The organism is Vibrio sp. 1562 (assembly GCF_033340155.1).
Taxonomy (GTDB): Bacteria; Pseudomonadota; Gammaproteobacteria; order Enterobacterales; family Vibrionaceae; genus Vibrio; species Vibrio alginolyticus.
On record NZ_JAWOVY010000001.1, the window covers coordinates 1 to 383,106 of the forward strand.

Here is a 383,106-nt window from a genome sequence, read left to right on the forward strand (position 1 = left end):
CTGAAACTCAGTATATTGTTTAATAATTATTCAATTTCGGACGACTTGGTTTTCTGTCCGAATTACGCAACAAAGCCCATCCAGTGACCAATATAACGACTCCGCACTTAGGCACTGATTATGCCACACCTGTAGGTACACCGATTCGTAGTATTGCTGATGGCGTCGTTTTAAAGTCCCGCTACAACCGTTTTGCCGGCAACTACATTAATATCCGCCACACAAATGGCTCTGTATCACGCTACCTACACTTATCTCAGCGCAACGTCCATGTTGGTGAGAAGATCAGCCGAGGACAAGTGATAGGGAAAACGGGTAACACAGGAAGAACAACAGGGCCGCATTTACATCTTGAACTGCACATCAATGGTGTTCCGGTTGATTACGAACGATACATTCAAAGGCACCCAAACACTGACGTAAATATAGAAATGCTGATTGCAGCGAGAAAAGAAAAAGCAGAGTTAACAGCGGAATGGCAACGGTATGAGCAGTCAAATAGGTAACAACAGCCACTTCGATTCGTGTATTCTTCCTACTGTCATTTATCCGCAACTACAGTAGACCATAACTTTGCTCTAAATCACATAAAACCTTTTCAAATAAGCGACTTTTACTGAAATTACATGTGGTCAATAAAAAATGATAATTTATCGATTTTACTGAAATAACCCAAGCATGTTCATACGCATGATGTTTTCTTGGATTTCTGAATCGTGCAAGTTACAGGTTGAGCACTTCTCTTTGCCTTCAATTTTGTATTTCAGACAGCACGTTTCTCGTCTCACGTAGAGCTTTTGAAAGCCATTAAAGGTCACCTTTTTTACCGTGTTTAACTCACCGCCTTTTGGTGTTACCGCGTTAAATAGGTTTTGCTGCCACTTTGATGCCGCTTGCACGTCTAGATCTAACCTGTCATTGGCTAATGGTTGATGCGCAAGTTTAGAAAACGCCAAATCACACGCGTACAAGGCATTCCCCCAAAACACTTTCGGGCTAACTTTCTGCTTTTTGTACAGCGGCACCAATGGCTCAGAGAGCGTCGTAATGAATTGCGCAAGTTTCTCATCTAAAGCCAGTTCTGACTCCACTTGCATCGCGTTTTCGTTACCAGCCTCAAGAGCAAAGAAAGGCGTTGCACTCAACACTTCAATGCTTGCGATACGATGGTCTTCACCAATGGTCAGATACAGATCATCGAGTGTTAACTGCAACACGCGATCAAACACCACACGGTGACCGACCAGCGACGTCAACAAAATCGCGTTGAACACTTTCTGCCAGATAGGCACGGCAAAAGGCAGCTTTGCCTCAATAGAGTTTGCGTAATCTTGCACAACAGCAGGAAAATCACGCTCAAACCATTCACTGGCTTTAATGCCTTTCGGCTGTTCAACAAAACGTAAGCGGAAGAAAGGTTCGTGTCGATTCAAGATGGCTTGCTGCTCGGTGATGCTCAGCGTTTTAACATTCTCAGGCAAAGCCACCAAAGTACGAAACTGATTAAACAGGTTTTCCATTAACGCGCTTCCTCACGAACATAAGCTTTTGGTAAACAGTAAACGTAGCCATCAATGACTTCCATTTTTCCTTCCACTTTAAACACCGATTCAAGGGTCGATTCAGTGAGCACATCCAAAGGCGATCCCTGTTTTAAAATCTGACCTTTTTTCATTAGTACCAGTTCATCGCAGAACTGCGCAGCTTGGCTCAGTTCATGCAGAACATAAACAATGGTTAAGTTGCGTTCCTTGTTCAACTTATCGAGTACTTCGAGTAACTCGAGTTGGTGACCTAAATCGAGATAACTGGTTGGTTCATCTAGCAATAACCACTGTGCTTCTTGCGCCAAACACATCGCCAGCCAAACGCGCTGACGCTCACCACCCGACAACGTACTCACTACACGCTTTTCGTAACCAGACAACCCGACAGAAGCAAGCGACTCAGTCATCACTTCTTGGTCACGCTCACTATTGCCCTGATACCACTTGCGATGAGCAACACGACCAAGCGCAACAAGCTGCTCAACCAATACACCTTCTGGTGCCGTAGGATGTTGAGGCAGAATCGCAATGTGTTTAGCGAGATCTTTAAGCTTCCATTGGTTAAGCGCTTTGCCTTTAAAAGTCACGTCGCCTTTTTTCGCTTTTATCGCACCGGTTAAGGTCTTCATCAGCGTACTTTTACCGCACCCATTTGGACCAATGAACGCCGTTACCTTACCTTCTTGAAGACGGATGTTCACATCGTTCAAGATCATCGTATCGTTGTAGCCTGAGGTGAGCGATTGCCCTTCAAGCCCTTTTGAAGATAGGGTCATTATGAGTGTTTCCTTAACAAGAAGAGGAAAAATGGCACACCAAGCAGTGCGGTAATCACGCCCGCTGGAATTTCGGTTGGGAACAGTAAGTGTTTGGCTAAAACATCTGAAAGTGCGAGGAAGCCAGCGCCGAAAGTCAAAGTCATAAACATGGTTCGCAAAGGATCATTCGCACTGAGCAAACGTGCAATGTGCGGAATCACCAATCCCACAAAACCAATTGGCCCAACGGCTGAGACGGCGGGCGCGGTAATAAATACTGTGCCTAACAAAATCCCCAAACGCAGCAAAGCACCGTTGATACCAATGCCACGCAAAATCGCGTCATCGTAGCGTACCCATTTCAATGGCAAATACACCAAAATAATGAACGCTAAACAGGCCAAGAACCAAGGCAAAAGATAACTCACTTGTTCCCAACCTCGGCCGTACATACCACCCGCCATCCATTGCAATGCGATATCGGTTTTACCCTGACCAATAGTGAAGATTAGCGCCGAACTCAACGCGCCAAGAATCGCCGTGATCGCTACACCTGTGAGTAGAGTGAGACTGGTATTTCCGATTCGGCTAACGATCAAAACAGGAATCGCACTGAGCAAACCACCCGCCATTGAAAACAGCAGCAACGCGCTTTCTGTGGTGATATTCCAATTAAACCAAGCGGGCAACAAAATCGCACAAACAGCACCAAGAGAAGCACCAGCGTTCACCCCTAAAATACCGCTGTCTGCCAACGGGTTTTTGAGGGTGGTTTGCAGCAATAAGCCTGATACTGCCAGCATCATACCCGCCATAATCGCCAGCAAAAATCTTGGTAACGTTAGCGACCAAAATGGGTGGTAAGTACCGCGAGTAATAAACAGTTCACCTGCTTGTCTAAGCTCTGGGTTAGAAGCGATAAACAGTGCAGGAGCGAACACCAGCAAAGCCAAGCAAGGGAATAAGAAACGCGTTTTCATTATTTCCCTCTCAGCTCACGAACAATCAACATAAGAAACCAAGGCGCACCTAAAGTCGCGGTAATGACGCCAATCGGAATTTCCAACGGCATAAGCAGGGTTCGAGAAAGGAGATCTGCTGCGGTAACGAGTGCCGCACCAATCAAAGCTGCACCGCCAAGTCCCAACCCCATCATGCGAGCGAGATGAGGGGCAACAAGGCCAACAAAACCGACAGGACCAAATGCACCAACCGCAACCGCAGTAAGCACGACAGAGACAAAACCAAACGCCAATCTATAACGGTTAATCGCGATACCTAAACCACGAGCAACCGTGTCATCCAGCAGTAAGTAACCACGCTGTCGATGTGTCACCGCAAGCAATATAAACGCAGGAATGACGGTATAAACAAGCGGCGTAAACACCGACCAATTCGCGCCTGCGTTACTGCCCGTTAACCAGAAAAACAGTGACTCACTGTCTACGCGATCCGACAGAAGAATGTAGGTCACCGCTGCTTGGCAAAACGCACTCACGGAAATGCCAGCTAACGCCAAACGCGCTGGTGTGACGCCCTGTTTCCAACTAATGGATAAGGTAATGGCACCGCCAAGCAAACCACCTACAATCCCCCAAAACAACGTTGGCAATGGCAGCAAAAACATGGTCGCCGTCAACACGCTAAGCGCTGCGCCAGACATCACACCGGTCAGGTTTGGAGACGCTAACGGGTTGCGAACGATGTCTTGCATGAGCGAGCCGGATACCGCCAACGCCGCCCCACCAAAGAGTGCGATCAAGGTACGAGGTAAACGTAGTTCCCAAAACACTAAAGATGCTTGGCTGCTTGAATCAGGAATCAAAAACGCCATGATCTGCTGGGCATCAAAATGGTAAATGCCACTCGACAAAGACACATAAACCACAGCTAGTAACAAAGCCGTCGCCAAACTGCGAACCATCACCGCACTTGGTTTGGTTATCCTAAGAACATGAGCCATTGATCACCTCATAAACTCGTTCAACAGAAGGCGCAGGGAAAAGATCGGGATACACTTTGTGGGCGATATCCATCGCGACCCAAATTCGTGAAAGTGGCCCTTCTGGCTCTCGCCATGTCATATCAACCAAGTAAACTCGATTGTTCTTCACCGCTTTTAGGCTTTGCCAAATTTTCGATTCGGTAAATTGTGGCTCGGCGTTCTGGTACATAAAAATCACATCGGGATCGAGTTTTACCAACCACTCAAGACCCACTTGCCCAGAAAAAGGCGTTTTCGTCGCGTACGGCGAGTCACCATTCGCACTTCGGATATTCAATTTTTCCATAAGAGCAACGGACATAAAGTGTGAGTAGTATGCTCGCGGAGTGACGCCTGCACTTGTCAGAAATCAACCAGAAAACTGTCTATTACCGAGCTTTGATTGCATTTCATCAAGAAAAGTCTGAAAACACATATTTAGTGATTTCCCTTGCTCTTCTCGCCCCATTGCCATGCTTGCACGCTCTACCGCAGAAAAACTGTCTTCTAAAGTAATCAAATCAAAACCGAGAGGCGGTGCGATTTCGACGAAGCGCTGATAGTAAGGCTCTAACATTCGCCCCAAACCAACAACCAAATCTGGCTTCGCATCGTACAAAGCTTCAAAGCTGGTTCTTGAACGATTACCAAGACTTGGCACGTCATTTAAAGCAGAAAGATAAGGAGGAAATCCACCAGGATAATCGGATACACCAACAGGCTTCTCACCCATTGCTATTACTAGCTCTGCACCAAAAGTAGACACGCTTGCAACACGCGGGAAATGGGTCACATTCGACGTCTAAATAGTATGGTCTAGATCATCGACAACTGATGCGTTTAATCCACTTGCATAAGCAAGCTGAATAGACAGCATTTGGCTAATTATTGAAATGATAACGACTGCTGTAAAACTGCCCATTAAATTACAAATGATAATTATTGATATTTACATTACTTCTTTGCGTGCTAGACTACCACGTAATTACAAAGTGCTCAATAATCGCTAGCTAAATCAATTTATTAACAAGTTTATAAAAGACAACTTTTAGTTGCAGGAAGCTATGAAACTCAAACTATCTAAGCTAAATATTGCAGTGGTAAGTGCAATTACTCTTTCACCTTTCGGCGTTTCAGCGGAAAGTAACGACCAAGTCCAAGCAATGGAAACAATGGTTGTTACCGCAAGCCGTTCTCAACAGCTGCTTAACGACGTTCCTCGCTCTGTGACCGTTATCGACCAAGCACAACTTCAATCTCAATTGAACCAAAGCCGCAGCATCAACGATGTGCTTTCAACCTTGGTTCCAGGTATGGGGACTTCTGTTCACGGTAACCTGAGCAGCAAAGGTCAAAACCAAATCCGTGGTCGTCGCGTTCTGCTATTGATTGACGGTGTTGCACAAAACAACAGCTTCCTAGATTTTGGCCAAGAGTTGTCGGCGATTGATCCGCAAAACGTTGAGCGTATCGAAGTTATCCGCGGTGGTTCTGCGGTATACGGCCTTGGCGCACAGGGCGGTATCATCAACGTGATCACCAAAATGCCAGAAGAAGGCGCAGTAGAATATCGCACTAAAGTTGGCACAAGCTTCCAAGAGTTTGGTAGCGATGCGTTCACTTGGAACGTTTACCAAGAAGCGACTGGCGGTGATAAGAAAGATCAATGGCGTTTAGGTCTGGGTTACGAGCAACGTGGCGGCAGCTACGATGCTAACGGTGACCGCCTACCTTCGGTAAACAACGAAGATGACATGGACAACCTAAACGTAAACGGCGTTTGGAACCGTAACATCGACGAAGATCGTTCACTGACTTTGACTGTTGGCGTTCGTAACATTACTGACAACGACGGCTGGTGTGCAGCGAATGGCGATGCAGCTAACGGCAAACCTGCCGAAGCGGTTCACTGTGGCCCAGGTTACAACAACGGCGTTGCAGGCAAAGATGGCGCGAAACCAAACGATGTGACACGTACGTTCGCTAACTACCAAGCGCGTTACCAAGATCTGGGCTTTAGCTTAGGTATGCTCGATGTAACGGGTTACTGGATGGCTCAAGATACTGAGACGTTCACGCTTGCGATGAAAGATAAGAACCCAAATTCTCCAACCTTTGGTCAAACGCTATATGGCCACAACGAGACAGATTTTGATCGTTTCGGCGTGAAAGCCAACATCTCTAGCCAAATTGATTGGGCATTCGTGACTTGGGGTATGGACGTTGAACAACAGTCGTTCAAACAGCCAAACAGCGTCGGTTTCTACAACAACACACCGGATGTAGAGCAATTTGCTATCGCACCATTCGCACAGTTCATTACTGATGTAAGCGATAACACAGTTCTTTCTTACGGTATCCGTTACGAGTACGTTCGCCTAAGCGTGGATGATTTCACGGTAGGTAACACGCACAACAATGCAGGTGATCAAGTTCAAGGCGGTGATCCGTACTTTGACGAGTTCCTATTCAACATTGGTGTGACACACGATCTGACCGACAACCACCAGCTGTTTGCATCTTTCGCGCAAGGTATGTCAACGAACGAAGCACTACGTGACATTCGTTCTGGCAACAGCTCAACAGTTGAAGGTGCTATCAAGCCAATTACTACTGACAACTACGAAGTGGGTGTGCGCGGTTTCCTTGGTGAAGCGGACTACTCTCTTGCAGCGTTCTACAGCGAATCTGACCTAGGTTCGACACTGAACGTAAACGAAGCCGGCGATGCGCTAGAAAGTACTCGTGCACCAGAAAAAGTTTGGGGTGCGGAAGCAACGCTTGGTTACAGCATTCTTGCTAACCTTCGTACAGACAGCACGATCTCTTGGCAAGAAGGTGAGCGTAAACTTAACGAAGACAGCGGCTGGGAACCACTAGACGGCACGCGTATCGCACCATTGAAAGTAACGTCTGTTATCAGTTACGACGCTTACGAATTCGGTCGCTACAACATGACGCTGGTTTACTCAGGCAACCGTGATAAAGAAGATGAAATCACTTCTGGCGCGAAATACGCAGTAGACAGCTACTTCGTTGCAAACGCTGGTGTGGACTACGATCTTCCGTTCGGTACGTTAAGCTTCGCTGTTGAAAACCTATTCAACGAAGACTACATGACGGCGTACGCGCAATCAGAGCGTAACAACTCACGTTACTACAACGCACCGGGTCGTCGCTTCCACTTGAACTACGAAGTGAAATACTAAACTTAAAACACAGAAAATGCGCTTAATCAGATTAAGCGCATGTCTTTCACTTCTACTGTTATATTCGTGATTTATTACCTTAAAATTCAAATTAGTGCCGGGTACTAGCTTTGTTTCCTAAATCAGGCAACTAAATCTTCAACCCATGAGCTGAGCAGCTAAGTTCACTCATATACTTAGGCTAATAGCCAGCCTCGCTACAGAACAACCAATTGGAAACACAACAACCAAGCTTTAATCACCCGCTGTTAACGGACATTTTTAATTAAGAGACGGTTCAGCTATGGAAGCAAATCAAGCAAGGGAACCAACCTGGAAGACCTCGCCTATTTAATGACTTAGCGATTACGATGGCTCCTATGGTTAAGCATGTATTTTCATTGCCGCTTAGTTAAGTTTGAGAAATTACAATGCTCAAGTTGGAAAAACCTACGCCATGATAGAAGTGTTAAACAAACTCACTTAGCTAGGTATTTCATCCTAAAGCAGATATAAAATAGCCCCTTCAAAAATGTCATAAACATAAAAAGCAATAGACTTATGAAGAGGCAATATCAAATTATGGTTGCACCAAATATCAATATATGGTTGCTTTTACACTTTTTACATTCAGTCGATTTACTCTTTACCGAACACGTTGTTCTCTTGTTCTTGAACACGGATGAATGTAGTACGCTTGGTTAGCTCTTTAAGCTTTGCTGCACCTACGTATGTACATGTTGAGCGAACGCCGCCAAGGATGTCTTGAATAGTGCCGTGAACACTACCACGGTATGGCAATAATACGGTTTTACCTTCGGCCGCACGGTAGCCAGCGACACCACCTGAGTGCTTGTCCATCGCGCTCTTCGACGACATGCCATAGAATTTCATGAACTTCTCGCCGTCTTTCTCGATCACTTCGCCGCCTGACTCTTCGTGACCCGCTAGCATCCCACCTAGCATTACGAAATCCGCGCCACCACCGAATGCTTTCGCTACGTCACCCGCACAAGAACAGCCACCGTCACCGACGATCATGCCACCAAGGCCGTGCGCTGCATCACCACACTCGATGATTGCAGAAAGCTGCGGGTAACCAACACCCGTTTTTACACGAGTTGTACATACAGAGCCTGGGCCGATACCCACTTTAACGATGTCTGCACCAGCTAGGATTAGCTCTTCACACATATCACCAGTAACCACGTTGCCTGCAGAAATGACCTTGTCTGGGAACTCTGCTCGCACGCGTTCAACATACTCGACCAAATGCTCTGAGTAACCATTTGCAATGTCGATACAAATGAAAATAAATTCATCTGAAAGTGCCATGATGTCTTTGGTTTTTTGGAAGTCTGCGTCAGATGTCCCAGTAGACACCATAACGTTATTCATGGTTACTTTATCTGCTGATTTAGCAAACTCAGCCCAATCTTCTACCGTGTAATGTTTGTGAACAGCGGTCATTACACCATGCTCAGCCAGCGCTTTAGCCATTGCAAAGCTACCAACCGAATCCATGTTTGCTGCGATTACCGGCACACCAGACCATTGACGACCACTATGCTTGAATGTAAAATCGCGGGTTAAATTTACTTGAGAACGGCTCTTAAGGGTAGAACGTTTCGGGCGAAACAGTACATCTTTAAAACCTAACTTAAGTTCTTGTTCGATACGCATTGTGTAATTCCTTGATTCATATGTATATGTGTCATTTCAGAGTGCGTAGTGATTTCGTTGGCAGACGAGTTCACTGTTCTTCGGACACAAAAAAACCGGAGCGTTGGCAGACGCTCCGGTTTTCAGCATTATAGGCTGTGATTTATTTCCTACAAGTCTGATATTTGAATTTTTTTTGTGATACCATCTTGAAAATCGCATATCAAAAACGCTCCCCAAGTCACCAAAACCTCTTATTATTTATAACTATCAACAACTTGAGAAAGCACTTAAGTTAACCCATTGCGCAAACCTTTGCGTCATATCTTAAAAATTAAAACGCATCACCTCTCAAATCTGCCTAAAACTCAATCACCTAATACTAAGATGCCCTGCTAATTCGTAAAAAAGTACTCAAAAAAATCGACCAATTTTCTCTGCAATGCATGAAATCTAATTAATTTCGATAGAGCTCTTGGGTGATAGCGGTACGAAGAGTGCTAACGACATCACTTGCCAAAAGACCAATTTGACCATGCTGACTAACGTTTATATCAGCAGCATGACTGTGAAGTACCACACCTAAACGTGCGGCAACAGAAATTGGTAAACCTTTGGCTAGTAATGCACCAATGACTCCAGATAACACATCTCCCATTCCCCCCGTCGCCATTCCGGCGTTACCCGCTAGACAGACGTACATTCTCGTTCCATCGTAAATAAGCGTCCCCGCGCCTTTTAAAACCACTACACCGCCATAACGCTCTTGCAGTTGTCTTGCAGCAGAGTATCGGTCACTTTCTATTTGTTGAATGGTTACATTTAGTAGTCGAGCAGCCTCTCTAGGATGCGGCGTGATCACTCGATGGTTGTCGTACACCAGAGTGCCATCGCATCGCTGGCTCAGCATCGCTAGAATATTGAGGCCATCAGCATCAACAACTTTAGGTTTCTGCTCTTGAGCCAGATATTGATAGGCTTGATAAGCCCACTCATCATCTCCAAAGCCAGGACCAAACACTAATACGTCAGCCCAGCGAATGCGTTTAGTTAAGTCGTTCTCAGTATCCCTGAGTAAGTCAGCGGTGATGCTCTGGCTCATTACTTCTGGGCAACCAACCTGCAGTGGAATAAGGCTACTCGTGTGAGTAATTGCGGCAGTTAAACCCGCTCCGGCTCTAATCGCAGCGGAGGAACATAAACGAATCGCTCCAGACATCCCTTGATTGCCACCAACACAAAGCAACTTCCCGTTGTCACCTTTATGGACCGTTGGATTTGGCTTGGGCATTAATCTTGAAACAACCTGATGATCAATACCTAATGCACTTTCTACTTCGATAGTATCAAACTTAGTATTGACGCCTAAACCACAAAAGTAGAGCTCGCCAACTCGATCTCTCGCTTGTCCAGTGCATAAGCCTTGTTTAACCCCAATGAAGGTTACAGTATGCTCGGCACGAATAGCATCACCTAAAACTGCACCTGTATTAGCACACAGACCAGAAGGAACGTCGACTGCAATCACAGGGGTATGAATTTGATTAATTTGGTCAATATAGCGACGATACTCCGAACGAACCTCACCGCTTAAACCAGTGCCTAACATGGCATCGATGATCACATCTGCTTCTAGCAATGCGGTATTCCATTCATCCCAATCATTGTTAACACCGTCGATTGACTGCCAGTCTTCGTATGCGCGCAAAGCATCACCTTTTAGCACAGATACATCACCAATTTGGAAAACATGTACATTGAGTTGAGCTTGTTTCGCAAGAGATGCAAATACGTAACCATCGCCACCGTTATTCCCTTTACCGCAAATCACTAAGATATTTTTTGATTTAGGATGCAGATGTAAAAAGCGCTCATACACGGCCATACCAGCGCGTTGCATTAAGCTATACATAGAAACACCAGCCATTTGCGCAGCCAGCGTTTCACCGTTTTTTACTTGCTCTGCGGTGTAGAGTTTTAGGGCGAGATTAAAGTCCATATTCACGTTCTACGCATTGGGAAACACAATTATAAGTATACAAAAAAGCCAAGGCGGACCTTGGCTTTTGAGAAAGTTTTTTATCGCTATTGATTCTGAGACATCAGAGCTTCAGCCGTCGCGTCTTGTATAGACAAAAACAACGAGTTGATTTTTCCAGTCGGTGTGCGCATTGGGTTCAACGTAACATTCTGGTACATAAACTCCGCTTGCTGCGTAACTGGTCGAACATTGCGACAGCAGAATAAGTAAGGTCGTTGTCGCCATGTGATGAAGCTGCGACAGCCTAGGTCATACACTGGTTTTGTTTTTAATTTAAACCACTCCTGTGGGATTTCAGGGAAGATATCAAATATAGAACGACCTATCGCATCATGAGACTGCAAACCACTGTGATGAGTCATAAACCCATTCCAGACCTGTACATTGTAATCTCGATCAATGACCACTAAGCCCATGTCAACGTTTTGTACCATATCCACCATCCAATGGAATTGTTCAAACTCTGCTGGCATATTCAACATTAGAACTCCTCCATTAGATAAGACAGTTTGTTATCAAGCAGCGGCAAGGATTCGTCCACAAACATAAACAACAAGTCACAACGAATCGACGTTCCTTCAATGTTGTAGCTCACTTCGAATGTCATCGTGCGGCTGAATGCTCCAGTTGTAGATTCAATGATCGAGTCAATTGAGATATGCTGACCAAGGAGTACTGGTGGACTTTGGAAGAATCGGACTTCAGACTGCTCGCCTAAACCATTTAAGAACGACCCCACCAAAATATTAGAAATATCCATTAGCAGCTCAAGCTCTTCTAGCTCTTCGCTGTCTGCTGGTACTTTCATCAACTTTTTGAGATCAGATACGCTTGAATCACTCAAAATCACTAGCGCTTCGCCAGCAATACCTTCGCCACAAAATCCCTGACAAACACCCGATACGTTGTCATGCGACGCCAAGTCGCGTAGGGCCATGTGAAGTTCGCTCACTTCAAAGATATTGACGTTCGGCAGAGGTAGTTGCACAAACACATCAAAGTGACGCGCCAATGCATCGGCTGCTCGACCAATTGAAACGTTAGCCACTTCCATGTAAATATCGCGACGACGTAAAATCGGTAACTCAATAGAGACAGGCGTGATAATTTGAGGACGAGGTTCTGGCTCGACCAACTCTTTAAGCGCCTTCTTGAGTTCATCTTTGGCGATCGGTTTTTGAATAAACGCTTTTGCACCCAGTGCGAACACGCGCTCTTTCGCTTTAGGTTGGATATCCCCCGACACAACAACCACCGGAGTTTTATCCCCCAACCGTTGCATGTGCTCTAGTGTTTCAAAGCCATCCATTTCTGGCATGGTCAAATCAAGAAACATCAATTTAAACTCGTTTTTTTCGAGTTCTTCTAGCGCGTTTTTTCCGTGGATAGCAAACGTAATATCGGCATTCAATGTGGCTGGTAGTGATCTCGCCATCTGTTTGCGTGCTAACGCTGAATCATCACAGATGAGTACGGGAAAAGACATTCAATCACCTTTTTATATTCCACAATCTGCGCCGGAGTCTAACAGATTGTTACAGCATGTAATACGAGAAAACTGACGAGTTTTTTATTTCTTTATTATTCGATAAGCATACGCAATATGAATGAATGAGTGAACAAAATGACTAAAAAGCAAGCATCACATTCGCTGTTTAGTGACATAAAACAAACATGGGTAAAACTCCTCCACCCAAAGTAAGCAAAAAGTTGCAGCTAACATCCAAAGCCCATTTTTGCTCGAATTTCATTCTTTCCATTTCCATAATGGGTAAACAGTAACGCGCTAAAACTAAAAAGGCACCCTGCTAGAGGATGCCTTTAATAATAATTTCATCGATAAGATATCAATTCTATGGCACACCATGGCCTTTAGAAGCCACCCATACGCGATACCATTGCTCTCGAGTAAGTTCGATGTTCAATGCATTAACTGCAGTTTGCACACGCTCGATTTTACCAGAGCCAATGATTGGAATAGGGTTAGATGGCAAACGACGTACCCAGGCATAAATTACTTGATCAATACTCGCTGCGCCCACTTCTTCACGAATTGCTTCTAATTCGTTACGGACACGAACAGCTTGCTCACTGTCACCACTAAAAATTGAACCACCACCGAGGCAAGACCAAGCCATTGGTCGCGTGCGCAACATTTGCATTTGATCAAGCGTTCCATCGTGTGCAACCTCAAAGTTAAGTGGGTTGATTTCCACTTGGTTAGTAACCAACGGCTTACCTAAGCGAGATTGCAGCAGTTCAAACTGGCGTGGAGTGAAGTTAGACACGCCAAAGTGCTTCACTTTGCCGACTTTGTGAAGCTCAGAAAATGCTTCTGCAACCTCGTCTGCATCCATTAACACGTCAGGACGATGAATTAAAAGTACGTCGATTTCATCCACATTCAAACGTTCTAGCGAGTTATTCACCGATTGGTAGATATGTGCTGAGCTCGTGTCGTAGTGATTGATCTTACGCTCTGGCGTTTTATCGCCACACAAATTGATGTCGCATTTCGTCACGATCTGAATTTGCTCACGAACACTCTTGTCTAAAGCTAACGCTTCACCAAACAACGCCTCACACTCGTAATTACCGTAGATGTCGGCGTGATCGACTGTCGTAATGCCTAACTCAATGTGTTGCTTAAGAAATGACAAACGCTCTTGAGCCGTCATTCCCCACTCAACTGCACGCCAATATCCTTGAACCAGCTCTGAGAACTCTGGGCCTTTTGGTGCAGTTACTACTTTTGCAACCATGGGTTTTCTCCTTCAATTGATCTGCATTCATCGTAGTCTTGTTTTCGTACCGGCTCAACGGGTAAACTTTCGCAATTCGAACTGGAGTACGAAATATGTCTTTTGCCCAACGCCTAGCCACCCTGATCGGAGAAGAAAGCATCAGCGGGTTCGCTCGACGCGTCGATGTGTCTGAAGCTTTAATACGCAAATACCTTAAAGGCAGTGAACCTAGCCTAACCAAAGCAAATCAAATTGCAATGCGCGCCAATTGCTCTCTCGAATGGTTAGCAACGGGATGTGGTTATTTATATCGCCGTGCTGAAGTCGTGGATATGGATGCGTACAAACTTGCCTTTCAACACGTTATGAATCAGCCGTTGTCAGACGATGCAGAAGAGCTACACCGTAAGCTAATCGCAGGCTATCAATACCTGCGCGCTCACAAAAAATCGGATGGTTTTTTGGACGAATCTGCAATGGCGACCTTCCTATCTCTCCATAAAGAATCTAAAAACGAGTCACTTTGACCTCGATAATTTCGCCATCACTGCGCAAGTGCACATTTAAGGACGGTGATGGCGTCAGAAACTCGTCCGGTTTTACCCAAAGCAAACTTCGAATCGCTTCTTGCGGATAGCGGTTCATCAACAAAATAACTTCTTTATCGACAAGTTCGGAAGATTTCTTTTCCAGAGCTTCAACGACATCATAGTGTTCTTGTCCGATAGTAACTCTGCGTAAAACTAACCCATCCTTTCTTAAGTTGAGAAGTAAGTCATTCAGACGCTGCCACTCGTATTCAGTGAGAAACGAGAACTGAGCACTTTCTCTTCTCAAAACCACTTCACCATACAAGTTCTGCTGGTAGTACGAAAAATCATCCAAACAAAATGCGCTGATAAACGTTGAATTGTCTAGCAGCTGCACTTCGCAACCATACCAGCTTCCACTTTTTTCTATACGTTCTTTTAGATTGGAATATGGCATTGCTGACAACGTGTCTTGCCACCAGCTCGGCGTTGAAAGTGCCGGAAACGTTACCGAACAACAACATAAAGAAAGTAAGAGTCGAAGATAAAAGCGCATGCACTGCTCTAGTTGGTTGACATCGAACCAAGACATTACTAACTGCAAAAAAATGTTCAAGAGAAAAATAGTGGCAGGTGGCGATGAAAGTTATAACGCAGAAATTAAGAAGGCGCACATGTGCGTGCGCCTCTACCTCGTTACTCAATCGTGAGTGTGCGAATCGGCGATGTCTATTGATGCATCCCGAACATAAAACGAGGACTTACCGTAGGGTTTGAATCCATCCAAATTGTGTGTAAAACCTCACATCCCTCCTTCTGAAGCAGTCATGTTGCTTTACATTTAAAGCATGGTTCATTTTTCTCAAAAAACAAGTTTTTTATCCTAAATTATGAGAGCAATAGCACAATCTGAGTGAATGAATAATATCGCGACACTTCGAACACTCAATAGTGAAAAGCTAAATTGCATCTTTATTGATTAGGTCTAGACTCTGCGAAGCGTATACTTTCTTTCGTCCCTTCCCCCCAGCAACAGGAGAGCTTTTTAATGACCAAACGCGAGAGAATTGTGAAATCTGTGTTGGCGCACGTACCGAAAGATGCGATTAACCAGTTTGTCTCTCGAGGGTCAACACCATTTTCTGTTCTCATTATGGCCGCCATTGTGGGTACGTTGGCTGGTTTTGTCGGTACGTATTTCGAGCTTGCCGTTCATTTCGTTTCTGAAACACGAACAGAATGGTTAAGAAGCGAAATTGGTAATGTTCTACCGTTGTGGCTGGCAGCGGTTCTCATTAGCGCACTTTTAGCTTTTATTGGCTATTTTCTTGTGCACCGCTTTGCGCCAGAAGCGGCAGGTTCTGGTATTCCTGAAATCGAAGGGGCAATGGATAATATTCGTCCAGTGCGCTGGTGGCGAGTTCTACCAGTAAAATTCTTCGGCGGCATGGGCGCACTTGGCTCAGGTATGGTGCTGGGTCGTGAAGGCCCAACCGTTCAAATGGGGGGTGCTGTAGGTCGAATGGTGACCGATATATTCCGGGTAAAGGATGACGATACCCGCCACTCCCTGCTCGCTTCTGGTGCTGCTGGCGGTTTGGCTGCGGCTTTTAATGCCCCACTCGCAGGCATTATGTTCGTTGTGGAGGAAATGCGACCTCAGTTTCGCTACTCTTTGATCTCAATTCGCGCAGTGATCATTTCTGCCATTATGGCGAACATAGTGTTTCGCGTCATCAACGGGCAAGACGCCGTTATCACTATGCCGCAATACCAGTCGCCAGAGCTTCAAACCCTATGGCTGTTTTTATTGCTTGGCGCATTGTTTGGCGTGTTTGGCGTGATCTTCAATAAACTGATTACCGTGGCACAAGACAGTTTTGTCGCAATTCACAAAAACGATCGTAAGCGCTACTTGATTGTGGGTTCGTTACTGGGAGGCGTGTTTGGTTTGCTTCTTTTGTACGTACCCCAACTAACTGGTGGTGGTATCGGCCTTATTCCTGACATTACTAACGGTAACTACTCGGTATCCATTTTAGTTTTGCTTTTCTTTGGTCGTGTAATTACAACCCTGCTCTGTTTTGGTTCTGGTGCGCCGGGAGGCATCTTTGCACCTATGCTTGCTCTGGGAACCTTATTTGGCTATGCGTTCGGATCAAGTGCTGATGTCTTGCTCCCTGCGCTTGATATCGAGCCTGGTGTATTTGCGATTGCGGGCATGGGTGCCCTGTTTGCTGCAACGGTACGTGCACCGATTACTGGTATTCTGTTAGTGATTGAAATGACGAATAACTACTACTTAATCCTGCCATTGATCATTACTTGTTTGGGCGCTGTGATTATTGCTCAATTGTTGGGTGGACAACCTATTTACAGCCAGCTGCTGCATCGCACAATCAAAAACGAAAAGTTACGCCAACAGGATCTACCGGAGAATCAATCAACATAACATTCTCTTTGTTATCACTTCGCTCCAGACTATCGAAGGGTTTGGAGCGATAAACGCTGCATTTTTGCATCTTTTCCCAAATATTCGATACCAAACTCACAAAATTATCATTCTCTGATATTTGCTCACCACCTTTCATGAGAAACCCCTCTCCATACTTGTTAGTATTCGCTACTTAAATAGAGCATTTCATCCAAATCGTCATGTTTTGTTTCATTCAGGCAAAAATCAAATGGAGTAGATTTGAACTGGAGAAGACTTGTGCAGTTTTATAGTGTCCCGCCGTCTCAAGCCGCGTTGGCACTAGGTATGATAGGTTTAGGGCAAGCTTGGGCACTCTATGTTCCTGAGATTGGTGAACCGATACGCCCATTTTTGGCGTCACTCGGCGCACTTTTACTCGCCCCTGTACTCATAAAATATGCCGCTAATCCACGATTATTCATGGTCGACATTCGTCACCCGCTGAGTGGTAGTTTAATGGCACCAATGAGTATGGCGTTACTGATCCTTGCAGATTATCTTGCCGCTGTAGCGCCTATCATCGCTTATCCACTTTGGTTTATGGCGCTTTTGCTACATTTTACTATGATGGTGCTGTTTTTTAGCTTTCAGCTAATGAACTTTAAAATGTCCAATATCGTACCGAGTTGGTTTCTTTATCCGGTGGGGCTGATCAGTAGTTCACTAGCCGGTTCTCAACTAGGTCACAACTTATTCTCCGAAACGTTAGCGATGATGTGCATCGGCATTTATTTCTTCATGCTGCCACTCGTGTTGTATCGTTTGGTGTTTTTCGGCTCTCTACCAAGGCGAGCAAGACCAACCCTCGCGATTATGGCCGCGCCGGTAAACTTGTCATTAGCAGCATACTTGGTGAACTTTCCCTTGCCTGATCCGATACTGACAGGCGCATTGGCAGGGATCGCCATCACTATGACTTTATTGATCTACTTATGTTACTTCCGCTTACTTCGCTTGAAGTTTCAACCTTCTATTGCGGCAGTAACCTTTCCTTCCGTGATCAGCGCTATCGCAATGCATCGCTTAACCTCTTTTTTTGCCGAATCGCACCCTCACTGGCACTGGCTACACGACTTTGGTTTTCTAGAGCTCAGTATCGCGACTGTATTGGTTGTTTGGGTATCGGCAGGTTACGTCAAAATGTATTGGCCAGAAATCATGAAGTCATTTTCTAAACAAGCATAAAAAAGGATGGCGTTTGCCATCCTCTTAGAATAGTGCTTGGTTACCTAACGTAAACCGTGCAGAAACTCGGCACGCGTTGCTGGGTTGCTTTTGAAGATACCGCCCAATGCTGTTGTCGTGGTTTCGCTGGTTGCATCCATCACACCGCGAGATTTCACGCAGTAGTGTGTTGCGTCAATCGTCACTGCCACATCATCGGACTCAAGCAACGTTTGAAGTGCAACAAGAATTTGCTGAGTCATACGCTCTTGAACTTGTGGACGCTGGGCAAAGAAGCGAACGATACGGTTGATCTTTGATAGGCCAATGATCTTGCCACGTGGAATGTAAGCCACAGCAGCCTTGCCATCAATGGTCACAAGGTGGTGTTCACAAGTACTGGTCACTGTGATGTCCTTCACGCGAACCATCTCGCTCACGTTCATCTTGTTCTCAATCACCGTGATTTTAGGGAAGTTAGAGTAATCCAGACCAGAGAAGATTTCGTCAACGTACATCTTAGCAATGCGGTGTGGGGTTTCTTCTAGGCTATCGTCGGTAAGGTCAAGTTGAAGCAGACCTAAGATCTCACGCATGTGGTGTTCGATCTTCTCTTTCTTCTCTTCACGACTTACGTTGTTTGGACGCATTGGCGTTTCCAAACCGCGTTGCTCTAGCGCTTCTTTTACTAACTTCGCTGACTCGCTAAGACCTGACATTCCACTTCCTCTTTTGTTTTACTTCAGCCTTCGTACAAACCCAATCAAAATTGCATTCATACTTTTCGCTTTGAGTTGCTCAGTTCGTGTCTTTACACCAAGTCACATCAGATGAAGGTACTGAGCTGATTTTCTTGAGCTCCGCAGGTTTTTTACCCCTTTTGGATGGCTGACAAGGATACTCGGATTTTTGAATAATTACACCCATATTTTATAGGTGGACATTCTTACTCAGTCCCCTTTTATGGTAAAGTTGCCACAAAACAAAAGAACACAGGATTTTCTCAATGGGCTGCTGCGACGCACCTGGCTTGATGCCAATTGAAGAAGCGATGGACAAAATGTTATCGCGAATCAAACCTATCCAAACAACGCTTTCTCTTCCACTTGCTGAAGCACTCGGTTTTGTACTGGCAGAAGACATTTTGTCTCCTATTCACGTACCACCATTCGATAACTCAGCAATGGATGGCTACGCTATTCGCATTCAAGATCTTGAGCCATCTTCTGTATTGCCTCTGGCAGGTAAATCATTTGCAGGACAACCTTTTGAAGGTGAATGGCCTCAAGGTACCTGTGTTCGCATCATGACTGGCGCAAAAATCCCACAGGGTTGTGATGCCGTTATCATGCAAGAAAACACAGAAGTAACGGATGCTGGCATTCAGTTCAACCAAACCGACGTGAAGCCACAAAACAACATCCGCCCAACAGGTGACGACATCAAGCAAGGCGACATCGTGCTTGCACAAGGCGCACGTTTAACACCTCGCGATATTCCGATGATTGCGTCGCTTGGTGTTAGCCATGTGACAGTAGTACGTAAGCCAAAAGTTGCTTTCTTCTCTACTGGTGATGAACTTAAACCACTGGGCGAACCGCTAGACGAAGGTCAGATCTACGACAGCAACCGTTACGGTATTAAACCACTTATCGAGAACTTCGGTTGTGAAGCCGTTGATCTTGGCATCATTCCAGATTGCCCAGAGACTCTGAAAGCAACCTTTGAACAAGCGCAAACATTGGCAGATGTGGTTGTGACCTCAGGCGGTGTTAGTGTGGGCGAAGCGGATTACACCAAAGACATTCTTGAAGAGCTTGGTGAAATCGGTTTCTGGAAGTTAGCAATCAAGCCGGGTAAACCTTTCGCATTTGGTAAGCTAAGTACAGCTTGGTTCTGTGGGCTGCCGGGTAACCCTGTTTCTGCAGTTCTTACTATGTACGTGCTTGTTCAACCAATGCTGGCAAAACTTGCAGGCCATACAGAATGGAAAGCACCCGAATCTATTCCAGCAACAACCAAAACCGCCTTTAAAAAAGCGCCAGGTCGTACCGATTACCAACGTGGTATCTATACATTGGAAGATGGCAAGTTTGTCGTTGAAACAACCGGTAACCAAAGCTCTGGTGCATTCCGCTCAATGAGCCTAGCGAACTGTTTTGTTGTATTGGAACGTGAACGCGGCCGAGTTGAAGTGGGCGAAACGGTTCAGATTCAACTATTCAACTCAACCCTTTACTAGGAAGACGTTGTGGATATTCTTTCCGATCAGGAAATGTTGCGTTACAACCGCCAAATCATTCTTCGTCAGTTTGACTTTGAAGGACAAGAAGCGCTCAAACAAGCATCGGTATTGATGCTTGGTGCTGGCGGTTTAGGCTGCGCATCAAGCCAATATTTGGCGACTGCTGGTGTCGGTAAAATCACGCTGATTGATGATGATATCGTCGAGTTGTCTAACCTTCAGCGCCAAGTGCTGCACCACGATGCGGATATTGGTCGTAAGAAGGTAGACTCGGCGGCCAATGCGCTACGCGAACTTAACCCGAACATCATTGTAGATACCATCGCAAAGCGTCTTGATGATACAGAGCTAAAAAGCTTGATCGAACAGCACACAATTGTTGTTGATGCATCAGATAACGTCGATACGCGCAATCAACTTAACCGCCTATGTTTTGCGACTAAAACACCGCTAATTTCAGGCGCGGCTATTCGTATGGAAGGCCAAGTGAGTGTGTTTACTTACGACGACCCAACTCAACCATGTTACCAGTGCTTAAGTGCCCTCTTCGGCAGCGGTGCGTTAAGTTGTGTCGAAGCCGGAGTCATGGCTCCTGTTGTGGGTATTGTTGGCGCAGTACAAGCGATGGAGACGATCAAAGTGATTGCTGATTACGGCCAACCAAAGAAAGGCAAAATTCTGATTTTGGACGCGCTCAGCATGTCTTGGCGAGAAATGAATCTGATGAAAATGCCAACCTGTCCGGTTTGTAGTTAGTTCTAAACCTCTAATCATTCCCAAAAAGCCCAACTCGATGTTGGGCTTTTTTCTCATTTTGACAATCAGATTTAAAACCCTTCTTCTTACAAATTTTAACTTCATAAAATTCAACAATTTAAAAGTTGGCACATTCCTTTCATTGCATATATCACGAACCAATGAGAGGGCGAATTATGAAAAGGACATCACTACTACTTGGGTCTCTAATAGTGAGCGCTTATGCACAAGCGGCGCCATTTGATACGTGCCCAAGCCAAGCATACCTATTCCAATCAACCCCGGTTCAAATCTATGGCGTCAATTTGGTTACAGGCTCTACGACTCTTTTAGAGGACGACACAGGTTTGGCTTCGGGCATCAACGGTGTAGGCTTTAACTTCACTGACCGTTATATCTACGGCTACGACACCACAAACAAAAAGATTGTTCGTCTTGGTCAAGACTTCCAAGCAGAAACGCTTGATGTTTCGGGCCTTCCTACCGACCACACGTTTTACGTTGGTGACGTTTACAACCACGTCTACTACTTGTACCGCAAAGGCAAAGGACTTTTCTCCATTGACCTTTCTCCGCTCGATTCTGATCCAAATGCGACATTAAGCATCGTGAAAATTAGTTCAACAGCGACTGTCAACCTAACCGACTTTGCATTCCATCCAGGCGACGGTTCCCTTTACGGCATCGACAATAATTCTGGAGTGCTGTACCAGTTCAACCCATCGAATGGTAATACGACTGCGATAGGTGACACAGGCGAGTTAGGCACATTTGGTGCTGGCTACTTCGATGTAAACGGCAACTACTACGTGTCACGCAACCAAGATGGCAAAATCTATCGTGTTGACCTTTCGGAAGACAACGCAGCCAATATCGCAGCAGGTATCGTTCCAGCAGTTGAGTTTGTATCCAACGGTCCAAGCTCAAGCCAAAATGATGGCGCACGTTGCGCAAATGCTCCAGTGATTGACGAAGACGAGCCAATTGATTTTGGTGACGCCCCAGACAGCTACCACACAACACTTGCGTCAAACGGCCCTCGCCACGAGGTGGACGGTCTCACTTGGCTTGGTTCAGTCGCTCCAGATGGTGATGCCGACGGTCAAGCAAACGACAACTCTGTTGGCACAGCTGATGAAGATGGTGTTGGTTTTGTATCCGCACTTGACCCAGGCTTAAGTTCAATTGTGAATGTGACGGCTTCCACTTCTGGCTACCTATCAGCATGGTTTGACTGGAACCGCGATGGTGACTTTGATGATGAAGGCGAACAAGTCTTTACTGACCAATTACTGTCTGCGGGTAATAATCCCCTACCGTTTGTCGTTTCAACCGCTGCAACGGAAGGTTCAAGCTGGAGCCGATTCCGCTTTAGCCAACAAACCGGATTAAACTACGATGGTGGTTCGACGTCTGGTGAGGTGGAAGATTACCCAATCACCATCACTGGTAATGGTTACTCAGTGGAATATTTCCCGAGTGCAGAAGATTACGCCACCGTGGCTTATGAAGATAATTGGCCATACACCGCAGACTACGACATGAACGATGTGGTCGTGAAATTCCGCATCACTGAAACCAGTCTTGCTGGTCATGTTGAGAATATTCAAATTACTGGTGACCTAGCGGCTTACGGCGCAAGTTACAAAAATGGCTTCGCAATCCGATTACCGGGTGTATTGAGAAGCTCGATTGAAAACGGACTAACAACGCTATCCTTCAATGGTGTAGAACAAGCATCTAATGGCTTGGAAAGTATTTCTGATGAAGCCATTTTCATCATCAGTGAAGACTTAAGCACACACGCGGCGAGCAGCTGTAGCTACTTCCGTACCGAGTCTGGCTGTGATGATAACGTTTCACTCACCTTTACCTTGAATGTGTACTTCACCGAAGGCTCTGACCGTTCAGCCCTTCAAGCCATGCCATACGACCCGTTCATCTTCGCAACGCCGGGGACTTACCATGGCGACGGGATTACCTTCCAACCAGGTCGTAAATGGGAAGTTCACTTAGCAGACCAAGCTCCAACAGAACAGTTTGATGACCAAAACCTCTTCGGTGTCGGCGTCGATGCAAGTGACCCAGCACAAGGTGTGTACTTCAAAACAGCAAACAACTTACCTTGGGCACTGTTAATAGTAGAAGATTGGGACTGGCCGCTAGAGCGTGTAGACATGGTCGATGCATATCCTCAATTCCAAACTTGGGCTGAGTCTGGTGGCGAACTAAGCACAGATTGGCACACTGCTCCAACACCTAACAAATGCTACATTCCATAGGGAGATAACATTATGAAAGCACTTATCACAATCATCATGGGATTAGCACTAACAGCTTGTGGCGGAGGCGGAGGCGGTGGCGGCGGAGGTGGTAACAGTACACCACCTCCACCAACCCAAACCACCGTACCAGAGGAAGATACAACCCAGCAGGAAGAAACAACCGAAGAAGAGACAACGGTAACAGTAGAAGATGCAACCATGCAGGATCTAGTAGTACCAGATGACTTTAGCTACAACCCAGTGACGGAAGGTACGCTCAATGTAGACATCAGTGGTTTCTCTTCACAACGAGCACACCTAAGCGTGTACAAAGAGTTTGTAGAGAACAGTTCAGGTAACTACGATGCAAGATACCCAAGTAAAGTCGCATCGGTTCCACTCAACAACGGTACAGCAAACGTCGACTTTAATGTCTCTGATAGCCAAGGTAGCCTGCTTGTTGAAATTTGGTTCTATGACGGTAGTGACCCAATTCAGAAAGTGATTACTTCTGGAGACAACACTTGGACCATGTAACTGGGTAAATTGAAGGTATAGCGAAAGCAGCCTTTCAGAACAAATCTTCAAGCTTTAACTTAAAAATCGCATCGTTCTTTTGAACATGCGATTTTTTTGTTGTAAAACAGTAAGATTATCCACCTAGCAAACTAAAGACAATGCAAGCACTGATTAGTACTGATGAACTCAATAGCCTTCTCGGCCAACCTAACGTCAAGCTCCTCGACGCTAGTATTGCGTTTCAAATCCCTTCTGAAGGTAAAAAGATTCAAGATAAGTGGATTCCAAATACTTTACGCTTTGATTACGACAATGACTTTTGCTTACCCGGTTCTTCCCTGCCGCATATGATGCCAACAGAAGAAGGCTTCAACCAAAGTGCGCTACAACTCGGTTTGAACAACGAAGATTTGATTGTGGTTTACGACAACTCTGGCACTTTAGCCGCGCCAAGAGCTTGGTGGATGTTCAAAGCTATGGGACATGATAATGTTCGAGTCTTAAATGGCGGTCTTCCAGCTTGGATTGAAGCCGGATTCCCTGTTGAAAGTACCCTATCGCAACCAAGCGAAAGAGGTAACTTTGCGGGTAAGCTCAACCAAAATGCCTTTTTGAGTGCACAAGATGTTCTTGCTCATTCAACCAATAAAAGTGCCAACATCATCGATGCCAGAGCCAAAGCACGATTCCTTGGTGAAGTGCCTGAGCCACGAGAAGGTCTACGTAGTGGTCACATTCCAAATTCGGTTTGCTTACCGTTTCAAGAACTCTTGACCAACGGTCACATTAAACCAAACTCAGAGTTGCAACAGATATTTAGCGCACTAACGATAGATAGTGACAATTCGATTATTTTTAGTTGCGGTTCCGGTGTAACCGCATGCATTTTATTACTCGCGGCGTATCAAATTGGTCTAGATAATCTGTCGGTGTACGACGGTTCTTGGACCGAATGGGGTGCAGACCACTCTCTACCTATCGAGTGTTAAGACAAGTGTCTGTTTAACAAAGTATCTTACGTTTATCTAAAGATGATGTGTTCCAATAAACTAAACGCAGCTTCTAAACCAAACTTGTCATTTCGAAATAGAAACTGGCTATGAGTGATTTGTCCCTCCTCATAGCCTGACTACATCAAAAGCCGACTATTTCCGTTAGCGTTCAGATGTCGCGTTACCGTGCATTTGCTCATCTAAGTTGAGCACGGTTAATGCGTTGCTAACGCTCGTGGCGATCACGTCTATCGCTCCAGTTCTTAATGCTCCGAGTAGAGCGAGTGGCTTGCTGTTCTCAGCTGCGATCGCAATAACTTCCGAGATCGGCCGAAACTCTTCAATACCAAGTCCAATTACTCGGTCACTCATTACCGTGTTCGCTACATTACCGTGAATATCAAAGAAGTCATAACCTGCAAAATCCCCTACCACACCTTGTTGAAGTCTCGACTGAACCACTTCATCAGGCGTAAACCAACCTAAGTCGACCATGTAACTGTTTTCGCTCATGTCACCAATACCAACCAAAGCGACATCGGCTTTACGCGCTAGGTCGAGCGTTTGTTTCACGGTTGCATTTTGCATGAAGGCCAACTTCTGTTCTCTATTTTCTGCGTATGCCGGCGCATAAAGGGTTTCAGAGGTTCCCCCATACTTCTTCGCCAACTGACGACAAATATGGTCGGCGTTATACATACCGCCACGCGGGTGAATACCACCAATGCCACACACAAATTTACAGTCACGCGGCGTAATAACACCTATATGGTGAGCGACGGACGATACGTTGCGCCCTTGTCCGACCGTCACCACCATGCCGTTTTTGAGCGTGCTAGTGAGATAATTGGACACCAATCCCGATACCTGTAGTCGTTGCGCTTCTTCATTCGGTTGATCAAGAGCAACAAGCGCGCGCTTAACGCCGAATCGCTCGATCAAACGTTGTTCGATCTTGGCGCTGAACACCGGATGGTATTTAACGGTAATTTCAACAATGCCTTCATCACGCGCCTGCTTGAGCATTCGCCCGACCTTTGCGCGTGATATGGCAAATTTTCTCGATATCTCTTCCTGAGTCGCACCGTCTTGATAATACGCGACGGAAATCTCTGTCAACAAATCCGTGTTTTCAATGGAAATATCTTGATTAGAACTGCTCATGGTTTCTCTCGCCCTTTAAGAGGATCGATATTGTATGCAATAAGTGAACATATGCTCATTGACTTAGCATATGTTCTTTATCAATTTAAACGCTACATTTGCTCATCGCAATAACATTTTCTCACTACAATTTTTTACCCTCTTGGACAACGCTCAAGCTTTGAACAATAAGGGCAAACGTTTATTTGGGTTAACCACTAAACACACAGTAAAAAAACGTTGATGAAGTTCACTATAAGTCCATTTCAGCGATTGACTTTCAGCATAGATAGGATAAATATGGACACATCATTTACTCAGCTATCGATCAAATGTTCATAGCATTTGTTCGGTAACGAAATTTTCCGTAGTTGGCTGAGCAGATGTCTCATTAAATGCGATGAGACGGTTAGCTAACTCGCTTGCAAATGCACAAGCTGTGATAACAAAAATCACGCTTAAGCCCATTTAAATAGGATGATCGATTATGAGCAACAAGTTAGAGCAACTTCGTAAACTAACGACTGTAGTAGCAGACACTGGCGAAATTGATGCAATTAAAAAGTATCAGCCAGAAGACGCAACAACTAACCCTTCTCTTATCCTTAAAGCCGCTCAAATCGCAGAGTACGCACCTCTAATCGATGCTTCAATCGAATACGCTAAAGCACAGAGCAACGACAAAGCTCAACAAGTTCAAGATACTTGTGACATGCTTGCAGTAAACATCGGTAAAGAAATCCTAAAAACTATCCCAGGTCGTATCTCTACAGAAGTAGACGCTCGTCTATCTTACGATATGGAAGGCAGCGTAGCGAAAGCTCGTCAACTAGTGAAAATGTACAACGATGCTGGCATCACTAACGACCGTATCCTTATCAAACTGGCTTCAACTTGGGAAGGCATTCGCGCAGCTGAGATCCTAGAAAAAGAAGGCATCAACTGTAACCTAACGCTTCTATTCTCGTTCGCTCAAGCACGTGCTTGTGCAGAAGCGGGTGTATTCCTAATCTCGCCATTCGTTGGTCGTATCATGGACTGGTACAAAGCGAAAGAAGGCCGTGACTTCGAAGCTCAAGAAGATCCAGGCGTACTATCTGTAACTAAGATCTACAACTACTACAAAGAATACGGCTACAAAACTGTAGTTATGGGCGCAAGCTTCCGTAACATCGGTGAGATCTTAGAACTAGCTGGTTGTGACCGTCTAACTATCGCTCCTGCTCTACTTGCAGAACTAGAAGCAGCTGAAGGTGAAGTAGTTGAGAAACTAGTTGATTCTAAAGGCGCAGCTGAGCGTCCAGCACCAATGACTCACGCTGAGTTCCTATGGGAACATAACCAAGACCCAATGGCTGTTGAGAAGCTGGCTGAAGGTATCCGCAACTTCGCCGTTGACCAAGGCAAACTAGAAGCGATGATCGAAGCTAAGCTTTAATTGCTTACCAAAAGCGAGTAGCCCGTCTACTCGCTTTTACCATCAACACTATTTTCAAAAAATTCTATTTGAACTTGTTTCGGCGAGTTCCCTCTATTTAAATCAAATATCGAGAAGTAATCACTATGGATCGTAAACATCTAGCAAATGCAATCCGTGCGCTAAGCATGGATGGTGTTCAACAAGCTAACTCTGGTCACCCAGGTGCACCTATGGGTATGGCTGACATCGCTGAAGTTCTTTGGCGCTCTCATCTAAACCACAACCCATCAAACCCTGAGTGGGCAGACCGCGACCGTTTCGTACTGTCTAACGGCCACGGCTCAATGCTGATTTACTCTCTACTGCACCTTGCAGGTTACGAGTTGTCTATCGACGATCTGAAAAACTTCCGTCAGCTTCACTCTAAAACTCCTGGTCACCCAGAGTATGGTTACGCGCCAGGTATCGAGACCACAACGGGTCCGCTAGGTCAAGGCATCACTAACGCGGTTGGTATGGCTCTAGCTGAAAAAGCGCTAGCAGCGCAATTCAACAAAGAAGGCCACGACATCGTTGACCACTTCACTTACGTGTTCATGGGCGACGGCTGTCTGATGGAAGGTATTTCGCACGAGGCATGTTCTCTTGCAGGTACTCTTGGTCTAGGCAAGCTGATCGCATTCTGGGATGACAACGGCATCTCTATCGACGGTCACGTTGAAGGTTGGTTCTCTGACGATACACCTAAACGTTTCGAAGCTTACGGCTGGCACGTAATTCCAGCAGTAGACGGTCACGATGCTGACGCAATCAACGCAGCAATTGAAGCAGCGAAAGCGGATCCACGTCCTACACTTATCTGTACTAAGACTATCATCGGTTTTGGTTCACCAAACAAATCTGGTTCACACGATTGTCACGGTGCGCCATTAGGGGCAGAAGAAATCGCAGCAACACGCAAAGAACTAGGTTGGGAGCACGGTCCTTTTGAAATTCCGCAAGAAGTCTACGCAGAATGGTCAGCGAAAGAAACAGGCGCAGCTAAGGAAGCAGCGTGGAACGAGAAATTTGCAGCTTATGAAGCAGCGTACCCAGAGCTGGCAGCTGAATTTAAACGCCGCGTAAACGGTGAGCTTCCGGCTGAGTGGGAAGAGAAAGCAAACCAAATCATTGCTGACCTTCAAGCAAACCCAGCAAACATCGCGTCACGTAAAGCATCTCAAAACGCACTAGAAGCGTTTGGTCAAATGCTTCCAGAATTCATGGGCGGCTCTGCTGACCTAGCGCCTTCTAACCTAACCATGTGGTCTGGTTCTAAGTCTCTAGAAGCGAACGACTTCTCTGGTAACTACATCCACTACGGTGTACGTGAATTCGGTATGACAGCAATCATGAACGGTATCGCACTGCACGGTGGTTTCGTTCCTTACGGCGCAACATTCCTAATGTTTATGGAATACGCACGTAACGCTATGCGTATGGCTGCTCTGATGAAAGTTCAGAACATCCAAGTTTACACGCACGACTCTATCGGTCTTGGCGAAGATGGCCCAACTCACCAACCGGTTGAGCAAATCGCGTCTCTACGCCTGACTCCAAACATGAGCACATGGCGTCCATGTGACCAGGTTGAGTCTGCAGTGGCATGGAAACTAGCGATTGAACGTAAAGATGGCCCATCGGCGCTTATCTTCTCTCGTCAAAACCTAGCGCAACAAGAACGTACAGCTCAGCAAGTTGCTGATATCGCTAAAGGTGGTTACATCCTGAAAGACAGCGATGGTAAGCCTGAGCTAATCCTAATCGCGACAGGTTCTGAAGTTGAACTAGCAGTGAAAGCAGCAGAGCAACTAACGGCTGAAGGTAAGAAAGTACGCGTTGTTTCAATGCCATCAACAGATGCGTTTGACAAACAAGACGCCGCTTACCGTGAAGCTGTACTGCCATCAGACGTAACAGCACGTATCGCAATTGAAGCAGGTATTGCTGACTTCTGGTACAAGTACGTAGGCTTCGACGGTCGCATCATTGGTATGACTTCATTCGGTGAATCTGCACCAGCCGGCGAACTATTCAAAATGTTTGGTTTCACGACTGAAAACGTAGTGAACACAGCAAAAGAGTTACTCGCGTAATTGCAGTAAAAAGATAGTCAGTTTTCTCTATTGCGAATGTGAAAACTGAAAAGCCCCACCAGCAATGGCGGGGCTTTCTTTTATCTGGCTCCTATTCGCATAAACGCAGCCAGGACATAAACATCACAACTTTCGTTACGACTATTTGTCTTCAAATCGAAGTGCGAGCTGATAGAAATCTTGTACTTGGTCTTTCAACTGTCGGCTGTTTTGTTCAACTGAATGTGTTGCTGCCAAGTTTTGTTCTGCGGTCGAAGCGATAGAATGAATGTGCTGGTTTACATCACTAGATAGCTTTAACTGGTTATTCGCCGCTTCTGCTACATCAACCATCAGCCCACTCATGGTTTGCATCATCTGTTCAACTTCAGACAAACGCAACGCGCTTTGTTCTGCTACTTGAGAACAGGCATCGGTTTGCTCTTTGTTTGCCAGAATATCTTTCTGCCAACTTTGAATCGTTGCCAACATAGTGGAGATAGAAGCTTGGATTTGTTCAGTTGCATTGGATGTACGCCCAGAAAGCGCGCGGACCTCATCAGCTACAACAGCAAAACCACGACCTTGCTCCCCTGCCCTTGCTGCTTCAATCGCCGCGTTAAGTGCCAGTAAATTGGTTTGCTCTGCGATCCCACCAATCTCTTCCATCAAATGGTTCACCTTCTGCGCCTGATCACTCAGTTGATACGTCGTTTCCGTCGCTTTTTCAGCTTGAAGACTTAATTGCGCTAGATTGGTGTGCGTTTGATCGATGGTCTCCTTCGCCATCAAGCATGACTTCAATGTATCATCAATCAACATATGGGCATCATTGGTACTCGAAGAAACCGAATTTGCCGACAACTCCACCTCTTGGGTAGCATCTCGCACACGATGAATATCGGTATTTTGCTGATTTAATGCAGCCGAGACTTCTGCCGTTGTTTGACTAAGCTCTTCGGCGCAATGCTGCAAAGGCAATGCGGAGTCAGTCATTCTTCCTAACACGGTTCGAATTCTTGCGGATAGCATTTTGATATGGAAATCGGCAATCGAAAATGCCGTGTTACCGGAATAGATCAAGCGACTTACGCTGTCATATTGCTTTTGTAACTTTTTAAGTTGCTGAGGTGTATCAATTAACTCTTGGCGGAATAACAGAGCCAGAACACTTGCAGGTAACGCACTTGCAAGCCAAGCCAACGGCCCTTCAACAGACAACGCATATGCGGTTGCAGGTGCGGTTAGTGCACCAAGTAGAATCGCATAGCGAATGGTTTCATTGATTTTCAACGACCAAGTTCGACCAGACTTCTCTGCAGTACGCATGCTTTTGTAGGCTTTTGTCGCAATATCAACCCACTCTCGCTTTGGTTTCACGCGCACTGATTGATACCCAACAACATGGTTGTCTTCGTAGATAGGGGTGACATAAGCATCAACCCAATAGTAACCGCCAGACTTAGTGGCATTCTTAACCATTCCACGCCAGGCTTTACCTTGTTTAAGGCGTGCCCACATGTCACCGAAAGCGGCTTTAGGCATATCATTATGACGAACTATATTGTGGTTCTGACCGACAAGTTCTTCGTGAGTGTATTCAGCAACGCGGCAAAAGGCTTCATTACAATATGTAATAACGCCTTGTAAGTTCGTTGTTGAGACGAGTTCCTCAGACTCCCTCACGAGAGTTTCTTGAGCTTTACGAGAAATATTGGCTGACATAGACGAAACTTCTTTAGTTTTTATTGATTTTCGGCAAGATATATACAGGATTTTTATTTTTATTACAAAAAGTTAGATAAAAAGTCTTATCAAATCGACATTTTTATTGTGGGAATTCACATTATCGATAAAAACATAAAGAGGAGATTGTTGATTTGAGCTAATAAACAAACCCGACACGATAGGCCGGGTTATATATTAAGACTTAATTAAGCGGTTTGTGATTCTGGCTTTTTATTCGTTTTTAACGCAAACATCGCGATAACGAGTAACACAAATGGAAGAACATACAAATTAAGATTCTGCCAACCTACGGTAGACTCAAGCCAACCAGATAGTAATGCGGTGATGGTGACACAACTGAACACGAAGAATTCATTAAACGCTTGAGCCTTGCTTCTGTTTTTCGCTTCATAGCTTTGACTAAACAGCCCGGTTGCTGCGATAAACATAAAGTTCCACCCTATTCCTAACAGGATTAAAGCAAGACTAAAATGCCAGATAGACACTCCATGTATATTAATTCCAATACAAGCAACAAATAGCAATCCACCCGCCAAAATCATATTCTTAGCGCCAAACCGCTCTATCAGACGGCCCGTGACAAACGCAGGTGCAAACATACCCAACACGTGCCATTCGATCACTCCCGCCGCTTTATCAAAATCAAAGCCACAACCAATCATCGCTAAAGGAGTTGCTGTCATTAAAATGTTCATCACCGCGTACGCAACCATTGCCGCGATAACTGCTAGCATGAAATTAGGTCGACGAATAATCAGTCTGAGCTTATCCGCCTTAGCGTGTAGCGCCTGCGTGTGTGCAGGTGGAAAACGAATGGTTTGTAGCACAACCAACGCAGTTATATAAAGCACGACAAGCGCAGCAAATGCACTAATGTATAAGCCATCACCTGACCACTGCTGTGAGTACACCGCCAAATTAGGTCCAAGGATCGCCGCTAACACCCCACCCGCCATAGATATCGAAATCGCCCTATGCCTTGCCGACTCTTCACACACTTCAATGGCAGCAAACCTGTATAGAGTACCGAAACCTATACCAACACCAAGCAAAAACGTAGACATGCAGAACAGATAGAAGTTTTGTTGACTTAATGCATACGTCGCTAGACTAGCACCCAAAATGCCAATGACATTACCAAGGCTAAAACCAAGGCGACGCCCTAACTTGCCCATAATTAGCGACGCGGGAATTGTCGCGGCCATCAGTCCCAAAAACTGTAGTGCAACTGGTAATGTGATAAAACTTGATGACGGCGCAAGTGTTTTGCCAATAAGGGCAATAACAGATATGAGTAAAATATTCCCTGTCATTAATAAGGCTTGGCAGAGGGATAGAAGCCATACATTACGATTCAATTCCAAATTCCTTTTGGTTACAACGTATACAGATAACATATAGGAAAGCAGAAGCAATAGAAAGATATGAGAGTAATTCTCAACAAAAAGAGCCAGAGGCATAGTACCTCTGGCTCTTCACTATTCACTTTTAAAAAAGTTTTTCTGTTGAGCTTACTTGTTGCGGCGCGCTTTTACTGCATCAGAAAGCTGACGAAGTACCGTTTCCGTATCTTCCCAACCAATACATGCATCAGTAATCGACTGACCATAAGTGGCTGCTTTACCATCCACTAAGTCTTGGCGACCTTCAACTAAATGAGACTCGATCATCACTCCAAAAATGGCTTCTTCGCCAGCAGAGATTTGCTCGGATACATCATCAGACACCAGCATTTGACGCTTGAACTGCTTCGAGCTGTTAGCATGGCTAAAATCAATCATCACTTTTTTCGGCAGACCTGCAGTGTCCAGCTCATCTTTAATTTGAGCTACATGTGCTGCACTGTAGTTTGGTTCTTTACCGCCACGTAGAATAATATGGCAGTCTGGATTACCAGCGGTTTCTACGATCGCGGAATGACCGTATTTTGTTACTGAAAGGAAGTGATGGGAAGCGCTTGCAGAACGAATCGCGTCGCTCGCTATTTTAATATTCCCGTCTGTACCGTTTTTGAAACCTACAGGACAAGAAAGACCAGAAGCTAGCTCGCGGTGAACCTGAGATTCTGTCGTACGAGCACCGATAGCGCCCCAACTGATCAAATCCGCCACGTACTGAGGTGTGATCATATCTAAGAATTCACTTGCCGTTGGCAAGCCCATATCGGTTAGATCAAGAAGAAGTTTACGTCCGATACGTAGACCATCATTTAGCTTATAGGTGTCATTTAAGTAAGGGTCATTGATAAGGCCTTTCCAACCAACGGTCGTACGCGGCTTTTCAAAATAAACTCGCATAACAACCTCAAGCTGCTCGCCCAGTTCATCACGTAGTACTTTTAGCTTTTTACCGTACTCAACCGCGGCAGCCGGATCGTGAATAGAACACGGGCCAACGATAACGAGTAATCGATCGTCTTTTCCTTCAAGAATATTGTGAATGGCGTTACGGCAATCAAAAGTGGTCGAAGAAGCGGTTTCAGTCGCTGGGAACTTCTCTAATACTGCAACAGGTGGCAATAACTCTTTTACTCTATTTATTCTTACATCATCAGTTTGAAACATTACTTCTACTTCCTGGTTTTATTTCCGACCCCATTTTTACCAACTGAACTCATTGCAACATTGTTCACAAAGCGAGCAGCATCAAGGGCTGTGGTCATTTTCTGTCTAGCGTTTAAGTAACTTATCGGCTTAGGCGTAGACTTGCAATCAGTTTTTGCAAATAAATGCAAATAAATGCCACCTGTTAACTACTGCGCACAATGTAAAGTAAAGTTTACGAAAAAAGTTCAAAATAATCATCAATTTTCTTATGCACCAAAAAATCTTTACTACAATGTAAGAAATATCAGAAGTTTGTGAGGTATTTTTGGGTAGTAAATGTTGATCAAGTTCAAATATATTGTTGCTTGATATGAAATGATTAGAATATTAAACTAATTTCTTATAAACGCTGGTTTTTCTAATTTTTTGATAAAACGAAGTAGAAGTTAATATGCAATCAATACAAGGAAACATTATGAACAAAGTAGCAATTGCAGTAGCAGCAGTGGTAGCTGGTAGTAGCGCGCTTTTAAACTCTGCTCAAGCTGAAATGTACATCGGGGGCAAAGTGGGCATGACTACACTTGACGACGCTTGCTATCTAAATAGCCCTTGTGATGATGAAGCGTTTGGTGCAGGACTACATATCGGTTATGACTTTACCGATATCATTGGGCTAGAGTACGGCGTAGACTTCTTAGGCGACTACAAAGCTAACTCGATGTCAGGGGCTAACACGGTTAATACGATTGACGGCAATCTAACGGCTTTAACACTTGCACCTAAATTCAACTGGCACTTAAACGACTCTTGGAATCTGTTTGCTAAGATCGGTGGTGCTTACATGATGTCTGATGACGAAACAGACTTTGTCCCAACAGGTTCTTTGGGTGCTGAATACTCGATCGATAGAAACTGGAGTGTTCGCGCTGAATACCAACGTTACCAAGACATGTCTGACGACGTGTGGGACGACATGGATGCTAACTTCTTTGGTATCGGTGTTAACTACAAATTCGCAGCAGCTCCAGTTGTTGCAGCAGTTGTAACGGAAGAAGTGATCGAGCCAGATCCAGAACCAGTGATGATGAGCAAGGTGCACAAAGAAGAGTACGGTACAGGTACGTTTGAATTCGATAGTGCTAAGTTAACAGAGTCCGTTTCTGAACGTCTGGACAACTTTGTTTCATTCTTGAACGAATATCCTCAAGCTCAAGTAGAGATTACTGGTTACACGGATAGCTCAGGCCCTGCGGCATACAACCAAAAACTGTCTGAGCGTCGTGCTCAATCTGTTGCTGATTACCTAACCGCAGCTGGCATTGGTTCAGATCGTTTGACAGTTAAAGGTATGGGTGAAGAAAACCCAGTTGCTGACAACAGCACTCGCGAAGGTCGTGAGAAAAACCGTCGCGTAGAAGTTGTGGTACCTTCATTTGAATACCAAGAGCTAGTTCAACCAGAATAAGCATCTATGATTCATGATCGATGATGTGGTAAAAATTAATGGGGTGCATTTGCACCCCATTTTGATCTCATATTAAGGGATATTGCCACTATGGTTTTGGGAAAAAGATCAACTCATTATCTTGCACCATAACGCAATCCATACCAGCTGCATGCGCCGCTCGCTTCCCCAACTCAGTATCCTCGAACACAAGACACTGTGACGCCTCCAAGTCGAGTTGTTCCGCGGCCACCAAAAAGGTATCTGGAAAGGGTTTATGGTTCTCTACATCACTCGCGGTTACTACAACATCTAACTTGTCTAATAAACCTGCATGACTTAATAAGCGCATGGCACTTTCTCGTTGGCTGCCAGTCCCGACTGCAATTTTCTTATGGCCTAAATATTCCTCTAACACTATGCTCGTGCAAGGAATAACGTCACCATGAAGCTCCATAGCAGCGAATGTTTCCATTTTAAATGTCGCGACAGTTTTAGGATCTAACGAAAGCTCATGCACACGATTTAGTTCCTCAACAATTTTAAAGCTCGGCATCCCTCCCAAACTGTGAAACCATTCCTGGCAAAACGGAAAATCAAAACGCTCAGCAGTTGCTTGCCAAGCTGCCAAGTGGGCTGGCATGGTATCGATTAGAGTACCATCCATATCAAATATGAATCCCTCATAGGGTCTAAAATCAATCGTGCTCATGTCTTTTCTTCTATTTGTGCATCTGTAATGTTAATTTATCAGCTCTTTCAATCGTCCTTACCGGCATTTACTTATCATGCTCAAAATTTCGAACTCCGTCACAATTCAAGAGTGGGAAATTCAATTATCCCCAATTAGAGCTCAAGGAAATGGTGGCCAGAACGTTAACAAGGTAGCGTCCGCTATACACCTGCGCTTTGATATCCGGCATTCAAGCTTACCTGACTTTTACAAAGAGCGATTACTTGCACTTTCTGATAGTCGTATAAGTAAAGATGGCGTGATCATCATCAAAGCGCAACAATTTCGGACACAAGAACAAAATAAGGAAGACGCCCTAAATCGGCTTCAAGCATTGATAAAAGCTGCCGCTTTACAGGAGAAGAAGCGTATTAAAACGAAACCAACCCGCGCTTCTCAACGCCGAAGACTTGATACAAAAAACAAGCACGGAGCGAAAAAACAGCAACGTAAAAAAGTGCTGTATTAGTGCATGTCGTTTTCTCGACATGTTAGTTGAACAACGTTTGCTAGCCCTTGGAAATCTCATTGGATTTCTCTTTTTAGTTACTTATTCAGGAAACAACAATATGACTATTAGGCAAAAACTCTACTTCCTCGGAGTTATCGCCATTTTAGGCATCGTGGCCCTTTTGGGTACGTCATCCCATTTTGAAAATAAGAGCAATGATCTTAATCACGCCATCAAACTCGTTGGTGATCTAGAAATACGCTTACTCAACTTACGCAGAAATGAAAAAGATTTCCTACTACGTAGTAATGACAAATATCTAAATAAGTTTGACGCCAATGTTGACAAGTTTATAGACACAGAAAAAGAGCTTGCGAACATACTCAAGAGTAATGAATTACCTTCCAGTCAACAATTTAAGCAAGACTTGCTCGCATACCAAAGGGGCTTTCAGAACCTGGTCAGCGCTTACCAACGATACGGGCTTGATTCAAAGAGTGGGCTTCTCGCTGGTTACGAACAAGCACTATTAGAAGCAAAACAACGTTCAGACCACCAGCAGTTATTGGCATTAGTCCGTTTTGACTCTGCGGTAAAAGCAGGACTATTCAATAGTGACTTGCTTGAGGGGCAATATGCTCCGGAGCTTATCAAAACAGGTAAGCAATTGGCGGCCCAAAAGCAAGTTGTTGGGGTTGCTTATGACAAAGGCCTACTCGGTGAAACTCGCGCATTATCTCATGCCGTAGAAGAGCAATTTGAAACCTTTTCCACAGCCCTTAGCTCTGCTGCCGCACAACGTGATGAACAAATGTCGACCATCAAGCAGGTCATTACAGCTCTGATCTTAGTCGTTATTTTCGCATTGATTTGGCAAATTTCACGTTCAATCAATACGCGAGTGAATAGCTTACTTGGCACCATTCGAAGTATCAGCGAAACGAACAACATGGGACTTCGATCTGATTTGAAAGGTCAAGACGAGCTATTTGATATCAGTCATCACCTCAATGACCTATTGGATAAGCTTGAGCATCTAATTAGTAGTACCCAAGAAAAATCGGCGCAACTCACTGCAAGTACCGATAATATGCATCGTGAGTTAGAAGGCGTTATGGAGCAATTCCACACTCAAACTGACCACACTGCATCAATGGCGACGGCAGTTCAGCAAATGGTTGCCACAATAGGTGAAATCTCTGAAAGCACATCAGTTGCGGTAGAAGGCGTACATCAGGCAGCGAATAATGCCGAACAAGGTCGAGGAGTTGTTGAGGCGACGGTAACCAACATCGGTCAACTAACCACGATTTTATCAAACAGCCAGCAGTCGATTGGCTCGCTGAATCAGCATGTAGATAAAATTGGTGGTGCCGTGAACATCATCCAAGAAATTGCAGAGCAAACCAACCTACTAGCTCTCAACGCAGCAATTGAAGCCGCGCGAGCAGGCGAACAAGGCCGCGGGTTTGCAGTTGTTGCCGATGAAGTACGCGCCCTAGCTAGCCGAACTCATCAATCCACAGAGGAAATCACGCGGGTCGTTGCAGATATTCAAACTCAAATGTCTACAGTTGTTGCTGATATTGATCAATGTAACGATCAAGGGCGACAAACACTTAATGCTTCTGAAAAACTGGATTCTAGCCTGCAACAGATCATCACTGACATGCATTCAATTCAAGGTAATTCGGAGCGCATAGCTTCAGCAATTGAAGAACAAGGTATCGTGATGAACCAAGTTAGCGGTTCAATCACCGAGCTAAACGCAATATCTGAGAATAACATGCAATCCGCTCAGGAATGCTTGCATGAAGTGAACTCTGTCTCTGCTCAAGCTCATGATATGGATGAAGCCGTTGCACAATTCAAAACTGCGCTAAAATAACCCTTTTTCAAAATAGAAAGCCCGAGGCAACCATTGCTTCGGGCTTTTTTTCAATTGTCACTTCGTGCTTACTGCGCACTTCGGATGTGATTATTCATCATCAAGAGGAACCAGCTTGGTGTTGCCGCCATGAACTTTCTCACGCTGTCTTTGCACCAGAGCGTAGAAGCCTGGGATCAAGAATGTACCTGCTAGAAGCACACACAATAGACCACCAATCAGCGACACGCCGAGTGAGTTTTGACTCACGTGCCCCGCGCCAGCGGCAAAGATAAGCGGGAAGATACCCAGGATAAATGACCAAGATGTCATATTCACAGCGCGGAAACGTAACGTGCCTCCTTTAACCGCTGCACTATCGATATCAGCATCTTTTTCTTCACGCTCTTGCTTGGCGAACTCCACAATCAAAATTGCGTTTTTCGCCGCCAAGGCTATGAGCAAGACAAGACCAATTTGGGCATACAAGTTAAGCGGCGTGCCAGTTAGATTCAACGCAAGGAAGGAACCTAACGTTGCTACTGGGACCACCAAAATAATAGCCAGTGGAATACTCCAACTCTCATACTGAGCCACCATAAACAAGTAAATGAAGATCAAAGCCAGCGCAAACGCATAAATGGCTTGGTTACCCGCGAGCACTTCCTGATAAGCCATACCTGTCCATTCATACGTGTACCCTTGTGGAAGAACTTCAGCAGCAACGCGTTCCATTGCGGCAATCGCATCACCACTAGAGTAACCCGGTGCTGGTTGGCCTTGAATGATAGCACTGCGGTACATGTTGTAACGCCACGCCACATCAGGCTCAAACACTTGCTCGTAGCTCACTAGCGTACTTAACGGAACCATATCACCGTTCGAAGAACGAACATGGAAACGCTCTAGATCTTCCATGCTGCTACGGTGCTGGCTATCAGCTTGCATGGTTACGCGGAAGTTCTTACCAAACATGGTGAAGTCATTCACATAAAGCGAACCTAAGTTGCCTTGCAAGGTTTGGAAAATAGACGACAGCGAAATACCTAATTGCTGCGCTTTCTCACGATCGATATCAACGTAGTAGTGCGGAACATTCGCGCGGAACGTGCTAAACGTGTAGGCAATTTCAGGCGCTTGGTTAGCCGCTTGGATCATTTCTCCCATGACCATCGACAAGTCGGTACGACTTCGCCCTAGCGTGTCTTCAAGCACAAACTCAAAACCAGACGCAGCGCCCATACCAGGAACCGCCGGTGGTCCCATCGCAAAAACAACCGCTTGAGGTAGCTCTGTCGCCGCTCGACCGTTAATACGTGCCGCGATAGCATTAGCAGAGTGCTCTCCTTGCAGCGAGTTACGAGTATCCCAGTCATGCAATTTGATAAATACAGAAGCACCGTTTGATGCTGCTGCGCCTGTCATAAACGAGTAACCGTTCGCAACCGTCACACCATCCACACCAGGTTCTTCACCGATCATTTTCATTAAATCATTGGTGACTTCTTCAGTACGTGATAAAGAGGCTGAATCTGGTAGCTGTACGTTAACCAGCAAAATGCCTTTATCTTCTTGAGGAACAAACGCTGTAGAGGTGGTTTTCGCAAAGAAAGTGACCGCTGCGATAGCAACTATAAAGAACGTCACGAGCAGTAAAGACTTCTTCACCAAGAAACCAGCGATCTGGCCATAACGCGTAGTGATGCGCTCTAAGCCTCGGTTGAAAGCCTGGAACCAGTTAGCGGTATTGCCCCCACCCTGCTTCAATACCAGAGAACAAAGTGCTGGAGACAGCGTCAATGCATTGATGGATGAAATAACAACCGAAATACAGATGGTCAAAGCGAACTGGCGATACATGATACCGGTGATACCTGGCAGCATGGCGACGGGTATGAATACCGCAAGTAGAACCAAGGTCGACGTGATGATTGGGCCCGTTACTTCTTTCATCGCTAGCAACGTCGCTTTACGCGGTGAAATGGTTGGGTCTTTCGCCATGGTAGTATCGACGTTTTCGATAACCAGAATCGCATCGTCCACCACGATACCAATCGCAAGGATCAAGCCAAACAAAGTAACCGTATTAATGGTGAAGCCCGTTGCCTGCATGATGGCAAACGTACCAATCAGAGAAACGGGGATCGCGACAACAGGAATCAACGTTGCACGCGCACTACCCAAGAACAAGTAAGTTACAGCGATCACCAATAGAATCGCTTCAATCAGTGTTTTTACTACCCCTTTGATCGATTCAGATACGAACACGGTTGTATCGTAGCTGGTCTCGTATTCCATTCCCTCTGGGAAGTTTTTGCTCAAGCCCTCAAGGAGCTCCATGACGGCCTGACCACTTTCTAACGCATTCGCATCCGATTGAAGAGACAACGCAACGATTGACGCGTCCTGGCCACGGAACTTACCGTTACCATCGTAGAACTTTTTGCCTAGTTCAACGCGAGCAACATCTTTCAGATAAACCGTAGAGCCATTGGGATTAGCTCGAAGGACTACGTTCTCAAACTCACTCACGCTTTCCAAGCGACCTTTGGTCACAAGGTTAAACTGAACTTCTTGCGGATTGTTGTATGGTGCTGCACCTACACGCCCTGCCGCAACTTGAACGTTCTGTTCAGCCAAAGCGGCGTATACGTCTGACGTGGTTAGCTTAAGGTTGGCCATTTTTTCAGGATCTAACCAAACACGCATTGCGTATTCGCCACCACCAATCACGTTAACTTCACTGATACCTTTCGCACGAGCCAACTGATCTTTTACATTCAAGTTAATGTAGTTAATCAAGAACTGATCATCGTATTTGCCATCAGGTGAATAGAAGTTAAGCACCATCAGCAAGTCAGGTGAACGCTTTTTCACCGTCACACCAACCATGCGAACTTCTTGAGGCAGTTTTGACTCAATCTGTGACACGCGGTTTTGCACGTTAACTTGCGCCATATCTGGATCGGTGCCGACATCAAACGTGACGTTTAGGCTGTAAGAGCCATCGTTCGCGCTCTTTGAAGACATGTATATCATATCCTCAACGCCGTTGACTGAGGTCTCTATGGGGTCAGCAATGGCCTGCTCGACAACTTCCGCACTCGCACCGGTGTAGTATGCCGAAACGCTGACTGATGGCGGACTTATCTGTGGGTACTCCGCCACTGGCAAAATCGCCAGTGAGATCGCGCCGGCTAGCGTTAATATGATCGAAATAACCAGCGCGAATTTAGGTCTCTGAATAAAGAAACGACTTAACATAGTGCCCCCTACTGCTTATCTTCAGCAGGTGCTTGAAGGCGCACTTCTACACCATTACGCACACGTTGTAGGCCTTGTGTAATAACTGTATCTTCCTGATCGAGCCCTTCTCGAATGATAATACCTTGTTCAACCTGAGGGCCAAGCTCTACGTTACGACGCTCTGCGACATTTCCCTCAGCCATCACCATCACAAAGTCACCTTCTAAGTCAGTTTGAACGGCACGTCGTGGAATAACAATAACGTCCTTCGTATTCTTATCTCTCAAGTTCACTTTGATGTGCTGACCCGGAAGTAACTTCTGATCTGGGTTTGGAACGAGCGCGCGCATAGCAATCGTACCCGTTTTGGTGTCAATACGATTACCTAAGAAATCAAGCTTACCGAGATGCTCAAAAAACTGTCCATTTTCCAGTTCAAGCTGAACTTCAACGCGGTTTGATTCAGCCGAGCCATCACCTTTTACTTGATCCATACCCATAGCTAAACGCTCACGCTCACTCACACTAAATGAGGTATGAACTGGATCTAAACTCACCAGAGTTGTCAGCACGCCAGATGACGGAGAAACCAGATCACCCGTACTCACTTTGGTATCACTAATACGTCCGCTAAAAGGTGCTCGGATTTGAGTATAGGAAAGGTTAACTTCAGCAAGTTTAAGTTGAGCATTTGCCGCTTCTAGCTCTGCTCTCGCACCAAGAAGTGCAGCTGTTAAAGCATCAAACTCAGATTGAGAGATACTACCGCGAGGCAACAAGTTTTTACCTCGAGTATGATCTAATTCGGCTTTTTTTAGCGCCGCTTTAGCTTGTGCAAGTGCGGCTTTAGCACTCGCGACTTAGGCTTCAAAAGAAGATGGCTCGATAGAGTAAAGGAGCTGCCCTTTTTCTACCATTTGCCCCTCTTCAAAGTGACGAGCTTTTAAGTAGCCAGAAATCTGCGCGGTAATATTGGTATCTTCTACTGCTTCAATGCGACCGATATAAGACTTGCTCGGTTGGTAGTCGATAACCGTGACATCCTGAGTCACTACGAGAGGCGCTTGACCTTTCGTTTGGGCATTATTAGCTTCCCCGCATCCAGCGAGGATTGCTGTAGCCGCCATTAGTGCGACAAGTGGTTTCTTTTGCATGTATTTACCGTCTTTATAGAACAGGATATTGTTGAATTCCTATCAACCTTACTCCTTGCTGCCACTGAAAACTTCACTGAAAAGCGCCCAAGGTGTTTCTAAATGTAAACATGAGAAACAAAAGGAAAATAAAGTAATTTAGTTAACAGTGGTATTCAATGAGCAATATACATACAACTCAATCATAACTATTTAATATACGCCTTAGGAGATCGCGAATTTTAGCGTGTGCTTGGAAACACTAACGGGAGTATTGTATTCGGGCGTAAAGTGAGATTCAGTGCTCAAGATAAGAACGTTTTGTGGCTAAAAAGGTAAAAAGTGACGCCTTCATACTCAAGACCCCGATTTTGACTATTTTTTTAATATAAATGGGTTATCATTCAATTAATTCAACGCCTTCGACAGAGAGGATGACTATGATTTCTAAATGGGCGAAACGCTTTTACCAGATGGCAGAACTAGTGGCGTCTTGGAGTAAGGACCCATCAACACAAGTCGGTGCCGTTATTACTAAACAGAATCGCATTGTATCTGTTGGATTTAATGGCTATCCGCATGGTGTTTCTGACAGTGTCGACACCGATGAGCGCGAGTTGAAATACCTTAAAACACTGCACGCGGAAGAGAACGCAATTTTGTTCTCAAAACGTGACTTAGACGGATGTGATATTTGGGTAACGCATTTTCCTTGCCCTAACTGCGCGGCAAAGATCATTCAAACAGGGATCTCACACGTACACTGCCCCGAGCAGTCTGAAGACTTTTTATCTCGCTGGGGAGATAAAATCCAAGTCAGTCAAGATATGTTCGATCAAGCGGGTGTGAAAGTCGACTGGTTACCACTAGAAGACATTGAAATTGAAGACAAAGACGTGCGCTAGTATCCCATCTTAATAGTTAAATAGCCCAGGAAGATCTGGGCTATTTTGTTATTAAATCTGCAAGAGGTCTCGACGTAGTCTTTTAACTGTGTTTTTTCGCTGTGAGCTCAGCAATTTTGACAATAACGAGTACTGATTTTTCCATCATTTCAACAGAAATAAACTCATGAATTCCGTGGAAGTTAAAACCACCGGTGAAGATATTCGGGCACGGCAAACCCATAAAAGATAAACGAGCACCATCTGTACCACCACGAATAGGTTTTATAATCGGTTCCACATCACACGCTTCCATCGCTTGCTTTGCCAGCTCAATGATATGAGGGTAAGGCTCAACCATTTCTCTCATATTGTAATAGCTGTCTTTTATTTTTAGCTCTACAGAACCATGGCGTAAACCCGTGTTCATTTCATCGACGAGTTTCTGCATAAAGGCTTTTCGATCCTCAAGTCTTTGACGGTCAAAGTCTCTAATAATGTAACCTAGCTCGCTTCGTGCAACGCCCATTTCTGCCGATTTTAGATGGAAGAACCCTTCGTAACCTTCGGTTGTTTCCGGAGTTTGATCTTGGGGCATTTGAACTTGAAATTTCGCAGCCAAGTTCATCGCATTGACCATTTTGCCTTTTGCAGTACCTGGATGAACGCTAACACCATGAAAAATTACATCAGCGTTTGCTGCATTAAAGTTTTCGTATTCCAATTCACCTTGCGGGCCACCATCTATAGTGTATGCCCATTTCGCGCCAAATTTTTTAACATCAAACAAATCTGCACCACGACCGATTTCTTCATCCGGAGTAAAGCCGATACAAATGTCGCCGTGTGGAATGTCTGGGTTTTCCAGTAGCAGAGCTACCGCGGAAAGAATCTCTGCGATACCGGCTTTGTTATCCGCGCCAAGTAATGTAGTGCCATCGGTAGTAATAAGATTGTGGCCATGTAGGTGATGTAAATCTGGGTATTGCACGGGAGATAACACTTCATCCCCCAACCCTAATGCAATATCGCCACCCTGGTAATCTTCGATGAATTGCGGCTTTACGTTTTTGCCAGATGCATCCGGCGCGGTATCCATATGGGCAATGAAGCCGATAGGAGGAACCTCATAATCAACATTGGCTGGTAGTTTAGCCATCAAGTAGCCATTTTTATCCAAAGTCACGTCACTTAAACCAAGCTCGATCATCTCTTTTTTAAGTAACTCAGCAAACACAAGCTGACCAGGTGAACTTGGGCAAAGCGTCACATGTGGATTGGATTGGGTATCAAACGTGACGTATCGAAGAAATCTTTCAACTAAATGTTTCATATTTATTCTCATTGTTTTGTACGATGAGGCCTTATCACGCATTGATAAGCTGACGTTGCCTCATCAAACCTCACGCTATGTTACGCTCTTAGCTCAATAAGAATTTGCTTTGAATCATTTTTTGATAAGAAAGGCTTTTGCGCTTTGCTTTCGCTCATTGAGGTATGAATTTAATCTAAAAGTTCCTCAGCCAGTACTCGCCACTCTTTAACCTTTTCACGAAAATGACGCCATTGCTTATCGGTCATCGAACGAGAAACATCTAATGTCAGTTGATCAACCAATGCAAAGTTAGAATCAATATTCAGAGAAAGCTGCTCACTATAATAACTCTCTGGCTCGAACAAGAGTCGCATAAATATATCTTGATAAGTCACAACATTAGATTTGTTGTCGAACAAGTATTCGAGCTCTTGATATACCGTGGCTCGATAATCTCTCCATAAAGGGCTGTTTAAAATAACTTGCTGAGAAAATCTTTGAGCTAATTGACGCTGATTTCCTGATAGATTCCCCAGCCATTCTTCCATCCACTCTTCAGTGTTATCCAGAATAATTTCACGCACTTCGTCTTCTGTCTTATCGGCATATTTTGCGTTTCGCTCTTGATAATGTTCTTGTACATTACTCAAAAACTCGCGTTCTTGCTCTTTCGTTAATTGCAAACTTAACGCAAAAAGATCTGGTGCTGCTTTGCTTACCACTCTATCGTAATGCGCTCGCATTCTATCTCGATTTTGTTGTAAGTAATTTAAGGTGATATCGCTCGCTTTTAATCTCTCAAGGTCTTTTAAATGTTCGATATATAATGGTAACTCCTCTTTCTTGTGCCAGTCTGCCAACAATAATAAGCGCTCTTCCACCAGGACTTCTTGTTCCCCTTGCAACGAGACATAGTCCTCTAAGTAATCGAGCACGAACCAATCGATATTGCTGTATAAAAACTTTTTCGCACAACCGGCAAGCAGAAATACGAAACAAAATAGAAGGCCATAACGAAGCGCCTTATTAGGTACATCCTTTAATTTAGTCACTTATTCGTATTCCCTTTTCTGTTGATTAAGTTCTATACTCAACCTGTATCACTTAGTATTGCGGCAAACTTACACCAGTGTGACAAATATTGATTGCCACCTTAATAATATATAGAGTTTGAAATTAACTTTTTGATCACAGCTATCCGCAAAAAAGTGAGTTAGAGCGCAATTATCGGCTAAAAAACGTACCGAACGACGCTCCCTATAACGGCATATAATTTGCATGGATGTTTTTTGGATGGTTTATGGAGGCGAAGTATGGCAGCCGCTGAGCAACTTGATACCAGTGTAGAATATGAGATTCGATATTTTGAACAGGGGAAAATGCACTGCATGAGAGTCATTGCTGAAAGCAAAAAAGTGGCTTATCAGTACTATTTGGAGTGTGGTAAGCACAACAGTGACTTGTACTCTATTCGCCCAGACAAGTAAAAAAACCGCCTGTTAGGCGGTTTTTTTACTTGTCAGAATCAATATAACTATTTGATTTTATTTATCATTACAGATTCAAATCCAACAATGTTATTTGATGTCGCCAAAGCGCTCAAGATAAAGGACGGTTGCTGCAGTACGAGAAGGAACTTGAAGCTTTTTAAGTAAACTCTTCATATGTACTTTAACCGTAGACTCAGAGATAAAAAGACGATCGGCAATTTGCTTGTTGCGGAAACCTCTTGCCACCTCTCTTAAGATCTGAGATTCACGATCGGTCAGTGTATCAAACACGTCCTCTTGCTCTGAGCGTTCACTCAAATACTTAGAAACTTCTTGGCTGTATGCCTTGTCCCCTTGATGCGCTTGTTTTAGCAACTCAACCAACTCATCAGGCTCAGTGTCTTTCAATAAATAGCCATCGGCACCACTTCGAACTATTGCTTCTATATCTGCTGGGCTATCTGAAACGGTTAGAATGACAATTCTGGCTTCACAGCCATCTGCACGCAGTGCTTGCAAAGTATCAAGGCCAGACATGCCTTTCATATTAAGATCAAGAAGTACAAGATCCAGTTCCAGCTCATGCGCTTTCGCTACTGCATCCGCGCCATTACTTGCTTCTGCAATAACCTCAAACTCAGGCTCAAAGCTTAAAAGCTGGTGGATACCTCTTCGCATGAGTGGATGATCATCCACCAGCATTACTTTACACACTGTCACTGTTTACTTCCTTACTATGTTGGAATTCTAATTTTACGGTACAACCTTTGTTTATCGATGCTTCGATGTGAAGATCGGCATGCAGTCTAGCGGCCCGCTCTTGCATGATACTCATACCGTAATGATTTAATTTTTCGTCTTGATGTTCAAAGCCTATTCCATCGTCGCTAACGGTTACTGTGACTTTTCCATCATTATCGAGACATTGAATGTGAATATTATCTGCTTGCGCATGTTTGATAGCATTAATTGCCGCTTCTCTTATCAACTGTAGTAAATGAACCTGCTGATGTGCGTCCAGTTCAGTTGATGAAAGTCTATTTTTTAGCGTAATGTCCGCAGCAGTTTGTTCACTGAGCGTTTCAACCATGTCTTGCAATGCTTGGCCAAAACTGCCCTCTTTAATCGTAAGACGAAACGTCGTCAGTAATTCGCGTAACTGCGTATAAGCCGCAGATAAGCCCGTATCTAGCTCAGCAATAACTTGATTAGCCTGCGCGATCGCCTTTTCGTCAGGCAAGTTCTTTACGCTTCTCTTTAACAAAGCGACCTGAATTTTTAAGTAAGAGAGTGCTTGAGCCAATGAATCATGCAACTCCCGAGCAATAGTGGCTCGCTCTTCCATCAGCAGAATTTGTTCTGCTTGGCGCTGCGCCCGATTGTAATACACGGCGCGTGATAAAATCTGCACGAAGTTGTCAATAAGAGCCTCGTTCGGACAAGGTAACCCTGCTTTCCAATATAAATAGCCCAAGTGCTCACCATCTAGCATCAGGGCTTTACCGTGGCAATCTTCATCACAATCTTGGCAGCATTCTTCTCCTTCCATCAATATCCAGCTCGGTTCTCCCAGCTGCTCGATTTCAAGTTTGACCGCTTTAATGCCCTCAAGACTGACGATATGCTGCAAAATCGCCTGGAAATTGTCTTGATTAATACGCGACGCCGTGAGTTCTTTTGACGAGTCATACAGCACCTCTAAAGACTGGTTGGCATGCTGCAATTTACGTGTTTTCTCATCAACCGCTTGTTCTAATCCTCGGTACAACTTACCAAGGTCTGTCGCCATCCGGTTAAAGGTTCGAGTCAGTATTCCCATTTCATTGTCGCTAGATACATTGAGCGATATATTGAATGAGCGATTTTTAATTTGCTCGCTAGCAAAAACTAAGGCACGCAGAGGCCGAACAACTTCGAGGCGCACAAAATGAACGACAAACATACTGACACAAAGGATGCCACCCAACCCTAACCCGCCGATCCAGGCTAAGTTAATCAGTTTTTGCTCCGAAAAGCTTTGCAGCTTAAATACAAACTCATCGATTTGTTCAACAAAACCGGCCACTAGGAGTTGATATTCTGCCGGGTTGTCTCCTCTCAGCACCGCCTTGAGTTCATGCCATCTGATAATAAGACGGTAGTAATCGTGAGTGATGTCTTCAGGCACAGACCAATGCTGAAGCGCTTTCATTGAAGGTGAATATATCGAATGTTCAAATGCGTCAATATGTGAAGAATAGTCAACAGATTTAACCTGAATATCATTCGCCAGACGGTAGCTTTGCATTCGCATCGAGCCAGCAACATTGACGGCTTCAGCATCGTTCAAACTGGACGCTAACGTAAAAATCGCAAAACCAGTCGTAGCGACTGAGAGCAGCAAAATAAGAAGCATCGCGGACGCAATCGTGCGCGTCACTGACTTTTTCACATTTTTAAACAATCTGAGTTCCTCGCCCATTAACAATCCTATTTGTACGTGCAATGAACCCATTACCTTTCAACTTTATCAATATGTGATCACCTGCGACGGAATTTATTGATCCAAAACAATATTGCATACCATTTACCCCCTAAGAGGTATTTATACAAATATGTCAAAAACTACAATTTCGTTAGTTTAAATGACAGTTTATTAATGAAAATTGTGGACTATGCTTAGTTTGGGTTCCAAGTTTCGAGGTGACTAAGTGGTAGACCTTTCCAGAAGAAGACTCTTTGCAAGAAAAGCGCACCCCGACAACGCCGTACGTTTGCCTTGGTTAACTAAACCGCAACAGTTTACGGACGATTGCACTCGCTGCGGTAAATGCATTGAGGCCTGTGAAACAAAGATTATAACCAAAAGTGATGGCGGATTCCCCTCGGTCGATTTTTCCATCGATGAATGCACATTTTGCTATCAATGTGCAAACGCCTGTCCTGAGCCCCTTTTCTTGCCAAAAACAGAACAACCTTGGCAAGCAAAAGCAAGTATCAACGATAACTGCTTAGCAAAACAAAATGTCGAATGCCGAAGCTGTGGGGATATGTGCGACCCGATGGCAATTCAGTTCAAATTAGAACTGGGGAAAGTAGCACAACCCAATTTAGACCTTGATGAGTGTAACGGCTGCGGCGCCTGTGTTTCAGTGTGCCCGACTTCATCCATCAATGTGAGCAATACAACAGCCTAAGCCGAATGTCGTCGGCCAAAGGCAATAAAAATAAATGAGAGAGCTATATGTCACTAAATGAAGTGCATATTTCAAGTTTGGTAGTACATGTGCTGCCGGAACATTTGGACGAAATCAAACAAAAGATAGAAGCACACGAAAATGCGGAAATCTATGGTGACAGTCCTGAAGGCAAGATTATCGTCGTACTTGAAACTGAGAACCAAGGTTTCATCACAGACACTATCGATGCCATTAACAATTTACCGAACGTCTTAAGCACGGTATTGGTTTATCACCAAATCGAAACTGGGCTTGAAGAAACGGATGAAGAAGACACTGGAACACAACATTCCCAAATCGAGGGTGAAGTATGAAAATGACAAGACGTGCGTTTGTGAAAGCAAACGCGGCTGCATCAGCTGCTGCTGTCGCAGGTGTGACACTACCAGCATCTGCAGCCAACCTGATTGCAAGCTCTGATCAAACCAAAATCACATGGGACAAAGCACCTTGTCGTTTCTGTGGTACAGGCTGTTCTGTTCTTGTTGGCACTCAAAACGGCAAAGTGGTAGCAACACAGGGTGACCCAGAAGCACCAGTAAACAAAGGTCTGAACTGCATCAAAGGTTACTTCCTTTCTAAGATCATGTACGGTCAAGACCGTCTAACTCAACCGATGCTACGAATGAAAGATGGCAAATTCCACAAAGATGGTGAATTTACACCTATCTCTTGGGATGACGCTTTCGACATCATGGCTGAGAAATGGAAAGCTTCCCTCGAGAAAAAAGGCCCAACAAGCGTAGGTATGTTTGGCTCAGGCCAATGGACAGTAATGGAAGGCTACGCTGCATCAAAGTTAATGAAAGCAGGCTTCCGATCAAACAACATTGATCCAAACGCTCGCCACTGTATGGCTTCTGCCGTTGTAGGTTTCATGCGCGCATTCGGTATCGATGAGCCAATGGGTTGTTACGATGACTTTGAGAACGCAGACGCTTTCGTTCTTTGGGGCTCAAACATGGCAGAGATGCACCCGGTTCTATGGACTCGCATTACTGACCGCCGCCTAAGCCACCCTCACGTTAAAGTGAACGTGCTTTCTACTTACTACCATCGTTCATTTGAGTTGGCAGACCACGGCTACATTTTCAATCCTCAGTCTGACCTTGCAATTGCTAACTTCATCGCAAACTACATCATCGAAAACGATGCAGTAAACTGGGACTTCGTGAACAAACACACGAACTTCACTCAAGCAGACACTGACATCGGCTACGGTCTACGTGACGATGATCCGCTACAAAAAGCAGCGAAGAACCCGAACTCTGGCAAACTCACTTCTATCTCATTCGAAGAGTACAAGAAATCAGTAGCGCCATACACAGTAGAGAAAGCATCTGAAATCTCTGGTGTTGAGAAAGAGAAGCTTATCGAGCTTGCGAAGCAATACGCGGATCCAAACACGAAAGTAATGTCTCTATGGACGATGGGTATGAACCAGCATACTCGTGGTGTATGGATGAATAACTTGGTTTACAACATCCACCTACTAACCGGTAAGATCTCGACTCCGGGGAACAGCCCATTCTCACTAACGGGCCAACCATCAGCATGTGGTACCGCTCGTGAGGTTGGTACGTTTGCTCACCGCCTACCAGCGGACATGGTGGTTGCTAACCCTAAACACCGTAAGATTGCAGAAGACATCTGGAAACTGCCAGAAGGTACGATTCCACCAAAACCTGGCTTCCACGCCGTATTGCAAGACCGTATGCTGAATGACGGCGTTCTGAACTGTTACTGGGTTCAATGTAACAACAACATGCAAGCCGGTCCAAACATCAACACAGAACGTCTTCCAGGTTACCGCAACCCAGAAAACTTCATCGTTGTGTCTGACCCATACCCGACAGCAACAGCACAAGCAGCAGACCTTATTCTTCCTACCGCAATGTGGATTGAAAAAGAAGGTGCTTACGGTAACGCAGAGCGTCGTACCCAAGCTTGGTACCAACAAGTGGGCACAGTCGGTCAAGCAAAATCGGACCTTTGGCAACTAATGGAGTTCTCGAAACGCTTCAAAATGGAAGAAGTATGGCCTGAAGAGCTTCTAGCGAAAGCGCCTCAATACCGTGGTAAAACAATGTACGACGTACTTTACCGCAATGGTAACGTCGACAAATTCCCTATCGAAGAAGCTCGTGAACTGAATGACGATGCTCACCACTTCGGTTTCTATGTTCAAAAAGGTCTGTTTGAGGAATACGCAACATTTGGCCGTGGTCACGGGCATGATTTGGCTCCATACGACCGCTACCATCAAGTACGTGGTCTACGTTGGCCTGTTGTTGATGGTAAAGAAACACAGTGGCGCTTTAAAGAAGGTTCAGACCCATACGCAAAAGAAGGTTCTGGTTGGGACTTCTACGGCAATGCTGATGGCAAAGCGAAGATCATTTCCGCGCCATACGAAGCGCCACCAGAAGTACCGAACGATGAATTTGATATGTGGTTATGTACTGGTCGTGTTCTTGAGCATTGGCACACAGGCACCATGACTCGTCGTGTACCTGAATTATACAAAGCAGTACCAGATGCAGTGTGTTACATGCACCCAGAAGACGCAAAAGCACGCAATGTTCGTCGTGGTGAAGAAGTACTCATGGCAAACAAACGCGGTGAAGTACGCGTTCGTGTTGAAACTCGCGGTCGTAACCGTCCGCCAAAAGGTTTGGTATTCGTACCGTTCTTTGATGCACGTATTTTGATTAACAAGCTTATCCTAGATGCGACTGATCCACTGTCTAAACAGACAGACTTTAAGAAGTGCCCAGTCAAAATCACTAAGATTGCTTAACCTTCAGATACTGAATGCTACGGCCGTCATTATGGCGGCCTAATAAAGAATTTAAGCCATAAAGGCGGAGATGAAATGATGAAAAAATTACTTGTCGCAGTTTTATCTGTAGGTGCGTTAGTGACAGGCATTGCGCAAGCTGAGTTGGATAATCCTGGTGGTATTGGTGGTCTAGAATCTTTACGTGGAATGTCTCAATTGGAAGATACGCGTCCAGCAGACGAGTTCAAAGACTTCCCTAAAGATCAAATTGTTGAAGACAGCTATGTTTATCAACCACCGTTGATCCCACACAGCATTCGTCACTACGAAATTTCGTTAAATGCTAACAAGTGTCTTGCATGTCATAGCTGGAAAAATGCAAAAGAGTCAGGTGCGACTAAAATTAGCGTAACGCACTATGTAAACAGAGAAGATGCGGTACTGGCAGATATGTCTCCACGTCGTTACTTCTGTTTGCAATGTCACGTTCCACAAACGGATGCAAAACCACTAGTGGAAAACGAGTTTAAGGCAGTCGATTCGCTTCAGTAATTGAAACGCGAGTACTAAGAGGTTACTTATGAAAATACTTAAAGCGTTTTGGAAGAGACTGTCGAGCCCGAGTAAAGCTGCCGCTGGTGTGGTTTTATTTCTAGGCTTCGCTGGTGGCCTTCTATTTTGGGGCGCATTCAACACAGGTATGGAAGCAACCAACACAGAAGAATTCTGTTCTGGCTGTCACGCGCCGATCGTTGCTGAAATTCAAGAAACAATTCACTACTCCAACCGTTCTGGTGTTCGTGCGATTTGTTCAGACTGTCACGTTCCTCATGAATGGACGGATAAGATCGTTCGTAAAGTACAGGCATCTAAAGAGCTATTTGCACACTTCGTAACGAAGACGATCGATACGCCAGAGAAGTTCCAAGAGCGTCGTGGACACCTCGCAGAGCGAGAGTGGGCACGTATGAAAAAGAATGACTCTCTTGAATGTCGTAACTGTCATGAGTTTGATTTCATGGATTACTCTCAGCAAGGATCACGTGCGGCAGAACAGCACTCCACCGCTCTCGCTTCAGGCGAGAAAACATGTGTAGACTGTCACAAAGGTATTGCGCACAAACTACCAGACATGAGCGGCGTTGAAGGCTGGCACTAAGGAGACTTACCATGAGTACATTAGAATCTGTAATTTGGCATATCCTTGGCTACAGTGCTATGCCAGTGATTATTCTTTCCGGCTTTGTGGCGGTAGCAGCAATCTCTCTCTGGCTGCTGTCATTTGGTAAGGATAAAGAGGTGTAACGTAACGCATCTCTACTCGTCAACTAGCCTATTTGTTGACACTGAGCGCCGAGCAAATGCTCGGCGCTTTTTATTTATTGCTCAATGGTGCTTACCAACCATAAACAAGCAATCATACATAAAAAAGCGACCATAAAGGCCGCTAAGATTTACTGCTATAGGGAGTTGTTTAAGATTCTTTTACTGGCAGAACCTGTTTGACGTATTGTCCTGGCGCTTCATCAATAACCGGATGGTTTTCTGAGCCAATAGGGAAAGGCTCAACTTGCTCTTTAGGGTTGAATTGGAGTAACCACTCGTTCCAGTGTGTCCACCACGATCCCTCTTTGTGTTCCGCGTTATTCAACCACTCATCAGCAGAGTCATCCAAATTATCGTTCAACCAATAACCATACTTATTTTTAGCTGGAGGGTTCACGATGCCCGCAATATGACCAGACTCACCGAGGACAAACGTTTTGTTACCACCCGTGTTCAGCGCACCACGGTAAGTTCCCTGCCATAACGCAATGTGGTCTTCTTTCGTTGACACAAAATAGCTAGGAATTTTGATCTTATTTAGATCAATCCATACTCCACCAATTTTGACGCCTTTATCTTGCACCAGCTTGTTCTCTAAATAGAGCTCGCGAAGCAAGAAATTGTGAGATGCAGCGCTGACGTTGGTGCTATCGCTATTCCAGTACAACAAGTCGAAATCAACCGGACTGTTACCCTTCAAGTAATTGTCGACGTAGTAGTTCCAGTACAAGCTGTTTTCACGCAGTAAACTAAACGTCACGCTTAAGGAACGGCCGTCCATATACCCTTTTGCGTTATTTTGCGCTTCAATTGCACTAACAATGGTGTCATTGATATACGCGCCGACTTCACCTGGTTGAGAGAAGTCGAGCAACGTGGTGAAGAAAGTGGCAGACTTAATGCGCTTCTTCATACGTTTTGCAGCGTAGTAGGCAACCGTGCTTGCTAAAACAGTACCACCGATACAATAACCAGCAGCATTGATTTGCTCTTGTCCTGTTATATCTTCAATTGCAGCGACGGCTTTCACTACGCCTTCTGTCACGTAGTCACCAAACTCTATGTGCGCTTGTGCCTTGCCTGGATTGCGCCAAGACATCATAAATACACTATGCCCCTGCTCTAACAACCATCGAACCATTGAGTTCTTTGCTGTTAAATCAAGGATGTAGTATTTATTGATGAAAGGTGGGACGATGAGCAGCGGCGTCGCATTCACTTTCTCTGTTAGAGGTCGATATTGAATCAACTCAAACAATTCGTTTTGAAAAACCACATTGCCCTGTGTCGTCGCAACGTCATCGCCCACGCGGAATGCATTGTTATTCGTCATACGAATTTTTAAAATGTCTGCGCTCGACTCAACGTCTTCTTTCAACTGCTCTAAGCCTGCCAGTAAGTTTTGACCGTTTTGCTCAAGTGTCAGCTTCAAAAGCTCTGGGTTAGTGGCGATGAAGTTGGAAGGAGAAAGGGCGTTAATGGCTTGGCGAGAGAAAAAAATAATACGTTCTTTCGTCTTTTCATCTAAGCCTTCCAAAGACTCGATGGTGTCCAGATAGGTCTTACTAAATAAAAGGTAGGATTGTTTGATGAAGCTATATATGGCTTCATTTTGCCACGCTTCGTTTGAGAAACGCTTATCCCCTTTTTCAGCTTCGACGATTTGTGCTTGGTTCCCTGCCAATGCAACATTCTGCCAAATTTGCAGCTGCTGTTCCCACCACTGTGCTTGCAGCTTTAAAATCGCAGCAGGCTGATTCGCAGCTTGTTCGAACAGTTTGGCAGTATCCTCAAAGTTCACTTCTTGCATGGCCTTGTTTAAAGGAGAGTTCACGACTGCCTTGTTCACTTCGAAATCATGCCACCACTGATGATTGGTTTCCTGAAGCTTCACAAGATAGTCCGAAAAGAAGTGTTGAAACATAGTCTTACTCCTATATTCGGAAAAAACAACGCCGCCCAAATCTAGGGGCGGCGAGAATCGGACAAATTACGCTGGAGTAACAGTCTTTAGATTTTCCGAAGTCATTTTCTCAACGTCTTCTTTGAACTCTTTTGCAATCGCTTGAAGCTTGTTGCTGTCATCCATCATTTGTTGAGAAAGTTTAGTAAGTACGCTTAGTTGCTGACTGTTGAAAGCAGTCAATGACGTTACGTCTTTGATTTCTGTCGCTGCTTTCATCTGGTTTAGACCCACTTCACTGTATGTGCGAATGGCGTTCAATTGAAGCTCGGTCAACACTTCTACGTTTTTTGTCACTAGCTTGTTGAACTTCAAGTAAGGTTCTAGATTTTTTTCAGTTTGATCGCTAAATGTTTTGAAGAAATCTGTGTACATGGTTTGTCTCCTAGAGAAAGAATTAAAAATGTCCGTTTAAATAATTACTTAACTGTCTTTACAACCACAGCCGTGCCCATGCCGCCGCCCACACAAAGTGAAGCAACGCCATATTGACCATTTTGCTTATGAAGCTCGTGAACCAGCGTGACTAAGATTCGGTTGCCAGAAGCACCAAGCGGGTGTCCTAGCGCGATAGCACCACCGTTAAAGTTCGCTTTATCTTGAATCGCGTTAACTGGAACTTGGTTTGTTTCCGCCAACTGATGAATCACGCCAAGTGCTTGCGCTGCAAATGCTTCGTTTAACTCGTAAACGTCGATGTCGTGTACACTGAGTTCCGCTTTTGCGAGTGCTTTATTGACGGACTCAACAGGACCTAGGCCCATGATCTTCGGATCAAGACCCGATTGCGCGTAGCTTACGATCTCAACAAGCGGCGTTAATCCATGCGCTTTAACTGCGCTTTCAGACGCCACGATAATCGCACTCGCGCCATCGTTAATACCTGATGCATTACCCGCAGTCACAGTGCCTTCGCGGTCAAAAGCAGGACGTAGCTTGATTAAGGCTTCCATTGTCGCGTTCGCTTTTGGGTATTCATCCGTATCAAACATCACGGTTTCACGGCGTTGCTTTACTTCCACTGGCACAATTTCGTCTTGAAATTTGCCAGCTTCGATAGCGGCTACCGCTTTCTGTTGGCTAGACAGCGCGTATTCGTCTTGCTGCTGGCGAGTTAAGCCGATTTGTTTTGCTACGTTTTCTGCCGTCACACCCATGTGATATTGGTTGTAAACATCGGTTAAACCGTCCGCTACGAGCAGATCTTTTAGCTCCAGATTGCCCATTTTGTTGCCATCACGAATGCTGCTTGGTGCGGCAAACGGAATCTGAGACATGACTTCAACACCCGCTGCAACAACGATCTCAGCATCGCCACTACGGATATGGGACACGGCATCCATGACCGTTTTCATGCCACTACCGCAAACCATGTTTACGCCATATGCAGGAACAGATTCAGGAACCCCCGCAAACAGTGCCGCTTGGCGGCCAACACCCATTCCTTGACCTGCACCAACAACGTTGCCAACAATCACTTCGTCAACCTTGTCGCCGGGCAACTTTGCCGCTTCCAACGCGCCTTTAATCGCTACTGCTGCCAGATCGCCAGCAGAAGTATTTTTCAGGCTGCCACCAAAAGCACCAATTGGAGTACGCTTCGCCGCTACGATAAATACTTTTTCCATCATCTTCTCTCCTTAGTGCATGTATAGGCCGCCGTTCACCGACAAAGTCTCTCCGGTGATGTAGGCGCCCGCATCGCTGACCAAGAAGCTCACTGATGCTGCAATTTCTTCTGGTGTCGCAAGACGTTTCATTGGAATTTGGTTCGTGATGGATTCCAGCACTTCTGGCTTCATTTGCTCAACCATTGGCGTACCCGTGTAACCCGGAGCGATAACATTAACTGTCACACCCGAGCGAGCACCTTCGTATGCTAAGGCTTTAGAGAAACCGATCATCCCAGCTTTCGCCGCCGAGTAGTTTGCTTGACCAAACTGCCCTTTAAGACCATTGACTGAAGAGATATTGATGACACGACCACCGCCTTTTTCGCACATTGCAGCAAAGAGGGGTTGCGTAACGTTGAATAAACTATTGAGGTTGGTATTGATGACATCATTCCAAGCTTGCGCAGTCATCTTTTTAAACACGCCATCACGTGTGATTCCTGCGTTGTTGACAACAACATCAATGGTTCCTTCATCCCCAAGCAATTGCGCCAATTTCTCTGCACACTCTGTCGTGTTTGTTACATCCAACTCAAAAAGGCGAACCTGATCTTTGGTAAACCCTTTGCTGTTGAACCACTCCAGCGCACATTCGTAGTTACCTGTGAAATATGTAGCGATTACACGGTAACCGTCATTGACTAATTGAGAGGAAATAGCAGAACCAATTCCGCCTTTTGATCCAGTGATCAAAGCGACTTTCTTCATTGAAGACTCCATTCTTAACGGCATTTTAAAAGCAAACTTAATACACTGATGAAATAGTTCACCAACTGACGTGTTTATTTATTCTTTTGACAACCAATCCCGTGCTGCCTTTATTTTAAGTTAACCTAGAAATATTACATTTCAAATAAAAAACTCACCCAATTGCATAAGATTGATTTAGATCTCATTACCCGTGAAATGTTATAAAATGGTTAATTTTACATAAGTCATTGTTTTAAATCACACTTCCACAAAAGCCACTCCAACAGAAATAGAAACATAATTATTAAATATCATGAACTTACATACAGAATGGTAGACGTTACATTGTGTCATGATTTAAGATCTGAATTTTAAGCCTATATGATTACAACAAACTTGAGATTAGAATAATAATTCAATTATCAGTAAAAATAATTATCAAACATATCATTTAATTACTGCATTTAATGACAATTTAGTTATCAACTCGATTATTTTAATACAGTGAGAATTAATAACGATAAAATATAAGAAATTAAATATATTCAATCTAAAAATGATATAAGAGCTTGTCTCATACTGGTGCATTACGCACTATTATGACGCATAGATTAAAATATAATTTCATTTTAAATTTATATATTCGAAGAACATCAACTAGCTACTAGTGAAAGTAATCGCTCGCTTTGTAGTAGCATCCTTTTCCACTTTGCACTATCTTTGTGGCTTCTCTTTAATCACTAAATCATCAACAGATATGAATCTTGCATTGCTCAGTATGTTCATCCCTACTTTCTTTTTTGTCTCAATCACGCCTGGTATGTGCATGACTCTCGCCCTAACGTTAGGTATGAGTATCGGTTATCGTCGCACGTTATGGATGATGATAGGAGAACTTCTCGGTGTCGCGCTGGTGTCAGTCTCTGCGGTGTTAGGTATCGCTGCGATTATGCTCAATTATCCTTGGATGTTTATCGCGTTAAAGTTCATTGGTGGCGGTTATTTACTCTATCTTGGAATTGAAATGTGGCGGTCGCGAGGGAAACTTGCGATTAATGTCGACAACTTAGAAACACCAAAGAGTGACAATATCGCACTTATCATGCAAGGCTTCGTTACCGCAATCGCAAACCCAAAAGGCTGGGCATTTATGATTTCTCTTTTACCGCCTTTTATAGACCAAAACGCAGCACTTGCACCGCAACTGATCATACTTGTCTCCATTATTTTACTGTTTGAGTTCATTTGCATGTCTCTGTACGCTACTGGTGGTAAAGGGTTGAAACACGTATTAGGTCAGTCTAAGAATGTACGCCTAATGAACCGTATCGCAGGCACTTTAATGATGGGAGTTGGTGTCTGGTTGCTACTAAGCTAAGGCAAACTGGAAACAATGAAAAATATTCTGAATAAAATCGCTAAAGTCATGGGTGAAGTATTGGACTTTCAAGCCCGAGTTTGGGTTGTGAACGTCTATAGCGGTGAGCATAAAGGCGAGTCTTATGTCGTTAATGAAGATGCTTTCTCTGTACCTCTTCAGTGGATGAAGAAGAAAGGCTACCAAGAGTCGATGTTGAATAAAGTCGAAGCAATGAAGCGCTCACAAGTCTTAGAGTTCGATTTGGGACTTGAGAAACATCGTCTGATGCGCGTGAAATAAGCACAAAAAAGCGCCACTCAAGATGAGTGGCGCAAGCACTTTTACCTTAAAAATAATGCTACGGCGCTGCGTCAATCTCAACTGGAAGATAATGTTTCGGCTCCAGTTTCAACCACTCCGGCAGCACAGTACCAATCGAAATCGAAGACCATGTACCCGACAGAACGCCAATAAACATGGCGGTTGAGAAACCAGCCAAAGGCGCTCCTCCCATAATCCATAATGCACCAACAGTGATCAATGTCGTACCAGATGTCACCATAGTGCGTGAAAACGTCGCGATAACAGCTTGGTCATTGATGTCTTCTGTTTTCCAACTCTGTTTCGCAATCAACAGCTCACGGATTCGGTCTGCAATGATGATCGAGTCATTCAATGAGTAACCTAAAATTGCTAACACCGCTGCAAAAACGGTTAAGTTGAACTCCATTTGAGTAATTGCAAAGAAACCAAGCACTAAGATCACATCATGGGCCAAAGCAAATAGTGAACCACTCGCTAAACGCCATTCAAAACGGAAACACAAGTAACCGAGAATACTCAACACACAAATCAACAATGCTAAGCCACCTTGTTCAAACAAGTCTTGGCCAACTTGAGCGCCAACTATACTGTTGCTGACAACATCAACTTGGTGAGAGATTGGCTTCAACACCTCTTCTACACTTGGCAACGTTTGTCCATCTTCCGGCGCAGAGTAACGAATCACCCAACGGCCATCTTCACCAGAGCGTGTCACTGACGCAGATTCACCAAGCTTTGGTTGCAGAACGTCAAGCAGATCATGGTTAGTTAGCTGCTTATCTACCTTTACTTCTGTCACCATACCGCCAGTGAAGTCCAAACCTAGGTTCAACCCTTTAAAGCCTAGAGCGACGATCGCGATCACCGTTAAAATGATGGAAACTAGCGTAGTAAAGTAGCGAATTTTACGAATATTTTGTTTTAGCATTTCGACCATGATTAAACCCTCACATCACGACGGGCATCGCGGCCCCAAATTAAATTGATCATTGCTCGAGAGGCAAATACGCCTGTAAACATACTGGTTAACAAACCTAATCCGAGTGTTAAGGCAAAGCCTTGGATTGGGCCATTACCGATGGCGTACAAAATCACGGCGGTGATCATGGTAGTAATGTTGGCATCAAGGATGGTCGAGAATGCGCTGTCAAAGCCAAGGTCAATCGCTTGAGCGAAGCTGCGACCTTCACACATTTTGTCCTTAATACGTTCGAAAATAATAACGTTGGTGTCCACTGCCATACCGACGGTTAACACTAAACCGGCAATACCCGGAAGCGTTAGAACCGCTCCTGGTAACAAGGCGATTAAGCCAAGCAAACAAAGCATGTTGGCACAAAGCGCCACGTTTGCTACCCAACCTAAGCGGCGGTACCAAAGTGCCATAAAGGTCAGTGTTAAACCCATACCTAAAGCCAGTGCTGCAAAACCGTTTTCAATGTTTTCTGCACCCAGAGAAGCACCGATTGTTCGCTCTTCCACAATAGTAACCGGCGCAGTTAGTGAACCCGCTCGAAGTAATAGCGCTAACTGCTGTGCATCGTCCATGCTACCTGCACCAGTAATACGGAACTGGCTACCAAGTTGAGATTGAATAGTTGCGACGCTGATAACGCGCTCACTACGCTCAGTTACACCGCGATCGTTTGTTTTGTACTCTCGGTAAACGGTCGCCATTGGCTTGCCGATGTGAGTTGCTGAGAAGTCACTCATTTTCTTACCACCAGCGTGGTCAAGAGAAATATTTACCTCTGACATGCCCATTTTGTCGACACCAGCACGAGCGTTCACGATGTGCTCGCCCGTTAGAACTGGTCGTTTTGCCAAAATCACAGTACGACCGTCATTATCTTGAAGAACAAGATCTTGGCTGCTGTGTGCTTGGCTCGCATCTTTCACTTCATAAAACGCCAAGCTTGCTGTTGCACCAATAACGTTTTTCGCTTGAGCAGGATCTTGTACACCAGGGAGCTCAATTCGAATGCTCTCTTTACCTTGGCGTTGCACTAGTGCCTCTGTGATACCAAGTTCTTCAATACGACCACGCATGATCTTCAGGTTTTGTTGAAGAGTCGACGATTGAAATTCTTGGATATTTTGTTCACTCGGTTCAAGCACAAAGCCACGAGATGAACTTTTTGAAATCCAGCCCGGGTAGTTTTGACGCAAAAACTTGTTCACTTCCGACAATGCTTGCTCGCTGTCACTGTTTACCGTAATTCGGTTGCCACTTTCTGCTCGAACTTGCACACCACGAACACGTTGATCACGTAGGTTCGCTTTGATTTCATCAATCAATGCATCACGTTGTTCTTCAAACGCTTTATTCACATCAACATTCAACAGAAACTGAACGCCACCACGAAGGTCAAGACCGAGCTTAATTGGGCTAAAGCCCATCTCATTCAACCATTCTGGCGCAACCGATACGTATGAGAAAGTGATGCTGTCGTCTTTATTTAGCTCTTTGTTTAACAACGCACGAGCTTTACTTTGCGCATCTTCACCATCGAATACAATGGTTGTTTTGCCGTCTTTTTCGATGATTTTGTCGGCTGAAATATGGTTGGTTTTTAGCAGTTGATTCAGATGAACAACCGACATTTCACTGTTGTTTTGATCCGCAAACGTCAACTGGATAGAAGGCTGTTCGCCAAACCAAGTTGGTATAGCACTTAGGGTTAAAATAATGACTGTCGTGATTAATACGACATATTTCCAAGCTGAGTAGTGATTCATCAGCTTTCTGTTCTTTTGCTGCTTTGGCGTTTTTTTCATGTAAACATCATCCCTTCACAATGAAGTGAAGCTTTTAATAACAAGGCTTAACACACGACAGATGCTCCCAGAATAAATTCAGGGTATGAAATGCTCAGAACGCTCACGTCCTGTCGAACACAATCGTCGTGTTAAGAGTGCACAATGGTGCAAATAGATGGTGTTTAGGCAGAAAACTGACTATTGAGTGCGACGTACATGGCATTGGTCTCTTTCCAACCAGAAATGCGATGATCGCTTGTGAAATGATAAAATGTGGACTGGTTGTGACGCCAGTTAATGTCCATCAAGCTGTATGCGTAACCCGCATCAGCATAAAACGGAGTAGTGAGATCGCCGACAAAATCTACGTGCTCGTCATCAAGCCCTTCCCGTAAGTAAGACGTCCAGCGCTGAGAGTTAAACAAAGCAACGGAATCGAGACTTGCATGGCCTTCAGATACTGGAGATTGAGAGCTTTCTTCTGAAACTTCAGAAAAATCGACGGAAGAGTTTGGCGATACACTTACGGCTACAAAAGGTTGTAGCTTAGAAAAGTGCGGTACGTGAGCCTTGTGGTCGATTTGCGCAGCAGATACATGCACTGGTAGCAATACCATTGCAAATAGCAGCAAAATCAACTTTCTAAGGTAAATCCAAGGCATAGGAACTCACTAAAAACACAAAGAGCCAAGTTAGGTCACTTGACTCGTTGATAGTATTCCTATTGATTATGGTTCACAACTAAAAAGTTATAAATCTCTGATTTCAGGTTTGCATCGTTATTGCATTTATCAAAACGTCTTTAGAAAACTAGTGTAATTGGTGGTGAGTTATCGATAAAAAATATCGCCCTTATCAACATCTAAGTAGATCTTGTTCTCTTGCTCCAAACCGCCACAATAGATGAAGTAAACGTTGCGCTTTTTGAACGTCACAGAACGAACCCAGCCTCCGAGCTCCTCAAAATCACTCGGATCACAGGTTTCATCGTCTAACAATTGCTGTGTTTTCTTACGGAAAATATCCAAGTGAACTTTTAAATCATCCGACTTCTGTAGGTATTCATCCAATATCTCTAAGCGCTCTTGCTCTTTAATAACTGGCTCTGCATCAGATAACCCTTCAGCATTCAACCATTCGGCTTTTTCTTCTCCACCCTCTTCATAGACAAGATAGCCGGAGATTCGGTACCACCCATCTACTTTTTCTAACACCGATACTTTTTCTCCCTTATAGAGCGTATCGACAACTAAAGCATTAGGGTTAGGCTTATTGTAAACATTGACACGACGCTCAATAACGTAGTACTCGGTAACTTCCGGGGGAACGGCTTCTAAATCCAGAATCGGTTTGGATGTTTCTTTTTGCAGTGACGATTGCTCGACTTGTGTAGTCTTTGGTGCTTCAGGTTCATCTTTCTGCATAAAGAAGAAATAGTATCCAGCCCCCGCTCCGCCGAGCAACAGCATGACAATCAATGCGACGAGAATTTTCTTCATGCCCTTTTCCTTTTCATTCTTTATTCTTATCCCACCAGCAGCACGCATGTCGTAGAAATTTGGGTATATACTCAAAAGAGCAGGTCAACTAACGCGAGCAATAATGATCAACAGACTCAATTGGATACTACTATTTCTTCTGTTCCCGATAACGGGGCACGCCAATATTCAATGTAACCCATCGTCGTGGAATGACAATCTTACCCAATTCAATCGTTTAGAGTCCAATTACAATCAGCATGTTGAGGTATTCAATACACTTTTGACCGAACATAAACAGCGTCAGTTATTGTCCGAAACCTTTTCACTGCATGAGCTCGTGCTACTTTGGCGTGCCAAGTCGAACCAAAATGTGTTCAAAGCGCAATTAAAAGCATCGATTCAATACAAAGAAGAGCTCACAACTAAAGCGAATCAGCTGCTTAAATTGAGCACACAATCCCAATGGTCAGCAAATGGGTGGGAGATACTGGCCCAGAAGTGCCGAGAGTCAAACAAAACAGCCAATCAAATAACTGCGGAATGGTATAACACCAACGCTTTGGAACTTGCTGAAGATTACAAGCGCCTCTCTTCACAATATCAAACTCTGTCACAAGTCTATGATAAAGAAGCCCGAGCGCTTCAATACGCTCAAGATGTTTCGAAGTAAAAACAGAGCCAGTTTTGAATAGACGATGTTGGTTTTTCACTCCAATATTGGACGTTATTCGTGCTTTTTATCTTTCCTTAGTCGTGAATGATATCAAATGTAAATAATGGGATTGTTCCCTTTGACAAACTTGACTAAACCATGACCAAGACAATCAATTTATAGAGACATGCGTCACATTAATGCTTTACTTATGGACATTTTTTGGTTAGTTTAGCCATTAATAAAATTTAATAAAAAGTCACATTTGGCTGGAGATGATGCTACAAACATGGTTATCAATCGATTAAGTAACAGGGAATGTCCTAATGCTACCAAAGCCAAGTTTTTGTCAGTAGTTAGGCACGTAAAAGAGTTCGGTTCAATCAGTGATTTGGATCTGTGTAAAATCTTCGGAGAAACAATATGGAGTGATGGGAGGGAATACCATTCAGCCGCGTTCTCATTCAAGGTTGATAGATACACAGGTAACTGTGAAATCTCACAATACAAAAACCAATAAGGCTTAAGAATTTATTAAGCGGAGTCAGGAAACGGACTCCGCTTTTTTGATCATGGCAATCGTAAAGTCGTGCTCGGAGTATCCCTCAATCAATCGTGTATTCGGACACAGCAATCGACAATAGCGAAAGACACCTTCTTTATTGTGCGACGCTAACATTTTCATGCTGGGTAGTTTGGATTCATCCAACAAGTTAAACACACAACCTTTCTCTGTCGCTCGGTACATTTTATCAATCATTTCAATGGTATGATTTGGGTTGGTGGATTGATAGTTCAATGATCCGGAAGCAAAAACAAAATCGCAACGAGGCAATACCAACGTTGAAAAGTCGCCACATATAAACTTACTTTGCGTGCGAAAATCTCGTTTTCTGGCTTCAGAGATAAACTGTTTTTGCTGATCAATGCCAATATAGCTTTGAGGAAGCCCCCCCGTAAGTTCGATAAACGCTAACAAGTCTCCGTAGCCGCACCCAATATCTAAAATACTTGAACCGTCTAACGTTAACCCTCGGCACAACGCCTCAAAACGGCTGATCTGACTATACTTATCTGCCCATCCCAGAGTTCGGGCTCTGTCTTTACCAAACTGTCTATATCGCTTTCGATGATAGTGAGCAATCTTAAGTCTATCGAAAAATTTCATCTTTCTTATGCATAAATCGGCAAACTGCCATTTCCTTTCACTTGTCTAATCGCCAGGTGGGTATGAATATCTTTCACATTTTCTAATCGCTGTAACTTTCTAGTAAATGTTTCATAGCCAACGAGGTCTTTGCTGACCACCTCTAACAGGTAATCATAGGCCCCTGATACGACATGGCATGAGATCACTTCATCCATCTCAACAACGGCATGTTCAAACTCATCAATCGAAGAAGCTTGGTGGTTATTTAAACTCACTTCAACAAATACAGTCATCGCGATGCCTACAGTGTCTCTGGACACAATAGCTCGATAACCACTAATTACACCTTCCTGCTCCAAACGCTTAATGCGCCTTGCACAAGGTGATGCCGATAGCCCTACTTGGTCAGCAAGTTCTGCAGTTGTCAGAGTGGCATCCTTCTGCATTAGGTTGATAAGTTGCCTGTCAATTTTATCCATTTATTCTTCCGTGCCTTTAATCACTAATAATTAACATTTATACGCAATTTATCACCAACATCAAGCCTATTTACGTCAAACTTTGCCTCCCTTTGGCAAGAGTTTTATTCAACAATTAACACATCATTTACAAATGGACATGTCGATAATGATCTTGGGATACGCAGCTATATTAACGACCTTACTGCTTTGGTCTGGTTTCTTTATTTCTTTAAAAGGGGGCGCAATTTCTGCCTTGCAGCCAGCCGATATCGCGTTAGTTCGCTTTCTCATCCCAAGTATAATTTTATTACCATTTGTGATTAAGCATAAACAGTCGCTGCGCGTAGTGCCTAAACGCTACCTGGTTGGTGTTGTGGTTGGAAGCGGCCTTCCCTATCTTCTGGTCGTCGGAACGGCTATGCATTTCGCTCCCGTGGCGCACGGCAGTGCATTAGTACCTGGCACTTTGCCATTGTTTGTTTCTGCTATCGCGGTACTTTGTTATCAACAGTCGCTGAGTGCTCACCGCTTAATCGGGCTTTCTACGGTGCTGTTAGGGATTTTCGTATTCCTTCTTTCTAATAGCGGCGCAGAGTACAACTGGTCTCAATTACAAGGGCATATCCTGTTTCTAACTGGCAGCATCATGTGGGCTGCTTTCACCATCAGCGCTCGTGTCGCCAATCTTAATGCACACGTCTGTGCAGGATTCGTTGCAATCGCGTCTTTGGCTCTGCTCATTATCGCCGTTGGTTTCGGGTGGGTAGACAGTTATTTGGTGGTAACACCGTTCAGCCAGTGGCCATGGGAGGAGTTATTTGGCCACGCGATGCTACAAGGTGTTGGCGCAGGTTTAATCGCTTCTTTCACTTTCATTTATGCAATTAGGATCATCGGTGCCGAAGCCAGCGCTGCTTTTGGTTCATTAACTCCAGTCGTCGCGACACTTCTTGCCGTTCCAATTTTTGGTGAACAACCAGATTCTCTCACTTGGTTAGCGCTGATGTTGGTCACATGCGGCAGTATTGTGGCAAGCCAAATCTTTATGAAAGGTGGAATGAGCCAAACTTATCGCCCACCACTTCACAGATAGCGATGATTTTACAAAAACTTATGCCTTACTATCTTGAATAACAAAATGGCGTTTTGATAGCCTCAGCTCAACTAATAATTAAAACGCCAATGTGATGCCAGCCACTCATACTAAAGATGAACTGCATAGGTTTCTCAAACCGGGAATGAAACTTTCTACTAATTTCGAATTTGGGCCTAAGGATCAATATACGTATTCCACCACCTATCTGGGGATGAAAGAAAATGCTTATTTGATTCTTGATATACCAATGCGTTTGCTTGAAGAGCAAGTGATGAGAAAACTCCCCAACGCCGATGTCATCGTGCGTGGTGTATCAGATACGGAGTTAGGCCATGTCATTGCGTTTAAGTCCAGCGTACTGACGACGACCGTTCGACCATCCCCCCTTTTGTTTATCCGCATTCCAGGAACATTTGCAACCAAACCAGTTCGGGAACATGAGCGTTACAAGTTGCAAATGGACTGTAACGTTATTCATGCAGGGAATGTCTACGACGGTAGCCTTATCGATTTCTCTCTAGCAGGTGTTGGTATATCAACCTTGATTGAGCCCGAATTCAACGTGGGTGAGAGTGTTACCATCGAATGCCCGTTAAGCCACTATATCGGAGAAGAAAATCGATGTGTCATTGCCAACATTAAGAAATTGGTGAAGGGATGGGTAGTTGGAATTAAGTTTGCCAGTCCCATTGCGATGACTCACGAACTAAAAACAGAGTTACTGGAGCAATCCTTTCTAACCAGTAACGTCTGAAATTACTGCTCGCTAAAGCGCGTCGCCTCAAAGCTGTTGAGTATTCTGTGAACCGTATAGGTCACAAGCAGCGTCGCAACAATAGCAAACAAAATACTGCTCACGCGATACAGCGCACTGAACATTAAGTCACCATCCGGAGTAAGATATTGGCCGAACAAAATGCCTAATGTGGTTAAGCCGCCAAATCCGGCTCCCGAACCGCTAGACTCTTTCACGTGCATATAGCTGAACATCATCGCACCAATCCAAAGCAATGGGACGATAAACAATAAGGTATCCGACCAATCGTATAATACAAGTTGTCCGACAATACCAAAGGTCACCCCCATCAAGGTCCCCATTGCTCTTTTTCGCGCATACCCTAAAGCACCGTTCCAATGCATAGGAAACAATAAAAGTAAGGTTGTCGCCTGAGCAGACATAGAGTCACTGAGGTCAAATAGCTGGAATACAAGGAAAGACATTGTAGCGATACTCGCCCCCATAATGGCTTCATGACGCATTCGATGACTCTGTTTAGGCTGCGACGGTTTCGCTGGTGGCTGACGAGGTTCCGCATCGGGAATCAAAAATGTCACCACATAAGCAACGATCACTGAAATAACATTCGCTTGCAGGTTGCTAAATATTAGGTCATTTAAGTCAGTGGTTGGATAACTCGCAAAGTGCAGCATGATGCTTAAGCTCAGTACGCTGTTCGCTCCAAATAAGAATAAGCTCCCTTTTGACATACAGGCGAATTTATACAGGAACAACCCGAATGCAATGATTGTCATCATGCCTGGGTGCCCACCAAATAACCCACCAAGCACACCAACTTCTAATCCACACACAACCGCTGAAAAAATCAGTTGTCGTGCGGCATGTAGACTCATGACTGGCACCATTCCAAGTAACAGCATCGGGGTTACAGTAAAGAATACGCCATAGTTCCAACCAAATACTTTACATAAAGTGAAACCAATGGTCGCACCAGTTGCAATGCGCAAACACTGACGGAAGTCGTTTTCCGACATGGGGTGGTCCCATAACTTCATATCGCCTCCTCGTTAATAAATATAATGAAGAAGACTCAAGAATTGGATCTGGCACCTCGCTAACCAACCAGATAACGAGTTTTCTGGCAACAACTGCACGGTTGCTCGTGCCCCTGCTGGAAATGCGCGCTGCTGAGGTTCATCGATAGCTAAATGTAAACGTAAGCGCTGCGCATCTCTCACCCAACGGTTTGAGTCAGTTGGTGTTGCTAAGCGACCATCCGCATCGAATTGACCCGAGCTGACCCCGGCATCCACACTCGTAATACGAGCTTCAAATACATCACCAGGTAAGCTATCAAAAGCCACTAACGCACGGCTGTTCTGATTAAAGTGTCGTAAACTCTTTTCACGAAAGTCGGCAATGATATCCACGTCATCGGAGACTAAAGCGACAAGAGGTGTACCAGCTGCCGCATAGGCCCCCGTCTCCAGCTGCAAGTTAGCGACAACGCCATCATGTTCCGCCGAGACTTGAGTGTAAGACAGATTAAGTTCCGCTTGTTTTAGCTGGTTTTGCGCCACGCGGATATTCACATTCGTCGCGCCTAAATCACCGCGGTTTACTTCCAACTCTTTTAAACGAGCACGTGCGGCCAGTAAGTTCGCTTTAGCTGCCGTTGCACTGCTCTGTGCGTCATCGCGCTGCTGTTGCGAAGTACCATTACGGTGAAACAGAGTATTAAGACGTTTTGCTTCGCGAACTTTTTGTTCCGCCACGATTTTGCTCGCTTCAACGTCTGCTTTTGCCGCAGCAATAGAAGCATCAAGTTGTTCGTTGTTTTGAATCACACGCTCAAGGTTAAGTTGAGCCTTTTCTACGGCGAGCTGATAAGGCTGGGGATCAATCTGAAATAGTAGATCGCCTTGGCTTATTTCTTGGTTGTTGGCAACATAAAGATGCGTAATCTGCCCACTCACACGGGGGGCCACTTTAGTTACCACACGCGTTGCCATTGCCTGAGGCGTCAACGGCATGGCGAGATCTGCAACTAGAAAATAGGCAAAGACAAGGACAAACGCGACGCAAGAATATTTGATCCAACGTGCGAATTTTTGATCTGGAGTCATAGGCGTTTACTTCTCTTTTAATTCGGTTTTCTGACTTATTCGCTAAGTGAATCAAGCGCATTGTGAGCAATCTGATCAAGAATCAATGAAAGCTGCTGAAGTTCCTGGTCGTTGATGTCCGTTAGGAGCTTGCTTCGAACTTGAAGAATTCGAGCCTCCATTTGCTTTAGTAGGGTTTTCCCCTCTTCTGTGAGGCTAACAATACGTGCTCGCTTATCGTGTTCACAGCAATGGCGAGTGATCAGAGATTGCTCTTCTAATAATTTTAATGTTCGCATCAACGACGCTAACTCGATCTCAAGCGCTTCAGCCAAATGCTTCTGACTGATGTTGTCACCCATTCGATAAAGCTTCCATAACGCAGTCCAACGCGGATACGTTAGGTTTAAAGGCTCTAACTCGCGATCTGCAACCATTTTCCATAAACGAGCAACACGAGATAATTTTTCAGCCAGAGAAAGGTCTCGCAAACTGTTGATGTCTTGAATCATAAGATCTACTCAATTACTTAGCGTGCTAAGCAATATAAAATAGTTAGCACGCTAAGTAAATATCTTTTTGTGATTGAAATCACGTTGGGTGTGTCAGTGAAGGGGCAGAAATCTAAGTAATACAACACTATGTTTGAATTTGAAATGCTGCGATGTACACAACAAACGTCGAGACCAATAAAGTCTGAAAAGTCTGAAAAGTCTGATTTGTATAAGAGTAAAAGGGTCAGATACAAAAAAGCACAACCCACAGTCATGGTGTTGTGCTTTTCAGATAATGAATAATTGGGTTATCCCGTAGTGAGCCAATTATTCATGTTCGCTCGACTAAGAACCGCTGCTTAAAATCCACAAATGCTTCATGGAGCGCATTTTCTTTAATCGGCTTGAGAAGCACGTAATTCGCACCCGATTCCATAAAGGCGTCACTGGTTTCTTTCGCGGTGTCAGCAGTACACGCATAAATTGGCGTGCCTAGTTTTAGCTTTTGTCGGATCTCTTTGGTCGTTTCAATTCCACCAAGATGCGGAAGTTGGTTGTCCATCAGTATCAAATCGTAAGTATGATCTTTTAAGAATTCCATTGCTTCTAACCCATCTTTCGCCCAATCAACCTGCATTTTGTACTTGTTACAAAACGCTTTTAGAATGAATGCGTTAGTATGGTTATCCTCTACCAACAACACTTTGAGACTCTCTGCAAATAGTTCACCTGGCTTAACTCGCAAACTCGAATCAAGAGGGGTGAGTACTCGCTCACGATCTTTCACTGGCATTGTAATGACAAAAGTCGTTCCTAAGCCTTTCTGACTGCGGACTTGAACATCACCTTCCAGCATGTCGACAAGGCTCTTCACAATGGTCAGCCCTAAGCCACTGCCGCCGTATTCTCGAGTCGTTGTTGCTTCTTCTTGAACAAAAGGTTCGAACATTTGGTCGAGTTTGTCAGACTCGATGCCGATACCTGTATCCGTAATTTCCACGACCAGCACGCTATTGTCAGCGCCATAGAACTGCTCCAGTTCCGCATGCAAGCGCACGCTACCCGAGGGCGTAAACTTCACAGAATTACTGACTAGGTTGAATAAAATTTGGTTCAGACGAACTTGGTCAGTAAAGATTTCAACATTGGGATCTATTTTGTTTTCAATGACAAGGTTGACGCCTTTACTTTCACAAATAGGACGATAAATGTTTTCTAACGTTCGAATTGTATCAGTGAAAGAAAACGGGTGCTTTTGGATATTAAACTTACCCTGCTCAATTTTCGAAAAGTCCAAAATATCATTCAAAACAGCAAGTAAGTGCTCACCACTATGCCGAAGTACGTCAATTTGGTTATTCTGCTCTTCTGTTTCCACAGAGTCTTTTAGCAATTGAGCAACCCCTAAAATTCCATTGATTGGCGTTCGGATCTCATGGCTCATTTTAGCCAGAAAGTCGGCACGGGCTTGAGCAGATTTTTCCGCTTCTTTGCGCGCCAAGTTACTCTGTTTTTCCGCCTCAATAAGTGTGGTTATATCCTGACCTTGAACAATAATACCGCTAATATCTCCATCAACTCGAATCGGCGATAAGTTCCAGCGATATACTTTGTCTCCAATTGGCACATTAACGCCTGTCAACGTAGCTCCCTGAGCCGCCATGCGAAGGTGTGGCATCAACTTTTCTTTGAAACCTTTGAACACTGGGTGCATGGTTTCAACATCGTTTTCCATGACTAACTCTTTGCGTGCTGCCGGATTGATTTGGACAAGCACACCCGATTCAGACCACACCATAATAGGAGATAACGCAAAGTTAAACAGGTCGCGGAAAGAGCGCTTTTGTGCTTCAAGCTCTTCAAAAGTGTTTTCTAGTGTCGAACCAATATGATCGAATTCCTCAATATCTGACCCCTCAAAACGCTCAAATCCTTTTTCTTCACGAGCCGAGCGGGTATATGCCATCAGGGATCCTAACTCTTCAACTACTCGATTCTCGATCCATTCTTTAGTCATCAGCGCAATCATGACCATACCGATAACTGAGGCTAGCATTGCTAGCAGGTGTTGGATTTGCAATGTCACCACGCTCTGATTGTCTTGCACAGTAAGCAAGCACAAGTCAGTCTCGGCGGCATTTACCTCAATAGGGGTTTTGATGATCAATAATTGGTCAAGCTTGTGCTGGGACTCTCGTCGTTTGAGTACGTCAAATATTTGATAAGCCTCATCTCCTACTAATGAGCTTGCCAATGGTGTGTTGTTAGCGACCAACACAACATTGTCGACGTTGCCTTCATTTTTTAACCTTTCCATCAACCCAAAGTTATTATCTAAAACAACAACATTGTAAGAGTACCCCATCACTTCACCGGTTTTAGGTTGTAAAACGGGTACGCGACGAAGTAACAGATGGCGAGTTCCCATCGGGGTCTGTGAGGGTAGATAATACCAGTTGTTGCTAAAGGTCACCTGACTGGCAAGTCGGCTAAGTATCAGATTGTTGATGCCATAGAAATGCGCGTTACCATCGTCCCAAATAATACCTTGATGATCGGTTAGGAAACGAAACTCTGGTGTATGGGAAGGATCACTCTGGTCAATACTCATGAAAAAGTAATTGAGTGCCTCTTCATCACGTTCTGTATAAAAATCCAATACAACATCACTTTTCGAATTGCTGTTGTGATGAATCTGAATCGCTGCAAAATGGCTATCAAAAATGTTCAGGATCAGGGCAGAGGTCTGCTGCTTGGTTCGGTCGACTTCCTGCCAAATAATCTGCTTCGAGAAGTAATAACTCTGAACAAAGATGCCTAGAATGATCGGAGCAAGTACGAGAATAATTATTTTGGTAATAAGCGTCGACAGTGAGCGACGCTTTCTTGTTTTTGATGTAGTTGTCATCAATTATCTGAGTATCTAAATGCACGTTTTCTTAATGCTTCAATTCTTTCTGGAGAGTCCGATTTGGTAACGACTTCAAAATCACCAGAGTAAACGGTGGGAACTGGCTTTCCTTCTAAATCCCACTTAATGGCCTCAGCCATTGCAATACCTGTATCATCGTTCATACGCATAACGGTAACGTCTAACTCCCCTTTAGAAAGCGCCTCTAACTCTGCTGAACCGCCGCCCCAACCATTGATCATGACATCATCACGACCTAACTCTTTAAGAGCGTCAACAGCACCTAATGCTACATCGGTAGAACACGCGTAAATGAAGTCAACGTCCGGATACTTCTCCAAACTGGCTTTTGCAGCTTCATACCCAGATTGCTTTGTTGCTTTGGTGTAGTAAGCAGATTGTAGTTCAAATTGATTATCGCGGTTCACTTGGTTGATAAAAGTGTTGCCTCTGATGTCACTAATGTAGCCCTCTGAGAAGTAGAGAACACTATAGTGGCTATGTTTAGGGAAACGCTTGCCAAACTCAACGGCCAATTCACGACTTCCTTCTGCGTGGTCGAAACCAACATAAAGAAACGGCTGATGATGTTCCCAATCCCTAACAGGTGTGGTGATATTTTGTAAAATTAACTTGGTTTTCTTTGAATCTAAGACATGCTCAACAAACTTACGATGTCTTGTGGTATCTAGAGTAAAGATCAAGTAATCGGAGTTGCTTTTCAGCGCCTCCATTAAAGACAAACTTTGCTGCTTTATATCTGCATTAGGACGAGTAAACACTTGATTTAGTTGATAGTCGATATCAAGCTTATCTAGGCGTTTTTCAAACGCATCGATGTTTCGAATCCAATAATCAGAGATCTGCTGCCCTGGATAAACAACAGAAATTTTCAGTGGACGCTTTTTGTCTTTTGCTACGGGTACAGGGGTTTCTCTTACCACTTCAGCCAACGCACTAGTTAACTGCTTCTGTTGTGGAAACTGGTCTAAAAACTCTTGATATGCCCAATACCCATTAAGAACTTGGGTGGCCTGCACATTCGGCGCAAAAGCGGCCATTGAAATCAGGGAGAATACTAACGCTTTTTTCATCTACTGCTCTTTTAGCTTTTTTATGAGCCTAATTCAGCTCTATTCATTACCTAGCCGAGTCATCCTATACTCTTGTAATCTACCTTCCTCTTAGTGCCTGTTTCAATAGTAAATTAGTTCTTGGTCTGAGTGGATGCAAATGAAAGTACATTGAGTCGCTTCCTTTGTCTCGATAACGTAGAGACATTTCGCGCTTTTCATATTCAGGCCCTTTAAACAGAACACCAGCCCATTATGCGTCAGTTTATTCCTACATGGTACTCCAAAAACAAAAAGAAACCGCCAATGTGACATAGGCGGTTTCCGTGTATCTTTGCGTAGCAAGGGCTTATCAGAGTGCCACTATCTCTAACATCATTTGTTGATGTTCGTCGACGACAATATTTGCTTTTGACATAACGAGCAGCTCTTTTTTCGCTTTAGTTAGTTGCTTAATATAGTACTCTGCTCGCATGGCAAGCGTCTTTGAGTCAAAATCCGATGACCATTCCAATACCAAAGGGCCTTTTCCCTTCAAAGCTTTCGCTCCTTTTCCGGTTTGGTGCTGATTGAATCTTCGTTCAACATCATTGGTAACACCACAATACAACGCGTTGCGGTTATTTCGTATCAGGTAGACACTCCAACGCTGCGTTGTATTTTCCATCATGAAAGCAGTAACTCAACCTTAGCTTTTAATTCATCCAGCTCTTCTTTCAGCTGAGCGACTTCGAGCTCTAGCTGACTTACTCGATCGGAGCTCGAGCTTGCAGAAGACACAGGCGCTGCAAGTTCGGACGCATCAACATCACCACAGAACAAATGCATATAACGCGACTCCCGCTTACCAGCCTCACGTGGTAATTTGACCACTAATGGTCCTTTCTCTTCACTTGCTAAATGCTCAAGGACCGTTTCCACTTCTTTTACATCATGAAATGTCGCGAGACGATTAGTACGAGTACGAATTTCCCCAGGTGTTTGAGCACCGCGCAAAAGCATACAGCATACAATGCCCTTCTCCTGCTCTGTCAGCTTTAAATCACCAAATTCCGTATTACAGAAACGGTGTTGATACTTGCTGACGCGGCTGTTGAACGCACTTTCGTCACTGACGAGCCTGCGCTCAATAAGAGCATCAACGGCATCGAGTACGTCTGACTCAGAGAGTGACATCACGGGATCACGGTTGCTTTTTTGATTACACGCGTTGGTTAATGCGTTCAGGCTGAGGGGGTAAAGATCTGGGGTAGTGACTTCTTTTTCGATCAAGCAACCAATAACTCGTGCTTCAATTGCCGTTAGCTCAACTTTCATAATGCATTTCCTTATTATTTTTGCATTTGACTTTGTACCTAAATCGCTTCGAAATCATACGCCATAAATTCGCACAGCAGTGCAAGAAGCGTTAGCGGTTCAGGTGTTGGTGTCAGGCTAAAGCATAGCGTAAGACCTGACACCCCCTTACGAATAGGGTCAGGTATCAATGCTCCGAGAGAATCGGCACTCTCGTCAAATTGCCATCTTGGTCGACCATCATTATTTTTGAACGATTAAGCTCAACTTCGATGATTTCGAGTTGCTCACGGGCGTTGATATACGCCGTTTTTAACTTTTCAGCCACAGAGCGAGTGACTTGCTCATTATCTTGACTATTTACTTGCTCCGCAGTGTTACCAGAGTCCATATCAAGTTCATCATTTTGCATTCAATGGTGTTGATAATATAGTGAAGGCCACGTTATGACAATGAATCGATGGATTCTACGATGTTGGCCAAAACTCGAAGAAAGCAGCACGATTATATGGACACAACGCAATTGGTTGAGAAATGTTCAACTCTGCATTGCTATTGATCTAAAGACTGTTATGCCACTGGATGTTGTGCTTTAATCGAGGAAGATATTCATAAAATTAGGAAAGAGAACTATGAGTAGCGTATTTGAAATCGTTAACCAAGCTCGTCGTAAAAACAAACTAAAACGTGAGCTTCTTGATAACGAGAAGAAAGTTCGTGATAACCGCAAACGTGTTGATCTTCTAGAAAACCTTCTAGACTACATCAAACCAGAAATGACTCACGATGAAATCGTCGCAATCATCAAAAATATGAAAGCAGACTATGAAGATCGTGTTGATGACCACATCATTAAAAGCGCTGAGATCTCTAAAGCACGTCGTGACATCAGCCGTCGCATTCGTGAGCTGACTGAAGAAGACAAGCAAACTAGCGGCAAAAAATAAACGCGTAAGCTAGATTTTCGAACCCCGAGCAAGAATATCTTCCTCGGGGTTTATTTTTGTCTCTAAACTAACCGCCGTGTACAATCAATCTAACTCTTATTCCTAACGCATTCAGCTTTCTATGTCTTCAACTACGACAAGTACACAACCAACGCTTGCAAAACAATTATTTACGATGACCTGGCCAATGCTTTTTGGCGTTCTGTCTTTAATGAGCTTTCAGCTTGTGGATAGCGCGTTTATCGGTCAGCTCGGCGTTTTACCGTTAGCCGCTCAAGGTTTCACTCTGCCTTTGCAAATGGTCATTATCGGCATTCAAGTCGGTCTAGGAATCGCAACGACAGCGGTCATTTCTAAAGCTCTTGGAGCGAATGAAAGTCGGTATGCCAAACAACTTGGCGGATTAGTATTGATGATCGGCTCAATTGGTGTCGCTATTTTTGGCGGGCTAATTTGGCTTTTGCGCTCCCCCATTTTAGCTCTATTAAGCGCTCCAGAATCTGTTATGCCGATAATCAACAGTTACTGGCCTTGGTGGTTATTAAGCTCATGGACTGGTGCGGTTTTGTATTTTTATTACAGTATCTGCCGAGCTAATGGCAATACAATGTTACCTGGCACAATGATGATGATAACCAGCGGCGTGAACCTTGTACTCGATCCGCTATTTATTTTCACGTTTGACTTGGGTATTAACGGAGCGGCAATAGCAACCATCGTCGCTTTTGGGTTTGGTATTTTAGTCGTCGCTCCTCGCGTGAAGAAGAATCACTGGGCAACGACACAATGGCAAGATCTTAACGTAGCCAAAAGTGTTGCATCTATCGGTAACATTATGGGCCCCGCGATGATTAGCCAACTGCTGCCACCGTTGTCTTCCATGCTAGCAACAAAATTATTGGCGAGCTTTGGAACCGCAGCAGTCGCCGCTTGGGCGCTTGGTTCACGCTATGAGTTCTTTGCTATCGTTTCGGTCTTGGCGCTGACAATGTCTATGCCTCCAATGGTTGGACGCTTACTTGGAGCAAAGAACTATGAAGATATCCAAAGGCTCGTCAGTATTGCCGTAAAATTCATTCTAGGTTTCCAACTTTTGATTGCTGCCATTACATTTGCCGTCGCAAACCCACTCGCATTATTGATGACAAGTGATGTGCAAGTGGAGCAAGTCTTGGAGATGCATTTACTGATAGTGCCGATCAGTTTGGGTTCATTAGGGGTTTGTATGCTAATGGTTTCTCTTTGTAATGCATTAGGCAAATCTTACACCGCGCTCACTATTTCAGCGCTGCGCTTGTTTGTCTTTTTCCTACCGTGCTTGTGGGTTGGCGCTCAAATGGATGGAATCCGAGGTTTACTCTTAGGCGCTTGTATCGGCAACCTGTTAGCTGGTGTTTCCGCATACCTAACCTATCGCCAAACCATACGCAAACTCGCAGGCGCTCAAGCCAGCGCACAACAATGAATAATCAGAACTAAGCCCCTGAAGTGGGGCTTTATCGTTTTGACACCTTGTCTAAGTTGAAATGTTAGCTAGGCGAGTTTTAATTCACTAAAGAGCTCAAATAACTGGTTCGATTTATACGGCTTAGGTAAATAAGCATCCATGCCTGCCGCAAAACAGTTGTGGATGTCTTCTTCCAAAACACTCGCAGTGAGTGCGATAATCATCGTTTTTTCGCGTCCTGCTTTCTTTTCCCAACGACGAATTTCTTTCGTCGCGGTCAGTCCATCCATCACGGGCATCATGCAGTCCATTAAAATTGCATCGAATTCTTCTCCCTTTGTGATGGCTTCTAACGCTTCTTGACCGTTGCTTGTTATCAAATAGTCATAACCTGCTTTATCCAGAAAAAAACTCGCTATTTTCTGGTTCATCAAATTATCCTCCGCAATTAAGATCCTCCGATGAGAGCGCGACGCTCGATATTCAGAGCTGACAACATTATTGGTGACATTGTCACTTGATATAGTCTTTTCAACCTTAGCTAAATCATCAATGACATGCTTAAATCGATTGCCAAGGAAAGGTAATGTGAGTACGGCATGTACTTTTTCTGCATTTTCGTAGGGAGTGGATAAATGATGCTGGCAAATAATCACACGGCGAAGATCGTAATTAAATGATAGATTATCCAAGATTTCATCGGTATTAGCATCGTTACTGTGGCACAGAAATATGACATCAAAGTCATCATTTATCGCTTGCACTTCATTCACATTATTAACACCAAAGAGATTGATTTTCGCTAAGCGACACTCTTTTAATACTTGGTCGGCGTAGTCGTAATTTGAGCAGATCAAAAGCCCTTTATTAATCACCTCCGAACGCCAGCCAAACACCGGAATTGCTTCAACCTCAATCGAGAATTCAAAGCATGTGCCCACTCCTTTTGTAGATGTTGCTACGAGCTTGCCCCCCATCATCGACACAAGCTGACAACAAATTGCCAAACCCAACCCTGTGCCGCCAAATTGCCTCGACACTCCTTCATCTTCCTGAGTAAAGGGTTCAAAAATCGTGGTTAACTTATCTTGATCAATGCCTATTCCGGTATCTTCTACTTTAAACGTCAGCACTCCACGTTCTTTCTCAAGTAACTCCTCATAACTAACATCAACGCATACATGCCCACTTTCGGTAAACTTAACCGCATTCGATACCAGATTCGTAACTACCTGTTTGACACGATGATCATCGACCATCACGCGAATGGGGATATTTTCAGCTAAATTAATACCTAACTTTAGCTGTTTAGATGTTGCTTTGGATTGGAATAAAATCATCGACTGATACACGACTTCTCGGATATCCGCTTCTACTAGTGACAGCTCCAATCGTCCAGACTCGATTTTAGAGAGATCCAATATATCGTTAAGTAAAGTGAGCAGTGTTTGAGATGAGGAGTCAATGTCATCAACAACTTCTTGTTGATGCGAAGACAACTCACTTTGAGAGAGTATTTCTGTCATGCCCATGATCCCGTTAAGGGGCGTGCGTATTTCATGTGACATGTTGGCAAGAAACACAGATTTTGCACGATTAGCCGATACTGCTGACTCTTTTGCATGCAGTATTTCTTCAGTTTGTCTCTGCATTTCTTCAACCACTCGATTCACTTGCTGAGCAAAAATGGTCAGTTCATCACTTCCATCAACTTTGACTTTTGTTTGCTTCTCTTCGGAGTTGATCAACGCGTTTAAAGTGTGAATGATCGCATCGAGTTTGCTGTTAACTCGGAACCAAGTACTAAATCCGAGCCAACAAAGCAGGATAACCACTAAGGCAACGCCAAAACTGATCATCGCTATATTGGCCTTTTGTTCATGAACCTGCGTGAGAAGCGACTGCTCAGTTTGTTTGGTGAACCCATCAATGAGCACTTGTAAGCGCTGCACACGAAAATCGAGTTCTTTTAAATACGCGGCGTAGTCACTTTGAGACATGTCTCCTGACATTAATTGTCCGCGAGACGCCAAGTTTCTCTGATATCTCGGCGAAGTAAACAAGCCAAGCAATTTATCCACTTGCTCGTATGACCCACCTAAGTTTAAAAACGCATCCAAATTTTGCTGCTGTCGGTCAATCGCCTGATAAAACATACTTTGACTTAGCCGACTCTCAGGGTCTTGGACTAAACGGTTCGTCAGCCAAGCTTCTTTCTGTGTCCAAAAAGAGAGCTGAGCAAGGTAGGCAATAAAATTTTGCATGCGAATGCCGTCGTCACTGCCATACCATTGATGATTTTGCAACAAAGAGCGCGACATATTTTGGAGCTGTTGAAATGCCCAATCACCCAGGTCGTCCATCTCACTCAATCTACCTGACAATACCCCCAGCATGGCTTCTTTCAGTTCATCAGCATACTCAGCAGTATTAGGGTTACTCACAAACTTTTGATGCAAAGAAGAAATAACTTCACCTTGTTCTTCAATATTAATGGCTGCAGAGACTTGAAGATCAGGCTGTCGGCGTACTTTCTCTATGGAGTAAATAAAGTGGGAGGCCTTGGATATCAATTGGAAACCTTGAATATTGCTAACCGTTTGATTGAGACGGCTCACGCGCAACGCATTATCAGAAAACTGCTGAACTGCAAACACCACTATTACCACAGCGGGTAATAGTGCGAGGAGTGCTAAGCGTGTTTTTATTGATAATCTCAACATCCATCAGCCTAATGGTTGATTTCATCCGTTTATTTAATATTAGACTAGTTTCTTGCATTGAAAGGCATATACGACATTGTTACTTTCAAACAACATTCACCTACCTAGATTATGGTTATTGTGAGTGTTTTATCATCGGCTAATGAAGTGGCAATTGTGATTCAAGTCATATTTTTTGATCTTAAAGTTGGATGCAAACAATAAAGTTTCACTCACAACTAAGAGTCGCATCACTTTTCAGGAAATCATCTATTGTATGTTTACCTATTGAGTTGCCTTATCGAGTCAAATCACACAAAAATGCAAAATATCCATTTTTGTCAACAAAACTAATTTGAAAGCAAACGTTATCATCGCAAAAAAAGTAAGTTACTTTCTAAATGTCAATACGTGAAAACCACTGCTTTAGTCACATTAATCCACCACTAACGTCCCCTTAAGTAGTGTTTTACACTGGATTTAATTTTCCTAGCAGAATAAGGACTCCGACCTTAGAATCCGCACACATAACTATTACAACCCGATTACATAACCCACCACACTCTTGCACGCTGCCGAAGAGGCAACAGCAGAGAGTATGGTTAGCCCCCAAAACGTGAAAGGTCTAATACAACAATGAGTCCAGAGAAATATCTCCAAGACTGGCAAACTAGCCAAACGATTGCTGAATCTATTTCCCCTCTAATTGGTAAGCTATATCGTCAAAAAGGAATCGAAGTGGTTCTGTTTGGTAAAACGCTTATTAATGCTACTACTATAGACATTCTCAAAACTCATCGCGTTGCAAGACGTTATACCGGTAACCCACTTTCGCTTGAGCACACGATGCCTATTATTCAAGCGCTTTGTGAAATGAGCATTTCTTCATGCCGTGTCGATGTTGGCCAATTGGCAACTATGTACTGGAATGAACATGACGATACAAGCTCTCTAAACGATTTCCTTATCACTGCACTTGATGGTGCTCGCGACGCAGATTCTTCATTGAAAGCGCGTGATGTGGTTCTTTACGGGTTCGGTCGCATTGGTCGACTACTTACTCGCCTTCTCATTGAGAAAAGTGGTCCAGGTTACCCACTAAGACTACGTGCGATTGTGGTTCGTGGCGGTAAAAAAGGCGATTTGGAGAAGCGTGCTAGCTTGCTGCGTCGTGACTCAGTTCACGGTCAGTTCAACGGTAGCATTGTTATCGATGAAGAGCGTAAAGCACTGATCGTTAACGGCAACTACATCCAAATCATCTACGCAAATAACCCAAGCGAAGTGGATTACTCAGCTTTCGGTATCAATAACGCGCTAGTTGTTGATAACACAGGTGTTTGGCGTGATTCTGAAGGCCTGAGCCAACACTTAGCGTGTAAAGGCGCAGAGAAAGTACTGCTAACAGCACCAGGTAAAGGTGACATCAAAAACGTTGTATTCGGTGTAAATGAGTCGGTAATTAAAGAAGATGACACCATCATCTCTGCGGCAAGCTGTACAACAAATGCAATCACGCCAGTCCTTAAGGCTCTGAACGATAAATATGGTGTTCTTTCTGGCCATATTGAAACCGTGCACTCATACACAAACGACCAAAATTTGATCGACAACTTCCACTCTGGTGACCGTCGCGGACGTAGTGCTTCACTAAACATGGTTCTGACTTCAACAGGTGCGGCAAAAGCAGTTGCTAAAGCATTGCCAGAGCTTGCAGGCAAGCTAACAGGCAACGCGATTCGCGTACCGACACCAAACGTTTCTATGGCAGTCGCTAATCTAAACTTAGGTGAAGACGTAGACCGTGATTCACTGAACGATTACTTGCGTGAAATGGCGTTGAACTCTGAGCTTTCGGCACAAATTGACTACACCGATTCAACAGAAATTGTATCAACTGACTTAGTTGGTTCTCGTCATGCAGGCGTCGTAGATGGTCAAGCGACTATCGCACAAGACAAGCGTTGTGTACTTTACATCTGGTACGACAACGAATTCGGTTACAGCTGCCAAGTTGTGCACTGTATGGAACAAATGATGGGTGTTCGTTACCAAACATTCCCTCGATAGGTGAACTTTGCTCCACAACGTTAACCACATAGCGTAGCGGACAATATCTCATATTTGTTCTAAATAATAAGCGCCATGCGCATTACTAATATTTTTCCCCGTTTATACGCCTGATCACCCTCAGGCGTTTTTTCGTTTCATTCATTTGACACTCTCCGGACAAAGTGAACGTCAGCATTCATGTTTTGTTCATGTTCACAGCATTAATCTGAGCACATAAATTACAGAGAGGTCATGATTATGAATCGGATTATTGTAACTGCACTAGCACTGATTACCGGCTTTTTTACGTTAGTATTTAGCTTGATCATTGCGATTCCGTTGACCATCGCAGCATTAATTACCGGCAAGCGTATTGAAAATCGCGTCAAGAAAATGCAGAGAGAAATGCACGAAGAATATGAATTTAATACAGGTAAAGCAGATGCGATTGAAGGTGAATTTGAAGAGGTTCGCCGGTAAGTAAATAAGATTTAGATGAGTTTCTCTCCCCCGACCGCTCCTGAGAAACTTCTTGCTTTCACCCTGTCCTTAAAATGGCAGGGTGCTTTTTTGAAAAGCACAATATTGAATAAGCACCTAGCGTTTTATTGCTTTATCTTTTTGTTGTAGGAGGCTGTGTAACCAGCCTCCCATAAATCACCATCGACACCAGAGTATGGGTTGGATTCTTTCGGAGCGCCGCTTAGGCAAGCATCTTTGCCTTCCTTCTTAATTTCATCGATGTGATTTAAAACAAAGTCAAAGTGTTTAGGATCAGCCTTTTGTAGTAACCCGTACAAAAGGCCAAAGCCAAGCATCGTAAATACAAACAGTTCAAAAAACACCCAAATGCTCTTTGTTGAAAAGAATATCCAGGCAACGCTGCAAACACTGGTCAAAATTACTACTAGAGCTAAATCTACTATTCTTTGCATATTGCTCTCACCTTCTAAACGGTCATGAAGTCTCTACCCCTTTCATAGGGTAAGTAAGAGGAAAGTCCGTTTTTATCCAATAAAGCACTCTCGACTTAATATGCGACACTGTTAGTATTAACGTTAAGTGGCTATCGTTCTCATTATAACAATGCGTTGGAAAGTAGCTTTCACAGCAAATGAGAATATGAACCAAAGTAACACTATTGATAATATTAATTTTAGCAACATTTAGCGTCAGAATTACGTAAATTGAGTAAGGGTTACTGAGAGTAGACAAAAAAGCAGCCACACGGGCTGCTTTTAGTATTTCTGTCTTGCGAGCTTGTCTATACCGTTACGACCACTCTAAGAGCCAGCAGCATGAGTACTACCCCTGACAAACGATCAATCAACACTGCCTTAGAGCGAATTCTGTCAACGACTTTAGAGCTCGATAGCACTAGGGTAATAAAGGTGTACCAAAGCCCATCCACAACAAACGGCGTGGCAACAATGATCATCTGATTACTCAAATCATTACCGAGCGCGACAAACTGACTGAATAATGCGATAAAAAACAAAGCAATTTTGGGACTTAAAATCGAGATAAAAAAGCCTTCTCGCGCGGACTGGATTACCGTTGTTTCCTCACCTGACTCCAACTTCGCAGCCACACCACCTTTTGAACGCAAAGCATTAAACCCTAAATACGCAAGATATGCCGCACCCACAAGGCTAATCGCCTTGAACAGCATCGGGCTTTGCTGCAAAACAACAGCGAGACCAATCAAGGTAATAAACGCATATATACCAATGCCAAACGCATGAGCCCAAGCCGTAGCTAATCCATTGATACGTCCACCAGCCAACGAGTGCTTAGCGACAATAGCTAAGCTGGGGCCTGGTGACATAGCCCCTAATAAACACACGGTAAAAAGTGATAACCAAACTGTTAGTGTCATAAGAATCTCCCCTCTTTGAAGCTCACTCTATCAACGGAAGAGGTATAATTAGAAATCAAAGTTATTCATACTAATCATGACTTCAAGTCATAGCTAAACGGTGTACGTATTAGCGAATGGAATATTCAGAAATTTGCATTACTGAGCGAATCTCTTCTCGCACCCATTTATGCGCAGGATCCGTGTCGTATTTGGGGTGCCACATTAACCAATATTGATGAATAGATGTTTCGAGTGGTAATGCTTTATGGGTTAAGTCCCAATGCTTAGCGAGGTTAACGGCAATATGTTCAGGAGCCACCATCAGGTGCTCACTTGCAACTAAGCGATTGATCGCAGCAGAGAAGAATGGAACCTTAAAGGTAACGTGGCGGGTGTGCCCTAGCTCTTTCAATGCTAAATCAGTGTAGGAATCTTTGTCTCCGCCGCCAGTCACTTTGATGTGTGAATATGAAATCAAGTCTTCAATACTGATCTGGTCCTGCTTTGCTAACGGATGAGAAGATTTCATCAAACAAACTGATGAATCCTCACCAATTTTAACGCTCGACACACTCTGTGGTTTTTCTGGATACATAGAAGACGCGATATGGATGCCCGTCTCATGAAGTTTATCAAGAAAGTTGGGTTGCCACAGTCGGTACGCCATATCTAACTGTGGCGCTTGTTCACCCAAGTGAGAGGCAATATCGGGCAATACGTATTGCGCCACGTAGTCACTAGAAGCAATAACAAGCTCACCTTGCCACTGCCGCGGCTCAAAAGGTTGGTCATCGAGTAAATGGTCAAACTCAGCCAGTAATGCATCAAGCTTTGATTTTAACGCTATTGCTCGTGGCGTTGGTATCAGTTGATTACCTTGACGAATAAGCAGTGGGTCACCACACAGATCGCGCAATTGTGCAAGCTGTCGACTGACGGCAGACTGCGTAATGTGCAAACGGTCTGCGGTCCGGCTGACATGACACTCCTCTAAAAGTACATGCAAGGATCTAAGTAGATTCAAATTAATGTTGTTTAACATATTCGCTCAGAAGGGTTTTCAACATGGCATCCATTCATGGTCACTTCACAAACAGGTTCCCAGTCGTGTTAAAGAATTCAGCTAAGACGGTATGAGTCATCAGGTTTCGAAGCTCTGGATATCGTTGAATTTGATCTCTGATTTCGTTCAAGCGAGCCATCGTAGGCACTTCGACAAAAACCATCATGTCCGTCTCACCGCTGATCGCATGACACCATTTTACGCCATCAATTTTGTATAACTCGTCCGCGTATGATTCGCAATAATACGTAGAGGTTGATTTATCGAACTTTAAGGCAAAATAGGCGCAAATCGAATCCCCACCCGAAGGTGCAATTTCAGCGTGATACCCTAGAATCACTTTGTCATGCTCTAGCTTACGAATACGGGCCGTTACCGCAGAACGAGAAAGGTTTACTTTATCCGCAATTTCAGTCACCGACAGCCGAGCGTTGTGCCTGAGCAGATCCACAATCTTATGATCAAACTTGTCCATACCGTTACCAAGCTTTCCTTATTTTTCTCATTCTATACCGATTCTAACTGCATAAGAAACCAACATTTTGTTGGAATTATTTAAAACAACCGTCATATTGACGGTTTAGTAAATCATTTTGTTATTAACATTTTGGATATGCTATTTGGCGGGCATGAGATGAGTGCTGTTATCCATTTCAACAGAAAATAGATAACACATTGAAATCAAATTCCCAACTTAAGTGCTCAGCACATAAATAGCATCGCTTAAACACATAAAACGAAATAACCAGAAGCCACAAGCTTTTTCGTAATAAGCCTCATAACATTGGATGAATCAATTCGCATGGAAGAGCTCAAAAAAGACATTTCACTCACATCAGGTATCGCACAGTTATCCACCACATTAATGGGAACTGGGCTGTTTATGATCCCGGCTATCGCAGCAGGTATAGCTGGCCATTTTTCACTATGGGCTTGGATTTTATTGTTCATCGCGATTTGTCCTATTGCGCTGACTTTTGCTCAACTGGGTAAACGATACCCCAACGCGGGCGGAACAGCCTTTTTTGTACGCAAAGCCTTTAACGCCAAACTGGAAAGTAGTGTCGCTTGGCTATTTGTTAGTGTCATTCCGGTAGGGGTTCCGGCCGCGATTGCACTCGCCGCAGGCTTCCTACAACAAATATTGCCAGAGCCTATTAGCAACAATCTGTTTGCACAAATTCTGACGGTAGTACTACTTGTGTTCGTCAACTTGATGGGCACAAAATCATCAGGTCATTTACAAACTCTTATTGCTTTGAGTGTCTTCGCACTTGTTGGCGCATTTTTATGGAAAGGCGACGTTAACAGCGCCGATCTTGTGATGCCCGCCATCACACAAGAGTCAATTTGGCCTATTACCGCAGCGTTAGGCGTGATGTTCTGGTGTTTTGTTGGCATAGAGGCTTTTGCCCATATGGGGGAAGAGTTCAAAAACCCTCAAAGAGATTTCCCTATTGCCATTGTGGTCGGTTGTTTTGTAGCAGGGGCTACCTATTGGGCATGCTCTGTCGTTATTTTAAAATTTGGCGCGTATGGTAACGCTCAATTTGATAACGCATCCATCCCCTGGCTTAGTGCCCAACTACTAGGCGATGGAGCCAAATGGATAATCAGCTTGATAGGTTTCTCCGCTTGTTTCGCGAGCGTTAACTTATACACACAGAGTCTAGCGCGAATGGTCTGGGCTCAAGCTCGTGAACATCGTCCTTCTAGTCCACTAGCCAAGATTTCACGTCGTGGTGTCCCTTTCTCAGCCACCATATTAGTTGGCGGTATATTATTGATATCTTGTGTGATAGGAACCCTATCACAGCTCGATCTGGAGTTTTTCCTAAAACTCGCAAACAGTGTATTCGTTCTGGTTTACATGTTGGCGATGTTAGCCGCTTTCAAATTGCTTCGAGGATTTGGTAAAACACTTGCGGGACTGTCCCTACTGCTTTGTACCGGTGTTTTTATATGTTTAGGCTGGTCAATGTTTTATGCACTTGGCATTTTTACTCTACTTTTACTGCCTTGGAAACAGTGGCGACATAAGCGACAAACACGTGTAGTTGAATAGTCATCGCTTCCCATTTCGAAATATGTGAGCTAAACGTTGGATACCAGCGTCTATGTTCTCTAACGCGATATTGCCGTAACCAAGCACGGCACCATGCCAGTGACGTGCTTGAAAATCTGGGGGTTCATAATAGCTCAAAGGTCGCAAGATGATCCCTTCATGCTCTGCCATTTTTGTAAAACGCTGCTCATCCATACCGTCTTGCCATTTCAACGTAATATGAAGCCCCGCCGCTTGGCTAACGACGCAAACACGGTCGCCAAAATACTGTTGAATGGATAAATGCATCTGTTCATGCTTAGTTTTGTACAGTCGACGCATTTTTCGAATATGACGTAATAACCCACCTTCAGTAATAAAATCTGCCAATGCTTCTTGTGTATGCGTCGGCGAATCACCACTTAACGCGTCCTTAACCACTAAGCATTGCTCTACTAAACGTTCAGGAACTACAAGGTAGCCAAGCCGCAATCCGTTAAACATCACTTTACTGAAGGAACCCACATACAACACGCGATCATCTCGACCCATTTGAGCTGCTAGCCCCTGTAAACTGGTATAGGGACGATGAGCAAACTGAAATTCGCTGTCATAATCGTCCTCGATGATCCAACTTGATTGTTCGACCGCCCAGTTGATGATCTTTCCTCTTTGCTCGGTATTGAGTGTGGTGCCCATCGGATATTGATTACTTGGTGTAATATACAGCGCATCGGCATCGCTTGAGGTCACCGCTTCCACATCAAAACCTAATTTCTCTCTTACGAACAAAGGCTCAAATTGATAGTTTTGGAACTGAATCAACTTCCGCATTTGCGCGTAACCTGGTTGCTCCATCAGAACCTTATCACCTTGTTTGAGCACTACCATCGTCGCAATCGACAACGCTTGCTGCGCCCCAGAGGTAATAATAATGCGCTCTGGAGAACAATTCACTGAACGGCTTGATGCGAGGTAGCCAGCTAAAGCACAGCGCAATGCCCAACTACCCTGAATATCTTGATTCCCCAACAAGCAAGTACGAGACATATGGCGAGTGAGTAACTTTTGCCATTGCGCCATCGGAAATGCGTCCAAATCCGGCACACCCGGTGCAAATGCGCGGTTGATATCAAAGTGAGCTTTCGGTGATGAGTCTCTCTGAACTGAACTAGGTTCAGGCAAGTACTGCTCTGGCAGTTCTACGGCAACATAAAAGCCAGAACCTTTTTGGCTGTTCAAGTACCCTTCCGCCACTAACTGTTCGTAGGCAGAAATCACGGTATTCCTACTTAGATTAAGCTCTTGTGAAAGCTTCCGCGTAGAAGGCAGCTTCCCATTCTTCACCCACAGTCCTTGAACAATTTTCTTGCGAATAGCCAAAAACAACGCTTGCTGACGCGTTCCTTCACTGTCTTTTAAATGTAGGTCACCGATATCAATCAAAGACAAACTGGATCCATCCATTAGTTAAAACTGGCTCTCTTTAAGCTACCAGTTAAACGCTACATTGCAATCAAAGAATGAGGATAAATCGCTCGTAATCGTGAGCAAGCAAGGAGAGAAAATGCTATCCAACACCAATAGAACGGAAATTAAGAAAGGCGCACATAAAGCCGTCTCTGATGTTAGCAAACTGCACGCCATCATAGATGAAAGCCTAATCGCTCATATTGCGATAACCAACGAGTCAGGCCCTGTGGTCATCCCTATGCTGGCATGGCGTGTCGATGATTACGTGTATATCCATGGTGCCAACAACAGTCGACTATTACGCTCACTCAAACAAGGAGTGCAAACGTGCTTAACCTTTACTTTGTTTGATGGTTGGGTATTGGCTCGAAGTGCGTTTCACCACAGTGCGCATTATCGCAGTGTTGTGGTCTTTGGCCAGTTTGAGATGGTGGAAGATAACCAAGAGAAAGACAGGTTGCTGAATCACTTTATTGAACAGATCGCTCCGGGGAGAACAGAACAAGTCCGTTTGAGTAATGAAAAAGAACTCAAAGCCACCATGCTGCTGCGTATTCCACTCCTAGAAGCATCAGTGAAAATCAGCAATTTTGGCGTCAACGACGATGCGGAAGACATGGACATCCCTGTTTGGGCAGGTGTCCTACCCTACCGAACCGTCGTAGGTCCGCTGCAAGCTTGTGACGATTTGTATGAAGGTATCGCAGAGCCAGACTACCGCAGTGCCTACTCTAACCGTTGGCAGGAATAAGCACCGTAAAACGTGCGCCGCCTAAGTGACTCTCGCCGACAGAAAGCTCCCACCCCAGTTGCCGCGCTGCACTGGTAGCGATGGCAAGCCCTAAACCAAAGCCTTTCATGTCGGCGTTGCGGCTTTTGTCTAAGCGCGAAAATGGCATAAATACTTCTTCTCGCATCGCCTCAGGGATGCCCGGACCATCGTCCTCAATATCGATGCTCCAGCAATCCGCTACCGTTCGAATCGTCACCTCAACGCAGGACTCACCGTAACGCTTGGCGTTTTGCAGTAAATTATCGAGGACGAGGTTACCCAAAGTAGGCTGAAAGTGAATCAATTGGTTCGCGAGTTCATTTTCTGCTCTCAACATGGCGGACTCTAAGCCTAGGTAATTCATGCGGCTTTTACACCAAAGTGGCAGTTCCATGGTTTCAACAGAATCGATCCATGAGTGGTTTTTCACACTCAAGCGAGACAGCATGACGATGTCGGATGTTAAATCCGTCACTACATCAACGTATCGTTCAATATCGTCATGTAACTCTGCCTGCATTTCACCACTCGTGCGTCGAGCTAAATCCGTCGCTAGCTGAATACGACTCAGCGGAGTGCGCACTTCATGAGGAATAGCTTGAGTAAAGATGTGTGTTTGGCGCACTCGTCTCTCAATCTCTTCAGACATGCAGTTGAAGCCTTGGGCGAGCTCTTTTACGGGTTGCGAAAATTGCTTTAGATCGACTCGCGTATTCAACTCACCAGAACCAAATTGGTGTTGCGCAGCCGTTAATTGCCGAATTTGGCGGTCAAGACGTCGTACAGGTATGTAAACCATAATGCCTAAACTGCATACAACAACCAAAAGTAGAGTAAGTATAAATACAATCTCAGAATCTTCATTCCAATCAACGTGTGGGCTAAAGAAATCCGTTTTTTCTTTGAAAACTAAACTCTTCGAAGTGTTAGGCAAAGGGAATACCGCAGCATAGGTACTGCCATCAATAAGATAAACAGGTATCCCTTGCATACGGTACAGCAGATTACAATCTCGACAAGGCGGTGATCCGTCCCAGTTTTCAACCAATGTTAAATCAAAGATAAAGAAATCTTGCTTGCCGTTTTCGGTTAACTTCTTGTAGAGAGAATCCGGAGTGCCTCGTTGCTCAATGTATTGATCGACAAAATAAGCACCGTCACTCAAAAAAACACCGACTTCTGTTTTGCGCATGTACTCTTCCCCCATAAAGAGAAACAAAGCAACAGTCAGCGCAAGGCCGGTTACTAACCCCACATATAGACGAGTAAACAGGGAAAACACGCGTCATTTACCTGTCAGCATGTAGCCGTGGTGACGTATGGTTTTAATGGTAGCCGTATGGATATGAGCCTTGGAGAACTTCTTCCTTAGCGAGGATATACGCATATCAATCGAACGATCAGTAATGCAGTATTCAATGCCTCGGGCAAGACGACAAAATGATTCACGAGATACTGGCTTATCGACATTCAGCATCAGGAGCTCTAAAATTTCAAACTCAGAACTCGTTAAACCAATATCTTTTTGCAAATAAAATGCTTGGGAGCGACGAAGACAAAGACTAATGCCATATCGGCTCAGCTTTTCTTCTTCAACGATATCAACTTGACGACAATAGCGACGCAACGCTGCTTCAATACGGGCGAGAAGGATATTGCCTTTTATCGGTTTGGTAAGGTAATCATCAGCACCGAACTTAAATAAGCTCACCTCGCTCATTTCATCATCGGTCGCAGTCAAAACAATGATAACACCATGATAAAACTTACGCGCCTCTTGGCATATTTCTGCGCCATTCTTTCCTGGTAACATCAAATCTAACAGCACTAGGTCAGGCTTGAGTCCCCTAATCGTTTCTAATGCATTTTGACCGTTATCGATGACAGTTACCGTATACCCCTCGGCTTCGAGGTACATTTTGGTTAATCGAGCAATCTCAGAGTCGTCTTCTACTAGTAAGATTGTATTGCCCACCATGAATCATTTACTCCACCAATATGATGGAGGGAGTATATCGCTCGTCCTATACTGCGCAACCTACTTAAATGATAATTTTAATAAAACGCAAGCTTACATACGCTTACAAACCATACATATACGATAATCCTAATCATTCTATACCCCTAAAACCATGCAATAACCTGAGGTTTTATTCATTATCAGAATATAGCTTCACATAGAAAATAAAATTCGGAATAAAAATCCACTATATTTTTAAATATATCGAATAATAGGTCTTACCAAAAAACAATATCAACATATATGACTTAGTTTGCTTATATAGACAGGACTTTATGTTGCTTCTAAGTTTCTTGCTCTAATAAAGTCTACGAGTAACATGAAATGAGATATTCCAAATTAACGCCTTTAGCCATATTTTGCGCGATAAGTCTAACTGCTTGTGGCGGCAGTGAATCTAATTCGAAACCATCGACAACGACACCTCCAACACCACCAATGCCAACATTGAGCACTGTCACAATCCCAACTGTCGTTTCTACAGAGTTTCCAGCCAAGTTAAAAGTGGCTGCTGATGCTGGCTTCACCCACTATGTGAAAATCTCCCTTTCCGAAGCAAACAACAACGATACATTTCACATTGTGGCTGTTGATGACGGTGCGAATAATGAAAAAATCTTTCGTGCAGCCAAAATCATCCAACACCTTCTCACAAACCAACCAGACTCTAAGTACGGTGCTGACAAGTCTCGTATTGCTAAGACATTAGCCGAGCGTGATGCCACACTAATGCTGACCGAAAACGATGAACAGAATGATGAGATGTTAACCAAAATCTTTATCAACGAACTGATTCGCCAAGATAAATTGAACGATGCAGTTACAAACTCGGGCTTAGCACACTCTTTTGATACGAGTTCTCTAGAAAAGTTTGTTGTAAGCATGATCGTACTTAACGAAGATGATATGGATACACTTGTCACATCTATCGCGTCAACATTAGTAACTAGTAAAGAAACACCAAACTGGCTAAGGAATAGCCAATCTTTAATGTATCGAGAACTGACAGTTGAAGGCGATTGCCATTACATGAGTAATTTTGCCGATTACTGCGCCAATCTTGGTAAAAAAGCCGAACGAGACGCCGCTTTTGAAGAAATTTTACACTTGGTCCAAGCGCAAGGTATTGCACCTAACACGGCGACTGCGGCACTGCAAAATGACATTCAAGCTCATGCGTTAAGCATCTATAACGATATTCAATCGGGCAAACCGACGGTGTGGCGCCCTACTCAGTATGACTGGGACGATTGGAAATCGGACGACTTCGATCCTGAAAGTGTTAAACAAACGGGCCCTTCATATTCTCACGAATATTTTGCTGCCGCTTTTGAAGCGTACATGGGCGTAGCAAAAGCAAACGGACATGGTTTAGATGGCTACCAAGCGTTAACGCGTGAAGAAATGCAAACCCAAGATCCACAAGCCGTTGATTGGATCAGTGGCTTATTCCACGGATACTTGCAATATACCGCGAATATCGACTCTGCGGGCGTCAAGCTCTACACAGAAAAGACAAATCCAGGCACAGTACCTACCTTCCGTATGGCTCCCAACAAAGACGGTTTGATAGAAGCGTACACCTACAAATCTCAGTGGCTAACAAAAGTGAAGATCATTGGCGACGACGCGATGAATGTGATCGGTAATGATCAAAACAATACTTTTGAAGGCAACAGCAAAGACAACAGCATTTATGGTGAAGGCGGTATCAACACCTATATCGTGCAACACAAACTGGCGGAATGTACTGTTATCAAAGCAAAGAGCGTTTCTGTTGAGTGCCCGAGTACAGGCACTGACGAGTTGTACGACATTCAGAACATCCAATTCACCGACCAAACCCTAGATGTAACCAAGCTATAAAAAATGAAAAACATGAAGAAACTTATTCTATTCGCTCCCTTGCTCCTTGCTGGTTGTGGTGGCCTAGCCGTCATGGATCGTACTGATGCCGTAAAAGCACAACCAGAAATGCTGATCAAAACCGACGGTGATTTTTGGGGATTCGGTGAAGATGGCCATTTTGATTTTGCTGGTAAGTACAAAGGCAAGTATTCACGCAGTGCTTCTAACTCAAGTTGGTTTAACCGTATCTCTTTCAAAGAAGGTTCAATGGGCGCAGAAGTGACTCGGATCGACAGCGGGGAAACTTGGCTTTTGAACTGCACCGGAGGCGGTATGTCGGTTAACTACATGGGTGTCGATTTTGGTGGGAATGATCCTTACACCTGTGACATTACTCAAGATGGTAAAAAAGTCGGTGAGTTTGCGATGGAGCCAAAATCCGCTCTCATCGACATCAGCTTTGAGAAAAAAGAGACAGGCGTAGTGCGTATTGGTAGCACCCACTTTAATGTAGAAACTGTACATACTAGTCCTGACGCCATGATGGCGGTAGACATTCCATTGGGTTATAGCTTTAAGGAAGGCACACAAGAAATTGCCGCAGTGCAGACGAACGGTACCATTGCGGTACAGATGCTCCCTGAACTTAGCGAACAAAAAAAGGATGTAGTTGCCATCGGCGCTGTTGCAAGTGCACTAAGTTGGCGCCCTAAAAAATAGCCATTACATAAAACAACAACACAAAAAACAAAGCCCTCTACTTTTTTGAGGGCTTTTATTGCTTGTACTCATAGAAATAAGTGGAGCACTACTTCTCTAATCTTCCCATATACTGCTTGGGCGTTAATCCACGATGTTTCTTAAACATACGATTGCAGCTCGCCACATTGGTGTAACCAAGGCGCGTGGCAATGTCATCAATACTCACGCGCTTACTCAACAAACCAGCTGCAATATTACTCAATACATAGCCAGAAACCGTCGAAAAATTGAGCCCTAATTTATGCAAACGACGTTGAAACTGCTGTTCAGATAAATCAAGCAGAGAAGACACGCGCTCTAACGTTGGCAATCCATAATGGCTGCTGTAATTCACCACTTCATAAATCACTTTCAACTCATCTTCTGGGTCGGGCATATTAAGCAAATCATCCAAATCGGAAAAACTCATCGCTAGACGGTTGTCTTCTCGATGGCTCACTTGGCGAGAAGCTAGTCGGTCATCTCCCGGGATCCATATCTCTGTTTTTGGCTGACTCCATTCCACCTCGCAGCCGAAATATTCCCGGTATCGCTCAGTATTTTTTCTCGAGCCTGAAACCTTGACACGTAAAGGCTGGTAATCTTTACCAAGAAATTCGCGTAACACCTTAATCATAAATACCGCACAGCGGATACTATCGTGCACCTTTACTGACGTTTCTATAAACGGGTTGTGGTAAGTCCATTTGATGATTTTACCCGACTGTTCGCCAGCAAAAAACGCCCCTGATTGTAGGTTGCTCACACCATAATTCACTCGCCGAATGGTACTGGCCAAATCATTGCCGGAGAATAACCAGCGTCCCACTGGCCCTAGCTTTTGCAGTTCAATACCTCGGCTGAGACTCAACACCACATCCGGGTCACCACTGGCTTGTTCAACACAACGATACCATTCCGCAACGGCTTTTAGCGGGATCAGTGTCATTGGGTTACGAAACACCGATGCTGGGATCCCTAACTCATCCGAGTCCAAATTGTATTTAGATAACGCGAGGTTATGCATGTTTAGAATGCCCATCGCGCGAATAAACCGAACCGTTTTCATAACCAATTACATCAAATTTAATCCTATAGTGATTGAATCTGTCACAAAGAAAGCCGCAAATCAAATTCAGATCACAATACGCCAACAGTTTGATAGAGGAGTGTTTAATGAGTTTACTGAGTGTCCCATTTGTCGGTACAGGCGCAGATACGGCGTTACATGTTGTCGCTGCTATCGTTTTAATCGCGAGTGTCGCGGGCGCGTGTTACGGCTTTTGGAAAATCCATGAATTACCTATCAATAAAGCACACAGCAAAGACCATCATCAGATAGGGCTCATCACTGCGCTTACCTGGATAGGGTTTGTCTGGCACTGGGTTTGGGTGCTAGCCGTGATCTTTGCATTCGTTGATATGGAAAAAGCCATCATCAATCTGCGTGATACATGGAAAAGTAAACCGCAAACAGAAACACAGCCAAAAGAGGAAGCATAATGTTAGAAGGTTTAGCGGTATGGGCACTCTTCATCTATCTGTTGCGTTTGGTTGGCATGCCTTGGAACAAAGCAACCAAATCGTTCGCTTATCTTGGCGGTTTGAGTTGGCTGATGTTCGTCTGGGTAGGTTTGATTAACTTCACCCCGATGGATTTATCCGGCGGTTCTGTCGTGCAGTCACCACACATCCAATTGCGTCCAGATTCAACCAATGTAAAAGGTAAAGTTGACCACATTTACATTGAGCCGAATCAGCAAGTTAAAGAAGGTCAGCTCATTTATGAACTTGACCCAACGCAATACAAAATCGCATTAAATCAAGCGAACGTATCCGCTGATTCTGCTCGCGTTGCATTAGCTACAGCAAAAGGCGACATCGAGATTGAAGAAGCTAACCACGAAGCGCTAGTGCAAGATCTAGAAACATCAAAGAGCCAGTTGGAAGCGGCGAAAGTTGACTACAAATTGCAGAAAAAAATGCTAGATCGTTATGTTGAGCAAAACCGAGTAGTGCACAACACCATCACGGAAAGCGATATCGACAAACAATCGAGTGCGGTTGATATGGCACGTCACAACGTGTTGACCCTTGAGTCTCAAATCAAGAAGAAACAAGTCGATATTTCCCGTGCAAAACTGGCGATTCATAAAGCGGAACTTGCAGTTGAAACTAAACAAGCCGAACTGCGCCAAGCTGAAGAGCAAATTGCAAAAGCGCAATGGGATTTGAATAGCACAAAAGTTCATGCTCCAACAGATGGCTTTGTCACCAACTTTATCCTGCGTGAAGGTCAGCGTGTATCGATGATGCCGCGTATCAACATGTACACTAACGAGAAGTACGTGCTGATGCGAGTCAACCACCAGGCGATTCGTAACATCAAACCGGGTCAGCTAGCGGAATTCTCTTCGTCCGTTTACCCAGGTAAGATCTTCTCAGCGACCGTCGAAGGCATTGTTGAAGCAACAGGTGAGTCACAAGGTAATCTACTGGGTTTCGATGATTCCGTACGTGTCACCACTGGAAAGAACTTACAGAACAAACACCACTTTGTTCGTCTTAAGATTGATGAGCCAGAAGGCTACGACATCCCTGTTGGCTCTGTTGGCCTCGCATGGGTCAGCGGTGAAAAACCGATAGGCTTCATGGCCTTCTTAGATGTGATTCGCGGGATCATCATCCGAATGAAGTCTCAACTGTACTTCTTCTACTCTATCTAAACTCGCAAACCGCCAGTTACGCTGGCGGTTTTCTTTTCATTTGTATCCAAACATATCCTTTTCCCGTATAACAATTAGTTAGTAAATAGCGGAGAAGATTCATGTCGGCAAAGGAAAGAAGCCTACCTACCCATCGCATCTCAAGATTCAGCAAGTTCGCTTCACTTGCTACCCGTGTCGCAGGCAATGTGATTGCAGAAGGCACGAAACAGATAGCCAAAGGCAACAAACCAAAAGCGAAAGACCTCTTGCTGACGCCACAGAACATCGCGCGCTTAACTGACCAACTTGCTCACCTGCGTGGCGCTGCAATGAAGCTTGGTCAAATGCTATCAATGGATGCTGGTGATGTTTTAGAACCTGAACTTGCCGATATTCTTTCCCGTCTTCGTTCCGACGCAGACCCAATGCCTGCAAAACAACTCAACGCAGTAATGGAAAGTTCGCTAGGAACGAATTGGAAAGCTGAGTTTCTGTCATTTAACTTCAAACCAATCGCCAGTGCATCAATAGGACAAGTGCACCAAGCCTACAGCGATGCGGGCGATAACCTAGCCGTCAAAGTGCAATATCCGGGCATACGGAAAAGTATCGATAGCGACGTCGACAATGTCGGTACACTGCTCAAGGTCGTTGGGTTGATTCCCGAGTCTGTCGACTACAAAGGATTGCTCGAAGAAGCGAAAAAGCAGCTACATGATGAAGCCGATTACGCACGAGAGGCGCAATTTGCCATTCGTTATCATGACGCTTTGAAGGAGCACTCTCATTTTGTCGTACCAAAGATTCATACTGGAAGTTGCTCAGACTCCGTTCTCGCGATGGAATTCATTGATGGTAGTCCGATTGAGCAAATCGAACATTATGATCAGAGTACGCGAGATTTTGTCATGCACAGCCTACTCGAATTACTGTTTCGAGAGCTGTTCGAATTTAAGATGGTGCAAACCGATCCTAACTTCGCCAACTACTTATATATCGAAAACACTCGTCAAATCGGCTTGCTAGACTTTGGTGCGACCCGCGAATACAGCGAACGGTTCAGTACCGGCTATCGCCAAGCTTTTGCATCTGTCGTGAATAATGACGAACAAGGCTTGAATGATGCGCTTGAACAAATAGGCTTCTTCAGCCAAACCATCCTTCCAGACCAACGCCAAGCGATTCTCGACTTAGTAAAAATGGCATGTGAACCGATGTTAGTTGATGAGCCTTATGACTTTAAAGCCAGCGACTTAGCACAAAAGCTTCGCGAGGCTGGCACCATTCTAAGCATGGAGCAAGAATACTGGCATACTCCACCGGCAGATGCCCTATTTTTACACAGAAAAATCGGCGGAATGTACTTGCTGGCAGCCCGTATTGGCGCAAAAGTGAACATTCGCCAATTGGTACAGCCATATCTCACCATCAACAGCGAATAGCCTATTGTTTTTCTGTTACTTTCAAGTACCTTGAGCAAGGTTAAGATGCATAGTTGTGCATCTCAATAACATGCCATACTTCCATAAAACGAATTAACTATCGGGGTACTCGGTGAGCAAGTTTCAAGATCTCTCCACTCTAATCCAGCAAATTGGCCAAGCCGAAGAAGCGGATCAAGTCGCAACGCTCAATGAATCTATTGAAGCGGGCCTCGAGCCCGGCGCGGTTGCCCTGATTCTAGAAGCCTTTCCAATCGACGATCGTGTTCGCTTATGGCGAGCTTTACCACTAGAGCTACATATCGACGTGTTAACGGAAATGCGTGCGGACGTACGTTTCTCTATCATCAATGCGTTATCTGAAGTCGAGCTAAAGCTCACTCTCGCTAAACTCGACAACTTGTCGCTCATCGAATGGGCCGATTCGTTGCCAGAGTCGATCATCAACGAAGCGCTCTCGTTGATAGAAAAAGATGAGTTGGAACTTTACGATCAAGCAAACGAGTATGCTGATGAAGAACTCGGCCACTGGGCTGAACGTAAGATCATCACCCTGCCCTTCAACATTACGATTGGGACAGCTAAGCAGTTAATGGAGCGCTATAGCTACGACACGCCTCAACAGGTGTATCTGATTAATCGTAATAAACAGTATCGTGGAACGGTCAACTACTTCGATATCTTACGTGGTGAGCCCGATACTCGCTTAAAAACACTCGTTATTGAGGCTGTGACGGTTCTAGACAGTAAAATGATGCTTCCTGAAGCGGTAGAGGCATTAGAACACAGCACACTGCCCGCTCTCCCTGTAACTGATGCAGACCAAACACTGATCGGTGAAGTCGATTGGCAGTTTGCATTGAGTACACAGCGTGAAATCTACGAAGCACGTTTGATGGCCGGTACAGGTATGGATGAAGGCGATGACTTGTTTGCGCCAGTATTAAAAAGCTCGCAAAAGCGCGGGGTTTGGTTAGGCATCAATTTGCTTACTGCTATTTTGGCGTCTGTCACTATCGGACTGTTTGAAGATGTAATTGCTCAGGTAGTGGCTTTGGCGGTGCTCATGCCAATTGTTGCATCCATGGGGGGCATTGCTGGCAGCCAAACGCTCACTCTAATGATTCGTGCGATGGCGCTTAATCAGATCACCCCAGGTAACCGCTTCAAGCTTTTGAAAAATGAGTTGGGTATTGGCTCTCTGAACGGCATTGCTTGGGCGTTAATCATCGGCGGGCTCGCCGGATTGTGGTTTCAATCTCCGGTTCTAGGGGGAACCATCGCGCTCGCCATTATCGTCAATATTATTACCGCAGCTTTATTTGGTGTGCTGATTCCCATTATTCTGGATAAGTTTAAATTGGACCCCGCTTTGGCTGGCTCGGTGATTCTAACAACAGTGACAGATGTAGTTGGTTTTTTCGCCTTTTTAGGAACGGCGAGTTTAGTCATGCTTTAAAAGGTTCATTGTTTATTAATCAATCATTAGCATAATAGAGTCAAATTGCATAACGCAGTTGCAAATTGCAAACATACTCAAACTTTAAGCAACGCATGTCACAGAAACTACGTATTTTAGGGCATATTAAAGTTGGCACAGTAACTGCATTATATAAATCGACCCTTCTTAAGCCGAGGGTCACCTAGCCAACTGACGTTGTTAGTGAACTTGATTTTGTTCACATGTATATAAGCCAATCGCACTCTTTGCGGTTGGCTATTTTTTTATGTGGCTATTGCCCTCTTATCCTCTGACCGAGCTCGGTTGTACTTTTCTTACCCACAACAGATTGTTTACTGTTTATAAAATTCAAATATTCGCCCACTAAACCATTAGAAATGCCAGCTTCAACAAAAATAAGTCACCTACATAAAATAAAACCAAGAAAACACACCCAAGAAAAGAACAAATAACGTCCAAACCAAAAACCTCATCATGAAATCGTTTTCCTTTAATAGAAATCGACTGAACAATCCAGAGTTATAGATAAATTTAATCCATAAAAACAAATAGCAATTCAAAACATTAATTTCACATAGAAAACCTGTCTATAAATCATAGAAAATACGTAAAAACAAACTTTCCACTTTTAGAATTTAAAAACCAAACAATTGTTATTAAAAGAAAAAATACACATAAAAAACCAAGCAAACGTTTAAATTTCAATTTTATCATTGACTATTAAATTTACATCACGATAATACGCGCCGTTTGCCTGAAAATCAGGTGCTATAATTTAATATTTCAATGTGCGGAGGCAATAATGGCTGGAGACAATAACTACAGTCTTGGACCAGTTCCCAACACGGCCAGAAAAGGCGTGGCGTCACTAACCATGGTGATGTTAGGACTCACTTTTTTCTCCGCAAGTATGTGGACAGGTGGTTCTCTCGGTACTGGGCTCTCCTTTAATGATTTTTTCCTCGCTGTTCTCATCGGTAACCTAATCCTCGGTATTTACACTTCTTTCCTCGGTTACATCGGCGCTTCTACTGGTCTCTCTACCCACCTTCTTGCTCGTTTCTCTTTTGGTTCTAAAGGCTCTTGGCTTCCTTCTGCTCTTCTTGGCGGAACTCAAGTTGGGTGGTTTGGAGTTGGTGTCGCGATGTTTGCGATTCCGGTGCATAAAGCAACGGGCATCGATACCAATACTTTGATCCTTGTCTCCGGTTTGCTCATGACCGCGACCGTTTACTTTGGAATCTCAGTACTGATGGTGCTGTCAGCAATCGCCGTTCCCGCGATTGCACTACTTGGCGGCTACTCTGTCATCGAGGCAGTAAAGAGCGTTGGCGGTATTGGCGAACTACAACAAGTTCAACCAACCGAACCACTCGACTTTTCAATGGCTCTCGCGATGGTTGTCGGCTCTTTTGTTAGTGCAGGTACGTTAACGGCGGATTTCGTACGCTTTGGCAAAAAGCCGCGCAGCGCCGTGATGATCACCATGGTGGCATTTTTCATCGGTAACTCGTTAATGTTTATCTTTGGCGCGGCAGGTGCGTCGGTGACGGGTCAATCAGACATCTCTGAAGTGATGATCGCGCAAGGTCTTCTTATTCCAGCTATCATCGTTCTTGGCTTGAACATCTGGACCACCAACGACAACGCGCTCTACGCATCGGGTCTTGGATTTTCCAACATCACAGGCTTACCAAGTAAATACATCTCAATGGCGAACGGTCTTGTTGGCACACTTTGCGCTCTCTGGCTCTACAATAACTTTGTTGGCTGGCTGACCTTCTTAGCGTTGGCAATTCCACCGATTGGCGGCGTGATCATCGCTGACTTCTTCACGAACCGTAAACGCTACGCAAACTTTGAAGCCGCCCAATTCCAAAACGTTAACTGGGCTGGCATTATCGCTGTCGTGATTGGCGTTGGTGCGGGACACTTCCTGCCTGGCGTAGTGCCGATTAACGCTGTACTTGGCGGCGCAATTAGCTTCCTGATTCTTAATCCTATTCTTAACAAAAAAGCACTGGCTACACAGCCAGCGTAAGGAACCATCATGACAACACTACTGATCAAAAACATAACGCTAAAAGGACAAGAAGGTCTGCAGCAAATTTTGATTGAAGATGGTCAATTCAAGCGCATTGAAAGCAACGATGTGGAGCTTAGTCATAACGGTGACATCATCGATGCTGAAGGCGGTATGGCGGTTGCGCCTTTCTGCGAGCCACACATTCACTTAGATACAACTCAAACCGCAGGCGAGCCTAGCTGGAACATCTCTGGCACATTGTTTGAGGGTATTGAACGTTGGGCTGAGCGCAAAGAAATGCTGTCGATTGAAGACGTGAAAGCGCGCGCAAAACAAACCTTAAAATGGCAGATAGCAAACGGCGTACAACACGTTCGTACCCACGTCGATGTTTCAGACCCTACCCTAATTGCCCTAAAAGCGATGGTAGAAGTGCGTGAAGAGATGAAAGAATGGGTAGATATCCAAATCGTCGCCTTCCCGCAGGAAGGAATTCTCTCTTACCCAAATGGCAAAGAGCTGCTAGAAGAAGCCGTCAAATTAGGTGCGGACGTGATTGGCGCGATTCCACACTTTGAATTCACACGCGAATATGGCATTGAATCGCTGCACTACGTATTCGAGTTAGCGCAAAAATACGACCGCCTGATCGACGTGCATTGTGATGAAATCGATGACGAACAATCTCGCTTCGTTGAAACACTGGCAGCATTAGCGCACAAGTTTGATATGGGGAATAAAGTCACGGCCAGTCACACCACAGCGATGGGTTCCTACAACGGTGCATACGCATCTCGCCTGTTCCGTTTATTACGCATGTCCGGTATCAACTTCGTGGCAAATCCATTGGTGAACATTCACCTACAAGGCCGTTTTGATGATTACCCAAAACGTCGCGGCGTAACACGAGTGAAAGAGATGCTGAATGCCAACATCAACGTCTGCTTTGGACACGATGATGTATTTGACCCTTGGTACCCACTAGGCACTGCAAACATGCTGCAAGTGCTACATATGGGTCTGCACGTGTGTCAGGTGATGGGTTACGACCAAATCAACAACTCACTGGATCTGATCAGCACCAATTCAGCACGTACACTGAACATTCAAGACAAGCACGGTATTGAAGAAGGCAAACCAGGTAGTTTACTGATTCTTCCCGCAGAAAATGGTTTTGACGCAGTACGTCGCCAAGTGCCGGTTCGCTACTCTGTTCGTCACGGTAAAGTGATTGCAGAAACACAGCCTGCGACGACTCATATTCATCTTGAACAAGCAGAGCAAGTAACGTTCAAACGCTAAAAAGATCGGCGTGACGAAAAAGGCCTGACGACATCGTCAGGCCTTTTTTCTACTGGTAAACATCACTGCTCGCTCTGTCTATTCTTGTCTCATAAACCACTGAACACATTGAAAGGCCATATAAAACGGCTCAGTACCAAACGTTGCACAAGGTTCTGGTGGCTGAATCTCAATTACACCATCGCACTTGGAAATTATTCTAAGCGTTGGGCATACTTCTGACTTCATTTTAGTTGTAGATATGAACCATGACGTCATTAAGCCAGATAGAACCGCAATTTTTGGAATTTATGCAGCAAGAGATGCAAGTAGATGCAGCTCATGATCTTAAACACGTAAAACGCGTGGTCAAAACAGCGAAACAGCTCTGCAAAGAAGAAAATGCAGACATCGCGATTGTATTACCGGCTGCCTATTTGCATGATTGCTTTACTTACCCGAAAGATCACCCAAATCGCAAAGAGAGCTCAATCATCGCAGCCAAAAAAGCGGTCGCATTTTTAGAGAGTATCGATTATCCGCAGCAATATCATGATGCCATTGCTCATGCGATAGAGGCACACAGCTTTAGCGCAAACATCAGGCCAAATACGTTGGAAGCCAAAATCGTCCAAGATGCCGACCGTCTGGACGCTTTAGGCGCAATTGGCGTGACGCGATGCATTCAAGTCAGCACTCAGTTTAACGCGCAACTTTACAACGACAGCGATATATTTGCCGAAGAACGTGAACTTAACGATAAACAATTCACTCTGGATCACTTTCAAACCAAGTTATTCAAAATCGCTGAAACCATGAACACAGAGTCAGCAAGACGCGAAGCGCAAAAACGCAAAACCTTTATGCAAACGTACCTAGAGCAGTTACACGACGAGGTAACAGCGTAAATGTCAGAGAGTTATACGTTAATTAAAGAGCTTAAACGCCAACTAAAGTTAGCTGGGCTGCATTATGCCGATGTTGCACAACACCTTGATTTAAGTGAAGGAAGCGTCAAACGTTTACTCGCTGAAGGTCAGCACATTAGTCTTGAACGCTTAGAACGCATTTGCCAATTGATTGGTTTAGAAATGGCGGAACTGTTTAAGATCGCGGCTGCGCACAATAAAGGTCTAGAGTCGCTAACGTTAGAGCAAGAAAAGCAGTTGGTTGATGATAAAGCCCTGCTACTCGTGGCAATCTGTGTTGTAAATGGCTATCAGTTTGAGCAAATCGTTCAGCAATACACCTTCAATGAGTTTGAACTGGTGCAAAAGCTTGCTCATTTGGATCGTCTGAACATCATCGACTTGCAGCCAAATAACAAAATTCGTTTGCGTATATCTCCGACATTTAAGTGGCAGATGGGCGGCCCTATTCAACGGTTCTTCCAACAGCAAGTTCAAGACGCCTTTTTCCAAAGCTACTTTTCTGGTGAAGATGAAAAGTTCTCCATGGCAACAGGACTGATGAGTGTACCAAGCAACAAGAAGCTACAACAGAAACTGCAAAAGGTCATCGATGAGTTTTATCAGGCTTGCCAAAATGATAGCTCTCTCGATATGGACGAAAAGCACGGCACCTCTCTGATTATTGCGATGCGTCGTTGGACGTTCCCTTTGTTTGAACCATGGGAAAGAAAACCTGCTCAGAAGTCTCGGAATTAGTAACTCAATAAACGAATGGAAATGAAAGTAACGAATTTCGTTACTTTTGGTGGCATACAACGTCACTTGAAAGAGAAAGCTGGTTTAATCGTTCATTGAGCATAAAGTGCTCCCATCTCATTCGACTTTGTTTAATCGGGGCCCGTATGTTTTTCTCAAAACGCTTTTTTCCTTACTTTGTGACGCAATGCCTTGGCGCACTCAATGACAACATCTACAAAAACGTTCTGTTATTGATGGTGACATACAGCCAAATTGATAACCTACCAATATCCGTCAATCTATTCGTTAATTTGGCGGCAGGCTTATTCATCCTACCTTTCTTTCTATTCTCAGCGCATGCTGGTGCCGTCGCTGACAGCATGGACAAAGCCAAATTAATCCGACGTCTAAAGCTCATCGAGCTGGCTATCATGTCTTGCGCAGCAACCGCTATTGCCACCCAAAGTGCCATGCTGATGCTGGTTCTGCTGTTTATGACAGGCACTCAATCGGCCTATTTTGGTCCCGTGAAATACGCCTTGTTACCACAAGCGCTCAAACCAAATGAGCTTGTTAGAGGAAATGCTTGGGTTGAAATGGGCACGTTTCTTTCGATTCTTATAGGTACGCTTAGCGCAGGCCTGCTGCTAGCCATTCCTAATGGTACCTTGATTGCTTCTTGTAACGTGATTGCCTTGTCTTTGCTTGGGTTCATGAGCAGCGTGAATATTCCAACGATGCCTAGCCAATCGAATGACAAAGCGAAATTTGAACCGATTTCTGGTTTAAAGAACACGTTAAAAGTGGCAAAAAAACAGAGAGGCATCTGGATGTCTATTCTTGCCATCAGTTGGTTCTGGTTCATGGGTGCGACTTACCTAACTCAATTCCCTAACTTCGCACGCGAACATTTGTTCGCAGATAGCACTGTCGTTTCTTTACTGTTGGCATTGTTTTCGATTGGTATCGCGACAGGCTCTTGGTTGTGTGAAAAACTTTCTTTCAACCACGTTGAGCTTGGTATTTTGCCATTCGGTATCCTTGGTCTGACAGTCTTTGGCGTCGACTTGCTATGGGCAGTCCCAAGTTATCCATCACTTCCGGTGCACTTTTATGATGTGCAAAGCTTCGTTGCTGAATCAAAACATCTGCGCGTCATGATTGACCTGTTCCTTGTTGGTGTAAGCGGCGGTGTCTTTATTGTTCCTCTTTATGCGTTCATCCAATCGCGTTCAAACAAAGGGGAGTGTGCACGTGCCATTGCTGCTAACAACATCATGAATGCGTTGTTTATGGTGGTGTCTGCTTTGGTTTCGATCGTTGTACTCAGCGTACTAGAGCTTTCTATTGTGGAACTGTTTGCCATGATGGCAATAGGTAACTTTTTCGTGGCGATCTATGTATATCGCCAAGTACCGGAATTTACACAACGCTTTATCAGTTATTTACTCAGCCATTGTATGTATCGTGTGTCCGTAAAGGGGCGCCAACATATTCCTGAACAAGGTGCTGCGTTAATCGTGGCTAACCATGTTAGCTATGTCGATGCATTGATTTTGATGGGAACCTCTACTCGCCCGGTTCGTTTTGTGATGGACAAATCCATCAGCGAGCTACCTGTTCTTAAATATGTATTCCGTCATGCCGGTGTTATCCCGATCTGTTCTCCACGTAAGTGTGCCGACACTTACCGACGAGCATTTGAACAGATTGAACAAGCACTTAACGACGGTGAGGTTGTCTGTATCTTCCCTGAGGGTCGTTTAACGTCTAACGGTCAATTGGGTGAGTTTCGCCCTGGTGTAGAGAAAATCCTTGAACGTAACCCTGTTCCTGTCATCTCTATGGCGTTAAAAGGGCTTTGGGGTTCTTTTTTCAGCCACAAAGGCGGACATGCTCTCACAAAACGACCGACTCGTTTTTGGTCAAAAGTGGATGTTGTTATCGGTGAAGTGTTAAGTCCTGCGTCTTTAAATCGTCATCAATTGCAACAACAAATACAGGATTTACTGGGCTGAGTCGCTTGCTACAGCAGTCAAACTTTGCAGCAAAACGTAAATATGCACCACAAAGCACAAGTAGTTTCTTGTCAATTAGAGTAGGATATCTACGACGTCATAAATCTAGGAGGTATTATGAAAATCATCATCTTACATGGTCTTTATATGCATGGGCTGGTCATGCAGCCTCTTAGCCAAAAGCTGAGAAAACTCGGATACGAAACGCAAGTACTCAGCTATAACACCGTTGCTATCGATGAGTCTTCACTGTTTGATTCTATTGATCATTCGCTTAATCCACTGACCACAAACGTGCTCGTGGGACACAGCTTGGGAGGCTTGATGATTAAGCGCTATCTCGCCAACAGAAAACCGAGCACTAACTTAATCTCTCATGTTGTCGCTATCGGTTCGCCTCTGAAAGGCGCGTCCATTGTAGGTCGAATTCAAGATCTCGGATTGGGTGCAATTTTAGGCAATTCGCCACACCACGGATTAAACAAACATGATGACGCTTGGGATTTCCCTCAAAAACTCGGCAGTATCGCAGGAACGATGCCGATTGGCGCTCGCCCATTGTTGATCCGTAATGACAACACCATGTCGGACGGTACCGTTACCGTAGAAGAGACAAGACTGGACGGTATGCAAGATCATATCGAAGTGAAGCAAACGCATACGAGCCTGATTTACAACACCTTCGTGCCGCAGCAGATTGATCACTTTATTCGCACAGATTATTTCCGTCGATAGCACACTTTTCCATCATACAGATGGAATCGACTTTCCAAGCTATTCAGTTCGCAGTACTATCCTAGCTCCACTTCTTCACAACTTGGATGAAGTGGTACATTTTTAATTGTTCTCAGGGCGGGGCGAAATTCCCCACCGGCGGTATACTTTTTCAAGTGAGCCCGCGAGCGCTCGATTCGTCGAGGTCAGCAGATCTGGTGAGATGCCAGAGCCGACGGTTATAGTCCGGATGAAAGAGAATAAGAATACACCAGCATAGCGAGTCAGATCGCTAAGAATGCTGGTGCACTTCTTTTTGATCGTATTTTACGGCGATCTCTCATACCGCCCTGATTCTGGTGAAATTTAGGAGTTAACCATGAATCAGTCATCACTACTTGCCGAATTCGGCGACCCAATTACTCGCGTTGAAAACGCACTTATCGCTTTAAAAGAAGGCCGTGGCGTACTGCTTCTTGATGATGAAGATCGCGAAAACGAAGGCGATATCATTTATTCAGTCGAGCACCTCACTAACGAGCAAATGGCATTGATGATCCGCGAATGTAGCGGCATCGTTTGTTTGTGCTTAACAGATGTTCAAGCAGACAAACTGGAACTGCCTCCAATGGTGGTAAACAACAACAGCGCAAACCAAACCGCATTTACGGTTTCTATTGAAGCGAAAGTTGGTGTAACAACGGGTGTTTCAGCAGCAGACCGCGTAACGACCATTAAAACGGCGGCAAACCCGCACGCAAAACCGGAGGATCTTGCTCGCCCGGGTCACGTATTCCCTCTGCGTGCACGTCCAGGTGGTGTAATGACTCGCCGTGGTCACACAGAAGGTACGATTGATCTGATGCAAATGGCAGGGCTTCAACCCGCTGGCGTACTGTGTGAAGTGACCAATCCAGATGGCACGATGGCAAAGGCACCGGAGATCGTAGCATTCGGTCGCCTGCACAACATGCCGGTACTGACGATTGAAGACATGGTAATGTACCTGAACCAGTTCGAGTTGAAACTGGCATAGTCAGATCTCAGCTCTTGAAAAAAACCGCGCATTTGTGCGGCTTTTTTGATCGATCCTCTTTGCACTTGAGTAGTTATACTTCTTGAAAACAAGGGGAACAACACCATGAAAGGATTACTGAAACTCGCCGCTCTCGTTAGCTTTCTCTCCATGAATTCGCTTGCTCTTGCATCTGAGTGCCCTGATATTCTTCAAGGTAAGCAAAGGTTGTTAAACTCAACGGAAGAAGTCGATCTATGCGAAAGCTTTAAGGGAAAGACACTACTAATCGTCAATACAGCAAGCCAGTGCGGCTTCACTCCTCAGTTCGAACAGTTAGAAACCCTCTATCAAACTTACAAAGACCAAAACTTCACCGTTATCGGTTTCCCGAGCAATGACTTTCGACAAGATAGAGGAAGCGAAACAAACACAGCGAAAGTCTGTTATCTCGATTACGGGGTAACCTTTCCAATGATGGCTCGCTCTTCAGTATTAGGTGTAGATGCGAACCCAGTCTTCAACCAGATTACTAACCAAGCAGGCATAAAACCAAAATGGAACTTCTACAAGTTTCTAATTAGCTCTGAAGGTAAAGTTATTGCTACTTTTCCAAGCTCCACATCACCGACAAGTACTACGCTTACCAATATGATAGAGCAACAATTATAAGGTGACGACCATGACAACACGCTCAACCATGCTACAACTCGGTTACTTAGGCCTGGTTCCATTTGTGTTTAGTTTAGGGCTGATTTTCACTGACATCTCACTCTTCAATTTAAGTGGTCAGCAATTTTTCATCGCATATAGCGCCGTTATATTAAGTTTTTTATCCGGCATCCTTTGGGGTAATGGCATTGAGCATTACTACCACCGCCTTAGCCGAAATATATTAATTCTCAGCAACCTTTTTGTCTTACTGGCTTGGGGCGCATTACTGCAGGGCCACAAACATTACGCAGTCGCAACCCTACTCTTAGCAATTGGGTACCTTGCTGTTTGGTATGCAGAAAAGCTCGTGAGGAAAGTCGAACAAGACGCCGAGCCCAAGGGATATCAAGGAATGAGGAGCAAACTGACCTTCGGCGTAATCGTAATGCACGGATTGGCTTTAGTTTCATAACCTGGTCTGTCCAGTACTAAGATCACAAAAAAACGTCTTTTTATAAAACAATGTTCATTTCGTGAATGCACACATATTTTGAACACTGTTTTGTTTCATTTATGAATCAATCCACATATAAGTAATTCAAAGCATTCACAAAGGATATGAATATGTTTTTTCGCAAACTTTTGTTTAGCACTGCGATGATCAATGCAACGACAGGTTGCGTGTCTTACCAGGCACAACAAGCCGCCGCTCAAACAGTAAATAATACAGGTGCCGTGCTTACCAATGTGATTAAAACCACGATTGCTCAGCCATGTAATGTTGCAATCACTGCTGCTAGCTTGTTTTATCCGCATGCCATATTTATGACTAGTGTTCCGACTCAAGCATGTACAAGCGTTCTTAGATAATACGAGTGTGATAAGCATAAAAAATGGCGACTCTACCGTCGCCATTTTTAAGCATCAATGCTATTTACAGTTACAGCGTCAATAAGTAATTAACTAATTGATTGTACTCGTCGTAAGTACGAATTTCGTTGGCCAAAACAATGTATTTATTGTTCACAACCACACCCGGAACCCCTCTTAACGTGCTAGCAGAGAATTGCTTATCAAAACCTTTCTGCATTGAGTTTACGGCGAAACTGTTGTACGCCGCATCAAACTTCTTACCTTCTACGCCATTATCAACGAAGAGTTGTTTCAGCTCAGCTTCGTCTTTTGGCGCTTGTCGCTTTTGATGAATTTGGGCAAACATGGCAGGAATCATTGTATCTTCAACCCCAAGCGACACCATCGTCGCGTAGGACTTGGCCATCGGAATCGCCATATCTCCGCCCATGAACCCCACATGCACCTTTTCAAACTTTGCCTCTTTTGGCAGAGCAGGTTTTAAACGCTCAATAAGCGACTCAAACTTGTAGCAATGTGGGCAATAAAAAGAAAAGAATTCCGTCACAACAGGTTTCGATGCTTTCTTTACATCCAGAACTTTGTAGTGCTTCCCTTCTTCAAATTGCGCTGCATGAGCGGTAAAAGTCAGTAAAAGTGCACTACATAAGGCAAGTAGTTTTTTCATTGTTTATTTCCTTGTGGCATTCAAATGCCAAATCATTTCATTTGGTAAAAAGGGGTAGACCCCAAGTAATTTGAGATGAGGAATTAAACAATCGGAGGACGATAAAGCTTGGTGATCACTGTCACTACTTTTTCGACTAGAGGCCTATCAATCAAGGCAAGGCTATAAGGAAGAAGCAGTAAGTCGTTTTGAGATAAGTTGGCGGGAATTTTGACCATGCAGGAAGAGCTACAACTCGTGTGAGATTGTTGTGCCTTATTGATGGCTGACTCATCGTGATGTGATTCTACGCAGTCGTCATTGACGCCAAGTTGTTTGTGCAGAGCAGCCTGTTGAACAATAAGATCGCGTACTTCAATTGTTTTCATCGGAGCGGAAGCCTGCGCCACAGGAGCGACACTACTCAAAAGCATAGCAACTAAGCAAACTATCGCAGTCAACAATGTACGGTTAAACTTCAACATAGCTACATCAAGGAAAATGGTGATTTAAGATAATACATGATAACGGTTTGACTTCAAGATACGGACTCTCGGCTCGCTAACAAACTCTGTTCTTTGACTATTTTAGGCTAGTGAATTTTCTCTCTAACGCTCCCTCAGTACACGAAACCAGCACAACGAGCTATTCACCGTTCGGATACTCCCCTCATCAGATACCAGCAACAATTCGATAAAACTTGAAATCATTATGAAACACGAGTAATAGTTAGAACAGTTTTTGTACGAACAAGGAAAGATCAATGCTTAAAAAAAGATTCTTTAAGACAAAAGATGAAGTCGAAGTCACGTTCGAGCTAGATAAAGATCAGTGGGACTCTGTCCAAATTGCTGGAGACTTCAACAACTGGCAGCCAGAACCGATGAAATTAGTGAAGAAAAGTCGTCAGTTTAAATTTAAAACCCGCTTACCTAAAGCGCAGAATGTTCAGTTCCGTTACTTGCTCGATGATGCGAAGTGGGAAAATGACCCACAAGCTGATGCTTACGTTCCAAATGTTTTTGGCAGCGACAACAGCGTCGTGTGTACCACCGAATAAGCGGTAATTTCGCTTTAAGATTCCATACCTAGGCGCAAACGTTGCGCCTTTTTACATCTCCCGAAATGTGATTGGTGATTAGATTTAAATCATTAATTGGCAATTTTATCCAATTAACTCATCCGATAACCTTATTCTGAGAAAGCTTTATTTGAAATAATTCGTAAATTTGTTTAAGTTCCATTGATATTAAATATTGTATACATCACTTAAATGAACGCACAACAAATCAAACCATCTCTAATCATTGTGGAAGACGATCCCAAATTACAAACTATGTTGGGTGAGTATTTTGTTGAACAAGGTTTTCAGGTCAAATGTATCGACAATGGGACGGACGCACCCAATGCGATTATTGACACACAACCAGACGTGGTGCTGTTAGATTTGATGCTACCCGGGCAAGATGGTCTGAGTGTATGTCGTCAAATCCGAGAATGCTACAAAGGCAAAGTGTTGATGCTGACAGCAAGTGATGATGACTTCGATCATGTCGCCGCATTAGAAATAGGCGCAGATGACTTTGTTACTAAACCCATCAAACCTCGCGTATTGCTGGCTCGTATTCGCATGCTATTAAGAAGAAAAGAGGCGGCGCCTACCGAGTCCGAAAACGGCCTACAAATTGGTGTTCTGTGTTTAAACCGGTTGCGTAAATCGTGCGTAATGAACCAAGAAGAAATTGCGCTGACAGACGGCGAGTTCGATTTGTTGTGGGTTCTTGCTACGCATGCTGAAAAAACACTATCACGTGAGTGGCTGACCAAAACACTGCGTGGTATTGAATACGATGGCACAGACCGAACCATTGATAATCGCATAGTGACACTGAGAAAGAAGCTAGGCGATGCTTCTTGCTCACCACAAAAAATCATTACCGTTCGCGGCAAAGGCTACCTATTTATGCCTGATGCATGGAATGAATAATGAGACGGATTTATCTGGAAAGCTTTGTTGGCCTTATCATTCTGTTTATGGCTAGCTTGTGGGGATACGAGTTCTTAGTTTATGAGATCAACACAGATTATGACTACCTATTACAAGAGCATGAGGGTCAAGCTTTTCACGATCTGATCTATCCTATCTATAAAGAACACGGATTAGAATATACTCAACAACAGTTGGAACAATTTGCCACATCAAGCCATCGTTTGTTGGTGCCTCATACGCTTGAAGAGCTTCCAACAGACATCAAAAAGGCGTTTGAAAGTGATACCTCCGTTAACGTCGCTTACGATGAAGAAAGGGATATCTGGTTCCGCCTAGATGCGAGCACGCCTATCTTTAAAATGAGCGATAATCCGAATAGCCCTGTGGTTAAAGCAGCCAACTTTGATGACAATATCGTTTGGTTGTTCTTTTTAGCTGGATTTGCTCTGTATTGCATATTGTTGATCTGGTTCTTAAGCCGTCGGATTCGAGAGCTAGAGAGAGTGACCGTTGAGTTTGCCTCAGGTAACTTCAAGGCTCGAGCTAGTACCTCAAGCGCTAAGTCTGTTGGGACGTTAAACAAAAGCTTTAACACGATGGCCGATAAAGTATCTCGCTTGATCACTAGCAATAAAATGCTAACTAACGCCGTTGCACATGAATTGCGTACCCCAATCTTCCGCTTACAATGGCAAGCAGATTTGTTATCGGATTCAACCTTAACTGAACAACAGAAAAAGTATGTTTACAGTATCGTCGAAGACATTGACGAGATGGAAGAAATGGTTGAAGAATTGCTTTACTACGCAAAGATGGAGCGTCCTGACACAGCATTACAAACTCAAGAAGAAGTCGTCCTATTCAACTTAGTCAAAGAATTACGACAGAGATGGCAAAAAGAGACTACGCTCGGTATTTCGCTTCAAGAAGTAAACTCAGAAAACGTTCTCGCGTTTGCTGACCCAAAATTGTTAAAGCGAGCCTTAGATAACTTGCTGCGCAATGCAATGCGGTACGCGGATAAGCAGATTTTAGTAGAGATAAAACACGATCAGCACCGCTGCTTCATCAATGTTCATGATGATGGCATAGGTATTGAAGAAAAGCATTGGCCTCATCTATTCGAACCATTTTACAGTGCGGATGAATCTCGCAACAAAAAGACGAGCGGGTTTGGGCTCGGCTTGGCGATTGTCAGACAGATAATGGAGCTTCAACGTGGAGAAGTTTCGATTTGCCATAGCCCACTTGGAGGAGCTTGCTTCACACTTAGCCTCAAAAAATCAGACAGTTAACTTAACCTTCCTACCCCGTTTACAGAAGACGACACTTCAATACACTCAAGCGACAGAGCCCAACAATAAAACAGTGTACATTTAATCCATAAGATTCACACACTAAATGGATAGTACTCATGTATAAATCTTTTATCCTGATTATGGCGCTTACTTCTACGCTTACAGCTTGCGCCTACAACCAAAAACCTGTCGTCGACATGACCAATGTCGACCCTAGTACATATGAACAAGACTTTCTTTACTGCCAAGGCTATGCAGAAAATGTCGACAAATCAGAGGCAGCGAAATCTGAAGCCACTAATGGGGCAGTTACAGGCGCATTGATCGGCGCAGCTGCTGGTGCGCTAGAAGACGGATTAGGTGGAGCGGCTGTCGGTGCTGCGGCCGGCGGTGCTGTAGGAGCTGGAGCTGGTGCTTTGAGTGCAACAAATGATTCAACCAAAACTCAATCTCTCGTATTGCGTAAATGCCTCCAGCACAAAGGCTATACCGTCTACGATCTTGATTAAATAAGCACTTTTCTTAAATTATCGCGCGATGGATTCTATTCACAAATGTTTCACGCTGTAACGATTAATCTCGTTACCTCTCTGGGATATGTGTTCCATCCCAATGCTTAAATAGTAAGGTCATATTTTGAAGCCAGGTAAAACAGGTATACGCCGTGTCATGGATGCGACCGGCTATTCATTTCAAGGATTGAAAGCCGCATGGACACACGAAGCCGCTTTTAGACAAGAATTGATTCTCGCCTTGGTGCTTTCCGTCTGTGCTTTTTTCCTTCCTGTCACCACATACGAAAGAGTGCTGATGATCAGTAGCCTGTTCTTGGTATTGATCGTAGAACTCATTAATTCCGCCGTAGAAGCGGTTGTCGACCGTGTTAGCGATGACTGGCACGAGCTCAGTGGTAGAGCCAAAGATATTGGCTCAGCAGCAGTATTTGTTGCGTTAACTCTTGCCCTTTTTATTTGGGCTTCGTTCTTGCTCTAATTTTTATTCAAGACACTCATTATGAAGACACATGATTTACAACAGAGAGGTATCTCTTACGTTACCTTTACTTTCCTGTTGGCGCTGTATTTCGCTCTCGTCGTAAATATCCCTATTTATAAAGAACTGATCGGCATCTTTACACACTTAGATAATGTCAAGATTGGATTTATTATCACAATACCAATTTTCTTTCTTGCCGCGCTCAATTTCCTTTTTAATTTATTTAGTTGGCCTGGGATCGGCAAGCCGTTCTTTATAATTTTAATCATTGTTTCAAGTATGGTGAGCTACGCAAGCTATAACTATGGCACACTTTTCGATTCTGGAATGATTGCCAATATTGTTGAAACCGATTCGAGCGAGGCGAGTTCTTACCTGAGTGCTCACTCTGTAATTTGGACGCTGATTATGGGAGTTATCCCAGCGATAATTGTCTTTAAGGTCAAGCTGCAATCTCAACGTCACCAATTACTGTACTTCTCTGTTACCAAATTAGTATCGATGCTGTCGTCGCTAGCTGTCATCGCCGTCATTGCCAGCGTGTACTATCAAGACTACGCATCTGTAGGGCGCAACAATAGCCACCTAAAAAAAATCATCATACCCACCCAGTTCGTTTACAGCGCGACCGGGTATGTGAAGGAGAAATATTTCACCACGCCAGAGCCATATCGAGAAATCGGCACAGATGCAAAGCAGTCAGATAGCGCCGTACAGCAAGCACAGCGCAAACCAACACTACTGGTTTTTGTCGTAGGAGAAACCGCTCGAACGCAGAACTACCAACTCAATGGCTATACACGAGAGACAAACCCTTATACTAGTAAATTGGATGTTATCTCATTTCAAGACGTCGCATCTTGTGGCACCGCGACTGCTGTATCTGTGCCTTGTATGTTTTCACAGCTCACGCGAAACGAGTTTGAACGCACCAAAGCGGATAACCAGGACAATGCTCTCGATATAATGCTGCGCGCTGGGGTTGACCTCATTTGGAAAGAAAATGACGGTGGGGATAAAGAAGTAGCCCACAAGATCAAGAAAATTGAAGTGGATCGAAAGCAAGTAAGCCCTATGTGTAATGGCCAAACTTGTTACGACATGGCGCTATTAGATCATTTTGATCAGGAAGTCGCGGATATGCACGGTAACCGAGTGGTCGCCATGCACCTTATAGGAAGCCACGGTCCGACCTATTTTCAGCGTTACCCAAGAGACAACGCCTTCTTTAAACCAGACTGTCCACGTGCAGATATCGAAAACTGTAGCATCGAACAAATAGTGAACACATATGACAATACCATACGCTACACCGATCTTGTATTGGCAGAAACCATCAAAAAACTTAAAGCGTTAGAGTCTGAGTATAATACCGCGCTAATTTATATATCGGATCACGGTGAGTCACTAGGCGAAAATGGATTGTTCTTACATGGTATGCCTTATGGCCTTGCACCAGATTTCCAAAAACGCGTTCCTTTGATCATGTGGCTGTCTTCGGGCTTTAAACAAGCGAAGCAGATCAATACCGACTGTTTGTATAAACAAGCACAGAATGCAGGCCAATACTCACATGATAACGTATTCCACTCTTTATTAGGCATTATGGATGTACAAACTCAAGCCTACGATAGCAAGTTAGATATATTCAAAGCCTGCCGAGCCGTTTCCTAAATCATTCAATAAAGCCTGGCTCAAAGTGTGAATCAGGCTTTTTCTAACAAGGTATTTAAACTCATCGCCGCGCCAAGCGTTATACTGACAGTCCGCGATCCATACATCGAGATAAGGACTAGGATGAAAATTGGTATTATTGGTCTAGGGGATATCGCTCAGAAAGCATACCTTCCTGTTATCACTCAGCTTCCAAATATCGAACTTGTATTTTGTACCCGCAACCCAAACACACTTGAGAGCCTGGCTAAGCAGTATCGAATCTCAGAGATCTGCCAAGACTACCAGCAACTTCTACACTTTGGCGTCGATGCCGTCATGATTCATGCGGCAACAAGCGTACACCCTCAAATAGCGGCATTTTTTCTGCAGCATGGAATTCCAACCTTTGTCGACAAACCATTAGCGAACAGTGCTGATGACGTGGAAAAGCTGTACGACATTGCCGAAAAAGAGAGACAGCCACTCTATGTGGGCTTTAACCGTCGTCACATTCCACTTTACAACCAACATATGCCACAAGTGCAGCAAGGCAACATATCTGACTTAAAGTCGCTACGCTGGGAAAAGAACCGTCACCAACTACCGGGGGATGTTCGTACCTTTATATTTGATGATTTTATTCACCCATTAGACAGCGTTAACGTCACAGCCAAAGCCGATCTAAGAGATGCTTATGTAACTCATCAACTTGAAGGTAGTCAGTTGGCGCGTTTAGATATTCAGTGGCAACATGGAGATACTTTGCTCCACGCCTCGATGAATCGCCACTTCGGTATCACTACAGAGCGCGTTCAAGCTTGTTATGCAAACAAGGCAGTTGAGTTCGACTCCTTCGTTGAAGGCAAACTATGGCAAGCTAACCAAGAGCAAAAAATCAATTTGAAAGACTGGACGCCAATGCTAACGAGTAAAGGTTTCCATTCGATGTTGCTCGACTGGTTTGGCGTCGTTGAGTCTGGAAATATTGCTAATGAAGTAGTAAAACGCAACATTGCCAGCCATCGATTGGCAGAGCAAATTTGTCAATATATCGAGAAAGTTGTCTCTAGATAATGCGATTCTTGGCTATATGCTTGATTGAGTATTACGCTCTATACTAAAAAGACTTGCCTTAGGGAAGGCATTCATTCTCTGTTAAGACTACAGCGATTATTCTATCAATCAGGTGAATGAGGGCACAAAAGCACACATCGACAAAACAGACGGTTTAGATTTGTTTTACGCTGCTCTCAGGTATCTGAATCATCACATTCAAGAATAAAGGAAATAGAATGAGAACACTTGGTAACATCATTTGGTTTGTATTTGGTGGCGTATTTATGGGGTTGCTATGGTGGTTTTTTGGTATTTTGGCCTTTATTAGCATCATCGGAATACCTTGGGGGCGTGCGTGTATCGTTATGGGTAATTTTTCCTTTTTCCCATTCGGTAAAGAGGCCATCTCACGCGATGAATTGACCAATGAAATGGACATTGGCACGAGTCCGCTCGGCGTTATTGGTAACGTCCTTTGGTTTGTATTTGCAGGCCTTTGGTTAGCTATCGGTCACGTACTTTCTGCAGCAGCATGCTTTGTCACCATAATCGGCATTCCGTTTGCGCTCCAACACCTCAAGCTAGCGGTTATTTCACTCGCACCAATTGGTAAAACGGTTGTATCGTCAGAAGAAGCTGCAATGGCTCGATACAACATCAATCGTTAGCAAAAAGCTAATGCGCTTTCTATCCTCTGGGCAGTCATGCTCAGAGGGTAACGCCCGTCAAAAGTAAGCCTATAATCGCTATCGCATATTCAATAATGGCTGATTGTATATTCATACCGTCACCTTTACGTTGAAGTTTATCCTAGCTCAGCACTGCTTTACTTTTATAATTAATCAATACACCCAAGTGAATTCAAGATGCTAGACTCATAGCGTCGTCACTGATTCAAACTCCAAGAACGACGTAACGAAAAAGCGAGCTATCCTATGCTCGAAATATGGGTTCTTTCCCCCTCGAAGTAGAGTTCAACAACAAAAAAGACGAACTATAAGCATAGCCAAAATTAATGCTTTTCGACCTAAAATATCTCACATCAATCAAAGAAAGCTTCTAAGATTTTCTCTTTTTGAGTAAATATAGACAGTTACAGTAGCGAAATTCTTCTCGGTAAAAATCCCCACTCAATCTCATGATCAGTTTTTAAAAAAAACAACAAAAATTCGTTGTTATCTAGAGTAATTATTTTATTTGTCGCAGAGCAATTCCATCAATATCATTTGCGACATCGGAGTGCTAGAGCATTGAAATTTTTAGCATTTATCACAGGTATAGAACGTAAAAAACCTTTTATTACTTATTTTTCTTTTTTACATATGTTCTAACTCAACGTCTATTCAGACAGGAATATACCGTGGATAAATATCAAGCAGCTTATGCTAAACGTCTAGAGAAACTAAATGGGGATCCATCTCCTAAAACGATAGCCCGCCTTTCGGCTTGGGATGCGTTTTTTAACAAGGAGTACGAGCTCCAAGACTTGGAATACCAGCTATCGGACGCTGCGCACCAGCACTATGAACAGTCGCATGCGAAGAGCGACATTAGCTTCAAAGAATTCAAACGAGCGTTCTATAATGAATCCATCAAAATTTACAATTTAACTGATGGCGCTTCTATCCAGAAAGTATTCACCCCATTACTTTTGCTTACAACGCTCTGGATAGTGTTTGTATGCCTATTTAACAAGTGATCATCAAACTATTCCAACAACGATCAGTATGGGACTACAGGTATGGCTCTATGTAAGGGGGCTAATTGGCTCGGTCTCCTTCACTAAATTAGCGACTCAATTACCCGCAATTCCATAGGCTAAAAGTGACAAGGGCATCCGTTGATGCCCTTTTTATTCAAAGGAACGCAACCTAGACCTTTGGCCCACTTGGGTATAAAACCATTATGCGTTAAGCTGCACGCTATTATCCGATTGATAAAGAGTGGAGCGAAGTGATGGAAAAAGTAGGCTCTCGAGCATTGATTGTCGAAGGTGGAGCCATGCGAGGCGTATTTTCATGCGGCATACTCGATCATTTTCTTGCTAGCGAGTTCTCTCCATTTGATAGCTTTTGGGGAGTGTCTGCGGGTGCTAGCAACTTGGCTGCCTACTTAGCTAAAATGCCCGGACGTAACTTAAAAATCTACCTCGATTACAGCTTAAGAAAAGAATTTATCTCTCCATCTCAACTTCTACGTGGTGGTGATATGATGAACTTAGACTGGATGTGGAATGTCACCCTCGAAGAACTTGGCATCGATAAATCTGCGCTCAAAGCTGATTCACGACCTTTCTTTTTAGGCGTGACGCGTCAAGACAATGGGCAAGCGGAGTACCACCTTCCTGATGTCGACGACTTGGCAGAAACAATGAAAGCCAGCAGCGCACTGCCTGTACTTTACCGAAATGGCGTATCACTGAACGGAATTCAATACGTTGATGGTGGCGTCTCAGACGCACTTCCTGTTGCAGAAGCAATAAAGCGAGGAGCCAAAAAAATTATGGTTTTACGCAGCCAACCCGCAAGCTATCAAAAGCCAAGAGGAAGATTCAGCGCCCTAACTAGGAGGATGTTGAAAGAAACGCCCGGATTAATTGAACCGATGTTGACACGTGAAGTTCGCTACAATCAGACCTTAGCGCTGATCAACAACCCACCACCTGGTATCGAAATCATTCAAGTGTGTCCTCCTGAAACATTCAAGTTGAAACGGCTGAGTCGATCGCCAGCACCACTGCGTCATGCTTATGAGTTAGGAATTGAAGCAGGAAAGGAAGCCATCATACGATGGAGTCAGAAGTAGAAAAAAGCCACGTGGATTAAACGTGGCTAACGCAAATTCGATGGCAGTGGATTATCGTATTTGCTTCTGGTCGAGCCCAATATTCAGGCTCAAAACTGTTTTAATTTGCTCGCTAACTGAAAAAGCGAGTAGGCAGTCCAAACTAGTAAGTTTCAAACAACCCAGAGTTGTAATCTTGGATGGCTTGTTCTATCTCTTCCATGCTATTCATGACAAAAGGGCCATAATGCACCACGGGTTCATTAATTGGCTCACCAATAAAGATCAGTGCACCACTCTCTTTTTCGGCCTGCAATTCAACCCATTCACCTTTCGATAAAATGGCCATTTCGCCTTGATTGATCTCACGACCTTTTAATTGAATACGACCTTTATAGACATAGAGCATCATGTTGTTGTCTTGATCCGTGTTCAAATTCAAAGCTTGCCCCCCCATCGCTCTCCAATCGGCTACCGTGGCAGCAACACCTGTCTCTGTTAGCGGCCCCTGAATTCGTTCGTTGTTTATAGTCATATGACCCGCAATCAAACGTACAACCCCCGTATTCGGAGTATCAAACTCAGTGATCGTTTCAGGTTGAAAGTCATGATATTGAGCTGGCTGCATCTTATTTTTCGCAGGCTGGTTAATCCAAATTTGGAAACCATGCAATTCGCCTTCCTTCATAATAGGCATTTCGCTATGGATGACGCCTCTTCCTGCCGCCATCCACTGTGCACCACCGGAACGAAGCTCACCAACATTATCCATATGATCACGATGCTGGAAATGACCTTTCAACATATAAGTAAGCGTCTCAATACCTCGGTGCGGATGCGGAGGGAAACCGCCGATATAGTCAGCGCGGTCTTCTGATTTGAGTTCATCCATCATCAAAAATGGAGAAAAACTAGCATGATTGAAACCCGCTACTCGGCGAATTTTCACTCCATCACCATCAGCAGTAGGTTGCGCAGGAATAAGCTGACGAATTTCTCTGAATGTACTCATACTAGTTCTCCTAGTTTATCTTTGTGACCGCTTGCAAATCGCATGTTTAATCTATGGCTATCTATAAGGTTCTATTTTAGGTTGATGAGCTAAAATTATGAGCCATACTATTCGTTCTACTTATTCAACTTTTTCGAACAATACAATTTATCGAGTTAATAATGAGCACATTTAATTTATCTAAAATAAATGTAGCTATTTTCTAAACAAGGTGTATAGTGTGCCTTGGCTCTTAGAAGAGAGCTGTTAATGCAACATTTAGTTTAAGTTTCCTCTCAGTAAAATCTTGAATCCCCAATTCAGACACCTGCGTACAACTTCCTCTTGATTGAACATTCAATAGCTTAGAAAAGATCCACAAAACAAATCATAATTTTAATGTTTAATTCAAAGGTATTTTTATGTCGAAAGTAACTGGTTCAGTAAAATGGTTTAACGAAACTAAAGGCTTCGGTTTTCTATCTCAAGACAACGGCGGCCAAGATGTATTCGTACACTTTAACGCTATCGTTTCTGACGGTTTCAAAACACTGACTGAAGGTCAGAAAGTAAGCTTCAATGTAGAGCAAGGTAAAAAAGGTCCTCAAGCGACTGAAGTAACTCCTCTATAAGACTGCTTTTCTTGGTGTAGCATGCCCATGCTGCACCAAACCTCTCTCCTTCAAAAATATTCTTTCATCAATCACTCAGCCTAATTTTAGGCATTGCTTTGTGCTATCTAAAATAAACTGAATAGTACTGCTTAATTTATTATTTATAGGAAAAATCATGTCCTCAAAAAGAACTGGCCGTCAAAGGCATTGGTATCAATTACTTAACAAAGAGAAAATCACTAAAAAACAGGAGAATAAATGTTAGAAATTGAATTTAATTTAGAACAACCTCAAACCTCTTGGAACGCTAAAATACATCAATTAAATGGTGATATTTTACGAAGGCACGTATTACCGAAACTTCTTTCTCATAGCTTCATGATCGATTTTGAATATTGTGAGAAAACGCAATCTGGAACTATTCTCTGTGATTCAGGTTCAAAGTTAGGAAGTTTTACTGTTAACTGATTCAGTTTTCATGCATTAATGGATAATGCAACTAATTTGGAAGGTATCCAATGGCTAGAAAAAGTAAGAAGCAGTCAGAAAAAGACAAAAAAGAGTCTGAACAAAACGCGGCGGCGGTAAAGCAGAAAACTCGACGCCGCATAGAAGACATTATGGAACAAAGAGAATTTGATAAGTTATTCGATCTATAAATGCTCTCTAGTGCTTTCTCTGCCTTTATCGTTGTGCAAGGTACCGCCACCTACCTTTGCTCAAACGAATCTCCACTCTTTTAGACTACTCTTCTAATTACACGTGCCTCTCACACACGCAAAAACAACTGGCTCCTCTATACTCAAGTGACTTGCAAATAGTCGTTTCGCTCACAGGAAAACCCGTGACTAATGACAGTTAGGTTATTTGCGTATAGCCAAAGCGATATTTTTGCGTATAATCCCTCTCGTTTGCTTCGTATAACCCCAATGATATGGTTTGGGGGTCTCTACCAGTTCCCGCAAAGTGCTGATTACGAAGAGTTGAGATCATCGTGGGTCTTACTCTTTGTGATAGCGTTCGATTTATTTCTATCTATACCTATTCTTAGAGTAACTGCATCCACAATACACATAAGGTGGAATATGAACGCATTTATTCAAGGTCTTCCAAAAGTAGAGCTGCACTTACATATCGAAGGTTCACTTGAGCCGGAACTCTTATTCAAATTAGCAAAACGAAACGGCATCGAGATCCCTTACTCTTCTCCGAGTGAACTACGCAGCGCATATCAGTTTACAGACTTACAATCATTTCTCGACCTCTATTACCAAGGAGCGGGAGTTCTGCGTACGGAGCAAGATTTTTACGATCTCACTTGGGAATACTTACTGCACTGTAAAGAAGACAACGTTATTCATACCGAAATCTTTTTTGACCCTCAAACACACACAGAACGCGGCATAGACTTTGACACTGTTATCAATGGAATAGCTCGTGCGCTAAAAGATGGTCACGAAAAACTTGGCATTACCTCGCAAATTATTGCGTGTTTTCTCCGTCACCTTTCAGAAGAGAGCGCCATAGAGACCCTACAGGCTATTCTGAAACACCGTGATAAGATCATTGGTGTTGGACTAGATTCTTCAGAACAAGGTCATCCGCCAGCTAAATTCAAGCGCGTATTTAAACAAGCAGTAGAAGAAGGCTTACTTACCGTTGCTCACGCAGGTGAAGAAGGCCCCGCACAAAATATTAGCGATGCAATTGAAATGCTTTACGTGAGCCGCGTGGATCACGGTGTTCGCTGTGTTGATGATGAAGCATTAGTTGAATCCTTAATCGAAAGCCAAATGCCACTGACAGTGTGTCCGTTATCGAATCTTAAGCTATGTGTATTCGACGATATGAAAGATCACAATATTGTGGATTTGCTACGAAAAGGTGTCGCTGTAACGATTAACTCAGACGATCCTGTGTACTTTGGTGGCTACATGACGGATAACTTTCTGGCCGTCAACAACGCACATCCAATGAGTAAGAGTGAACTTGCCCAATTTACAATGAACGCGATTGATGCCAGCTTTATCGATAACGAGTTAAAGGCGAAATATCGTCACCTTGTTAGCCAATACGTAAACCAGCACGAAGCTTTGCAATAAAGGCATCAGTGCCACGCCTTAGGCCAAACGCGTAGGTATTAAAACCCTACAAAAACTCTGTGGTTAACCGCATTTATAAACGCTAGACTGAGAAAGCTAAACTAGCACACAAAAAGGAATAGAATCATGATTCAACAAGGCCAAGCTCTACCAGTTGCAACTCTAAGTGAGTTGACTGCCGATGGTATGGTAAACCACGACGTTACAGAACTGTTTGCGAACAAGAAAGTCGTACTCTTTGCTGTACCTGGCGCATTCACCCCTACCTGTTCAGAAGCCCATCTACCAGGCTATGTGGTATTAGCTGATGAGCTAAAGGCAAAAGGTGTTGATTTAATTGCGTGCGTTTCTGTAAACGATGCATTTGTGATGCAAGCGTGGGGCGAAGCTCAAAACGCTTCTGAGATTTTGATGTTGGGTGATGGCGACGCTAGCTTTACTAAAGCATTAGGTCTTGAAATGGATACAGGCGGCTTTGGTGGTATTCGCTCACAACGTTACGCAATGATCATTGAAAACGGCACAGTGACTAAGCTAAACGTTGAAGAGCCAAAAGAGTTTGAAGCAAGCAAAGCAGAAACGATTTTAGCGGCGCTTTAAGCTTACTCCTAAATACAAAAACGGAAGCCATCGCTTCCGTTTTTTGTTGGTTAACGCATTCTCACAACACTCGTTTGTTGCTTACGCTGCATTTCCGCAAAAGTCAGCACAAACGGGGATGACTGCTTTACACGGCTTGGTAATGAAGAAAGCGCATTGTAGGCATCCTGCTTCGTTTTAAAATCACCAACAGTTACCGTATACCAACGCGTGCCTCGGCTGTTTTTCCAGTTAACCCAAACCGGATGCTTAGGATCGATATAGCGAATATAATCTTTCACATCTTTTTCTTGCTTTAGCGCGAGTACCTGCATCGTGTAATGGTTTGGGTTTAAATAACCATATGCATCCTGAGAGGTCATGACTCCAACACATTGGCCGCTATCGACCTCCTGCTGGTAAGGCATAGCGCAGCCCATGAGCGATAAAATCAATGTCAAAGATAAAATCTTGTGCACGTGTCACTCCATTCTTGTTCTAGTTTCTTTTCTCTCGCACCCAAAAACACAAAACGCTCTTGGTCAGGTAAAAACACACCCTTACAAGAGGGCCTGTGTTTTAACGCAACGAGTATTCCAAAAACGTAAGGCGACCACGTTGGTCGCCTTAGTAAATTGATTTAATAGAACATTAACAAGATAGAGTGATATAGACAGAAGTTCGCTACTGTTTAGAACCAGCTAGCGACCAATTGCTTAAACCAGTCTAAAATTCGCTTGAATAAACTGCCTTCCTCCACGGACTCCAATGCAACGAGCTCGGCTTCATTTACGACCTTACCGTCGACTTTGTAAAGCACTTTACCAACCACTTGTTGCTCAGAAATTGGCGCAACTAAATCACCGTTGTATTCAACTTCCGCTTGCAGATTTTTTACATCTCCTTTTGGCAAAGTGAGATAAACATCGTTAGCTACGCCGACAGTAAGCTCGTCTTTTTCGCCCATCCAAACTCGAGCTTTCGCAAGTTCCGCACCCGCCTCAGTCGGCATTACCGTATCGTAAAAGCGGAAGCCATAACTCAACAGCTGCTTGCTTTCTGATTCACGAACATTCTCACTCTTCGCTCCCATCACTACGGCAATCAAACGCATATCACCTTGTGTTGCAGAAGTCGCTAGACTATAACCCGCGCCGCTTGTATAACCAGTTTTCATGCCATCGACATTCATACTACGATCACGAAGCAAGCCATTACGGTTGTATTGAGTGATGCCATTGTAAGTAAACGAGGTTTCGCTATACAGCGGATAGATATCAGGTAAGTCACGAATAATCGCTTGGCCCAACTTGGCAATATCATAAGGTGTCGAATATAAACCGTCACTGTCTAGGCCGTGAGGGTTGGTGAATGCCGTGTTAGACAATTCAAGCTTGGCGGCCCAACTATTCATCAAACTCACAAACCCTGATTCACTTCCCGCAACATGCTCAGCAATAGCGACACTGGCATCGTTACCAGATTGAACAATCAGACCACGGTATAAGTCAGACAAAGAAACGGAAGTATTGACTTCAATAAACATTTTTGAAGAATCTGGGAAATTTTTTGCCCAAGCATTTCGGCTGATGACAACCTCATCATTCAACGTAATATTGCCTGTATTAATTTCTTGACCAGCTACATAAGCAGTCATCAACTTCGTTAAACTCGCGGGGTTTAAACGTTTGTGGGCATCACGTTCAACCAGTACTTTCCCCGTATGGAAGTCCATCAAAACATAACCACGAGAACTGAGTTCCGGCGCATTTGGCACAACTGAAGGCGCAGCATAAGCCAACGAGGATACAGCAGCGAACCCTGTAATTAACACTGTGTGTAATATAGTACTTTTTCTCATCATGACATCTTATCTTAGTAGCATTTAAGGCTTACAAACGGTACCCGAATGAATTCAAAGCGCGGGATTACCTAGTTAAAAAACGAGTATATTGAAACGGCGCTCAGTTACAGCCACCTTGTTACGATTGGTTACTTTTACTCAATGTTTGTCGAAAATAATGAGAGGTAGGTAGAGCTTTCGTCTTGAAGAATGAAACAGGAGCGAAAATAATTCCGTAACGCTATGTTTTTTTGAGAGGAGAGAAAAAGCGCGCAAGTCAATTCAGGGAGTAATTTGGTATAGGAAAAGTAGTTGAGCTTTTATCCATATCTAAATAGGAAACAACAAAAACAATCAACAATAAGCCCAGCTAATTATTTACCAAGAAAACATATTGAAAACGCATCATAAAATCGTAATTAATTATCGATAAATTTAAAAACCTAATATTATAATTTATGCAAATTTCATTTATTATTAAACTGGAGAAAAATACAGCTTTCCTTTTTTAAAACTAAGAGACGATTTTTTCGATGTTTTTAGGTTTATCTCATCAGAGAACTTGGTATAACAGTGAGGAATAAGGCATCCGGACTTAGCGCGAAAGGATAACCCACTGTTATTTAAGTTCACACGCTGCTTTTTAATGACTAGAGACTTTAAACTGCGGTTACCTTCGGTTTGTTCGGCTATTCTTTGACGTATCCCAACCCAGTACGACTCAAACGACGACATCATACATATCCTCTTTCATGATATAAGCATTAATAATTAAACATCGCTAAAAGCTAAGCTTGTCTTAAATAAAAGTACTAGAAATTAATTTTATTTCTTCAAAACAAATCAACTCGCATATTCCACATAAATTTAGAGGTTATGTCAAATATTAATTATCATTAATTTTATTTATAATGGATATAAAATCAGTTTATAATTTTTAAATAATTTAATTATTAGAAAGCAGTATGACCAGTCCATATTTAACATGGAAATATGAGCTTTGTTTTGCATCATAATATATAAATACATTAAAGATTCATCTACGAACTAAATGCTCTTCAAGAGGTGATATAAATTAGCATTTCGAGACTAAATGAGAATAAAAATAGCGCACCGTATATGGTGCGCTATAGATTTGATTAAGGTCACTGTATAAGCATAGATAAAACTAAACTCATTTGACGTAGCTAGGCCAAGATTGCTTATGGTTTAAGTTTCAATACTTTATCAATATCTTCTGCGCTGTGGCGCTCAGGTAACTGCTCCCATTCTTCACCCCATGAACGGTTCACAATTCGACCACGTTTTACCGCTTCACGCTCATCAATTACTTTTGCCCAACGCACAACGTTTTTGTAGCTTTCTACGTCTAAGAATTCAGCCGCATCGTAAGCACGACCCAACACAAGGTTGCCGTACCATGGCCATGTTGCGATATCAGCGATGCTGTACTCATCGCCACCTAGGAATTCATTGTTCGCAAGACGCTTGTCTAATACATCTAACTGACGTTTTGCTTCCATTGTAAAGCGGTTGATTGGGTACTCGAACTTCTCTGGTGCGTACGCGTAGAAGTGACCAAAACCACCGCCTAGATATGGCGCAGAACCTTGCAGCCAGAATAACCAGTTCATTACCTCAGCACGCTTAGCGCCTTCTTTTGGTAAGAAATGATCAAACTTTTCTGCTAGATAAAACAAGATGTTGCCAGATTCAAACACGTTCACTGGCTCAGAACCCGAACGGTCAACCAATGCCGGAATTTTAGAGTTTGGGTTAACAGCCACAAAGCCAGAGCCAAACTGGTCGCCATCGCCAATCTTAATCAGGTATGCATCGTATTCTGCTGCCGTTACGCCAGCCGCCAAAAGCTCTTCAAACATGATCGTCACTTTCTGACCATTTGGGGTACCCATTGAGTAAAGTTGGAATGGGTGCTCACCAACTGGAAGCTCTTGCTCATGACGTGCGCCAGAATCCGGACGGTTGATGCTCGCCCACTGACCGCCGTTTTCATTATCGTTTGTCCAAACTTTTGGTGGAATGTATTCGTTAGCCATTGTTTTCCCTTATTGTGTTTGAATGCATCTTCAAACTGACGGGTCTTACGCGCCAGCAAGCATTATTAACATCACCTCTTCGCCAACTGCGATTAGGCATACTCAAGATATTAGGTCGAATTCGCTAAATAAAAGTCCTGCAATCTCTTTTAGTTAGAACCTTTGGTTATGGGATTTTCTTTCACGCTATAAGTAAAAACGTCGCGATAATGTGAACTAGGTTCGAGATGCCAATAACGAAGAACAGATCAGATTCAACGGCCCATCCATCATCTCCGTCTGAATCAAACTCGTATCGTGGCAACAACTGATCGAGAAAGCGAACCCGTGTAGGTAATCTGCCAATAGATCCAAACTGTCTTTCTCCACTTGCGGAGACAGTGCCAAAGGCTGAACAATGATTTGATAGCGCTCGGTAAACACTTGAGCAGGGCCATACGATGTCATGCTCAGCATGGTTTGCAATAACCCGTTGTACTCACGCAGCAGTTCAATGTAGCTAATACACAAATTTTTGAGTTCGCCTTGCCAATCTTCATTCACTTTCGGTTGATAAATTTCCTCCACCAGCGATGTGGTCAACGCTTCAAGCAACGCATTCTTGTTTTTGAAGTAGTAATAGATCGCCATAGGATCCACATTTAATTGCGTCGCTAACGAGCGAATACTTGGTACCTTGCTATCCTTTTTCATCAATGACTTAGCTGTATCTAGGATGCTTTCTGCGCTTAACTGCGACTGCTTAGCGGCTGGTCTCCCGCGTTTCTTTTCGTTGACAGACATTTGATCTTCTCGATAAACTCATACTTATTCTACATTGTAGAATTAATTTTAAACCATACTTTAGCTTGGCTCAAGCATCACCATTTTGATGAGGTACTCATGGCAAATATCGTATTTATTGCAACCAGTCTGGACGGTTACATCGCAGATAAGCAGGGCAAACTCGACTGGCTACATTCAGTACCAAATCCAGACAACATTGATACTGGTTTCTTCTCACTGATGGAGCGTATTGATGGCTTGGTAATGGGGCGCAACACCCTAGATGTCGTACTGAGCTTTGATTGCGATTGGCCATACAGCAAACCTGTGTTTGTACTCAGCAATACCATGACAGAAGTGCCACAAGGCTACGAAGACAAAGTCTTTCTAGTAAAAGGCGAGCAAAAAGATGTGCTTGCGGAGCTAAACGCAAAAGGCTTTAACGATCTTTACATCGACGGCGGAGTGACGATTCAGAACTTCCTGAAAGAAGATCTTATCGATGAAATGGTGATCACGCGCTTCCCTATCCTACTTGGCGGCGGCGCACCTCTATTTGGGGATTTAGAACAACCGCTAAACTTCAAAGTCACCAAGAATGAAGTTGTTCTGGATACCTTAGTTCAAACAACTTACGTGCGTGATAGGCAGTTAAGTTAGATAGTTAGAAAGAAAAACGCCCTTCACTAAATCAATGAAGGGCGTTTTAATGTATTCGAAACCGTTACTTAGCTGATTCAAACAAACCAGAAATACCTTTCAAAGGGAAAAGCCTTGCTTGCTCCAACCCTCTCAACGTTACCGTATTGAGGTCATCAATAAAGAAACGACTGGTCATCGTGTGTTTGCCGCCATTAATGAAAATCTCGATGACAGAATTGTCGATATACATCTCAATCGTCTGCTTAGCGTCCAATCTTGGTGCTTTTCGAATACCACCAAATTCTTCTGCGTACAAATGAGACATGTGACGACGGTCCAGCATAAACTCGTGCTTTGTCGCACTAAAGACGATGTTGTCACCTTTGAGGTTACTCAGCTCAAGTTCAAAGCCATCGCCCTCAAGGTCTAATTGGATCAAACAACTTGTGCTTTCCAGTGTATGGGACTGTGCAAAGACCACCTCTTCTTTTCTTAAACTCTCCAATTCAGGGAGTGGAGTTTGAACAAGAAAACCATCTTTCAACGTTAGTTCTCTAGGAAGAGACAACATTCCTGCCCACTGGTGTGTGACCGATGGTGTGTCGATTTCTGGCAACCCTATCCATGCAATAAGAATGCGACGCCCATTCTCATCTAAATAGGTTTGTGGGGCGTAGAAATCAAACCCATAATCTGGCTGCAAAATATCTTGGTGGTTTTCTAAAGTCATCGACTCTAGGTTCAACTGATCACCCACGATATATGCGACAGAATAGATGTTTTTGAAATCATAAGGATTACGACTGCTCACGCCCTGTGGAGAAAACAGCATCACCGATTGACCATTAATCTCAAAGAAATCAGGACACTCCCACATGTACCCAAGGTCAGAAAACTTGGTCTTGATAGGACCTTTATGCTGCCACGTTTTCAAATCTTTGCTTTGATAGAGCGCCATTGAACCATGCTCGGTTTTGGTTTGAGCTCCCACCACCATCAAATAGTCGTCGTCTTTCTTCCAAACTTTTGGATCACGAAAGTGCTCCGTGTAATGTTCATTTTCGATGACCACTCCATTTTTTTCAATGTTGCCTTCCGAATCCATAGTGGCAAAACATTGTGTTGGAATTCGATTCCAGTTTTGGTCACGCTTATTACCAGTAAAAAACAGCAAAGCCTTGTTGTTTTCCACCAAAGCACCGCCCGAATAGACACCATGTGAATCGTAGTCTTGGTCGGGATGAAGACCCACGCCATGATCTTTAAAATGGATGAAGTCTTTAGTAGAAAGGTGGTACCAATACTTCATTCCATGGACTGGTCCCACAGGCGTCCACTGGTAAAAGATGTGGTGCTCACCATTGAAATAGCACAACCCATTTGGGTCATTTAACAGCCCAAATCTAGGGGCGATATGAAAACTAGGAAAGCCTTTATCTTGCTGACGTGAAAGTGTCATTTCTTCGATATCACACTGAGGGATTTGCTCAAGTCGACGATATCTTTGCTCTACAGTCCAACGGTTGTTTAAGCTCATAATTTTTCTCAACTGAAATTGGATCTGAAGATCATTGCCCAATAAATTGCAGCAACTCTGTCTGGGTCGGAAGCGCGGTCATTGCGCCTTTTTGCGTCGTCGCTAATGCACCACTGCCATTTGCCCATTGAATCGCAGAGCTAACAACAGGATGATTTTTCCAATCGTCATGCCGAGACAGGCATGCCAGTAGCCCTCCGACAAAAGCATCACCCGCACCTGTGGTGTCAATCGGACTAACGACTTGACCTGTGATCAGTTCACTCTGACTTTCAAAGACGCGCCAAACACCTTTCGCACCTTGTGTCACCAAGACCAAAGCAATATTCAAAGAGGCTATTTGTTGTAAACCTTGCGCCATCGACGTTGAGTCAGTCAAGAACAAAAGCTCTTCTTCAGAGAACTTAACCACATCGGCCATCGCTACAGCCTTCATCACGACAGCTTGGATTTCTGATTGATCTTGCCACACTTCATAACGCAAGTTAGGGTCAAAGCTAATGAAACCACCAGCGGCTTTTGCTCTTTTGATCGCCTCAAATGTGCTGCTTCTACTTGGCTCATTTGCCAGTGAAATTGAGCAAACGTGTAGCCAGTCACCTTGCTTAAAGTTTGGGATGCCTTCAACAGACATAAACTGATCAGCGCTCGGTTTTACCATAAACGTAAAGCTGCGCTCACCTTGCTCGTCTAAATCCACCACCACTGTTGATGTTCTTTGCTCAGGATCTTTAACGAGAAACTCCGTGCTCACGCCCTCTTGATCGAGCGTTGATTGCATGAAGCGACCAAATGGGTCATCACCTACACGTCCAAAAAACGCACTCTTACCAGATAGACGAGCAATTGCTACGGCGACATTCGCTGGTGCACCACCGGGACATTTGAGTAAAGAAGTCTCAGATTCCGGTATTAGATCGACAACAGCATCACCAGTTACCCACACTTGATTCATCTTGCTTACCTTGAAATTAAAGCCCTGATAGTCCAACGTGTTGAACACCTTCACTACCAAGTAAAAATTGAAAAAGGCTAGCCAAGCCATTAGTGCTTGGCTAGCACCCCAAACATTTAGGAAAAGAAGTGGATTTTTGGGGACTCCACCCTTAAGGAGTTCAGATTAAGCCGCTGCTTTTCTACCGACTTTAACGCGGTCACGCATACCAAGAACAATGGTGAGAACAAATGCGGTCAAGAACGCGATCACCATACCCGCGATGTAGTACCCAATCTTCTCTGGCGTAATGGAAATGATGCCTGGAAGACCAGCTGCGCCCAATGCCTGAGCTTTCACATTAAACATTGTGATGAACGCACTTGATAACGCCGCAGCGCAAACTGCCGCAATAAATGGGTAACGTAGTTTTAGATTAACACCAAACATGGCTGGCTCTGTAATACCCAGCAAACCCGTAACACCCGATGGAATCGCGATACCTTTCATCTTCTTATCTTTGCTCATCACGCCCACCGCCAACGCTGCCGCTCCTTGAGAAACGTTAGACATCGCCGCAATAGGAAAGATAAAGGTGCCGCCCGTCGTCGCAATATCCGCAAGAAGTTGAGTTTCAATCGCAATGAAGCTGTGATGCATACCAGTAATAACAAACGGAGCATAAATAAGACCAAATACCGCACCACCAACAAAGCCAGCTGTGTTGTATAGCCAGTTCAGACCATCACCTAATAGGAAACCGATATCACGCGTGAACGGACCGACGACAGTAAACGTTAGCAAACCCGCTATGAAAATCGCCAGTAATGGCGTTAAAAGGTTGTCTAAAACAGAAGGTATGACTTTACGTAAGCCTAGCTCAACCTTCGCAAGAATGAATGCCGATACCAAAACCGGTAACACCGAACCCTGGTAACCCACTTTTTGGATTTTAAAGCCAAGAATATTCCAAACCGGAATGTTGCCAGACACAGATGCGCCGCCGAATCCCCAACCATTCAGCAAGTCAGGGTGAACCATCAACATACCTAGCGCCGCCCCTAAATAAGGGTTACCGCCAAACTTCTTACTGGCTGAAAATGCCAGCAGAATAGGCAGGTAAACAAACGGCGCGTTCGCAAACGTGTTGATCATGTTCGCCAAGTCTGTCAGTCCTGGGTTGGCATCAATCAAAGATTTGCCATCAATGAACAAGCCTTGAGCAGTCAATAGGTTATAGATACCCATCAACAAACCACCAGCGACGATTGCGGGAATGATTGGGACGAAAATATCAGACAGCCCTTTCACCGCGCGCTGAACAATGTTTTGTTTCTCTGCGCCAGCAGACGCAACGTCGTTGGTGGACATTTCACTCATACCCGTCAACTTCGCCATTTCTGCATAAACTTGGTTTACGATGCCTGATCCAAAAATGATTTGGTACTGACCCGCAACTTTGAACTGCCCTTTTACCCCTTCAAGGTTATCAATCGCTTGTTCATCTATTTTTTGCTCATCTGCAACGGCAAGGCGTAAGCGTGTCGCACAATGCGCAAGTGCGGTGATGTTGCTTTTACCACCTAATAGAGTTAACAACTCTTTTGCTACTGCCGGATAATTCATTTCATACCCCATTGGATTATTATCTGAGCTTGCGAAATTTTCGGGAACGTTTGCAAAACAGATTTTTGCTCAATAAAACCAAATGATCAAAGATAAAGCAGAGAGAATGTGAGAATGATCGTCAAATTCTCTCCCTAAGAGCAGTATAGGAGGTTAGAATCGCTACTTATCAAAGAGCTTTTCATCTTCTCTTTGCAAACAATCCCAAAAACGAAAAACAGAATGGATAGGAACAATGGCGAGTCTGCATGATGTCGCCCGTCTGGCTGGCGTATCAAAATCAACAGTGTCACGGGTTATAAACGATGAGTATGGCGTAAAAGAAGCGACAAAACAGAAGGTCCGCCAAGCAGTAGCGGAGTGTGGCTATTTGCCGAACCAAGTCGCTAAAGATCTAAAATCTCAAAAGACCAATCTGGTTGGTGTCATTGTTCCTCGGGTTTCCTCTCATGCCACATCCCAAGGTGTCGATGGATTAACCGATGTCCTTGAAAAAGCCGGGAAACATGTCTTACTTGCTAGCACTCACCAAGCCCACGAAAAAGAACTGGAGTACATTCAGATCTTTAACCAAAAACGGGTTGAAGGGATCATTCTTTACGCCACCCACCTCGATTCCAAACTGGTAAAAGCAATTCAAAACTCAGCCGTTCCAGTTGTGCTCGTCGGTCAAGATGGTTCCATGTTTAATATTCCAAGCATCATTCATGATGACGCACGAGTAGGGTTTGAAGCGGGAAATAGACTGGTTGCAAAAGGTTGCCAAACCATGGGTTTTATTGGTGTGCAAGGTGACGATATCGCGGTAGATAAGCAACGCTCTGAAGGATTTGTTCAAGCGCTACAGCATCATGGTTTTGAGATCGCCTTCCATGCTCGTGGTGACTTTACCATCGATTCTGGCTATTCATTGGCAAAACAACACTTAACAAAGAACCCTAAGCTAGATGGCTTGTTCTGTGCGACAGACCGTATTGCTATCGGTGCGATGAGAGCGATTCAAGAGCTCGGGTTAACACCGGGTAAAGACGTTTTAGTTCTAGGAGTTGGTGATGATGAGCTCGCATCAGTGTGCACCCCAACCTTATCAACATTTAACTATGCATTTGATAAAGCGGGTGAAAATGGTGCGAAACTGCTACTAGATAGAATTGCCAACAGAAGTTTTGAAATGAGTAAGATGGTACTAACATTCAAAACAATTGAGCGTCAGTCCTGTTAATGAAAAAGCGCCAACTGAAATCAGTTGGCGCTTTTCTTATTACTCTTTGTCGGTTAGATCCCTTTAGAACCAAGTTTCCATTTGCAGTGCAAACAGAACTTCACCACCATCACCCATCGTTGCAGCACCCGCATCCTGGCTAATCGAGTAGCCATTCAAGTCTTCGCTCCAATCAACGTAGCTAACTGCAAAACGTAGCTCCGGACGGTCAAAGAAACCTGCAGCGGTAGACATCTTAAGCGTTGGTGCAATTGTCGCTTTGTAAAAACTGCCACTTGCTTTATCAATCGCATTGTCTAGGTCCATGTATTGGTATGAGCCTTCATAAACCATCTCAAAGTTCTGCGTAAACTCTTGCGCTAAGCGGATGTTGAACGATGCCCACGTAAATTCATCATTTTTAGCAAAGCGATCTTGGCTGTGTTCTGCTAGCAACGCAGGTGCTACACGCCAGTTGTCGCCGATGCGTGTTACACCATAGCTGAACAAGCGTACGGCTTTTGCGTCTTCTAACAAATCTCCGTTTGAACCGATGCCTTTAAGTTCCGCACCCAGTCCATCACCCATCAAAATACCGGTTTTAGAGAAGCCTTCACTCATGCCAAAGAAGTTATCGCCATGGTAAGCAAACATCGCATGTAAACCTTTGTCCGCTCCGCCTTCTACGCGATCATTGTTATCAGCAGACGTCATGCCGCTCAGCATCAATTGCCAATTACCGAAGCGGTTGTTCATTGTCGCGATATAGTTTTCAACATCTGTTGACGAGCTATCAATCTCACCAAAATCACGACCATAGATCGAGAAGTTTGCTTTCCACGAATCGCTCATTTGGACGTCATACACACCAGCACCAGTACCAGATAAGAAAACAATATCCGAATCAAAGAAGTGAATGTCAAAGTTATCACGGTCAAATCGTTTACCAGCCCAAAACGTCGCGTCAGCAAAAGCTCTTGATTCAGAGAACATACTCAACTTGTTTAGCTCAGCATATATCTGACGAACGTTTAATTGACTCTCGCTCGCCGTCCATTCGTTATTGGTTTCCGTACTATCTGCCAACATGATTCGGAACAATGCGCTGGAACCATCATCTGCAAAACGTTTGTGAATAAGGTTTGCTTCCACATAATGATCATCCTCTACCCCTAATCGCCCAACTGGAGCGCCAATAGCACCAGCTGCCGTCATGTAAGGACCAGTACCCACTGCACCATTCAGATCGTCATTAATCAGTAGCCCGGAACGAGCGTAGCCATGAAACTCAAAGCTTGAGGCTTTCTCATTTGCTTCTGTGGATGCTTTTTCTGTCTGCTCAAGTCTCTGTTCTAATTCATTAATTCGCTTTTCAAGAGCGTCAACATCTGTTGCTGCGAATGCAGGTGCAGTAACCATTCCAAGCGCTACTGCCATCGTCAAAGTGTGTAGTTTCATTTCCATAGTCTCACGTAAATTTATACTTAGGCATATTGCAAACGTTCCCAAGGAAAAATCGCAAACTTATGGTGACTTTAAATACCCATCTAAAGTCTGAATTTCAGAGCGTATCTACCACTTGTATCAATGAGGGCGATAATATATAAACTTTTCGGGAACGTTACCGTTAAGAGGCCATTTTGTTACTTCTATCACGTTCAATTGTGTTACTTACAGAAAAATCATTAACCAGCGCACATTTGAATTAATTGTTAGCGCTAGAGGAAGTAGTTTGAAGGTGACAGGCTACAAAGAAGGGGTTTAGTGTTCATTTGAGAGAATAGTGCTCACTCGCTTCCCTATGCTACTTGATGGTAACTCATCTCTATTTGTTGATGAAAAGTAGCAGCTAAGGTTGAACGTAACTAAGAGCGAAGCGGATCTCGATACCTCATTTCAAACAACTTGAAAGGCTGTTAAGACGAGATAAACGACCTTCATTTTCTGTGAAGAGCGCTTTGTTGTTCTAATTCAAGCTAACGAAACACTTTTTTGGACAGAAGTACGTTAGAATACATACCCTAAAGTAGTCATAGATTTATTCAACCACTGCCTGAAAATGAGCCAGCCGCTCCCATTAATCAGAATGATAAAATGCCCAATAGAGATACATGAAAAAGCCAACTGTAATCACAGTTGGCTCAGTATTTCCCCTTGAACTTTTAAGCCTTATATTGACTAGAGCGTTAGTTCGGAAAGTGTTTATTTAAGAAGTCCAAAACATGAGTAACGTACTTCTCGGTATCAAAGACAGGTGCACTGTGTCCTACACCTTCTTCAATGAAAAGTTGGTTGGTAACTCCATGCTCATCAAGCTTAGCCTTAAGTATCTCACTTTGAGATAGAGGCACTCGCTTATCCAAGGTGCCGTGTAACTGTATATATGGTGGAGTATTTTCATTCACATAACTCGTCGTTGATGCTTTCTTGGCAAGCTTTGGAATATTGTTTGGAATATCTCCTAAGAAACGAGATACAGACGATGTTTTGCTGGTTTTCTTGCCACCTTTATTACTTAACTCAAGTAAATCGGTAGGGCCAAAAAAGCTTACTACGGCTGAGACCTTGTACTTTGGTGGCTCATAGAAATCTACTTGGTTGTATGCCGAGTTAGTCGCACCAATAAAGCCAGCGAGGTGCCCGCCAGCAGAGCGTCCCATTATCACAACATTGTCCGCTTTAATACCGAGCTTTTCAGCATTGTCGTACAAATAGTTCAGTGCATCATTAATGTCTTGTACTGGTTGAGGAAAGATCGCTTCTCCACTTAAACGATAATCAACTGAAGCTAGCGCATAACCTTCATTCAACACAGACTGAAGTAATAATGGGTTCTTTTCTGGGATGGCGTCTTTGCTTCCACGTTTCCATGCACCACCATGTACCCAAACTAATAACGGGTACTGAGTATTTGATTCAACCGATGGAGTATAAAGATCAAGTTTAATCTCTCTCTCACCTACAGTTTTGAACAAGATATCCTTCTCTACATTGAACTCCCCAGCCAAACAGACAAAGGGCATAAGTAGCAGAGAGGTCATCGCAGACTTAATTTTGGTATTCATTGTTTTGTTATTCGCTTAAAAAGTGAGTAGATTAGAAAGTCGCTTCAGCAGCTAACCAGTAGCGTCGGCCATCTTCAATGTAGCCAAACTCTTCCTCTGTGGTTTGAGCATCGAACAAGTTATAAACCGCTGCCATTAACTTCACACTCTTAGTTACACGCCAGTTCACACCGAGATCCACGTAAGTAATAGAAGGTGCCAACGTTCTTGTGCTATCACTAGTGATGTTGTTTTTGTCTTTGCCTTGATAGTTTATTCGGGCCCATGAAGCAACATCATCACGCACTGCCCAATCACCATTAAGTGAGAAGATATGTTCAGGTGCTTGTACGAGAGGTAAGCCATCATCATCGTCATTAGTGTTCTTTTCACTACGAGTATACGAGTAGGTCGCACTTAGTGTAATTGACTCTGTAATACCCTTAGATACGGAACTTTCTGCACCATAGCTGATCGCATCATCAATGTTGACGTAAGTGCGGTCGCAACTTCTGCTATCAGTACAAGTCGGATCGACAAACTCACTTTCGATCTTGTCTTTGAAGTTGCTGTAAAACAAAGTAATGTTTGCAGAAAGGTCTCGCTCATTAACGTAATACAGTCCCATCTCTGTATTGATGGAGGTTTCTGCTGTTAAGTCTGGATTACCGTAAATAGAACAACGTCCTCTACAGCTCTCTTGAACCCACTCTTCGTCCATTTGTGTCAAACTAGGTGCTCGATAACCCGTAGACACACCACCTTTTAGCGTCCAACTAGGGTCAATAGACCAGACCCCGTAAGCTCTTGGGCTAAATTGCCCGTCAAAGATCTCATTATCGTCGTAACGTAAACCAAGAGTGAGAGCGAATGTATCCGTGAGATACCACTCGTCCTCAGCAAATACTGCCCATTGCTTGTTTTTAGAGGTCAATGATAGTTTATTATCAGTCAGATCCTTTTGCTCGAAAGATGCGCCCAGCGTTAAATAGTGAGCATTAAGAGGCAGACCCCATTGCGTATTAATTTGACTATTCTCTACTTCTTTATCTGCACCGATATTTTTTACTGTTTCATTACTGATAAATGAAGAACTTGTACCCCAAGAGTAGTTTCCGTCGTGGCTAAAACCAATAGATTGGCGTTCATATTCTCGTACTGCAACTTGAGACTCTCGCTCCACTGATTTACCTAGAGTGGTCTCTCGCTCTTGGTTATGATTGGTGAACTCCAGAGTAAAAGTGTCATCCGAGGTAGGTGTGAGGTACAAAGAAGCTCGATAGTTGTCGAGTGTCTTACCTGCATAACCACCTTCAATTTCATCTTCTTTTCTTTCCTGATACAGTCCAGTCAAAGAAGTACTCAACAGACCATCTATGACAGGGCCAGCAAGGTACAGCTGCCCTTGATAGCTATTTCCAGATTTTGAATTTTCTTGAAGCGTCGTTTCTGCACGCAAGCTTCCGTGCCACTCTTGATAATTTTTACGCGTAATAATATTAATCACACCCCCCAAAGCATCAGACCCATAGAGGGTTGACATAGGGCCACGTACAACTTCAATACGTTCAATTGCACTCAACGGGGGAAGCCAGTCTTGTTCAGTAAACGTACTACCATTAGTTTGAGTTTCTCGACCAGACTGCTTCCTGCCATCAACAAGAATGGCCGTATATTGAGCAGGCATACCTCGAATTGAGATATCTTGGCCATCACCACCTCCTGTAACGGTTACCCCAGGTATATCACTTAAAGCATCAGTCAAATCTTTATATGAGCGATTTTCAAGTTGCTCTCGGGTGAGAACACTTATTGTTGCTGGCGCTTCTGTGACATTCTGTTCGTAACCAGAGGCTGTAACCACTACGGTTTCCATTGCTGTTGTATTGATACCAGTCTCAGGTAACTGGTCATTTGCAACAACGACCATAGGTACAGTAATACAAGCAGAAACAACTGATGTAGAAAATAGAGAGTATGTGAAAAGAGGCTTCATATTGAATAGGCTTAAAATGTAATTGCATTTAATAATTATTATCAATTAAACCTGATTATCATAATCACTGACAAGTTAATCACTATCGAGAAAAGAGAATATCACTATCCAATATACGAATAGTTAACCACGAATTACCCGATATAAGCATTTAAGCTAAAGTATCGGTTCCAACATAGAGCTGTTTAAAGATCTCTCGTACCCATTCACACATAGGATCATCGTTAAAGCGTTTGTGCCAATATAGGAAGACTTCTTGAAAGTCCAACTGTAGCTCGGCAGGTACTTCTCGAACGATCAAGCGAGGGTCTTGACAAGCTGCCTCTGCAAAAGGTGTCGGTAGATGAAATATAATCTCAGTCTCCGCAGCGATACTTGGAGCAGAACTAAAGTTATTCAGTTGCACTGGCGCTGATAAACGCTTTTTTTTGTTCGCTAACCCTAGCTCTTGGTATTTATGCTCAAACGACAATCGCTTCTCACCCTGCAAAGAGACTTGTCCAAAGTCAAATTCGGCCAAACGCTCTGGAGTTAGCTCTAAATCGGCCAGTGGATGATAGCGGCTCATAAGCAAACGGAAAGTACGCTTAGCAACAACCATTCGATAGATATTTTGCTCAGAGCTTGGCGGTTGATGAGAGGAAAGTGCGAAATGAACATCTCCAGCCACCAACGCATCAAAATGACGTTTTGGTGCTGAGTCCAAACTGACCTTAAGGTTTGGAGCCTCTTGCCGAATCTTAGCGATAACCTTAGGCATTAAGGTATTAATCTGAGGAAGAAGGCCGTAAACCTTAACGGTGCTTGATACAGTGCTCGGATCAAACGAGTCTCTATGGGCAAGTTTTTCTAAACTGGTAATCACATTATTGATGTCTTGCCTTACTGACTCTGCTTTTGGAGTCAGTTCATAGCCGTATTTCTTGCGCACCAGTAATTCGTCATTAAAGAAAACTCTCATTTTTTGCAGTGCTCGACTTACCGCAGACTGGCTCATATTTAAAGCCATAGCGGTGTTAGATACATGCTTCTCTTCGAGCAAGTGCTTTAAAACAAAGAGCAAATTCAGATCAATTTGAGATAAGTTCACGTCAATACCACCCATCAAGCTTCCAGTAGGTGGTATAGTACATAAATCTCTAGAGTTTGTGGTAAGTGTTTTCGATACTACAAGGCACTATTGAAACACAAGTCTGGTAGCAGGACAGTTTCCGTGCTAACACGAAAAGAGGCAAAAGTGTGTTTCAGTTCTTAAATGGGGAAGTGTTTTCCTCATATACCTCAACCAATACAGCTAGCCTTTCAAGTTTACAAATTAGTCTTATATTTGCTTTATCGAAAGGCATTGAGGTTACTTACCTTGGCGAGATTTTTTAAAGTACTCAATACTGTGTTGTATACGACATTCAACACTTGTACTGTTTCCCTAACGCCAGAGCTATTCATTGACATATCAACAGTTTTTTCTTTTACATCTGGCTTGCGGGCTTCGTAAACGTAATCGAGTTAAAGCTCTTTCGACACTCGATACATCTGGAGCGAGGAGAGCCAGAATGCCCTTTTCCATGTTCACGAACGGGCTCTGTTTTATTACAGAAACGATATTGAACTTGGATAGTAACCATGAGTTAAAAACATCAGAAATCAGGTGGCTATATTAACATCTATCAACCGATTTGAGTTATGACCAATAAAAGGATAGTTAGGTTTTTATTGCGTAAATTATCGGTAAGATGAAGTCATATAACAGGCAATATTTCAGGTGTGTAGAATTATTCTATTTTAGGGATTTTGCTCTAAGTCTAAATGAATCTTTGCATTTCAATTTCAATAAAGCTTGGTTATTGATCATGTTTCTGAGTATGTGAATTATTATCAATTATGCATATGGTTGCTCATTGTCTAGTTTGATTTGTGTAACGTCACTGCAGCACGTATTGAGCGTACTACGCTGATTGTCTGTGTTTTCGTGTTGACAGTTTGGTACTAGGTAAAATTCAACAAGACTATGATTTCAAGGAACATTTTATGTTAAAGAAACTACTAAGTTGTTGTATCACCTCAGCACTCTGTTTTCATTCTTCTATCGCTTTTTCGCAATCTAATGAGATTGCGGACAGTGCAGAGTTACAACAAGCTCCCGACACATTGCCTGCCACTTTGATGCTTGCACCGGACGACATCGCCATTGCAGATCGCTACATAGTGGTATTTCAACAACCGCAAATGATGGCGAGTAATTCAACGGAATTCGAGCAATTCACGCAACAGTCTGTAGACCGCATGTCCGGTTTGTATTCGATACAAGTGGAGTCGGTTTTCGACCACTCGATCAGTGGATTTGTCGCTAACTTGAGTCCTGAGCAACTAAAAGATCTGCGTTCTGATCCTCGTGTGGATTACATTGAGCAGGACAGAATCCTATCGCTTGACCCAATAGTCTCGACAGACGCAAATCAAACCAACGCCATTTGGGGACTAGACCGAATCGACCAACGTAACTTACCACTCGATAACAACTACAGTGCCAACTTTGATGGGACTGGGGTAACGGCTTATGTTATCGATACTGGTGTGAACAACGCGCATGTTGAGTTCGGTGGTCGCTCGGTCTCAGGGTATGACTTTGTCGATAACGATGCAGATGCAAGTGACTGTAATGGACACGGTACACACGTTGCGGGCACCATCGGCGGCAGCTTGTATGGTGTTGCGAAAAACGTCAACCTTGTCGGCGTGAGAGTATTGAGCTGTAGCGGTTCGGGTTCTACGTCTGGTGTTATCGCCGGTGTGGACTGGGTGGCTGCGAATGCTTCCGGACCTTCAGTCGCCAATATGAGTTTGGGTGGCGGTCAATCTGTCGCTCTCGATAGCGCGGTGCAAAGTGCGGTTCAATCAGGTGTCAGCTTTATGCTTGCAGCAGGTAACTCCAACGCCGATGCGTGTAACTACTCTCCAGCGCGCGTTGTTACTGGTGTAACTGTTGGCTCGACCACCAGTACGGATGCACGTTCGAGTTTTTCAAACTGGGGCAGTTGTGTGGATGTATTTGCGCCAGGCTCACAAATCAAATCTGCGTGGTATGACGGTGGCTACAAAACCATTAGTGGTACTTCGATGGCGACACCACATGTAGCGGGTGTAGCAGCACTGTATCTTCAAGAAAACAGTTCGCTGTCGCCAAGCCAAGTAGAGGCCTTAATCGTTAGTCGCGCAACAAGTGGAAAGGTGACGGACACAAGAGGCAGCGTGAACAAGCTACTTTATAGCTTAACCGATGCAGATTGTGGCCAAGACTGTGGTGGCCCTGATCCAACACCGGACCCAGAAGGCAAGTTAACCTCGGGTGTGCCAGTGAGCGGTTTAAGTGGTTCAACTGGTCAAGTCGCGTATTACTATGTTGATGTAGAAGCGGGGCAGCGCTTAACAGTACAGATGTATGGCGGTACTGGCGATGCTGACTTGTATCTCCGTTTTGGTGCAAAACCAGCACTGAATGCATGGGACTGCCGACCTTTCAAATACGGTAACAATGAGACATGTACGGTCAGCGCAACACAAAGTGGACGTTACCACGTCATGATTCAAGGTTACTCAAACTATAGCGGTGTCAGCATTCAAGCGAGCTACTAGTTATTCTTCTCGTTACTAAAAGAGAGCAAAGCCCGCTTTTCGGTGGGCTTTTCTTTTGGGAATACTGTGCTTTAGGGAATGCAGTGTTTAAGAGGAGACGCCCGACGCTATTCAAACGTATTGGCCTTTTGCTTCAAAAACTCAACTCGAAGCGAAATCGAAGCGGCATCAAGGCTTTCTATTAGTAGTTAGTAGTACTCACATAAGTCGGGTTCCTCAAACAAAAACGCCCTTCATATAAGTAAAGGGCGTTTGGTATTTGACGTTTTGATTAGCGAGCTATAATACCAACCCACCGTCAATCTTGAGCACTTGGCCTGTGATGTAGGCGCTCTTGTCTGAGGTTAGGAAAGAGACGCCATTGGCGATATCTTGAACTGAGCCCATGCGCCCTAATGGGGTTTTGCCTTCCATCATTTGAATGACTTTCTCTGGCAGGTTCTTGGTCATGTCGGTGGCGATAAAGCCTGGCGCGACACAGTTGACGCGTATCTGTGCACCCTTTCTTGAAAGTTCTTTCGCCCAGCCTTTGCTCATTGAGATGACGCCGCCTTTACTTGCGCCGTAGTTGCTCTGGCCGATATTACCATCCGTTCCCACTATAGAAGAAATGCTAACAATACTGCCTGTGCCCTGCTCTAGCATGACAGGAGCAACACGTTGGGTGAGTAAGAACACCGCTTTTAGGTTCACGTCGATCACGCTGTCCCAGTCTTGCTCTAACATATCTGGCAACAATGCATCTCGAGTGATGCCCGCGTTGTTAACCAGAGCATCGATTCTTCCGTGCTGCTCTACAACACTTTCTACTACTTCACTGACGGCTTCGGCATCACACAAGTTGACTTGATAACTGCTTAGCTGCGCCGACTGACTCCATTCCACGGGAGATATGTCTAGCCCGATTACGTGGAATCCATCCTCCAGTAATTGCTCACAAATCGCTTGGCCAATACCACGAGCCGCACCAGTGACTACTGCTACTTTTTCCGGTTTCATCTTGGTCTTCCTTAAATGTTGAGATTACAAATTCGCTTGTATCCCTAGCGTTTTTTGTTTTTATGCCTAGTCGCGTTACAGCTGCGCTTCTCATACGCAGGGTCTTTTATATCTTATAAAAACTATAGAAACAGTCTGGGAGTCGGATGTGAACTAATCAAGGCAACTTGATGACTATGGCAAGATCAACGTAAGAAAGTGTGTTGGAAGGCGCAAAGTTACACGATTGGAGGACTTGGATAGAAAAGTATTGGTCTGATTAATCAAATACTACTTCATCAGACCAATATTACTTGTCTCTTAATCTCTTACAAAAGCTGGTTTTGTTATTTTCACCAGAAAAGGCTGAAGCAAGAGATTAAACAACATGCCAGCAATAAACAGGGTGATCACAATACTCGCACCACTCGGTAAGTCATAGCGAGCCGATGCGGCAATACCCGTTAATATCCCAACAATACCGATGCTGATACTGGCGACAAAGAATCGAGTTCCCTTCAATGCTGCCGCACATAAAGCTGGAATCACCAACAAAGCAAATTCTAAATAAATGCCGGTTAACTTGACCGTAATGGGCATCAGAATAGCAAAGATCAGATAAAAACCACTACCGCGCATAAACGCAGGTTTTAACCAAACTAATAGCAACATCGCAGTGGTAATGAGTGCCAAAGGCCAAACGTCTGCCCAAGTCGCCCATAACAGTTGCCCATTAAGAATGCCTTGAATAAAGTCTCCGCCGTGTGGGTCTTTACTCACCAGCAGGATCGCCAGCGATGCAGACACAACAAACAAGCTGCCAATCATGGGCTCTAAATGCTGCTGGTATCGTTTCTCCATTAAAGCAATCAAACCGCAAAGCATCAAAGACATCACCCAAGGGCCAATCATTTCGCCAAAGAATGAACCTGAGAACAGCGCGTATTGGCTCAACCAGTAGTGGCTTAGTGCTGCCCCCAATGCCGCGACTTGCGCCACCGCCAAATCAATAAAGATGATCTGACGATTAAGAACTTGCTGCCCCAGTACGATGTTGCCAACCAACGCAATTAAACCACAAAAAACCGCAGGTAAAAGCCATGCATAATCCGCCATGACTTAGATCTTCACAGGAACGGGTGGCACTAACACATCCAGTAAATCATCAATGACCTGATCGTACATCTCATCTAAGCTTTCACCCTCAGAAACGGTCAATGGCAGTTGAGTCACAGGTTTGTCAGTATGATCTTGCAACCAGTTCGCTGGACGCTGATCCTGATGAGAAGAGTAAACAATCGCATCAAAACTGTCAGCATCTAACTTGGTAAGTGATTGCAGGTGAGATGTGGTCGGTGAAATGCCCGGTTTAGGTTCGAGATCGGCAATCTGCTTCATTCCGAGCCAATCGTACAAATAACGATACGTCGCGTGATAACCGACAACTTGCTTACCCTTTAAAGCAGCCCCTTTCTCATTCCATTCTTTAAGCTTTTTACGCCAATGAGCACGAAACTTCATACCATTCACTTGGTAACTTGGTGCGTTGTCGGGATCAATCGCTTTTAGGCGCTCCGTGACTTTACGAGATAATGGAATCATGTCATTTGCCGCAAATTGAACATGTGGGTTACCGTGAGCGTGTATATCTCCCATGCTACGGTCAACGTGAGCATGAGTATCTAACATGCGCACGAAGTCCGTCGCGTAGATCATGCTCGGCGCACCATTTTGCACCGCCGCATTGCTGCTACGAACTTGCAGCATAGGTAACCACCCCACCTCTAGCTCTGCGCCCGAACACATTGCCATGTCCGCTTGGCGCATCTTCGCAATCAAAGAAGGACGAGCTTGTACGTAATGTGGGTCTTGCTTAGCCGTTGTCGCTGAATAAATACTGGCATCTGGCGCGTGGCTTTCAAGAAAGGCTTTCCATTCTGGCTCACAAACGAAAATGTTTAGAGCCGAAGCAGGCGAAGCAATGATGGCAGCTCCTGCCGCCATCATCACCAAACTGCATTTATTTAATGTCAGCTTAGAACGCATGAGCACCGTGCGCTCCAAATGTCATCACGTATTGCAGAGTGAACACGTTGTCTGTCTCACTGTCTTGGTTATCAATGCGAGTGTATTGCGCACGGATAGTACCGAAGTGAGAAGAATCCCATGCGATCATCGCATCCATTTCTTTATCATTCAGCTCAGTAAAATGCATGTGGTCGCCATGTGCATGACCATCGTAGCTTTCTGCTTCGCCGTAACGTAGACCTGCTGACCAGCTTGGGTTGAAGCGATAAACACCCGAAACATAGTAAGCGCTTAAGTTGTCTGGTGACTCTGCATCGTTTTTATATTTGCTATCTACCACACCGTCTAACAGCATGTATTCAGCCGATAGCGTGAAGTTGCTGTATTTGTAATTACCGTCTGGTGCCCATTTCCAAACAAAATCAGCACCGTAAAGGTTCGCACCTGTCACTGCTGCGCCATGATGGTGATCGTGCTCATGCTCTTCTTCATGACCGTGGTCGTGATCTTCGAATTCTTTAACCTTGCCGTTTTCGTTACGCAGGTAACTTAAACCAAACTGCCAACTTGAAGATTCGGAGAAGTCACTACCAAGCTTCAGCGTCGTGGTGTACACGCCAACTTCAGAACCATCTTCGACAGAAGACATTTTGCTACCACTGAGCGCTTCTACACCAAGTTTTACATAAAGGTCGGTTGGCAACACGATGTTTGCACGTACACCATCATCGTAGTAGTGCGAGCCAAGGAAAGTACGATAAGCAATTGGACGCTCAACAAAGCTATCGGTGTGCATGTGTTGGTTGTTCAGGTAACCAAAGTCAGATAGGAATCGGCCAGCGCGCACGTTTACACCATATGGCAATGCCAAAGTTTCGATGAATGCCTCTTCAAGCTCTAATTCTGTCTCATCACCATGACTTTCAAGAACCGCGGTCAATGCGCCGTAAAACTTGTCGTCGATATTTGATGAGAAGTTTAATTCCGTATGGCCTAGACCAAAGCCTTCTTCGCGCTCAGAATTATGACGTTGGCCATCTTGGTAGTAGCCATCAACAACAACACCAATCTGTGGGTTCGATAGTGTGTCGGCAAAAACAGGGGATGCAAAAATGCTACCGATCACGAGAGACACCAATTTCTTATTCACTACCATTTCCTTTTTGTTATGTTATAACATTTAATTTTGCGATGTTATAATATAACAATTCTCATTACACAAGCAGAAATTTAAATTAGGCTCCGATTTCATGTTCGTACTCAATCCATGAATTGGGCTATCAACAAATGAATCAATTGATGTTTTTTATACGTATACTAATGAGAATTAGTAATTAAATAAGTAACGGAATTTCAATATGTTGAATATGGATTTTTCAAAAAGAATCGTGATAGATACTGCTCAACAGGAGTGGATCGCCAGCCCTTCCAAAGGTGTGTGGCGCAAACCTTTGGAACGAGAAGCCAAAGAATCAGGGCATACCACCAGCGTCGTTAAGTACGAGCCAAATTCGCAGTTTTCGACTCATCCTCACCCTCAAGGAGAAGAAATATTGGTGCTCGAGGGGGTATTCTCTGACGAATACGGTGACTATCCTGCCGGCACTTACCTTCGTAACCCTCCAGGAAGTCAACACGCACCATTTAGCAAAGAAGGCTGTGTGATTTTAGTTAAACTAAATCAGTTCGAATCTGAGGATCTTGAAACAGTTCGCATTAATACAAACCAAGCGAGCTGGCAGAGTGGTGTCGGTGGGTTGCAAGTCATGCCGCTGCATAATTTTGAGCACGAACATGTCGCATTGGTTAAATGGCCAAAAGGTAAGAAGTTTCAACCACACCGTCACTTTGGTGGTGAAGAAATTTTCGTATTGTCAGGAGAGTTTAGAGACGAGCTAGGTACCTATCCCGCTCTCTCTTGGATTCGAAGCCCACATATGAGTGAGCATTTTCCTTTTGTAGAGCAAGATACGATCATTTGGGTAAAAACTGGTCACCTGCCGCTCCAAGCTCCTGCTCAGCACTCCTAGTGTTTGCACACTTGGCATCGTCCATTGGAACTAAAATCGGCCCGCAATTTACGAGCCGATGATCATTTCGTCACTAAGAACCCATTATTCGCGAGTGGAGCCAGTCTTTGAGCTCAGCCCGGTTATGTTTTAACACGTTCATTTCGTGATCATCAATCGGGCTTCCTTGAAGTTCTAGTACGCGGATTTCCTTATCTAAAGCATTGTAGTTTTTAACGGTTTCAGCAAATGATGCATCGTTTTCGGTAAGCTGAGTAATGGTATCCAAATGTTCTGGGAATTCATGAGTTAATGAGTGATTTTCACCTAACATAGAGACCTCTTGGCTATTATTTGAGTACAAAATAGTGCCTAATTTTTGAGCACCACATGTATAACCGTAGCATCTAATGAGACGTTAATTCGTCGCACCGTCCACAAAAAGAACAACAAAGTTATTTTCAATTTTTCCTAGAAAGTGTTTTCTTTTTAGTCTCAATAGTCGAATGCAAAAGATGCCACTATGATCGTTCTATATTAACCTTCAACAATGAGAGCGATCATGCGAAAGACAATTCTAGTTACTGGATCTACTGACGGTATTGGTTTAGAAACCGCGAAAATGTTAATTAACCGTGAACAACACGTAATAATCCATGGCCGGAATATAGAGAAAGTTCAACAAGTTGAGCAAAGTTTGAGGGAGATGAAAAGTGGTAAAGTTGAAAGCCTTGTTGCTGATTTATCCTCTCCCAATGCGGTAAAACAGATAGTGATGGAGATAACAGAACGGTTCAATCATTTAGACGTCATCATTAACAATGCTGGTGTGTACGCAACACCAAATCCAAGAACTAAAGAGGGTCTTGATGTACGCTTCGCAGTCAACACCATTGCTCCCTACTTACTCACTAGAGAGCTATTGCCGTTGCTCGGAGATACGGGTCGTGTGGTTAATTTGTCTTCAGCTGCACAAACAACAGTAAACACTAGCGCTTTACTCGGTAACAAACCATTGTCAGATGGCGAAGCATATGCCCAAAGCAAATTGGCATTAACGATGTGGTCACGAGCAATCGGACTAAAGCTTAAGAACACTGGCCCTATGTTGGTATCAGTAAACCCAAAATCATTCCTAGGTAGTAAGATGGTTAAAGATGCTTATGGGGTTGCTGGTGGTGATATCCGCTTAGGAGCAGATATTCTAACTCGCGCTGCGCTATCAGAAGAGTTTGCTCAAGCGCATGGTATGTACTTCGATAATGACATTGAAGCATTCGCGCCCCCACACCCTGATGCATTAGATCAAAGCAAAACACAGCAGATAATTGATACTATTGAATTAATCTTAAGCAAACTCTATTAATAACAATTAAGAATTATCTTGAGGTTCGTTTTTATTCGGACCTTAAAAACAATGTATTCGATAAGTGAAACTTGTTATCACTTTTCCGCAAACTCCCAATAAGGTGGCGTGCCATAGTATTCAGCAAAGTAATCAATAAAGGCACGCACCTTAGGCGCAATTAAACGAGAGCTTGGGTACACAGCCCAAATCCCAGCATCCATCGCTAAAGGGTGATCTTCGAGTACTTCCACTAGCTGACCACTTTGTAATTCTTGATAAACACTCCAAACCGAGTTGATAGAAATACCTAACCCGTTTACCGTCGCGTCTCTCATCGCATCACCATTATCGGTTTTAAAACGACCAGAAGTTCTTACATTGACCATTCCATCTTTTGTATTGAATGACCAATTATTCATTCCAACTAAGTTAATACATTGATGATTCGTCAAGTCTTGGGGCTTGTTAGGTCTCCCAAATTGTTCAATATAATCTGGTGATGCAACGATAATACGACGATCTGGCGCAAGCTTTCTTGCGACCAATGAAGAATCTTTCAACTCAGCGACACGAATGGCGACATCGAAACCTCCCTCAACCAGATCAATAATGGAATCAGAAAATCGGCAGTCCACGGTTAACCCTGGGTAACGCGCCATAAAACCTTTTAATGCGGGCACAATATGCAAGCGACCAAAAGTTGCAGAGGCGGTTATACGTAATACTCCCGTTGGCGCGCTCTGCCCTGAGCCAACAGCTCCCCTTGCTGCCTCCACTGTTGCAAGGACCTCCTCCGCGTGAGGTAAAAATGCCTGCCCCTCTTCAGTTAAGGAAACTTTGCGTGTGGTGCGATGAACTAAACGAACTCCTAAGCTGTCCTCAAGTTTATTGATGTGTGCGCTAGCGACAGCAGGAGAAAGTCCAAGCTCCTGACCAGCCATGCTGATGTTGTGTGTCGAAGCCAAACGGACAAATAGCTTTACATGATCGATGTTCATTTAATTTTCAATTATTTGTAAAAAATCACCATATAGAGCTTAGCATTTTCTTCCTTACGGATAGTAAATAAATACTCCAGTTAGAAAAAGCTGATGGGCAGATAGAAGTCCAGCTCAAACGCCTCATCATGGCTGAGGAAATGGTTTTTATGATAGTGAACATAAGCGGGAGTAGAACGCTGCTTAAAGCCTGAATTCGGCAACCACTTCTCTAACACCATACTCAATTGAGGAAGAAGCTCTCCATATACCCCTGTTAAGCGAAAAACAGCATGCAAACCACCCGGAATCGTCATTTGATTCACGACACCGCGTACTTTAAGCGGCTTATCAATCGCCATACAAGCCACATAGCGACACTTATCGAGCTCGACCCAAGCGGGGTTGGAGTGATGCAAACCGTATTGAACCGAAAAGTCCCGATTCTCAGAGCTTGCCCACGCCTTCAAAATCAGCCACGCATTGCGAATGGAACGGCTATAACCCTCATGCCGCACATAAGCCGCAAAGCGTTGTGGAACCTCCATAATTTTAGGTTCTGGCAACTCGCGTTTCGCAACCCGATGATAACCCGCAGCCACTTCCGGATCTTTTAGATACGGCTTTTCTGCGACTTGTAAATCATGCTTTCGCCACGCACCAGGAGACATAGCGAACGTTGCTTTAAACGCTCGGCTAAAAGAAGATACCGAGCTAAAGCCGCACTTGTTAGCAATGTCTAACACCGATGAGCTGGTATCAAACATCAGTTGATTGGCGGCGTATTCCATTCTTGTGCGACGGATATATTGATGGACAGACTCCCCTACCACATCTTTAAAAATACGATGGAAGTGCTGTTCAGAATAGGCTGCTACATCTGCTAGCTCTTTAGCCGATAAATCTCTGCTAATGTCCTGGTGAATGTAAAACAGCACGTCATTGATTCTGGAAACTTGTTGATGGCTCACGGAGTAAACTTTCGCTTAAATAGCATAAATGGACATATTTAACAGCATAAATGGACACACCAAGCTTGGCAATTTACCTATACTATTTCTGACATAAAAAAAGACAATTACGAGAAGCACAGCACATGGAAATCGCACAGTCATTACAACAAACTAAGTCATCCTACATCCGAGAGATCCTCGCAGCAGCGAGCGATAAGAACGTCATTTCTCTTGCAGGTGGCTTGCCGGACGAAAAAACCTTCCCGATCGACTTAATGAAACCGACGCTCGAAAACCTCGCTAATATGCCAGAGGTGTTTCAATATGGCGCAACAGCAGGCTACGCCCCGCTACTTAACTTTTTGACCGATTATTACCAGCTGCCGGAATCTCATTTGGCGATGATCACAACGGGCTCTCAGCAAGGGCTAGATTTGATTGCGCGTGCGTACGTAAATCCGGGCGATAAAGTGGTGATGGAAGCACCGAGCTACCTTGGTGCTATGCAAGTATTCGGTCTAGTGCAAGCCAACATCGTGACCGTTTCACAAACCGAGTGTGGCCCAAACCTTGAAGAACTCGAACAGTGCTTTGCCACGCAGCAACCAAAAATGTTCTACGCCGTACCCGATTTTCACAACCCAACGGGCGTATGCTGGGCGCTAGAGACTCGCCAAAAAGTTGCCGAGCTTTGTATACAATACGACGTGGCGTTCATTGAAGACGCACCATACCGCGAGCTGCGTTTTTCTGGTGAAGCGCTTCCACTGGTTTCGGACTTCTGCCCACAGCACTCCATCGTATTGCGCTCTTTCTCCAAAATAGCTTCACCAGGCTTGCGTATTGGTGTAGTTACGGGCAAGAGTAGCTACCTTGAGCCACTCATCAAAATTAAACAAGGTGCCGATCTGCACTCTAGTATTCCTATGCAAGCTTTGCTGCATGGTCTACTTCAACATGACAACTTCGAAACGCACATTTCAACCATCTGTGCGCTTTACAAATCACGTTACGATGTCATGTTTGCTGAACTGCAAAAACAGCTGCCAGAAAGTTGCGTACTCAAACCCGTCGATGGTGGTATGTTCGTTTGGGTCGAGATTCCAGAATGCGACACCTTCGAACTGGCGAAAAACCTTCTCGCAAACTGGGTTGCTGTAGTGCCTAGCCCGGTCTTTTATCCAGAAGGTTCAAAGGTAAAAGCCGCTCTGCGTCTTAACTTTACCAATGCTACACCAGAAGAACTGACGACAGCTGTCTCTCGACTCGCGGATGTCCTCAACACGTTGTAATTGAACGCGAGTGTAAGAACCTGCCTTTGAGATTCAAAAAAAAAGTCTCAAAGGCAGCATCAAAAAAGTTCCCAAAAAAATTTATATTTTTCCTTCAAATCAACTCTCTACAGTAAGTGCCTGTTTTCTCTTGAACCTCTCACTCATATAAAAATGAGAACTCAATCACGTATTTGATGGTTAGAAAAGTTACGTCTATCTTTCAGTCAAAGACATCAACTTCGCAGCGTTAATGCTCTCAATTTCAGACACTTTATCAATCGTGGCTTAGCGGTTGATAAACGACTAAATAAGCATCTGTGGGCATACCCACTACGAAGGGTTGACCAGAACCATTCTGAATGTCGCGAGCCAATCTTTTGATTGGCTATTACGTCAGTGAATCGCACCAAATGACAGAGGGGTTATCAGGATGAATACTCGAACCACGACAGGACTCGTCACCATCGGCTGGTCCGTTACACTTTCACTTTTTACCGCATTCGCCGTGTATGCCAATACGTCGCCAAACTGTAGTGACGTATTAGCGGGCAACACAACCGCCGCATCGCAAAAAATGATGGTTTTATTGGGCGAAGACATCACCAAATCCAACCGTATCACTACGGTGATTCCTGCCGAAAACAATCCATTTGTGACCGAAGAACTGGTCTCGGTTTCTAACGACGTATCGCCAAACGGTCGTCTTTCACAAAAGAGTTTGGAAGAGATTCGGAAAGTCCGCTCAAATCTAGAGAAAGCAGCACAGGAAGTAAGCCGATTACAGGGCACTTTTGAAGTGGCTTTAATCAGTTTGATTGATGGTTACTGCCAATTTTCTAATCATAAACGTACTCAACATGCCAAAATCGACTTTGACCATTTGGAAGGCCTCACTTTGTATTCAATCCCCGCTTTAATAGCAATGGTCGATCAGTCGTACTACATGGCAAAGAATCGAATCGCTAATGAGCAGAAACAGTTAAGCGACATTGAAAAAGAGAAACAGAGGCAGAAACAGCAAGCAACTGCGGCGGCAGCCGCTCGTTACCAAGACAGTAACGTACTTGTAAGAGTCGAGAACTTTGATGGCGCTAATGTGACATTTTCCGTTACTAACATTGGTTCACAAGGATCATTGCAACCAAATTTCAACTCGTTTAATGCATATCGCACAGAAAGTGGAGAATTAATCTACAAGTCAGAGTCTTTATTACACCTGGCGGATACTGCAGGTAACACACTTGAAACAATGGGTATCGCTGAGCTCTCATCACAAGGTGGAAGTGACATATCGATCTCTCCTGGAGAAACCCGAAAATTCGTTACTAGCATTGCTTCAGAAGTCGCGCCACATACGCAGTTGAGCTTAGAGTTTCCAGCCAAAGTGCTTAATACCGAGCGAGACTTTACATTGTCGTTTTCTGATACATCAGCGGTGGCGACAGCAAACGTTAATTAACGCAAAGTCTCCAGTATTTGTAGAACGCATCAAAGACAGGCGAGCAGCGCCTGTCTTTCAATTATGAGCAAGAAAATCGCTACTGTTTGCACTTGTAAGCATTTGCAAACATCGTCACTGACGTAGAAAAGCTCAACGGTTGATACAAGTACAAGGTATCTGCGCCTAAATCCACCGCCTTGATGCGCATTTGGTTTAGCGTCCCCCAAACCATGTCTTTATCTGCGTGAAACCAGTAATCGTAAAAGTGTCCTTCTGAGCCGATCACGGTACCCATTAGTTCACAGTTTTCAATCGCATTCACATTGTCCCAAAGCACCTGTACTTGCTCAGATTCTTGAGTTGGGAACGTCACACATCCCGTTAATGATGCCGCTAACGCGAGAGTCATCACTCGCTTTTTCATACTTATATCGCCAAAATTTTTCATAGATGGCAGATTTTATGAATGGCTGATGTGATGACTAGCAAAAACTTTTTATCGCGTGTTCAAGCAGAATTAATGGACAACGGAAAAGATCCAAAAGGTGATCATGCAGCTAGCGAGCAAAAGCCTAATCACTCAGACCTAGCAATAAAGCTGTATCTGAGATACAACAGTAACGATTAAATAGCCGCGAGGGATAGAGTTTGGTTGCTAAAAATAAGCTAATTCGCTACACAGCTACGGAAGTCGCTGATGCATTTGACAAAGAAGATGAGCTCATTAAACAAGTTCAGTCCAACCAACTCTCGCAAGTGCTATTGCTTTGGCAAGTAAAAAGTCCAACGCTCGTGCTTCCCGCGGGTAAGAAATGGCCAGTGTCTAATGAGTTAGAACATGCGTTAAATACGTCTGGCTGGAAGCTCTTTTCTCGTAAAACCGGTGGTGCCCCAGTCCCTCAGGTGCCAGGTATTATCAATCTATCCCACATTTACCACTGGCCAGAAGGCGAGCCTTACAACATCAAAAAAGCGTATCTCGATTTATGTGCGATATTAACGGTTTTCTTTAAACAGCTCGGCGTGAAAGTGGATGTTCATGCTACGCCTTATTCCTACTGCGATGGCGAGTACAACCTCAACATTGGCGGGCAAAAAGTCGTGGGAACCGCGCAGCGTGTTTTACTTAAAAAAGGCGGCGGACAAGTGGTATTGTCACAAGCATGCATTCTGATTGATGCCGACGTCGAGAAGATTGTCGAACCAGTACGAATGTGTAATCAGCTTTGCGGTCACAGCGATGATATTCGTGGTGATGTCCACACACCGCTCTTCCATCATGTATCCGACCGCCCATCGGTAGATTCGCTCTTTCAGCAATTGACGAGTGCGTTTTTAACGCATGCAAAAGCGGAGTAATGAAAGGAGCAAGCCTCCCCCACACTCCGAACAGCATTTGATAAACTAAAACTGCATACCGTGATAGCGATGTAAGAATGGGCATCGCCAACGTAAAACCATTCAATCGATCGACCAAACCAGTTATCAGTTTTGCCTGCCAAAAAGAAATGAGATCCAGTTCAAATATTTATCCATGACGGAATTAGTTGAAGCCTGCGCGTAAAAGCCTCAGAATGTCGCACTTTTCGCACCGATTTGTTTTCGGCGCGTTGTTATCTAACTCTACAATTGAGAATCATACATATGGGTTTTACCTCGTTAGGTCTATCTGCTCCAATCCTTAAAGCTATTCAAGAGAAAGGCTACGACACCCCTTCGCCAATTCAGGCAAAAGCAATTCCTGCTATTTTGGAAGGGAAAGACGTAATGGCAGCAGCGCAGACTGGTACAGGTAAAACCGCAGGCTTTACGCTACCGATTCTTGAGCGTTTATCGAACGGCCCTCGCGTTCGTGCTAACCAAGTTCGTGCACTTATCCTGACGCCAACGCGTGAACTGGCGGCTCAGGTGCAAGAAAACGTGTTTATGTACGGCCGTCATCTTCCACTAAGCAGTGCGGTTGTTTTTGGTGGTGTGAAGATCAACCCGCAAATGCTGCGTCTTCGCAAAGGTGCGGATGTGTTGGTTGCGACACCAGGCCGCCTGATGGATTTGTACAACCAAAATGCAGTGAAGTTCGACCAACTAGAAGTTCTGGTACTGGATGAAGCAGACCGCATGTTGGATATGGGCTTTATCCGTGACATTCGTAAGATCCTAGCTCTGCTACCAAAACAGCGTCAGAACCTACTGTTCTCGGCGACTTTCTCGGATGAGATCCGCGATCTTGCGAAAGGCTTGGTGAACAACCCAGTTGAGATTTCAGTGAATCCGGCAAACTCGACAGCGAGAACGGTTGAGCAAAGCATCTACCCAGCAGACGTTAAGAAGAAAGCACCGATGTTGGTTAAATTGATCAAAGACGGCGATTGGAAGCAAGTGCTGGTGTTTACGAAAACGAAACACGGCGCAAACCGTCTGGCGAAGTTCCTGATCGAACAAAACCTACCGGCTGCTGCCATCCACGGCAACAAGAGCCAAGGTGCGCGTACCAAAGCACTGGCGGATTTTAAATCGGGTGAAATTCGTGTGTTGGTCGCGACGGACATTGCTGCGCGCGGTATCGATATTCCGCAATTACCGCAAGTGGTGAACTTTGAGCTACCGAAAGTGGCAGAAGACTACGTTCACCGTATTGGTCGTACTGGCCGCGCGGGCGAAGTAGGTAAAGCGATTTCACTGGTGTGTGCGCTAGAAGCATCTGAGTTGTTTGCGATTGAACGTTTGATTCGAGAAGTACTACCACGTAAAGAGTTGGAAGGTTTTGCGCCAACCAATGTGGTGCCAGAATCTAAACTGGATACGCGCCCAATCAAACCGAAAAAACCTAAGAAGCCGAAAAAACCAAAAGCGCCAAATGCTGCAAGTGAAAACGCCCCAGCAGCCGAAAAGAAAGCAGGCAATGGTGCAAACAAACCTAAACGTCTCTTCAACGGTGGTAACAACGGCAACAAAAACAGCACCAACCAAGGCGGTGCAGACAAGCCTAAAGGTAACCGTGAAAACCAAGGCCGTGCACACAGCAAACCAGATGACCGCAAACCTAACGGCAACAAGCCAAATGGCAATAAACCGAATGGAAATAAACCAAACGGTAATAAGAGTGGCAACGCTGGTAAACCGTCTGGTAACCGCAAGCCAAACAATGCTAAGCCTGCAGGAAACAAACCATCAGGCCAACGCCGTAAGCCTCGTCCGCAAGCTGCAAACTAACCTGTAAACGGCCCCCGATAGCAAATACAACAAAGCCGCTGATAATCTCAGCGGCTTTGTTTTTCTTAGAACACAGTTTTTTATAACACAGCTTTGTTAAAACAGCCTACATTAAAGGTGTGATTCGAATATCTGCGATTTGCGCTTCGTTCTTTTCACCCTCAATACCACCAGCGTAGATGTAGGTTTCATTCGATGTGAGGTAACTCATATTGAAGTGGTCCTTCAGCGCGATCTGATAGGTTTTCCCCTGCTCCAACGCTACTTCAATTGGCGTCGAGTAACGCATACCTTGGTTTTCACCAATATGGCCCATCTGCAAGTAACCTTGGCCAACCACTTTACCTGCATCATCCAATACCTCTAACAATTTCACGGTGTTCGTGATACCAGTATTAAGTTGCCCTAGGTTATTGTTGTACCAAGCATCGAACTGGTAAGTGCCCGTTACAGGAGCTGTAAACGACTCTGCACCTTTTACGACGCCGCTGTCTTTGCCCACCGTAACCACTGAGACATTGTCTTTGAGTGGCTGATATTCGCCATCAAGTTTGATGCGGATCTCTTCACCGACACAAACTGGCTGGCTTGGGTTAGAACGGAAGCCTTTATCGTTAATGCTTTCAGCCAAATAACAAGCAAAACCTGTTGGCGTATCGGAATAAGATTGAGCAATCACGTTCTTTTGAATCAGCTCGCCATTGCGATACAAGTTCACGTTGTACTTGCTCGTCACGTCAATCGAAACCGAATTATCAACGCTTTTTACCACCAATGTTGGCTCTTGCGGAGAATAAACGCGACTGTCTTCACTCACATACGGTTTCACACCAGAAACCAAAGTAATGCTGCTATCTACATTCACAAGCGCACCCAGTGTCACGTGGAAATGCCCCTCTTCGTCCATCGTGACATTTTCAACTGGGTAGTAGCCCGTTTCATCTTTGCTTACTTCAGGCAAATCAATGGTTACCGAGTAGTTCTTTCCTTTGAAGGCAAAGTTTTCCAACTTGATTTGTTCAGACTGAGCCAACAAGTTATTGCGCACCCAACTTGTGATAAATGGCTTCACTTCCAACTTACCCGTTTCGGTATGGATGCCGAATAGGGTCTCTACCACCATGTTCAAGTAGCCACCCACAGACCAAAGCTGACGCTGAGAGTTAATCACTGGGCCATCCAAGCTCGGATCTTCGCCATGATCACTATGGATGATGAATGACTTACCAGAAAGCCACTCTAAGTTTTCCATGTTGGATAAATTGGTTGCCGTACCACGAACCAACGATTGAATGGCATTGTTCGCTGCTGCCACGTTTTGTGTTTGATGCGCGGCACGCAAGCTGTACGCGGTAACAAATGGCCAAATTGCGCGGTTATGGTACACAGGCACGTCTGGTTGTTGAGGGAAATAAACCGGCACGCCAAACTCACTGTGTGGGTAATTGGCCATGATTTGTTTCGCCTGCGCATCACTTGCCACACCACTGATGATCGCAAGTGCTTCGCCCAACATGTCGTATTTGTCGACCGCGATGTCTTTGCCATTATCAAACAAATAGCTTACGTACATACCGCGTTCGGCATTCCAAAACTGCTCGTTGATAGCGTTTTTTAACTGAGCAGCCCATTCAGTGTATTTGACCGCGTTGGTTGAGTCGTACTTCTCTGCCAACTTAGCCGCGAGCTGAATCGCGCGGTAGTGAACCACGTTTGTCGATAACGCTTTGCTGCTACCAATCGCATTGACATCGTTTGGCGTCCACGTTGAATACGTTTGCTCACGCCAATCAAGGAATGATTGCTCACCAGTGTATAAACCAGATTTCGCATCAAAAGCCGCCAGGCGATCGGCTTCAAGTGTATTACTGATCGCTTTGTAAGCGCGCTCGGCAAACTGGTTGTACTCTTCTCCATCCAATGCCGAAAGTAAGCGTTCTGCACCAAGCGCCCAAGTCGTGCGGTCGGTACTAATTGGCCAGCTACCGCCCGTGCCCGTATCTTGCACAATCTGCTCGCCATCGTATTGCTGATCGGTCGTATCGCGGAAAGCGGACAATTTGAAATTCAAACCATTTTGCACGCGAGTTGGATTCATCAATGCAAGCGAAAGGTCTGCTGCGTACGCCAAATCACGCGTCCATACGTAATGCCACTTCGCGCCCGTCTCAAAAACTTCCGCTTTGATTGGGTTGTTGTAGTTGTAATTGCCGTCTTTGATTTCAGAAACGGCAAGCTGGTCTAGCTCTTTCATCGTCAACGCAAACAACGCATCAAACGCGACATCGCCCGACACCACTCGCGGCCCTGTTTGTTCATTAATCACTAAGCCCTGGTCGAGCGCATCACGCAATTCTGTCGTCGTTGAAATACCAAATTCACGCAGCTCAGCTTTAGGATCTTTCACCGAGAAAATCACGGTATCACTCGAGTCATCGTAATTGGCGAACAGTTTCACTTCTTTATTCTGATGCCCTTCATGCACCATTGCAGGGTCGAGAATCGCATCAGAGTAGTATTTTTCCGCTTCTTCTTGCGTTGCTTTCGTCACAGTCATTGTCGCACGACTTTCATCGGCAAAGCTCACAGAAAACTTGTAATACCCTTTGTCTTCAAACGTGATCTCAGAGTTGCAATCATCGTTCATACACGCTTCATTCGTGTCTGGTTTTGGCAGGTACTCTTGAGCTTTATCGAACGCCGCGGGCTCCTCAAAATAGGTGTATTGGATCTGCCAACCCGGATCAGCAATCTTGAACTGATTGCTACCTCGAGCGACGCGCAGTACGGTTTCGTACTCGTTATTACCCAAATAGTTTAGCTTGGCATGCTCTGCCGTGCCCCAATCCCCATTTAAACCACGTAAATATAAGTCGGCTGAAATAATTGGTTTGTCGACCGGCACAGGCGCATCAGAAGAATCTGACCCACACCCAGCAAGACCAATACAAGACGCGACGGCAAGCGCAATAAAACTCGGTTTCATGTTCATCCCTTAGATTGTTGTTTTGGCGACAGTCTAAAGAACACCCTTTTGAGGGGAAAATAGGAAGTCAGGAGCGAGCTATAGATAACATCTATACGTCAGACCCCAACAGTGATGTAGATCTATGAAATGCGCATAATTTCAATCAAATGAGATTCCAGATTTGTGATTTATAAATGAAATTGTGCAAAATACCCCTCGTTCTTAAAGGGGAAAGAAAATGGACAAATCTCTGCAGCAATTTTTACTGGTTGCACGCTGCCAAAGCATCAGCGCTGCGGCAAGAATGGCAGGGTTAAGCCAGCCAACGGTAACAAGCAATTTAAAGAAGCTGGAAGAGAATCTCGGCGTGACGCTGTTTGAACGTCATCCTAATGGCATGGTGTTGACCGAATACGGACGCATCCTCTATCGCCATAGCAACGCGATGCAGCATGAATACAACCAAATGATGCAAAGCATTGATGAACGGAAACAGTACCAAGTCGGAAAAATTAAAATGGGCACTGGCGATGCGTGGTGGCCGCTATTCGTCAAACAAGCACTCAATGAACATCTGACCAAGCAGCCATCGGCATCTACGCACGTCGAATTTGGCAACCACTTAGGCTTGATGGATTCATTAATCAGCGAACAGATTGAATTCTTCATCGGTCACGAGATTGTCGGCTTGTCGTCTAAATGCGATGTTACGTTTATTCCACTATTTCAAACGGTTGATGCCTATTTTGTTTCCCCAAGCCACCCACTTCTAGGGAAAACCGTCACCGAAGAGATGCTGCACGAATACCCCGCTCTTTCGGTCACTTATGACGCTAAGAAATTCGCTCACGTCATCGACAACCCAATCCCGAAACAAAATGAACGCGAAAGGCAGCAACTGGATGACAGACCGACTTACGAAGTGGATTCTCTGCTCGCCAGTATTGATGTACTGAAAGAAAGCGTCGCGGTGATGTCTTATACCCGCCATCTGCAACCGTATTTGGAATCCTTTGGCTTACGATGCTTAACTATGGAAAACGAACCAAACCCTGGCACCGTCGGGATTTATCGCCACCGCCGAGAAACCTCTGAATCGCATCTAGATCTGATTGCTGGCATCACTCAGCGCGCTAAATTGCTCAACTAGAAAGTCCAAAAACAGGCGAACTCTTTTCGGTTGATATTGACGGCTTTGATAAATGACATGCAGATCCGCTTCAGCGCCTTGCGAGAAGGCGCTGAAGTTTTTCATATACCCATCCAAAACCGTTACTAAACGTTGCTGTTTGAGGTCTTGCTGAATATCTAAAATCGATTTCAACGCAATCCCCGCCCCCTCCAACGCCCATTGTCGAATCACTTCACCATCATCAGAAAAGCGCTTTGGCGTGACCGTGATCGTTTGGTGAGACTCTTCATCTTTAAAGTGCCACGTTTTTAATTCTTCATTGCTGCGCACCATGGCTAAGCAGCGATGATCCGCGAGATCTTGTGGACAGTTTGGGACACCTTGCTTCGCCAAATAATCAGGTGACGCGCACAGCACGCGTTGACTCGACGCCAGCCTGCGCGAAATGAGATTACTGTCCGCTAACTCACCGTAACGAATCACTAAATCGAGCCCCGATTCAGCCAAGTTCGATAAATTGTCATTAAGGTAAAGATAAGGCGTCACATCCGGATATTGCTCAGAAAAAGCCGACACCATCGGCGAAATAATTTGTTTGCCAATATCTCGTGGAGCTGAAATTTTCAACGTTCCGCGCACTTGCGAAATACCCGTTTGCAGCAAGTTTTCCGTCTCTTTCACGCTATCAATGATGTTCAGACAAGCTTGATGGTACATTGCCCCTGCGCCCGTAAGTGATACGTGGCGTGTGCTTCGGTTGAGCAGCTTTACGCCATAGCGTTCTTCTATCGCTTGCAGCCTTGCCGTTACCGTCGCCGGAGACAAACCCAACTCCCTTCCCGCCGCTGCCAGACCTTGATGTTTAACGATGCTGACAAACAACGTCATATCCGAAAACTTATCCAACTTCGCGCCCTTATTATTTGGAAAAACTGAATAATCAATTCAGATATAACCCAATTATCAAATTAAGTCGAATCCATATACTGACCCTATCAACATTGTTTAGACCCAGAACGTTATGTGACAGGGCAAAGTTAAACGCCGTAACGCTGTTCAACGCACAACAACACGCCCTGCCCAGCCAGAGATAGGAAACAAAAAATGAAACTGTACATTTATGAACATTGCCCCTTTAGCGCCCGCGTCCGTTTTGTTGCAGGCATACTGAATATTCAGCTCGACGTCATCAACATTGCTTATGACGACGAGAGCACCACAACAAACATCATCGGCGCAAAACAAGTTCCTCTTTTGATCAAAGACGATGGTGAAGCGATGGCGGAAAGCTTAGACATCATCAACTACTTCCTTGAATTGGCATCTTCCAATGAAAGCAGCCAACCCTCAGCACCGGTTTTAGACTGGCAAAAACAAGCGTTTTTACCGCTACAAAAAGTCGGGTATCCGCGTTGGTCAAACATGACGTTACCGGAATTTGCAACAGAAAGCGCTAAACAAGCATGGCGTGCAAAAAAAGAAACCGAAGCGTTAAATTTTGAAGCCTTGATTAACGATACACCAGCGATTGCGAAAGAAGTCGCCGCTTTGATAGAACAAACTAAACCCTTGCTCAACCTAAGTTCAGAAAAGCAAACGTCACTGGTTGATCAAGCCATTATGTTTTCCATTCTACGCGGTTTTTTCAGTGCGCCCGAAGTGCAATGGGATCCAGCCGTACTTCACTGGATGGCAACCGCTCGGAAAGCGACCAACGTGCCAGTACTTATCTAAGGAGCGCAACATGCAACAAAGAACAAATAAGCTGTTTGAACCAGCTCAACTAAAAGCGTTGTCACTACAAAACCGCATTGTCATGGCACCAATGACTCGCGCACGCACCACTCAGCCGGGCAACATCCCGAATGAGATGATGGCAACGTATTATCAACAACGCGCTTCTGCCGGGCTGATCATTTCCGAAGCCACACAAATTTCGGACGATTCTCAAGGCTATTCGTTCACCCCTGGCGTTTACACCGATACGCAAGTGGCGGGCTGGCAGGGTGTGACCCAAGCGGTCAAATCACAAGGCGCAGCGATGTTTTGTCAGCTATGGCATGTGGGCAGAGTGTCTCACCCAACATTCCAAAATGGTGAACAGCCTATCGCGCCATCTGCGCTCGCTCCGGTAGAGACGCAAGTTTGGATTGCAGATGAACAAGGCAACGGCAATATGGTCGATTGTGTTGAGCCACGCGCCATGACACAAGCGGATATCAACCGAGTTGTCGGTGATTTCGCGAACGCAGCCAAACGCGCTATTGAATCGGGTTTTGATGGTGTAGAAATCCACGGCGGGAATGGGTATCTGATCGATCAGTTCTTAAGAACCAACTCAAACCATCGAACAGACAACTACGGCGGTTCACGAGAAAATCGTATCCGTTTTCTTATCGAAGTGGTGGATGCAGTTATCGCCGCTGTTGGTGCGCATCGAGTTGGAGTGAGATTGGCACTATTCATTACGTTTAAAGATATGGACTGCCCAGATATCGTGCAAACGATCCTAGAGGCATCAAAACAGCTACAGGAGCGCGACATTGCCTACTTGCACTTGTCCGAGGCCGATTGGGCCGATGCACCAACGATTCCTGAGACGTTTCGAATCGAACTTAGAAAGCGCTTTCGCAACGCTATTATTGTTGCCGGTCGCTACGATCCTCAACGAGCAAACGAAGTATTAGAGAAAGGCTACGCGGATCTTGTCGCATTCGGACGGCCATTCGTAGCAAACCCAGACTTAGTCTCTCGCTTGCAACATCACCATCCGTTGGCAGAACTCGATGGCTCAACGTTGTTTGGCGGAAACGAACGAGGCTACACCGATTACCCTGCTCTGCAACAGGAATGCGCAGAACAGGCCTAACAAAAAAAGCCCCAACCTAGCTGCTACGGTTGGGGCTGTCACCAAACTAAAATTGGTTTTAGCTAGCTTAATCTGGCTAAGAGTTAAATCACTTCTAACGCGCCGCTGCGCCAAGGTTCGATAACGACTTTGATGTGATCATTTGGCGTCATTAACTTTGTAAATGCGTCTTCGACACCATCGATTCCCACTTTGGCGGTGAGCATTTTCTGCCAAGGCAACTTATGTTCGGCAATCGCTTGTAGGCATTGCTCAAACTCGTGCGGTTGGTAGTAGTAAGAGAATCTCAAGTCGAGCTCTTTTACCGTCGCGTACGCGTAGTTGATGATTGCAGGTGTAGTATGGATACCCGAGATGACGATTCGCGCTCGGGCAGGAGCACGGCGCAGAAAATCGTCAATCAAGGTATGCTTGCCCACACACTCATAAATGACCAGACGTGAGTTCATCGCGTACTGCTCACCAACGGCGATCTCGTCTTCCTTGGTCGGGTTGATCAATCGATTTGCGCCAAACTCACTAGCAAGTTGCAGTTTCTCTTCCTGAAGATCGACCGCAAGAATATTGCTCACGCCACGTTGTTTCAGTGCAGCAATCACCGCCAGCCCTATAGGGCCGCAACCGACAACCAGCGCGGTTTCTTCCGTTTCGATTTCACTGCGATTGACCGCGTGCAAACCGACCGCCAGCGGCTCGGTTAACGCCGCCGCCTCAGACGGCATTTCGTCTGGGACAGGCAGCAATAACGCTTCATCAAGCAGGAAGTACTCAGAGTAAGCACCATAAGTACCCGGAGTAACACCAACGCCTGCGCCATTTTGACTGAGCAACATCGGCACAGAGGTGACTCGGCTACCAACGGACAACGTTTGCTGCGTACCGGCACCGTATTCGACAATTTCCGCACAGAACTCGTGCCCTAACATCACTTGAGCGTGCTCACCGGATTCATCAGGTATCAACCCGAGCTGGTGGAATACATCAAATACCTCATCCGCGTGTCGAGTAATGTGAAGGTCGGAGCCACAAATGCCACAGGCAAGGCTGCGAACCAACACTTGTCCCGCTTCGGGTTGAGGGATTTCGACTTGCTGCAGGCGGACTCGGCCATCCTGCATTACAATACTGTTCATCTGTTGCATGGGGTTACTCCGCTAGCTCATCGCTTAGGCCAGCAATCGCACCCGGTTTGATATAGCGCGCAGTGAAGCCTTGCGCTTTGGTAGCGGCAACCACCACTTGCTCAATCCAACCTGCATCCATAATGTTGATGAAGTTACCCTCTTCGTCAAAGTTAATGTTCGCACCTTGGATCACCATAAAGCCATCAGCACCACCCGACTCTTCTGGACAGTGAAAGGTATGAATCGAACCACCTGGCTCATACAAATAACTACCAGCGGTTTGGACTTGGTCTGGGTATTCAATGTAGTGCCAAGCGCCACTCAGTGTATAGAAATGCACCACACCAGTATGGAAGTGCTTAGGTAAAGTCACGCCCGGTTTGAATTTGGCGCGAATCACCCACGTACCGTTTTCTGGATCAAGAAACAATGGGTAAACATCCACACCCGGTAGCGCGTCTTTGATGATCGACTCTTCATTGGTATTAAGAGTTAATAAGAAATCTTGGTGCTGAATAACTTCTGGTAATGACATAACTTACATCCTCGCTATTGCTGTAATGTGGCGTACTCGCCTATCCCATAAGTGGGTACTTAAAATTCTCGAAACCGTCAGATGCGCTGATGGTACAACCGTTGATACAGTTGGCTTTCTCGCTGACCAGAAACGCCACCACATCAGCAATCTCTTCTGGTTGTGTGAAGTTTTGACGCATCTGTTCTTTGCGGATGTGGTCCCACAGGCCAATCTCTTCGTATTGCCTTAACATCGGAGTATCAACGCGTCCCGGAGCGACAGCGCAAACACGAATACCCAATGGTGCGAGTTCTAATGCGGCGCATTTGGTCATCATATCGACTGCGGCTTTACTGACGTTGTAGGTAAAGGTCATTTCAGACGCCATTTGCGCATAAACCGACGATGTATTAAGAATTACGCCCGGCGTGCCTTGAGCTTGGAATTGTCTTCCAGAGGCAAGAATGCCGTAGTAAACGCCATTTTGGTTGACCTTAGAGATCGGCTCAAAATCGGCAATTGGGTCGTGGTCAAGCAGAGGTTTCGGCGCGCCAATGCCTGCGTTGTTGACCATGATGTCAAGCGAGCCAAACTGTTCAACCGCGCACTTCACCATAGCTTCAACTTGTTGGTAATCGGTGACGTCCGCGACAAAGGTTCCCAACTGCTTTGGGTCAAAACTTGTGTACATTTGCAATGATTGTTCTGAAATATCGACAGCAAGTACTTTCGCGCCTTGTTCCAGCAGTTTGTGAATAATGGCTTGGCCAATTCCACCTGCAGCGCCGGTGACAATCGCGGTTTTATTGATAAGTTCCATACGGCTTCTCGTCTATGTGTTTTTGTTATCAAAATGTAACTTAGATCAACTCGTTGACACTCACTTGACCTTTTGCGAAGTAAATTTGATACATTGCGATTTACAACCTGTTAACACTTAAAAATCGAGACATGTATATCGTACGAAGTGGCGCTGCCGATAAATTTGATAGCTTGGTTTCCGAACTAGGGCAGAATCCGGTTGAGATTATGGCTGCCGTCGGGCTGTCTGCTGCGCAGTTTCGCAATCCCGATACGTATCTCGCCTACCCTAGGTTGGCGGAATTGCTGGAGGAAGCGGCTGCTCGTTGTAAGCAACCGCTGTTTGGTGCGTTGCTCGCCGAGCGCCAAAACCTGCAAAGTTTAGGTGATTTGCCGATGTTGGTTTCCCGCGCAGAAACGGTCGGTGAAGCCTTGGTGCGGGTGAATGATTTTCTCTATCTGCATTCGTCAGGAGTCACTCTCAACATGACGCCACAAGATGATTGGGTACGGTTGTCGCTCAATATTGATGTGCACAGCGAACGCGGTATCGCGCAGTTGATGCAGTTGAGTGTGTCGCACTTAGCCATGTTTGTTACGAGCTTACTTGATATTGAAGCGAGCCACTTCTCTTTACACCTCAACCAACACGCCAGCTTCGAGGCAGAACAGAGCGCATTTGCCCAGCAGAACAAACTGCGTTTCGGTGATAAGTTTGACGGTATCCTACTTAAAGCGAGTCTACTTAACGCTAAGAACCACCAAGATGAAGACGCACTAGAGCGCCATTTTCAGCAACACCTCAAAGAGCTGCAGACCCGTTACCCTAATAATCTCAGTGACCAAGCGGCAAATATGATTGGCCGTCTGCTCTCAACCGGAGAATGCAGCGTTGAGCGCGTTGCAAGAGCATTGGACCTGCATCCGAGAATGCTGCAAAACAAGCTGAAACAACAGGGCACAAATTATCGGCAGCTTTTACAACAAGTGCGTCAGGATTTCGCCGAACAGCGATTGCATGAGAATATTCAGAGTATTACCGATATCGCGTTGCAACTGGGCTATGCAGAAACTGCGGTCTTCAGCCGCCACTTTCGCCGTTGGACGGGGAAATCGCCGAGGCAATGGCGACAAGAAAAAACTCAGTTACAAACGTTTAAGTCCATCAGATAAAAGCATAAATAACCTATCGCTCAAACCAAAAAATGTGAGGTGGGAGGGTTGGTATCGAGAATTTCAGCAATCACAGATAACCCGTGTTTGATGTAGCCTCGGTTTGTTTCTGCTCCCAAGCTGATTCGCACGTAAGGCATTGGCTGATTTGTATCGAGAACAAACGGTTTATATCCAGTGATCTGCACCCCTGAACGCTTTGCCGAAGCAACCAGGTCATCGCTATTCCACTGCTCGGGTAGTCTCAACCAAATGTGTTGTCCATTCGGGTGCGAGCTATAAACATGCCCTTCTAAAGCGGCTTTTGCTATTCGCTGTCGCTTAGCAAACTCATTGACTTGAAAGCGAATAAGTCGATTTAACGTACCGTTTTCGATCCACAAATGAGCGACTTCAAATGGTAATGGAGTCGCAGACCAACTCGTTGCCGCTAAACGACCAATCGCGTGCTGCAAAAAATGACGTGGGACCGTCAGATAGCCAGTGCGCATGCCTGGCGCTACAACTTTGGTTAAACTGGTGACATAGAAAGCTTGTTCGGGTAACAATGTGGCAAGGGGTGGGACACGGTTAGGTTCTAGTGCTCCATACACGTCATCTTCAATGACATAGATGTCGTATTTCTGCGCAATATTCGCTATCGCCTCTCGGCGTTCAATATCCATATGCGCACTAGTCGGGTTAGCCATGCTCGGTGTGCAACACAATACCTTGATTGGTTTGTGTTTACATGCCCATTCAAATGCATCCGGCGTTATACCAAACTCATCCATTTCAAGTGGTTGCAACTTAAATCCAAGCATTCTCGAGCGAGAGATCAAGCCATGATCAACCAAGTGACCACAAGCAACTAAATCACCGTGTTCAACAACTGTGCTTAAAGCCAACGTTAAACCATGGCATGCACCATTTGTGAGTAATATTTGATCGGCACCCACATCCAGCCCTTGGCTACTTAGAAATCGTGCTCCTGACTCAATATGATGAGGCTGACCTGTTACCGGCTTTGCTTTACTGATCAAACCACGATTGTTTGTTTGCCCAGCAATCTCCATTAACGCCTGATTAAAAAGCGTAATGTGGCGATCGGTCACCACCGGATGTGCAATCGACATATCAATTTCATCCGGCGTTTCTTTCATCTCTTGTGTCAGCATGAACTCCGTGTCCGTACTTTCATCCACAAAACCTGATTTGACAAAAGTACCATTCCCAACCCAAGACTCGATCGCCCCTTTTTTCTCTGCATAACCATATGCATGGCTCACCGTTTGTACGCTGACGCCAACTTGTTCTGCAAACTCACGATGTGTGGGTAATCGAGTCCCCGGTTTTAGATAACCACTGCGGACACATTCGACAAGATAGTTACCAATGGAGATGTATTTAGCGGTGCCTGGCCGAATGATCGGGTTCAAAGAAATTGTCATGACACAATATTTTAATTGATTCATTTTTAATGCTCATTGTAACTTCCATTTAACAAATGGCGAACTTTAACTCACAAAACGAGGTGAAATGCACAAAAATAAACCACAATTGTAATGATTGACATGAAATGTATGGGTTAAACAAACATGTTAAACAGCATCGTTTAATCCAAATACAACCCCAGAGGTAAATTGCAATCATTTTTAACGCAGATCTGGCTAGCTGGTAGAAGGTAGAAATACCTCAGCGTCTCCGAAGGCCCATAAGGCGTCGGATTTCTAACAAGGAGAAAATATGAGAGGCGTTGCTTTGCATTTTACACTGGATGAGTTCCAGGATCGGTTAACGAAAGTTCGGCAATCGATGGAAGAAAGAGAATTGGATGTCCTTATCATTCATGACCCTTCTAACATGGCGTGGCTGACAGGCTATGATGGGTGGTCTTTTTACGTGCCACAATGTGTCGTTGTTGGTCCATCTGATGAACCCGTTTGGTTTGGACGCTGCCAAGATGCCAACGGAGCATACAGGACTGCGTATATGTCGGCAGAAAACATCACCTACTATCCAGACCATTATGTAATGAATCCGCCGTTACACCCGATGGATTTCCTGGTCGAAGCCGTACTGGCTCCGCGCCTTTGGGATCGTGGTCGCATCGGCGTAGAAAAAGATAACTATTACTTTAGCGCCACCGCTTACGAATCACTCACTACGCACCTACCGAATGCTCAACTTCTCGATGCAACTGGACTAGTCAACTGGTGCCGCGCCGTTAAATCCGATCAAGAACTGGCGTACATGTACCGTGCCGCTCGCATTGTTGAAAATATGCACCGTGTCGCGTTCGACATGATTGAACCAGGATTACCGAAACACCACCTTGTTGCCGAGATTAACCGCCAAGCCGTGCTCGGGCATGAAGACCACTTTGGCGATTACACCGCGATTGTGCCGCTTTTGCCATCAGGTTCTGATGCTTCCGCACCTCACCTGACTTGGGATGACAGACCCTTCAAGAAAGGCGAAGGGACGTTTTTTGAAATCGCAGGGGCGCACCGCCGTTACCATTGCCCACTCTCACGCACTATTTTTCTTGGCGAGCCTGACGACAAGTTTAAACGAGCCGACGAAGCCCTAACTCTAGGACTTGAAGCGGGCTTGAAAGTGGCAAAGCCCGGAAATACCTGCGCCGACATCGCCAATGCACTAAACCAGGTTCTCGATAAAGCGGGATTCTCACGCGAAGGCGCCCGTTGTGGCTATCCAATAGGTTTGAGCTACCCGCCAGATTGGGGGGAACGAACCATGAGTTTGCGAGACACCGATAAAACCATCTTGAGAGAAGGTATGACATTCCATTTTATGCCGGGGCTGTGGTTCAAAGATTGGGGGTTAGAAACAACGGAAAGTATCGTCATTACCCATGATGGAGCAAAAACATTGTGTGATTTTCCACGCCACTTATTTGTTAAACACTAATTTTTCAAACCTTAAGCTCTGTTGAGCCAGGTCTGAGAACTAAAAGGACTTGATATGCAAAAAAGCTCGATCACAGCCACCATAGACTTTGACCGAGAAGGTGTACAGCACGGCTTCTTAACGCTGCCCTATTCACATGACGACTCCGCTTGGGGCAGTATTATGATACCTATCACCGTGATCAAAAATGGTCACGGACCAACCGCACTGCTTACTGGCGGTAATCACGGAGACGAATACGAAGGCATCACCAGCCTGCTAAAATTGACGAACTCGCTTCAGGCAGATCAAATCCAAGGTCGTGTCATTATTGTACCCATGATGAACTTACCTGCGGTACAAAATGCCTCACGTACGTCGTTTATCGATAAAGGGAATTTAAATCGCAGCTTTCCCGGCAACCCCATAGGCACAGTGACCGAGAAAATTGCGGATTATTTTACTCGTTACCTAGTTCCTAAGTGCGATTTTGCGTTAGACATTCACTCAGGTGGTAAAACGTTAGATATCGTGCCGTTCGCCGCTGCCCATCGTCTCGACAATCTCGATCAAGAAGAAGCCTGCATATTAGGTGCAAAACTGTTTGGCGCACCTTACACCATGATCTTGCTCGAAATGGACGCCACCAGCCTGTATGACACTGCCGTGGAGTCTCAGGGAAAAATCTTTGTTACCACCGAACTAAGAGGAGGCGGAACCAGCACTCCAGAAACCATCGCTTATTCCGACCGTGGCATTCGCAACTTCTTGCGCTTCTCAGGCAACTTGCCCGGTGACTACGAACAACCAACCCAACCAACTAAGTTATTAGATATGCCTGATGCAAGTTGTTATGTGCAAAGCCAACACCACGGCATCACAGAATACTTATGTGATCTTGGCGATACCGTCAAAAAGGGCGATGTATTAGTGAGAATCTTCTCGACCGAGCGCACAGGTACCGCCCCCGTTGAGTACAAGTCACAGCGCAATGGTATTTTCGCGGCGCGTCGTTTTCCTGCTATGGTGAATATCGGTGACACTATCGCAGTTATAGCCGAAGACTGCGGCGAGATAGGCTGATTGAAAAGCCAACTAAAGAAATCAAAACAAATGGCATACCAGAAGCAAACTGGAAAGCACCTTATAACAGCGACCAGTCATCAGCCTTTCATGAAATGATTAGTATTCTACAGGGAGACTCATTATGCGCCTCGATCGCTACGACGTAAAAATTCTACAAATACTTCATGATAATGGTCGTATCACCAAATCTCACCTTGCCGAGGCCATCAACCTATCCGTGAGCCCTTGCTGGGAGCGCGTCAAAAAACTGGAAGAAGCAGGCATCATTGAAGGCTACGGAGCAAGAGTAAATACCGATATTTTGTTCAAACGAACGTCGGTTATGGTTGAAGTTACGCTCAAAGAACACAACGCCCAAGCGTTCAAACGCTTCGAGCAACTGGTTCAACATTCACCAGAAGTCACTGATTGCTATGCCACGGGCGGTGGTGTCGATTACATCCTTAAAATTCAGTCAGAAGATATCGACCAATATCAGCGGCTTATCGACAACTGGTTAGACTCAGATGTGGGCATTGAGCGCTACTTTACTTACATTGTGACAAAAACAATCAAACGTGATGCGGGCACATTCGAAGTAAACCAAAACGCTTTGTTATAAAAGGGAAAATGCGCATCAGACGTGAACAGAAAAAACACCATATTTAACGGCACTAAAAAGAAAGTTCTGACGTTTTAAACCTCGGTATCAGAAATTATTTCGGTCACTTCTCCATTACAGTTTCATTATGGACAACGATGCTGGGAGAAGGACTCATGACAGCACTGCACAGCTTACATGCAGAGGAATTAAAAGCCTCGCACGACATGATGGCGATAATGAAAGACGTACGTTTGGTGAGAGGTTTAGCGTACGTAAATGGCAAATGGGTAAGTGGTGATCAATTTCATCCGGTGGATAATCCAGCAGATGGCACGGTCATCGGTTACATCACTAAGCTTTCTCAGCAACAACTCTATCAAGCGATTGATGAAGCCGACCAAGCCTTTCGTCAATGGCGAAAAATGCAAGCAGAAGAGCGCGCTGAAATTCTCATGCGTTGGCACGACCTGATTCTAGAATCAAAGCAAGATCTTGCTCATTTGATGGTGATGGAGCAAGGAAAAATACTAGGTGATGCTGTAGGTGAGATTGACTACGGCGCATCCTTTGTTCGTTGGTTTGCCGAAGAATCACGCCGCTGTTATGGCGAAACCATCCCAAGTCATATTCCGAATGCGCAGCTATCAACGGTGCGCGAGCCAATTGGTGTCGCAGCACTGATTACGCCATGGAACTTTCCTAATGCCATGATCACACGCAAAGCCGCAGCCGCACTAGCAATAGGCTGTCCGGTGCTCATTAAGCCCGCCAGTGAAACGCCTTTTTCTGCGTTAGCGTTGGCAGAGTTAGCAGACCGAGCTGGCTTTCCACCTGGTGTATTTAACGTGATCACTGGCGATGCGGTGATGGTGTCACAAACCTTGTGCCACTCCGATAAAGTCAAAGCGCTCTCGTTCACAGGCTCAACTCGAGTAGGCAAACTGTTGCTGCGCGACGCGGCACAAACCGTGAAGAAGTGCAGTATGGAGCTCGGTGGTAACGCCCCTTTCATCGTGCTGCCAGATATGGATGTCGAGCAAGCAGCCAAAGCCGCCGTGGATGCGAAGTTTCAAACCGCAGGACAAGACTGCTTGGCCGCAAACCGTATTTTCGTCCCTGACGATAAGTACGAAGCGTTTTTGGAAGCGTTTGCCAAGGAAATGAGCCACATCGTTTTAGGCAATGGCTTAGACGAAAAAACCACCATGGGACCGCTTATTAATCGCACTGCGGTGGATAAAGCGCATGATTTGGTGCGTGACGCGCTCGACAAAGGCGCGCGATTGGTAGCGGGATACCACCAGCCCGTACCAGGCGAAAATTTCTTCGCGCCGACATTGCTAGCCGATGTAACCCCTGAAATGGCGGTGTATCGCGAAGAGAATTTTTGTCCTGTGGCAGGCGTATTGCCTTACCAAGACTTAGATACCGTGATTGAAATGAGCAACGACACTGAGTACGGCTTAGCTGCCTATGTTTATGGTCACGATATTCACCAAATTTGGCACTGCATGCGCGGTTTGGAGTTTGGCATGGTGAGCGTGAACTCCGTCAAAATGACAGGGCACCCTATCCCATTCGGCGGCGTGAAACAGTCTGGTCTTGGACGAGAAGGAAGCCGTCACGGATTTGAAGAATACAGCGAAATCAAATACTGCTGCTTAGGCGCTTTACCAACCGTCAGTGGCAGTTGAGGCACGAAATATGGATATCCAATTATTCGAGGAGAAGGATCATGAGTAACAAAACCCAACAACTTTTAGAGATCGATCGTCAGAGAGTATTTCATGCCTCAACCCACCTGAAGCAGTATGCGGCCGGGGAGCTTTCGGGAAGAATTATCTCGAGCGGAAGCGGAATACGCATCACCGATTCAGAAGGCATCGAGCTGATAGACGGCTTTGCCGGGTTGTATTGTGTAAACATTGGCTATGGCAGGACCGAAATGGCCGATGCGATTTATGAGCAAGCCAAAGAACTGGCGTACTACCACACTTACGTCGGTCATACGAACGAAGCGCTCGTGACACTGTCAGATCGCATCATCAAAATGGCGCCTGAAGGCATGAGTAAAGTTTACTACGGCATGTCAGGCAGCGACGCGAACGAAACTCAACTTAAGTTGGTGTGGTATTACAACAATGCTCGTGGTCTACCAGAGAAGAAAAAAATCATTTCGCGTGACCGCGGCTACCATGGTTCAAGTATCGCGTCCGGTTCAATGACAGGTTTGCCGCTGTTCCACGCCCATTTTGATTTACCACTTGAGCGTATCAAACACACCATCGCGCCATATTATTATCGCCGTGAAGGCGAGAGTATGTCTGAGCTCGAATTCTCTCAATATTGCGCAGATCAACTCGAAGCGATGATCTTGGAAGAAGGCCCAGAAACGGTAGCAGCAATGATTGCAGAACCAGTGCTCGGTACTGGCGGTATTGTGCCACCACCAGCAGGGTACTGGCAGGCGATTCGCAAAGTGCTCGACAAATACGATGTGCTCTTGATTGCGGATGAAGTGGTGTGTGGCTTTGGTCGCCTCGGCTCCGATTTTGGCTCACTCCACTACGACATGAAACCAGATCTCATCACGGTAGCGAAAGGATTAACTTCGGCGTATCAACCGCTGTCTGGCGTAATCGTCGGTGAACGAGTTTGGAGTGTGCTAGAAAACGGCACCGACCAATGGGGTGCTATCGGACACGGTTATACCTACTCTGGTCACCCAATGGGAGCGGCAGCCGCGAACTGCAACCTCGATATCATTGAACGTGAAGGCTTAGTGCAAAACGCAGCCGAAGTCGGCGCTTACTTGCAGCAACGCATGGCGGAGACGTTTAGCGATCATCCATTGGTCGGTGATACTCGTGGCGTTGGCTTGTTGCATGCGTTGGAGTTTTCTTCAGACAAGCTCCGCCGTGCACACTTTGATCCAAACTTGAAAGTAGGCCCGCAAATCGCGGCGGCCTGTTTAGAGCAAGGCTTAATCGCTCGCGCCATGCCACATGGTGACATCCTCGGATTTGCTCCACCGCTTATCGCGAACCGTAACGATATAGACACCATTGTCGACAAAGCGCATCAAGCGGTAAACAAAGTGATGGATAACCTCGTCACATCTAAACAGTGGCAGCCATAACCCACCTAGATTTCAGTAACGCTCGCGGGCTTTGGAGAAGGCCCGCTTTGCACTTTCCTTAAAGAGATAACAAGCCAACCAAACATTTTAGACCCATAGAAAGCACTATTATTTACTACAAGTGGCAATAGTGGGTAAAATGCCCAAAATTGCGCACTAACTGGATAAAACATGGCAAAACTTACCCTTCAAGAACAAATGCTGAAAGCTGGCTTAGTTAATGAAAAGAAACTAAAGAAAGCGAAGAAAGGCTCTAAAAAATCACGCGTTCAAGCACGCGAAGTAAAAGCGGCGGTTGAAGAGAATAAACGTCAACAGTTAGAGCGTGATAAACAATTGAGCGAGCAGCAAAATGCTGAGCGATTAAACAAAGAGATCAAAGCGCAGATCAATCAATTGATTGAGATGAACAAGATCGACTTAAAAGATGGCGACATCAAATACAACTTCACTCACGGTACGCTAGTGAAATCTCTTTATGTAGATTCACTTATCCGCGAGCAGTTGATCAAAGGTATTTTGGCAATCGCAATTGTTGGTGAAAGCTATGTTGTCATTCCACGTGGAGTAGCGAATAAAATTGCTCAACGTGATGAGTCCGTCATCATCGAACAAAAAGAACCTGAATCGGACATTCCAGCAGAAGACGATCCATACGCAGATTTCGTCGTGCCTGACGATTTGATGTGGTAACAATAAATAATCGATGCATCAACTAAAAGAGCCGCTGATGTAACATCAGCGGCTTTTTTTATAGAAAAATAATCTACGGAGATGATGTGTTGTTATTGCTTACTTAGTAGCAAATTCGCACCTGATGCTGCTAAAAACAACGAACATCCGCGATTGAAACGTTTCGCCATTTTTGGATTTGAAAACCAGTGTCTCAAGTACAAACCAAAGATGGCATAGATTGAAATGGCGACCATTTCTAATATCAAAAACGTGGAGCCAAGGGCAAAAAACTGCTCTTGAACGTTGGCATTGGCATCAACAAATTGCGGCAAGAATGCAGTAAAAATAAGTATCGCTTTCGGGTTGCCAGCAGCAAGCGTAAATTCTTGCTTCGCAAGTCCTGCGTAATTGCGCGAATTGTCCAAGTCAGAGATCGGGCTGGACTCTGAACGCCAAAGGTTAAACGCAATCCACAGTAGATACAGCGCCCCTACCAGCTTTATTGCCAAAAATAGCATTTCTGACGTATACAAAATCACAGCCAGACCTGATGCAGACAACGCAATCATCGCTGAAAAAGCAGCAATTCTGCCTAAACTGGCCGTAAACGCGGCCCTAAAGCCGTAACAACGCGCATTATTCATTGCCAATAAATTGTTTGGGCCTGGAGCCATATTTAGAGCAAAGCAAGCAGGGATAAAAAGGAGAAGCTGCCAAATATCCATAATAAAATGGTCTTAGTGAGTGATTTTGATCGGTACCCTAACATCTGTTAATAAAGTGAGTAAACCACAAACCGATCTTAAAGCAACTCAGCATCAAATCGTGCCGCGCGAGCTTGAACTAACGTGCAGTTCGTTTCAGCCATCAGCTCCGCTAAGGTGATGTTTGGGCTTTGTCTCACCAAACGTATCAACTTCACGTCCAAAGGTTCCAATTTGTCTTGGTGAGCAAGTAGAGCTTGTTCGATCTTGTTGATCGCAAATCGCATCGTCTCTGCTTCTTCGTTTTTGAGATGCTCTAAAAACGCTTTTACATCCAAAGCCTCGCCCGAGATTTGCCAGTGACGAGATCGTCTAATTCGCTTAAGATCGCACTGTTTTTCTGCTGCGAGTGTTTTCGCTCGCTTGGCATGGTCGCCCCCAATACGGTGAATCAAGGATGGGAGCGAAATCGTAATCTTCGTCTCTTTCATGGCCTTTTCTTTCATCGTCTTAGCCCTCAACCACCGACACATTCTCGCCAACCCATGCCAGCAACTGTTTTGCCGCTTTGGATAACACCTGATTTTGACGCACGATGTAGCCGAAATCAGTGTTTGGAAAACTTGGCAAAGGCGTAACTTCACGAGAAAGCTTTAATCTCGGATCGAGCGAGAAATCCGGCACAATAGCAGTCCCAAACCCCGCTTCCGCCCAGTCGATTTGTGCTTCCACACTGCCCACTTCCATCACGCGATGCTTAGGCAGATTTAGTTCAGGTAAAGACGAATCAATCAGCTCTCGGGTTCGAGTATCGTGCCCTAGCAGGATCAGCGTCTGGCTCTCTTTTCGATTGTCTTGCCACTCAAAAATGTTATCGCCAAACGCACACCAGTGAATCTGCGTGAGAGGCGTAAAATGCAGCGGTTGACTCTCTTTTTGTGCGATAACAAAGCCGATATCGGCACGCGCACTTTTCACCAAATCCACCGCTTGAGAAGATGTGGTATTGAACAATGCCAAGTCGATCCCCGGATATTCACTTTTGAATTGCTGAAATGGTTTGATAAGCAGTAAACGTGAAACAATATCGCTCGCCGCAATAGAAAGCGTCCCCTGCGTAAGATCGTTGATGGCATTGAGATCCGACTGACAAATTTGCAGCTCATTGAGCATCCGCTGCGCCGTAGCTAACAAACGCTTCCCCGCTTGCGTCAACTGCACAGGATTTCGCTCAATCAATTTCGTGCGCGTGGCTTGCTCCAACTGCTTGATATGCAAACTTACGTTCGGCTGTGTCATGTGGAGTTCCGTCGCTGTTTTACCAAAGTGTTTTACCTCTGCAAGAGTTACGAAGGTTCGCAGCCAGTTCAAATCTAACATTGCCAATTCCGATATGAGATTCTTATCAAGTTAATGAGTATAATTAATTTCTCTTATTATGGCGAACACCTTAAGATTTTTGCATCTGTTTTTGGAGATTAAATTATGTCGTCTATCGTTGTTGTGGGTGCAAACTGGGGTGATGAAGGCAAAGGCCGCATCGTTGACTTTTTGGCAGAGCAAGCTTCTGCGAGCATTCGTTTCCAAGGTGGTAACAACGCGGGTCACACCGTGGTTAACGATCTAGGTACGTTTAAGCTGCACCAGCTACCAAGTGGCGTATTCAACCCAGACTGTTTGGCAGTGTTAGGTCCGGGTATGGTTATCAGCCCTGCGTTGCTGTCTCAGGAGATTGCGGAAGTTGAAGAAGCAGGCGTAAAAGTGAATATGTGCATCTCAGATCGCGCAACACTGTGTCTACCTCTACACGCACTAGAAGATACGCTAGAAGAACAACGTTTAGGCGACAAAGCATACGGTTCAACTCGTCAAGGTATTGCACCTGCGTACGGTGACCGCGTAATGAAGAAAGGCATCCTAGTTGGTTGGTTGAAGCAACCAGAAGTATTGGTTGAACGCCTTCAATTCATGATGGATTGGAAACTGCCGCAACTGCGTGCACTTTACCCGACGTTCGAGTTTGAACAAACCGCTGAAGAACTGGCGAACTGGCTGCTAGAAGTCTCTGCACCTTGGCGCGATTCAATTTGCAACGTAACGCTTCCTCTAAAAGAACTACAAGCGAAAGACAAAACTCTATTGTTCGAAGCGCAGCTTGGCGCGGGTCGTGACCTTGTTTACGGTGAGTACCCTTGGACAACATCTTCTAACGTTGTATCAATGTACGCGGGTATCGGTAGTGGCCTTCCGGCACTTCGTCCTGAACGCGTTATTGCGGTTGCAAAAGCCTTCAGCTCATCAGTGGGTACTGGTACGTTGATCACTGCAATGGAAGAGCAAGACGCTTTCCGCGAACTTGCTGGCGAGTTCGGTGCAACTACGGGTCGTCCACGCGACATGGGCTACTTCGACGCAGTCGCTACGAAGAATGGCGTTGAACTGCAAGCCGCAACTGAAATTGCACTAACGAAAGTAGACTGTTTGACTGGCCTTAACGATCTGAAAATCTGTGTTGGCTACGAAGGCGACCACAGCGAAAACCCAATCTGGCCTCAAACTGCCTCTCTTGCGCCAATCTACGAGAAGATGGAAAGCTGGAGCGAGGACATCACAGGTTGTCGTAAGTTTGAAGAGCTTCCAGTAGCAGCACAGAAATACGTTCTACGCATTGAGGAACTCATGGGCGTACCAGTAAAAATGGTGTCTGTGGGTCCTGGTCGTGAACAAATGATTATGCGATAAGATGTGAATTAACACATCATTGGCAAGCGGCTTTTATCTGTTCCGGGGTAAAGCCGCTTTTTTTTACACTGTAAACTTTGAAAAATTGCACGGCTAAATTCATGTTTAGTAACCTCATCACGAGACTCCTACCTCCTTTATTTATAAATCAATAAATTATAGGGCTTAACACGTTGTGCACGTTACTAGCACATCTCACTTGTTAAAGAAGCACATCAATTAGGTTAACTGGTTGATTTGATATTCTTTAAGTGATTAGTTGATCACGATCTTCATCTGCAATTTGTTGAACTAGTACTCAAAAAATCTAACCCGCTGTTTTTAGGATAGATGAGTTCCCCAACATCCAACCTAACAGCAGGTGATTCCCATGACGAAAAATCTTTTCCGCCTCAGTACGATAACCCTTGGTTTGTGCCTTAGTTCTTTGTCTTTCGCGCAATCCGATCTTCCGAACATTAAAATTCTTGCCACTGGCGGCACCATAGCAGGCGCAGGTCAATCTGCAACCGAGTCAAACTACACAGCAGGTAAAGTCGGCGTTGAATCATTGATTTCTGCGGTGCCGAGTATGACCAACATTGCCGATATTTCTGGAGAGCAAGTGGTCAGTATCGGTTCACAAGATATGAATGATGAAGTGTGGCTAAAATTATCGAAAAGAGTTAATGAGCTACTCGCTCAAGATGATGTTGACGGCATCGTCATTACTCATGGTACGGATACGTTAGAGGAAACCGCTTACTTCCTTGATCTGACCGTCAAGAGCAAAAAGCCTGTCGTGATCGTCGGTGCAATGCGTCCTTCCACCGCAATGAGTGCTGATGGACCAGTCAACTTATACAATGCAGTCGTAACAGCCACCGATGAAGATTCAGAAGGACGTGGCGTGCTAGTCGCAATGAATGACACGATTTTCGATGCGCGAGATGTGACAAAAACCAATACAACCTCCGTCAGCACTTTCCAGTCACCCAACTTTGGTGCTATCGGCTACATTCATAATAGCGATGCCAAATATCAACGAAGCCCAGAGCGTAAACATACGACAGAAACCCCATTCGATGTATCAAAGCTTACTAAGTTGCCTAAGGTCGGTATTGTTTATAACTATGCAAATGCCTCCAATTTGCCAGTGAAAGCCTTTGTGGATGCGAAGTTTGACGGCATCGTAAGTGCTGGTGTCGGTAATGGTAACTTGTACCACACTGTGTTTGATGAGCTAGAGAAAGCGAGTAAAGATGGCGTTGTTGTTGTAAGAAGCTCCCGAACGCCTAGCGGCTCAACCACTTTGGATGCTGAAATTGATGACGAAAAATACGGCTTTGTTGCCGCTGGTACATTGAACCCACAAAAAGCACGTATCTTACTGATGCTGTCACTGACTCAGACCAAAAACTATCAAGACATCCAAAAGATGTTCCAATACTATTAATTCTGTCTAAGGTTCATTCGATAGAGGAGGTACACACCTTACCTCCTCTTACACATAGCGACATGAGCGTCTCTTGTTAGCCAAACAAGCGACGCTTCATTCCTGCTTTTTCCAGAATACGCGTAGTAATTTCCTCAACAGACAGAGAGGACGTATTGATATATGGGATCGCCTCTCTTCTAAACAACGCCTCAACAGTGTCTAGCTCCAGCTTGCACTGCTCTGTGCTAGCGTAATCACTTCCAGACAAACGATTTTCACGGATTTCAGTCAAGCGCTCGGGATCGATAGTCAGCCCAAACAACTTATGACGATGGATCTCAAACTCAGGCAACAAACGCATCATCTTCACATCTTCCGCAATGAACGGATAGTTCACAACACGTAAACCAAATTGCATCGCCATGTACAAGCTAGTCGGCGTTTTTCCGCTGCGCGATACTCCCAGCAGGATAATATCGGCTTGTTCCAACCCTTTTAGCGTGATGCCATCATCATGCGCCAATGTGTATTCAATAGCCGCAATACGGTCAAAATAGGTGTCGGAATCTTTCCCCACACTGCGAGAACGCTGCAACTTAGGCTTTGGTGCCATCTGAATGTCGTCTTGCACTTTCTGCACAATACTCTCCAACACATCGTAACTGTATGCCGGCGCTTCAAGCAGCATTTCACGTACTTCTGGAACGACAATTGAGAAAAAGACCAGAGGTTTGACGCCATTGCGCTGGTAGGAAGTTTCAATTTCTTTGACTACGTCAGTAGCTTTGTCCTGGCTTTCTACAAACGGAAAGGTTTTTTCGTTAGGAATGAACGGAAATTGACCGAGAACAACATGCCCTAATGTCTCACATGTTATCGCCGTACCGTCAGAAACATAGAACACATCACGACTTTGGTTATTTATTTGCATTTCTGTTTAATTTTTCAAAATCTTTTGAGTAGGATGGTACACATAATATTAATAAATCAGTTTGGCTTTCAGTTAGGTTCACCACAGCTTTAAAAATTCTTTTGAATTTTTTTCAGCCAGAACGTAATCGTTTGCCTTTGATATCAATCTGAATGAAGCAATGTATGGTCAACGTGTAATAACAGCCAACATGCGATTGTTTAGATCGATTTAAGTCCCCCTACTAAGCTGCAATGTTTCTGGAGAAAGACATGCAAAAGAACACCCTCTGGTTCAATGGCCTATCCATGGATGATGTCGACAAAGTCGGCGGTAAGAATGCTTCACTTGGCGAAATGGTATCTAACCTAGCAAACGCAGGCGTTTCTGTACCAAATGGTTTTGCGACAACCTCATACGCGTTTAACCAATTCCTTGACCACGAAGGTTTGGATGAGCGTATTCACCAATTACTCGATGAACTAGACGTTGAAGATGTAGAAGCTCTGCGTAAGACAGGTGCAAACATTCGTCAATGGGTATTAGAGGCCCCTTTCCCTGCGGACCTTGAACAAGAAATTCGTGAAAATTACCAAGAACTGATCGAAGGCAATCCTGAGCTTTCAGTCGCAGTTCGTTCATCTGCTACGGCAGAAGACCTACCTGATGCTTCTTTTGCTGGTCAGCAAGAAACGTTTTTGAACGTGAAAGGCATCGACGCAGTACTAGAAGCAACTAAGCACGTTTACGCTTCTCTATTTAACGACCGTGCGATTTCTTACCGCGTTCACCAAGGGTTCGACCACCGTGGCATCTCGCTATCTGCGGGTATCCAACGTATGGTGCGTTCAGATAAAGCCTCATCGGGTGTTATGTTTACACTAGACACTGAATCGGGTTTCGACCAAGTTGTCTTCATCACCTCTTCATGGGGTCTAGGCGAGATGGTCGTTCAAGGTGCAGTAAACCCTGACGAGTTCTACGTTCACAAGCCAATGCTTGAAGCAGGCGAACACCCAATCGTTAAGAAAACATTTGGTTCTAAGTTGATCAAAATGATCTACTCAGATAACCAAGAAATCGGCAAACAAGTTGATATCGTTGATACTTCTGATGAAGAGCGCAACACGTTCTCATTGAACGACGACGAGATCAAAGAGCTCGCAAAACAAGCAATGATCATCGAAAAGCACTATCAGCGTCCAATGGACATTGAATGGGCAAAAGATGGCATTGATGGCAAGCTGTACATTGTTCAAGCGCGTCCTGAAACCGTATGTTCACAAACGGAACAAAACGTGATTGAGCGCTACGAGCTACAAAACAAAGCGGATGTTTTGGTTGAAGGTCGTGCAATCGGTCAGCGCATCGGTAAAGGCGTGGTTCGCTTGGTTGACTCTCTGGACCAAATGTCTTTAGTCCAAGAAGGTGACGTGCTAGTTACAGACATGACTGACCCAGATTGGGAACCAGTGATGAAAAAAGCATCTGCAATCGTAACCAACCGTGGTGGCCGTACGTGTCACGCTGCCATCATCGCTCGTGAGCTTGGTATTCCTGCAATCGTTGGCTGTGGCGATGCGACAAGCAAGTTAACCGATGGTGCAACCGTGACCGTATCTTGTTCAGAAGGTGAAACGGGCTACGTTTACCAAGGTGAACTTGAGTTTGATGTAAAACGCTCTTCTGTTGATGAACTGCCACTGCTACCAACAAAAGTGATGATGAACGTGGGTAACCCTGATCGCGCGTTTGACTTCGCACAAATTCCAAATGAAGGTGTTGGTCTTGCGCGTCTTGAATTCATCATCAATAAGATGATTGGTATCCACCCGAAAGCATTACTTAACTTTGATGCACAAAGCGATGAGCTAAAAGCAGAAATCACTCAGCGTATTCGTGGTTACAAAGATCCTATCGATTTCTACGTAAGCAAACTGACAGAAGGTATCGCAACCATTGCTGCGGCATTTTGGCCGAAACGCGTTATTGTTCGTATGTCTGACTTTAAGTCTAACGAATACAGCAACTTGGTTGGCGGTAAAGCCTACGAACCGCATGAAGAAAACCCAATGCTTGGCTTCCGTGGCGCGTCTCGTTACATTTCTCCAGTGTTTGAAGACTGCTTCGAGCTAGAAACTCAAGCAATTAAACGCGTTCGTAACGAAATGGGTCTGAAAAACGTTGAAATCATGATCCCATTTGTGCGTACACCAAGCGAAGCAGCATCAGTGATTGATTTGCTAGCGAAGTTTGATCTGCGCCGTGGCGATCAGGGTCTTAAAGTCATCATGATGTGCGAACTGCCATCCAACGCGGTCCTTGCCGATGAGTTCTTGAAGTACTTTGATGGCTTCTCGATTGGCTCAAACGACATGACTCAGCTAACGCTTGGACTTGATCGTGACTCTGGCGATGTTGCACATCTATTTGATGAGCGCAACCCAGCGGTTAAGGTGATGCTTCAGATGGCGATTGACGCGGCAACAAAAGCAGGCAAATACGTTGGTATTTGTGGTCAAGGCCCATCAGACCACGACGACCTAGCGGAATGGCTAATGGATCAAGGAATTAGCTCTGTATCACTAAACCCAGATACGGTTATCGATACTTGGTTAAAACTCGGTAAAGTTAGCAGCAAGTAACACACGATAAACTCTAGCCCTCACACTCCCCTTGTGAGGGCTTTGTTATTCACACGTCATTTCACAATCAGTTCGTGATTCCTCTCTCAAGTTCGTCATTTAGTCAATTTCATTATCAAAGTCTGATGACCTAAAATGAATGGTATATTGATAACTCCAGAGAGAATTTGATGAAAAAGCCTATCGCACTCCTTACTACTTTGATGCTCCTGGCATCCCCTGCTTATGCCGATTGGGATGAAATTTCCAATAAAATGTCTGAGCTTGGCGACGCAGTTTCTGATACTGCACAAGATGCTTGGGACGATACCAAAGCGTTTTCAAAACAAGCGTGGCAAGATTTCACGAACTGGTCCGAGGAAGCGATCAATACCGCAGGCGAATGGACAGAAGCCAGCATCGAGAAAAGCAAAGAATGGATAGATGCTGCCGACAAAAAAATTGATGAGCTGATGGAAGGCGATACGCCAGAAGAAGCTCGCCAAGCCGTGGACTTAATGGCAGATAGCGCTTTGCTCAAGTTATTTAATGAAAAGCCGGAGGCAAAAGCTATTTACGACAACGCGTACGGCTACGCGGTCTTTGATTCTCGTAAATTATCTTTGCTGTTTCACACCAACTCAGGGTCAGGAGTCGCAGTGAATAAGGAAACAGAAGAACGCACTTATATGAATATGTTTGGTTTGGGCGTTGCACTTGGGGCTGGCGGCAAATTTTACCAACAAGTGGTTCTGTTTGAGAGCAAAGAAGACTTTGATACGTTCGTCAACGAAGGATGGGAGGCCACAAGTGAAGCCTCTGCTGTTGCGGGCGAAGATTCAGAGCAACTTTCAAAACAATTTAACAGCGGCGTCGCCGTCTATCAGTTGAACGCTAAAGGTTTGCTCATCGATGCTAACGTGTCTGGTTCTAAATATTGGGTTAACGAAGAGCTCACTAACTCGCAGTAATGCATAGCAACTAATCGCTTAAATAAAACCGTTGTTATGCACCCTTATCAATAAGTTAACGGGGATATGATTCCTCAAAACTGAGCACTTACGCAACTTTCTCTATGGAAGTCACCAGAAGATGGCGACTTCCCTTTCTCGTTGGATTGCTTTTGGTTATGCTTGCGCAAAACCACCTGCAATTCGGTATCCCATGCCTGACAATAACTTTAATAATCTGCTAGCAGAAGCAATTTCTGCTCTTAACACGCCTAACTTTACTCCTAAACTTATGCGTGTCATTCGCACTCTTTTTCATTTTGATTGCGCAGTTATTTTAGGTTACCGAGAAGGTAAACATCCTATTTATCTCTACGACTCAATTGAGAACGAGCGAGAGTTACTTTTTCAACGCTACCTTACTGACTCATTTCAAAATGACCCTTTTTTTCTCAAACTAAACGAGACAAAGCAACAAGGCGTATTTACGCTCAAAGACGTGGCGCGTAAAGGCGTTGACTTCACCTCATACTGCGAGCAGTTCTATCATCAAACAGGGTGGAAAGACGAACTTAGCATGCTAGTCGAAGTTGAATCTGGCCGTTGGGTCATGCTGTACTTCGGATATATGACTGATGGAAAATACTTTTCTCAGCAACAAATCAATAAGCTAAAGCCCTATTTCCCGATAATTCAGTCGCTTTGTCAGCAGCATTGGAAACAAACGGAATTTACCTTTTCTGAGCCTGTTTTTGCACAGAGTGCTTATTCTGGCAGTATGCGATTAGCCATTGAGCAAGCTTTAGCAACGTTTGGCGTAGAATCACTCACCCGTCGCGAACAAGAGGTGGCTTCGCTTCTCGCTCAAGGGTTTGACACCAAAGAAATTGCCGCGCGGTTACACTTAGTTCAAGGCACGGTCAAAAATCATCGAAAGCGAATTTACTCGCAATTAAATGTGTCTTCATTGAGTGAGTTATTCCAGCTTTTCCTCAATCACCTCATTCTCCATTCAAGATAAAAAACTGTCCCTTAAGGGATATATCGAGAAAAGGTGTCGCGTTTTAGTCTGAATGTAACAACCACTAAAACAGACAAAAAGAATGACGACACCATTACTGCAAGATTTACAAGATCGCGGCTTGATTGCACAAGCCAGCGATTTGGAAGAAATTCAGACACTTCTCTCACAGCCACAAACCGTTTACTGCGGCTTCGATCCTACAGCTGGCAGCTTACATATCGGCCACCTCGTGCCTTTGATTATGCTTAAGCGCTTTCAAGATGCCGGACACCAAGCTGTTGCCTTGATTGGCGGTGCAACGGGCATGATTGGCGACCCAAGCTTTAAAGCGACTGAGCGCAGTCTGAACTCAGAGGAAATCGTCTCAGGCTGGGTTAACGATCTTTCTAATCAAATTCAGCAGTTGATGAATCACCAACTGGCCAAGCCGATGATCATGGTAAACAACGCTGACTGGATGAAAGCGATCAATGTGATCGACTTCTTCCGCGATGTGGGTAAGCACTTCTCAATCAATACTATGGTAAACCGAGAATCGGTAAAACAACGCCTGCAACGACCTGACCAAGGTATCTCCTTCACCGAATTTAGCTACGCCCTACTGCAATCGTACGATTTTGCCGAGCTAAACCGTCGATACGGTTGCCGTTTGCAAATCGGTGGCAATGACCAATGGGGAAACATCGTCAGCGGGATCGATTTAACTCGCCGTCAAAATGGTGAGCAAGTATTTGGCTTAACTCTGCCGCTGATCACCAAATCCGATGGTACCAAATTTGGCAAAACCGAAGGCGGTGCAGTATGGCTAGATCCTAGCAAAACCTCTCCTTACGCGTTCTACCAGTTCTGGCTTGGCGCAGAAGACGCCGACGTTTACCACTTCTTGCGTTACTACACATTCTTGAGCTGCGAAGAAATTGCCAGCATTGAAGCGCAAGACCAAGCAAGCCAAGGTAAGCCACAAGCACAACGTATTCTCGCTGAAGAAATGACGCGATTTGTTCATGGCGAAGAAGGCCTAGCCAGTGCCGAGCGTATCACTCAAGCTTTATTCAGCGGTAATGTGCAACAACTGAGTTTGGGTGAATTAAAACAGTTGGAGTTGGATGGTTTACCAAGCATTGAGAGCACACAACAAGATTTGGTTGAGCTGTTGATTGAGTCGGGCTTAGCAAGTTCGAAGCGTGTTGCACGCGAACACATCAGCAACAACGCCATCAGTGTAAACGGTGAAAGAGTGGCGGCTGATAACCCGAGTTTAAGCTTCCCACTGTTTGATCAATATTGGTTACTGCAACGCGGTAAAAAGCACTTCTGCCTCGTAAAGCGTGCCGCGTAGCAACACTCGCAGTACAAAACTTATAAAAAAATTCCCCTCACCACTTTCGTGATGAGGGGAATCCAAATTTGAACGATTTTAAGCCTAACAATAGGCAAAGACGTTGCTTATTGCGTTCTTAAACGTTGCCAGTACTTTTCGTAAATCGCTAACGTTTCTGCGCCAACATCATTAATAAACTCGCCTTTTTTCAAGTCTTCTGATGAAGGGAAAATAGTACGGTTGTTTTTCAACTCTTCTGGCAATTTGTCACGCCCAGCGTTCGTTGCCGACGCATAACCCAAACTGGTCACGATTTCCGCTTGGTTCTCTGATTGGTACATGAAGTTAATAAATTTATGCGCCAATGCTTTGTTTTTACTGCCAGACGGAATAGTGAAGTTGTCCATCCACAATACCGCGCCCTCTTCCGGCATCACGAACTTCAGCTCAGGCATTTCAACCTGCCCTTGGAATGCGTTGCCGTTCCATTGCATGCCGACCGATGTTTCACCGGACACGTAAGGGACTTGCGGCGCATCTGAGTTATACAGTAATACGTTGTTTTTCAGCGCAACTAGAGAATCAAAAGCCTGTTCGATTTCAGCTTCGTCTTTTGTATTCACGCTATGGCCATTTTTCTTAAGCGCCATACCAAACACATCGCGCACGTCATCAATCAACATGACTTGTTGTTCGTATTGAGACTCCCATAAGTCTGCCCATTTTGTCACTGGTTGCTCAACCATGGATTCGTTGTAGCTAATCCCGGTAATGCCCCAAATATAAGGCAGCGAGTAATCATTTTTAGGATCGTGCGCTTGGCCAAGTAAACCGTCCATTGTGTCTTGCATGTTTGGCACTTGAGCGTGATCTATTTTCGAAAGCAGCCCTTCTCGCCCCATTTTTTCAATGAAGTACGCAGAAGCAAAAACCACATCGTAACCAGAACCTTTTAGCAATTTTAGCTTGGTGTACATTGATTCATTATTCTCAAAGGTCGAATAATTAATCGTAACGCCTTCTTGTTTTTCAAACGCTTTTAACGATGCTTCCGGCAAATAGCCACCCCATGCATAAACGTTCAACGTTTTGCTATCTGCATGAGCAAACATGCTGAGCACAAGAGCACTCAGCCCCAATCCTTTGATGATTAATTTCATGGTATGCAATCCAACCAGTCCAGCGACGCGCTGGGATTCGGGTGCATAATTAGGTAATTGTTACCCAATTGAAAGAAAATTTAATTAATCTTTAACAGCAAAAATATTTATCGAATTTATAAAATTAACGCATGTTTTTAATAGCGACTGTGCATACCAAAATGATGAGACATTCCATCTTCCATTCGGCCGCCTTTCCAGCCACCAGAGCCGAGTAAATTAAGCACATCTTGAGCGGTATAGTCGGCACCAGAAAAGAAATCATGCGCCACGTCTGAGCGTATTGCTTGCAACTCTGGTTGATTTTCCAAATCAAGATCTTGCGGATCCGCATATAATGCCAACGCAATTTTTTGTTGGCACGCGCTTAACTCACTGGTGCTCGTCTTTACCTGATCAACCGAAAAATACTCACGACTGCCGTATCCCACCACCAATCTAGTACTCATTAGTTTAATCACTTTCTTAATGCGACGACGTTGTATAAATCTCAACATGTTTTGTTATTCCTGTATTAAGTTGGCTATGGTCGTATTCTTTTGTTCGAATTAAAACACTCTGTTTTATCCGCGAAATTTCTCTAGCGCTTTTCGCGATGATCGGTTGTATAATACGATCCTGAAATATTTTGTTACGTTACCTCGGTAACCCCTGAGACTGCAACATGAACAACAGCAGATGGGTCGGCTTTATAGGCGGCACGATTGTCTTACTTAGTACCTTTATCCTATTCGGATCTTCCGTCCACGCTGCTTGGTACCGAATCCCTGCGGAAGCCATTCATGGTATCGCCTTCACTTTGGCTTTTGGTTTAGGGTTAAACAGCCTGCTGGCGTACGCGACGGCAGTGATTACTCTTGCTGCACTATTCTACATTGGCTTTGTCGTTAGCTATCGGGTCCATCAGAAACTTAAATAGTCTTCTGTCTCAACCTGAGCTTAATAACGGATACTTGGTAACTAAAAAGGGAGCAAACGCTCCCTTTTTAGTTATCAGCATATAGATGTTCTATGCCCGCTTTAATCATTAAGGTGGCATACCCTCAACGACTGCTGCATACCTGAAACATCATCACCTAAATACTCAACCGTCATTGGAACGTTGACCAACAGAGTAAAACTGGAGTCACTGAATCTTCCATCAGCATCACTCTCCAAATGAACAAAAAACGCAGGCTTATCCGCAATCAATGTAATTCGCCTCCCTTCAATAGAGACATCTATATTGGCTTTCGCTATCGGCAAGGTTTTTAGCTCGTGAGTACTAAACCATGTGTTGCTTATTCTGTCTTCACCGATTTGCGCTTCAACATAGAAGAAGCCTGACGTAAGTTCATCCTTCTCGATCAATTCATCCAACTGCCACAAAATCGTATTGCTGTCTGCTATGACTGTTTGTTCTAAGCTCCAACATTGCTTTTCTTCCCCTTGCCAATCTACCCACTTAAGCAGTGCGTTGACGCTTGCGGACTCTTTGGCATCATTGAGCAAATGTAGGCTCAACATGCCTGTATGCTCGGAAAATACCAAATACTGCGGCGCAAAAAAGCGTTTTGCATGGTAGTGCAACTGCTTCCATCGACCACTGTATTCCAAACTAGACCAAGAACTGACAGGCCAATTGTCGTTGAGTTGCCAGTACAGCATGCCGCGACAAACTGGAGAAATGGCACGCCAATGATCGCATGCAGTTTTGATCGCGATTGCCTGCTGAACTTGACTTAAATACAGCATACTCTCAAATCCAGAGGGAAAACGAAAATAGCGCGTGAACATCTCTGTGATAATACTATGACCTCGAGGGTTCTTCTGATGTTGTTCGAAAGTTGGGGATGTAATATTCCAGTCTTGCTCAGGGACAAACCGCTTAACTTCAGCAAAAGATGGCCAAGATTGAAAACCAAACTCAGAGCAAAAACGAGGATTCACGTCAACGTAGGCACTGAATGATTTTCCTGAATGCCAAACGTCCCAAAAGTGCATATCGCCTTTACTATCATCATGCCACGCATCACCGAAATCCAGTTCACCATTACATGGGGAACTTGGCCAGAAACGGCGAGTGCTATCTCGCTCGGTAATCTCCTTCTCAATCATGCGGTTGAGGCGATCGTAGTTTACCGTGTATTTGACTTTGCTGCGCTTAGATTCGTCATACCAACCAATAGCTCCAATCACTTCATTGTCACCACACCAAAGTGCGATTGATGGGTGCTCCTTGAGCCTCGGGATTTGGAATCTAAGTTCTTCTTCTACCTCTTTTAAAAACTCGTCGTTTGATGGGTACAACGAGCAGGCGAACATCATGTCTTGCCACACCAACAAGCCAAGTTCATCACAAAGGTTATAAAAGGTTTCACTCTCGTACTGACCACCGCCCCATACGCGAATCATGTTCATGTTGGCATCAACCGCACTTTGCAAAAGGTTGCGATAACGTGTTTCGCACTCTCGCCCCGGCATTGCGTCAATAGGGATCCAGTTGGCACCTTTAGCATTAATCGGTACGCCATTGACGATAAATTCCATTGCAGAGCCGTGCTCATCAGCTTGGTTATTTAGGGTTAACTGACGCAAACCAATGTTGTGCGTTAACTTTTGCTCTCTGCAAGAAATGGTAATGGGATAGAGATACGCTTCGCCATAACCCGATGGCCACCAGCGTTGAGGCTCAAAAATGTGGAACTGGCAATGATAGTGATCACTTCCTTTTGTTTGAATACATTGACGCTCACCATTAAATTCAACAATCATTTCATGGCGTTGACTGTCCGTTTCCACTTCAACTACTACATCAAGAAACACACTCCCATCGGCTTGCCATTGCTGCTCTGTCGAGAAGCCTTTGAGCCAAAGCTCATTCACAATGTCGATTTGAATGGGGTCGTAAATACCCGATACCATCAAGCAAATGCCCCAGTCCCATCCGGAATGGCATTGTGTTTTGCGGATCAAGTTCATGTGTGGAATTTGGTTGTTGCCCATTGCCGATGGAATAGGAAATGGCAGTTTTTTTGCTCTTGCGATACCTTCTAAATCCGCCCGAGCAAACTCAACCCGAATCGTGTTAGTACCTTGCTTTAAATGCGGTTTAATATCCACACGTTGCTGGGTAAACATGTTGCTGCAAGTTAGTGCTAGCTCACCATTAACATAGAAGGTTGCCAATGTATCGACACGAGTTAGCGTCATCCAAATTTGCTTGGCAGACAACGTAAACGCGTCGACGTCAAACTCACGTGAGATATGCCACTCACACTCTTCAATCCATCGAACTTTGTTTTCATTATCGGCAAAATAAGGATCTGGAATCTGCTCTGCTTGTAAAAGCGCCGACACATTATCGCCCGGAATAAACATTGGAATTTCAAGATTGGGGCGCTGTGGCGAGGTAAGCATCCACTGCCCGTTAAGTTCGAAGTGAGCCATCGAGTTAAACCTTAGCTTGGGAAAAACATGTTTTCTCAATGTAATCCTGATAAACCCATGCAAAAACAAGGGAAATGTTAATTACATACGAAATGCGGTGCATTTCACGTAAAAACTCTTTCTTTTGATCTCTACCCAAAAATCAGCAACTTGGCTAACCTGTTAAAAATTAATCGAAATCTAAGGTTATATTTGCAACTTCGACATGTTAACATCATCGGCTTTTTGAACATCCTCACACTTTTCGTTGAAACGATGTGAGGGGAAATGCACGGCTTCATAGCCCTAAAAAGCGAAGTAATTATGTCAAATATGACGAATGCCGCCTCCCACACAGCGCCTATTCAGGATGCTGACTATTCTGCTATTCATCCCCCATCTTTACTCAAGCGCCTCGAACTCACCAATCCTGTCTTTTGGTTAAGTGGTAGCTTCCTCACTCTATTCGTTTTACTTGCTCTAACGAATACCGACTCTCTAACCGCAATGGTTAACACCGGCTTCGGCTTTGCTACTAAATATTTCGGAGCTTACTGGCAAGTACTGCTTCTTCTGAATTTCCTAATTGGTTTGGCTCTTGCGTTTGGTCGCACTGGTTATGTGCGCCTAGGTGGTCTAGCGAAACCTGATATTGATAACTTTAAGTGGTTGTCAATCGTACTCTGTACTCTACTTGCAGGTGGTGGTGTGTTCTGGGCCGCAGCTGAGCCTATCGCGCACTTTGTGACTGCTCCGCCTCTATACGGGGAAGCCTCACCGAAAACTGCCGCAATCAATGCCCTATCTCAGTCTTTTATGCACTGGGGCTTCTTAGCTTGGGCGATCCTTGGTGGTCTATCTTCCATTGTCTTAATGCACTTGCATTACGATAAAGGCCTGCCTCTTAAGCCGCGTACTCTGCTTTACCCTGTGTTTGGTGATAAAGCCATTAAAGGCTGGATTGGTGATGTTGCTGACGCATGTAGCATCATTGCAGTAGCAGCAGGAACCATCGGTCCTATCGGCTTCTTAGGTTTACAAATTAGCTACGCGCTAAACTCATTGTTTGGCCTGCCAGATACGTTCGTAACGCAAAGTATGGTTATTATGGCGGCGATCCTGATGTATACCCTTTCCGCACTGAGCGGTTTGAGCAAGGGTATTCAAATCGTCAGTCGTTACAACATTATTTTGTCTGTACTATTAATTGGTTACATCCTGTTCTTCGGGCCGACAAGCTTTATCGTTGATGGCTACGTGCAAGGCGTTGGTCGTATGGTGGATAACTTCTTCCCTATGGCACTTTACCGTGGTGATACAGGCTGGCTAAGTTGGTGGACAGTATTCTTCTGGGGTTGGTTTATCGGTTATGGCCCAATGATGGCGATCTTTATTGCTCGTATCTCTCGTGGTCGTACAATTCGCCAATTAATCATGTCTATTAGCATCGCGGCACCGCTGATTACTTGCTTCTGGTTTAGTATCGTTGGTGGCAGTGGCCTTGCGTTTGAACTTGATAACCCTGGTTTGATTTCATCTGCGTTTGAAGGCTTTAACTTGCCCGCAGCACTGCTAGCGATTACTGGTGAATTACCTTACCCAATGATCATTTCGGTTCTGTTCCTGATCTTAACGACAACATTTATCGTGACGACGGGTGACTCGATGACTTACACAATCAGTGTAGTGATGACGGGCTCAACAGAACCAAACGCAGTGATTCGCTCGTTCTGGGGGCTGATTATGGGTATTGTCGCTGTTGCGCTTATCTCAATGGGCTCTGGTGGTATTTCTGCATTGCAGTCTTTCATTGTAATTACTGCCGTGCCTGTGTCTTTCATTTTGCTGCCAAGCATTTGGAAAGCACCCGGCATTGCAAGCAGAATGGCAAAAGAGCAAGGCCTCGTTTAAACCGCCTCTCTAACCAATATGCGAAAAAGAGCCCTTCATTGGGCTCTTTTTAATTCTGCGCTTTATCCTACGCTATCAATGCGAATCATCACTGCGTCTGGACGCCAATACTCGAATTCGCAGTCCATTAAATGCCCATCTTGTTTGTAGTTTACCCGCCGAATTTTCAGAACGGGTTGTCCTTCAGCTAGGTTCAACGCCTTAGCGACATGAGCAGGAGCTGACGTGGGAATCACATCAAAACGAGAGCGCTTTGTCTCGTAACCATACTTCTCACGATAAATGCCTGTCAGGGACATGGTGAGGTTCTCAGACAATATACCCTCAAACAGTGCCGCTTTGAGCACGTTCTCAACAAACAATACCGCTCGCCCATCAATAAAACGTAACCGTTCAATTACATAAATTGGGGTAATTCGCTCCACCTCTAACGATTTGGCATACTCACCTGCGGCCATTTCACTTCGCACGTTGAGTAGCTTAGTTTCTGCAATACGATGCTGCTCTCGAATCATCTGATGGAAGTGAGAACGAGACAACGGGTTGTAACAGATACGCTCAGGAGATACATACCAACCCCGGCGCTCTTCTCGATAAATAAGACCTTCCGTTTCCAAAGACACCAACGCATCTTTGATTGTGATTCGAGTCGTAGAAAACAGCTCACTGAGCTCTCTCTCTGACGGCAGTTTTTGTCCTTCCGACATGATGCCGGAAAGAATCTGCTGTTTTAAGCTGCTTCTAATTTTTCCTAATTGGGTACCAAATTGTCCGGTGCCTGTCGCTCTCATTCTGATCTAGTCCAAGGATAATTTGACGAATAACATAAGGCGTTTACGTAACAAAAATATGACATTAATCAACAGAACACATACTGAACGTATGAAATATAAGTGCCATATAAAATCAGCAAAACTGTCAAATTACTTGCGCTAAATCGTCACATTCCATCCATAGCATACAAAGCGAACTTACTGACCTAGTCCAGAAGGATGGAGACAATGAAAACTTTGCTAAGTCGTTCAATTACCGCACCAGCGGCAATCATTGCGGTAACGCTCGCTACGCCAACAGTAGCGAAAGAAGCCGATATTGAATCTTTGGTAGCAGCAGCACAAAAAGAAGGGGCGGTTTACAGTGTGGGTATGCCTGACAGTTGGGCAAACTGGAAAGACACTTGGGCTGATTTAAAGTCAAATTACAACCTTAAGCACCAAGACACGGATATGAGCTCGGCTCAAGAAATCGCAAAATTCGAAGCTGAGAAGAAAAACGCGACCGCAGACATTGGTGACGTAGGCTTTGCCTTCGCACGTGTAGCGGTTAAAAAAGGCGTCACTCAGCCATATAAACCAACAACTTGGAATGACATCCCAGATTGGGCAAAAGACGAAGATGGTCATTGGGCACTTGCTTACACTGGCACTATTTCTTTTATCTCCAACAATAACCTCGTAAAAGACGCGCCAAAAACGTGGGATGACCTATTAAAAGGCGACTACAAAGTGACCGTAGGTGACGTAGGCGTAGCAGCACAGGCAAACAACGCGGTTCTCGCCGCAGCGTTCGCCAACGGTGGGGACGAATCCAACCTCAAGCCTGCGCTCAAATTCTTTTCTGAACTCGCGAAGCAAGGTCGTCTTTCATTTACCGATCCGAACATCGCCAACCTAGAAAAAGGCGAAGTGGAAGTGGCGATCATGTGGGACTTCAATGCATTGAACTACCGCGACAAAATTGACCGCGACCGCTTTACAGTGAGCATTCCTCAAGATGGCTCTGTGATTTCTGGTTATACAACCATAATCAATAAATACGCGAAGAACCCTAATGCAGCAAAGCTTGCTCGTGAATACATCTTCAGCGATCAAGGGCAAATCAACTTAGCAGAAGGTTATGCGCGTCCAATCCGCACCAACATCACACTGCCTCAAGCAGTGCAAGACAAGCTAATTGCTAATGACCAATACAGCAATGTACACCCAGTGACTGACTTCTCAGCTTGGGAAAAGTCCGCACGTAAGCTGCCACGTCAATGGCAAGAAAGTGTCTTAATCCACCAGCAATAAGAGTAAGTCGTTATGAGCAATAAGGTCATCCTTGTTGTTCTAGATGGACTGAACTATCAGGTAGCCCGTGATTGCATGGGCTACCTCAATGGTCTTCTAGAACAAAGTCGTTCCCAACAAGAAACTCGCGCAACGCTTTATCCTGTGCAGTGTGAGCTGCCCTCTATGTCTCGCCCACTTTATGAGTGCATTTTAACGGGCGTTCGCCCTGTAGAAAGCGGCATCGTAAACAACAATATCGTTCGTCTATCCAAACACGATTCCATTTTCAGTTTGGCAAAAGCCCAAGGAAAAGTGACCGCTGCGGCTGCCTACCACTGGGTAAGTGAGCTTTATAATCGCGCGCCATTTGAACCTGTTCGCGATCGTTTCACGCATGATGAAACCCTGAATATCCAGCACGGCTGCTTTTACCATTGGGATCATTATCCTGATGAAGCCTTGTTCCTGGACGCAGAGTATTTACGCCGCAACTATCAACCTGATTTCTTATTGATCCATCCGATGAATATCGACGATACAGGACATAAGTTTGGCCTAGACTCTCGCCAATACCGCAATTGTGCGCGAGGTGCAGACATTATTCTTTCCAACTACATCGATCAATGGCTTGCTGATGGGTATCAAATCATTGTGACCAGCGATCATGGCATGAACAACGATCTTTCTCACGGTGGGATTTTACCTGAAGAACGAGAAGTTCCCCTGTTTGTCATTGGTGATAAGTTTACCCATCAAGATTGTCATATTAAGCAAACTGATATTTGTGGCACCGTTTGTCAATTGCTAAACCTTGACCACACGAAGCCATACACTCAGGAATTGTTAGCACTATGAGCAGTTCAGTCCTCTCCCCAAGCTCTAGCGAATCACGTTCAAATTTGGCAAGTACTTGGTTAAAGCGCTTTAAGCCAGCCATTTGGTTGGCACCTTTCGCACTGTTTTTCTATCTATTTCAACTCGCACCGATGATTTGGGTGCTGTTAAACAGCTTTATCTACGATGGCGAGTTTGCCCTCGATAACTACATTGAAGTGCTCGACTCCGCCTTTATGATGCAGGCGTTTGGCAACAGTTTGTGGTTAGCTGTGTGGTCGAGCATTTTTGGCTTAGCCATTGCGACTCTGTTGGTCTCTTCTCTGCGCAGAGTCGATTCTAAAGTCCGCGACGGTGTGATTGCGTTTACGAACATGAGCAGCAACTTTGCAGGCGTACCTCTGTCATTCGCTTTTATTATTATTTTGGGCACCAATGGGGCGATTACCCTTTTGCTCAAGCAGTATGGCTTACTCGGTGATTTCGACCTTTATGGTAAATGGGGCCTGCTGGCAATTTACATCTACTTCCAAATCCCGCTGGCGGTGTTGTTGCTCTACCCTGCGTTCGATGCGTTGAGTGATGATTGGCAAGCAGCTGCTGCGCTACTGGGAGCCAAAACATCACAGTATTGGGCGAAAATCGCTCTGCCAGTGCTCTCACCAGCCTTATTCGGTACCTTTATTATCTTAATAGCCAACGCAATCGGCGCATATGCGAGTGTTTATGCGCTGACCTCCGGTAACTATAACGTCATCACAATTCGAATTGCGAGTCTGGTATCGGGAGACCTGTTCCTTGAACCTAATCTCGCCGCTGCAATTTCGGTGATTCTAATGGCGTTACTTGCCTTTATCACAGTGATTAACCAATGGCTCATTTCGAAAAGCTATGCAGGTAGGAAGTAGTCATGAACAACGTTAATACTCGATTCCATAAAACGGTGGTTTATTCCATTGTTGGGATCATGCTCATCCCGATTTTAGCGACCTTTGTCTATTCGCTTTCATCACGCTGGGGTGCCACGGTGCTTCCAGATGGTTTCACTTTTGATTGGTACGTTAAATTGCTGACCGACCCACGCTTTTTGCAAGCGTTTGGGCGTTCGCTGTTTATTTGTATTGCTTCGCTAACCCTCAGTGTGCTTCTGGTTCTGCCAGCGATATTCGTGGTGTTTTACTACTTTCCGAAGCTCGATAAGCTCATGAACGTATTGATTTTGCTACCATTCGCTGTACCACCAGTGGTGTCCTCCGTCGGCTTGCTTCAACTTTATGCTGACAGTGAAATCTCCCTTATCGGTACTCCTTGGATTCTAGTAGGTACTTACTTCACCACCGCGTTACCGTTCATGTATCGTGCGATTTCTAATAGCTTCGAAGCAATTAACCTTAACGATTTAATGGACGCTGCACACTTGCTAGGGGCAAGCACAACCAAAGCGTTTTTGATGGTCATTTTACCTAACCTCAAAAAAGGACTGATGGCATCGCTTTTCCTTTCATTTTCATTTCTATTGGGAGAGTTTGTGTTCGCCAATATTTTAGTCGGCACACGTTATGAAACCCTGCAAATCTACTTGTATAACATGCGTCAGACGAGCGGCCACTTTACGTCTGCCTTAGTGATGACCTACTTCCTATTTATTTTTTTACTGACTTGGTTGGCAAGTCGTTTCAGCCGAGGAGTCAAACAATGAGCTACGTAACAGCGAAAAATCTGACTAAACGTTTTGGTGATAACACCGTATTTGAGGACATTCACTTTAACATCGAGCAAGGTGAATTCATTACGCTTTTAGGCCCTAGCGGTTGTGGTAAATCGACACTACTTCGCAGCCTTGCTGGGCTTAACCCTGTCGATGGAGGCGAGATTTGGGTAAACGGAGAAGATATCACGCATCAAGTCCCGCAAGAGCGTGGTATTGGGATGGTCTTTCAATCGTATGCGCTGTTTCCCAATATGACCGTCGAAGGCAACATTGCATTTGGCTTAAAAATGAAAAAGCTTGCGAATGATGATATTCGACGTGAAGTGGCTAAAGTCATCAAACTGGTGGATCTGGCAGGTAAAGAAAAACACTATCCGCATCAACTTTCTGGCGGTCAGCGCCAGCGTGTCGCACTCGCTCGAGCGTTGGTGGTGAAACCTCGCATATTATTGCTTGATGAACCACTTTCTGCGCTTGATGCCAAAATCCGCAAACACCTTCGTCAGCAAATCCGAGATATTCAGAAAGAGATGAATCTCACCACTATCTTCGTAACTCATGACCAAGAAGAGGCGATGATTATGTCTGATCGTATCTTCCTAATGAGTAAAGGAGAAATTGTTCAAGCAGGAACACCTGAAGAAATCTATACTCATCCTGCTAACGAGTTTGTGGCCGGTTTCATGGGGCACTACAACCTTGTAGAGGCCAATAAAGCCAAGCAACTCTTCAACATTGATACCGAATGGAAAGTGGCGATTCGCCCAGAGTCTATATATGTAAAAGAGCAAGGTCGTCAATATGATAGCCACATCTCAGCGCCACAAGTAGGTACGATCACCAACCACCAGCTTCTAGGTAATGTTATTCGCTATCAAGTGAACGTTGAAGAGTGTGAGCTCACTGTTGACTTGCTTAACCGCTCTTCAGAACGCTTACTAGCGAATGGCAGCCAACTAGAGCTACTCTTTAACCTAAACGAAATTCAACCAGTGAGAGCCTAAACATGTCCAAACCTTTGTATGTTTTTGATATGGATGAAACCCTAATAAACGCTGACTGCGCAATGATTTGGAACGAGTTTATGGTTGAGAAAGGCATCGCGACTGATCCTTTATTTATTATGGAAGATCAGCGTCTAATGGCCTTGTACTCTGAAGGCAAAATGGACATGGAAGATTACCTAGCGTTCTCCTTGAAGCCACTAGAAAACATGCCGATTGAAGAAGTAAACGCCTTGGTTGAAGAATGTGTTGAAAGCCATATTTTGCCTAAACAGTTCCCTCAAGCCAAAACCCTGATTGAGCAACTGTCTCGTGATGGTATAGATATGGTTATCATCTCTGCCAGCGTCACTTTTTTGGTGGAAGCCGTTGGTCGCCGTCTTAATATTCCAACCGCACTCGGAATTGATTTAATCGAGAAAAACAACCGTTATACTGCTGAAATCGACGGTATCCCGAGTTATCGTGAAGGCAAAGTCACGCGATTAAAACAGTGGCTAGAAAATCAGCCTGAGCCTTATTCCGAAATCCATTTCTATACCGATTCAATCAACGATTTACCGCTTTGTGAATACGCGAACTACGCTTATCTGGTAAATCCATGCCCACAACTAAAAGAACACGCCAACAGACCGAATTGGAGTGTGTTAAGTTGGGGGTGATATAGCCTCACAAGACCGTTCTTCCTAAGTAAATACTTTTCTATTTGTTCAAAGAGCAGTTCTTTCTGCTCTTTTTTACTTCTCTTCATCACAAATTAATCACTTGATTAAATACTGATTAATTTTTCACATGTCGCATGAGAAATCAGCGTCTTATAATTAATCAAATGTTTAATATTTTGAGAGAAGATTGTGACGGAAGCGCATCGAAGGGCGGGAAGACCCACAGATAATATCGACGCAAGGGAAAAACTGATTTTCCACGCGCGCGAACTCTTCACCATTATGGCTTATGACAAGGTCTCTACTCGCCTAGTCGCGCAGAAAGCAGGCGTGAACGTGGCGATGATTCGTTACTACTTTGGCAACAAAGAAGGCTTGTTCGAGACCATGTTGCGCGAAACACTGTCACCGATGCAAAAGCAGATGCAGACGTTGGTATCCAACAGTAACGAGCAAAACTTTCTCGATCTAATGCGCACCTACTACCGCGAAATGATCAAGGTACCACAGTTCCCACGCTTAGTTGCCCAAGTTATGAATATGCCCCCATCGGAAACCCAACGCAAACTGCTCGAAAAAGTCTTCGCAGATATCAGTAAGCCAATGCAAGGCGTGATCTTTGATAAGTTGATCGACAGTGGCGTTTTACGAAAAGACGCCGACCCTCAACTTTGTCGCGTCTCTTACATCAGCTTGATGGTATTTCCTTTTATGGCACCACCAGCACTGCTCGCCATTCATGGCATTGAACTTTCTGAAGCCTTCTTGAACCGATTATTCGAACACAACATACAACTGATGAAACATGGATTTTTAGACTCGGGCGACCAATATGAAGATAAATAAAAAGCTGCTGTTCTTTCCTGCTCTTGCGGTGGGGGTCGTCATTCTGTTTTTGGCGATTAGCCTCAAACCAGATTTGCCCGTAAAACCCGCTGGAGATCGTGCACGGTTGGTCGAGACGATTCCACTTGAGCTCAAAGCCATTGCTCCAGTAGCCATAGGGTTTGGCAAGATCGCCCCAAAAGTGGAATGGAAAGCGATAGCCGAAGTGACGGGGAAAGTGGTCTACCGCCATCCGCAGCTGGAAAAAGGACAAGTGTTGCAAGCAGGGACAGAAATCTTGCGAATCGACCCACTCGATTACGAACTGAAACTGGTTCAAGCTCAAGCCGATCTCAAATCTGCTCAAACCTCTCTGGCTAAGCTGAACCAAGAAGAAGCGAATCTCAAAAGCACACTCAAGATAGAAGCCAACCGTCTGGTTATCGCCAACAAAGAGTTAGACCGTAAACAAAACCTACGTAAAAAAGGCCTAACGTCTCAATCGGATGTAGATCAGCAAGAGCAAAGCGCGCTCTCTCAACGTAAGTTAGTACTGGATATTGAAAATCAAATTGGTTTGATGCCGGATGAGAAACGAGTCGCGGAAGCCCTAGTTAAAGTTAATGCATCAAAAGTGGATGAGGCCGAACGCTCGCTTGATAAAACCATCATCACGCTTCCTTACGATTTGCGTATTGCTGACGTAGAAATTGAGAAAAAGCAAGTGGTTAATCTACAACAGACCATGGTGACCGGGCATGGTATTGATGTTATGGAGGTTGAAGCTCAACTGTCCATTCATGACATGCAAACTTTGGCTGCGAGCATCGGTGAGTTTGTTCGTGATGAATCTGGTATTCCACAACCTGATATGAATGCGATTCATGCCAACATTGAACTCAGCAGCGGTAACCTCTCTGCAAGCTGGCCTGCGAAAGTTGCACGCATCAGTGAAACGGTTGATCCAAGCCAAGCGACTGCCGGTGTGATTCTGGAAATTGAACAAGACTACCGTGCATTAAACCCAACCTCTGCGCCTCCACTAGTGAACGGCATGTTTGTGCGAGCCTTGATTGAGGGACAAGAGAACCCGAGTTGGGTCATCCCAGAGCGTGCGCTTCATGGCGATAAGATTTACCTGATGGGCGATGACAATCGTCTGCAAGTCGTGACGGTTGAAGTGTTATATCGCCGAAATAACCAAGTGGTGATCGATGGCGAATTGGAGCAAGGTCAGAAACTGATCATCAACGATTTGCTGCCTGCGATTAACGGCATGCTATTGAAAGAGTCACCTGAACAGTCAGAAACGGCTATTGAGGAGTCTGATTCATGATCCGATTCTTCGCCAAGCACCCAACAGCAGCCAACTTGCTGATGCTAACGCTGCTGATATTGGGGATTTCTTCACTTTCCACGATTAAGCGGGAAACCTTTCCTGAGTTTGATCCGCCCTACATCCTAGCTGGTGTGGTTTACCCTGGCGCTTCCCCGCAAGAAGTCGAAGAGAGTATCTGTGTCCGCATGGAAGATGCTGTTGATGGCCTTGCTAACATTGAAGAAACGCAATGTGAAGCGATTGAAGGCTCTTCGCGTCTTATCTTAAAACTGAATGAAGAAGCCGACATCGGCCGCATGTTGGTCGACGTTCAGACTCAAATCAACTCAATTAATGACTTCCCACAAGAAATTGAGTCTCCTGTGGTCCAAGAGCTAGATTGGAATGAGCCCGTTGTGGATGTCGCGATCACTGCAGACACCACATGGCCAGAGCTAAAAGCCTATGCAGAACAACTTAAACGCACATTAAAGCTCGATTATGATGTGTCTTTGGTTGAAGTTGCAGGCTTCTCTGACCACCAATACCGAGTAGAGTTAGATACTCAAGCTATTCGACAACTTGGCTTAAGTGTTGGTGATATTGCTGAGCAGATTGGTCGTCAGAACGTCAAGCTGCCAAGTGGTAATGTCGAAACGCCAGATAAGAACTTTCTGATCCGCTTTGACGAACGACGCGTGACACCAGAAGAGCTTGAGACTATTGTCGTGGGCTCTGGTCCAAATGGATCAATCATCCGTCTAAGAGACATTGCGACGATTACCGACCGATTTGAATTGGACGAACAGAAAGTCCTCTTTGATGGTCACCCATCTGCCCTACTAAAAGTCAGCAAAAACAAAGAAGACGATGCACTGCGCATTAAAGAACGTGTTGCTCAATTTGTCCAAGAACAACAAGCCATTGCGCCAGATGGTGTGATGCTACAAATGACCAATGATCTTTCATCCGTGCTTTGGGATCGCCTGACCATGATGGTCAAAAACGGTTGGCAAGGTATCATTCTGGTTTTCGCCACCATGTGGTTGTTCTTTAGTTTTCGCTACTCTTTTTGGGTCGCAGCTGGTTTGCCCGTAGCCTTCTTGGGTGGCTTATTTTTGATGGCGCAACTTGGCCTGTCCATCAACATCATGTCTTTGGTCGGGTTACTCATGGCCATCGGTATCATGATGGATGATGCCATCGTTATTGCCGAATCGATTGCCGCTCACCTCGACCGAGGAGAAGAGATCGATGATGCCGTTATCAAAGGAGTGAAAAAGGTACTGCCAGGGGTAATTTCTTCCTTCCTAACTACGGTGTGTATTTTTGGTAGCTTGTTATTCCTGCAAGGTGAAATGGGTGCGGTACTTAAAGCAGTTCCTCAAGTTCTGATCCTCGTTTTGAGTTTGAGTTTGGTGGAAGCCTTCTTGATCCTACCTAACCACCTTTCTCATTCGCTACATAAACAAAAGCAAGAGCGAAAAACACCGAAGTTCAAACAAAAGCTGCTCGCTTCTTTTGAAAACTTCCGCAACACCACCTTGGTCAACGCAGTAGATAAAGTGGTCGAGTATCGCTATGCCTTTATGGGTGGCGTGGTTGCCTTGCTTCTTATCTCCGCGGCCACGTTAGTAGGTGGTTTACTCAAGTTCCAACCCTTCCCTGAATTGGATGGCGACATTGCAGAAGCGCGTATTATTCTTCCTCCGGGTTCTTCTCTGTCTCAAACGGAAGCTGTCGTCGATAAGATCGTCGCTTCCGCTCAAAAGCTAGATAAAGAATGGACAGAGAAAGTGGAAGACGGCAATCCATTGGTTCTACACATCACCAGTCAATTCAACGCTAACGCCGACGCGAATGAATCTGGCCCTCACATTGCCACGGTACGTCTGGATTTGCTGGGTGCAGAGAGTCGTAACACACTCATCGATGAATTTATCGATGCATGGCGTGAAGACATTGGTGAACTTGCCGATCCTATCTCGCTGGTATTTAAACAACCGACCATGGGGCCGGGTGGACGAGCGATTGAAATTCGAGCGAAACATGATGATCTTGATGCGCTCAAAGCAGCCTCTATCAACATTCAGCAATACTTGAATGAGTTTGACGGTGTCCATGGCGTGTTGGATGACATGCGTATGGGTAAAGAAGAAGTCTTGGTTAAACTGCGTCCGGGAGCGGAAGCTTATGGGATTAACGGCCAACTCATCGCCAATCAATTGCGCGCGGCTTTCTTTGGCCAAACCGCAGACGAAATCCAAGTTGGAGTAGAAAATATTTCCATCGAAGTTCGCCTTGATAAAGCGCAAGCTGGTGACTTACAGCAATTGGCAAACTTCCCAATTATCTTGTCCGATGGAAGTCAAATTCCGCTCGCGACCATTGCTACTTTGGATTTCCAACGTAATTACGTAAGAATCCAGCGCATTGATGGCTTGCGCACCGTGAGCGTATTCGGCGATATCGACAATACGAAAGCCAACTCAACCGCCATTATTCGTCAGTTCCAACAGGATGAAGCGCCAAAGCTTATGCAAAAGTATCCTGGTCTTCGCTTTGATTTTGAAGGCGAAGCCAAAGATACCGCTGAAACTGGCGCATCAATGGGTAAAGGCTTCTTGCTTGGTTTGTTTGGCGTGTTTGCGATTCTGAGTTACCAATTCCGCAGTTATTTGGAACCATTCGTCGTCATGCTTGCGATTCCCCTCGCTTTTATTGGCGTGGTATGGGGACACATCCTACTCGGTCACTCATTAAGTATGCCAAGTATGATGGGCTTCGTCTCATTAGCAGGGATTGTGGTGAATGACTCGATTCTGTTAGTTCAGTACATACGCCATCATGTGGATGAAGGGGATAATGTGCATGACTCGGTAGTCAAAGCCAGTCGGGAACGCTTTAGAGCAGTATTCCTAACATCAATGACCACTGCAGCAGGTTTGCTTCCGTTGCTGACTGAAACCAGTTTGCAAGCACAGGTTATCCAACCACTGGTTATCTCTATCGTGTTTGGTATTTTCGCATCCACTCTGCTGGTGTTGTTTATGATCCCTGCTGCGTATGCCATTTTAGCTGACTTCGGCCTAGTCCATAAGCACGAAGAAATCTAAAACGACTGATAAGTAAACTTATCAAAATGAACAAGAGCGGCTTAGGTCGCTTTTTGTTCAATACCAACACGTTAAAAAACACACAATCACTTAACAAACAGAGGGTTATTGTGTCTCATTAAGTGTGAATATGAACAGTTAAGGATTAAGTATGTTGAGTTTTATATAACCAAATCAAATAACCAACACAAGATTTATAATATGTCTTATTGTCAAAAACGGAATTTCACAGAGTAAAAATACACGTAGGCAACACATTCACAATTTAAACTCACGATAATGAAAACATTGATTGAAGAATTAACATTTTAACAATCATTACAACAATGTTAACTTTAGCCTCGTTGGTCGCGCTGGTGGTAAGCCTCTCACCAAGCCTATTGTCAGTTTTATATGGACGTTCGACCACCTCCAAAATGAATAGACACCCAATTTGGTGCCCTTTTTTCGCCCGTGAAAGCATTCTTCGCGGGCTTTTTTCTTTAAGTTAAGTATGAACGCTCTGGATCAACTTTTTTTGTCAACCTTTCGGATTTGGAGGTAGTATGCGAATCAATAAGCGGAGACAGTGCTAGCAACTCTAAAACATTTTTTTCAAAGATTTCATCCGCGTGTCTTACCCAATCTAAAAACTTTTTTTGAGCAAACATAGGCTCGATTTCATATAAAAATTCAATACTAAAGTAAAACTCATTTTTGATAGGCAAATTGTACACTCTTCGATAGTCTTTTTTATACTCCAAATTTCCTTCTACATATTTTGAAAATGTATTTTCACCAATCTTGATATCTTGGCATTTGATTGGAGGGTAACCACGAAGAAACTCTCCTATAAGGAACTCTTCTTTCGCTCTCTTTTTTTCTTCGTTTATCGGGTCCATTCCCCAACGATGATTTGCGTACGCAATGGCATCATTCATCAACTCTGTATGATCACCTTTTCGAGAGCCGTCAGGTGACTCTACAGCATGATAAAAATCCACGTACTCTTTCTCTATAAATGAAGATAGTTGATTAACACTAGTAATATATTTATCTGAAGATTTAATCCTTAACCGAATATATAAGCTACCTTGTTTATTGATTGGTAATAGTGGATTTATTATTCTATTTTGAAAAGAGAAATAAATCGTGGCCAAGTTTATAAACTTTTCATGCCGCTCTACTTTTGAATCAATATTGAATCGTTGTAATTCAATAAAATCTTGGTATACATGACCTTCATATATATTGTTCGGACATTCAAATGATAGTACTAAGTCATCTATCTGGAATACATTATGTAACAAGTGTGCAAAATCTGGTTTCCCTCTAAACCCATCTTTAAAGATTTTGATAAAATTAATATTTATATCTCTTGTTATTTAAATATGTATTGATATTTGTGATAAGCTCTATACTAAATCCATTGGCTTTATATGCGCCATGGCGTACAAAGGTAAATAGACATCCAATTTGATTCATTTTTCTCTCATGGCTACATACTTTGCTAGCTTTTCTTGACACTGACGCTGTGTTACTCAGCCTTAGTTTTTTCGTTCAACCCCTTTACTGCTTTGGCTGTATACGAGTCGATGAGCGGAGACAAATCCAGTAATTCCAATACTTTTTTTTCAAAGGTTTCATCCGCACTTCTCACCCAATCTAAAAACTTCTGCTTAGCAAACATCGATTCGTACTTATACCAAAACTCGATGCTCAGGTAGAATTCATTTTTTATGGGTAAATTGTATACTCTTCGTAATTCACTCTTATACTTAAGATTACCTTCTGAGTATTTTGAGTATTTGTTTTTTCCAACTTCAACTATCTCACACTTTATTGGTGGATAACCACTTAAGAAACCTCTAATTAAATATTCTTCTTTTTCTCTTTTTCGGTCTTCACTTTCTGGAATTTCTCCCCATTGTTTATTCGCACGCTTAGTCAATTCTTTCATCAAGTCTGTATGATACCCCCTCATAGAGCCTTCACTTTGCTCCGGGGCATGATAAAAATCATAATATTCTCTCTCTAAAAATGAGGACAATTGACTAATATTATCAATATCTTCTCCAGTAGATTTAACCCGTAGCCTAATATATAATCCACCTTGTTTGTTAATAGGAAGCAAAGGGTTTAATATTTTCTTCTGAAACAAAAAATATACCGTAGCTAACTTTACAAACCTTTCATGCCTCTCTATTTTTGATTCAACATCGAACTGTTCTAAATTAACAAGATCCTGGTATACATGTCCTTCATATATGTTGTTCGGACACTCAAATGACAGCACTAAGTCATCTATCTGGAACGCATTATGTAATAAGTCAGAGAAATCCGGCTTTCCTCTAAAACCATCTTTACACATTTTAATAAAACTCATATGTCTATCTCTTACTCTTCAAATATGCATCAATACCTTTAAACGAACGCCTGAAATATGAGTTCTAATTCAAGTAAAGGTAAGCCACATACTAAGGTATTATGAAGGTCAAAAAGGAGATCGGATCTTTTCAAAATTTTAAATATCTAACATCACCTCCACTTTACTGAAATCTACACTTTTGAAAGTTACATCCCCTCCATCCAGCAATAGCTCATCAAACACGCCAACTATTGATAATAAGCTTGAGGATCTGATCTCCACCCATGAAATGAGAAACAAAAAAGCCAGCCTTAAAAAGCTGGCAAGTAGAGCAACAAGGTCAGTGCTTACTGCTAACTAACACCGAACTCGTATTGGATTCATTTTCGTCTGTTAGTCTCTTTTATCGGCGTTTATGACTTGCTTGCTTTCTCTTTGTGGCACGTTACCTTTACTAACTGTTCTTGCTCATCTTTAATGTTTTTCACGATACGCTCATCACGTGCGTGAATGGCATCCATGTTCATTTGCTGAATATCTGCTATAGCTTCATGTTTCATTTCAGAAAAGTCCTGACGTAAATCTGAGCTCCACTCCTCTTTGTCTAAAGTGTTAGCAGCAGCGATTGGTGATGACATTACAGCAATAAGACTTAGAGTAGATAGAAATACGCTTTTCATAATAAGCTCCTTGAGGATTAGCAGTTAATTTTAATTACAATTCATATATTGCACATACGATGCCAACTTTTATTTTGTTATTTTTCAAAAGCTTAAATAAAACCTCATATTCAACGTTATCTTCGTCTGGTAAATTTCGCTAACCAAGTGTCAAATTAACCATGCGAATTTAAAACATTAGAAACATACATATTATAAATGCTTTGTCAGGCAGTTTTCTCATCAGATAATTACGTAACTGCCCACTAAAAAATCACTTTGAATCAAAATGCGGAAACAAAAAAGCAGCCCGAAGGCTGCTCCTAATCGTTAACATCAAGCTTGTTAACTCGATACGCTTGCTTCAACGCTCGACGTCACTGGCGACTTTCTGAAACGATTAATCAAACGATGGATAAACCTCTTAATCGATCTGAAAATATTTTTAATATCTTCAAGCATTAAATACAAACAAGGCACCAACACTAAAGTCAGAACCGTTGCGTACAACACCGCAAAGCCCAAAGCGACAGCCATCGGTATGACAAAACGCGCCTGCAAACTCGTTTCAAACATTATCGGCAATACACCCGCAAACGTCGTTATTGAGGTGAGAGTGATAGCTCGAAAACGAGCACAACCCGCCTCAACAACCGCTTGTTTGATGTTCATACCCTTTTCTCTCACTTGGTTTACGTAATCTGTCATAACCAGAGAGTCGTTGATAACCACGCCAGCAGCGGCGATCAAACCAAATGTCGACATCATACTGATGTCTAAACCTAGCCAGAAATGGCCCCAAATCGCCCCCGTCAGACTAAACGGAATGACGGACATTACAATCAAAGGTTGGGTATAACTTTTTAACGGTACAGCTAACAAGATGTAGACGATGATCATGCCTGCAATAAAGAACAAAATCTGTTCATTACGCTGCGCAGCCTGCTCTTCAATATCACCACCCAATTCTGTTTTCACACTCGAGAACGCTTGCTTCATATCCGGTAAGATATTGTCGTCAATGACCTTTACGATTTCTTGAGGTTCAACCAATTCTTCGTCTATCGAACCATAGACATAAACGGTTTGATACCCGCCTTCACGTCGAATGCTACTCACGCCCGGCTGCTCGTTGATCTTCACCACATCACCTAGCATGACCTTCTTACCTGCTGGTGTGGTAATCACAGCGTAACGCAATGATGAGAATGCTTCACGCGTCAGTTGCGGGTAACGCACCATAACTTTAATTTCTTCACCATCACGAATAATGCGCTGTGCTTCGCCACCATAAAAGCTGCCACCAACTTGCTCTGCGATCATGGTGAGATCCAGACCGAGATCGTGCGCTACAGGCGCAAGAGACAGGAGTACTTCTTTGCTTCCAGAATCAATAGAAGATGAAATATCATATAACCCTTCTTCCTGCTGTAAACGCTCTATCAAGTAACGCCCAGCCTCGTTGAGCTCATTGATGTTAGAGCCAAACAACAAGTAGCCAAACTCATCTCTGTCACCACCACCCGCACTCTGCTCACGGATTTTGATGCTCTTCATACCGGGAATAACAGGCATAGCTTCACGCCAACGTCGAGCCAGTTCAAATGTATTGAACGGGCGTAACTCTTCATCAACCAGAGGTACTAATACACGACCTTCGGTGCGGCTTCTGTTGTAAGACAGCACATCACGAATCATTCCTTGACCATGTTCTGCAATGGTCTCAGATTCGATCTTTTGCATGACACGTTCAATAGTCTTGAGTGCACTGATTGTCTGCTCACTTGAAACGGTATCATTCATTTCAATAGTGATCGCAGGATAGTCAGTCGGCACTTTAGGGTTAGGGATCACCCGAACATAATTCGCGTTGATCAAAGCCGCGCTGATCAGCAGTAAACCACAGAACACCGCAAACACTGTCCAGCGCCAATGGGTGCATGTTGTTACAAAGTTACGATATGGACCATTTACAAAACCAAAAAAACGTTGGTTAAATCGGTCACGCCAGCCACCTGGTTTAACTGGCTTAAAATGGGTATGCGCCAAGTGCGCTGGTAGGATCAACTTTGATTCAATCAAACTGAAGATCAAACACAGAATCACGACACCAGCAATGCCGTAAAAGAAAGCGCTATCAATACCACTCGAAAGCAAGAATGGTGCGAATACAGCAATCGTTGTCAGAACACCAAATGTCGCTGGCGTAGCAACACGTTTGACACCGCGTACCACGTTCTCGACACCGCCGCCCTTTTCTTCGATTTCACTGTACGCACTTTCTCCCATGACGATGGCGTCATCCACCACAATTCCGAGCACCATGATGAAAGCAAACAGCGAGACGATGTTCACTGTAATACCCAAAGCTGGCATCATCATTACAGCACCGAGGAAACAGACAGGTAGCCCAATCATTACCCACATAGCCAAGCGGAAACGTAGGAAAATGGTCAGCATAATCGCGACTAATGCAGCGCCTTGCAGCAAGTTTTTCAACATCATGTCGAGACGCCCATTTAAATAATAAGTCGTATCAACTAAGACTTTGAGCTTAACATCCTGCGGCAATGTCTTGTTTTTTGCTTCAATATAATTACGAACGGACTGTGCAACAGGGATAATGTTCTGATCACGAGTTGCTTCAACAGACATGTAGATCGCATTTTGCCCTGAGTATTCAAAATAGCGCTCTTCTTCCGTAAAGCCATCTTTGATCGTGGCGATATCTTGCAGTAAAACCTTCGCACCATTTGCGCCAAGCTTTACAGGAATATTTCTAAACTCATCACCACGGTAGTATTGGTTTTCAATCCTTACTGCAATCATCCCTGAGTTTGTTTTTACTTCGCCCGCAGAAAAGTTAGCTGAATAACGGCTGATCGCGCTGCTGATATCGCTCAACGTAAGGTCGTATTTACGAAGAACAAGTGGGTCAACTTCAATCGCTATTTCTTCTTCTGGCGCACTCAGATACACCAGCATGACGTTTTCTAACTGAAGTAATTCATCTTCGATTTGCTTAGCAAGCGGTTTAAGCTCCTCGAGCGGTCGGTCCCCAACTAACCCCATTTCGATTACATCTTGGCGCCATTCAACTTGGTAGACATTGATTGGTTCCATACCCGCTGGTAAGTTAGATAAGGTATCAATACGTTGGTTTACATCATCTAAGACACGCTTGATATCGGCATTAACGTCTACCTCGATGGAAACATACGCGCTACCTCTAGAGGCCGTTGAGACTGCTTTTTTAATCCCGGTGACGTCTTTAATCGATTCCTCGACCTTAACGAGAATACTCTCTTCTATCTCTTGAGGAGAAGCGCCAGGATAAGTCGCACGAACATCAATGTAGTTCACCTCAATATTCGGAAACATCTGCCTTTGAATAAAGAGAAAGCTCACCACACCCATGATAATGATGAACACCATCAAAAGGTTGGCAGCGACGGGGTTATTCGCAAAATAGGCAATTAAGCCCTTTTGTTTAGTATCTTCCATGACATACTCCTACTTACTGTACGACGGTTTCGGAGTCGTCACTCTTTTTTGCGATTTGTACCGCCATGCCTTTTTGAGGGTACTCGGGCAAGGTCAGTACCAACTTATCACTTTGCTCTAAACCTTCGCCCACCAACAAAAACTCACCTTCTGCTCTCAAAACCGTGACAGTTCTGGGTTGAAGTTGATTATCGCCATTCACTACCCACACGGTACGATTTTTTACTAATTCCTGTGGCAAGCGGTAGATATGCTTAAGTTCCTTACCAGTGAAGCTCACTTCAACGTAGGAGCCGAATTTAATTGGAGGCTGCTGGTTATCGACACCGTATGGGTCCGCGATTTGAATGACCATGTTAATCATTCGGGTAGCGCTATCAATCATGCCTAGATCACGAACTACTCGACCTTCTCTAGTGGTAGAAAACACACCTTGCTGCGTCACTGTCGCAGTGAGTTCACCAATGGATTCGGGTAAAAATGCACTATCAAAACCGGCAATCGGTACGTGCACCTCTGCCACTTCGATGTTGTTTAATGTGGCAACTCGAGAACCAGATGTAACAAATTGACCAACACCAATATCACGCTCAACAACCAGCGCATCGTAAGGTGCAACGACTTTGCAATTTTCTAACTCTCTTTTTGCTCGTTTGAGTGCCGCTTGAGCCGACTTTACTTGCGCTTGTGCGCTCAAAACGTGAGGCTTGCGTAAATACAGATCCGTCACTTGCTTATCGCTCAGTCTCTTTGCCTGACGTTTTGCCACTTCGGCTTTCGCTTGTTCCTCAATCAAGTTTGCGCGTGCACTAGCTAAATCGGCTTCAGCTTGTAAAACCGACGCTTCATAGTTGTCGCTTTCAATTGTGAAAAGAACCTCTCCTCGTTTCACGATGCCACCCGTTACAAAATTCGGGTGCCAACTTATCACTTCACCACTGACTTGCGCGGAAAGGTGTGTTTTTTCAAAAGGGACTAATTCACCGTGACTGGTAATCACCACTTTGTGATCAGTAGGAAAAAGAGAAGAAGCCTGAACAGTAGGTTCTGTAATTGCATCTTTGGTTGACTCTTTTTCCGGCGCAGTTGCGGCAATTGCAGCATATCCTGCATAAGAGCCTCCAACGACGACGAAGGGTAAAAGCCAACGTAATATGGGTTTTGCTAACATCGAAAATCCTTTTTTATTGTTGTTTTCAACACCACACTTTTATTCAGTCCATTGCTCCCGGTAAGCATGGTGATGAGAGAATTGAATTTGAATAAACATCAAAGCGGCGCTTGCCTAGTCTTTTAAGCAGCGAACTAGATAGTTATTGCCAATTCAAAGTTAATAAAATTAACAAAAAATTAACCAACTGCGCAAGTTGCTCTGACTTAACTTTTGTTCTAAACAGCAAATGACATGCCAAGCATTTATTTATTAAAAATCATATGGTTATATAAAAATCATTATTTTATCCAGTGTGCTATTGGTCATAATCACCAGATATTAGTGATTATGACCAATACGGCCATAATGATAATTAAAATAAATGATTATCTGCGCTCTAAAAGTTGAACTTAGTGCAGGCTCTATGGCAATTCATTGATTAATCGCTCGTTATCAAACGGTTCTGGGTGCATGTGGCGTCAGCTTAAGTCTATAATTTGGAGTAGGTAACACTCTGTAAGACAAGGAAATGTGCTTTGTTACAAACACTCGCCAAGTTGCTCTTCCCCTCGCTGCTCACTATTTTATCGGCATGCTCATCCGTATCGTTGAATGACGCCAGTGAAAAGTCCACCAGCTTTCAGCTCGGTTATCAAAAGGATTCTGTTCTTGCGCAGTACTTTGAAGCTTACGGGAGAGACCCTAAGTCCATAACTGGCTTTGCACCGTTAAATCAGGGACACGATGCCCTTCTTGCTCGAACCTCTTTGATCGAGTCCGCCCAGAAAAGCCTTGATCTTCAATACTATATTTACCGTGGTGACGAAACGAGTCAGCTAATAACGTGGCGCTTGTATGAAGCGGCAAAGCGTGGTGTTCGAGTAAGGCTGTTGCTTGACGATATGCAAAAGCGAAACGACGATGTGATGGCTGCCCTCAATGCACATCCTAATATAGAAATCCGCTTATTTAACCCGCATCAGTATCGCGACTCCCGTTGGTTCGCTCTTGCTAGCGATTTTGAACGTCTTAATCGTCGTATGCACAATAAGTCTCTGATTGCAGACAGTGTTTCCGCCATTGTCGGAGGTAGAAATATCGGCAATGAATACTTCTCTTTTGAATCGCAAGTTGAGTTTGGTGATTTTGATCTTCTGCTCTATGGTGAGGCGGTACAACAAACTGCCGATCAGTTCGACCTCTACTGGAATAGCGCCTATGCGATACCAATGGAATGGATTACACCGAATTCACAGCAAATTACCGACCAAGCGATTCAAAAGCAGGTCAATAAACTCCGGTTAGAGGAAAAGTTTTCAACCGGCCGCTATGACTTCACACAACTGGATATGTACCAAGATCTAAAACAAGGCAAACTCAAGCTCTACTGGGGAGAAGCGAAAGTATGGTTTGATCTGCCCGATAAAGTCGCAACCCGAGAGAGCCAACTTATTGATAATTTGTCGGAACTGGTTAAAAGTGTTGAGGATTCATTTGTGCTCATTTCTCCTTATTTCGTTCCTACTAAAGTAGGTACTCAAGCATTAAGTAACGCGGCCAAGCGAGGCGTTGATATCACGATTGTGACCAATAGCCTCGCGTCTAACGATGTGTTTGCCGTGCATGGTTGGTACGCAAAATATCGAAAAGATCTACTCGAAGCTGGAATCAAGCTTTGGGAAGTAAAAGCGAGCGCAAAACTCAAAAGTAAGTGGAGCCTCACGGGGAGTAGCAGAGCAAGTTTACACGCTAAAGCAATGACGATTGATAACAAAACACTTTTCGTTGGTTCAATGAACTGGGACCCACGTTCGGCAGCTTTGAATACCGAAATGGCCGTTGTTATCGAACAGCCAGAATATGTGCAAATGTTTCTAGAACAACTGCCGAATCAACTGTCGAGTAACGCCTACGCCTTAACTCTGCGCGACGGGGACATTGTCTGGATCGACGTAAAAACAGGCGAAGAATACGACTCCGAACCAGAAGCAGGAGTATGGCGAAAAATGGGCGCTTGGTTCTCCGGAATATTACCGATTGAAGATCAGCTATAACAGTTGCCAATACTGCAAATCTCCCCAGTCAAGCAAAACAAAATGGACGCTAGTTTTGGGCAGGGGACACAACCAACATAAGGAAGTTCAATGCCAGCGCAATGGAATGAATACTATCAGAAGATTTTAAGCCAACCTCACCGCCCAAACGTGGAAAATGCCCTGAACCTACTTAAGATAGAAGGCAAAGTCGCTCTTGATATTGGCTGCGGAATAGGTCGAGACAGTCACTTTCTCCTCGAACAGGGATTTAAGGTTCACGCATGTGATAGCAATGAAGATGCAGTAAAAACTTGTTTAACACGCTTTGAAGGTAATAAGCGATTTTCAGTTTCGCAGTGCTGTTTTACTGAGTTTAATTATCCTCAGTGCAGCTTGGTTATCGCAAATGCCAGTTTGTTCTTTTGCCCTGACAAAGGCTTCAAACAAGTCTGGACAAAAATAGACAGCGCATTACAACCGGGCGGTATCTTCTCCGGTGATTTCTTGGGAGTGAAAGACTCCTGGGTTACCTTCGAAATGCACCCAAACATTACCGCATTAACAAAAAAGGAAGTGGAAAGCTTATTCGAAGGTTACGACCTCATTTCATTGCATGAAAGAGATGAAGACGGGACCACTGTAGTCGGAAGCCAAAAACATTGGCACATGTTTAGTGTGACCGCTCGAAAGCGCTAAAAATGGTCTCTCAGTAAAGAAAGCAGCACTTCAAATCAGTGCTGCTATCAGAGATTAATTGACGGGATACACCACTTCAAAACGCTCTAAAACCAGCGTACGTTTCTCATGCCAATCGATGTTCAACTCATCGCATTCAGCTCTAAAAAATGCAGTATGAGCATCACGCCACCAGTTTAAGGTTCTATCACCTTCGCCTTCTGCGAAGGCAAACTCTGCGGTTACATCCTCATATTTGCATGTACTTACGTCAGTAATTCGTATCACGCAAACTGGGTCCCCATCCCAATTCGTCACTACTTGTAAATGACCGACTTGGGGCATGATTTCACCATGTTCTCGATACCAAAGCTCCAAACTGCACGATGCAGTTTTCTGTCCAATACGAACCAAATCTGCGCATACATTCGCGTTGTATTCGTCGGCACAATAATAGTCAGCACTGACTGATGGTACAGCTTCCCTTTGTTCTGGTGATAATAATTCTAGGAATTGTTCTAAGTAATCCTTAGCTCGCGCGTCCATGCTCACTCCATTAATCATAAATTCGCAAGGAGGATAAAAGATATCACAACAAATAACCACCAGGAACAAACTGAAAAACAACAAGAATATGACTTCTACGTAGACGACTGTTATTTCTTTTGTAATAACTTTGCTAAACGTTTGTGCTATTTGCTATTGTTGCATGGTCTATCTGTACTCTTCTCGTGAAAGGACGTTATATGCGCTTATTTATTGGTATTTTTTTCTCGCTGATACTTGCCTTGCCAACAATGGCATCGGAGGAAAAGTATTCAGAATCGGATCTGTTAGATAGACCATTAATGGAACGCTATATTTTAGATGAACTAAAAGCGCTACGTCAGGACTATCAAAGCCTAGAAAAGCGAATGATCACAGAGATCACCGATCGCGAGCTAACGGTCGCAGATAAATCGTTGAACTATGCCAACGTGACCGTTACATACTTCTTCTACATCATTGCTGGTGTCGCATCGCTGATTGCCTTTGTCGGATGGCAATCTCTGCGCGAGTTTAAACACAACACCAAAGAGATGGCTGATAAACGATTGGAGAAGATCGCCCAAGAATACGAGAAAAAGTTTGTCGCCCTTGAGCGAGATTTAAAACGCAAAACTCGCATTATCAGTGAAAACAACAAAGAGATTGAGAAAATCAACGAGATCCATAACTTATGGCTACGTGCACAAAGCTCTCAAACTCCAGAACAACGTATTGAAATCTATGATGAAATCTTATTAATTCGTCCAGGTGATTTAGAAGCGTTGACTTACAAAGCCGACGCAGCGATGGAAATCAACGAATACCATTGGGCACTTAGCATTTGTAACCGCGTACTTGAAGTCGATTACACCAACGGCCCTGCACTGTATCAACGCGCGTGTGCATACTCTCGCCTTGGTATCGAAGAGCAAGCTATTGAAGACTTGGAACGCGCAATTGAATACAGCCCATCCATTCGTGATTTACTTGCAGAAGAACGAGACCTCGAATTGCTGCACGGTAATGAGCGTTTTGAAAAGCTCTTACATCTAGCAAGCGAATAATGGAATAAACAGCATGAGCAGCCACTTTAATCTAGAAGACGCTAGCCAAGTATTGGTTGGTGCTTTTGCCCTAGCAGTCCCGATCTCATTTTCGGAGGAGGCGTGGCGATTGGGTGAGAGCCTACCAATGGCAAACTTGCTCATGCTGTTAAGTCTTTCTGTCATTTTCCTCAGTTTTTTCGCGTATCAAAGCGTGTTTCAAAGCCACATCAAGAATCGCGTATCCATCTTTATTTTTCGTGTGGTTATCGCGTACCTCATTGCGGCCGTTGTGGTAGCGTTAGTTCTTTTCTGTCTTGATAAGCTGCCACTCATGAATGAGCCTTTGGTTGCGATAAAGCGCGTTATCGTCATCACAATGCCTGCTTCGATGGGCGCGATCGTAGTCGACAGTTTCGACAAAGAATAGAGATAATCGCTACTCTTCTTCTAACGTTAAGTTCGACCCCGAGTGGTCTTTCCCTAATACATCTTCTGGGTTTCGCAGTGCGCAGGTTTCTAACGACAAGCACCCGTAGCCAATGCATCCGCCTAAATCGTTTTGCAACGCTTTAAGTTTTTGAATCTTTTGTTCTAACTGTTCATGCCAATGGCTTGCCATTTCTTCCCATTGCGCTTTGTTAGGGGCTTGGTGTTTCGGCAGTTCATCTAACGCATGTTTAATTTCTTCTAACGACAACCCAACTTGCTGCGCTGCTTTGATCACCGCAACACGGCGCAACACACTGCGATGGTAGCGACGCTGATTACCTTGATTTCTCCAACTCGAAATCAGTCCTTTTTGCTCGTAAAAATGTAGGGCAGATACTTTCACTCCAGAACGTTTTGCCACTTCTCCTACGCTGATTTCCATCCTTGACTCCCTGTGTATCAATTTTGTTAAAAAAATGCTTTACCTCAAGTTTACTTGAGGTTTTAAAGTTGCACCATCTTAATTAACGCTAAACCCCGGCGATCTCAAGATAATGTGTTCAGCGCGAACGACTTGGTTGTTAAACACAAGACAGTTGGACATCAACCTTTTGAAATCCATCGGGAGTTAGAGGCAAACATAATGAAAAATAAAACTCAGCCGTACTTAGCTGGCCGCTTCTTCGACAGTATCTCCTCTGGCTTATTCATGATGGCGCTGCCATGGGTCATGCTTTCCGAACCTAACATGGGTACATTCGTCGCTTTAGTTTCTCTGAGCTGCACCGCGATTTCTTTTCTAGCAACGCCTTTCTTTTCCACTTTAATTGACCGACATTCACGCAAAGTACTACTCGTGCTCAATCAATGGATTCAATCGGGTATGGCTTTGGTGGTGTTCATTGCTTATTGGTTAGGGTTTGAGTCACACTGGTTACTGGCTTTTGCACAATTGGTGTATTGGGTTTCGAGTAATTTTGCATGGACGACCAACAACGCCTTCACCCAAGAAAATTATCAGCACCATGAGTATGCGAAAATTTCGGGTCAGCAAGAAATTGTAATGCAATCCACAACCCTCGGAGCTGGCGCGTTGGGTATTGTTTTGCTTGAAATGTGGGGTATGAAAGAGTTTGCTTTGTTTGCGGCCAGCGCCTCTGCGTTAGCAGCGATGTTCTATATTCTAACGCCTTATACCCAACAATTAAGGGCATCAAAATCCGTTGCTTTCATCGCGCAACTCAAAGAGAGCAAACAAATATTCCGTCTCGAACCTCGATTTTATGGCTTTATTCTGCTCTCTTGCCTCTCTTATCCTGCATTGACGTATTTGAGCAAACTGGTGCCGATTTGGTTTTCTGAACAAGGCATCTCTGGCGATTGGTTTGCAGGGTTCAACATCAGTTTTGGCCTCGGCTCGTTGCTAACCGGCTTTATTGTCACCAAAGTGCTAAGCCGTGCCTCCCATAGCCACATTATGTTCGCTTCGATGGTTATGGTCTCTTTTGCGCTTATCGGTATGAGTTTTGCGATGAGCCCGCTGACCATCTTATTGTTTACGGCGCTGTTTGGCGTATTTAACGCGCTAAATCGCATTGCGAGAGTCAACTGGATGCATCATACCGTAGCGGTTCATCAACGAGGTCGCGTCGATGGCGGCATCAGCATGTTTGCCACCACCATTCAATCTCTCAGTTACGTGTTAATCGCGATGTTAAGTCATTACGAGCTAACACAATACGGTTTTGCAATAGCAGCTGTTGTCATGGTGTTAGCAGTGGTTTTGATGGGATTACTCAGCCGAGACGTCGAGCCGTTTAACGACCTGCCCCTTCATGCAGCAGCAAAGTGAAGCATAGAAGTTGAGAAGTTGAGAAGTTGAGAAATTGAAAAAGCGAGATAAGAAGGCAACCAACATCGTCTTCCTATTTTTTACGCCAGCACTTTTGCCTCTATCGCTTATCAGCAAGGTTGGGTATTCTGAGGTGACCAACATGAGCAGGGGGAAATCGCAGTGAACTTAAGGCAATTAGAAGTCTTTTACGCCATTATGCAAGCAGGAACGGTGTCAGGCGCGGCTCGCTTACTGCACGTTTCCCAACCTAATGTCACTCGAGTTCTCGCCCATACAGAACAACAACTGAGCTTCGCTTTATTTGAGCGTGTAAAAGGTCGCCTCGTTCCCACTCAAGAAGCCAAAGCCTTATTGCCAGAGGCTGAAAAAGTCTATCAACAACTCGGACAATTTCGCTCTCTGACCAACAAAGTCAAACAGGGAACTCAACATTTACGAGTCGGTGCCCCGCCTGTTTTGGCCGCGCACTTGTTAGCGCCGACTGTCGCGTTGTTGTCGAAAGAGCACGGCATCTCCTTTGAGCTATTAACGGCCAATCGCGATGAGCTGTGCTCAGGATTACTGAAACATGAACTGGATGTCGCCATTGCGTTCGGTGAAGAAACACCACCAGCGATCATGGGGCACGTGTTATTGAAAGAAAACTTAGCACTGATCGCTCCTAAAAGCGCAGCGATACCCGCAGAAAAAACCGTCATTTTAGAAGAACTCATCAGTCACGATTTACCCATTATCGGTTTAGATAGCCGAGACCCTCTGGGCTTGCTGTTACATCAAACCTTGTCAGCGCGTGACGAGCATTATCAACATGCCATTACCGTCCGCAGCTACTCCGCGGCGGCTGAACTGGTGAAAAACGAAGCAGGATTCGCGATTGTAGACCCTTGGACTGCAAAACAATATCGCCAAGATAATGCCGTTTCCGTGCATGCTTTGGAGCCAAATATGTCCTTCTCTGTCTCTATTTTATTCGCAGAGCACACACCTCAATCCATTGCGACAAAGCAATTTATCACCGCTCTAAAACAACAGATGGTTTAAAGGTATAACCTGAAGTTATACCTGCCTAACAAATAAGCATTCGGTTTCCTAAATCAGTCTGGCTAAATTAATGAGCAATAACGATGACGAAGGGAACCATCATGCAAATTGCTCAACCTTACCTACTTTTTCTTGGCGATGTAACCGATCCACTTGCAGCAAAAACCGCGCGTGGCATTTACCAATGGCGACCTGAGATTTGCCTTGGCCAAATCCGCCTGACGCCAGAAACCGTATCGCTTGGTTTAACCGACATGACAATACAACAAGCGCAGCAGCAAGGAGCAAAAACGCTGGTGCTCGGCACGGCAAATCCAGGAGGCGTCATTCCCGAAGCTTGGCAAGCAACCTTACTTGAAGCGGCAGAGATGGGATTTGAAATTGCATCGGGCATGCATCAACGTTTGGCGGAATTTTCTCCTCTTGCCGATCTAGAACAACGCGGATTAACCAAACTGTATGATGTTCGCCATTATGATGCCCCGCTCAAGGTCGGCAATGGCAAAGCTCGTGCAGGCAAGCGAGTACTTACTGTAGGAACAGATTGCTCCGTTGGCAAAATGTACTCTGCCCTTGCCATTGAGTATGCATTGAAGCGTAAAAACTGTCGTGCAGAGTTCAAAGCAACGGGTCAAACCGGAATTCTCATCGCAGGCAGTGGCATTTCGATTGATGCCGTAGTTGCCGATTTTATCTCCGGCGCAGTAGAAGCGATCAGCCCTGAGTTCACCGATCACGATTGGGACATCATCGAAGGGCAAGGTTCATTGTTTAACCCTTCGTTTGCTGGCGTAAGTTTGGGCTTACTTCACGGCGCACAAGCTGACGCTCTGATACTGTGCCATGAGATTGGTCGCCCGCACATCCGCAACTTACCACATGCGAGCTTGCCAACCATTGAACAAACGATAGAAGCGAATCTGGCCGCTGCTCGCCTAACAAATCCAAACGCTCAATTAGTGGGTATTTGCTTGAACACTTCGGCGGTCAGCGAAGAAGATGCAGCCCAGTTATGCCAGGATTGGAGCGACAAATACCAAGTGCCCGTCACCGACCCTGTACGTTTTGGCGTTGATGCGGTTGCAGATAGGCTCCTTACGATTTAAGAAACATTTACGGTTTAGAAAATAACTGCGGTTTAGGGAAAACTAGTGAGATGAAAATTCATGTAGAACCTGTCACGATTGCCATGGCGACACCATTTCGCATCTCTCGCGGCAGTCGGACAGAGTGCCACGTAGTCCGCGTGACAATTGAACATCGAGGCATGACCGCCCAAGGTGAATGCACGCCATACCCTCGTTATGGTGAATCGGTTGAATCGGTGATTAAGGCGATTTCTCACGCCGCGCATGAACTGCAAAGTTTGTATGCCAAAGGCGAAGCTGATGTCATGGTTCTCAAAAGCCAGCTTCAATCGTTATTACCCGCAGGGGCGGCAAGAAATGCATTGGATTGCGCCCTTTGGCATCTTCACGCGCTTTTGAGCCAAAAGCAGCAGGTTCACGACCTCTTTACGTTACCCGAGGCGATTGTGACGGCGATGACGGTTTCTATCGACACGCCGCAAGCGATGGCAAAACAGGCACAAGCTTACCTTAGCCAAGGCGCAAAACTGCTAAAGGTAAAACTGGATGGTGAAAACGTGATTGAGCGCGTTGCAGCAGTACGCGATGCCGCGCCGCACGCACAAATTGTCTTAGATGCGAATGAAGCGTGGCAAAACCTCGACCTCGCGACGGTATTTGCTCAACTCGAACCGTTTAATATCACCATGATCGAGCAACCGTTGTCACAAGACTGCGACGACGTACTCGCCAGCATTCCACACCCCATTCCACTTTGCGCCGATGAGAGTTGTCACACCAGAGAGCAATTGCATCAACTGCTTGGCAAATACGAGATGGTGAACATTAAGCTAGATAAAACTGGCGGGCTCACTGAAGCACTATTATTAGCCGACGACGCCCAAAAACTCGGTTTTAGCCTCATGTCCGGTTGTATGTTGGGGACGTCGCTGGCGATGCGAGCCGCGTTACCCATTGCTGCTCAGGCGAGCGTTGTCGATCTTGATGGCCCGGTGTTACTAGGACAAGATGTAACGCCAAGCTTGGTTTATCGCGACGGCGAAATCGTTCTTTCCAAATAGCCTAAACAATCCAGAGGTTTTACTCCAAAAGTCAGAACCTCTGAGTTTATGATCTCGATAAAAAAAACAATCAGCCCCATCATGAAATAAGTCACATAAATTATATGGTTATTGAGGCATGCTAAGATTCCAGTAGTCCAAGAAGGTGATCTTATGCATCGAGTCATCCGGAAAATGACGTGGAAAACGAATAGGCGGTAATCCCGCCCTACTCCAATGCAGTGCGTGGGTTTCTATAACAACCCACTTCCTAGTAATTCGTAGGTTTTTCACGCCATCTTGCAAGGAGGCTCTATGCCTATCAATAAAATACGCAATATCGCTTTTGTCGGTCAAACCGGGACCGGTAAAACCACACTGATAGAAAAACTGCTCTTCACCTGCGATGCCACCCACCATTTAGGCAGCGTAGAAAAAGGCGATACTGTTACCGACTTCGACCCTCAATCCATCCAATATCAACACAGTATTGAAGCAACGCCAGTCGCACTGCGCTGGAATAAACACCGGCTCAATATCATCGACACTCCGGGACAAAACGAGTTACTTGGCCGTACTATCAGCGTTTTTCCTGCCGTTGAAACATCCGCCCTTGTCATCGACCCTCAAACACCACTAAACCAAACTTCCGATCGCCTATTCACCTTTGCAAAAGAGCAGCAAAAATGTCAGATGATCATCATCAATAAGCTCGATAACCACGGTAATCAGTTAGAGAGATTGATGGAGAACATCGTTGAGCATTTTGGTGACCACTGCTTGCCGATCAACTTACCTTCGACTGACGGAGAATCTGTAGTTGACTGCTATTTCGAACCAGAATTGGGACGAGAAACCTTACTTGCAACGGTAGATGAAGCTCATGAGACCTTAATTGACCAAGTTATCGAAGTCGATGAAGAACTAATGGAACTGTATCTGGAACAAGGCTCCGAACTCACCGCAGAGCAACTGCATGATCCGTTTGAAGAAGCACTGAGAACTGGACATGTGATTCCTGTCTGTTTTGTCTCAGCACAAACCGGTGCGGGCGTCGAGCTGCTGCTACGCACCTTGGCGGAGATCATGCCCATGCCAAACGAGGGTAACCCTCCTCAACTGGAAAAGAACGGCAAAAAAATCAAAGTAAATTGCGAAACCTTAGAGCACACCGTCGCACACGTGTACAAAGTCAGCGTCGACCCATATATGGGAAAACTTGCCTACTTACGTGTATATCAGGGTGAAATCAATGCGGGCAGCCAGCTTTATATTGGCGAAAGCAACAAGGCATTCAAGGTTGGGCACTTATATCAACTGCAGGGCAAAGATAGAACCGAGATCCCTCGCGCGCTTACAGGCGACTTCTGCGTTTTAGCCAAAGTGGATGATCTCGAATTCGATTCAATCGTTCATGACTCTCACGAAGAAGATGGTGTTCAACTCAAAACGTTGGATCTTCCTGACCCCATGTATTCTTTGTGCTTGAAGCCTCTTAAGCGTGGAGATGAGCAAAAATTAGGAGATGTGCTGAATAAAATTGCCAGTGAAGATCCTTCTCTGCGCATCGAACATCGCGCTCGCACCAACGAAACCATCATCAGCGGCCAAGGGGAGTTTCACCTCAAAGTCGCATTAGAAAAGATGGCGAACGTGTACAAACTGGACGTCGAAACCTGCCAACCAAGCGTCGAATACTTTGAAACCATCACCAAACCTGCCGAAGGGCATTATCGACACAAAAAACAAAGTGGCGGTGCAGGCCAATTTGGTGAAGTGCAATTGAAGGTTCGTCCACTCGAACGTGGTGCCGGATTTAAGTTCATCAACAAAGTGGTGGGTGGCGCCATTCCAACCGCGCTCATTCCTGCTGTTGAAAAAGGTATTTTGCAAGCGTTAGAGGAAGGCGCGATTTCTGGCAACCCAATTAAGGATGTGGAAGTCACCGTTTATGACGGTAAATATCACTCCGTCGATTCGAAAGAAATAGCGTTTGTCATCGCAGGTAAGAAAGCCTTTTTAGATGCGATTAACAACGCAGATCCTATTGTGCTAGAACCCATTGTCCAGATGGAACTGCACATCCCAACCGCGAACGTTGGCGATGTTTCTGGAGATTTATCTGGAAACCGAGGCTTAATCGAAGGCACCGAGCCAATCGACAGTAGCTTCACCTTACTCAGAGCCAAGTCACCAGTAAACGAGCTGCAAGATTACGCTCGTCGATTACGAGCTATCACGGGTGGTGAAGGCAGTTTTAGTATGACTTTAAGCCATTACGAGCCCGCGCCACCAGCAGTGCAAAAACAGGTCTGCCAAGGCAGTGCACAACAAGGTTAATTCCCTACGATTCAAATCAATCACATAAACAAAAAAGCGCCCTCATTTTGAGGGCGCTTTTAGGTAAAAGAAAAATTATTTATCGAGAGACAAACCTATCTGACTGATTTTGCTTTCAAACTCTTCGATGCTGTTCGCTTTGTAAGTCGGAGCACCGTTAAAGTAGCGCGGTTTCTCTGGCAGCATCGCATTTTTCAGCTCTTGTTCTTGATCGATATTGTCATGGTAAACCGTTACACGATTTGGAATATCCTGCTTCATTACAGCCATTTTGGTTCTCCTTTATTAAGACGAATAGTAAGCGTAGAACGAATTTATCGGAGTACAGGCGAGACTGTGTAAAATTTAGACACTCACAGCAAAATCATATTTAAACAGTTGCATTTAATATTTTTGAGGCACTTTGTCGTGGCTATTGGAAAACGTGAGTGCAGCGATTAAGGTGAGCTCTCTCTACATGAAGACAGGAAGTCCGGTGTCGCAACAAGAACTCAACCAAATGGGCAGTGCCAAAGTTTTTCTCATCGAAAAAGATGGCGTCCAAGTAATAGAAAAACGTAACCCTACTCAAATAGAAGTGGCGTTTTATCAACGCTATGCCGAGCAGTTTAACGCGCTTGGAATACACGTACCGCGCTTGATTCAACTCGACGACCAGAAAAACGTTCTGTACATTGAATACGTTCCCCACGCAGTCGAGCAAGCATTCTTACTTGAAGATGATCGAGTCATTGAACAACTCGTCAAACTGCACCGACTTCCACCAACATCAGATGGTGTTTATCACCGCCACCAGTGGACACCACAAGCGACTCAACAAGCACTCGCAACGCTTAAACTGGGCTCAGAGACAGAACAGTTCTTCCACCAGCTACAACAACGATCGGCGCACCTTTTCGATGGGCAGAACTTGATCTCCGGAGACACCAATGCAGGAAACTGGGGACAGCGCCAAAATGGCGAGCTGGTGCTGTTCGACTGGGAGCGCTTTTCTACAGGGCATGTCGCGATAGATTTAGCGCCGCTCATCGAGGGCATGGGCACATTTGATGATTACTTGAACGTAGCAGACAAATATATAAAGTGCGCAGAGAAAGGTGAAACAACAGAATTGGCGCGCGATATCGGACTAGCAAAAGCGTGGATCGTTGTCGAGGTAGTCAACATACTGGTCTCCAGAGAGAATCCGCAGACCAGCAAGTATTTGGACTGGTTTCGGCAAACCTTGCCGCAATGGGCCAAAAGCCTTAGTGCTCAGGTGATGAGTTAGGCTCTGAGATTTGATGTAAACGCCTTTCAGGTTCTGCGCATGAGGTTTCGCAGTTGCATACTTTATCAACACCGACGTTGTTTAAACCGCCGCAACTTCCTTGAATACGCTTGTTATGAAAAATGACACCAAGTGACATCAACAAAATGATTGCGAGAAAACCAAGAAAGGTAAATAACCAAACCATATTAACCTGCCTTATTAGCCATCGACTCTAGCTTAAGTATAGCAGGGCTAGATGTTGCTTTGAGTAGCGCTTTAGGTCTTGCCAACAAGGAGGTTTTTGATTTTTGGCCACCACAACCACAGGAGCCGCAGCCGCCTTTTTGTTTGTGAACACTTTTCTTATGATTGTTTGATGGGCGTCCTTGAGAGGGCTCAATCAAAGGCTCTCTTGGAACCGCAAGCACATCTTCCAAGGAACTACGAGTAGACAGCCTAAATACTGGCGTGCCACTGCTAAGTAGCTTTGCCAATACACGTTCACCGATATTTCGCACAAGAACAGCATCCACGTTGTACCCTTGTAGAGACTGAATCAACTGAGACTTCGCATTACAACCCGCTTGTGGCATAGAAGCAATGTTCGCTAAGTTTTTTAGCATACCGTCAGTATCAGAATAAATAGCAATGTATGGTGCTTTTACAAAGTGGTTTGCCACCCGCTCACCATCATTAGGAATAGCATAAATCATAAGTTTGACTCCTCATTCGGAAAAACTAATGCATGACCTTCAACTAAACTTTTTGCGACTTTCAATCTTGCACTTTTTACTGTGTTACCAAAAGTTTGTCTAGAAACGCCCATCTGCTCCGCAGCTTGCTGCTGGCTAAGCCCCTCTAAGTCGGCTAAACGTAGCGCTTCTAACTCTTCTGGTAATATGGCGACTTGCTCCAACTGATTAAATGGAATACCATTGGGCTTAAAGCAATGGTGAGCCGCACGTCCGCATATTCGTCTTTCTATCTTTGGTCTTGCCATCATTGTCCCTCAAAAACACAGAGTCAAATTACGCCTTAAACTGGCATATGCCAATAACATTTTTAGCATATGCCAATAAACTAAGTTTGCAAAAATCAACACGACAAATACGTAATACATCAGCATTAATTAGACATCTAATAATTTAGGAATTTTGATGACAAACGAACAAAAAGATCAATTCTAATTAACCGGATAATAAAAACGTTAGTTTGCGCAGATTTTTCATACAAATACACGCTAATGTGTTCATTTTATTGAAGAAGAGAAGTTTGACGACATCGGCCTGAGCTTAAAGGGTAATACTTTCGATACAGAACCTGTCGAACGACCATTACTTGGCCTAGGCGCCCTACTCTTCTTGCCAAATTAAGTTTCTTGAAAGCGCTTAGGTATATCAGAAAAAGGAAGTACATATGTCTGACTCAAATTGGCTCAGCGAATTCCCGGAAATGGATGCCTCTGATCTCAGGGCGATTCGCAAAACACTCGACGGCGCCTACAGAGATTTCTCTCGCGAGTATGGTGAACTCATTGAGTCTCTGTTTGATCCGCTCCTTGCGTTTCTTGTCTGGTTTGAAAAACTTCTGATTTCTACACCTTGGTTCATTATTTTAGGTGTCTGCACCACTCTCGTTTATGCCGCCAGCCGCTCTTGGAAACTGGCCGCTGCATGTTTTGGTTCGCTGATTCTGATTGGCTATTTTGGAATGTGGGAAGACACTATGCGTACGCTCAGTATCATCACTGTATGTACTATGCTTGCCATCGCACTTGGTATCCCTATCGGCATCGCTATGGCGCGCTCTAATCGCATTCAGTCGGTGGTAACACCATTACTCGACGTCATGCAAACCATGCCGGCATTTGTGTATCTCATTCCAGTTGTGATGTTATTGGGCATCGGGAAAATTCCTGGCCTTATCGCAGTAGTGATCTACGCGATTCCACCGGTTATTCGTTTAACCAATTTGGGCATTCGTCTAGTTGATAAAGAAGTATTGGAAGCCGCAACCGCATTTGGTGCCAGCACTCGGCAACGGCTTTTTGGGGTTCAGCTTCCGCTTGCAATGCCAACCATCATGGCGGGAATTAACCAAACGATCATGATGGCACTGTCAATGGTGGTCATCGCATCAATGATTGGGGTAAAAGGTTTAGGTCAGCCTGTTCTAAAGTCTATTACCAATCAATATTTCACTCTTGGTCTTCTCAATGGTTTAGCAATTGTCGCCCTAGCAATCCTTTTTGATCGTGCTTCACAAGCGTATGCGAAACGCACTCAAGCTCATTTAGGAGACTCAAAACATGACTAGTCCACTTATCGAAATCAGCGGTCTGTATAAAATCTTCGGTACCAGACCCAATAGCGTGATTGAGCGCGTTAAGTTGGGACATAGTAAAGAGCAGGTTTTAGCGGAAACGGGCCACACGGTCGGACTAAAAGACATCAACCTGCAAATTCAAAAGGGTGAAATTTTTGTCATTATGGGATTATCCGGTTCTGGAAAATCCACCATGATTCGCCACTTCAATCGATTAATCGATCCAACCATGGGGCAGATCTTGGTAGAAGGGGTGGATGTCATGCAACTTTCTAACAAAGAGCTTGAACAGTTTCGCCGTCACAAGATGTCTATGGTGTTCCAACGCTTTGGCTTGCAGCCTCATCGCACTGTTATCGACAACATCGCATATGGTTTAGAAGTTCAGGGAATAAATAAAGAGGCGCGCTTAGAAAAAGCAAATGAATGGTTAGAAACCGTTGGACTGACGGGTTATGAGCACCAGTATCCTGCTCAACTATCGGGTGGACAGCAACAGCGTGTGGGCCTTGCACGGGCACTGGCTACCGACGCCGAAATACTGTTGATGGACGAGGCTTTCTCAGCATTGGACCCTCTGATTCGGAGCGAAATGCAAGATCAGTTGGTAGAGCTGCAACAGAAGCTGCACAAAACCATTATTTTCATTACTCATGATTTAGATGAAGCGCTTCGACTTGGCGATCGCATCGCGATTCTTAAAGACGGTGAACTTGTCCAACAAGGTTCACCGGACGAAATCTTACTGCATCCTGCCGATGAGTACGTTGAAGCCTTTGTAAAAGACGTCAATAGAGCGCGAGCACTGACGGTCGAAACGCTGATGCAGCCACCTTCGTACTGTGTTCGCGCTGAAACCATTGAAGATGCGCTGAGTGAAATGAAACGTGTTAAACGTGATTATGCCTACCATCAGACCAATGCAGGCTATCAAGGCGTGATAACACAGCAAGGATTGCTAAACGCAGCGAAGTTAACTCACCTATCAGATTGGCGTGATGATATCTATGAAGAGGTGCCTACCATCTCTCCACATTTAGCCATTGAGCAAGTGCTGACTGAAGTCATGTCGTGTGAATATTCACTGCCCGTCATCGATAAGCACGGCAATTTGAAAGGCGAATTAAATCGTCAGGTTATTGCGGAGCTGTTTTCTGATCAACGAAGCACAAAACGAGGCACTTCACGCTCAAGCTTCAATAACGTTTCTTAGATGATGTTGATAATACAGCTCACAACAATGTGGGCTGTTATCAATTAACTCGCTCACAATCCCCTTTTAGATATTTGTCTGTGGGCTCAAGCTTGATACCCAAAGCAACATTTACATTGTTCTGATTTTCCTGACAATTTCATGCTCATATCCGGTTTTATTGACATAGTTAGATCATTCTATTGCTTTTTGATGACGCAAATCCTCGATAAATGTCTACTATTACTCTCATACAAAATCTTGATTTAAAGAGGGATAAAATGAAAAAGACAATGTTGGCACTAACAGGCGCGGTAATCATTCTTGCAGGCTGTCAAGATGAGAAACCTGCCGAAACAAGCGCAGTTGAAGTACCTCAGGCAACGGAAACTGAAGTCACCACCAGTGCAGACGTTACGACTGAGACAATTGACACGTTACCAGTAGAAGAAGAACAGGTAATTACTGAAGAGACATTTGTAGACTCTGAACACAACGCACAAAGTGCTCTGGACTGGAACGGCACCTACAAAGGAACACTACCTTGCGCGGATTGTGCTGGTATCGATATGACCATCACACTAAATCAAGATGGCACTTACGTACTTGAAGAAAGCTACCAAGACAAAGAAGGCGGTCAATCAAAATCTGAAGGTCAATTCACTTGGGATGCAAATGGCAGCATCGTAACGTTGACAAATGAAGATGCACCAAACCAATACTTTGTTGGTGAAAACGTACTTATGAAGCTAGACATGAATGGCGAAAAAGTAACGGGTGACCTAGCACCACTATACAACTTAACGAAACAGTAAGAAGTTAGTATCAATACCTGATAAATACCCCAAATCCGAGCCACCCCAGCTCGGATTTTTTCGCTGTTTTAACGAAAGCTATTCCAGCAACCTTTCTATTCTGAAGCAACATTCTGCTTCTTACCCTGATTGTTCATTACATTTCCATACGCTTTGCCGATAGATGCTTACAACGTCATTTTGTACAGTGTTCAAAACAAAACAGAACAACTCGGAAAAATGATGAAAAAAACATTAATTGCACTACTTACTCTGACAGCTGCTGGCTCAGCTTTCGCTGGCGATACTTACATTCGTAACGGTAACATCTACAACAACGAAGGCGGTTGGAACGTAGAAGCTGGTGTGGCTCAAGGCAGCGATCTTTTCAAAGATCAAAAGCATAATACAGCACCAATTCTCAACGGTGGTTACCATGGTGACGACTTTAATGCCGACCTAAGTGGCATTAACTACCGCTTCTTCGGCAACACCAATGAGTTAATCAACATGAGTGCCTACCTTGTAGGTAGCGGTGTAATGCGCGACGGTGATACAGCGAAAAGCCTGAAAGGCACAGATAAACGCCGCTTCGCCGTCGATCTAGGTTTAAACGCAGACTTTACACTGGATCAAAACAACGTCATTTCTACGTACCTTCAGCACGATATCAGTGGTGCTTACAAAGGTTACTTAGCGGGCGCGACTTACTTCCACATCATGAAATTCGGTAGTGTTGATTTTGTTCCTTTTGCTAACCTAACTTATCAAAGTGAAGACTACGTAGATTACTACTTTGGTGTGAAACAACGCGAAGCAAACGCAAACCGCAAAGCATACAAAGGTGATTCAACGGTAAGCTATGGTGTGGGCTACAAACTTGTTATGCCAATCAACGACAACTGGCAAGTAAGCCAAATGACACAATACACGCGCCTAGGCAGCGGTATCAGCGACTCTTCTATCGTTGATAGTGCAAACCAATGGGTTGTTGGCGCAAGTGTGTCGTACAACTTCTAATCCGATACGCCCTTATAAAGCCATCATTTCGATGGCTTTATGCGTTGGACATTTGCATAATCTTGAACACAGACTCTAGTGTGAATGAGCAATCCATAACCTATGTAAATCGCTATAGCCTGTATTCTTCACCTGCACACCTCGCACTTGCTGTGTTTTTGTCACTTCTTCGTAGCCAACAAACAAAGGCAAATATAGGTACTGATCGCGCAGCGCTTTCTCTAGGTTTAATAAAGACTGTAGCGAGTGATCATCTGCCATCGCCCTGCGAACCTTTTCTCTGTGGCTTAACATCTGGCTTTGATCAAAACTAAAACGCAGTCCAGTTGCTATCGACAGCCATTCGAAGATGCCATATTCAAATGGTGCTTCCATGACTTCCTCAATGAAGAGCAAATCTGCTTGGTGAGACACTACCTCAGGAAAACTAATGTCATCAATAACGACGATCTCCAACTCCAATCCCGTTGCACGAATCACACTGTGCAACCATTCGGAATGGCGAATTAGACTCGGTATCGTCCAGACAGGTTCAGCTAATACCACTTTACCTTTCAGTTTAGGTATCACACCACCATCTGTTATTGATAAATCTTGCTCATGAGTCTCTAACTGAATGCTGTCAACGGCACTTGGCGCATCATAAATTCGCTTTTGCACATGGATGTAATCAGCGAGTTGATACCAAGTCTCTTTTGTGAGTTGGGATTCCACGCGTTCGCGGTAGGTCAGATATGAAAATGCGCTAATTTTTTCCACTTCAACGTGATCGGAGCTTTGGTTAAAGCTCAACATATTTAAGGTTTTAACATCACCATGAGACAGCGTTATTTGATCTAACAATGCGCGTGCTGAAAAATACTCTTTGTGCGCTTCAAGAGTCATACTCTCCTGGTTCCAGCCGCTGATTTTAAATGGTCCAGTCCCTATGTGGTAGAAATAACTAGAACCGAAAGAGACGACATCTCGACACAGAATAGACGCATGAGGAGTTGCTAGCATGTATGGAAACAACTTGTTCGGATGCTTCAATATAATTTTTAAGCAGTTAGATGTTTCTGCAACCACGCTATCAATGCATTGCCAGAGCTCGTGAACTGGTCCTTTTATCTCCCTGAGTCTTTCTATACTCCAAACCACATCCTGTATGTTAAGGGGCTCGCCATCATGGCGATATATGCCTGGCCGCAACCATAACGTCATTACCTTGCCTTCCATTTTCCATTCGTGTGCTAACGATGGCTCGATACCACCATTGGAATTTTGGGTCAGCAATACGTCATAAACGCTTTTCGCGACGTGTAATTCAGTGTGACGGTAAGTATTCGCAGGGTCGATTTTGGATACCCAAGGGTAAGAAGAAATCAAAATAGCGTTATTTGATTCATTCAATCGATTCACTTTTTCAGAAGCGATGGTTAGTGCTCTAACCGCGGTTTGACCGAACCAATCAATAAGTTTCGTTATTGAGTTCATTCTTCCTCTGCCAAGCTCCTCAACCAAAAACTCGGTCATCGCTTGTTGGAGGGAAATATTAATACTGAGACGGCTAGCGTTACTTCGGCCAATCGCAGGTTGCCAATCGACCCAATCGTAAGTGGCAAGCTTTTTCATCACAATAGAAACATTGCGCCTCGACGTGCAAATCACCGCTTCTAGCTCAGAAAGCGTAACAAGGTGATACTGGTGAGGTTCAAAGTGCTTTAACAGTAGATCCAGATACCTAAGATTGACATCGTTCACAAAGATTCCTAAGAGTTATTCCAAAGCAAAAAAATAGCACAGGACGCTTAGCAACTAAACTTCCTGTGCTATATCTAAACAAATTCAAAGCTTGGACTCAGCTCGACCAACAGAAGTCAAAAACGTTTACTAAGCCAAGAGGTAACTTGAATAAGTATTCTTAGAAACGGTAGCTCATACCTACAGAGAATACATTGATGTCTGCATCAACCGTTACTTTTTCATTGCCAAATTTCGCAATGTCTAGCTCAGGCATCATGTATTCCCATTCAACTTGTAGAGCAAAGTTTTCAGTAATAGCGAACTCTGCGCCCAAACCGTACATGCCTGTTACAGTGCTGTCAGAAATGGTGGTATGGCCTGCGCTACCGTCAATCACAGAGTTGCTAATTTTGAATTCAGCATTGAAGTAAGAAAGACCAGCTTTAGCAAAAAGGTTGAAACGATCGCCAATCGGTAGAGTCGCTTTTGGCTGAATCGATAGATACTTCATGTCACCAACAGTAACAACTTTGCCGTCTAAAGCATCGTAGCCACCAATGGCTGCTTCTAGAGAAATGTATTCGTTGAATTTGTAACCACCGAATACTTTGCCTGAAAGGCTTGAGTCATCTTCAAGTTTAAGTTTAGTGCTAGCGTTAGTACCACCACCATTGATAGAGCCATTAACATCACCAAACGATGCTTGACCTACAGATGCACCAACGTAAGGAGCTGCGTTTGCAACAGAAGATGTTGCTAGAAGGGCTGTCATTAGCCATGTTTTTTTAAACATTGTATTTCACTGCCTGTTAATTATTGAGGTTGTGTTTTGCCCATCCTTAAGCATGCCATGCTATCCATTTCACTTGGTTTCAAAACCAAGTGGATGTTAATGAATAAAAACTCAATAAAACATGAAATATTTAGACACAACTTTGCCACTTTCTTTCTTAATTTTGACAATTTAGTCATTTCACAAGCATTGCTGCTTCAACCAGTTAGTGAGTTTGATGATTTCCGCTTGCTTGGCTCGACTCTTTTTATGAATAAAATAAAAGCTGTCGCCGGTTTCCAATCCATGAGAAGGGATGTACACCAAATCGTGCGCTTTATCTCTTTCATTGAGCATAAAATCATTCGCAAATGCGATGCCTTGGTCATAACGCGCCGCCTCTATTGCCAACAACATATGACTAAAATGTTGAACATCGACATCTTTCGGCAAGGTGTAACCGCCCGCTCTGCACCACTCAGCCCAATCTTTTCCTCTCTCTCGATAAATTGAGTCTGTCGACAAAATAGGGTATCGCCAAAGCGCTTCTGGAATCGGTTGATCTTGCAACTCTTTCCAAATTTTATGGCTGCAGACCGGATACAGCGTCTCCGCGTATAACTTTACCGACATGTAGTTTCGCTTTGGCTTTTCTACCGTGATAAAACAATCGCCAACGCTGTCTGTCTGTTCAGGATCACCAACGACCATATTGAGTGTCAGGTCGATTTCTGGATGTAAGCGCTTAAAATCAGACAAACGCGGAATAAGCCACTTTACGGCAAGCGAGCTATAAATCGCCAACCGTATGCTGCCTTTGTCCCCTTCTCGCACCTTTTGGCTGGCTATCGCAATTGAACTAATTGCTGGGCTAATATCCTCTAAATAGCGTGTGCCCGTATCGGACAAAGAGAGCTTTCTGCCTTGGCGGATAAATAATGATTCACCCAAGTAATCTTCTAATAATCGTATCTGGTGGCTAACGGCACTTTGCGTCACATTGAGTTCTTCAGCAGCAAGCGAAAAGCTAGAGTTTCTGGCAACAGATTCAAAACAGTGAACCGCTCTGAGTGGTGGCAATTTCATTATCTAAAAATCTCATACTTAAACTAATAAATATCACTTCACTTCATCCTATGACATCACCTACTCTTTGGCAAAGAAAGAGGAGAGGAAAAAGTGAAAGTTACATCGGTCGGAGCAGCGATGCTGCTATTAATTGTTGGAAATCTCATTGCGGTGCTTTCGGACTCTTTAATTAAAAGTGTCGGAAATGAAGTGCCTATTTTTCAATTTGTCTTTTTCCGACAAATTTCAGCGGTGCTTTTCCTGCTGCCAGTCTACTTGCTAACAAAAAATGCGCCTTTTCTTGAAGGGTTTAAGTGGCATGCTGTTCGCGCTCACGTATGGTTACTTGGTGCAATATTCATGGTTTTGGCGATCTCATCTTTACCGCTCGCAACTGCGAACGCGATCTTTTACGCCGCGCCATTAATCATGTTGCCGCTTGCAGCAATCTTTTTTGGAGAACAGTTGTCTAAGCAATCGGTCGCCGCAGCGATAATGGGCTTTGCCGGTGTATTGGTCATCATTCGTCCAGACCAAATCGATTGGGCAGCCATTTCAGCTTTAGTTGTTGCAATTACTTTAGCAATCAATAACTTGCTCATTCGAAAACTGCCAAAAAATCAGTCTGTGATGCAAACGTTATTGATGACAAACTTGGCAGGTATTCCAGTAGCCTTCTTGCTTGTTCTGATCGAAGCAGAACCTTGGGACTGGAGTGCTTTCCCTGTTGCTGCTGGCTCAAGTTTGTTCATCATGATTTATGCAGCAACATGTGTCATCGCTTACCGCTCGATCGATAGCAACAAAATTGCCAGCGCTGAATACAGTGGCTTAATTGGTGCCGTGTTTGTGGGATTGATTTGGTTTGGAGAAGTGCCTGATATATTTATGGCAATAGGAACCATTATGATTGTTGTGCCTCTGGTTTGGCTTTCTAAACGAGAGCGTCGCAAGAAAAAGTTGCAAGAGCAACAAGAAGCGCACGTTACTTAAAGTTGTGCTCTAACCCAAAGACTAAAAAACCGAGCCGTAAGTGCTCGGTTTTTTTATGTGGCTCTAATCGGTTTTTACGTAAGCGACTACGTGAGATAAAAACTGCCTTGCAAAGCGATCATTAAACCGGATGCGATATTCATGATCGGCTTCCGACACTAGACGCCAGCCTTCAGCAAAGTATTCTTTGATATCATCAACCGCCTCTTCTTTATTTTTGATGTGTTTCGCGTTCCACTGATAAGTGCAAGAGACAACGATCAGCCCACCCACCTTGGTGGTTTTTTTTAGAGCATTGATCACGCTAAGTGGCGACTCACATTGATCAATCACATTTAAACATACGACTAAATCAAAGCGAGATTGGAGAGTATCAAGCTCAAAAGGCTGGTTAATTAGCGTCAAATCAACATGAGCACATTTCTGTACGATATCTCTATTCTCTACCTCTAAAGTGTTTAAGGTGTTCACATCGTGAAGGTAAGTAAGCTCGACGCGTTGTTCTTCTATTAATAGTTGCTTCAAGCCATCCATTAACCTATTTGAAGGCTCCACAAGCGTCGCTTCTCTAAGGTTAGGTAAGCGTTGCACTAACTCATAATAATTTCTTCCCAGCGCCGCCCCAACCTCAAGTAGGGAGTACGGCTGAACGCTGCTTTCGATTACCGCTTGCGCAATAAAATCAGCAACTTGGGAGCAGTGAGGTGATGACAAAAAAGAAAGTGGGACTTGTTTTGAGCGACTGGTTATCATCTCAATCTGTTGCTCCTCAATGAACTTGTCGAACCATTGCGCCTCGAAATAACCAGCCAAACCGTGCTCGGTCAGGTAAAAATCTTCCATGTTTTTTCCGTTCGTACTTTAAGAAAAGTGATTGTATCGAACGCGGAAATTAACGGGTATTTCTGGCCGCACATTCCAATGGGAAAACAGATGAAAACGCCGCTTATGTGAAAAAGCCCTTTCATCTCAAAGATAAAAGGGCTTGTTAATCGCTTCGGTTAAGTCGCTAACTATTGTGGTAGAACAACGTTACCATCTTGAATTGGGAACGTTTTTGTCGCTGGTTTGCTCGCCAAACGAACCGTCGTTGGTGCACCTGAAACTTCGTAAGTGACGTCGTAACCCACTACTTTATCAGATGTCGTATATTCTGTATGACACTGTTTTTTCGTCGTTGTTACTACATCACCTTTTTGCACATTCTCCTGGATCTTACGACCTGTCAGTGCACCAGCAATCGTACCAGCTGCAGTTGCAATCACTTTACCTGAGCCACCACCGATTTGGTTGCCCAGCGCTGCTCCAGCTGCTGCGCCACCAACCGTACCAATAATTTTATTGTCATCCGCAGGGGCAACTTGCTCGGTTACTACCACGTCTTTACATACTTGGTGCGGCTTTTTCACCGTTTCAGTCACCGCTTCAACCAAAGTAATGTTTGCTTGAGTTGGAGCTGGTGGCGTTTTGTCTTTACAGCCTGCTAGTACAGCAACAACTGCCGTTGCAATTGCGATAGATTTCATATTCATGATTTACATCCCAGTATGGTTTGCTTTGATGAGCGTTATGGTAAATCGCAAAAGGGAAATCACATCAGACGAAAACAAACCCTCTGTTATTAACAAGTAAAGAAACACTGTTTTATAAGAGGTACGTCAAGAAACACTCAGCAGAATGTCAACAGAGATAAAACTGTATCACTACTGATTATGATTGGGCTGGACTAGTCTATGAGATTTATTTTTAAGCCAAGCTCAAAAATAGTTCGTCATCCGTTAAATACTTATGACGGTGGCTTAGATTACGCACGTGCATAAACATAAAATCAGGGAAACCAGGCGCTATAATGTTATTTGGTTCCCAGCATACACCGCCAACAAACACATATCGCCCCTGCTTGTCATCTTCGTGAAGGGGGTTATTAAGAGGAGAAGAAAACTCTGCTCGGCAACCTTCAACCACACAAACAATTTGTCCTTTAAAAAGGCCAATCACGCGCTTTACAAGATTTGCCTTGATACCACACCTCCATGCTTGGCGAGTGGCCATCTCATAGCCATATTTTCGGATCGCTTTCTTTTGCAAATGTACTACTAGGTTCATTTTGACTCCTGATTCAAGCAACTACGTGAAGCCCAAAGTCATAAAAGCAGATAGACGTCTATACCCGAGTGAGCTCATGGTACGTGGGAATAAACTACGTGATTAGACTGAGTTTAGTGTCGGATGAGATACACCGTCCACGATGCTGTAACGTATCGATTTACACCTATCAAAGGCAGATAACACATCAACTTTTGAGTGCTTTCCTGCGCTGTATCTGGTTACTTCTGTATATTACTATAACGAAATCACCCTCCACGTTTACCTATATAAATTTGTCGTAACGATAGAGGGTGCTTATCATGGAGAGAAGATAACGCCTACGCGTCGATGAGATAATTTTGACCTTCAGTTTCTAAACGATCAATCATTTTACGACACTCATTTAAATCAAGAGGTTGTTCAAAGCGGCGCTTGAGATTCATCAAAAAGAAGATATCTTCACACATGGCTTTCTCAGGTTCGTCACTGATTTTGGCGACCGGTGAACCATTGCACGTGACCATTTTTATCACGATAGAAAGTGGCTGGTAGGCTTCACCATCTTTATTGACATAATCACCCATATCATTGGCAAGAAAAGTACCGATACCAAAACTCACCTGAATACGTCCTTGGAAATACTCGCAAATATCTAACGCTTGTTCGAAGTTAAGTCCGTCGGTAAACACCAGTGTTTTTGTTAATGGGTCTATATTCAGCGACTGGTAGTGTGCAATCATTTTTTCACCCCAGCTATAAGGGCAACCACTATCGTGACGTACACCGAAGTATGCGTTACTTAGTTCTTCATCAAAGTCTTTAAGGAAAGCATCGATACCAATCGTATCGGTTAACGCAATACCTAGTGCACCATCAAACATTTTTTGCCAACGTTGCAACGCCACTTTTTGCGAATCTCGCACATTCACCAGAGCTTGGTGTCCCATAAACCATTCATGAGCAACGGTGCCGATAGGCGTCAAGTTTAGCTCTTTTGCTAAGTGATAGTTGCTTGTTCCTGTCAAACATTCCGGCACTTCCTGGCACAAATATTCCAGCATAATGCGCTGAGCTTGGAAGGAAAAACGTCGACGCGTCGACATGTCAGAAAATTTAAAGTTAGTAATGTTACGACGTTTTAGTTCCGACTTTAGGTGTCGAACTTTCTCTTCTAAAACAGTGGTAAATTGCGCAACAGGGATATCTGACCAACGCTGACGGCTACGAACTTCAGACACGATGCTCATGATGATCGTTTCGTACAAGATGGTGTCTCGCCACAAACCGTTAATGGTAATTCTTAACTGGCTTGAGCCATCAGCCATGGCTTTGTTATGGAAAGAGACATCGCTTTGTGGGTTGAAACGGAAATGGCGCAGTGCATCAACAAAGTCAGGATTCAGGTAAGGCGCGACACGCTTAATATATTCAATTTCTTCTTGCGTAAATTGAATATCTTGCAGTTTAAGGACTTCGGATTTTACCTCGGGCAAAAGCTCAGAGAGGTCTTCCTCACTGCGCACGATAAATTTATATGACACCATCGCATCAGGGTAAAGTGCTGTTACAGCGCTCATCATATTGACTTTGTAGACATCGAAATCCAAAGCGCTTTGAATGATGCGGGAAGAAAATAGTTTGGTGGTCATTAGGTGCCCTTCTACATGCCCTTCCTGGGTATATAACTTTTTGTTACTAACTAATTTGCGTAAACAATAAACACCCATCTATAGTTTGTCAACTTTTGTTACTAACCACTCATTTTTATAAGGTTTTTTTGTCTAGAATTCGAGCAAGCATTGTGAATAAGTCAGAGTCATCCGTAAATTTATGCTCAAACCGTATTACGAACACTACCAAAAACGTTTCTAACAACTCGTTACTTACCCATTGATTGACCACTTGTTATGCGCTAGATTACTTACAAATCAATATTAGGACCCAACCATGATCGTATCTGTCGACATTATTCCATTCAGGCTATCTGGCTGTGCCGATAAGGGATTGGAAGTGTTGTTGATTAAACGTTCAAATCCAAATCGGCCATACCATGGAGTCTGGGCACTACCGGGCGGATTTGTCTTTGATAAAGACTTAACCAGTGAAGGCGGACGCCCGGCCGATGAAAACTTTGAAGCGGCGCGTCGCCGAATTTGCCGTGAGAAAATCCATACCTACCCTCGCCATTTTAGCGAAGCGTTTATCGACGGTGATCCAAAGCGCGACCCAGAAGACTGGAGCTTAAACATTACGCACTACGCCTTAGTCGATCGTAACAATGTAGAGCAAATAAATAATGCAGGTGTACCGGAATGCCAACTTAAATGGTTTTCGCTACAGGCTATTCTCAATGGAGAAGAAACCCTCGCATTTGATCATCAAAAAACCATTGAAAAAGCGTGGCAAAAGCTTCGTGCATCCATTGAATACACATCGGTTCTTTTGTTTGCATTAGACAAAGAGTTTTTGGTTGCGGACATCATTTCTGCTTATCAAGAGTTTGGTATTGATATCAGCCGAATGACGATTAAGCGCCGCTTGATAGATTCAGGCGTACTAAAACCCACTAATAAAGTCGCTTCAACCAACAAAGGCAAAGGTGGAAAACCCGCAATGGTATATACGCTGACTAGCGACGAAGTAACCTTTTTTCAAAACTGTTTGCGTGGATAAACGCAGACAATCAGACAGACAAGGAGTCTGCCATGACTGTTCGAGTAAACTATCAAACTACAGCAGTGATCGACGTTGATCCAGAGAAAGGCTTTAGTGAGTTATGTCCAAATGAACTGCCCGTTGCAGGTGCGTTGGAAATCGTACCGGAGCTTCTGAGTAATCATGCCAAAGGCCGATTAAAACTGGTCAGTCGTGACTTACACCCACCAAAAGCAAAGTGGGATGCAGAATCGCCATCCAATATGCTTGAGCCCGTTGGTTTACCGAATGTGGATATAAAGTGGAACCGTCACTGTGTGCTTGGCACAACAGGTTCTGAGCTGCTAGATGGCTTACCACCCGTGTTGGACTACGATTTTCAAGTTAATAAAGGTATGGATCCTGACGCGCACCCTTACGGTATTTTTTTCCATGATATTGCCGACACCAAAACGACAGGCGCGCATGAATTTCTAAAGTTCAACGGGATTGATACCTTAGTTATCGGTGGCCTTGCCTTAGACTTTTGTGTGAAAAAATCCGTCATGCAAGCGCTGGAACTTGGCTACAATGTGGTAGTTAATCTTGCTTCAACTCGTGCGGTGCTGCCTGATAATGTAGAGAATGTGCTGACAGAGCTCAGAGATAATGGCGCATTATTTGTCGAAAAAGCGGACGACATCATCGTAGAAAAGTTCGCCTAGAAACGATAGTAACCGAGAAGGATTTCACCATGCATCAACATGAAAAATTGAATTACGTTGAATTTGGTTCCACTAATGTCAGTGCGACCAAACAATTTTTTGAGCGTGCTTTTGACTGGAGCTTTACCGATTATGGTCCAGAATATTCTGCATTTTCAGGACAAGGATTGGATGGCGGATTCTTCAAATCTGAGTTTATAAACCAAACCGCAAATGGTGGCGCACTTTTAGTATTTTATAGCTCAGACATTCAGGCCACTCAGACAAAAGTAGAGCAGCATGGTGGAAAAATTATCCGCCCTATTTTCGAATTCCCCGGCGGCTGTCGATTCCACTTCACTGAACCGAGTGGAAATGAATTCGCAGTATGGTCAGAGAGCCATTAAGTCATCACACATCAACAACACACCATCAACGTGAGTCCAAGCTAGCCAGATCCGGAACTGGCATTACATTTCTGGTTGACCTCATCCTTGGTTTAATTCACTGTTAGCGCAACAATTAATCGATGAGGCGCTAGACCTCGACCAAGGATGTCAAATGACTGCCGTCAGTTTTTTTCGCTTACTCTGCCTCGCTGCTATTTGGGGTGGCTCGTTTCTGTTTATGCGAGTCGCCGCCAACACATTCGGGCCAGCTTACTTAATCGAATTTCGAGTTACATTTGCCGCCGTCGCTTTGTTATTGATCGCCGTATATTTGAAGAAGAAACTCACGTTAACTGCGCATACTAAACACTTCTTTATTATTGGCTTATTCAATAGCGCAGTTCCATTTTTACTCTTTGCGTACGCAGCCCAGACCCTGAATGCATCAACTTTAGCAATATTGAACTCAACCGCCCCAATATGGGGAGCACTAGTTGGCTTTGCTTGGTACCGCAGCCCACTCACAGCAAAACCTGTTCTCGGTATGCTAATAGGCATTGGAGGCGTTGCAGTCTTGGTCGGCTTAGATACTTCAACCATAGGTGAAGAAGCCATGCTCCCTATTGCCGCCAGTTTGATGGCTTCTTTCAGCTATGGCATTGCTACCAACTACACTAAAAATGCGCCACAAGTACCAGCTTTTGACAATGCTCACGGCAGCATGTGGGCGGCGGTTATTTGGGTACTGCCGCTGCTACCATTCTTACCAATGCGTGCAGAACCAAGTCATTTCGAATGGAGCTCTGTTGTCACGCTCGGCGTTGTATGCACAGGGTTCGCTTATTTGCTCTATTTCCGCTTAGTTTCTGATATCGGCCCAGCGTCAGCACTGACTGTCACTTTTCTTGTTCCTGTTTTTGGTATCTTATGGGGCTACTTGGTGCTAGATGAGCCCGTCGGCTCTAACACCATCATAGGAACAATTCTAGTGCTTAGCGGCACTATGCTAGTCACCGGTTTCTCCCCAACAGCAATGCTCGCGAAGCGAAAACGAAGCGTGGCTTAATCAGCCTAATATAACTTCCACACCTCGCTTTTTGATTTGTTCAAGGTCGCTTTTCGGAGCGGCTTTGTCAGTCAGCAGCACTGATATTTCGTCAGTCTTACCAATTGATGAGGGATAAATTTGCCCAAATTTACTAGAATCCGTTAGAACAATATTGCGCCTTTTTTTCGCAATGATGGTTTCTGCAATCTCAGCGCGCATCATGTCGCGGCTAGTAAAGCCAGTGTCTTGATGGAAGCCGTCAATACCCAAGAAGGCCGTGCTGAAATGAATGTTCTCAATACACAACTTAGTCAGCGGTCCGACCAAGCTCTCGCCTTGGTGCTGATACACGCCACCAAGCAAGATAATGTTGGCAGAAGTGTTACGGATGAGATGGGCGATATACGCCGATGGCGTAATAATGGTCACATCGCCGCGCTCAGCCAATGTCCGAGCCAACAACGCATTGGCACTGCCTCCTTCAATCAGCACTGTCTCATTCGGTGCGACCAAATCCGCAGCTTGGTTTGCGAGCGATTGTTTAATATCGAAACGTACTTCTAGGCGGGCATCAATGTCATCACTTTGCAACGCGGTAGCTGCGCCGTGAATGCGCTTTAGGTAGCCCTGTTGCTCCAGAAAGTTCAAATCCTGTCTGATGGTCACACCCGACACGCCAATGATGTCAGAAAGCTCCGTGACTTGAACGCGTTTACGGTCGTTCACTAATTGCAGGATTTCATTTTGTCTTGGGTTCACAGGTTCGCTCCTTATTGATGGGCTTACAGTATACTCACCTGATGTTTCATATGAAAAGAAATTGAAAGTAAAAAGGAAAAAACGCGTGGTCTGATTAGCCAAGCTGTACCTTGCGAATCTCGCTCCCATCAACAGATAATAGGGCAACGGAAATGGGATAGAAGAAGAGGGGTTAGCTCCCTACATCCCAACAACGGTAAAGACTAGGATAAAAGTGATGGAAGAAATTTACTTCGCTGGCGGCTGCCTTTGGGGCGTGCAAGAATTTATGCGCCACCTTCCGGGCGTAATCAACACAGAAGCCGGGCGAGCAAATGGCACAACGGATAACACTCAATCCGAATACGATGGCTACGCAGAGTGCGTGAAAACCCAGTTCGATGCTGAGCAAGTTTCGGTTGAAACTTTAATGGGGTATTTGTTTGAGATAATCGACCCTTACAGCGTTAACAAGCAAGGTGAAGACGTAGGTGAGAAGTACCGTACTGGTGTTTATAGCCAAAACGAACAGCATCTCACCATCGCGAAAGCGTTTATCGCAGCACGACCGGACGCCGACAAGATCGCCGTAGAAGTACTGCCACTCACAAATTATGTACCAAGTGATGATGAGCACCAAGACAGACTCACAAACTTTCCGAATGATTACTGCCACATCCCATTAGATTTACTACATAAATACAGGGATAACTCGTAACCATTCAGTCAGCATCGCTTTAAAAGGCAAGATGCATATCAGTTAAAATCGATGCCTTCCACTAATGACAATGTCATTTCTGCCGCCGATATTTCCGTACAACCCGACGAGTTTTGTCCACACCACAACGGTGTGAATTCATCTCGGTTTTGCTTTTCCATAAGCGCTCTTAGTTGAGCCATTTCAATGGAGGCGTATGGGAATTTCGGCGCAAACTCACTGATGTAGCCTAGCTCCGACATCGCGCGATTCACAATGCCTCTCGCTGGTCGGCCCGAGAAAACATTGGTCACAGCGGTATGTTGCGCGCGTTCACTGGCAATGGCATATCGATGTAAAGACGATGTTTTCGCCTCATCACACAACAAATAGGCGCTGCCAACTTGAACGGCACTCGCTCCTAATCTCAACGCGGCTTCCACCCCTCTTCTATCAGCGATTCCGCCTGCAGCAATAACAGGCAAATTCACCCGTTTGGCGATTTGTGGTAATAACGCCATCAAACTTAACTGAGTAGTTAAATCATCCGATAAAAACATACCTCGGTGTCCACCAGCCTCCAAGCCTTGGGCGATAATACCGTCAACGCCTTTTGCTTCTAGCCAAAGTGCTTCGTCCACCGTGGTCGCTGACGAAAGGATCTTCCCTCCCCACCCTCTAATTCGAGCTAACAGATCATCGTCTGGCAAACCAAAGTGGAAACTGATCACTGGCGGTGCAAATGGTTCAATCGCGTCAGCAATATCATGATTGAAAGGCATCCTTGTCGGAGCGTTTGGCTGAGCCTGAACGGTTGCATCAACCTCGGAAAAATACGGTTGCAGCGTTTTTTGCCACTTTTCGTGCTTGTTGGCGTCATACTCCGGCATTTCATGGCAAAAGAAATTGAGGTTAAACGGTCGGTTAGTTGCCTGCTTGATAAGTTGAAGTTCTTTTACGATGGCGTCTTTGTTCAGCATTCCACAAGGTAACGAGCCAAGCCCGCCAACATTACTGACGGCGATGGTCATTTGGCTGTCTTGCACACCGGCCATTGGCGCTTGAATAATCGGTAACTCTGTTCCCAAAAGTGTATTAAATACCTTGTTTATCATGATCTTTCCTTGAAAACTTAACCTTTACCTGTGATAGATCTGCGCCATCGTTATCCAGACTAGACTTTCACATGATTAAACACTTATAAAGTTAAAGTGATGCATTTGTGCGCTATGCACTTTTGATAGAAATGACAAAGGGAGCCTATGGCTCCCTTAATATGCTGAATAACAAGAATCAAAGTGACTATCGTACGACATCTGATTCAAGCTCTAGCTCTGCCACAGACAGCATGGCAAACTCTTCCTCGGCGGTTGCTGCCACCAATTTGTTGCGGCTGTATAACCCATAATAAACACCACCGATAAGAAACAATCCCATTGTCATGAAAAAGGCTGAGGGATCAAAAGCATAAACACCTGTCATTGCGATCAAAGAAAGCACCAGAGAAATACTCGAAGTAATTATCCCACCAGGCGTTTTATATGGACGAGTTAATTCCGGCTGTTTAATTCGCAATAAAATATGGCTCAAGGACATTAATGCGTACGATACAGTCGCACCGACAACAGCCATCGCCAAGATTAAGTCCCCCTCACCCGTAAGTGAAACCAAGAACCCAAAAACGCCCGGAACCAAAAGCGCACGAGAAGGCACTTTTTTGTCACTGGTTAATGACAAAGTTTGCGGTAAATAACCCGCGCGGGAAAGCGCAAACACCAAGCGACTGTAACCATAAATGATTGAAAAGAAAGAAGCGATAAGGCCAGCCAATCCAAGTAAGTTCACGGCCATTGCTACCGTTGAATTGCCCGTAAGCTTTAGGGCGTCAACTAATGGCACCGCGCTATCGCCTATGACCTTTGAGCCAACCGCACCAGCCAAAAGGACGACTACGAGAGTTGCGGTTAGCAATAAAAACAGCATCGCACCAATGATGCCTTTGGGAACATCTTTTGCCGGATTTTTTGCCTCCTCTGCCGCTAAAGGCACACCTTCAACCGCAAGAAACAACCACATTGCAAATGGCAACGCAGCCCATACGCCATACCACCCAAACGGCAAGATTTCTGTTGCCTGAGCCGTCGCCGGAGCAATATCGAATAAGTTATTAACGTCAAAGTGACCAATAAGCACAGCAGCAGTAATTAGAATAGCTAGCACAGCCAAACCGCTGATGACCATCATTACTTTGAGAGCTTCGCCAACCCCTGCCATATGAATAGCGATAAAGACGGCGTAGAAAAGTGCGTAAACAACAGGACCATCGATACCAACCAATTCATTAACTGCTGAGCCAATAAAAATCACTATCGCAGCAGGCGCGAGCGCATATTCAATCAAAACTGATAAGCCAGTGAAAAAGCCACCTGTCGGCCCCATCGCCTGTCTTGCGAAGCTGTAACCACCACCCGCAGCAGGAATAGCCGCAGACATTTCAGCTAAAGACAATACTAGCGTGAAATACATTACTGCCATCGCGATAGCAGCAATAAGAAAGCCTCCCCATCCTGCTTGAGCGATGCCAAAGTTCCAACCGGCGAAGTCACCAGATATAACATACGAGACACCTAAGCCCGCAAGTAAAATCCAACCTGCGGTGCCTCTTTTTAGCTGCCTTTTGGCCAAGTACTCCTGATGTTTAGACATAGTAAATCCTTCTACTTTGATGAAATTAAAAAGTTGTCGCTGTGTTTATCTTCAACGCTTGCGCCACTTGGCTCATTGATATCTGAGCGATCTTTCAGATTCACTCCTGACAGTTGTAATTTTCGAGCCTCCTTGAGCAAGTAAAATGCGCGTTCACAGGCATCGTCATAGTTGAGCCCCTGGGGACGCACATTGGAAATGCAGTTTCTTTGGGAATCTTTAGAGCCTCGTTTAGCCCCCCAAGTGAGATACATACCCATGCTATCCGGAGAAGTTAGACCGGGTCTCTCTCCAATTAAAACCAGCACGGCCTTGGCGTTAAAACATTCACCAACATCATCCCCTACCGCTACTCTTCCTTGCTTTACGATTGTGATAGGTGCGAATTTCCATTGATGTTCATCATCAGCGCTTAAAAGAGAAATCAATCGAGTAACAACAGGCACGGCATGGTTTTGAATTGCGACGGAAGAAAGTCCATCAGCAATAACAATCGCAAGATCAATGTCAGTGTTATGCTCATTTGCTATCAAGTTGAGCGTTTGCCAAGAAGATTCATCGAGTTGCCTTCCTAAATCGGGCCTTTGCAGGTACATAAGCCGATCACTTACTCGGCTGCTCACTACCACTGGAGGCTCTAAGGTATTTTCAAGAATCGAGTAAGAGTCCGACAAACCAGCAACGAGAGACTCAATATTCAAACTGCAATGCACTGCATCCATAGCTTGGGCATGATCCAGCTGAAATGAGAGTAACTCGTTGGTTGGTACACTGTTCCCGCTACGACCCAGAGCGATCCGAGCAGAGGTGAAGTCACGTAACTTGCCCCACGGGTTGTATGTGACAACTTCAGACTCATCTTGTGGGGACTGAGCAATGGTGATTACTTTACCCATGAGAATACCCCTTATTCAGTTGGTTAATTGCTCCCGAAAACGAGCGAGAGATTTGCTCACTTAACCGAACGTCTTGCACGCTCTCGAAAATCTGCATCTCCATTAACCATTGTTCGAACTCTGGTGCTGGCTTCAAACCGAGTACTTTTCTTGCGTAAAGGGCATCGTGAAATGAGGTAGTTTGATAATTGAGCATGATGTCATCAGACCCTGGAATACCCATGATGAACGAGCACTCGGCCACACCTAATAGTGTCAGCAAGTTATCCATGTCATTCTGATCGGCATAGGCATGATTGGTGTAACAGATATCGCAACCCATAGGTAAACCAAGCAACTTCCCACAGAAATGATCTTCAAGCCCAGCACGAATAATTTGCTTGCCATCAAACAGATACTCAGGGCCAATAAACCCAACGACAGTATTAACCAACAAAGGATCGAACTGTTTCGCGACAGCATAAGCGCGGGCTTCACAAGTCTGCTGATCGACCCCATGAAATGCATTCGCAGACAGCGCTGTACCTTGTCCGGTTTCAAAATACATCACATTGTTTCCTACGCTACCTCGATTCAACGACAACGCGGCTTCATGGGCCTCTTTCAAAATCGACAAGTCGATTCCGAAGGTATCATTCGTCCCTTGCGTGCCGCCTATCGACTGAAAAACGAGATCGACTGGTGCACCCATTTCAATGGCTTCGATCGTGTTCGTGACATGAGTTAACACACAAGACTGAGTCGGTATTTGATAGTGTTGAATCACCTCATCCATTAAGTTCATTAACTTAATAGCTTGAGGTACATTATCTGTTGCCGGATTGATACCGATAACCGCATCGCCATTTCCGTACATCAGACCATCAAAAATGGTCGCTGCGATACCGTTGAGAGAATCAGTGGGATGATTCGGCTGTAAGCGAGTAGACAGGCGACTCGGCAAACCAATCGTATTCCGAAAAGCCGTGACAACTTGGCATTTTTTAGCAACGAGAATCAAATCCTGGTTGCGCATAATCTTACTGACTGCGGCCACCATTTCTGGTGTTAAACCTTGACGAATTTTAGCCAACGTTTCACCATCGGCATCTTCACTCAGCAGCCAATTTCGAAAATCTCCGACCGTCAAGTGCTCAATCGGCTTAAAGGCTTCAAGGTCGTGCGTATCGATAATTAGGCGAGTGATATCGTCGCTTTCGTATGGAATAACCGCCTCGTTAAGAAACGTTTTAAGTGGTAACTCAGACAGCGCCATTTGTGCGACTACACGTTCTGCCGCTGACTGAGCACAAACCCCGGCTAACGCATCGCCTGAGCGCTCCGGTGTCGCTTTCGCCATCAAGTCAGCTAATGACTTAAAGGTATAGACTTTACTTCCTTGTTGCCGACGATAAGTTGCCGTCATTGCTCTTCCTCTTCACTATTTGGTTCGCTTTTTGCTGAACTATCAATAAGCTTTAAGAAAGTATTGCCAAATGTGTTCCGTAGCGTTATCAAAAACTGGCAACATTTATAAACCAATAATAAACAATGAGTTATGTAAATACTGCTCCAACATGACTCACAAAAAAGGAATGAGCATCACAAGGATGAGTAACCAAATACCCCAAACTGCACCAATGCTGTGCATCCATCACACTAAGGATGCAAACCAACAAGCTGCGAGTCTGATAAACTGGCAACAGGAATATGACCAACTCAGCGATGGTCGATTTTTAGGTCAAATTCGAGAACGACGATTTCCCAATTTCCATGTGTTTCGTGAAGACAGTAACCGCTCGCTAAGACAGCAATGCAGGGTTGAAGAGGGAGGTATTTGGTTGGGTTTGAGTGCGGAAAATAAGCCGCTACACCTAAATCACAGTCAGTTTAATTCAAGCCAACTTTTGCTTAGGCAAGGTGGCGCTGATTTTGAGTTAATGACACCGGAGCAGTTTTCTATCTATGGAATAGTGCTCGACAAAAACTTCGTTCACATCATAGAAAATCAACTTGAGCTTGGGAGTATCCAAAACAACACATTACACTTAACGGGTTTGACGGAAAAACACATTCAACAACTTAAATACTACTTAGGCACGTTACTTGGTTCCGCCGAGCCAAGATGGTCTGAAACCACACATCAAGCAATCTTAAAAGATATTGTGCTGGAGTTGTTCTCACTCAGTTCACTGCACACGAGCCATCCGATATCAAGCTCTCATCGTCAACACGTGATGCACCGTATAAAACAACAGCTACAGGATCTAGACTACCGTACACCGATAACCGTCAGTGAACTGTGTGACGCAGTACACGTCAGTCGTCGCACACTACAGTACACCTTTGAACATTGCTGTAATACTTCCCCAAAGCAGTTCATACATCGAATGCGCCTGAATCAAGTACGTAGAGTGCTACAAAGCCCTGAAGATAATCGAACAATTGCAGAAATTGCTTTTGACTTTGGTTTTTTCCATCTCGGGCAGTTCAGTCAAAGCTACAAGCGGCTATTTGGTGAGACGCCAACTGAAACGAGAAAATGGGAGTCCAGCAAATAAAATGACAGGCAGTATATTCTTTCAGATCCTGCGTTGGGGCCATGTTATGCAGTCGCAATGATTTGCTGAAACTTAGCATGAAACTCTTCAAGTGCCGCTTCAACATCCGGTTCTGCACGGCTCAAGTGCGAGATTAACGTCATAAAATAGCAGTCAAAAATCAGCGGTATTTTTCCCTCAAGGACGGAGCTTCCGTTTACAGATTGAAACAAAGCTTGGTTAAACGACTGATAATAATCCAAATCCCAAATCACTTCTTTCAACAAAGCTCGGCTCAGCTCAACGTTCGCAAAATAGTAGCGATAGTATTTCTCCGTCAGCGCCAAACCAATGTCGATATCGGTTTTACCTTCCACACTGACTAGCGTTTCTTGGCTGATCTGTTGCAGTTGCGCCAGCATCCCTTCGCGCAAAATCGACAGTTTAGTCGGGAAATGGCTAAACACTGTACCATCGGCTACTCCTGCTTCTCTCGCTATCTGCCTTGTGGTCGTCATGTCATAGCCATTTTGAGCAAAAGATGCCCATGCGGCTTTTAGAATTTTATCTCTGGTTTGTTGTCGCTTCGTCATTGATGTGTCTGCTTAATGAGCCTGAAAGGATCATACCTTGCGTGGTTGAGATTGACAAATTGAGCGCGCTCATTTATAAAATTGAGCATGCTCATTTTATATAAAAACAAAAGGAATCGCTCATGTACGTATTAAACAAACTAGGCCAAGGATTGATTTTCTTCCCGACCATCTTCTGCTTTTCGTATATTTTAAGACCGATATTAATGGTCATCCTTATTCCAGGAGGACTCGCACTTTTGGCGTTAATCGGTGGCGCAGAAGTCAGAGCGGAACTCAAAGCCATGCTGCTTGAGGAGTTTTTTGGCGTTAGCCCATCGCACACCACCTCGAAAAAGGCGTGAGTGCGCTACAAACGTTGGCAAGGCTAAGTAAAAAAGAAAACGCGCAGATATCGAGATCTCAATACCTGCGCGTAGATGCGGTGAAAATAAGACTGGCTTTAGTCAGTATTCATGTTCTGGCCAATTCGCCATAAAACGCCACTAGGGTCAAACAAACAACATTCGCGCATGCCCCAAGGTTGCTCGACTAGCTCTGTCAAACGCGAACCAAATTCCTCATGACCCACTTTGGATAAGTGCTGATGCCAACTTTCTGCGTCTTCTACGAGCAAGTGCATCATGAAGTTATTGCCGTGTTCTGGCTCATAAAAATTCTGTAAAAGAAACGCGCAGCTACCTTGAGAGAAGTATGCTACATCACCGAAGTCCGACGCCATTTCAAAGCCAATCGCCTCATAAAAGCGTTTTGATAGCGCGTAATCTTTCGCCGGAACAAATGATTTGATTTCAACAATATTGAGGTTTTCCATTTCCAATTTCCTAAGCCTTTTTCCATAAAACTGACTGACGTAATCTCGCTCTATGCCTTCTATTCGCCTTGCGTGATCTGCTGTGATGACAGTGGCACACACTCTGCCATTTGCGTTTGTAACCACGTGATAAATTTATGTTCGAGTTCTGTACGCTTTTTATCTTGACTCAATAAAACGTAATTGCAACTTGATGGAGAAAACCCAAATGGTGCGACCAAATTACCACGCTTAATATCGTCCATGACAAAAGGATACGATCCCATTGCGACGCCTAAGCCATCCACTGCGGCTTGTATGCAAAAATAAAAATGCGCGAATGATTGCTGAGTGTTGCCGTTGAAAGTTTCACAACGTGTTGATTGCTGCCAATCCGCCCAAGCATTCGGTCTGGTTTGGCTATTCAACAATCGAGCTGCTTTCAAATTGTCTTTAATGGATTGCCAATACTCAGGAGAAAATACCGGCCCCACCCACTCTTCCACAAGAATGGTTTTGTCGTAATCGTGATGCTGCGCAAAATCGTCTCGACGAATCGCCATCGAAAGCCCAGTTGATCCTAATGTTACCGGGCCACCAGCCGTCGACAAACGAACATCAGCACGGTGTTCATCATTAAACGCGGCCAACCTTGGCATCAACCAGCGCATGGTTAATGTCGGTTCACAAGACACTTCAAGATGCTGATGCTTCTCTTGAATAAGCGTATTCACGCCTGTTTCTAGCGTTTGGAATGCCGTTTCTGTGTATGTCTTGAGTAATTCGCCTTCTGCCGTCAACACGACTTTCCTGCCCTCTTTGAAGAACAAAGGTTGAGACAGATATTGCTCAAGTTGCTTGATCTGCTTACTCACGGCTCCGTGGGTAATGTTCAGTTTGTCAGCCGCTTCAGTGTAGCTTGAAGAACTCGCCGCAACGTGGAAGACATAAAAAGATTTCAGGTGACGCATCTGTGAGTTTTTCTCACCAATATGGGAATGTTTTTCGATTATAGTCAGTAATAAAGACGCCTAAAATTCCGCTACATCCCAGACTTCATCATTCAAACAGGAAATCGATATGGAATTTGTAACTCTTGCGTTATTAGGTGTGATTATTGTCATTAGCCCTGGCGCAGACTTTGTTTTGGTATTAAGAAATAGCTTAAATCAAGGACGAAAAGCAGGCGTATACAGTGCGATTGGTATCAGCATGGCGATCAGCATCCACATCGCTTACTCCATGCTAGGGATCAGTTACTTAATTTCACAAAATGAATGGTTGTTTAATCTCGTGCGCTATCTTGGGGCCGCTTATCTTGTCTACCTTGGGATTAAAGGAATATTCTCCTCGCAGCCTGCGTCAAACTCAGAAACCATTCAACAGAGCGAGTATTCAATGTGGCGATTTTTCATGCAGGGATTTCTGTGTAATTTACTCAATCCCAAGACGATGCTGTTTTTTCTGAGTATTTTTAGCCAAGTGATTTCTCCCGACTCTAGTCAGCAACACATCGCCTTGTTTTACGGGATTTATATGATTGCGCTGCATGGTATTTGGTTTTCTATCGTTGCTGTTTTATTCACGTCATCCCAGCTACAAGCTTTCTTGTTGAAGATTAAGCATCGACTCAATCAAGCATGTGGGGCGGGATTAATCATTTTCGGCGCAATGCTGGGCTTAAAGGTGTAGTGCGCTTGCGGTCCGATTACCCCAGTTCAAATTGATCATTGAACAAGTGGCAGTAATCAAATAAAAATCTACATTATCAATACTTTAAATTAGAAAAAAACAGCCAACGTGCGCTGGCTGTTTCGATACAGTTAATGGATGACCCGAGCGTCCCCTTTAAATAACTGAGACAGATCGATAGTGAATATCGTCACTGTCGGACGTTTAGGCAGAGCATTTTCGATCGAAAACTCTGGCCCAGCTGGAACGAGGGGGAAGTGAATAGCAGTCGGCCACGTTGACGAAGCTTCATTACCGCCCGGCTCAGATATTGAGAAAGAAAACGCAGGTAAACGGGTCATAACACTTACCTCAAATGACTGATTAGCGGGCTCAAGCGAGCCCGCTTAGGTTTTGCAATGTTATTGTTATTTTAACGCTTACTTAATCACTAACGGTTGATGACGTTAGATATCAAGTTCTTTGTCTTCAACGTGGTTGGTGATCATCGCTTCAGTGGTGATCATCAAGCCAGCAACAGACGCAGCGAATTGAAGCGCTGAGCGTGTTACTTTCGCAGGGTCCAAGATGCCCATTTCGATCATGTTGCCGTATTCACCTGTTGCAGCGTTGTAACCGTAATCGGAATCACCCGCTTTGACAGCGTTCGCCACAACAGAAGCTTCGTCACCTGCGTTAGTTGCGATTTGACGAAGAGGCTCTTCCATTGCACGTAGCGCAACTCGGATACCCACGTTTTGGTCATCATTGTCGCCTTTTAGATCCGCCAATTCTTTCGCGATCTTAGTTAGGGCAACACCACCACCAGCAACAATACCTTCTTCAACCGCTGCGCGAGTAGCGTGTAGTGCATCGTCCACGCGATCTTTCTTCTCTTTCATCTCAACTTCGGTTGCAGCGCCGATCTTGATCACCGCTACGCCGCCAGAAAGCTTCGCAACACGTTGTTGAAGCTTGTCTTTATCGTATTGAGAGGTGGTTGTTTCGATTTGTTTTTCAATCGAAGCCACACGATCAGCAATCGCGCTTGCTTCTGCTGCGCCACCCACAATGGTTGTTGTGTCTTTGGTGATGGTCACTTTCTTCGCACTACCTAGTTGCTCTAACGTTGCTTTTTCGAGCTCTAGGCCGATTTCTTCAGAGATGACCGTACCAGCAGTTAGTACCGCAATGTCTTCCATCATCGCTTTACGGTTGTCACCAAAGCCAGGCGCTTTCACCGCGGTCGCACGCACGATGCCGCGCATGTTGTTCACAACCAATGTCGCTAGCGCTTCACCTTCGATGTCTTCAGCAATGATCAATAGCGAGCGAGAAGATTTCGCCACTTCTTCTAGTACAGGCAATAGCTCGCGGATGCTGCTGACTTTTTTGTCCACCAATAGGATGTAAGGGTTGTCTAGCTCTACGCTGCCATTTTCTTGGTTAGTGATGAAGTATGGCGACAAGTAACCGCGGTCAAATTGCATACCTTCAACCACAGACAATTCGTTGTTTAGACCTTGGCCTTCTTCAACCGTAATCACGCCATTGCGACCCACTTTCTCCATCGCTTCTGCAATGATTTCACCGATCGCGCGATCGCTGTTTGCAGAAATGCTACCCACTTGGGTGATGGATTCTTTGTCGCTGCATGGCTTAGACATTTCACGTAGTTTCTCAACCGCCGCTTCAGTGGCTTTGTCGATACCACGTTTTAGGTCCATTGGGTTCATGCCAGAGGCTACCGCTTTAAGACCTTCATTGATGAAAGATTGCGCCAGTACGGTAGCGGTCGTTGTACCGTCACCCGCTTCATCATTCGCTTTGGACGCCACTTGTTTCACCATTTGTGCGCCCATGTTTTCGAACTTATCTTTCAGTTCGATTTCTTTCGCTACAGACACGCCATCTTTGGTGATGGTTGGCGCGCCGTAAGATTTATCAAGCACAACGTTGCGGCCTTTCGGGCCTAGTGTCACTTTTACTGCGTCCGCCAGTAAGTTCACACCTTTCAGCATTTTTTGACGTGCGTCATTAGCAAATAATACGTCTTTTGCAGCCATGGTTATCTCCTCAAAAAACTACTACAAAAATAATTACTCAACGATTGCTAACACATCAGATTCGGACAGAATTAAGTATTCTGCGCCGTCAATTTTCTCGGTTTTCACGCCGTAACCGTCATTGAAAATGATTTGGTCGCCCACTTTGACTTCCATCGCAGCGCGTTCGCCATTTTCAAGACGTTTACCTAAACCAACAGCAATGACTTTCCCGCGGTTTGATTTTTTCACCGATTGAGAAGTTAAAACGATTCCCCCTTCAGATTTATTTTCCACCTCTTGTCTTTCAACAATTAGCTTGTCATTTAAAGGACGAATTTTCATTTTTAAGTGCCTCCTACTTGGAACCAAAAATAAAAGACAAAATAAACATCAAGATGGATTTGCGAGTCGACAGCTCGCTTTCGATGAAAATAATAAGGTCGAAAAATTAGAGTTCAAGAGGTGAATTTGATAAAAATTTTTTATTAAATTAAATAAAATTTTCTATCGAATTATCGCATTCACAACCACTTAGCATCTCTTTATGATGGAAAATGTGCTCAATCAAATCTAGAGTGGTTACGTACTCTTAAAAAGGATAATCAAACAATGAAAAAGGCCGTATCTCTATTTCTTGCAACGTTATGCGTTGGCTTCCTCTCACCCAACGTGTCAGCTTCTGAACGCGCTGAACAAGGTTGGCAATTGATTGACGAGGGCGCGATGATTGTCGATGTGCGCACGCCGCAAGAGTTTTCTGAAGGGCATTTGGATAATGCCGTCAACTTCCCTTTATCTGAACTTGATAAACATTTTCAAGACGTCGATAAAGATCAAGCTATCGTGTTGTACTGTCGCAGTGGTAACCGCTCTGGCAAAGCGTATCAATACTTACAATCGCAAGGCTTTACGAATCTGCACAATGCAGGTGGCTTTGAAGAACTACAAGACGCCAAATAGTCGTCTCCGTTCTAATATACAAAGTAAAAGCACAGAGCGCGTCGCAAGCGTATTGTAACGCGCTCTGTTTCTAAATACTTATCTACAACAACTCTATTTTGGCCCTGCATCAAATTGAGTCAGGTTATCCGATATCTCGAGCCACGGCGCTTTCGACGCGACAAAAATATGGAAATCAGGCTTGTGAGAAGGTGTGTCATCCAAGATACCAAGGCGAATATTGACGATCCCATTGTTCTTTTTCGAATACAGACTTGATCCGCAGTGGCGACAAAAGCATAGCATGGTATTTTCGCTTTTCTGATAAGTTTGAATATCTTCTTTCCCTTGGATAATAAGCAATTTATCCAACGCAATACCACCGGCAGATGAATAGTCAGAACCTGTGAACTTGCGGCATTCAGAGCAATGGCAATTTCCCATGTACTTGAATTCATCTGCCACTTCCAACTTTACCTTGCCGCACAGACATGAGCCTTTTAGTACTTCCATTTGAATTCCTTTTTGTTATGAATCTAATTGAATTAGATGGCTATCTCGACACCATGCCACTGCAATACGAAAAATTAAAGACAGGCAATACAGGTTTTCAAAAATGAAACGAAAATGTAAAACATTCCATTCAGAGGGAAGTGCGCTCGACACGTGAAAAATCGAGCTATTTTAGATACAAAAACACCAAGCAATAACGCTTGGTGTTTACCTCACAGAATGTCGCCTCAGAAAAGGCGCTTTCCGCTGTGCTTAAAAAATGCAGTGTTTAGTAAAGCTGGTCGCTTCGTTTGCAGTCCAGTCACCTTTCGGCTTATCTTTCAGGTTTTCACACCATTGCTCGCTGCCGACACCATCTTGCAGAACACAATGCTTTGCAAAGTCTACCGCGTTGTCTGCTGTCCATTCTGTTTTTGGCTTATCGCGCATGTCGTTACACCAGCCTTCAGTGCCCACTTCATCACTACAAGCGGTCAAAGCAGAAGCCGCCAACATCAGCATGACTAGTTTTTTCATAAATTTAAGGTTCCAGTTGCAAACAATAGTAAAATTAAACTCAATCTCTTCAACACATGCCCATTCAAGTGTCTGAATAAAGGCGTCACTAGCTGAAGTGACTTTTGTATCAACTATAACGAAATTATCAGTCTACGTGTTAAGACACCGAAAAATTATTGAGCGACTCTGTGTAAAGCGCGCCATTCTAAAAGCTATAGGCAGCGCGCTTTTGTTAGCTCACCAACCTTAAAAGAGCCAGTACCAAAGCACGCTAAACGCAGCTCTAATGCCATTTGTTCAAAGTGATCGACGACAGACTGCGTGCTGATCGTCGCAGCTTTTAATACCGCACCAGCTTGCCCAATGAGATTAGCACCCAAATGAATGGCTTTCGCCGCTTCAAGTCCGTTATGAACACCTCCCGAGGCGATCAAGGGTAATGTAGGATGCAGTGCGCGGATTTGAGCCAAACATGTTGCTGTAGGGACACCCCAATCGCGGAAAAGCTCGGCTGCACGCTGCATTTTCGGATTATCTTGGCAATACCCTTCAACCGCACTCCAGCTTGTGCCACCCGCGCCCGCAACGTCAATTGCATCCACACCAGCATCAATTAATCGCTGCGCAACGTGTCCGCTAATACCAAAACCGACTTCTTTGATAATGATAGGAACCTTCACGCGAGATTTAAGCATCTCAATTGCCTGGAAAACACCAACCCAATTGTGGTCGCCATTTTTCTGAAACGCTTCCTGCATTGGATTAACGTGCACAAACAAGGCATCGGCTTGAATCGCCTCAACCGCACGTTGCGCATTATCGAGTTTACCTTTATCGAGCAATTGAGCGGCTCCAAGATTGGAATACAACGGTACTTCTTTCGCCAACTCACGAATGGTTTTACCCAAGCCCGAATGCTGACTTTCTTCTAAGCTAATCCGTTGCGAGCCCACACCCATGGCAATACCTAATTCACTTGCTGCTTCAGCTAAACGACAATTGATCGTTTCTGCGTCTTTTGCTCCGCCAGTCATCGAGCTAATCAAAAACGGTAGCGCTAATTGATGACCAAGAAACTCTGTCGATAAATCGATCGCGTGAAAGTCACATTCTGGCAGCGCACAGTGTTCAAACTCGACAGACTCAAAACCCGCCGTTTTATGCTTCATGCTCATATCATGATGTAAAACAGCATCTAGGTGTAAATCTTTTCGGTTAGTTTGCGGAGCCATAATGTCACCCTAAAGTAAAACAGTCGCGCAGTATTGCGATCCTTATCAGTAACGTCAATGCGAATTTTGTGAATTTGCCGGATTACTTTTCCGAAACGAGTAATGAATCTCGACTGCCCCTGACATTATAAGAAAAGAAACTCGCTTTCCGTTTTAAACAAGCCGGCAAGTTTCTCTTCAAATTGAGATAATCAGCGTACGATACCCATGATGAAAATGGATCACATTGCTCTGTAGTTTACTTTACGCTGTCCGACAGAATTAGCGACACAACAGTGCTTGTCGTCGTTGGTTCAAACTGTTCGGGATCATCACAGAATTGAATTTTTCCTTTTTCTTCTACATGGAACAGCGGTACAACTGAACTACCTTTGTGATGCGCTAAATAATCTTGATACGTGAAGTTATCGCTCAATTTCGTGTGTTTAACCTCTGCACCACGACTTAACATACTGGCTAGCTGGGTATAGCTTACATTGCCGCCCATCAGCAATTTACCATGGTACTCCTGAGCCACGGAGTGCTTCTCGCTGCCATTGCCGTTGGTTTTCACTTTTTGTAAGCAGTGAACTTTATCTTCCCCAAACTCGTCGACGAATTGCATGCAAGCCATAATGTTGAAATGCTGATCGGGCGTTAATGCAACCACTTGTCCAACTCCTATCAAGTTCAAGTTGTCGTCCGCGTGACTAGAAATAGGGTTGCCGTAATAGTAATCCAATCCCAACATACGAACCTGACTGATGTACTCCCAGTTTGAGTCAGTCATTAATACGCGGCGGTCATAACGCGCCAGCGCCTGCCCTATTTCTCTTGCTACTCGGTTAGCACCAATCAACAAGAAGCCGCGTGGTGCTGGCTCTGCAACGCCCAACGTCAGCGCTACAGGACGTGCCGTCGCACTTTGTAACACGACCGTTCCTATAATCACCATGAAGGTCATAGGGACCAGTAAAATCGCTTCATCAATGCCGTATTCAGTCAATTTGATCGCGAAAAGAGACGAAATCGAAGCAGCAACAATACCGCGCGGTGCAACCCAAGACAAAAACAGCTTATCTTTGAGACGCAAGTTGCTGCGGAAGGTTGAAAGAAAAATCGATAACGGACGCGACACTAACTGCATAAATACAAACAACAATAACGCACCGCTACCTAGCGCAGCAAAATCATCCAGACTGATTCGAGCCGCAAGGAAGATGAACAATCCGGTGATCAGTAAAATGGTTAAATGCTCTTTAAAATGCAGAATTTGCTGAATATTGATGTCTTTAGCGTTTGCGAGCCACATACCCATTACGGTGACGGTTAGTAACCCAGCTTCAGACTCAATGTGGTTAGAGACCGAAAATACACCTAGAACCACCATCAAAACCGCAAATGGCTGCAAATATTCCGGTAGCCAAGAACGACGCATGATCGTCGCAACTGCATAGCCTGAGGCCGCACCTAGCATGACACCGACAGCAATGATCGTCCCAAACACTTCGACGCTATTTATCGCACTGTGAGATACGATAAACTCGTAAACCATCACAACAAAAAGCGCACCGAGCGGGTCAATCAAAATCCCTTCCCATCGCAAAATGTTAGCAAGCGTACTGTTAGGTCTTACGGTTCGTAGAAGTGGCACGATGACCGTCGGCCCTGTTACTACGGTTAAGCTGCCAAACAACATGGCAAGCTCCCAAGTAAAGCCGAGGAAATAGTGTGTTGCGATACTGGTCGCTGCCCACGAAATGATCGCCCCGATGGAAACAATGCTCCATACCGAACCACTCACGCCACGAATTTCTTTAAAATTTAAGGTCAAACTGCCTTCAAATAAAATCACTGCCACCGCTAAAGAGACCAACGGAAAGAGCAAATTACCTAATATCTCATCAGGGTTTAACCACTGCATAAATGGCCCGACGATCAGCCCTGCCAACAACAAAAATAAAATCGCTGGCAAACGCAATCGCCAAGCTAACCATTGGCAACCTAAACCAATAACCCCAACCGCTGACAGCACCAGCGCTTCATTACCCACTTGCATCAATAATTACCTGTTTTTGTCTTTTTTCGCGTGAATGCGCTATACCCGAATACATTCAGCCTTACGGTCAAATAGAAACAACCGAACGTGCAAATCAAACGACTGACCTTCGATGACATCGCTACGAAACGCACATGTTTGAAGTCATTTGGCGATCGCATCAGAACTATGAATATAGTTGACCCCCAATGACTTAACGACTCATTTTTGTTCATCAGGTTTTAAAGTGGCACACAAGTGTGCGACTTTGTCGAATTCATCATTACGCATTGAGTTTCATTATGTAGAATGATTTCTAAAGAAAGCGCGGAACCTAGCACTATATGAGGCTAAGGCATAGAGCATGAACTAAGCTTTAGCGTAAGTGCTCAAAGTTAAGAATCGTGGGTCACGCGACGTACGCAAGGAGAAATGGATTGTACGTAATACTAGCACTGTTCATGGCGTGTCTCGCCATCCTCATCGGAGTGAAAGCCGCCAACCGAGCTGCACTTTTAGAAAAAGAACTAGCCAAACTTCGTGAGGAAGTCACATCACTACGAGCCAGTGTCCATGGGGGCTCAAACCCACAAGTGCACCAACAATCCAGCATCGAAAAAGACACACCATCTGTAGCGACGCCACCTCACATAGAATCACAACAGAAAAATGTCTCATCCTCTGGGGAACATGATCCAGCTGCCAACCTAGACTTGGACCAGAGCGCTGCGAATCAAGGGTACGCCCAGACAAGAGAAGTGCAACTGGATGTTTTTAGTCAAGAAAATGAGTCATTCCTTCAGAGTAAAGTTCAGAGCCTGCTTAGCAACATTCAAGAAAATTGGTTGGTTTGGGTAGGCGCATTGGCCATGCTGATCGGTGGAGGTTATCTCGTACAGGTGATTGGTAGCCACATCCAGTTTTCGCCATTTATGCGAGTATCCTTTGCCTTTGTGATCTCATTACTTATGGTGCTTGTTGGCGAGTGGTTTCACCGTAAAGAACAACAGAATCCGCAACGGGCAGCACGAGCCCAAGGCTTTACGTATGTTCCTGCTGCCGTTACCGGTACGGGATTAACGGGCATTTACTGCACCGTCATTTTTGCCTTTGTGGTTTATCAAATGCTAACGCCGAGTATCTCGTTGATCATTTTGGCTTCAGCCGCATTTTTCAGTTTAGCATTATCATTGCGACAAGGGCCGTTAATGGCCGTGCTTGGCTTAATTGGTGGCTACACAGCACCACTGTGGATTGGAGGTAGTGAACCCAACTACTTTTTGTTAGCCGGATACATCTGCGCGATTTCGTTCGCGGCGACCTTATTGATGCAAAAAGTGCGTAGGGCATGGATTACGCCAAGTATCGCGATTCCACATGTCATTTGGATGTTGCTGTTAATTGAGAGTGTACCAACAGAACTGTTGTTCTCGTGGCTCGCGATTTATCTCTCCATCACTTTGTATCTCATTTTCGCGGTTCCGAGAATGGGTTGGATGCTCAATCCTCGCTTTCGTCACTATCAAAGCAAGTGGACAAACTCGCCGACCGCTACCGCTCTCGCAACTGCTTTATTGACCTTTTCTGCCGTCACCAGAATGCCGGAGCTGAACACTCTACAAATGGCGTACTGTTATACGCTGCTTGTTGCGAGCATCTGGCTACCAGCACTTCGTACAGGCTGGTCATTACGTGTATTTTTGCCATCCATACTCGTCTCGGCAACCGCGCTAATAGTTCTTACCATCGCTTTTGATGCGCTGTATATGGTAGAGCGAGAAGCTAGCATCCTATTCGCATTGGCGGTGAGTATTGCGCTGATCTGCTATCGAACATATTGCCAATCACTTAGTGACCGTTCGCAACTCAGTGGGCTGCTTCTGCTGGTACTGGCTCCCGCGATGAGCTTAATTACGTTGCTTTATGTTGACGAATTTATGCAAGGCTACCTGTGGTATTGGACTACCTTCTGCGCATTGATGGCCACTTACTATGTTGTGCTTGGTCAGCGTGCACGTTCGTTGGCATTAGAATGCTCTGCCGTTATGCATGCTTTAATCGTAGGTATCGCTTTTGTTTGGTTGAGCGATACTTGGTTAACAACAGCAATCTCAATACAAGTTGCGATAATGGCCTTACAGGCTCAAGTCGGGTTATTTCGACCTGCGAGTTGGGCGATTAAAGTGGCAATGGGAATACTGGTTATCCGACTCACGCTGCTACCTTTCATACCCGAATGGCAACCGGTAGAAGCTGGGCATTGGGCTTGGGTTCTTGTGAGTTATATGCCTTCTCTCTTCATCTTGTCTTATGCTCGTTCAACACTAAAACAAGTGGACCGAGAACTGACCAACTGGTTTGAAGGGGCGTTTTTACATGTATTCTTAATGGCATTGTTCACCCAAACTAACTACTGGTTAACGGGGCAATATGGTTACTTGGGGCACATCGACTTCACAAGTGCGGCAGTCTTTGCCAATCAAGCATTAGTTATGGGTTTGGTATACAGCTACCGCAGCCAATTTGCGCAACGCTTAAGCCGTATCTACGAAATCTATAGTTACTTGCTTTGGTGCGCGTTCGCTATATTGATTATTTTGCTTAATACGGCAGAATCGCCGTTGGTGACTGATAACGTCTCGGCACAAGCACTTCCCATCTTTAACATGCTGAGTATCGGCTGGCTGTTACCAGCTTGCATCCTGCTTATCGCAACGTTTAAGCGCTGGAATACGTTGCAAGTTCATCGATTTGCGATTGCTAGTCTAGGCTTTTTACTTGCAGCCATTTGGTTGGGGATGTCTATCCGTCAATTCTGGCAAACCACATCGATGATGCTGTATCAGCCAACCAGCATGGCAGAGTTGTTCAGTTATTCAGTGGCTGGCTTGCTCGTAGGTGGATTGCTGACTTGGCGCGGCGTGACCCAACAGGGGCTGATGATGCAGCGTGTCGGTCTAGTGGTCCTTGCCTGTGTCGCACTGAAAGTATTCTTATGGGATGTGAGCTCTCTGGATGGGTTCTGGCGAGCGATAAGCTTCTTAGGCTTAGGTGCGTCTTTGATAGCACTTGGATGGCTATTCCAGAAATTGAATCGTTCGGTGGCAAAAGCTCTCGAGCCCTAGACGAGTCGAAGAGAGATTCCCGACAGTGCGCTGTTTTCGTTATTGGGGGACGATAACAGTGTAAAGCCGGGAATCATTGGAGTGTTCGTTACTTCAGTAAAGCGACCACAGTATGACGACGCACGTTTGCTTGCGCATTCAATGCCTGAAAAGTCGAAGTAAACTCGCCAGACTTTTGCATGAATCCATCCAGTTTTGCATTCACCTCATTGACTGAAAGCTGTGCGGTTTTGGTTTGGATAGAACGCATTTGAGTATTCAGTTCACCATGAAAAGCTTTCGCTTCCTGCAAGCTCGTTTGAACTTGTTTCAGATGCTGATTTACTTTGGCAATCGTCTGCTTGATGCCGTCGCGTGAGCCTAGATCAAACCCGAGCTCCGCAATACCATCTGGCTCAGACTTTAAGTTCAAAACGTTAGGCTGTCCCGCAGGGAATCGGTGCCCTTCCCCCGTTACCATCACCTTTTGCTGCATTTGTTGATAAGCGTTGTCTCTGGCTTCAAATAAAATGCTGCCATCATCGGCTAATGAGGCTCGCATTCCTAACGCAATCAAGCTGCGATCCAGCATTTTGACCGTTCGCTCACCGTCTGATTGTCCATCAAACTGAATCATCACCGCTTGACCTTGAGGAAAATCCAAACGGATTTGCTCGGCCTTGTCGCTTAAGCGATGAACATTCAAACCTGGAATAGAAAAGCGACGAATATCCGCTTTATCCAGTTTTAAGTGCAGTTCGTTATTTAGGACTTTCTGGCCATCGAAACGTGCTTGCTCAACGACTTTTTGGATGGTGGCTTTAGAGCGAACCAATGTATCCTGCAAACCAGGAACATTTTGTACGCCTTGATTAATAGCTTGCGTCAAACCACGTTTAATTTGCGTGAGCTCTTTGCCAATCACCTGCAGCGATTTGGACGCGATCTGAACCGCCGTGGCTTGCTGCTGACCCTGTGTAAGCTGAATACCAGATACAGAGTAGGCTGACGCAGTGTCAGCCTGAATTCGCCCCGGGCGCGGTTTAATTGCCGTACTTGAGTCTGCAGAACGGGTCGGCATGATAGAGGCTTGTTCTTGTCCACCTAAGCGTATGCTATGGGGTCTAACCTCTACTGTACTCATTACCATAAAAAGAACTTCCTAACCTTATAAACGGTCAAACAGCGACAAACCATCGATCTTCACATAGCTTGCTTGCGTTGCTTGCAAAGCGGCCATGTAATTACTCAATCGTACCGACGCTTCACCATAGTCCAGAGCAGAGAGGTCTCCAGATACTTTGTCAACGAACAGCTTGTTTTCACTGTGCGCGCCACCAACAAGATCTAAGTTGTTGTGTCGACCACCAATCTCAGTCATGGTCCCTAGTACGTTTGAAAAAGTATCGTCGATAGCGCTGATACTCGCCTCAACTTCAGCTCTGAAGTTGGCGGTAGGGCTCTCAAACTCTTTGATCAGCGCATCAATTTGGTTAAGCACGTTATGGCCTCCCCCAAGGTCCAATATTTCTTTTGCAGTCATATTGGAATCCATCGTGACACCTTTAGCAATTGTTACTACGCGCTTGTCACTATTACCTTCAATTACGTAGCTGCCGCTCGCTTTACTTACAGCCGCAGTATCCGTTTTAGTACCAGAGAAAAGGTAGTGCCCTTCTTCATCCTGCGCGTTAAAAGACGACTCAATAGAGTCACGGTAACTCTTAAGCTCTGTAATCATACCGCCACGACTTTCGTCAGTAAGAGAGCCGTTCGCACCCCAAAGCGCGATGTCTCGCATGCTTTTTAAGCTTTCTTTGATCGAATCTAAATGGGTTTCTTGACTCGATAGCGTCGTTTTTACGTTTTCAATATTGTTTTTGTACTGAGCAATCGCACTGGTTTCTCGGTCTAAGTTAAGCAACTTGATCGAAGCCATTGGATCATCAGACAGCTTGGTCAAGCGCTTGCCAGTAGACATCTGTTGCAGAGCTTCGCCTAGTCCCGCGCTATTGCTCTGCAAGCTGTGCAACATCATTTGACTAAATTGATTGTCACTAATTCGCATCTAAACTTTCCTCTTAGAATAACTGCAGAATAGAATCGAGCAGTTGATTTGCTGTGCTGATCACTTTCATGTTGGCATTGTGCGCATTAGCAAACATCATTAGGTTAGCCGCTTCTTCATCGCTGTTTACGGAACTAACATTATCGCGAGCTGCGTGCGCTTGCTTGTTCATGGCTAACTTCGCTTGATAATCAGCATTAGCTTGGCGTGCTTTAATTGCGGTTTGACCCACCATTGAACTAAAGGCATCGTTCAAGCTTACTGAGCCGTAACCTGATACCGCCACTGGCTTGTTGCTTAACTCGATCAATGATTGCAACGCATCTGCGTTACCAGGTGTTCCATCACTTGAGAACGCAAGCTCATCTGGAGTTAGCTTGGTAATATCCAAACTGGCTGCAGGGTTTGCTGGGTCATAGCTGAACAAAGGTTTACCTGGGTTGCCATTTAAGTCTTTGCCAGTCGCAAGCACGGCGTTGTATTCATCCGCGAGAGCTTTCGCCATGTCATTCAGAGCCAATTGGTTTGGTTTCAACACTTCGGTTTGATAGTCATTAATCGCACCTAATTTGCCACCAAGCGAGTCACCAATCGCAAAACTTTGATTCGAGAACGTGACGTGTAAGTCCGCCAAGTAAGGATCACTCGGGTCAGGAATGGCTTCCAGTTTGCCATGGTCCGTACCCATCACAAGCGGTTGACCAGAGGTTAGTGTGACCTGAACACTGCCGTCATGCTGCTGTGTTGTTTTGATTTCAATGGTTTGAGATAACTCACCGATTAACCTATCTCGTTCATCCATTAACTGTGATGGGTTACCACCTGTACCTTGCATCTCTACCAGTTGCTTGTTCACCTTCGCGATATTTTCCATAAGGCTATTCGCGTGGTTAAGCGCTGCATTACGTTGGTCGCTCATGTCTTTATGTTGATTGTATAAAGACTCGGTAAGCGTATTAAAACGGCGGGCCAAAGCTTCAGATTCGTTAATGATCTGCTGGCGGTAAGGTATGGATTCCGGCTTAACGGTCGCATCGTTAAGCGCAGCGTTTAGCGAGTCCAAGCCAGCCGATATACTGAAACCATCGGCACCAAGCGTATTCTCCAGCTGACTCATGTTACTGGTGTATCCAGATGCGTATGCCGCCATACTGTTAGTCGACCACGTTTGCTTAATCAGAAATTGATCAGTAACGCGGCGAATGCTAGTGACTTCTACCCCTAAACCTGGACTTAAGCGATTGGCTTTACCATCATCGACAGACGCCATCAACGCTTGTTGACGACTGTAACCCACGGTATTCACGTTTGCCACGTTTTGCGCGGTTACGTCTAGGGCCACACGGTTCGCGCCTAAACCTGAAAGGGCAATATTAACTAGGTTCATTTACAGCTCCATTTTTCTGATCAACGGCTGAGAAAACGCGGTAGTCATACCGGCCTCGCCGAATACCTGTTTAACAGAGGCGACGGCTTGAGAAGCGGTATTAAATAGGCTTGAATTCTTCTCCACCTCTTTAGAATCTACTTGTGAGATAGATTCAGAATTCGAACCTTTACCATCGTTAGCGGATGAGATGTTACGCGCAGCATCGAAAGCAACCTCACGCATAGACGGGCTCAGCTGCTGGATGAGCATATTGGCAATGCCTGAGCTCTGTTTCTTTGCTAGTTCCATCGCCAGCTGACCGTCATACATATCACGGAATACCCCTTGTTGCTGACTGGCAAACGGGCTGTCTTTATCAGCAAGAGCATCACTACTGCTACGCATTTGGCGTAACACCATTTGTAGGAACATTGCCTCAAATTGACCTGCGACGACTTCAAGTGCGCCTTCTTGATCACGACTATGCTTGATGTGAGCCAATGCACTGTTGTCGTGATAAAGCATCGAATTTAACTGAGTTTGTTCATTGGTACTGTCTAGCTTCATCCTTAACTCCTTATATCACGACCAATTCAGCGTTCAATGCACCCGCTTCACTCAAAGCTTGCAGGATAGACATCAAGTCTGTAGGCGTGGCACCTAAACTATTTACCGCATTAACTATGGTGTTAAGTTCCGTGCCTGGAGGCCAAATCACCATCTGAGCGAGATCTTCATTCACATCAAGATCCGTTTGGTTAACGACTTTCGTATCGCCATTTGCAAACGCATTAGGCTGACTAACTTGTTGTGATTCAGAAATTCGCACGGTTAAGTTACCGTGACTTACTGCTGCTTCACTTACTTTGACACTCTTACCTATCACCACGGTGCCAGTGCGAGAGTTAAAGACAATACGAGCAGGTTTACGGCCTTCAACGACGCTCATTTCTTCAAGCATCGACATCATGACGACACGCTGCTGTGTATCTTTTGGTGCACGCATATCAATGCGAGCTTTATTGATCGCAACTGCAACGTTAGGTCCAAAAGTGTTGTTAATTTCACGCGCAATATTTTTTGCTGTAGTGAAGCTAGGCTTGCGCAGGTTTAGGGTGATTTCATCACGTTGGTTGAAATCGGTTTTGATTTCTCTCTCTAAAGTCGCACCATTCGGAACGCGACCCGCCGTTGGTGTGTTTACTTCTACTTTGGAGCCACTTCGCCCCTCTGCAGATAAGCCCCCCACAACCACGTTGCCTTGCGCAATCGCGTACACTTCGCCATCAATACCACGTAAAGGCGTTAGCAATAACGTACCACCGCGAAGGCTCTTTGCATCACCGATTGAAGACACAACCACATCCAACGTTTGTCCTGGGCCTGCCATTGGATCAACGGACGCTGTCACACTCACAGAAGCCACATTTCGTAGCTTAGGGTTCATACTGTCATCAATTTGAACCCCAAACTGACGTAGCATGTTGGTAATAGATTGAGAGGTAAATTTCACTTGGTTTCGGTCACCTTGGCCGGCTAAGCCAACCACCAAACCATAACCAACCAGCTGGTTTTCTCGAATGCCGCGAACATCGACCAAGTCCATGATCGGAATTTCCGCTTCAGCATGTGAAGTGCCTGGTAGTCCCAAGGTCAACACCAATAGGAGAGACATAAAGAAAGATTGCATTGTCTTCATTAGAAAGGTACCCATGGGCTGTTGAAGAACTGAGTTAGCCACCCGGCTGCGTTGCTGTCAGCTAGGGCTCCGCGACCTGCGTAGGTAATTCTTGCATCAGCAATTCGTTGAGAAGAAACTTGGTTACTGCGGTTAATATCATCCACACGGACGATACCGGTTAGGCGAATAAACTCGTCGCCTTGATTCAGACGAAGCCATTTTTCACCGCTGATACGCAATACGCCATTAGGTAATACTTCGTGTACCGTTACCGTAATGGCACCTTGAAGCTTGTTGCCTTGTGAACTTGATGCACTGCCATCGAAGTTACGTTTGCCATCCACGCTAACCCCTAACTCATCGATAGTTTTCGTGCCTATGGTCGGCGCCACAAAGTTAATTGCTGAACTTTTACCGAACTTAGTACCCGCATTTTTACTCGATGAGGTTTCTTCTGATAATTGAACCGTTAATACATCGCCAACTCGGTAAGCACGACGATCCTGGAACAGAGTCATCGTGTATTGGTGACGATAAAGGCTACCAGATTGGGTTTCCGGCAGCGTGTAATCGAGCGTTGGTGGTGCATATTCCTCAGCATTCGGCTCAGGCGGAATAAATTCCTGACGGCCAGCACATCCCACCAGCAACACGGCGGCTACTGCCCAACTCTTAGAAAGCCATTTCATTGCTTTTTCCTTCATCATCACCAATTTCATACTTACATTGATTGCGAAACAAACTTCAGCATGTCATCTGCAGCAGAGACCACTTTCGCATTCATCTCATACGCACGTTGAGTGGTGATCATGTCGACCATCTCTTCTACTACTTGTACGTTTGACCCTTCCAGTGCACCTTGCTTGATAATGCCGGCGCCATCAGCTCCTGCAATCAGCTCATCAGCTGGACCGCTGGCTTCCGTTTCACGGAATAAGTTGCCACCCATGGCCTCTAAGCCGGCTGGATTGATGAATTTTGCAAGTGTAATTTGACCAAGCTGCTGAGGTGTTGGATCGTCTGCTGTTGTTGTAGTCACTGTGCCATCAACACCCACAGAGAAAGAGACCGCATTGTCTGGGATCTGGATTTGAGGCTCTAAAGGCAGGCCCTGACTGTTCACCATTAAGCCTTCTGAGTTTCGATGGAACTGACCATTACGTGTATACATGATCTGTCCGTCCGAGTTTTCTATTTGGAAGAAACCCTGACCCATTACAGCAAGATCCAACTCTTGCGTTGTGTTTTGGGTATTACCTTGCGTGAACACTTTTTGTGTGCCAACAACGCGAACACCGCTACCTAGCTGAATACCACTTGGTAGTTCGTTAACTTGGTCTACTTGTGCGCCTGGTTGACGCTGAATGCTGTAGAAAAGATCTTCAAATACGACTCGGTCACGCTTAAAGCCAACCGTGTTTACGTTTGCTAGGTTGTTAGAAATGGCAGTCATCTTCGTGTCTTGCGCTGCCATGCCTGTCTTACTTACCCATAATGCTGAATGCATTTTTTACTCCTTGCGGGGCGAGACTTAGCTCGCCGCCATTAATTTGTTACCAGCTTTTGCTAGAGTTTCCGCCGTTTTCATCATGCGAACTTGCATTTCAAAGTTGCGCGTCAGCGACATCACACTAACCAATTCATCAATAGCAGATACGTTACTGCCCTCAATGTGCTCAGGAGAGAGTTGCACGGTTTCATCTGCCGCGAATGGCACGCCATCTACGCTGTGCAGCAAGCTATCGCTCTCTTTTTGCAGTTGATTAATTTCCGGTTTAACCAACTTCAAAGTGCCTGCCACAATTTCTGCGCCGCCACCTGGTGGGATCACTGAGACTTGACCACGCTCGCTGATTTCAATCTTTTGATAATCCGGCACAACCAAAGGACCATTGTCACCGAGGACAGGGAACCCATTGATTGTTAGAGCGCCAAAAGTATCGACCTGAATATTGCCTGCACGGGTGTAAGCTTCGTTACCCGCTGGGGTTTCTACAGAGAGATATCCCTCCCCCATAACCGCAACGTCCAACGGACGTCCTGTTTTCACAATATCGCCAGCGTCGAAACGTGTTGAGGCAGAGTTGGTCACAACCATAGTGCGACCATCAAAACCTGGGCCTTGCATCTCTACACTACGCACACGCTCCATATCCGCTCGAAAACCCGCAGTATCAGCATTTGATAAGTTGTTTGAACGAACGTGCTGCGCTTTAAGAACTCGGCTGGCACCCGACGTTGCCGTAAATAACAAACTATCCATGCAAAACTCCCATTACACCGCGTTAAACAAAGCTTGAGTAAGCTTGTCGCTGGTAGAAATTGTCTTTGCGTTTGCTTGGTAGTTGCGTTGTGCAGTCATTAGAGCAACAAGCTCGCTGGTTAAGTCAACGTTAGAACCTTCTAATGCACCCGGAGTTAGGTCACCCATCGTACCTGAACCCGGAACACCCATAATTGGAGCACCTGAGCTAAAGCTTTGAGTCCATGATGTTCCACTCACTTTCGCTAAGCCTTGTGTGTTTGCAAAATCAGCAAGAACAACCTGACCTTGTAGCTGTGATTGGCCGTTAGTGTAAGTCGCGTAAACCATGCCGTTACCTTCAACGCGTACACCTGCAAGTTCACCTGATGTGTAACCGTTAGGACTATTAGTACTTACGCCAAAAGCTGCACCAAATTGCGTGCTGCCTTTCAGGTTAATGTCTACACTCATCGCGTTCGCGCCTGCAGCAGGGAATGAAACATTAAACGGCGCAGTTGGTGCTGAAAGCGAGCCGTCTTTACCAAACGTTACAGGCACAGTTGCTACTGGCGTCGTACCGCCATCTACTTGAACGTTCACTTCCCACGAGTTAGAAGCAGTCTTAGTAAAGTACTGAGTTACCGTGTGCGAGTTACCCAGTGAGTCGTAGACTTTTGTTGTGTAAGACGAGTTAAATGAGCTTGGATCTTTTGGATTGAATGGCGTTACGGCTTTATCAATAACAGACGCGCTTGCGTCGAAGTTCGCAACAAAATCTAAGCTGTCTGTTGCTTTAGCATTCAGTGAGGAAGTCGATACCTGAATATTACCCACAGAACCTGTCATTAGGTTGTTGTTGCTATCGACACTGTAACCTTGAAGCTTTGCACCGCTGTTAGCCGTAACAAAGTTGTTCTTATCCGTTGAGAACACACCTGAACGTGTGTACAACATTTGACCCATATTATCTTTAGTAACAAAAAAGCCACCGCCATTAATAGCTAGGTCCATCGCACGGCCAGTTCCTGTGATACTGCCGTCTTTGTCGAAGTTCTGTGAAATTGACGCGACTTCCACACCACCAGGTTGCATGCCGTTATATACAGCGGAGAATTCTGTGCGGCCACCTTTAAAACCATACGTTGATGCGTTGGCAATGTTGTGACTGATTGTGTTTAGCTCTGTGTTGGTCGCGTCCAGACCACTTAGTGCGATGTTAAAACTCATAAATAGACCTCTGATTTCCGTATTTGGTTAAGCACCAAACTGAGTGATTTGATAGAAAGGAACGTTGCCAACGCCATGGACATTGACTAATGCTGCGCCACCGGTATTAGGAATGCGCACTTGCTCAACAGTGCCTGCCATCAGCACATTTGGACTTGCTTGCCCTTCTTGCACTTCTACGGCCACTGAGTATTTGCCTGGTTTAAGACCAAGTTCTTCAGGATTAATTGAAAAGTCGACGTCACCTTTGCCGTGAGCACCTAGTGGCACTTTAGTTGATTGACCAAATTCATCTTTAACAACTAACGTGACTTGGTTTGAGCTATGAGCGAGTTCGATTTTTCCGTTTTGTACGTCTTCACCAAGCTGAAATTCATCCGCATTGACGTAAACCGTTTGCCCAACAAGGCCTGCTGTTGACAGCACTTGCATGTTGTCCAGTAACACCATGCTCTGTTGCATTGTCTTAGACATATTCTCGGTACTTTGTACCTGCGAGAACTGAGCCAATTGACCAACGTATTCCGTACCATCAAGGGGGTTAAGTGGGTCTTGGTTTTGAATTTGAGCCACCATCAAAGAAATAAACTCATTCTCCAATGAAGAAGCACTGTTCATGTCTTTAGGGTTTGGTGAGATACCGTTGCTGTCTTTTGATTTTGTATTTACTGGAGCGTCAGACGATAAAGGGGTGTATTGTGCAATACTCATTAGCTACCCTGCCCTAATCTAAGCAGACCTTGCTGCATACTTTTTACATTGGCTAATACTTCAACATTCGTTTCGAAGCTGCGTGTTGCGGACATCATGTCTGCCATTTCAGCAACTACATCAATATCTGGGTAAAACACATAGCCTTCATCATTAGCCAGTGGGTTGTTCGGCTCAAAACGCTTCTCTGCATCTCCAGCATTTTTAACAACGTCAACAATGCGAACTTCTGCATTGGGATAAGCTCCATTTTCTGTTGTCATTTGCGTTTTTTGGTACACAGTCGCAAATACTGGCTTAAGCGCTTTATAAGCATCTTCTGGATTTGCAGATACTGCATCTGCGTTTGCTAGGTTACTGGCTACCGTATTAAGACGCACAGTTTGTGCTGTCATCGCGGAACCAGTGATCGAGTAAATATCAGTGAATGACATAATTAACGTCCCTCAATCGCTTTCGCTAAGCCATTAAATTTCATGTTGAGAAACGTCAGGCTAGTTTGAAAGTCCATGTTGTTTTGCGTGAATTTTGCTTGTTCAACACCAAGCTCTACGGTGTTGCCATTTTTGCTATTCTGGTAAGGCACCGAGTATTGGGCCTGAACCTGGAACTTTGGCACCGGTTTGTTCACACCACCTGCCGTTACTTGGTTCATTACGGTGGTGAAACTTAGGTCTTTCGCCAAATACCCAGGGGTGTCAACATTTGCTAGGTTACTGGCGAGGACTTTGGTACGCTGAACGCGAAAATTAAGTGCCTCTGGATGTACTCCTAAAGCATTTTCAAATGTGATCGCCATGCATCTTCCTTACAGTTGGCTCGAATACGCCAACATACAAACAAGATACGTGCCATAAAAAATAGCCATATATATCAATGATTTACAAACAAGGATGGAAGCCAAACTTCCGGTTCTCGGAAAGCATTAAAAACAAGAGGAAAGTGTCTACTTCCTCAACAATAATGCTGACGTTACTCGCTTTGACATCAGAACAAGCATTCGCCAACACCAATGACAAAACCCTAAGCGTTGAAGAGATAAGGTCCGTTGTAGCAACGGATTTCGAACAAGAGGTGGATCGCGTAGCGCTCTCCAATCAGTGGGGGGAGTACAAACTAGACTTCGACATATGGGTGCCCGGTTCAGCCAATCACTTGCCAGAATGTGAATCGCCTTTAGTTATCACAGGTCGTGACAACAACACGTTGCCAGTCGGTAACCTCAAGCGCTCAGTCAGCTGCGACAATATCGCATCACCATGGCGAATTAACGTTACGATAAAGTCTTCGCTGACTCTGCCTGTTTTGGTCGCGACAACCACGGTTGGCCGAAATGAAGCCGTAACGGCTAAACACATAAAGCTTGAAACCCGAACCATCTCTCGCCAAGACGATTTTTATACTCGCCCCGAGCAAGCAGTAGGCTTAGAAACCTCTCGTCGTTTGCGGGCTGGACAAGTGGTTAATCCATCCAATTTGTCGGCCCCACCTCTAATCGAGAAAGGCAATGAAGTCATAGTCATTGCGAGCAAAAATGGATTTAGTGCCAGCACAAAAGGAGTCGCCTTAGAAGATGGAGCGAAAGGGCAACAAATTGACGTGGAAAACCCAAGTTCGGGCAAGGTCATAAGAGCAGTCGTAACTGGATTAAACCAGGTTCATACTCAATTTTGATTTTTTGACTCGGGGTAACATTTTTTAATTTTGGCTCTCGTCAGTAACACTGAACTTCGAGTACAAAAAAAATATTTAATGTTTATCACATTCTAACCGCCTACTTAATTTAGAACATGATGATGAGGACCACAGCATGAAAATCGACAAAGTCGCGGGCGGTCATGTCCCACAAACAAAATTACAGCAAGCAAGCAAACAGCCTGTCGACGTCGTCGAACAGAGCAAAGTACACGAGCCTGCATTTCAAGCGAATACCGTAGCGATAGATCGCGCTCAAGCTGAAATGGCATCACTACCTGATGTTGATATGGAAAAAGTAGAACAAGTACGCAACGCATTAGCGCGTGGTGAACTTAGCCTAGATACAAAAGTGCTATCCAAGGCAATCATGCAGTTCCATACAGGTCACGAGTAATAAAACGCTAGGAAGACATCATGGCAAGCGCAGTATCGCAGCGAATTCAACAATTTGTTCGCTCTATATCTGAGGATATTAAGCTTTATCAACAACTGCTTCCTTTGCTTCAGCAGCAAAAGGTATTGTACTTAAAGTTTGATGGAGAGGCACTGAACGACAATGTTCAGAAACAAATGCCGATACTCAATAAACTCAGCCGCTCCGCCAATGACAGAAGCCAGTGTATGCGAGCGCTGGGGTTAACGTGTAATGACGCCAGCGTAAAACGAATTTTCAACGCTTTGCCTGCCCAAATAGGTATGCAAGCTAGAAAACAATGGGCGCTATTGGAAACGTTGGTAAGTCAGTGCCAACAATACAATCAGAGCAATGGCCACAGCTCTGCGGCGTTCCATGAGTTGGTCAGTCAACTCAAACAACCTGTGCAACACACTTATGAAGATAAATCGTTCTAAACGATGTTCGTCTTGCCTACAGATTCAGTCGCCATCTCGGCTGAGTACTGTAGGCCTTTTTATTTTTATTGCCTTTCTGTCCTACCTTCCATTCACATGCCAGGCAAAACCAAATGCTGTCGATATTCAAACGCAGTATCAAGTATTAGCCCCATATAAGCCACAAATTGCCAAGCGTCTCGATTCATCCAAACCGGTAATTAACCACATTTTCAAACAGCTTCAAAACCACTCATTACCAAATAGCCTAGCCTTAGTGCCAATGTTAGAGTCTTCTTACAATCCCAAAGCCGTTTCTCATGCTAACGCCGCCGGACTTTGGCAATTGATACCAACCACAGCGAAACGATTCGGATTAACGATAAATACAAAACAAGACGATCGCTTTGACACAGAAGCCAGCACAACGGCCGCGCTCAAGTACCTGGCGTTTTTATACAACAAATTCGATCAAAATATGGCTCTGACCTTAGCTGCATACAATGCCGGAGAAGGACGCGTTGCACGTGCTATTCAGCAAGCAGGAAGTCGAGATTTCCAACAACTCACGCTGCCTAACGAGACTCGTCAATACGTCAGCCGCTTCTATGCATTGGAAAAGTTGATAGATATCGGTCAGTTACAATCCTCATCATTTCAACCTTTACTCTTGTTTGCTCCAGACACTCCTATGATTTCACAACCGCTGGTCGACTTTAGCCGACTGCCTCCGCTAGTTAATTTGTGATAAAAGCTACGACAGAGCCCAATGTCAGAGAAACGTAAAATTACAAGATCCTGTTCGGCGAATTTGAAAACTCGTGATCTCTATGCAAACGTGTGCAAAAAAGTTGAGGTAAGGTATCTCAAAGATAAGAAAGAGTAGTGGTTTACTAAAAAGCGCCCCAATTGCGCTTGGCAATTGGGTAGATATGCGTCACATTGCGTTTGCAAAAAACATGAAAACCAATGGTCAGACCTAATAATTATTTACACACTAAATGTAAAACAGCTATTGTTTTCATAGTTCGAAACAAATCTAACATATCAAGATGGCGCTTCGCTTGCGCGTCTGGAATAAGTCCGGGTTCCGGGGGGGAGTCCGGACTTTTTTATTGCTCTAAAATCTTTGCCCACAATAGAGCCAACAGAAGCTAAGTCGTAATAATGCAAGCTAGCTGCTTATAGTAATTCTTTAGAAATCAACTGAAGCAAAAACGTTTCGCGCTCAATGCTCATGCCTTTTTTCGGGCTTTCTGCCATCGTTTTTTCATTGTGTGCAATTGCTTCGTGAATGTTCATCCATAACGGGCGCATTCCATTTTTAACTTCGTAATCTTCATACGCCGTTTCGCCTAGCTCACGTTCGATTTTACATGTATAACAATACGACACCATGTGCATCACGTCAGCGTCATCCTTGTACCACGGACGAAACTCCTCAAAGATTCCGAAAGGCTTAATACCATGTATATTTTGGGCGCCCGTTTCTTCCTCTAATTCACGGACTAATCCAGCAATGACATCTTCACCATCATCAATACCACCGCCTGGTAGCGTGTAGTCATGGTAACGTTCTGTATAGAGCAACAGCACATCTTCACCATCAAGTACAATGGCTCGCGCTGCATTGCGCTGAAAAACAATTTTGTCATCCAAATGCTCTATGTCTGGATGAACGGTCGATTTTAAATGTCTCATCGAAAATACCACGGTCAATGTTTTGTGCGCATATTACCGAATTTCACACTTTAAATCATTGTTGTAGGCCAGGTACGTTCGAGCGCTTGTCAGGAAGTGATTGATATGACCTTCACAACAATACGCCAAGAACAGAAGTGTGACGTGCTAATCAGCAATAAATGAGAATATCTAAATTCTTATACGTCCCTCTTACTTTTAACATCGATAAGACAATAATCTCTTAAAGTTGCCTATAATCAATACAATACTCGCCCACCCCATGCGGAGATAAAGAATGAAAAAGACAAATTTAATGATGGCTATGGCTGCAACATTGGTACTGGCTGGTTGTTCAACTTACGAGGGAGCGACCCGATCAACTGAGTATACCTCCGTTGCAAATCCCGCAGCCGTATACTGTGTTCAGCAAGGTGGTGAGCTGGATACCGTGTCGGAAAACGGCGAACGTGTCACTTACTGTGTGCTGTCGGACAATGAACGCGTCGAGCAATGGGAATACTATCGCGAGAAGCACAAAGAAAATGAGGGTGACAACTACTAATTATTTTTGTCGATACGTCACCTTCCCTCTATCACTTAGGAGCCTTTGGGCTCCTTTTTTATTTGATTTATCAAAGTGTTCTTACGTTGTTTTTACATATCTCTGACTTTACCGCACATCGACCCTATATCGAACAGTGTTCTATTCTTGACATTCCCCTGACATAACTTTCCACTTGGACAATAAAATTCCAAACACAGATCACACTAATTCACATTTCTTCCACATTTTCTGGGACAGGTGAGCAAGATGAAAACACAAATAGTAAAAGAAGCCGAGTCAGCCCCAAGCAACGTTGTTACTGAAAAATCAAAGCGCATTATTTATAAATCGAGTTTAAACGCCTTGATGATTGTCGCTATAAGTATTCTCGTTAACCTTGGTCTTCGTCTTGATTATGTCGTGTTGGGATCAAGCCTTGGCGAGCTTTCCGTTACAGAAACGCTCCAGCTTGTGATGCTTGCTATTGCATCATGGTCGTTTTTCAGCTTATCGAAACAACAGCCTCAGCTAAAGCATGCGGCTATTTTGATTGCAGGATTTTTTGCAGTACTGATTATTCGCGAAACGGACTATTGGACAGACATGATTCATCATGGCTCTTGGGTTTTCCCAGCACTTGCTGTCACCGCACTGGCTTGCGCCAAAGCTTACCAAGGTGGTAAAGGTACCATGAACGAAATGGCGACCATTTTAACGGTGCCACATATGAAGCTATTAGTTGGTGCTGTAATGCTATTATTAGTCTTCTCTCGTTTGTATGGTATGGGTAGTTTTTGGCAACAAGTGATGGACGAAAATTACATCCGTGATGTTAAAAATATCTCAGAAGAAGGTATAGAACTGCTTTGCTACTGTTTGATCGCATTAAGCGCCGTCCGCACAAAACGCGAGCTTAATGAATAGACTCTGGGTCAAAGCGACGGTTCAATGCCGTCAGTATCGGATGGAAGATACTTAATGCCTTTTCCGCAGCACCTACAGATTCATCCAAGGCCGTCATTTCGACGGCCTTTTTCATTTCTTCAATATGTTGCAAAGCCTCTTTATCGAGCGGTAAAGAGAGCAATTTGTGAATAGCATCTCTTGCGATCATCAGTGGCTTTTTTCGGACAATTGATAAATCTCGGAAAAATGCGCCATGCTTGATCCCTTCTAAATAAACTCGGTAGGTTGTGAGTTCATCGAGTAGCAAGAATGTCTCCGCCATAAGCCCTTTATGTGGGTATGGCACGCTAATATGTTTGCTGATATCCAGTGGAATATTGAGGGTCACCCCCATGGATTCGCAATCGGATTTAAGTACTCGTAATAAGCCTTGCTCATCCATCAAATTCTGGATATCAATGATTCGTTCGAGGTGGTAGTCATTAGACAGCAAGATAACCTCAACCGGATGCCCCGACCATAACTCGAACAACCCACTTTTGCACAAAACTTGGGAAACATAACGCATGTTTTGAAACGTGTTCAACGACTCCGTTTCTAAGAGTATATGACGTTCAGGGAACGGATTCACAGAGTCTGCGTTTAGGGTTCTAAAATACGCGTACATCGCCTCTGCTTCAGAAACACTTTGTCCTTGCGTTACTCCGCCACAAAAAATAATCGCCGTTCGCTCTGTCGGTAGTGATGCAGTCCTACAAGACAAAGCTTCGACTCTTGTTATGCCCTCAGAGGTCAACCTGTTATTGACGAGGCGTTTACCTAAAACGATGACGATGTTGTCTAACTTCATTTTAAAATCTCGCGCTTAGTTGGCAGTGTTACAAAAATCTTCTTTCACTCCCGACCCACAAGCTTTAACATCTAGTTAACAACACTGTTCTAGAGACCTTTATAAAGGTTCACTGCTAAAGGAAGTCAATTATGCTGTCGATTTTCGATATATTTAAAATTGGTGTCGGGCCATCCAGCTCCCACACTAATGGTCCTATGCTTGCCGGATTCCATTTCACTCAGCTAGTTAGCGACTCTATGGCGAAAGTGCATCGGGTGCAAGTGGACCTTTATGGCTCATTGTCACTGACAGGTAGAGGGCACCATACAGACCGAGCCACGGTCCTTGGTTTGATGGGAAATAAACCTGATACCATCAAAATGAGCAGTGCCAAAAGTGCGCTACAAAATACCATAGACAATAATACGCTCATGCTCGCCGGTACACACCAGATTGAGTTTAGCTACGACCATGACATCGTCTTTCATAGCGACAACCTTCCCCTGCATGAAAATGGCATGACGATTACGGCATTAGACGCAGCTGGAGATCAAGTAGCGTTTGAAATTTATTACTCCATTGGGGGCGGATTCATCGCCACCGCCGACGAACTAGAGAACGGCACGCAACAAAATGAGGTCGCAGTACCATTTCCGTTTACATCCGCAGATGAGATGCTGGAAAAAGCCGAGACGAACGGTTTCAGCTTGGGAGGCATGATCCTCCAAAACGAACTCGCATTTCGCTCAGACGAAGAAATTAACCAAAGAGCAGAGCAAATTTGGAAAGTGATGTCGCTCTGCATGCAACGTGGTTTCGATACGGAAGGGGTTTTGGAAGGTGGTCTAAATGTCACTCGTCGAGCACCAAACCTTTTGAAAAAGCTCGAAGCCAACGCTGCAGTTGAAAACGATCCGATGGAGATCATGGATTGGATCAATCTCTTTGCCTTTGCGGTTAGTGAAGAAAATGCAGCAGGAGGGCAAGTCGTCACTTCTCCAACGAATGGTGCAGCAGGAGTGATTCCGGCGGTATTGATGTACTACCATCGCTTCATCAAAGAGCTCGATGTTAAACAGCTAAAAGACTTTCTCGCAGTCGCCGGCGCTATCGGCATCTTATATAAAACTAACGCGTCAATTTCTGGTGCAGAAGTGGGGTGTCAGGGAGAAGTTGGGGTTTCTTCATCCATGGCTGCCGCTGGCTTAACAGCGCTAAGAGGGGGCAGTAACGAGCAGATTTGTATTGCTGCGGAAATTGCGATGGAGCATTCATTGGGTATGACTTGTGACCCGATTGGCGGCTTGGTTCAAGTACCTTGTATTGAAAGAAATGCCATGGGAGCAATGAAAGCGATTAATGCATCGCGTATGGCATTAAAGCGCACAAGTAAATGCTTAATTTCGTTAGATAAAGTTATCGAAACCATGTATCAGACTGGTAAAGATATGAATAAAAAATACCGTGAAACCTCTTTGGGGGGCTTAGCTGTCATTCATATGGCACCGCCATGCGAATAATGGCAAGTGGTCATTGCGCTTAGCTTCTCACCATACGCTTATCTGGTAATTATGATCTGATGATATTACATATAGAAATGCCGCGTTCTTCGCGGCATTTTCTTAACAAGAAACTATTCGATTAATCACGTCGACCACGAAGTTCAATTTTTTGAGTTGCAGCATCCGAATGGATTGTTACACCGCCATAGGCCATTTCATTGCGACCCTTCAGCGTCAATTGAGAATCTGCACGCTCTACGTCAACCTGATTTTTCGTTGCCATCGTCATATCAATCGTGCCCGTGTATGACCCATCGCCAGCAAATGCTACGTTTGTTGAGCAAACCATCAAAACAAGTGCGATTAGTTTTTTCATACATCACCTCTATTATCGTTCTTACTTTCTTTCGGTGGAAAAACTGTAACAACAGAAACGCGCTCATACGAGGAAAGCCATTATTTACCAAATGGAAATCCATGCTAATAAACTGATGTAACCAAGAATAACTTATCGTTACCTTCAATAAATCAGGGATAAGGCAGCAACTTAAATTGACCAAGCGTTGTCTTTTCTTAAGAAATTCAGCGATATGATTTGTCGACAAAAGCCAAGCGAGACAATGTATGAGCGTTAATCTGGATATTCAAAATATTTTGGTATTAAAACGGATGTATGAGTTACGTAACGTCCGGTTAGTCGCAGAATCACTCGGTAAAACGTCAGGAGCAATCAGCAAAAATCTGACAAAGATGAAAACTCAGCTCAATGATCCGCTATTCGTTCAGACCAAAAATGGCTTTGAACCAACAGCTTTTGTGGAAGCGAACATTGCGCATTTTGAGCAAATAATCAACAGTATTGATTCCATCAAACCACAGCATTTTTCACCAGCTCATTTTGACGGCTCAATCACTATTTATGCCAACACATTGTTTTGGGAGTACTTCGGTGACAAGTTTTACTTGGAGTTACTAAAGCACGCTCCAGAAGCAAAATTCTCATGTTTGCGCTGGGGTAGCGAAGCAAAAAAACGATTAATTGACGGTGAAAACGCCATTGCGATTCATTACTTTGATGAAGATCTGCCACAGTCAATTGTTCAGACCGAACTGGGGCGAGGAAAAGCGGTATTTTTTGTTCGACAAGATCATCCCGCTCAAAACTCCCAAGAGCTAGAAGAATACCCTTTTATACTTTTTAAAACGCCGGGATGGAACGACTACCGATACCCTGTGTTGGAAAGGCTCAAACATATGGGTTTTAGAACCACACCTAAAGTGGAAATTGAGCACCCAGCGATGATTCAAAAAGTGCTTTTGCAAACGAATCATTTTGGCATAACGATGAGTGGACATGTTCCTAAGGGTTGCCGAAGTATCGCGCTTCCTGCTGGGCTAGAGCTTGATGTTCGCTACGTGATGAGCTGTCGTCGCTCTCAACAGCAAGCTCCGGTAAATCAGTGGTTATTAGATGTCATTAAGCATGTCGCTCAGTCCTAGACTGATGACTTGCTACTGCTAATAATAGCCAAACCACACATGCGCTCTACTCACTCGCTGAACGAACATTAAAGACTCTGTATTAACCATTGAGCAAAGGTGTTTACGTGTGATTTTTCGGATGCTCGAACCATCATATAATGTGCACCAGAACTTGGCATATGCCAAGTTCCAACCTGGACTAATACGCCCTGTTGCAGCTCATCCTCAACAAGAAAGTCTCTTACCAACAACACGCCAAGTTGATTCATCGCAGCATGAATAGCAAGCAATGAATGCTCAAACTCGGCGACGACTTTGCTCACCTTCCCTTGATAACCTTGGTGCGCAAGCCAATCTTGCCAAGATTCATGATAACCGCTAGTACAGATTTTAGGCACTTTAGCTAACTGCGAGAGGTCATTTATCGGGTTTAAATGCATAAAGCCCGGGCTTGCGACAACGATCCAGTTTTCTTGGGTTAATCGTATGGCTTCTTGCTCTTGCCAATCTCCATCTCCGTTAATAATTTCGATATCCGCAATTGCACTGGCGTTTGGAACTGTATTAGCAGTGGTCGAGATTTTAAAGGAAATGTCTGGGAATTGTCGCTGAAAATCAGCCAATCTTGGCATTAACCACTGAGAGCAAAAGCTGTGAGCGACATGTAAGTTAACTTGCGTATTCTTGGGACGAGTAAATAAATGCTGCGTCGTGGTCGATAATGTTTGAAGCACATGATTAACCACAGGCCAGTATTCTTGTGCGGAGCAGGTCAGCGTAAGGTGAGTGCCCTTGCGCTCGAATAACGTCGCATTGAGCTGTGACTCTAGCGATTTCACCTGTTGGCTGACGGCCGCACGAGTCACATTTAGCTCCTCTGCGGCTTTTGTAAAACTCTGTAGTCGCGCCGTGGCTTCAAAAGCTCGGAGCAAATTGAGCGGCGGTAAACTTTGCATATCATTCTCCCAAACACTTGGCTGTCATGCTATGAACTGGTGATGACAAATTGATGAAGGTGCTGAGTTTACGTATGTTGAGCACATGTCAAAGCGTCCCGATATAACTATGTTTCTACACAACTACTGAGTTAGTTAAGCGGGATCAAAAAAGCCAGCGTGATACACGCTGGCTTTTGGAACTTTATCTTAAGCAGGAATTATTCTGCTTTTTCAGTTGTTTGGTATTCAAACGCAGGAACAACCACTTCAACACGACGGTTCATTTGACGACCTTGACGTGTCTCGTTGCTTGCCACTGGGTTAGCTTCACCCATGCCTTTCACTGTCATACGCTCAGCCGCAATACCTTTTGCTTGGAACTCGTCAGCAACGGCTTTCGCACGTTTTTCTGTGAGTTGCTTGTTGTAAGCAGCAGAACCTGTCGTATCGCTGTAACCCGTGATCTCAACTTGAGCTTGTGGGTAAGTATTCATCAAATCAACGGTACCAGAAAGGTTCGACGCGTCTTTCACTTCTGCACTTTCTAAGTCGAATTGTACTGTCGCTGTTGTTTGAGCAGGGTAAACGTGATCTACAATGCGTGTTGCAGGACGTGCTTCTACCACCTCTTCAACGGCTTTTTCTTGAACGAGAGGCTCAGAACCAAACTTGTAGTTGAAACCGATACCGAAGAAATCTGAATCCATGTCTTCAATTACATCATCAGACATATCTTGGTAGCGTTGGTATTCAGCACGTAGGCTCCAGTTGTAGTTGATTTGGTATTCAGCACCCAGAGAGCCAGTTGGTACGAAATCTTTCTCGTCACCAGCCATCATGTATGCAGCACCAACTTTCGCGAATAGATTCCAAGAATCCGTTAGCGGTAGGTTAAATTTAGGAGCAAGCGTCAACGCCCAAAGATCACCATCAACGGTGTTTAGGCCAGGCTTTTTGAAGTTTGCAGTGAAGTCACCAAGGTAATCAACACCATACTCTGCTGCAACGTACTTGTTGAAGCTGTAGCCTAAGTGCATAGATGCTGCAAAACTGTCGTCGTCACAAGGTTCGTTTAGGTAACACGCATCGTTTAGAGAGTTGTAACCTACTTTACCGCCCATGTAAGTGTCAGCAAGTGCAACGTTTGAGATCACACCACCAGCAAGTACAGTAGCCACTGCTATAGCGATTTTTTTCATTATTCTTTTCCTTTTTCTTGTACACAAAGCAACACATCGCGGCAGCATACTGCCGTAAAATATGAAGCCGTAACTTTCTCTTTTCTTCGAATAGAAATAGCTAAATAGCGTAGGAAAGAATCAAAAATGATATTCAAACGCCAATGACGTAAAACGGAAAAAGGTAACCTCAAGACCATCTATTCATGAGCTTCATCCGCATACCCAACCGAAAAACAAAGTTCGTTGCGTTGGTTTAGCCATAGTCAATTCGTTGCGGAGAATATCACAAAGAAGCCAACTTTCTGTGACGCAAATCACCATAAAAAGCCACTTTCTCAAATTTAAGAATCATCATTTAAGCTTGTGAATGGCAACAAATTTTTACAGGGGAGCGTGGATCTGGAGAGCACAAAAAACAGCTCATTTAAATGAGCTGTTTTCGAAATAATGAAAAAGCGTTAACTCGTCGCGCTAAATTTTATCCGCTACGGTTAACGTTGCAGCTAATACATCTTGCCCAAACAAGACACTACGCTCAGGAGACCAACCGTAAAGTGGATCTGGGTGATTGTTGTTATCTTTAAATGGCATTTCGATTGTGTAAGACAAGCATTTGAACTGCTCTGCAACCCAATTTGAACCCACCGTCAAATTCGCTTTACCAGGCTCATCTTTATCGTAACCAATCTCATCTTGGAACTCTGGCGTAATAGTCAGTAACGCTTGCTTAAATGATGTCTCTAAAGCGGCAAGATTTTCATCGTAAGAAGGAATACCTTCTGAGCCAGCGACGAAGTTATACGGAATCGCTTCATCGCCATGAATATCTAAAAACATGTCAACACCCGTTTCCAGCATGCGCTGACGCACAAGGTAGACTTCTGGGCTCTTTTCCATTGATGGCGTTTGCCATTCACGATTTAGGTTTACACCTACTGCGTTGGTACGCAAGTGACCGCGAATACCACCGTCTGGGTTCATATTTGGTACGACGTAAAGCACCGCTTTTTCAAGCAATGCACGCGCAACCGTGTCGTTTTCATCTAACAGACGTTGGATCATACCTTCCATGAACCATTCCGCCATGGTCTCACCTGGGTGCTGACGTGCAATCATCCAGATTTTCTTTTTGCCTTCTTCTGGCTCACCAAAAGTAAGCAAGCTCATGTCATTGCCATCTAGCGTATGACCAAGCGTCTCTAGTTGGCAGTGGTGCGCGCTTTGTGCCATGTGTAACAAGTCTAAATGACGATCGTACGTGTATGGCGCAAAGTACGCGAAGTAAATTGAGCTGCGCTCAGGGATTACAGTGAAAGTCAGCGTGTCGCCATCGAACTCTGCCGGTACTCGGAACCATTCTTCACGATCGTAAGACGCAACCACATCGTAACCTTGCCATCCTTCTGGATAAGCCGATTTAGCCAAATCAAGCAATTTGATGGTGTGTGATTGCTCGGCTTCTGTCTCAAGACGGAAGTGGAACCACTGGTAGAATTCCGACATATTGTCGTTAGGAATTTTGAGTTGGATGTCGTTTTTGTCGTCCGCTTTCACTACGTGAATGCTGCCGCTATCGAAGTTGCTGAATACTTTCATTTTATGACTCACCTTTTAAATCTGAGCTTGAAAGACAGAGGCTAACACAAGGCTTCATCGCGCCCCAATGACTTTCACTGCAAACTGTCTCGTTTGTGGCTAAAGTCTTCAGTTTAGTCAAGCTTATCCGCTTTGCCTGCTGGTCCCGCGAGTTTTGCTAGCCACTTATCCCAGATAAACGGCGTTTTCTCGTTATCTTCTGCTTCCTCTTTTCGACGTACCGCGTTGCGCACTATCATAGCCCCGGTCCAGCGAAGCGGTTCTGGTGGGAAATACCCCAACGGTCCTTTGGCTAAACCACTGTTCGTCCACTCGTTATCGATTCCCAATATCAATGAAGATAAGATCTTTCCGCCCATTCGAGTCTGCGCTACACCATTGCCTGAATAACCAAATCCGTAAAAGATATTGCTCTGTTTATCTAGCTCGCCGAAAAAAGGGAAACCAGTAGCAGAACGATCAGAGCCCCCCGTCCATGAATAAGCAAACTCCTCTCCTCTCAAATGAGGAAACAACTTATCGAACGACTTGCGCAGTAGACCTTGGTAGCGTGTTGGCTTGTTAAACATTGCGTCGACTTGGTTATTGAAAGAAAACTGATTGCCGCCTTTCCCCAACATCAAACGGCCATCTGGCGTATCTCGGTAATAGTGGACGAAGATACGTGAATCCAACACGCTAGAACCTGCCTGCCAACCAGATAGAGGTAGTGCGTCACCAAGGGGCTTGGTGATCACCATGTCGGAAGAGACCACCACGATACTGTTTTTGAACTGTTTAAACTGCTCCACCATCCATGCATTTAATGCCAATACCACCTGCTGCGCTTGAACATTTCCTTTAGGTGTACAGACAGTGGCAGGTTTTCCATAATCTAGACGCGTCATCGGCGTGTTCTCATAAACTTCTACACCCAGATCAATAGCAACACGGCGTAACCCCCTCACTAATAATGCAGGTTGAACGCTGGCTGCAACTGGAGAGTGAAAGCCTTCTATATGTCGAGGTGAACCCGCATTGGCACGCAGTTCCTCCACCGAGCAACGACGCCAACTGTTCACTTCTAATCGCTTTAACTCGTCCACAACTGGCTGCATTCCCCCAGTTTGAGCCTGATTGGTTGCAGTGTAATAAACCCCTTTCAACGATAAGTGCGCATCAATGTTGTGCTGCTGACAAAAGTCGTCAATCTCTAGCACTGCTTGTTCCGACTCTTTTACTAACCAAGCAGCATGTTCTTCACCGAATAACCGTTTCAATGTCGGAAACTTGGTAGACCAAGTCAGCATACAACCGCCGTTTGCGCCCGATGCACCACTGCCACAAAGGCCTTTTTCAATCACGACTACCTTTTTTTCCGGAGATTGCTGCTTAATCATAATCGCGGTCCAAAGTCCGGTGTATCCGCCACCAACAATCGCAACGTCAGTATTAATGTTCTGCTGTAACGGTTGTGGCGTTTCTGGTTGCTCAGCTTCAATTGCCTGCTTGAACCAATATGAATGATGTGTCATCGGGTATCCTCGTTAGTGCGTTACATCCATTTCCGCAAACACTTTACAAACGATGATGACAATCAACGAGCAAGAAAATCTAACGCTGAGCGATAGAAAATGTTGCACTGAGAGTGTGAAATTTTCGCTTTCGACAAAAACAAAATGGGGAGCTCGTGGCTCCCCAAAACAAACAGCAAAAAATATTAGTGGTAAACAATTCAAGTCCGTCTTACTGGTTAGTATTTACCGGTATCACGCATGCGGTACTCGTATTGAACATTGAGAATAGGCTGGTAAACAACTTGCCCGTCACTTTGCAAGAACTCATTTACCATGACTTTTGAGTCAGTGATAGAAAACGATTGGCGATCAACATACGTTGTAAGGCTCGTAAACTCATCACGGAGTTGTCCAGATGATTTATTTTGGTAGCTTTGGATCATGTCTCGGCCCATTTCATAAGCCGCTTGTTTGCTATCCATTACGTCGCCATGGATAGTTTCAGTATCGTTTGTCCACTGATAACCACCAGCAAGAGCCATAGAAGGTGCAGCAATCAGAGCAATCGTACTTGCTAAAGTTGTTAAGCGTTTCATAAACCTCTCCTTACTTACCTTTACATCGGGCCAAAATTGGCTCGATACTTATAAGGTACGTATAAAGACCTAAAACACGTCAAAACAATTTCAAATAATGTTCAATTTTCGTTCAACTTATTTCACATTAACTTAGCAACTCAACGTCATATTCAGCCTACATTCGCATTTTCTTCATTTAGAACAATGGGTTTCAACCTGACACTTCCTTACCAAACCATACAATACCTAAGGTCAATTTTCTCTTAGAATTCCAGCAAAAGAACAGTGTTCAAAACCTTACACAAACGTCGGACACAGCAAAAACCACCTCTTTTCAGTCGTGCTTTGCATTCCTCCTTTTCGGGTTCTTCGCTGCTCGTCCGTCGGTTCTTAATTGTCGCTATTGAGCACAAGTTAATCTGGAGTGAAAATGACCGCGAACAAATCCATTTTTTACCATAGCAAATCGATTTACTCAGATGATTATGCTGATGTCTACAAGCCAATTTGGACCTACAGAGCTAAGTTCATCTTACGTGCGCTTTATTACAAACGTGCGTTTAAGCACCTTTCAGACAATATTGAATCGTCATTGTTAGAGTTGCTTTGTACACGTACGCATCGATTTTTAGAGAAGCCGTTTCGTCCGTATATCATCAAAAACAACTCAGCGTTCGATCGTTCTAACTTGGTGGTTGATCACTATAAAACGATTTCAGAACTGTTTTCTAAACAAACAATCGAAGAAATCTACACAGACTCGAAAGGCCTAACATTAGCCTCTTTTGAAATTGACGAAATCCTGTACTCGGTGAGATTAGTATACGAAGCACGTTATCAAAAAGAAGGCGATATGAGCCTAGTGCTGCACAGCGCTGAAGATGGCAACTTCTACACACTCTCTTTTACGCTCGGTCACATCGAATCTGGACGCAGCATTATGATTGGCGGCTTACAAGGACCGCGAAGCAGTGAAGAAAACAACGCGAAAATTAAAAAGCTAACTCGTAAGCTTTACGGACAGAGACCAAAAAGCTTGATGGTGAGCTTGCTCACTTTGCTCGCACAAATTTGGGAAGTGAACACGATTCTAGCAGTGAAAACGCAGTCCCATACTTACGCAGCTAAGCGCTACAGCAAAGGGCGAATCAAAACAGATTACGATGCACTCTGGCAAGAATTAGGCGGCACCGAATACAATCGTCATTTTTACTCAATTGATGTAAATGCACCCCGTCGAGATATCGAAGGCATGTCGCGCTCTAAGCGTTCGATGTATCGTCGCCGTTATGAATGGCTAGACAACACCAAGATCACTTTCGAACAAATATTAAAAGGCGAGCAAGCTAAAAGCTAAGGAGAAGCGTTCATGCGTTATTCATTCATTACTGCTTTAGTGTTGTCGGCTTTTTCTTTGTCAGCCAATGCAGAAACCAGTGAGCACATCATAGGTACAAACATTGGCTATGGCGATGTGAACTACGATGCTCCGACAAGCAAAGAATCAGGCGACATGTTCTTAGGTGAAATATATTACCGCTACATGCCAACACATAACTTTGGTATCGAAGCAGGTTATAAAGGCGCGTTTGACGGTATCGGCTCGATACTCGTGAGTCCGATTTCAGAAGTCACCGATACGAGCTTCTCCGGACCTCGCTTGAGTGGCTATGCTAGCTATCCTCTGGGTTCAGGTTTCGAACTGTACGGCAAGGCAGGTGTCACTCTCTACACTCTCGAATACACTTATAAAGTGAACGGTCAGAGCAAGAACATCGAACACTCAAGTGTCGGAGGTGAAGCGGCTGGCGGTATCGGCTGGAGCTATAAACACTTTGGTTTGAATGCAGAATATGTGTACTCAAAAAACAGCGATTTTGACTCTAGCGGCGTGATGTTTGGTGCGCAACTGCGTTTTTAAACAAGGCTTACAAGTTAATACAAAAGGCAGCGAGAGGCTCATTCGCTGCCTTTTTTCGTGAATATAGGTCAATACGCAAGCGCGAGAATGATCCCCGCCACGATAGAAGTAACGCCAAGCCCTCGGGTGAGATACCATTTCTCAGACAGAAACCAAATCCCCATAAACAATCCAAACACAATACTGATTTGCCTTAGTGCTACGACCAAACTCACGTTGTCGGTCATGGTCATCGCAAACAGCACCAAGCCGTAGGTGGATGCCATCATTACCCCTGCCATGCTGGCTGTTTTTCGGATATGCCAGGCTGTCTTAATCTCATCTGGCTTGCCCGTAACCAAGCACCACACAAGGGCAGGAATACCAATTGCCCAAAACTGCACGCCCAAATAGAAGATTGCACTGTACTGATCATTCAAGATCTCTGATACTTGTCCTGTGAGTAAACTCAGCGCTTCTTTGTCGACCACAGAGTAACCCGTTGTGCCTATTGCGGCAATCAATGCCCAGAACACACCGACATTCAAATAAGAGCCCAATGTCATTTGACGAAAATTCGTCAGTGGCACCAGCATACAACCAAGGGTAATCAGCAAGAACCCAACCCACTGCTGACTGGATAATTCATGTCCCAATACCACAGTGATTGCGCCGACCATCATCACAGGCAGTGCTCGAGCAATCGGATAAACCACACCCACGTCTGCGTGCTTATAAGCGACAATCAAACCGACCAAATAAACCATTTGTGAAATGCCGCTAATGAACAGCAATCCCCAAAACTCGCTCGGTAATGATGTCCAGCCAATGGTCGCCAAATACCAAATCAAATAAGGGGTAAGAATGGCACAGGCAGAGAAGCTGGCGGCCATGGTAAACGCGAGTCCAGAACCTGAGTTGCTTTTACCAAGGATATTCCACCCCGCATGGAGAACAGCAGAAAAAACGACGAGACCAATCGCCAACAAATCCATTTCAATGTTCCTGTCTGAATAAAATAAAGGCCCCGAGATGGAGCCTTACATAATGAGAAAATCCACTTAACGATTGAGTTCCGCCAGAGATTCAATGCTGATGGCATCGTGTCGCCAATACTCGATATCGCAATCAATTAACTCACCGTGTTGATTGTAGTTGATGCGCTCCACTACCATCGCAGGCGTACCGGCTGTCGCACGCAGTGCCTGAGCCATTTCACCCAACAAAGTGCTGGTTGAAATGCGGTAGCGAATCTTTTGATACGTCACGCCATAATGCTCGCGGTAAATGTCCGTCAGTGAATTTGATAAATCGTAATCCAGCAGGTTCGGAAACAGCTCTGGACGAATGTAGTTTGTTACGAACACCACAGGTCTGTCTTCAAGGTATCGTACACGGTCGACTCGATACACATCCGAGAAAGGCTGCAAGTCCAGCAAACGCGCCGCTTGTTTGTTTGCCAACGTCCCTTTTGCTGCGACCAACTCCGTTTTTGGCACACGATTTTGCGCTTTCGCCATGTTCGGGAAGTTCAGCGTTTGGGTTGGGTCGTAACGCAATGGCTCAGGTGAGATAAACCAACCTCGGCGATCTTCGCGATAGATTCGACCTTCCGCTTCCAGCAGTGATAAAGCTTCACGCAGAGTGACGCGTGTAGTATCGAACGACTCCGCCAACTTACGCTCTGCTGGCAGTTTTTGACGCGGCGATAGCATGCCCGCTTCAATCTGTTCAACAATCGAATCTTTAATTTTTACGTATTGCACGAAGTGTCCTTATCTTTTGCGCCAAGCTTGTGTGCGATTTTCTAACAATTTACCCAAAGTCATCTGAACAATCTTCGCAATTGCGGCAGCCATCATGATCATCACAGCCATTGCCGCAGCAGCGCCAGTTTGACCTGCATCGTCCATATTCAGAATCGAGACCGAAGCCGGAATCGTATCGGTTGAGTAAAGGAATACTACCGCAGAAGTGGTGGTCAATGCATTAACAAACAAGTAAGTCGCAATGTCCAAAATCGCAGGTAAACACACAGGTAATGTCACTTTAAAGAACAACTTGTACTGAGGAAGCTTCACCGATGCCGCCGTGGCTTCAATCTCTGATGGCAACTGCTTTAGCGCTGTCAGGGCGGTCATGTGACCCACTGTGTAGTAATGCACTACCGTGTTAATCACCAAGAATGCCATGGTGCCATAAAGCACGTTCAGAGGATTGTTCGCATCGTTGAAGTAAAAGATGTAACCCAAGCCAAGCACCATACCAGGAACCGCCATTGGCACCACGCTAAGCATTTGCATCACTTGACGAATTGGACCAAACGCACGTCCTTTCTCAATGCAGTAAGCACCGACAAAGATAATGGCTGTACCAATAACTGCCGTCCAACCTGCCAGCGTTAGCGAGTTGAAGAATGGGCTCCAACCGTAAGTGCTCATTTCAGCAAAGTTGTAGTTGTTTAGTGTCAGCGCTTTGTTCCAAGGCCAGAACGTAACTAACGAGCCATACACCGCCATGCCAAGTACTGCCAACACTGCAATAGAAATGATGCTGCAGTAAACCAAACAAATGCTGTCGCGCGCTTTGTTAGGTTCTGGCTGATAAGGCACCGAGCGAGTGTCAAATAAGCTCTTTTGCTTTTTCTGTACCCAGCGGTCTGCTCCAAATGCCATTACCGCAGGGAATAAAAGCATAATGCTGGTCACCGCCCCCATGGCAAAGTTTTGTTGCCCCACGACTTGCTTGAAGATGTCAGTCGCCAGAACGTTGTAGCTGCCACCAATCACTTTCGGCACACCAAAGTCCGTGATAACCAGTGTAAAGACGACGATAAGCGTACTGATCAAACCGTATTTCGCCGCAGGTAGCGTCACCATAAAGAAGGTTTTGATGGGCGATGTTTTAAGTGCGCGGGCAGCTTCATACAAACGGGCATCTGAAGTGCGCAGCGAAGTAGTCAAAATCATCAATGCATGAGGGAAGGTCCAGAAAATCAAACCCATCGAGATACCAATCACGCCGTAAATCGAGTTTCCTAACAACATCTCTTTGGCAATGCCTTGATTACCGAAAAGGAAGATCAAACTGATCGCTGGTAACAGCGAAGGCGCAAGAATTGGCGCAGTACCTAGGATTTGGAACAAACCTTTAAACGGCATGCATGAACGAGTCAGCGCGTAGGCATAGCCAAATGCAAGCACACCGACTAACGAGGTCACTATCACGCCCAAAGTGAAGGTGTTGCCCACCGACACCCACAAGCTTGAAGAGGAAAAGTACGTCGCAAAGTTTGCCAATCCGACAAATTCGCCATTGGCATTTTGCACACTCTTGGTCAACATAGCCCAAAGCGGCATTAAGATGAACAACACCATCATGGTCGACAAGCCAGCGAGCAAACCAAACAACACAAGGTTGTCGCGGCTAACACGTCCGAGTAGGGATTTTGCTTTGTCTTGTGTGGTCAGGCTATTCATCGTCATTGTCTTCGCATCCATGTTTACACCTACGCCGCTAGCGCTTTATCAACCGAGGGCACGGCGTAACCATGCAGCCCTTCTTCAGCAAACTGGATGTAACGTACATCGCCCGCCTTGATATTGAGTTTTTGAACCGTTTCCACAGGCACATCCACGACGATGGTTTTCGTTGCGCTGTCGTTTTGCAATACGCAATCAATGCGGAAAAACGCCCCCAAAAACTCGGTAGCCGTAACTCTCACAGGTAAAGAATTGGTGTAGTTTTCAACGAACTTGATACTTTCAGGACGCACCGCAAGGTCGAAGCGGTCACCGCGTTGGATCTTACGATTAGTCAAGCTTGGCGCTGGCATTAGGGTTTCTGCAATGCGTACTTGGGAGTCCGTTGCGGCTGAGGTTTCAATAAAGTTCATGCTGCCGACAAACTCAGCGACAAAGCGCGTTGCTGGTTGTTGGTAGATTTCTTGAGGTGTGCCAACTTGCTCAATCACGCCATGGTTCATTACCACGATACGATCCGCCATCGACAACGCTTCATCCTGATCGTGCGTAACCATGATGGTGGTGATGCCCAGCTTACGTTGCAGCTTGCAAATCTCATCACGTAAGTGAACACGTACTTTTGCATCCAGCGCTGACAGCGGCTCATCCAATAACAATAAACCCGGAGACAACGCCAATGCACGAGCCAAAGCAACACGCTGTTGTTGACCGCCAGAAAGTTGATTAGGAAATTTCTCGCCAGAGGTTGGAAGACCAATGGTTTCTAGCCAGTAATCCACCTTCTCTAACGCTTCTTTGGTCGACATACCTTGGTTTTTCAAACCCACCGCAATGTTCTCTTGCACAGTTAGGTTCGGAAACAGCGCATAAGATTGGAATACGATGCCGAAATCGCGCTTCTCTGGTGGTAGGAATGTGGTCTCTTGACCGTTTTGAAAAATTGCACCAGACGTTGGCAAGTCTAGGCCTGCAATGGCACGTAATAGAGTGGTTTTACCGCAGCCAGAAGGACCAAGAAAACAAACAAACTCGCCCTTTTCAATCGCTAGCGAGATTTTCTTTAATGCAGTGAACTGTCCGAATTGCTTCACTACATTTTCGATATTTAGGTAATGTTGGTTAGTTGACATAACACACGCTCCAGATGGTATATACCAACTTTAGTTTTGGAGTGTTACGTTCCAATGACAAATTTATAGCCAGAAGATGACAAATAGATGAAGGGAGATGAGAGTGGTAATTAGAGATTCCCGACTTTCTTAAGTCCGTCATTCCAGCGAACCTAGGTGAGACTAGGAATCTACTTGCAGCAAACTCTGAAATAACATAGAAAACAAAAAATCCACCTCAACCGAGGTGGATTTCAGTATTCAACTCAAAGCAAATTCAATTAAGATTTTGGCTCTGATTTCGCGTCAAATTTCTCAGACCATGCCGTTAGAATCTCTGCACGCTTGCTGCCCATTTGCGCAAAGTCCATCTTCGCCATGTTCTCTTGAACATTAGGGAAGTTAGACACAGTAGCTTTCACTTCTTTATGTGCAACCACTGGGTACATTTCTACGTAAAGCTCGTTTGCCGCTTTAGAGATTGACCAGTCGACAACACGTTTCGCTGCATCCGACTCTTTTACTAGACCAACGGCTTCTGATTCCCAACCGATGCCTTTTGGTGTGATCACCGCTAGTGGCGCGCCTTGTGTTTTCAACTTCGCGCCGCGGCTTGCCATCGAGATACCGATAGCCACTTCACCCATACCCGCTTGAACACATGGCTTAGAACCCGAGTGCGTGTAGTGTGCAATGTTCTTGTCTAAGTCACGCATGTAGTTCCATGCCTGATCTTCACCCATGTTTTGTAGCCACGCAGAAACTTGCATGTAGCCAGTGCCCGAAGACGCAGGGTTCGGCATTGCAATGTGACCTTTGTAAACCGGCTTTGTTAGGTCTTCCCAAGAAGTTGGTTTCGGTAGGTTAAGTTGTTTCGCTACCGCTTCGTTGAAACAAACTGCGTTAAAGAACGCATCGTTACCAAACCAAGCTTGGTTTGATTGAGGGTCGTTTAGGTTCGCGTGCAGCTCTTCCAAACCTTTTGGTGTGTAAGGCTTAAGAAGACCTTCATCTTTAAGCAGTGCCATTGACGATCCAGCAAGACCCCAAACCACTTCCGCTTGAGGGTTGTTCTTTTCGGCCAGCAATTTCGCCGTCATGATACCGGTGGAATCGCGAACCCACTTAATCTTGATATCTGGGTTATCTTTCTCAAACGCAGACTTGTATTTAGCAAGAATGTCAGTTTCGAAAGCGGTGTAAACCGTGACTTCCTGTGCTGCCATTGCATTCGTAGCTAGCAGAGAGACAAGTGCAGCCAGCGATCCTTTCATCAAACGGTTTTTCATCATTTTCTCCAGTTAATTTGGCCAAGTTTTAATTTGGTCTGTACCAGTTGACGATATACACCCTACTGAGCCTTTGTGACGAAATCATGACCATTAAATGGCAGTTTTACGAAAATTTGCGATGAATAATCGTTCAATTGATCCGCAATTTTCTGGATATTAAAGTTTTATGAAATTGGACATTCGCCTATTTACTGCCCTTTTCTTCCTCGCTAGAGTTAACTCGAAATTTGGTGTAGACCAATTAGCCTATTCTAATGGAAATCGAGATGAAAAACGAATACCTACTACTGACTCCAGGTCCTCTATCTACTTCTGAAACAGTACGTGAAGCCATGCTAAAAGACTGGTGTACTTGGGATGATGAATACAACAAAGACATTGTAGAAGTGATCCGCACTAAGCTTGTAAAACTGGCGACGGAGCAAGACAGCTACACCAGCGTACTAATGCAAGGTAGCGGCACCGCATCAGTAGAAGCAACGATTGGCAGTGCCATTGGCAAAGATGGAAAATTGTTGGTTGTCGACAACGGTGCTTACGGTGCGCGTATCGCTCAGATCGCTGAATACCTAAATATTCCATGCCATGTAGTTTCCCCAGGCGAAACATCACAGCCACACTTGAACGAGGTGGAAACTGCATTGGCATCGGATCCTGCGATCACACACGTGGCAATTGTTCACTGTGAGACAACCACTGGCATGCTGAACCCAATTGAGGCGTTTGCTTCTGCGGCAAAAGCACACGGTAAAGTGGTGATTCTCGATGCCATGTCGAGCTTTGGTGGCATTCCTATCGATATTGCAGAATTAGGCATCGATTTTATGATCAGCTCTGCAAACAAATGTATTCAAGGCGTGCCGGGTTTTGGCTTTGTGATTGCAAAACAAACTGAGCTAGAAAAGTGCCAAGGTCAGGCACGTTCTTTGAGCCTTGACCTTTACGACCAGTGGCACTGCATGGAAGTGAATCACGGCAAATGGCGTTTCACGTCTCCAACGCACACGGTTCGCGCTTTCTATCAAGCATTGTTAGAGCTGGAACAAGAAGGCGGTATTGAGGCTCGTCATCACCGTTACCAAACTAACCAGAAAACACTGGTTGCAGGTATGCGTTCTTTGGGGTTTGAACCGCTACTGAGTGACGATCTTCACTCGCCAATCATCACTTCTTTCTACTCTCCGACGCACAGTGATTACCAGTTCAAAACGTTCTACACACGTTTAAAAGAGCAAGGTTTTGTGATTTATCCGGGTAAGGTATCGAACGCAGATTGCTTCCGTATCGGCAACATTGGCGAAGTTTACCCAGCTGATATCGAGCGCTTAATCGGTGCAATTGAAAAAGCAATGTACTGGCAAGTTGCGTAAAGCAGCCTTCTGATTGAGAGAGCGTTATGACTCAGAATATCAAACCGACCCATTTCCGCAGCGAAGGCGATGTCAACACGACACCAGCGCGCCAAGCTTGGAACGCATCGATGGACGACGAGCGCACGCAAGCATTACTGAAGCGTGATTCGGAGGTCTTTCTTCATCAAGCCATGTCAACGCCTTGCTTAGATACATTGGAAGCGGCAGAAGGCATCTATATCCAAGATGCTACCGGCAAAAAGTACATGGATTTCCATGGTAATAACGTCCACCAGTTGGGCTATGGTCATCCGCATGTGATTAAACGTGTGCAAGAGCAAATTGCCAAACTGCCGTTTTCACCGCGTCGTTTTACCAACGAGACCGCGATTGAATGTGCCGAAAAACTCACCCAAATCTGTGGCGGCGAATTGAATCGCGTGCTGTTTGCTCCGGGTGGCACATCTGCGGTTGGCATGGCACTTAAACTAGCGCGCCACATCACGGGCAACTACAAGGTGGTGTCTCTGTGGGATTCCTTCCACGGCGCATCGTTGGATGCCATCTCAGTAGGTGGCGAAGCGTGTTTCCGCCAAGGCATGGGACCATTAATGGCAGGTGTTGAACGCATTCCACCAGCCGTGTCTTACCGAGGCGCTTTCCCAGTAGAGGACGGCAGCGACGTGCATTACGCCGATTACCTCGAATACGTGATTGAGAAAGAAGGCGGCGTGGGCGCATTTATCGCAGAAGCGGTTCGCAACACGGATGTTCAAGTGCCGAGTAAAGCCTACTGGAAACGCATCCGTGAAATCTGTGACAAACACAATGTCATGCTGATCATCGACGACATCCCTAACGGCATGGGTCGCAGCGGTGAATGGTTTACATACCAAGCCTACGACATCGAGCCAGATATGCTCTGCATCGGTAAAGGCTTGGGTGGTGGCTTAGTGCCTATCGCAGCCATGGTGACCAAAGACAAATACAACACTGCTGAGCAGATCTCCATGGGCCATTACACTCATGAGAAAAGCCCTATCGGTTGTGCAGCGGCACTGGCAACCATGGAAGCTATTGAGCAAGACGGTTTGCTAGATAAAGCCAAAGCCGACAGCCAGTTCATGCGTGAAAAGTTGCTAGAGATGAAAGCCAAGTACCCAGTGATTGGCGATGTTCGTGGCATCGGCATGTTATGGGGCATTGAACTGGTCACTGACCACGAAAGCAAAGCACGCGCGTATGACGAAGCGGAAGCTGTGCTGTACCAATGCCTCAACAACGGAGTGAGCTTCAAGGTATCGCAAGGTAACGTGATTCAGCTCAGCCCACCGCTGATCATTACTCGCGAACAACTAACCGAAGCGTTGGCGATATTCGAAGAAGCCATCGCCAAAGTATGCAAAGACTTTAACTACTTCTAACCTCAACAAAAACCAATTTATCCTGAGCGCAGTTCCAACGTGTAGGCAGCGCTCTGGCAAGCAAGAAAAAGGATTGAACATGAGCAACTCACCAATTCAAGCAGTGATCTTTGACTGGGCTGGCACTATCGTCGATTTCGGCTCTTTTGCGCCAACCAGTATCTTTGTGGAAGCGTTCAAACAAGGTTTTGATTTTGAAATCGACCTTAAAGAAGCACGTGAACCAATGGGGCTTGGTAAGTGGGATCACATCCAAGCTGTGGGTCGTATTCCTGCTGTTGATAAGCGTTGGAATAAGAAGTTTGGTCGCTCAATGACCAGCGAAGACATCGACGCTATCTACGCAGCATTCATGCCTCTGCAAAAAGCAAAAGTGGCTGACCACGCAGACCCCATCCTTAATGCGATTAAAGTTGTGAACGGTCTGAAAGACAAAAGCATCAAGATCGGTTCTTGTTCTGGTTACCCTCGTGAAGTGATGGACGTATTGATTCCAGTGGCGGCGGATTACGGCTACAAACCGGATTACGTAGTAGCAACAGATGACCTGCCTCAAGGTGGTCGCCCAGCACCATTTATGGCACTGAAAAACGTGATTGAGCTGAATGTAACCGACGTTAAAGCGTGTATCAAAGTGGATGACGCAGCACCGGGCATTGATGAAGGTCACAACGCCGGTATGTGGACCGTTGGCTTGCTGCTTTCTGGTAACGAAGCAGGTCTGACGTTTGAAGAATACCAAGCTGCGGACGAAGCAACGCTTAATGCCGCTCGTGAAAAAGCGCGTGCAAAATTGCTCAAGAGCTCGCCGCACTACCTCATCGACACCATTGCTGACTTCCCAGAAGTGGTTGCAGATATCGAACGTCGCCTAGCAGCAGGTGAGCGTCCGTAGTCGAGAATCACTGTTCTCACGTATAAAAAAACCTCTCAGCATTGAGAGGTTTTTTGTATCGCGTTTTAGTATCTAACCAAATCAAATTAGTTGATCGCAGTGCTCGCTCGGCGTTTTAGCTTAAAGCCCATATCCGTTGCATGCTCTACAGGCTCACCTTTAATGGCTTGCAGTAACTTGTCTGCAGCTTTCGTCCCCATGCGTTCGTAGTCGAATTCCGCACAGGTCAAACTTGGATAGGCGTGCTCACCCATGGAAGAACCTTCCAAACAGATAATCGCAATGTCGGTCGGGACTTTCAGCACTCGGCGGTGACACTCAAACAACGCGCCAATCGCAATCTCTTCATGGCTACATACCAAAGCATTCAAACTTGAATCGCGCAGCAATAGCTTTGCCAACCCTTCCGCACCCAATTGTGAAGATGGTGCTTCGTGCGTGGTTAAGAAATGATCCGGCGCAAGATAGTTCTCAATCATCGCGCTTTGCCAGCCGTGTAGCTTACGTTGCAAAGTGGAGTGATCGCCACGCGCACCAATGAAGCCCACGTTCTTGAAGCCTTGTTCAATCACATGCTTGGTACAGGCTTTACCCACCTCAAAATGGTCAACGCCGATATTGAGATAACTGGCTTTCGAACTTAACTCTGCAATTTCCAATACTGGCGTGTTCGAGGCTTCCAAAAGCTGATTGATTCGCTGGCTGTGTTCATTACCAAACAACACCACTCCCGCTGGGCGGCTCTCAAGAAATGTCGAAAGCAGTTTCTCTTCTTGCTCTACCGAGTAATCACTGTAGCCAAGCAGCAACTGATAACCCGCTTTGTTCAACGCTTGTTGAAAGCTCGGTAAGAAAAGCGCGCACGCTTTTTCAAACAGGGAAGGAATGATAAGAGCGATGGAGTAACTTTCAGCAGACGCCAAAGCCCCTGCCGCTTTATTCGGGATATAGCCGAGCTCATCAACCACTTGTTGAATCTTTTCTCTCAGCTTGTCAGATACTAGCTCGGGCGTTCGTAATGCTCGCGACACCGTCATGGTGCCTACGCCGGCTTTTTTAGCGACGTCCGCCAAGGTGACATTGCCAGTACTTCTTCGTTTGCGAGGTTCGCTCATTGTTCTTATTTAGTGTTCTCTATTTTCTGCCGCGACATCTTACCACAGCGTTTTAGTGGTTTTGATATTAGCGCATTAGAAGTCGATCACAAGCATATGAAACTCGGATGACTGATAAAAATGGTAGCGCTATCACAATTTATGATAGCGCTATCAGATAGCGCTACCATTTGTGATCATTCTCAGGTTTTTCTGACAAATTGATCGATAAAGTACCCATCAACAAAACAACAAACCGGAAAGATCCAATGCTACGTGAACTGATTACCTCTGATGTGATTCGCATCCATTCTGATGCTACTGACTGGAAAGATGCGGTGAGCAAATCCTGTGAAGCACTGATTGAAAATGGCGCGATTGAGCCAAGCTACGTGGACGCTATTTACCGCTCACACGAAGAGCTCGGTCCTTACTACGTGGTAGGTCCTGGTATGGCAATGCCACACGCTCGCCCTGAAGATGGCGTTAACCGTTTGTCTCTTGCCATCACAGTGATTCAAAACGGCGTGAACTTCGATTCTGAAGGTAACGACCCAGTAAAAATGCTGGTTACGCTAGCCGCGACAGACAGTAACTCGCACGTGGATGCGATTTCTAAACTGGCTGAGTTGTTTATGAATGAAGAGCATGTAGAAGCCATCTGCACCGCTCAAAACACACAAGATGTTCTCGCGATCATCGAAAAATACTAACTCCTGATGTGCCCTTAAAAAATGGGCATACACCCCTATAAAAAGAAAAGGTCTGAATTATGAAAATTATGGTTGTTTGCGGTCACGGTCTTGGTACTAGCCTAATGATGGAAATGAGCATCAAAGGCATCGTGAAAGAATTGAATGTAAACGCAGAAGTGGATCATATCGATCTAGGCTCTGCAAAAGGTACGGATTGTGACATCTTCATCGGTACTAACGACATCGTTGAACAGTTGAACGCACTTGGCGTTGAACCTCGCATCGTTGCGCTTGATAACATGGTCGACAAAGTGGCAATGAAAGAGCGTCTATCTGTGGCACTTCAAGAGCTTGGCGCTCTATAAGGTGACGTTATGGAATTTTTCAGTTTCTTAATGAACGATGTCCTATCAGAGCCGGCGGTTCTGGTAGGTCTCATCGCCCTAATCGGCTTAATTGCCCAGAAAAAACCGGTCACCGAGTGCATTAAAGGCACGGTAAAAACCATTCTTGGTTTCATCGTGCTTGGCGCGGGTGCGGGTCTGGTTGTGACTTCTCTGGGTGACTTTGCGACGATTTTCCAACACGCGTTCGGCATCACAGGCGTGGTTCCAAACAACGAAGCTATCGTCTCTATCGCACAAGAAGCGTTTGGTAAAGAGATGGCGATGATCATGTTCTTCGGTATGTTAGTGAACATCTTGATCGCTCGCTTCACGCCATGGAAATTCATCTTCCTAACGGGTCACCACACGTTATTTATGTCGATGATGGTAGCGGCGATCCTTGCTTCTAGCGGCATGAAAGGTGTTCCACTGATCGCACTTGGCTCTCTGGTTGTGGGCTCTGTGATGGTGTTCTTCCCTGCGATTGCTCACAAGTACATGAAGCAAGTAACAGGTTCTGACGACGTTGCGATTGGTCACTTCTCTACCCTTTCTTACGTACTAGCGGGCTTTATTGGCAGCAAGTTCGGTAACAAAGAACACTCTACTGAAGAGATGAACGTACCTAAGAGCTTGTTGTTCCTACGTGATACGCCTGTAGCAATCTCGTTCACCATGGGCATCATCTTTATGGTGACGTGTATCTTTGCTGGCGGTGACTTTGTACGCGAAGTTAGCGGTGGTAAGCACTGGTTCATGTTCGCGCTGATGCAATCCATCACATTCGCCGGTGGTGTGTACGTTATCCTTCAAGGTGTACGTATGGTTATCGCAGAAATCGTTCCGGCGTTTAAAGGCATCTCAGACAAACTAGTACCAAACGCGAAACCTGCGCTTGATTGTCCGGTTGTATTCCCATACGCACCAAACGCAGTATTGGTTGGCTTCCTATCGAGCTTTGCGGCGGGTCTTTTGGGTATGTTCCTACTTTACGTGATGGGGCTTACTGTGATTATCCCTGGTGTCGTTCCACACTTCTTTGTAGGTGCAGCGGCAGGTGTATTTGGTAACGCTACAGGTGGTCGTCGCGGTGCAATCTTGGGTGCTTTTGCACAAGGTCTACTGATTACCTTCCTACCAGTATTCCTAATGCCAGTACTGGGTGACCTAGGCTTTGCTAACACGACCTTTAGTGACGCAGACTTCGGCGCTGTTGGTATCCTACTGGGTCTGATTGTTCGCTAAGTAGTTAGTCTGAATATAACTAGCTGATAACTGACTTGATTGATGCGCGAATAGGCTCATCGGCATCAATCTTCAAGAATATCTCGTCATAGCAAACGACTGGCTTTAGAAGAAACCAGTCATAAAAAATAATCATAGAAAACAATCGTAGAAAGAAAACAAACGCCCCTAACGTGAGGGGCGTTTTCTTTTTGGCACTATCTTAAGGAGGTTTGGCTTATTGAAGCGTATTTCCGTTAGATAGCAGCTTTCTTGTCGGCTCTTGCTCAGTGTATTCGACCGCATCGTGATCCGCGAGCTTATCGACTTCCGCCTGTTCACCCACCACAATCAACACATGTTGTTTCACCAGAGCATCGACCACTTCAATGTTGTGCTGACGAAGAAGCGCTCTCACTTCGCTCTCTTTTCCTTCATGATACTTAACAAAGTAACGTGCAGGTTGCTGCTCGGCTTGATCTTGGCGTTCATCCACGAGAGGAAATCCTTGATTGTTTGCCAAGCTGCTTGAGCTCAGTCCGATTGCCAATAGTGCGGTAGCGCCTACCGCAGACAAAGAAAGTAAGGTCAACTTCTTCATAGCCACTCCTTATTGAAAGGTCAGAGTCCAACTGTTGATGGTGCCTGTGTCTCTTCTGGCACTGTCCACCGCTTTTAGTTCCCATGTACCTTGCGATTCAAAACCAGAAAAATCCGCTTGGAACGTGTTTTTTATATCGTTAGCGCTGCCGCCAGTATTATTGTGAAGTACAACTTCTCCACCAGTCGGTGACGTTAAAGTCACTCGTAGATCACCGATGTAAGTGTGGCTAATATCAACGTCAATACTTACTGTGCCTGAATCACCAGAGCGATCGACTTCTACTGCACTGATTGCGCCAGAAGATTTATTATCTGGAATCGCAACAGGGCTGGTATTTGAGAAGCTAGAGTCCGAAGAGCTACCACCATCAGGTCCATTACAGCCAGCGTCCAAGAACAGCTTCGCCGCTTCAGCATTAACTAGGCCGTGGCCAGTACGGTTGTCTCGACCAGCAACATCAATATCTGTTGCAGTTTTCACTAGGGCATTACGTACTTGCGCTGCGGTACAGGTTGGGTGGTAACTCCACACCAAGCCAGCTACGCCCGTTACGTGCGGTGTCGCCATTGATGTACCATTGTAGTACTCGTAATCTTCACCAGAGGTTGTTGCAACAGTAATTTCCTGACCAACATACCCCAACAGCTCTTGACCAAATGCACGATCAACCGTTACCGAAACCATACGATAAGCGTTGTTTGTGTCTACCAAGAAAGGGTTTTGTAAACCAGGTAGTTCAGAGTTGCTGTATACGATTGCAGCTCGCGCACCCGCATTGTAACAAGCCTGAACCGCATCTACTTCAGGGTAGTTTCCTGAAGACTGGTTGCCGATACGCTCAGTCAAACAAATTTTGCCCGACATATCACCACAGTTAAAGTTACCGCCAGAGACATCACAGCTATCTAGCGTTGCCGTTACTGAACCCGCGATTGGATCCGGAACATACGAAGAACCGTTATTGATCAAACGATTGTGAGGAACAATCCCACGATCAAACTGACTGACACCATTCAAGGTAATATCAGAAAGTTTACCTTCACCTACCGTAACCGTTGATAAGATCGCCACACCCGGGCCTGAGATCTCAACTTGATTAGTAGATTGTGAGAACGCTGCATGATCATTTTGATTATCAACAGCCGCAACAGACATCACTGAGTCATAAGAAGCTGGATAGCTGTGCGCTGTATTGCCATCATTACCCGCAGCGGCGATCAATAGAACGCCTTGATCGTAAATATTTTGCAGTGCATTTTGCTCAGTTCGGCTTGATTGACTACCACCAAGGCTCATGTTCACAACGTTAGCACCATTATCGGCACAGGTCTGGATAGCTTTAACAAGCCCAGATGAGTAACCCCAACCCGATTCGTTAAATACTTTCACGATGTGCAAATTAACATTCTGGTTTGGCATCACACCCTTTACACCTTCGGTGTTGGCAATCGCAGCAATCGTACCCGCGACGTGAGTACCGTGGGCATTGTTGTTACCCGGATCACTCCATGATCCCGTACCACTATCGTTAGTACCAGCAACGCGGTTACCGCTTAGGTCGTTGTGCGAAATGTCGTACCCTGAATCGATAATACATACAGTGCGATTACCCGCATTGAAGTCAGCTAGCAGTTGAGCATTAACCGCTTCATATCCCCATGGGGTCGTTTCGCTGAGCAAATAGCGAGGTGGATCGACTTCCACGTATTCCACATCACTACGATTGCGAAGCGGCTCTAAGTCATCGCCATCCAATTCAACGCTGTAAATGGCGCGATTGCCTAGTTTTTCCACCTTACGTGCCTTCACCTGTTCTAGAACAGACTCCTGCGCGATTCGTGGCCCCCAGAATGAGTTACCACCCATTGAAGAACGGCTGACTGCATCTTCTTTGAATTTGACGATGTACTTCGTCGGTAACTTAGATTCATCAAATCCCATTGGTGGAGCCGCAAACGCTGACATCGAAGTGGTCAGTGCTATTGCTACGGCAGACAACGAAAATAAGCCTTGTTTTTTACTTGTTGTGTAGTGCATTTGCCCTATTCCTTACTTGAGCTAATTTTTATTCACTATATTCTCATGAAAAGTCATCATCATGATGTTTGCATGAGAGCTTCAGCTATAGTTTACAGAGCAAAAATGCCAAACAATTTGTTTCATGAATATACAAATTTGTACAAAAGATCATTCAATAAACACTTTAAGTTAACATTAAAAATCACCGACAAAACCTTATAAAGCAATTACTTAATTAACAAAAAGTGAATGTTAAATTAATGTTAGTGAGTAATTATTCTAAATATCACCCATTTAATCGATTGCTATGCTGAATGGATTTTTTGACCGTGGTGCCAAAACTGAAATATTGAATATTTAGTTGTTGACTGTCTTGAGCATTTACTCAGAATTAGAAGGTTTAGTGAGAAAAATTCTCATCTAAATACTGTTATAGCCGAGCGTATTCACGCATTCGGAACAATAACCATTACAAGAAGAGTGAATGATGAAAAAAACAATCACACTATTAACTGCATTACTTCCGCTTGCCTCCGCCATTGCAGAGGAGCCAACTTTATCACCAGCAATGGTTTCTGCGGCTGAAGTGGTTAGCGCGCAAGAAAATCAAACTTATACGTACGTTCGATGCTGGTATCGTACGAGCCACTCTAAGGACGATGCGGCTACCGATTGGAAATGGGCAAAAAACCAAGATGGTAGTGACTTCACTATCGATGGCTATTGGTGGAGCTCTGTTTCATTTAAAAACATGTTCTACACCAATACCTCACAAAACGTAATTCGTCAGCGTTGTGAAGAAACACTAGATCTAGCGAACGAGAACGCAGACATTACATTTTTTGCTGCTGACAATCGTTATTCTTATAACCACACGATCTGGAGCAATGATGCTGCAATGCAACCAGATCAGATAAACAAAGTAGTGGCTTTAGGCGATAGCTTGTCTGATACAGGCAACATCTTTAACGCGTCCCAATGGCGCTTTCCTAACCCGAATAGCTGGTTCTTGGGTCACTTCTCAAACGGTTTTGTTTGGACGGAATACGTTGCTAAAGCCAAAAACTTACCGCTATACAACTGGGCAGTTGGTGGCGCAGCAGGTGAAAACCAATACATCGCGCTAACTGGTGTCGGCGAACAAGTTTCTTCTTACTTAACCTACACAAAGCTGGCGAAGAACTACAACCCTGCTAACACATTGTTTACGTTAGAGTTTGGTTTAAATGATTTCATGAACTACAACCGTAGCGTGCCGGAAGTAAAAGCGGATTACGCTGAAGCTCTGATTCGTTTAACAGACGCTGGCGCGAAGAACTTCATGTTGATGACACTGCCAGATGCAACCAAAGCACCACAGTTCAAATACTCAACACAGGAAGAAATTGAAACGATTCGTGCGAAAGTATTGAAGATGAACGAGTTCATCAAAGCACAAGCGATGTACTACAAAGCCCAAGGCTACAACATCGCATTGTTTGATACACACGCACTGTTTGAGAAGTTAACCTCGGCACCAGAAGAACACGGTTTCGTAAATGCAAGCGACCCTTGCTTAGACATCAACCGTTCATCCTCTGTTGACTACATGTACACTCACTCATTACGTTCTGAATGTGCAGCATCTGGCGCAGATAAGTTCGTGTTCTGGGATGTGACTCACCCAACCACAGCAACGCATCGTTATGTGGCTGAAAAAATGTTAGAAAGCAGCAATAACTTAGAAGAGTTTCGCTTTTAATGAGCCGTTGTTGTTCATTGCAAGTTAATCTGCATAAAAATGACCACGATGCTTCGTGGTCATTTTTTATCGATATCGAACCCCGATACGGGTTTATTTGAGCTCGCTTACTTCAAGCCGTTGATTTAGAGACGTTGACTTTGAGCAGCCTCATTCAGCTTTCTGTTTTTGGTACGTTACCGCGGAAACTGTCCACCATAATAGAGATCAACGTCTTTAAGGTTACATCATCACTGCGGTATGAGTAGGCTCGTATACCCGTAAACTGAACCTGGAACAACTGAGCAAGAAGCAATGTATCCTGAGCTTCAATTTCGCCATTCTCGATTGCTCGCTCAAACAGCTTTGCAAGAAAAGATTCAAATTGGTTTGCTAAGCTGTTTGTTTGATTGCGCAGAGCATTAAAATCCTCAGCAAATTCACTTGCTGATTTGACTAACATGCACACTTCACTGGGATTGGAGTCTCGCTGATTGATAACCACATCAATCGCGAAAGCTTCTATTGCATCTAGAACCGTTGTGTTCTGAGTTAAATGCAACTCAAACAGGGCTTGTAAGTTCGCAACGTACATTTTTAGCGCTTCACAATATAGCCCCTCTTTTGACCCAAACGTCGCATAAATACTTCCAGGACGCAGATTAACGCTATCTTGTAAATCACGTGTAGATGTTGCATGAAAACCTTTCTTCCAGAATAGATCCGAGGCGGCTTTCACCACTTCATCACGTTGGAATTTCTTTGTATTCGCCATGAGCAATTATCAATTTTGAACATATGCTCAATTTTATATTGAGCGACCGCTCAAAATCAACTATCCTGTTCTTGCCTAATCCGCTCATATCCAATTACAGGAGATTTAAACATGGCAGAATTTAAACTGTATACCGCAGAAAACGCACCCGAAGGATCAAAGCACCTGATTGAAAATTCAGTCAAAGCGTTTGGCATGCTACCAAATCTTCATGCTGTTATGGCTGAAGCGCCAACCTTGCTTGAGGGTTATCAAGTTGTGCATGAGCTCTTTCAACAAACATCATTTAACGCAGAAGAATTGACCGTCGTATGGCAAACCATCAACGTTGAACATGGTTGTCACTACTGCGTTCCTGCTCATAGTGCGATCGCGGCGTCAATGAAAGTGGATCAGGAGATTGTTGATGCTCTCGTCAACCAAACACCATTGGCAGACGAAAAACTTGAAACACTACGAGAAACAACGCTTCAAATGGTGCGTCAACGTGGTGTAGTGGAAGAGTCTCAGATAGAGAAATTCTTTGCGGCAGGTTACGGACAGCAGCAACTGCTTGAAATTGTTCTTGGTCTAGCGCAAAAAGTGATGAGTAACTACACCAATCACCTAGCTGACACCCCGGTTGATGCACCTTTCAAGAAGTTCGCCAAGTAACTTAAGCTTTTATTACTGGTCCCATTCATGGGACCAGTAATACCTTCAAAAAGGCTTTGTTGCATGGCGCTTCGCTAGTGTGAGCTGACACCTAATTACAACGGCGCAACGTCGGTTCCTCCTAAAGACTGGTAAAGCGTAACCTGAGTGAGAAACTGGTTGTAGCGGTTCTCCAACAAAGAAGCTTGTGCGTTTCTGGTGTCTTCTTGGGCATTCAAATAGTCCATGATCGATGTCGAGCCATACTGATACCGCGCAGCATATATGGACTCAGCGGCACTTGCGGCATCATATTGTTCTTGTAAACGCGCCGCTTGATACTTCAATTTTTCTCGTGCCGACAAGGCATTTTCGACATCTTGGAATGCGGCGTACAACACTTGGCGATAGCTCACAATGGCCGATTGATAGTCTAAATCGGCAATGGCTTGGCTGTTTTTCATCTCATTCCACTGCAAAAACGGTAGCGTCATATCCGCACCTAAACTGCCGATCGGGTTGGAAAGCAGGTCTTTGAGCGCTTGTGACGATCCCCCCAAAGCCCCAGTGAGCGTCAGCTTAGGCAAGTAGTCCAAATCTGCTGCGTCTTTATTAGCTAGCGCGGCTTTGACGTCATAAATCGCTGCTTTAATGTCGGGTCTGCGGATCAATAAATCAGACGGAGCACCAACACTCAACGATGGCATATCGCCTTCAGGCAGCATTTGGATGTTTGCACTGATGCTCTTCGGCGGTTGATTGAACAAAATCGCAAAGGCGTTGTTTACCTCAAGTAAACTCTGTTCAAACTCACTTTGCTGCGCTTGTAAGCTTGCCAACGTACGTTTGGCTTCAAGCACATCTAACTGATCCACAGCGCCAAGTTGGTACTGTTTTTTAATCAATTGTAGCGTTTGAGCTGCGTCTACCACATTACGCTGGCTGAGGTGTAAGCGCTGTTGCAGATAGCCGATTTGCCAATATAGCGATGCCGTCGTTGCTACCAAACTTTGTGCGGTCGCCTCGCGATCTTGTTGACTTGCCATCGCCGTCCACTTAGCTTGGTCAACGTCTGCCGAGATTTTTCCCCACAAATCCAACTCGTAATTGACGGACAAGTTGGTGCTGTAGCTATCTGCCGATTCCCCGCTATCAAGAGATTTTTGAACTTGTCCTGATGTGGAAGAACTCAACGTAGGGAAAAGGTCATCTTGCGCTAAACCCAGCTGTAAACGCGCTTTCTTTAGCGTTAGCGTTGCCAGCGTCAAATCGTTGTTTTGAGCCAACACCTGAGTAATGTATTGATTAAGCGTTGGGTCGTTAAACGCCAACCACCAAGGATCCATACTGACATCACCCGCAACATGCATCTGTTGCCAATTTGCAGGCACTTGCACCTCAGGAGCTTGATAGTCGCTACGCATAAGCGAACCACAACCTGACAACCACACTGCGCTTAAGGCAGCCGCGACCAATCGAGTTTTGAATTTCATTGTGTTACTCATTTTTAGTCTCTCGCTAGCGCTTCTATCGGATCGAGTTTGGCGGCATTGCGAGCGGGTAAAAAGCCGAAGGCGATGCCAATCAACGTTGAGCAAATAAACGCCCAGATGATCGAGTTCATCGAGTAAATCATTTGGAAGCTGCTACCAGACGTACTGAATGCAAAACCAATCAAAAACGCCAAGCCAATACCAGCAATGCCACCACACAAACACACTAGTACCGCTTCAATCAAAAACTGACGCAAAATATCCGCTTGCCGCGCACCCACAGCCATTCGCACACCGATCTCTTTCGTGCGCTCTGTCACCGACACCAACATGATGTTCATTACGCCAATTCCCCCGACAATTAGGGAGATCACCGCAATCGCTGAGATCAGTAACGTCATGGTTGCGGTGGTTTTCTCGATGCTCTGACGAATGGTGTCAGTGTTAATCGTGAAGAAATCTTCTGTACCGTGGCGCATTTTTAACAAGTTGATGATGCTCTGTTCTACCGCTGCGCTTGGGGCGTTCTCATCAATCCGTACAGTAATGCCGTTGAGGTAACGTTGTCCCATCATGCGCCCAGACATGGTGGTGTATGGCACCCAAATTTTCAGCGCGTCGCTGTTGCCAAACGCGTCTTCTTTTTTCTGCGTGACACCCACAATACGCACTGGCAATGAACCAAGAAAAATCACTTCACCAATCGGATTTCTATCCGCAAACATTTCCTTTCTGGTGTTGTCATCAATCACTGCTTCTTGGGCGAGTGAGTTCACGCTCTCTTCATCCCAAAACTGACCTTTGGCGATCTCATAACCGCGCACACGGAAATAATCTTCCCCAACCCCTTCCACAGACGCAGTTGCATCCTGATTGGCGTAACGCACGGTTAAGCTGTTGGATAAAGACGGCGTGACACTGTCGACAAAAGGTAGACTCTCCAACGATTTGGCATCGCCGGCGGTTAGCGTTTTCACTCGTCCGGAGCGGCGGTCACCAAACCCTTTGCCCGGCCTGACATCAATGGTGTTTGTTCCCATGGATGAAATATTCGACAAAATTTGCTGTTGTGAACCATTACCTAGTGCCACCACGGAAACCACCGAGGCTATACCAATAATGATGCCGAGCATGGTCAAAAACGTGCGCATTCTGTGGCTAGACATCGCCAGCAGCGCCATTTTGAGCGCGTCAATAAAACTGTCCCACTTCCACCACTTACTGGCGGCTTGCGCTGGGCGATGAAAAGACGCGCTCGGTGTCTTTGCTGCTTGCTCATTGATTACAACTTGTGCATTTGGCGTATCTGCAATGATTTCACCATCTTTGATTTCAATGATGCGATCCGCAAAGTTCGCCACGTTCATATCATGAGTCACTAAGATGATCGTATGCCCAAGTTGATGCAATTCTTTAAGCAGTGCCATCATCTCTTGCCCACTGTGACTGTCTAATGCGCCAGTGGGCTCATCGGCGAGAATCACCTCACCACCGTTCATCAGTGCACGAGCAACACTCACGCGCTGTTGCTGGCCACCACTCAGTTGGCTGGGCTTGTGAGTCAAACGATCTTCCAGCCCCAAGCGAGCCAATAGTGACTGCGCTCGCTCCGTTCTTTGACGATGAGGAACTCCCGCGTAAACCGCTGGTACTTCCACATTTGCCACCGCGGTTAAATCCCCCAGCAGATGGTAACGCTGAAATATAAAGCCAAAATACTCGCGGCGCAGTTCCGCCAGTTGGTCGGATTCCAACGTCGAGACATCTTGCCCATTAATGAAGTATCGACCGCTGGACGGTTTATCCAAGCAGCCGAGCACATTCATCAGCGTCGATTTACCTGAGCCCGAAGCCCCCACGATCGCGACCATTTCACCGCGTTTTATCTCTAAATTAATGTGGTTCAACACGGTAAGCGACTCGTCGCCAGAGACAAATCGTCGAGTTAAATCCTCAACTTTTAAAAGCACGTCACTCATCTTAGAACCTCATTGGAGGTCGACGACGATCACCTCGGCTTGATGATTCTCCATCCTTAGCATTGCCAAGAACAACTTGGTCGCCCTCCTTCAAACCTGAGAGAATTTCTGCGTTCACTTTGTTGTTAATACCCACTGTCACGGGCTTTTGCACCACTTGGCCCTGTTCAAGCACTGGCACGGTATAGTTGCCTTTGCCGCCAGATTTTTGCAGCACTTGTGAAGGGACAATCAAGGTATTTTCCGATTGCTCAAGGACAATCGAAACTTGCGCAGTCATGCCGATGCGCAAAATACCTTGCGGGTTCTTCACATCAAATACAGCGTTGTAGTAAATGGCGTCGCTATCTGAAATGCTCAGATCGCTATCATCGCCATCCATGATGGTTGGCCCCGGCTCAATCGCGCGCAATGTACCTTTAAACTGCTGATTCGGTTTGCCTAAAATGGTGAACAGCGCCGTTTGGCCTGGGTGAACAAAAATCACATCGGCTTCCGAAATTTCAGCTTTCACCGTCATAGTATCTAACTTGGCTAACTCGATAATAGTTGGCGTGGTTTGATTGGCGTTTACGGTTTGTCCTTCTTCCACCGCGGTGTAGACCACCGTGCCATCCATCGGTGCGTTGATGGTGGTGTAACCGAGATCTAACTGCGCATTGTCGACGTTGATTTTGGCTTTCTCGATTTCGGCATCCAGTTGCGCTAACTCGGCTTTGTAGATGGCGAGCGTCGCTTCGGCATTCTCGTAATCAGCTCGTGAGCTCGCTTTCGCTGCCAACATGCCTTTTTGGCGCACGTATTCATAGTTTGCTTGTTTAATCTGCGCTTGCTTAGCCTGGTACTGAGCGTTGAGACTATTAAGAGACGCTTGGGCTTCTTTGAGGCTGTTTTGCTGAGTCAGGCTGTCAATCTGTGCAATCAAGTCCCCCTGTTTTATCTCATCCCCTAAGTTCACAGCGAGGCGTTGAATTTGCCCAGATACTTGCGCACCTACATTCACCAATTTGGACGCTTGCAACATGCCGTTAGCTAATACCGCCTTTTCGATATTGCCTTTACGAACGACTTCTGTCGCGTAAGGAGAAATGGGTTCTGGACGTTGCAGATAATGATAACCACCAGCACCAATAGCAAGTAAGCCACACAAAACGAGCCATTTTTTATTGAGTTTCATAGCAGGAGTGAAGTAAATAATCGTTTTGATTTTATACTGCTATTTGTCTTAGCCGTACAGGGTACGAGACGTAAAGATAGGTAAATTAACGTCAAGAAACTGAATGAATAACTTCACTAACGTGAAAAATCAGAGATATTATAGTCACTTCAAAACTTTATTATTCAATACGTATAGCAAAGACCATTTTTAATATAGAAATTCAAGTTATAAGTATTATAAACAAAACTTTTAAATACCAACAAACCAGTAAAAATCTTAACTTATTAAATATACAATCCATTAAAATTTCATTATGGCCATTTTTAATTATTGAATTTCAAGAGGAGTTAAGTGGCAAGTTAAATAAAAAATACCCACATAACACAGGTAAGACCGAGAGGAGTGTGTCATGTGGGTTTAAAACGATAGTTCTCTTGCTGATTCGAACTACCAACGTTGGGATGCAATGGAAATACAAATGACTCAGAGTTTCCATCACGGACACTTTATCGCTGGATTTCCCTCTATTTGTTAGGGAACAGTCAGCACAATAAAAATAGAGAAGTAATACCGCAAAAATAAAAATAGAGGTTCAGGATTTAATTTACACGTAAAATAACCACTATATTCACGCCATGAAGCATTAATAAATTCAACAATAAATATTTATTAAGTTAAATTTACTTATTGTCAGCACACTGTTAATTTTACTCCTAAATGCACTGGTCAGATTTGTTTATTTTACTGATTTTCGTTGCAATACAAATTCTAATTAATTCATGAGAAAAACATGCAGCGACAATTAACTCTTTCACCGATTTATTTATTAATCGGGTTAGCCTACTCGACGGCGTATGCCGGTGGTTTTCAAATTAACGAACATTCGGCGACGGGTCTTGGTCGTGCTTTTGCTGGTGATGCCGTCATTGGTGATAATGCGTCTGTAGTCAGCCGTAACGCCGCAGCGATGACGCTGTTTAAACAAAATGCCTTATCGTTCGGTGTCACTTACGTCAAACCTGACGTTACCGTTAAAAATGCGCAATATCATCGAGCTAACATTAATGCGGATGTCAATGTTGGTATGGGTGGTTTTCCTCCGTCCCCTCAAGCTGACATTACCCCGTCCTTCTCTCAAACCGTGACCGACATTGATGACGTCGATGGCGTTGGTCAACCAGCCGTTGTACCCAATTTTTACTTTATTCACCCTATCAACGACGACTGGTATCTAGGCTTATCGGCATATTCCAACTTCGGAACCGACATGGAGTTTAAACCAAACTATGGCGCACCTGTTTTTGGCGGTGTCACCAGCGTAGCGAGTGTCAACCTTGGCGCAAGCTTGGCATACAAGGTGAACGATCGTTTTAGTATCGGTGGTGGTATTGATGTGATTTACGGCTCTGGTGAGCTGTACCGCGATATGGACGTGGGTGTTTGCGTTGGTGGGAACATACTTGGAAACGAACTAGAACAACGCTGTGGATCCGTAAAAGGCAACGCACTTGATGTGGAAGCTGGCGGCATTGGGCTTGGCGCGAACATTGGCATGATGTACGAGTTTAACGAACGTCATCGCTTAGGTTTAAGCTACAAGCACAGCCCTAACATTGATGCCAAGGGTGACATCCACTTTGCTGGCGAATCGTACGACTCGCTTGCTATGCCGCTACCGGATATTGCGGAGTTTTCCGGTTATCACCGCGTCTTACCTAAATTTGCCCTGCACTATTCTGTGCAGTGGATTGGTTGGTCAGCATTTGACAGCTTGAAAGCTGATGATCAGTTGCTAAAAGATTTTCAGTGGCAAGACTCCGCGCACTACTCCATCGGTGCGACTTGGTACGCCAATGAACGTTGGACACTACGCACGGGTTACATGTTCGACAAAACACCTGTCGATGAGCTGACTTCGCTTTCTATCCCAGATTCGAACCGTCACTGGTTATCTGCGGGGGCCTCTTACCAATGGTCATCAGATACCACGGTTGACATCGGCATGACGTACTTGATTGGTGAAGATGTCAACGTAGAAGAGTACGCGTATGAAGGTGTTCCTGCACCGATGGTGACGGGCGTTACCCATTCAAATGCGTTCCTAATTGGTGCCCAACTCAGCCACCGTTTCTAATTCGTCAGGCAGTGATCAAACCTCTAGGTCATTGCCTTGTAACAACGCTTATCAAAGCGACCGAACAGAGACATTATTATGAACAAAACACTACTTGCTTTTTCACTCTCACTTCTCACTCTAAGCGCGGCTCAGGCTTCGGAATGGGGCTATGGCAATGACAAACACGGGCCAGAACACTGGGGAGAAATCGCCAAAGACTGCGCAACCACGAAAAACCAAAGCCCAATCAACATCGACAACCCAGCCGATGCAAAACTGGAAGCACTGAACCTTTCGTACACTGGTCAGGTCATTGGTTTAACCAACAATGGTCATACGCTGCAAGCGCAAGTGAACGGACGTAACAGCTTCACCATCGATGGCGAGACGTTCGAGCTGCAACAGTTCCATTTCCACACACCTTCAGAAAACCAAATCAAAGGCCGCCAATATCCACTTGAAGCGCACTTTGTACACGCCAACGCAGACGGCGAGTTGGCGGTAATTTCGGTGATGTTTGATGCTGGCGATCAAAACGCAGCGCTGTCTAAACTGATCAACGCAATCCCACAAGAGAATCAAACCACGTTCTTTAAAGATACTTTTGAGATTAATGACTTACTGCCAAAAACTGCAAACTACTATCGATTTAACGGCTCTTTAACCACACCGCCATGTTCAGAAGGTGTGCGCTGGTTTGTGCTTAAAGACACTCAAACCTTATCCAAAGATCAAGCCGCGAAACTGATGGAAGTCATGGGACAAAACAATCGTCCGCTGCAACCGCTAAATGCGCGCGTTGTACTTTCTAACTAAACGCCACATCCGATAAGGGGCATCGTATTTGCCCCTTATTTTGATTCGATCTAACCTCACTTCGTTACAGGAACCCCCAATGAAAACTCCATCTGTTCTGTCACTCTTACTCGCACTCGCCCCGACATTCGCCTTCTCTCATAACCTTTCTGTCGGTCAAACCACCCCTTCCGTCAGCATTGATACCTATGGCGAAATGACGCTGCAAGGAGACGATGTGGCTTATCAACCTTGGGCAACTCAGCAGATGTTAGGCAAAGTCCGTGTGATACAAGCCATTGCAGGTCGTAGTAAAGCCAAAGAGATGAACGCGCCGCTGATGTCAGCAATCACTGCCGCTCACTTTCCTGAAGATCAGTATCAGACCACAACCGTGATCAACCAAGAAGACGCCATATGGGGAACCGGTACATTTGTTAAATCGTCGGCAGAGGACAGCAAAAAGACATTCTCTTGGTCTTCCATGGTGTTAGACAAAAATGGCGTATTAGCAACAACTTGGGATCTACAGCAAGAAAGTTCTGCGATTATCGTACAAAATAAACAAGGCGAAATTTTATTCGTGAAAGAAGGGGCTTTAACTCAAGACGAAGTCACACACGTCATCGAACTGATTAAACAGAATATCTAAACCTAAGGTAAGGAAAAGCTATGAAACTGTTCAACACCATCGCACTCTGTCTTTTAGCGGCTGTAGCCTCTTTCCAATCGGTTGCAGGAGACAACGATTGGGATAAGATTGCAGATAAGACCGTCAGTTTTAAATCGGAAACCGACACAGTCAATCCACTGTCACCATTTGCTAACGCTCGTTTCAGCCACATAAAAATCAAATGTACGCAAGGTACGGTCGATCTGAAAAGCGTTAAAGTAATCATGAAAGATGGTCAGGAAAAGACGTTCGACAGTTTAGGGGTTCTGACTAAAGGCATGTCATCAAGAAGCTTAAGCCTACCAACAAAAGATAACGCGAAGTTAGACAAAATCGAGTTGAACTATGAATCGGTTGGCAGCACTGCGCTGCAAGTCGCGGGGGTGACCAAAAAAGCGCAAGTGGAAATCTTAGGTAAGAAAATCGACGAGTAAGCGATGGCTCAACGAGCTCACCCAAACTAAAAACAGCGGCACTAGGCCGCTGTTTTCATTAAAAAATCGTAATGAATAACTAAATGAATTTCTTCAGCTTCGCCAAACCATAAGCAGCGATGGTGACACAATCTTTGATCGTACCGTCGATCATCATCTGTTCGAACTCCTCAACCGAAAAAGCACGAGCGATCAAATCCTCTTCTTCACTGTCGAGTTGATTGCCCACGTCCGTTAAATCAGTGGCGAAATAGACGTGACATGTCTGATTCAAAAAGCCGTATGCGATAAACTGCGCGCCGACATACGCCATGGCGCTCGCCTGCATGCCCGTTTCTTCACGCAGCTCGCCTTTGGCAAGCTCAAGATGATCCGCATTTGGGTTTGATTCCCACGCCCCTTGTGGGATCTCCCAACAACGTTGACCTACGGTGTAACGGTACTGCTGAACCAAGTGAATCATCCCGTTATCGATAGCCAGAATCGCAGCACAATCAGGTTTGTCGACCACACCATAGATGCCCTCTGCGCCGCTCGGACGTAAAATTTTGTCCTCACGCACCGTCATCCACTTATTCTGGTAAACGACTTTGCTGTCTAGCTGTTTGATGTCTGACATGGTTATTCCTTGATTTTTCTGAGGGTTACTGTGGAATAATACCCGATTCGGTTACGCCACCAAAATGTTCTTTAGTTCACTCAAAGACTCAACGGTGTAATTTGGTGCGATACGCTCATCAACGCTTGCGCCTGTGGTATTTAACCAGCAAGTTTCAATACCAAAATTATTACCACCCAGAATATCGGAATGCAGGTTGTCACCCACCATCAGTACGCGCGTTTTGCAGGGATTGCCCATTTGCTGCATCGCGTATTCAAAAATACCTAAGTCCGGTTTTGCTACGCCCACTTGTTCAGAGATCACCACTTTATCGAAGTACTCAGTCATCCCTGTGCGCTCAAGGCGGATCGCTTGCAACTCTGTAAAACCGTTGGTGATAATGCCCATTTTAGCTTTGCCTTGCAGCGCTTCCATCAGCTCTTTTGCACCTGGCAACAAGCTGCAAATATCGGCCATTGCTTCTAAAAATGCGCTGTTGAGATCTGCTGTTGTGGTATTCAACTTCTCAGCCCACTCGGTAAAACGCTTATGTTTTAGCTCATCTGCCGTTACTTTGCCGTCTTGGTAATCCACCCAAAGCGGTTTGTTTACGGTTTGGTAATGAGCAAAATCTTGTTCAGTAAAATCTACGCCTTTGCGAGAAAACATAAGCTGCAAACCTTTGAAAGCATCAAAGTGGAATAAGGTTTCGTCAGCGTCAAACAGGATCCAATCGTACTTCATTTTCTTCTTCCCAAAATCAAGGTCGTAATACTGGTGCATAGTCTAGATTGTTTTCTTCTTGAAGATAATCTCTATAATTGGAAATTAATTGTATCCTTGTGCTCAACAATAAATGCTTCACGATAATAGGAGATTGATGTGAACGCGATTGCCTCCCTGCCCGTTTTTGTTGCTGTTGTCGAATGCGGCAGCTTTTCCCTTGCGGCCAAACAGCTGAATCTGACGAAATCGGCGATCAGCAAACGCATCAACCAACTAGAAGACGATTTGGGCATTCGTCTCCTTAATCGAACTACGCGTAAGCTGAGCCTGACCGAAGCAGGAGAACGCTATTTTGAGTACGCTTCTCAAGCGCTCAATCTGGCCCAGCAAGGCGTGGACGCGGTATCGGAGCTGCAAGGATCTCCACAAGGTCGGCTCAAAATTACCGTGCCGATGTCTTTCGGTGTGCTGCATATCGCGCCTTTGATCAGCGAGTTTCTCGCTCGTTACCCGAAAATTGAAGTGGATTTAAACCTCGAAGACAAAATGGTCGATTTGGTTAAAGACGGTTTTGATTTGGGGATCCGTATTGGTGAACTCACCTCTTCCAATCTAATCGCAAAACGTCTCGCCCCTTGTAAAAGTGTGCTTTGTGCCTCACCAGATTACTTAGCGGAGTTTGGAACACCACAAAAACCAAGTGATTTAGTCGGTCACAACTGCCTGCGCTACTCCTATTTCCGTGGCGGCGTCGAATGGATGTTCATCAACAATGGCAGCGAATACAAGGTGCTTCCAAAAGGAAACTTTATCGTCAATAACAGCGAAGCCATTCGCCAGTTGCTGTTAAGAGGTTCGGGCATTGCGCAACTGCCGACGTTTATTGCAGGAAGAGACTTTGCCGCAGGAAATCTAAAACCGGTGATGGAAGAGTATTCTCTACCAGAACACGCCATTTATGCGGTGTTCCCTGAGCGCAAGCACATGCCGTTGAAAGTAAGAGCCTTTATCGATTTTATCAGCGAAAAACTCGGCACAGATTTACCTTACTGGGATCGTTACAACAGCCCAGAAAAATAACCATATTGATGATAAGTGAGTGAGATTTCACTACTGACATGTTCTGACATTCCATCCGCGTAACCTTATTTGGAACTCAACAGGCAATCCGCCAAAACCAATAAGGAATCACAATATGGAAACCGTTATCGAAACTGTGCAATTTCGTCTAACCGCAGGCACAACAGAGCAAGACGTGATCGCCGCTGCCAGACAGTCACAAACGTTTGTGAAGAATCTGCCAGGCTTTTTGTATCGCTCACTCAGTCACGAAGCGACGGACGATGTGTGGACAGACATCATTTACTGGCGTTCAATGGACGATGCAAAACAGGCGGGAAAACAGCTTAAGCAAGCCGCTGAATTTCAGCCTCTGTTATCAATGATTGACTGCGAAAGCTTCGAGCTTAAACATCACAACTTAAAAATGTGCAGTGAGCTAGAGAAGTAATCAGCCGCACTACCACTAACAACCAGTAGGTCTAGATAAGGAACATCATGAGCAAATCAGAACGACTGTTTGAGCTACTGACGCTTTTGCGCGCAAAGCGTTACGCCGTGACAGCGAAAGAGCTCGCAGAAAGAATGGAAGTTAGCGAACGTACGATTTATCGCGATATTCAGTCGTTGCTTAGTTCTGGTGTTCCTATTCAAGGTGAAGCAGGTGTCGGCTACTTGTTGCAAGCTGGCTCTCATCTCCCGCCTTTGATGTTCTCAGAAAAAGAGATGATGGCGCTTGAACTGGGTATGCGGATGGTTCGAGCTTGGTCGGATGCCGAACTCGCCGAAGCGTCTCACTCTGCGTCCACCAAAATACTTTCGGTATTGCCCGATAAGCTCAAACAACAAGTGGAAGATTGTCCGCTGATTGTGCCCGATTATCACACCCAATCCGAGACTGCCAAACGAGGGCAGCTTCTGCGCCACGCGATTGATCATCAGTTTAAAGTCAGTTTGGATTACCAAGATGAAAGCGGACAGGTGACCGAGAGAAAAATCCAACCGTTAGGCCAGTTCTTTTGGGGCAAAGTCTGGACGCTGGTCGCCTGGTGCGAATTGCGCGATGACTACCGCCAGTTCCGCCTCGACCGTATCCAAGCACTGCGTATGCACGATGAAGAGTTTCAGAGTGCGGAAACCAAATCTCTCAAACATTATATTGCGCAGTATGAATCGAAAGATTGAGTGTTCTTCATCCTTCCATCACAAGGATTCTAAATTGCTCTGCTCAATGCGCGATATTTGGAAAGGCACATTTGGTTAAACTAATGTTTCATTTTTAACAGATGCGCAACCAACCTAAGATCGTTAACTTAAGTAGCACGTCAACCACACCGGAGCGTGAAGCTATGAAAGTACTGATTCAATACACCCAAGCAGGGAAATATCGAGATCAAGCGTGGGAGTCTTTAACTCTTCGATCTAAAGGTGATATGCAGGCCGTTACCCCTTCTTATGCTGCCCAACTTATCGAACAAAGCAAAGCGACACTTGTGATGACAGAAGACGGACAGATCATCTTTCACTCCTAAATTCTATCAGTCCTATGACGAAAAAGGCCTGCATTGCTGCAGGCCTTTGTATGAGTGAATTAAGAGTTATTTACTGGAAACTCACTGCAGTTGGTAGGCGATCAAGCATCTTGTAGTAATCACCAGCCACAGCGCCGATATCACCACGCAAATACGCTTGAATCATATTGAGATCTTTCAGCCAAAGTTCTTTGTCAGCATCTGAAGACGCCATGTACCCTGCGTACACATTGTCGACCGCGAACATCATGTCTTCGGCGTGATCGTTGTAAATCAAAAGCATCGCATCTGTGTAAGCTTCGAACGCTTTCAGCTCATCGTGCGCTTTACCACCTTTATAGCTCAATGTGCCCGAAGTTGCATCGATGACCAAATCACCCGAAGTCACATTCGCTGTCGTAAAGTTGATGAAAGACTGGCTGAACGACAGCACACCTGCCGCAATATCCGCATCAATGGTTCGCTTCATTGCGTTGACCATTGGCGCATCCAGCAGCAATACAGGATCGTGGAACGCTGGGACAATCGCTGTTCGGAATGGCCCCCAAGCGCTATCGATGCTCTCTGCGACCTTGTTTAGTGTTGCAGGCTCATAGCTATCTAGGTACGTTTTTAGATCGTAACCTTTGGACGTCACCAGTTGATTTGCGTAGTCGTAAGCCAGCTTGTTTGCTTTTGTTGCCACAAACTTCTCGCCGTCGATAACAAACTCAACCTTGTCACCCGCAATAATACCGTAGCGGTCTTGCTGCTTCGTAAACGTATCAAACTGAGATTGACCACGAGTCTTCACTGTGTAGTCGTAAGACTTCATTTGGCGCACTCCCATTCTCAAGATGACATCGCCAACACGTCCGCGGCCTTCTGCACCAATATCAAGGAATCTTGCAATACCACGAGGCATTGGTGGTAGGGACTCCATTTGCTCAGTGATGTGTAGGTTCACGGTAACACCTTTTAGATTGGTGTATTCCTTACCGTCTTTACCCACCAATTTAACTGGCGTATTTAACGCGTCATTTGCCACGATGTTGCCCATGATGTCTTCGTATTCAGCTTGCACCCCAGGGATATCAAGCAGCGATGCAAAGCTCACCTCATCGGTAAAACGGTTCGAGAATCGACGTGCTAAGAAGTGGCTCGCCAACGCTTTGTCTGGCCAGTTGCCCAACACAGACACCGCATTTGACCAAGGATAATCAGGGTCAAAGCTACCAATTGAGTTTAGGAAGCGTCCATTCGCAGTTTCCGCAACAGCTATATAACCCTCATCTGAATCTTCGATAAAGCGTGCTGCCAAATCATCAAAACAGCTGGCTGTTGAAAGATCGTAATCAGCCGGAATTTGGTGTGAGTTGTTGTCTAACAGTTGACCAAAAGAAATCACTTTTTGGTTGCCTGCCGCATTTTCTATCACACATTGATGCTCTGGTGTGCGCAAGATATCAAGGAAGAACGCCGCGGATTTTTTCGCCCCATTCGCGTAATCACAGAACCATGAGTTATCGGCTTTGCCTTCGCTACAGTATTGAGGGTTTGAAGCAATGCGCAATAAGAAATCACCCGGCTTATCCGTTGACGAAGTGTAACCAAGATTGGTGTACAGGTTATCGATGCGCTCAAGATCTTCCATCTTGTCACGGATAGCGCTCATTTCCATATAACGGCGCACTAAGTAACCAGGATAATCGGACGAGAATAATCCCGTCGTCCCATATAACTCCAAGTTGCGTCGATCATAGCTATCGAGATAGTTCTGCCACTCGTAAGAAACAATTTCTTCTAGGTTTGTACCTTCGTCAAAACGGTTACAGTCGCTGTTTAGAGAAACGTTCCCATCGGTACAGAAATCGTAAGACTTACGCTCAATTTCATTCACTTTATCTAGGTAGTAAAGTGCGCCATAACGAGTTTTCGCATTCAGTTCAGGATCATCAGACAACGCGGCGGTATCGAATCGGCTGAAGTCACAGTTGTAGAGTGATTTGCCTTTCTCGCTCCCCGTTAGTGCCTTCACTTCAGAACACACCATCAGCGATGTGTTGTCTGGATTGTTGCCAAACTTGTATGCAAAGCTTTGTTGGTAGGCTTGCTGATCAGCGAGGTAACGAGCGTATGCCGCTTTGTCTTCATCGCTCGCACTGTCTGCCGGTTTCGCAACAGGCGCAGGAGCTGAACCTGAAGAATCTTGAATCGTCTCGACTTTACGACCGTAGCCAAACTTAAACGCCGCAATGTCGTACAGACCCCAAGTTGGCGTTTCATCCAACATGCTTGGTGCGTAGTCCATTGTCGAACTGTAAGCAGGAATGTTGTTCAAACCAAGTTGATGCGCTTGCTCTAGCGTGTAGTAGTTCGCTTTGTCATTTGAGCCTTTAAAGTTATGGCGCAGACCCATGTTATGACCAAGCTCGTGAACAAGCGTATTGCTGTAAGTCGCAACCGTAATCGCATCTGCGGCTTTCACTTGCAACTCTTTTGGTAGGTATTTCCAACGCTTAAGCTGACGCGATACTTCGTTACCTGCGTCATCGAGTTTGATCTCAAAGTAACGCTCGTCATCCAACTTCAAGTTGTCCAACATGGCCTTGTTGGTTGAAGAAACCCACGACGCTTCGATTGGATAGACGTTGTTCTCTGCCCAGAAAGACAAACGGTTCTCTTCAGCTTCAACCACCTTTTCAAACTCCATGTCATCATTGAAGTTTTTCATTAGCTGAGTTGGGCTCTTCGTCGCTGCTTTTCCAGAAACGATGTCTTCTTTTGAAACGAGCGGCGCATGAATGTTTCCATCCGATTTCAGGCTCGCCATCGCCGCCATTGTAGAAAGCGCTTCAATTCTATCCGCGACTTCTGTTTTCACAGATTCGCTGCTGGTTGGCAATGGATCTAAGCCATCTAAGTCCAGTTGATTACGATTATAGAAACGCGCCAAGTTGTCCCAATAGAAAGGCACACCCGTTCTTGCAACACCTGCGTATTGGTTCACGTGGCCTTTGATGATTTCCCCCGTCATCGGGTTAGAAACCGACGGGCCATAGCCAAGCAGACCGTTCGCTAGAGGCTCGTCAATCAGGTTAATCACGTTGTAACGCAGATCACCTGGGTGAATACCAGCCGCTTTGGTTTTGTTCACAATCTCGATTTCAGGCTTGCCTGCATCCGCCCCAAATACATTCAGCGCTTGGTTCATCTTGTCGATCGATTGCAGCGTTGCATCCAAGAACAACTTGTTCTTCTCTTCAAAGAAATTGTCGCTCAAGTAATATTTGATAGAGCCTTGATCTGGGTTGAAACGATTGAGGTAAACCACATCACGGTCGTATTTATTCGTGACTGGGTTAAGCTTTTTCGTCGACGTGGTGAAGAAACCAATGTCGTTCTCATCACCCACAGGGTACAAGATCGGTTGGTAACCTTCGGTTGCCACTTCACTTTCGTGCACTAACGAGTAGTAGAAACGAGATTTAAACGCGCCATCCACAAGCGCTTCATCCAAGCTCGCTTTCGTTGCAAAGTTGATGTAGTCAGAAATATTATCTAAATCGATACGGAACGTGCGCTCTAGTTCGAAATTGAGAAGACCGTTTTTAGGGTCAAAGTCCCACGAGATCAATCGTGGTGCGCCAATTTCATCAATGCCTTCGGTAATGCCATACAGATCTTCCATATTGAATTCTGCAATTTCGAGATCTTCAGGACGAGGAGTGAAGTGGGTTTTCTTCTTGTAGTTTAGGCTTGCGTCTTCGTTGGTTTCTTCTTTGTTGGTGCAATCACCATGCGCGTCTTCTTGACAGCGATACGCCGCAAAGTCACCCGGAATCGTCAGCACTTGCGCGAAGTTAACGCCGTCGTCGTCTGCGACAAATTTCTCTTCACCGCAGTAGTTATTAGCATCTTTGCTTAGATGCGCGTCTGGGTAGTTTTTATCGTAACTGCGAACTTCCAGACCTTCTTTGGTAAAACAAAGCTCAACGTAACGAGGTGAACCTTGCAAGAATGGGAATTGGTTCAGAGCAAAGCGTGGCGCGGCACCAGTCGTCGGAACGTAAAACCAACGACCGTCTTTAAGGTCTTTTACTGCGACTTCTTTTGCATCTCTTTCGACATAGTCATACGCCTGATCATCTGCGCCACAGCCTGCAAGTGCGGCCGTTATTGCTGACACCAGAGTCAATTTTTTAAACATTATTTGGATATCCTTAATTGTTGTTATTTTCCTAGAAGGAGTAAGTCACTGTCACGATGTAAGACGCTTTCTCTTGGTCCAACAAATCGATGTTGCCCAAGGTGCCTCGCTCTGCATCTTGATAGAAACCCGTTGATGATGCCGCGAGTAGCAATGACCAGCTTTCATCAAACTCGTATGTGCCGTACAACGCCCCCTCATACTGCCAACTGCTTCTGCGCGTACCTTGATAACTGATGCTGTTACCACCTAACGCCGTAATCCCCACTGCGAACGATTCCCACGACTTTTCCGCAACAGCAAACAACGAGTAAGTCCACTCAGTCAGCGAGCGTCCACCCATGGTTTTGTATTCGTGGAAATTTTTTCTCAGTCTTGGCGAAACCGAAAAATCGACGCTCCAAGCTGAAAAAGAGATCGGCACATCTAAACGAACCGCGGTGTGCAGTTCATCTTTACGAGATGTTTCTGAAGTTGGAATGGTGAGCTGACCCGCAACGCCGATTTTCCCTGTATCTCCAAAGCGATATAGGTTCGTGTATTGCAAGCCCAACACCGAATCTGTCGCGTAGGTGCCGACTTCATCTTCTAGGGCACGATAGCCCCCCGTAGAAAAATAGGCTTTTGTGTCGCTCGAAAAGGAATAAACGAGATCGCCTCCCCACGAGAAATTGCGGACAGAACGGTAGTCGTCTTTATCGTAAATGTTTGTATCGTAAGATAGGTAAACGGCCCCACTAAACTTACAAACAATACAGGACGTATCTCCTTCATTTTGTGTAGATTCAGGCGTGCTAGTGCTATCAATTACACTCGTTTCCACCGCGAATGATGGCGCTGAAAACAGCGTACCCAACAACATTGCAAGCGGCGTCATCATCCACTTTGTTGTGTGCTGCATGTTTTGAAACTTCCATGAGAATTAAGTTTATTAGAATAAACTTAAAGACAAACAGATTATTGGGATGAAATTCCATAAAAATTCAGATAATCAACCCCAATAAACCTATCAACCATAAAATTACTCTTATGGTTAAATCCTTATTTAACTTTTTAATACTATTTATCTGAGTATTGTCGCGTTCTAATTTGCTTAAAAACGTACTTTAAAATGACTTTTTATAAATAAAGCCACACACCACAACATTAAAGAAACAGCAAAGCAACGTCATTAAAACAAAAGTTAAAAGGCAATTATTATCAACAACTTAAAATCAACAAAAACAGTTAAAATGAATGAGTCAAAATGTATAAGTTAAAATACAATAAAAATATAAGAACATCATTCCGTTTAATTTTAGTCGTTATTGTATTGAGAAAGTTTAATTTTCAATTTCTAAAATTGGTGGGATACACATAAGAGAAATCATCAAAACCATCCGTTGTTAATAATGAATTTCGCATTTAAAACAAAAGATAGAAACAAGATCAAATTCATGTTTTCTAATATATCGATTCAACCTTTCACAAGTTTGAATAGAAAATCAAACCTTCAGTCAATCTAAAAACAACAAAGCATTCACCAAGTGAATATTCAAAAGATAAGTCAAAACTAAATAGCACATACGGTCAGCATATTTGTGAATTACTATTCATTAATTATTTTTTCATAAATTAAACATTAATGTGACTAATTTCACACAATTGCACTGCGTACAACATAAAGTAAACGAAATTTAAGTGTTTACTGACTCAAAACGTGTCGATAGAACAGAGGTTAAACATCGAGCTGAAACACGTATTTCCCACCAAAATTTATTATACATAGCAGTGAGTTACCTGCATCCAAGCGGTTAAAATGCGTACTGATGTGACTCACTTTTGAGAGAGGAACATAAGAAGAGCAAAAGCACTAAAAGAGGATAATGCGATTTGAATAACCAGTGCTTCAAACCGCACTTATGAACTTATGCAGAGAAAGAAAGACTATCAGTTACTGTTGAATGGTTTTATGACCACAGTTTTCGCAGATCAAGTGACGTTCAAATTCATCCATAGAAGCAAGGAAGGCGCCGAACACTACACTTTTAAGAAAGCCAGCGATGAACTCTTTCTTGTTGCGATTTTTATCGCCTTCATAGCCACTTTTCTTTCTAACTAACACCACGACATGATGCGTTTCTACCCCACATGTAGGGCACATGAGGACTTCTGTCTTGTTCGACATCTTAGACTCCTTGACGAATTATCCCTTTCTGATGGCATGATTCTCTTACGCCCGTAAAGCGAGTCATCATGCCATCACTATCGATTCTTACTCTTCTTCGTTGAGACGACGAATCAACTTCGCTGGTGTGCCTCCGTATAGACAATCTGGCGGCACATCATGGTTAACGACTGAATTCGCCGCAATTACTGAGCGAGCACCTATCGTCACACCTTGGTTAATGACCGAATTTCCGCCAATCCACACATCATCTTCAATCGTGATGGGTTTACAAAACGTTTCCCAACGTCGGCGACTTCGGTAATCAACAGAATGAGAAGCGGTATAAAATTGCACGCTCGGTCCAATGAGCACGTGGTTCCCGATGGTAATTTTGGCACCATCGAGCATGACCACGTTCATGTTGATAAAGGTTTCTTCACCTATTTCGATGGTCTTACCAAATTCACAATGAAAAGGGACCTGGACAATACAACGGCCTACCTTGCCAAATAGCTGCTTTTGCAATTCGTCGCGCTGACTTTCGTCGGTGTTATTATTGAGTGCTCTAAGTGCTTGAAGAGCATGGCTTCTAATGGCGTCAATTTCTTTGTCCATGCCATCAAAGACCTGGCCAGACATCATTTTTTCTAGTTCTGTCACTGGAAGACTCCTACAACCTGCAATTACTGCTTTCAGACTCCTCACAAGGTACGTGACTGCGAAATAAAAAAAGAGAAAAGCCCGGACTTTTCTCTTTCCTGTTTTTATATTTTGTGGAGTCTGTCAACTTACACAATTTCCCAACTGTGGGTCATCTCAACACCTTCGCCTAGCATTAAGCAAACCGAGCAGTATTTTTCTAGCGAGTCAGCCGCCACTTTTGCTACGACTTCTGGGTCAAGCTCGTCACCTGACACTTGAAAGTGGATATTCACTTGCGTAAAGATACGCGGTGCGGTTTCACGACGCTCTGTGGTTAGCTTGGCATTAACTGACGAAACCTTTTGGCCTGCTGTTTTCAAACCATCAACAACATCGACTGAGCTACAGCCACCAGCAGCCATTAGTACCATTTCCATTGGGCTTGGTGCGGTTGCACCACCATTGCCATCCATCACTACGGAGTGGCCCGACTGAGATTGCCCAAGGAATTTAAAATCTTCTATCCATTTAACTTCAGCTTGCATGATTTACCTCATTTAGCATCGCTTATTCAAGGCATCGTTGCCCTTACTAGCGGTGTGTTTCTTGTCGATACTTTAGCTCTATCGCATAAAAGGGCAACGGAATTTTCAACATTACTGTAATTTTTTCGCTCGGTTACCTTTCTCTATACGTAACACTTTTTATTTAAGTAACACTTTCTACAAAAATAACGATGAGGTAGCTATGAAGAATATGTCTAAGTTATTGGCCGGTTTCTCCTTCGCACTTCCAGTCTTGTTTCTACTATTGAGTAAAACAGGTACCGCCGATACGATGGATAAGCTGAAGGCTTCAGAGAATACAAGAATCGCAACGCTAGCTGGCGGTTGTTTCTGGTGTACAGAATCGGATTTAGAGCAACTGCCCGGCGTAATCGATGTTGTATCAGGTTATTCAGGTGGTCATATTGAAAACCCGACTTACCGCCAAGTCTCTTCTGGTAAATCTGGTCATATTGAAGTGATTGAGGTGAAGTACGATCCTGCTGTCGTGAACTACGAACAAGTGCTGGACTACTTCTTCCGCCATATCGACCCGACTGACGACAAAGGCTCATTCGTCGACCGTGGTCCCCAATACCGCCCGGCGATCTTCTATCTTAATGCGGAGCAAAAGCAGATTGCTGAGCAGTTTATGATGGAAATCGACAAGGCGATGATCTATCCAAAACCGTTGAAAACAGAACTGATCGAGTTTGAAAAGTTCTACCCTGCGGAATCGTACCATCAGGATTACTACAAGAAGAGTAGCCTGAAGTACAAATACTACCGCTACGCATCAGGTCGCGATAAATATCTCGACGAAGTATTTGGTGAAGATCGAAAAGAAAGCCCTAAAACACTTCGACAGTTGATTGAAGAAAAAAAGCTGCTTTCGAAAGTGAAAGCGTACAGTAAGCCTGCTCAGTCTGAAATCAAATCAAACTTAACAGAGCTACAGTATTACGTGACGCAAGAAGAAGGCACGGAGCGTCCGTTTGATAACGAATACTGGGACAACAAAGAAGCGGGAATTTATGTGGATATTGTGACCGGTGAACCGCTATTTTCTTCTACTGATAAATACAAATCTGGCACAGGTTGGCCAAGCTTTACTCGACCAATTAACCCGGCTTACATCGTGGAGAAAACCGATTATAAACTGCTCTACCCTAGAACGGAGATCCGCAGTAAGTTTGGTGATTCACACCTAGGTCATGTGTTTAAAGATGGTCCGAAGCCGACGGGATTACGCTATTGTATGAACTCTGCTGCGATGAAATTTGTACCTGTGAACAAGATGGCGAGTTTAGGCTACGGCGATTACCTGTACCTATTTGATAAGTAGTTTTAACCAAATTAGGAGTGAACATTCAGCGCGATGAAAGGTTTTAAATCCAACCTTCCCATGAAAGTCTGTCCGGTCTGTCAGCGCCCATTTTCTTGGAGAAAGAAGTGGGCGCGAAATTGGGAGGAAATCGTTTATTGTTCTGAGCGTTGCCGAAGAAATAAATCAACGAAAACGTAGGTCACTCCGACCCTCTCTGGAGTATGTTATTTCATTTGTATTAACGTTTGTACGCGTTCTCTTACCAAGGTAATAACGTCCCATCATAAGCCCAAAACGCCCCGCTATCTTGCGGGGTTGCTTTTTCTATCAAGCCTAATAAATCCTTAGCAACTCGCTCTGGCGTAAACAACTTTCCCTCTGGGACATTGGTTTGAAAAGGTGCCGACAAAGCGGTATCTGTGGTGCCAGGGTGAAGTGAAAGCACCGTGCCATGTTTGACCACTCTTTGCCATTCGATCGACATGGTTTTTAGGAACATGTTTAATGCGGCTTTCGATGCTCGATAGCTGTACCAACCACCTAACTGATTATCGCTAATGCTGCCAACTTTGGCCGAAATGGTCGCAAACTTGGGTGCAGTACTGCGCTTTAGCTTGGGCGTGAAGTATTTCGCCAACAGCAAACTTGGCAAAGTATTAACCGTGATGGTTTGCTGAAAGAAGTCTGCGTCGAGCGAATTAAGATTCTTTTCAGGGCCTTTCTCTTGGGTGTGCAACATACCAACACAGTTCACCAACCAATCGACGTGTTCAATCTGCTCACTGAACGCTTTTATCTGCTCGTCTTGCGATACATCCACTTGATGCCAAACGACATTTGGGTGTTGCCAATCTGGTTGCTGCTTACGATAAGTGGCATGCACGCGCGCTTGAGGGAACCGAGCTGCGGCTTCTCTCACCACTGCCAAACCAATTCCACCATTGCCACCGACGATGAGTATTTCCATCACAAGTTCTCCACGTTTTCTATGTAGTGCTCTGCGGTATCAAGAATCGCTTGGCGTTGCTGTTCTTCCATGTTGTCCCAAGAGCGGAAAATCATCCCGATTCGTGGATTGGCTGCGAGGCGCTTGTCGTGCTTGTTCATAAAGCGCCAATAAAGGCTGTTAAACGGACACGAGCCTTCTCCGCTCCTCGCCTTATTGTCGTAATGGCAACCTTTACAGTAGTCGCTCATTTTGTTGATGTAAGAACCACTCGCCGCGTAAGGTTTGGTGCCAACAATGCCGCCATCCGCAAACAATGCCATGCCACGTGTGTTCGGCATTTCGACCCATTCAATCGCATCAACATAGATACCGAGATACCACTCATCCACTTGATCTGGGTCGATCTCGGTTAGCAAGCAAAAGTTACCAGTGACCATCAAACGTTGGATGTGGTGTGCGTAGGCATAATCGAGGGACTGCTCAATCGCATTGCGCATACAGGCCATTTTGGTTTCGCCACTCCAAAAGAAGTTTGGCAGCTTTCTTTCTGCGCCCAGCTCGTTCTTTTTCGGGTAATGAGGCATGTTCGCCCAATAGACGCCTCGAATGTACTCTCGCCATCCTAATATTTGGCGAATAAACCCTTCAACTTGAGAAATGTCGATGTCCGCGTTGGAATGAAATGCCTTGAGTGAAGCATCAATGACTTCTCTCGGGTGCAGCAATTTGCTGTTAAGCGAGAATGAAATTCGGCTGTGATACAAGCTCCACTTAGCATCATGCTGGCCTGTCATGGCGTCTTGAAAACGGCCGAACAACGGCAGACAGACTTGGCAGAAATGCGCGAGTAAAGAGAGGCTTTGCGCGCGATTGATCGGCCACAACAAGTCTCCTTCGAGATTTCCGATAGTTTTGATGTCATGTTTTGCCAATCGCTCAATAATGTCGCTTACGTCGGCACTGAACATCAAAGGTTGTGGAAGTTGTTCAATGTCTTTGGCTTTGAGCTTGTTACGATTATTGGCATCGTAATTCCATTTTCCGCCGACGGGCTTTCCGTCTTGCATCAAGATGTCGAAGCGCTTGCGCATACGGCGGTAAAAGTGCTCCATCATGATGTGTTTGCCTTGAGGAAACTGCGATTCTATTTCCTCAAACGGCAACAAAAAATGTTCCGAGTCGACACAACGCGTCACGACCCCATCAAGCTTTAGTTTGGCTAACTGCTCCAGCAGACGGTATTCATCCGGGCGTTGATATTCAAACTTACTTGCACCAACTTCACTCGCGTAGTGTTGCAAGACTTGCTCAAGATCGTCGAAGGATTGTGTGTCATCCAATGTGAGGTACAGAACTTGGTGACCTTCACTCTGACGCTCTTTCGCAAACTGTTCCATTGCAGAAAAGAACGCACACACTTTCTGAATATGGTGCGTGACGTATGTATTCTCTTGCTTGAGCTCCGCAATCAGGTAAAGCACTTGCTCATCCGGTTGCTGAAACCAAGAGTGCTCACTGTTAAGTTGATCGCCCAAGATCAATCGTACGGTTTCAAATTGCATTACGGTTTCTCCGATGACGAAGCTTTGTCACTGCTGCCCATCACAATCGGCCAATCGACCATGTCTACACTATCCAAATGCGCGCCAGGACAACGACCTTGCCACCTATCGATGAACTCCATGTGCGGATCGTACATTTCGGTTTGCTTTTCGAGGTTGAATTGTCGTGAACCACGCGGATCAGCACCAACGCCCGCTAGGTATTGCCAATTTCCCCAGTTTGATGCCACATCGTAATCAACCAGTTGTGACTCAAAGTACGCCGCGCCATAACGCCAATCGAGGCCAAGTTCATGCACCAAACAACTGGCGACTAACTGTCTGCCACGATTCGACATATAACCGGTTTCATTAAGTTGGTGCATACACGCATTGACGATAGGAAATGGCGTTTCACCTTTCTTCCATTGTTGAAAACGGTGCGCGTAAAAGCTGGTGAGTGGTGCTTGATTTTGGATGCCACCGAATCGGAAGAGCTGTCGCTTGTGTCGACGGGCATACCAATAAAAGTATTCACGCCAAAGCAGCTCGAAGTAAATCCAGTAGGTTGAATCATTTGCACCATTCTCCGCTTCATAACGTTTCAACATGGCATAAATAGTTTTCGGAGAAACGCACCCATGAGCTAGCCAAGGAGAGAACTTGGTGGAGTAATCCATGCCATCTAAACCATTGCGTGTTTGTTTGTATTCACTGGCTAGTGTGGAAGCAAAATACTGGCGACAATGTTCAAGCCCGCGGCTTTCTCCACCATGAAACGCAGCTTTTGTGTCAAAGTAATATGCAGTAACGGAAGGAAGATTCACACCTAAAGGAATTGGAGGTAACGAACGGATACTCTCGTGGGGCCGAGAGATGTCTAAACCTTCAACTTGCTTTCTAAACTGCGTGAAAGTCGTAGGCAGATTGCTCAAGTCAAATGGCAGTTGTTCTTCCCTTAACAGGGTCCGGATTGCTTGCTGTTTTATTTTTACATGAGACGCGCCTTCAACTGCGCGATCTAACGCTTGTTGCTCATCCGAACCGGGAAAGGCGTCAGCATATATATGTGTGACGTCGAAGCGATTAACAGCATACTTGATTGCTTGATCGGGCGTCAGTTCAACCGCCCATAATCGCTGACCAAGGTGATTCAAAGATTGATTGAGTTCACTAAGCGATAAGTCGAGAAACTGCAATTTCGCACGCCCGAAAGAGGCTTCCTGCGCAAAGTGATGCAAGTAAGGCGTCATTGAAGGGTAGCAATACAAGCAAATTAACTCGTCCATTTCTACACTGGCGCTTTTCAACAGTGGGTTGTCGTGCAATCGCAAGTCGTTCGTGAACCAATAAAGTCCTATTTTCTTTTTCAATTCGCACCCTCAGATGTTAATTCTTCGTCTACGAGTTCTTTTCACGGAGACCCTGACGTTAAGCCTTTTGATTTACTTGCTTTTATACGAAAACGAGAGTTTGACGATCATTAGGTTACTAACGTTTACACGGAATCCATTTGCTGGATATCTCAAAACACGCAATACCACCAAATGCCTGTACATGTTTCATACTGATATTTTATAAAATTCGAATCCAACGGTATTGATCACGATCTTAATCACTCATTTTCTATATAAACCATGCAAAAGTGATAAAAATTAAAGCGACATTAGTTAATATCCGTTAATCTAAGCCCAATCCCATTTTGCTAGTACCATCGCAGAAATGACCGACGAGTTTAAGAAATCAACCGCTAATTTAAAAAAAGCGGTCCCACTGATGATCAAAAACCATGTTGCTGCCACGCCAGCCAACTACGCGCTTTGGTATACCTACGTTGACAAGACCATTCCAGAACTCAACTTTGAGTTAGACACGGTGTTAGAAAACTACGGTATTTGCCCGCCAGCAACCAATAAGCAGCTTTACAACAACTATGTGGCCAGCAAAGCAGAAACCAGCCTTGAAGATCTTAGAACCAATGTAGAAGTTCTGCTACATGAAGTATCCAGTTCAATGAGCGATACGATTTCAGATACTTCCTCCTTTTCTGAGATGGTAGACAAAAGCTTTAATAAACTGGAAAAAGTTGAGGACAATAGCCTAAGCATTGAAGAAGTGATGGTGGTGATTCGTCAACTTGTCGCAGAGTCACACGAAATTCGTCACTCAACAAAGTTTTTGAATAGCCAATTGACTAACGCGAGTGAAGAAATTTCTCGCCTCAAAAACCAATTGGCTGAAGTACAGCAAGATGCGTTGTTCGATGGTTTGTCAAACCTATACAACCGCCGAGCATTTGACAAAGATCTCTCTTCACTTATTGCATCAAATCAGGCAATGACCTTGATCATGCTTGATATCGATCATTTCAAATCATTTAACGACAATTACGGGCACCTTTTTGGCGATACAGTATTAAAAGCCATTGCCCGCCGACTACAACAAAGCTGCCGAGATGGGATATGTGCGTACCGTTTTGGTGGTGAAGAATTCGCGTTAATTGTACCTAACAAATCTCTGCGAATTGCTCGCCAATATGCAGACACACTACGCCGCATGATAGAAAAGCTGCGTATCAGAGATAAGCGCTCAGGCACACAAGTTCACAGCATTACCGCTTCTTTTGGGGTAGCAGAATTTGAGCCGGGTGATACGCCTGAAGCCTTAATCAATAAAGCCGATAAACAGCTTTATGAAGCAAAACAACTCGGTCGTAACCGCGTGATGCCAATTTAAATAAACTGGCTAAGCGAAAACGACTTTTATGATGAAAAAGAAAACCCCGCGCTGTAAAGTGCGGGGTTTTTGTATCCAATCATGAGTATCTTAATCGACGCTGTAACAGTAACTTAGAATGTAGTCGTCACCATTTTTTGCGGTATATTCTTTATCTTCACTGCATGCCATCGGCTTACCTTTTTTGTCGCCTTTGATTAGACTTATCCAATGGCGCATCGCGGTTGGTGCATTGCCAGTTAGTTCAGGATGAAACGTCGTGCGAGTTTCCAATTGAATATCATCAATGTCCACTAATTCCACGCAACCAGTGCCTTTATGACAGCCAAACAGCACTTCTACATGATTGCCCGAATCATCTTTGAACAAAATAGACTTTGGATCTTCCTTTTCACCAGTGTACGCCACGAAGTGTTTTGGGCTTTTCAGGCCGCTGTGTGTACCGTCTTTGAAATAAGCCAAAACATGGCGGTAATCAATCACGTAACTTGATACATCTTGGTGCGACCCGTTCTCCAATGGAAACATGCGGTCTAGTAGTTGCTTCGCTTTTACTTGTTTCTCACTCTGCTGCTCAGCACTTACCGCTTCGACGGCAAATACGGCTTCAGCGATAAATGGGCGTTGTTGTTGTTGCATCTCTTTTTTATCGAAGTTCAGCATATTCATCGTCATATCCTCGCACTTAAAAACTCGTCCTAGAGTAAAAACTTAAATCCTTTATTTAAGTTTCAGGCAATTCTGTGAAGTGGATGGTTAATTTCCTTGCCTGCTCATTATGTAGACTAGCGAAATATTGACTACAATTTCACAACAAAAATTTTACAATGTGAATTTTACAAAATGTCTGTGTCAAAAAGCCTTATTCGTCAGTCTCATTTTCTTGGTACGAAAATTCGTAACCTAAGAAAAAACAACCATTTAACGATGGAAGATTTGTCTGCCCGTTGTGTAAGAATTAATCCAGAGTACGCTCCGTCGGTTTCTTACCTTTCAATGATTGAGCGCGGAAAACGCGTACCGAGTATCGATATGCTCGAAGTGATCGCGGAAGTTTTTCAAAAAGATCCTGCTTGGTTTTTAGATGATGAACCCGAATTAGAAGCCATCACACCCAACAAAGGAAATCGTGGCGGGATTAGTGGCATGGCGTTGGAGCCGAGCTTTCTGTTCTCCAATGATATTCTTCAAATCGCGATACCAGAAATGCTCTCCCAAACAGGTATCACGGGGCGTCAGTTTGCTCATCTCTTGATTCGAGCACACCAAGAAAACCATCAAAACCATTTTCCTGATTTAGAGCGCGCCGCCGAAGAGGTCGGCTTGAAGCGGCTGAATCTATCTGTAGAAGATCTCGTAGACATTGCAAAGAGTATGGGATTGGATATCCGCTGGGTAGATCGAGCGCCACAAGATGTGATTGATGAACTGGGCGTCAGCGCCAAACAGTTGATTACGTCTTTCATGGAGCCACCTGGGACTATTTATCTCAATAAACGAATGCGTGACTATCCAACCCGATTGAAGTATGACTTGGCGGTATATATCGGCCATCGAGTACTCCATAGCAGCGATGCAATGAATAACGTTTTATCTATCGGGCATCAAAACAATTGGGAGCAAATGGACAGCCCTGTGTCGAACTCTGAACTCAATTCGCAAGATATCCTGCAAGCTTGGCGTGATTTTGAGTCCAGCTTCTTTGCCGGTGCCCTACTCTGCCCCAAAGTACCCTTTCGTCAGCTGCTTGACCGTTCTGGTTACGAGATTGATGTTCACAAAAAGGCGGGAGTTTCTCCTTCTGTTGCAATGCGTCGCATGACGGTGGTCTCGCCTTACCCTCATTGGCACTATTTTGATGCCTATGGCCCCGGCAAGTTAAAAGCAGTGTATCGAGGAAATGGTATTCCATTGCCTTGGGGCAACATGCGCAAAGTAAACGACCCTTGCCAGCACTGGGCGGTATTCCGACGCCTTTCCCAGCCTTTGGATACCAGTTCAGCGCAAATTTCGATTTTAAATGTTGGCGACGAGCCACGTATCTACTGCTGCGAATCGGTCAACGTATTTGACCCTGCGGGAAATAATCGCGTGCTATGTGCCGGTATTGATCTTAACCCTGCTATTTCTGCACAAGGTGGCGATGCCGTTTCCATAGCGGAAGAACTTAAGTCCCTTTGTGTCGCTTCCGGCGGAAGTAGTGTTATTCCTCCCCACATCAAAAAAGACTTAACGACTATCGCTAAGATATTAAACATCAACTGGATAGAGCGCGGGATTCAAACCCAAGCAAGGTTGATCTGCTCCAGAGGGGCGGTTTGTCCAAGACAACCTAGTTGTTACAGCAAGTGCGGAGAAGCTGATGAGACGGGCAGCGACGTGAATATCATCGGTCTTTAGAAAGAAAAAACGCCAATCACAATATACGTGATTGGCGGTATATACTTGTGAACAATTTGTATTCACTAACAACGTCAGTTGGCTAGGTGACCCTCGGCTTAATAAGGGTCACTCTAAGTAATGCACGATGCGTGCCAACTTTAAAAAAGCCGTTTTTTAGTAGATCCAGATGCATATCGTTGCTTTATTAACCATTAATTTCGCAAACTGCATTTGCAAAATGCAACATTATGCAAATATGCCACTGAATGCACTGCTAATAACGACTCTCTCAGCAAAGTGTCTGTGAACATATGAAGTCACATATTCTTGCACCTCAATGATGATGAGATTTCGGGCTCCCAACTTTACCATTCTTCTAACCCCTTATTGAAACTGGGTTCAGGCTCATCCGCCATGCTTTTGTTGATACATTCTCTCATCGGCTATTTTCATCATTTGCTCAGGAGATGACATTTTCGGGTCAAATATCGCGTACCCAATACTGGCTTTCAAATAGATAAGCGTTTCATCGTAAATGACGGGCGTCGAGCATAGCGCTAATCGAAGTTTTTGTAGAAGGGACTGAACATTTTCTTCCGTTCCTGGGTGATGAACTACAACTAAGAACTCATCACCGCCCATTCTGGCCACGATGTCTGATTTACGCAGAGAGCTTTTTACCCTTTCAGCCGTAGCGATTAAAACTTTGTCACCTGCGTCGTGACCATAGGTATCGTTAATGTGTTTAAACCTATCTAGGTCAATATTAATTAAGGCGAAGCTATAACGCTTTTTATAACGTTTCGCTATTTCAAACTGCTGCTTGTAAAACTTCATAAAATAGCGACGGTTTGGTAAATTCGTGAGTTCATCGTGTAAAGCTCTGTCATCTGCAATGGTATACAGTCGATAAATGGCGAACAGCGCGAGGCTAAGTGCGAATATAATGGGATAGCCGATTACTCTAGCTAAATGCAACTGATGCCAAGAGATTTGGCGATCAGCTTTGCCTCCAGAGAAAACCACCATACTCCACCCACCATAAGGAAAATGAACCATCTCTTTTGCATATACCATGCTATTTACACTTTGCGCGCCAAAGAAAGCATCACCAAATGAGCCACCGCTATCGTAACCACGGATCATTAAAGGGTAACGATACGAGAAATCAATTACGCCGGTTTCTCTCATCAGAGCATCGAAATCAATCACCGCACTGATCACTCCCCAGTAGTCCTGATTCATTGGAGGATCAAGAAAAACAGGCACACGCACGATCAAACCTCGGCCACCTTGAATCAAAGTCACTGGCCCTGCGATGAAAATTTCTTGTACATCCTTGGCTTTTTGCACCTGTACCCACTGCTGTGGCACTGCGCGGTAATCAAGGCCGATTAGGCGCTCATTACCTTGGCGTGGAAATACATGACTAATTACATCATTTTTCGCGATACCGATGATTGTAATATGTTTACTTTTATTTAGGATTCGGTGAGCGGCGATACTCAATTCTTCTTCTTGATTTTTAGGAAGTAACGTAATGAGTGTCGCTAAAGTACTGGCTTTGTAGATATCCGCCATAAGTACCGCTTCCAAATTGGAACGGAGAATGGAAAGTTGTTCTTTGGCCTCAACTTGAACTCGCTCTTTGTGAAGCTCTTGCTGGTTTCGATTTAACAGCTCAATAACCCCAATACACAAAGCGAAAAAGGTGAGGAAGAACAATGCAAAATAGCATCGCTTTCTGGGTAAATAACGCATTTTCTCCCCACAACTCGTATACAACTACGAGATTTTTTATTTATTGTTAAAATTCTTATTATCACAAGAATAACCAATCATAATCAGAAAGGTAACAGTGATTGACAACTTTTATGTTTTAGGTGTGAGATGATGCATCAACAAGGCGATTTATTTGGCGGCGATCTATGGCAAGAAGTAGAAAGAGGAAAACTTTATTATGATCCTCATTTTCTTAGCAATCTTGAGGCGGATAATTACTTTGACCAACTTCGAAAGACACTGCCATGGCACCAAGAACACATTACTATGTTCGGCAAGTCAGTACTTCAACCTCGCTTACAAGCGTGGCACGGTGATGCAGCATATACTTACTCAGGCTTAACCATGCAGCCTCACCCTTGGACTCCTGAGTTAACTCAGCTCAAAGTGCGTTGTGAATCAGTTGCTGATGTCACTTTTAATTCTGTTCTCGCTAACTTATATCGACACGGCCAAGACTCAATGGGCTGGCACCAAGATAATGAACCAGAGTTAGGTAGAAACCCTGTTATCGCATCTTTGAACTTAGGTGAAACACGTCGATTTTTGCTTAGAAATTTACATTGTAAAACTGAGATTGAATACGAGCTTTCTCACGGCTCCTTACTGATTATGGCTGGCGAGCTACAGCATCACTGGAAGCACTGCGTACCAAAAACCGCGAAAACCAAAGATGAACGTATCAACCTGACTTTTAGGCAAATTTTTAACTATTGACTCTGCTTTTACATTCTCAATTAATATTGATGGTAGGTTTAGGTTCAGGACTTCATAGGGAATGGATTTATGCGTATTAAACCTCTTAGCTTAGCGGTCTTACTCTCTTGCTCACTTACCTTTGCAGCTCAGGCATCACAGGAAGAGGTACCGCTTCTCGATAATACTCAATCAGCGCAGTTGATTCGTAGTACCTACGAACAGGAACTGTTCACTTTCCCGGCGTTTAAAGAGGGCCATTTTGGCTTACGCATGTACCGCCAAACATTAGATGAGAAATATCACGCTGCCATTTGGACCGACATGGCACAAGTAGCCAGCCGGTTAAACCAATTTGCTAATGAAGTTGTTGAACCAGAAGACATCATTCTCTATTCATCTCAAAGGCTGACCACGTATCAAGAGAAAGAAACCGAACGAGGGCAGCGACGCTATACCGTGACTAAACACCATCCTGAGTACCTTTATCTTGGTGTGGATTTGCTTGGCGCAATGGCAAGAGCAAACGAATACGGCCTAAAGCATAAACAAGACAAAACGCTGAGAAAAATTATTAGGCGCTACGATTTCTCGCGTTACGTTACGGACAAAGAGATGATAGAAGCATGGGCAGCTCAGCTTGCAAACCAAGTCTACTGGCTTCGTCAGTTAGGAGAGCAAGATGTGGTCGAGGAATTCACTCAAACCTTCCGTGACACCTACCCCGACGATAAAGATAAGATGCTTTCAGCTCAGCAGTATTGGAACAAACTCTATGGGATGACGCACATCATCTTTGCCGATTCACAGTATTATCAGGAGCGAGTAAGCGAGAAGAAACACCAATGGATTTATGATTACTTTCGCAACAACATCGACACTATCCTACTGCGCGCCAAAGAAGACGTGATTGCGGAAGTCGGCATTTCGTTTTTGTTAGCAGGCTTGGACCATGATCCGGTCGTAAAGAAAACCCGCCAAGCCATTCGTCACGCAATCAACGCAGAAAAAGGGATGATTCCGTCGGTCGACGGTAACTTTGATCTCAAGTACGGCGAACACCGTAACGTGCTAGCCATCATGCTGCTCGATTGGAAAGGGGTACATAAAGCGCCAACTTATCAAGAGCACCCAGAGGCTTTTAAATCGATACCTTACGGCTTAATGCCCAAGCCTTAGAAATAACAAAACCCGCCATTTAGGCGGGTTTTTAGTGTGTATCTTCAATCTAAATTAGAGAGAGATAAAAATGCCCGCTAAGCACGCACTCATCAGGTTAGCGAGTGTACCAGCAGCAACCGCTTTTAGGCCTAGACTTGCAACATCTTTGCGGCGCTCAGGTGCCATCACGCCGATAGAACCCAACTGAATCGCAATTGAGCCAATGTTCGCAAAACCACACAACGCAAAAGTGATAATAATTTGAGTATGCTCAGACAGTGTCGCTTTGTGCTGCACAAAATCGATAAACGCAACAAACTCATTCATCACCACTTTCTGACCAATGTATGAACCCGCAGCTAGGATTTCGTGGCTTGGCACACCAATCAACCATGCGAGAGGTGCAAACAAATAACCAAAAATCGCTTGTAGCGTTACGCCAGAGAAACCAAGTATCTCACCCAAGTTTTCTAGCCCCGTGTTCACCATCGCGATAACACTCACGAAAGCGATAAGCATGGTACCAACAGCAACAGCAACTTTCATACCGCCCATAGCACCGCTTGCTAGCGCATCAATTACGTTGCTTTCTTCTGATTTATCTAGCTCAATATTGTTGTAATCGCTTGGCGTTTGACGCTCAGGAACGATAATTTTTGCCATCATCAAACTACCTGGCGCTGCCATAAAGCTTGCCGCGATCAAGTATTTGAGGTCGACACCCAAACCAGCATAACCACCAAGCACACTGCCCGCCACTGAAGCCATACCACCAGCCATCACGGCAAACAGTTCAGAGCGAGTCATGTTAGAAAGAAATGGACGAATAAGAAGTGGTGACTCGCCTTGAGATAAGAAGATGTTCCCTGTTGCAACCAAAGACTCTGCTTTACTCGTACCCAAGAACTTCTGGATAGCGCCGCCAATAAATTGAATCACTTTTTGCATAATGCCCAAATAGTAAAGGGCGGAGATAAGAGCACTGAAGAAGATGATGATAGGAAGGACACGAATAGCGAAGATAAAGCCAGAAGAAGCGAGGTCACCAAAGAGGAATTTAATCCCTTCATCAGCAAAGCTGAGTAGCCCCGCGACCCCATTACTTAAACTCGCCAGCGCCGCTTGACCCAACGGGAAATAGAGCACCAAAGCAGCAAACCCCATTTGTAGCATCAAGGCGCGAGATACAGTTTTCCAATTAATGGAAGAACGACCCTCAGAAAGTAGGAAAGCACAACCTAGCAGTGCAACAATACCAAATAGACTAAATAGAACACTCATGAGCTGGACCTACTAAACGTTGAAAAAGAAAAAAGAGCCAAAGGAATTGGCAGAAGAAAGGGACAACGCAGCGAGTGATAACTCACTTTTAGATCCAGAATGTAGACAGAACGAATAGTTCGACATCTTATTTTTACCTTATACAAGCAATTGAACGTAGCTGGTCCGGTCCGTGGGGTCATTCACTGCTGGCGAGCATGTTGCTTGGCCTGCTCCATGTGACGGCTTGTATGGGTAAGGGTCCTGAACAACTAAACCCTAATTCCCGCTTAAACGGGACGCAAGTATAGCCAACAAAAAGAGATATTCATCACATTTATTTACGCAAACGTTCAAGCGTTCAAAATTTAGGCAAAAGTACTCTTTTGTCGTCATACTATTAATAAAAGTAAGGGCATAAGGATAGGCGTTGATGGTAAAAAACATAAAAGTGACCAATAAATATGCAATCAAACTCGAAAGAGCCAAAATTCGTCATTTTGCTCTCGCCAACAGGTGGATTTTGGTTATACAATTCGCGTTGCTTCTTTCGAGGCCTCTGAGTATTCAGAGCATCATGATGCCGAGATGGTGAAATTGGTAGACACGCTAGCATGAGGTGCTAGTGCCTTTGGTGTGAGGGTTCGAGTCCCTCTCTCGGCACCATTATCCTTCTTCCCTAATTTTGTTCGAGTGTAATGCAAAGTTCTAAGCAGGCAAGACAGTCTACAGATGCTAATCAACTTCTGAGTGAGCTTGCGGTTCACGCTTTATTACACCTGCACTTTAAAATTCACGCGTCCTCGCATGGCCTCTCCCTTAAAGAACGTAATGACTTACTTCAGAAATGGCTGAAACCAAAACTGAAGAGTAATCGCTATAAGCTGATTAAAAAGCCGTTAAAATCTTTGACTCAGCAGGCAAAAGGTGAGAACGGAAATCTGGAAGCATTACTCGAGCGCTGCGTCGGTGCAGACAAACCCTGCAACCCTCAACCCGATCTAGATAGCTACTTGCTGCTGATCAACGAGATTGAGAAGAAACTGGGGACTACCGTGTTATTATCTCGACCGGAAGACGTCGACTTATCTCACGACCAACACGGCTGTTTGCTGTGTGTGCTTTCTGAGAACTTAAATCAGCACTTCGATGATAATAACGCCCTAATCGCTCCTATTTCGATGCTGTTCCGCGGACCAATGAGTCAACGTTCACTTTTTCTTGGCAGCATTTACGCCAGTGGTACCTTCAATTATGAAGTGCAGTATCAAGACGACCAGTTCGTTCGCATCACATTAGAGTTGGCGTAAGTGTAACGCTAAGAAATAAACGAATCGAAAAAGGCCGCGAAACTCGCGGCCTTTTGCTTATCTAGATTTAAACTTGAGTTAATCGATCTCTTTAAATCGAGCAGTAAAGTGGCGCAGCACTGGTGGCTCGTACTCGAAAGTGAGCCCTTTTAACTCATGTGCACGATTTTTCAGTTCGATAATCGCATCCGCAATGTAATCCATATGATCGTTTGTGTAGACACGACGTGGAATGGTCAAACGCATCAACTCAAGCTCTGACACTTTTTGTTTACCCGTTTCCGGATCTCGACCAAGCAGCAACGATCCTATCTCTACTGCTCGAATACCCGCTTCCAAGTACAAAGCATTACACAATACCTGCGCAGGAAACTGATCCGCTGGAATATGTGGCAAAATCTTAGCGGCATCCACAAACACCGCATGACCACCCGTTGGGTATTGAATCGGAATACCGCCTTCACGTAAGCGCTCACCTAAGTATTGAACTTGGCTAATTCTATAGTGAAGAAAATCCTCATCCGCGGCTTCATACAAACCGCGAGCGAGCGCTTCCATATCACGCCCAGCCATGCCGCCGTATGTTACAAATCCTTCCATGGGTACGCAGCGCGTCTGCACCGCCTGGAACAACTCCTTATGATCACGAATACAACACATGCCACCAATGTTTACCATCGGGTCTTTCTTAGCTGACATGGTGAGCATATCACCGTACTGGTACATCTCACGGATGATTTCCAGAATCGATTTATTCTCGTAACCCGCTTCACGCTGCTTGATAAAGTAGGCGTTCTCACAGTAACGAGCCGAGTCAATCACCACTGGAATATCGTACTTGGTTGCAATCTCGTACACACTGCGCATGTTTTCCATCGACACAGGCTGACCACCGGAGCTATTACAAGTAATCGTGGTGATAATTGCACAAATGTTATGCGAACCGTGCGCTTCAATTGTTGCCACCAGCTTATCGATATCAAAATTGCCCTTCCAATCATAAGGCGTAGTGGTGTCGAATGCTTCTTCCGTTACCACGTTAATCGCTTTACCGCCATTGAGTTCAATGTGACCCGCTGTGGTATCAAAATGGTAGTTCGAGATAAATACTGGCGTTTCGCCACCACGCACCTGACGCATACGCTCAATCAAAGCTGGGAACAAAATTTGCTCGGCACCACGCCCTTGGTGTGCAGGCACGGTGAGCTTATAACCGAAGAAGTGCTCCACTGCATCACACAGGTTGTAGTAATTTCGACTCCCCGCATAGGATTCATCCCCCATCATGATGCCAGCCCACTGATTATCACTCATGGCACCAGTGCCAGAGTCAGTCAGCAAATCGATATAAACATCATCACTACGAAGAAGAAATGGATTATAGCCCGCTTCTTTTAACGCGACTTCACGGTCTGCCAAAGTCGTCATTTTGATTGGCTCAACCATTTTGATACGGAAAGGTTCTGGAATACGTTTCATTGTTAATTTCCTTATACGCATTGCCCTACGCAGTTTCACGTAAGACTAAAAAACAAATAGATAGAATGCTTTTCAATGCGATTGCATTGAGGAAATCAACGAGAAGAGATTTTACTAAGAAGAGACAAGCAGTAGTCTAGGTTATACCAGAACGACAGCACCAAACGGCTATCGAGAATATCCTTTATTCTCATCGTCTTCGTCCTCCTGATAAAAATAAAAAGTCAGAAACCCCATGTCTCTGACCTTTTCAATATAGTGCAGTTTTCAATCAATTTTCAGTGAGGTCACCCTCATTTTAAGAAGGTCTCGCCCTTTTCATTCTGCGTTTGATATTACTTTCTTTGACTAGGTAATCGAAAAGTGGCGCGAATAAGTTAGCAAATAGAATCGCTAACATGATGCCTTCTGGATAAGCCGGGTTCAGCACTCGGATAAAAATCGTCATCACGCCGATTAATACTCCGTATGCCCATTTCCCGTTATTGGTAAAAGCTGCCGAGACAGGGTCTGTCGCCATAAAGAAGGTACCAAACGCAACCCCACCAATCACGAAGTGCCAGTAGAACGGCATGGAGAACATGGGGTTAGAGTCTGAACCGATCGCATTCAATAGTAATGAAGCTCCGATTAAACCGACCAACACGCCCGCAACAATTCTCCACGATGCAATCTTCATAAAGATGAGAACCAAGCCTGTTAGTGCGATCAACAACGTAGAGACTTCACCCATCGAGCCTGGTAAATTACCAACAAAAGCATCTCCCCATGAAATTGTTTGTCCTGTCATATTATTTATCAAAGCACTTTGCCCGCCTTCATACCATTGACTAAGTGGAGTAGCGCCAGAGTAACCATCAGCCGCGACCCACACAGCACCACCGGACATGTTGGCAGGATAGGCAAAGTATAAGAACGCTCGCCCTGCTAAAGCTGGATTTAGGAAGTTTCGTCCAGTACCACCGAAAATCTCCTTCGCCACAACAATACCGAAAGTGATACCTAAAGCCGCTTGCCATAGTGGAATTGTCGGAGGAAGGATCAGCGCAAAGAGTATAGAGCTGACAAAAAAACCTTCATTCACCTCATGCTTTCGCACAATAGCAAACAGAACTTCCCAGAAACCACCAACGATAAACACCGTCGCATAAACCGGGAGAAAGTAAGTAGCACCAAGCCACATTTTACTTTCCCACCCCGCTTGTGAAACCGCATCTAACGAGCCCCATACCCAACTCAGTTGCCATGAAGAAACAAGCGCTTGCTGAGCTGAGGCTTGTTCCATTCCATACAACAAGGCATCACTCGCTTGCTGGCCTATGTTGTACATACCCCAGAACATGGCAGGGAAGACCGCCAGCCACACCATGATCATAATACGTTTTAAATCGATGCTATCTCGAACGTGAGTCATGCCCTGGTTTACCTTACCAGGCGTGTAAAAAATGGTTTCGACAGCTTCGAAAAGTGGGTAGAACTTGTGATACTTCCCACCTGGACCAAACTTAGGTGTCGCTTTCTCAAAGTAATGTTTAAGGCTCATAACACTCCTCCTTTATCTAAAAGATGGTACGCACATGTGTAAAAAGCGATCGTTTTTTAATCTCTTCGTCTTCCTTCTTCGTATTTCACCTTGTTCGCCACTCTTCTGTCTCCTCTTTAAATCCAGCGAACAGTTTATCCAACGAAAAAGGGACCGCTCATGGACACACTCGCCATTGACCTAGCTAGATTCCAATTTGCCTTTACTGTCTCTTTCCACATTATTTTTCCAGCTTTTACGATCGGTTTGGCAAGTTATCTCGCTGTATTAGAGGGCTTGTACTTAAAAACGGGCAACAAACAGTACATGCAAATCTATAAGTACTGGCTCAAAATCTTTGCCATCAGTTTTGGTATGGGTGTGGTGAGTGGCATCGTGTTGAGCTATCAATTCGGTACTAACTGGAGCGTGTTTGCCGACAAAACAGGCCCAATCCTAGGCCCGCTAATGGGTTATGAAGTTTTTACTGCGTTTTTCCTCGAAGCGGGGTTTTTAGGCGTGATGCTTTTCGGTATGGATAAGGTGGGTAAGAAGCTTCACTTCGCCGCGACTTGTATTGTTGCATTCGGGACGTTTTTGTCTGCGTTTTGGATACTTTCTGTTAATAGTTGGATGCAAACACCAGCGGGCTACAGTATCAACGAAGCCGGACAGTTTATCCCAGAAGACTGGTGGGCGATTGTCTTCAACCCTTCCTTCCCTTACCGGCTCGTTCATATGTTGCTCGCCGCTTACCTTACTACTGCTTTTGTTGTAGCCGGCGTTGCCGCTTATCACTTGCTAAAAGCAAACCATAACCCTCTAGCCAGAATTATGTTCTCGATGGCAATGTGGATGGCTGCCATCGTGACACCAATTCAAATCGTTGCTGGAGACATGCATGGTTTAAACACCCTTGAACATCAACCCGCCAAAGTCGCCGCGATGGAAGGGCACTATGAGTCTCACCAAGGCGCGCCATTGATCCTCTTCGGTATCCCTAACGATGAAGAAAAACGCATGGAATACGCACTGGAAATCCCCAAACTCGGTAGTTTGATTTTAACTCATGACCTCAACGGTGAAGTGAAGGGATTAGATGCTTTTCCAGAGGAGGAACACCCTCCTGTCTCTATCGTTTTCTGGTCTTTCCGAGTCATGGTCGCGCTTGGTTTTGGCATGCTTGTTATTGGTTTGTGGAGCCTTTGGCTAAGAAAGCGTCGCAAACTTTTTGATTCGAGGGCACTTCAACGTATTTGTGTGCTGTTTGCCCCAGCGGGGTTCATTGCAGTTTTAGCAGGCTGGATAACTACCGAAGTCGGTCGACAGCCTTACACCGTATACGGTCTTTTAACCACAGCCAATTCGGCATCGCCTATTGATGCCGCCGCGGTGAGCGTCTCCCTGACGGCGTTCATCGTGGTTTACTTTGTGGTTTTTGGAGCTGGCTTCTTCTATCTCCTACGTTTGATGCGTAAGTCTCCAACTCGATATGAAGAAGGTCTAGATAGCCGACTTCCTGATGGCACGAAAACCGATGCCATCACACATTCTAACCATCTAACCTAGGAGCTAACTCATGGATTACGCATTAATTTGGTACGCTTTGATTGGGCTCGCCGTTCTGATTTATGTCGTGTTAGATGGCTTTGATCTCGGTATTGGTATCCTATTCCTCAGCGCTAATGACGATGAAGAGCGCGACATGATGATGAACAGCATCGCTCCTGTTTGGGATGGGAATGAAACTTGGCTAGTTCTTGGCGGTGGTGGGCTTTTTGCCGTGTTCCCCCTCGCCTACGCGGTCATTATGCCAGCACTCTATGCTCCCCTGATTTTAATGCTGCTCGGGTTAATTCTGCGCGGGGTTTCTTTTGAGTATCGCTTCCGAACACAACGCGGAAAGTTTTTATGGGATAGCGCTTTTTTCATTGGTTCACTCACCGCGGCATTGATGCAAGGCATTATGCTCGGAACCCTGCTCCAAGGTATAGAGGTTAGTGAACGAGCATACGCAGGTGGATGGTTTGATTGGCTTTCACCATTTAGCGTATTTTGTGGCCTGGCGCTTATTTGTGCTTATATTCTGCTCGGTTCATGCTGGTTATTAATCAAGCTTCCAGAAGAGCTGATGGGGCGCTATTACGTGGTCGCGCGACGATGGGGACTAGCGATGGTAGCCTGTATATTCATCGCCAGTTTGTGGCTGCCATTGAGCCAAAATATCGTCTTTGAACGTTGGTTCTCATTACCAAACTCGCTACTGTTTTTCATTTTACCAATTATTGCTGCGGCACTTATTTGGCAGTTATTCAAAGCCTTACTCGACCACAAAGCCGTCCGAGCCTACGTTCTTGCGATCGGCCTGTTTCTTGTGTCCGCGATGGGTTTCGGTGTCAGTACATTCCCTTACTTGGTCCCATTCGCACTCACTTATCAAGACGTCGCCGCGCCAGATAAGAGTTTGGCATTTTTACTTGCCGGTGCGGTGGTATTACTTCCTCTGATCATAGCCTACACGGCTTATTCGTACTGGGTTTTCCGCGGCAAGATGAAACGTGGAGAAGGATATCACTGATGAAACTAAAACCCATTTTGTGGTTCATTGGCATTTGGCTGGCAAGCGTGGTCTCCTTGTTTATCATCAGTTCGTTGATACGAACTGCGATATTGTAGGCCCAGAGTCTACTGCACCACATCTGAAGCCATTGAGGTCTATACTCAAGCAAGAGTAAAACAACGGAGTGTTTTTATGACCTTAAAGCGGTTTCTGGTAACTTTGATTCCTTTGACGGTTCCACTGTTTTCACCAAATGCATTGGCCGTAGACAAGCAGATGTCATCCGCCATGAAAAGTAAAATGCGGTCTATTTGCTCCGCAACAAACGAACAGACCCATTGGCAACTTGCTGAGGCAACTCCTGACGCCAGACGCTCACTCAACATGGTGCTTTATCAAATGAATGCCGATGATAAATTGAAAGCAATTCATGAGGTGAGAACGAAAATGGTCGGCGGCACCCATTATGCGTTTGAGTTCGAGTTGCAAGATGGTCAAGTCTGGAATGCAATTGTATTGCACAGTGCCCGAGGCGATTACATGATAGAAAGACACGCAAAGAAAGGGGAACTCTGCCCTAAAGATGGCAACTCCTAAATCCCAGATTCAAATACAATAAAGGCGACCGTTACGTCGCCTTTGTTTTTTACGTCGCCTTTGTTTTATACCGTTTTCGCCTCTATCTTTTCATTCACTTTATCGCAAATGTACTCCCCAATGGGCATCGCAGATGTCGCTGCGGGTGAGGGTGCGTTGCAAACGTGCAGGCTTCTTGCGCTCTCGGCAAACAAAAAGTCATGAACCAAAGTGCCATCGGATAACACCGCTTGCGCACGAATACCCGCAGGATATGGTTTGAGATCATCGACCTTGATGCTTGGGCAGTATTTATTGACCAGCTTGAGATAACCCGGCTTCCACCACGAGTTCTTAAACTCATCCAGTCCGGTTTTTAGATGCTTTTGTGTCACCTTCCAAAAGCCGGAGAAACTGAGCATTTGCATGGTATCTTGCAGGCTAAAGTTAACCTTGTCGTACCCTTCTCGCTTCCAGCCTTGCACCGCGTTTGGACCAACGGTCACACTGCCATCAATCATGCGAGTCAGGTGGACACCTAAGAATGGCAAATCAGGGTCGGGAATTGGGTAAATAAGATGATTCACCACTTGGTCGTGTTTGCTATCTAAGCGGTAGTATTCACCACGATAAGGGATAATTTGGAAATCGGTTGGAATACCCATCATCTTAGTCATACGATCCGCCATCAAGCCGCTGCAAGTGACCAAGAATTTGGCATTGAGCTGCATGGTTTGCCCGTCTGCAATGCAGGTCAATTGAACTTCTTCGTCTTTCTCTTCGGCAGCCACCACTTTGGTTCTCAGGCTGATTTGACCTCCGAGCTTTTTGAACTCTTCCGCCATCTGCTCAGTGACCAAACGATAGTCCACAATACTGGTGGTTTTGACATAAATCGCGCCCAAGCCTGTGATGTTTGGTTCAGCCAGTTTGAGTTGAACTTCATCGAGTAGCTTTACGTCGATGCCGTTGACATGGCAGCGCTCATAGAGGGCATTCATGCGTTCGACTTCTTGCTCATTAGTCGCAACCAACAACTTGCCACAGTTCTCCACCGGAATATCGTGCTCAGCACAGAACGAAATGGTTCGCTCTACCCCACGCTTACAAAAGTCGGCTTTTAAACTGCCCGGAGCGTAGTACACCCCGGCATGAATCACGCCACTATTGTGTCCGGTTTGGTGCTTGGCAAAACCGGACTCTTTCTCAACCAATAAAATGGATTTGTCTGGATGACGTTGCTGCAGTTGCCATGCTGTCGACACACCAACGATACCGCCACCAACAATGATGTAGTCATAGACTGATTTCATACGACCTCTTATAAAACCGATAGTTGAGATTGTTGCAATTTGAACTTGCGACCACTGTAAATGAACACCGCGACAAATACCGCACAGCTTGCCACACGAACCAACATTGGGATGTCGTGCCAAACCAGCAATGTACCCACCAGTACCAACAAGAGACGCGTCAGAATGTTTAGAGGACCTTCCAAGTAGCCTTCAATCGCACCAATCAATGCATAGGTTCCGATGATGGCGAAGAAGCCCACGGTAATTACCGACGTTACATCCCAACTTACTAAGCCTGTGTAAGCAATCAGCAGCGGTACAAGATACAAACCTTTAGCGATTTTCCATGCCATCAAACCGGTACGCATTGGCGGTGTTTTAGCGATGGTTGCCGCAGCAAAGGCGGTCAAACACACTGGAGGCGTTACGTTGCTGTCTTGCGATAACCAGAAGATGATGAGGTGAGCAGCCAGCAATGCCAAGCCTACCGCTTCCATACCCAAACTTTGCTCTAGTAGGGTTTCCATAAAGTCAGCAGGTACTAGCGCCACCATTTCTTTCGCGGTTTCCAACGCCATTGGCGCATTAAGCAGTTCCAGCTTTTCTGGCGCCGCCAACATAAAGATGGCTTTTGCTTGTTCAGGCAATTGACCCGATACCATCAATTCAAGCAATTGGTTTTCTGCAATCAACTTGTAAAGCGCAGGGGCAGACAGTGTTCCCAATACAATATACGCCGCTGTTACAGGTAAACCCATACCCAAAACAAGAGAAGCGAGTGCAATCAGAACGATCATGATGAACAAGTCGCCATTCGCCCAACCGTCGATCATCAGTGAGAACGTGTTGCCGATACCCGTTGTGCTGATCACATTGATCACCAGACCAATACCCACCAGCAATACGGCAGTTGTCGCCATGTTTTTCGCGCCTTGCGAAAGTGCTTCGATGATCGCTTTTGGTCCCATCTTGTGATCTTTCGAGAACCAAGACGCCACCACTACTGAAATGATCGATAAGCCAGCAGCGTAAGTTGGAGTAAAGCCTTGAACCAACAAAGTAACCAATACCACCAGTGGGATAAGGTTGTGCCAACCGCTGATCAACACTTTCAATAGAGATTCATCGCTGGTCGTGATTTTTTGAACACCGCTGCGTTTGGCTTCTATACGCACAAAGAACGCAACAGACAAGAAATAGATAAGAGCAGGAATGAAAGAAACTGCGATGATATCGACATAAGGAATTTGCGTGTAAGACGCCATGATGAAAGCACCCGCGCCCATCACTGGTGGCATCAACTGACCACCTGTCGACGCCGCAGCTTCAACCCCCGCTGCAAAGCGCGAAGGGAAACCCGCTTTTTGCATCAAAGGAATACTGATAACACCGGTGGAAACCGTATTTGCCACACTTGAGCCCGATACTGAGCCCATCAATCCCGAACCAATCACCGCAATAAAACCGGGACCACCGATGATTTTGCCTGCCGCAGCTCGTGCCACATTGATGATGTAATCACCTACACCAGAACGAACGAGAAACGCACCAAACAGAATGAACATGAATACGAATGTCCAACTGATGCGCGAAATAGAGCCAAACATACCCTCAGAAGAATAGAAACTGCGGTAGAGCAAGGTTTCCATGCTCAAACCCGGGAAATGGAAAATGCCTGTTGCCCACTTACCCCAAAGCACAACGTAACTCAGACACACCACAATCAGCACTGGAATAAACCAGCCCATGGTGCGTCGGATAAGCTCAATCACAATCAGGATTGCCATGATGGCGAAGACCCAATCGCTGGTCACGAACTTCACGCCACGTTCGTAGAGCGCATCTTCGGCATAGGGAATGTAGAGCAAACACGCGACCGCACCCATAGCAATTAACACATCGATACCGAGTGCAATCTTACTCTGCTTGAGAGAGATATGAGCCGGATACCAAAGCGCACAAATCACCGCAAAGCCAGCAAAGTGGGTAGCGGATATCCATAACTCTGGTAACGTCGATAAGGTGTTAAACCAAATGTGCAAAGCAGACAACACAACGCCAAACACTGTAATTGTGGTGGTTACCCACGGAAAATCAGTGCGCGTGGGCAGCTCAAACTTCTGCAATTCCTTTTCTATTGAGTCGCTCATCTCATACTCCAAGCTCTGGCGGCTTTTTCCATCTTAGAAATCGGTAGGGATAAAATGCCCCGAGCCGAAACTCGGGGCCAAGTTAGCGTTATTTCGCCATTAGATCTGATGGGATTTCGATGCCCATTTCTTTGTAGTAACGTGCCGCACCTGGGTGAAGAGGCACTGGCAAGCCAGCGATCGCTTTCTCAATCGCCATTGCTTTGGTTGCTTTGTGGATTCCTTGTAGGAAAGGCAGGTTCTCGTAGATCGCTTTGGTTAGCTGGTAAACGTCTTCTTCCGAGATATCTTCACGAACTGCCAAGAAGTTTGGCTGTGCAATGGTGGTAATCGGCTTATCTAGACCCGGGTACGTGTTCGCTGGGATCTCGTACTTCGTCCATAGGTTGTAATTGCCGTTCGCCTCTTTGATTTGTTCGTCAGTAAACGAAAGAATCGAAATGTCTTTACCCAGCGCAGCAAAAGCTTGAGTAACCGCACCAACAGGTACACCTGCAGGCGTGTTCATACCGTCAATGGTGCCGTTTTGAAGTGCGCTCGCACTACCGCCGTAGCCCATGTAAGCAAGATTGAATTTATCAGGGTCGACCTTCAGGCCTTTCATGATTTGGCGACCAGAGTTTTCAGTACCTGAGTTCTTCTTACCGATAGAGAACTTCTTGCCATCTAGGTTGTTCAGGTCAGTCACTGTGCCCGTTTTTGCTAGGTCAGAGCGAACAATAAAGTGCTCAACGTTTTGCCACAGCATAGAGACTGAACGCAGCTGCTCTTGGCGACCGCTTTTCTCATAAGGACCTTCGCCAGACCAAGCCCATGCACCGTAAAGGCCTTGTAGAATCGCGAACTGTGCTTCGTTTTCGTTCAGCAGTTTGACGTTTTCACCAGAGCCCGCAGAGCTGATTGCAGAAAGGGAGAAGTGGTGCTTTGGTGCCAATTTCACTTTGCTTAACGTCGCCAACGCTACGCCCACAGGGTAGTAAGTACCACCTGTCGATGCCGTTGCAAGAATGTAGCTACGATCTTCTGCCGCAGCGTTAGCAGCAATACCAAAAGAAGTCACAGCGACAGCCAAAGCTTTTACCAGCTTATTCATTTTCATTATTACTCTCCGTGTAGTCGTTTCACGATTGGGGATTTACATCATGTTAAACCTTTATTAACAACACATTCCCTAGAGCAATTGAAATGCCAACTTTTAAACCTTTGTATTTATTGAACTAAGAGCTGAAATACATCAAAAATGAGCAAGATTCTGCTGATTTGATAGCAAAGCAATGAGCAAGATCTTGCCTATCTAAGATGAGAAGGTTGTACGCCTAGATCGCAAAAGGTTAATAAAATGTGATCAAGACAAAATAAATGCACGATTCACTAATAAGCAATATTTTGCCGATGCAATTTTGGATTGAACTGCAACTAATGAGCATCTTAACAATAAGAAGAAAAAGCGTATCATTCTAAACTGCTCACTTTATCAGCTAAGGTTTATAGCCTAAACGACTTCAAATAGCACAAAAATACAGCAAAGCAAGCCATGTTACAGAAATGAAAAGTCATTTATTCTGATTTTCAATTTAAAAAGCAGCTCGATCCACCAGTTCAGAAACAAACATTGACCGTATCAACTTATTTTCTACTTCGGGGTTGTACCAATAGCCCTATGTTCGTTAGTGTAACAACACACCAAGGCAAACGTATTCCTTGGTATTTTTTCGTCATTAAGGATTACCCATGTCAGCAACTGCGCAATCACAATTCGCTTTAAAACGCCCATCTGGCGTTGCTGCTGCGATCCTCCTGCTCTCTCTGAAACTGATTCAGAGCTGACAGGCTATATCTAAACTTTCTGTCAGCTTGAGAAGAAGCTGACGGGAACACCACATACTCCTTCCATTCCTTTCAGTTTCTTCCAAGCGAAACATAAGAGGAATAACAATGTTAAGCGCACGTAATATCGCCGCTTTGGGCTTCATGACTTTCGCCATGTACTTAGGCGCGGGTAACCTGATCTTCCCTCCATTTTTGGGTTACCAAGCAGGTGAAAACTTTCTGAGCGGGATGTCTGGCTTCCTCTTGACGGGTGTAGGTCTGCCTGCGATGGCACTGGTGATGGTGGCTATCGTAAACGGTTCAGACAAATTAACCGCCGCCCTACCTAAACCTTTGGCGACCAGTTTTTGGGTGATGGTATTTATTGTGATTGGCCCTGCGTTCGTGATCCCACGTGCAATTACCGTGGCTTACCAATTTAGCTTTGCGCCAATGTTTGGTGATGCAGCTTTGGTGCCTTTCACTATTGCCTTCTGTGCTATCACCATTCTATTTGCCCTATATCCGGGTAAATTGGTCGACAACCTAGGCAAGATCTTAACGCCTGCCTTGATGGCAATCTTGATCATCATGTCTGTGACGGCTTTGGTTTCTCCTGCAGGTGAGCTAACTGCCGCAACGGGACCATACCTATCTGGTGCATTTGCTGAAGGCTTGACCCAAGGCTACATGACCATGGATGCGCTAGGTTCTATCGGTTTTGGTTGGATCATCTTCCGTGCGATTCGCAGCATGGGTGTAGATTGCCCGAAAGCGACCGCAAAATACACGCTAATTGCAGCTTTGATGTACGCGGTTGCCATGGCATTTGTTTACATCTCATTGGCTTACATTGGTTCGACAAGCTCATACTTGGGTTCTGAGTTCAGCAATGGTGGCGACATTTTAACGGCATTCACCTTCAGCCACTTCGGCGCATTTGGCTCACTATTACTAGGTGCCGTGATGGTATTGGCGTGTTTGACTACTGCTATCGGCGTAACCACAGCAGGCAGTGAGTTTTACGACAACACTTTCAGCAAAGTGAACTACAAAGGCTGCGTTATCACGACCATGGTATTGGCTGGTTTGATCGCCAACGTAGGTCTAGAGCAACTATTGGCTATCACATTACCAGCGGTTGTGGCGCTTCACCCAGTAGCGATTGCATTGATGATCATGGCACCAGTGCGCGACAAGATGTCGCAAATCATGGTCGTCGCAACCGCGTTCACTGCTCTAATGTTTGGTTGTGTTGATGCGCTGCACATCCTAGGTTACATGCCAAGTTCCACTGATGAGTGGATGGGTAATTACATGCCTCTGTACAATGACTTTGCTAGCTGGATTGTGCCTAGCGTATTTATGATGATTGTTGGTCTGCTGTTTACGACGAAAACCAACCAAACCGAACAATTCGAGCTGGTGAATGAATAGCCGTTTAACATAAGACATCGCTCAATAAGTGCGTTACTATGTAGCTCGCTTATTGATATCAGGCAAAGGAGTTGCCTGAATGAAAGATTGATATGGGTCGCCTATGGATAATCAGTATCTAGACATCAGAACACTGAACTTTATCGTTATTCTGTTCTCTTGCATTTACTCTATTAGTCTGCTTTGTTATCAATACACTCAGGGTAGAGTCAAAGGCTTAAAAACCTTCTCGATATCACTACTGTTTATTGGTTTAGGCCCTTTTTTACTTGGCTTTAGAGGCTCTGCGCCAGACTGGCTGACCATCGTCATAGCCAACACTCTCATATTAGTCGGCTTCTTGCTTACGCTATATAGCGTAAGCATTTTTCGTCAATATCCTTTAAAATTGGCTCACTGTCTTACCTTGTTAACACCTGTTTTCAGTGGTTCATTTTACTATTTCACCTTCCATGACCCTTCTATCAAAAGCCGCATTATTTATCTGAGCATGTATATTTGTATCGTCACCTTCTTTAGTGGTGTCGCCATGCTTAAAGGTACCCAAAAGGACTTAAAGCTCCCTGTTAAAGCAATGGCTTACTCTTTCTTTGGATTTAGTTTTTTTATGGGATTTAGGGCGCTTTGGAGTACTTTTTCAGGTGAGTTACCAAGTTTTATGGTCGCAGGCCTTATCCATCAGCTGACTTTCTTATTTAGCATCTGCCTGATCGTTGCTTTGAGCTTTAGTATGCTGTGGTTAATTAACGGACGCTTGGTGCAATCCATAAATGATCTCTCTCATTTAGATGCACTCACAGGGCTATATAATCGTCGAGCCATGGAAGAAATCGTTCCAAACTTGGTTAGTAAAGCACATAAAAAAAGCCAAGCAATCAGCATTATTATGACTGATGTCGACAAGTTCAAAGCGATTAATGATCACTATGGTCACACGGTTGGCGACTCCGTCATGGCAACGATCTCCACTATTTTTAAAAAGCATCTTCCTGAGTCAGCCTGCATTGTGCGATTTGGTGGTGACGAGTTCATGATTGTTTTGCTCGAAAAAGCACAACAAGCCAAAATTGTCGCAGAGCAAATTCGCCTTGCGGTCGAAACTGAAACCGCTTTGCAATCATTTAAAACTGAAGTGACCATGAGCTTTGGTATCAGTCAGTTATCTGAGGGGCAATCACTTCAAGAGGCGCTTGCTGAAGCAGACGAAGCGCTATATAGCTCTAAACATACTGGAAGGAACCTCGTTACCTTGTTTGGAGAAGGTAAAGACCTAAATTATAAGTTTGTCCCAGCTCCTGCCAAAAGCGCATAACATGTTTGTTATGCCAATGATTTTACATTAGCTAGAAATCGTACTAAGTATAGTCGGAGCGATTCAAACCAAACTTCTGCATCTTTTGGTTAAGGGTTCGACGTGGTAAATCCAACTCCTGCATCACCTCATTGATGCGTCCATGATGCCTGACTAAAGAATCATGTAGCACCTTACGTTCAAAGTTATGTAGCTGAATCGCCAACGGCACGCCCGCATGCGTCTCTTCAGTTGTTGAGGATGGTCGACTGGAGAGAATTTCCATCACGGAGACGGTTTCATCCAATGCAAAACGCATCGCGACATTCCTTAGCTCACGCACGTTACCGGGCCAAGCGTAAGCAAGAATGGCTTTTCTATCAGCTTCACTCAGTGGACGACTCTCAGGGTTACTTTTCAGAGCAAAGTGTTCAAACAAGATCAACGCGTCTTCTTCTCGCTCACGTAGCGGTGGCAAATAGATCTGCGCCACATTAAGACGATAGTACAAATCCTGACGAAACTCGTCATGATCATTGAGATCTTCTTTCGCGGCGGCGATCACTCTCAAATCAACCGAGATCTGCTGATTACCCCCAACGCGCTCAACCGTATGTTCCTGCAATGAACGCAACACTTTCACCTGCATAGACAGCGGCATACTCTCGATTTCATCAAAGAATAAAGTGCCTTTATCCGCGTATTCCAACTTACCAATGCGCTTTTTACCCGCTCCGGTAAATGCCCCTGCTTCATGCCCAAACAGCTCACTTTCAAACAGGTTCTCAGGAATAGCGCCACAGTTGATTGGCACAAAATGATAGGATCTGCGTTGGCTTTCATTATGCAAACTGGTCGCCACCAGCTCTTTACCACAACCTGTTTCGCCGTAAATGATCACGTTAGTATCAATGCGTGCTAACTTGGCTACTTGTTCTCTAAGCTGTTGCATCACTCGGCTTCGGCCAATCAGCATTTCTTCTAAGCCGCTAACGCTAGATAGATACTCTTGGCGATCTTGAGTAGACGTTTGTGCGCGATAGCTCTCGACCGCTTCGGTTACTCGTTGGGATAAACGCTCAGGTTGGAAAGGTTTCTCAATAAAATCGAACGCACCGTTTTGTAACGCCCCTACTGCCATATCGACGTCACCATGTCCGGTGATCAAGATAACTGGCGTTGGGATGTGATTAGCAATCAGGCTTTCTAGTATCGACAAGCCGTCGGTGTCCGGCAGGCGAACATCACTGACAATCGCATCAAATTCTTGGCTAAGAATGGCCGCTTTCCCCTCTTCTCCTAAACTGAATGCGGTCACGTCGAACCCCGCCAGTTGCAGCCACTGACTGGTAGCCTGACGAACAATGTCATCGTCTTCGATAAGTGCAATTTTAGGGGTGTCGTCAAAAGCCATGAGTTACTACCGTAGGTGGAATAGAAATCGCTCTTTGCTAACGGTAGCAAAAACCACTGAGGAGAAAAGGAGCTAGATCTCACTTCTTGCTTACAAGTCTTTAACATCCAACCAGTTAGGCGCACTCTTTAATGACTCTCGGTGAGAACGCACTAGCTGAACGGAGTCAGTATGCAGCGCAAAAGGAATGGCAAAACGTGGCTTGTGGTCGTAATTGCAGCAGTGCTGATGTTGTCTTGTTATAGCGCCAGCAGAGAGGTTGCTCGTCAATGGTTGAGCGTACAAACTCAAACCGAAGCTCAACAAAAACTGCTCGACTATATCGGTGAAGTTCGCCGTGCACTCAAACGTTTCTACCACTTACCTTACCTCGTCACCAATAACCCAGAAACCATCGCTTTTGTGAAAGGGAATCTGACTTATTACGAACCGTTGCAAACCCAACTGACTCAACTAGATAAAGCCGCCAATACGGAAGGTTGGCTAATCCTGTCTAACTCTGGCGAAGTATTGGTCTCAAGTTTGATCGAAGAGCGCTTTAGCCTGTCTGACCGAAAAGCCATTGTGGAACAAATTCACAACCAAGGCGGCGGTGTTTCCTTGGTGAACAAAACCAAAGGTTCGAGCCCATTGTATTATCTTGCAGCCCCTATCTACGATGGTCTGGATATCGCTGGCATTGTGGTGGTGCAAATCAACCTTAGCCTATTGACCGAACAGACCATTACTAGCCAAGACATCATTACGTTGCAGAACCGTCAGCAACGCTTTTTCCTATCGAGCAGCTCGCTCTATAACGCAGACTGGTTTAACGAACCAAGCAACACCGTTCAGTTAGAAACGCAGCGCTTATACGACAACACCAATATCAGTGTGTGGACGCTCAACCAACAGCGTTATTTTGCACACACCGTTAAATTAGATGATTTGAATTGGTACGTCAGCTACCTCACCCCTTCTAAGCCGATTCAACAAACCATCAATGTGATTGGTTGGAGCGTAGCAGCGCTGCTCTTATTGGTTGTATTGCTCGTCATCATTGGCTTACAACGACGACAAAAGCACATCAATCAACAACGAATTCAAGCTCTGTTGGAAGAGTCCCAACGCCGCTTGAAACAGATGATCAATAAGACCCACGTTGGTTTGCTATTGATTGATGAACAAGGTCAACTGTTCGATCTCAACCCAATGGCGAAACGTTTGTTCTGTTTACCAGAAAGCGTCAATCGACACGCTTTTGCTTGGGAGTTATTCGATGCAGGCAATCCTAATTCCACCACACTTAAGTTGCTCAAGGACTTACCTAAACATAAAGAGCTCGCAGAGATCAGTACGGTCGAAACCATTGCCAGACGCAGTGACGGTAGCGTCTTCCCTGTCTTGTTCTCACTGACCAGTTTCCCTTGGCATGGCGAGCAGTATTTCCTTGCGACGATCATCGACATCAGCAAGCGGAAAAAAGCCGAGCAATCACTGCAACAGGTCAACCAAGAACTGGCGCAGCGAGTAGAAGAGCGAACTCAAGCACTAAAAGAGGCGCAAAGCCAGTTGATTGAATCGAGCAAAATGGCCGCCTTAGGTCGCATGTCGAGCGCGATTACTCATGAGCTCAATCAGCCACTGACAGGCTTGCGTACCCTGCTCACAACAAATGAACTGTTAGCAGAACGTGGCGAAACCGAGATGATGAAAGCCAACAACGTATTGGTGCAGAAGCTGATTGATCGCATGGCAAGCATGACCAGCCAGTTAAAGACGTTCGCCTATAACAAACCAGAAAGCCTACAAGCAATTTCTCTTACCTCCGCACTCGAAGAGACCTTGCGCGTCTATCAATCCCAATTAGATAAGGTGGATGTGCGTGTTCGGGTTCCTCATGACTTACCTAACATCATGGGTGAAGAACAACGACTGCTTCAGGTGCTCGGTAATCTTGTCTCGAATGCGCTAGACGCAATGAACAACACCACCAACCCGCAGCTCAACTTGATCGTCAATCCAACTGTTAATCAGGTCGAACTGATCGTCAGTGACAATGGCTGCGGCGTGTCGAATGAGATGCTTGAATCCATGTTCGAGCCCTTCCAAACCTCAAAGAAAATTGGTGAAGGATTGGGGCTGGGTTTAGCGATTACGGCCAACAATATGCGTGATATGAACGGACAAATTACCGTGCATAAGAATGAACAAAATGGGCTGACTTTCACTCTATTGTTCAAATCAGCCTAGGTTGATATTGATTACAAAATCATCATTAGAACTAAGCATCCCCGCTGTTTGAGAAAAATACGATCTCGATACAAGTATCGAGGTGTCTCCTACACTATTCTCAAGCAATAAATCCACAAACATTTCCTAAATATAAAGAGTGAGAAACATGATTAAGTTTCCTGAACATTTTCTTTGGGGTGGTGCCATTGCTGCAAACCAAGTAGAAGGGGCGTACAACCTTGGGGGTAAAGGGTTATCGACATCAGACATGCTGCCAAACGGTATTTTGAGTCCGCATCAAACCCGTGAAGAACGTACACCGGGTATCAAAGACGTGGCGATCGACTTCTACAATCGCTACCCAGAAGACATCGCGCTGTTCAAAGAGATGGGCTTTAACTGTCTGCGTCTCTCTTTGGCATGGAGCCGCATCTTCCCTAACGGGGACGAACTAGAACCTAACGAAGAAGGTTTGGCGTTCTACGATAAAATTTTTGACGAACTTGCCGAGCATAACATCCAACCTTTCGTAACTTTATCTCACTACGAAATGCCTTACGCACTGGTTGAAAACTATGGCGGTTGGGGCGATCGTCGCGTCATCGAATTCTTCGAACGTTATGCCCGCACCGTGCTGGAACGCTACAAAGACAAAGTGAAGCTGTGGTTAACGTTCAACGAAATCAACATGTCTCTACACGCACCATTTACTGGTGTTGGTTTGCAAGAAGACGCCAGTGAACAAGAGATTTACCAAGCGATTCACCACCAACTAGTCGCCAACGCAAAAGCGGTAAAACTGTGTCAGCAAATCGTACCCAACGGCAAGATTGGTAACATGCTGCTTGGCGCAATCAACTACCCATACACCTGTAACCCTGATGACGTGCTTGCTGCCATGCATGAAAACAACAAGTGGTTGTTCTTCGGTGATGTACAAACACGTGGTCAGTACCCAGGCTACATGAAGCGTTACTTCCGTGAAAACGGCATCGAAATTCAGATGGAAGCAGGCGACTTAGAAGAAATTGCGTCTGCGAGTGTCGATTTCATCTCATTCAGCTACTACGCAAGTGGCTGTGCAAGTGCGGATCCGAAACAGAAAGAAGTAGGTAACATCGTCGATAGCGTACCAAACCCATACCTTGAAAAGAGCCAATGGGGCTGGCTGATCGATCCAAAAGGTCTTCGCGTTCTGCTTAATTTCCTACACGATCGCTACCAAAAGCCACTGTTCGTCGTAGAAAATGGCTTAGGCGCGCGTGATGAAATCGACGAAAACGGTGAGATTCAAGATGATTACCGCATCGCTTACTTGAACGACCATCTTGTACAAGCACATGAAGCAATTTTGGATGGCGTTGAGCTGATGGGCTTCACCAGTTGGGGACCAATCGATTTGGTCGCGAACTCAACTGCTGAAATGAGCAAACGTTACGGCTTTATCTATGTCGATCGTCATGATGATGGGCAAGGAACGCTAGAACGTAAACGCAAGAAAAGCTTTTTCTGGTATCAAGACGTGATTCGTACTTCAGGCGGTTCATTGAAAAGCTAAACCTGTTGTCTAGGTATAAAGTGCAACTAGGCATTCGCCTAAACCATCAAGCCCTGCAATTGCAGGGCTTGAATTTTAAGGTGTTTATTCATTTAGAGATTAAACTGCAATCTCTCCACCGTCTTCACGTCGAATAACCACTGTCGCCGCTCGTGGGCGCACAGAAACACCAGCAGGCGTTTCTTCGGCTGCATCTTCACTGTATGGCCAGTTACCTGGGTGCTGAATATTCACAAACAATGATTTGTAATCAGGGCTGATGGTAAAGCCTGTTACTTCACAACCATTTGGTCCGACAAAGAAGCGTTTCAATTCAGCTTGATTATCCGCACCAATCACAGCTTGATCACCATTCTCATCTGTTAGCTTAGATGGCACAACAGCCAACATTTGATCATTGGTGTAAGACGTGACTTCATCTGCGCCGTTATCAGTCTGAATCCACAAAATACCACGGCCATCAAACGCTAATCCGTCTGGGCTCGCAAACTGGTTTAACTCATTCAAGCCAGAACGGTTGGTATCTGCATCACCATTTGCTGGCGAACCAAACACAAAGATATCCCAAGTAAAGTCAGTTGCTGAAGCACCTTCATCCCAACGAATAACATGACCAAACTTATTATTCAAACGTGGATTCGCAGGATTGGTTTCATCTGTACGGCGCGTATTGTTCGTCAATGTTAAATATAATGAACCCGTGAATGGATCAACCGTACACCACTCTGGTCGATCCATTGGTGTTGCCCCAACTAAATCCGCCGCACCCGCAGTATTGATGATAATTTCAGCCAGTGAATCAAAGTGATCCGCTAACGTACCACCAGCGGTTGTTACGCTATCAAGCGTTAATGGTAACCAAGTACCTGTGCTGTCTTCATTGAAGCGCGCCACATACAGTGTGCCTTCGTCCATGTACTTGTCACCCATCGCCAAGCGGTTATCAGGGTTAGCATCTGCTGGATCCCACACTGCCGCAGATTCAAATTTGTATAGGTATTCAAAGCGAGAATCGTGACCAGAATAAAATACCACTGGTTTGCCTTCTTCAAGCTTACCGAAAGTACAGCCCTCGTGACGGAAACGACCTAGCGCAGTACGTTTCTTCGCACGTGAGTTTTGCGTGTAAGGGTCAATCTCGACAATGTAACCGTGACCATTGGCTTCATTACGGTAATCATCCATCGCACTTGCTCCTGTTGGAGCCACATTAAAGCGAGAGAACTCATCAAGACGCTCTTCTGCATTTCCTGCTAATGTCTCCCACAAGTAGCGTGTGCTTTGGTCATCGACACCAATGCGATCTTGCTCTTCTGTACGAGTCCCGGCATTAACAAAGTAACCTGGCCAGTTCTCTTCACACGTTAAGTACGTGCCCCACGGCGTGTAGCCGTTGCCACAGTTGTTTAACGTACCACGCGCTTGGCTGCCATCTGGCGAGAAACGAGTGACAGTTAAAGATGTGTGGGCCACCGGGCCAGACAAATCCATGACTGTCGCACCAGTATAACGACGGTTTAGTGGATCGGTATCAACCAACTTCCACATGTTGTCTTCCAGTTGAATGCGAACCACTGATACACCGTGCGCGTTAATCTCTTTGCGCACTTCATCTACAATGGTACGTACGCCATTTTCAACCGTCGGACCGTTTGGATGCAGTGCTGATGTGTCGATGTACTCGTGGTTAATACATAACAAGCCATCTGTAGTGCTATCGTTCAATGGGAAAAAATGCATGCCGTCATGGTGCATGCCTAGCGCATTTAACTGATCGGTACTGGTGTTGGTACCATCTTTTTGCCATGCGCTGCCTTGTGCATTAAGTGGTGTTCCCCAAGGTACTAGTACTTGTGCGGTGTAACCTTGTGGAATTGAAACTGCGTCAGTGAGTGAGCCAGGGATAGATTCAAAGTTAAGAACGGCTTTAGATGCGCCCGAACCACTGCTTACTGTACTCCCTGAGTCAGACGAGTTACAACCAGCCAATCCGAAAGCACCAAACGCTGTCATCGCACTGATACCTAAACCACCTTTCAGAATGCTGCGTCGAGATAGGCTCGCTTCTAATACTTCTTCAAATGGTTTGTTTTCACTTTGGTTATAACGCGTCGCGTCAAAGGTTTCCTTGCTCATTTTTACTTTCCCGATCTTATAGTTTAATTAATAAATAAGTGATTAGTTGAACGGCAAGAAGTTTGGATAAGAAAAATGACAAAAGTGCTTAAAACATATGAAACTTGTGTTTCAACAATACTGCAAACTAAACCAACACAGCTAACGAAGCAATTAAATTCTGGTCACATAATCACCAACTGTATCGCTTCATTCTGATTTTACTTGGGCTAAAGTGTGATAGAAGGTATAAGGTGTACGAAATCAAATCATCTACGAGAGATAATCATGAAATTAGACAAGATCGATAACAAGAGCCGTCGTATCCGTAAAAAGCTGTTCTTAGGTGAGTTCGCAATCCTAGGTTTCGAGATCAGCTGTGAAACAGACATTAACGACTTCGACCGTTACGATGCATTCGTTGATGACTTTATCGACTACATTGACGAGCTTGGTCTTTGCTTCGGTGGCGGTGGTCTAGAACTGTTTGAAGGCTTCCTATGTTCTACTGACCGTTACGGCAGTGCGACTGAAGAACAGAAAGCGCAAGTTATCAAATGGTTAGAAGCACGCCCAGAAGTGAAAAGCGCGCAAGCGGGCGAACTAGTTGACGCCAACTACCTGTAACTAAAGGGCAACCTGTAATACGCAGAGCTCAATAAATGGTAGAGAAAGCTGGTCTTAAGACTGGCTTTTTTATTTTTTGAAGAATGTGATATTAAAATTGGGTGCTTGGGAAGTTGCGCGGAGTGATTGTGGCATTTTTGAGCTGGCAATCAACGGGAAACTGCGTTCCACAGCCAGCTCGTGCCTTTAGGTATAATTAACTATGATTTTTTAGCTGGGGCGTCTTTCGTGTCTTTCCAGTATTGAATACGCACACGATGTAGCTGAGCTCTTCTAGTCTTTTTCATAGTAAAGTCCCTCATCTTATATAAGTAACGCTCCTCATGGAGCTTATTGTCTAAGGTCGTATCCCCTTCAATCTATAAGGGAATCAATCATTTAACCGTGACCAATTTCACAACATAATGATAATTACCGATATCTTGCAGCCTGTTTTTACTGGCAAACGGCATATTATCTATCTGACACAGTTAAGTTACTCACCAGATATGACAGAAAAATGGCAATCAAGTTCCCTACTTATACTGTCATTGAATCTTAATAAGGATTAACAAGGTGGGCATTTCAGATTTACCATACTGTTTATAAAAACCGCAAGAATTTTTATTTCTTTTCAAACAAATCTCTACTCAAGATCAATTCACTTTCATCTTTATCGTCTCCCTTTTAACGCATTGTGATCCAGTTCAATCCACAGAACTCGGAACAAAAAGCGCACATTAATACATTCACCACCAAACTTGTGCGAGATCTCTTACAAGAGTTGTAAGCAAATAGATTAATCACCTCTAAGAGCAATGCCAGAAAAAAACATTAAATATATGATTTAAAAGTAATATTTAAATTCACTTAAAATAATAAGTAAAAATAATTTAGAAAAGTTAATTGAGTCAAATCAGCAAAACATCAATACTCAACTTGTCGACAGGATGTTGGCGGGAACAGGAAAAAAGCCTAAAGGATTGGGTATCTTCAGGATGAAGATTTGATAGCTTAGGATGAGTTGTCAGCAAGGAAGTAGTTAAGCTCTAGGATAGAGTTCGCCCGTCAGGATGATAGGCAAGAATGGACACCGCTAGGAAGGCGATGAACAAGGAACTCGGTTAAAGGACTTAGCCACAATCAAGGATAGATGCAGGGAGCACCTATTAGTAGCTGGATTGCTGCGAAAAAGAATAAGCCCCGTCTGGGAAACCAGGCGGGGTTTTATTTTGTCTGTAATGTATTGATAGCGATTCATCTTTATCGTTTAAGTCTTCTCTGTTTTCATAAAACACCGTGCTATCATTTTCTTTACGTCTCCCAACGAAGCTCTCAGAAAATCACACACTATGCTTAATCCTGTTTGGTTACATACATTTAAGACATTGATTGAAGTCGGTCATTTTACGCAAACTGCAGAAAAACTTTTTATGACTCAGCCTGGCGTCAGCCAACACATCAAAAAATTAGAGCAAAGTTGTCAGCATGCCTTGATCAAGCGCGAAAACAAAAGCTTCGAATTAACCGAACAAGGCAGGATTGTCTACGCATATGCGCTCGAGTTAGAAGATAGAGAGAAGAAGCTGCTCGAAGAGCTCAGTTTTGATGATGCGTTTTCAGGCCACTGTAAACTGGCTTGTTCTGGTGCAATGGCGTTAATGTTGTATGGGCCCATTTTGGAGAAGCAAAAACAGCACCCGAGCTTATCGTTACATTTAGAAGCCGCGCCAAATCAATCTATTCTCAACGCCATAACGCAAGGGCACATCGATATTGGTATCGTGACTGATGTTCCCAACAAAGGTCTGTTTCACAGTGAGCGAATTGGTAAAGAGAGGTTGTGCTTGGTTCTGCCAAAGCATTATCAAAATAAGCAGATAACGCCACAACTCTTGCATGACTGTGGTGTCATTAGCCACCCTGATGCTGAGCATTACATGACGCTGTTTTTTGACCAGTGTGAAGAACCACAGCTCCAAGAAATTAAGATGAGCGATTTACCATTATCCGGCTACGTAAATCAATTGAGCCAAATTTTGCTACCTGTCAGCAAAGGACTTGGCTTCACCGTGCTGCCTCAAAGTGCGGTCGACAATTTTCCGCTAAAAGACACGTTACACATTGCTCAATTGAAAAACACTGTATGTGAAGAGCTATTTCTAGTTCGTAAGCGCAGTCGTGCTCTACCTCTGCGCTATCAGACCATCAAAGAAGTGTTATTGGATGTGATCGGTGGTGCGCATCAATGATGTTAGCCACTCTTCGCTGGTAATGCGTTTGTCTTGGCAATCCACCCAATATGGTTTGCCAGATAACCAGCTCTTTGACGCGACCTCTTTTATAAACACATCCACGGAATCAACGTCATCTTTGGCGTAATCCCATTTATTGCGCATGTGTTCTGCCGCTTCTTGATTAGTGTACGCCTTGCCGTTGCGGATAAAGGTGCAAGAGGATTGCTCAACTCGTTTTATCAACGTCGAGATATCTTGCTCTACCCCTGCTAGTGCAAAGGTAGGCAGAATGCTTAATGTAAGTAACAACGTCCACTTTGCTTTCATCGCACCTTTATCCTTATCCCTGACCACGTAACTACTAATAGTAACTACTGATAAGTGACTTAACTATTCTGGTGTTTGGCTGTTTAGCTCAGCAATTATTGCCACCATGCCTTAGCAGGCTGAGGCTCCGCAATCGCCAAGCGTTGACCAATCTCAGGGCTCACTAACGTTACACCGCGCTCTTCACTAATGTCTAACGCGCGTTGCATCGGCTCATTCCAATCATGCATCGATAAATCAAACGTACTGTTGTGAATTGGCATCATCACTTTGCCCTGCACATCAATGTGTGCTTGAACGCTTTGCTCTGGGAACATGTGAATGTCTGACCAAAGTTCATTGTATGCGCCGGTTTCGATCATAGTGAAGTCAAACGGACCGTACTTTTCACCAATCTCTTTAAAGCCATTGAAGTAACCAGAGTCACCACTGAAGAACACTTTGTGTTGTTGTGCATTAATAACCCAACTGCCCCACAGTGTCGTATCGCGGTCTGTCAAACCTCGACCGGAGAAATGCTGAGTCGGAGTCAATGTATATTCAATGCCGTCGACAGAATGTGACTCCCACCAATCTAGCTCGATCACTTTCTCCTTCGGCACACCCCAATTCACCAGTAATTGGCCAACTTTTAACGGCACCAAGAAAGTGCCCACCTTGTCGCCTAGCACTTTAATAGAAGCTTTATCTAGGTGATCGTAATGGTCATGACTGATCACCACCACATCGATAGTTGGCAAATCTTCTATCGTGATGGGGGTTTGGTGAAAGCGTTTTGGCCCTGCCCATTGTACAGGAGACGCGCGCTCACTGAATACAGGGTCGGTCATCACCAGTTTTCCATCGAGCTTCATTAATACGCTTGAGTGACCCAGACGATAGATGACGTCATCTTGCTCTTCTAACAGTTGCCGCGCTGTGATCGCATGCACTGGAATTTCAATCGTTGGTGTTGGGTTAAGGCGCTCAGTCGTAAAATACGCTTTCATGATTTCGAACATGTCGCCCAAACCGCTTTTGTATTCCAACTCTGTATTTGCAAATTTGTCCGGGTATGTTGGCGCTTTTTCAGTATCAACATTAGAACAAGAAATCATTGATGTACCCATCGCGAACGCTCCTACTGTGGCTAGCAAAGTTTTTTTCATAAAAAGTTAACCCGAACAAAAGTAAACTACACGGTGCAGTTTACATTCTAATTATCAAAAGTAAACTACTTAGTGTAAAATAGTTCAAGAAATGATCTTCTTAACTTAACAAGCTTATGAATGTAAAAAGAAAAAGTCGTAGCGAAACCAAAAGAGAAGCCATCTTGTGCGCGGCAAGGCAAGCGTTCCAAGAGTTTGGGGTGCAAAACACCAGCATGGATAAGCTCTCTGCAATCGCACAAGTCTCTAAGCGCACGGTCTATAATCACTTCCCTTCTAAGGAAGCGATCGTGACGGAGTTGCTGACTGAGCTTTGGCGTTCGTCAATGATGGAAAGCGATATTAAACGCTTGGCCACTCTGCCACTCAAAGATCAATTGATTGAATTACTCTACAGCGAGATCATTGTGGTGACGGAACCAAACTATATTGAGCTGGCAAAAGTGGCATTTGGGCACTTCTTATTTAAGCCAGAAGATCTCAAAGAACAAGCAGAACAAATGTCGAAACAGGAAACCGCCCTGTACCGCTGGCTTACGGAGAATTCGAACAGTGGCGCTTTGCAAATTGATGATGTACATATAGCAAGCACTCAATTGCACAACTTACTTAAAGGCAGTGCATTCTGGCCGCAGTTAATGGGAATTCGCCCCTCTTTGTCGAATGAAGAATCTAGGCTGTTAGCTACCCAAACGGCGGAACTTTTTTTAAGTCACTATCAAAACAGCTAAAAACAGCGGTCAAATTGGCCGCTTTTTTAAGCGATAATTCGTGACAAAGCGATGAAATTTTTGCTCAATTTTATTTATCTCACCCTTGACAGTCTCATACCGCAAGGCGTGAGCGTTCGATAAAATATTTTTGTCGTGTCGACGATGCTTTTTCGTTTTCATCTCACAAAAAAACGCCCTAAGGTGCGCACCTCTGACGACGTGGTTGTTCAACCACAATTCTAAATCGTTGAAGTAAGTAGGTTATGTCATAACATGATCACCTGCCTACTGCATTCTATGCTCTATACTTATATTTTAATTTGGTACTGACTTACTAAGGAATTGCCATGCGTATTGCTATTCTCTCTCGTAATGAGAATTTATATTCAACCATGCGCCTAAAACAGGCGGGTGAAGAACGTGGGCATCAAATCGATGTGATCGACACGCTTCACTGTTATATGGACATTACGAGCAACAACCCTAAGATCCGCTACAAGGGTGAAGAATTACCGCAATACGATGCTGTTATTCCACGTATTGGGGCATCTATTACGTTTTACGGCACTGCTGTTGTACGTCAGTTTGAAATGATGGGTACATTTTGTGTCAACGAATCTGTCGCGATCAGCCGCTCTCGTGACAAGTTGCGCTCATTGCAACTGCTATCACGTAAAGGCATCGGTTTGCCACGCACTGGCTTTGCTCACCATCCTGACAACATTCAGGACGTGATCAAAAACGTTGGTGGCGCACCTCTAGTAATTAAATTGCTAGAAGGCACTCAAGGCATTGGTGTTGTACTTGCTGAAACAAATAAAGCGGCAGAAAGCGTGATTGAAGCTTTCATGGGTTTGAAAGCTAACATCATGGTGCAAGAATTTATCGAAGAAGCAAAAGGCGCGGACATCCGTTGTTTTGTTGTCGGAAATAAGGTGATTGCCGCAATGAAGCGCCAAGCAAAAGAAGGCGAGTTCCGTTCTAACCTTCACCGTGGTGGCTCTGCACAACTCGTGCGTTTGAGCAAAGAAGAGCGTGCGACCGCTGTAAATGCAGCGAAAGTGATGGGCTTGAACCTTTGTGGTGTGGATATCCTTCAATCTAAAAATGGCCCAGTGGTAATGGAAGTGAACTCTTCCCCTGGTCTAGAAGGCATCGAACTAGCAACGGGTAAAAACATTGCAGGTATGATCTTCGATTTTATCGAGAAAAACGCTAAGCCAAATTCAAACCGTACTCGCGGTAAAGGTTGATTTTTGTTTAACGCACAAGAGAGCCAAAAACCGGCTCTCTTGTTACTCGTCGCTAGGATGACACTATGAATCAGAAAATGATCATTGGGAATGCCGAAGCTATTTGCTTGCCAGAGTTAGGGATTACTCACCTTGAAGCGCGTATTGATACAGGCGCTCAAACCTCTTCATTACATGTAGACAATATTGATTGCTTTGAAAAAGATGGTCAGTCTTATGTTGCATTCGATTTGCACCCAGATGTATACCATTTAGAACAAGTGGTTCGCTGCACAGCGAAACTAAAAGCAAACCGTAAGGTTAAATCTTCTAACGGTACTTTTGAGCACCGCTGCGTGATCACAACGATGCTGCGTATGGGCGACCAACAATGGCCAATCGACATTACGTTGACTAACCGTGAAAAAATGACTTACATGATGTTGTTAGGTCGTCAGGGTATGGCAGACAAAGTGCTGGTTGATCCTAGCCAATCTCACTTATTGGCATCTTAACCCCGTAGCTTCAGATGAGTGATCGAACGTTTTTGTTGAGCATCACTCGTCTGGCTTTATCTTAGCCTACTTCCTACGAAATAACGCAAACAACAATCCCTTCGCTTTAACTTTTGTCACTCGCCAGTGCGTCATTGGCTTAGTCGGCGCTGTATTCAAAATGTGCTGATACGCTTTTTCATCCAAAGTCACCTCTCCCCCATGTGCCAAAAGCAAACATTGCGGATTCATCTCAAACACACGCTTTAATGATTGCCGATATTGATTCGGATGAAATATGGGAAACGGCGCAATCAGATGCTGTTTCACCTGCACCATTAAATCCGCCACATACAGTACATCTTGTTCAGAATGATAAACCGACAGATCTCGGTCGGTATGCCCTAGTGTTTCTAGCACCTGCCAATCATCAAATCCAGGAATAAACTCTCCATCAATAAGTTCAATATCTGGCTTTAGCTTGCGGGAATACCACAGGTTTTGCTTTGGTTTACGCATCCGATTCGCCATCCAGCGTGCTAACATCAAATCGGTCAAATGCATTAGCCAACCGTCTACACCGCTATACCACTGGTTCTCTCGCTTTGCGGCCAATAGCTTGCATCCTGTTAAGTCACGTAGTTTGTGCGCACCACCAGCATGGTCTGGATGCATGTGGGTCACAACAACCAACTTTAGATCAGAAAAAGGACGATGGAGTTGATGTTCAATAAAGTCTTTAAGATGAGGGATGTCTGCTCGACTGGCACCATCAAGCAACAATAATTTATCGGGATATTCGGCGAGATACATGGTCTGAATGTACCCCTGAATTCTGTGCAGCTGCAAAATATGTCCTTATTTTAGTGAGATGCTTCATGACCGAATCCTTACTGGTCAGACCAACTATAACAGCAGAATGGACGCTTCGGTAAACAAATATTCACACGTAGCGACGACAACAAATCATAATCGAGATGATAGATTTTAATCATTAGACTCAAGGGCCCTTTTATCCGTTAATGCGCGCACACGGAGTTCGTGTCAGGGTATGAGGTAAATACCTCATGATTTGCTTTTTTGTACTTTTCCTTCTAATTAATTAAGGAGTTAAGTACATTTTTGTGAGAATCGAGTTGGAAAAAGCAACTAAATTAGACCGCATCCGCGCGGACTACAACGTTCACTACTGGAGCCAAGGTTTCTACGGCATTGATGACCAAGGCGAAGTATATGTATCACCACGTAGTGATCGTGCACATCAAATCCCTTTCAGCGCTATTGTAAATGAGCTAGAAGCGAAGCAGTTAAATCTGCCTGTATTAGTACGCTTCCCGCAAATCGTGCACCAACGTGTGCATGGTATTTGCCACGCATTCAACCAAGCAATTGAAGAATACCAATATCCAAACAAATACTTGTTGGTGTACCCAATTAAAGTAAACCAACAACGTGAAGTGGTGGATGAAATTCTAGCGAGCCAAGCTCAACTAGAAACCAAGCAGCTTGGTCTTGAAGCGGGTAGCAAGCCAGAATTGTTGGCGGTACTTGCATTGGCTCAACAAGGTAGCTCCGTGATCGTGTGTAATGGCTACAAAGACCGTGAGTATGTGCGTCTTGCACTGATCGGTGAAAAGCTGGGTCACAAGGTATTCATCGTACTAGAGAAGCTTTCTGAGCTGGATCTGGTACTAGAAGAAGCGAAAAGTTTGGGCGTAAAACCGCGCCTTGGTTTACGCATTCGCCTCGCCTCTCAAGGCGCAGGGAAATGGCAAGCAAGTGGCGGTGAAAAATCGAAGTTTGGTTTATCAGCATCGCAAGTGCTTAGCGTTATTGAACGTCTTAAACGCGAAGGCAACCTAGACGCGATGCAACTGGTTCACTTCCACCTTGGTTCACAGATGGCAAACATCCGTGATGTACGCAATGGTGTGAACGAGTCTGCACGTTTCTACTGCGAACTACGCGCACTCGGTGCAAACATCGAGTACTTCGATGTGGGCGGCGGCTTGGCAGTGGATTATGACGGCACACGCAGCCAATCATCGAATTCGATGAACTACGGCCTTGCAGAATACGCACGTAATATTGTGAACACAGTGGGCGATGTGTGTCTGCAATACGAACAACCAATGCCAGTGATCATTTCGGAATCGGGTCGCTCGCTAACAGCGCACCACGCTGTATTGATTTCTAACGTAATTGGTACCGAGTCGTACCTACCGGAAGAAGTACATGAGCTTGATGAGGACGCTCCGCTTTTGCTACAAAACATGTGGCGAAACTGGGAAAACTTGCAAGATGGTACAGACGCTCGTGCGTTAATTGAGATTTACAATGATACCCAAAGTGATTTGGCAGAAGTGCACTCTCAATTTGCTACAGGTGTGCTTAACTTGGAACAACGTGCGTGGGCAGAACAATTGTCACTGCGCATTTACTTCGAATTAAGCCGAAAGATGAGCACTAAGAATCGCTTCCACCGTCCGATTCTGGACGAGTTGAGCGAACGTCTTGCGGATAAGTTCTTCGTGAACTTCTCTCTCTTCCAATCTCTACCAGATGCTTGGGGTATTGATCAGGTGTTCCCTGTTCTGCCACTTTCTGGTCTTGGCGAGGCGGAAGAACGTCGTGCAGTGATGTTGGACATCACATGTGACTCTGATGGCGCGATCGATCACTACGTTGATGGTCAAGGCATCGAGAGCACGCTACCTGTACCAGCTTGGAGCAAAGACAAACCGTACTTAATGGGCTTTTTCCTAGTAGGCGCATACCAAGAAATCCTTGGTGACATGCACAACCTATTTGGTGATACCCACAGTGCTGTAGTCAATGTTGATGAACATGGTCAATTTGAGATCAGTTACATCAACGAAGGTGATAGTGTAGAAGACATGATGCGCTACGTTCATATCGACGTGGATGCGATTCGTGACAATTATAAACAATTGGTTTCACAGCGAGTTGAAGCCAATGAACAAGCACAAATCCTAGCAGAACTAGAACAAGGTCTAGCAGGATACACCTATTTAGAGGACTTCTGATATGAATGATTTGTTTACTAAAACTGATTATTCGCTTTACTCCAACTCTATGTCGTTTTTACGTCTGCCGTACATTCGTAACCCGGTATCGGCAGACGCAGACGTTGTGGTGTTGGGAGTCCCTCTGGACATGGCAACATCTGGGCGTCCAGGTGCGCGTATGGGTCCAGATGCAATTCGCCGTGCCTCAGTCAACTTGGCATGGGAAGGTAAGAAGTTCCCTTGGAGCTTCAACGTATTGGATAAACTGAAAGTGATCGACGCAGGTGATCTCGTGTTCGATTGCGGTGATGCGGAAGATTTTACTTACCGCCTTGAAGCGGCAACCAGTGAAATTCTAAAAAGTGGTAAAACCATGTTGGGATTGGGCGGTGACCACTTCATTACGCTACCTATCCTGCGTGCCTATGCGAAGCATCATGGCCAAATGGCGTTGATTCACTTTGATGCTCATACGGACACCTATGCAAATGGCAGTTCATACGACCACGGTACGATGTTCTACCATGCGCCGAAAGAAGGTTTGATCTCAGCGAAGAACTCAATACAAATCGGCATTCGTACGGAGTACAAACAGCAAGATCACGGCTTCAATGTGATTAATGCGATGAAAGCGAATGACATGTCGGTGAACGAGATCCTAGAAGAAATTCGTCGCACCGTCGCAGACAAGCCAGTATATGTCACTTTTGACATCGACTGCTTAGACCCGGCCTTCGCACCGGGAACTGGTACACCAGTTTGTGGTGGCTTGAACTCAGACAAAGCGCTGAAAATTATTCGTGGTTTAGCCGGCATGAATATCGTGGGTATGGATGTTGTCGAAGTATCGCCTCCATACGACCACAGTGATGTTACCGCACTAGCGGGAGCAACCATCGCACTAGAAATGCTTTACGCATACGCATCTGAGCGCGAATAGACATAATCATTTCTAAGGGAGCTTCGGCTCCCTTTTCTTTCTGATGCTTTCCTCTACCTTTTATTCACTCGTTTCATCTTGAACTCACCTCAACCGATCAGACGCTTTATTTTTGCACTTTAACCATTAAAACCAGTTACCTATAAGGCTCATTCTATTCACGAAAAGTAAAAAAATTTAACGTAATTAGACAAAGAAATGCACCGCTTTTTGAAAACAAAATCGGATTAGTTTTTCTAATTGAAATCATAGATTTTTATCTTGCTCAACTTCACACTTTTCGATTGCTAATTATACAAGCAAGCACTATTATCTCGCGCAAATACCCCCCGCAACACAAGAATTCAGTTAGCACTCTGTAAAAGAGTGCTAAGGGTTTTTACGTCTTAAATTTTTTGGAGAGATACGCAAATGTCTGCTTCGTTTCCATTAGCGAAACTTACCTTTTTAATCGCTATATTGACTGCCGTGGGTCAAATGACCCAGACAATGTACGTGCCTTCAATCGGTCATATGGCGGGCGAGTTTTTGGTATCTGCGTCATCACTTCAAGCTGTGATGGCTTGTTACCTAATCCCATATGGCTTGTCGCAATTTGCGTATGGCACACTATCGGACCGCTTGGGACGCAAACCGATCATCATCGTCGGGCTGCTTATCTACATCGCGGGTACACTGGTAGCATTATTTGCACATCAATTTGAATGGTTCTTGATTGGTAGCTTTATCCAAGGCTTAGGTATTGGCTGCGGCGGTGCGATGTCACGCACTCTGACTCGCGATTGCTTTGAAGGCTCTGATCTACACAGAGCAAACAGCTTAATTAGCATGTGTGTGATTTTCTCACCATTAATGGCACCAGTATTAGGCGGTTACCTAACAGAAGCTTTCGGATGGCGGTCGAGCTACTTGTTCTTAGCGCTATTTGCTATCGCGGTTGTGATCACCATGATGACAAGCATGATGGAGACGCTACCAAAAGAGAAACGCAAATTCGAACCAGTAGCCAAAAGCTACAAACACGTTTTGTCTGACCGTCGCTTTCAAGGCTTTTTGATTTGCCTGGTTGCAACATTCGCTGGTGTGGGTGTATTCGAAGCAGCGGCTGGGGTGTTGTTGGGTGGGGTATTAGAATTACCTGCAACAACGGTAAGTTTGCTGTTTATATTGCCGATCCCAGGTTACTTGGTGGGCGCAGGCTTATCTAGCTACATCGCAAGACGTCGCTCTGAGCGTCGTGCTTTAAACGTAGGCTTGGTCTCTATTTTTGTAGGCTCTGCTATTGTGCTCATCCCAGGCTTGTTTGGTTTAACCACGGCATTAACGCTAGTTGGAGGCGCAACCGTGTACTTTTTGGGTGCGGGCATTCTCTTCCCAGCAGCAACAACTGGAGCGATTGCGCCATTCCCATACCATGCAGGAACAGCAGGCGCGACATTGGGTGGCATGCAAAACTTGGGGGCAGGTGTCGCAACTTTGCTCGCGTCACTATTTCCAGCGCATAACCAGATGCCTTTGGGCATTTTGATGATGGCAATGTCGGTAATTGCAATGCTTGGGCTAATGTGGGTGAATCGAGCACACAATCACTCAAACGAAGTACCGCAAGTTATCTGATCATTATCAGCTTACTTTCAAAATCCAAAAGGGACACACTCAACAAGTGTGTCCCTTTTTTCATATCACACTATATCGATTTCCCGATGAGAATGATTTAACTTTCGAATTGATATTTGTTAAAAATAACAGCTGCTTACACAATGTGTTTTCAGCTCCCTTCAAATTGAGTATCCAACTCGGAAATATTGAGGATTCTCACTTTTTCGGTATACCCCATAACAAAGAATGGACAACTGAAAACCACTGACAAAATGAAAGCCCAGCCCTCAGGATGAGGCCACTTGGGTGTACAATAAGGATAAAATCAGATGCGTTTCACTTTAGCTACGTTGGCCGTCTCGGTCGCGCTTGTCGCCGGATGCAGCAATCAAGGAATCCCCAGCATGACTCAATACTCCCAAACACAGATCGTTGCTCAACAAACTCAAGCTCCGGTTGCGAAAAAAGTCCCTCACGCGATGACTATTCATGGCGATACCCGCGTTGATAACTACTACTGGATGCGTGACGACGAACGTAAAGACCCTGAAATTTTACAGCACCTAGAGAAAGAAAATCAGTACGCAGAAACCGTTCTAAAGCACACTGAAACACTTCAAGATACGCTATTTGAAGAAATTAAAGGGCGCGTCGCAAAAGACGACAACTCAGTACCGGTTCGTAAAGGCAACTACTTCTACTCCAGTGAAGTGACCGGAGATAACGAGTACGAAGTCCATTTGCGAGCTAAAGACTTTGCAGGCAAAGACAAACAAATCATTTTAGATGTCAATGAACTAGCAAAAGAACATGAATTTTTCAGTATCGGCGGCCTATACGTTAGTCCGAATGAAAACTTATTGGCGTATGGCGAAGACACATTAAGCCGCCGCGTGTACACCCTTAAGATCAAAGACCTGACAACAGGCAATTACCTACAAGATGAAATCGAAGGGGCCTCAAGCGCTGTCGCATGGCAGAACGATAACAACGCCTTTTACTACATCAAAAAAGATCCTCAGACCTTATTGGGCTACCAAGTTTATCGTCATGTATTGGGCACACCACAAAGCAACGATGAGCTGATTTTTGAGGAAACCGACAGCGCCTATTACACCTCACTAAGCAAAAGCAAAGATGGCGAAGATATTTATATCTGGCATTCGAGTACAGAAACCAGTGGGGTCTCTATCATTGATGCGAACAACCCTAAAGCAAAGGCGAAACCGTTCTATCCTCGCGAAGATGGCATTGAATACAGTATTTCTAAGCTAGGCGATTGGTACTACATTTATACTAACTATCAAGCCGTCAACTTCCGTTTGATGAAAGTTCATCAAAATGACATGCATGACCGCTCTAAATGGCAAGATGTGATTGCCGCAGACGACAATACTCAACTTGTCGACTTCGAGTTATTCGATGATCACATCGTCTATGAGCAGCGCTCTAACGGCCTAGCAAGCGTCACTGTACGTCAGCTTTCAACAGGAAAAGAATTCCCCCTCACATTTAATGACGATGCGTTTGCTGCCTATTTGACAGGTAACCTAGAGCTGGATAACGAGAAAGTTCGTATTTATTACAGCAGTTTAACCACTCCAGGAACCTACTACGATTTCGATCTAAAAACGGGCGGGTCAGAAATCATGAAGCAAACACCTGTACTTGGTGATTTTAATCCTGACAATTACCAATCAGAACGCATCATGGTCACAGCCCGTGACGGTAAAGAAGTACCCGTTTCTTTGGTGTATCGTAAAGACTTATTTAAGAAAGATGGTACGAATCCACTCTACCAATATGGTTATGGATCTTATGGCGCAACCATTGAGCCAACTTTCCGCTCGACACGTTTGAGTCTATTGGATCGCGGCTTTGTTTACGCCATTGCTCATATTCGTGGATCTGAAATGCTTGGCCGCCCTTGGTATGAAGACGGTAAAAAACTAACCAAGCAAAACACATTCAACGACTTTATTGATGTGACTAAAGGTTTGGTTGAACAAGGCTATGGCGCGAAAGATAAAGTCTTCGCTGTTGGTGGCTCTGCAGGTGGTCTCTTAATGGGGGCTGTCATCAACCAAGCACCAGAACTGTATCGCGGTATCGGCGCTCATGTTCCGTTTGTGGACGTGGTAACCACAATGCTCGATGAATCAATTCCATTGACCACCAATGAATATGATGAATGGGGTAACCCAAATAACAAAACATACTATGACTATATGTTGAGTTACTCGCCTTACGACAACATCAAGGCGCAAAACTACCCAAACATGTTGGTAACGACTGGCTTGCACGACTCTCAAGTACAGTACTTTGAACCAATGAAGTGGGTCGCCAAACTTCGTGAAATGAAGACTGACGATAACGCCTTGTTGTTCAAAACCGATATGGAAGCCGGACACGGCGGCGCATCTGGTCGATTTAAGCGCTTAAAAGAAGATGCGCTAGAGTATGCCTTCTTCCTCGATTTACTCGATAAAAAATAAGCGTATTAATAAAACTGTATCTCTAACAGTAAATTACCACCTTCTAAAGAAGGTGGCTTTGTGTGAGCCCCCTAAAAGGGGGCCTTTGTTTAGTCCAGCGCCAA

General features: G+C 44.8%; 346 protein-coding genes, 1 tRNA gene, 5 pseudogenes and 2 riboswitches. Of the genes and pseudogenes, 176 read left to right on the top strand and 176 right to left on the bottom strand.

Annotated features, from left to right (window positions below; translation table 11 throughout):
• Positions 1-71: 71 nt before the first annotated feature.
• Positions 72-506: pseudogene (locus tag R7Z49_RS00005) on the top strand (M23 family metallopeptidase); the annotation flags it as partial.
• 153 nt (positions 507-659) lie between these two features.
• Here the strand turns inward: R7Z49_RS00005 and R7Z49_RS00010 are convergent.
• From R7Z49_RS00010 to R7Z49_RS00030, 5 genes and pseudogenes are all read right to left on the bottom strand, one after another.
• On the bottom strand, positions 660-1,520 hold the full coding sequence (locus R7Z49_RS00010; protein WP_186585426.1) for a (2Fe-2S)-binding protein: 861 nt from the start codon (positions 1,518-1,520) through the stop codon (positions 660-662).
• Positions 1,520-2,323, bottom strand: coding sequence for an ABC transporter ATP-binding protein (locus R7Z49_RS00015; protein ID WP_186585428.1), 804 nt, complete (start codon positions 2,321-2,323; stop codon positions 1,520-1,522). Before R7Z49_RS00015 ends, R7Z49_RS00010 begins: the two co-directional genes overlap by 1 nt.
• On the bottom strand, positions 2,323-3,285 hold the full coding sequence (locus tag R7Z49_RS00020) for a FecCD family ABC transporter permease (RefSeq protein ID WP_186585430.1): 963 nt from the start codon (positions 3,283-3,285) through the stop codon (positions 2,323-2,325). Before R7Z49_RS00020 ends, R7Z49_RS00015 begins: the two co-directional genes overlap by 1 nt.
• Positions 3,285-4,268, bottom strand: a complete 984-nt coding sequence (locus R7Z49_RS00025) for a FecCD family ABC transporter permease (protein ID WP_186585432.1) — start codon at positions 4,266-4,268, stop codon at positions 3,285-3,287. The genes R7Z49_RS00020 and R7Z49_RS00025 overlap by 1 nt, the downstream gene beginning before the upstream one ends.
• Positions 4,252-5,082: pseudogene (locus R7Z49_RS00030) on the bottom strand (ABC transporter substrate-binding protein). The gene R7Z49_RS00025 and the pseudogene R7Z49_RS00030 overlap by 17 nt, the downstream one beginning before the upstream one ends.
• A 271-nt stretch (positions 5,083-5,353) precedes the next feature.
• Here R7Z49_RS00030 and R7Z49_RS00035 point away from each other — a divergent pair.
• Positions 5,354-7,498 (top strand): TonB-dependent receptor, encoded by a 2,145-nt coding sequence (locus tag R7Z49_RS00035; protein WP_186585434.1) that lies wholly within the window; start codon positions 5,354-5,356, stop codon positions 7,496-7,498.
• Between the two features lie 618 nt (positions 7,499-8,116).
• Here R7Z49_RS00035 and R7Z49_RS00040 read toward each other — a convergent pair.
• The 5 genes from R7Z49_RS00040 to R7Z49_RS00060 all read right to left on the bottom strand — a co-directional run bounded on the left by R7Z49_RS00040 (position 8,117) and on the right by R7Z49_RS00060 (position 13,942).
• On the bottom strand, positions 8,117-9,160 hold the full coding sequence (locus R7Z49_RS00040; RefSeq protein WP_005373458.1) for a GMP reductase: 1,044 nt from the start codon (positions 9,158-9,160) through the stop codon (positions 8,117-8,119).
• A gap of 436 nt (positions 9,161-9,596) precedes the next feature.
• Positions 9,597-11,138, bottom strand: a complete 1,542-nt coding sequence (locus R7Z49_RS00045) for an NAD(P)H-hydrate dehydratase (protein WP_318111075.1) — start codon at positions 11,136-11,138, stop codon at positions 9,597-9,599.
• Positions 11,139-11,224: 86 nt separating this feature from the next.
• Complete coding sequence (locus tag R7Z49_RS00050; RefSeq protein WP_005373463.1) at positions 11,225-11,662, bottom strand: PAS domain-containing protein; 438 nt, start codon at positions 11,660-11,662, stop codon at positions 11,225-11,227.
• Positions 11,662-12,666 (bottom strand): response regulator, encoded by a 1,005-nt coding sequence (locus R7Z49_RS00055; RefSeq protein ID WP_005373466.1) that lies wholly within the window; start codon positions 12,664-12,666, stop codon positions 11,662-11,664. Before R7Z49_RS00055 ends, R7Z49_RS00050 begins: the two co-directional genes overlap by 1 nt.
• Before the next feature lie 367 nt (positions 12,667-13,033).
• Positions 13,034-13,942: an aldo/keto reductase family oxidoreductase gene (locus tag R7Z49_RS00060; RefSeq protein WP_005387688.1), complete on the bottom strand. Its 909-nt coding sequence runs from the start codon at positions 13,940-13,942 to the stop codon at positions 13,034-13,036.
• 95 nt (positions 13,943-14,037) lie between these two features.
• Here R7Z49_RS00060 and R7Z49_RS00065 point away from each other — a divergent pair, with 95 nt between their 5' ends.
• Positions 14,038-14,451 (top strand): helix-turn-helix domain-containing protein, encoded by a 414-nt coding sequence (locus R7Z49_RS00065; RefSeq protein WP_005387686.1) that lies wholly within the window; start codon positions 14,038-14,040, stop codon positions 14,449-14,451.
• Here R7Z49_RS00065 and R7Z49_RS00070 read toward each other — a convergent pair.
• Complete coding sequence (locus tag R7Z49_RS00070) at positions 14,432-15,046, bottom strand: hypothetical protein (protein ID WP_318111078.1); 615 nt, start codon at positions 15,044-15,046, stop codon at positions 14,432-14,434. The genes R7Z49_RS00065 and R7Z49_RS00070 overlap by 20 nt on opposite strands.
• A gap of 456 nt (positions 15,047-15,502) precedes the next feature.
• Between R7Z49_RS00070 and clcA the strand changes: the two genes are divergently transcribed.
• Positions 15,503-16,906 carry a H(+)/Cl(-) exchange transporter ClcA gene (gene clcA / locus R7Z49_RS00075; RefSeq protein ID WP_318111080.1) on the top strand — a complete coding sequence of 468 codons (1,404 nt, stop codon included), beginning with the start codon at positions 15,503-15,505 and terminating at the stop codon, positions 16,904-16,906.
• A gap of 261 nt (positions 16,907-17,167) precedes the next feature.
• Entirely contained in the window at positions 17,168-18,115 is a 948-nt protein-coding gene (locus tag R7Z49_RS00080; RefSeq protein WP_005373475.1) for a TDT family transporter, read from the top strand.
• A gap of 44 nt (positions 18,116-18,159) precedes the next feature.
• Here R7Z49_RS00080 and folE read toward each other — a convergent pair whose 3' ends face one another.
• Positions 18,160-18,813 carry a GTP cyclohydrolase I FolE gene (gene folE / locus R7Z49_RS00085; protein WP_005373478.1) on the bottom strand — a complete coding sequence of 218 codons (654 nt, stop codon included), beginning with the start codon at positions 18,811-18,813 and terminating at the stop codon, positions 18,160-18,162.
• Between the two features lie 287 nt (positions 18,814-19,100).
• Between folE and moeA the strand changes: the two genes are divergently transcribed.
• The 5 genes from moeA to R7Z49_RS00110 all read left to right on the top strand — a co-directional run bounded on the left by moeA (position 19,101) and on the right by R7Z49_RS00110 (position 24,867).
• Positions 19,101-20,336, top strand: coding sequence for a molybdopterin molybdotransferase MoeA (moeA, locus tag R7Z49_RS00090; RefSeq protein WP_318111082.1), 1,236 nt, complete (start codon positions 19,101-19,103; stop codon positions 20,334-20,336).
• Positions 20,337-20,345: 9 nt separating this feature from the next.
• Positions 20,346-21,095, top strand: coding sequence for a molybdopterin-synthase adenylyltransferase MoeB (moeB, locus tag R7Z49_RS00095; protein WP_115386547.1), 750 nt, complete (start codon positions 20,346-20,348; stop codon positions 21,093-21,095).
• A gap of 176 nt (positions 21,096-21,271) precedes the next feature.
• On the top strand, positions 21,272-23,377 hold the full coding sequence (locus R7Z49_RS00100; protein WP_318111084.1) for an LruC domain-containing protein: 2,106 nt from the start codon (positions 21,272-21,274) through the stop codon (positions 23,375-23,377).
• A 12-nt stretch (positions 23,378-23,389) separates the two neighbouring features.
• Complete coding sequence (locus tag R7Z49_RS00105) at positions 23,390-23,896, top strand: hypothetical protein (protein ID WP_318111087.1); 507 nt, start codon at positions 23,390-23,392, stop codon at positions 23,894-23,896.
• A 140-nt stretch (positions 23,897-24,036) separates the two neighbouring features.
• Positions 24,037-24,867 carry a sulfurtransferase gene (locus R7Z49_RS00110; RefSeq protein WP_262667628.1) on the top strand — a complete coding sequence of 277 codons (831 nt, stop codon included), beginning with the start codon at positions 24,037-24,039 and terminating at the stop codon, positions 24,865-24,867.
• Between the two features lie 165 nt (positions 24,868-25,032).
• Here the strand turns inward: R7Z49_RS00110 and R7Z49_RS00115 are convergent, their stop codons facing one another.
• On the bottom strand, positions 25,033-26,034 hold the full coding sequence (locus tag R7Z49_RS00115; RefSeq protein ID WP_005387670.1) for a sugar-binding transcriptional regulator: 1,002 nt from the start codon (positions 26,032-26,034) through the stop codon (positions 25,033-25,035).
• Between the two features lie 466 nt (positions 26,035-26,500).
• Here R7Z49_RS00115 and tal point away from each other — a divergent pair, with 466 nt between their 5' ends.
• Complete coding sequence (gene tal / locus R7Z49_RS00120; RefSeq protein ID WP_005373488.1) at positions 26,501-27,451, top strand: transaldolase; 951 nt, start codon at positions 26,501-26,503, stop codon at positions 27,449-27,451.
• A 125-nt stretch (positions 27,452-27,576) separates the two neighbouring features.
• Positions 27,577-29,568 carry a transketolase gene (gene tkt, locus R7Z49_RS00125; protein ID WP_318111094.1) on the top strand — a complete coding sequence of 664 codons (1,992 nt, stop codon included), beginning with the start codon at positions 27,577-27,579 and terminating at the stop codon, positions 29,566-29,568.
• 141 nt (positions 29,569-29,709) lie between these two features.
• On the opposite strand, the gene R7Z49_RS00130 is transcribed toward tkt, so the two are convergent.
• The 3 genes from R7Z49_RS00130 to aroG form a co-directional block, all read right to left on the bottom strand.
• Positions 29,710-31,272: a PAS domain-containing methyl-accepting chemotaxis protein gene (locus tag R7Z49_RS00130; protein WP_318111095.1), complete on the bottom strand. Its 1,563-nt coding sequence runs from the start codon at positions 31,270-31,272 to the stop codon at positions 29,710-29,712.
• A 209-nt stretch (positions 31,273-31,481) separates the two neighbouring features.
• A complete protein-coding gene (locus R7Z49_RS00135; RefSeq protein WP_318111096.1) occupies positions 31,482-32,654 on the bottom strand; it encodes an MFS transporter in 1,173 nt (390 codons plus the stop codon).
• A 153-nt stretch (positions 32,655-32,807) separates the two neighbouring features.
• Entirely contained in the window at positions 32,808-33,860 is a 1,053-nt protein-coding gene (gene aroG / locus R7Z49_RS00140; protein WP_017635200.1) for a 3-deoxy-7-phosphoheptulonate synthase AroG, read from the bottom strand.
• A 457-nt stretch (positions 33,861-34,317) separates the two neighbouring features.
• On the opposite strand from aroG, the gene R7Z49_RS00145 reads away from it, so the two are divergent.
• Entirely contained in the window at positions 34,318-35,310 is a 993-nt protein-coding gene (locus R7Z49_RS00145) for an OmpA family protein (protein ID WP_017819897.1), read from the top strand.
• An 88-nt stretch (positions 35,311-35,398) separates the two neighbouring features.
• On the opposite strand, the gene R7Z49_RS00150 is transcribed toward R7Z49_RS00145, so the two are convergent.
• Positions 35,399-36,001, bottom strand: a complete 603-nt coding sequence (locus tag R7Z49_RS00150; protein ID WP_318111099.1) for a beta-phosphoglucomutase family hydrolase — start codon at positions 35,999-36,001, stop codon at positions 35,399-35,401.
• Positions 36,002-36,077: 76 nt separating this feature from the next.
• On the opposite strand from R7Z49_RS00150, the gene arfB reads away from it, so the two are divergent.
• The gene (arfB, locus tag R7Z49_RS00155; protein WP_017635196.1) at positions 36,078-36,491 is read left to right on the top strand and encodes an alternative ribosome rescue aminoacyl-tRNA hydrolase ArfB; all 414 of its coding nucleotides are present in this window, start codon (positions 36,078-36,080) and stop codon (positions 36,489-36,491) included.
• Between the two features lie 100 nt (positions 36,492-36,591).
• Positions 36,592-38,361 (top strand): methyl-accepting chemotaxis protein, encoded by a 1,770-nt coding sequence (locus tag R7Z49_RS00160; protein WP_258509895.1) that lies wholly within the window; start codon positions 36,592-36,594, stop codon positions 38,359-38,361.
• Between the two features lie 90 nt (positions 38,362-38,451).
• On the opposite strand, the gene vmeZ is transcribed toward R7Z49_RS00160, so the two are convergent.
• Both vmeZ and vmeY read right to left on the bottom strand, forming a co-directional pair.
• Positions 38,452-41,604, bottom strand: a complete 3,153-nt coding sequence (vmeZ, locus tag R7Z49_RS00165) for a multidrug efflux RND transporter permease subunit VmeZ (protein ID WP_017635194.1) — start codon at positions 41,602-41,604, stop codon at positions 38,452-38,454.
• Between the two features lie 8 nt (positions 41,605-41,612).
• Positions 41,613-42,740: pseudogene (vmeY, locus tag R7Z49_RS00170) on the bottom strand (multidrug efflux RND transporter periplasmic adaptor subunit VmeY).
• 419 nt (positions 42,741-43,159) lie between these two features.
• On the opposite strand from vmeY, the gene R7Z49_RS00175 reads away from it, so the two are divergent.
• Positions 43,160-43,624, top strand: coding sequence for a dCMP deaminase family protein (locus R7Z49_RS00175; RefSeq protein ID WP_005373515.1), 465 nt, complete (start codon positions 43,160-43,162; stop codon positions 43,622-43,624).
• An 82-nt stretch (positions 43,625-43,706) separates the two neighbouring features.
• On the opposite strand, the gene pepT is transcribed toward R7Z49_RS00175, so the two are convergent.
• A complete protein-coding gene (pepT, locus tag R7Z49_RS00180) occupies positions 43,707-44,936 on the bottom strand; it encodes a peptidase T (RefSeq protein WP_031781280.1) in 1,230 nt (409 codons plus the stop codon).
• Between the two features lie 170 nt (positions 44,937-45,106).
• Positions 45,107-45,970 carry a DUF6279 family lipoprotein gene (locus R7Z49_RS00185; protein WP_186585443.1) on the bottom strand — a complete coding sequence of 288 codons (864 nt, stop codon included), beginning with the start codon at positions 45,968-45,970 and terminating at the stop codon, positions 45,107-45,109.
• 261 nt (positions 45,971-46,231) lie between these two features.
• On the opposite strand from R7Z49_RS00185, the gene R7Z49_RS00190 reads away from it, so the two are divergent.
• A complete protein-coding gene (locus R7Z49_RS00190) occupies positions 46,232-46,405 on the top strand; it encodes a hypothetical protein (protein ID WP_005373524.1) in 174 nt (57 codons plus the stop codon).
• A gap of 90 nt (positions 46,406-46,495) precedes the next feature.
• Here the strand turns inward: R7Z49_RS00190 and R7Z49_RS00195 are convergent, their stop codons facing one another.
• Complete coding sequence (locus R7Z49_RS00195; RefSeq protein ID WP_031777156.1) at positions 46,496-47,110, bottom strand: response regulator; 615 nt, start codon at positions 47,108-47,110, stop codon at positions 46,496-46,498.
• A 4-nt stretch (positions 47,111-47,114) separates the two neighbouring features.
• A complete protein-coding gene (gene narQ, locus R7Z49_RS00200; RefSeq protein ID WP_025767926.1) occupies positions 47,115-48,851 on the bottom strand; it encodes a nitrate/nitrite two-component system sensor histidine kinase NarQ in 1,737 nt (578 codons plus the stop codon).
• 247 nt (positions 48,852-49,098) lie between these two features.
• Between narQ and napF the strand changes: the two genes are divergently transcribed.
• From napF to R7Z49_RS00230, 6 genes are all read left to right on the top strand, one after another.
• Positions 49,099-49,584 (top strand): ferredoxin-type protein NapF, encoded by a 486-nt coding sequence (gene napF / locus R7Z49_RS00205; RefSeq protein WP_213899198.1) that lies wholly within the window; start codon positions 49,099-49,101, stop codon positions 49,582-49,584.
• 47 nt (positions 49,585-49,631) lie between these two features.
• Positions 49,632-49,940 carry a chaperone NapD gene (locus R7Z49_RS00210; RefSeq protein WP_005373535.1) on the top strand — a complete coding sequence of 103 codons (309 nt, stop codon included), beginning with the start codon at positions 49,632-49,634 and terminating at the stop codon, positions 49,938-49,940.
• Entirely contained in the window at positions 49,937-52,426 is a 2,490-nt protein-coding gene (gene napA / locus R7Z49_RS00215; protein WP_005389060.1) for a periplasmic nitrate reductase subunit alpha, read from the top strand. The genes R7Z49_RS00210 and napA overlap by 4 nt, the downstream gene beginning before the upstream one ends.
• 78 nt (positions 52,427-52,504) lie before the next feature.
• Positions 52,505-52,960, top strand: coding sequence for a nitrate reductase cytochrome c-type subunit (locus R7Z49_RS00220; RefSeq protein ID WP_005389061.1), 456 nt, complete (start codon positions 52,505-52,507; stop codon positions 52,958-52,960).
• Between the two features lie 28 nt (positions 52,961-52,988).
• Positions 52,989-53,567 carry a NapC/NirT family cytochrome c gene (locus tag R7Z49_RS00225; RefSeq protein WP_005373542.1) on the top strand — a complete coding sequence of 193 codons (579 nt, stop codon included), beginning with the start codon at positions 52,989-52,991 and terminating at the stop codon, positions 53,565-53,567.
• 11 nt (positions 53,568-53,578) lie between these two features.
• A complete protein-coding gene (locus tag R7Z49_RS00230; RefSeq protein WP_005373546.1) occupies positions 53,579-53,713 on the top strand; it encodes a TIGR02808 family protein in 135 nt (44 codons plus the stop codon).
• 169 nt (positions 53,714-53,882) lie between these two features.
• Here R7Z49_RS00230 and phaC read toward each other — a convergent pair whose 3' ends face one another.
• The 4 genes from phaC to R7Z49_RS00250 form a co-directional block, all read right to left on the bottom strand.
• On the bottom strand, positions 53,883-55,658 hold the full coding sequence (phaC, locus tag R7Z49_RS00235; RefSeq protein WP_258489110.1) for a class I poly(R)-hydroxyalkanoic acid synthase: 1,776 nt from the start codon (positions 55,656-55,658) through the stop codon (positions 53,883-53,885).
• 66 nt (positions 55,659-55,724) lie between these two features.
• Positions 55,725-56,072 (bottom strand): phasin family protein, encoded by a 348-nt coding sequence (locus tag R7Z49_RS00240; RefSeq protein WP_005373550.1) that lies wholly within the window; start codon positions 56,070-56,072, stop codon positions 55,725-55,727.
• Between the two features lie 44 nt (positions 56,073-56,116).
• The gene (locus R7Z49_RS00245; protein ID WP_258489128.1) at positions 56,117-57,325 is read right to left on the bottom strand and encodes an acetyl-CoA C-acetyltransferase; all 1,209 of its coding nucleotides are present in this window, start codon (positions 57,323-57,325) and stop codon (positions 56,117-56,119) included.
• Between the two features lie 12 nt (positions 57,326-57,337).
• Positions 57,338-58,078 (bottom strand): SDR family oxidoreductase, encoded by a 741-nt coding sequence (locus R7Z49_RS00250; protein ID WP_186585444.1) that lies wholly within the window; start codon positions 58,076-58,078, stop codon positions 57,338-57,340.
• A gap of 739 nt (positions 58,079-58,817) precedes the next feature.
• On the opposite strand from R7Z49_RS00250, the gene R7Z49_RS00255 reads away from it, so the two are divergent.
• Positions 58,818-59,438 carry a LysE family translocator gene (locus R7Z49_RS00255; RefSeq protein ID WP_186585445.1) on the top strand — a complete coding sequence of 207 codons (621 nt, stop codon included), beginning with the start codon at positions 58,818-58,820 and terminating at the stop codon, positions 59,436-59,438.
• Positions 59,439-59,453: 15 nt separating this feature from the next.
• Entirely contained in the window at positions 59,454-59,720 is a 267-nt protein-coding gene (locus R7Z49_RS00260; RefSeq protein WP_186585446.1) for a hypothetical protein, read from the top strand.
• Between the two features lie 58 nt (positions 59,721-59,778).
• Here the strand turns inward: R7Z49_RS00260 and secF are convergent, their stop codons facing one another.
• The 4 genes from secF to R7Z49_RS00280 all read right to left on the bottom strand — a co-directional run bounded on the left by secF (position 59,779) and on the right by R7Z49_RS00280 (position 64,003).
• Positions 59,779-60,681, bottom strand: coding sequence for a protein translocase subunit SecF (secF, locus tag R7Z49_RS00265; protein ID WP_005373567.1), 903 nt, complete (start codon positions 60,679-60,681; stop codon positions 59,779-59,781).
• A 2-nt stretch (positions 60,682-60,683) separates the two neighbouring features.
• On the bottom strand, positions 60,684-62,522 hold the full coding sequence (gene secD / locus R7Z49_RS00270) for a protein translocase subunit SecD (protein ID WP_186585447.1): 1,839 nt from the start codon (positions 62,520-62,522) through the stop codon (positions 60,684-60,686).
• A 164-nt stretch (positions 62,523-62,686) separates the two neighbouring features.
• Positions 62,687-63,166, bottom strand: a complete 480-nt coding sequence (locus tag R7Z49_RS00275) for a hypothetical protein (protein ID WP_005373572.1) — start codon at positions 63,164-63,166, stop codon at positions 62,687-62,689.
• Positions 63,167-63,334: 168 nt separating this feature from the next.
• Positions 63,335-64,003 (bottom strand): SH3 domain-containing protein, encoded by a 669-nt coding sequence (locus tag R7Z49_RS00280; protein ID WP_138940091.1) that lies wholly within the window; start codon positions 64,001-64,003, stop codon positions 63,335-63,337.
• Between the two features lie 103 nt (positions 64,004-64,106).
• Here R7Z49_RS00280 and R7Z49_RS00285 point away from each other — a divergent pair, with 103 nt between their 5' ends.
• On the top strand, positions 64,107-64,655 hold the full coding sequence (locus tag R7Z49_RS00285; protein WP_017635183.1) for a hypothetical protein: 549 nt from the start codon (positions 64,107-64,109) through the stop codon (positions 64,653-64,655).
• Positions 64,656-65,181: 526 nt separating this feature from the next.
• Here R7Z49_RS00285 and R7Z49_RS00295 read toward each other — a convergent pair.
• Positions 65,182-65,805 carry a class I SAM-dependent methyltransferase gene (locus R7Z49_RS00295; RefSeq protein ID WP_005373579.1) on the bottom strand — a complete coding sequence of 208 codons (624 nt, stop codon included), beginning with the start codon at positions 65,803-65,805 and terminating at the stop codon, positions 65,182-65,184.
• Positions 65,806-65,810: 5 nt separating this feature from the next.
• Complete coding sequence (locus R7Z49_RS00300) at positions 65,811-66,266, bottom strand: Lrp/AsnC family transcriptional regulator (RefSeq protein WP_186585449.1); 456 nt, start codon at positions 66,264-66,266, stop codon at positions 65,811-65,813.
• 148 nt (positions 66,267-66,414) lie between these two features.
• On the opposite strand from R7Z49_RS00300, the gene R7Z49_RS00305 reads away from it, so the two are divergent.
• Together R7Z49_RS00305 and R7Z49_RS00310 are read left to right on the top strand one after the other, a co-directional pair.
• A complete protein-coding gene (locus tag R7Z49_RS00305; protein ID WP_017635181.1) occupies positions 66,415-67,341 on the top strand; it encodes a DMT family transporter in 927 nt (308 codons plus the stop codon).
• A gap of 94 nt (positions 67,342-67,435) precedes the next feature.
• On the top strand, positions 67,436-68,098 hold the full coding sequence (locus R7Z49_RS00310; RefSeq protein ID WP_064369362.1) for a flagellar brake protein: 663 nt from the start codon (positions 67,436-67,438) through the stop codon (positions 68,096-68,098).
• Between the two features lie 2 nt (positions 68,099-68,100).
• Here the strand turns inward: R7Z49_RS00310 and R7Z49_RS00315 are convergent, their stop codons facing one another.
• The 8 genes from R7Z49_RS00315 to R7Z49_RS00350 all read right to left on the bottom strand — a co-directional run bounded on the left by R7Z49_RS00315 (position 68,101) and on the right by R7Z49_RS00350 (position 76,374).
• Positions 68,101-69,138 carry a DUF2955 domain-containing protein gene (locus R7Z49_RS00315; protein WP_186585451.1) on the bottom strand — a complete coding sequence of 346 codons (1,038 nt, stop codon included), beginning with the start codon at positions 69,136-69,138 and terminating at the stop codon, positions 68,101-68,103.
• Positions 69,139-69,150: 12 nt separating this feature from the next.
• Positions 69,151-70,209, bottom strand: coding sequence for an HlyD family secretion protein (locus R7Z49_RS00320; protein ID WP_017635178.1), 1,059 nt, complete (start codon positions 70,207-70,209; stop codon positions 69,151-69,153).
• Positions 70,210-70,244: 35 nt separating this feature from the next.
• On the bottom strand, positions 70,245-70,700 hold the full coding sequence (gene slyA / locus R7Z49_RS00325; protein ID WP_005373589.1) for a transcriptional regulator SlyA: 456 nt from the start codon (positions 70,698-70,700) through the stop codon (positions 70,245-70,247).
• A gap of 313 nt (positions 70,701-71,013) precedes the next feature.
• Positions 71,014-73,590: a quorum-sensing autoinducer 2 sensor kinase/phosphatase LuxQ gene (gene luxQ, locus R7Z49_RS00330; protein WP_017635176.1), complete on the bottom strand. Its 2,577-nt coding sequence runs from the start codon at positions 73,588-73,590 to the stop codon at positions 71,014-71,016.
• Positions 73,590-74,687, bottom strand: a complete 1,098-nt coding sequence (locus R7Z49_RS00335) for an autoinducer 2-binding periplasmic protein LuxP (RefSeq protein WP_005385634.1) — start codon at positions 74,685-74,687, stop codon at positions 73,590-73,592. Before R7Z49_RS00335 ends, luxQ begins: the two co-directional genes overlap by 1 nt.
• Positions 74,688-75,018: 331 nt before the next feature.
• On the bottom strand, positions 75,019-75,336 hold the full coding sequence (locus R7Z49_RS00340; protein ID WP_005373593.1) for a GIY-YIG nuclease family protein: 318 nt from the start codon (positions 75,334-75,336) through the stop codon (positions 75,019-75,021).
• Entirely contained in the window at positions 75,333-75,983 is a 651-nt protein-coding gene (locus R7Z49_RS00345) for a YceH family protein (RefSeq protein WP_318111108.1), read from the bottom strand. Before R7Z49_RS00345 ends, R7Z49_RS00340 begins: the two co-directional genes overlap by 4 nt.
• A gap of 166 nt (positions 75,984-76,149) precedes the next feature.
• Positions 76,150-76,374 carry a hypothetical protein gene (locus tag R7Z49_RS00350; protein ID WP_005385630.1) on the bottom strand — a complete coding sequence of 75 codons (225 nt, stop codon included), beginning with the start codon at positions 76,372-76,374 and terminating at the stop codon, positions 76,150-76,152.
• A 220-nt stretch (positions 76,375-76,594) separates the two neighbouring features.
• On the opposite strand from R7Z49_RS00350, the gene R7Z49_RS00355 reads away from it, so the two are divergent.
• Together R7Z49_RS00355 and R7Z49_RS00360 are read left to right on the top strand one after the other, a co-directional pair.
• The gene (locus tag R7Z49_RS00355; protein WP_005373603.1) at positions 76,595-76,909 is read left to right on the top strand and encodes a DUF496 family protein; all 315 of its coding nucleotides are present in this window, start codon (positions 76,595-76,597) and stop codon (positions 76,907-76,909) included.
• Between the two features lie 121 nt (positions 76,910-77,030).
• Entirely contained in the window at positions 77,031-78,374 is a 1,344-nt protein-coding gene (locus tag R7Z49_RS00360) for an MATE family efflux transporter (protein ID WP_318111111.1), read from the top strand.
• Between the two features lie 68 nt (positions 78,375-78,442).
• On the opposite strand, the gene R7Z49_RS00365 is transcribed toward R7Z49_RS00360, so the two are convergent.
• Positions 78,443-81,079, bottom strand: coding sequence for an ATP-binding protein (locus tag R7Z49_RS00365; protein WP_053349268.1), 2,637 nt, complete (start codon positions 81,077-81,079; stop codon positions 78,443-78,445).
• Between the two features lie 615 nt (positions 81,080-81,694).
• Between R7Z49_RS00365 and R7Z49_RS00370 the strand changes: the two genes are divergently transcribed.
• Both R7Z49_RS00370 and R7Z49_RS00375 read left to right on the top strand, forming a co-directional pair.
• On the top strand, positions 81,695-83,128 hold the full coding sequence (locus tag R7Z49_RS00370; RefSeq protein WP_025767937.1) for a glyceraldehyde-3-phosphate dehydrogenase: 1,434 nt from the start codon (positions 81,695-81,697) through the stop codon (positions 83,126-83,128).
• Positions 83,129-83,368: 240 nt separating this feature from the next.
• Positions 83,369-83,590, top strand: coding sequence for a hypothetical protein (locus tag R7Z49_RS00375; RefSeq protein ID WP_021035939.1), 222 nt, complete (start codon positions 83,369-83,371; stop codon positions 83,588-83,590).
• Positions 83,591-83,715: 125 nt separating this feature from the next.
• On the opposite strand, the gene R7Z49_RS00380 is transcribed toward R7Z49_RS00375, so the two are convergent.
• The 4 genes from R7Z49_RS00380 to R7Z49_RS00395 all read right to left on the bottom strand — a co-directional run bounded on the left by R7Z49_RS00380 (position 83,716) and on the right by R7Z49_RS00395 (position 86,509).
• Positions 83,716-84,045 carry a hypothetical protein gene (locus tag R7Z49_RS00380; RefSeq protein ID WP_169628906.1) on the bottom strand — a complete coding sequence of 110 codons (330 nt, stop codon included), beginning with the start codon at positions 84,043-84,045 and terminating at the stop codon, positions 83,716-83,718.
• Positions 84,046-84,374: 329 nt separating this feature from the next.
• Positions 84,375-84,989: a LysE family translocator gene (locus R7Z49_RS00385; RefSeq protein ID WP_234499180.1), complete on the bottom strand. Its 615-nt coding sequence runs from the start codon at positions 84,987-84,989 to the stop codon at positions 84,375-84,377.
• Positions 84,990-85,098: 109 nt separating this feature from the next.
• Complete coding sequence (locus R7Z49_RS00390) at positions 85,099-86,013, bottom strand: LysR family transcriptional regulator (protein WP_213866819.1); 915 nt, start codon at positions 86,011-86,013, stop codon at positions 85,099-85,101.
• A 40-nt stretch (positions 86,014-86,053) separates the two neighbouring features.
• A complete protein-coding gene (locus R7Z49_RS00395; protein WP_005373615.1) occupies positions 86,054-86,509 on the bottom strand; it encodes an Lrp/AsnC family transcriptional regulator in 456 nt (151 codons plus the stop codon).
• Positions 86,510-86,836: 327 nt separating this feature from the next.
• On the opposite strand from R7Z49_RS00395, the gene yjeH reads away from it, so the two are divergent.
• Positions 86,837-88,099, top strand: coding sequence for an L-methionine/branched-chain amino acid transporter (gene yjeH, locus R7Z49_RS00400; protein ID WP_017819874.1), 1,263 nt, complete (start codon positions 86,837-86,839; stop codon positions 88,097-88,099).
• Here yjeH and R7Z49_RS00405 read toward each other — a convergent pair whose 3' ends face one another.
• Positions 88,100-89,545 (bottom strand): PLP-dependent aminotransferase family protein, encoded by a 1,446-nt coding sequence (locus R7Z49_RS00405; protein ID WP_234499181.1) that lies wholly within the window; start codon positions 89,543-89,545, stop codon positions 88,100-88,102. It abuts the gene before it with no gap.
• A 100-nt stretch (positions 89,546-89,645) separates the two neighbouring features.
• Between R7Z49_RS00405 and R7Z49_RS00410 the strand changes: the two genes are divergently transcribed.
• Positions 89,646-90,302, top strand: a complete 657-nt coding sequence (locus R7Z49_RS00410) for a pyridoxamine 5'-phosphate oxidase family protein (protein ID WP_005373620.1) — start codon at positions 89,646-89,648, stop codon at positions 90,300-90,302.
• Here R7Z49_RS00410 and R7Z49_RS00415 read toward each other — a convergent pair.
• Together R7Z49_RS00415 and R7Z49_RS00420 are read right to left on the bottom strand one after the other, a co-directional pair.
• Positions 90,283-91,605, bottom strand: coding sequence for an ATP-binding protein (locus tag R7Z49_RS00415; RefSeq protein ID WP_318111118.1), 1,323 nt, complete (start codon positions 91,603-91,605; stop codon positions 90,283-90,285). The two genes, R7Z49_RS00410 and R7Z49_RS00415, sit on opposite strands and share 20 nt — an antisense overlap.
• Before the next feature lie 3 nt (positions 91,606-91,608).
• Complete coding sequence (locus R7Z49_RS00420; protein WP_054701819.1) at positions 91,609-92,301, bottom strand: response regulator transcription factor; 693 nt, start codon at positions 92,299-92,301, stop codon at positions 91,609-91,611.
• A 366-nt stretch (positions 92,302-92,667) separates the two neighbouring features.
• Here R7Z49_RS00420 and R7Z49_RS00425 point away from each other — a divergent pair, with 366 nt between their 5' ends.
• Together R7Z49_RS00425 and R7Z49_RS00430 are read left to right on the top strand one after the other, a co-directional pair.
• Positions 92,668-94,209 (top strand): hypothetical protein, encoded by a 1,542-nt coding sequence (locus R7Z49_RS00425; RefSeq protein ID WP_132937192.1) that lies wholly within the window; start codon positions 92,668-92,670, stop codon positions 94,207-94,209.
• 12 nt (positions 94,210-94,221) lie between these two features.
• Complete coding sequence (locus R7Z49_RS00430; protein WP_132937193.1) at positions 94,222-94,911, top strand: hypothetical protein; 690 nt, start codon at positions 94,222-94,224, stop codon at positions 94,909-94,911.
• Between the two features lie 88 nt (positions 94,912-94,999).
• Here R7Z49_RS00430 and R7Z49_RS00435 read toward each other — a convergent pair whose 3' ends face one another.
• Entirely contained in the window at positions 95,000-96,001 is a 1,002-nt protein-coding gene (locus R7Z49_RS00435; protein ID WP_062731051.1) for an AraC family transcriptional regulator, read from the bottom strand.
• 107 nt (positions 96,002-96,108) lie between these two features.
• Between R7Z49_RS00435 and R7Z49_RS00440 the strand changes: the two genes are divergently transcribed.
• The 14 genes from R7Z49_RS00440 to R7Z49_RS00505 all read left to right on the top strand — a co-directional run bounded on the left by R7Z49_RS00440 (position 96,109) and on the right by R7Z49_RS00505 (position 110,771).
• Positions 96,109-96,435, top strand: coding sequence for a DUF3302 domain-containing protein (locus R7Z49_RS00440; protein ID WP_213965417.1), 327 nt, complete (start codon positions 96,109-96,111; stop codon positions 96,433-96,435).
• Positions 96,435-97,658, top strand: a complete 1,224-nt coding sequence (locus R7Z49_RS00445; RefSeq protein ID WP_132937195.1) for an HlyD family secretion protein — start codon at positions 96,435-96,437, stop codon at positions 97,656-97,658. Before R7Z49_RS00440 ends, R7Z49_RS00445 begins: the two co-directional genes overlap by 1 nt.
• 101 nt (positions 97,659-97,759) lie before the next feature.
• Positions 97,760-99,082, top strand: a complete 1,323-nt coding sequence (locus R7Z49_RS00450; protein WP_256900903.1) for an ABC1 kinase family protein — start codon at positions 97,760-97,762, stop codon at positions 99,080-99,082.
• 112 nt (positions 99,083-99,194) lie between these two features.
• On the top strand, positions 99,195-100,541 hold the full coding sequence (locus R7Z49_RS00455) for a magnesium transporter (RefSeq protein WP_132937197.1): 1,347 nt from the start codon (positions 99,195-99,197) through the stop codon (positions 100,539-100,541).
• A gap of 805 nt (positions 100,542-101,346) precedes the next feature.
• On the top strand, positions 101,347-102,585 hold the full coding sequence (gene codB / locus R7Z49_RS00460; RefSeq protein ID WP_318111128.1) for a cytosine permease: 1,239 nt from the start codon (positions 101,347-101,349) through the stop codon (positions 102,583-102,585).
• 9 nt (positions 102,586-102,594) lie between these two features.
• The gene (locus R7Z49_RS00465) at positions 102,595-103,872 is read left to right on the top strand and encodes a cytosine deaminase (RefSeq protein WP_033906360.1); all 1,278 of its coding nucleotides are present in this window, start codon (positions 102,595-102,597) and stop codon (positions 103,870-103,872) included.
• 248 nt (positions 103,873-104,120) lie between these two features.
• Positions 104,121-104,759 carry an HD domain-containing protein gene (locus R7Z49_RS00470; RefSeq protein WP_017819864.1) on the top strand — a complete coding sequence of 213 codons (639 nt, stop codon included), beginning with the start codon at positions 104,121-104,123 and terminating at the stop codon, positions 104,757-104,759.
• Complete coding sequence (locus R7Z49_RS00475) at positions 104,760-105,518, top strand: helix-turn-helix domain-containing protein (RefSeq protein ID WP_005385584.1); 759 nt, start codon at positions 104,760-104,762, stop codon at positions 105,516-105,518.
• A gap of 146 nt (positions 105,519-105,664) precedes the next feature.
• Positions 105,665-107,518: an MFS transporter gene (locus R7Z49_RS00480; protein WP_318111131.1), complete on the top strand. Its 1,854-nt coding sequence runs from the start codon at positions 105,665-105,667 to the stop codon at positions 107,516-107,518.
• 117 nt (positions 107,519-107,635) lie between these two features.
• Positions 107,636-108,253, top strand: a complete 618-nt coding sequence (locus R7Z49_RS00485; RefSeq protein ID WP_005373653.1) for a hypothetical protein — start codon at positions 107,636-107,638, stop codon at positions 108,251-108,253.
• A 104-nt stretch (positions 108,254-108,357) separates the two neighbouring features.
• A riboswitch (FMN riboswitch) is annotated at positions 108,358-108,498 on the top strand.
• A 113-nt stretch (positions 108,499-108,611) separates the two neighbouring features.
• Complete coding sequence (gene ribB, locus R7Z49_RS00490) at positions 108,612-109,268, top strand: 3,4-dihydroxy-2-butanone-4-phosphate synthase (RefSeq protein ID WP_005385579.1); 657 nt, start codon at positions 108,612-108,614, stop codon at positions 109,266-109,268.
• 105 nt (positions 109,269-109,373) lie between these two features.
• Entirely contained in the window at positions 109,374-109,919 is a 546-nt protein-coding gene (locus R7Z49_RS00495) for a glutathione peroxidase (RefSeq protein ID WP_054577749.1), read from the top strand.
• Positions 109,920-109,929: 10 nt separating this feature from the next.
• The gene (locus tag R7Z49_RS00500; protein ID WP_005396352.1) at positions 109,930-110,373 is read left to right on the top strand and encodes a DUF3429 domain-containing protein; all 444 of its coding nucleotides are present in this window, start codon (positions 109,930-109,932) and stop codon (positions 110,371-110,373) included.
• A gap of 152 nt (positions 110,374-110,525) precedes the next feature.
• A complete protein-coding gene (locus R7Z49_RS00505) occupies positions 110,526-110,771 on the top strand; it encodes a hypothetical protein (RefSeq protein ID WP_005373664.1) in 246 nt (81 codons plus the stop codon).
• 70 nt (positions 110,772-110,841) lie between these two features.
• Here R7Z49_RS00505 and R7Z49_RS00510 read toward each other — a convergent pair whose 3' ends face one another.
• The gene (locus R7Z49_RS00510; protein WP_005373667.1) at positions 110,842-111,441 is read right to left on the bottom strand and encodes a thiol:disulfide interchange protein DsbA/DsbL; all 600 of its coding nucleotides are present in this window, start codon (positions 111,439-111,441) and stop codon (positions 110,842-110,844) included.
• An 83-nt stretch (positions 111,442-111,524) separates the two neighbouring features.
• On the bottom strand, positions 111,525-111,905 hold the full coding sequence (locus R7Z49_RS00515; protein WP_005373669.1) for a hypothetical protein: 381 nt from the start codon (positions 111,903-111,905) through the stop codon (positions 111,525-111,527).
• A gap of 278 nt (positions 111,906-112,183) precedes the next feature.
• On the opposite strand from R7Z49_RS00515, the gene R7Z49_RS00520 reads away from it, so the two are divergent.
• The 10 genes from R7Z49_RS00520 (at position 112,184) to R7Z49_RS00565 (ending at position 121,221) form a co-directional block, all read left to right on the top strand.
• Complete coding sequence (locus tag R7Z49_RS00520) at positions 112,184-112,480, top strand: isoamylase early set domain-containing protein (RefSeq protein ID WP_017635151.1); 297 nt, start codon at positions 112,184-112,186, stop codon at positions 112,478-112,480.
• Between the two features lie 213 nt (positions 112,481-112,693).
• Complete coding sequence (locus tag R7Z49_RS00525; RefSeq protein ID WP_005373673.1) at positions 112,694-113,407, top strand: response regulator; 714 nt, start codon at positions 112,694-112,696, stop codon at positions 113,405-113,407.
• A complete protein-coding gene (locus R7Z49_RS00530; RefSeq protein WP_017819858.1) occupies positions 113,407-114,705 on the top strand; it encodes an ATP-binding protein in 1,299 nt (432 codons plus the stop codon). Before R7Z49_RS00525 ends, R7Z49_RS00530 begins: the two co-directional genes overlap by 1 nt.
• Before the next feature lie 119 nt (positions 114,706-114,824).
• Positions 114,825-115,217, top strand: a complete 393-nt coding sequence (locus R7Z49_RS00535) for a hypothetical protein (protein ID WP_033906355.1) — start codon at positions 114,825-114,827, stop codon at positions 115,215-115,217.
• A gap of 160 nt (positions 115,218-115,377) precedes the next feature.
• Entirely contained in the window at positions 115,378-115,701 is a 324-nt protein-coding gene (locus R7Z49_RS00540) for a diacylglycerol kinase (RefSeq protein WP_005385571.1), read from the top strand.
• A gap of 21 nt (positions 115,702-115,722) precedes the next feature.
• Positions 115,723-117,378, top strand: coding sequence for a phosphoethanolamine--lipid A transferase (locus tag R7Z49_RS00545; protein WP_318111135.1), 1,656 nt, complete (start codon positions 115,723-115,725; stop codon positions 117,376-117,378).
• Positions 117,379-117,501: 123 nt separating this feature from the next.
• A complete protein-coding gene (locus R7Z49_RS00550; protein WP_186585464.1) occupies positions 117,502-118,434 on the top strand; it encodes a Gfo/Idh/MocA family protein in 933 nt (310 codons plus the stop codon).
• Positions 118,435-118,652: 218 nt separating this feature from the next.
• The gene (locus R7Z49_RS00555; protein ID WP_005373685.1) at positions 118,653-119,084 is read left to right on the top strand and encodes a YccF domain-containing protein; all 432 of its coding nucleotides are present in this window, start codon (positions 118,653-118,655) and stop codon (positions 119,082-119,084) included.
• Positions 119,085-119,776: 692 nt separating this feature from the next.
• The gene (locus R7Z49_RS00560) at positions 119,777-120,115 is read left to right on the top strand and encodes a hypothetical protein (RefSeq protein WP_017635147.1); all 339 of its coding nucleotides are present in this window, start codon (positions 119,777-119,779) and stop codon (positions 120,113-120,115) included.
• Between the two features lie 257 nt (positions 120,116-120,372).
• Positions 120,373-121,221 carry a patatin family protein gene (locus R7Z49_RS00565; protein WP_005373688.1) on the top strand — a complete coding sequence of 283 codons (849 nt, stop codon included), beginning with the start codon at positions 120,373-120,375 and terminating at the stop codon, positions 121,219-121,221.
• A 142-nt stretch (positions 121,222-121,363) separates the two neighbouring features.
• Here the strand turns inward: R7Z49_RS00565 and R7Z49_RS00570 are convergent, their stop codons facing one another.
• A complete protein-coding gene (locus R7Z49_RS00570) occupies positions 121,364-122,212 on the bottom strand; it encodes a pirin family protein (RefSeq protein ID WP_017635146.1) in 849 nt (282 codons plus the stop codon).
• 401 nt (positions 122,213-122,613) lie between these two features.
• Here R7Z49_RS00570 and R7Z49_RS00575 point away from each other — a divergent pair, with 401 nt between their 5' ends.
• The 5 genes from R7Z49_RS00575 (at position 122,614) to R7Z49_RS00595 (ending at position 125,507) form a co-directional block, all read left to right on the top strand.
• Positions 122,614-122,823, top strand: a complete 210-nt coding sequence (locus tag R7Z49_RS00575) for a cold-shock protein (RefSeq protein ID WP_005373691.1) — start codon at positions 122,614-122,616, stop codon at positions 122,821-122,823.
• A gap of 240 nt (positions 122,824-123,063) precedes the next feature.
• On the top strand, positions 123,064-123,273 hold the full coding sequence (locus tag R7Z49_RS00580) for a hypothetical protein (RefSeq protein ID WP_005373692.1): 210 nt from the start codon (positions 123,064-123,066) through the stop codon (positions 123,271-123,273).
• Positions 123,274-123,323: 50 nt separating this feature from the next.
• Entirely contained in the window at positions 123,324-123,464 is a 141-nt protein-coding gene (locus R7Z49_RS00585) for a PA3496 family putative envelope integrity protein (protein WP_017633782.1), read from the top strand.
• Positions 123,465-123,701: 237 nt separating this feature from the next.
• Positions 123,702-123,801, top strand: a riboswitch (purine riboswitch).
• An 89-nt stretch (positions 123,802-123,890) separates the two neighbouring features.
• Positions 123,891-124,907 (top strand): adenosine deaminase, encoded by a 1,017-nt coding sequence (locus R7Z49_RS00590; RefSeq protein ID WP_017819853.1) that lies wholly within the window; start codon positions 123,891-123,893, stop codon positions 124,905-124,907.
• A gap of 126 nt (positions 124,908-125,033) precedes the next feature.
• A complete protein-coding gene (locus R7Z49_RS00595) occupies positions 125,034-125,507 on the top strand; it encodes a peroxiredoxin (RefSeq protein WP_005373699.1) in 474 nt (157 codons plus the stop codon).
• A gap of 50 nt (positions 125,508-125,557) precedes the next feature.
• Here R7Z49_RS00595 and R7Z49_RS00600 read toward each other — a convergent pair whose 3' ends face one another.
• From R7Z49_RS00600 to R7Z49_RS00615, 4 genes are all read right to left on the bottom strand, one after another.
• Complete coding sequence (locus tag R7Z49_RS00600) at positions 125,558-125,965, bottom strand: SPOR domain-containing protein (protein WP_005373701.1); 408 nt, start codon at positions 125,963-125,965, stop codon at positions 125,558-125,560.
• 212 nt (positions 125,966-126,177) lie between these two features.
• Entirely contained in the window at positions 126,178-127,347 is a 1,170-nt protein-coding gene (locus R7Z49_RS00605) for a D-alanyl-D-alanine carboxypeptidase family protein (RefSeq protein ID WP_017819852.1), read from the bottom strand.
• Positions 127,348-128,531: 1,184 nt separating this feature from the next.
• Positions 128,532-129,389, bottom strand: a complete 858-nt coding sequence (gene yghU / locus R7Z49_RS00610; RefSeq protein ID WP_005373705.1) for a glutathione-dependent disulfide-bond oxidoreductase — start codon at positions 129,387-129,389, stop codon at positions 128,532-128,534.
• A gap of 216 nt (positions 129,390-129,605) precedes the next feature.
• On the bottom strand, positions 129,606-130,172 hold the full coding sequence (locus tag R7Z49_RS00615) for a TetR/AcrR family transcriptional regulator (RefSeq protein ID WP_054576133.1): 567 nt from the start codon (positions 130,170-130,172) through the stop codon (positions 129,606-129,608).
• 99 nt (positions 130,173-130,271) lie between these two features.
• Here R7Z49_RS00615 and R7Z49_RS00620 point away from each other — a divergent pair, with 99 nt between their 5' ends.
• Entirely contained in the window at positions 130,272-130,814 is a 543-nt protein-coding gene (locus R7Z49_RS00620) for a dihydrofolate reductase family protein (RefSeq protein ID WP_054576134.1), read from the top strand.
• A gap of 64 nt (positions 130,815-130,878) precedes the next feature.
• On the opposite strand, the gene R7Z49_RS00625 is transcribed toward R7Z49_RS00620, so the two are convergent.
• The 3 genes from R7Z49_RS00625 to R7Z49_RS00635 all read right to left on the bottom strand — a co-directional run bounded on the left by R7Z49_RS00625 (position 130,879) and on the right by R7Z49_RS00635 (position 134,893).
• Positions 130,879-132,333, bottom strand: coding sequence for a sucrose-6-phosphate hydrolase (locus tag R7Z49_RS00625; protein WP_115386521.1), 1,455 nt, complete (start codon positions 132,331-132,333; stop codon positions 130,879-130,881).
• Between the two features lie 31 nt (positions 132,334-132,364).
• Positions 132,365-133,288 carry an aminoimidazole riboside kinase gene (locus R7Z49_RS00630; protein WP_318111141.1) on the bottom strand — a complete coding sequence of 308 codons (924 nt, stop codon included), beginning with the start codon at positions 133,286-133,288 and terminating at the stop codon, positions 132,365-132,367.
• Positions 133,289-133,453: 165 nt separating this feature from the next.
• Positions 133,454-134,893, bottom strand: a complete 1,440-nt coding sequence (locus R7Z49_RS00635) for a sucrose-specific PTS transporter subunit IIBC (protein ID WP_318111143.1) — start codon at positions 134,891-134,893, stop codon at positions 133,454-133,456.
• Positions 134,894-135,128: 235 nt separating this feature from the next.
• On the opposite strand from R7Z49_RS00635, the gene R7Z49_RS00640 reads away from it, so the two are divergent.
• Positions 135,129-136,115 carry a LacI family DNA-binding transcriptional regulator gene (locus R7Z49_RS00640; protein WP_064354874.1) on the top strand — a complete coding sequence of 329 codons (987 nt, stop codon included), beginning with the start codon at positions 135,129-135,131 and terminating at the stop codon, positions 136,113-136,115.
• Between the two features lie 63 nt (positions 136,116-136,178).
• On the opposite strand, the gene R7Z49_RS00645 is transcribed toward R7Z49_RS00640, so the two are convergent.
• The 5 genes and pseudogenes from R7Z49_RS00645 to R7Z49_RS00665 all read right to left on the bottom strand — a co-directional run.
• Complete coding sequence (locus R7Z49_RS00645) at positions 136,179-137,552, bottom strand: carbohydrate porin (RefSeq protein ID WP_031777226.1); 1,374 nt, start codon at positions 137,550-137,552, stop codon at positions 136,179-136,181.
• A gap of 728 nt (positions 137,553-138,280) precedes the next feature.
• Complete coding sequence (locus R7Z49_RS00650; RefSeq protein ID WP_318111146.1) at positions 138,281-139,159, bottom strand: alpha/beta hydrolase; 879 nt, start codon at positions 139,157-139,159, stop codon at positions 138,281-138,283.
• Positions 139,160-139,190: 31 nt separating this feature from the next.
• Positions 139,191-141,134, bottom strand: a complete 1,944-nt coding sequence (locus R7Z49_RS00655) for a TonB-dependent receptor domain-containing protein (protein ID WP_054576367.1) — start codon at positions 141,132-141,134, stop codon at positions 139,191-139,193.
• A gap of 151 nt (positions 141,135-141,285) precedes the next feature.
• A complete protein-coding gene (locus R7Z49_RS00660) occupies positions 141,286-142,239 on the bottom strand; it encodes a LysR family transcriptional regulator (protein WP_017819843.1) in 954 nt (317 codons plus the stop codon).
• Positions 142,240-142,435: 196 nt separating this feature from the next.
• A pseudogene (locus tag R7Z49_RS00665) lies at positions 142,436-142,759 on the bottom strand (IS1-like element transposase); the annotation flags it as partial.
• Positions 142,760-143,162: 403 nt separating this feature from the next.
• Between R7Z49_RS00665 and R7Z49_RS00670 the strand changes: the two are divergent.
• Positions 143,163-144,767, top strand: coding sequence for a S8 family peptidase (locus R7Z49_RS00670; protein ID WP_318111151.1), 1,605 nt, complete (start codon positions 143,163-143,165; stop codon positions 144,765-144,767).
• 279 nt (positions 144,768-145,046) lie between these two features.
• On the opposite strand, the gene fabG is transcribed toward R7Z49_RS00670, so the two are convergent.
• The 4 genes from fabG to R7Z49_RS00690 form a co-directional block, all read right to left on the bottom strand.
• On the bottom strand, positions 145,047-145,766 hold the full coding sequence (fabG, locus tag R7Z49_RS00675; protein ID WP_017633598.1) for a 3-oxoacyl-ACP reductase FabG: 720 nt from the start codon (positions 145,764-145,766) through the stop codon (positions 145,047-145,049).
• Between the two features lie 300 nt (positions 145,767-146,066).
• Positions 146,067-146,861: a metal ABC transporter permease gene (locus R7Z49_RS00680; RefSeq protein WP_167416166.1), complete on the bottom strand. Its 795-nt coding sequence runs from the start codon at positions 146,859-146,861 to the stop codon at positions 146,067-146,069.
• Positions 146,862-146,864: 3 nt separating this feature from the next.
• Positions 146,865-147,791, bottom strand: a complete 927-nt coding sequence (locus R7Z49_RS00685; RefSeq protein WP_318111155.1) for a metal ABC transporter solute-binding protein, Zn/Mn family — start codon at positions 147,789-147,791, stop codon at positions 146,865-146,867.
• Positions 147,781-148,923 (bottom strand): hypothetical protein, encoded by a 1,143-nt coding sequence (locus R7Z49_RS00690; protein ID WP_017633595.1) that lies wholly within the window; start codon positions 148,921-148,923, stop codon positions 147,781-147,783. Before R7Z49_RS00690 ends, R7Z49_RS00685 begins: the two co-directional genes overlap by 11 nt.
• A gap of 208 nt (positions 148,924-149,131) precedes the next feature.
• On the opposite strand from R7Z49_RS00690, the gene R7Z49_RS00695 reads away from it, so the two are divergent.
• The gene (locus R7Z49_RS00695; RefSeq protein ID WP_186585475.1) at positions 149,132-149,803 is read left to right on the top strand and encodes a cupin domain-containing protein; all 672 of its coding nucleotides are present in this window, start codon (positions 149,132-149,134) and stop codon (positions 149,801-149,803) included.
• Between the two features lie 73 nt (positions 149,804-149,876).
• Here the strand turns inward: R7Z49_RS00695 and R7Z49_RS00700 are convergent, their stop codons facing one another.
• On the bottom strand, positions 149,877-150,116 hold the full coding sequence (locus R7Z49_RS00700) for a YdcH family protein (RefSeq protein WP_005373737.1): 240 nt from the start codon (positions 150,114-150,116) through the stop codon (positions 149,877-149,879).
• A gap of 228 nt (positions 150,117-150,344) precedes the next feature.
• Here R7Z49_RS00700 and R7Z49_RS00705 point away from each other — a divergent pair, with 228 nt between their 5' ends.
• Entirely contained in the window at positions 150,345-151,148 is an 804-nt protein-coding gene (locus R7Z49_RS00705) for an SDR family NAD(P)-dependent oxidoreductase (protein WP_025767963.1), read from the top strand.
• 77 nt (positions 151,149-151,225) lie between these two features.
• Here R7Z49_RS00705 and R7Z49_RS00710 read toward each other — a convergent pair whose 3' ends face one another.
• Positions 151,226-152,128: a LysR family transcriptional regulator gene (locus R7Z49_RS00710; protein WP_017633593.1), complete on the bottom strand. Its 903-nt coding sequence runs from the start codon at positions 152,126-152,128 to the stop codon at positions 151,226-151,228.
• 80 nt (positions 152,129-152,208) lie between these two features.
• Positions 152,209-153,078, bottom strand: coding sequence for a GyrI-like domain-containing protein (locus tag R7Z49_RS00715; RefSeq protein ID WP_005387011.1), 870 nt, complete (start codon positions 153,076-153,078; stop codon positions 152,209-152,211).
• A gap of 125 nt (positions 153,079-153,203) precedes the next feature.
• On the opposite strand from R7Z49_RS00715, the gene R7Z49_RS00720 reads away from it, so the two are divergent.
• Complete coding sequence (locus tag R7Z49_RS00720; protein WP_017819834.1) at positions 153,204-154,352, top strand: PLP-dependent aminotransferase family protein; 1,149 nt, start codon at positions 153,204-153,206, stop codon at positions 154,350-154,352.
• A gap of 412 nt (positions 154,353-154,764) precedes the next feature.
• The gene (locus R7Z49_RS00725; protein ID WP_186585477.1) at positions 154,765-155,793 is read left to right on the top strand and encodes a hypothetical protein; all 1,029 of its coding nucleotides are present in this window, start codon (positions 154,765-154,767) and stop codon (positions 155,791-155,793) included.
• Positions 155,794-155,872: 79 nt separating this feature from the next.
• On the opposite strand, the gene R7Z49_RS00730 is transcribed toward R7Z49_RS00725, so the two are convergent.
• Positions 155,873-156,199: a DUF4156 domain-containing protein gene (locus R7Z49_RS00730; RefSeq protein ID WP_017633591.1), complete on the bottom strand. Its 327-nt coding sequence runs from the start codon at positions 156,197-156,199 to the stop codon at positions 155,873-155,875.
• Positions 156,200-156,423: 224 nt separating this feature from the next.
• On the opposite strand from R7Z49_RS00730, the gene R7Z49_RS00735 reads away from it, so the two are divergent.
• The gene (locus tag R7Z49_RS00735) at positions 156,424-157,134 is read left to right on the top strand and encodes a biotin/lipoate A/B protein ligase family protein (RefSeq protein ID WP_005373753.1); all 711 of its coding nucleotides are present in this window, start codon (positions 156,424-156,426) and stop codon (positions 157,132-157,134) included.
• A gap of 59 nt (positions 157,135-157,193) precedes the next feature.
• Here R7Z49_RS00735 and R7Z49_RS28095 read toward each other — a convergent pair.
• Positions 157,194-157,271 (bottom strand): annotated as a pseudogene (locus R7Z49_RS28095) (VOC family protein); the annotation flags it as partial.
• A 148-nt stretch (positions 157,272-157,419) separates the two neighbouring features.
• Here R7Z49_RS28095 and R7Z49_RS00740 point away from each other — a divergent pair.
• On the top strand, positions 157,420-158,988 hold the full coding sequence (locus R7Z49_RS00740; RefSeq protein WP_062854891.1) for a DEAD/DEAH box helicase: 1,569 nt from the start codon (positions 157,420-157,422) through the stop codon (positions 158,986-158,988).
• 106 nt (positions 158,989-159,094) lie between these two features.
• Here the strand turns inward: R7Z49_RS00740 and R7Z49_RS00745 are convergent, their stop codons facing one another.
• Positions 159,095-161,974 carry an MGH1-like glycoside hydrolase domain-containing protein gene (locus tag R7Z49_RS00745; protein ID WP_062854892.1) on the bottom strand — a complete coding sequence of 960 codons (2,880 nt, stop codon included), beginning with the start codon at positions 161,972-161,974 and terminating at the stop codon, positions 159,095-159,097.
• Between the two features lie 220 nt (positions 161,975-162,194).
• Here R7Z49_RS00745 and R7Z49_RS00750 point away from each other — a divergent pair, with 220 nt between their 5' ends.
• Positions 162,195-163,106 carry a LysR family transcriptional regulator gene (locus tag R7Z49_RS00750; RefSeq protein WP_213910121.1) on the top strand — a complete coding sequence of 304 codons (912 nt, stop codon included), beginning with the start codon at positions 162,195-162,197 and terminating at the stop codon, positions 163,104-163,106.
• On the opposite strand, the gene R7Z49_RS00755 is transcribed toward R7Z49_RS00750, so the two are convergent.
• Positions 163,059-163,994 (bottom strand): LysR family transcriptional regulator, encoded by a 936-nt coding sequence (locus R7Z49_RS00755; RefSeq protein WP_318111163.1) that lies wholly within the window; start codon positions 163,992-163,994, stop codon positions 163,059-163,061. The two genes, R7Z49_RS00750 and R7Z49_RS00755, sit on opposite strands and share 48 nt — an antisense overlap.
• A 198-nt stretch (positions 163,995-164,192) precedes the next feature.
• On the opposite strand from R7Z49_RS00755, the gene grxB reads away from it, so the two are divergent.
• Positions 164,193-164,822 (top strand): glutaredoxin 2, encoded by a 630-nt coding sequence (grxB, locus tag R7Z49_RS00760; RefSeq protein WP_213891498.1) that lies wholly within the window; start codon positions 164,193-164,195, stop codon positions 164,820-164,822.
• Between the two features lie 10 nt (positions 164,823-164,832).
• Positions 164,833-165,957, top strand: a complete 1,125-nt coding sequence (locus R7Z49_RS00765; protein ID WP_318111166.1) for an alkene reductase — start codon at positions 164,833-164,835, stop codon at positions 165,955-165,957.
• Between the two features lie 83 nt (positions 165,958-166,040).
• Here the strand turns inward: R7Z49_RS00765 and R7Z49_RS00770 are convergent, their stop codons facing one another.
• Genes R7Z49_RS00770 through R7Z49_RS00780 form a run of 3 tightly spaced genes read right to left on the bottom strand, consistent with a single transcriptional unit; the run spans position 166,041 to position 168,418 of the window.
• A complete protein-coding gene (locus R7Z49_RS00770) occupies positions 166,041-167,099 on the bottom strand; it encodes a zinc-binding dehydrogenase (RefSeq protein WP_170893100.1) in 1,059 nt (352 codons plus the stop codon).
• Positions 167,100-167,103: 4 nt separating this feature from the next.
• A complete protein-coding gene (locus R7Z49_RS00775; RefSeq protein ID WP_318111169.1) occupies positions 167,104-167,616 on the bottom strand; it encodes a 2,4'-dihydroxyacetophenone dioxygenase family protein in 513 nt (170 codons plus the stop codon).
• A gap of 40 nt (positions 167,617-167,656) precedes the next feature.
• Complete coding sequence (locus R7Z49_RS00780; RefSeq protein WP_258489124.1) at positions 167,657-168,418, bottom strand: SDR family NAD(P)-dependent oxidoreductase; 762 nt, start codon at positions 168,416-168,418, stop codon at positions 167,657-167,659.
• Between the two features lie 131 nt (positions 168,419-168,549).
• On the opposite strand from R7Z49_RS00780, the gene R7Z49_RS00785 reads away from it, so the two are divergent.
• Positions 168,550-169,572 (top strand): helix-turn-helix domain-containing protein, encoded by a 1,023-nt coding sequence (locus tag R7Z49_RS00785; protein WP_170890203.1) that lies wholly within the window; start codon positions 168,550-168,552, stop codon positions 169,570-169,572.
• A gap of 20 nt (positions 169,573-169,592) precedes the next feature.
• Here R7Z49_RS00785 and R7Z49_RS00790 read toward each other — a convergent pair whose 3' ends face one another.
• Positions 169,593-171,026 carry a PLP-dependent aminotransferase family protein gene (locus R7Z49_RS00790; RefSeq protein WP_171345905.1) on the bottom strand — a complete coding sequence of 478 codons (1,434 nt, stop codon included), beginning with the start codon at positions 171,024-171,026 and terminating at the stop codon, positions 169,593-169,595.
• A 271-nt stretch (positions 171,027-171,297) separates the two neighbouring features.
• Between R7Z49_RS00790 and doeA the strand changes: the two genes are divergently transcribed.
• The 6 genes from doeA to R7Z49_RS00820 all read left to right on the top strand — a co-directional run bounded on the left by doeA (position 171,298) and on the right by R7Z49_RS00820 (position 177,965).
• The gene (gene doeA / locus R7Z49_RS00795) at positions 171,298-172,485 is read left to right on the top strand and encodes an ectoine hydrolase DoeA (RefSeq protein WP_005373780.1); all 1,188 of its coding nucleotides are present in this window, start codon (positions 171,298-171,300) and stop codon (positions 172,483-172,485) included.
• 54 nt (positions 172,486-172,539) lie between these two features.
• Entirely contained in the window at positions 172,540-173,547 is a 1,008-nt protein-coding gene (gene doeB, locus R7Z49_RS00800) for a N(2)-acetyl-L-2,4-diaminobutanoate deacetylase DoeB (RefSeq protein WP_169628778.1), read from the top strand.
• 124 nt (positions 173,548-173,671) lie between these two features.
• Entirely contained in the window at positions 173,672-174,151 is a 480-nt protein-coding gene (locus R7Z49_RS00805; protein ID WP_054576150.1) for an Lrp/AsnC family transcriptional regulator, read from the top strand.
• Between the two features lie 155 nt (positions 174,152-174,306).
• On the top strand, positions 174,307-175,827 hold the full coding sequence (locus tag R7Z49_RS00810; protein WP_017633578.1) for an NAD-dependent succinate-semialdehyde dehydrogenase: 1,521 nt from the start codon (positions 174,307-174,309) through the stop codon (positions 175,825-175,827).
• A 41-nt stretch (positions 175,828-175,868) separates the two neighbouring features.
• Positions 175,869-177,272: an aspartate aminotransferase family protein gene (locus R7Z49_RS00815; RefSeq protein ID WP_318111176.1), complete on the top strand. Its 1,404-nt coding sequence runs from the start codon at positions 175,869-175,871 to the stop codon at positions 177,270-177,272.
• Between the two features lie 171 nt (positions 177,273-177,443).
• Positions 177,444-177,965, top strand: a complete 522-nt coding sequence (locus R7Z49_RS00820; protein WP_017633576.1) for a DUF2058 domain-containing protein — start codon at positions 177,444-177,446, stop codon at positions 177,963-177,965.
• Positions 177,966-178,057: 92 nt separating this feature from the next.
• Here R7Z49_RS00820 and R7Z49_RS00825 read toward each other — a convergent pair whose 3' ends face one another.
• From R7Z49_RS00825 to R7Z49_RS00835, 3 genes are all read right to left on the bottom strand, one after another.
• Positions 178,058-178,672 (bottom strand): LysE family translocator, encoded by a 615-nt coding sequence (locus R7Z49_RS00825; protein ID WP_017633575.1) that lies wholly within the window; start codon positions 178,670-178,672, stop codon positions 178,058-178,060.
• A 77-nt stretch (positions 178,673-178,749) separates the two neighbouring features.
• Positions 178,750-179,142, bottom strand: coding sequence for a ribosome recycling factor family protein (locus R7Z49_RS00830; protein WP_318111178.1), 393 nt, complete (start codon positions 179,140-179,142; stop codon positions 178,750-178,752).
• Positions 179,143-179,161: 19 nt separating this feature from the next.
• Positions 179,162-180,031: a LysR family transcriptional regulator gene (locus R7Z49_RS00835; protein WP_186585494.1), complete on the bottom strand. Its 870-nt coding sequence runs from the start codon at positions 180,029-180,031 to the stop codon at positions 179,162-179,164.
• A gap of 105 nt (positions 180,032-180,136) precedes the next feature.
• Between R7Z49_RS00835 and R7Z49_RS00840 the strand changes: the two genes are divergently transcribed.
• Together R7Z49_RS00840 and ansB are read left to right on the top strand one after the other, a co-directional pair.
• Positions 180,137-181,393, top strand: coding sequence for an adenylosuccinate synthase (locus tag R7Z49_RS00840; RefSeq protein ID WP_005373814.1), 1,257 nt, complete (start codon positions 180,137-180,139; stop codon positions 181,391-181,393).
• 370 nt (positions 181,394-181,763) lie between these two features.
• Positions 181,764-182,828: an L-asparaginase 2 gene (gene ansB, locus R7Z49_RS00845; protein ID WP_053304594.1), complete on the top strand. Its 1,065-nt coding sequence runs from the start codon at positions 181,764-181,766 to the stop codon at positions 182,826-182,828.
• A gap of 76 nt (positions 182,829-182,904) precedes the next feature.
• Here the strand turns inward: ansB and R7Z49_RS00850 are convergent, their stop codons facing one another.
• On the bottom strand, positions 182,905-183,741 hold the full coding sequence (locus R7Z49_RS00850) for a pyruvate, water dikinase regulatory protein (protein ID WP_005373820.1): 837 nt from the start codon (positions 183,739-183,741) through the stop codon (positions 182,905-182,907).
• A gap of 251 nt (positions 183,742-183,992) precedes the next feature.
• On the opposite strand from R7Z49_RS00850, the gene ppsA reads away from it, so the two are divergent.
• The 4 genes from ppsA to tyrS all read left to right on the top strand — a co-directional run bounded on the left by ppsA (position 183,993) and on the right by tyrS (position 189,657).
• On the top strand, positions 183,993-186,365 hold the full coding sequence (gene ppsA, locus R7Z49_RS00855) for a phosphoenolpyruvate synthase (protein ID WP_005373822.1): 2,373 nt from the start codon (positions 183,993-183,995) through the stop codon (positions 186,363-186,365).
• A 170-nt stretch (positions 186,366-186,535) separates the two neighbouring features.
• Positions 186,536-187,315 carry a hypothetical protein gene (locus R7Z49_RS00860; RefSeq protein ID WP_005373824.1) on the top strand — a complete coding sequence of 260 codons (780 nt, stop codon included), beginning with the start codon at positions 186,536-186,538 and terminating at the stop codon, positions 187,313-187,315.
• Between the two features lie 193 nt (positions 187,316-187,508).
• Complete coding sequence (locus R7Z49_RS00865; protein ID WP_021707696.1) at positions 187,509-188,315, top strand: response regulator transcription factor; 807 nt, start codon at positions 187,509-187,511, stop codon at positions 188,313-188,315.
• Positions 188,316-188,397: 82 nt separating this feature from the next.
• Entirely contained in the window at positions 188,398-189,657 is a 1,260-nt protein-coding gene (gene tyrS / locus R7Z49_RS00870; RefSeq protein WP_017633572.1) for a tyrosine--tRNA ligase, read from the top strand.
• 107 nt (positions 189,658-189,764) lie between these two features.
• Here the strand turns inward: tyrS and R7Z49_RS00875 are convergent, their stop codons facing one another.
• Together R7Z49_RS00875 and R7Z49_RS00880 are read right to left on the bottom strand one after the other, a co-directional pair.
• Entirely contained in the window at positions 189,765-190,799 is a 1,035-nt protein-coding gene (locus tag R7Z49_RS00875) for a PotD/PotF family extracellular solute-binding protein (protein WP_017633571.1), read from the bottom strand.
• 137 nt (positions 190,800-190,936) lie between these two features.
• The gene (locus tag R7Z49_RS00880; RefSeq protein WP_017633570.1) at positions 190,937-191,296 is read right to left on the bottom strand and encodes a DUF6559 family protein; all 360 of its coding nucleotides are present in this window, start codon (positions 191,294-191,296) and stop codon (positions 190,937-190,939) included.
• Between the two features lie 167 nt (positions 191,297-191,463).
• Here R7Z49_RS00880 and R7Z49_RS00885 point away from each other — a divergent pair, with 167 nt between their 5' ends.
• Positions 191,464-191,718 (top strand): hypothetical protein, encoded by a 255-nt coding sequence (locus R7Z49_RS00885; protein WP_005387084.1) that lies wholly within the window; start codon positions 191,464-191,466, stop codon positions 191,716-191,718.
• A gap of 101 nt (positions 191,719-191,819) precedes the next feature.
• Here R7Z49_RS00885 and R7Z49_RS00890 read toward each other — a convergent pair whose 3' ends face one another.
• On the bottom strand, positions 191,820-194,228 hold the full coding sequence (locus tag R7Z49_RS00890; RefSeq protein WP_017633569.1) for a beta-mannosidase: 2,409 nt from the start codon (positions 194,226-194,228) through the stop codon (positions 191,820-191,822).
• A gap of 303 nt (positions 194,229-194,531) precedes the next feature.
• On the opposite strand from R7Z49_RS00890, the gene R7Z49_RS00895 reads away from it, so the two are divergent.
• Positions 194,532-196,118: a BCCT family transporter gene (locus tag R7Z49_RS00895; RefSeq protein ID WP_318111182.1), complete on the top strand. Its 1,587-nt coding sequence runs from the start codon at positions 194,532-194,534 to the stop codon at positions 196,116-196,118.
• A gap of 62 nt (positions 196,119-196,180) precedes the next feature.
• On the opposite strand, the gene R7Z49_RS00900 is transcribed toward R7Z49_RS00895, so the two are convergent.
• On the bottom strand, positions 196,181-196,909 hold the full coding sequence (locus R7Z49_RS00900) for a UTRA domain-containing protein (RefSeq protein ID WP_005387087.1): 729 nt from the start codon (positions 196,907-196,909) through the stop codon (positions 196,181-196,183).
• A gap of 210 nt (positions 196,910-197,119) precedes the next feature.
• On the opposite strand from R7Z49_RS00900, the gene R7Z49_RS00905 reads away from it, so the two are divergent.
• The 9 genes from R7Z49_RS00905 (at position 197,120) to R7Z49_RS00945 (ending at position 207,642) form a co-directional block, all read left to right on the top strand.
• Positions 197,120-198,187, top strand: a complete 1,068-nt coding sequence (locus R7Z49_RS00905; protein WP_005373851.1) for an ABC transporter substrate-binding protein — start codon at positions 197,120-197,122, stop codon at positions 198,185-198,187.
• Positions 198,188-198,199: 12 nt separating this feature from the next.
• Positions 198,200-199,024: an alkaline phosphatase family protein gene (locus R7Z49_RS00910; RefSeq protein WP_005373854.1), complete on the top strand. Its 825-nt coding sequence runs from the start codon at positions 198,200-198,202 to the stop codon at positions 199,022-199,024.
• Positions 199,021-199,911: an ABC transporter permease gene (locus R7Z49_RS00915; RefSeq protein WP_257897478.1), complete on the top strand. Its 891-nt coding sequence runs from the start codon at positions 199,021-199,023 to the stop codon at positions 199,909-199,911. The genes R7Z49_RS00910 and R7Z49_RS00915 overlap by 4 nt, the downstream gene beginning before the upstream one ends.
• 2 nt (positions 199,912-199,913) lie before the next feature.
• Positions 199,914-200,702 carry an ABC transporter permease gene (locus R7Z49_RS00920; protein WP_318111186.1) on the top strand — a complete coding sequence of 263 codons (789 nt, stop codon included), beginning with the start codon at positions 199,914-199,916 and terminating at the stop codon, positions 200,700-200,702.
• A complete protein-coding gene (locus R7Z49_RS00925) occupies positions 200,699-201,718 on the top strand; it encodes an ABC transporter ATP-binding protein (RefSeq protein WP_005373862.1) in 1,020 nt (339 codons plus the stop codon). Before R7Z49_RS00920 ends, R7Z49_RS00925 begins: the two co-directional genes overlap by 4 nt.
• A gap of 2 nt (positions 201,719-201,720) precedes the next feature.
• Positions 201,721-202,380, top strand: a complete 660-nt coding sequence (locus R7Z49_RS00930; RefSeq protein ID WP_318111190.1) for an HAD family hydrolase — start codon at positions 201,721-201,723, stop codon at positions 202,378-202,380.
• A 192-nt stretch (positions 202,381-202,572) separates the two neighbouring features.
• On the top strand, positions 202,573-203,229 hold the full coding sequence (locus R7Z49_RS00935; RefSeq protein ID WP_021707693.1) for a TetR/AcrR family transcriptional regulator: 657 nt from the start codon (positions 202,573-202,575) through the stop codon (positions 203,227-203,229).
• Complete coding sequence (locus R7Z49_RS00940; protein WP_042523281.1) at positions 203,216-204,544, top strand: efflux RND transporter periplasmic adaptor subunit; 1,329 nt, start codon at positions 203,216-203,218, stop codon at positions 204,542-204,544. The genes R7Z49_RS00935 and R7Z49_RS00940 overlap by 14 nt, the downstream gene beginning before the upstream one ends.
• The gene (locus R7Z49_RS00945; protein ID WP_186585495.1) at positions 204,541-207,642 is read left to right on the top strand and encodes an efflux RND transporter permease subunit; all 3,102 of its coding nucleotides are present in this window, start codon (positions 204,541-204,543) and stop codon (positions 207,640-207,642) included. The genes R7Z49_RS00940 and R7Z49_RS00945 overlap by 4 nt, the downstream gene beginning before the upstream one ends.
• A 482-nt stretch (positions 207,643-208,124) precedes the next feature.
• Here R7Z49_RS00945 and R7Z49_RS00950 read toward each other — a convergent pair whose 3' ends face one another.
• From R7Z49_RS00950 to R7Z49_RS00970, 5 genes are all read right to left on the bottom strand, one after another.
• Entirely contained in the window at positions 208,125-208,931 is an 807-nt protein-coding gene (locus R7Z49_RS00950) for a DNAase (RefSeq protein ID WP_373921214.1), read from the bottom strand.
• A gap of 227 nt (positions 208,932-209,158) precedes the next feature.
• Positions 209,159-210,007 carry a hypothetical protein gene (locus R7Z49_RS00955; RefSeq protein ID WP_064354528.1) on the bottom strand — a complete coding sequence of 283 codons (849 nt, stop codon included), beginning with the start codon at positions 210,005-210,007 and terminating at the stop codon, positions 209,159-209,161.
• 395 nt (positions 210,008-210,402) lie between these two features.
• The gene (locus R7Z49_RS00960; protein WP_005373876.1) at positions 210,403-210,669 is read right to left on the bottom strand and encodes a hypothetical protein; all 267 of its coding nucleotides are present in this window, start codon (positions 210,667-210,669) and stop codon (positions 210,403-210,405) included.
• A 324-nt stretch (positions 210,670-210,993) separates the two neighbouring features.
• On the bottom strand, positions 210,994-214,152 hold the full coding sequence (locus R7Z49_RS00965) for an efflux RND transporter permease subunit (protein WP_186585496.1): 3,159 nt from the start codon (positions 214,150-214,152) through the stop codon (positions 210,994-210,996).
• 13 nt (positions 214,153-214,165) lie between these two features.
• Positions 214,166-215,323: an efflux RND transporter periplasmic adaptor subunit gene (locus tag R7Z49_RS00970; RefSeq protein WP_025767993.1), complete on the bottom strand. Its 1,158-nt coding sequence runs from the start codon at positions 215,321-215,323 to the stop codon at positions 214,166-214,168.
• Between the two features lie 518 nt (positions 215,324-215,841).
• Between R7Z49_RS00970 and R7Z49_RS00975 the strand changes: the two genes are divergently transcribed.
• A complete protein-coding gene (locus tag R7Z49_RS00975) occupies positions 215,842-217,359 on the top strand; it encodes a phospholipase D family protein (protein ID WP_171344242.1) in 1,518 nt (505 codons plus the stop codon).
• Between the two features lie 90 nt (positions 217,360-217,449).
• On the top strand, positions 217,450-218,037 hold the full coding sequence (locus R7Z49_RS00980; protein ID WP_186585497.1) for a class I SAM-dependent methyltransferase: 588 nt from the start codon (positions 217,450-217,452) through the stop codon (positions 218,035-218,037).
• Positions 218,038-218,091: 54 nt separating this feature from the next.
• Here the strand turns inward: R7Z49_RS00980 and R7Z49_RS00985 are convergent, their stop codons facing one another.
• Positions 218,092-218,562, bottom strand: coding sequence for an ASCH domain-containing protein (locus R7Z49_RS00985; protein WP_186585498.1), 471 nt, complete (start codon positions 218,560-218,562; stop codon positions 218,092-218,094).
• Between the two features lie 200 nt (positions 218,563-218,762).
• Here R7Z49_RS00985 and R7Z49_RS00990 point away from each other — a divergent pair, with 200 nt between their 5' ends.
• Both R7Z49_RS00990 and R7Z49_RS00995 read left to right on the top strand, forming a co-directional pair.
• Positions 218,763-219,608, top strand: a complete 846-nt coding sequence (locus R7Z49_RS00990; protein ID WP_005373890.1) for a tetratricopeptide repeat protein — start codon at positions 218,763-218,765, stop codon at positions 219,606-219,608.
• A 13-nt stretch (positions 219,609-219,621) separates the two neighbouring features.
• On the top strand, positions 219,622-220,017 hold the full coding sequence (locus R7Z49_RS00995) for a DUF2391 family protein (protein WP_005373896.1): 396 nt from the start codon (positions 219,622-219,624) through the stop codon (positions 220,015-220,017).
• Positions 220,018-220,026: 9 nt separating this feature from the next.
• On the opposite strand, the gene soxR is transcribed toward R7Z49_RS00995, so the two are convergent.
• Complete coding sequence (gene soxR, locus R7Z49_RS01000) at positions 220,027-220,461, bottom strand: redox-sensitive transcriptional activator SoxR (RefSeq protein ID WP_318111193.1); 435 nt, start codon at positions 220,459-220,461, stop codon at positions 220,027-220,029.
• 201 nt (positions 220,462-220,662) lie between these two features.
• Between soxR and R7Z49_RS01005 the strand changes: the two genes are divergently transcribed.
• The 5 genes from R7Z49_RS01005 (at position 220,663) to fusA (ending at position 227,383) form a co-directional block, all read left to right on the top strand.
• On the top strand, positions 220,663-221,871 hold the full coding sequence (locus R7Z49_RS01005) for an MFS transporter (protein ID WP_025767996.1): 1,209 nt from the start codon (positions 220,663-220,665) through the stop codon (positions 221,869-221,871).
• A gap of 162 nt (positions 221,872-222,033) precedes the next feature.
• Positions 222,034-222,915 (top strand): LysR family transcriptional regulator, encoded by an 882-nt coding sequence (locus R7Z49_RS01010; RefSeq protein WP_025767997.1) that lies wholly within the window; start codon positions 222,034-222,036, stop codon positions 222,913-222,915.
• Positions 222,916-223,016: 101 nt separating this feature from the next.
• Positions 223,017-224,021, top strand: a complete 1,005-nt coding sequence (dgcN, locus tag R7Z49_RS01015; RefSeq protein ID WP_025767998.1) for an N-acetyltransferase DgcN — start codon at positions 223,017-223,019, stop codon at positions 224,019-224,021.
• Between the two features lie 50 nt (positions 224,022-224,071).
• Entirely contained in the window at positions 224,072-225,064 is a 993-nt protein-coding gene (dgcA, locus tag R7Z49_RS01020) for an N-acetyl-D-Glu racemase DgcA (RefSeq protein ID WP_053307177.1), read from the top strand.
• A 294-nt stretch (positions 225,065-225,358) separates the two neighbouring features.
• Positions 225,359-227,383, top strand: coding sequence for an elongation factor G (gene fusA, locus R7Z49_RS01025; protein WP_042523303.1), 2,025 nt, complete (start codon positions 225,359-225,361; stop codon positions 227,381-227,383).
• Positions 227,384-227,458: 75 nt separating this feature from the next.
• Here the strand turns inward: fusA and R7Z49_RS01030 are convergent, their stop codons facing one another.
• Entirely contained in the window at positions 227,459-227,653 is a 195-nt protein-coding gene (locus R7Z49_RS01030) for a hypothetical protein (RefSeq protein ID WP_005373920.1), read from the bottom strand.
• A gap of 187 nt (positions 227,654-227,840) precedes the next feature.
• Between R7Z49_RS01030 and R7Z49_RS01035 the strand changes: the two genes are divergently transcribed.
• Positions 227,841-228,653 (top strand): aminoglycoside phosphotransferase family protein, encoded by an 813-nt coding sequence (locus tag R7Z49_RS01035; RefSeq protein WP_165935375.1) that lies wholly within the window; start codon positions 227,841-227,843, stop codon positions 228,651-228,653.
• On the opposite strand, the gene nqrM is transcribed toward R7Z49_RS01035, so the two are convergent.
• From nqrM to R7Z49_RS01050, 3 genes are read right to left on the bottom strand one after another with little or no spacing between them, the layout of a single operon-like run.
• A complete protein-coding gene (nqrM, locus tag R7Z49_RS01040; RefSeq protein ID WP_025768002.1) occupies positions 228,631-228,840 on the bottom strand; it encodes a (Na+)-NQR maturation NqrM in 210 nt (69 codons plus the stop codon). The two genes, R7Z49_RS01035 and nqrM, sit on opposite strands and share 23 nt — an antisense overlap.
• A 1-nt stretch (position 228,841) precedes the next feature.
• Positions 228,842-229,348: a NifB/NifX family molybdenum-iron cluster-binding protein gene (locus R7Z49_RS01045; RefSeq protein WP_005373923.1), complete on the bottom strand. Its 507-nt coding sequence runs from the start codon at positions 229,346-229,348 to the stop codon at positions 228,842-228,844.
• The gene (locus R7Z49_RS01050; RefSeq protein WP_005373924.1) at positions 229,345-229,635 is read right to left on the bottom strand and encodes a DUF134 domain-containing protein; all 291 of its coding nucleotides are present in this window, start codon (positions 229,633-229,635) and stop codon (positions 229,345-229,347) included. Before R7Z49_RS01050 ends, R7Z49_RS01045 begins: the two co-directional genes overlap by 4 nt.
• A gap of 416 nt (positions 229,636-230,051) precedes the next feature.
• Between R7Z49_RS01050 and R7Z49_RS01055 the strand changes: the two genes are divergently transcribed.
• The 4 genes from R7Z49_RS01055 to ompV all read left to right on the top strand — a co-directional run bounded on the left by R7Z49_RS01055 (position 230,052) and on the right by ompV (position 233,966).
• Positions 230,052-230,951: an ABC transporter permease gene (locus tag R7Z49_RS01055; protein ID WP_005373926.1), complete on the top strand. Its 900-nt coding sequence runs from the start codon at positions 230,052-230,054 to the stop codon at positions 230,949-230,951.
• On the top strand, positions 230,944-232,173 hold the full coding sequence (locus R7Z49_RS01060; protein ID WP_318111198.1) for a glycine betaine/L-proline ABC transporter ATP-binding protein: 1,230 nt from the start codon (positions 230,944-230,946) through the stop codon (positions 232,171-232,173). The genes R7Z49_RS01055 and R7Z49_RS01060 overlap by 8 nt, the downstream gene beginning before the upstream one ends.
• A 260-nt stretch (positions 232,174-232,433) precedes the next feature.
• On the top strand, positions 232,434-232,967 hold the full coding sequence (locus tag R7Z49_RS01065) for a copper resistance protein NlpE (RefSeq protein WP_137282823.1): 534 nt from the start codon (positions 232,434-232,436) through the stop codon (positions 232,965-232,967).
• A gap of 222 nt (positions 232,968-233,189) precedes the next feature.
• The gene (gene ompV, locus R7Z49_RS01070) at positions 233,190-233,966 is read left to right on the top strand and encodes an outer membrane protein OmpV (RefSeq protein ID WP_017635134.1); all 777 of its coding nucleotides are present in this window, start codon (positions 233,190-233,192) and stop codon (positions 233,964-233,966) included.
• A 75-nt stretch (positions 233,967-234,041) separates the two neighbouring features.
• On the opposite strand, the gene R7Z49_RS01075 is transcribed toward ompV, so the two are convergent.
• The 3 genes from R7Z49_RS01075 to R7Z49_RS01085 all read right to left on the bottom strand — a co-directional run bounded on the left by R7Z49_RS01075 (position 234,042) and on the right by R7Z49_RS01085 (position 237,549).
• A complete protein-coding gene (locus tag R7Z49_RS01075) occupies positions 234,042-235,709 on the bottom strand; it encodes an ABC transporter substrate-binding protein (RefSeq protein ID WP_318111201.1) in 1,668 nt (555 codons plus the stop codon).
• 160 nt (positions 235,710-235,869) lie between these two features.
• Positions 235,870-236,484 (bottom strand): outer membrane beta-barrel protein, encoded by a 615-nt coding sequence (locus R7Z49_RS01080; RefSeq protein WP_318111203.1) that lies wholly within the window; start codon positions 236,482-236,484, stop codon positions 235,870-235,872.
• A gap of 180 nt (positions 236,485-236,664) precedes the next feature.
• Complete coding sequence (locus R7Z49_RS01085; RefSeq protein WP_065275140.1) at positions 236,665-237,549, bottom strand: LysR family transcriptional regulator; 885 nt, start codon at positions 237,547-237,549, stop codon at positions 236,665-236,667.
• Positions 237,550-237,642: 93 nt separating this feature from the next.
• Here R7Z49_RS01085 and R7Z49_RS01090 point away from each other — a divergent pair, with 93 nt between their 5' ends.
• The gene (locus R7Z49_RS01090) at positions 237,643-238,524 is read left to right on the top strand and encodes a DMT family transporter (RefSeq protein ID WP_005373940.1); all 882 of its coding nucleotides are present in this window, start codon (positions 237,643-237,645) and stop codon (positions 238,522-238,524) included.
• A 63-nt stretch (positions 238,525-238,587) separates the two neighbouring features.
• Here R7Z49_RS01090 and R7Z49_RS01095 read toward each other — a convergent pair whose 3' ends face one another.
• The 4 genes from R7Z49_RS01095 to pncB form a co-directional block, all read right to left on the bottom strand.
• Positions 238,588-239,367, bottom strand: a complete 780-nt coding sequence (locus R7Z49_RS01095; protein ID WP_318111208.1) for a methyltransferase domain-containing protein — start codon at positions 239,365-239,367, stop codon at positions 238,588-238,590.
• Between the two features lie 170 nt (positions 239,368-239,537).
• Positions 239,538-240,056, bottom strand: coding sequence for a glycine zipper 2TM domain-containing protein (locus tag R7Z49_RS01100; RefSeq protein ID WP_005373945.1), 519 nt, complete (start codon positions 240,054-240,056; stop codon positions 239,538-239,540).
• Between the two features lie 214 nt (positions 240,057-240,270).
• A complete protein-coding gene (locus R7Z49_RS01105; protein ID WP_017819785.1) occupies positions 240,271-240,630 on the bottom strand; it encodes a hypothetical protein in 360 nt (119 codons plus the stop codon).
• Positions 240,631-240,950: 320 nt separating this feature from the next.
• Entirely contained in the window at positions 240,951-242,261 is a 1,311-nt protein-coding gene (pncB, locus tag R7Z49_RS01110) for a nicotinate phosphoribosyltransferase (RefSeq protein WP_318111211.1), read from the bottom strand.
• 298 nt (positions 242,262-242,559) lie between these two features.
• On the opposite strand from pncB, the gene R7Z49_RS01115 reads away from it, so the two are divergent.
• From R7Z49_RS01115 to R7Z49_RS01130, 4 genes are all read left to right on the top strand, one after another.
• On the top strand, positions 242,560-243,285 hold the full coding sequence (locus tag R7Z49_RS01115; protein ID WP_005373953.1) for an NUDIX domain-containing protein: 726 nt from the start codon (positions 242,560-242,562) through the stop codon (positions 243,283-243,285).
• Between the two features lie 32 nt (positions 243,286-243,317).
• Complete coding sequence (locus R7Z49_RS01120; protein ID WP_054579245.1) at positions 243,318-243,971, top strand: isochorismatase family protein; 654 nt, start codon at positions 243,318-243,320, stop codon at positions 243,969-243,971.
• Between the two features lie 29 nt (positions 243,972-244,000).
• On the top strand, positions 244,001-244,357 hold the full coding sequence (locus R7Z49_RS01125; protein ID WP_042523322.1) for a VOC family protein: 357 nt from the start codon (positions 244,001-244,003) through the stop codon (positions 244,355-244,357).
• Positions 244,358-244,511: 154 nt separating this feature from the next.
• Complete coding sequence (locus R7Z49_RS01130) at positions 244,512-245,405, top strand: DMT family transporter (protein ID WP_025768008.1); 894 nt, start codon at positions 244,512-244,514, stop codon at positions 245,403-245,405.
• Here the strand turns inward: R7Z49_RS01130 and R7Z49_RS01135 are convergent, their stop codons facing one another.
• Positions 245,406-246,146: a DNA-binding transcriptional regulator YciT gene (locus tag R7Z49_RS01135; protein ID WP_104980415.1), complete on the bottom strand. Its 741-nt coding sequence runs from the start codon at positions 246,144-246,146 to the stop codon at positions 245,406-245,408.
• A 217-nt stretch (positions 246,147-246,363) separates the two neighbouring features.
• Here R7Z49_RS01135 and R7Z49_RS01140 point away from each other — a divergent pair, with 217 nt between their 5' ends.
• Positions 246,364-246,843, top strand: a complete 480-nt coding sequence (locus R7Z49_RS01140) for a peptide-methionine (S)-S-oxide reductase (RefSeq protein ID WP_005388723.1) — start codon at positions 246,364-246,366, stop codon at positions 246,841-246,843.
• A gap of 38 nt (positions 246,844-246,881) precedes the next feature.
• On the opposite strand, the gene R7Z49_RS01145 is transcribed toward R7Z49_RS01140, so the two are convergent.
• From R7Z49_RS01145 to R7Z49_RS01160, 4 genes are all read right to left on the bottom strand, one after another.
• The gene (locus tag R7Z49_RS01145) at positions 246,882-247,937 is read right to left on the bottom strand and encodes a nitronate monooxygenase (protein ID WP_318076033.1); all 1,056 of its coding nucleotides are present in this window, start codon (positions 247,935-247,937) and stop codon (positions 246,882-246,884) included.
• Between the two features lie 187 nt (positions 247,938-248,124).
• Positions 248,125-249,528, bottom strand: coding sequence for an ethanolamine permease (eat, locus tag R7Z49_RS01150; protein ID WP_005373969.1), 1,404 nt, complete (start codon positions 249,526-249,528; stop codon positions 248,125-248,127).
• 11 nt (positions 249,529-249,539) lie between these two features.
• Positions 249,540-250,424 carry an ethanolamine ammonia-lyase subunit EutC gene (eutC, locus tag R7Z49_RS01155; RefSeq protein WP_017635123.1) on the bottom strand — a complete coding sequence of 295 codons (885 nt, stop codon included), beginning with the start codon at positions 250,422-250,424 and terminating at the stop codon, positions 249,540-249,542.
• On the bottom strand, positions 250,417-251,829 hold the full coding sequence (locus tag R7Z49_RS01160) for an ethanolamine ammonia-lyase subunit EutB (protein ID WP_053304620.1): 1,413 nt from the start codon (positions 251,827-251,829) through the stop codon (positions 250,417-250,419). The genes eutC and R7Z49_RS01160 overlap by 8 nt, the downstream gene beginning before the upstream one ends.
• Positions 251,830-252,013: 184 nt before the next feature.
• On the opposite strand from R7Z49_RS01160, the gene R7Z49_RS01165 reads away from it, so the two are divergent.
• Complete coding sequence (locus R7Z49_RS01165) at positions 252,014-252,964, top strand: helix-turn-helix domain-containing protein (protein ID WP_033906296.1); 951 nt, start codon at positions 252,014-252,016, stop codon at positions 252,962-252,964.
• A gap of 44 nt (positions 252,965-253,008) precedes the next feature.
• Here R7Z49_RS01165 and R7Z49_RS01170 read toward each other — a convergent pair whose 3' ends face one another.
• Positions 253,009-253,536 (bottom strand): TetR/AcrR family transcriptional regulator, encoded by a 528-nt coding sequence (locus tag R7Z49_RS01170; protein WP_033906295.1) that lies wholly within the window; start codon positions 253,534-253,536, stop codon positions 253,009-253,011.
• Positions 253,537-253,658: 122 nt separating this feature from the next.
• On the opposite strand from R7Z49_RS01170, the gene R7Z49_RS01175 reads away from it, so the two are divergent.
• Entirely contained in the window at positions 253,659-253,880 is a 222-nt protein-coding gene (locus R7Z49_RS01175; protein ID WP_017635120.1) for a hypothetical protein, read from the top strand.
• A gap of 98 nt (positions 253,881-253,978) precedes the next feature.
• On the opposite strand, the gene R7Z49_RS01180 is transcribed toward R7Z49_RS01175, so the two are convergent.
• Together R7Z49_RS01180 and R7Z49_RS01185 are read right to left on the bottom strand one after the other, a co-directional pair.
• On the bottom strand, positions 253,979-254,350 hold the full coding sequence (locus R7Z49_RS01180; RefSeq protein ID WP_005373979.1) for a VOC family protein: 372 nt from the start codon (positions 254,348-254,350) through the stop codon (positions 253,979-253,981).
• Between the two features lie 59 nt (positions 254,351-254,409).
• Positions 254,410-255,300, bottom strand: coding sequence for a LysR family transcriptional regulator (locus R7Z49_RS01185; protein ID WP_005388706.1), 891 nt, complete (start codon positions 255,298-255,300; stop codon positions 254,410-254,412).
• 109 nt (positions 255,301-255,409) lie between these two features.
• On the opposite strand from R7Z49_RS01185, the gene R7Z49_RS01190 reads away from it, so the two are divergent.
• A complete protein-coding gene (locus R7Z49_RS01190) occupies positions 255,410-256,021 on the top strand; it encodes a LysE family translocator (protein WP_318111216.1) in 612 nt (203 codons plus the stop codon).
• A 131-nt stretch (positions 256,022-256,152) separates the two neighbouring features.
• Here the strand turns inward: R7Z49_RS01190 and R7Z49_RS01195 are convergent, their stop codons facing one another.
• From R7Z49_RS01195 to R7Z49_RS01205, 3 genes are all read right to left on the bottom strand, one after another.
• Positions 256,153-256,362 (bottom strand): hypothetical protein, encoded by a 210-nt coding sequence (locus R7Z49_RS01195; RefSeq protein WP_005373984.1) that lies wholly within the window; start codon positions 256,360-256,362, stop codon positions 256,153-256,155.
• Positions 256,363-256,467: 105 nt separating this feature from the next.
• Entirely contained in the window at positions 256,468-258,066 is a 1,599-nt protein-coding gene (gene groL / locus R7Z49_RS01200) for a chaperonin GroEL (protein WP_053304624.1), read from the bottom strand.
• A 33-nt stretch (positions 258,067-258,099) separates the two neighbouring features.
• Positions 258,100-258,390: a co-chaperone GroES gene (locus R7Z49_RS01205; protein ID WP_005373989.1), complete on the bottom strand. Its 291-nt coding sequence runs from the start codon at positions 258,388-258,390 to the stop codon at positions 258,100-258,102.
• 267 nt (positions 258,391-258,657) lie between these two features.
• On the opposite strand from R7Z49_RS01205, the gene R7Z49_RS01210 reads away from it, so the two are divergent.
• Positions 258,658-259,008: a rhodanese-like domain-containing protein gene (locus R7Z49_RS01210; protein WP_025768015.1), complete on the top strand. Its 351-nt coding sequence runs from the start codon at positions 258,658-258,660 to the stop codon at positions 259,006-259,008.
• Positions 259,009-259,101: 93 nt separating this feature from the next.
• Here the strand turns inward: R7Z49_RS01210 and R7Z49_RS01215 are convergent, their stop codons facing one another.
• The 4 genes from R7Z49_RS01215 to R7Z49_RS01230 form a co-directional block, all read right to left on the bottom strand.
• A complete protein-coding gene (locus R7Z49_RS01215) occupies positions 259,102-259,500 on the bottom strand; it encodes a GFA family protein (protein WP_005388696.1) in 399 nt (132 codons plus the stop codon).
• A 252-nt stretch (positions 259,501-259,752) separates the two neighbouring features.
• The gene (locus R7Z49_RS01220) at positions 259,753-260,016 is read right to left on the bottom strand and encodes a DUF3012 domain-containing protein (protein WP_005373992.1); all 264 of its coding nucleotides are present in this window, start codon (positions 260,014-260,016) and stop codon (positions 259,753-259,755) included.
• A gap of 194 nt (positions 260,017-260,210) precedes the next feature.
• Positions 260,211-261,230 (bottom strand): type 2 isopentenyl-diphosphate Delta-isomerase, encoded by a 1,020-nt coding sequence (gene fni, locus R7Z49_RS01225; RefSeq protein WP_005388695.1) that lies wholly within the window; start codon positions 261,228-261,230, stop codon positions 260,211-260,213.
• A 238-nt stretch (positions 261,231-261,468) separates the two neighbouring features.
• Positions 261,469-263,268: a cation:proton antiporter gene (locus R7Z49_RS01230; protein ID WP_005373994.1), complete on the bottom strand. Its 1,800-nt coding sequence runs from the start codon at positions 263,266-263,268 to the stop codon at positions 261,469-261,471.
• Between the two features lie 440 nt (positions 263,269-263,708).
• Here R7Z49_RS01230 and R7Z49_RS01235 point away from each other — a divergent pair, with 440 nt between their 5' ends.
• Positions 263,709-266,372, top strand: coding sequence for a DUF2339 domain-containing protein (locus R7Z49_RS01235; protein WP_054574522.1), 2,664 nt, complete (start codon positions 263,709-263,711; stop codon positions 266,370-266,372).
• Between the two features lie 88 nt (positions 266,373-266,460).
• Here the strand turns inward: R7Z49_RS01235 and R7Z49_RS01240 are convergent, their stop codons facing one another.
• Genes R7Z49_RS01240 through flgB form a run of 12 tightly spaced genes read right to left on the bottom strand, consistent with a single transcriptional unit; the run spans position 266,461 to position 276,451 of the window.
• A complete protein-coding gene (locus tag R7Z49_RS01240) occupies positions 266,461-267,501 on the bottom strand; it encodes a flagellin (protein WP_186585500.1) in 1,041 nt (346 codons plus the stop codon).
• A gap of 18 nt (positions 267,502-267,519) precedes the next feature.
• The gene (gene flgL, locus R7Z49_RS01245; RefSeq protein WP_005373998.1) at positions 267,520-268,419 is read right to left on the bottom strand and encodes a flagellar hook-associated protein FlgL; all 900 of its coding nucleotides are present in this window, start codon (positions 268,417-268,419) and stop codon (positions 267,520-267,522) included.
• Positions 268,420-268,432: 13 nt separating this feature from the next.
• The gene (gene flgK / locus R7Z49_RS01250) at positions 268,433-269,806 is read right to left on the bottom strand and encodes a flagellar hook-associated protein FlgK (protein WP_005374000.1); all 1,374 of its coding nucleotides are present in this window, start codon (positions 269,804-269,806) and stop codon (positions 268,433-268,435) included.
• The gene (locus R7Z49_RS01255; RefSeq protein WP_054728653.1) at positions 269,807-270,355 is read right to left on the bottom strand and encodes a rod-binding protein; all 549 of its coding nucleotides are present in this window, start codon (positions 270,353-270,355) and stop codon (positions 269,807-269,809) included.
• A 10-nt stretch (positions 270,356-270,365) separates the two neighbouring features.
• Positions 270,366-271,502: a flagellar basal body P-ring protein FlgI gene (locus tag R7Z49_RS01260; RefSeq protein ID WP_373920861.1), complete on the bottom strand. Its 1,137-nt coding sequence runs from the start codon at positions 271,500-271,502 to the stop codon at positions 270,366-270,368.
• A complete protein-coding gene (gene flgH / locus R7Z49_RS01265; RefSeq protein ID WP_017635111.1) occupies positions 271,487-272,158 on the bottom strand; it encodes a flagellar basal body L-ring protein FlgH in 672 nt (223 codons plus the stop codon). The genes R7Z49_RS01260 and flgH overlap by 16 nt, the downstream gene beginning before the upstream one ends.
• A gap of 32 nt (positions 272,159-272,190) precedes the next feature.
• On the bottom strand, positions 272,191-272,976 hold the full coding sequence (gene flgG / locus R7Z49_RS01270; RefSeq protein WP_005374008.1) for a flagellar basal-body rod protein FlgG: 786 nt from the start codon (positions 272,974-272,976) through the stop codon (positions 272,191-272,193).
• A 24-nt stretch (positions 272,977-273,000) separates the two neighbouring features.
• The gene (flgF, locus tag R7Z49_RS01275; protein WP_005374009.1) at positions 273,001-273,732 is read right to left on the bottom strand and encodes a flagellar basal-body rod protein FlgF; all 732 of its coding nucleotides are present in this window, start codon (positions 273,730-273,732) and stop codon (positions 273,001-273,003) included.
• A gap of 12 nt (positions 273,733-273,744) precedes the next feature.
• A complete protein-coding gene (flgE, locus tag R7Z49_RS01280) occupies positions 273,745-274,941 on the bottom strand; it encodes a flagellar hook protein FlgE (RefSeq protein WP_005374010.1) in 1,197 nt (398 codons plus the stop codon).
• A gap of 27 nt (positions 274,942-274,968) precedes the next feature.
• A complete protein-coding gene (gene flgD, locus R7Z49_RS01285; RefSeq protein ID WP_171342656.1) occupies positions 274,969-275,652 on the bottom strand; it encodes a flagellar hook assembly protein FlgD in 684 nt (227 codons plus the stop codon).
• Positions 275,652-276,086 (bottom strand): flagellar basal body rod protein FlgC, encoded by a 435-nt coding sequence (gene flgC / locus R7Z49_RS01290; RefSeq protein ID WP_005374012.1) that lies wholly within the window; start codon positions 276,084-276,086, stop codon positions 275,652-275,654. The genes flgD and flgC overlap by 1 nt, the downstream gene beginning before the upstream one ends.
• Positions 276,087-276,088: 2 nt before the next feature.
• Positions 276,089-276,451 carry a flagellar basal body rod protein FlgB gene (flgB, locus tag R7Z49_RS01295; protein WP_005374013.1) on the bottom strand — a complete coding sequence of 121 codons (363 nt, stop codon included), beginning with the start codon at positions 276,449-276,451 and terminating at the stop codon, positions 276,089-276,091.
• 77 nt (positions 276,452-276,528) lie between these two features.
• On the opposite strand from flgB, the gene flgA reads away from it, so the two are divergent.
• The 4 genes from flgA (at position 276,529) to R7Z49_RS01315 (ending at position 278,929) form a co-directional block, all read left to right on the top strand.
• Positions 276,529-277,326, top strand: a complete 798-nt coding sequence (gene flgA, locus R7Z49_RS01300) for a flagellar basal body P-ring formation chaperone FlgA (protein ID WP_318111222.1) — start codon at positions 276,529-276,531, stop codon at positions 277,324-277,326.
• A 136-nt stretch (positions 277,327-277,462) separates the two neighbouring features.
• A complete protein-coding gene (gene flgM, locus R7Z49_RS01305) occupies positions 277,463-277,744 on the top strand; it encodes a flagellar biosynthesis anti-sigma factor FlgM (RefSeq protein WP_005374016.1) in 282 nt (93 codons plus the stop codon).
• A 20-nt stretch (positions 277,745-277,764) separates the two neighbouring features.
• Positions 277,765-278,202: a flagellar export chaperone FlgN gene (gene flgN / locus R7Z49_RS01310; RefSeq protein ID WP_318111224.1), complete on the top strand. Its 438-nt coding sequence runs from the start codon at positions 277,765-277,767 to the stop codon at positions 278,200-278,202.
• The gene (locus R7Z49_RS01315; RefSeq protein ID WP_021707687.1) at positions 278,183-278,929 is read left to right on the top strand and encodes a lytic transglycosylase domain-containing protein; all 747 of its coding nucleotides are present in this window, start codon (positions 278,183-278,185) and stop codon (positions 278,927-278,929) included. Before flgN ends, R7Z49_RS01315 begins: the two co-directional genes overlap by 20 nt.
• Before the next feature lie 434 nt (positions 278,930-279,363).
• Here the strand turns inward: R7Z49_RS01315 and R7Z49_RS01320 are convergent, their stop codons facing one another.
• Entirely contained in the window at positions 279,364-279,882 is a 519-nt protein-coding gene (locus R7Z49_RS01320; RefSeq protein WP_017819767.1) for an NUDIX hydrolase, read from the bottom strand.
• A 277-nt stretch (positions 279,883-280,159) separates the two neighbouring features.
• Here R7Z49_RS01320 and R7Z49_RS01325 point away from each other — a divergent pair, with 277 nt between their 5' ends.
• Positions 280,160-280,426: a DUF333 domain-containing protein gene (locus R7Z49_RS01325; RefSeq protein ID WP_169631762.1), complete on the top strand. Its 267-nt coding sequence runs from the start codon at positions 280,160-280,162 to the stop codon at positions 280,424-280,426.
• 249 nt (positions 280,427-280,675) lie between these two features.
• Positions 280,676-281,332 carry a hypothetical protein gene (locus tag R7Z49_RS01330; RefSeq protein ID WP_318111232.1) on the top strand — a complete coding sequence of 219 codons (657 nt, stop codon included), beginning with the start codon at positions 280,676-280,678 and terminating at the stop codon, positions 281,330-281,332.
• Here R7Z49_RS01330 and R7Z49_RS01335 read toward each other — a convergent pair.
• Complete coding sequence (locus R7Z49_RS01335) at positions 281,322-282,164, bottom strand: YdcF family protein (RefSeq protein ID WP_138939760.1); 843 nt, start codon at positions 282,162-282,164, stop codon at positions 281,322-281,324. The genes R7Z49_RS01330 and R7Z49_RS01335 overlap by 11 nt on opposite strands.
• A 131-nt stretch (positions 282,165-282,295) precedes the next feature.
• Between R7Z49_RS01335 and R7Z49_RS01340 the strand changes: the two genes are divergently transcribed.
• Positions 282,296-283,666 carry an L-serine ammonia-lyase gene (locus R7Z49_RS01340; RefSeq protein WP_186585502.1) on the top strand — a complete coding sequence of 457 codons (1,371 nt, stop codon included), beginning with the start codon at positions 282,296-282,298 and terminating at the stop codon, positions 283,664-283,666.
• A 121-nt stretch (positions 283,667-283,787) separates the two neighbouring features.
• Here the strand turns inward: R7Z49_RS01340 and R7Z49_RS01345 are convergent, their stop codons facing one another.
• The gene (locus tag R7Z49_RS01345; RefSeq protein ID WP_005374030.1) at positions 283,788-284,024 is read right to left on the bottom strand and encodes a hypothetical protein; all 237 of its coding nucleotides are present in this window, start codon (positions 284,022-284,024) and stop codon (positions 283,788-283,790) included.
• A gap of 248 nt (positions 284,025-284,272) precedes the next feature.
• Here R7Z49_RS01345 and R7Z49_RS01350 point away from each other — a divergent pair, with 248 nt between their 5' ends.
• Complete coding sequence (locus R7Z49_RS01350) at positions 284,273-285,148, top strand: LysR family transcriptional regulator (RefSeq protein ID WP_047102796.1); 876 nt, start codon at positions 284,273-284,275, stop codon at positions 285,146-285,148.
• A 68-nt stretch (positions 285,149-285,216) separates the two neighbouring features.
• Here R7Z49_RS01350 and R7Z49_RS01355 read toward each other — a convergent pair whose 3' ends face one another.
• The 5 genes from R7Z49_RS01355 to R7Z49_RS01375 all read right to left on the bottom strand — a co-directional run bounded on the left by R7Z49_RS01355 (position 285,217) and on the right by R7Z49_RS01375 (position 290,937).
• Complete coding sequence (locus R7Z49_RS01355) at positions 285,217-286,086, bottom strand: LysR substrate-binding domain-containing protein (RefSeq protein WP_138939764.1); 870 nt, start codon at positions 286,084-286,086, stop codon at positions 285,217-285,219.
• A 200-nt stretch (positions 286,087-286,286) separates the two neighbouring features.
• Positions 286,287-287,267, bottom strand: coding sequence for an OmpA family protein (locus tag R7Z49_RS01360; protein WP_318111235.1), 981 nt, complete (start codon positions 287,265-287,267; stop codon positions 286,287-286,289).
• Between the two features lie 453 nt (positions 287,268-287,720).
• A complete protein-coding gene (locus tag R7Z49_RS01365) occupies positions 287,721-288,845 on the bottom strand; it encodes a M14-type cytosolic carboxypeptidase (RefSeq protein ID WP_017819760.1) in 1,125 nt (374 codons plus the stop codon).
• Positions 288,846-288,958: 113 nt separating this feature from the next.
• On the bottom strand, positions 288,959-290,359 hold the full coding sequence (locus tag R7Z49_RS01370) for an FAD-dependent oxidoreductase (RefSeq protein ID WP_042523350.1): 1,401 nt from the start codon (positions 290,357-290,359) through the stop codon (positions 288,959-288,961).
• Between the two features lie 218 nt (positions 290,360-290,577).
• On the bottom strand, positions 290,578-290,937 hold the full coding sequence (locus R7Z49_RS01375; RefSeq protein WP_017819758.1) for a DUF3316 domain-containing protein: 360 nt from the start codon (positions 290,935-290,937) through the stop codon (positions 290,578-290,580).
• 412 nt (positions 290,938-291,349) lie between these two features.
• Between R7Z49_RS01375 and R7Z49_RS01380 the strand changes: the two genes are divergently transcribed.
• Both R7Z49_RS01380 and R7Z49_RS01385 read left to right on the top strand, forming a co-directional pair.
• Positions 291,350-292,276: a VirK/YbjX family protein gene (locus tag R7Z49_RS01380; protein ID WP_005384371.1), complete on the top strand. Its 927-nt coding sequence runs from the start codon at positions 291,350-291,352 to the stop codon at positions 292,274-292,276.
• 12 nt (positions 292,277-292,288) lie between these two features.
• On the top strand, positions 292,289-292,840 hold the full coding sequence (locus R7Z49_RS01385) for an outer membrane beta-barrel protein (protein WP_005374044.1): 552 nt from the start codon (positions 292,289-292,291) through the stop codon (positions 292,838-292,840).
• 68 nt (positions 292,841-292,908) lie between these two features.
• Here R7Z49_RS01385 and R7Z49_RS01390 read toward each other — a convergent pair whose 3' ends face one another.
• From R7Z49_RS01390 to R7Z49_RS01410, 5 genes are all read right to left on the bottom strand, one after another.
• Positions 292,909-293,814: an EamA family transporter gene (locus R7Z49_RS01390; RefSeq protein ID WP_186585504.1), complete on the bottom strand. Its 906-nt coding sequence runs from the start codon at positions 293,812-293,814 to the stop codon at positions 292,909-292,911.
• A gap of 66 nt (positions 293,815-293,880) precedes the next feature.
• Positions 293,881-294,585 carry a phosphonate utilization transcriptional regulator PhnR gene (gene phnR / locus R7Z49_RS01395; RefSeq protein ID WP_005374048.1) on the bottom strand — a complete coding sequence of 235 codons (705 nt, stop codon included), beginning with the start codon at positions 294,583-294,585 and terminating at the stop codon, positions 293,881-293,883.
• A gap of 9 nt (positions 294,586-294,594) precedes the next feature.
• Entirely contained in the window at positions 294,595-296,319 is a 1,725-nt protein-coding gene (locus R7Z49_RS01400; protein WP_213986350.1) for a putative 2-aminoethylphosphonate ABC transporter permease subunit, read from the bottom strand.
• An 8-nt stretch (positions 296,320-296,327) separates the two neighbouring features.
• On the bottom strand, positions 296,328-297,434 hold the full coding sequence (locus tag R7Z49_RS01405) for a putative 2-aminoethylphosphonate ABC transporter ATP-binding protein (RefSeq protein WP_186585507.1): 1,107 nt from the start codon (positions 297,432-297,434) through the stop codon (positions 296,328-296,330).
• Between the two features lie 260 nt (positions 297,435-297,694).
• Positions 297,695-298,705, bottom strand: a complete 1,011-nt coding sequence (locus R7Z49_RS01410) for a putative 2-aminoethylphosphonate ABC transporter substrate-binding protein (protein WP_171342663.1) — start codon at positions 298,703-298,705, stop codon at positions 297,695-297,697.
• Positions 298,706-298,971: 266 nt separating this feature from the next.
• Between R7Z49_RS01410 and phnW the strand changes: the two genes are divergently transcribed.
• The 3 genes from phnW to phnX all read left to right on the top strand — a co-directional run bounded on the left by phnW (position 298,972) and on the right by phnX (position 302,376).
• Positions 298,972-300,075: a 2-aminoethylphosphonate--pyruvate transaminase gene (phnW, locus tag R7Z49_RS01415; RefSeq protein ID WP_186585508.1), complete on the top strand. Its 1,104-nt coding sequence runs from the start codon at positions 298,972-298,974 to the stop codon at positions 300,073-300,075.
• A 26-nt stretch (positions 300,076-300,101) separates the two neighbouring features.
• Positions 300,102-301,481 carry an aspartate aminotransferase family protein gene (locus tag R7Z49_RS01420; protein ID WP_186585509.1) on the top strand — a complete coding sequence of 460 codons (1,380 nt, stop codon included), beginning with the start codon at positions 300,102-300,104 and terminating at the stop codon, positions 301,479-301,481.
• 79 nt (positions 301,482-301,560) lie between these two features.
• The gene (gene phnX, locus R7Z49_RS01425) at positions 301,561-302,376 is read left to right on the top strand and encodes a phosphonoacetaldehyde hydrolase (protein WP_186585510.1); all 816 of its coding nucleotides are present in this window, start codon (positions 301,561-301,563) and stop codon (positions 302,374-302,376) included.
• Between the two features lie 86 nt (positions 302,377-302,462).
• Here the strand turns inward: phnX and R7Z49_RS01430 are convergent, their stop codons facing one another.
• Positions 302,463-303,491: a LacI family DNA-binding transcriptional regulator gene (locus R7Z49_RS01430; RefSeq protein WP_318111236.1), complete on the bottom strand. Its 1,029-nt coding sequence runs from the start codon at positions 303,489-303,491 to the stop codon at positions 302,463-302,465.
• 248 nt (positions 303,492-303,739) lie between these two features.
• Between R7Z49_RS01430 and R7Z49_RS01435 the strand changes: the two genes are divergently transcribed.
• Genes R7Z49_RS01435 through R7Z49_RS01445 form a run of 3 tightly spaced genes read left to right on the top strand, consistent with a single transcriptional unit; the run spans position 303,740 to position 305,796 of the window.
• On the top strand, positions 303,740-304,183 hold the full coding sequence (locus R7Z49_RS01435; RefSeq protein ID WP_005384357.1) for a PTS sugar transporter subunit IIA: 444 nt from the start codon (positions 303,740-303,742) through the stop codon (positions 304,181-304,183).
• A 59-nt stretch (positions 304,184-304,242) separates the two neighbouring features.
• Positions 304,243-304,530 (top strand): PTS sugar transporter subunit IIB, encoded by a 288-nt coding sequence (locus R7Z49_RS01440; RefSeq protein ID WP_005374080.1) that lies wholly within the window; start codon positions 304,243-304,245, stop codon positions 304,528-304,530.
• A 9-nt stretch (positions 304,531-304,539) separates the two neighbouring features.
• Positions 304,540-305,796 (top strand): PTS ascorbate transporter subunit IIC, encoded by a 1,257-nt coding sequence (locus tag R7Z49_RS01445; protein WP_005384349.1) that lies wholly within the window; start codon positions 304,540-304,542, stop codon positions 305,794-305,796.
• Between the two features lie 217 nt (positions 305,797-306,013).
• On the opposite strand, the gene R7Z49_RS01450 is transcribed toward R7Z49_RS01445, so the two are convergent.
• Positions 306,014-306,376: a hypothetical protein gene (locus R7Z49_RS01450; protein WP_005384348.1), complete on the bottom strand. Its 363-nt coding sequence runs from the start codon at positions 306,374-306,376 to the stop codon at positions 306,014-306,016.
• A gap of 9 nt (positions 306,377-306,385) precedes the next feature.
• Positions 306,386-308,416, bottom strand: coding sequence for a S8 family serine peptidase (locus R7Z49_RS01455; protein WP_025768035.1), 2,031 nt, complete (start codon positions 308,414-308,416; stop codon positions 306,386-306,388).
• A gap of 466 nt (positions 308,417-308,882) precedes the next feature.
• Between R7Z49_RS01455 and R7Z49_RS01460 the strand changes: the two genes are divergently transcribed.
• On the top strand, positions 308,883-310,139 hold the full coding sequence (locus R7Z49_RS01460) for a type 2 secretion system lipase (RefSeq protein WP_017819748.1): 1,257 nt from the start codon (positions 308,883-308,885) through the stop codon (positions 310,137-310,139).
• A 154-nt stretch (positions 310,140-310,293) separates the two neighbouring features.
• Here R7Z49_RS01460 and R7Z49_RS01465 read toward each other — a convergent pair whose 3' ends face one another.
• Entirely contained in the window at positions 310,294-310,893 is a 600-nt protein-coding gene (locus R7Z49_RS01465; protein ID WP_033906273.1) for a TetR/AcrR family transcriptional regulator, read from the bottom strand.
• 111 nt (positions 310,894-311,004) lie between these two features.
• Here R7Z49_RS01465 and R7Z49_RS01470 point away from each other — a divergent pair, with 111 nt between their 5' ends.
• Positions 311,005-311,547 carry a carboxymuconolactone decarboxylase family protein gene (locus tag R7Z49_RS01470; RefSeq protein WP_005374097.1) on the top strand — a complete coding sequence of 181 codons (543 nt, stop codon included), beginning with the start codon at positions 311,005-311,007 and terminating at the stop codon, positions 311,545-311,547.
• A gap of 95 nt (positions 311,548-311,642) precedes the next feature.
• Here the strand turns inward: R7Z49_RS01470 and R7Z49_RS01475 are convergent, their stop codons facing one another.
• The 3 genes from R7Z49_RS01475 to R7Z49_RS01485 are packed head-to-tail and all read right to left on the bottom strand — an operon-like array spanning position 311,643 to position 316,175.
• Complete coding sequence (locus R7Z49_RS01475) at positions 311,643-313,019, bottom strand: efflux transporter outer membrane subunit (RefSeq protein WP_206949454.1); 1,377 nt, start codon at positions 313,017-313,019, stop codon at positions 311,643-311,645.
• Positions 313,020-313,033: 14 nt separating this feature from the next.
• Positions 313,034-314,998 carry a MacB family efflux pump subunit gene (locus R7Z49_RS01480; RefSeq protein WP_206949455.1) on the bottom strand — a complete coding sequence of 655 codons (1,965 nt, stop codon included), beginning with the start codon at positions 314,996-314,998 and terminating at the stop codon, positions 313,034-313,036.
• A 1-nt stretch (position 314,999) separates the two neighbouring features.
• Positions 315,000-316,175, bottom strand: coding sequence for an efflux RND transporter periplasmic adaptor subunit (locus tag R7Z49_RS01485; protein WP_258489552.1), 1,176 nt, complete (start codon positions 316,173-316,175; stop codon positions 315,000-315,002).
• 772 nt (positions 316,176-316,947) lie between these two features.
• On the opposite strand from R7Z49_RS01485, the gene R7Z49_RS01490 reads away from it, so the two are divergent.
• The 4 genes from R7Z49_RS01490 (at position 316,948) to R7Z49_RS01505 (ending at position 320,175) form a co-directional block, all read left to right on the top strand.
• On the top strand, positions 316,948-318,291 hold the full coding sequence (locus R7Z49_RS01490) for an OmpP1/FadL family transporter (protein WP_206949456.1): 1,344 nt from the start codon (positions 316,948-316,950) through the stop codon (positions 318,289-318,291).
• A gap of 78 nt (positions 318,292-318,369) precedes the next feature.
• Positions 318,370-319,089: a carbonic anhydrase gene (locus tag R7Z49_RS01495; RefSeq protein ID WP_020841751.1), complete on the top strand. Its 720-nt coding sequence runs from the start codon at positions 318,370-318,372 to the stop codon at positions 319,087-319,089.
• Between the two features lie 79 nt (positions 319,090-319,168).
• Positions 319,169-319,720: a YtfJ family protein gene (locus R7Z49_RS01500; RefSeq protein WP_005480925.1), complete on the top strand. Its 552-nt coding sequence runs from the start codon at positions 319,169-319,171 to the stop codon at positions 319,718-319,720.
• Positions 319,721-319,740: 20 nt separating this feature from the next.
• Positions 319,741-320,175, top strand: coding sequence for a hypothetical protein (locus R7Z49_RS01505; protein WP_005480927.1), 435 nt, complete (start codon positions 319,741-319,743; stop codon positions 320,173-320,175).
• Between the two features lie 79 nt (positions 320,176-320,254).
• On the opposite strand, the gene R7Z49_RS01510 is transcribed toward R7Z49_RS01505, so the two are convergent.
• Both R7Z49_RS01510 and yjjG read right to left on the bottom strand, forming a co-directional pair.
• Entirely contained in the window at positions 320,255-320,794 is a 540-nt protein-coding gene (locus tag R7Z49_RS01510; RefSeq protein ID WP_172563700.1) for an NUDIX domain-containing protein, read from the bottom strand.
• 51 nt (positions 320,795-320,845) lie between these two features.
• Positions 320,846-321,520, bottom strand: a complete 675-nt coding sequence (gene yjjG, locus R7Z49_RS01515; protein ID WP_005374109.1) for a pyrimidine 5'-nucleotidase — start codon at positions 321,518-321,520, stop codon at positions 320,846-320,848.
• A gap of 138 nt (positions 321,521-321,658) precedes the next feature.
• Between yjjG and R7Z49_RS01520 the strand changes: the two genes are divergently transcribed.
• The 4 genes from R7Z49_RS01520 to R7Z49_RS01535 all read left to right on the top strand — a co-directional run bounded on the left by R7Z49_RS01520 (position 321,659) and on the right by R7Z49_RS01535 (position 324,093).
• Positions 321,659-322,582, top strand: a complete 924-nt coding sequence (locus R7Z49_RS01520) for a LysR family transcriptional regulator (RefSeq protein ID WP_053307145.1) — start codon at positions 321,659-321,661, stop codon at positions 322,580-322,582.
• A gap of 115 nt (positions 322,583-322,697) precedes the next feature.
• Positions 322,698-323,012, top strand: a complete 315-nt coding sequence (locus tag R7Z49_RS01525; RefSeq protein WP_258489554.1) for a hypothetical protein — start codon at positions 322,698-322,700, stop codon at positions 323,010-323,012.
• 47 nt (positions 323,013-323,059) lie between these two features.
• Positions 323,060-323,746 carry a helix-turn-helix transcriptional regulator gene (locus tag R7Z49_RS01530; protein WP_005497912.1) on the top strand — a complete coding sequence of 229 codons (687 nt, stop codon included), beginning with the start codon at positions 323,060-323,062 and terminating at the stop codon, positions 323,744-323,746.
• Positions 323,747-323,910: 164 nt separating this feature from the next.
• The gene (locus R7Z49_RS01535; RefSeq protein ID WP_005393690.1) at positions 323,911-324,093 is read left to right on the top strand and encodes a hypothetical protein; all 183 of its coding nucleotides are present in this window, start codon (positions 323,911-323,913) and stop codon (positions 324,091-324,093) included.
• A gap of 70 nt (positions 324,094-324,163) precedes the next feature.
• Here the strand turns inward: R7Z49_RS01535 and R7Z49_RS01540 are convergent, their stop codons facing one another.
• From R7Z49_RS01540 to R7Z49_RS01560, 5 genes are all read right to left on the bottom strand, one after another.
• A complete protein-coding gene (locus tag R7Z49_RS01540; RefSeq protein WP_318111238.1) occupies positions 324,164-328,282 on the bottom strand; it encodes a M66 family metalloprotease in 4,119 nt (1,372 codons plus the stop codon).
• Between the two features lie 31 nt (positions 328,283-328,313).
• On the bottom strand, positions 328,314-329,183 hold the full coding sequence (locus R7Z49_RS01545; RefSeq protein ID WP_005384146.1) for a hypothetical protein: 870 nt from the start codon (positions 329,181-329,183) through the stop codon (positions 328,314-328,316).
• Positions 329,184-330,215: 1,032 nt separating this feature from the next.
• Positions 330,216-330,449, bottom strand: a complete 234-nt coding sequence (locus R7Z49_RS01550; RefSeq protein WP_005497910.1) for a hypothetical protein — start codon at positions 330,447-330,449, stop codon at positions 330,216-330,218.
• A gap of 87 nt (positions 330,450-330,536) precedes the next feature.
• On the bottom strand, positions 330,537-331,091 hold the full coding sequence (locus R7Z49_RS01555; RefSeq protein ID WP_186585522.1) for a sugar O-acetyltransferase: 555 nt from the start codon (positions 331,089-331,091) through the stop codon (positions 330,537-330,539).
• Positions 331,092-331,219: 128 nt separating this feature from the next.
• A complete protein-coding gene (locus R7Z49_RS01560) occupies positions 331,220-331,618 on the bottom strand; it encodes an OsmC family protein (protein WP_132936961.1) in 399 nt (132 codons plus the stop codon).
• Positions 331,619-331,820: 202 nt separating this feature from the next.
• Between R7Z49_RS01560 and msrB the strand changes: the two genes are divergently transcribed.
• On the top strand, positions 331,821-332,963 hold the full coding sequence (gene msrB, locus R7Z49_RS01565; RefSeq protein WP_132936960.1) for a peptide-methionine (R)-S-oxide reductase MsrB: 1,143 nt from the start codon (positions 331,821-331,823) through the stop codon (positions 332,961-332,963).
• Between the two features lie 33 nt (positions 332,964-332,996).
• A complete protein-coding gene (locus tag R7Z49_RS01570) occupies positions 332,997-333,143 on the top strand; it encodes a DUF2256 domain-containing protein (protein WP_005374142.1) in 147 nt (48 codons plus the stop codon).
• 61 nt (positions 333,144-333,204) lie between these two features.
• On the opposite strand, the gene R7Z49_RS01575 is transcribed toward R7Z49_RS01570, so the two are convergent.
• The 3 genes from R7Z49_RS01575 to R7Z49_RS01585 are packed head-to-tail and all read right to left on the bottom strand — an operon-like array spanning position 333,205 to position 336,808.
• A complete protein-coding gene (locus tag R7Z49_RS01575; RefSeq protein ID WP_186585524.1) occupies positions 333,205-333,912 on the bottom strand; it encodes an SDR family oxidoreductase in 708 nt (235 codons plus the stop codon).
• Positions 333,912-335,456: a cryptochrome/photolyase family protein gene (locus R7Z49_RS01580; RefSeq protein ID WP_186585525.1), complete on the bottom strand. Its 1,545-nt coding sequence runs from the start codon at positions 335,454-335,456 to the stop codon at positions 333,912-333,914. The genes R7Z49_RS01575 and R7Z49_RS01580 overlap by 1 nt, the downstream gene beginning before the upstream one ends.
• Positions 335,456-336,808, bottom strand: coding sequence for a DASH family cryptochrome (locus tag R7Z49_RS01585; protein WP_085569242.1), 1,353 nt, complete (start codon positions 336,806-336,808; stop codon positions 335,456-335,458). Before R7Z49_RS01585 ends, R7Z49_RS01580 begins: the two co-directional genes overlap by 1 nt.
• 349 nt (positions 336,809-337,157) lie before the next feature.
• On the opposite strand from R7Z49_RS01585, the gene R7Z49_RS01590 reads away from it, so the two are divergent.
• The gene (locus R7Z49_RS01590) at positions 337,158-338,171 is read left to right on the top strand and encodes a GGDEF domain-containing protein (RefSeq protein ID WP_005374150.1); all 1,014 of its coding nucleotides are present in this window, start codon (positions 337,158-337,160) and stop codon (positions 338,169-338,171) included.
• Positions 338,172-338,261: 90 nt separating this feature from the next.
• On the opposite strand, the gene R7Z49_RS01595 is transcribed toward R7Z49_RS01590, so the two are convergent.
• On the bottom strand, positions 338,262-338,840 hold the full coding sequence (locus R7Z49_RS01595; protein ID WP_005374156.1) for a malate synthase: 579 nt from the start codon (positions 338,838-338,840) through the stop codon (positions 338,262-338,264).
• Positions 338,841-339,014: 174 nt separating this feature from the next.
• Between R7Z49_RS01595 and R7Z49_RS01600 the strand changes: the two genes are divergently transcribed.
• Entirely contained in the window at positions 339,015-340,571 is a 1,557-nt protein-coding gene (locus R7Z49_RS01600) for a DUF3612 domain-containing protein (protein WP_080773721.1), read from the top strand.
• Between the two features lie 387 nt (positions 340,572-340,958).
• On the opposite strand, the gene R7Z49_RS01605 is transcribed toward R7Z49_RS01600, so the two are convergent.
• The gene (locus tag R7Z49_RS01605) at positions 340,959-342,314 is read right to left on the bottom strand and encodes a diguanylate cyclase (protein WP_021035911.1); all 1,356 of its coding nucleotides are present in this window, start codon (positions 342,312-342,314) and stop codon (positions 340,959-340,961) included.
• Positions 342,315-342,446: 132 nt separating this feature from the next.
• Between R7Z49_RS01605 and R7Z49_RS01610 the strand changes: the two genes are divergently transcribed.
• Positions 342,447-343,052 carry an alpha-ketoglutarate-dependent dioxygenase AlkB family protein gene (locus R7Z49_RS01610; protein WP_158173507.1) on the top strand — a complete coding sequence of 202 codons (606 nt, stop codon included), beginning with the start codon at positions 342,447-342,449 and terminating at the stop codon, positions 343,050-343,052.
• 69 nt (positions 343,053-343,121) lie between these two features.
• A complete protein-coding gene (locus tag R7Z49_RS01615) occupies positions 343,122-344,210 on the top strand; it encodes a DUF3541 domain-containing protein (protein WP_005384167.1) in 1,089 nt (362 codons plus the stop codon).
• Positions 344,211-344,264: 54 nt separating this feature from the next.
• Here R7Z49_RS01615 and R7Z49_RS01620 read toward each other — a convergent pair whose 3' ends face one another.
• Entirely contained in the window at positions 344,265-345,473 is a 1,209-nt protein-coding gene (locus R7Z49_RS01620) for a NupC/NupG family nucleoside CNT transporter (RefSeq protein WP_017635515.1), read from the bottom strand.
• A 561-nt stretch (positions 345,474-346,034) separates the two neighbouring features.
• Here R7Z49_RS01620 and R7Z49_RS01625 point away from each other — a divergent pair.
• Positions 346,035-346,118, top strand: a tRNA-Leu gene (locus R7Z49_RS01625).
• 32 nt (positions 346,119-346,150) lie between these two features.
• On the top strand, positions 346,151-346,762 hold the full coding sequence (locus R7Z49_RS01630; protein WP_318111243.1) for a DUF2913 family protein: 612 nt from the start codon (positions 346,151-346,153) through the stop codon (positions 346,760-346,762).
• Positions 346,763-346,840: 78 nt separating this feature from the next.
• Here the strand turns inward: R7Z49_RS01630 and R7Z49_RS01635 are convergent, their stop codons facing one another.
• Together R7Z49_RS01635 and R7Z49_RS01640 are read right to left on the bottom strand one after the other, a co-directional pair.
• A complete protein-coding gene (locus tag R7Z49_RS01635; RefSeq protein ID WP_053307136.1) occupies positions 346,841-348,241 on the bottom strand; it encodes a tryptophanase in 1,401 nt (466 codons plus the stop codon).
• Between the two features lie 298 nt (positions 348,242-348,539).
• Positions 348,540-349,784 carry an NADH:ubiquinone reductase (Na(+)-transporting) subunit B gene (locus R7Z49_RS01640; RefSeq protein WP_186585526.1) on the bottom strand — a complete coding sequence of 415 codons (1,245 nt, stop codon included), beginning with the start codon at positions 349,782-349,784 and terminating at the stop codon, positions 348,540-348,542.
• A gap of 159 nt (positions 349,785-349,943) precedes the next feature.
• On the opposite strand from R7Z49_RS01640, the gene R7Z49_RS01645 reads away from it, so the two are divergent.
• The 3 genes from R7Z49_RS01645 (at position 349,944) to R7Z49_RS01655 (ending at position 352,920) form a co-directional block, all read left to right on the top strand.
• Positions 349,944-351,332, top strand: coding sequence for a cytochrome ubiquinol oxidase subunit I (locus tag R7Z49_RS01645; RefSeq protein ID WP_017635517.1), 1,389 nt, complete (start codon positions 349,944-349,946; stop codon positions 351,330-351,332).
• Positions 351,333-351,342: 10 nt separating this feature from the next.
• Entirely contained in the window at positions 351,343-352,341 is a 999-nt protein-coding gene (gene cydB / locus R7Z49_RS01650) for a cytochrome d ubiquinol oxidase subunit II (RefSeq protein ID WP_318111245.1), read from the top strand.
• A gap of 174 nt (positions 352,342-352,515) precedes the next feature.
• Complete coding sequence (locus R7Z49_RS01655) at positions 352,516-352,920, top strand: cystatin (RefSeq protein ID WP_318111247.1); 405 nt, start codon at positions 352,516-352,518, stop codon at positions 352,918-352,920.
• Between the two features lie 65 nt (positions 352,921-352,985).
• Here R7Z49_RS01655 and lhgO read toward each other — a convergent pair whose 3' ends face one another.
• The 3 genes from lhgO to R7Z49_RS01670 all read right to left on the bottom strand — a co-directional run bounded on the left by lhgO (position 352,986) and on the right by R7Z49_RS01670 (position 357,443).
• A complete protein-coding gene (lhgO, locus tag R7Z49_RS01660; protein WP_186585527.1) occupies positions 352,986-354,212 on the bottom strand; it encodes an L-2-hydroxyglutarate oxidase in 1,227 nt (408 codons plus the stop codon).
• 8 nt (positions 354,213-354,220) lie between these two features.
• On the bottom strand, positions 354,221-356,344 hold the full coding sequence (locus R7Z49_RS01665) for a TRAP transporter permease (RefSeq protein WP_186585528.1): 2,124 nt from the start codon (positions 356,342-356,344) through the stop codon (positions 354,221-354,223).
• Positions 356,345-356,432: 88 nt separating this feature from the next.
• On the bottom strand, positions 356,433-357,443 hold the full coding sequence (locus R7Z49_RS01670; protein ID WP_005374185.1) for a TAXI family TRAP transporter solute-binding subunit: 1,011 nt from the start codon (positions 357,441-357,443) through the stop codon (positions 356,433-356,435).
• A gap of 836 nt (positions 357,444-358,279) precedes the next feature.
• On the opposite strand from R7Z49_RS01670, the gene brnQ reads away from it, so the two are divergent.
• Together brnQ and R7Z49_RS01680 are read left to right on the top strand one after the other, a co-directional pair.
• A complete protein-coding gene (brnQ, locus tag R7Z49_RS01675; RefSeq protein WP_186585529.1) occupies positions 358,280-359,590 on the top strand; it encodes a branched-chain amino acid transport system II carrier protein in 1,311 nt (436 codons plus the stop codon).
• A gap of 103 nt (positions 359,591-359,693) precedes the next feature.
• Entirely contained in the window at positions 359,694-360,902 is a 1,209-nt protein-coding gene (locus R7Z49_RS01680; protein ID WP_005374203.1) for a GGDEF domain-containing protein, read from the top strand.
• 43 nt (positions 360,903-360,945) lie between these two features.
• On the opposite strand, the gene R7Z49_RS01685 is transcribed toward R7Z49_RS01680, so the two are convergent.
• Complete coding sequence (locus R7Z49_RS01685) at positions 360,946-362,295, bottom strand: sigma-54-dependent transcriptional regulator (RefSeq protein ID WP_186585530.1); 1,350 nt, start codon at positions 362,293-362,295, stop codon at positions 360,946-360,948.
• A 171-nt stretch (positions 362,296-362,466) separates the two neighbouring features.
• Between R7Z49_RS01685 and R7Z49_RS01690 the strand changes: the two genes are divergently transcribed.
• Both R7Z49_RS01690 and R7Z49_RS01695 read left to right on the top strand, forming a co-directional pair.
• Complete coding sequence (locus tag R7Z49_RS01690) at positions 362,467-364,527, top strand: sensor histidine kinase (RefSeq protein ID WP_186585532.1); 2,061 nt, start codon at positions 362,467-362,469, stop codon at positions 364,525-364,527.
• Between the two features lie 148 nt (positions 364,528-364,675).
• Positions 364,676-366,067, top strand: a complete 1,392-nt coding sequence (locus R7Z49_RS01695) for a glycoside hydrolase family 1 protein (protein ID WP_186585534.1) — start codon at positions 364,676-364,678, stop codon at positions 366,065-366,067.
• 99 nt (positions 366,068-366,166) lie between these two features.
• Here R7Z49_RS01695 and R7Z49_RS01700 read toward each other — a convergent pair whose 3' ends face one another.
• On the bottom strand, positions 366,167-368,203 hold the full coding sequence (locus R7Z49_RS01700; protein WP_186585536.1) for a PhoX family protein: 2,037 nt from the start codon (positions 368,201-368,203) through the stop codon (positions 366,167-366,169).
• Positions 368,204-368,470: 267 nt separating this feature from the next.
• On the opposite strand from R7Z49_RS01700, the gene R7Z49_RS01705 reads away from it, so the two are divergent.
• Both R7Z49_RS01705 and R7Z49_RS01710 read left to right on the top strand, forming a co-directional pair.
• Positions 368,471-368,809: a YggL family protein gene (locus tag R7Z49_RS01705; protein ID WP_005374208.1), complete on the top strand. Its 339-nt coding sequence runs from the start codon at positions 368,471-368,473 to the stop codon at positions 368,807-368,809.
• A gap of 1,331 nt (positions 368,810-370,140) precedes the next feature.
• Positions 370,141-371,040 carry a LysR family transcriptional regulator gene (locus R7Z49_RS01710; RefSeq protein WP_005384184.1) on the top strand — a complete coding sequence of 300 codons (900 nt, stop codon included), beginning with the start codon at positions 370,141-370,143 and terminating at the stop codon, positions 371,038-371,040.
• On the opposite strand, the gene R7Z49_RS01715 is transcribed toward R7Z49_RS01710, so the two are convergent.
• On the bottom strand, positions 371,008-371,352 hold the full coding sequence (locus tag R7Z49_RS01715; protein WP_025768060.1) for a DUF5329 family protein: 345 nt from the start codon (positions 371,350-371,352) through the stop codon (positions 371,008-371,010). The genes R7Z49_RS01710 and R7Z49_RS01715 overlap by 33 nt on opposite strands.
• A gap of 95 nt (positions 371,353-371,447) precedes the next feature.
• On the bottom strand, positions 371,448-372,461 hold the full coding sequence (locus tag R7Z49_RS01720) for an MBL fold metallo-hydrolase (RefSeq protein ID WP_318111256.1): 1,014 nt from the start codon (positions 372,459-372,461) through the stop codon (positions 371,448-371,450).
• Between the two features lie 155 nt (positions 372,462-372,616).
• Here R7Z49_RS01720 and R7Z49_RS01725 point away from each other — a divergent pair, with 155 nt between their 5' ends.
• The 3 genes from R7Z49_RS01725 to R7Z49_RS01735 all read left to right on the top strand — a co-directional run bounded on the left by R7Z49_RS01725 (position 372,617) and on the right by R7Z49_RS01735 (position 374,960).
• The gene (locus R7Z49_RS01725) at positions 372,617-373,231 is read left to right on the top strand and encodes a TetR/AcrR family transcriptional regulator (RefSeq protein ID WP_318111249.1); all 615 of its coding nucleotides are present in this window, start codon (positions 372,617-372,619) and stop codon (positions 373,229-373,231) included.
• A 329-nt stretch (positions 373,232-373,560) separates the two neighbouring features.
• On the top strand, positions 373,561-374,466 hold the full coding sequence (rimK, locus tag R7Z49_RS01730) for a 30S ribosomal protein S6--L-glutamate ligase (protein WP_005374224.1): 906 nt from the start codon (positions 373,561-373,563) through the stop codon (positions 374,464-374,466).
• Positions 374,467-374,531: 65 nt separating this feature from the next.
• Positions 374,532-374,960, top strand: coding sequence for an ATP-dependent zinc protease (locus R7Z49_RS01735; RefSeq protein ID WP_005384193.1), 429 nt, complete (start codon positions 374,532-374,534; stop codon positions 374,958-374,960).
• A gap of 66 nt (positions 374,961-375,026) precedes the next feature.
• Here R7Z49_RS01735 and R7Z49_RS01740 read toward each other — a convergent pair whose 3' ends face one another.
• Positions 375,027-375,752, bottom strand: a complete 726-nt coding sequence (locus R7Z49_RS01740) for an MBL fold metallo-hydrolase (RefSeq protein WP_161441194.1) — start codon at positions 375,750-375,752, stop codon at positions 375,027-375,029.
• A gap of 323 nt (positions 375,753-376,075) precedes the next feature.
• Between R7Z49_RS01740 and speA the strand changes: the two genes are divergently transcribed.
• The 4 genes from speA (at position 376,076) to R7Z49_RS01760 (ending at position 383,002) form a co-directional block, all read left to right on the top strand.
• Positions 376,076-377,986: an arginine decarboxylase gene (gene speA / locus R7Z49_RS01745; protein WP_031778854.1), complete on the top strand. Its 1,911-nt coding sequence runs from the start codon at positions 376,076-376,078 to the stop codon at positions 377,984-377,986.
• 1 nt (position 377,987) lies between these two features.
• Positions 377,988-378,908 (top strand): agmatinase, encoded by a 921-nt coding sequence (gene speB, locus R7Z49_RS01750; RefSeq protein WP_318111251.1) that lies wholly within the window; start codon positions 377,988-377,990, stop codon positions 378,906-378,908.
• Between the two features lie 411 nt (positions 378,909-379,319).
• Complete coding sequence (gene emrD, locus R7Z49_RS01755) at positions 379,320-380,525, top strand: multidrug efflux MFS transporter EmrD (RefSeq protein WP_005374234.1); 1,206 nt, start codon at positions 379,320-379,322, stop codon at positions 380,523-380,525.
• 311 nt (positions 380,526-380,836) lie between these two features.
• Positions 380,837-383,002 (top strand): S9 family peptidase, encoded by a 2,166-nt coding sequence (locus R7Z49_RS01760; RefSeq protein WP_318111253.1) that lies wholly within the window; start codon positions 380,837-380,839, stop codon positions 383,000-383,002.
• The last annotated feature ends 104 nt before the right edge of the window (positions 383,003-383,106 follow it).

What these genes read in the sequence shown, in the direction of transcription:
- R7Z49_RS01710 (WP_005384184.1), top strand. Translation starts at nt 370,141, where the DNA reads ATGCTTAATCCTGTTTGGTTACATACATTTAAGACATTGATTGAAGTC.
- brnQ (WP_186585529.1), top strand. Translation starts at nt 358,280, where the DNA reads ATGTTAAGCGCACGTAATATCGCCGCTTTGGGCTTCATGACTTTCGCC.
- R7Z49_RS01405 (WP_186585507.1), bottom strand. Translation starts at nt 297,434, where the DNA reads ATGTCAACTAACCAACATTACCTAAATATCGAAAATGTAGTGAAGCAA.
- R7Z49_RS01005 (WP_025767996.1), top strand. Translation starts at nt 220,663, where the DNA reads ATGAAAAATAAAACTCAGCCGTACTTAGCTGGCCGCTTCTTCGACAGT.
- R7Z49_RS01100 (WP_005373945.1), bottom strand. Translation starts at nt 240,056, where the DNA reads ATGAATATGAAATCTATCGCAATTGCAACGGCAGTTGTTGCTGTACTA.
- R7Z49_RS00025 (WP_186585432.1), bottom strand. Translation starts at nt 4,268, where the DNA reads ATGGCTCATGTTCTTAGGATAACCAAACCAAGTGCGGTGATGGTTCGC.
- R7Z49_RS01525 (WP_258489554.1), top strand. Translation starts at nt 322,698, where the DNA reads ATGGAAACCGTTATCGAAACTGTGCAATTTCGTCTAACCGCAGGCACA.
- R7Z49_RS01440 (WP_005374080.1), top strand. Translation starts at nt 304,243, where the DNA reads ATGAAAATTATGGTTGTTTGCGGTCACGGTCTTGGTACTAGCCTAATG.
- R7Z49_RS00775 (WP_318111169.1), bottom strand. Translation starts at nt 167,616, where the DNA reads ATGTCATTACCAGAAGTTATTCAGCACCAAGATTTCTTATTAACTCTT.
- doeA (WP_005373780.1), top strand. Translation starts at nt 171,298, where the DNA reads ATGAGAGGCGTTGCTTTGCATTTTACACTGGATGAGTTCCAGGATCGG.
- R7Z49_RS00535 (WP_033906355.1), top strand. Translation starts at nt 114,825, where the DNA reads ATGTATAAATCTTTTATCCTGATTATGGCGCTTACTTCTACGCTTACA.
- R7Z49_RS00930 (WP_318111190.1), top strand. Translation starts at nt 201,721, where the DNA reads ATGTCCAAACCTTTGTATGTTTTTGATATGGATGAAACCCTAATAAAC.
- flgA (WP_318111222.1), top strand. Translation starts at nt 276,529, where the DNA reads ATGATTTACAAACAAGGATGGAAGCCAAACTTCCGGTTCTCGGAAAGC.
- R7Z49_RS01160 (WP_053304620.1), bottom strand. Translation starts at nt 251,829, where the DNA reads ATGACGGCAACTTATCGTCGGCAACAAGGAAGTAAAGTCTATACCTTT.
- R7Z49_RS00295 (WP_005373579.1), bottom strand. Translation starts at nt 65,805, where the DNA reads ATGAAATTTTTCGATAGACTTAAGATTGCTCACTATCATCGAAAGCGA.
- R7Z49_RS01705 (WP_005374208.1), top strand. Translation starts at nt 368,471, where the DNA reads ATGAAATTAGACAAGATCGATAACAAGAGCCGTCGTATCCGTAAAAAG.
- R7Z49_RS01635 (WP_053307136.1), bottom strand. Translation starts at nt 348,241, where the DNA reads ATGAAACGTATTCCAGAACCTTTCCGTATCAAAATGGTTGAGCCAATC.
- R7Z49_RS00160 (WP_258509895.1), top strand. Translation starts at nt 36,592, where the DNA reads ATGACTATTAGGCAAAAACTCTACTTCCTCGGAGTTATCGCCATTTTA.
- R7Z49_RS01550 (WP_005497910.1), bottom strand. Translation starts at nt 330,449, where the DNA reads ATGTCGAACAAGACAGAAGTCCTCATGTGCCCTACATGTGGGGTAGAA.
- eutC (WP_017635123.1), bottom strand. Translation starts at nt 250,424, where the DNA reads ATGGGTAAAGTAATCACCATTGCTCAGTCCCCACAAGATGAGTCTGAA.
- R7Z49_RS01185 (WP_005388706.1), bottom strand. Translation starts at nt 255,300, where the DNA reads ATGCGTCACCTGAAATCTTTTTATGTCTTCCACGTTGCGGCGAGTTCT.
- R7Z49_RS00955 (WP_064354528.1), bottom strand. Translation starts at nt 210,007, where the DNA reads ATGAGTTTTATTAAAATGTGTAAAGATGGTTTTAGAGGAAAGCCGGAT.
- R7Z49_RS00765 (WP_318111166.1), top strand. Translation starts at nt 164,833, where the DNA reads ATGCAACAAAGAACAAATAAGCTGTTTGAACCAGCTCAACTAAAAGCG.
- R7Z49_RS01630 (WP_318111243.1), top strand. Translation starts at nt 346,151, where the DNA reads ATGCAAAGTTCTAAGCAGGCAAGACAGTCTACAGATGCTAATCAACTT.
- R7Z49_RS01205 (WP_005373989.1), bottom strand. Translation starts at nt 258,390, where the DNA reads ATGAAAATTCGTCCTTTAAATGACAAGCTAATTGTTGAAAGACAAGAG.
- R7Z49_RS01360 (WP_318111235.1), bottom strand. Translation starts at nt 287,267, where the DNA reads ATGAAAAAAATCGCTATAGCAGTGGCTACTGTACTTGCTGGTGGTGTG.
- R7Z49_RS00475 (WP_005385584.1), top strand. Translation starts at nt 104,760, where the DNA reads ATGTCAGAGAGTTATACGTTAATTAAAGAGCTTAAACGCCAACTAAAG.
- R7Z49_RS01615 (WP_005384167.1), top strand. Translation starts at nt 343,122, where the DNA reads ATGCGTATTAAACCTCTTAGCTTAGCGGTCTTACTCTCTTGCTCACTT.
- R7Z49_RS00495 (WP_054577749.1), top strand. Translation starts at nt 109,374, where the DNA reads ATGAAAGGATTACTGAAACTCGCCGCTCTCGTTAGCTTTCTCTCCATG.
- R7Z49_RS00995 (WP_005373896.1), top strand. Translation starts at nt 219,622, where the DNA reads ATGAGCAGCCACTTTAATCTAGAAGACGCTAGCCAAGTATTGGTTGGT.
- R7Z49_RS01065 (WP_137282823.1), top strand. Translation starts at nt 232,434, where the DNA reads ATGAAAAAGACAATGTTGGCACTAACAGGCGCGGTAATCATTCTTGCA.
- R7Z49_RS01740 (WP_161441194.1), bottom strand. Translation starts at nt 375,752, where the DNA reads ATGTATCTCGCCGAATATCCCGATAAATTATTGTTGCTTGATGGTGCC.
- R7Z49_RS00510 (WP_005373667.1), bottom strand. Translation starts at nt 111,441, where the DNA reads ATGAAAAAACTACTTGCCTTATGTAGTGCACTTTTACTGACTTTTACC.
- R7Z49_RS00550 (WP_186585464.1), top strand. Translation starts at nt 117,502, where the DNA reads ATGAAAATTGGTATTATTGGTCTAGGGGATATCGCTCAGAAAGCATAC.
- R7Z49_RS00960 (WP_005373876.1), bottom strand. Translation starts at nt 210,669, where the DNA reads ATGAAAAGCGTATTTCTATCTACTCTAAGTCTTATTGCTGTAATGTCA.
- R7Z49_RS01355 (WP_138939764.1), bottom strand. Translation starts at nt 286,086, where the DNA reads ATGCAAAGTTTACCGCCGCTCAATTTGCTCCGAGCTTTTGAAGCCACG.
- R7Z49_RS01695 (WP_186585534.1), top strand. Translation starts at nt 364,676, where the DNA reads ATGATTAAGTTTCCTGAACATTTTCTTTGGGGTGGTGCCATTGCTGCA.
- R7Z49_RS00590 (WP_017819853.1), top strand. Translation starts at nt 123,891, where the DNA reads ATGAACGCATTTATTCAAGGTCTTCCAAAAGTAGAGCTGCACTTACAT.
- cydB (WP_318111245.1), top strand. Translation starts at nt 351,343, where the DNA reads ATGGATTACGCATTAATTTGGTACGCTTTGATTGGGCTCGCCGTTCTG.
- R7Z49_RS00225 (WP_005373542.1), top strand. Translation starts at nt 52,989, where the DNA reads ATGAAAATACTTAAAGCGTTTTGGAAGAGACTGTCGAGCCCGAGTAAA.
- eat (WP_005373969.1), bottom strand. Translation starts at nt 249,528, where the DNA reads ATGTCTAAACATCAGGAGTACTTGGCCAAAAGGCAGCTAAAAAGAGGC.
- R7Z49_RS01510 (WP_172563700.1), bottom strand. Translation starts at nt 320,794, where the DNA reads ATGTCAGACATCAAACAGCTAGACAGCAAAGTCGTTTACCAGAATAAG.
- R7Z49_RS00850 (WP_005373820.1), bottom strand. Translation starts at nt 183,741, where the DNA reads ATGCAAATAAATAACCAAAGTCGTGATGTGTTCTATGTTTCTGACGGT.
- R7Z49_RS00100 (WP_318111084.1), top strand. Translation starts at nt 21,272, where the DNA reads ATGAAAAGGACATCACTACTACTTGGGTCTCTAATAGTGAGCGCTTAT.
- R7Z49_RS01390 (WP_186585504.1), bottom strand. Translation starts at nt 293,814, where the DNA reads ATGGATTTGTTGGCGATTGGTCTCGTCGTTTTTTCTGCTGTTCTCCAT.
- R7Z49_RS00375 (WP_021035939.1), top strand. Translation starts at nt 83,369, where the DNA reads ATGAATCGGATTATTGTAACTGCACTAGCACTGATTACCGGCTTTTTT.
- R7Z49_RS01475 (WP_206949454.1), bottom strand. Translation starts at nt 313,019, where the DNA reads ATGAAATTCAAAACTCGATTGGTCGCGGCTGCCTTAAGCGCAGTGTGG.
- fusA (WP_042523303.1), top strand. Translation starts at nt 225,359, where the DNA reads ATGCCTATCAATAAAATACGCAATATCGCTTTTGTCGGTCAAACCGGG.
- R7Z49_RS00275 (WP_005373572.1), bottom strand. Translation starts at nt 63,166, where the DNA reads ATGCCTTGGATTTACCTTAGAAAGTTGATTTTGCTGCTATTTGCAATG.
- lhgO (WP_186585527.1), bottom strand. Translation starts at nt 354,212, where the DNA reads ATGAAATCAGTCTATGACTACATCATTGTTGGTGGCGGTATCGTTGGT.
- R7Z49_RS01315 (WP_021707687.1), top strand. Translation starts at nt 278,183, where the DNA reads ATGAAGATAAATCGTTCTAAACGATGTTCGTCTTGCCTACAGATTCAG.
- R7Z49_RS00940 (WP_042523281.1), top strand. Translation starts at nt 203,216, where the DNA reads ATGAAGATAAATAAAAAGCTGCTGTTCTTTCCTGCTCTTGCGGTGGGG.
- R7Z49_RS01685 (WP_186585530.1), bottom strand. Translation starts at nt 362,295, where the DNA reads ATGGCTTTTGACGACACCCCTAAAATTGCACTTATCGAAGACGATGAC.
- yghU (WP_005373705.1), bottom strand. Translation starts at nt 129,389, where the DNA reads ATGGCTAACGAATACATTCCACCAAAAGTTTGGACAAACGATAATGAA.
- R7Z49_RS00875 (WP_017633571.1), bottom strand. Translation starts at nt 190,799, where the DNA reads ATGAAATTAATCATCAAAGGATTGGGGCTGAGTGCTCTTGTGCTCAGC.
- R7Z49_RS01145 (WP_318076033.1), bottom strand. Translation starts at nt 247,937, where the DNA reads ATGATAAACAAGGTATTTAATACACTTTTGGGAACAGAGTTACCGATT.
- R7Z49_RS00650 (WP_318111146.1), bottom strand. Translation starts at nt 139,159, where the DNA reads ATGAATACCAAAATTAAGTCTGCGATGACCTCTCTGCTACTTATGCCC.
- rimK (WP_005374224.1), top strand. Translation starts at nt 373,561, where the DNA reads ATGCGTATTGCTATTCTCTCTCGTAATGAGAATTTATATTCAACCATG.
- R7Z49_RS00450 (WP_256900903.1), top strand. Translation starts at nt 97,760, where the DNA reads ATGTCGGCAAAGGAAAGAAGCCTACCTACCCATCGCATCTCAAGATTC.
- R7Z49_RS01330 (WP_318111232.1), top strand. Translation starts at nt 280,676, where the DNA reads ATGAAAACACAAATAGTAAAAGAAGCCGAGTCAGCCCCAAGCAACGTT.
- R7Z49_RS00070 (WP_318111078.1), bottom strand. Translation starts at nt 15,046, where the DNA reads ATGTCTTGGTTCGATGTCAACCAACTAGAGCAGTGCATGCGCTTTTAT.
- dgcN (WP_025767998.1), top strand. Translation starts at nt 223,017, where the DNA reads ATGCAAATTGCTCAACCTTACCTACTTTTTCTTGGCGATGTAACCGAT.
- R7Z49_RS00540 (WP_005385571.1), top strand. Translation starts at nt 115,378, where the DNA reads ATGGATGCGACCGGCTATTCATTTCAAGGATTGAAAGCCGCATGGACA.
- R7Z49_RS00945 (WP_186585495.1), top strand. Translation starts at nt 204,541, where the DNA reads ATGATCCGATTCTTCGCCAAGCACCCAACAGCAGCCAACTTGCTGATG.
- R7Z49_RS00110 (WP_262667628.1), top strand. Translation starts at nt 24,037, where the DNA reads ATGCAAGCACTGATTAGTACTGATGAACTCAATAGCCTTCTCGGCCAA.
- ppsA (WP_005373822.1), top strand. Translation starts at nt 183,993, where the DNA reads ATGCAAAAGAACACCCTCTGGTTCAATGGCCTATCCATGGATGATGTC.
- R7Z49_RS00355 (WP_005373603.1), top strand. Translation starts at nt 76,595, where the DNA reads ATGAGTAGCGTATTTGAAATCGTTAACCAAGCTCGTCGTAAAAACAAA.
- yjjG (WP_005374109.1), bottom strand. Translation starts at nt 321,520, where the DNA reads ATGAAGTACGATTGGATCCTGTTTGACGCTGACGAAACCTTATTCCAC.
- R7Z49_RS01500 (WP_005480925.1), top strand. Translation starts at nt 319,169, where the DNA reads ATGAAAACTCCATCTGTTCTGTCACTCTTACTCGCACTCGCCCCGACA.
- R7Z49_RS01120 (WP_054579245.1), top strand. Translation starts at nt 243,318, where the DNA reads ATGACTGTTCGAGTAAACTATCAAACTACAGCAGTGATCGACGTTGAT.
- R7Z49_RS00790 (WP_171345905.1), bottom strand. Translation starts at nt 171,026, where the DNA reads ATGAATCAATTAAAATATTGTGTCATGACAATTTCTTTGAACCCGATC.
- secF (WP_005373567.1), bottom strand. Translation starts at nt 60,681, where the DNA reads ATGGTCGAAATGCTAAAACAAAATATTCGTAAAATTCGCTACTTTACT.
- flgL (WP_005373998.1), bottom strand. Translation starts at nt 268,419, where the DNA reads ATGCGAATTAGTGACAATCAATTTAGTCAAATGATGTTGCACAGCTTG.
- R7Z49_RS00105 (WP_318111087.1), top strand. Translation starts at nt 23,390, where the DNA reads ATGAAAGCACTTATCACAATCATCATGGGATTAGCACTAACAGCTTGT.
- flgG (WP_005374008.1), bottom strand. Translation starts at nt 272,976, where the DNA reads ATGCATTCAGCATTATGGGTAAGTAAGACAGGCATGGCAGCGCAAGAC.
- R7Z49_RS00505 (WP_005373664.1), top strand. Translation starts at nt 110,526, where the DNA reads ATGTTTTTTCGCAAACTTTTGTTTAGCACTGCGATGATCAATGCAACG.
- R7Z49_RS00780 (WP_258489124.1), bottom strand. Translation starts at nt 168,418, where the DNA reads ATGGAACTTATCAATAAAACCGCGATTGTCACCGGCGCTGCAGGTGGA.
- R7Z49_RS00605 (WP_017819852.1), bottom strand. Translation starts at nt 127,347, where the DNA reads ATGAGAAAAAGTACTATATTACACACAGTGTTAATTACAGGGTTCGCT.
- R7Z49_RS00725 (WP_186585477.1), top strand. Translation starts at nt 154,765, where the DNA reads ATGAATACTCGAACCACGACAGGACTCGTCACCATCGGCTGGTCCGTT.
- R7Z49_RS00285 (WP_017635183.1), top strand. Translation starts at nt 64,107, where the DNA reads ATGATCAACAGACTCAATTGGATACTACTATTTCTTCTGTTCCCGATA.
- R7Z49_RS00660 (WP_017819843.1), bottom strand. Translation starts at nt 142,239, where the DNA reads ATGGGTGGTATTGACGTGAACTTATCTCAAATTGATCTGAATTTGCTC.
- flgC (WP_005374012.1), bottom strand. Translation starts at nt 276,086, where the DNA reads ATGTCATTCACTGATATTTACTCGATCACTGGTTCCGCGATGACAGCA.
- R7Z49_RS00585 (WP_017633782.1), top strand. Translation starts at nt 123,324, where the DNA reads ATGGCTAGAAAAAGTAAGAAGCAGTCAGAAAAAGACAAAAAAGAGTCT.
- R7Z49_RS00350 (WP_005385630.1), bottom strand. Translation starts at nt 76,374, where the DNA reads ATGCAAAATGATGAACTTGATATGGACTCTGGTAACACTGCGGAGCAA.
- R7Z49_RS01460 (WP_017819748.1), top strand. Translation starts at nt 308,883, where the DNA reads ATGATGAAAAAAACAATCACACTATTAACTGCATTACTTCCGCTTGCC.
- R7Z49_RS00260 (WP_186585446.1), top strand. Translation starts at nt 59,454, where the DNA reads ATGAAAAATATTCTGAATAAAATCGCTAAAGTCATGGGTGAAGTATTG.
- R7Z49_RS01560 (WP_132936961.1), bottom strand. Translation starts at nt 331,618, where the DNA reads ATGCAAGCTGAAGTTAAATGGATAGAAGATTTTAAATTCCTTGGGCAA.
- R7Z49_RS00435 (WP_062731051.1), bottom strand. Translation starts at nt 96,001, where the DNA reads ATGAAAACGGTTCGGTTTATTCGCGCGATGGGCATTCTAAACATGCAT.
- aroG (WP_017635200.1), bottom strand. Translation starts at nt 33,860, where the DNA reads ATGTTTCAAACTGATGATGTAAGAATAAATAGAGTAAAAGAGTTATTG.
- R7Z49_RS00965 (WP_186585496.1), bottom strand. Translation starts at nt 214,152, where the DNA reads ATGGAAGATACTAAACAAAAGGGCTTAATTGCCTATTTTGCGAATAAC.
- R7Z49_RS00035 (WP_186585434.1), top strand. Translation starts at nt 5,354, where the DNA reads ATGAAACTCAAACTATCTAAGCTAAATATTGCAGTGGTAAGTGCAATT.
- R7Z49_RS01420 (WP_186585509.1), top strand. Translation starts at nt 300,102, where the DNA reads ATGACTCAGAATATCAAACCGACCCATTTCCGCAGCGAAGGCGATGTC.
- emrD (WP_005374234.1), top strand. Translation starts at nt 379,320, where the DNA reads ATGTCTGCTTCGTTTCCATTAGCGAAACTTACCTTTTTAATCGCTATA.
- R7Z49_RS00545 (WP_318111135.1), top strand. Translation starts at nt 115,723, where the DNA reads ATGAAGACACATGATTTACAACAGAGAGGTATCTCTTACGTTACCTTT.
- R7Z49_RS00890 (WP_017633569.1), bottom strand. Translation starts at nt 194,228, where the DNA reads ATGGCTCACTTCGAACTTAACGGGCAGTGGATGCTTACCTCGCCACAG.
- R7Z49_RS00365 (WP_053349268.1), bottom strand. Translation starts at nt 81,079, where the DNA reads ATGTTGAGATTATCAATAAAAACACGCTTAGCACTCCTCGCACTATTA.
- R7Z49_RS00615 (WP_054576133.1), bottom strand. Translation starts at nt 130,172, where the DNA reads ATGTCTGTCAACGAAAAGAAACGCGGGAGACCAGCCGCTAAGCAGTCG.
- R7Z49_RS00255 (WP_186585445.1), top strand. Translation starts at nt 58,818, where the DNA reads ATGAATCTTGCATTGCTCAGTATGTTCATCCCTACTTTCTTTTTTGTC.
- R7Z49_RS01130 (WP_025768008.1), top strand. Translation starts at nt 244,512, where the DNA reads ATGACTGCCGTCAGTTTTTTTCGCTTACTCTGCCTCGCTGCTATTTGG.
- R7Z49_RS01255 (WP_054728653.1), bottom strand. Translation starts at nt 270,355, where the DNA reads ATGAAGCTAGACAGTACCAATGAACAAACTCAGTTAAATTCGATGCTT.
- R7Z49_RS00630 (WP_318111141.1), bottom strand. Translation starts at nt 133,288, where the DNA reads ATGAATCAAGTGTGGGTAACTGGTGATGCTGTTGTCGATCTAATACCG.
- flgK (WP_005374000.1), bottom strand. Translation starts at nt 269,806, where the DNA reads ATGAACCTAGTTAATATTGCCCTTTCAGGTTTAGGCGCGAACCGTGTG.
- R7Z49_RS00700 (WP_005373737.1), bottom strand. Translation starts at nt 150,116, where the DNA reads ATGTTAGGTGAAAATCACTCATTAACTCATGAATTCCCAGAACATTTG.
- R7Z49_RS00310 (WP_064369362.1), top strand. Translation starts at nt 67,436, where the DNA reads ATGCCAGCCACTCATACTAAAGATGAACTGCATAGGTTTCTCAAACCG.
- R7Z49_RS00915 (WP_257897478.1), top strand. Translation starts at nt 199,021, where the DNA reads ATGAGCAGTTCAGTCCTCTCCCCAAGCTCTAGCGAATCACGTTCAAAT.
- R7Z49_RS00520 (WP_017635151.1), top strand. Translation starts at nt 112,184, where the DNA reads ATGCTTAAAAAAAGATTCTTTAAGACAAAAGATGAAGTCGAAGTCACG.
- flgH (WP_017635111.1), bottom strand. Translation starts at nt 272,158, where the DNA reads ATGAAATGGCTTTCTAAGAGTTGGGCAGTAGCCGCCGTGTTGCTGGTG.
- napA (WP_005389060.1), top strand. Translation starts at nt 49,937, where the DNA reads ATGAAAATGACAAGACGTGCGTTTGTGAAAGCAAACGCGGCTGCATCA.
- R7Z49_RS00360 (WP_318111111.1), top strand. Translation starts at nt 77,031, where the DNA reads ATGTCTTCAACTACGACAAGTACACAACCAACGCTTGCAAAACAATTA.
- dgcA (WP_053307177.1), top strand. Translation starts at nt 224,072, where the DNA reads ATGAAAATTCATGTAGAACCTGTCACGATTGCCATGGCGACACCATTT.
- R7Z49_RS00465 (WP_033906360.1), top strand. Translation starts at nt 102,595, where the DNA reads ATGACAACACTACTGATCAAAAACATAACGCTAAAAGGACAAGAAGGT.
- R7Z49_RS01085 (WP_065275140.1), bottom strand. Translation starts at nt 237,549, where the DNA reads ATGAAATTGCCACCACTCAGAGCGGTTCACTGTTTTGAATCTGTTGCC.
- R7Z49_RS01640 (WP_186585526.1), bottom strand. Translation starts at nt 349,784, where the DNA reads ATGAGCCTTAAACATTACTTTGAGAAAGCGACACCTAAGTTTGGTCCA.
- R7Z49_RS00220 (WP_005389061.1), top strand. Translation starts at nt 52,505, where the DNA reads ATGAAAAAATTACTTGTCGCAGTTTTATCTGTAGGTGCGTTAGTGACA.
- R7Z49_RS00835 (WP_186585494.1), bottom strand. Translation starts at nt 180,031, where the DNA reads ATGTTAGATTTGAACTGGCTGCGAACCTTCGTAACTCTTGCAGAGGTA.
- R7Z49_RS01375 (WP_017819758.1), bottom strand. Translation starts at nt 290,937, where the DNA reads ATGAAACGCTTAACAACTTTAGCAAGTACGATTGCTCTGATTGCTGCA.
- codB (WP_318111128.1), top strand. Translation starts at nt 101,347, where the DNA reads ATGGCTGGAGACAATAACTACAGTCTTGGACCAGTTCCCAACACGGCC.
- R7Z49_RS00190 (WP_005373524.1), top strand. Translation starts at nt 46,232, where the DNA reads ATGGCAGCCGCTGAGCAACTTGATACCAGTGTAGAATATGAGATTCGA.
- R7Z49_RS01190 (WP_318111216.1), top strand. Translation starts at nt 255,410, where the DNA reads ATGGAATTTGTAACTCTTGCGTTATTAGGTGTGATTATTGTCATTAGC.
- R7Z49_RS00860 (WP_005373824.1), top strand. Translation starts at nt 186,536, where the DNA reads ATGAAAAAGCCTATCGCACTCCTTACTACTTTGATGCTCCTGGCATCC.
- R7Z49_RS01165 (WP_033906296.1), top strand. Translation starts at nt 252,014, where the DNA reads ATGAGTAACCAAATACCCCAAACTGCACCAATGCTGTGCATCCATCAC.
- R7Z49_RS00210 (WP_005373535.1), top strand. Translation starts at nt 49,632, where the DNA reads ATGTCACTAAATGAAGTGCATATTTCAAGTTTGGTAGTACATGTGCTG.
- R7Z49_RS00985 (WP_186585498.1), bottom strand. Translation starts at nt 218,562, where the DNA reads ATGGACGCGCGAGCTAAGGATTACTTAGAACAATTCCTAGAATTATTA.
- R7Z49_RS00865 (WP_021707696.1), top strand. Translation starts at nt 187,509, where the DNA reads ATGCCTGACAATAACTTTAATAATCTGCTAGCAGAAGCAATTTCTGCT.
- arfB (WP_017635196.1), top strand. Translation starts at nt 36,078, where the DNA reads ATGCTCAAAATTTCGAACTCCGTCACAATTCAAGAGTGGGAAATTCAA.
- R7Z49_RS01125 (WP_042523322.1), top strand. Translation starts at nt 244,001, where the DNA reads ATGCATCAACATGAAAAATTGAATTACGTTGAATTTGGTTCCACTAAT.
- R7Z49_RS01445 (WP_005384349.1), top strand. Translation starts at nt 304,540, where the DNA reads ATGGAATTTTTCAGTTTCTTAATGAACGATGTCCTATCAGAGCCGGCG.
- R7Z49_RS00385 (WP_234499180.1), bottom strand. Translation starts at nt 84,989, where the DNA reads ATGACACTAACAGTTTGGTTATCACTTTTTACCGTGTGTTTATTAGGG.
- grxB (WP_213891498.1), top strand. Translation starts at nt 164,193, where the DNA reads ATGAAACTGTACATTTATGAACATTGCCCCTTTAGCGCCCGCGTCCGT.
- ansB (WP_053304594.1), top strand. Translation starts at nt 181,764, where the DNA reads ATGACGAAAAATCTTTTCCGCCTCAGTACGATAACCCTTGGTTTGTGC.
- R7Z49_RS00315 (WP_186585451.1), bottom strand. Translation starts at nt 69,138, where the DNA reads ATGAAGTTATGGGACCACCCCATGTCGGAAAACGACTTCCGTCAGTGT.
- R7Z49_RS01370 (WP_042523350.1), bottom strand. Translation starts at nt 290,359, where the DNA reads ATGACACATCATTCATATTGGTTCAAGCAGGCAATTGAAGCTGAGCAA.
- ompV (WP_017635134.1), top strand. Translation starts at nt 233,190, where the DNA reads ATGAAAAAAACATTAATTGCACTACTTACTCTGACAGCTGCTGGCTCA.
- R7Z49_RS01335 (WP_138939760.1), bottom strand. Translation starts at nt 282,164, where the DNA reads ATGAAGTTAGACAACATCGTCATCGTTTTAGGTAAACGCCTCGTCAAT.
- R7Z49_RS00685 (WP_318111155.1), bottom strand. Translation starts at nt 147,791, where the DNA reads ATGCGTTCTAAGCTGACATTAAATAAATGCAGTTTGGTGATGATGGCG.
- R7Z49_RS01435 (WP_005384357.1), top strand. Translation starts at nt 303,740, where the DNA reads ATGCTACGTGAACTGATTACCTCTGATGTGATTCGCATCCATTCTGAT.
- soxR (WP_318111193.1), bottom strand. Translation starts at nt 220,461, where the DNA reads ATGGAAATCAGCGTAGGAGAAGTGGCAAAACGTTCTGGAGTGAAAGTA.
- R7Z49_RS00425 (WP_132937192.1), top strand. Translation starts at nt 92,668, where the DNA reads ATGAGATATTCCAAATTAACGCCTTTAGCCATATTTTGCGCGATAAGT.
- flgB (WP_005374013.1), bottom strand. Translation starts at nt 276,451, where the DNA reads ATGGCGATCACATTTGAAAATGCTTTAGGAGTACATCCAGAGGCACTT.
- R7Z49_RS01580 (WP_186585525.1), bottom strand. Translation starts at nt 335,456, where the DNA reads ATGCAATTTGAAACCGTACGATTGATCTTGGGCGATCAACTTAACAGT.
- R7Z49_RS00895 (WP_318111182.1), top strand. Translation starts at nt 194,532, where the DNA reads ATGTCAAATATGACGAATGCCGCCTCCCACACAGCGCCTATTCAGGAT.
- R7Z49_RS01115 (WP_005373953.1), top strand. Translation starts at nt 242,560, where the DNA reads ATGATCGTATCTGTCGACATTATTCCATTCAGGCTATCTGGCTGTGCC.
- R7Z49_RS00515 (WP_005373669.1), bottom strand. Translation starts at nt 111,905, where the DNA reads ATGTTGAAGTTTAACCGTACATTGTTGACTGCGATAGTTTGCTTAGTT.
- R7Z49_RS00910 (WP_005373854.1), top strand. Translation starts at nt 198,200, where the DNA reads ATGAGCAATAAGGTCATCCTTGTTGTTCTAGATGGACTGAACTATCAG.
- R7Z49_RS00130 (WP_318111095.1), bottom strand. Translation starts at nt 31,272, where the DNA reads ATGTCAGCCAATATTTCTCGTAAAGCTCAAGAAACTCTCGTGAGGGAG.
- R7Z49_RS01540 (WP_318111238.1), bottom strand. Translation starts at nt 328,282, where the DNA reads ATGTTTAAAAAATTGACTCTGGTGTCAGCAATAACGGCCGCACTTGCA.
- flgD (WP_171342656.1), bottom strand. Translation starts at nt 275,652, where the DNA reads ATGAGTATTGCACAATACACCCCTTTATCGTCTGACGCTCCAGTAAAT.
- R7Z49_RS01470 (WP_005374097.1), top strand. Translation starts at nt 311,005, where the DNA reads ATGGCAGAATTTAAACTGTATACCGCAGAAAACGCACCCGAAGGATCA.
- R7Z49_RS00730 (WP_017633591.1), bottom strand. Translation starts at nt 156,199, where the DNA reads ATGAAAAAGCGAGTGATGACTCTCGCGTTAGCGGCATCATTAACGGGA.
- R7Z49_RS01340 (WP_186585502.1), top strand. Translation starts at nt 282,296, where the DNA reads ATGCTGTCGATTTTCGATATATTTAAAATTGGTGTCGGGCCATCCAGC.
- R7Z49_RS00925 (WP_005373862.1), top strand. Translation starts at nt 200,699, where the DNA reads ATGAGCTACGTAACAGCGAAAAATCTGACTAAACGTTTTGGTGATAAC.
- R7Z49_RS01045 (WP_005373923.1), bottom strand. Translation starts at nt 229,348, where the DNA reads ATGATTTATGCTATTCCTAATGATGGTGAGCGGGTGGCAAACCACTTT.
- R7Z49_RS00115 (WP_005387670.1), bottom strand. Translation starts at nt 26,034, where the DNA reads ATGAGCAGTTCTAATCAAGATATTTCCATTGAAAACACGGATTTGTTG.
- fabG (WP_017633598.1), bottom strand. Translation starts at nt 145,766, where the DNA reads ATGAAACCGGAAAAAGTAGCAGTAGTCACTGGTGCGGCTCGTGGTATT.
- R7Z49_RS00885 (WP_005387084.1), top strand. Translation starts at nt 191,464, where the DNA reads ATGAACAACAGCAGATGGGTCGGCTTTATAGGCGGCACGATTGTCTTA.
- flgF (WP_005374009.1), bottom strand. Translation starts at nt 273,732, where the DNA reads ATGGATAGTTTGTTATTTACGGCAACGTCGGGTGCCAGCCGAGTTCTT.
- R7Z49_RS01670 (WP_005374185.1), bottom strand. Translation starts at nt 357,443, where the DNA reads ATGAAAATGAATAAGCTGGTAAAAGCTTTGGCTGTCGCTGTGACTTCT.
- R7Z49_RS00440 (WP_213965417.1), top strand. Translation starts at nt 96,109, where the DNA reads ATGAGTTTACTGAGTGTCCCATTTGTCGGTACAGGCGCAGATACGGCG.
- R7Z49_RS00250 (WP_186585444.1), bottom strand. Translation starts at nt 58,078, where the DNA reads ATGAAGAAAGTCGCTTTGATCACTGGATCAAAAGGCGGAATTGGTTCT.
- R7Z49_RS00060 (WP_005387688.1), bottom strand. Translation starts at nt 13,942, where the DNA reads ATGGTTGCAAAAGTAGTAACTGCACCAAAAGGCCCAGAGTTCTCAGAG.
- R7Z49_RS00810 (WP_017633578.1), top strand. Translation starts at nt 174,307, where the DNA reads ATGACAGCACTGCACAGCTTACATGCAGAGGAATTAAAAGCCTCGCAC.
- R7Z49_RS01490 (WP_206949456.1), top strand. Translation starts at nt 316,948, where the DNA reads ATGCAGCGACAATTAACTCTTTCACCGATTTATTTATTAATCGGGTTA.
- R7Z49_RS01600 (WP_080773721.1), top strand. Translation starts at nt 339,015, where the DNA reads ATGTCTGTGTCAAAAAGCCTTATTCGTCAGTCTCATTTTCTTGGTACG.
- R7Z49_RS00015 (WP_186585428.1), bottom strand. Translation starts at nt 2,323, where the DNA reads ATGACCCTATCTTCAAAAGGGCTTGAAGGGCAATCGCTCACCTCAGGC.
- R7Z49_RS00620 (WP_054576134.1), top strand. Translation starts at nt 130,272, where the DNA reads ATGGCAAATATCGTATTTATTGCAACCAGTCTGGACGGTTACATCGCA.
- R7Z49_RS01760 (WP_318111253.1), top strand. Translation starts at nt 380,837, where the DNA reads ATGCGTTTCACTTTAGCTACGTTGGCCGTCTCGGTCGCGCTTGTCGCC.
- R7Z49_RS00980 (WP_186585497.1), top strand. Translation starts at nt 217,450, where the DNA reads ATGCCAGCGCAATGGAATGAATACTATCAGAAGATTTTAAGCCAACCT.
- R7Z49_RS01505 (WP_005480927.1), top strand. Translation starts at nt 319,741, where the DNA reads ATGAAACTGTTCAACACCATCGCACTCTGTCTTTTAGCGGCTGTAGCC.
- R7Z49_RS00825 (WP_017633575.1), bottom strand. Translation starts at nt 178,672, where the DNA reads ATGGATATTTGGCAGCTTCTCCTTTTTATCCCTGCTTGCTTTGCTCTA.
- R7Z49_RS00820 (WP_017633576.1), top strand. Translation starts at nt 177,444, where the DNA reads ATGGCAAAACTTACCCTTCAAGAACAAATGCTGAAAGCTGGCTTAGTT.
- R7Z49_RS01195 (WP_005373984.1), bottom strand. Translation starts at nt 256,362, where the DNA reads ATGACCCGTTTACCTGCGTTTTCTTTCTCAATATCTGAGCCGGGCGGT.
- R7Z49_RS01575 (WP_186585524.1), bottom strand. Translation starts at nt 333,912, where the DNA reads ATGGAAATACTCATCGTCGGTGGCAATGGTGGAATTGGTTTGGCAGTG.
- R7Z49_RS00335 (WP_005385634.1), bottom strand. Translation starts at nt 74,687, where the DNA reads ATGAAAAAAGCGTTAGTATTCTCCCTGATTTCAATGGCCGCTTTTGCG.
- groL (WP_053304624.1), bottom strand. Translation starts at nt 258,066, where the DNA reads ATGGCTGCAAAAGACGTATTATTTGCTAATGACGCACGTCAAAAAATG.
- R7Z49_RS00500 (WP_005396352.1), top strand. Translation starts at nt 109,930, where the DNA reads ATGACAACACGCTCAACCATGCTACAACTCGGTTACTTAGGCCTGGTT.
- R7Z49_RS01590 (WP_005374150.1), top strand. Translation starts at nt 337,158, where the DNA reads ATGACCGACGAGTTTAAGAAATCAACCGCTAATTTAAAAAAAGCGGTC.
- R7Z49_RS00670 (WP_318111151.1), top strand. Translation starts at nt 143,163, where the DNA reads ATGTTAAAGAAACTACTAAGTTGTTGTATCACCTCAGCACTCTGTTTT.
- tyrS (WP_017633572.1), top strand. Translation starts at nt 188,398, where the DNA reads ATGACGACACCATTACTGCAAGATTTACAAGATCGCGGCTTGATTGCA.
- R7Z49_RS00705 (WP_025767963.1), top strand. Translation starts at nt 150,345, where the DNA reads ATGCGAAAGACAATTCTAGTTACTGGATCTACTGACGGTATTGGTTTA.
- R7Z49_RS01495 (WP_020841751.1), top strand. Translation starts at nt 318,370, where the DNA reads ATGAACAAAACACTACTTGCTTTTTCACTCTCACTTCTCACTCTAAGC.
- R7Z49_RS00900 (WP_005387087.1), bottom strand. Translation starts at nt 196,909, where the DNA reads ATGAGAGCGACAGGCACCGGACAATTTGGTACCCAATTAGGAAAAATT.
- R7Z49_RS01035 (WP_165935375.1), top strand. Translation starts at nt 227,841, where the DNA reads ATGAAGACAGGAAGTCCGGTGTCGCAACAAGAACTCAACCAAATGGGC.
- R7Z49_RS00370 (WP_025767937.1), top strand. Translation starts at nt 81,695, where the DNA reads ATGAGTCCAGAGAAATATCTCCAAGACTGGCAAACTAGCCAAACGATT.
- R7Z49_RS01720 (WP_318111256.1), bottom strand. Translation starts at nt 372,461, where the DNA reads ATGGGTACATCAATGATTTCTTGTTCTAATGTTGATACTGAAAAAGCG.
- R7Z49_RS00395 (WP_005373615.1), bottom strand. Translation starts at nt 86,509, where the DNA reads ATGGACAAGTTTGATCATAAGATTGTGGATCTGCTCAGGCACAACGCT.
- R7Z49_RS01530 (WP_005497912.1), top strand. Translation starts at nt 323,060, where the DNA reads ATGAGCAAATCAGAACGACTGTTTGAGCTACTGACGCTTTTGCGCGCA.
- folE (WP_005373478.1), bottom strand. Translation starts at nt 18,813, where the DNA reads ATGTCAGGTCTTAGCGAGTCAGCGAAGTTAGTAAAAGAAGCGCTAGAG.
- R7Z49_RS01680 (WP_005374203.1), top strand. Translation starts at nt 359,694, where the DNA reads ATGGATAATCAGTATCTAGACATCAGAACACTGAACTTTATCGTTATT.
- R7Z49_RS00565 (WP_005373688.1), top strand. Translation starts at nt 120,373, where the DNA reads ATGGAAAAAGTAGGCTCTCGAGCATTGATTGTCGAAGGTGGAGCCATG.
- R7Z49_RS00710 (WP_017633593.1), bottom strand. Translation starts at nt 152,128, where the DNA reads ATGAACATCGATCATGTAAAGCTATTTGTCCGTTTGGCTTCGACACAC.
- R7Z49_RS01715 (WP_025768060.1), bottom strand. Translation starts at nt 371,352, where the DNA reads ATGAAAGCAAAGTGGACGTTGTTACTTACATTAAGCATTCTGCCTACC.
- phnW (WP_186585508.1), top strand. Translation starts at nt 298,972, where the DNA reads ATGAAAAACGAATACCTACTACTGACTCCAGGTCCTCTATCTACTTCT.
- R7Z49_RS00050 (WP_005373463.1), bottom strand. Translation starts at nt 11,662, where the DNA reads ATGTTGAATATGCCAGCAGAGTTTGAACAATTCCATTGGATGGTGGAT.
- clcA (WP_318111080.1), top strand. Translation starts at nt 15,503, where the DNA reads ATGACCAAACGCGAGAGAATTGTGAAATCTGTGTTGGCGCACGTACCG.
- R7Z49_RS00320 (WP_017635178.1), bottom strand. Translation starts at nt 70,209, where the DNA reads ATGACTCCAGATCAAAAATTCGCACGTTGGATCAAATATTCTTGCGTC.
- R7Z49_RS01690 (WP_186585532.1), top strand. Translation starts at nt 362,467, where the DNA reads ATGCAGCGCAAAAGGAATGGCAAAACGTGGCTTGTGGTCGTAATTGCA.
- R7Z49_RS00480 (WP_318111131.1), top strand. Translation starts at nt 105,665, where the DNA reads ATGTTTTTCTCAAAACGCTTTTTTCCTTACTTTGTGACGCAATGCCTT.
- pncB (WP_318111211.1), bottom strand. Translation starts at nt 242,261, where the DNA reads ATGACCACCAAACTATTTTCTTCCCGCATCATTCAAAGCGCTTTGGAT.
- R7Z49_RS00575 (WP_005373691.1), top strand. Translation starts at nt 122,614, where the DNA reads ATGTCGAAAGTAACTGGTTCAGTAAAATGGTTTAACGAAACTAAAGGC.
- R7Z49_RS01700 (WP_186585536.1), bottom strand. Translation starts at nt 368,203, where the DNA reads ATGAGCAAGGAAACCTTTGACGCGACGCGTTATAACCAAAGTGAAAAC.
- R7Z49_RS00420 (WP_054701819.1), bottom strand. Translation starts at nt 92,301, where the DNA reads ATGGTGGGCAATACAATCTTACTAGTAGAAGACGACTCTGAGATTGCT.
- R7Z49_RS00065 (WP_005387686.1), top strand. Translation starts at nt 14,038, where the DNA reads ATGTCTTTTGCCCAACGCCTAGCCACCCTGATCGGAGAAGAAAGCATC.
- R7Z49_RS01455 (WP_025768035.1), bottom strand. Translation starts at nt 308,416, where the DNA reads ATGCACTACACAACAAGTAAAAAACAAGGCTTATTTTCGTTGTCTGCC.
- R7Z49_RS00805 (WP_054576150.1), top strand. Translation starts at nt 173,672, where the DNA reads ATGCGCCTCGATCGCTACGACGTAAAAATTCTACAAATACTTCATGAT.
- flgM (WP_005374016.1), top strand. Translation starts at nt 277,463, where the DNA reads ATGAAAATCGACAAAGTCGCGGGCGGTCATGTCCCACAAACAAAATTA.
- R7Z49_RS01610 (WP_158173507.1), top strand. Translation starts at nt 342,447, where the DNA reads ATGCATCAACAAGGCGATTTATTTGGCGGCGATCTATGGCAAGAAGTA.
- secD (WP_186585447.1), bottom strand. Translation starts at nt 62,522, where the DNA reads ATGAAAAAAACGCCAAAGCAGCAAAAGAACAGAAAGCTGATGAATCAC.
- R7Z49_RS00470 (WP_017819864.1), top strand. Translation starts at nt 104,121, where the DNA reads ATGACGTCATTAAGCCAGATAGAACCGCAATTTTTGGAATTTATGCAG.
- tal (WP_005373488.1), top strand. Translation starts at nt 26,501, where the DNA reads ATGAGCAACAAGTTAGAGCAACTTCGTAAACTAACGACTGTAGTAGCA.
- R7Z49_RS00300 (WP_186585449.1), bottom strand. Translation starts at nt 66,266, where the DNA reads ATGGATAAAATTGACAGGCAACTTATCAACCTAATGCAGAAGGATGCC.
- R7Z49_RS00920 (WP_318111186.1), top strand. Translation starts at nt 199,914, where the DNA reads ATGAACAACGTTAATACTCGATTCCATAAAACGGTGGTTTATTCCATT.
- R7Z49_RS00830 (WP_318111178.1), bottom strand. Translation starts at nt 179,142, where the DNA reads ATGAAAGAGACGAAGATTACGATTTCGCTCCCATCCTTGATTCACCGT.
- moeA (WP_318111082.1), top strand. Translation starts at nt 19,101, where the DNA reads ATGGGCTGCTGCGACGCACCTGGCTTGATGCCAATTGAAGAAGCGATG.
- R7Z49_RS00345 (WP_318111108.1), bottom strand. Translation starts at nt 75,983, where the DNA reads ATGAAAGTTGAGCTAACGGCAATTGAAGCACGAGTTATTGGTTGCTTG.
- R7Z49_RS00405 (WP_234499181.1), bottom strand. Translation starts at nt 89,545, where the DNA reads ATGGATGGATCCAGTTTGTCTTTGATTGATATCGGTGACCTACATTTA.
- R7Z49_RS01410 (WP_171342663.1), bottom strand. Translation starts at nt 298,705, where the DNA reads ATGATGAAAAACCGTTTGATGAAAGGATCGCTGGCTGCACTTGTCTCT.
- R7Z49_RS01645 (WP_017635517.1), top strand. Translation starts at nt 349,944, where the DNA reads ATGGACACACTCGCCATTGACCTAGCTAGATTCCAATTTGCCTTTACT.
- R7Z49_RS01595 (WP_005374156.1), bottom strand. Translation starts at nt 338,840, where the DNA reads ATGAATATGCTGAACTTCGATAAAAAAGAGATGCAACAACAACAACGC.
- R7Z49_RS00410 (WP_005373620.1), top strand. Translation starts at nt 89,646, where the DNA reads ATGCTATCCAACACCAATAGAACGGAAATTAAGAAAGGCGCACATAAA.
- phaC (WP_258489110.1), bottom strand. Translation starts at nt 55,658, where the DNA reads ATGTTTCAACACTTCTTTTCGGACTATCTTGTGAAGCTTCAGGAAACC.
- phnX (WP_186585510.1), top strand. Translation starts at nt 301,561, where the DNA reads ATGAGCAACTCACCAATTCAAGCAGTGATCTTTGACTGGGCTGGCACT.
- R7Z49_RS01030 (WP_005373920.1), bottom strand. Translation starts at nt 227,653, where the DNA reads ATGGCTGTAATGAAGCAGGATATTCCAAATCGTGTAACGGTTTACCAT.
- R7Z49_RS00645 (WP_031777226.1), bottom strand. Translation starts at nt 137,552, where the DNA reads ATGAAACTACACACTTTGACGATGGCAGTAGCGCTTGGAATGGTTACT.
- R7Z49_RS00555 (WP_005373685.1), top strand. Translation starts at nt 118,653, where the DNA reads ATGAGAACACTTGGTAACATCATTTGGTTTGTATTTGGTGGCGTATTT.
- R7Z49_RS00390 (WP_213866819.1), bottom strand. Translation starts at nt 86,013, where the DNA reads ATGTTAAACAACATTAATTTGAATCTACTTAGATCCTTGCATGTACTT.
- doeB (WP_169628778.1), top strand. Translation starts at nt 172,540, where the DNA reads ATGCAAAAAAGCTCGATCACAGCCACCATAGACTTTGACCGAGAAGGT.
- R7Z49_RS00750 (WP_213910121.1), top strand. Translation starts at nt 162,195, where the DNA reads ATGGACAAATCTCTGCAGCAATTTTTACTGGTTGCACGCTGCCAAAGC.
- R7Z49_RS01570 (WP_005374142.1), top strand. Translation starts at nt 332,997, where the DNA reads ATGAAAGGTTTTAAATCCAACCTTCCCATGAAAGTCTGTCCGGTCTGT.
- R7Z49_RS00640 (WP_064354874.1), top strand. Translation starts at nt 135,129, where the DNA reads ATGGCGAGTCTGCATGATGTCGCCCGTCTGGCTGGCGTATCAAAATCA.
- R7Z49_RS00045 (WP_318111075.1), bottom strand. Translation starts at nt 11,138, where the DNA reads ATGGACTTTAATCTCGCCCTAAAACTCTACACCGCAGAGCAAGTAAAA.
- R7Z49_RS01465 (WP_033906273.1), bottom strand. Translation starts at nt 310,893, where the DNA reads ATGGCGAATACAAAGAAATTCCAACGTGATGAAGTGGTGAAAGCCGCC.
- R7Z49_RS01430 (WP_318111236.1), bottom strand. Translation starts at nt 303,491, where the DNA reads ATGAGCGAACCTCGCAAACGAAGAAGTACTGGCAATGTCACCTTGGCG.
- R7Z49_RS00530 (WP_017819858.1), top strand. Translation starts at nt 113,407, where the DNA reads ATGAGACGGATTTATCTGGAAAGCTTTGTTGGCCTTATCATTCTGTTT.
- R7Z49_RS00840 (WP_005373814.1), top strand. Translation starts at nt 180,137, where the DNA reads ATGTCGTCTATCGTTGTTGTGGGTGCAAACTGGGGTGATGAAGGCAAA.
- R7Z49_RS01170 (WP_033906295.1), bottom strand. Translation starts at nt 253,536, where the DNA reads ATGACGAAGCGACAACAAACCAGAGATAAAATTCTAAAAGCCGCATGG.
- R7Z49_RS00305 (WP_017635181.1), top strand. Translation starts at nt 66,415, where the DNA reads ATGATCTTGGGATACGCAGCTATATTAACGACCTTACTGCTTTGGTCT.
- R7Z49_RS01385 (WP_005374044.1), top strand. Translation starts at nt 292,289, where the DNA reads ATGCGTTATTCATTCATTACTGCTTTAGTGTTGTCGGCTTTTTCTTTG.
- R7Z49_RS00445 (WP_132937195.1), top strand. Translation starts at nt 96,435, where the DNA reads ATGTTAGAAGGTTTAGCGGTATGGGCACTCTTCATCTATCTGTTGCGT.
- R7Z49_RS00815 (WP_318111176.1), top strand. Translation starts at nt 175,869, where the DNA reads ATGAGTAACAAAACCCAACAACTTTTAGAGATCGATCGTCAGAGAGTA.
- R7Z49_RS00145 (WP_017819897.1), top strand. Translation starts at nt 34,318, where the DNA reads ATGAACAAAGTAGCAATTGCAGTAGCAGCAGTGGTAGCTGGTAGTAGC.
- R7Z49_RS00010 (WP_186585426.1), bottom strand. Translation starts at nt 1,520, where the DNA reads ATGGAAAACCTGTTTAATCAGTTTCGTACTTTGGTGGCTTTGCCTGAG.
- R7Z49_RS01320 (WP_017819767.1), bottom strand. Translation starts at nt 279,882, where the DNA reads ATGAGACATTTAAAATCGACCGTTCATCCAGACATAGAGCATTTGGAT.
- R7Z49_RS01605 (WP_021035911.1), bottom strand. Translation starts at nt 342,314, where the DNA reads ATGCGTTATTTACCCAGAAAGCGATGCTATTTTGCATTGTTCTTCCTC.
- R7Z49_RS00380 (WP_169628906.1), bottom strand. Translation starts at nt 84,045, where the DNA reads ATGCAAAGAATAGTAGATTTAGCTCTAGTAGTAATTTTGACCAGTGTT.
- R7Z49_RS01140 (WP_005388723.1), top strand. Translation starts at nt 246,364, where the DNA reads ATGGAAGAAATTTACTTCGCTGGCGGCTGCCTTTGGGGCGTGCAAGAA.
- R7Z49_RS00770 (WP_170893100.1), bottom strand. Translation starts at nt 167,099, where the DNA reads ATGCAACAGATGAACAGTATTGTAATGCAGGATGGCCGAGTCCGCCTG.
- R7Z49_RS01545 (WP_005384146.1), bottom strand. Translation starts at nt 329,183, where the DNA reads ATGCAGCACACAACAAAGTGGATGATGACGCCGCTTGCAATGTTGTTG.
- ribB (WP_005385579.1), top strand. Translation starts at nt 108,612, where the DNA reads ATGAATCAGTCATCACTACTTGCCGAATTCGGCGACCCAATTACTCGC.
- R7Z49_RS00020 (WP_186585430.1), bottom strand. Translation starts at nt 3,285, where the DNA reads ATGAAAACGCGTTTCTTATTCCCTTGCTTGGCTTTGCTGGTGTTCGCT.
- yjeH (WP_017819874.1), top strand. Translation starts at nt 86,837, where the DNA reads ATGGAAGAGCTCAAAAAAGACATTTCACTCACATCAGGTATCGCACAG.
- luxQ (WP_017635176.1), bottom strand. Translation starts at nt 73,590, where the DNA reads ATGACAACTACATCAAAAACAAGAAAGCGTCGCTCACTGTCGACGCTT.
- slyA (WP_005373589.1), bottom strand. Translation starts at nt 70,700, where the DNA reads ATGATTCAAGACATCAACAGTTTGCGAGACCTTTCTCTGGCTGAAAAA.
- R7Z49_RS01485 (WP_258489552.1), bottom strand. Translation starts at nt 316,175, where the DNA reads ATGAAACTCAATAAAAAATGGCTCGTTTTGTGTGGCTTACTTGCTATT.
- R7Z49_RS01095 (WP_318111208.1), bottom strand. Translation starts at nt 239,367, where the DNA reads ATGGAAGATTTTTACCTGACCGAGCACGGTTTGGCTGGTTATTTCGAG.
- speB (WP_318111251.1), top strand. Translation starts at nt 377,988, where the DNA reads ATGAATGATTTGTTTACTAAAACTGATTATTCGCTTTACTCCAACTCT.
- R7Z49_RS01350 (WP_047102796.1), top strand. Translation starts at nt 284,273, where the DNA reads ATGAGCGTTAATCTGGATATTCAAAATATTTTGGTATTAAAACGGATG.
- R7Z49_RS00525 (WP_005373673.1), top strand. Translation starts at nt 112,694, where the DNA reads ATGAACGCACAACAAATCAAACCATCTCTAATCATTGTGGAAGACGAT.
- R7Z49_RS00880 (WP_017633570.1), bottom strand. Translation starts at nt 191,296, where the DNA reads ATGTTGAGATTTATACAACGTCGTCGCATTAAGAAAGTGATTAAACTA.
- R7Z49_RS00680 (WP_167416166.1), bottom strand. Translation starts at nt 146,861, where the DNA reads ATGGCGGATTATGCATGGCTTTTACCTGCGGTTTTTTGTGGTTTAATT.
- pepT (WP_031781280.1), bottom strand. Translation starts at nt 44,936, where the DNA reads ATGAAACATTTAGTTGAAAGATTTCTTCGATACGTCACGTTTGATACC.
- R7Z49_RS01050 (WP_005373924.1), bottom strand. Translation starts at nt 229,635, where the DNA reads ATGGCAAGACCAAAGATAGAAAGACGAATATGCGGACGTGCGGCTCAC.
- flgN (WP_318111224.1), top strand. Translation starts at nt 277,765, where the DNA reads ATGGCAAGCGCAGTATCGCAGCGAATTCAACAATTTGTTCGCTCTATA.
- R7Z49_RS01665 (WP_186585528.1), bottom strand. Translation starts at nt 356,344, where the DNA reads ATGAGCGACTCAATAGAAAAGGAATTGCAGAAGTTTGAGCTGCCCACG.
- R7Z49_RS00570 (WP_017635146.1), bottom strand. Translation starts at nt 122,212, where the DNA reads ATGAGTACATTCAGAGAAATTCGTCAGCTTATTCCTGCGCAACCTACT.
- R7Z49_RS01400 (WP_213986350.1), bottom strand. Translation starts at nt 296,319, where the DNA reads ATGGATGCGAAGACAATGACGATGAATAGCCTGACCACACAAGACAAA.
- R7Z49_RS00240 (WP_005373550.1), bottom strand. Translation starts at nt 56,072, where the DNA reads ATGTACACAGATTTCTTCAAAACATTTAGCGATCAAACTGAAAAAAAT.
- nqrM (WP_025768002.1), bottom strand. Translation starts at nt 228,840, where the DNA reads ATGGTTTGGTTATTTACCTTTCTTGGTTTTCTCGCAATCATTTTGTTG.
- R7Z49_RS01215 (WP_005388696.1), bottom strand. Translation starts at nt 259,500, where the DNA reads ATGGAAGTACTAAAAGGCTCATGTCTGTGCGGCAAGGTAAAGTTGGAA.
- R7Z49_RS01175 (WP_017635120.1), top strand. Translation starts at nt 253,659, where the DNA reads ATGTACGTATTAAACAAACTAGGCCAAGGATTGATTTTCTTCCCGACC.
- R7Z49_RS01345 (WP_005374030.1), bottom strand. Translation starts at nt 284,024, where the DNA reads ATGAAAAAACTAATCGCACTTGTTTTGATGGTTTGCTCAACAAACGTA.
- R7Z49_RS00740 (WP_062854891.1), top strand. Translation starts at nt 157,420, where the DNA reads ATGGGTTTTACCTCGTTAGGTCTATCTGCTCCAATCCTTAAAGCTATT.
- R7Z49_RS00580 (WP_005373692.1), top strand. Translation starts at nt 123,064, where the DNA reads ATGTTAGAAATTGAATTTAATTTAGAACAACCTCAAACCTCTTGGAAC.
- R7Z49_RS01480 (WP_206949455.1), bottom strand. Translation starts at nt 314,998, where the DNA reads ATGAGTGACGTGCTTTTAAAAGTTGAGGATTTAACTCGACGATTTGTC.
- R7Z49_RS01365 (WP_017819760.1), bottom strand. Translation starts at nt 288,845, where the DNA reads ATGAAAGTATTCAGCAACTTCGATAGCGGCAGCATTCACGTAGTGAAA.
- R7Z49_RS00635 (WP_318111143.1), bottom strand. Translation starts at nt 134,893, where the DNA reads ATGAATTATCCGGCAGTAGCAAAAGAGTTGTTAACTCTATTAGGTGGT.
- flgE (WP_005374010.1), bottom strand. Translation starts at nt 274,941, where the DNA reads ATGAGTTTTAACATCGCACTAAGTGGTCTGGACGCGACCAACACAGAG.
- R7Z49_RS00055 (WP_005373466.1), bottom strand. Translation starts at nt 12,666, where the DNA reads ATGTCTTTTCCCGTACTCATCTGTGATGATTCAGCGTTAGCACGCAAA.
- R7Z49_RS00625 (WP_115386521.1), bottom strand. Translation starts at nt 132,333, where the DNA reads ATGAGCTTAAACAACCGTTGGACTGTAGAGCAAAGATATCGTCGACTT.
- R7Z49_RS01450 (WP_005384348.1), bottom strand. Translation starts at nt 306,376, where the DNA reads ATGAAGAAGTTGACCTTACTTTCTTTGTCTGCGGTAGGCGCTACCGCA.
- R7Z49_RS01725 (WP_318111249.1), top strand. Translation starts at nt 372,617, where the DNA reads ATGAATGTAAAAAGAAAAAGTCGTAGCGAAACCAAAAGAGAAGCCATC.
- R7Z49_RS00245 (WP_258489128.1), bottom strand. Translation starts at nt 57,325, where the DNA reads ATGGAAAAAGTATTTATCGTAGCGGCGAAGCGTACTCCAATTGGTGCT.
- R7Z49_RS00175 (WP_005373515.1), top strand. Translation starts at nt 43,160, where the DNA reads ATGATTTCTAAATGGGCGAAACGCTTTTACCAGATGGCAGAACTAGTG.
- R7Z49_RS00150 (WP_318111099.1), bottom strand. Translation starts at nt 36,001, where the DNA reads ATGAGCACGATTGATTTTAGACCCTATGAGGGATTCATATTTGATATG.
- R7Z49_RS01380 (WP_005384371.1), top strand. Translation starts at nt 291,350, where the DNA reads ATGACCGCGAACAAATCCATTTTTTACCATAGCAAATCGATTTACTCA.
- R7Z49_RS01210 (WP_025768015.1), top strand. Translation starts at nt 258,658, where the DNA reads ATGAAAAAGGCCGTATCTCTATTTCTTGCAACGTTATGCGTTGGCTTC.
- R7Z49_RS01735 (WP_005384193.1), top strand. Translation starts at nt 374,532, where the DNA reads ATGAATCAGAAAATGATCATTGGGAATGCCGAAGCTATTTGCTTGCCA.
- R7Z49_RS00230 (WP_005373546.1), top strand. Translation starts at nt 53,579, where the DNA reads ATGAGTACATTAGAATCTGTAATTTGGCATATCCTTGGCTACAGTGCT.
- R7Z49_RS01060 (WP_318111198.1), top strand. Translation starts at nt 230,944, where the DNA reads ATGACTAGTCCACTTATCGAAATCAGCGGTCTGTATAAAATCTTCGGT.
- R7Z49_RS00280 (WP_138940091.1), bottom strand. Translation starts at nt 64,003, where the DNA reads ATGAAGAAAATTCTCGTCGCATTGATTGTCATGCTGTTGCTCGGCGGA.
- R7Z49_RS01180 (WP_005373979.1), bottom strand. Translation starts at nt 254,350, where the DNA reads ATGGAAAACCTCAATATTGTTGAAATCAAATCATTTGTTCCGGCGAAA.
- R7Z49_RS01230 (WP_005373994.1), bottom strand. Translation starts at nt 263,268, where the DNA reads ATGCAAGTGGGTAATGAAGCGCTGGTGCTGTCAGCGGTTGGGGTTATT.
- R7Z49_RS01235 (WP_054574522.1), top strand. Translation starts at nt 263,709, where the DNA reads ATGGCGTGTCTCGCCATCCTCATCGGAGTGAAAGCCGCCAACCGAGCT.
- R7Z49_RS01620 (WP_017635515.1), bottom strand. Translation starts at nt 345,473, where the DNA reads ATGAGTGTTCTATTTAGTCTATTTGGTATTGTTGCACTGCTAGGTTGT.
- R7Z49_RS01535 (WP_005393690.1), top strand. Translation starts at nt 323,911, where the DNA reads ATGAAAGTACTGATTCAATACACCCAAGCAGGGAAATATCGAGATCAA.
- R7Z49_RS00040 (WP_005373458.1), bottom strand. Translation starts at nt 9,160, where the DNA reads ATGCGTATCGAACAAGAACTTAAGTTAGGTTTTAAAGATGTACTGTTT.
- R7Z49_RS01220 (WP_005373992.1), bottom strand. Translation starts at nt 260,016, where the DNA reads ATGAAAAAACTAGTCATGCTGATGTTGGCGGCTTCTGCTTTGACCGCT.
- R7Z49_RS01260 (WP_373920861.1), bottom strand. Translation starts at nt 271,502, where the DNA reads ATGGGTACCTTTCTAATGAAGACAATGCAATCTTTCTTTATGTCTCTC.
- R7Z49_RS01325 (WP_169631762.1), top strand. Translation starts at nt 280,160, where the DNA reads ATGAAAAAGACAAATTTAATGATGGCTATGGCTGCAACATTGGTACTG.
- R7Z49_RS00485 (WP_005373653.1), top strand. Translation starts at nt 107,636, where the DNA reads ATGAAAATCATCATCTTACATGGTCTTTATATGCATGGGCTGGTCATG.
- R7Z49_RS01105 (WP_017819785.1), bottom strand. Translation starts at nt 240,630, where the DNA reads ATGAACCTAGTAGTACATTTGCAAAAGAAAGCGATCCGAAAATATGGC.
- R7Z49_RS00745 (WP_062854892.1), bottom strand. Translation starts at nt 161,974, where the DNA reads ATGAAACCGAGTTTTATTGCGCTTGCCGTCGCGTCTTGTATTGGTCTT.
- R7Z49_RS00720 (WP_017819834.1), top strand. Translation starts at nt 153,204, where the DNA reads ATGGAAATCGCACAGTCATTACAACAAACTAAGTCATCCTACATCCGA.
- R7Z49_RS00430 (WP_132937193.1), top strand. Translation starts at nt 94,222, where the DNA reads ATGAAGAAACTTATTCTATTCGCTCCCTTGCTCCTTGCTGGTTGTGGT.
- R7Z49_RS00990 (WP_005373890.1), top strand. Translation starts at nt 218,763, where the DNA reads ATGCGCTTATTTATTGGTATTTTTTTCTCGCTGATACTTGCCTTGCCA.
- R7Z49_RS00195 (WP_031777156.1), bottom strand. Translation starts at nt 47,110, where the DNA reads ATGCTGGTGGATGATCATCCACTCATGCGAAGAGGTATCCACCAGCTT.
- R7Z49_RS00905 (WP_005373851.1), top strand. Translation starts at nt 197,120, where the DNA reads ATGAAAACTTTGCTAAGTCGTTCAATTACCGCACCAGCGGCAATCATT.
- R7Z49_RS01240 (WP_186585500.1), bottom strand. Translation starts at nt 267,501, where the DNA reads ATGGTAATGAGTACAGTAGAGGTTAGACCCCATAGCATACGCTTAGGT.
- R7Z49_RS00785 (WP_170890203.1), top strand. Translation starts at nt 168,550, where the DNA reads ATGTATATCGTACGAAGTGGCGCTGCCGATAAATTTGATAGCTTGGTT.
- fni (WP_005388695.1), bottom strand. Translation starts at nt 261,230, where the DNA reads ATGGCTCCGCAAACTAACCGAAAAGATTTACACCTAGATGCTGTTTTA.
- R7Z49_RS00695 (WP_186585475.1), top strand. Translation starts at nt 149,132, where the DNA reads ATGTTGAATATGGATTTTTCAAAAAGAATCGTGATAGATACTGCTCAA.
- R7Z49_RS00340 (WP_005373593.1), bottom strand. Translation starts at nt 75,336, where the DNA reads ATGATGGAAAATACAACGCAGCGTTGGAGTGTCTACCTGATACGAAAT.
- R7Z49_RS00970 (WP_025767993.1), bottom strand. Translation starts at nt 215,323, where the DNA reads ATGTTAGCAAAACCCATATTACGTTGGCTTTTACCCTTCGTCGTCGTT.
- R7Z49_RS00595 (WP_005373699.1), top strand. Translation starts at nt 125,034, where the DNA reads ATGATTCAACAAGGCCAAGCTCTACCAGTTGCAACTCTAAGTGAGTTG.
- R7Z49_RS00655 (WP_054576367.1), bottom strand. Translation starts at nt 141,134, where the DNA reads ATGAAGCCTCTTTTCACATACTCTCTATTTTCTACATCAGTTGTTTCT.
- R7Z49_RS01655 (WP_318111247.1), top strand. Translation starts at nt 352,516, where the DNA reads ATGACCTTAAAGCGGTTTCTGGTAACTTTGATTCCTTTGACGGTTCCA.
- R7Z49_RS01080 (WP_318111203.1), bottom strand. Translation starts at nt 236,484, where the DNA reads ATGTTTAAAAAAACATGGCTAATGACAGCCCTTCTAGCAACATCTTCT.
- vmeZ (WP_017635194.1), bottom strand. Translation starts at nt 41,604, where the DNA reads ATGTTAAGTCGTTTCTTTATTCAGAGACCTAAATTCGCGCTGGTTATT.
- R7Z49_RS01055 (WP_005373926.1), top strand. Translation starts at nt 230,052, where the DNA reads ATGTCTGACTCAAATTGGCTCAGCGAATTCCCGGAAATGGATGCCTCT.
- tkt (WP_318111094.1), top strand. Translation starts at nt 27,577, where the DNA reads ATGGATCGTAAACATCTAGCAAATGCAATCCGTGCGCTAAGCATGGAT.
- msrB (WP_132936960.1), top strand. Translation starts at nt 331,821, where the DNA reads ATGAAGAATATGTCTAAGTTATTGGCCGGTTTCTCCTTCGCACTTCCA.